The 461,373-nt window shown below is 75.3% G+C and carries 266 protein-coding genes, 9 pseudogenes, 1 CRISPR repeat array and 1 riboswitch (2 of these 277 cut by a window edge); of the genes and pseudogenes, 147 read left to right on the top strand and 128 right to left on the bottom strand.

Annotated features, from left to right (window positions below; all coding sequences use genetic code 11):
• The 3 genes in view from HDA31_RS19510 to HDA31_RS19500 are tightly spaced (at most 34 nt apart) and all read left to right on the top strand, a layout consistent with a single transcriptional unit that may run on beyond the window.
• A protein-coding gene (locus tag HDA31_RS19510; RefSeq protein ID WP_178064074.1) for a type I polyketide synthase crosses the window boundary here: on the top strand, positions 1–12,747 show its 3' portion. It extends 2,442 nt beyond the left edge of the window; only the last 12,747 of its 15,189 coding nucleotides appear in the window; the start codon falls outside the window, past its left edge; its stop codon occupies positions 12,745–12,747.
• Between the two features lie 34 nt (positions 12,748–12,781).
• On the top strand, positions 12,782–14,401 hold the full coding sequence (gene mhpA, locus HDA31_RS19505) for a bifunctional 3-(3-hydroxy-phenyl)propionate/3-hydroxycinnamic acid hydroxylase MhpA (RefSeq protein WP_178064075.1): 1,620 nt from the start codon (positions 12,782–12,784) through the stop codon (positions 14,399–14,401).
• A gap of 23 nt (positions 14,402–14,424) precedes the next feature.
• Positions 14,425–15,312, top strand: coding sequence for an SAM-dependent methyltransferase (locus tag HDA31_RS19500; RefSeq protein ID WP_178064076.1), 888 nt, complete (start codon positions 14,425–14,427; stop codon positions 15,310–15,312).
• A 55-nt stretch (positions 15,313–15,367) separates the two neighbouring features.
• On the opposite strand, the gene HDA31_RS19495 is transcribed toward HDA31_RS19500, so the two are convergent.
• On the bottom strand, positions 15,368–16,126 hold the full coding sequence (locus tag HDA31_RS19495; RefSeq protein ID WP_074478938.1) for a thioesterase II family protein: 759 nt from the start codon (positions 16,124–16,126) through the stop codon (positions 15,368–15,370).
• 285 nt (positions 16,127–16,411) lie between these two features.
• On the opposite strand from HDA31_RS19495, the gene HDA31_RS19490 reads away from it, so the two are divergent.
• The 5 genes from HDA31_RS19490 (at position 16,412) to HDA31_RS19460 (ending at position 90,824) form a co-directional block, all read left to right on the top strand.
• Entirely contained in the window at positions 16,412–21,946 is a 5,535-nt protein-coding gene (locus HDA31_RS19490) for a type I polyketide synthase (protein WP_178064077.1), read from the top strand.
• 39 nt (positions 21,947–21,985) lie between these two features.
• Positions 21,986–35,881 (top strand): type I polyketide synthase, encoded by a 13,896-nt coding sequence (locus tag HDA31_RS19485; RefSeq protein ID WP_376701455.1) that lies wholly within the window; start codon positions 21,986–21,988, stop codon positions 35,879–35,881.
• 176 nt (positions 35,882–36,057) lie between these two features.
• Positions 36,058–36,915, top strand: coding sequence for a metallophosphoesterase family protein (locus HDA31_RS19480; RefSeq protein ID WP_178064079.1), 858 nt, complete (start codon positions 36,058–36,060; stop codon positions 36,913–36,915).
• Between the two features lie 244 nt (positions 36,916–37,159).
• Positions 37,160–60,769 (top strand): type I polyketide synthase, encoded by a 23,610-nt coding sequence (locus HDA31_RS31815; RefSeq protein ID WP_178064080.1) that lies wholly within the window; start codon positions 37,160–37,162, stop codon positions 60,767–60,769.
• 25 nt (positions 60,770–60,794) lie between these two features.
• Positions 60,795–90,824 carry a type I polyketide synthase gene (locus HDA31_RS19460; RefSeq protein WP_178064081.1) on the top strand — a complete coding sequence of 10,010 codons (30,030 nt, stop codon included), beginning with the start codon at positions 60,795–60,797 and terminating at the stop codon, positions 90,822–90,824.
• A gap of 185 nt (positions 90,825–91,009) precedes the next feature.
• Here the strand turns inward: HDA31_RS19460 and HDA31_RS19455 are convergent, their stop codons facing one another.
• Together HDA31_RS19455 and HDA31_RS19450 are read right to left on the bottom strand one after the other, a co-directional pair.
• Positions 91,010–91,342 (bottom strand): YciI family protein, encoded by a 333-nt coding sequence (locus tag HDA31_RS19455; RefSeq protein ID WP_178064082.1) that lies wholly within the window; start codon positions 91,340–91,342, stop codon positions 91,010–91,012.
• 519 nt (positions 91,343–91,861) lie between these two features.
• A CRISPR array of direct repeats spans positions 91,862–93,294; the repeat unit is 28 nt; unit sequence CTGTTCCCCGCGCACGCGGGGGTGATCC.
• A gap of 464 nt (positions 93,295–93,758) precedes the next feature.
• On the bottom strand, positions 93,759–93,983 hold the full coding sequence (locus HDA31_RS19450; protein WP_178064083.1) for a GntR family transcriptional regulator: 225 nt from the start codon (positions 93,981–93,983) through the stop codon (positions 93,759–93,761).
• A gap of 50 nt (positions 93,984–94,033) precedes the next feature.
• Here HDA31_RS19450 and HDA31_RS19445 point away from each other — a divergent pair, with 50 nt between their 5' ends.
• Genes HDA31_RS19445 through HDA31_RS19435 form a run of 3 tightly spaced genes read left to right on the top strand, consistent with a single transcriptional unit; the run spans position 94,034 to position 96,036 of the window.
• On the top strand, positions 94,034–94,531 hold the full coding sequence (locus HDA31_RS19445) for a DivIVA domain-containing protein (protein WP_311774365.1): 498 nt from the start codon (positions 94,034–94,036) through the stop codon (positions 94,529–94,531).
• Positions 94,524–94,829, top strand: coding sequence for a hypothetical protein (locus HDA31_RS19440; RefSeq protein ID WP_178064085.1), 306 nt, complete (start codon positions 94,524–94,526; stop codon positions 94,827–94,829). Before HDA31_RS19445 ends, HDA31_RS19440 begins: the two co-directional genes overlap by 8 nt.
• Positions 94,816–96,036, top strand: coding sequence for a helix-turn-helix domain-containing protein (locus HDA31_RS19435; RefSeq protein ID WP_178064086.1), 1,221 nt, complete (start codon positions 94,816–94,818; stop codon positions 96,034–96,036). Before HDA31_RS19440 ends, HDA31_RS19435 begins: the two co-directional genes overlap by 14 nt.
• A gap of 89 nt (positions 96,037–96,125) precedes the next feature.
• Here HDA31_RS19435 and HDA31_RS19430 read toward each other — a convergent pair whose 3' ends face one another.
• From HDA31_RS19430 to HDA31_RS19390, 9 genes are all read right to left on the bottom strand, one after another.
• Positions 96,126–97,106 (bottom strand): aldo/keto reductase, encoded by a 981-nt coding sequence (locus HDA31_RS19430; RefSeq protein ID WP_178064087.1) that lies wholly within the window; start codon positions 97,104–97,106, stop codon positions 96,126–96,128.
• A gap of 2 nt (positions 97,107–97,108) precedes the next feature.
• Positions 97,109–97,813 (bottom strand): HAD-IA family hydrolase, encoded by a 705-nt coding sequence (locus HDA31_RS19425; protein ID WP_219825020.1) that lies wholly within the window; start codon positions 97,811–97,813, stop codon positions 97,109–97,111.
• Positions 97,810–98,640: a phytanoyl-CoA dioxygenase family protein gene (locus HDA31_RS19420; protein ID WP_178064088.1), complete on the bottom strand. Its 831-nt coding sequence runs from the start codon at positions 98,638–98,640 to the stop codon at positions 97,810–97,812. Before HDA31_RS19420 ends, HDA31_RS19425 begins: the two co-directional genes overlap by 4 nt.
• A gap of 14 nt (positions 98,641–98,654) precedes the next feature.
• Positions 98,655–100,025 carry a glycosyltransferase gene (locus tag HDA31_RS33080; protein ID WP_178064089.1) on the bottom strand — a complete coding sequence of 457 codons (1,371 nt, stop codon included), beginning with the start codon at positions 100,023–100,025 and terminating at the stop codon, positions 98,655–98,657.
• Between the two features lie 72 nt (positions 100,026–100,097).
• Positions 100,098–101,183, bottom strand: coding sequence for an MFS transporter (locus HDA31_RS19410; protein ID WP_178064090.1), 1,086 nt, complete (start codon positions 101,181–101,183; stop codon positions 100,098–100,100).
• A gap of 55 nt (positions 101,184–101,238) precedes the next feature.
• Complete coding sequence (locus HDA31_RS19405) at positions 101,239–101,904, bottom strand: SIS domain-containing protein (RefSeq protein WP_178064091.1); 666 nt, start codon at positions 101,902–101,904, stop codon at positions 101,239–101,241.
• Positions 101,901–102,668 carry a cupin domain-containing protein gene (locus HDA31_RS19400; RefSeq protein WP_074479204.1) on the bottom strand — a complete coding sequence of 256 codons (768 nt, stop codon included), beginning with the start codon at positions 102,666–102,668 and terminating at the stop codon, positions 101,901–101,903. The genes HDA31_RS19405 and HDA31_RS19400 overlap by 4 nt, the downstream gene beginning before the upstream one ends.
• An 11-nt stretch (positions 102,669–102,679) precedes the next feature.
• Positions 102,680–103,621, bottom strand: coding sequence for a transketolase family protein (locus HDA31_RS19395; protein WP_178064092.1), 942 nt, complete (start codon positions 103,619–103,621; stop codon positions 102,680–102,682).
• Positions 103,605–104,516, bottom strand: a complete 912-nt coding sequence (locus tag HDA31_RS19390) for a transketolase (protein WP_178064093.1) — start codon at positions 104,514–104,516, stop codon at positions 103,605–103,607. Before HDA31_RS19390 ends, HDA31_RS19395 begins: the two co-directional genes overlap by 17 nt.
• A 1,240-nt stretch (positions 104,517–105,756) precedes the next feature.
• On the opposite strand from HDA31_RS19390, the gene HDA31_RS19385 reads away from it, so the two are divergent.
• The 11 genes from HDA31_RS19385 to HDA31_RS19335 all read left to right on the top strand — a co-directional run bounded on the left by HDA31_RS19385 (position 105,757) and on the right by HDA31_RS19335 (position 189,970).
• Complete coding sequence (locus HDA31_RS19385) at positions 105,757–116,142, top strand: type I polyketide synthase (protein ID WP_178064094.1); 10,386 nt, start codon at positions 105,757–105,759, stop codon at positions 116,140–116,142.
• Positions 116,143–116,184: 42 nt separating this feature from the next.
• Positions 116,185–131,175 carry a type I polyketide synthase gene (locus HDA31_RS19380; protein WP_178064095.1) on the top strand — a complete coding sequence of 4,997 codons (14,991 nt, stop codon included), beginning with the start codon at positions 116,185–116,187 and terminating at the stop codon, positions 131,173–131,175.
• Between the two features lie 45 nt (positions 131,176–131,220).
• Positions 131,221–142,476, top strand: a complete 11,256-nt coding sequence (locus HDA31_RS19375) for a type I polyketide synthase (RefSeq protein ID WP_178064096.1) — start codon at positions 131,221–131,223, stop codon at positions 142,474–142,476.
• Positions 142,477–142,519: 43 nt separating this feature from the next.
• Positions 142,520–156,910 (top strand): type I polyketide synthase, encoded by a 14,391-nt coding sequence (locus tag HDA31_RS19370; protein WP_178064097.1) that lies wholly within the window; start codon positions 142,520–142,522, stop codon positions 156,908–156,910.
• Between the two features lie 83 nt (positions 156,911–156,993).
• Complete coding sequence (locus HDA31_RS19365) at positions 156,994–167,931, top strand: type I polyketide synthase (protein WP_178064098.1); 10,938 nt, start codon at positions 156,994–156,996, stop codon at positions 167,929–167,931.
• A 36-nt stretch (positions 167,932–167,967) separates the two neighbouring features.
• A complete protein-coding gene (locus HDA31_RS19360) occupies positions 167,968–172,980 on the top strand; it encodes a type I polyketide synthase (protein WP_178064099.1) in 5,013 nt (1,670 codons plus the stop codon).
• A gap of 24 nt (positions 172,981–173,004) precedes the next feature.
• On the top strand, positions 173,005–182,562 hold the full coding sequence (locus tag HDA31_RS19355; protein ID WP_439822724.1) for a type I polyketide synthase: 9,558 nt from the start codon (positions 173,005–173,007) through the stop codon (positions 182,560–182,562).
• 25 nt (positions 182,563–182,587) lie between these two features.
• Entirely contained in the window at positions 182,588–186,577 is a 3,990-nt protein-coding gene (locus tag HDA31_RS19350; RefSeq protein ID WP_178064101.1) for a type I polyketide synthase, read from the top strand.
• 84 nt (positions 186,578–186,661) lie between these two features.
• Positions 186,662–187,699, top strand: coding sequence for an ABC transporter ATP-binding protein (locus tag HDA31_RS19345; RefSeq protein ID WP_178064102.1), 1,038 nt, complete (start codon positions 186,662–186,664; stop codon positions 187,697–187,699).
• A complete protein-coding gene (locus tag HDA31_RS19340; protein WP_178064103.1) occupies positions 187,696–188,529 on the top strand; it encodes an ABC transporter permease in 834 nt (277 codons plus the stop codon). Before HDA31_RS19345 ends, HDA31_RS19340 begins: the two co-directional genes overlap by 4 nt.
• 13 nt (positions 188,530–188,542) lie before the next feature.
• Positions 188,543–189,970, top strand: coding sequence for a glycosyltransferase (locus HDA31_RS19335; RefSeq protein ID WP_178064104.1), 1,428 nt, complete (start codon positions 188,543–188,545; stop codon positions 189,968–189,970).
• 70 nt (positions 189,971–190,040) lie between these two features.
• On the opposite strand, the gene HDA31_RS19330 is transcribed toward HDA31_RS19335, so the two are convergent.
• Both HDA31_RS19330 and HDA31_RS19325 read right to left on the bottom strand, forming a co-directional pair.
• Positions 190,041–192,875, bottom strand: coding sequence for a helix-turn-helix transcriptional regulator (locus HDA31_RS19330; protein ID WP_246384527.1), 2,835 nt, complete (start codon positions 192,873–192,875; stop codon positions 190,041–190,043).
• Positions 192,876–193,372: 497 nt separating this feature from the next.
• A complete protein-coding gene (locus tag HDA31_RS19325; protein WP_178064105.1) occupies positions 193,373–196,213 on the bottom strand; it encodes an AAA family ATPase in 2,841 nt (946 codons plus the stop codon).
• 1,511 nt (positions 196,214–197,724) lie between these two features.
• Here HDA31_RS19325 and HDA31_RS19320 point away from each other — a divergent pair.
• Positions 197,725–199,128, top strand: coding sequence for an AMP-binding protein (locus tag HDA31_RS19320; protein ID WP_178064106.1), 1,404 nt, complete (start codon positions 197,725–197,727; stop codon positions 199,126–199,128).
• A 32-nt stretch (positions 199,129–199,160) separates the two neighbouring features.
• Here the strand turns inward: HDA31_RS19320 and HDA31_RS19315 are convergent, their stop codons facing one another.
• A complete protein-coding gene (locus HDA31_RS19315; protein WP_074476007.1) occupies positions 199,161–199,613 on the bottom strand; it encodes a cold-shock protein in 453 nt (150 codons plus the stop codon).
• Positions 199,614–199,788: 175 nt separating this feature from the next.
• Here HDA31_RS19315 and HDA31_RS19310 point away from each other — a divergent pair, with 175 nt between their 5' ends.
• Positions 199,789–200,451, top strand: a complete 663-nt coding sequence (locus HDA31_RS19310; RefSeq protein ID WP_178064107.1) for a 4'-phosphopantetheinyl transferase family protein — start codon at positions 199,789–199,791, stop codon at positions 200,449–200,451.
• Between the two features lie 36 nt (positions 200,452–200,487).
• On the opposite strand, the gene HDA31_RS19305 is transcribed toward HDA31_RS19310, so the two are convergent.
• Complete coding sequence (locus tag HDA31_RS19305) at positions 200,488–201,897, bottom strand: acyl-CoA synthetase (protein ID WP_178064108.1); 1,410 nt, start codon at positions 201,895–201,897, stop codon at positions 200,488–200,490.
• Between the two features lie 168 nt (positions 201,898–202,065).
• Here HDA31_RS19305 and HDA31_RS19300 point away from each other — a divergent pair, with 168 nt between their 5' ends.
• From HDA31_RS19300 to HDA31_RS19285, 4 genes are all read left to right on the top strand, one after another.
• Positions 202,066–202,836: an HAD-IA family hydrolase gene (locus tag HDA31_RS19300; RefSeq protein WP_219825091.1), complete on the top strand. Its 771-nt coding sequence runs from the start codon at positions 202,066–202,068 to the stop codon at positions 202,834–202,836.
• A 288-nt stretch (positions 202,837–203,124) separates the two neighbouring features.
• Complete coding sequence (locus HDA31_RS19295; protein WP_074475777.1) at positions 203,125–204,066, top strand: ABC transporter ATP-binding protein; 942 nt, start codon at positions 203,125–203,127, stop codon at positions 204,064–204,066.
• Positions 204,063–204,800, top strand: a complete 738-nt coding sequence (locus HDA31_RS19290) for an ABC transporter permease (RefSeq protein WP_074475778.1) — start codon at positions 204,063–204,065, stop codon at positions 204,798–204,800. The genes HDA31_RS19295 and HDA31_RS19290 overlap by 4 nt, the downstream gene beginning before the upstream one ends.
• A gap of 281 nt (positions 204,801–205,081) precedes the next feature.
• The gene (locus tag HDA31_RS19285) at positions 205,082–205,387 is read left to right on the top strand and encodes a DUF5988 family protein (RefSeq protein ID WP_246384528.1); all 306 of its coding nucleotides are present in this window, start codon (positions 205,082–205,084) and stop codon (positions 205,385–205,387) included.
• Positions 205,388–205,476: 89 nt separating this feature from the next.
• Here HDA31_RS19285 and recD2 read toward each other — a convergent pair whose 3' ends face one another.
• The 3 genes from recD2 to HDA31_RS19270 all read right to left on the bottom strand — a co-directional run bounded on the left by recD2 (position 205,477) and on the right by HDA31_RS19270 (position 209,494).
• Entirely contained in the window at positions 205,477–207,753 is a 2,277-nt protein-coding gene (recD2, locus tag HDA31_RS19280; RefSeq protein WP_246384529.1) for an SF1B family DNA helicase RecD2, read from the bottom strand.
• A 167-nt stretch (positions 207,754–207,920) separates the two neighbouring features.
• Positions 207,921–208,751 carry a glycosyltransferase family 8 protein gene (locus tag HDA31_RS19275; RefSeq protein WP_178064110.1) on the bottom strand — a complete coding sequence of 277 codons (831 nt, stop codon included), beginning with the start codon at positions 208,749–208,751 and terminating at the stop codon, positions 207,921–207,923.
• Positions 208,752–208,978: 227 nt separating this feature from the next.
• Positions 208,979–209,494 (bottom strand): 2'-5' RNA ligase family protein, encoded by a 516-nt coding sequence (locus HDA31_RS19270; protein ID WP_178064111.1) that lies wholly within the window; start codon positions 209,492–209,494, stop codon positions 208,979–208,981.
• A 104-nt stretch (positions 209,495–209,598) separates the two neighbouring features.
• Here HDA31_RS19270 and HDA31_RS19265 point away from each other — a divergent pair, with 104 nt between their 5' ends.
• Complete coding sequence (locus HDA31_RS19265; RefSeq protein WP_178064112.1) at positions 209,599–210,111, top strand: mycothiol transferase; 513 nt, start codon at positions 209,599–209,601, stop codon at positions 210,109–210,111.
• On the opposite strand, the gene HDA31_RS19260 is transcribed toward HDA31_RS19265, so the two are convergent.
• Positions 210,098–211,147, bottom strand: a complete 1,050-nt coding sequence (locus HDA31_RS19260; RefSeq protein WP_074475782.1) for an NAD(P)-dependent alcohol dehydrogenase — start codon at positions 211,145–211,147, stop codon at positions 210,098–210,100. The genes HDA31_RS19265 and HDA31_RS19260 overlap by 14 nt on opposite strands.
• 187 nt (positions 211,148–211,334) lie before the next feature.
• Here HDA31_RS19260 and HDA31_RS19255 point away from each other — a divergent pair, with 187 nt between their 5' ends.
• The gene (locus HDA31_RS19255) at positions 211,335–211,745 is read left to right on the top strand and encodes an SCP2 sterol-binding domain-containing protein (protein ID WP_178064113.1); all 411 of its coding nucleotides are present in this window, start codon (positions 211,335–211,337) and stop codon (positions 211,743–211,745) included.
• Complete coding sequence (locus HDA31_RS19250; protein WP_178064114.1) at positions 211,742–213,802, top strand: amylo-alpha-1,6-glucosidase; 2,061 nt, start codon at positions 211,742–211,744, stop codon at positions 213,800–213,802. The genes HDA31_RS19255 and HDA31_RS19250 overlap by 4 nt, the downstream gene beginning before the upstream one ends.
• A 28-nt stretch (positions 213,803–213,830) precedes the next feature.
• Here HDA31_RS19250 and HDA31_RS19245 read toward each other — a convergent pair whose 3' ends face one another.
• From HDA31_RS19245 to HDA31_RS19235, 3 genes are read right to left on the bottom strand one after another with little or no spacing between them, the layout of a single operon-like run.
• On the bottom strand, positions 213,831–214,733 hold the full coding sequence (locus HDA31_RS19245; protein WP_260422449.1) for a type II toxin-antitoxin system RelB family anti-toxin: 903 nt from the start codon (positions 214,731–214,733) through the stop codon (positions 213,831–213,833).
• 34 nt (positions 214,734–214,767) lie between these two features.
• Positions 214,768–215,697, bottom strand: a complete 930-nt coding sequence (locus HDA31_RS19240) for a hypothetical protein (protein WP_178064115.1) — start codon at positions 215,695–215,697, stop codon at positions 214,768–214,770.
• Between the two features lie 59 nt (positions 215,698–215,756).
• Positions 215,757–216,260 (bottom strand): DinB family protein, encoded by a 504-nt coding sequence (locus HDA31_RS19235; protein ID WP_074475787.1) that lies wholly within the window; start codon positions 216,258–216,260, stop codon positions 215,757–215,759.
• Positions 216,261–216,386: 126 nt separating this feature from the next.
• Between HDA31_RS19235 and HDA31_RS19230 the strand changes: the two genes are divergently transcribed.
• Positions 216,387–217,295, top strand: a complete 909-nt coding sequence (locus HDA31_RS19230) for a DUF72 domain-containing protein (protein WP_178064116.1) — start codon at positions 216,387–216,389, stop codon at positions 217,293–217,295.
• Here HDA31_RS19230 and HDA31_RS19225 read toward each other — a convergent pair.
• The 5 genes from HDA31_RS19225 to HDA31_RS19205 form a co-directional block, all read right to left on the bottom strand.
• The gene (locus tag HDA31_RS19225; RefSeq protein WP_178064117.1) at positions 217,279–217,674 is read right to left on the bottom strand and encodes a hypothetical protein; all 396 of its coding nucleotides are present in this window, start codon (positions 217,672–217,674) and stop codon (positions 217,279–217,281) included. The two genes, HDA31_RS19230 and HDA31_RS19225, sit on opposite strands and share 17 nt — an antisense overlap.
• Before the next feature lie 111 nt (positions 217,675–217,785).
• The gene (locus tag HDA31_RS19220; RefSeq protein ID WP_178064118.1) at positions 217,786–218,415 is read right to left on the bottom strand and encodes a hypothetical protein; all 630 of its coding nucleotides are present in this window, start codon (positions 218,413–218,415) and stop codon (positions 217,786–217,788) included.
• Positions 218,416–218,490: 75 nt separating this feature from the next.
• Complete coding sequence (locus HDA31_RS19215; protein WP_178064119.1) at positions 218,491–219,354, bottom strand: alpha/beta hydrolase family protein; 864 nt, start codon at positions 219,352–219,354, stop codon at positions 218,491–218,493.
• 132 nt (positions 219,355–219,486) lie between these two features.
• Complete coding sequence (locus HDA31_RS19210) at positions 219,487–220,752, bottom strand: glycosyltransferase (protein WP_178064120.1); 1,266 nt, start codon at positions 220,750–220,752, stop codon at positions 219,487–219,489.
• 82 nt (positions 220,753–220,834) lie between these two features.
• Positions 220,835–222,058: a globin domain-containing protein gene (locus HDA31_RS19205; protein WP_246384531.1), complete on the bottom strand. Its 1,224-nt coding sequence runs from the start codon at positions 222,056–222,058 to the stop codon at positions 220,835–220,837.
• 205 nt (positions 222,059–222,263) lie between these two features.
• Between HDA31_RS19205 and HDA31_RS19200 the strand changes: the two genes are divergently transcribed.
• Both HDA31_RS19200 and HDA31_RS19195 read left to right on the top strand, forming a co-directional pair.
• Positions 222,264–222,719: an RrF2 family transcriptional regulator gene (locus HDA31_RS19200; RefSeq protein WP_178064121.1), complete on the top strand. Its 456-nt coding sequence runs from the start codon at positions 222,264–222,266 to the stop codon at positions 222,717–222,719.
• A gap of 53 nt (positions 222,720–222,772) precedes the next feature.
• On the top strand, positions 222,773–223,411 hold the full coding sequence (locus HDA31_RS19195; protein ID WP_178064122.1) for a class I SAM-dependent methyltransferase: 639 nt from the start codon (positions 222,773–222,775) through the stop codon (positions 223,409–223,411).
• Between the two features lie 52 nt (positions 223,412–223,463).
• Here the strand turns inward: HDA31_RS19195 and HDA31_RS19190 are convergent, their stop codons facing one another.
• Positions 223,464–224,720 carry an SGNH/GDSL hydrolase family protein gene (locus tag HDA31_RS19190; protein WP_178064123.1) on the bottom strand — a complete coding sequence of 419 codons (1,257 nt, stop codon included), beginning with the start codon at positions 224,718–224,720 and terminating at the stop codon, positions 223,464–223,466.
• A 314-nt stretch (positions 224,721–225,034) separates the two neighbouring features.
• On the opposite strand from HDA31_RS19190, the pseudogene HDA31_RS33075 reads away from it, so the two are divergent.
• The 4 genes and pseudogenes from HDA31_RS33075 to HDA31_RS19180 form a co-directional block, all read left to right on the top strand.
• Positions 225,035–226,495 (top strand): annotated as a pseudogene (locus HDA31_RS33075) (ATP-binding protein); the annotation flags it as partial.
• Positions 226,472–227,941: pseudogene (locus HDA31_RS33070) on the top strand (ATP-binding protein); the annotation flags it as partial. The pseudogenes HDA31_RS33075 and HDA31_RS33070, both read left to right, overlap by 24 nt.
• A 6-nt stretch (positions 227,942–227,947) precedes the next feature.
• Positions 227,948–228,586 (top strand): annotated as a pseudogene (locus tag HDA31_RS33065) (toprim domain-containing protein); the annotation flags it as partial.
• Between the two features lie 80 nt (positions 228,587–228,666).
• Positions 228,667–231,156 carry a DNA gyrase/topoisomerase IV subunit A gene (locus tag HDA31_RS19180; protein WP_178064124.1) on the top strand — a complete coding sequence of 830 codons (2,490 nt, stop codon included), beginning with the start codon at positions 228,667–228,669 and terminating at the stop codon, positions 231,154–231,156.
• Between the two features lie 21 nt (positions 231,157–231,177).
• Here the strand turns inward: HDA31_RS19180 and HDA31_RS19175 are convergent, their stop codons facing one another.
• Complete coding sequence (locus tag HDA31_RS19175; RefSeq protein ID WP_178064125.1) at positions 231,178–232,500, bottom strand: uracil-xanthine permease family protein; 1,323 nt, start codon at positions 232,498–232,500, stop codon at positions 231,178–231,180.
• A gap of 80 nt (positions 232,501–232,580) precedes the next feature.
• Complete coding sequence (locus HDA31_RS19170) at positions 232,581–233,213, bottom strand: alpha-ketoglutarate-dependent dioxygenase AlkB (RefSeq protein ID WP_178064126.1); 633 nt, start codon at positions 233,211–233,213, stop codon at positions 232,581–232,583.
• A 124-nt stretch (positions 233,214–233,337) separates the two neighbouring features.
• Here HDA31_RS19170 and HDA31_RS19165 point away from each other — a divergent pair, with 124 nt between their 5' ends.
• Positions 233,338–235,302, top strand: coding sequence for a hypothetical protein (locus HDA31_RS19165; RefSeq protein ID WP_178064127.1), 1,965 nt, complete (start codon positions 233,338–233,340; stop codon positions 235,300–235,302).
• Between the two features lie 48 nt (positions 235,303–235,350).
• On the opposite strand, the gene HDA31_RS19160 is transcribed toward HDA31_RS19165, so the two are convergent.
• The 10 genes from HDA31_RS19160 to HDA31_RS19115 form a co-directional block, all read right to left on the bottom strand.
• Positions 235,351–236,406 (bottom strand): PseG/SpsG family protein, encoded by a 1,056-nt coding sequence (locus HDA31_RS19160; protein ID WP_178067248.1) that lies wholly within the window; start codon positions 236,404–236,406, stop codon positions 235,351–235,353.
• A complete protein-coding gene (locus HDA31_RS19155; protein ID WP_178064128.1) occupies positions 236,403–237,134 on the bottom strand; it encodes a cytidylyltransferase domain-containing protein in 732 nt (243 codons plus the stop codon). Before HDA31_RS19155 ends, HDA31_RS19160 begins: the two co-directional genes overlap by 4 nt.
• Positions 237,131–239,020 carry a class I SAM-dependent methyltransferase gene (locus HDA31_RS19150; protein WP_178064129.1) on the bottom strand — a complete coding sequence of 630 codons (1,890 nt, stop codon included), beginning with the start codon at positions 239,018–239,020 and terminating at the stop codon, positions 237,131–237,133. Before HDA31_RS19150 ends, HDA31_RS19155 begins: the two co-directional genes overlap by 4 nt.
• Positions 239,010–239,852 (bottom strand): hypothetical protein, encoded by an 843-nt coding sequence (locus HDA31_RS19145; RefSeq protein WP_178064130.1) that lies wholly within the window; start codon positions 239,850–239,852, stop codon positions 239,010–239,012. Before HDA31_RS19145 ends, HDA31_RS19150 begins: the two co-directional genes overlap by 11 nt.
• Positions 239,853–239,862: 10 nt before the next feature.
• The gene (locus tag HDA31_RS19140) at positions 239,863–241,011 is read right to left on the bottom strand and encodes a DegT/DnrJ/EryC1/StrS family aminotransferase (RefSeq protein WP_178067250.1); all 1,149 of its coding nucleotides are present in this window, start codon (positions 241,009–241,011) and stop codon (positions 239,863–239,865) included.
• Positions 241,012–241,016: 5 nt separating this feature from the next.
• The gene (gene pseB, locus HDA31_RS19135) at positions 241,017–242,000 is read right to left on the bottom strand and encodes a UDP-N-acetylglucosamine 4,6-dehydratase (inverting) (protein ID WP_074475803.1); all 984 of its coding nucleotides are present in this window, start codon (positions 241,998–242,000) and stop codon (positions 241,017–241,019) included.
• 189 nt (positions 242,001–242,189) lie between these two features.
• Positions 242,190–243,239, bottom strand: a complete 1,050-nt coding sequence (gene pseI, locus HDA31_RS19130; RefSeq protein WP_043962757.1) for a pseudaminic acid synthase — start codon at positions 243,237–243,239, stop codon at positions 242,190–242,192.
• The gene (locus HDA31_RS19125; protein ID WP_311774364.1) at positions 243,236–243,835 is read right to left on the bottom strand and encodes a GNAT family N-acetyltransferase; all 600 of its coding nucleotides are present in this window, start codon (positions 243,833–243,835) and stop codon (positions 243,236–243,238) included. Before HDA31_RS19125 ends, pseI begins: the two co-directional genes overlap by 4 nt.
• Positions 243,832–244,974 (bottom strand): glycosyltransferase family 2 protein, encoded by a 1,143-nt coding sequence (locus HDA31_RS19120; protein WP_178064131.1) that lies wholly within the window; start codon positions 244,972–244,974, stop codon positions 243,832–243,834. Before HDA31_RS19120 ends, HDA31_RS19125 begins: the two co-directional genes overlap by 4 nt.
• Positions 244,975–245,064: 90 nt before the next feature.
• Entirely contained in the window at positions 245,065–246,387 is a 1,323-nt protein-coding gene (locus HDA31_RS19115) for a polysaccharide pyruvyl transferase family protein (RefSeq protein WP_178064132.1), read from the bottom strand.
• Between the two features lie 197 nt (positions 246,388–246,584).
• Here HDA31_RS19115 and HDA31_RS19110 point away from each other — a divergent pair, with 197 nt between their 5' ends.
• The 6 genes from HDA31_RS19110 to HDA31_RS33060 all read left to right on the top strand — a co-directional run bounded on the left by HDA31_RS19110 (position 246,585) and on the right by HDA31_RS33060 (position 251,850).
• On the top strand, positions 246,585–247,775 hold the full coding sequence (locus tag HDA31_RS19110; protein ID WP_246384534.1) for an acyltransferase family protein: 1,191 nt from the start codon (positions 246,585–246,587) through the stop codon (positions 247,773–247,775).
• Between the two features lie 49 nt (positions 247,776–247,824).
• A complete protein-coding gene (locus HDA31_RS19105; RefSeq protein WP_178062714.1) occupies positions 247,825–248,199 on the top strand; it encodes a hypothetical protein in 375 nt (124 codons plus the stop codon).
• 142 nt (positions 248,200–248,341) lie between these two features.
• Positions 248,342–249,118: a hypothetical protein gene (locus HDA31_RS19100; RefSeq protein WP_178064133.1), complete on the top strand. Its 777-nt coding sequence runs from the start codon at positions 248,342–248,344 to the stop codon at positions 249,116–249,118.
• A 361-nt stretch (positions 249,119–249,479) separates the two neighbouring features.
• Positions 249,480–249,622, top strand: a riboswitch (cyclic di-AMP (ydaO/yuaA leader).
• 221 nt (positions 249,623–249,843) lie between these two features.
• Entirely contained in the window at positions 249,844–250,719 is an 876-nt protein-coding gene (locus HDA31_RS19095) for a C39 family peptidase (RefSeq protein WP_178064134.1), read from the top strand.
• 149 nt (positions 250,720–250,868) lie between these two features.
• Positions 250,869–251,153: a hypothetical protein gene (locus tag HDA31_RS19090; protein ID WP_074475808.1), complete on the top strand. Its 285-nt coding sequence runs from the start codon at positions 250,869–250,871 to the stop codon at positions 251,151–251,153.
• Between the two features lie 184 nt (positions 251,154–251,337).
• Positions 251,338–251,850, top strand: coding sequence for an SHOCT domain-containing protein (locus HDA31_RS33060; protein ID WP_178064135.1), 513 nt, complete (start codon positions 251,338–251,340; stop codon positions 251,848–251,850).
• 21 nt (positions 251,851–251,871) lie between these two features.
• Here the strand turns inward: HDA31_RS33060 and HDA31_RS19080 are convergent, their stop codons facing one another.
• The 4 genes from HDA31_RS19080 to HDA31_RS19065 form a co-directional block, all read right to left on the bottom strand.
• Positions 251,872–253,593 carry a CDP-glycerol glycerophosphotransferase family protein gene (locus HDA31_RS19080; RefSeq protein WP_178064136.1) on the bottom strand — a complete coding sequence of 574 codons (1,722 nt, stop codon included), beginning with the start codon at positions 253,591–253,593 and terminating at the stop codon, positions 251,872–251,874.
• A gap of 42 nt (positions 253,594–253,635) precedes the next feature.
• Positions 253,636–255,135, bottom strand: coding sequence for a bifunctional cytidylyltransferase/SDR family oxidoreductase (locus HDA31_RS19075; protein ID WP_178064137.1), 1,500 nt, complete (start codon positions 255,133–255,135; stop codon positions 253,636–253,638).
• A 144-nt stretch (positions 255,136–255,279) separates the two neighbouring features.
• The gene (locus tag HDA31_RS19070) at positions 255,280–256,098 is read right to left on the bottom strand and encodes an ABC transporter ATP-binding protein (RefSeq protein ID WP_074475812.1); all 819 of its coding nucleotides are present in this window, start codon (positions 256,096–256,098) and stop codon (positions 255,280–255,282) included.
• A complete protein-coding gene (locus tag HDA31_RS19065; protein WP_074475813.1) occupies positions 256,091–256,987 on the bottom strand; it encodes an ABC transporter permease in 897 nt (298 codons plus the stop codon). Before HDA31_RS19065 ends, HDA31_RS19070 begins: the two co-directional genes overlap by 8 nt.
• 224 nt (positions 256,988–257,211) lie before the next feature.
• Here HDA31_RS19065 and HDA31_RS19060 point away from each other — a divergent pair, with 224 nt between their 5' ends.
• A complete protein-coding gene (locus tag HDA31_RS19060; protein ID WP_074475814.1) occupies positions 257,212–257,847 on the top strand; it encodes a TetR/AcrR family transcriptional regulator in 636 nt (211 codons plus the stop codon).
• A 55-nt stretch (positions 257,848–257,902) separates the two neighbouring features.
• On the opposite strand, the gene lhgD is transcribed toward HDA31_RS19060, so the two are convergent.
• Positions 257,903–259,099 carry an L-2-hydroxyglutarate dehydrogenase gene (gene lhgD / locus HDA31_RS19055; RefSeq protein WP_178064138.1) on the bottom strand — a complete coding sequence of 399 codons (1,197 nt, stop codon included), beginning with the start codon at positions 259,097–259,099 and terminating at the stop codon, positions 257,903–257,905.
• A gap of 130 nt (positions 259,100–259,229) precedes the next feature.
• On the opposite strand from lhgD, the gene HDA31_RS19050 reads away from it, so the two are divergent.
• The 3 genes from HDA31_RS19050 to HDA31_RS19040 are packed head-to-tail and all read left to right on the top strand — an operon-like array spanning position 259,230 to position 261,790.
• Complete coding sequence (locus HDA31_RS19050) at positions 259,230–260,372, top strand: DegT/DnrJ/EryC1/StrS family aminotransferase (RefSeq protein ID WP_178064139.1); 1,143 nt, start codon at positions 259,230–259,232, stop codon at positions 260,370–260,372.
• Positions 260,373–260,399: 27 nt separating this feature from the next.
• Entirely contained in the window at positions 260,400–261,332 is a 933-nt protein-coding gene (locus HDA31_RS19045) for an NAD-dependent epimerase/dehydratase family protein (RefSeq protein WP_178064140.1), read from the top strand.
• 5 nt (positions 261,333–261,337) lie between these two features.
• Entirely contained in the window at positions 261,338–261,790 is a 453-nt protein-coding gene (locus tag HDA31_RS19040) for an acyltransferase (protein WP_178064141.1), read from the top strand.
• Between the two features lie 20 nt (positions 261,791–261,810).
• Here HDA31_RS19040 and HDA31_RS19035 read toward each other — a convergent pair whose 3' ends face one another.
• On the bottom strand, positions 261,811–262,554 hold the full coding sequence (locus HDA31_RS19035) for an SDR family NAD(P)-dependent oxidoreductase (protein WP_178064142.1): 744 nt from the start codon (positions 262,552–262,554) through the stop codon (positions 261,811–261,813).
• Positions 262,547–262,786: an acyl carrier protein gene (locus tag HDA31_RS19030; RefSeq protein ID WP_178064143.1), complete on the bottom strand. Its 240-nt coding sequence runs from the start codon at positions 262,784–262,786 to the stop codon at positions 262,547–262,549. The genes HDA31_RS19035 and HDA31_RS19030 overlap by 8 nt, the downstream gene beginning before the upstream one ends.
• Before the next feature lie 371 nt (positions 262,787–263,157).
• Between HDA31_RS19030 and HDA31_RS19025 the strand changes: the two genes are divergently transcribed.
• The 4 genes from HDA31_RS19025 to HDA31_RS19010 all read left to right on the top strand — a co-directional run bounded on the left by HDA31_RS19025 (position 263,158) and on the right by HDA31_RS19010 (position 268,166).
• Positions 263,158–264,387 carry a glycosyltransferase family 4 protein gene (locus HDA31_RS19025; RefSeq protein WP_178064144.1) on the top strand — a complete coding sequence of 410 codons (1,230 nt, stop codon included), beginning with the start codon at positions 263,158–263,160 and terminating at the stop codon, positions 264,385–264,387.
• Positions 264,384–265,805 (top strand): AMP-binding protein, encoded by a 1,422-nt coding sequence (locus HDA31_RS19020; protein WP_178064145.1) that lies wholly within the window; start codon positions 264,384–264,386, stop codon positions 265,803–265,805. The genes HDA31_RS19025 and HDA31_RS19020 overlap by 4 nt, the downstream gene beginning before the upstream one ends.
• The gene (locus tag HDA31_RS19015; RefSeq protein WP_178064146.1) at positions 265,802–266,851 is read left to right on the top strand and encodes a LuxE/PaaK family acyltransferase; all 1,050 of its coding nucleotides are present in this window, start codon (positions 265,802–265,804) and stop codon (positions 266,849–266,851) included. Before HDA31_RS19020 ends, HDA31_RS19015 begins: the two co-directional genes overlap by 4 nt.
• Before the next feature lie 76 nt (positions 266,852–266,927).
• Complete coding sequence (locus HDA31_RS19010; protein WP_178064147.1) at positions 266,928–268,166, top strand: acyl-CoA reductase; 1,239 nt, start codon at positions 266,928–266,930, stop codon at positions 268,164–268,166.
• 18 nt (positions 268,167–268,184) lie between these two features.
• Here the strand turns inward: HDA31_RS19010 and HDA31_RS19005 are convergent, their stop codons facing one another.
• Positions 268,185–269,264: a lysylphosphatidylglycerol synthase transmembrane domain-containing protein gene (locus HDA31_RS19005; RefSeq protein ID WP_178064148.1), complete on the bottom strand. Its 1,080-nt coding sequence runs from the start codon at positions 269,262–269,264 to the stop codon at positions 268,185–268,187.
• 204 nt (positions 269,265–269,468) lie between these two features.
• Here HDA31_RS19005 and HDA31_RS19000 point away from each other — a divergent pair, with 204 nt between their 5' ends.
• The 4 genes from HDA31_RS19000 to HDA31_RS18985 all read left to right on the top strand — a co-directional run bounded on the left by HDA31_RS19000 (position 269,469) and on the right by HDA31_RS18985 (position 276,020).
• Positions 269,469–270,569 carry a DegT/DnrJ/EryC1/StrS family aminotransferase gene (locus HDA31_RS19000; RefSeq protein WP_178064149.1) on the top strand — a complete coding sequence of 367 codons (1,101 nt, stop codon included), beginning with the start codon at positions 269,469–269,471 and terminating at the stop codon, positions 270,567–270,569.
• Positions 270,566–271,528: a Gfo/Idh/MocA family protein gene (locus HDA31_RS18995; RefSeq protein WP_178064150.1), complete on the top strand. Its 963-nt coding sequence runs from the start codon at positions 270,566–270,568 to the stop codon at positions 271,526–271,528. Before HDA31_RS19000 ends, HDA31_RS18995 begins: the two co-directional genes overlap by 4 nt.
• A 157-nt stretch (positions 271,529–271,685) precedes the next feature.
• Positions 271,686–274,031: a DUF6077 domain-containing protein gene (locus HDA31_RS18990; RefSeq protein WP_178064151.1), complete on the top strand. Its 2,346-nt coding sequence runs from the start codon at positions 271,686–271,688 to the stop codon at positions 274,029–274,031.
• Positions 274,032–274,262: 231 nt separating this feature from the next.
• Positions 274,263–276,020, top strand: a complete 1,758-nt coding sequence (locus HDA31_RS18985; RefSeq protein ID WP_178064152.1) for a CDP-glycerol glycerophosphotransferase family protein — start codon at positions 274,263–274,265, stop codon at positions 276,018–276,020.
• Positions 276,021–276,078: 58 nt separating this feature from the next.
• Here HDA31_RS18985 and HDA31_RS18980 read toward each other — a convergent pair whose 3' ends face one another.
• Entirely contained in the window at positions 276,079–276,621 is a 543-nt protein-coding gene (locus tag HDA31_RS18980) for an acyltransferase (protein ID WP_074475829.1), read from the bottom strand.
• A 159-nt stretch (positions 276,622–276,780) separates the two neighbouring features.
• Positions 276,781–277,119 carry a DUF952 domain-containing protein gene (locus HDA31_RS18975; RefSeq protein ID WP_178064153.1) on the bottom strand — a complete coding sequence of 113 codons (339 nt, stop codon included), beginning with the start codon at positions 277,117–277,119 and terminating at the stop codon, positions 276,781–276,783.
• Between the two features lie 150 nt (positions 277,120–277,269).
• On the opposite strand from HDA31_RS18975, the gene HDA31_RS18970 reads away from it, so the two are divergent.
• Together HDA31_RS18970 and HDA31_RS18965 are read left to right on the top strand one after the other, a co-directional pair.
• Positions 277,270–277,926, top strand: coding sequence for a response regulator transcription factor (locus HDA31_RS18970; RefSeq protein WP_074475831.1), 657 nt, complete (start codon positions 277,270–277,272; stop codon positions 277,924–277,926).
• 10 nt (positions 277,927–277,936) lie between these two features.
• Positions 277,937–279,358: a sensor histidine kinase gene (locus HDA31_RS18965; protein WP_178064154.1), complete on the top strand. Its 1,422-nt coding sequence runs from the start codon at positions 277,937–277,939 to the stop codon at positions 279,356–279,358.
• Positions 279,359–279,479: 121 nt separating this feature from the next.
• Here the strand turns inward: HDA31_RS18965 and HDA31_RS18960 are convergent, their stop codons facing one another.
• The 4 genes from HDA31_RS18960 to HDA31_RS18945 form a co-directional block, all read right to left on the bottom strand.
• Positions 279,480–280,436, bottom strand: coding sequence for a TAXI family TRAP transporter solute-binding subunit (locus tag HDA31_RS18960; RefSeq protein ID WP_178064155.1), 957 nt, complete (start codon positions 280,434–280,436; stop codon positions 279,480–279,482).
• 132 nt (positions 280,437–280,568) lie between these two features.
• Positions 280,569–281,252 (bottom strand): hypothetical protein, encoded by a 684-nt coding sequence (locus HDA31_RS18955; protein WP_178067254.1) that lies wholly within the window; start codon positions 281,250–281,252, stop codon positions 280,569–280,571.
• Between the two features lie 121 nt (positions 281,253–281,373).
• On the bottom strand, positions 281,374–282,189 hold the full coding sequence (gene yaaA / locus HDA31_RS18950) for a peroxide stress protein YaaA (RefSeq protein ID WP_178064156.1): 816 nt from the start codon (positions 282,187–282,189) through the stop codon (positions 281,374–281,376).
• A 64-nt stretch (positions 282,190–282,253) separates the two neighbouring features.
• A complete protein-coding gene (locus HDA31_RS18945) occupies positions 282,254–283,870 on the bottom strand; it encodes a hypothetical protein (protein WP_178064157.1) in 1,617 nt (538 codons plus the stop codon).
• Between the two features lie 151 nt (positions 283,871–284,021).
• On the opposite strand from HDA31_RS18945, the gene HDA31_RS18940 reads away from it, so the two are divergent.
• On the top strand, positions 284,022–285,062 hold the full coding sequence (locus HDA31_RS18940; RefSeq protein ID WP_074476020.1) for an App1 family protein phosphatidate phosphatase: 1,041 nt from the start codon (positions 284,022–284,024) through the stop codon (positions 285,060–285,062).
• Positions 285,063–285,142: 80 nt separating this feature from the next.
• Here HDA31_RS18940 and HDA31_RS33055 read toward each other — a convergent pair whose 3' ends face one another.
• Complete coding sequence (locus tag HDA31_RS33055; protein ID WP_178064158.1) at positions 285,143–289,585, bottom strand: LamG-like jellyroll fold domain-containing protein; 4,443 nt, start codon at positions 289,583–289,585, stop codon at positions 285,143–285,145.
• 276 nt (positions 289,586–289,861) lie between these two features.
• Between HDA31_RS33055 and HDA31_RS18930 the strand changes: the two genes are divergently transcribed.
• The 8 genes from HDA31_RS18930 (at position 289,862) to HDA31_RS18895 (ending at position 299,867) form a co-directional block, all read left to right on the top strand.
• Positions 289,862–296,233, top strand: coding sequence for an RHS repeat-associated core domain-containing protein (locus tag HDA31_RS18930; RefSeq protein WP_246384536.1), 6,372 nt, complete (start codon positions 289,862–289,864; stop codon positions 296,231–296,233).
• A gap of 65 nt (positions 296,234–296,298) precedes the next feature.
• A complete protein-coding gene (locus tag HDA31_RS18925) occupies positions 296,299–296,502 on the top strand; it encodes a hypothetical protein (protein ID WP_178064159.1) in 204 nt (67 codons plus the stop codon).
• A gap of 16 nt (positions 296,503–296,518) precedes the next feature.
• On the top strand, positions 296,519–296,989 hold the full coding sequence (locus HDA31_RS18920; RefSeq protein ID WP_178064160.1) for a hypothetical protein: 471 nt from the start codon (positions 296,519–296,521) through the stop codon (positions 296,987–296,989).
• 88 nt (positions 296,990–297,077) lie between these two features.
• Entirely contained in the window at positions 297,078–297,545 is a 468-nt protein-coding gene (locus tag HDA31_RS18915; protein WP_178064161.1) for a DUF6346 domain-containing protein, read from the top strand.
• Positions 297,546–297,786: 241 nt separating this feature from the next.
• Positions 297,787–298,044: a hypothetical protein gene (locus tag HDA31_RS18910; protein WP_178064162.1), complete on the top strand. Its 258-nt coding sequence runs from the start codon at positions 297,787–297,789 to the stop codon at positions 298,042–298,044.
• Between the two features lie 141 nt (positions 298,045–298,185).
• Positions 298,186–299,148: a DUF6346 domain-containing protein gene (locus HDA31_RS18905; protein ID WP_178064163.1), complete on the top strand. Its 963-nt coding sequence runs from the start codon at positions 298,186–298,188 to the stop codon at positions 299,146–299,148.
• A 99-nt stretch (positions 299,149–299,247) separates the two neighbouring features.
• Positions 299,248–299,571 (top strand): type II toxin-antitoxin system RelE/ParE family toxin, encoded by a 324-nt coding sequence (locus HDA31_RS18900; RefSeq protein WP_219825093.1) that lies wholly within the window; start codon positions 299,248–299,250, stop codon positions 299,569–299,571.
• Entirely contained in the window at positions 299,568–299,867 is a 300-nt protein-coding gene (locus HDA31_RS18895; protein WP_091280308.1) for a type II toxin-antitoxin system RelB family anti-toxin, read from the top strand. The genes HDA31_RS18900 and HDA31_RS18895 overlap by 4 nt, the downstream gene beginning before the upstream one ends.
• A 46-nt stretch (positions 299,868–299,913) precedes the next feature.
• Here HDA31_RS18895 and glgB read toward each other — a convergent pair whose 3' ends face one another.
• The 3 genes from glgB to HDA31_RS18880 are packed head-to-tail and all read right to left on the bottom strand — an operon-like array spanning position 299,914 to position 305,263.
• Positions 299,914–302,016, bottom strand: coding sequence for a 1,4-alpha-glucan branching protein GlgB (glgB, locus tag HDA31_RS18890; protein WP_178064164.1), 2,103 nt, complete (start codon positions 302,014–302,016; stop codon positions 299,914–299,916).
• The gene (locus HDA31_RS18885) at positions 302,004–304,043 is read right to left on the bottom strand and encodes an alpha-1,4-glucan--maltose-1-phosphate maltosyltransferase (protein ID WP_178064165.1); all 2,040 of its coding nucleotides are present in this window, start codon (positions 304,041–304,043) and stop codon (positions 302,004–302,006) included. The genes glgB and HDA31_RS18885 overlap by 13 nt, the downstream gene beginning before the upstream one ends.
• A 59-nt stretch (positions 304,044–304,102) precedes the next feature.
• Entirely contained in the window at positions 304,103–305,263 is a 1,161-nt protein-coding gene (locus HDA31_RS18880; RefSeq protein ID WP_178064166.1) for a sulfotransferase, read from the bottom strand.
• 465 nt (positions 305,264–305,728) lie between these two features.
• On the opposite strand from HDA31_RS18880, the gene HDA31_RS18875 reads away from it, so the two are divergent.
• A complete protein-coding gene (locus HDA31_RS18875) occupies positions 305,729–306,262 on the top strand; it encodes a hypothetical protein (RefSeq protein ID WP_178064167.1) in 534 nt (177 codons plus the stop codon).
• A gap of 82 nt (positions 306,263–306,344) precedes the next feature.
• On the opposite strand, the gene HDA31_RS18870 is transcribed toward HDA31_RS18875, so the two are convergent.
• Positions 306,345–306,593, bottom strand: a complete 249-nt coding sequence (locus HDA31_RS18870; RefSeq protein ID WP_178064168.1) for a winged helix-turn-helix domain-containing protein — start codon at positions 306,591–306,593, stop codon at positions 306,345–306,347.
• On the opposite strand from HDA31_RS18870, the gene HDA31_RS18865 reads away from it, so the two are divergent.
• From HDA31_RS18865 to HDA31_RS18855, 3 genes are read left to right on the top strand one after another with little or no spacing between them, the layout of a single operon-like run.
• The gene (locus HDA31_RS18865; RefSeq protein WP_178064169.1) at positions 306,594–307,523 is read left to right on the top strand and encodes an XRE family transcriptional regulator; all 930 of its coding nucleotides are present in this window, start codon (positions 306,594–306,596) and stop codon (positions 307,521–307,523) included.
• 55 nt (positions 307,524–307,578) lie between these two features.
• Positions 307,579–307,845 (top strand): AbrB/MazE/SpoVT family DNA-binding domain-containing protein, encoded by a 267-nt coding sequence (locus HDA31_RS18860; protein ID WP_260422052.1) that lies wholly within the window; start codon positions 307,579–307,581, stop codon positions 307,843–307,845.
• Positions 307,835–308,290 carry a type II toxin-antitoxin system VapC family toxin gene (locus HDA31_RS18855; RefSeq protein ID WP_219825022.1) on the top strand — a complete coding sequence of 152 codons (456 nt, stop codon included), beginning with the start codon at positions 307,835–307,837 and terminating at the stop codon, positions 308,288–308,290. The genes HDA31_RS18860 and HDA31_RS18855 overlap by 11 nt, the downstream gene beginning before the upstream one ends.
• A gap of 7 nt (positions 308,291–308,297) precedes the next feature.
• Here HDA31_RS18855 and glgA read toward each other — a convergent pair whose 3' ends face one another.
• Positions 308,298–309,518, bottom strand: a complete 1,221-nt coding sequence (glgA, locus tag HDA31_RS18850; protein ID WP_178064171.1) for a glycogen synthase — start codon at positions 309,516–309,518, stop codon at positions 308,298–308,300.
• 71 nt (positions 309,519–309,589) lie between these two features.
• On the opposite strand from glgA, the gene glgC reads away from it, so the two are divergent.
• The 8 genes from glgC to wecB all read left to right on the top strand — a co-directional run bounded on the left by glgC (position 309,590) and on the right by wecB (position 319,752).
• Complete coding sequence (gene glgC, locus HDA31_RS18845; RefSeq protein WP_178064172.1) at positions 309,590–310,822, top strand: glucose-1-phosphate adenylyltransferase; 1,233 nt, start codon at positions 309,590–309,592, stop codon at positions 310,820–310,822.
• Positions 310,823–310,906: 84 nt separating this feature from the next.
• On the top strand, positions 310,907–312,550 hold the full coding sequence (gene pgm, locus HDA31_RS18840; protein WP_178064173.1) for a phosphoglucomutase (alpha-D-glucose-1,6-bisphosphate-dependent): 1,644 nt from the start codon (positions 310,907–310,909) through the stop codon (positions 312,548–312,550).
• A gap of 135 nt (positions 312,551–312,685) precedes the next feature.
• Positions 312,686–313,630: an NAD-dependent epimerase/dehydratase family protein gene (locus tag HDA31_RS18835; protein WP_178064174.1), complete on the top strand. Its 945-nt coding sequence runs from the start codon at positions 312,686–312,688 to the stop codon at positions 313,628–313,630.
• A 2-nt stretch (positions 313,631–313,632) separates the two neighbouring features.
• The gene (locus HDA31_RS18830; protein ID WP_178064175.1) at positions 313,633–315,117 is read left to right on the top strand and encodes a lipopolysaccharide biosynthesis protein; all 1,485 of its coding nucleotides are present in this window, start codon (positions 313,633–313,635) and stop codon (positions 315,115–315,117) included.
• Positions 315,114–316,313, top strand: a complete 1,200-nt coding sequence (locus HDA31_RS18825) for a glycosyltransferase (RefSeq protein WP_178064176.1) — start codon at positions 315,114–315,116, stop codon at positions 316,311–316,313. Before HDA31_RS18830 ends, HDA31_RS18825 begins: the two co-directional genes overlap by 4 nt.
• Before the next feature lie 110 nt (positions 316,314–316,423).
• Positions 316,424–317,461: a polysaccharide biosynthesis protein gene (locus HDA31_RS18820; protein WP_178064177.1), complete on the top strand. Its 1,038-nt coding sequence runs from the start codon at positions 316,424–316,426 to the stop codon at positions 317,459–317,461.
• Positions 317,458–318,558: a polysaccharide biosynthesis C-terminal domain-containing protein gene (locus tag HDA31_RS18815; protein ID WP_074475852.1), complete on the top strand. Its 1,101-nt coding sequence runs from the start codon at positions 317,458–317,460 to the stop codon at positions 318,556–318,558. The genes HDA31_RS18820 and HDA31_RS18815 overlap by 4 nt, the downstream gene beginning before the upstream one ends.
• A gap of 60 nt (positions 318,559–318,618) precedes the next feature.
• Positions 318,619–319,752 (top strand): non-hydrolyzing UDP-N-acetylglucosamine 2-epimerase, encoded by a 1,134-nt coding sequence (gene wecB, locus HDA31_RS18810; protein WP_246384667.1) that lies wholly within the window; start codon positions 318,619–318,621, stop codon positions 319,750–319,752.
• A 34-nt stretch (positions 319,753–319,786) separates the two neighbouring features.
• Here the strand turns inward: wecB and HDA31_RS18805 are convergent, their stop codons facing one another.
• The gene (locus HDA31_RS18805; protein WP_178064179.1) at positions 319,787–320,959 is read right to left on the bottom strand and encodes a glycosyltransferase; all 1,173 of its coding nucleotides are present in this window, start codon (positions 320,957–320,959) and stop codon (positions 319,787–319,789) included.
• A gap of 72 nt (positions 320,960–321,031) precedes the next feature.
• Positions 321,032–322,558 (bottom strand): hypothetical protein, encoded by a 1,527-nt coding sequence (locus tag HDA31_RS18800; protein ID WP_178064180.1) that lies wholly within the window; start codon positions 322,556–322,558, stop codon positions 321,032–321,034.
• 288 nt (positions 322,559–322,846) lie between these two features.
• Here HDA31_RS18800 and HDA31_RS18795 point away from each other — a divergent pair, with 288 nt between their 5' ends.
• The 4 genes from HDA31_RS18795 to HDA31_RS18780 all read left to right on the top strand — a co-directional run bounded on the left by HDA31_RS18795 (position 322,847) and on the right by HDA31_RS18780 (position 326,824).
• Positions 322,847–323,575 carry a nucleotidyltransferase family protein gene (locus HDA31_RS18795; protein WP_178064181.1) on the top strand — a complete coding sequence of 243 codons (729 nt, stop codon included), beginning with the start codon at positions 322,847–322,849 and terminating at the stop codon, positions 323,573–323,575.
• Positions 323,572–324,450: an NAD-dependent epimerase/dehydratase family protein gene (locus tag HDA31_RS18790; protein ID WP_246384538.1), complete on the top strand. Its 879-nt coding sequence runs from the start codon at positions 323,572–323,574 to the stop codon at positions 324,448–324,450. Before HDA31_RS18795 ends, HDA31_RS18790 begins: the two co-directional genes overlap by 4 nt.
• A 62-nt stretch (positions 324,451–324,512) precedes the next feature.
• Positions 324,513–325,838 (top strand): nucleotide sugar dehydrogenase, encoded by a 1,326-nt coding sequence (locus tag HDA31_RS18785; RefSeq protein ID WP_246384539.1) that lies wholly within the window; start codon positions 324,513–324,515, stop codon positions 325,836–325,838.
• Positions 325,835–326,824 carry an NAD-dependent epimerase/dehydratase family protein gene (locus HDA31_RS18780; RefSeq protein WP_178064183.1) on the top strand — a complete coding sequence of 330 codons (990 nt, stop codon included), beginning with the start codon at positions 325,835–325,837 and terminating at the stop codon, positions 326,822–326,824. Before HDA31_RS18785 ends, HDA31_RS18780 begins: the two co-directional genes overlap by 4 nt.
• Positions 326,825–326,965: 141 nt before the next feature.
• On the opposite strand, the gene HDA31_RS18775 is transcribed toward HDA31_RS18780, so the two are convergent.
• The 6 genes from HDA31_RS18775 to HDA31_RS18750 form a co-directional block, all read right to left on the bottom strand.
• Complete coding sequence (locus tag HDA31_RS18775) at positions 326,966–328,150, bottom strand: glycosyltransferase family 4 protein (RefSeq protein WP_178064184.1); 1,185 nt, start codon at positions 328,148–328,150, stop codon at positions 326,966–326,968.
• On the bottom strand, positions 328,147–328,791 hold the full coding sequence (locus HDA31_RS18770; RefSeq protein ID WP_178064185.1) for a NeuD/PglB/VioB family sugar acetyltransferase: 645 nt from the start codon (positions 328,789–328,791) through the stop codon (positions 328,147–328,149). Before HDA31_RS18770 ends, HDA31_RS18775 begins: the two co-directional genes overlap by 4 nt.
• A complete protein-coding gene (locus tag HDA31_RS18765; RefSeq protein WP_178064186.1) occupies positions 328,788–329,429 on the bottom strand; it encodes a sugar transferase in 642 nt (213 codons plus the stop codon). The genes HDA31_RS18770 and HDA31_RS18765 overlap by 4 nt, the downstream gene beginning before the upstream one ends.
• Positions 329,426–330,559: a DegT/DnrJ/EryC1/StrS family aminotransferase gene (locus tag HDA31_RS18760; protein ID WP_246384540.1), complete on the bottom strand. Its 1,134-nt coding sequence runs from the start codon at positions 330,557–330,559 to the stop codon at positions 329,426–329,428. Before HDA31_RS18760 ends, HDA31_RS18765 begins: the two co-directional genes overlap by 4 nt.
• A gap of 165 nt (positions 330,560–330,724) precedes the next feature.
• On the bottom strand, positions 330,725–331,936 hold the full coding sequence (locus HDA31_RS18755) for a glycosyltransferase family 4 protein (protein WP_178064187.1): 1,212 nt from the start codon (positions 331,934–331,936) through the stop codon (positions 330,725–330,727).
• Between the two features lie 34 nt (positions 331,937–331,970).
• On the bottom strand, positions 331,971–333,320 hold the full coding sequence (locus HDA31_RS18750; protein ID WP_178064188.1) for a lipopolysaccharide biosynthesis protein: 1,350 nt from the start codon (positions 333,318–333,320) through the stop codon (positions 331,971–331,973).
• A gap of 178 nt (positions 333,321–333,498) precedes the next feature.
• Here HDA31_RS18750 and HDA31_RS18745 point away from each other — a divergent pair, with 178 nt between their 5' ends.
• Positions 333,499–334,506, top strand: coding sequence for a DUF389 domain-containing protein (locus HDA31_RS18745; protein ID WP_178064189.1), 1,008 nt, complete (start codon positions 333,499–333,501; stop codon positions 334,504–334,506).
• Here the strand turns inward: HDA31_RS18745 and HDA31_RS18740 are convergent.
• Positions 334,469–334,903 carry a hypothetical protein gene (locus tag HDA31_RS18740; RefSeq protein ID WP_074475867.1) on the bottom strand — a complete coding sequence of 145 codons (435 nt, stop codon included), beginning with the start codon at positions 334,901–334,903 and terminating at the stop codon, positions 334,469–334,471. The genes HDA31_RS18745 and HDA31_RS18740 overlap by 38 nt on opposite strands.
• Positions 334,904–335,052: 149 nt before the next feature.
• A complete protein-coding gene (locus tag HDA31_RS18735; protein ID WP_178064190.1) occupies positions 335,053–337,512 on the bottom strand; it encodes a Tex family protein in 2,460 nt (819 codons plus the stop codon).
• 115 nt (positions 337,513–337,627) lie between these two features.
• Between HDA31_RS18735 and HDA31_RS18730 the strand changes: the two genes are divergently transcribed.
• Complete coding sequence (locus tag HDA31_RS18730) at positions 337,628–339,139, top strand: deoxyguanosinetriphosphate triphosphohydrolase family protein (RefSeq protein ID WP_178064191.1); 1,512 nt, start codon at positions 337,628–337,630, stop codon at positions 339,137–339,139.
• Between the two features lie 68 nt (positions 339,140–339,207).
• Here the strand turns inward: HDA31_RS18730 and HDA31_RS18725 are convergent, their stop codons facing one another.
• Positions 339,208–340,485, bottom strand: coding sequence for a glycosyltransferase family 4 protein (locus HDA31_RS18725; protein ID WP_178064192.1), 1,278 nt, complete (start codon positions 340,483–340,485; stop codon positions 339,208–339,210).
• A 344-nt stretch (positions 340,486–340,829) separates the two neighbouring features.
• Here HDA31_RS18725 and HDA31_RS18720 point away from each other — a divergent pair, with 344 nt between their 5' ends.
• Positions 340,830–341,843: a polysaccharide biosynthesis protein gene (locus HDA31_RS18720; RefSeq protein ID WP_281370232.1), complete on the top strand. Its 1,014-nt coding sequence runs from the start codon at positions 340,830–340,832 to the stop codon at positions 341,841–341,843.
• Between the two features lie 93 nt (positions 341,844–341,936).
• Here HDA31_RS18720 and HDA31_RS18715 read toward each other — a convergent pair whose 3' ends face one another.
• The 8 genes from HDA31_RS18715 to HDA31_RS18680 form a co-directional block, all read right to left on the bottom strand.
• Entirely contained in the window at positions 341,937–343,100 is a 1,164-nt protein-coding gene (locus HDA31_RS18715) for a DegT/DnrJ/EryC1/StrS family aminotransferase (RefSeq protein ID WP_178064194.1), read from the bottom strand.
• A gap of 73 nt (positions 343,101–343,173) precedes the next feature.
• The gene (locus tag HDA31_RS18710) at positions 343,174–344,394 is read right to left on the bottom strand and encodes a glycosyltransferase family 4 protein (protein ID WP_178064195.1); all 1,221 of its coding nucleotides are present in this window, start codon (positions 344,392–344,394) and stop codon (positions 343,174–343,176) included.
• Between the two features lie 155 nt (positions 344,395–344,549).
• Entirely contained in the window at positions 344,550–345,692 is a 1,143-nt protein-coding gene (locus tag HDA31_RS18705; RefSeq protein ID WP_178064196.1) for an MBL fold metallo-hydrolase, read from the bottom strand.
• Between the two features lie 110 nt (positions 345,693–345,802).
• Complete coding sequence (locus HDA31_RS18700; RefSeq protein ID WP_246384541.1) at positions 345,803–346,810, bottom strand: serine hydrolase; 1,008 nt, start codon at positions 346,808–346,810, stop codon at positions 345,803–345,805.
• 100 nt (positions 346,811–346,910) lie between these two features.
• Positions 346,911–348,095: a zinc-dependent alcohol dehydrogenase gene (locus HDA31_RS18695; RefSeq protein ID WP_074475874.1), complete on the bottom strand. Its 1,185-nt coding sequence runs from the start codon at positions 348,093–348,095 to the stop codon at positions 346,911–346,913.
• Between the two features lie 676 nt (positions 348,096–348,771).
• Positions 348,772–349,533: a succinate dehydrogenase/fumarate reductase iron-sulfur subunit gene (locus tag HDA31_RS18690; RefSeq protein ID WP_074475876.1), complete on the bottom strand. Its 762-nt coding sequence runs from the start codon at positions 349,531–349,533 to the stop codon at positions 348,772–348,774.
• Positions 349,530–351,467, bottom strand: a complete 1,938-nt coding sequence (locus HDA31_RS18685; protein ID WP_178064197.1) for a fumarate reductase/succinate dehydrogenase flavoprotein subunit — start codon at positions 351,465–351,467, stop codon at positions 349,530–349,532. Before HDA31_RS18685 ends, HDA31_RS18690 begins: the two co-directional genes overlap by 4 nt.
• Before the next feature lie 2 nt (positions 351,468–351,469).
• A complete protein-coding gene (locus tag HDA31_RS18680) occupies positions 351,470–352,201 on the bottom strand; it encodes a succinate dehydrogenase cytochrome b subunit (RefSeq protein ID WP_074475878.1) in 732 nt (243 codons plus the stop codon).
• A gap of 29 nt (positions 352,202–352,230) precedes the next feature.
• On the opposite strand from HDA31_RS18680, the gene HDA31_RS18675 reads away from it, so the two are divergent.
• Both HDA31_RS18675 and rfbB read left to right on the top strand, forming a co-directional pair.
• On the top strand, positions 352,231–353,166 hold the full coding sequence (locus HDA31_RS18675; protein ID WP_074475879.1) for a LysR family transcriptional regulator: 936 nt from the start codon (positions 352,231–352,233) through the stop codon (positions 353,164–353,166).
• A gap of 168 nt (positions 353,167–353,334) precedes the next feature.
• A complete protein-coding gene (gene rfbB / locus HDA31_RS18670) occupies positions 353,335–354,375 on the top strand; it encodes a dTDP-glucose 4,6-dehydratase (RefSeq protein WP_178064198.1) in 1,041 nt (346 codons plus the stop codon).
• Between the two features lie 6 nt (positions 354,376–354,381).
• Here rfbB and hrpA read toward each other — a convergent pair whose 3' ends face one another.
• Positions 354,382–358,455: an ATP-dependent RNA helicase HrpA gene (gene hrpA, locus HDA31_RS18665; RefSeq protein ID WP_246384542.1), complete on the bottom strand. Its 4,074-nt coding sequence runs from the start codon at positions 358,453–358,455 to the stop codon at positions 354,382–354,384.
• Between the two features lie 124 nt (positions 358,456–358,579).
• On the opposite strand from hrpA, the gene HDA31_RS18660 reads away from it, so the two are divergent.
• Together HDA31_RS18660 and HDA31_RS18655 are read left to right on the top strand one after the other, a co-directional pair.
• Positions 358,580–358,954: a cytidine/deoxycytidylate deaminase family protein gene (locus HDA31_RS18660; protein WP_178064199.1), complete on the top strand. Its 375-nt coding sequence runs from the start codon at positions 358,580–358,582 to the stop codon at positions 358,952–358,954.
• A 95-nt stretch (positions 358,955–359,049) separates the two neighbouring features.
• Complete coding sequence (locus HDA31_RS18655; protein ID WP_178064200.1) at positions 359,050–360,993, top strand: multicopper oxidase family protein; 1,944 nt, start codon at positions 359,050–359,052, stop codon at positions 360,991–360,993.
• 71 nt (positions 360,994–361,064) lie between these two features.
• Here the strand turns inward: HDA31_RS18655 and HDA31_RS18650 are convergent, their stop codons facing one another.
• A complete protein-coding gene (locus HDA31_RS18650; RefSeq protein ID WP_178064201.1) occupies positions 361,065–361,952 on the bottom strand; it encodes a fructosamine kinase family protein in 888 nt (295 codons plus the stop codon).
• A gap of 232 nt (positions 361,953–362,184) precedes the next feature.
• Here HDA31_RS18650 and HDA31_RS18645 point away from each other — a divergent pair, with 232 nt between their 5' ends.
• From HDA31_RS18645 to HDA31_RS18630, 4 genes are all read left to right on the top strand, one after another.
• A complete protein-coding gene (locus HDA31_RS18645; RefSeq protein WP_219825023.1) occupies positions 362,185–363,231 on the top strand; it encodes a FecCD family ABC transporter permease in 1,047 nt (348 codons plus the stop codon).
• Positions 363,228–364,304, top strand: coding sequence for a FecCD family ABC transporter permease (locus HDA31_RS18640; protein WP_246384544.1), 1,077 nt, complete (start codon positions 363,228–363,230; stop codon positions 364,302–364,304). Before HDA31_RS18645 ends, HDA31_RS18640 begins: the two co-directional genes overlap by 4 nt.
• Before the next feature lie 74 nt (positions 364,305–364,378).
• Positions 364,379–365,239, top strand: coding sequence for an ABC transporter ATP-binding protein (locus HDA31_RS18635; protein ID WP_178064202.1), 861 nt, complete (start codon positions 364,379–364,381; stop codon positions 365,237–365,239).
• 22 nt (positions 365,240–365,261) lie between these two features.
• Complete coding sequence (locus HDA31_RS18630) at positions 365,262–366,209, top strand: ABC transporter substrate-binding protein (RefSeq protein WP_074475886.1); 948 nt, start codon at positions 365,262–365,264, stop codon at positions 366,207–366,209.
• 273 nt (positions 366,210–366,482) lie between these two features.
• On the opposite strand, the gene HDA31_RS18625 is transcribed toward HDA31_RS18630, so the two are convergent.
• The 3 genes from HDA31_RS18625 to trmB all read right to left on the bottom strand — a co-directional run bounded on the left by HDA31_RS18625 (position 366,483) and on the right by trmB (position 370,753).
• Entirely contained in the window at positions 366,483–367,130 is a 648-nt protein-coding gene (locus HDA31_RS18625; RefSeq protein WP_074475888.1) for a hypothetical protein, read from the bottom strand.
• A gap of 337 nt (positions 367,131–367,467) precedes the next feature.
• Positions 367,468–369,981 carry a DEAD/DEAH box helicase gene (locus tag HDA31_RS18620; protein ID WP_178064203.1) on the bottom strand — a complete coding sequence of 838 codons (2,514 nt, stop codon included), beginning with the start codon at positions 369,979–369,981 and terminating at the stop codon, positions 367,468–367,470.
• A gap of 139 nt (positions 369,982–370,120) precedes the next feature.
• Positions 370,121–370,753, bottom strand: coding sequence for a tRNA (guanosine(46)-N7)-methyltransferase TrmB (trmB, locus tag HDA31_RS18615; protein ID WP_260422436.1), 633 nt, complete (start codon positions 370,751–370,753; stop codon positions 370,121–370,123).
• A gap of 214 nt (positions 370,754–370,967) precedes the next feature.
• Between trmB and HDA31_RS18610 the strand changes: the two genes are divergently transcribed.
• Both HDA31_RS18610 and HDA31_RS18605 read left to right on the top strand, forming a co-directional pair.
• Positions 370,968–371,648, top strand: coding sequence for a hypothetical protein (locus HDA31_RS18610; protein ID WP_178064205.1), 681 nt, complete (start codon positions 370,968–370,970; stop codon positions 371,646–371,648).
• Between the two features lie 155 nt (positions 371,649–371,803).
• Positions 371,804–372,475 (top strand): class F sortase, encoded by a 672-nt coding sequence (locus HDA31_RS18605; RefSeq protein WP_178067267.1) that lies wholly within the window; start codon positions 371,804–371,806, stop codon positions 372,473–372,475.
• A 60-nt stretch (positions 372,476–372,535) separates the two neighbouring features.
• Here the strand turns inward: HDA31_RS18605 and HDA31_RS18600 are convergent, their stop codons facing one another.
• Together HDA31_RS18600 and HDA31_RS18595 are read right to left on the bottom strand one after the other, a co-directional pair.
• Entirely contained in the window at positions 372,536–373,240 is a 705-nt protein-coding gene (locus tag HDA31_RS18600; RefSeq protein WP_178064206.1) for a VOC family protein, read from the bottom strand.
• A gap of 63 nt (positions 373,241–373,303) precedes the next feature.
• The gene (locus HDA31_RS18595) at positions 373,304–374,044 is read right to left on the bottom strand and encodes a DUF4386 domain-containing protein (protein WP_178064207.1); all 741 of its coding nucleotides are present in this window, start codon (positions 374,042–374,044) and stop codon (positions 373,304–373,306) included.
• Between the two features lie 104 nt (positions 374,045–374,148).
• Here HDA31_RS18595 and HDA31_RS18590 point away from each other — a divergent pair, with 104 nt between their 5' ends.
• Positions 374,149–374,862 (top strand): TetR family transcriptional regulator, encoded by a 714-nt coding sequence (locus HDA31_RS18590; protein WP_178064208.1) that lies wholly within the window; start codon positions 374,149–374,151, stop codon positions 374,860–374,862.
• A gap of 16 nt (positions 374,863–374,878) precedes the next feature.
• Here HDA31_RS18590 and HDA31_RS18585 read toward each other — a convergent pair whose 3' ends face one another.
• Genes HDA31_RS18585 through HDA31_RS18575 form a run of 3 tightly spaced genes read right to left on the bottom strand, consistent with a single transcriptional unit; the run spans position 374,879 to position 376,968 of the window.
• On the bottom strand, positions 374,879–375,199 hold the full coding sequence (locus HDA31_RS18585; RefSeq protein WP_178064209.1) for an antibiotic biosynthesis monooxygenase family protein: 321 nt from the start codon (positions 375,197–375,199) through the stop codon (positions 374,879–374,881).
• A gap of 13 nt (positions 375,200–375,212) precedes the next feature.
• Entirely contained in the window at positions 375,213–376,010 is a 798-nt protein-coding gene (locus HDA31_RS18580) for an exodeoxyribonuclease III (protein ID WP_178064210.1), read from the bottom strand.
• 37 nt (positions 376,011–376,047) lie between these two features.
• Entirely contained in the window at positions 376,048–376,968 is a 921-nt protein-coding gene (locus tag HDA31_RS18575) for a proteasome assembly chaperone family protein (protein WP_074475897.1), read from the bottom strand.
• Positions 376,969–377,385: 417 nt separating this feature from the next.
• Here HDA31_RS18575 and HDA31_RS18570 point away from each other — a divergent pair, with 417 nt between their 5' ends.
• The 3 genes from HDA31_RS18570 (at position 377,386) to HDA31_RS18560 (ending at position 379,523) form a co-directional block, all read left to right on the top strand.
• A complete protein-coding gene (locus HDA31_RS18570) occupies positions 377,386–378,390 on the top strand; it encodes a peptidase M23 (protein ID WP_178064211.1) in 1,005 nt (334 codons plus the stop codon).
• Positions 378,391–378,522: 132 nt separating this feature from the next.
• Entirely contained in the window at positions 378,523–378,669 is a 147-nt protein-coding gene (locus HDA31_RS18565; protein ID WP_176734927.1) for a hypothetical protein, read from the top strand.
• A 47-nt stretch (positions 378,670–378,716) separates the two neighbouring features.
• The gene (locus tag HDA31_RS18560; RefSeq protein ID WP_246384548.1) at positions 378,717–379,523 is read left to right on the top strand and encodes an EcsC family protein; all 807 of its coding nucleotides are present in this window, start codon (positions 378,717–378,719) and stop codon (positions 379,521–379,523) included.
• A gap of 82 nt (positions 379,524–379,605) precedes the next feature.
• On the opposite strand, the gene HDA31_RS18555 is transcribed toward HDA31_RS18560, so the two are convergent.
• Positions 379,606–380,454, bottom strand: coding sequence for a GDSL-type esterase/lipase family protein (locus HDA31_RS18555; RefSeq protein WP_178064212.1), 849 nt, complete (start codon positions 380,452–380,454; stop codon positions 379,606–379,608).
• Between the two features lie 206 nt (positions 380,455–380,660).
• Here HDA31_RS18555 and HDA31_RS18550 point away from each other — a divergent pair, with 206 nt between their 5' ends.
• From HDA31_RS18550 to HDA31_RS18525, 6 genes and pseudogenes are all read left to right on the top strand, one after another.
• On the top strand, positions 380,661–380,924 hold the full coding sequence (locus HDA31_RS18550) for a DUF6343 family protein (RefSeq protein WP_074475900.1): 264 nt from the start codon (positions 380,661–380,663) through the stop codon (positions 380,922–380,924).
• A 12-nt stretch (positions 380,925–380,936) separates the two neighbouring features.
• Positions 380,937–382,349, top strand: a complete 1,413-nt coding sequence (locus tag HDA31_RS18545; RefSeq protein ID WP_178064213.1) for an NADP-dependent succinic semialdehyde dehydrogenase — start codon at positions 380,937–380,939, stop codon at positions 382,347–382,349.
• Positions 382,350–382,380: 31 nt separating this feature from the next.
• Entirely contained in the window at positions 382,381–383,343 is a 963-nt protein-coding gene (locus HDA31_RS18540; protein ID WP_178064214.1) for a TIGR03885 family FMN-dependent LLM class oxidoreductase, read from the top strand.
• A 37-nt stretch (positions 383,344–383,380) separates the two neighbouring features.
• Positions 383,381–384,955: a Na+/H+ antiporter gene (locus HDA31_RS18535; protein WP_178064215.1), complete on the top strand. Its 1,575-nt coding sequence runs from the start codon at positions 383,381–383,383 to the stop codon at positions 384,953–384,955.
• On the top strand, positions 384,952–385,209 hold the full coding sequence (locus tag HDA31_RS18530) for a UBP-type zinc finger domain-containing protein (protein WP_074475904.1): 258 nt from the start codon (positions 384,952–384,954) through the stop codon (positions 385,207–385,209). The genes HDA31_RS18535 and HDA31_RS18530 overlap by 4 nt, the downstream gene beginning before the upstream one ends.
• A 144-nt stretch (positions 385,210–385,353) precedes the next feature.
• Positions 385,354–385,929: pseudogene (locus HDA31_RS18525) on the top strand (snapalysin family zinc-dependent metalloprotease); the annotation flags it as partial.
• 89 nt (positions 385,930–386,018) lie between these two features.
• Here the strand turns inward: HDA31_RS18525 and HDA31_RS18520 are convergent.
• Positions 386,019–388,640, bottom strand: coding sequence for a glycoside hydrolase family 9 protein (locus HDA31_RS18520; protein WP_178064217.1), 2,622 nt, complete (start codon positions 388,638–388,640; stop codon positions 386,019–386,021).
• A 209-nt stretch (positions 388,641–388,849) separates the two neighbouring features.
• Here HDA31_RS18520 and HDA31_RS18515 point away from each other — a divergent pair, with 209 nt between their 5' ends.
• Positions 388,850–389,578, top strand: a complete 729-nt coding sequence (locus HDA31_RS18515; protein WP_074475909.1) for a PP2C family protein-serine/threonine phosphatase — start codon at positions 388,850–388,852, stop codon at positions 389,576–389,578.
• 166 nt (positions 389,579–389,744) lie between these two features.
• Here the strand turns inward: HDA31_RS18515 and hrpB are convergent, their stop codons facing one another.
• Genes hrpB through HDA31_RS18500 form a run of 3 tightly spaced genes read right to left on the bottom strand, consistent with a single transcriptional unit; the run spans position 389,745 to position 393,371 of the window.
• Positions 389,745–392,258: an ATP-dependent helicase HrpB gene (hrpB, locus tag HDA31_RS18510; protein WP_178064218.1), complete on the bottom strand. Its 2,514-nt coding sequence runs from the start codon at positions 392,256–392,258 to the stop codon at positions 389,745–389,747.
• A gap of 30 nt (positions 392,259–392,288) precedes the next feature.
• Complete coding sequence (locus HDA31_RS18505) at positions 392,289–392,489, bottom strand: DUF397 domain-containing protein (RefSeq protein ID WP_074475911.1); 201 nt, start codon at positions 392,487–392,489, stop codon at positions 392,289–392,291.
• Positions 392,490–392,528: 39 nt separating this feature from the next.
• On the bottom strand, positions 392,529–393,371 hold the full coding sequence (locus HDA31_RS18500) for a helix-turn-helix domain-containing protein (RefSeq protein ID WP_178064219.1): 843 nt from the start codon (positions 393,369–393,371) through the stop codon (positions 392,529–392,531).
• Positions 393,372–393,515: 144 nt separating this feature from the next.
• Here HDA31_RS18500 and HDA31_RS18495 point away from each other — a divergent pair, with 144 nt between their 5' ends.
• Genes HDA31_RS18495 through HDA31_RS18485 form a run of 3 tightly spaced genes read left to right on the top strand, consistent with a single transcriptional unit; the run spans position 393,516 to position 396,304 of the window.
• Positions 393,516–394,142 carry a GOLPH3/VPS74 family protein gene (locus tag HDA31_RS18495; protein WP_178064220.1) on the top strand — a complete coding sequence of 209 codons (627 nt, stop codon included), beginning with the start codon at positions 393,516–393,518 and terminating at the stop codon, positions 394,140–394,142.
• 42 nt (positions 394,143–394,184) lie between these two features.
• Positions 394,185–395,711, top strand: a complete 1,527-nt coding sequence (locus tag HDA31_RS18490; RefSeq protein WP_178064221.1) for an APC family permease — start codon at positions 394,185–394,187, stop codon at positions 395,709–395,711.
• The gene (locus HDA31_RS18485) at positions 395,708–396,304 is read left to right on the top strand and encodes a GNAT family N-acetyltransferase (RefSeq protein ID WP_178064222.1); all 597 of its coding nucleotides are present in this window, start codon (positions 395,708–395,710) and stop codon (positions 396,302–396,304) included. Before HDA31_RS18490 ends, HDA31_RS18485 begins: the two co-directional genes overlap by 4 nt.
• 97 nt (positions 396,305–396,401) lie before the next feature.
• On the opposite strand, the gene HDA31_RS18480 is transcribed toward HDA31_RS18485, so the two are convergent.
• Positions 396,402–397,226, bottom strand: coding sequence for a SigB/SigF/SigG family RNA polymerase sigma factor (locus HDA31_RS18480; RefSeq protein ID WP_074475916.1), 825 nt, complete (start codon positions 397,224–397,226; stop codon positions 396,402–396,404).
• Positions 397,227–397,524: 298 nt separating this feature from the next.
• On the opposite strand from HDA31_RS18480, the gene HDA31_RS18475 reads away from it, so the two are divergent.
• Positions 397,525–398,235 (top strand): acetoacetate decarboxylase family protein, encoded by a 711-nt coding sequence (locus tag HDA31_RS18475; RefSeq protein WP_178064223.1) that lies wholly within the window; start codon positions 397,525–397,527, stop codon positions 398,233–398,235.
• Here the strand turns inward: HDA31_RS18475 and HDA31_RS18470 are convergent.
• On the bottom strand, positions 398,184–399,773 hold the full coding sequence (locus HDA31_RS18470; protein WP_178064224.1) for a phospholipase D family protein: 1,590 nt from the start codon (positions 399,771–399,773) through the stop codon (positions 398,184–398,186). The two genes, HDA31_RS18475 and HDA31_RS18470, sit on opposite strands and share 52 nt — an antisense overlap.
• Before the next feature lie 147 nt (positions 399,774–399,920).
• Here HDA31_RS18470 and HDA31_RS32345 point away from each other — a divergent pair, with 147 nt between their 5' ends.
• Positions 399,921–400,049, top strand: coding sequence for a hypothetical protein (locus tag HDA31_RS32345; RefSeq protein WP_256095649.1), 129 nt, complete (start codon positions 399,921–399,923; stop codon positions 400,047–400,049).
• A 73-nt stretch (positions 400,050–400,122) separates the two neighbouring features.
• On the opposite strand, the gene HDA31_RS18465 is transcribed toward HDA31_RS32345, so the two are convergent.
• Together HDA31_RS18465 and HDA31_RS18460 are read right to left on the bottom strand one after the other, a co-directional pair.
• Entirely contained in the window at positions 400,123–401,109 is a 987-nt protein-coding gene (locus HDA31_RS18465; protein WP_178064225.1) for a pirin family protein, read from the bottom strand.
• Between the two features lie 11 nt (positions 401,110–401,120).
• Positions 401,121–401,600, bottom strand: coding sequence for a MarR family winged helix-turn-helix transcriptional regulator (locus HDA31_RS18460; protein ID WP_178064226.1), 480 nt, complete (start codon positions 401,598–401,600; stop codon positions 401,121–401,123).
• Between the two features lie 148 nt (positions 401,601–401,748).
• On the opposite strand from HDA31_RS18460, the gene HDA31_RS18455 reads away from it, so the two are divergent.
• Positions 401,749–402,276 (top strand): GNAT family N-acetyltransferase, encoded by a 528-nt coding sequence (locus tag HDA31_RS18455; protein WP_178064227.1) that lies wholly within the window; start codon positions 401,749–401,751, stop codon positions 402,274–402,276.
• Positions 402,277–402,530: 254 nt separating this feature from the next.
• Here the strand turns inward: HDA31_RS18455 and HDA31_RS18450 are convergent, their stop codons facing one another.
• Positions 402,531–402,779: a flavin reductase gene (locus tag HDA31_RS18450; protein ID WP_091280047.1), complete on the bottom strand. Its 249-nt coding sequence runs from the start codon at positions 402,777–402,779 to the stop codon at positions 402,531–402,533.
• The gene (locus HDA31_RS32340) at positions 402,779–403,195 is read right to left on the bottom strand and encodes a hypothetical protein (RefSeq protein ID WP_246384551.1); all 417 of its coding nucleotides are present in this window, start codon (positions 403,193–403,195) and stop codon (positions 402,779–402,781) included. Before HDA31_RS32340 ends, HDA31_RS18450 begins: the two co-directional genes overlap by 1 nt.
• Positions 403,196–403,316: 121 nt before the next feature.
• On the opposite strand from HDA31_RS32340, the gene HDA31_RS18440 reads away from it, so the two are divergent.
• Together HDA31_RS18440 and HDA31_RS18435 are read left to right on the top strand one after the other, a co-directional pair.
• Positions 403,317–404,087 (top strand): helix-turn-helix domain-containing protein, encoded by a 771-nt coding sequence (locus HDA31_RS18440; RefSeq protein WP_178064228.1) that lies wholly within the window; start codon positions 403,317–403,319, stop codon positions 404,085–404,087.
• The gene (locus HDA31_RS18435) at positions 404,078–404,287 is read left to right on the top strand and encodes a DUF397 domain-containing protein (protein ID WP_178064229.1); all 210 of its coding nucleotides are present in this window, start codon (positions 404,078–404,080) and stop codon (positions 404,285–404,287) included. Before HDA31_RS18440 ends, HDA31_RS18435 begins: the two co-directional genes overlap by 10 nt.
• 355 nt (positions 404,288–404,642) lie before the next feature.
• Here the strand turns inward: HDA31_RS18435 and HDA31_RS18430 are convergent, their stop codons facing one another.
• Positions 404,643–405,110: a general stress protein gene (locus HDA31_RS18430; RefSeq protein WP_176734934.1), complete on the bottom strand. Its 468-nt coding sequence runs from the start codon at positions 405,108–405,110 to the stop codon at positions 404,643–404,645.
• 255 nt (positions 405,111–405,365) lie between these two features.
• Between HDA31_RS18430 and HDA31_RS18425 the strand changes: the two are divergent.
• Both HDA31_RS18425 and HDA31_RS18420 read left to right on the top strand, forming a co-directional pair.
• A pseudogene (locus HDA31_RS18425) lies at positions 405,366–407,138 on the top strand (glycoside hydrolase family 15 protein); the annotation flags it as partial.
• A gap of 113 nt (positions 407,139–407,251) precedes the next feature.
• Complete coding sequence (locus HDA31_RS18420) at positions 407,252–408,031, top strand: SDR family NAD(P)-dependent oxidoreductase (protein WP_074475926.1); 780 nt, start codon at positions 407,252–407,254, stop codon at positions 408,029–408,031.
• A gap of 135 nt (positions 408,032–408,166) precedes the next feature.
• Here HDA31_RS18420 and HDA31_RS18415 read toward each other — a convergent pair whose 3' ends face one another.
• Positions 408,167–409,552, bottom strand: a complete 1,386-nt coding sequence (locus HDA31_RS18415) for a glycoside hydrolase family 6 protein (RefSeq protein WP_178064232.1) — start codon at positions 409,550–409,552, stop codon at positions 408,167–408,169.
• A 120-nt stretch (positions 409,553–409,672) separates the two neighbouring features.
• Positions 409,673–410,254 carry a helix-turn-helix domain-containing protein gene (locus HDA31_RS18410; RefSeq protein WP_178064233.1) on the bottom strand — a complete coding sequence of 194 codons (582 nt, stop codon included), beginning with the start codon at positions 410,252–410,254 and terminating at the stop codon, positions 409,673–409,675.
• A gap of 50 nt (positions 410,255–410,304) precedes the next feature.
• Here HDA31_RS18410 and HDA31_RS18405 point away from each other — a divergent pair, with 50 nt between their 5' ends.
• Positions 410,305–411,267, top strand: coding sequence for an NAD(P)/FAD-dependent oxidoreductase (locus tag HDA31_RS18405; protein ID WP_178064234.1), 963 nt, complete (start codon positions 410,305–410,307; stop codon positions 411,265–411,267).
• Positions 411,268–411,331: 64 nt separating this feature from the next.
• Here the strand turns inward: HDA31_RS18405 and HDA31_RS18400 are convergent, their stop codons facing one another.
• The 3 genes from HDA31_RS18400 to HDA31_RS18390 form a co-directional block, all read right to left on the bottom strand.
• The gene (locus tag HDA31_RS18400) at positions 411,332–412,621 is read right to left on the bottom strand and encodes a cation:proton antiporter (protein ID WP_178064235.1); all 1,290 of its coding nucleotides are present in this window, start codon (positions 412,619–412,621) and stop codon (positions 411,332–411,334) included.
• 186 nt (positions 412,622–412,807) lie between these two features.
• On the bottom strand, positions 412,808–413,485 hold the full coding sequence (locus HDA31_RS18395) for an HAD family hydrolase (RefSeq protein WP_074475930.1): 678 nt from the start codon (positions 413,483–413,485) through the stop codon (positions 412,808–412,810).
• Positions 413,486–413,536: 51 nt separating this feature from the next.
• Positions 413,537–415,660 carry an ATP-binding SpoIIE family protein phosphatase gene (locus tag HDA31_RS18390; RefSeq protein ID WP_178064236.1) on the bottom strand — a complete coding sequence of 708 codons (2,124 nt, stop codon included), beginning with the start codon at positions 415,658–415,660 and terminating at the stop codon, positions 413,537–413,539.
• Positions 415,661–415,871: 211 nt separating this feature from the next.
• Here HDA31_RS18390 and HDA31_RS18385 point away from each other — a divergent pair, with 211 nt between their 5' ends.
• Positions 415,872–416,747, top strand: a complete 876-nt coding sequence (locus tag HDA31_RS18385; protein ID WP_074475932.1) for a mechanosensitive ion channel family protein — start codon at positions 415,872–415,874, stop codon at positions 416,745–416,747.
• 109 nt (positions 416,748–416,856) lie between these two features.
• On the opposite strand, the gene HDA31_RS18380 is transcribed toward HDA31_RS18385, so the two are convergent.
• Positions 416,857–417,231: a DUF6401 family natural product biosynthesis protein gene (locus HDA31_RS18380; RefSeq protein ID WP_178064237.1), complete on the bottom strand. Its 375-nt coding sequence runs from the start codon at positions 417,229–417,231 to the stop codon at positions 416,857–416,859.
• 167 nt (positions 417,232–417,398) lie between these two features.
• Here HDA31_RS18380 and HDA31_RS18375 point away from each other — a divergent pair, with 167 nt between their 5' ends.
• Positions 417,399–417,842: a hypothetical protein gene (locus HDA31_RS18375; protein WP_178064238.1), complete on the top strand. Its 444-nt coding sequence runs from the start codon at positions 417,399–417,401 to the stop codon at positions 417,840–417,842.
• 28 nt (positions 417,843–417,870) lie between these two features.
• On the opposite strand, the gene HDA31_RS18370 is transcribed toward HDA31_RS18375, so the two are convergent.
• Positions 417,871–418,083, bottom strand: a complete 213-nt coding sequence (locus HDA31_RS18370) for a hypothetical protein (protein WP_074475935.1) — start codon at positions 418,081–418,083, stop codon at positions 417,871–417,873.
• A gap of 163 nt (positions 418,084–418,246) precedes the next feature.
• Here HDA31_RS18370 and HDA31_RS18365 point away from each other — a divergent pair, with 163 nt between their 5' ends.
• The gene (locus tag HDA31_RS18365; protein WP_246384552.1) at positions 418,247–419,434 is read left to right on the top strand and encodes an MFS transporter; all 1,188 of its coding nucleotides are present in this window, start codon (positions 418,247–418,249) and stop codon (positions 419,432–419,434) included.
• Between the two features lie 20 nt (positions 419,435–419,454).
• On the opposite strand, the gene HDA31_RS18360 is transcribed toward HDA31_RS18365, so the two are convergent.
• The 4 genes from HDA31_RS18360 to HDA31_RS18345 all read right to left on the bottom strand — a co-directional run bounded on the left by HDA31_RS18360 (position 419,455) and on the right by HDA31_RS18345 (position 421,813).
• Entirely contained in the window at positions 419,455–419,718 is a 264-nt protein-coding gene (locus tag HDA31_RS18360) for a hypothetical protein (protein WP_178064240.1), read from the bottom strand.
• A 97-nt stretch (positions 419,719–419,815) separates the two neighbouring features.
• Positions 419,816–420,277: an SRPBCC family protein gene (locus HDA31_RS18355; protein ID WP_074475938.1), complete on the bottom strand. Its 462-nt coding sequence runs from the start codon at positions 420,275–420,277 to the stop codon at positions 419,816–419,818.
• 52 nt (positions 420,278–420,329) lie between these two features.
• A complete protein-coding gene (locus HDA31_RS18350; protein ID WP_074475939.1) occupies positions 420,330–420,746 on the bottom strand; it encodes a DUF2795 domain-containing protein in 417 nt (138 codons plus the stop codon).
• Positions 420,747–420,829: 83 nt separating this feature from the next.
• Positions 420,830–421,813: a YihY/virulence factor BrkB family protein gene (locus tag HDA31_RS18345; protein ID WP_178064241.1), complete on the bottom strand. Its 984-nt coding sequence runs from the start codon at positions 421,811–421,813 to the stop codon at positions 420,830–420,832.
• A 174-nt stretch (positions 421,814–421,987) separates the two neighbouring features.
• Between HDA31_RS18345 and HDA31_RS18340 the strand changes: the two genes are divergently transcribed.
• Positions 421,988–422,392 (top strand): ChaB family protein, encoded by a 405-nt coding sequence (locus tag HDA31_RS18340; RefSeq protein WP_178064242.1) that lies wholly within the window; start codon positions 421,988–421,990, stop codon positions 422,390–422,392.
• A 74-nt stretch (positions 422,393–422,466) separates the two neighbouring features.
• On the opposite strand, the gene HDA31_RS18335 is transcribed toward HDA31_RS18340, so the two are convergent.
• Entirely contained in the window at positions 422,467–423,900 is a 1,434-nt protein-coding gene (locus HDA31_RS18335) for an aldehyde dehydrogenase family protein (protein ID WP_178064243.1), read from the bottom strand.
• Positions 423,901–423,972: 72 nt separating this feature from the next.
• On the opposite strand from HDA31_RS18335, the gene HDA31_RS18330 reads away from it, so the two are divergent.
• Positions 423,973–425,610 (top strand): phytoene desaturase family protein, encoded by a 1,638-nt coding sequence (locus HDA31_RS18330; RefSeq protein WP_178064244.1) that lies wholly within the window; start codon positions 423,973–423,975, stop codon positions 425,608–425,610.
• Between the two features lie 19 nt (positions 425,611–425,629).
• On the opposite strand, the gene HDA31_RS18325 is transcribed toward HDA31_RS18330, so the two are convergent.
• Both HDA31_RS18325 and HDA31_RS18320 read right to left on the bottom strand, forming a co-directional pair.
• A complete protein-coding gene (locus HDA31_RS18325) occupies positions 425,630–426,397 on the bottom strand; it encodes a polyprenol monophosphomannose synthase (RefSeq protein ID WP_074475942.1) in 768 nt (255 codons plus the stop codon).
• 162 nt (positions 426,398–426,559) lie between these two features.
• On the bottom strand, positions 426,560–426,997 hold the full coding sequence (locus tag HDA31_RS18320) for an SRPBCC family protein (RefSeq protein ID WP_311774363.1): 438 nt from the start codon (positions 426,995–426,997) through the stop codon (positions 426,560–426,562).
• A gap of 190 nt (positions 426,998–427,187) precedes the next feature.
• On the opposite strand from HDA31_RS18320, the pseudogene HDA31_RS18315 reads away from it, so the two are divergent.
• The 8 genes and pseudogenes from HDA31_RS18315 to HDA31_RS18280 form a co-directional block, all read left to right on the top strand.
• A pseudogene (locus HDA31_RS18315) lies at positions 427,188–428,852 on the top strand (HAD-IIIA family hydrolase); the annotation flags it as partial.
• Positions 428,853–428,974: 122 nt separating this feature from the next.
• Positions 428,975–429,949 (top strand): glycosyltransferase, encoded by a 975-nt coding sequence (locus HDA31_RS18310; protein ID WP_178064247.1) that lies wholly within the window; start codon positions 428,975–428,977, stop codon positions 429,947–429,949.
• The gene (locus HDA31_RS18305) at positions 429,934–431,151 is read left to right on the top strand and encodes a glycosyltransferase (RefSeq protein WP_178064248.1); all 1,218 of its coding nucleotides are present in this window, start codon (positions 429,934–429,936) and stop codon (positions 431,149–431,151) included. Before HDA31_RS18310 ends, HDA31_RS18305 begins: the two co-directional genes overlap by 16 nt.
• The gene (locus HDA31_RS18300; protein WP_178064249.1) at positions 431,151–432,011 is read left to right on the top strand and encodes a D-sedoheptulose-7-phosphate isomerase; all 861 of its coding nucleotides are present in this window, start codon (positions 431,151–431,153) and stop codon (positions 432,009–432,011) included. Before HDA31_RS18305 ends, HDA31_RS18300 begins: the two co-directional genes overlap by 1 nt.
• Positions 432,012–432,023: 12 nt before the next feature.
• Positions 432,024–433,499: a PfkB family carbohydrate kinase gene (locus HDA31_RS18295; protein ID WP_178064250.1), complete on the top strand. Its 1,476-nt coding sequence runs from the start codon at positions 432,024–432,026 to the stop codon at positions 433,497–433,499.
• Positions 433,496–434,197 carry an SDR family oxidoreductase gene (locus HDA31_RS18290; RefSeq protein WP_178064251.1) on the top strand — a complete coding sequence of 234 codons (702 nt, stop codon included), beginning with the start codon at positions 433,496–433,498 and terminating at the stop codon, positions 434,195–434,197. The genes HDA31_RS18295 and HDA31_RS18290 overlap by 4 nt, the downstream gene beginning before the upstream one ends.
• Positions 434,194–435,168 (top strand): glycosyltransferase family 9 protein, encoded by a 975-nt coding sequence (locus tag HDA31_RS18285; RefSeq protein ID WP_178064252.1) that lies wholly within the window; start codon positions 434,194–434,196, stop codon positions 435,166–435,168. Before HDA31_RS18290 ends, HDA31_RS18285 begins: the two co-directional genes overlap by 4 nt.
• A complete protein-coding gene (locus HDA31_RS18280) occupies positions 435,152–436,135 on the top strand; it encodes a DNA topoisomerase IB (protein WP_178064253.1) in 984 nt (327 codons plus the stop codon). Before HDA31_RS18285 ends, HDA31_RS18280 begins: the two co-directional genes overlap by 17 nt.
• Positions 436,136–436,348: 213 nt before the next feature.
• Here the strand turns inward: HDA31_RS18280 and HDA31_RS18275 are convergent, their stop codons facing one another.
• From HDA31_RS18275 to HDA31_RS32335, 4 genes are all read right to left on the bottom strand, one after another.
• On the bottom strand, positions 436,349–437,374 hold the full coding sequence (locus HDA31_RS18275) for an AraC-like ligand-binding domain-containing protein (protein WP_178064254.1): 1,026 nt from the start codon (positions 437,372–437,374) through the stop codon (positions 436,349–436,351).
• A 212-nt stretch (positions 437,375–437,586) separates the two neighbouring features.
• Complete coding sequence (locus HDA31_RS18270) at positions 437,587–438,090, bottom strand: hypothetical protein (protein WP_074475950.1); 504 nt, start codon at positions 438,088–438,090, stop codon at positions 437,587–437,589.
• Between the two features lie 84 nt (positions 438,091–438,174).
• Complete coding sequence (locus tag HDA31_RS18265; RefSeq protein WP_178064255.1) at positions 438,175–439,806, bottom strand: RecQ family ATP-dependent DNA helicase; 1,632 nt, start codon at positions 439,804–439,806, stop codon at positions 438,175–438,177.
• Positions 439,807–439,953: 147 nt separating this feature from the next.
• Positions 439,954–440,079, bottom strand: coding sequence for a hypothetical protein (locus tag HDA31_RS32335; RefSeq protein ID WP_255378728.1), 126 nt, complete (start codon positions 440,077–440,079; stop codon positions 439,954–439,956).
• A gap of 147 nt (positions 440,080–440,226) precedes the next feature.
• Here HDA31_RS32335 and HDA31_RS18260 point away from each other — a divergent pair.
• Together HDA31_RS18260 and HDA31_RS33365 are read left to right on the top strand one after the other, a co-directional pair.
• Positions 440,227–441,483 (top strand): annotated as a pseudogene (locus HDA31_RS18260) (glycoside hydrolase family 3 protein); the annotation flags it as partial.
• Positions 441,484–441,612: 129 nt separating this feature from the next.
• Positions 441,613–441,882, top strand: a pseudogene (locus HDA31_RS33365) (hypothetical protein); the annotation flags it as partial.
• A 78-nt stretch (positions 441,883–441,960) separates the two neighbouring features.
• On the opposite strand, the gene HDA31_RS18255 reads toward HDA31_RS33365, so the two are convergent.
• Positions 441,961–442,248, bottom strand: coding sequence for a GNAT family N-acetyltransferase (locus tag HDA31_RS18255; RefSeq protein ID WP_178064257.1), 288 nt, complete (start codon positions 442,246–442,248; stop codon positions 441,961–441,963).
• Between the two features lie 198 nt (positions 442,249–442,446).
• Between HDA31_RS18255 and HDA31_RS18250 the strand changes: the two genes are divergently transcribed.
• The 7 genes and pseudogenes from HDA31_RS18250 (at position 442,447) to HDA31_RS18220 (ending at position 446,901) form a co-directional block, all read left to right on the top strand.
• On the top strand, positions 442,447–442,812 hold the full coding sequence (locus tag HDA31_RS18250; RefSeq protein WP_074475953.1) for a hypothetical protein: 366 nt from the start codon (positions 442,447–442,449) through the stop codon (positions 442,810–442,812).
• A 64-nt stretch (positions 442,813–442,876) separates the two neighbouring features.
• Positions 442,877–443,701 (top strand): DUF1206 domain-containing protein, encoded by an 825-nt coding sequence (locus HDA31_RS18245; RefSeq protein ID WP_178064258.1) that lies wholly within the window; start codon positions 442,877–442,879, stop codon positions 443,699–443,701.
• Positions 443,702–443,810: 109 nt separating this feature from the next.
• A pseudogene (locus HDA31_RS18240) lies at positions 443,811–444,992 on the top strand (mechanosensitive ion channel family protein); the annotation flags it as partial.
• Positions 444,993–445,349: 357 nt separating this feature from the next.
• Positions 445,350–445,784 (top strand): phage holin family protein, encoded by a 435-nt coding sequence (locus HDA31_RS18235; protein WP_178064260.1) that lies wholly within the window; start codon positions 445,350–445,352, stop codon positions 445,782–445,784.
• The gene (locus HDA31_RS18230) at positions 445,781–446,134 is read left to right on the top strand and encodes a DUF3618 domain-containing protein (protein WP_074475956.1); all 354 of its coding nucleotides are present in this window, start codon (positions 445,781–445,783) and stop codon (positions 446,132–446,134) included. The genes HDA31_RS18235 and HDA31_RS18230 overlap by 4 nt, the downstream gene beginning before the upstream one ends.
• Positions 446,131–446,403, top strand: a complete 273-nt coding sequence (locus HDA31_RS18225) for a DUF4235 domain-containing protein (protein WP_074475957.1) — start codon at positions 446,131–446,133, stop codon at positions 446,401–446,403. Before HDA31_RS18230 ends, HDA31_RS18225 begins: the two co-directional genes overlap by 4 nt.
• Before the next feature lie 294 nt (positions 446,404–446,697).
• A complete protein-coding gene (locus HDA31_RS18220; RefSeq protein WP_007075740.1) occupies positions 446,698–446,901 on the top strand; it encodes a cold-shock protein in 204 nt (67 codons plus the stop codon).
• 113 nt (positions 446,902–447,014) lie between these two features.
• Here HDA31_RS18220 and HDA31_RS18215 read toward each other — a convergent pair whose 3' ends face one another.
• A complete protein-coding gene (locus tag HDA31_RS18215) occupies positions 447,015–447,212 on the bottom strand; it encodes a hypothetical protein (RefSeq protein ID WP_043962901.1) in 198 nt (65 codons plus the stop codon).
• 91 nt (positions 447,213–447,303) lie between these two features.
• Positions 447,304–448,287, bottom strand: coding sequence for an aldo/keto reductase (locus tag HDA31_RS18210; protein WP_178064261.1), 984 nt, complete (start codon positions 448,285–448,287; stop codon positions 447,304–447,306).
• An 84-nt stretch (positions 448,288–448,371) separates the two neighbouring features.
• On the opposite strand from HDA31_RS18210, the gene HDA31_RS18205 reads away from it, so the two are divergent.
• Both HDA31_RS18205 and HDA31_RS18200 read left to right on the top strand, forming a co-directional pair.
• Positions 448,372–449,178, top strand: a complete 807-nt coding sequence (locus HDA31_RS18205; RefSeq protein ID WP_178064262.1) for a trans-aconitate 2-methyltransferase — start codon at positions 448,372–448,374, stop codon at positions 449,176–449,178.
• Positions 449,175–450,200, top strand: coding sequence for an adenosine deaminase (locus HDA31_RS18200; RefSeq protein WP_178064263.1), 1,026 nt, complete (start codon positions 449,175–449,177; stop codon positions 450,198–450,200). Before HDA31_RS18205 ends, HDA31_RS18200 begins: the two co-directional genes overlap by 4 nt.
• Positions 450,201–450,421: 221 nt before the next feature.
• Here the strand turns inward: HDA31_RS18200 and HDA31_RS18195 are convergent, their stop codons facing one another.
• Both HDA31_RS18195 and HDA31_RS18190 read right to left on the bottom strand, forming a co-directional pair.
• Positions 450,422–451,825 (bottom strand): HAMP domain-containing sensor histidine kinase, encoded by a 1,404-nt coding sequence (locus tag HDA31_RS18195; protein ID WP_176734928.1) that lies wholly within the window; start codon positions 451,823–451,825, stop codon positions 450,422–450,424.
• 29 nt (positions 451,826–451,854) lie between these two features.
• Positions 451,855–452,544 carry a response regulator transcription factor gene (locus tag HDA31_RS18190; RefSeq protein ID WP_178064264.1) on the bottom strand — a complete coding sequence of 230 codons (690 nt, stop codon included), beginning with the start codon at positions 452,542–452,544 and terminating at the stop codon, positions 451,855–451,857.
• 73 nt (positions 452,545–452,617) lie between these two features.
• On the opposite strand from HDA31_RS18190, the gene HDA31_RS18185 reads away from it, so the two are divergent.
• Positions 452,618–453,535, top strand: coding sequence for an ADP-ribosylglycohydrolase family protein (locus tag HDA31_RS18185; protein WP_178064265.1), 918 nt, complete (start codon positions 452,618–452,620; stop codon positions 453,533–453,535).
• 102 nt (positions 453,536–453,637) lie between these two features.
• On the opposite strand, the gene HDA31_RS18180 is transcribed toward HDA31_RS18185, so the two are convergent.
• Positions 453,638–454,651 (bottom strand): YcnI family protein, encoded by a 1,014-nt coding sequence (locus HDA31_RS18180; RefSeq protein ID WP_221487455.1) that lies wholly within the window; start codon positions 454,649–454,651, stop codon positions 453,638–453,640.
• 317 nt (positions 454,652–454,968) lie between these two features.
• On the opposite strand from HDA31_RS18180, the gene thrS reads away from it, so the two are divergent.
• Positions 454,969–456,972: a threonine--tRNA ligase gene (thrS, locus tag HDA31_RS18175; RefSeq protein ID WP_178064266.1), complete on the top strand. Its 2,004-nt coding sequence runs from the start codon at positions 454,969–454,971 to the stop codon at positions 456,970–456,972.
• 120 nt (positions 456,973–457,092) lie between these two features.
• Here thrS and HDA31_RS18170 read toward each other — a convergent pair whose 3' ends face one another.
• Positions 457,093–457,833: a D-Ala-D-Ala carboxypeptidase family metallohydrolase gene (locus HDA31_RS18170; RefSeq protein ID WP_246384553.1), complete on the bottom strand. Its 741-nt coding sequence runs from the start codon at positions 457,831–457,833 to the stop codon at positions 457,093–457,095.
• Between the two features lie 149 nt (positions 457,834–457,982).
• Here HDA31_RS18170 and HDA31_RS18165 point away from each other — a divergent pair, with 149 nt between their 5' ends.
• Positions 457,983–458,495 (top strand): HIT family protein, encoded by a 513-nt coding sequence (locus tag HDA31_RS18165; protein ID WP_178067273.1) that lies wholly within the window; start codon positions 457,983–457,985, stop codon positions 458,493–458,495.
• Positions 458,496–458,569: 74 nt separating this feature from the next.
• On the top strand, positions 458,570–459,628 hold the full coding sequence (locus HDA31_RS18160) for an aldo/keto reductase (protein ID WP_178064267.1): 1,059 nt from the start codon (positions 458,570–458,572) through the stop codon (positions 459,626–459,628).
• A 4-nt stretch (positions 459,629–459,632) separates the two neighbouring features.
• Here HDA31_RS18160 and HDA31_RS18155 read toward each other — a convergent pair whose 3' ends face one another.
• Positions 459,633–461,373: the 3' portion of an elongation factor G-like protein EF-G2 gene (locus tag HDA31_RS18155; protein ID WP_178064268.1), read on the bottom strand. The gene runs 383 nt beyond the window's last position; 1,741 of the gene's 2,124 nt are visible here — the last part of the coding sequence; its start codon lies beyond the right edge, outside the window; its stop codon occupies positions 459,633–459,635.

The following is a 461,373-nucleotide window of genomic DNA, read 5'->3' as shown; positions in this document are numbered from 1 at the left end:
GCCGGGTCCGGGCCCACCGACGCCGCGCCCGCCGCCGGGCCGGTCGGTGCGGTCCTGCTCTGCCCCTCCGCCGCCGACCTCGCCGACGACGCCGCCGTCGCCGCGCTGCTGGCCTCCGCCGAGGCGCTCGACGCCCGGACCCGGCACGCCGCCGCCACGGCGTTCACCGTCGCCGTCCCGGCAGCCCTGCTGCTCGGCGCGCCCGGCCGGGAGCGGGCGGCGGCGGCCGTGGCGGCCCTGCACGCCCTCGTCGCCCGCCGCCGCGCGGCGGGCCTGCCCGCCCGGCTGATCGGCACGACCGACCCGGCCCTGTCCGCGCCGTGGGCCGATCCGGCCGGATCCACGCCGTCGGCCGGTCCCGCCGCGCCGGCGCAGCCGACCGACGCCGCCGGCCGGCCGGTCGCCCCCGCCGCGCCGCCGCACGCGGGCGACGCCGCCGCCCCGGCGGGCGGGACCGCCGCCGACCTGGCCGCCTTCGACGTCGCCCACGACGGCGACGACCCCGTGCTGCTCGCCGTGCCGGCCGACGCGCCCCACCCGGCCTGGCGGCCCCCCGCCCGTGCGGCCGGCGAGGCCGGCGACGCGCCGGACGCCGCCGAGCTGCGCCGCCGGCTCGCCGGCCTGACCACCGCCGAGGGCGACCGGCTCCTGCTCGACCTGGTCCGCGCCGCCACCGCCGACGTCGCCGGCCTGCCCGGCCCGGCCGCCGTCCGCCCCGGTCGCGCGTTCAAGGAGCTGGGCTTCACCTCCGTCGGCGCGGTCGCCCTGCGCGACCGGCTGGCCCGGGCCACCGGGGTACGGCTGTCCGCCACGGCCGCGTTCGACCACCCGAGCCCCGACGCCCTCGCCCGGCACGTCGCCGCCCGGCTGCGCGGCGGCCCGGGAGCCCCCGCCGCCCCGACCGGGGCGGCCGCCGCGCCCGACGCCGACGATCCCGTGGTCATCGTCGCGATGGCCTGCCGCCTGCCCGGTGGGGTGGGCTCCCCGCAGGAGCTGTGGGACCTGGTCGCCGAGGGCCGGGAGGGGCTGACCGGGTTCCCCACCGACCGGGGCTGGGACCTGGCGCACCTGTTCTCCGACGACCCCGACGCTCCCGGCACCTCGTACGTGCGCGTCGGCGGGTTCCTGCCCGACGCGGCGGACTTCGACGCCACCCTGTTCTCGATCAGCCCCCGCGAGGCCCTGGCCATGGACCCGCAGCAGCGGCTGCTGCTGGAGACCTCCTGGGAGCTGTTCGAGCGTGCCGGCATCGACCCCACCTCGCTGCGGGGCAGCGCCACCGGCGTCTTCACCGGCGTCATGCACCACGACTACGCCGCCAACCTGCGCCAGGCCCCGCCCGGCACCGAGGGCTACCTGGGCGTCGGCACCGCCGGCAGCGTCGTCTCCGGCCGCGTCGCGTACGCGCTGGGCCTGGAGGGGCCGGCGGTCACCGTGGACACGGCCTGCTCGTCGTCGCTGGTGGCGCTGCACCTGGCCGCCCAGGCGTTGCGCGCCGGGGACTGCGACCTCGCGGTCGCCGGCGGCGTGGCGGTGATGGGCACCCCGCAGGCGTTCGTCGAGTTCAGCCGGCAGCGCGGGCTCGCCCCCGACGGCCGGTGCAAGGCGTTCGCCGACGCCGCCGACGGCACGGGCTGGTCCGAGGGCGTCGCCGTGCTGCTGCTGGAACGCCGCTCCGCCGCCCGCCGCAACGGCCATCCGGTGCTCGCCGTGCTGCGCGGCAGCGCGGTCAACTCCGACGGGGCGTCCAACGGGCTGACCGCCCCCAACGGCCCCGCCCAGGAACGGGTCATCCGCCGCGCCCTCGCCAACGCCGGGCTCACCGGAGCCGACGTGGACGCCGTCGAGGCGCACGGCACCGGCACCCGGCTCGGCGACCCGATCGAGGCGCAGGCGCTGCTGGCCACGTACGGGGCGGGGCGTGGCGACGCCGAGCCGCTGCGGCTGGGCTCGCTGAAGTCGAACCTCGGCCACACCCAGGCCGCCGCCGGGGCCGCCGGGGTGATCAAGATGGTCCTCGCCATGCGGCACGGCACGCTGCCGGCGACCCTGCACGTGGACGCCCCGACGTCCGAGGTGGACTGGGCCGGCGGCGCGGTGGAGCTGCTCACCGAGGCGCGCCCGTGGCCGGCGGTGGACCGGCCGAGGCGGGCCGGCATCTCGTCGTTCGGCATCAGCGGCACCAACGCCCACGTCGTCATCGAGGCGGCCCCCGCCGCCGACGAGGAGACCGCCGCCCCGGGGCCCGCCGTCGACGCCGCCCGTCGCGGGCCGGTGCCGTGGCCGCTGTCCGCCGCCACCGGCGAGGCGCTGCGCGACCAGGCGGCCCGCCTGCTCGCCTGGCTCGACGGCCCCGGCGCGGACGCCGACCCCGCCGACGTCGGACACGCCCTGGCCACCACCCGCGCCGCCCTGGAGCACCGGGCCGTGGTGCTGGCCGGCGACCCGACCACCGCCCGCGCCGGGCTGACCGCGCTGACCCGGGGCGAGGCGGAACCCGACCCGGCCGCCGTGCTGACCGGCCGCGTCGTCGACGGCCGGCTCGGCCTGCTCTTCGGCGGGCAGGGCGGCCAGCGCCCCCGGATGGGCCGCGGGCTGCGGGCCGCGTACCCGGTCTTCGCGGAGGCGTTCGACGCCGCCTGCGCCGAGCTGGACCGCTGCCTCGCCGGGCACGCCCCGCACCCCGTCGCCGACGTGGTCGCCGCCGCCGACGGCAGCGACCTCGCCGCCCGGCTCGACGACACCCTCTACACCCAGCCGGCCCTGTTCGCCTTCGAGGTGGCCCTCCACCGGCTGCTGGAGTCCTGGGGCGTCCGCCCCGACGCGCTGCTCGGCCACTCCGTCGGCGAGCTGGCCGCCGCGCACGTCGCCGGGGTGTTCTCCCTCGCGGACGCGGCGGCGCTGGTGGCCGCCCGCGCCCGGCTGATGCAGCAGCTCCCCGACGGCGGCGCGATGGTCGCCGTGGAGGCCGACGAGGCGGAGGTGGCCGCCCACCTCACCGACCGGGTGGGCCTCGCCGCCGTCAACGGGCCGCGCAGCGTCGTCCTCTCCGGCGACACCGACGCGGTGCTGGCCGCCGCCGCGACCCTGCGCGCCGCCGGCCGGCGCACCAGCCGGCTGCGGGTGTCGCACGCGTTCCACTCGCCGCGCATGGAGCCGATGCTCGACGCGTTCCGCGCCGTGGCCGCCGGCCTCACCTACCGCACCCCGCACCTGCCCGTGGTGTCCAACCTGACCGGTCGGCCGGTCGACCCGGCCCGGCTCTGCTCGCCGGAGCACTGGGTGGACCACGTGCGCGGCACCGTCCGCTTCCTCGACGGGATGCGCGCCCTGCGCGGGCTGGGGGTCACCACGTTCCTGGAGGTCGGCCCCGGCGGGGTGCTCACCGCGATGGCCCAGGACTGCCTCGCCGACGACACCGCCGACGAGCTGGCCTTCGTGCCGGCCGTGCGGACCGTCGACGGCGAACCGGACGCGCTGGTCGCCGCCGTGGCGCGGCTGCACGTGCGCGGCGTCGCCGTGGACCCCGCCGTCGTCGCCGGCCCCGGGCCGCGCCGCCGGGTCGACCTGCCCACCTACGCGTTCCAGCGCCGGCACTACTGGCTGCCGTACTCGGCGGTGGCCGGCGGGCCGGCCGACGTGGGGCTGGCCGACGCCGGGCACCCGCTGCTCGGCGCGGTGCTGCCCGTCGCCGGCACCGGCCAGGTCGTCTGCACCGGCCGGGTCGCCGCCGCCACCCACCCGTGGCTCGTCGCGCCCGACGCCGACGGGCCGGCGCTGCTGCCCGCCACCGCCCTGCTGGACCTGTTCGCGCACCTCGGCGTGCTGCTCGACCTGCCCACCGTCGAGCGGCTGCGCGTCCCCGCGCCGGTGCCGCTGCCCGCCGGCCTCTCCGTCGACGTGCAGGTCACCGTTGACGCGCCCGACGAGCACCCGCGCCGGGTGGCCCGCTGCCACGTGCGCGCCGCCGACGGCCAGCCGTGGCGGGAGGTCGCCGAGGCCGTCCTCGCCCCCGCCGACCACCAGCCCGCAGCCGCCGCGCCGGCGGTGTGGCCGCCCACCGGGGCCCGGCCCGTCGACCTGGACACCCCGCAGCGGCGGGCGCTCGCCGGCGACTTGGCCCGGGCCGCCTGGGTCGCGGGGGACCGGCTCTGCGTCGACGTACGCCTGCCGGAGGACGCCCGGGACGCCGACGCCGAGCGGTACGCGGTGCACCCGCTGGTGCTGGACGCGGCCCTGCGCCTGCTCCCGCTCGCCGGCTTCGCCCCCGCCGCCGGGGCGGCCCGGCCGACCGCGACCGACTGGGCGGGCGTGCGGGTGCACGCCACCGGCGCGCACGCCCTGCGGGTCGTGCTGGCCCCCGCCGGGGCCGACGCGGTCACCCTGTCCGCCGTCGACGACGCCGGCGCACCCGTGCTCGACGCGGAGCGGGTGGTGCTGCGCGCCGTGACCGCCCCGGTCCCCGCCGGCCCGGCCCCCGCCCCGACCGCCCCCGCCGGCCTGTACGCCGTGGAGTGGCTGCCCGCCGCCGCCCCGGCGACGCCGGTGCCCGCCTGGGCGCTCGCCGACGGCGCGCCGCCCGCCGGCCCGCTGCCGCCGCTGCTGGTGCTGCGGGTCGGCGACGGTGACCCGGCCGCCCCGGTGCCCGACCGGGCGCACGCCGCCGGCCTGGACACCCTCGGCGTGCTCCAGCGCTGGCTGGCCGACCCCCGCGCCGAGGGCACCCGGCTGGCGGTGGCCGTCCGCGACGGCGACCCCGCGCACGCGACCGTCGCCGGGCTGGTCCGCGTCGCCCAGGCCGAGCACCCCGACCGGTTCCTGCTGCTGCGCCTCGACGCGGCCGACGACGCGGGGATCCGCACGGCCCTGGCCGCCGGCCCCGACGAGCCGGAGGTCGCCGTCCGCGACGGCCGGGCCCTGCTGCCCCGGCTGCGCCCCGTCGAGCCCCCCGCCGCCGGCCCGCCGCCCCCGGCCCCGACCGGTGGCGCGCCCGCGCCCGCGCCCGCCGCAGGGCCGCTGCCGGCGACCGCTCCCGGCCCGCTGCCGGCGGCCGGCTTGACCGCTCCCGGTTCGCTGCCGGCCGGCCCGACCGCCGCCGGGCCGCTGCCCGCGCTGGCCGGCGGGACCGTCCTCGTCACCGGCGGCACCGGCGGGATCGGCCGGCACGTCGCCACCCACCTCGCCACCGTCCACGGCGTCGCCGAGCTGGTGCTGGTCAGCCGGACCGGCCGGCATGCCGACTGGATGGACGCGCTCACCGCCGCCGGGACGACCGTGCGGGTCGTCGCCGCCGACGTCGCCGACCGGGCCGCCCTCGCCGCGGTGCTCGCCCCGCTCGCCGGCCGGCTCACCGCCGTCGTGCACGCCGCCGGGGCCACCGACGACGCCCTGCTCACCGGCCTCGACGCCGCCCGCTGGGAGCGGGCCCTGCGGTCCAAGGTGCACGGCGCGTGGCACCTGCACGAGCTGACCGCCGGCCTCGACCTGGCCGCGTTCGTGCTGTTCTCCTCCGCGTCGGCCGTGTTCGGCAGCCCCGGGCAGGGCAACTACGCCGCCGGCAACGCGTTCCTCGACGCCCTCGCCGCGCACCGCCGCGCCCACGGCCTGCCCGCCACCGCCCTCGCCTGGGGCCTGTGGGCCACGCCGGAGGGGATGGCCGGCGCGCTCACCGCCGCCGACCTGGCCCGTCTCGCCCGGGGCGGCACCCGCCCCCTGGACACCGCCGCCGGCCTGGCCCTGTTCGACGCCGCCCTGCACGCCGACCGGCCCGCGCTGGTGCCGATCGGCCTGGACCTGGCCGCCGTCCGCGCCGCCGGGGAGGTGCCCGCCCTGCTGCGGGCCCTGCTGCCCCCGCCGCCGCGCCGGGCCGTCAACGCCGACCCCGCGCCCGCCTCCGCCGCCGGCTTCGCCGACCGGCTCGCCGGCCGCACCGAACCCGAACGGGCCGCCGCGCTGCTCGACCTGGTGCGCGCCCGGTGCGCCACCGTCGTCGGACACGCCGGCGGCGAGCAGATCGAGCCGCGCCGCCCGTTCAAGGACCTCGGCTTCGACTCGCTGATGGCCGTGGAGCTGAGCAACCGGCTCTCCGCCGCCACCGGCGTCCGGCTCGCCCCGCACGCCGTGTTCAACCACCCCACCCCGGAGCTGCTCGCCGCGCACCTGCACGCCCGGCTCCTCGGCACCACCGCCACCGAGGTCGCCGACGCCACCACCGTCGCCGCCGACGAACCCGTCGCCGTCGTCGCCATGGCCTGCCGGTTCCCCGGCGGCATCGGCTCGCCCGAGCAACTGTGGCGGCTGCTCGACGACGGCGGCGACGTCATCGGCGACCTGCCCACCGACCGGGGCTGGCCCGACCTGTACGACCCGGTCCCCGGCACCCCCGGCCGCACCTACGTGCGTTCCGGCGGGTTCCTCGCCGGCATCGCCGACTTCGACGCCGCGTTCTTCGGCATCAGCCCCCGCGAGGCCCTGGCCATGGACCCCCAGCACCGGCTGCTGCTGGAGACCTCCTGGGAGGCCCTGGAACGCGCCGGCATCGACCCCGGGACCCTGCGCGGCAGCCGCACCGGCGTGTTCGCCGGCACCCACGGCCAGGACTACACCGACCGGATCGCCCCCGGCGTCGCCTCCGACGACGGGGAGACCACCGCCGACGAGGGGCACCTGCTCACCGGCACCGCCGCCAGCGTCCTGTCCGGGCGGGTCGCGTACGCCCTCGGGCTGGAGGGGCCCGCCGTCACCGTCGACACCGCCTGCTCGGCGTCGCTGGTCGCGCTGCACCTGGCCGCGCAGGCGCTGCGCGCCGGCGACTGCGACCTGGCCCTCGCCGGCGGCGTGTCGGTGCTGTCCAGCCCCGCCGGGCTCACCGGGTTCAGCCGCCAGCGCGGCCTCGCCGCCGACGGCCGGTGCAAGGCGTTCGCCGAGGACGCCGACGGGTTCGGCATGTCCGAGGGCGTCGGCGTCCTCGTCGTCGAACGCCTCTCCGACGCCCGCCGCCGCGGCCACCCCGTGCTCGCGCTGATCCGGGGCACCGCCGTCAACTCCGACGGGGCGTCCAACGGGCTGACCGCCCCCAACGGGCCCTCCCAGGAGCGGGTCATCCGGGCCGCGCTGGCCGCCGCCGGCCTCACCCCGGCCGACGTGGACGCCGTCGAGGCGCACGGCACCGGCACCCCGCTGGGCGACCCGATCGAGGCCGAGGCGATCCTCGCCACCTACGGCCAGCGCCCCGCCGACGCCCCGCCGCTGCTGCTCGGCTCCGTCAAGTCCAACCTCGGCCACACCCAGGCCGCCGCCGGCGTCGCCGGGGTGCTGAAGATGGTCCTCGCCATGCGGCACGGCGTCCTGCCCCGCACCCTGCACGCCCAGCAACGCACCACCCGCGTCGACTGGGCCGCCGGCTCCGTGGAGCTGCTCACCGAGGCCCGCCCGTGGCCGCGCGCCGACCGGCCCGCCCGCGCCGGGATCTCCTCGTTCGGCATCAGCGGCACCAACGCCCACGTCGTCGTCGAGGCCGTCGCCGCCGAGCCGCAGCCCGACCCCGCCCCGCCCACCGACCCCGCCGCCCTGCCGTGGCTGCTCTCCGCGCGCAGCGCCGACGCGCTGGCCGGGCAGGCCCGCCGGCTGCGCGACCACCTCGCCGACCACCCCGACCAGCCGCACCGCGACGTGGCCTGGTCGCTGGCCACCACCCGGGCCGCGTTCGACTCCCGGGCCGTGGTCGTCGCCGCCGAACCCGACCGGGTCGCCGCCGCCCTCGACGCGCTCGCCGCCGGCCGCCCCCACCCCGACCTGGTACGCGGCGACGCCACCGCCGCCGGCAAGGCCGTGTTCGTCTTCCCCGGTCAGGGCTCCCAGTGGCCCGGCATGGGCCTCGACCTGCTCGACCAGGCCCCCGTGTTCGCCGAGCGGATGGCCGCCTGCGACGCGGCCCTGCGCCCCCACCTGGGCTTCTCGGTGCTCGACGTGCTGCGCCAGGCCCCTGGCGCGCCGAGCCTCGACCGGGTCGACGTGGTGCAGCCGGCCCTGTTCGCGACGATGGTGTCGCTGGCCGAGCTGTGGCGCTCCCACGGCGTGCGGCCCGCCGCCGTCGTCGGCCACTCGCAGGGCGAGATCGCCGCCGCCTGCGTCGCCGGGGTGCTCTCCCTGCCCGACGCGGCGCAGGTGGTGGCGCTGCGCAGCCGCGCGATCCGGGCCCTGGCCGGGCACGGGGCGATGGCGTCCGTGGCGCTGCCCGCCGACGTGGTCCGCGACCGCATCGCCCGCCACGGCGACGCCGTCGCCGTCGCCGCCGTCAACGGGCCCGCCGCCGTCGTCGTCTCCGGCGCGGAGGCGGCCGTCGAGGAGGTGCTCGCCGAGCTGGCCGCCGACGGGGCCCGGGTGCGCCGCATCGCCGTCGACTACGCCTCCCACTCCGCCCAGGTGGAACGGATCCGCGCCGACCTGGCCGGGGCGCTGGCCGGCATCACCCCCGGCCCGGCCGCCGTGCCGCTGTTCTCCACCACCGACCTGCGCTGGCTCGACGGGCCGGAGCTGGGCCCCGACTACTGGTACCGCAACCTGCGCCAGCCCGTCGAGCTGCACCGGGCCGTGGCGGAGCTGGCCGCGCTCGGCCACGACACGTACGTCGAGTGCAGCCCCCACCCGGTGCTCACCGTCGGCATCGCCGAGACCCTCGCCGAGCACGACGCCCCGCACGTCGTCGTCGGCTCCGTGCAACGCGACCAGGGCGACCGGGCCCGGTTCCTGCTCTCCGCCGCCCAGCTGCACGTGCGGGGCGTCGCCGTCGACTGGCGGCCCGCGCTGGCCGGGGGCCGGCGCGTCGACCTGCCCACCTACGCGTTCGACCACCGCCGCTACTGGCCCCGGCCCGCCACCGGCCCCGGCGACGTCGGCGCGGCCGGCCTCGACGCCGCCGGGCACCCGCTGCTCGGCGCGTCCGTGGCGCTGGCCGAGGCGCGCGGGCACCTGTTCACCGGCCGGATCGCCGCCGGCGCACCGGCGTGGCTGGCCGACCACCGGGTCGGCGAGACGGTGCTGGTGCCCGGCACCGGCCTGGTCGAGCTGTGCCTGCGGGCCGGCGACGAGGTGGGCTGCCCCGTCCTCGACGAGCTGGTCATCGAGGCCCCGCTCGCGCTGCCCGCCGCCGCGCAGGCCCCGGGAACCGGCCCGGCCGAGGCCGCCGGCACCCCGGGCCCCGGGCACGCCGCGACCCAGGTGCAGCTCACCGTCGGCGCGCCCGACGACACCGGCCGCCGCCACGTCGCCGTGCACTCCCGCCCCGCCGACGCCCCGCCCGGCACCCCGTGGACGCGGCACGCCAGCGCGACCCTCTCCGCCGCCCCGCCCGCCCCGCCCACCGGCCTCACCGCCTGGCCCCCGCCGCACGCCCGCCCCGCCGACCTCACCGGCTTCTACGCCAGGCTCGCCGCCGACGGCTACGCGTACGGGCCGGCGTTCCAGGGGCTGCGCGCCGTGTGGACCGGCGACGACGAGGTGTACGCCGAGGTGGAGCTGCCCGCCGGGCAGCGCGCCGACGCCGACCGGTACAACCTGCACCCGGCCCTGCTCGACGCCGCCCTGCACGCCGCGCACTTCGGCGGCATCGGCGACGCCGGCCCCGACCGGCTGCTGCTGCCGTTCGCCTGGAACGGCGTCGCCCTGCACGCCGCCGGGGCGTCCGCGCTGCGGGTCCGGCTCACCCGGGTCGCCCCGCACGCGATCGCCCTGACCGTCGCCGACGCCACCGGCGCGCCCGTGGCCGAGGTGGCGTCGCTGGCGATGCGCCCCATCTCCCGCGCCGAACTCGGCACCCGCGACGCCGCCGTCGACGACGCCCTGTTCCGCCTCGACTGGCAGCCCCTGGCCGCGCCGGAGACCCCCGCCCCGGCCCGCGTGGTCGCGCTCGGCCGGGCCGTCGGCGCGTTCCCGCACCACGCCGACCCGGCGGCGCTCGCCCGCGCCGTCGACGGCGGCGCGGCCCCGCCCGACGCCGTCCTCGCCCCGCTGGGCGGGGCCGACGCCCCCGCGCCCGCCGCGTCCAAAGTGCCCGGCGCGTCCAACGTGCCCGGCGTGCCCGGCGCGTCCACGGGGGAGCCCGACCGGGCGCGGGCCGTCGCCGCCGAGGCGCTCGCCTTCGTCCAGGCGTGGCTGGCCGAACCCCGCTGGGCGGCCACCCCGCTGGTGCTGCTCACCCGGGGCGCGGTCGGCGTGCACAGCCCCGCCGAGGTCGACGACCCCGACGCCGCCACCGCCTGGGGACTGGTCCGCGCCGCCCAGTCCGAACACCCCGACCGGTTCGTCCTGCTCGACGCCGACGCCCCGCCCACCGACGCCGAGCTGACCGCCGTCCTCGCCGCCGCGGAACCCCAGGTGGCGCTGCGCGCCGGCACCCCGTACGCCCCCCGGCTGGCCCGCCGCGTCGAGGCCGCGACGCTCACCCCGCCGGCCGGCGCGACCGCCTGGCGGCTCGACACCACGGCGCGCGGCAGCCTGGAGAACCTCACCCTCGCGCCCACCGACGCCGCCGACGCCCCCCTCGGCCCCCGCGACGTGCGGGTGCGGGTCCGCGCCGCCGGCCTCAACTTCCGCGACGTGCTCAACGCGCTCGGCCTCTACCCCGGCGACCCCGGGCCGCCCGGCGGCGAGGCCGCCGGCGTCGTCACCGAGGTCGGCGCGGACGTCACCGACCTGCGCCCCGGCGACCGCGTCCTCGGCGTCTTCGTCGGCTGCTTCGGCCCCGTCGCCGTCACCGACCGCCGGCTGCTCGCGCCGATGCCCGACGGCTGGACGTACGCCCAGGCCGCGTCCGTGCCGGTGGTGTTCCTCACCGCCTACCACGGGCTCGTCGACCTGGCCGGGCTGCGGGCCGGCGAGTCCGTGCTGGTGCACGCCGCCGCCGGTGGCGTCGGCATGGCCGCCGTGCAACTCGCCCGCCACCTCGGCGCGACCGTCTACGCCACCGCCAGCCCCGCCAAGTGGCCCGCCCTGCGCGCGATGGGCATCCCCGACAGCCACCTCGCGTCGTCGCGCACCCTCGACTTCGAACCGCACTTCCTCGCCACCAGCGGCGGGCGCGGCGTCGACGTCGTCCTCGACTCCCTCGCCCGGGAGTTCGTCGACGCGTCCCTGCGGCTGCTGCCCCGCGGCGGCCGGTTCGTCGAGATGGGCAAGACCGACCTGCGCGACCCCGGCCGCGTCGCCGCCGACCACCCCGGCGTCGCCTACCAGGCGTACGACCTGACCGCCGTCGACCCCGACCGGATCCAACGGATGCTCGTCGAGCTGATGGGCCTGTTCGCCGCCGGGAAGCTGACCCCGCTGCCGGTGCGCGCCTGGGACGTCCGGCAGGCCCCCGACGCGTTCCGCCACGTCCAGCAGGCCCGGCACGTCGGCAAGGTGGTGCTCACCGTGCCGACCCCGTGGGACCCCGCCGGCACCGTCCTGCTCACCGGCGGCACCGGCCTGCTCGGCGGCCTCGTCGCCCGCCGCCTCGTCACCGGCCACGGCGTGCGGCACCTGCTGCTCGCCAGCCGGGGCGGCCCCGACGCGCCCGGCGCGGCCGAGCTGACCGCCGAGCTGACCGCCCTCGGCGCCACCGTCACCGTGGCCGCCGCCGACGTCGCCGACCGCGCCGCCGTGGCCCGGCTCGTCGCCGCCGTGCCCGCCGAGCGTCCGCTCACCGCCGTCGTGCACCTCGCCGGGGTCCTCGACGACGGCGTCGTCACCGCCCTCACCCCCGACCGCCTCGACACCGTCTTCGCGCCCAAGGTCGACGCCGCCCGGCACCTCGACGAGGCCACCCGCCACCTCGACCTCGCGGGGTTCGTGCTGTTCTCCTCCGGCGCCGGGGTGTTCGGCGTGCCCGGCCAGGGCAACTACGCCGCCGCCAACGCCTACCTCGACGCCCTCGCCACCCGGCGGCGCGGCGCGGGCCTGCCCGCCCAGTCGTACGCGTGGGGCCTGTGGGAACAGGCCAGCGCCATGACCGCGAAGCTGGACCGCGCCGACCCCCGGATCACCGCCCGCGACGGGCAGCTCGCCATCGGCACCGACCTCGGCATGGCGCTGTTCGACGCCGGGCTGGCCGCCCCCGAGGAACACCTCGTGCCCACCCGGGTCGACGTGACCGCCCTCGCCGGCCGGGCCACCGTGCCCGCGCTGATGCGCGGACTCGTCCGACGCGTCCGCCCCCGCGCCCGCGCCGAGGCCGCCGCCGGCGGCCGGGACCTCGCCGACCGGCTGCGCGCGCTCACCGCCGGCGAGCAGTCCGCCCTGCTGCTGGACCTGGTCCGCGCCGAGGCGGCCACCGTCCTCGGCCACGCCAGCCCCGACGCCGTCAGACCCGCCCAGGCGTTCAACGAGATCGGCTTCGACTCGCTGACCGCCGTCGAGCTGCGCAACCGCCTCACCGAGGCCACCGGGCACCGGCTGCCCGCCACCGCGATCTTCGACTACCCGGACCCGACCGCGCTGGCCGGCTTCCTGCGCGCCCAGCTCGTGCCCGACGGCGGCCAGGCCGCGCCGGCCATCCTCGCCGAGCTGGAGAACCTGGAACGGTCCCTCGCCGAGACGGTCGTCGAGGCGGAGCTGCACACCCAGGTCGCGGCCCGGCTGGAGGTGCTGGTCGCCAAATGGCGCACCATGCGCGGCGCGTCCGCCACCGATCACGACCTGGACCTGGACCTCGACCAGGCCAGCGACGACGAGATCTTCAGCCTGATCGACACGGAACTCGGGCTGTGACGCCCGACCGACGCGCGGACCCGGGGGGACGGCGATGACCGACGTACTGATCGTGGGCTACGGCCCGGTGGGCCAGGTGGCGGCGATCCTGCTCGCCCAGCGCGGCTTCACCGTGCAGGTGGTGGAGAAGTGGGCCACCCCGTACAGCATGCCCCGCGCCGTGTCCTACGACGGCGAGGCCAGCCGCATCCTCGCCGCCTGCGACCTCGGCGACACCCTCGACCCGGTGTGCGAGCTGTCCGGCGAATACACCTGGAAGAACGGCTTCGGCCGCACCCTGCTGCACGTCAAGGTCGCCGAGGACGGCCCGACGGGCTGGCCCGACTCGATCTCCTTCTACCAGCCCGGCCTGGAGGCCGCCCTCGCCGCACGCGGCGCGGCCCTGCCCGGCGTGCGGGTGCTGCGCGGCGTCGAGGTGACCGACCTCGCCGACCACGGCGACCACGTCGAGGTGGCCGCCGTCGACGCCGACGGCACGCCCCACGCCTTCACCGCCGACTGGGTGCTCGGCTGCGACGGCGCGAACAGCTTCGTCCGCCGCTGGCTCGGCGCGACCGTCACCGACCTCGGGTTCGGCTACGACTGGCTGGTCTGCGACGTGGTGCTGAACGAGCCCGTCGAGTTCAAGCCCAACAACCTCCAGATCTGCGACCCGGCCCGCCCCCGCACCGCCGTCTCCGCCGGCCCCGACCACCGGCGCTGGGAGTTCATGCGGGTGCCGGGGGAGACCCTGGCGGAGTTCCAGACCGAGGCCAGCGTGTGGCGGCTGCTCGGCCTGTTCGACATCACCCCCGACACCGCCCGGCTCGACCGGTACGGCGTCTACACCACCCAGGCCTGCTACGCCGACACCTGGCGCTCCGGCCGGGTGTTCCTCGCCGGGGACGCCGCCCACGTCATGCCGCCCTTCCTCGGCCAGGGCATGAGCTCCGGCTTCCGCGACGTGATCAACCTGGCCTGGAAGCTGGACCTGGTGCGTCGGGGGCTCGCCGACGCCACCCTGCTCGACACGTACGAGGTGGAACGCAAGGCGCACGTGCAGCACGCCATCCGGATGTCCATCGACTCCGGCAGGGTGATCTGCGAGACCGACCCGAAGCAGGCCGCCGGCCGCGACTCGGTGATGCTCGCCGCGCTGCGCCGCCGCACCCAGGCCAAGCACGCCCGGTCGCTGCGCGAGGCCATCGTCGACGGGGTGCTGCACCGCCGCCCCGACGGCACGCCCGCCCCCCACGCCGGCGACCCCGCGCCCCAGGGGCGGGTGGCCGCCGGCGGGCGCACCGGGCGCTTCGACGACGTCGTCGGCGGCGGCTTCGTGCTCGTCACCCGCGCCGACCCGACCGCCGACGGTGACCCGGCCGCCGCCCTCGACGCCGACGCCGCCGCGTTCCTCGACGCCCTCGGCGTCCGCCGGGTCACCGTCCGCCCCGCCGACGCCGCCGCCCCCGCGATGCCCGCCGACGCCGACGCGGCCGGCACCGACGTGGTCGACCTCGACGGCGTCCACCTCGGCTACCTGGCCGGCGCGGCCGCCGACGCCGTGCTGATCCGGCCCGACTTCTACGTCTTCGGCGTCGCCGCCGGCCCCACCGGCCTGGCCGCCCTGGTGGACGACCTGCGCCAGCAGGTCGCCGCCCGGGTGCCGCAACCCTGACCACCTGCTGCGCAAGGAGTGACATGCTGGAGAACATCCGCACCCTCGGCCGGGTCATCCGCACCCTGGCCACGAAGGACCCGGTGACCCGGGTCCGCCGCTTCTACGAGATCCAGTCCCCGAACGTGGAGTTCGCCGCCCGCACCACCCGCTACATGAACGTCGGCTACTGGGAGGACGGCGTCACCAGCCTCGACGTGGCCGGCGAGGCGCTGGCCGCGAAGCTGGCCGACGCGGCCGGCTTCAAGCCCGACGACACCGTCCTCGACGTCGGCTTCGGCTACGGCGACCAGGACTTCGCCTGGCTGCGCGAGCGCCGCATCGCCAAGGTGCACGGCATCAACGTCACCCCCCGCCACGTCGAGCACGCCCAGCAGCGGGCCCGCCGCGAGGGCCTCGCCGAGCAGGCCGAGTTCCAGCTCGGCAACGCCCTCGCGCTGCCCTTCGCCGACGGCACCTTCGACCGGGTCGTCGCCCTGGAGTCGGCGTTCCACTTCTATCCGCGCAGCGCCTTCTTCGCCGAGGCGTTCCGGGTGCTCAAGCCCGGCGGCACCCTCGCCACCGCCGACATCATCCCGCTCAGCAACGACACCGCCCGCATGTCGATCAGCTCGGGACCGCTGAGCTTCATCAAGTTCAGCATCCCCGACGAGAACTGGCACGACCGCGCGGTCTACGCCGAGCAGCTCACCGCCGCCGGCTTCGGCAACGTCGACGTGCAGTCCATCCAGGACCGCACCTGGGAGGGCTGGCGGCGGTTCCAGGCCAGCCGCCCGTCCGACCCCGCGTTCCAGGCCGAGGCCGACCGCAGCGCCGTCAAGGGCATGGCCAACCACTGGCGCGACGAGACCCTCATCAAGAAGGAACTCGCGCTGCTCGACTACGTCATCGCCGTCGCGCACAAGCCGTGACAGCGACGCGGCCCCCGCCGGTGTCCGGCGGGGGCCGCGCCACGAACCACCGCGGTCAGGACACCGGCGTACGCGCCAGAGCCGCCGAGATCGTCCGCAGGATCGCCGGCTGGTGCTGCGCCAGGAAGAAGTGCCCGCCCGGGAACACCTGAAGGTCGAACGCGCCCGTGGTGTGCCGCTCCCACGCCCGCGCCTCGTCGACCGTCGTCTTCGGGTCGGCGTCGCCCGTGAACACCGTCACCGGGCAGCCCAGCTTCGGCCCCGGCGTGTACTCGTACGTCTCCGCCGCCCGGTAGTCGTTGCGGATCGCCGGCAGCGCCGCCCGCAGCAGCTCCGCGTCGCCGAGCACCGCCAGGTCCGTGCCGCTGAGCTTGCGCACGTCGGCGAGCAGCCCCTCGTCGTCGAGCAGGTGCACCGTCTCGTGCCGGGGGCACGACGGGGCCCGCCGCCCGGACGGGAACAGGTGCGCCGCCGGAGCGCCCGTCTCCGCCTCGATCAGCCGCGCCACCTCGAAGCCCAGCGTCGCGCCCATGCTGTGCCCGAAGATCGCCAACGGCTGGTCCAGCCACGGCCGCAGCACCCCGAACACCTGCCGGGCCAGCTCCGGCAGGTTGTCCACGCACGGCTCCTGGCGGCGGTCCTGCCGCCCCGGATACTGGATGGCGAGCACCTCCACGGCCGGCGACAGCGCCCGCGACACGGGGAAGTAGAAGCTCGCGGACCCACCGGCGTGCGGCAGGCACACCAGCCGCCGCGCCCCGGCCGGCGCCGGGTGGAACCGGCGGACCCACAGGCCGTTGTCTGAGTCGGTCATGCGTACACGCGGTCCTTCCAGCGGTGGTGCCGGGATCCGCCGGCACCGGTGCGATCAAATGGACGCTAATCGGATCCACCGGGGGCGGCCACCCCTAGCGGACCGCCGCGCGGGTTAGGGGTTGTCGCAGGTCATCGCGACGCCATAACTTTCCCCGGCAGAGGGGACCCGGGGCTGCCGGCCGCATTGTGCAAAGGACGTAGAACCGATCTGGCCTGAGGAATTCGCGCATTCGTCCCGTCGCCTGCGTCAGGTCTCCGCCGGCCACCGCGATGGGTCAGGTTGATGGACACCGAAGAGAAGCTCCGGGAGTATCTGAAGAGGGTCACCACCGACCTGCGGCGGACCCGGCAACGCCTGCGCGACGTCGAGGACGCCGCCGGGCAGCCGATCGCCATCGTCGGGATGGCGTGCCGCTTCCCCGGCGGGATCACCTCACCCGACGCGCTGTGGGACCTCGTCGCGGCCTCCGGCGACGCCGTCGGCCCCTTCCCCGCCGACCGGGGCTGGGACCTCACCGACCTGCACGACCCGACCCGGGAACGCCCCGGCACCTCCTGCGTCGCCGAGGGCGGCTTCGTCCACGACGCCGGTGACTTCGACCCCCGGTTCTTCGGCATCTCCCCCCGCGAGGCCCTCGCCATGGACCCGCAGCAGCGGCTGCTGCTGGAGGTGTCCTGGGAGGCGTTCGAGTCCGCCGGCATCGACCCGACCGGGCTGCGCGGCGGCCGCGTCGGCGTGTTCGCCGGCCTCACCCACGGCGACTACGCCGCCGGGGCCGCCGACGTGCCCGACGGCGTCGTCGACTACCTCGGCCTCGGCAACGCCGGCAGCATCAGCTCCGGCCGGGTGGCGTACGCCCTCGGGTTCGAGGGCCCGGCCGTCACCGTCGACACCGCCTGCTCGTCGTCGCTCGTCGCCCTGCACCTCGCGGCGCAGTCGCTGCGCTCCGGCGAATCCGACCTGGCCCTGGCCGGCGGCGTCACCGTGATGCCCACCCCCGCCGTCTTCGTCGACTTCACCCGGCAGGGCAACCTGTCCATGTCGGCCCGGTGCAAGGCGTTCGCCGACGGCGCCGACGGCACCGCCCTCGCCGAGGGCGTCGGCATCCTCCTCGTGGAACGCCTCGACGACGCCCGCCGGCTTGGCCACCGCGTCCTCGCGGTGGTGCGCGGCTCCGCCGTCAACCAGGACGGTGCGTCGAACGGGTTGACCGCGCCGAATGGTCCGTCGCAGCAGCGGGTGATCCGGCAGGCCCTCGCCAACGCGCGGTTGTCGCCGGCGGACGTGGACGTGGTGGAGGCGCACGGTACCGGCACGACGCTGGGCGACCCGATCGAGGCGCAGGCGCTGCTCGCCACCTACGGCCAGGACCGCGCCACGCCGCTGCTGCTGGGATCGATCAAGTCGAACCTCGGCCACCCCCAGGCCGCCGCCGGCGTGGCCGGTGTGATCAAGATGGTGCAGGCGATGCGGCATGGCCTCGTCCCCGCCACCCTGCACGTGGATGCGCCGTCGTCGAAGGTGGACTGGTCCTCCGGTGCGGTCGAGTTGGTGACGGAGTCGATCCCGTGGCCGGTGGTGGACCGGCCGCGTCGGGCGGCGGTGTCGTCGTTCGGGATCTCCGGGACGAATGCGCACGTGATCGTGGAGCAGGCGGAGCCGGTGGAGGCCGGGGAGGCCGGGGTCGGGTCGTCCGGGCCGGTGGAGTTGCCGGTGGTGCCGTGGTTGGTGTCGGCGCGTTCGGCGGAGGCCCTGGCGGGGCAGGCGTCCCGCCTGGCCGGGCACGTCCGGGACAACCCCGGACTCTCGCCGGTCGACGTGGGTTGGTCCCTGGCGACGTCGCGGGCGGCCCTCGACCACCGGGCGGTGCTCCTCGGCACCGACCGCGCCGACCTGCTGTCCGGCCTGGAGTCGCTGGCCGCTGGCGAGACCGCCCCGGGTGTGTTCACCGGTGAGGTGACCTCGGGTCGTCGGGCGTTGTTGTTCGCGGGTCAGGGTGCGCAGCGGTCGGGGATGGGTCGTGAACTGTATGACCGGTTCCCGGTGTATGCGGAGGCGTTCGACCGGGTGTGTGCGCTGTTCGTGGGTCGCCTCGGCCGTCCGTTGCGGGAGGTGGTGTTCGCGGAGCTGGGTTCGGATCTGGCGGGGTTGTTGGATGAGACGGCTTATACGCAGGCGGGTCTGTTCGCGGTGGAGGTGGCGCTGTACGAGTTGCTGGCCTCGTTCGGGGTGACGGCTGACTATCTGGTGGGTCATTCGATCGGTGAGGTGACGGCTGCGCATGTGGCGGGTGTGTTGTCGTTGGAGGATGCGTGCGCGTTGGTGGTGGCGCGGGGTTCGTTGATGCAGGGGTTGCCTGCTGGTGGCGGGATGTTGGCGGTGGGTGCGGCTGAGGCTGAGGTGCGGGCGCTTGCCGGTGGCGGTGTGGATGTGGCGGCGGTGAACGGTCCTCGGTCGGTGGTGTTGTCGGGATCTGTGGCCGATCTGGATGTGATCGCCCAGCGGTGTGCCGAGCGGGGTTGGCGGGTGAAGCGGCTGTCGGTGAGTCATGCGTTCCATTCGCGGTTGATGGAGCCGATGCTGGCCGGGTTCCGCGTGGTGCTCGATGGGTTGGCTTGGCAGACGCCGAGGTTGCCGGTCGTGTCGAACCTGACCGGGAAGCTTGTTGAGGCGGGGGAGATCACCGACCCCGGGTATTGGGTGCGGCATGTGCGGGAGGCGGTGCGGTTCGGCGACGCGGTCACCACCCTGCAAGGGTTGGGGGTGACGTCGTTTGTGGAGGTGGGGCCGGATGCGACGTTGACGGCGCTGGCGGCCGACACCCCGGCGGAGCGGCCGGTGCACCTGATCACGGCACTGCGCCGCGACCAGCCCGACACGATGGCGCTGGTCACCGCCCTGGCCCGGCTGCACGTCACCGGCACGCCCGTGGACTGGGCGGCGTGGTTCACCCACACCGGTGGGCGGCCCCGCACCGTGGACCTGCCCACCTACGCCTTCCACCACCAGCGCTACTGGCTCGACGCCGCCCCGTCCGGTGCCGACGCCTCCGGCCTCGGGGTCCGCAGCGCCGGGCACCCCCTGCTCACCGCCGAACTCGTCACCGCCGACGCCGACACCCGCCTGTACGGCGGCCGGCTGTCGGTGCGTACCCAGCCCTGGCTGGCCGACCACGTCGTGTGGGGCTCCGTCGTCGTGCCGGGCACGGCGCTCGTGGAGCTGGCCCTGCACGCCGGGGCGCAGGCCGCCTGCGACACCCTGGAGGAACTGACCCTCGCCGCCCCGCTCGTCCTGCCCGAGCAGGGCGCCCGCGCGGTGCAGCTCAGCCTCGCCGCCCCCGACGAACACGGCCGCCGCCAGGTCGCCATCCACTCCCGGCCCGCCGACGATCCGCGCGGCGACTGGACCCGGCACGCCGACGGCGTCCTCGCCCCCGGCGGCGGCGACGCGCCCGAGGCGCTCACCGAGTGGCCGCCCGCCGACGCCACCACCGTGCCCGTCGAACCGATCTACGCCCAGCTCCACCGCCTCGGCGTCGACCACGGGCCGACCTTCCGGGGGCTGCGCGCCGCATGGCGTACCCCCGATGCCGTGTTCGCGGAGGTCGCGCTGCCCGACGGCGTCACCGCCGACGGGTTCGGTCTGCACCCCGCGCTGCTGGACGCGGCGCTGCACGTCGTCGGCCTCACCGACGCCGACACCGCCGACGAGACCGCCGGGGCCCGACTCCCGTTCGCCTGGTCGGGCGTCGCGCTCGCCGCCGTCGGCGCGACCCACCTGCGGGTACGCGTCACCCGCGCCGGCTCGGCCGTCGCCCTCGCCCTCGCCGACGCCACCGGCGCGCCCGTCGCCCGGATCGGCTCGCTCGTCTCCCGGCCCGTCGCCGCCGACCAGCTCGACGCGACCGGCCCCGCCGACCTGCCCCTGTTCGACCTGCGCTGGACCGCGCTGCCCCTGCCGCCCCGCCCGGCGAGCGGCATCGTCGCGCTCGACGCCCCCGCGCTGGCCCCCGGCGGGCTCCCCGCGCTCGCCGCCGCCGTCGACGCCGGCCGGCTCGACCCCCGGTTCGTGCTGCTGCCCGCCGCCGACACCCCGCCCGGCGACCCCCTCGACGCCACCCGTGCCCGGCTCGCCGCCACCCTCGCCGCAGTCCAGGGTTGGCTGGCCGACGACCGGCACGCCGACCGCCGGCTCGTCGTGCTCACCCGCGGCGCGGTCCCCGCCGACGCCACCGGCGACGTGACCGACCTGCCCGGCGCGGCCGTCTGGGGCCTGGTGCGCTCCGCGCAACTGGAACACCCCGGCCGGTTCGTGCTGGTCGACCTCGACCCCGACACCGGCCGCCCCGACGGCGAGGTCGACCTGCTCGGCCGGGCCCTGGCCAGCGACGAACCCCAGCTCGCCCTCCGCGCCGGCCGGCTCCTCGCGCCCCGGCTCGCCCCCGCCGAACCCGACCCCACGGGGGCCGTCGACCTCCTCCCCGACGGCACAGTGCTCGTCACCGGTGCCACCGGCACCCTCGGTGGACTCCTCGCCCGCCACCTCGTCACCGCCCACAAGGTCCGGCACCTGCTCCTCGCCGGCCGGCGCGGCGGCGACGCCCCCGGGGCCGCCGACCTCCTCGCCGACCTCACCCGCCTCGGCGCGCACGCCCGCTTCGTCGCCTGCGACGTCGCCGACCGCGACCAGGTCGCCGCGCTGCTCGCCACCGTCGCCGCCGAACATCCCCTCACCGGCGTCGTGCACGCCGCCGGGATCCTCGACGACGCGACCGTCACCGCGCTCACCCCCGAACGGATCACCGCCGCGCTGCGCCCCAAGGCCGACGCCGCCTGGCACCTGCACGACCTCACCCGGCACCTGGACCTGCCGATGTTCGTGCTGTTCTCCTCCATCGCCGGCCCCCTCGGCGGCCCCGGGCAGGGCAACTACGCGGCGGCCAACGCGTTCCTCGACGGGCTCGCCCAGCACCGGCGCGCCGCCGGCCTCGCCGCCACCTCCCTGGCCTGGGGGCTGTGGGAGGCCGCCAGCGGCATGACCCGAGACCTGGGGGCCGCCCGCCGGGAACGGATGGCCCGCCAGGGCATCGCCCCCCTCGGCACCGACCAGGCGCTCGCCCTCTTCGACGCCAGCCGCAGCAGCCGGCAGCCGCTACTGCTGCCCGTCCGCCTCGACGTCGCCGCGCTGCGTGCCCTCACCACAGTCGACCACCTGCCCGCGCCGCTGCGTGGCCTGGCCGGCGTCGGCGCGCGGCGCAGCGCCGCCGGGACCGCCGCCCCGGCGGGCGGCTTCCGCGACCGGATCGCCGCCGCCCCCGACGCCGACCGCCGGCGGCTCGTGGAGGAACTCGTCACCGGCCAGGTCGCCGAGGTCCTCGGGTACGCCACGGCCGCCGCCGTCGGCCCCGGCCAGTCCTTCACTGAACTGGGCTTCGACTCGCTGACCGCCGTGGACCTGCGCAACCGGCTCACCGCCCGCACCGGGCTGACGCTGCCGGCGACCCTCGTCTTCGACCACCCCACCCCGGAGGCGCTCACCGGGCACCTGGTGGCACAGCTCGGCCCCGGCCGGTCCGCGCCGACCATCCTCGACGAACTGGACCGGTTGGAGGCGGCGTTCGCCGCGACCCCGGCCGACGACCTCGCCGAACTCACCGCCGACGAGGAGACCCGCGCCGCCGTCACCGCCCGGCTCCGGGCGCTGCTCACCCGCTGGGGCGGCGACACCGGTGACACCGCCGGCGTCGCCCAGGTGATCGACGACGCCAGCGACGACGAACTCTTCGACTTCATCGACAGCACGTTCGGTCGTTCCTGACCGGCGTACCGCCCGCTTGCCGACCAACGCGACAGGTGAATCCCGATGGCGAACGAAGCCAAGCTCCGTGAGTACCTCAAGCGCGTCACCGCCGACCTCGCCGAGACCAGCGAACGCCTCAAGGCCGCCGACGCCAGGAACCACGAGCCCATCGCCATCGTCGGGATGAGCTGCCGCTACCCGGGCGGCGTCCGCTCCCCCGAGCAGCTGTGGGAACTCGTCGCCACCGCCACCGACGGCGTCACCGGCTTCCCCACCGACCGGGGCTGGGACACCGACGCCGCGTACGACCCGACCGGGCAGCGGCGGGGCAGCACGTACGCCCGCGAGGGCGGGTTCCTGCACGACGCCGGCGACTTCGACCCGGAGCTGTTCAAGGTCTCGCCGTACGAGGCCCTCGCCATGGACCCGCAGCAGCGGCTCATGCTGGAGGCGTCCTGGGAGGCGATCGAGGACGCCCGGATCGACCCGCTGTCCCTGCGCGGCAGCCGTGTCGGCGTGTTCGCCGGCATGATGTACCACAACTACGCCGCCGGGCTGGCCGAGGTGCCCGAGCCCCTGGACGCGTTCATCGGCGGCGGCACCGCCAGCAGCGTGCTCTCCGGCCGGGTCGCCTACACGTTCGGGTTCGAGGGGCCCGCCCTCACCGTCGACACCGCCTGCTCGTCGTCGCTCGTCGCGCTGCACCTCGCCGTGCAGTCGCTGCGCTCCGGCGAGTGCACCCTCGCGCTGGCCGGCGGCGTGACCGTGATGACCACCCTGGAGACGTTCGTCGACTTCAGCCGGCAGCGCGGCCTGGCCCCCGACGGGCGGTGCAAGTCGTACGCCGAGGGCGCCGACGGCACCGGCTGGTCCGAGGGCGTCGGCGTGCTCGTCGTGGAACGCCTCTCCGACGCCCGTCGGCTCGGCCACCGTGTCCTCGCGCTGGTGCGGGGCAGCGCGGTGAACCAGGACGGTGCGTCGAACGGGTTGACCGCGCCGAATGGTCCGTCGCAGCAGCGGGTGATCCGGCAGGCCCTCGCCAACGCGCGGTTGTCGCCGGCCGACGTGGACGTGGTGGAGGGCCACGGCACGGGCACGACGTTGGGTGACCCGATCGAGGCGCAGGCGCTCCTGGCGACGTACGGGCAGGGGCGGGAGACGCCGCTGCTGCTGGGATCGATCAAGTCGAATCTGGGTCACACGCAGGCGGCGGCGGGCGTGGCCGGTGTGATCAAGCTGATCCAGGCGATGCGGCACGGTGTGGTGCCGGCGACCCTGCACGTGGATGCGCCGTCGTCGAAGGTGGACTGGTCCTCCGGTGCGGTCGAGTTGGTGACGGAGTCGATCCCGTGGCCGGTGGTGGACCGGCCGCGTCGGGCGGCGGTGTCGTCGTTCGGGATCTCCGGGACGAACGCGCACGTGATCGTGGAGCAGGCGGAGCCGGTGGAGGCCGAGGGGTCCGGGCCGGTGGGGTTGCCGGTGGTGCCGTGGTTGGTGTCGGCGCGTTCGGCGGAGGCCCTGGCGGGGCAGGCGTCCCGCCTGGCCGGGCACGTCCAGGACAACCCCGGACTCTCGCCGGTCGAGGTGGGCTGGTCCCTCGCCACGTCGCGGGCGGCGTTGGAGCACCGGGCGGTCGTTCTCGGGACGGGCCGGGACGACCTGTTGTCCGGGCTCGACACGGTGGCGTCGGGTGCGGCTGCCCCGGGGGTGCTGGCCGGTGAGGTGGTGTCGGGTCGTCGGGCGTTGTTGTTTGCGGGTCAGGGTGCGCAGCGGTTGGGGATGGGTCGGGAGTTGTATGACGGGTTCCCGGTGTATGCGGAGGCGTTCGATCGGGTGTGTGCCCTGTTCGTGGGTCGTCTGGATCGTCCGTTGCGGGAGGTGGTGTTCGCGGAGCCGGGTTCGGATCTGGCGGGGTTGTTGGATGAGACGGCTTATACGCAGGCGGGTCTGTTCGCGGTGGAGGTGGCGCTGTACGAGTTGCTGGCCTCGTTCGGTGTGACCGGTGACTATCTGGTGGGTCATTCGATCGGTGAGGTGACGGCTGCGCATGTGGCGGGTGTGTTGTCGTTGGAGGATGCGTGCGCGTTGGTGGTGGCGCGGGGTTCGTTGATGCAGGGGTTGCCGTCTGGTGGCGGGATGTTGGCGGTGGGTGCGGCTGAGGCTGAGGTGCGGGCGCTGGCGGGTGGCGGGGTGGATGTGGCGGCGGTGAACGGTCCTCGGTCGGTGGTGTTGTCGGGCCCGGTTGCTGAGTTGGACCGGGTCGCGGGGGAGTGCGTCGGGCGGGGTTGGCGGGTGAAGCGGCTGTCGGTGAGTCATGCGTTCCATTCGCGGTTGATGGAGCCGATGCTGGCCGGGTTCCGGTCGGTGCTCGACGGGTTGGCTTGGCAGCCGCCGAGGTTGCCGGTCGTGTCGAACCTGACCGGGAAGCTTGTCGAGGCGGGGGAGATCACCGACCCCGGGTACTGGGTGCGGCACGTGCGGGAGGCGGTCCGGTTCGGCGACGCGGTCACCACCCTGCACGGGTTGGGGGTGACGTCGTTCGTGGAGGTGGGGCCCGACGCGACGCTGACGGCGCTGGCCGCCGACACCCCGGCGGAGCGTGCGGTGCATCTGGTGGCGGCGCTGCGTCGCGACCAGCCGGAGACGACCGCGCTGGTCACCGCCTTGGCCCGGCTGCACGTCACCGGCACGCCCGTGGACTGGGCGGCGTGGTTCACCCACACCGGTGGGCGGCCCCGGACCGTGGACCTGCCCACCTACGCCTTCCACCACCAGCGCTACTGGCTCGACGCCCGCACCCGCCCCCACGGCCCCGCCGGGCCTGGCGCCGACCCGTGGCGGTACCACGTCACCTGGCAGCCCCTGCCCGACCACCCCCGGCGGGAACACGACGACCTCCTGCTCGTGGTGCCCGACGACGGGGCGGCCGACCAGTGGGCGACCGCGCTCGCCGCGCCCGGCGTACGGGTGCTGCGGGTCGCCGCCGACCGGGACCGCAACGGCCTCGCCAGCGACCTCGCCGACGCGTACGCCGACGGCCAGGGACGACCCGGCAGCGTCCTGTCGCTGCTCGGCCTCACCTCCGGCGCGCACCCCGACGCCGCCTCCGTGCCCGCCGGCCTCGCCCACACCGTCGCCCTCGCCCAGGCACTCGGCGACTCCGCCCTCCCCGCCCGGCTCTGGATCGCCACCCGGGGCGCGGTCTCCGTCGACCCCCGCGACCAGCCCGTCGACTGCGACCAGGCGGCCCTGTGGGGCTTCGGCGGCGTGCTGCGCGCCGAGCACCCCCAACGCTGGGGCGGACTCGTGGACCTGCCCCCGACCGCCGACGCGCGTGCCGTCCGGCAGGTGCGCCGGCTGCTCGGCGGCGAGCGCACGGAGGACCAGGTCGCGGTGCGCGCTACCGGCGCGTACGCCCGGCGGTTGACCCGCGCCCGCCGGCCCGCCGCCCCCGCACGCGCCTGGACCCCGCGCGGCACCACGCTCGTCACCGGCGGTACCGGCGCGCTCGGCGGGCACGTCGCCCGCGCCCTCGCGGCGGCCGGAGCCGAGCACCTGCTGCTGGTCAGCCGCCGTGGCCCCGACGCCCCCGGCGCGGCCGCCCTCGCCGGGGAACTGACCACCCTCGGCACCCGCGTCACCGTCGCGGCCTGCGACGCCGCCGACCGGGACGCCCTGCGCGACCTGCTCGCGGCGATCCCCGCCGACCTGCCGCTCACCGCCGTCGTGCACACGGCGGCGGCGCTCGACGACACCGTGGTCGACGCCCTCACCGTGGACCGGATGGCGACCGCCCTGCGCGCCAAGGTCGACGCGGCCCGCCACCTCGACGAACTGACCCGGGGCCACGAGCTGTCCGCGTTCGTGCTGTTCTCCTCCCTCGCCGGCACCATGGGCGGACCCGGCCAGGCCAACTACGCTCCCGGCAACGCCTGGCTCGACGCGCTCGCCCGGCGTCGCCGGGCCGGAGGGCTGCCCGCCACGTCCATCGCCTGGGGGCTGTGGGCCGACGGCGGCGTCAGCGCCGGCGACTTCGAACGTCGGATGGCCCGCAACGGCTTCGGCGCGATGGACCCCGCTACGGCCGCCCGCGCGCTCACCGCCGCGCTGGAGGACGACGAGACCCACCTCGTCGTCGCCGACGTCGACTGGGACCGGGTCGCCGGCAGCGCCGCCGGTCGCCGCCCCGACCCGCTGATCCGGGGCCTGCTGACCGCGCCGCAGGTCACCGACGCCGCCACCGCCGACCGGGCCGCCGGCGGCGGCGCCCTGCGGGACCGGCTCGCCGGGCTCACCGACGCCGAGCAGCTCGACGCCCTCCGCGACCTGGTGCGCGCCGAGGTGGCGGCGGTGCTCGGCCACGGCAGCGCCGACCGGGTGCCCGCCGAACGCGCGTTCCGGGACCTCGGCTTCACCTCGCTGACCGCCGTCGAGCTGCGCAACCGCCTCGACGCGGCCACCGGGCTCACCCTGCCCGCCACGCTCGCCTTCGACCACCCCAACCCGACCGCCCTGGCGGCCCACGTCCGCGCCGAGCTGCTGGGCGGCCACTCGCCGTCCGCGACGACCCCGACGGTACGACCCGTCGACGACGACCCGATCGTCATCGTCGGCATGGGCTGCCGCTTCCCCGCCGGGGCCGGCTCGCCGGAGGAGTTCTGGCGGCTGCTCGCCGACGGCGTCGACGCCATGTCGGACTTCCCCACCGACCGGCACTGGGACCTGACCGCGCTGCACCACCCCGACCCCGGGCACCCCGGGGCGTCGTACGTGACGCAGGGGGCGTTCCTCGCCGACGCGGGGGCGTTCGACGCCGGGTTCTTCGGCATCTCCCCGCGTGAGGCCGTCGCCATGGACCCGCAGCAGCGGCTGCTGCTGGAGGTGTCCTGGGCGGCGATCGAGGACGCCCGGATCGACCCCCTCACGCTGCGCGGCGGGCGCGTCGGCGTCTTCGCCGGCACCAACGGGCAGGACTTCGACAACCTCATCCGCAACGGCGGCGAACAGCTCGCCGGTTACGGTGCCACCGGTGCCTCCGCGAGCGTGCTGTCGGGGCGGGTGGCGTACTCGTTCGGGTTCGAGGGGCCGGCGGTCACCGTGGACACGGCGTGCTCGTCGTCGTTGGTGGCGTTGCACCTGGCGGCGCAGTCGCTGCGTTCGGGCGAATGTGACCTCGCGTTGGCCGGCGGCGTGACCGTGATGGCCACCCCCGGCGCGTTCGTCGAGTTCTCCCGGCAGCGCGGGCTGTCCGCCGACGGGCGGTGCCGGTCGTTCGCGGAGTCGGCGGACGGGACGGGGTGGGGCGAGGGCGTCGGGGTGCTGCTGGTGCAGCGCCTGTCGGACGCCCGCCGGGACGGCCGTCGGGTCCTGGCGGTGGTGCGGGGCAGCGCGGTGAACCAGGACGGTGCGTCGAACGGGTTGACCGCGCCGAATGGTCCGTCGCAGCAGCGGGTGATCCGGCAGGCCCTCGCCAACGCGCGGTTGTCGCCGGCGGACGTGGACGTGGTGGAGGCGCACGGCACCGGCACGACGCTGGGCGACCCGATCGAGGCGCAGGCACTCCTGGCCACCTACGGGCAGGGGCGGGACACGCCGCTGCTGCTGGGCTCGGTGAAGTCGAACCTGGGCCACACCCAGGCGGCGGCGGGCGTCGCCGGGATCATCAAGATGGTCCTCGCCCTGCGACATGGCCTGGTGCCGGCGACCCTGCACGTGGACGAGCCTTCCACGAAGGTGGACTGGGCGTCGGGCGCGGTCGAGTTGGTGACGGAGTCGATCCCGTGGCCGGTGGTGGACCGGCCGCGTCGGGCGGCGGTGTCGTCGTTCGGGATCTCCGGGACGAACGCGCACGTGATCGTGGAGCAGGCGGAGCCGGTGGAGGCCGTGGAGGCCGGGGTCGGGTCGTCCGGGCCGGTGGAGTTGCCGGTGGTGCCGTGGTTGGTGTCGGCGCGTTCGGCCGACGCCCTCGCCGGGCAGGCGGCGCGCCTGGCGGACTTCCTCCGGGAGCGTTCCGGGTGGTCGCCGGTCGACGTGGGTTGGTCCCTCGCCACGTCGCGGGCGGCGTTGGAGCACCGGGCGGTCGTGCTGGGCGCGGCGGGTGACGACCGGCTGTCCGGCCTGGAGTCGCTGGCGTCGGGTGCGGCTGCCCCGGGGGTGCTGGTCGGTGAGGTGGTGTCGGGTCGTCGGGCGTTGTTGTTCGCGGGTCAGGGTGCGCAGCGGTCGGGGATGGGTCGTGAACTGTATGACCGGTTCCCGGTGTATGCGGAGGCGTTCGACCGGGTGTGTGCCCTGTTCGCGGGTCGCCTCGGCCGTCCGTTGCGGGAGGTGGTGTTTGCGGAGCTGGGTTCGGATCTGGCGGGGTTGTTGGATGAGACGGCTTATACGCAGGCGGGTCTGTTCGCGGTGGAGGTGGCGCTGTACGAGTTGCTGGCCTCGTTCGGGGTGACGGCTGACTATCTGGTGGGTCATTCGATCGGTGAGGTGACGGCTGCGCATGTGGCGGGTGTGTTGTCGTTGGAGGATGCGTGCGAGTTGGTGGTGGCGCGGGGTTCGTTGATGCAGGGGTTGCCGTCTGGTGGCGGGATGTTGGCGGTGGGTGCGGCTGAGGCTGAGGTGCGGGCGCTTGCCGGTGACGGTGTGGACGTGGCGGCGGTGAACGGTCCGCAGTCGGTGGTGTTGTCGGGCCCGGTTGCTGAGTTGGACCGGGTCGCGGGGGAGTGCGTCGGGCGGGGTTGGCGGGTGAAGCGGCTGTCGGTGAGTCACGCGTTCCATTCGCGGTTGATGGAGCCGATGCTCGCGGAGTTCCGCACGGCCCTCGCGGCCCTGGAGTGGCGGGTCCCGAGGTTGCCGATCGTGTCGAACCTGACCGGGAAGCTTGTCGAGGCGGGGGAGATCACCGACCCCGGGTACTGGGTGCGGCATGTGCGGGAGGCGGTCCGGTTCGGTGATGCCGTGGCGACCCTGCACGGGCTGGGGGTGACCACGTTCGTGGAGGTGGGGCCGGACGCGACGTTGACGGCGCTGGCCGCCGACGTGGCGGCGGAGCGTGCGGTGCACCTGATCACGGCGCTGCGCCGCGACCAGCCGGAGACGACGGCCCTGGTCACCGCCCTGGCCCGGCTGCACGTCACCGGCACGCCCGTGGACTGGGCGGTCTGGTTCACCCACACCGGCGGCCGGCCCCGCACCGTGGACCTGCCCAGCTACGCCTTCCACCGCAGGTGGTACTGGCCCGAGCCCGCGTCGGCTGCCGGCGGCACCCCGCGAGCGAGCGACGACGTCGACGAGCGGTTCTGGGCGGCGGTGGAGCGGGAGGATCTGACCGGCCTCGGTGCGGAACTGGAGGCGGAGCAGTCGCTGAGCGACCTGCTGCCGAAGCTCGCCCGCTGGCGGCGGGCGGGTCAGCAGCAGTCCACCGTCGACTCGTGGCGCTACCGCGTCGAGTGGCGGCCCGCTCCGACCGTACCGTCGGCGGGGTTGACCGGGACGTGGCTGGTCCTGGTGCCACCGGCGCAGGCCGACCACCCCCTCGCCGAGGGCCTGGCCGAGCAGGGCGCGGAGGTTCTGACGGTCGGCCTCGACCCGGCGGGGACGAGCCGGGACGACGCGGCCGGGCGGCTGCGGGCCGCGCTGCCCCGCTCGGGTGAGGTCGCCGGGGTCCTGTCGCTGCTGTCGCTGCCCGGGGAAGCGGACGGGGAAGCGGGCGTGGCCGAGAGCCTCGCCGTGATCCAGGCGCTGAAAGACTGCGGCGTGGGCGGCCGGGTGTGGTGGGTGACCCGCGGCGCGGTGTCGGTGGGCAGGTCCGACGCGCCGGTCGACCCGGTCGCTGCGGCGGTGTGGGGCGTGGGCCGGGTGGCGGCGTTGGAGGAGCCGCGTCGGTGGGGTGGTCTGGTGGATCTGCCGGGCGTGGTGGACGCGCGGGTGGTTCGTCGGGTGTGTCAGGTGTTGGCGGCGGGTGTCGAGGATCAGGTGGCGGTGCGGTCGTCGGGGGTGTTCGTGCGGCGGTTGGCGCGGGCGGGTGGTGACCTGGTGCGGCGGGAGTTCCGGTTGTCGGGGACGGTGTTGGTCACGGGTGGCACGGGGGCGTTGGGCGCTCGGGTCGCCGGGTGGGCGGTCGGGGCGGGTGCCGAGCACGTGGTGTTGGTGAGTCGGCGTGGTGAGCGGGCTGCGGGGGCGGGGGAGTTGGCGGAGCGGTTGCGGGCGTCCGGGGCGCGGGTGACGGTTGCCGCCTGTGACGTGGCGGACCGGTCGGCGCTCAGGGCGCTGCTCGACGGCCTCGCCGACGCGGGTGACCCCGTCCGCGCCGTCGTGCACGCCGCCGGAGCGCCCCAGTTCACGCCGCTGGGCGACGTCACGCCGGACGAGCTGCGCGACGTGCTCCGCGCCAAGGTCGACGGGGCGGCGCACCTCGACGCGTTGCTGCCGGAGCTGGACGCGTTCGTGGTGTTCTCGTCGATCGCCGGGGTGTGGGGTTCGGCCGGGCAGGCCGGCTACGCGGCGGCCAACGCCTACGTCGACGCCCTCGTCGCGCGCCGACGGGCCCGGGGCGCCGCCGCCACGGCCGTGGCGTGGGGCCCGTGGGCGGGTGCCGGCATGGCCGTCCAGGGCGAGGCACAGGAACAACTGGCCCGCCGGGGGCTGCCGGCGATGGACCCGGAGCTGGCGGTCACCGCGTTGCAGGCGGCTCTCGACCGGGACGACACGAGCGTCGTCGTCGCCGACGTCGCCTGGGACCGGTTCGCCGCCTCGTTCACCGCCCTGCGGCCCAGCCCGCTGCTGGACGAGATCCCCGAGGCGCGATCCGCGTCGCCCGACACCGCCGACGCGGGCGAGGAACAGGCCCAGCTCGGCCGTCGGCTCGCCGCCCTGACACCCGCCGAACGGGACGCCCACCTGCTCGACCTCGTACGCGCCCAGGTGGCCGCGGTGCTCGGGCACGCGACGCCGGACGCCGTCCCCGCCGACCGGGCGTTCCAGCGGCAGGGTTTCGACTCGCTGACCGCCGTGGAGCTGCGCAACCGGCTCACCGCCGAGACCGGCCTCGCCCTGCCCAGCACCCTCGTCTTCGACCACCCGACGCCGCTGGCGCTCGTCGCCCACCTCGCCGCCGAGCTGACGGGCATTCCGGCCGGGGCGGCCGAGCGGGAGCGGGTCACGGCCGTCGACGACGACCCCATCGTGATCGTCGGCATGGCCTGCCGCCTGCCCGGCGGAGTCGACACCGCCGACGAGCTGTGGGACATGGTCGCCGCCGGCCGCGACGGCATCTCCGACTTCCCCCTCGACCGGGGCTGGGACAGCTTCCTCGACGGCCGGCTGTCCGACACCTCGTTCCCCCGTCAGGGCGGCTTCGTCTACGACGCGGGGGCGTTCGACGCCGGGTTCTTCGGCATCTCCCCCCGCGAGGCCCTCGCCATGGACCCGCAGCAGCGGCTGCTGCTGGAGGTGTCCTGGGAGGCGGTCGAGTCGGCGGGACTGGACCCGTCCCGCCTGAAGGGGGAGCGGGTCGGCGTCTTCGCGGGCGCCAGCTTCCAGGGGTACGCGTCCACGGCCATGGGCCGGGACCAGGAGGTCGGCGGTCACCTGCTCACCGGCAACGCGACCAGCGTGCTGTCGGGGCGGGTGGCGTACTCGTTCGGGTTCGAGGGGCCGGCGGTCACCGTGGACACGGCCTGCTCGTCGTCGCTGGTGGCGTTGCACCTGGCGGCGCAGTCGCTGCGCTCGGGCGAGTGCGACCTGGCCCTCGCGGGCGGCGTGACGGTCATGGCGTCGCCGGCGACCTTCGTCGAGTTCGCGAAGCAGGGCGGCCTCTCCCCCGACGGGCGGTGCCGGTCGTTCGCGGAGTCGGCGGACGGGACGGGGTGGGGCGAGGGTGTCGGGGTGCTCCTCGTCGAGCGGCTGTCCGACGCCCGGCGTAACGGTCACCGTGTCCTCGCGGTGGTGCGCGGCAGCGCGGTGAACCAGGACGGTGCGTCGAACGGGTTGACCGCGCCGAATGGTCCGTCGCAGCAGCGGGTGATCCGGCAGGCCCTCGCCAACGCCCGGTTGTCGCCGGCGGACGTGGACGTGGTGGAGGCGCATGGCACGGGCACCACGCTCGGTGACCCGATCGAGGCGCAGGCGCTGCTGGCCACCTACGGGCAGGGGCGGGGCGACGCCGCGCCGCTGCTGCTCGGCTCGGTCAAGTCGAACATCGGCCACACCCAGGCGGCGGCGGGTGTCGCCGGTGTGATCAAGGTGGTGCAGGCGCTGCGGCACGGCGTGGTGCCGGCGACCCTGCATGTGGAAGCGCCCTCCACGAAGGTGGACTGGGCGTCGGGCGCGGTCAGCCTGGTCACCGAGCGCCGCGAGTGGCCGGCGGTGGACCGGCCACGTCGGGCCGCCGTCTCCTCGTTCGGCATCTCCGGGACCAACGCCCACGTGATCCTTGAACAGGCGGAACCCGTCGAGGCCGAGCCCTCCGGGCACGTCGACCTGCCCGTGGTGCCCTGGCTGGTGTCGGCGCGCACGCCGGAGGCCCTGGCCGCGCAGGCCACCCGGCTCACCGAGCACCTGGGCCCCGACGCGGGGCCGACGGCGACGGACGTCGCCTGGTCGCTGGCGACCGCCCGCGCCACCCTGGAACACCGCGCCGTCATCCTCGGCACGACGGGTGACGACCTCCTGTCCGGCCTGGAGTCGCTGGCCACCGGTGTGGCAGCGCCAGGTGTGGTGACCGGCGAGGTGGTGTCGGGTCGTCGGGCGTTGTTGTTTGCGGGTCAGGGTGCGCAGCGGTTGGGGATGGGTCGGGAGTTGTATGACGGGTTCCCGGTGTATGCGGAGGCGTTCGATCGGGTGTGTGCCCTGTTCGCCGACCATCTCGGCCGTCCGTTGCGGGAGGTGGTGTTCGCGGAGCCGGGTTCGGATCTGGCGGGGTTGTTGGATGAGACGGCGTATACGCAGGCGGGTCTGTTCGCGGTGGAGGTGGCGCTGTACGAGTTGCTGGCCTCGTTCGGGGTGACCGGTGACTATCTGGTGGGTCATTCGATCGGTGAGGTCACCGCTGCGCATGTGGCGGGTGTGTTGTCGTTGGAGGATGCGTGCGCGTTGGTGGCGGCGCGGGGTTCGTTGATGCAGGGGTTGCCTGCTGGTGGCGGGATGTTGGCGGTGGGTGCGTCTGAGGCTGAGGTGCGGGCGCTGGCGGGTGGCGGTGTGGATGTGGCGGCGGTGAATGGGCCTCGGTCGGTGGTGTTGTCGGGGTCGACGGCCGAGCTGGATGTGATCGCCCAGCGGTGTGCCGAGCGGGGTTGGCGGGTGAAGCGGCTGTCGGTGAGTCATGCGTTCCATTCGCGGTTGATGGAGCCGATGCTGGCCGGGTTCCGCGTGGTGCTCGATGGTTTGGCTTGGCAGACGCCGAGGTTGCCGGTCGTGTCGAACCTGACCGGGAAGCTTGTTGAGGCGGGGGAGATCACCGACCCCGGGTACTGGGTGCGGCATGTGCGGGAGGCGGTCCGGTTCGGCGATGCCGTGGCGACCCTGCACGGCTTGGGGGTCGCCTCGTTCGTGGAGGTGGGGCCGGATGCGACGTTGACGGCGATGGCCGCCGACACCCCGGCGGAGCGGCCGGTGCACCTGATCACGGCGCTGCGTCGCGACCAGCCCGACACGATGGCGCTGGTCACCGCCCTGGCCCGGCTGCACGTCACCGGCACGCCCGTGGACTGGGCGGCGTGGTTCACCCACACCGGTGGGCGGCCCCGCACCGTGGACCTGCCCACCTACGCCTTCCACCACCAGCGCTACTGGCTGCACGACGCGCCGCCGGCCGCCGCCGTGACCACCACCGGGGGCTCGGCGACCGACGAGCGGTTCTGGGCGGCGGTGGAGCGGGAGGACCTGACCGGCCTCGGTGCGGAGTTGGCGGCGGAGCAGTCGCTGCGTGACCTGCTGCCGAAGCTCGCCCGGTGGCGGCGGGCGGGTCAGCAGCAGTCCACCGTCGACTCGTGGCGCTACCGCATCGAGTGGCAGGCCCTCCCCGAGACGCCGGGGAGGCTGACCGGCACCTGGCTGGTGCTGGTGCCGTACGACGGGGTCGGCGCCCCGGTGCTCGCAGCCGTGACGGACGGGCTCGCCGCGGCCGGGGCGAAGGTCCGGACGCTGACGCTCGACGGCCCGGCGGACGACCGCGAACTGGTGGCGAAGTCGCTCCGCGATGTCGGCGAGGTCGCCGGTGTGGTGTCGCTGCTGTCGCTGGCCGGCGTCGGCGTGGGCGAGGCGCTGGGGGCGGTGCAGGCGCTGGCCGCCGCCGACCTGGGCGGCCGGGTGTGGTGGCTGACCCGGGGCGCGGTGTCCGTGGGCGCGTCGGACGGGCGCGTCGACCCGGTCGCCGCTGCCGTCTGGGGCCTGGGCCGGGTGGCGGCGTTGGAGGAGCCGCGTCGGTGGGGTGGTCTGGTGGACCTGCCCGAGACGGCGGACGCCCGCGCGGTCCGACGGATGTGCGGGGTGTTTGCGGCGGGGGTCGAGGATCAGGTGGCGGTGCGGTCGTCGGGGGTGTTCGTCCGGCGGCTGACGCGGGCCGGTGGTGACCCGGTGCGGCGGGAGTTCCGGTTGGCGGGGACGGTGCTGGTCACCGGCGGCACGGGGGCGTTGGGCTCGCGGGTGGCCGAGTGGGCGGTGGGTGCCGGGGCCGGTCACGTGGTGCTGACGAGCCGGCGCGGTGAGCGGGCTCCGGGTGCCGTCGAGCTGGCGGAGCGGCTGCGGGCGACCGGGGCGCGGGTGACGGTTGCCGCCTGCGACGTGGCGGACGTCGCCGCGCTGGCGGCGCTCCTCGACGGCCTCGCGGATGCCGGTGACCCCGTGCGCGCCGTCGTGCACGCGGCGGGGGCGGCGCACTCCACCCCGTTGGGCGAGCTGACCGCCGACGAGCTGACCCACGTCCTGCGCGGCAAGGTCGACGGGGCGGCGCACCTCGACGCGTTGCTGCCGGAGTTGGACGCGTTCGTGGTGTTCTCGTCGATCGCCGGGGTGTGGGGTTCGGCTGGGCAGGCCGGCTACGCGGCGGCCAACGCGTATCTCGACGGGTTGGTGGCCCGGCGGCGCGCCCAGGGTGCCACCGGGACCGCGGTGGCGTGGGGCCCGTGGGCCGGCGCGGGGATGGCGCACGGCGAGCAGCAGGAACAGCTCGGCCGCCGGGGGCTGCCGGCGATGGACCCGGAGCTGGCGGTCACCGCGTTGCAGGCGGCTCTCGACCGGGACGACACGAGCGTCGTCGTCGCCGACGTCGCCTGGGACCGGTTCGCCGCCTCGTTCACCGCCCTGCGGCCCAGCCCGCTGCTCGGCGGCATCCCCGAGGCGGGCGCAGCCGGCCGCCCGGAGACGCCGCCGCCGTCGGACTCCGGTGCCCCGCAGCGGCTGCGGGACCGGCTGGCCGCCGCCGGTGACACCGAGCGGGACCGCATCCTGCTCGACCTGGTACGCGGCACCGCCGCCGCGGTGCTGGGGCACCGCAGCCCGGCGGCGATCCGGGCCGCCCGGGGCTTCCTGGACCTCGGCTTCGACTCGCTGACCGCCGTGGAGCTGCGCAACCGGCTCACCGCCGAGACCGGACTCGCCCTGCCCAGCACCCTCGTCTTCGACCATCCGACGCCGGCCGCGCTCGCCGAGCACCTGCGCGCCGAGCTGGTGCCGCACGGGGCGGCCACCCCGGTCGTCGCCGAGATCGAACGGCTCGACGAGCTGCTGCGAACCGTGCCCGGGGAGCGCCGCGACGACGCGGAGATCACCCGCCGCCTGGAGGACCTGCTGGCCCGCTGGCGGGGCGACACCACCCCGTCGTCGCCCACCCCCGCGTCGCCCACCTCTGTGTCGCCCGTCCCCGCGTCGCCCACCCCCACCGAGGAGGTGTCCGACGACCTCTCCACCGCCACCGAGGACGACATCTTCGCCATCATCCAACGAGAGTTCGGCAAGTCCTGACCCACCCGTCCCACTCGGGGAGGGAGCGGGGCTAGGGGTCCGGTGGTGCATCTAGGGGTGTGGCGGCTCCTGCCGGTCTCCGTAGGGTCGGAGCCCGACAGGGTGTCGTCCCGTGCCGGCGCGGGACGGGCGGAGGCGGGGTGCGGGCGGGTGCCCGCAGACACGGGAGGTGCCCGGTGACCGGCTCCCAGGGCGGCCGACTCCTCGCGATCAGCGACCTGCACGTCGTGTACGCGGAGAACCGCGCCATCGTCGAGGCCCTGCGCCCCGACCACGACGACGACTGGCTGATCGTCGCCGGTGACGTCGGCGAGTTCGCCAACGACGTCGAGTGGGCGCTCGGCCTGCTCCGCGACCGGTTCGCCAGGGTGATCTGGGCACCGGGCAACCACGAGCTGTGGACGCCCCGCGACGACGCCGTCCAGTTGCGCGGCGAGGAACGCTACCGGCACCTCGTCGCGCTGTGCCGCCGCCTCGGCGTGGTCACGCCGGAGGATCCGTACCCGGTGTGGGACCCCGACGGGGACCCGGTCCTGATCGCCCCGCTCTTCGTCGGGTACGACTACACGTGGCGGCCCCCGGGGACGTACACCCGGGAGCAGGCGTTGGCGCGGGCGCACGAGACCGGCGTGGTCTGCACCGACGAGATCCTGCTGCACCCCGACCCGTATCCGAGCCGGGACGCCTGGTGCCGGGCGCGGGTGATCCACACCGAGCGGCGGCTCGACGCCGAACGCGGCGGGTTGCCCACCGTGCTGGTCAACCACTACCCGCTGGTCCGCGAGCCGACCCGGATCCTGCGCTACCCGGAGTTCGCCCAGTGGTGCGGCACCGACCTGACCGCCGACTGGCACCTGCGCTACGACACCCGCGTCGCCGTCTACGGCCACCTGCACATTCCCCGCACCACCTGGTACGACGGTGTCCGGTTCGAGGAGGTGTCGGTCGGCTACCCGCGCGAGTGGCGTCGCCGGGCCACCCCGCCGGGACGGCCCCGCCAGATCCTCCCGGCCCCCGCCCGGTCCCGCCGTTGATCGCCGCCGGACGGGTCAGCGGAGGCCGTCCCACCGGCCGCATCCTGCGGATATCCGCCCGCCGGAGGGTGCCGCGCGGGGGCTGAATGAGGGGTCCCGTAGGGGTTGGGCCGTCGTAGCGCGCTCAGTACCGTCCACTCACGGTGAGGGTCGGATACCGGTGATTCCCAGGGCCGGCGGTGCGGTGGTGGCTTCCTCAGTGTTCGGCGGAATCGATCGGTAGCAAGCTCCGGGCGGGTGGGTCATGGCGGACGAAGTGAAGCTCCTCGAACACCTCAAGTGGGTGACCACCGAGCTCCGCCAGGCGCACCGACGCCTGCGGGAACTGGAGAGCGCCGAACCCGAACCGATCGCCGTCGTCGCGATGGCGTGCCGGTTCCCCGGCGGCGTCGGCTCCCCCGAGGACCTGTGGGACCTCGTGGCCGCCGGCACCGACGCGACCGGCCCGTTCCCCACCGACCGGGGCTGGGACCTGGCCCGGCTGTACGACCCGGACCCCGACCACCCCGGCACCTCGTACAGCGACCGGGGCGGGTTCCTCGACGACGCCGGCCACTTCGACCCGACCCTGTTCGGCATCTCCCCCCGCGAGGCCCTCGCGATGGACCCGCAGCAGCGGCTGCTGCTGGAGACCACCTGGGAGGTGTTCGAACGCGCCGGCATCGACGCCGGGTCGCTGCGCGGCAGCCGTACCGGCGTGTTCGTCGGCACCGCCGGGCAGGACTACGCCTCCGTGCTGCGCCGCCTCCCCGAGGGCGCCGAAGGCTACGTGCTGACCGGCACCGCCGCCAGCGTCATCTCCGGCCGGCTCGCCTACTCGTTCGGCCTGGAGGGGCCGGCCGTCACCGTCGACACCGCCTGCTCGTCGTCGCTGGTCGCGCTGCACCTCGCCGGTCAGGCCCTGCGCGACGGCGAGTGCACCCTCGCCGTGGCCGGCGGCGTCAGCGTGATGGCCACCCCCGGCGGGTTCGTCGAGTTCTCCCGCCAGCGGGGGCTGGCCGCCGACGGCCGGTGCAAGGCGTTCTCCGCCGACGCCGACGGCACCGGCTGGGCCGAGGGCGTCGGCATGGTGCTCGTCGAGCGGTTGTCCGACGCCCGCCGCAACGGCCACCCCGTGCTCGCCGTCATCCGGGGCAGCGCCGTCAACTCCGACGGGGCCAGCAGCGGCCTCACCGCGCCGAACGGCCCCGCCCAGCAGCGCGTCATCCGGCAGGCCCTCGACAACGCCGGGCTCACGCCGGCGGACGTGGACGTCGTCGAGGCGCACGGCACCGGCACCCGGCTCGGCGACCCGATCGAGGCGCAGGCGCTCCTCGCGACGTACGGCAGGGACCGGCCCGCCGACCGGCCACTCTGGCTCGGCTCGCTGAAGTCGAACCTCGGCCACACCCAGGCCGCCGCCGGGGTCGCCGGTGTGATCAAGATGGTGCTCGCCATGCGGCACGGGCTGCTGCCGGCGACCCTGCACGCCGACGAGCCCACGCCGCACGTCGACTGGACCGGCGGCGCGGTCGCCCTGCTCACCCGGGCCCGCCCGTGGACCGACGACGCCGGGCGGCCCCGCCGCGCCGCCGTCTCCGCCTTCGGCATGAGCGGCACCAACGCCCACCTCGTCCTGGAACAGGCCCCGCCGCCCGAGCCCGCCACCGCAGCCGAGGCCCCCGTCCGGGACCTGCCGGCGGTGCCGGTGCTGCTCTCCGCCGCGCACCCCGCCGCCCTCGCCGCGCAGGCGGGCCGCTGGGCGGCCTGGCTGGACGCCGACCCCGACGCCCGTCCTCTGGACGTGGGGTGGTCGTCGGTCACCGCCCGGGCCGCTCTGGACAGCCGCGCCGTGGTGGCGGCCACGGGCCGGGACGACCTCCTCGCCGGGCTGCGCGCCCTGGCGGCGGGCGAGCCGTCCGGCGCGGTCGTCGCCGGCCGCGCCGCAGACCGGGGTCCGCTCGCGGTGCTGTTCTCCGGTCAGGGTGCGCAGCGGGCCGGGATGGGTCGGGAGTTGTCTGCGGCGTTCCCGGTGTTCGCGTCGGTGTTGGACGAGGTGTGCGGGCACCTGGACCGCGGGCTGCCGCAGCCGCTGCGGCCGGTGTTGTTCGCGGAGGCGGGCACACCGGAGGCCGAGCTGCTGGATTCGACGGTGTTTACGCAGGCGGGGTTGTTCGCGGTCGAGGTGGCGCTGTTCCGCCTGGTGGAGTCGTTCGGTGTGGTGCCGGACTTTGTGGGTGGGCATTCGGTTGGTGAGATCGTCGCGGCGTATGTGGCGGGGGTGTTGTCGCTGGAGCATGCGTGTGCCCTGGTGGTGGCGCGGGGTCGCCTGATGCAGGGGTTGCCGGCGGGTGGCGGGATGTTGGCGGTCAACGCGGCCGAGGCGGACGTGTTGGCGTCGCTGGACGGGCTGTCCGATCGGGTGGGCATCGCGGCGGTGAACGGCCCGACTTCTGTTGTCGTGTCGGGTGCGGTGGACGCCCTGGACCAGGTGGAGCAGGCGTGGCGGGGTCGGGGGGTGCGGACGCGTCGGTTGGCGGTGAGTCACGCGTTCCACAGCCCGCTGATGGAGCCGATGCTGGAGAAGTTCCGGGCGTTGCTCGGTCGGTTGACGTTCTCCGCGCCGGTGCTGCCGTTGGTGTCGAACGTGACCGGCGAGCTGGCCGAGCCCGACGAGGTTCGTAGTGTCGACTACTGGGTGCGGCATGTGCGGGAGGCGGTGCGGTTCGCCGACGGGGTGGCGGCGTTGCGGGCGGCCGGGGTGGACACGTTCCTGGAGGTCGGCCCGCAGAGCGTGTTGACGGCGTTGACGGCGGACGCCGTGCCTGACGGCGGGGACGTGTTGGCGGTGGCTGCCCAGCGTCGGGATCGGCCGGAGGTGTCGGCTCTGCTGGCCGCGCTGGCGGAGTTGCACGTCAACGGGGTGTCGGTGGGGTGGCGGTCGTGGTTCGCCGACACCGGCGCGTCCCGGGTGGACCTGCCGACGTACGCGTTCCAGCGGGAGCGGTTCTGGCCCGAGGTGGGTACGTGGCAGGTGGGCGATGTGTCGGCCGCGGGCCTGGGCGTGGCGGGGCATCCGCTGCTCGGCGCGGCGGTGCGCCTGGCCGGTGACGACGAGGTGGTGCTGACCGGTCGGTTGTCGGTGTCGTCGCATCCGTGGTTGGCCGATCACGTTGTCGCGGGTGCGGTGGTGGTGCCGGGTGCGGCTCTGGTGGAGTTGGTGGTGCGGGCGGGCGACGAGGTGGGTGCGTCGCGGGTGCGGGAGTTGACGATCGCCGCGCCGCTGACGTTGCCGGCCTCTGAGGCGGTGCGGGTGCAGGTGCGCGTCGGTGCGGCCGACGAGTCCGGTGCCCGTGAGGTGACGGTGCACGCCCAGCCCGACGACGAGCCGGACGCGGAGTGGGTGCGGCACGCCGAGGGCGTGCTGGAGCCGGCCGCCGCCGAGGAGCCAACCGTCGGTGTGTGGCCGCCCGCCGGGGCGACCGAGGCGGAACTGGCCGGCTGGTATCCGGCGTTCGCGGAGCACGGCCTGGCGTACGGGCCGGTGTTCCAGGGGCTGCGTCGGGTGTGGACCGGCACCGACGGCGACGTGTACGCCGAGGTGGCCCTGCCCGACGAGGCGGCGGCCGACGCGACCGGCTTCGGGGTGCACCCGGCGTTGCTGGACGCCGCCCTGCACCCGATCGGCCTGCTCGACGCCGGCACCGGCACCGGGCCTCGGGTGCCGTTCGCGTTCACCGGTGTGCAGGTGCACGCCGCCGGTGCCCGCGCGCTGCGGGTGCGGTTGAGCCGCGCCGGTTCCGGCGTGCGGCTCGTCGCGGTCGACGGCTCCGGGTCGCCGGTGGTCTCCGTCGACTCCCTCGTCCTGCGGGAGATGGGCACCGCCCCGGCCCCGAGTGCGGCCGACCGGTCCCTGTTCGAGGTGACCTGGCACGCCGAGGACGTGACCCCGGCCGCCGACGTGTCCGGCGCGGTGGCGCTCGGCGAGGTCGCCCCGCCCGAGGTGCCCGCGTACGCGGACGTGCCGGCGCTGGTGGCGGCGGTGGAGGCGGGGCGGCCCGCTCCGGCTTTCGTGTTGCTGCCCGTCGGCGCTGCGGGGGCCGCTGTGCCGGACGCGGTGCGGGATGTCGTCGCGGGTGTGTTGGGTGTGGTGCAGGGGTGGCTTGCCGCCGGTCTGCTTGCGGGTTCGCGGTTGGTGGTGGTGACCCGGGGTGCCGTGGTGGCGGGGGACGAGGACCGGGTGTCCGATCTGGCGGGTGCGGCGGTGTGGGGTCTGCTGCGTTCGGCGCAGTCGGAGCACCCCGACCGCATCGTGCTGGCCGACCTCGACGGTCCGTTGGACGCCGACGCGGTGGCGCTGCTCGCGGCGGTGGCCGCCGACCCCGCCCCCACCGGCGGCCAACTCGCCGTCCGCGGGGGCGCGGTGCGCGTACCCCGGTTGACGCGGCTGACCGGCGACGAGCTGACGCCCCCGGCGACGGGCCTCTGGCACCTCGCGCCCGTCGCCCCCGGCACGATCGACGGCGTCGACCTGGTCGCCGCCCCGGCCGCGAAGCTGGGGGCCGGGCAGGTCCGCATCGCCGTACGCGCCACCGGCGTGAACTTCCGCGACGTCCTCATCGCACTCGGCATGTATCCGGACGCGGCGGCCCGGATGGGCAGCGAGGGCGCGGGCGTCGTGCTGGAGGTCGGCCCCGGCGTCGACGGGCTCGCGCCCGGCGACCGGGTGTTCGGCATGTTCGAGCCGGGCTTCGGCCCGCAGGTCGTCGCCGAGCGGCAGCGGGTGGCCCGGATCCCCGCCGGCTGGTCCTACGCCGAGGCCGCCTCCGTCCCGCTGGTCTTCCTGACGGCGTATTACGCGTTGCGTGATCTGGCGGGGTTGCGGGCTGGCGAGTCTGTCCTGGTCCACTCGGGTGCGGGTGGCGTCGGCATGGCGGCGATCCAGCTCGCGCACCACTTCGGCGCGACGGTCTACGCGACGGCGAGTCCCGGCAAGTGGGGGGCGTTGCGGGAGTTGGGGGTGGCTCCGGGGCGGATCGGGTCGTCGCGGTCGACGGAGTTCGAGCAGGTGTTCGCGTCCGCCTCCGGTGGTGCCGGGGTGGATGTGGTCCTCGACGCCCTTGCGGGTGAGTTCGTGGACGCGTCGTTGCGGTTGTTGCCGCGTGGTGGCCGGTTCGTCGAGATGGGCAAGACCGACGTGCGGGACGCCGCGGTGGTGGCGGCGGAGCATCCGGGGGTCGCCTACCGGGCGTTCGACCTGAACGAGGCGGGCAGCGAGCGCATCGGGCAGATGCTCGGCGAGCTGCTGGCGTTGTTCGAGCAGGGTGTGTTGTCGCCGTTGCCGGTGCGGGTGTGGGACGTGCGGCAGGCCCGGCAGGCGTTGCGGCACCTGAGTCAGGCTCGGCATGTGGGCAAGGTGGTGCTGACGGTTCCGGCCGCGGTGGACCCGGACGGCACGACCCTGGTGACGGGTGCGTCGGGTGCCCTGGCCGGGGTGGTGGCGCGGCATCTGGTCGCCTCGGGTCAGGCTCGTCGGTTGGTGTTGGCGTCGCGTCGGTTGCCGGTGGAGGGTTCCGACTATGCGGCGTTGGTGGCGGAGCTGACGGGGGCGGGTGCTCAGGTCACGGCCGTGTCGGTGGATGTTGCCGATGCGGGGCAGGTGGCGGGCCTGGTGGCCGGGATCGATCCGGCGCACCCTCTGACGGCCGTGGTGCACTGCGCGGGGGTCCTCGCCGACTCGGTCGTCACGTCCCTGTCCGCCGACGGCGTGGCTGCGGTGTTGCGGCCGAAGGTGGACGGTGCGTGGGCGTTGCACGAGGCGACGGCGGATCTGGATCTGTCGGCGTTCGTGGTGTTCTCGTCGATCGCGGCGACGTTGGGTTCGCCGGGTCAGGGCAACTACGCGGCGGCCAACGCGTTCCTCGACGCCCTCGCCCAGCACCGCCGCGCCATCGGGCTGCCGGCGACCAGCATCGGCTGGGGCATGTGGGCCACCACCAGCGCCATGACCGCCCACCTCGACCGCGACGACGCGCAGCGCCTGCGGCGGCTCGGCATGACGGGCCTCACCGCCGCCGAGGGCGCGGCCCTGCTCGACGCGGCCACCGCCAGGGCCCTGCCCGCGATCGCGGCGGCCCGCCTCCGCATCACCGGGGACGCCGCCCAGGTCCCGCCGATCCTGCGGCTGCTCGCCCGCGCCGGCGGACGCCGCCAGGCGGGCGGCGTGACCGGCGGCACCGGCACCTCCTGGGCGGACCGCCTCGCCGGTCTCGCCCCCGACGAGGCGCGTCGGTTGTTGGTGGATCTGGTGTGTGGTCAGGCGGCGGCGGTGTTGGGGCATGCGTCGGCGCAGGCGGTTGCGGGTGGTCGGGCGTTCAAGGAGCTCGGGTTCGATTCGTTGACGTCGGTGGAGTTGCGTAACCGGTTGGCGTCGGCGACGGGGTTGCGGTTGACGGCGACGTTGGTGTTCGACTATCCGACGCCGGAGCGCCTCGCCGAGCACCTGCACGAGCGGCTGGGCGAGACGCCCGCCGCCGCGCCGGCTGCCGCCCGCGCCGCCGGCCCGGCGGGCACCGACGAGCCCATCGCCATCGTCGGGATGGCCTGCCGGTTCCCGGGTGGGGTGTCGAGTCCGGAGCAGTTGTGGGACCTGGTGGCGTCGGGTGGGGATGCGATCGGTGGGTTCCCGGGGGACCGGGGTTGGGACCTGGATGCGTTGTATGACCCGGATGCGGATCGGGCGGGGACGTCGACGACGCGGCAGGGTGGTTTCCTGTACGAGGCGGCGGAGTTCGACCCGGGGTTCTTCGGGATCTCGCCGCGTGAGGCCCTGGCGATGGATCCGCAGCAGCGGTTGCTGCTGGAGACGTCGTGGGAGGCGTTCGAACACGCCGGCATCGACCCCGCCACCGGCCACGGCACCAGCACCGGCGTCTTCATCGGCGCCGCCTCCTCCGGCTACGCCGCCACCGGCAGCGACGGCCTCGAAGGGCTCGAAGGGCACCTGCTCACCGGCACCGCCGGCAGCGTCGCCTCCGGCCGGGTCGCCTACACCTTCGGCTTCGAGGGCCCGGCCGTCACCGTCGACACGGCGTGCTCGTCGTCCCTGGTCGCCCTGCACCTCGCCGCGCAGGCGCTGCGCTCCGGCGAATGCGACATGGCCCTCGCCGGGGGCGTCGCGTTGATGGCCCAGCCGGGCATGTTCTCCGAGTTCTCCCGCCAGGGCGGCCTCGCCCCCGACGGCCGGTGCAAGGCGTTCGCCGCGTCCGCCGACGGCACCGGCTGGGGCGAGGGCGTCGGCATCCTCCTCGTCGAGCGACTCTCCGACGCCCGGCGACGCGGCCACCGGGTCCTCGCCGTCCTCCGGGGCAGCGCCGTCAACTCCGACGGCGCGTCCAACGGGCTGACCGCGCCGAACGGGCCGTCGCAGCAGCGGGTGATCCGGCAGGCCCTCGCCAACGCCCGCCTGACCCCGGCCGAGGTGGACGCCGTCGAGGCGCACGGCACCGGCACGACCCTGGGCGACCCGATCGAGGCGCAGGCGCTGCTGGCCACCTACGGGCAGGACCGGCCCGCCGACCGGCCGCTGCTGCTCGGGTCGATCAAGTCCAACATCGGGCACACCCAGGCCGCCGCCGGCGTCGCCGGGGTGATCAAGATGGTCATGGCGATGCGGCACGGGCTCGTCCCGGCGACCCTGCACGTCGACGACCCGTCCCCGCACATCGACTGGACCTCCGGCGCCGTCACCCTCACCACCGACGCCGCGCCCTGGCCGGCCGTCGACCGGCCCCGCCGCGCCGCCGTGTCCTCCTTCGGCATCAGCGGCACCAACGCCCACGCCATCATCGAGCAGGCCCCCGCCGACGCCCCGACGCCCCGCCCCGAACGCCCGGCGACGCCGCCGCCCGGCCTGGTCGCCGCCGACGCCGTACCGCTGCTCGTGTCGGCCCGCAGCGCCCGCGCCCTGCGCGACCAGGCGGCCCGGCTGCGGGCCCACCTCGACGGCGACCCGGCCCTCGACCTCGTCGACCTCGCGTACTCGCTCGCCACCGGCCGCGCCCACCACCCGTACCGGCAGGTCACCGTGGCCGCCGACCGGGACTCCGCGCTGGCCGGGCTCGCCGCGGTCGCCGAGGCCGACCACCACGCCGGCAGCCCCGACGGTACGCCGAAGGTCGTCTTCGTCTTCCCCGGCCAGGGCTCCCAGTGGGCCGGGATGGCCCTCGACCTCCTGGCGTCCTCGCCGGTCTTCCGGGACCGGATGGACCAGTGCGCGGCGGAACTGTCCCGCCTGGTCGACTGGCACCCCGAGGACGTCCTGCGCGGCGCACCCGACGCCCCGCCGATGGACCGGGTGGACGTCGTCCAGCCGCTCCTGTTCTCCGTCATGGTCTCCCTCGCCGAGGTGTGGAAGGCGTGCGGCGTCCGGCCCGACGCCGTCATCGGCCACTCGCAGGGCGAGATCGCCGCCGCCTGCGCCGCCGGGGCGCTCACCCTGCCCGACGCGATGCGGCTCGTCGTCGCCCGCAGCCGGGGCCTGCTCGCCATCTCCGGGCTGGGCGGCATGGTGTCCGTGCCGCTGTCCGCCGCCGACACCGAACAGCTCATCGCGCCCTGGGCCGGTGCCCTGTCCGTCGCCGCCGTCAACGGCGCGGCCGTCACCGTCGTGTCCGGCGACGCCGGCCCCGTCGACGAACTGCTCGCCACCTGCACCGAGCGCGGCATCCGGGCCCGCCGGATCGCCGTGGACTACGCGTCGCACTGCGGGCACGTCGAGGCCGTCCGCGAGGACCTGGCCGCGGCGCTCGGCACGATCGAGGCCCACCCCACCGAGGTGGCCTTCCACTCCACCGTCACCGGCGAACCCCTCGACATCACCGCGCTGGACGCCGACTACTGGTACCGGAACCTGCGCGAACCGGTGCGCCTCGCCCCCGTCGTGGACGCGCTGATCGCCGCCGGCTACCGCACGTTCGTCGAGGTCAGCCCCCACCCCGTGCTCAAGGTGGTGGTGCAGGACGCGCTCGACCGGGCCGACGGCGTCCAGCCCGGCGTCGTGGTCGGTTCGCTGCGCCGCGACGAGCACGGCCCCCGCCAGCTCCTCGCCGCGCTCGGCGACCTGCACACGGCCGGCGTGCCGGTCGACTGGGCCGCCGTCCTCGCCGACACCGGCGCGTCCCGGGTGGATCTGCCGACGTACGCGTTCCAGCGGGAGCGGTTCTGGCCCGAGGCGGGCACGTGGCAGGTGGGCGATGTGTCGGCTGCGGGCCTGGGCGTGGCGGGGCATCCGCTGTTGGGTGCGGCGGTGCGCCTGGCCGGTGACGACGAGGTGGTGTTGTCGGGTCGGTTGTCGGTGTCGTCGCATCCGTGGTTGGCCGATCACGTGGTTGCCGGTGCGGTGGTGGTGCCGGGTGCGGCTCTGGTGGAGTTGGTGGTGCGGGCGGGCGACGAGGTGGGTGCGTCGCGGGTGCGGGAGTTGACGATCGCCGCGCCGTTGACGTTGCCGGCCTCCGAGGCGGTGCGGGTGCAGGTGCGGGTCGGTGCGGCCGACGGTGCTGGTGCCCGTGAGGTGACGGTGCACGCCCAGCCCGGCGAGGATGCGGACGCGGAGTGGGTGCGGCACGCCGATGGGGTGCTGGAGCCGGCGGTGGCCGAGGAGCCGGTGGTGGGGCAGTGGCCGCCGGTCGGCGCGTCCGAGGTGGACCTGTCCGGTTGGTACGACGCGCTCGTCGGGCACGGGCTGGCGTACGGGCCGGTGTTCCAGGGGCTGCGCCGGGTGTGGACCGGCACCGGCGGCGACGTGTACGCCGAGGTGGCCCTGCCCGACGACGTCGCCGAGAGCGCCGGCCGGTTCGGGGTGCACCCGGCGTTGCTGGACGCCGCCCTGCACCCGATCGGATTGCTGTCGGAGCAGGAGACGTCGGGGCCCCGGGTGCCGTTCGCGTTCAGCGGTGTGCAGGTGCACGCCGCCGGTGCGTCGGTGTTGCGGGTGCGGTTGAGCCGTGCCGGTTCCGGGGTGCGGCTGGTCGCGGTCGACGGGTCCGGGTCGCCGGTCGTCTCGGTCGACTCCCTCGTCCTGCGGGAACTGACCGGCGTCGCCGCGCCCAGCGCCGCCGACCGGTCGGTGTTCGAACTCACCTGGCGCGCCGAGGACGTGACCCCGGCCGCCGACGTGTCGGGCGCGGTGGCGCTCGGCGAGGTGGCCCTTCCGGACGTGTCGGCGTACCCGGACGTGGCGGCCCTGGTGGCGGCCGTCGAGGCGGGCCGGCCCGCGCCGGGCCTCGTCCTGCTGCCCGTCGGCCCGGGCGCGGCCGGCGATGCCGGCTCCGCCCCGGACCGGGTCCCCGGGAGCACCCCGGGCCAGCCCTCCGGCGACGACCTGCCCGGCCTGGTCCGGGCCGCGACGGCGGACGCCCTCGGGGCCGTCCAGGCGTGGCTGGCCGCCGACGCCCTCGCCGACACGAAGCTGGCCGTGACGACCCGCGACGCCGTGGCGGTCCTGCCCGGCGACCGGGTGACCGACCTGGCGGGTGCGGCGGTGTGGGGTCTGCTGCGTTCGGCGCAGTCGGAGCACCCCGACCGCATCGTGCTGGCCGACCTCGACGGTCCGTTGGACGCCGACGCGGTGGCGCTGCTCGCGGCGGTGGCCGCCGACCCGGCCCCCACCGGCGGCCAGCTCGCCGTCCGGGCCGGCACCGTCCTCACGCCCCGGGTCACCCGGCCCGCCGGTGACGCCCTCACCCCGCAGGGCGACCTGTGGCACGTGGCCGCCGTCGCCCCCGGCACGCTCGACGGCGTCGACCTGCTGCCCGACACCGCCCAGCCCCTCGCCCCGGGCCAGGTCCGCATCGCCGTGCGGGCGGCCGGGGTGAACTTCCGGGACGTGTTGATCGCGTTGGGGATGTATCCGGATCCGTCGGCGGTGATGGGTAGTGAGGGTGCGGGTGTGGTGCTGGAGGTCGGCCCGGGTGTCGACGATCTGGTGCCGGGTGATCGGGTGTTCGGGTTGTTCGAGCCTGGTTTTGGGCCGCAGGTGGTGGCGCAGCGGTTGCGGGTGGCGCGGGTGCCGTCGGGGTGGTCGTTTGTCGAGGCGGCGTCGGTGCCGGTGGTGTTCCTGACGGCGTACTACGCGTTGCGTGATCTGGCGGGGTTGCGGGCTGGCGAGTCTGTCCTGGTCCACTCGGGTGCGGGTGGCGTCGGGATGGCGGCGATCCAGCTCGCGCACCACTTCGGCGCGACGGTCTATGCGACGGCGAGTCCCGGCAAGTGGGGGACCCTGCGGGAGTTGGGGGTGGCTCCGGGGCGGATCGGTTCGTCGCGGTCGACGGAGTTCGAGCAGGTGTTCTCCTCGGCGTCGGGTGGCGCTGGTGTGGATGTGGTCCTCGACGCCCTTGCGGGTGAGTTCGTGGACGCGTCGTTGCGGTTGTTGCCGCGTGGCGGCCGGTTCGTCGAGATGGGCAAGACCGACGTACGCGACCCGGAACTGGTCGCCCGCCAACACCCCGGCGTGACGTACCAGGCGTTCGAGCTAAACGCCGCAGGCGGCGAACGCATCGGGCAGATGCTGGGCGAGCTGTTGGCGTTGTTCGAGAGTGGTGTGTTGCGGCCGTTGCCGGTGCGGGTGTGGGATGTGCGGCAGGTCCGGCAGGCGTTGCGGCACCTGAGTCAGGCTCGGCATGTGGGCAAGGTGGTGCTGACGGTTCCGGTCGCGGTGGACCCGGACGGCACGACCCTGGTGACGGGTGCGTCGGGTGCTCTGGCCGGGGTGGTGGCGCGGCATCTGGTGGCGTCGGGTCAGGCTCGTCGGTTGGTGTTGGCGTCGCGTCGGTTGCCGGTGGAGGGTTCCGACTATGCGGCGTTGGTGGCGGAGCTGACGGATGCCGGTGCGCAGGTCACGGCCGTGTCGGTGGACGTGGCCGATGCGGGGCAGGTGGCGGGCCTGGTGGCCGGGATCGATCCGGCGCATCCGTTGACGGCGGTGGTGCACACGGCGGGGGTGATCGCCGACGCGACGATCGGGTCGCTTACCGCTGACGGCGTGGACGCGGTGTTGCGGCCGAAGGTGGACGGTGCGTGGGCGTTGCACGAGGCGACCGCGCACCTGGATCTGTCGGCGTTCGTGGTGTTCTCGTCGATCGCGGCGACGTTGGGTTCGCCGGGTCAGGGCAACTACGCGGCGGCCAACGCGTTCCTCGACGCCCTCGCCCAGCACCGCCGCGCCATCGGGCTGCCGGCGACCAGCCTCGCCTGGGGGCTCTGGGCCACCACCAGCGCCATGACCGCCCACCTCGACGCCACCGAGCACCGGCGCGCCATCCGCGCCGGCAGCGCCCCGCTCACCGACGCCGAGGGGCTCGCGCTCCTCGACGCCGCGCAGCGGCACGGCGGCGCGCACCTCGTACTCATGAAGGTGCCGGCGGCCACGGGCGGACCGGTCCCCGCGCTGCTGCGCGACCTCGTGCGCCAGCCCCACGCCCGACGGCGGGCGGCGACCCGGGCCGCCGCCGACCTGTCGCTGGGCGAGCGGCTCGCCGCCCTCAGCCCCGCCGAACGACGCGGCCAGCTCCTCGACCTCGTCGCCGGTGCCGCGGCCGCCGTGCTCGGCCACCGCTCCGCCGACACCGTCGACCCGCAGCGGCCGTTCAAGGAACTCGGCTTCGACTCGCTCACCTCCGTCGAGCTGCGCAACCGGCTCGCCGCCGCCACCGGGCTGCGGCTGCCCGCCACCGTCGCCTTCGACTACCCGACGCCCGCCGTGCTCGCCGACTTCCTCGACCGGGAGGTCGGCGGCCGGGCCGCCCCCGCGCCGGCCCCCGCCGCTGCCGCCGCGACCGGCGTCGACGAGCCCATCGCGATCGTCGGCATGGCCTGCCGCTTCCCCGGCGACGTGCGCACCCCCGAACAACTGTGGGACCTCGTCACCGCCGGCGCGGACGTCATCGCGCCCTTCCCCACCGACCGGGGCTGGGACCTCGCCGACCTGAGCGGCGACGCCGGTGCCGACACGGCCACCCCGCAGCGCGGCGGGTTCCTCTACGACGCCGCCGACTTCGACGCCGCCTTCTTCGGCATCTCGCCCCGCGAGGCGCTCGCCATGGACCCGCAGCAGCGGCTGCTGCTGGAAACGTCGTGGGAGGCGTTCGAACGGGCCGGCATCGACCCGCTGACCGCCCGGGGCAGCAGCACCGGCGTCTACGTCGGCCTCATCTACCACGACTACGCCGGCAAGGCCCTCGGCACGTCCGACGAGCTCGACGGGTACGTCGGCAACGGCAGCGCCGGCAGCGTCGCCTCCGGCCGCATCTCCTACCTGTTCGGCCTCGAAGGCCCCGCCGTCACCGTCGACACCGCCTGCTCGTCGTCGCTGGTCGCCCTGCACCTGGCCGCCCAGGCGCTGCGGCAGAACGAGTGCCAGCTCGCCCTGGCCGGCGGGGTCAGCGTCATGTCCACCCCCGGCATGCTCGCCGAGTTCTCCCGCCAGCGCGGCCTGTCGCCCGACGGGCGGTGCCGGGCGTTCGGCGCGGGCGCCAACGGCACCGGCTTCGCCGAGGGCGTCGGCATGCTGCTGCTGGAACGGCTCTCCGACGCCCAACGCAACGGCCACCGCGTCCTCGCCGTCGTCCGGGGCAGCGCCGTCAACCAGGACGGGGCCAGCAGCGGCCTCACCGCCCCCAACGGGCCGGCGCAGCAGCGCGTCATCCGGCAGGCCCTCGCCAACGCCCGCCTGACTGCGGCCGACGTGGACGCCGTCGAGGCCCACGGCACCGGCACGGCGCTCGGCGACCCCATCGAGGCGCAGGCGCTGCTGGCCACGTACGGGCAGGACCGGCCCGTCGACCGGCCGCTGCTGCTCGGCTCGATCAAGTCGAACATCGGCCACGCCCAGGCCGCCGCCGGCGTCGCCGGGGTGATCAAGATGGTCATGGCGATGCGGCACGGCCAGCTCCCCGCCACCCTGCACGTCGACACCCCGTCGGAGCACATCGACTGGTCGGCCGGGGCCGTCTCGCTGCTCGCCGAGCCGCGTCCCTGGCCCGAGGTGGACCGGCCCCGCCGCGCCGCCGTGTCGTCGTTTGGCATCTCCGGCACCAACGTCCACACCATCCTGGAAGCGGCCCCCGAGGCGACGCCCGCGCCGACCGTGACCGTCCCGGCCGCCGTCACCACCGGCGACCTCACCACGCCCTGCGTGCTCTCCGCCCGCACCGGCGACGCCCTGGCCGAACAGGCCCGCCGGCTGCGCGACTGGCTGGGGGAGAACCCGGCCGTCGGCCTGCCCGACCTCGGTCACGCCCTCGCCACCGGCCGGTCCGCGTTCGAACACCGCGCGGTGCTGCTGCCCCGCGACCGGCAGAGCCTCCTCGCCGGCCTGGCCGCCGTCGCCGCCGACGAGCCGTCGTCCGTCGTCGTCCGGGGCACCGTCCGGCCCGGCCGGCTCGCCGTCCTCTTCTCCGGCCAGGGCGCGCAACGCCCTGGCATGGGCCGGGAGGCGTACGGGGCGTTCCCCGCGTTCGCCGCCGCGCTCGACGACGCCTGCCGACACCTCGACCCGCTGCTGCCCCGCCCGCTGCGCGACGTGCTGTTCGCCACCGAAGGCTCCCCCGACGCGGAGCTGCTCGACCAGACGGTGTTCACCCAGGCCGGCCTCTTCGCCGTCGAGGTGGCCCTCTATCGCCTCGTCGAGTCGTTCGGGGTCGTCCCCGACCTCGTCGGCGGCCACTCCGTCGGCGAGATCACCGCCGCGCACGTCGCCGGGGTGCTGTCCCTCGCCGACGCCTGCGCGCTGGTCGCCGCCCGGGGCCGGCTCATGCAGGCGCTGCCCGCCGGGGGCGGCATGCTCGCCGTCGCCGCCGCCGAAGCCGACGTCCGCGCCTCCATCGAGGGCCTGACCGACCGGCTCGGCATCGCCGCCGTCAACGGGCCGGCGGCCGTCGTCGTCTCCGGCGCCGCCGACGCCCTCGACGCCGTCGAGGCCGACTGGCGGAACCGGGGCGTACGCACCCGCCGGCTGCGGGTCAGCCACGCCTTCCACAGCCCGCTCATGGAACCGATGCTCGCCGGTTTCCGGGCCGTCCTCGACGGGCTCACCTTCCAGCCGCCGACGCTGCCCGTCGTGTCCAACCTGACCGGCGTCGCCGCCGACTCGGACGAGCTGTGCGACCCCGGGTACTGGGTGCGGCACGTCCGGGAGGCCGTCCGCTTCGCCGACGGGATCGCCTACCTGCGGCAGCGCCACGTCGGCACGTACCTTGAGGTCGGGCCCGACGGGGTGCTCGCCGGCATGATCTCCGACTGCCTCGCCGGCGACGCGGACCCCACCGCCGGGCCGGTGGTCGTGCCGACCCTGCGCCGGGGACGCACCGAGGCGTCCGCGCTGCTCGCGGCCCTCGCCGAGGCGTACGCGGCCGGCGTGCCCGTCGACTGGGCCGCCCTCACCGGCGGCGGCACGGCCGTGCGCCCGCTGGACCTGCCGACGTACCCGTTCCAGCGGCAGCGGTACTGGCCCGACGCGGCGGCCTGGCGGGCCGGCGACGTGTCCGGTGCCGGGCTCGCCGCCCCGGGGCACCCGCTGCTCGGCGCGGCGGTGCGCCTGGCCGGTGACGACGAGGCGGTGCTGACCGGTCGGCTGTCGGTGTCGACGCATCCGTGGTTGGCCGACCACGTCGTCTCCGGTGCGGTGGTGGTGCCGGGTGCGGCTCTGGTCGAGCTTGTGGTGCGGGCGGGCGACGAGGTGGGCGCGTCGCGGGTGCGGGAGCTGACCATCGCCGCGCCGCTGACCCTCCCGGTCTCCGGTGGGGTGCGGGTGCAGGTGCGCGTCGGCGCGGCCGACGACACCGGCGGCCGGGACGTGGCCGTGTATGCCCAGCCCGACGAGGACGCGGACGCGGAGTGGGTCCGGCACGCGGATGGCGTGCTGGAGCCGGCCGTCGCCGAGGAACCGACCGTGGGGGCGTGGCCGCCGGTCGGCATGTCCGAGGTGGACCTGTCCGGTTGGTACGACGCGCTCGTCGGGCACGGGCTGGCGTACGGGCCGGTGTTCCAGGGGCTGCGCCGGGTGTGGACGGGCGACGGCGAGCTGTGTGCCGAGGTGGCCCTGCCGGAGTCGGCGGCGGACGCGTCCGCGTTCGGGGTGCACCCGGCGTTGCTTGACGCCGCGCTGCACCCGATCGGCCTGCTCGACGCCGGCACCGGCACCGGGCCTCGGGTGCCGTTCGCGTTCACCGGTGTGCAGGTGCACGCCGCCGGTGCCCGCGCGCTGCGGGTGCGGTTGAGCCGCGCCGGTTCCGGCGTGCGGCTCGTCGCGGTCGACGGCTCCGGGTCGCCGGTGGTCTCCGTCGACTCCCTCGTCCTGCGGGAGATGGGCACCGCCCCGGCCCCGAGTGCGGCCGACCGGTCCCTGTTCGAGGTGACCTGGCACGCCGAGGACGTGACCCCGGCCGCCGACGTGTCCGGCGCGGTGGCGCTCGGCGAGGTCGCCCCGCCCGAGGTGCCCGCGTACGCGGACGTGCCGGCGCTGGTGGCGGCGGTGGAGGCGGGGCGGCCCGCTCCGGCTTTCGTGTTGCTGCCCGTCGGCGCTGCGGGGGCCGCTGTGCCGGACGCGGTGCGGGATGTCGTCGCGGGTGTGTTGGGTGTGGTGCAGGGGTGGCTTGCCGCTGATCTGCTTGCGGGTTCGCGGTTGGTGGTGGTGACCCGGGGTGCCGTGGTGGCGGGGGACGAGGACCGGGTGTCCGATCTGGCGGGTGCGGCGGTGTGGGGTCTGCTGCGTTCGGCGCAGTCGGAGCACCCCGACCGCATCGTGCTCGCCGACACCGACGAGGCCGTCGGCCCGCAGGCGCTCGCCGTCCTGGCGACCGTCGCGGCCGACCCGTCCACCGTCGGCGGCCAGCTCGCGCTGCGGGGCGACGCGGTGTGCGTACCCCGGCTCGTGCGCCAGCCGGGCGCGGAGCTGACCCCGCCGGCGGACCGTGCGTGGCACGTCGCCGCCGCGCGCCCCGGCACGCTCGACGGCGTCGAGATCGTCGCCGCCGCCCCGGCCGCCCTCGCGCCCGGCGAGGTCCGCATCGCGGTACGCGCCACCGGCGTGAACTTCCGGGACGTGTTGATCGCGCTCGGGATGTATCCGGATCCGTCGGCGGTGATGGGTAGTGAGGGTGCGGGTGTGGTGCTGGAGGTCGGGCCGGGTGTGGATGATCTGAGCCCGGGTGATCGGGTGTTCGGGTTGTTTGAGCCTGGTTTTGGGCCGGAGGTGGTGGCGCAGCGGTTGCGGGTGGCGCGGGTGCCGTCGGGGTGGTCGTTTGTCGAGGCGGCGTCGGTGCCGGTGGTGTTCCTGACGGCGTACTACGCGTTGCACGATCTGGCTGGTCTGCGCTCCGGTGAGTCTGTCCTGGTCCACTCGGGTGCGGGTGGCGTCGGCATGGCGGCGATCCAGCTCGCGCACCACTTCGGCGCGACCGTCTACGCGACTGCCAGTCCCGGCAAGTGGGGGACCCTGCGGGAGTTGGGGGTGGCTCCGGGGCGGATCGGGTCGTCGCGGTCGACGGAGTTCGAGGCGGTGTTCTCCTCGGCGTCGGGTGGTGCCGGGGTGGATGTGGTCCTCGACGCTCTTGCGGGTGAGTTCGTGGATGCGTCGTTGCGGTTGTTGCCGCGTGGTGGCCGGTTCGTCGAGATGGGCAAGACCGACGTACGGGACGCCGCCGTGGTGGCGGCGGAGCATCCGGGGGTCGCCTACCGGGCGTTCGACCTGAACGAGGCCGGCGGCGAACGCATCGGGCAGATGCTCGGCGAGCTGTTGGCGTTGTTCGAGCAGGGTGTGTTGTCGCCGTTGCCGGTGCGGGTGTGGGACGTGCGGCAGGCGCGGCAGGCGCTGCGGCACCTGAGCCAGGCCAGGCACGTGGGCAAGGTGGTGCTGACCGTGCCGGTGCCCGCCGATGGTGAGGGCACGACGCTGGTGACGGGCGCGTCGGGCACCCTGGCCGGGGTGGTGGCGCGGCATCTGGTGGCGTCGGGTCAGGCTCGTCGGTTGGTGTTGGCGTCGCGTCGGTTGCCGGTGGAGGGTTCCGACTATGCGGCGTTGGTGGCGGAGCTGACGGATGCCGGTGCGCAGGTCACGGCCGTGTCGGTGGACATGGCCGATGCGGGGCAGGTGGCGGCCCTGGTCGCCGGGATCGATCCGGCGCATCCGTTGACGGCGGTGGTGCACACGGCGGGGGTGATCGCCGACGCGACGATCGGCTCTCTCACCGCCGACGGCGTGGCCACGGTGCTGCGGCCGAAGGTCGACGGTGCGTGGGCGTTGCACGAGGCGACCGCGCACCTGGATCTGTCGGCGTTCGTGGTGTTCTCGTCGATCGCGGCGACGTTGGGTTCGCCGGGTCAGGGCAACTACGCGGCGGCCAACGCGTTCCTCGACGCCCTCGCCCAGCACCGCCGCGCCATCGGGCTGCCGGCGACCAGCATCGGCTGGGGCATGTGGGCCACGGGCGGGATGACCGCCCAGCTCGGCGCCGACGACCGGCAGCGCCTGGGCCGACTCGGCATGACGGGCCTCACCGCCGACGAGGGTGCCGCCCTCCTCGACGCCGCCACCGCCGGGCCCCGGGCGGCGGTGGTCGCCGCCCGGCTGCGGATCACCGGCGACGCCGGCCAGGTCCCGCCGATCGTCCGGCTGCTGGCCCGGACCGGGCCGCGCCGCCAGGCACGCACCGGGCAGGCCGGGGCCGGCACGGGGTGGTCCGAGCGGCTGGTCGGGCTTTCGCAGGACGAGGCGCGTCGGTTGTTGGTGGATCTGGTGTGTGGTCAGGCGGCGGCGGTGTTGGGGCATGCGTCGGCGCAGGCGGTTGCGGGTGGTCGGGCGTTCAAGGAGCTCGGGTTCGACTCGTTGACGTCGGTGGAGTTGCGTAACCGGTTGGCGTCGGCGACGGGGTTGCGGTTGACGGCGACGTTGGTGTTCGACTATCCGACGCCGGAACGCCTCGCCGAGCACCTGCACGAGCAGCTCGGCCACTCCGCCGCCCCGACCGCCACCACCCGTGCCGTCGCCCGGGACGACGACGACCCGATCGCGATCATCGGCATGTCGTGTCGGTTCCCGGGTGGGGTGTCGAGTCCGGAGCAGTTGTGGGACCTGGTGGCGTCGGGTGGGGATGCGATCGGTGGGTTCCCGGGGGACCGGGGTTGGGACCTGGATGCGTTGTATGACCCGGATGCGGATCGGGCGGGGACGTCGACGACGCGGCAGGGTGGTTTCCTGTACGAGGCGGCGGAGTTCGACCCGGGGTTCTTCGGGATCTCGCCGCGTGAGGCCCTGGCGATGGATCCGCAGCAGCGGTTGCTGCTGGAGACGTCGTGGGAGGCGTTCGAGCACGCCGGCATCGACCCGCGCCACACGAAGGCCACCACCGGCGTCTTCGCCGGCCTGATCCACCACGACTACGCGGGCCGCCTGGAAGCCTCGGCGGAACTGGAGGGGTACCTCGTCAACGGCACCGCCGGCAGCGTCGCCTCCGGCCGGGTCGCGTACGTCTTCGGCCTGGAGGGGCCGGCGGTCACCGTCGACACGGCGTGCTCGTCGTCCCTGGTCGCGCTGCATCTGGCGGCGCAGGCGCTGCGTTCCGGCGAGTGCGACCTGGCCCTGGCCGGCGGCGTCACCGTCATGGCCACGCCGAGCGCGTTCGTCGGCTTCTCCCGGCAGCGCGGCCTGTCCCCTGACGGGCGGTGCAAGTCGTTCGCGGCCGCTGCCGACGGGACGGGTTGGTCGGAGGGTGTGGGCATGCTGCTCGTCGAGCGGTTGTCGGACGCCCGCCGCAACGGGCACCGGGTTCTCGCCGTGGTGCGGGGGACGGCCGTCAACCAGGACGGTGCGTCGAACGGCCTTACCGCCCCGAACGGGCCGTCGCAGCAGCGGGTGATCCGGCAGGCCCTCGCCAACGCCCGGCTGTCCACTGCCGACGTGGACGCCGTCGAGGCGCACGGCACCGGCACGACCCTCGGTGATCCGATCGAGGCGCAGGCGCTGCTGGCGACCTACGGGCAGGACCGGCCCGCCGACCGGCCGCTGCTGCTCGGGTCGATCAAGTCGAACATGGGTCACACGCAGGCGGCGGCCGGTGTCGCCGGGATCATCAAGATGGTGCTGGCGATGCGGCACGGGGTGGTGCCGCCCACCCTGCACGTGGACGAGCCGTCCCCGCATGTCGACTGGGCTGCGGGTGCGGTTGCGCTGGCGACCGAGGCGACGCCGTGGCCTGCCGTGGGTCGGCCGCGTCGGGCGGCGGTGTCGTCGTTCGGGATCTCCGGGACGAACGCGCATGTGATCATCGAGCAGCCTCCGGTGGAGGTTGTCGAGGGTGTGGTGGTGGAGCGGGTGACGCCGCCGGTGGTGCCGGTGCTGCTGTCCGCCCGCACGGATGCGGCGTTGGCTGGTCAGGCGGGCCGGTGGGCCCGCTGGTTGGCCGGTGACGAGTCGCTTGCCGCCGTCGATGTGGCCTGGTCGTCGGTGACGACGCGCCCGGCGTTGGAGCAGCGGGCGGTGGTGACGGCCGCCGGGCGCGCCGAACTGCTGGCCGCGTTGCGGGCCCTGGCGGCGGGAGAGCCGTCCGGGGCCGTGGTGGTCGGTACCCCGGATCAGCGCGGTCAGCTCGCGGTCCTCTTCTCGGGTCAGGGCGCGCAGCGTGCCGGGATGGGTCGGGAGTTGTCCGAGGCGTTCCCGGTGTTCGCGTCGGCGTTGGACGAGGTGTGCGCCGAGCTGGATCCGTTGCTGCCGCAGCCGCTGAAGCCGGTGCTGTTCGCGGAGGCGGGCACGCCCGAGGCGGCGTTGCTGGATCAGACGGTCTTCACGCAGGCGGGCCTGTTCGCGGTCGAGGTGGCGTTGTTCCGGCTTGTCGAGTCGTTCGGGGTGGTGCCGGACTTCGTGGGCGGGCACTCGGTCGGTGAGATCACCGCAGCGCACGTGGCGGGGGTGTTGTCGCTGGCGGACGCGTGTGCGCTGGTGGCCGCCCGGGGTCGGTTGATGCAGGCGTTGCCGACCGGGGGCGGGATGCTGGCGGTCAACGACGCCGAGGAGTCGGTGGCGGAGTCCATCGCCGGTCGGGTCGACGTCGGGATCGCGGCCGTGAACGGCCCGTCGGCCGTGGTCGTCTCCGGTGCGGTCGAGGCCCTCGACGAGGTCGAGCAGCTCTGGCAGGACCGGGGTGCGCGCACCCGCCGGCTCACGGTGAGTCACGCGTTCCACAGCCCGTTGATGGAGCCGATGCTGGCCGAGTTCCGGGCGACCCTGGAGACGCTCGCCTTCGCCGCGCCGTTGCTGCCGGTGGTGTCGAACCTGACCGGGGCCCTGGCCGACGCCGACGAGATCCGCACCCCGGACTACTGGGTGCGGCACGTCCGCGAGGCCGTGCGGTTCGCCGACGGGGTGACCGTGCTGCGGAAGGCCGGCGTGGACACGTTCCTGGAGATCGGCCCGCAGAGTGTGCTGACCGCCCTGGCCGCCGACGTGCTGCCGGGTGACGAGGGTGTGCTGACGGTCGCCGCCCAGCGCCGGGACCGGCCCGAGGCGACCGCCCTGCTGGCTGCCCTGGCGGAGCTGCACGTCAACGGGGTGCCGGTGTCGTGGCGGCAGTGGTTCGCCGGCACGGGCGCGTCCCGCATCGACCTGCCGACGTATGCGTTCCAGCACCAGCGGTTCTGGCCGGAGGCTCTGCCCCGCCCCCGCAAGGACGCCGACGGTGGTGGGGACGCGGAGTTCTGGGCGGCGGTCGAACGCGGCGACCTGACCGCCCTCGCCACCCAACTCGGCGACGACACCGCCCTCGACGCCCTCGCCCCGGCCCTGCCCGCCCTCACCACCTGGCGACGGGCCCGCACCCGGGACGCGGCGGTGAACGGTTGGTCGTACCAGGTCGGGTGGCGGCGGATCGACCCGGGCGACCCGCCGGTGGCGGCCGGCGGCTGGCTGCTCGTCGGGCCCGACGGCGACACCGCCGACGACGTCGCCGCCGCGCTCGCCTCGGCCGGCGCGGACGTGCGGCGGCTGCCCGCCGACCCGGCCACCGCCACCCGGGGCGGCCTGGCCCGGCGGCTCACCGCCGCGCTCGCCGACGGGCCCGTCACCGGCGTCGTCTCCCTGCTCGGCCTGGCCGACGACCCGCACCCGCAGCACCCGGCCGTGCCCGTCGGCACGGCGGCCACGCTGGCGCTGGCGCAGGCCCTGCACGACACCGGGGCGACCACGGCCCTGTGGTGCGTGACGCGGGGCGCAGTCGGCACCGGCGACGGCGACGCCGTCCGCAGCGCCGCCCAGGGCGGACTGTGGGGCCTCGGCCGCGTCGCCGGCCTGGAGCTGCCGCAGCTCCGGGTCGGCCTGCTCGACCTGCCCGCCGCCGAAGCCGACCCCGCTGCCCGCGTCGACCCCGCCGGCAGCGCCGCCCGCGTCGACCCCGCCCGGATCGCGGCGGCCCTCACCGCCGCCGGCGACGAGGACCAGCTCGCCGTGCGGCCCACCGGCGTGTACGCGCGCCGGCTGACCCGGGCCACCCCCGCCGACGCGGCGGCGGCCGACCGGTGGCGGCCCTCCGGCACCGTGCTCGTCACCGGCGGCACCGGCGCGCTCGGCGCGCACGTGGCCCGCTGGGCCGCCGGCAACGGGGCCGAACACCTGGTGCTGACCAGCCGGCGCGGCGAGGACGCGCCGGGCGCGGCGGAGCTGCGCGACGAGCTGACCGCCCTCGGCGTACGGGTCACCGTCGCCGCCTGCGACGTGGCCGACCGGGACGCGGTCGCCGCGCTGCTCGCCCGCGTCGACGCCGACCCGTCCCCGCTGACCGCCGTGGTGCACGCCGCCGGCCTCAACGACGTGGCCCCGCTCGTCGACACCGACCTCGGCCGGCTCGCCGGGGTGCTGACCGGCAAGGCCGCCGGGGCGGCGCACCTCGACGAGCTGCTCGGCGACCGGCCGCTCGACGCGTTCGTGCTGTTCGCGTCCATCGCCGGGATCTGGGGCAGCGGCGGGCAGGCCGGCTACGCGGCCGGCAACGCCTGGCTCGACGCGCTCGCCGAGCGCCGCCGCGCCCGGGGGCTCGCCGCCACCTCCGTGGCGTGGGGGCCGTGGGCCGACGGCGGGATGGCCACCGACGACGCCCAGCGGGAACTGGCCCGGCGCGGGCTGCGGGCGATGTCCCCGGCCGACGCCGTGCACGCCCTGCGGGTCGCCGTCGGGCGCGGGCGGGCCTGCCTCACCGTCGCCGACGTCGACTGGGCGACGTTCGCCCCGGCGTACGCGTCGGCGCGGCCCCGGCCGCTGCTGGCCGACCTGCCCGAGGCGCGGCCCGCCGAACGCCCCGACGACGATGCCGCGCCGGCCGACGGCGGGCAGGCCCTGCGGGACCGGCTGCGCGCCCTGCCCCGCGACGAGCAGGACCGGCACCTCACCGACCTGGTCCGCGCGGAGGCCGCCGCCGTCCTCGGCCATCCCGGCCCGGAGCGGGTCAAGCCGCGGCGGGCGTTCAAGGAGCTCGGCTTCGACTCGCTGACCGCCGTGGAGCTGCGCAACCGGCTCACCCGGGCCACCGGCCTGCCCCTGCCCACCACGCTCGTCTTCGACCACCCCGACCCGGCCGCCGTGGCCGACCACCTGCTCACCGCGCTGGTCCCCGAGGCACACCGGGAGGAGGCGGCCGACCCGGCCGAGACGGCGGTGCGTCAGGCCCTGGCCACCATCCCGCTGGCCCGCATCCGCGAGGCCGGTCTCCTCGACCTGCTGCTCAAGCTCACCGACGGCGACGACACCGAGCCCGCCCCCGGCGGCGGGGACGTCGACATCGACGAGATGGACGCCGACACCCTCATCAGGCTGGCGCTCGACGGCTCCGAGTCCTGACCTTGGCCCACGTACGGAGTAACTGATGTCCACGTCTGCAGATAAGGTCGTCGAGGCGCTTCGGGCTTCCCTCAAGGAGACCAGCCGGCTCAAGCAGCTCAACCAGCAGCTCACGGCGGCGGCCCGGGAGCCGATCGCCATCGTGGCGATGTCCTGCCGCTACCCGGGCGGGGTGTCGTCGCCCGACGAGCTGTGGGACCTGGTGGCCGCGGGCGGCGACGCCATCGGCGGCTTCCCCGCCGACCGGGGCTGGGACCTGGACAACCTGTACGACCCGGAGGCCGGCCGGGTCGGCCGCTCCACCACCCAGCAGGGCGGCTTCCTCTACGAGGCGGCCGAGTTCGACGCCGAGTTCTTCGGCATCAGCCCCCGCGAGGCCCTCGCCATGGACCCGCAGCAGCGGCTGCTGCTGGAGACGTCGTGGGAGGCGTTCGAGTCCGCCGGCATCGCCCCGTCGTCGGTGCGCGGGCAGAAGGTCGGCGTGTTCGTCGGCACCGCCGCCAACGGCTACGGCGTCGGCCAGGACGGCGGCGCGGACGGCGCCGACGAGGGCTACCTGCTCACCGGCACCGCGACCAGCGTCGTCTCCGGTCGCATCGCGTACGCGCTGGGCCTGGAGGGGCCGGCCGTCACCGTCGACACCGCCTGCTCGTCGTCGCTGGTCGCCCTGCACCTGGCCTGCCAGGCGCTGCGCTCCGGCGAGTTCGACCTGGCCCTCGCCGGCGGCGTGACCGTCATGGCCACCCCCAGCGCGTTCGTCGGGTTCTCCCGGCAGCGCGGCCTCGCCTCCGACGGGCGGTGCAAGTCGTTCGCCGCCGCCGCCGACGGCACCGGCTGGGCCGAGGGCGTCGGCCTGCTCCTCGTCGAACGGCTCTCCGACGCCCAGCGCAACGGCCACCGCGTCCTCGCCGTGGTGCGCGGCTCCGCGATCAACCAGGACGGGGCGTCCAACGGGCTCACCGCCCCCAACGGGCCGGCGCAGCAGCGGGTCATCCGGCAGGCGCTGAGCAACGCCCGGCTCGCCCCCGCCGACGTGGACGCCGTCGAGGCGCACGGCACCGGCACCACCCTCGGCGACCCGATCGAGGCGCAGGCGCTGCTGGCCACCTACGGGCGGGACCGCGACGGGCGCGACCCGCTGTGGCTCGGCTCGATCAAGTCGAACATCGGGCACAGCCAGTCCGCCGCCGGCATCGCCGGGATCATCAAGATGGTCATGGCGATGCGGCACGGCCTGCTGCCGGCCACCCTGCACGTCGACACCCCGTCGCCGCACATCGACTGGTCGGCCGGGGCCGTGTCGCTGCTCACCGAGCCCCGCCCCTGGCCCGAGGTGGACCGCCCGCGCCGGGCGGCCGTCTCGTCGTTCGGCATCTCCGGCACCAACGCCCACGTCATCCTCGAACAGGCCGACGCCGCGCCCGCCGCCAGCGCACCCGAGGACCGGCCCGGCCTCATCGCCGCGCCCGCCGCCACCACCGTGTGGGCGCTGTCCGCCCGGTCCACGGCGGCCCTGCGCGCCCAGGCCGCCCGCCTCGCCCGCTACGCCCGCGCCCGCGCCGGCCTCGACCCGGCCCGGCTCGCCTGGTCCCTCGCCGCCACCCGCTCCGAGTTCGAGCACCGGGCCGCCGTCGTCGCCGCCGACCCGGCGCAGCTCCTCGCCGGCCTCGACGCCCTCGCCGCCGGCACCCCCGCCGGGACCGTCGTCACCGGCGTGGCCGGCGAACCCGGCGAGGGACCCGTCTGGGTCTTCCCCGGCCAGGGCGCCCAGTACGTCTCGATGGCCGCCGGCCTGATCGGCGTCTGCCCCGTCTTCGACGAGGCCGTCGCCGAGTGCCAGGCCGAGTTCGACCGCTGGCTCGACGTCGACCTGGTCGCCGTCCTCACCGGCGCCGACGACTCGTGGCTGACCCGCACCGAGGTCGTCCAGCCGGCCCTGTTCGCCGTCGGCGTCGGCCTGGCCCGGGTGTGGCGGCACGCCGGCCTGACGCCCCGCGCCGTCGTCGGCCACTCCCAGGGCGAGATCGTCGCCGCGCACGTCGCCGGGGCGCTGACCCTCGCCGCCGCCGTCAAGATCCTCGCCCTGCGGGCCCGCGCCCTCGCCGGCATCGCCGGCACCGGCGGAATGGTCGCGGTCGACCTGCCCGCCGCCGAGGTCGCCGGCCGGCTCCCCGACGGGCTGAGCGTCTCCGTCGTCAACGGGCCCCACGCCACCGTCGTCTCCGGCCCGCCGCAGGCCGTCGCCGACCTCGCCGCCGCGTACGCCGCGCAGGGCGTGCGCGCCCGGCTCATCGACATCGACTACGCCTCCCACTCGCCGGCCGTGCAGCCCGTCGCCGACCGGATGCGCGCCGACCTGGCCGGCGTCGTGCCCCGCGACGCCGACGTGCGGATCCTGTCCACCGTCACCGGCACCTGGATCGACGGCGCGGCCCTCGACGCCGACTACTGGGCGGAGAACCTGCGCCGGCCGGTGCTGTTCGACACCGCCGTGCGCACCGCCGTCGAGGCCGGGCACACCGACTTCGTCGAGGTCTCCCCGCACCCGGTGCTGAGCATGTCGCTCACCGCGGTCCTCGACGACACCGGCACCGCCGGCCGGGCCCTGGCCACCCTCCGCCGCGGCGAGGACGCCGCCGCGCGGCTGCTCACCAGCCTCGCCGCCGCCCACGCCCACGGCCTCGCCGTCGACCTGCGCCGCGTCCTCGCCCCCGCCGACGTCCTGGTCGACCTGCCCACGTACGCGTTCCAGCGGCAGCGCTACTGGCCCGAGCGGACGGCCGCCGCCACCGCCGCCGGACCGGTCAGCCCCGACGTCGTCGACGTCGAGTTCTGGTCGGCCGTCGAACGCTCCGACGTGGCCGCCCTCGCCGCCCAGCTCGACGGCGCGCCCGCCGACCTGGAGGTGCTCGCCCCGGCGCTGCCCGTGCTGTCGTCCTGGCGTCGGGCCCGGTTGCAGCGGGCCGTGCTCGACGGCTGGTCGTACCGGATCGTCTGGAAGCCGGCCGGGCCGCCCGCCGGCCCGACGGTGACCGGCGACCTGCTCGTGGTCCTGCCGGGCGGCGACGCCACCGTGGCCGGCTGGGTGGACGCCCTCGAAGCCGCCGCCGACGGCCGGCGGGTGCGGCGCGTCGCCGTCGACCCCGCCGGGGCCACCCGCGAGGACCTGGCCGCCGCGCTCGCCGACCACCGGGACGCGCCCCCGGCCGGCGTGGTGTCGCTGCTCGGCCTCGCCGACGACAGGTACCCGGGCCACCCCGCCGTCCCCACCGGCCTGGTCGCCACCACCCGCCTGGTGCAGGCGCTGCGGGACGCCGACGTGGCCGCCCCGCTGTGGTGCCTCACCGTCGGCGGCGTCGGCACCGACCCGGCCGAGCCGGTGGCCAGCGCCGCCCAGCACGCCCTGTGGGGCCTCGCCCGGGTCGTCGGCCTGGAACACCCCGGCCAGTGGGGCGGCCTCGTCGACCTGCCCGCCGCGCCCGACGCCGGCTGCTGGGCCGAGGTCGCCCGCATCCTGGCCGGCGGCGGCGACGAGGACCAGTTCGCGGTCCGCCCCTATGGCACGTTCGTGCGCCGCCTCGCCCGCGCCGCCACCCGCACCACCGGCCCGGTCACGTCGTGGCAGCCGCGCGGCACCGTCCTCGTCACCGGCGGCACCGGCGCGATCGGCGCGCAGGCCGCCCGCTGGCTCGCCGCCAACGGCGCCGAGCACCTGGTGCTCACCAGCCGCCGGGGACTCGCCGCCGACGGCGCGGCCGCGCTGGCCGACGAGCTGACCGCCACCGGTGTACGGGTCACCGTCGCCGCCTGCGACATGGCCGACCGTGAGCAGGTCGCCGCCCTCGTCGCCGGCCTCGACGACGTCGCCCCGCTCACCGCCGTGCTGCACGCCGCCGGCATCACCCAGCTCACCGCCCTCGTCGACACCGACCTCGACGTCCTCGAACACGTCCTGGCCGGCAAGGTCGCCGGTGCGGCGCACCTCGACGAGCTGCTCGGCGACCGGCAGCTCGACGCGTTCGTCACGTTCGCCTCCATCTCCGGCGTGTGGGGCAGCGGCGGCCAGGGCGCGTACGCGGCCGCGAACGCGTACCTCGACGCGCTCGCCGAGCAGCGCCGCGCCCGGGGACTCGCCGCCACCTCCGTCTCCTGGGGCGCCTGGGCCGAGGGCGGCATGGCCACCACCGAGGAGGCGCAGCGGCTGCTCAGCCGGCGCGGCCTCAACCCGATGCAGCCGGCCGCCGCGCTGCTCGCCCTGCGCCGCGCCGTCGAGCACGGCGAGACCTGCCTCGTCGTCGCCGACGTCGCCTGGGAGCACTTCGCCCCCGCGTACGCGTCCGCCCGGCCCCGCCCGCTGCTCGACGACATCGCCGAGGCCCGCGACGCCCTCGCCGCCCGCCCCGCCGACGGCGGCACCGACCACGCCGCCGCCCTGCGCCGCGACCTGGCCGCCGTGACCCGCGCCGAACGCGACCGGCAGCTCACCGACCTGGTACGCGGCCACGCCGCCGCCGTCCTCGGCCACAGCGGCACCGACGCGGTCAAGCCGAAGCGGGCGTTCAAGGAGCTGGGCTTCGACTCGCTGACCGCCGTGGAGCTGCGCAACCAGCTCACCGCCGCGACCGGGCTGGCCCTGCCCACCACCCTCATCTTCGACTACCCCAACCCGGCCGCCCTCGCCGGGCACCTGGCCGCCCTGCTGCGGCTCGACGACGACGCGCCCGCCGCCGACGACCCCGCCGGCGGCACCGGCCCGGCCACCGCCGACGAGCCCATCGCCATCGTCGGCATGAGCTGCCGCTACCCGGGCGGCGTCAGCGACCCCGACGGGCTGTGGGACCTCGTCGCCACCGGCCGCGACGGCATCACCGAGTTCGCCCCCGACCGGCACTGGGACCTCGACCGGCTCCTCGCCGCCGACCCCGACGCGCCCGGCCGCTCCTACACCCGGCACGGCGGGTTCCTCGACGGGGCCACCGACTTCGACCCCGTCTTCTTCGGCATCTCCCCGCGCGAGGCCCTCGCGATGGACCCGCAGCAGCGGCTGCTGCTGGAGGCCACCTGGGAGGCGTTCGAGCAGGCCGGCGTCACCCCCGACAGCCTGCACGGCACCCCCACCGGCGTGTTCGTCGGCGCGTCCCCGTCCGGCTACGGCACCGGCGACGAGACCCCCGACCTGGACGGCTACCGGCTCACCGGCGGCGCGCACAGCGTCATCTCCGGCCGCGTCTCCTACACGTTCGGCCTGGAGGGCCCGGCCGTCACCGTCGACACGGCCTGCTCGTCGTCGCTGGTGGCGCTGCACCTGGCCGTGCAGTCGCTGCGGCAGGGCGAGTGCGACCTCGCCGTGGCCGGCGGCGTGACCGTCATGGTCACCCCCGGCGCGTTCGTCGAGTTCACCCGGCAGGGCGGCCTCGCCGCCGACGGGCGGTGCCGCTCCTTCGCCGCCGCCGCCGACGGCACCGGCTGGGGCGAGGGCGTCGGCGTGCTCCTCGTCGAACGCCTCAGCGACGCCCAGCGGCGCGGCCACCGGATCCTCGCCGTCGTGCGCGGCTCCGCCGTCAACCAGGACGGCGCGTCCAACGGGCTCACCGCCCCGAACGGGCCGTCGCAGCAGCGCGTCATCCGGCAGGCCCTCGCCAACGCCCGCCTCACCCCGGCCGACGTGGACGCCGTCGAGGCGCACGGCACCGCCACCACCCTCGGCGACCCGATCGAGGCGCAGGCACTGCTGGCCACCTACGGGCAGGACCGGCCCGCCGACCGTCCCCTGTGGCTGGGCTCCATCAAGTCGAACATCGGCCACACCCAGGCCGCCGCCGGCGTCGCCGGGGTGATCAAGATGGTGCAGGCGCTGCGGCACGGCACCCTGCCGGCGACCCTGCACGTCGACGAGCCCACCCCGCACGTCGACTGGACGGCCGGCGCGGTCGAGCTGCTCACCGAGGCCCGGCCGTGGCCGCAGGTGGACCGGCCGCGCCGCGCCGCCGTGTCGTCGTTCGGGGTCAGCGGCACCAACGCCCACGTGATCATCGAGCAGCCGCCCGCGCCGGTGGCCGACGACGCGACCGCCGGGCAGCCGCCCGGCGAGCCCGCGCAGCGGCGGGACGGCGAGGCCGCCGACCGGCCGCACGGCGACGCCGCCGGGCCGCCCGCCCCGCCGCTGGTGCCGGTGCTGCTCTCCGCCCGGGGCGAGGGCGGCCTGACCCGCCAGGCCGCCCGCTGGGCCCGCCGCTGGGCCGACCGGGCCACCGGCGGCGACCTGCCCCGGCTGGCCGACGTCGGCTGGACGTCGCTCGTCGCCCGCACCGCCCTGGAGCACCGCGCGGTGCTCCTCGCCGCCGACCACGCCGAGCTGGCCGCCGCCCTGACCTCCCTCGCCGACGGCGAGCCCACCGACGCCGTCGTCACCGGCCGCGCCGCCGACCGGGGCCCCGTCGCCCTGCTCTTCTCCGGCCAGGGCGCGCAGCGTGCCGGGATGGGTCGGGAGCTGTGCGGAGCGTTCCCGGTGTTCGCCGCCGCGTTGGACGAGGTGTGTGGTCACCTGGATCCGCTGCTGCCGCAGCCGCTGAAGTCGGTGCTGTTCGCCGATGCGGGCACCGGCGACGCCGACCTGTTGGACCAGACGGTGTTCACGCAGGCCGGGTTGTTCGCGGTCGAGGTGGCCCTGTTCCGGCTGGTCGAGTCGTTCGGGGTGGTGCCGGACTTCGTGGGCGGCCACTCGGTCGGTGAGATCACCGCCGCGCACGTGGCGGGGGTGCTGTCCCTGGCCGACGCGTGTCAGCTCGTGGCGGCGCGGGGTCGCCTGATGCAGGCGTTGCCGGCCGGCGGCGGGATGCTCGCGGTCAACGCGGCCGAGGCCGACGTGGCGGAGTCGATCGCCGGTCGCGCCGACGTCGGGATCGCGGCGGTGAACGGTCCGTCGGCCGTGGTGGTCTCGGGTGCCGTCGCGGCCCTCGACGAGATCGAGCGGGCCTGGCGGGAGCGGGACGTCCGGACGCGCCGGCTCACGGTCAGTCACGCGTTCCACAGCCCGCTGATGGAGCCGATGCTCGCCGAGTTCCGGTCGGTCCTCGACGGGCTCGGCTTCGCCGCGCCGCTGGTGCCGGTCGTGTCGAACGTGACCGGGGCGCTCGCCGACGGCGACGACCTGCGTACCGCCGACTACTGGGTGCGGCACGTCCGCGAGGCCGTCCGGTTCGCCGACGGGGTCGCCGCGCTGCGCGCCGCCGGGGCGGACACGTTCGTCGAGATCGGCCCCGGCGCGGTGCTCACCGCCCTGGTCCGCGACGCCCTGACCGGCGACGACGACCTGCTCGCCGTGCCGGCCCAGCGCCGCGACCGCGCCGAGCCCCGCGCCCTGCTCGCCGCCCTCGCCGAGCTGCACGCCGCCGGAGCACGCGTCGACTGGGCCCCGCTGCTCGCCGACGCCGCCCCGACCCGGGTCGACCTGCCGACGTACGCGTTCGCGCGGGAACGCTTCTGGCTGCGGCCCGCCGGCCGCGCCTCCGACGTCTCCGGGGCGGGCCTCGGCGCGGCCGGGCACCCGCTGCTCGCCGCCGCCGTCCGGCTGGCCGGCGAGGACGCGGCCGTGCTCACCGGCAGGCTCTCCGTCGCCGCCCAGCCGTGGCTGGCCGACCACGTGGTCGCCGGCGCGGTCGTCGTCCCCGGCACCGCCCTCGTCGAGCTGGCGCTGCGCGCCGGCGACGAGTTCGGCCCCTGCCGGGTGGCGGAGCTGACCATCGCCGCCCCGCTTGTGCTCCCCGCCCAGGGCGCGGTGCGCGTCCAGGTCCGCGTCGGCCCCTGCGACGGCGTCGGCGGGCGGGCCGTCACCGTGCACAGCCAGCCCGACCACGACCCCGACGGCGACTGGGTGCGGCACGCCGAGGGCCTGCTCACCGCCGTCGAGCCCACCGCCGACGCCGGCCTCGGCGCGTGGCCGCCCGCCGCCGCCGTCGAAGCCGACCTCGCCGGCTGGTACGACGCCCTCGCCGGCCACGGCATGACCTACGGGCCGGTGTTCCAGGGCCTGCGCCGCGCCTGGACGGCCGGTGACGACACCGTCTACGCCGAGGTGACCCTGCCCGCCGCGACCACCGACGGCAGCGCCGGCTTCGGCGTGCACCCCGCCCTGCTCGACGCGGCCCTGCACCCCACCGCCCTGCTGCCCGGCGACGGCACCACCGGCCCCAAGGCCCCGTTCGCGTTCGCGGGCGTCCAGGTGCACGCCGTCGGCGCGGACACCCTCCGCGTCCGGCTCACCCGCACCGGCACCGCCGTGCGGCTGCTCGCCGTCGACGACACCGACCGGCCCGTGGTCACCGTCGACTCCCTCGTCCTGCGCGAGATGACCGGCGGCGACCCGTCGGCGGCCACCCTCGCCGCCCGGTCGCTGTTCCGCGTCGACTGGCGGCCCGAGCCGCTCGCCCCCGCCGACGCGCCCCGCGCCGCCCTGCTCGGCCCCGCCACGCCCGCGCTGCCCGGCGTCCCCGCCCACCCGGGCGTCGCCGAGCTGGCCGCCACCGGCGACGTGCCCCCGCTGGTCCTGCTGCCCGTGCCCGCCACGCCCGCCGGCCTGCCCGCCGACGCGCTGCCCGCCGCCGTGCGGGCCGGCACCGCCGACGTGCTCGCCGCCGTCCAGGCGTGGCTCGCCGCCGACGCCCTCGCCGACACCCGCCTCGCGGTGGTCACCCGGGGCGCGGTGCGGGCCACCGACGCCGACCCCGCCGACGAGCTGACCGGCGCGGCCGTGTGGGGCCTGCTGCGCGCCGCCCAGTCCGAGCACCCCGGCCGGATCGTCCTGGCCGACATCGACCGGGACCTCGACGCGCCCGCCGTCGCGCTGCTCGCGGCCGCCGCCGACGACCCGGCCGCCGCGCAGCTCGCCGTCCGCGCCGACACGATCCTCACCCCCCGTCTGGTACGCGCCGACACCCCGCCCGCGCCCGCCCGACGTCCCCTCGGCGGCACCGTCCTCGTCACCGGCGGCACCGGCGCCCTCGGCGCGCTCCTCGCCCGTCACCTCGTCACCGACCGGGGCGTGGACTCCCTCGCGTTGGTCAGCCGGCGCGGCCCCGCCGCCGACGGGACGGCCGACCTCGCCGCCGAGCTGACCGCCCTCGGCGCGCGGGTCGACGTGCTCGCCTGCGACGTCACCGACCCCGACGCGGTGCGCGCCCTGGTCGGGCGGCTCACCGCCGACGGTGGTCGGCTGGCCGGGGTGGTGCACACGGCCGGGGTGCTCGACGACGCGGTGGTCACCGGCATCGACGCCGATCGGCTGGCCCGGGTCCTCGCGCCGAAGGTCGACGCGGCGTGGCATCTGCACGAGGCCACCGCCGGCCTCGACCTGGACCTGTTCGTGCTGTTCTCCTCCATCGCCGGGGTCCTCGGCTCCCCGGGGCAGGGCGCGTACGCCGCCGCCAACCACTTCCTCGACGCGCTCGCCGCCCACCGCCGCGCCCGGGGTCTGACCGCGCACTCCCTGGCCTGGGGCATGTGGGACACCGACGGGATGGCCGCCACCCTCAGCGCCGCCGACCGGTCCCGGGTCACCCGCTCCGGCCTCGGCCTGATCGACGGGCCCGTCGGCGTCGCCCTGTTCGACGCCGCCGTCGCCACCGACGCCGCCGCGCTCGTCCCCGCCGTCGTCGACGTGCCGGCGCTGCGCGCGGCGGCCACCGCCACCGGCGTACCGCCGATGCTGCGCGCCCTCGTCGGCACCGCGCCCGCCCGGCGGCAGGCCGGCGGCGGCGCGGCCGGCGGCTGGGCCCAGCGCCTCGCCGCGCTCGCCCCCGACGAGGCCCGCGCCCAGGTGGACGTGCTGGTGCGGGGCCTGGTCGCGCAGGTGTTGGGGCATGGTGGCGCGGAGGCGGTGCCGGCGGACCGGGCGTTCCGGGAGTTGGGTTTCGACTCGTTGACGGCGGTGGACCTGCGTAACCGGGTCAACGCGGCGACGGGGCTGCGGCTCGGCTCGACGCTGGTGTTCGACTACCCGACCCCGGCGGCCCTCGCCGCGCACATGCACGAGCAGCTCACCGGCGCGACCGCCGACCGGCCCGAGGCGGTCGCCGCCACCGGCGGCGGCGACGAGCCGATCGCGATCGTGGGCATGGCCTGCCGTTATCCGGGTGGGGTGGCCAGCCCAGACGACCTGTGGGCGCTGCTGGCCGACGGTGGGGACGGGATCTCCGAGTTCCCCGCCGACCGGGGCTGGGACCTGGAGTCCCTCTTCCACCCCGACCCCGACCACCCCGGCACCTCCTACGCCCGGCACGGTGGTTTCCTCGCCGGGGCGGCGGACTTCGACCCGGCCTTCTTCGGGATCTCGCCGCGGGAGGCCGTCGCGATGGATCCGCAGCAGCGGTTGCTGCTGGAGGCGTCGTGGGAGACGTTCGAGTCCGCCGGCCTCGACCCGGCGCGGGTACGCGGCAGCCGCACCGGCGTCTTCGCCGGCCTGATGTACCACGACTACGCCTCCCAGGTGCAGGAGCTGCCCGAGGGCCTGGAGGGCTACATCGGCACCGGCAACTCCGGCAGCGTCGTCTCCGGCCGCGTCGCCTACACGTTCGGCCTGGAGGGGCCCGCGGTCACCGTGGACACCGCGTGCTCGTCGTCGCTGGTCGCGCTGCACCTGGCCGTGCAGGCGCTGCGGTCGGGGGAGTGCGAACTGGCGCTGGCCGGTGGCGTGACGGTGATGGCCACCCCAGGGACGTTCGTGGAGTTCTCGCGGCAGCGGGGGTTGTCGGCCGACGGGCGGTGCAAGTCGTTCGCCGCGTCGGCGGACGGGACAGGTTGGTCGGAGGGTGTGGGCATGCTGCTGGTGCAGCGGCTCTCGGACGCCCGCCGCGACGGCCGGCGGATCCTCGCCGTGGTGCGGGGGACGGCGGTCAACCAGGACGGTGCGTCGAACGGCCTTACCGCGCCGAACGGGCCGTCGCAGCAGCGGGTGATCCGGCAGGCCCTCGCCAATGCCCGCCTGTCCACTGCCGACGTGGACGCGGTCGAGGCGCACGGCACGGGCACGACGCTGGGTGACCCGATCGAGGCGCAGGCGTTGTTGGCCACGTACGGGCAGGACCGGCCGGCCGGCCGGCCGCTGCTGCTCGGCTCGATCAAGTCGAACATCGGACACACCCAGGCCGCCGCCGGGGCCGCCGGCATCATCAAGATGATCATGGCGATGCGGCACGGCGTCGTCCCCCGCACCCTGCACGTCGACGAGCCGTCCCCGCACATCGACTGGACGGCCGGCGCCGTCGAACTGGCCACCGAGGCCCGGCCGTGGCCCGAGACGGGCCGCCCCCGCCGCGCCGCCATCTCCTCGTTCGGGGTCAGCGGCACCAACGCGCACGTCGTCATCGAGCAGCCCCCCGCCGACCCCCGGACCGCCGCCCGGCCCGGCGAGACGGCGGTGCGCTCCGGCGACGCGTCCGCCCACACCGGCGACGCCCACCCGGCGGTCGTGCTGCTGTCGGGCCGCACCCAGGCGGCCCTCGCCGCCCAGGCCGACCGCTGGGCCCGCTGGCTCGCCGCCGACCCGACCCCCCGCCCCGCCGATGTGGGCTGGTCGTCCGTCGTCACCCGGGCCACCCTGGAACACCGCGCCGTGCTCGCGGCGGCCGACCGCGACGAACTCCTCGCCGGGCTGCGCGCCCTCGCCACCGGCGAACCGTCCGGCACCGTCGTCACCGCCGCCGGCACCCCCACGGGCCAGCTCGCCGTCCTCTTCTCGGGTCAGGGCGCGCAGCGTGCCGGGATGGGTCGGGAGCTGTGCGGGGCGTTCCCGGTGTTCGCCGCCGCGTTGGACGAGGTGTGCGGTCACCTGGATCCGTTGCTGCCGCAGCCGCTGAAGTCGGTGTTGTTCGCGGAGGCGGGCACGCCCGAGGCGGCGTTGCTGGATCAGACGGTGTTCACGCAGGCGGGGTTGTTCGCGGTCGAGGTGGCGTTGTTCCGGCTGGTGGAGTCGTTCGGGGTGGTGCCGGACTTCGTCGGCGGGCATTCGGTCGGTGAGATCACCGCCGCGCACGTGGCCGGGGTGCTGTCCCTGGGCGATGCCTGTCAGCTCGTGGCGGCGCGGGGTCGGTTGATGCAGGCGTTGCCGGCCGGGGGCGGGATGCTCGCGGTCGCCGCCGCCGAGGCCGACGTGTTCGCCTCGATCGCCGGTCGCGTCGACGTCGGGATCGCGGCCGTCAACGGGCCGTCGGCCGTGGTCGTCTCCGGGGCCGTCGAGGCCCTCGACGAGATCGAGCAGCTCTGGCGGGAGCAGGGTGTGCGGACGCGCCGGTTGGCGGTGAGTCACGCGTTCCACAGTCCGTTGATGGAGCCGATGCTCGCCGAGTTCCGGGCCGTCCTCGACGGGCTGGCGTTCCGGACGCCGCTCGTGCCGGTCGTGTCCAACCTGACCGGGGCGCTGGCCGAGCCGCAGGAGCTGACCCGGGCCGACTACTGGGTGCGGCACGTGCGGGAGGCGGTGCGCTTCGGCGACGGGGTCACCGCGCTGCGCGCCGCCGGAGTGGGGACGTTCCTGGAGGTGGGCCCGCAGAGCGTCCTCACGGCCCTGGCCGCCGACGTGCTGGCCGGAGACGAAGGCGTGCTGACCGTCGCCGCCCAGCGCCGCGACCGGCCCGCCGCGCGGGCGCTGCTCGCCGCGCTGGGCGAGCTGCACGTCCACGGCGTGCCCGTCACCTGGACCCAGTGGTACGCGGGAACCGACCCGCAGCGCGTCGACCTGCCCACGTACGCCTTCCAGCACGAGCGGTACTGGCTCGGCATCGGCCGCGCCCGCGCGGGCGACGTCACCGGCGCCGGCCTCGGCGCGGCCGGGCACCCCCTGCTCGGCGCAGCCGTCACCGTCGCTGGCGAGGACATGGTCGTGCTCACCGGCCGCCTCTCCGTCGCCACCCACCCGTGGCTCGCCGAGCACACCGTCTCCGACACGGTCGTCGTCCCCGGCACCGCCCTCGTGGAGCTGGCCGTCCGGGCCGGCGACGAGGCGGGCGTCTCCCGCCTCCGGGAACTCACCATCGCCGCGCCGCTCGTGCTGCCCGCCACCGGCGGCGTACGGGTCCAGGTGCGCGTCGGCGCGCCCGACCCGACCGGTGCTCGGCCCGTCGCGGTGCACGCCGAGACCGACGGTGATGCCGGGTGGGTCCGGCACGCCGAGGGTGTGCTGGAGCCGGTGACGGCCGAGGAGCCGGTGCTGGGTGCGTGGCCGCCGGTGGGTGTGCCGGAGGTGGATCTGTCGGGTTGGTACGCGGGTCTGGCGGGCCTCGGCCTGATCTACGGGCCGGTGTTCCGCGGGCTGCGTCGGGTGTGGGCCGGCGACGGCGAGGTGTTCGCCGAGGTGGCCCTGCCCGATGAGGTCGATGGCGCGGCGGAGTTCGGGGTCCATCCGGCGTTGCTGGATGCGGCGTTGCACCCGATCGGGCTGTTGCTCGCCGACGAGGGGCCGGCAGCGGCACGGGTGCCGTTCGCGTTCTCGGGTGTGCAGGTGCACGCGTCGGGTGCGCGGGTGTTGCGGGTGCGGTTGACGCGGGCTGGCTCTGAGATCCGTCTGGTCGCGGTGGACGAGTCGGGTGCGCCGGTGGTGTCGGTGGACTCGATCGTGTTGCGGGAGCTGACCGGTGTCGGTGTCGGCGGTGCGGCGTCGCGGTCGTTGTTCGAGGTGGTGTGGCAGGCCGCCGAGGCCGCCCCGACCGGCGAGACGTCCGGCTGGGCGCTGCTCGGCGACGAGAACCTGTCGACGACGCTGCCCGGCCTGCCGGCGTACCCCGACGTACCCGCCCTGGCCGACGCCGTCGCCGCCGGCCGGGCCACCGCGCCCCGGCACCTGCTGCTGCCCGCCACCGCCGCCGACGCCGCCGTTCCCGAGGCGGCACGGGCGGTCACCAGCGGCGTCCTCGCGGCCACCCAGGCGTGGCTGGCGGCCGACGCGCTCGCCGACACGCGGCTCGTCGTCGTCACCCGGGGCGCGGTGGCCGCCGGGCCGGACGATCCGGTCGTGGACCTCGCCGGATCCGCCGTGTGGGGCCTGCTCCGCTCGGCGCAGACCGAGCACCCGGGCCGCATCGTCCTCGCCGACGTCGACGGCGACCTCGACGCGCACGCCCTGGGCCTGCTCGCCCGGGTCGCCGACGACGCGGGCGTGGGTGGTCAGGTGGCGGTGCGTTCGGGCGGGATGTGGGTGCCGCGCCTGGTGCGCGCGTCAACGTCGGACACTCCGGTCGCTCTGGGCGACGGTGTCGTGCTGGTGACCGGTGGTACGGGCGCGTTGGGCGCCCTCGTGGCGGAGCATCTGGTGTCGGTGCACGGGGTGCGGTCGTTGGTGTTGGTGTCGCGTCGGGGTGCCGCCGCTGTCGGCGCGGACGAGCTGGTGGGGCGGCTGTCGGGGCTGGGCGCGTCGGTGGAGGTGTCGGCGTGTGACGTGACGGATGCCGAGGCCGTGCGTGCCCTGGTCGGGCGGCTCACCGCCGACGGTGGTCGGCTGGCCGGGGTGGTGCACACGGCCGGGGTGCTCGACGACGCGGTGGTCACCGGCATCGACGCCGACCGGCTGGCCCGGGTCCTCGCGCCGAAGGTCGACGCGGCGTGGCACCTGCACGAGGCCACCGCCGGCCTCGACCTCGACCTGTTCGTGGTGTTCTCGTCGGTCGCGGGGGTGCTCGGTTCGCCGGGTCAGGGTGCGTATGCGGCGGGGAATGCGTTCCTGGACGGGCTGGCGGTGTTCCGGCGGGGGGCCGGTCTGCCGGCGGTGTCCCTGGCGTGGGGTATGTGGGACACCGACGGGATGGCGGCGTCGGTCGGGGAGGTGGATCGGGCGCGGTCGGCGCGGGCGGGTCTGACGCCGATGAGCGCGGCGACGGGTCTGGAGCTATTCGACGCGGCCCTCGCGGCCGGACGCCCCGCCCTGGTGCCGGCCGTGCTCGACGTGCCGGCCATGCGGGCCGCCCTCGGCGTGGGCGGCCCCGTGCCGACGATGCTGCGCGCCCTCGTCGGCACGACGACCACCCGCCGGCAGGCCGGCCAGGGCGGCGGCGGGGACTGGGCCGACCAACTCGCCGGCCTGGACCCCGACGAGGCCCGCGCCCAGGTGGACGTGCTGGTGCGGGGCCTGGTGGCGCAGGTGTTGGGGCATGGTGGCGCGGAGGCGGTGCCGGCGGATCGGGCGTTCCGGGAGTTGGGTTTCGACTCGTTGACGGCGGTGGACCTGCGTAACCGGGTCAACGCGGCGACGGGGCTGCGGTTGGCGTCGACGCTGGTCTTCGACTACCCGACCCCCGCCGTGCTCGCCGAGCACCTCTACGAGCAGGTCTCCGGCCAGCTCACCGACCGCCGGGCGGCGGCCCGCGCCGTCACCGGCGTCGACGAGCCGATCGCGATCGTCGGCATGGCCTGCCGTTATCCGGGTGGGGTGGCCAGCCCCGACGACCTGTGGGCGCTGCTCGCCGACGGTGGGGACGGGATCTCCGAGTTCCCCGCCGACCGGGGCTGGGACCTCGACACCCTGTTCGACCCCGACCCGGACCGCAGCGGCACCTCGTACACCCGGCACGGCGGTTTCCTCGCCGGGGCGGCGGACTTCGACCCGGCGTTCTTCGGGATCTCGCCGCGTGAGGCGATCGCGATGGATCCGCAGCAGCGGTTGCTGCTGGAGGCGTCGTGGGAGACGTTCGAGTCCGCCGGGGTCGACCCGGCGCGGGTGCGGGGCAGCCGCACCGGCGTGTTCGCCGGCGTCATGTACCACGACTACGCCTCCCGACTGGCCGACCTGCCGCCGGACACCGAGGGCTACGTGGGTACGGGCACGTCGGGCAGTGTGCTGTCGGGGCGGGTGGCGTACACGTTCGGCCTGGAGGGGCCGGCGGTGACCGTGGACACGGCGTGCTCGTCGTCGTTGGTCGCGCTGCATCTGGCGGCGCAGGCGTTGCGGTCCGGCGAGTGCGACCTGGCGCTCGCGGGCGGCGTGACGGTGATGGCCACCCCGGGCACGTTCGTGGAGTTCTCGCGGCAGCGCGGGCTGTCGCAGGACGGCCGGTGCAAGTCGTTCGCCGCGTCGGCGGACGGGACGGGCTGGTCGGAGGGCGTGGGCATGCTGCTGGTGCAGCGGCTCTCCGACGCGCGCCGCGACGGCCGGCGGATCTTCGCCGTGGTGCGGGGGACGGCAGTCAATCAGGACGGTGCGTCGAATGGTCTTACCGCGCCGAACGGGCCGTCGCAGCAGCGGGTGATCCGGCAGGCCCTCGCCAACGCGCGACTGTCCACTGCCGACGTGGACGCCGTCGAGGCGCACGGCACCGGCACCACCCTGGGTGATCCGATCGAGGCGCAGGCGCTGCTGGCGACCTACGGGCAAGACCGGCCCGCCGACCGGCCGCTGCTGCTCGGGTCGATCAAGTCGAACATCGGGCACACCCAGGCGGCGGCCGGTGTGGCGGGTGTGATCAAGATGGTCCTGGCGATGCGGCATGGCGTGGTGCCGTCGACACTGCACGTGGACGAGCCGTCCCCGCATGTCGACTGGGCTGCGGGTGCGGTTGCGCTGGCGACTGAGGCGACGCCGTGGCCTGCCGTGGGTCGGCCGCGTCGGGCTGCGGTGTCGTCGTTCGGGATCTCCGGGACGAACGCGCATGTGATCATCGAGCAGCCTCCGGCGGAGGTTGTCGAGGGTGTGGTGGTGGAGCGGGTGACGCCGCCGGTGGTGCCGGTGCTGCTGTCCGCCCGCACGGATGCGGCGTTGGCTGGTCAGGCGGGTCGCTGGGCCCGGTGGCTGGCCGGTGACGAGTCGCTTGCCGCGCTGGACGTGGCGTGGTCATCGGTGACGACGCGCCCGGCGTTGGAACAGCGCGCGGCGGTGGTCGCCGAGGGCCGGGACGATCTGCTGGCTGCCCTGCGGGCTCTGGCCACCGGTGAGTCGTCGGGTGCCGTGGTGGTCGGGGCCGCGGAGCAGCGGGGGCAGTTGGCCCTGCTGTTCTCGGGCCAGGGCGCGCAGCGTGCCGGGATGGGCCGGGAGCTGTACGGGACGTTCCCGGTGTTCGCCGCCGCGCTGGACGAGGTGTGTGGTCACCTGGATCCGCTGCTGCCGCAGCCGCTGAAGTCGGTGCTGTTCGCCGATGCGGGCACCGGCGACGCCGACCTGTTGGACCAGACGGTGTTCACGCAGGCCGGTCTGTTCGCCGTCGAGGTGGCGCTGTTCCGGCTCGTGGAGTCGTTCGGGATCGTGCCGGACTTCGTGGGTGGGCATTCGATCGGCGAGATCACGGCCGCGCACGTGGCCGGGGTGTTGTCGCTGACGGACGCGTGCACCCTCGTCGGGGCGCGGGGCCGGCTGATGCAGTCCCTGCCCGCTGGCGGCGGGATGCTGGCGGTGGCCGCGCCGGAGGCCGAGGTGCTCGCCTCGCTGGACGGGCTGGCCTCGCTCGGTGGACGGGGCGACCGGGTCGGGGTCGCGGCGGTGAACGGACCGTCGGCCGTGGTCGTGTCGGGTGCCGCCGACGTCCTCGACGACCTGGAGCGGGAGTGGCAGGGCAGGGGTGTGCGTACCCGCCGGCTGGCGGTGAGTCACGCGTTCCACAGCCCGTTGATGGAGCCGATGCTCGCCGAGTTCCGGTCGGTGCTGGAGACGCTGTCGTTCGCCGCGCCGCTGGTGCCGGTCGTGTCCAACGTGACCGGGGCGCTCGCCGACGGCGACGAGCTGTGTACCGCTGACTACTGGGTGCGGCACGTCCGTGAGGCCGTACGGTTCGCCGACGGGATCGCCGCGCTGCGGGCCGCCGGTGTCGACACGTTCCTGGAGGTGGGGCCGCAGAGCGTCCTCACGGCCCTGGCCGCCGACGTGCTGGCCGGCGACGAGGGCGCCCTCACCGTTGCCGCCCAGCGGCGCGACCGGCCCGCCGCGCATGCGCTGCTCGCCGCGCTGGCCGAGCTGCACGTCCACGGGCTTCCCGTGACGTGGCGGCAGTGGTTCGCCGGCAGCGGCCCGGCGCGGGTCGACCTGCCGACGTACGCGTTCCAGCGCCAGCGCTACTGGCCCGACTCCGGCCGGCCCCGGACCGGCGACGTGTCGGGGGCCGGGCTGGGCGAGGCCGGGCACCCGCTGCTCGGCGCGTCCGTGGACCTGGCCGGCAACGACGAGGTGGTGCTCACCGGCCGGCTGTCCCTCGCCGCGTACCCGTGGCTGGCGGATCACGCGGTCTCCGGCGCGGCGCTCGTGCCGGGCACCGCGCTCGTGGAGCTGGCCGTCCGGGCCGGCGACGAGACGGGGCTGCCCCGGCTCCGGGAGCTGACCATGGCCGCGCCGCTGGTCGTGCCCGACACCGGAAGCGTGCGCATCCAGGTACGCGTCGACGGCCCCGCCGACGCGCCGGAGCGGCCGGTGACCATCTACTCCCGACGCGACGGCGATGCCGGGTGGGTCCGGCACGCCGAGGGTGTGCTGGCGGGAGCCTCCGCCGAGGAGCCGGTGCTGGGTGCATGGCCGCCGGCGGGTGTGTCGGAGGTGGATCTGTCCGGCTGGTACGCGGGTCTGACAGGTCTTGGTCTGGTGTACGGGCCGGTGTTCCGTGGTCTGCGTCGGGTGTGGGCCGGTGACGGCGAGGTGTTCGCCGAGGTGGCCCTGCCCGATGAGGTGGGAAGCTCGGACGGGTTCGGGGTGCATCCGGCGTTGTTGGATGCGGCGTTGCATCCGATCGGGTTGTTGCTCGGTGAAGGGGCGTCGGGGGCGCGGGTGCCGTTCGCGTTCTCGGGTGTGCAGGTGCACGCGTCGGGTGCGCGGGCACTGCGGGTGCGGTTGACCCGGGTGGGTTCCGGGGTTCGTCTGGTTGCGGTGGACGAGTCGGGTGTGCCGGTGGTGTCGGTGGATTCGCTGGCGCTGCGGGAGTTGACCGGGGTTGGTGTCGCGGGTGCGGCGTCGCGGTCGTTGTTCGAGGTGGTGTGGCAGGCCGCCGAGGTCGCCCCGACCGGTGGCCCCGCTGGCTGGGCGCTGCTCGCCCCCGAGGACACCACCATGATCGGGTTCCTCGACGCGCCGGCGGGCGAGGGCCGCTTGGTGGCGTACCCCGACGTGGCGGCCCTGCTGGCGGCGGTGGCCGCAGGGGCCGACGCCCCGCGCGCCCTCGTGCTGCCGGTCGCCGCCGCCCACGCGGCCCCCGATGTGGTGCGGGCGGTCGCGTCGGAGGCGTTGCGCGTGGCGCAGGCGTGGCTGGCGGCCGACGCGCTCGCCGACACGCGGCTCGTCGTCGTCACCCGGGGCGCGGTCGCGGCGCGCGACGGTGACCGGGTGACCGACCTGGCCGGCGCGGCCGTGTGGGGCCTGCTCCGCTCGGCCCAGTCGGAGCACCCCGGCCGCATCGTCCTCGCGGACCTGGCCGCCGACGGCGACGGCGCAACCGAACTGCCGGCCGTGCTGGCCGGCACCCTCGACGATGCCGCCGTCGGTGGTCAGGTGGCGGTGCGTCCGGGCGGGCTGTGGGTGCCGCGTCTGGTGCGTGCGTCGGTGCCTGACGTGCCGGCGGTTGCCCCGCTGGGCGACGGTGCGGTGCTGGTGACCGGTGGTACGGGTGCGTTGGGCGCTCTGGTCGCGGAGCATCTGGTGTCGGTGCACGGGGTGCGGTCGTTGGTGTTGGTGTCGCGTCGGGGTGCCGCCGCTGCCGGCGCGGACGAGCTGGTGGGGCGGCTGTCGGGGCTGGGCGCGTCGGTGGAGGTGGCGGCGTGTGACGTGACCGATGCCGAGGCCGTGCGTGCCCTCGTCGGGCGGCTCACCGCCGACGGTGGTCGGCTGGCCGGGGTGGTGCACACGGCCGGGGTGCTCGACGACGGGCTCGTCGAGGGGCTCACCGGGGAACGGCTGGCGGCTGTCCTCGCGCCGAAGGTGGATGCGGCGTGGCATCTGCACGAGGCCACCGCCGGCCTCGACCTGGACCTGTTCGTGGTGTTCTCGTCGGTTGCGGGGGTGCTCGGTTCGCCGGGTCAGGGTGCGTATGCGGCGGGGAATGCGTTCCTGGACGGGCTGGCGGTGTTCCGGCGGGGGGCTGGTCTGCCGGCGGTGTCCCTGGCGTGGGGTATGTGGGATACCGACGGGATGGCGGCGTCGGTCGGGGAGGTGGATCGGGCGCGGTCGGCGCGGGCGGGTCTGACGCCGATGAGCGCGGCGACGGGTCTGGAGCTGTTCGACGCGGCCCTCGCGGCGGACCGTGCTGCCCTGGTGCCGGCGACCATCGACGTGCCCGCCCTGCGGGCCGCCGCCTCCGGCGGCGTGGTGCCGCCCATGCTGCGCACCCTCGTCGGCGCGAGCACCACCACCAGCCGCCGCCAGGCGGGGCAGGGCGGCGGGGGGTGGGCCGAGCGGCTCGCCGCCGTCACCGAGGACGAAGGCCGGGCGCAACTCGTGCTCCTGGTCCGTGGCCTCGTCGCGCAGGTGTTGGGGCACGGTGGCGCGGAGGCGGTGCCGGCGGACCGGGCGTTCCGGGAGTTGGGTTTCGACTCGCTGACGGCGGTGGACCTGCGTAACCGGGTCAACGCGGCCACGGGGTTGCGGCTCGGCTCGACGCTGGTCTTCGACTACCCGACCCCCGCCGTGCTCGCCGAGCACCTGTGGTCCGAGCTGGCCGGCGTACGCCAGTCGGCGACCGACCTGGTCGCCAGCGCGACGAAGGACACCGACGAGCCGATCGCGATCGTCGGCATGGCCTGCCGCTACCCGGGCGGAGTCGCCAGCCCCGACGACCTGTGGGCGCTGCTCGCCGACGGTGGGGACGGGATCTCCGAGTTCCCCGCCGACCGGGGCTGGGACCTCGACACCCTGTTCGACCCCGACCCGAACAACAGCGGCACCTCCTACACCCGCAACGGCGGCTTCCTCTACGGGGCGGCGGAGTTCGACCCCGGGTTCTTCGGCATCTCGCCCCGTGAGGCCCTGGCGATGGATCCGCAGCAGCGGTTGCTGCTGGAGGCGTCGTGGGAGACGTTCGAGTCCGCCGGGGTCGACCCGGTCCGGCTGCGGGGCAGCCGCACCGGGGTCTTCGCCGGCGTGATGTACCACGACTGGGCGACGCGCCTCATGGACCTGCCCGCCGAGGTGGAGGGCTACGTGGGTACGGGCACGTCGGGCAGTGTGCTGTCGGGGCGGGTGGCGTACACGTTCGGCCTGGAGGGGCCCGCCGTCACCGTCGACACGGCGTGCTCGTCGTCCCTGGTCGCGCTGCACCTGGCGGCCCAGGCGCTGCGTTCCGGCGAGTGCGACCTGGCCCTGGCCGGCGGCGTCACCGTCATGGCCACCCCCGGCACGTTCATCGAGTTCTCCCGGCAGCGGGGGCTTTCGCAGGACGGGCGGTGCAAGTCGTTCGCGGCCGCCGCCGACGGGACGGGCTGGTCGGAGGGTGTGGGCATGCTGCTCGTCGAGCGGCTGTCGGACGCCCGGCGTAACGGGCACCGGGTTCTCGCCGTGGTGCGGGGGACGGCCGTCAACCAGGACGGTGCGTCGAACGGGTTGACCGCGCCGAACGGGCCGTCGCAGCAGCGCGTGATCCGGCAGGCCCTCGCCAACGCCCGCCTGACCCCGGCTGACGTGGACGCCGTCGAGGCGCACGGCACCGGCACGACCCTCGGTGATCCGATCGAGGCGCAGGCGCTGCTGGCCACCTACGGCCAGGACCGTGAGACCCCCCTGTTGCTCGGGTCGATCAAGTCCAACATCGGGCACACCCAGGCGGCGGCCGGTGTCGCCGGGATCATCAAGATGGTGCTGGCGATGCGGCATGGCGTGGTGCCGTCGACCCTGCACGTGGACGAGCCGTCCCCGCACATCGACTGGACCGCCGGTGCGGTTGCGCTGGCTACCGAGGCGACGCCGTGGCCTGTGGTGGGTCGGCCGCGTCGGGCTGCGGTGTCGTCGTTCGGGATCTCCGGGACGAACGCGCATGTGATCATCGAGCAGCCTCCGGTGGAGGTTGTCGAGGGTGTGGTGGTGGAGCGGGTGACGCCGCCGGTGGTGCCGGTGCTGCTGTCCGCCCGCACCGAGGGTGCTCTTGCCGGGCAGGCGGGCCGGTGGGCCCGCTGGCTGGCCGGTGACGAGTCGCTTGCCGCGCTGGACGTGGCCTGGTCGTCGGTGACGACGCGCCCCGCCCTGGAGCAGCGGGCCGTCGCCCTGGCCGCCGACCGGGACGGGCTGCTCGCCGCGCTACGGGCACTCGACGGCGGCGAGCCCTCCGCAGCGATCGTCACCGGCACGGCCGCCGAGCGCGGTCAGCTCGCGGTCCTCTTCTCGGGTCAGGGCGCGCAGCGTGCCGGGATGGGTCGGGAGTTGGCGGAGGCGTTCCCGGTGTTCGCCGCCGCGTTGGACGAGGTGTGCGCCCGGCTGGATCCGCTGCTGCCGCAGCCGCTCAAGCCCGTGCTGTTCGCGGAGGCGGGCACGGCCGACGCAGAGCTGCTCGACCAGACCGTCTTCACGCAGGCGGGCCTGTTCGCGGTCGAGGTGGCGCTGTTCCGGCTCGTCGAGTCGTTCGGGATCGTGCCGGACTTCGTGGGCGGGCACTCGGTCGGTGAGATCACCGCCGCGCACGTGGCCGGGGTGTTGTCCCTCGCGGACGCGTGTCGGCTCGTGGCGGCGCGGGGTCGCCTGATGCAGGCGTTGCCGACCGGGGGCGGGATGCTCGCGGTCAACGCCGCCGAGGCCGAGGTGGCGGAGTCGATCGCCGGTCGCGTCGACGTGGGGATCGCGGCCGTGAACGGGCCCACGTCCGTGGTGGTCTCCGGTGCGGTCGAGGCCCTCGACGAGGTCGAGCAGCTCTGGCGGGAGCGGGGTGTGCGGACGCGCCGGTTGGCGGTGAGTCACGCGTTCCACAGCCCGTTGATGGAGCCGATGCTGGCCGAGTTCCGGTCGGTCCTCGACGGGCTCGGCTTCGCCGCGCCGTTGCTGCCGGTGGTGTCGAACCTGACCGGGGCGCTGGCCGACGCCGACGAGATCCGCACCCCGGACTATTGGGTGCGACACGTCCGCGAGGCCGTCCGCTTCGCCGACGGGATCGCCGCGCTGCGGGCCGCCGGTGTCGACACGTTCCTGGAGGTGGGACCGCAGAGCGTCCTCACGGCCCTGGCGGCCGACGTCCTGCCGGGTGACGAGGGTGTGCTGACGGTCGCCGTCCAGCGCCGGGACCGGCCCGAGGCGACCGCGCTGCTGGCTGCCCTGGCGGAGCTGCACGTCGGCGGGGTGCCGGTGTCGTGGCGGCAGTGGTTCGCTGGGGCAAACCCGCAGCGCGTCGACCTGCCGACGTACGCGTTCCAGCACCAGCGGTTCTGGCCGGAGGCGCTGCCGCGCCCCCGCAAGGACACCGACGGTGGTGGGGACGCCGAGTTCTGGGCCGCCGTCGAACGCGGCGACCTGACCGCCCTCGCCACCCAACTCGGCGACGACACCGCCCTCGACGCGCTCAGCTCGGCCCTGCCCGCGTTGTCGCAGTGGCGGCAGGCGCGCACCCGCGACACCGCGCTCGACGGCTGGTCGTACCGCATCGGGTGGGAGCCCGTGCGGTTCGCCCCGGCGGCCGGGCTGACCGGCCGGTGGCTCGTCGTCACCGTGGGCGGCGGCACCGACGCGGGCGTCGCGAAGACGCTCACCGAGGCCGGCGCGACCGTCGACACGCTGACCGCCCCGCCGTCCCCCGACCGGGCTGAGCTGGGCGAGCGGCTGCGCCGCACCGGAGTGGACGGCTGGGCGGGCGTGCTGTGCGTGCTGCCCCGGCAGGACGAGGCCCTCCCGGACGCGCCGGGCGTGCCGGCCGGCACGGCGACGCTGCTCGCGCTCGTCCAGGCGCTGACCGACACGGGCCTGCCCGGCCGGGTGTGGGCGCTCAGCCGCGCCGCCCTGCCGGTCACGGCCGGCGAGCGGGCCGCCGACACCTGGGCGGCGCTTGCCTGGGGCCTCGGCCGCGCCGTCGCCCTGGAGCAGCCCGACCGCTGGGGCGGGCTGGTCGACCTGCCCGCCCGCGCCGACCGCAGCACCCGCGCCGCGTTCGTCGCGGTGCTCGCCGACGGCGCCCTGGACCAGGTGGCGATCCGCCGCAACGGCGTCTTCGGCCGGCGGCTGGTGCCGGCCGCCGCGCCGGTCGGGTCGGGGTGGCGTCCGTCGGGGACGGTGCTGGTCACCGGTGGTACGGGTGCGTTGGGTCGGCACACCGCCCGGTGGCTGCTGGCCAACGGGGCGGCCGAGGTGGTCCTCGCGTCCCGGCGTGGCCCGGACGCCCCCGGTGCCGCCGAGCTGGTCGAGGAGCTGGCCGGGGCGGTGCGGGTCGTCGCCTGCGACGTCACCGACGCCGCTGCCGTCGAGGCCCTCGTCGCCGGCCTGCCCGCGCTCACCGCCGTCGTGCACACCGCAGGCGCGGCCGGCGGGACCGCCCCGGCGCACGAGGTGACCGCCGCCGACCTGTCGGCGACCCTCGCCGGGAAGGTGCTCGGGGCCCTGCACCTGGACGCCGCCTGCCGGGGCCGGGACCTCGACGCGTTCGTCGTGTTCTCGTCCGTCGCCGGTGTCTGGGGCGGCGGCGGCCAGGCCGGCTACGCCGCCGGCAACGCCCTGCTCGACGCCCTCGTGGCCGCCCGCCGGGCCGAGGGGCTGCCCGCCACCGCCCTCGCCTACGGGCCGTGGGCGGCCGACGGCATGGCCGCCGGGGAGACCGCCGAGGGCCTGCGCCGCCGGGGGTTCACCCCCCTCGACCCCGGGGCCGCCGTCGCGGCGCTGGGCCGCTGGGTCAACGCCCCCGAGCCCGCGCCGGTCGTCGCCGACGTGGACTGGTCCCGGTTCGTCGCCGCGTTCACCGCGGCGCGGCCGAGCCGCCTGTTCGACCGGGTCGCCCCGGCCCCCGCCGTCGAGGCGCAGCGGCCGGAGGCCGACGCCGCCACCAGCGGCCTGCGGGCGCGGCTCGCCGCGCTGCCGGCCACCGGCCAGGAGAACCTGCTGGTCGACCTGGTCCGCGCCGAGGCGGCGGCGGTGCTCGGGCACGACTCCACCGACCAGGTGCCCGCCGGCCGGGCGTTCCGGGAACTCGGCTTCGACAGCCTCGCCGCCGTGCAACTGCGGGACCGGCTGGGCCGGACCACCGGGCTGACCCTGCCGTCGACCGTCGTCTTCGACCATCCATCGGCGGCGGAACTGGCCCGGTTCCTGCGTACGGAACTCGTGGCCGGCGCGGCCGACGCCGACCCGGCGGTCGGTCTGGTCGCGGCCCGGCCGGCGGCCGACGAGCCCATCGCCATCGTCTCGATGGCCTGCCGCTTCCCCGGCGGGGTGTCGTCGCCGCAGGAGCTGTGGGAGCTGCTGCTCGACGGCGGGGACGCGATCGGGCCGATGCCCACCGACCGGGGCTGGGACCTCGCCGCCCTGTTCGACGCCGACCCGGACCGGGTGGGCACCAGCTATGCCCGCAGCGGCGGGTTCCTCGACGGCGTGGCCGACTTCGACGCCGCGTTCTTCGGCATCAACCCCCGCGAGGCCCTGGCGATGGACCCGCAGCAGCGGCTGTTGCTGCACACCACGTGGGAGACGTTCGAGCGGGCCGGCATCGACCCGCACCGGGTACGCGGCTCCGCCACCGGCGTCTTCATGGGCACCAACGGGCAGGACTACGCGACGCTGCTGCTGGGCGCCCGCTCCGAGGTGGAGGGCTACCAGGCCACCGGCAACGGCGCGTCCGTGGTGTCCGGCCGGCTGGCGTACTCGTTCGGGCTGCACGGGCCGGCGGTCACCGTCGACACGGCGTGCTCGTCGTCGCTGGTCGCGCTGCACCTGGCCGCGCAGGCGCTGCGGTCCGGCGAGTGCGACCTGGCCCTCGCGGGCGGCGTGACCGTCATGTCGACGCCGGGGGCGTTCCTGGAGTTCTCCCGGCAGCGCGGCCTCGCCGCCGACGGTCGGGTCAAGGCGTTCGGCGCGGACGCCGACGGCACCGGCTGGGGCGAGGGCGTCGGCGTCCTGCTCCTGCAACGCCTCTCCGACGCCCGCCGCGACGGCCGGCGCATCCTGGCCGTGGTACGCGGCTCCGCCGTCAACCAGGACGGCGCGTCCAACGGGCTCACCGCCCCCAACGGGCCGGCGCAGCAGCGGGTCATCCGGCAGGCCCTCGCCAACGCCGGGCTCACCCCGGCGGACGTCGACGCCATCGAGGCGCACGGCACCGGCACCACCCTCGGCGACCCGATCGAGGCGCAGGCGCTGACGGCCGCGTACGGGCCGGACCGGCCCGCCGACCGGCCCCTGTGGCTGGGCTCGGTGAAGTCGAACATCGGGCACACCCAGGCGGCGGCCGGCGCGGCCAGCCTGATGAAGATGGTGCTCGCCCTGCGGCACGGCACGCTGCCGGCGACCCTGCACGCCGACGAGCCGTCCCCGCACGTGGACTGGGCGGCGTCCCCGCTGGCGCTGCTCACCGAGGCCCGCCCGTGGGCCGCCGACGGCCGCCCCCGCCGGGCCGGCGTGTCGTCGTTCGGCATCTCCGGCACCAACGCCCACGTGATCCTCGAACAGGCACCGGCGGAGGAACCGGCCGACCCCGCCGCGTCCGTCGAGCCCGCTGGCCTTGCCGGGCAGTCGGCGGCGGGTGGCGCGGCGCTGCCCTGGCCGCTCTCCGCCGCCACGGCCGCCGGGCTGCGCGAACAGGCCGACCGGCTGGCCCGCCGGCTCGCCGCCCCGGCAACCCCGGCCGGCTCCGACCCGGCAACCCCGGGCGAGGGTACGGCCGACGTCGGCACGGCCGGTGCCGGTGCGGCCGAGGCCGGGGCGGTGGCCTGGGCGCTGGCCGAGGGCCGGGCGCACCTGGCCCACCGGGCGACGGTCGTCGCCACCGACCCGCAGACCCGGCTCGCGGCGCTGCGGGCCCTCGCCGCTGGCGGCACCCACCCCGCCCTCGTCGGGCCCGCCCCGACGGCGACGGGCGGCACCGCCGTCCTGTTCTCCGGCCAGGGCGCGCAGCGTGCCGGGATGGGTCGGGAGTTGGCGGAGGCGTTCCCGGTGTTCGCCGCCGTGCTGGACGAGGTGTGCGGTCACCTGGATCCGCTGCTGCCGCAGCCGCTGAAGTCGGTGCTGTTCGCGGAGGCGGGCACGACTGAGGCCGAGCTGCTCGACCAGACTGTCTTCACGCAGGCCGGTCTGTTCGCGGTCGAGGTGGCGCTGTTCCGGCTGGTGGAGTCGTTCGGGGTGGTGCCGGACTTCGTCGGCGGCCACTCGGTCGGTGAGATCACTGCCGCGCACGTGGCGGGGGTGTTGTCGCTGGCGGACGCGTGTGCGCTTGTCGCCGCGCGGGGTCGGTTGATGCAGGCGTTGCCGGCCGGGGGCGGGATGCTCGCGGTCAACGCCGCCGAGGCCGACGTGCTCGCCTCGATCGCCGGGCGCGTCGACGTCGGGATCGCCGCCGTCAACGGGCCCACGTCGGTGGTCGTCTCCGGGGCCGTCGGGGCCCTCGACGAGATCGAGCGGGCCTGGCGGGACCGGGGCGTCCGCACCCGCCGGCTCACGGTCAGCCACGCGTTCCACAGCCCGTTGATGGAGCCGATGCTCGCCGAGTTCCGCGCGACCCTGGAGACGCTGACCTTCGCCGCGCCGCTGGTGCCGGTCGTGTCCAACGTGACGGGGGCGCTCGCCGACGGCGACGACCTGCGTACCGCCGACTACTGGGTGCGGCACGTCCGCGAGGCCGTCCGCTACGCCGACGGGATCGCCGCGCTGCGCGGGGCGGGCGTCGACACGTACCTCGAAATCGGCCCCGCCGCCGTGCTCACCGCGATGAACGCGGAGCTGCTGCCCGACGACGCCACCGCCGTGGCCGCCCTGCGGGCCGGCGTGCCCGAGCCGGCGGCGCTGCTCGCCGCCCTCGCCACCCGCTACGCGACCGGCCGGGACCTCGACTGGGCGGCGTTGCTCGCCCCGCTCGCCGGCCCCCGGCCCGCCCCGCGTGACCTGCCGGAGCTGCCCACGTACGCGTTCCAGCCGCAGCGCTACTGGCCCACCCTCACGGCCTCGCCGGCCGGCGGGGTGGACCGGGCCGACGACGCGTTCTGGCGGGCGGTCACCGACGGCGACCTGGACCGGCTCGGCATCGACACCAGCCAGCCCCTGCGGGACCTCCTGCCGGAGCTGGAGTCGTGGCGACGCCGCCAGCACGAGGACGACACGATCGCCGGCTGGCGCTACCGGGTCACCTGGCGGCCCCAGCGGCTCACCGCCGCCGACCCGGGCACCTGGCTGCTCGTCGCGCCGCCCCGGGAGGCCGCCGACGCGGTCGCCGACGCGTTGCGCGCCGGTGGGGCGGCCGTGCACCTGCTCACCGTGGACCCGGCGGCCGTCGACCGGGACGGCCTCGCCGCCGACCTGGCGCTGGCCTGCGCCACGCACCAGCCGACCGGGCTGCTGTCCCTGCTCGCCCTCGACGAGGCCCCGCACCCCGGGCAGGACGCCCTGCCCGCCGGCCTCGCGGCGAACCTGCTGCTGTTGCAGGCGCACACCGGCCTGCCGGCCGAGGTGCCGCTGCCGCTGTGGCTGGCCACCGCAGGGGCGGTCGCCACCGACGACGCGCCGGCCGCCCGGCCGTGGCAGGCGACCACCTGGGGACTCGGCCTGGCCGCCGCCCTGGAGCACCCCCGGCACGTCGGCGGCCTCGTCGACCTGCCCGGCACGGTCACCGCCGACCTCGCCGCCGCGCTGGTCGCCGCGCTCACCAACAGCGAGGGGGAGGACCAGCTCGCCGTCCGCGCCTCGGGCGCGTACGCGCGGCGGCTGGTCCGGGCCACCGACCCGGCCGACGGTACGGGCGGCGGCTGGACGCCGCACGGCACCGTCCTCGTCGCCGGCGGGGCGGGCACCGTCGCCGGACACGCGACGGCCTGGCTGGGCCGGCAGGGCGCGGCCGTGGTGCCGCTGGACCAGCCGGCGGGCGGGAAGCTCACCGACCGGATGGCGCAGCTCGCCGCCGACGGGCGGCCGGTGACGGCGCTGCTGCACGTGCCCGCCGACACCGGCACCGCGCCGCTGGCGGAGCTGACCCTCGCCGGCCTCGCCGCCGACCTCGTCGCCACCGTCGGCGACATCCCCCGCTACGCCGACGAGCTGGAGGGCGCGGCACTCGGCGCGCTGGTGCTCTGCTCCTCCACCTCCGGGGTGTGGGGCTCCGGCGGACGGTCCGGTCAGGCGGCCGGCGACGCCCTGCTCCAGGTGCTCGCCGAGAACCGGCGGCGGGCCGGGCTGCCGGTGGCGTCGGTGGCGTTCGGCCCTTGGGCCGACGGGCTCGCCGACGCCGACCTCGATCAGCTCACCCGGCGGGGCCTGCCCGGCATGGCCCCCGACCTGGCCACCGCCGCGCTTCGGCAGGCCGTCGCCGACGGCGCGCAGGTCGTGGTGGCCGACGTACGGTGGGACGGGTTCGTGCCGGCCATCGCCGCCGTGCGGGCCCGCCCGCTGTTCGGGGAGGTCCCCGAGGCCCGGGAGGCGCTGCGCGGCCTGCACAGCGCCGAGCCGGCCGACGACGGGGCCGCCGACGCGCTGCGGGACCGGCTGCGCCCGCTCACCGACGCCGAACGCGACGCCGTGCTCGTCGACCTCGTGGCCGCCCAGGCGGCGGCGGTGCTCGGCCTGCCCGACGCCGGTGACCTCGGCCCGGGGCGGGCGTTCCGGGAGGTCGGCTTCGACTCGATGACCGCCGTGGAGCTGCGCAACCGGCTCCGGGCGGCCACCGGGGCGACCCTGCCGGCCAGCGTGGTCTTCGACTACCCGACGCCGCTGGCCCTGGCCCGCCACCTGCGTACGCTCGTGGTGGCCGACGGGGCCACGGCCACCGAGGGGCTGCTGTCCGAGCTGGAGAAGCTCGACGGGCTGTTCGCCGCCAGCGCGCCCGACCAGCTCACCCGGCAGAAGCTGCTGGTGCAGATGCAGGCGTTCCTGGCCCGCTGGGGCGACGACCGGCCGGCGTCGGTCGACGCGCCGGTGGCACCGACGCTCGACGCGGCCAGCGACGCCGAGCTGTTCGACTTCATCCACCGGGAGCTGGGCGGCCCCGACGGCACCATGGGTGGAGGCTTCTGAACCGATTCGGACCGCCTGATGGTGCCGAGATGACGCAGGACATCGACGGCACCTCGGCAATGCCGCTGGGGTCCAGACGGGCCGGCCCGCCGCATCGGCCATGAACTGTCCGACGGCGTGCCGGCCCTTCTCCATCAGGCCCCGAACGAAGTCACGCGCCCGACAGCGAGGCTCCGGCCCGAGTATCAGCCAGGCGGAGCCGGACACTCGAGGACCGCGATCGAGTTTCCGGCGTGCAGGCCCAGGTGCGGATGCCCGGAGAAGATCTCAACGGCCTCATCGTGCGAGCCCGCCTCCACGATGGCGTAGCCGATCATGGCGTCGGTGAAGTCCTCGACCCCCTGCGCCGTGACCAGCTTCTTCGCGTTCAACGGAGCGCCGGGGTCGACGAGAGCCTTCTCGTTGGCCTGCGCCCATGACGCCCAGGCGTCAATGAACTCGCTCTGCTGCTGTTCGCTGAGTTCGGCCTTGCCGACCTCATCAGCCGCACCGTTGAAGAGTGCCAGGAATCTACCCATCCCGGCATGATATCGACACCCTGCTCAAGCCGCCGTTCCTTGATCACGATCCCGGCTGGCCGGCGCAGCCCATCCTGATCCGCATGAGGCGACGCGCGGCAGGCGCGCCGTGACGCCGACGCTCGACGGGGCCAGCGACGTCGAGCTGTCCGGCTTCATCCACCGGGAGCTGGGCGGCCCCGACGGCAACCTGGGTGGAGCCCTTTGACCGGCTCGACGGCCTGGTGAGCCGCCGTTGGCGGCCGGAGTGGGAGAAGACGGGCAGACCCTGGGCCGCCCCTTGCCGGGTGGCCTGGGTTAGGGCTGCCTCCGGCGGGGGCAACGACTCCAGGATGGAGTTGCCGAACGGTGGCGGTCATGGGTGGTGGGGATGGCAGGAGCGGGGGCGCGGTGCGTTGAGCGCGGAGCGTCAGGGGTACTTTGCTTATCGGCAACCGGGCGGTACGGGCGGGGAGGATCTTGAGCGGGCAAGTGAATGAAATCGGCGTTGTTGATCTTTAGCGGCCCAGGTCAGGAAGTCTGTTCCCCGCGCACGCGGGGGTGATCCCGGGTCCGGGCCCGCCGGCTGCCGGCCGTCGATCTGTTCCCCGCGCACGCGGGGGTGATCCGTCACCGAAGCCCCGGCGGGTAGCAATGCGAGCCTGTTCCCCGCGCACCCGGGGGTGATCCTTCGAGGGCAACCAATGCGCTGACCGCGCGTCCCTGTTCCCCGCGCACGCGGGGGTGATCCCGCCTGGTACCCGTCACGCAAGACGCACCGGCCCTGTTCCCCGCGCACGCGGGGGTGATCCCGGCAAGGCCGACGTCGCCGGCCGCATCCGATTCTGTTCCCCGCGCACGCGGGGGTGATCCACTCCAGCCCCGGATCACTCGCGAGGGCTTTTGTCTGTTCCCCGCGCACGCGGGGGTGATCCGCGGGTCGCGATGGTGCCGACGTCGCCGGCGATCTGTTCCCCGCGCACGCGGGGGTGATCCCGACTGGACCGTGAGCCGGCCGGGCGGCTCGGGCTGTTCCCCGCGCACGCGGGGGTGATCCTCCGTACGGGGGCTTGCCACTCACATACCCGCCCTGTTCCCCGCGCACGCGGGGGTGATCCGTTGATGTTCGGGCGACCGGCGGCGCGGTCGCCCTGTTCCCCGCGCACGCGGGGGTGATCCGGTCGGCATCAAGCTCCCGCGGGTCGCCCGGGACTGTTCCCCGCGCACGCGGGGGTGATCCCAACGGTTATCACCTGAGACGCGCGCCTCACACCTGTTCCCCGCGCACGCGGGGGTGATCCCTGAAGCGCGAGAAGCTCGCCGACGGCGACAGCCTGTTCCCCGCGCACGCGGGGGTGATCCGGGGAAGGCGGACACTAAAACCGCTGAGGGTGCCTGTTCCCCGCGCACGCGGGGGTGATCCGGGGCGATCTAGCGATTCGGCTAAGGTAACCGGCTGTTCCCCGCGCACGCGGGGGTGATCCCTGGGCGTCGGCCCGGGCGTCGGCGTGCGGGAACTGTTCCCCGCGCACGCGGGGGTGATCCCCAGGACACGGCGTCCACGTCCGGCTGCGCCCGCTGTTCCCCGCGCACGCGGGGGTGATCCCTCCGCCTCCGTGAGCCCCTGGGCGCGGGCGAGCTGTTCCCCGCGCACGCGGGGGTGATCCCGGTGCCCGTCCCCCGGCACCCTTCCGGCCGCAGCTGTTCCCCGCGCACGCGGGGGTGATCCGGTGTGGCCGGGCCCCGCGTGCTGGGTGGGGTCCTGTTCCCCGCGCACGCGGGGGTGATCCCTGGGCGAGGTCGACCCAGTCGTAGAGGAGGGTCTGTTCCCCGCGCACGCGGGGGTGATCCCGGGGAGTCGCGCCGCGCCGCCCACCGGGACACCTGTTCCCCGCGCACGCGGGGGTGATCCCGTCGTCAGGCCGGCGGGTGTGCGTTGCTCGACCTGTTCCCCGCGCACGCGTGGGTGATCCGGGCCTCGCCCCGTGGTCGTCGGGGATGCTCGCCTGTTCCCCGCGCACGCGGGGTGATCCGTGTTTCGCGCGGCCACCGTCGACCAGCCGGTCCTGTTCCCCGCGCACGCGGGGGTGATCCCGTGCGGGCCTCCTTGAGGGTGGCGGTGCGCGCCTGTTCCCCGCGCACACGGGGGTGATCCGGGGAAGTGTGCCGTGTCCACGGTCCACGCGCCCTGTTCCCCGCGTCGGCGGGGGTGATCCCGGAGCGGCAGAGGAGCAGCCAGCACTGCGGGTCCTGTTCCCCGCTTGCGCGGGGATGTCCGAGCTGGGCGGTGCTGAACTCCATCCGTTCCGGCTGTTTCCGGCGCACGCGGGGAGAGTGACTCTTCATGGGCCGGCGATGGCGGCGGTGAACTGCGGGGTTTGCTCCCGAAGGGGGTGGTCCTTCATTTGAGCCTTGGCCCGTCCGGCTGCTGTTGTGACTACTTCGTCTCAGCCACGAAGACGCCCTTGCCCTGCTTGCCGTACACCAGGCCGCGATCGTGCAGCAGGCCGAAGGCCCGATTGATCGTCGCGAGCGAGACGTGGTTCTTGTCTGCGAGTTCGGCGGTGGAGGGCAGCTTGTCGTGTGCCTTCAGCTCTCCGGACTTGATCTGCCCGGCGATGCCGTCAGCGATGCGGCGGTACTCGGCCTGCTCGTATGGCACGAGGGGAAGTTTAGGTCGGCAAGGTCCTCACTCACCACAAGATCAGCAATATGTCAAGGTCTGACTTAAGTCAAGTCATGACGTATGTTGGTTTCGAGACGCGGCCGGCAAGGCACGATGTCAACAGCCAGGGACGGAGTCACATGGAGCCGAGTACCGACACGGTTGGAGACGGGCCCCCTAGCGATGTCGGCGGTACCCGCGAGTACCAACCCAAGCGAAACCTGCTGACCCCCGCCGACGTGCGGTGGCAGGAGTTTCCGTTGACCCGGTTCGGTCGGCGCGGCTTCGACCCGGAGGCGGTCCGCGGGTTCCTGCGCCGGTTGGAGGCCGACCTCGACGCCCTCTACCGGCAGCTCGTCGCCGCCCAGGACGAGGCCCGCCGCCACCGGGAGGCCGCGGCGGAACTCCGCGCGCAGCGCTGGCGGCCCGGCCCCTCGGCGCGGCGGCCCCGGAACGAGTACCGACGCCCGCCCCTGTGGCCGCCCTACTCGCCCCGCCGGCAGGGCTGCCACCGCCGGCCGGGGGAGGGGCCGGGCGATGACTGACTATCCGGCGCTGCACGGCCCGTCGCGGCCGGACTGGAACTGCCTGGTCTGCGGCGACCCGTGGCCGTGCCTGACCCGTAAGCGCCAGCTCAAGGAGCTGTGCCGGTGCAACGTGCGGACCCTCGTCCGCTACCTGACCTCGTACCTGCCGGACGCCCAGGCGGAGATCACCGGCTTGAGCAGCGCCGACATAGCCGACCGGATCGTCGGCTGGTGCGCCCGGCCGTTGGAGATGTGGACGGCCGAGGAGGGCACCCGAGCCGTACCCGACGGGCGGTGGCGTCGTGACCAACCGTGAGCTGCCGATCGGACGCCGGGTCGCCCGGCTGCGGACCCGGCGGCGAATGACGCAGCAGATGCTCGCCGACCGGCTCGGCAAGTCGAAGAGCTGGGTCGACAAGGTCGAGCGGGGGGTCCGCGCCCTCGACCGGTACACCGTCATCCAGGAACTCGCCGCCGCGCTGCGCGTCGACCCGGTGGCGCTGCTCGGCCGCGATGCCCTCCCGTCGCAGGCCGCCCGCGCCGCCGCGCACGGCATCGACGGGGTGCGCGCCGCCCTCGACCGCTACGACACCGCCCTGACCGGGCCGCAGGCGCAGCGGGCGGCACCGCCGGTCGGCGAGCTGGACCAGCGGGTACGGCACGCCTGGCTGACCTACCAGCACGCCGACTATCCCCAACTGCTGCGGATCCTGCCGGAGCTGCTCGGCGACACCCGACACGCCCACGCCGCCCAGGGCGACGGGGCTGCGGAACCGCTGGTGCAGGCGTACCGGGTCACGTCGGCGGTGCTGGTGAAGCTCGGCGTGGGCGACCTCGGCTGGCTGGCCGCCGACCGGGCCGTGTCCGTGGCCGCCGGCGACCCGCTGCTGGTCGCGGCGGCAGCCGTGCCGCTGGGGCAGGCGCTGCGCGCCCTCGGCCGCCCCCGCCCGGCCCTGGCCGTCACGGTCGCCGCCGCGCACCGCATCGCCCCCGAGGCGTGGCGCGGCGGCCCACCCCCGGACCTGGCGCTGCACGGAACGCTGCTGGTCCAGGCCGCCCTGGCCGCCGCCGGAGCCGGCGACGAACGCGGCGCAGCGGAACTGGTCGACCAGGCGGCCCGGGTCGCCGACGAGACAGGCGAGAGCGGCGAGACCGGCGGGGAGCGCGACCGGCACTGGACCGGGTTCGGCCCCACGGCGGTGCGGATGGCCCGGGTCGCCGCCGCCGTCGAGCTGGGCAACGGCGGCGAGGCGGTGCTCCTGCACGAGCGGGTCGTCGGCGCGGAGCACTGGCGGCGGCTGCCCGCCGAGCACCGGGCGGCCTACCTGCTCGACGCCGGCCGCGCGCACCTCGGGGCCGGCGACCCGCTCGCCGCCGGGCGCGCCCTGGTCGACGCGGACCGGACCGCGCCGGCCGAGGTCCGGTTACGGCCGGTGGCCCGTACGCTGCTCACCGACCTGACGTGCCACGAACCGCTCCCGGCGGACGTGGCCCGGCTCGCCACGGCCCTCGGGGTCGGGTGACGGGCCGGGCAGCCCGTGCCCGGAGCGTCGGGCGGAGTGCGAAGCGTGCCGGAGCGGGCCGCGAGCCGGCCCGGCGGCGGCCCGGCGGGTCACTCGTGCCCGACGACCGCGTGCGGGACGTACGGCTCCGCCAGCCTCCACAGGTCGTCGTCGGAGAGCGTCACGTCCAGGGAGGCCACCGTCTCGTCGAGGTGCTTGACGGAGGTGACCCCGATGACGGGGGCGGTCACCGCCGGCTGCCGCCGCAGCCACGCCAGGGCCACCTGCGCCCGGGTCACGCAGAGTTCGGCGGCGATCTCACCGACCCGCTCCACCACCCGGCGGTCGGCGCTCTCGGTGGCGGCGTAGAGGCTGCGGCCGAAGTCGTCGTGCCGGGCGCGGGTGGTCTCCACCGTCCACTCCCGCGCGAGCTTGCCCCGCGCCAGCGGGCTCCACGGCAGCACCCCGATGCCCTGGTCCGCGCAGAGCGGCAGCATCTCCCGCTCCTCCTCCCGGTACATGAGGTTGTAGTAGTTCTGCATGCTGACGAAGGGCGTCCAGCCGTGCAGCCGCGCGGTGTGCAGGGCCTTGCCGAACTGCCACGCGTACATGGACGACGCGCCGAGGTAGCGGACCTTCCCGGCCCTGACCACGTCGTGCAGGGCCTCCAGCGTCTCCTCGATCGGCGTGCGGTGGTCCCAGCGGTGGACCTGGTAGAGGTCGACGTGGTCCAGGCCCAACCGCCGCAGGCTGTTGTCGACCTCGGCGAGGATGGCCTTGCGGGACAGGCCGGAGCCGTTGGGCCCCGGCCGCATGGGCAGGAAGACCTTGGTCGCCACGACCACCTCGTCCCGGCGGGCGAACTGCCGCAGCAGCCGGCCCAGGATCTCCTCGCCGCTGCCGTCGGAGTAGGCGTTCGCCGTGTCGAAGAAGTTGATGCCGTGGTCCAGGGCGCGCCGGACGATGTCGCGGCTGCCGTCCTCGTCGAGGGTCCACGGGTCGCCGCCCCTGGCCGGGTCGCCGAAGCTCATGCCGCCGAGGCAGAGCGGCGACACGTCCAGGCCGGTCGCGCCCAGCTTGACGTACTCCATTCTCATTCCTTTCGGTCGGGGCCGGTGGCGGGGGACGGCCCGCCGCCTCCCGGCCGGTGCAGGCGGACCTGCGTGAGGTCGGGCACGACGAGCCCGGCGGGGAGCCGGTCGGCCGGGAAGGTCGTGGCCAGCGCGATGGTGCGCATGCCGGCCGCCTGCCCGGCCGCCAGGCCCACCGGCGTGTCCTCCACGACCACACAGTCCGCGGGGCGCACCCCCAGCCGGGCCGCGGCGGACAGGTAGCCGTGCGGCGACGGCTTGCCGTCCACCGGGTCGTCGGCGGTGACGGTCACCGCCGGCAGGGGCAGGCCGGCGCAGCCCATCCTGATCGCCATGAGGCGACGCCACGCCGAGGTGACCACCGCCCACGTCCCGGCCGGCAGCGCGTCGAGCAGCGCGGACGCCCCCGGCACCTCGACGATGCCCGTCGTGCAGCCCTCCTCCAGGCGGGTCAGGTGGTCGAGTTCCCGCTCGGTGTCCAGCTCCGGCGCGACGATGCGCACCGTCTCCGCCTGGGGGCGGCCGTGGGCGACCGCCAGCAGCGCGTCGGCGTCGATGCCGTGCCCGGCGCACCAGGTGCGCCACTTCCACTCGACGCAGGCGTGGGAGTCGACCAGCGTGCCGTCCATGTCGAACAGGACGGCGGCGCACCGCAGCCGCACCGGGTCGCCGCCGCCCACGTCGAGCACCAGGTCGGGGGTCCTCACCGGTCCGCGGTCACCACGCGCTGGCCCTTGCCGCGGGCGTCGACGAGTTCGGGGTACGCCCGCCAGGGCTGCGCGTACACGTTGCCGGCCCGGTCCTCGCCCCGGGCGAGGAAGATCTGGTGCTTGTGGCCGACCCCCTCGTGGTTGAAGCGCACGGCCGTGCTCATGTAGCGCATGGTGAAGCCGCAGCGGCGGATCGTGCTGCGGTTGACCGCGCTGCTGTGCAGCAGGCCGCCCGAGTGGATGCTGAACTGGTTGGGCCGCAGCGGGATCGGCACCGCCCGGTCCGTGTCGACCGGCATCTTCGACACGTCCAGCTCCCAGGTGAACACGCTCTCCTCGGAGCGCACCTCCCGGTACGGCCCGTCCGCCTGCTGCCGGTGGCTGCCCGGGATCACCACCATGTTGCCGTTCTCGGCGGTGGACGGGTCGATCGCCAGCCAGATGGTGACGGCCTGCTCCGGCGGGTGGATCGTCTCCCGCCAGAACCACGCGTCCGTGTGCCAGGGCACGCCTTTGCCGTCGCCGGCGGGCTTGCAGAAGAAGTGGGCCGAGAAGAGCGCGATGTCCGGCCCGAGGATGCTCTCGGCGACGTCCAGCACGTCGGGGTCGAGGAGCCAGCGGAACAGCTCCGGGTCGGTGAAGTGGGGGACGTCCATGTCCTCGGGGCGTTCGTCCGCCGGCAGGGCCGCGAACTTGCGTTCGAAGTGCTCGCGGAGGCCGGCGAAGGCGGCGGGCTTCAGCAGGTCGTCGCCGACGACGTAGCCGTTCGACCTGAAGAACTCCACCTGATCGGGGTCGAGCCGCCCGGTTCCGGTGTCTCGCACGGGGTCACCGCCTTTCACAGTTCGTCGATCATGGTCGCGGTCGAGAGGACCTCCCCGTCGGGAAGGAACTCGGCCCTTACCTTGTCGTGCGCCCGCTTGCCGAGGATCTGCGTGTCCACCTCCCGTCCGACCGCTCGGCGCAGGATCCGGCCGAAGGCCGCCAGGTCCGTCGGGTCGTCCACCAGCAGGCCGTCGAGCTGGTCGGTGATCTGCGTCCGGATGCCGCCGACGGCGCTCGCCACCACCACCCGTGACTTCCACATCGCCTCGGTGACCGTCAGGCCGAACCCCTCGGCGAGGCTCTTCTGCACCACCACGTCCGACGCGCGCTGGATCGCGTTGACCAGCAGGGCGTTCTCCGTGAGGTCCGCCATCGGCAGGCAGACCAGCGCCACCCGTGCGCGCTGGCGCGGCGGCAGCGCCCGCCACGCCTCGACGCAGCGGTCGTACCAGACCTGCTGTTCGATGTCGTCGGGGATGGCGGCGGTGTCCGGCCCGACGAGCGCGAGGTAGCCGTCGTCCACGTGGGAGGTGACGCCGTCCAGGACCCCGTGCATGTCCTTGAGGCGGTCCCACCGGGAGACCTGGGTGACGAGGGGCTGACCGGGGCGGGGCCGCTCCTGCGCGATCACCTGGGGCGGTCGCCGGATGCCGACCTCGCCGACCGGCGTGCGCAGCGTCGCCGGGCCGGGCGCCTCGTGCTCCGGATGCAGGCCGCACCGGGCCAGCAGGTGCTCGACGGTGGCGGCGTCGAGCTCGCAGTTCTTCGCGGTGAACGGCGACGTGAACAGCGGCCGGATCCGGACCGGGCGGGCCGCGAACCGGTCGGGCACGAGCGTGTCCGCGCAGAAGATCAGCTCGCGTACGCCGGTCAGCAGCGGCGTGAGGAAGTCCCAGGCCGCCTCGGACGCCTCGGTCGGCGCGTCGACGCCGACGTAGCAGCGCCAGTAGACCGCGCCGACCCGGTCCAGCAGCGGTTCGGCCAGGCCGGCCGCCTGGTGGTCGTGCAGGATCACGATGTCGCCGGGCCGGACCCGCGACAGCAGGTCGTCCCGGGCCGAGGCCAGCGTCCGCAGGTAGAGCCCCCGCTCGGCCGGCCCGAGGGGACCGCCGTCACCCGGGCTGCCGTAGAGGGCCACCCCGAGCCGCTTGGTGATCGTGAAGAAGTCGGCGTCGCCGTTGATCACCGCCCAGGTCGCCGAGACGCCGAGGTCCCGGTAGAGGGGAAGGGCCATCTGGAGGGTCTCGGCGACGCCCCCGCCGGCCCCGGTGGAGTTGACGTGCCAGAGGGTGCCGCCGGCCAGCCGGTCCCGGATCCGGGCGGCCGCCCGCCGCAGCGCGTCGGCGCGGTCCGGGCCGAGCAGCGCCTCCAGTCGGGGGAGCACCGGTCGGGGGTCTGGCTGTTGAATGCTGAGCACCTGCCGCCTCCGTTCTGCCGATCTTCGGGAATGTGCGGGTCATGGAGTGGTCAGCGCCTGCCCGGCCAACCAGGGGAAGAACATGGCGCCGAGGCTCGCCGCGCACAGGCAGACGCCGCTGACCATGCCGGTCATCTCCACCCGGCGGGCGAGCATCGCGAAGGCCGACGGGAAGATCGACGACATGCCGAGCCCGACGGTGACCACGCCGGCGGTCACGACCGCCACCGACGAGGCGTTGTTGACGATGAGGGCGACGGCCAGCGCGCAGACCGCCGCGCTCGACGCCACGATCACCGCGGGACGGAGCCGCTGGGCGAACGGCACCCACAGCAGACGTCCGACCGTGACCGCGACCCAGAACAGCGAGGTGAAGTACGCGGCGGTGGCGGCGTCGTCGGTCAGCCCCCGGAGCAGGACGAACGAGGGGAGCCAACCCGAGATGCTGATCTCCGCGCCGACGTAGAGGAACAGCAGGACCGCCACGCCGCCGATCATCAGGTAGTGCCGGCCGCCGCCCCTGCCCCGCTGCTCGGACTCCGGGCGGGGCGCGCGGGTCCGCAGGACCCACAGCGTCAACGCGACCGCGCACCCGCAGACCAGCCAGTAGGCGAGGCGGACGTCGCCGGTCCAGGTGATCGACAGGCCGATCATCAGCGGCATGACCAGCGACCCCGCGCCGAGGAAGAAGTCGGCCGCGTTGATGAACGGGCCCACCTTCGCCCGCCGCACCCACAGCAGGAGCGTGTTGACCGTGACGAAGACGAACGTCTTCGCCAGCCCCAGCGCCCAGAACAGGACCGCGAGCGCGACGGGCCACCGCAGCAGCGGGATCGCGGCGAGGACCACCGCGACCGCGACCAGCCCCACCGCCACCTGCACGTGCGTCCCGATCCGGTTGAGCAGCCGCCCGGCGATGAGGGAGCCGCACACCGAGCCGAAGGCGTCGGCGGTGAACAGGATGGCCAGTGTGCGCAGCGGGGACCCGGTCATGGCCAGGAAGGTCTGCATCGACGGGCCGAGGACCGCCGAGAGCAGGCCGACCAGGCCGTAGCCCAGGAAGTAGGTGACGGTCAGCCGGGTGCTGTCCCGGGCCTCCGCGGTCCGTGGCTGCGTAACGATCACCGGGGTCGCCTCCTCGTCGCTCGGCGTGCGCGCCTGTCGCTCACGGGCAGCCGGCTCAGGATGAGGCGACTCCGGAGGGGAGGCGGGCGAGGCGCTCCGCCACGCGTTGCTTCAACAGGCCGACCAGGATGTGATTGAGTGACAGCATAGCGTCCTCAAAGTGAAAGTTGTTGTTGTTGCTACCGGTCTGTCCCGGGAACCGCGACGACCCGGGCACGACGATGCAGACGTCGGCGAGGGCGCGGCAGCGGCCCCCGTCGCCCTTCGTCATGGCGAACGTCCTGGCGCCCGCCTGCCCGGCGACCTCCAGCGCGCGGACCACGTTCGGCGAGTTGCCGCTGCCGGAGTAGGCCATCACCAGGTCGTCGCGGGTCACCACCGGCTCCAGCGACGCCACGTACATCTCGTCCGGGCCCAGGTCGTTCACCAGGCCGGTCAGCTCCGCCGGCGAGCCGCACAGGTTCACGAACGACAGTCGTTTCACCGACCGCGGCAGCGGACGGGACTTGTCCTCCGAGACGAAGGGGTGGTGCTTGAAGTCGCAGTAGGCGTGGTCGAGGGTCCCCGAGTTGCCGCCGTTGGCCATGGCGTAGACGGTGCCGCCGGCCTCGTAGGTGTCGAACAGCATCTCCGCCAGCGCCGCCACCGACGCGACGGGGAACTGCTCGCAGATCGCGATCTTCTCGGCGAGGTAGAGCCCCACCAGGTCGGCGGCGCTCACCGGGCCCGCCCCAGGTGCTCCGCGTCGATCCGGCCGTTTCCCCGGTTGGTGTCGTCGGCCCACCTGATCACGTCGTCCAGCTCGGTGGTCGAGACCTCGACCGAGGTGTAGTCGGTGTCCGCGATGACCCGGTGCAGGACGTTGGCGTCCGACGTCCAACTCGAACCCGGTCCGTGCCCGGCCCGGGGGATGGCCGCGGCGTCGACGACCGCCCCTGGGTCCGCCGGCGCGGGCGTCCCGTTGAGCACGACCGCCTCGCCGGTGACGACGTAGTTCGTCTCCACCTTGCGCTGGTGCGACTGCAACGACGACTGGTGGCCCGCCGTCATGTGGATCTGCTTCAGCGCGTACGTCGCGCCGGGCAGGTTGTTGGTGTACCAGACCTCGTGGCCCCAGGGCTTCTCCACGAGGTAGTCGTCGATGTCCAGGCAGTCGGTGACCGCCGAGGCCCCGGTGGCCGCGTCCCCGTGGTCCGAGCCGGCCTCGACGACGATCGCCGGCACCGTGCCGACCTGCGTGAACCGGTACACCGCACCGGGCGGGGCGTGCCATCCCCGGAGCGCGCCGTACTCGCGCGGCGACCCGCTGCCGGAGCGCTGCTCGACCCGCACCCGGCCGGCGACCACCACGAAGCTGCGGTGGCCGTGGGGATGCGACCGGAAGTCCACCGTCTCGCCGGCCCCGAGGCGGTGCTCCACGAACACATACGGCCGGTCGGCCAGCCCGTCCACCAGGTCCCGGCTGTTGCGTACCTGCTGTTCCAAGACGTTCCTCCTCATCGCGGGGCCGTCGCCAGGTCGGCGTCGGCGAAGCTCGTCAGGTGGTGCACCACGCCGTCGCGGTCCAGCCGGTAGCGGGCGTAGAGGTCGCGGGGGTCGCCCGCCTGGCCGTAGTCGGGGACACCCCAGGCGCGGAACGCGACCCGGTGCCCGCGGTCGAGGACGATCCGGGCGACCTCGTCGGCCAGCCCACCCCGGACGTAGTGGTCCTCGATGACGAACACCCGTCGGTGCGCGTCGACGATGTCGCCCAGCGCCGCGGCGTCGACCGGCAACGAGGAGACGTTCACGACGGTCGGCGTGATGCCCCGCGCGGCCAGGGTGTCCAGCGCGTCCAGGACCACGCCCACCGTGCCGCCCATCGAGAAGACGACGACGTCGCGCCCCGCGTGCAGGACGTCCGGCGCGCCGGGCACGAACCGGTGCCGCGGGTCGTGCACCTCGCGCTGCGGCTGGCGGCAGAGCCGAAGGTAGGTGGGCCGGCGGTGGCCGACGACGTGGCGCATCATCTCCCGGGTCTCCACACCGTCGACGGGATGCAGGATCTCCACGTTGGGCAGGGTCCGCATCAGCGCGACGTCCCGCAGACCCATCTGGGTGGGCCCGTCCTTGCCGATGGCCAGGCCGGCGTGGGTGCCGACCAGCACGACGCCGGCGTCGTTGAGCCCCACCGACTGGAATATCTCCAGGTACTTCCCGGTCAGGAAGTGCCCGAAGCTCGCGACGAACGGCCGGAAGCCCTCCTGCGCCAGGCCGGCCGCGACGCCCACGGCGTTGGCCTCGGCGATGCCGACCTCGAAGAACCGGTGCGGGAACCGCGCCCGGAAGGCGGCCGTCTTGGTGGCCGAGGCCAGGTCGCAGTTCACCACCACGATGTCCTCGTGCTCGGCCGCGAGGTCGGCCAGGGACTCGCCGAACCAGTCACGGGTGGCTTTCATCGCGCCTCCCCTCCAGGTAGCGCATCGCCGACTCGTACTCCTCCGTGGTGAGGGTCGCGCTGTGTGATCCGTTGAGCGCGATCCTCCCGGGCCCGAGATGCCCCTTGCGGGTGCGCGCGATGACCACGGAGGGCTGCGCCTGGTTGTCGCGGGCGTTGGCCAGGGCGTCCATCAGCGACAGGTGGGAGTGGCCGTTGACGTCCTGGACGTGCCACTCGAAGGCGCGGAACCGCTCGGCCAGCCCGGCCAACGGCATGATCTCGGACAGCAGCCCGTCGTTCTGGCTGCCGTTGTGGTCGACGACCAGCACGACGTTGGCGAGTCGACGCGCGCCGGCCACGGTCACCGCCTCCCAGATCTGGCCTTCCTGCAACTCCCCGTCGCCGGCCAGGCAGTACACGAAGTCGCCCCGGCCCCGCAGCCGCTTGGCCTGGGCCCGCCCGACGGCCACGGAGAGCCCCTGGCCGAGCGCGCCGGTGCTGAGGTCCACGAGGTCCAGCCGGGTGCGGTCCGGGTGCCCCTGCAACCGGCTGTCGATCTGGCGCAGGGTGCCGACCTCCTCGGGTCCCAGGTCGCCGCCGACCATGAGGGAGGCGTACCAGGCCGGGGCCGCGTGGCCCTTGGAGAGGATGAACACGTCGCTTTCGCTGCGGGACCGCGTCGCGGACCAGTTCATCTGGTCGAATCGCAACACGCTGATGATGTCGACGCAGGACAGTGAGGAACCGACGTGTCCCGAGCCGGCGCGGTAGATCATTTCCAGCACCGCCGCGCGGCTGCGGTCGGCCAGTTGTCCCGTCCGGGCCAGCCGCGTCGGTAGGGGCGACTCCCGCCGGTGGGAGAGCCTGTCGTCCGGCGGTGGCTCAGGTGTGGCATAGCTGATGCTGGGCTGCATGCGTGCGCCTTCCTGTCAGGATCCGGCCCGATGGCTGCGGGCAGGTTGATACGCGTGGCGGAGTCGGCCGCCGAGGCGGGCCGACACGGTGACGTTCGGGCATCGCGGAGGAACGCGCCGAGCGGCGCGGGACGGATCACACACGGGATCGCGGGCGTCGGCGCGGTGGCGCGGTCGCCGGCGGTCGGGCAACTCAGGGTGGGCGGGTGGCTCAGGTGGGCAGGTGCGGGTCGTCGCCGGACGGGCCTTCGCGCGGGGCCCGGCGGTCGTGCCCGGCGGACCGCGGGGGCCGGCCGGCCGACGGTCGGGAGGGCCCCGAGCCGGTCCGCCCGCCGGCAGTGTGCCGACCGGTCGACATCGCCAACTTCTCCAATTCGGGGTAATGCTGTCGCCTCCAGTCACATTGCTGGGCTGCCGCGAATCCGTCAAGGGCGAATTCGTTTCGGCGAGCCGCGGTGGGATGTGCAGCGCTGACTGCGGAGTGCGTTGCCACCTCGGCTATCCGGGGTGGATCGAGCGGGCGGGGCGGGAGCGGATAACGCCTTTTCTCGCTTTAAACGTGATGTGGGTCACATTATTGTTTCATATTGTGCACTTCGTTCGGGTGCTCTTTCGGCCCGCATTCGCAATGCCTGACGGTGGGAATTGCGGGCCGGATCTGCTCGTGCCGCGTCCCGGCCCCGGCGGCGGCGTCCGCGACCCCGGCCCGCGCAATGCCCCACCCGACGTCGGCGTCGGCCCCGGGAAGCTCCGCCCGGTGGGGCGCGGGGCGCCGTGGCCCGCCGCAAACGAAAAATGACAATGGGTGGCCTGACGTTTCCTTGCCGGGGCCGGCTGCCGATTGTTCGACATCGGCGGAACGGCGCGATCGGGGGCGTGCCCGTCCGGCTGCCGCCCGGGCCGGGATCCGGGCGGCCGAAAGCCGACGGCGCTCCGTGGCCGCCCCCGTCGGGACCGCCCCCGCCCGCGCGCCCGGCGGCCCCCTCGGGGCGGCCCCGGCCCAGCCTGCGGCCGGTCCGAGCCTGGTTCTGGTAGGGGCGACCCTAGGGGCACCGTAGGGGTTGTGACCGCCGCCGGTCGACATTTACCTTCCTCCGGTAAGTAGGACCTGGTGGGCGCGGTCAACACTGTTGGTTAATGCAATTCGTGGTCGGGCTTGATGGGCCTTGGTGTCGCGGCTTGAGGCGTCTGTGGACGGTATTGGGTCGCCTGTTTGTTCCGGCCCGAAAAGGTGGCGCTAATGGCGACTGAGGACACTCTCCGGGAATACCTGAAATGGGTGACCGCGGATCTTCACCAGACGAAGAGGAAACTCGGGGAGCTGGAGGCGGCCCACCGGGAGCCCATCGCCATCGTCGGTATCGGCTGCCGGTTCCCGGGCGGCGTGCGGTCCCCCGAGGACCTGTGGCGGCTCGTCGCCGACGGCCGGGACGCCATCTCCGACTTCCCCGCCGACCGGGGCTGGGACGTCGACCGGCTCGTCCACCCCGACCCCGACCACCCCGGCACCTCGTACGTCGGGCAGGGCGGGTTCCTCGACTCGGCCACCGAGTTCGACGCCGGCTTCTTCGGCATCTCCCCGCGCGAGGCGCTGGGCATGGACCCGCAGCAGCGGCTGCTGCTGGAGACCTCCTGGGAGGCGTTCGAGCACGCGGGCATCGACCCGGCGACGCTGCGCGGCCACCAGGTCGGCGTCTTCGCCAGCACCACCGGCCAGGACTACGCGGCGCTGCTCCAGTCGCCCCCGCCCGGCGTCGAGGGGTACGTCCTCACCGGCACCGCCGCCAGCGTCGTCTCCGGCCGGATCTCGTACGTGCTCGGCGTGGAGGGCCCCGCCGTCTCCGTCGACACCGCCTGCTCGTCGTCGCTGGTGGCGCTGCACCTGGCCTGCCACGCCCTGCGGCAGGGGGAGTGCACCCTCGCGTTGGCCGGCGGCGCGACCGTCATGTCCACCCCGGCCGCGTTCATCGGCTTCTCCCGGCAGCGCGGCCTCGCCGTCGACGGCCGGGTCAAGGCGTTCGCCGGGGCCGCCGACGGCACCGCCTGGGGCGAGGGCGTCGGCGTGCTCCTCGTCGAGCGGCTGTCCGACGCCCGTCGCAACGGCCACCCCGTCCTCGCCGTGGTGCGGGGCTCCGCCGTCAACCAGGACGGCGCGTCCAACGGGCTGACGGCCCCCAACGGCCCCGCCCAGCAGCGGGTGGTGCTCCAGGCGCTGGCCGGCGCGCGGCTCACCCCCGCCGACGTGGACGCCGTCGAGGCCCACGGCACCGGCACCAGCCTCGGCGACCCGATCGAGGCCACCGCGCTGCTCGCCACGTACGGGCAGGGTCGCCCGGCGGACCGGCCGCTGCGGCTCGGCTCGGTCAAGTCGAACATCGGCCACACCCAGGCCGCCGCCGGCGTCGCCGGGGTCATCAAGATGGTGCTGGCGCTGCGCCACGGCCAGCTTCCCGCCACCCTGCACGTCGACGAGCCGACCCCGCACGTCGACTGGGCGGCCGGCGCGGTGTCCCTGCTCACCGAGGCGCAGCCCTGGCCGGCGGGGGAGCGGCCCCGCCGCGCGGGCGTCTCCTCCTTCGGGATGAGCGGCACCAACGCCCACGTGATCATCGAGGAGGCCCCGGCGGAGACGCCGGACGCCGCCCCGGCGGCCCCCGGCACCCCGCCCGCCGAGGCCGCCCCGGCGACCCGCCCGGCCGTCCCCGCCCCGGTGGCGACCGCCGGCCTGGTCCCGGTGCTGCTGTCCGCCCGGGACGCCGCCGCGCTGCCCGCCCAGGCCGCCCGCTGGGCCGACTGGCTCGACGCCGACGCCGCGGGCCCCGGCACCGAAGCCGCCGACCCTGGGACCGGTGCCGGGGCGCGGCTGACCGACCTCGGCTGGTCGTCGGTCACCACCCGGGGCGCGCTGGAGCACCGGGCCGTCGTCCTCGCCGCCGACCGCGCCGGCCTGCTGCGCGACCTGCGTACGCTCGCCGCCGGCGACACCGCCCCCGGCCTCGTCACCGGCGCGCCGCGCGGCGGGCAGCTCGCGTTCCTGTTCTCCGGGCAGGGCGCGCAGCGCGCCGGCATGGGCCGGGAGCTGGCCGCCGCGTTCCCGGCGTTCGCCGCCGCCCTCGACGAGGTCTGCGCGCATCTCGACCCCCGGCTGCCGAAGCCGCTGAAGACCGTCCTGTTCGCCGAGGCCGGCACGCCCGACGCCGCGCTGCTCGACCAGACGGTGTTCACCCAGGCCGGGCTGTTCGCCGTCGAGGTGGCCCTGCACCGGCTGCTGGAGTCCTGGGGCGTCACCCCCGACGTGCTGGTCGGCCACTCGATCGGCGAGATCACCGCCGCGCACGTCGCCGGGGTGTTCACCCTCGCCGACGCCTGCGCGCTCGTCGCGGCGCGGGGGCGGCTGATGCAGGCGTTGCCGCCCGGCGGGGCGATGCTGGCGGTCGCCGCCGACGAGGCGTCCGTCGTCGAGTCCCTCGCCGGGCTGACCGGCCCGGTCGGGATCGCCGCCGTCAACGGCCCGGCCGCCGTGGTCGTCGCCGGCGCCGAGGCCGCCATCGACGAACTCGCCGACCTGTGGACCGGGCGCGGTGTGCAGGCCAAGCGGCTGAAGGTCAGCCACGCGTTCCACAGCCCGCTGATGGAGCCGATGCTCGCCGGGTTCGCCGCCGTCGTCGCCGGGCTCGACCTGCGCGCGCCGACCCTGCCCATCGTGTCCAACGTGACCGGCGGCCTCGCCGACCCGGCGGCGATCCGTACCCCGGACTACTGGGTGCGGCACGTCCGCGAGGCCGTCCGCTTCGCCGACGGCGTACGCACCCTGCGCGCCCACGGCGTCGGCACGTACCTCGAGGTCGGCCCCAGCGGGGTGCTCACCGCGCTGACCCGGGAGACCCTCGGGCCCGACGCCGACCCCACCGCCGCCGTGGCGCTGCTGCGCCGCGACCGCCCCGAGTCGGCGTCCCTGCTCACCGCGCTCGCCGAGCTGCACGTCGCCGGGGTGCCCGTCGGCTGGCGGGAACTGTTCGCCGGCGCCGACCCCCGCCGCGTCCGGCTGCCCGGATACGCGTTCCACCGCGAGCGCTACTGGCCCGACCTGACGGCCCCGCCCGCCCCCGCCGGCACGGAGTCCACCGCCGACGCCGCGTTCTGGGCGGCCGTCGAACGGGCCGACGTCGACGCCCTGCGCGACCAGCTCGGCAGCGCCCCGGCCGGCGACGCCGACCCCGTGGACGCCCTGCTGCCCGCGCTGCCCGTCCTCGCCGCCTGGCGACGCGACCGGCACGACTCGGGCGTGGCGGACGGCTGGTCGTACCAGGTGGTGTGGAAGCCCGTGCCGGTCGCCGAGGGTGACCGGCCGGCGGGCCGCTGGCTGCTCGTGCTGCCCGCCGACGCCGCGCCCGCCTGGGCCGACGGCCTCGCCGGCCTGCTGCGGGCCGGCGGCGACGAACCGGCGACCCTGCGCGTGGGAGCCGACGACCTCGACCGGGCCGCGCTCGCCGACCGGCTGCGCGCCGCCGTCGGCGAAGCGCCCGTCGCCGGGGTGCTGCACCTCGTCGCCGGCCAGGACGCGCTGCTGCCCGCCCACCCCGGCACGAGCGTCGCCGCCGCCACCACCCTCGTGCTGCTCCAGGCCCTCACCGACCTCGACGTCGCCGCGCCCGTCTGGTGCGTCACCAGCGGGGCCGTCAAGGCCGGCCCCGCCGACCGGGTCGACCACCCCCTCCAGACCCTCGTGTGGGGCCTCGGCCGGGCCGCCGCCGTCGAGCAGCCGCACCGCTGGGGCGGCCTCGTCGACGTGCCGGCCCACCCCGACGAGAGCGTGCTGCGCCGGCTCGCCGCCGTCCTGGCCGGCGGCAGCGGCGAGGACCAGGTCGCCGTGCGCCCCGGCGGAGTCTGGGGCCGCCGGCTCGCCCCGGCCGCCGCCCCCGACCGGCCCGCCACCGACTGGTGGGCCGACGGCACCGTCCTGGTCACCGGTGGCACCGGCGCGCTCGGCGGCCACGTCACCCGCTGGCTGCTCGACAAGGGGGCCCGCCGGGTCGTCCTCGTCGGCCGGCGCGGCGTCGCCACCCCCGGGCTCCTCGACGGGTACGCCGACGACGGGCGGGTCACCGCCGCCGCCTGCGACGTCACCGACCGGGACGCCGTCGCCGCGCTGCTGGACACGCTGCCCGACCTGACCGCCGTCGTGCACGCCGCCGGCACCGACCAGCTCACCCCGCTCACCGGCACCACCCTCGACGAGTTCTCCCACGTCGTCGCCGGCAAGGTGCTCGGCGCGCTAAACCTGCACGACTGCCTCGCCGACCGACCGCTGACCGCGTTCCTGCTGTTCTCCTCCATCTCCGGCGTGTGGGGCAGCGCCGGCCAGTGCGCGTACGGGGCCGGCAACTCGCTGCTCGACGCGCTCGCCGTGCACCGCCGCGACCGGGGCCTCGCCGCCACCGCCGTGTCCTGGACCGCGTGGGGCGGGGCCGACGGCATGGCCGCCAAGAACACCGCCACCGAGGCGCTGCACCGGATGGGCCTGCCCACCATCGACCCGCAGCACGCCCTCGTCGCCCTCGACCGGGCGGTGCGCCGGCCCACCCCCTGCGTCACCGTCGCCGACGTCGACTGGGGCCGCTTCCACCCGGCGTTCACCCTCACCCGGCCCAGCCCGCTGCTGTCCGAGCTGCCCCAGGTGCGGGCCCTCGCCGAAGCCGACGCCGAGGCCGCCGCCGCGCCGGCCGGCGTCGCCGACGCCCTGCGCCACCTCGCCGACCTGCCCGAGGCCGAGCAGGAACGCGAACTGCTCGGCATCGTCAACGCGCAGACCGCCCGCGTCCTCGGCCACGCCACCGCCGACGACCTGCGCGGCCGGCCGTTCGCCGACCTCGGCTTCGACTCACTCACCGCCGTGGACCTGCGTACCCGGCTCACCGAGGTCACCGGGCTGCGCCTGCCGTCCACCCTCGTCTTCGACCACCCGACCCCCGCCGACCTGGCCCGGCACCTGCGCGAGACCGCGTTCGGCACCACCGCAGCCCCGACCGCCGAGGCCCGTGTCGCCGTGGGCACCGACGAACCCGTCGCCATCGTCGGCATGGCCTGCCGCTACCCCGGCGACGCCCGCAGCCCCGAGGAGCTGTGGCGGCTCGTCGCCGACGGCGTCGACGCCATCGGCGACTTTCCCACCGACCGGGGCTGGGCCACCACCACCCCGGACAGCGGATACGCCCCGGCCGGCGGCTTCCTCTACGACGTCCCCGCCTTCGACCCCGCGTTCTTCGGCATCTCGCCGCGCGAGGCCCTCGCCATGGACCCGCAGCAGCGGCTCACCCTGGAGGCGTCCTGGGAGGTTCTGGAACGCGCCGGGCTCGACCCCGGCAGCCTCAAGGGCAGCCGCACCGGCGTCTTCGTCGGCGCGTCCACCTCCGGCTACGGGACGGGGCTCACCGAGGTGCCCGAGGGCACCGAGGGCTACCTGATGACCGGCGCCGCGCACAGCATCATCTCCGGTCGCGTCGCGTACACGCTCGGCCTCGAAGGGCCCGCCGTCACCGTCGACACGGCCTGCTCGTCGTCGCTGGTCGCGCTGCACCTCGCCGGCGAGGCGCTGCGCCGGGGCGAATGCGACCTGGCCCTGGCCGGCGGCGTCACCGTGATGGCCACCCCCGGCACGTTCGCCGAGTTCTCCCGCCAGCAGGGCCTTGCCGCCGACGGCCGGTGCAAGTCGTTCGCGGCGTCGGCCGACGGGACGGGCTGGTCCGAGGGCGTCGGCATGCTCCTCGTCGAACGGCTCTCCGACGCCCGCCGCAACGGGCACCGGGTCCTCGCCGTGGTGCGCGGCAGCGCCGTGAACCAGGACGGTGCGTCGAACGGGTTGACTGCGCCGAACGGTCCGTCGCAGCAGCGGGTGATCCGGCAGGCCCTGGCGAACGCGCGGTTGTCCACGTCGGACGTGGACGTGGTGGAGGCGCACGGGACGGGCACGACGCTGGGTGATCCGATCGAGGCGCAGGCGTTGCTGGCGACGTATGGGCAGGACCGTCCCGGTGACCGGCCGCTGTTGTTGGGGTCGGTCAAGTCGAACATCGGTCATGCGCAGGCGGCGGCGGGTGTGGCGGGTGTGATCAAGGTGGTGCAGGCGATGCGGCACGGTGTGGTGCCGGCGTCGTTGCATGTGGACGAGCCGTCGCCGCACATCGACTGGTCTGCGGGTGCGGTGGACCTGGTGACGGAGGCGCGGCCGTGGCCGGTGGTGGACCGGCCCCGTCGGGCGGCGGTGTCGTCGTTCGGGATGTCCGGCACCAACGCCCACGTCATCGTCGAGCAGCCGGAGGAACCCGCCGACGCCCCGGTCGCGGACCCCGCGCCGGGGCTGGTCGACGCGGACGTCCTCGTCTGGCCGGTGTCGGCGCGGTCGGCGGCGGCGCTGCGCGACCAGGCCGCCCGGCTGGCCACTCACGTACGCGACCGCGACGCCCTGGACCCTGCCGCGCTGGCCTGGTCCCTCGCCACCACGCGCGCCACGTTCGATCAGCGGGCGTCGGTGGTCGGCTCGGGTGTGGAGGAGTTGCTGTCGGGGCTGGATGCTCTGGCGTCCGGTCTGCCGGCGGGCAATGTGGTGTCCGGTGTGGCGTCTGGTCACGGTGTGGGTCCGGTGTTCGTGTTCCCGGGGCAGGGTGCGCAGTCGGCGCGCATGGCGGCCGGTCTGGTGGGTCGTACTCCGGTGTTCGACGCGCGGTTGGCGGAGTGTCAGCGGGCCCTGGCTCCGTTCCTGGACGTCGACCTTGTCTCCGTGTTGACCGGGGATGACGAGTCGTGGTTGGAGCGGGTCGAGGTGGTGCAGCCGGTCCTGTGGGCCGTCGGCGTCGCCCTCGCGGCGGTGTGGGAACACGCGGGCGTGTCCCCGCAGGCGGTGGTCGGCCACTCGCAGGGCGAGATCGGTGCCGCCTGCGTCGCGGGGATCCTGTCCCTCGACGACGCGGCGAAGACCGTCGCTCTGCGGTCGCGGGCCCTGGCCGTGTTGCGGGGGACTGGTGCGATGGCGTCGGTTGACCTGTCCGCCGTCGCGGTGACCGCACGCCTCGCGCAGTTCCCGGGCGTGGGCGTCGCCGCCGTGAACGGTCCGGCGACGGTGGTGGTGTCGGGTCCGCCGCAGCCGGTCGCGGACCTGGTGCAGGCGTGCCAGGCCGAGGGGATCCGGGCGCGGTTGATTCCGGTGGACTACGCCTCGCACTCCCCGTCGGTGCAGGACGTCGCCGAACGCCTCCGCGCGGACCTGGCCGACGTGAGCCCGCAGCCGGGTCGGGTTCGGCTGGTGTCGACGTTGACGGGTGACTGGGTGGACCCGGGGAGCATGACGGCGGACTACTGGTATGACAACCTGCGGCAGACGGTGCAGTTCGACGCGGCCGTGCGGGTGGCCGTGGTGGCCGGGCACACGACGTTCGTGGAGATCAGCCCGCATCCGGTGTTGACGATGCCGGTGACGGCGATCCTCGACGACGCCGGGGTCACCGGCCACACGATCGGTAGCCTGCGCCGCGGTGACGACGACCCGACGCGGCTGCTGACCAACCTGGCCGCCGCGCACGCGATCGGCCTGCCCGTCGACCTGACGAAGGTCCTCGACGAGGCCGGCACCGTCGACCTGCCCACCTACCCGTTCGCGCGGGACCGCTACTGGTTGCAGGGCAGCGGCGCGAGCCGGGCCGGGCTGCCGGCGGTCGGCCTCGACGCCGCCGACCACCCGCTGCTCAGCGCGGTGGCCGACCTGCCGGGCGACGAGGGCCTGCTGCTCACCGGCCGGATCTCCCTGGCCACCCACCCGTGGCTCGCCGACCACGCCGTGCTCGGCACCGTCCTGCTGCCCGGCACCGCGCTGGTCGAGCTGGCCTCCTTCAGCGGCCGGCCACTCGACGCCGCCCACGTGACCGAGCTGGTCCTGGAGGCACCGCTCGCCGTGCCGGAGGAGGGGAGCGTCGACCTGCGGGTCCGCGTCGGTGCGGCCGGCGAGGACGGCCTGCGGCCCGTCTCCGTCCACTCGTGTGTCGGCGAGGCCCACCCGTCCGCCGCAGACGGCGGCGACCAGCCCGGGGCGGCCGGCCGGCAGTGGCAGCGGCACGCCCACGGCCTGCTCGCCCCCACCCGGCCGGTGACCGTCGCACCGGCCGCCGCGTGGCCCCCGCCCGGGGCGGAGCCGATCGCCCTCGACGCGTTGTATCCGCACCTCGCCGAACAGGGCTACCACTACGGCCCGGTGTTCCGGGCGCTGCGCGCCGCCTGGCGGCACGGCGACGACATCCTCGCCGAGGTCGCCCTCGACGCCGACGCGCCCGGCGACGCGGCCCCGTTCACCGTGCACCCGGCCCTGCTCGACGCCGCCCTGCACGCCATCGGCGCGAGCGCCCTTGCCGGCACCGGCAGCCAGCCCGACAGCGCCCACAGCGGGGCCGGGGCCGACGGCGACGGCAGCGAGGCCGACGGGGACAGCACCGGCAGCGGCGTGCAGCCGGGGCTGCCGTTCTCCTGGACCGGGGTGGCGATCGCGCCCACCCGGGCCCGGGAACTGCGCGTGCGCCTCACCGCCGCCGACGGGTCGGTGGCGGCCACCGTCACCGACACCGGCGGCGTGCCCGTCGCCTCCCTCGACGCCCTCGTGCTGCGGCCGATCACCGCCGACCAGCTCAGCGCCGCCCGCCGCACCGCCAACCGGTCCCTGTACCGCCTCGACTGGGTCACCCCGGAACCGGCCGCCGCCCGGCCCGCCGCCCTCGCCGCGCTCGGCGACGGGTGGTCGGGCGTCGAAGTCTTCGGGGGCAGCGACGGGTGGCCGGGCGTCGACGCGTACCCGAGCCTGTACGACCTGGTCGCGGCCGTGGCCGGCGGCGCAGCCCGGCCCGACGCGGTGCTCGCCGCCGTGACCGGGCAGCGCGCCGACGAGCCGAGCCCGGCGCGGGCCGCGCACCTGGCCGCCCACGAGGCCCTCGCCCTGGCCCAGGACTGGCTGGCCCGGCCGGAGCTGGAACCGGTCCGGCTCGTCGTGGTCACCCGGGGCGCGGTCGCCGTCGCCGCCGACGACCAGCTCACCGACCTGCCCGCCGCCACCGTGTGGGGCCTGGTGCGCTCCGCCCAGTCGGAGCACCCGGGCCGGATCGTCCTGCTCGACCTGGACGACGACCCCCGGTCGGCGGCGGCGCTGCCGGCGGCCCTGGCCACCGGGGAGCCGCAGCTTGCCGTCCGCGCCGGGCAGCTCCGCGCGCCCCGGCTGGCCCGGCTCGGCCCGCCGCCGGCCGAGGCGGCGGCCCCCGACCTGTCCGCCGGCACCGTCCTGGTCACCGGCGCGACCGGCGCGCTCGGCCGGCTCGTCGCCCGGCACCTGGCCACCCGGCACGGGGTACGCGGGCTGCTGCTGGCCAGCCGCAGCGGCCCCGACGCCCCCGGCGCGGCGGACCTCGTCGCCGAGCTGACCGGCCTCGGCGTGGCCGCGCAGGTGGTCGCCGCCGACGTCACCGACCGCGACGCGCTCGCCGTGCTGCTCGACGAGATCCCCGCCGACCGGCCCCTCGTCGGCGTCGTGCACGCCGCCGGGGTCCTCGACGACGGGGTGCTGCCGGCGCTCACCCCGGCCCGCTTCGACGCCGTCCTCGGGCCGAAGGTCGACGCCGCCTGGCACCTGCACGAGCTGACCGAGAAGCTGGACCTCGCCGCGTTCGTGCTGTTCTCGTCGGCGTCCGGGCTGTTCGGCGGCCCCGGGCAGGCCAACCACGCCGCCGCGAACGCCTTCCTCGACGCGCTCGCCCACCACCGGCGCGCGCGGGGGCTCACCGTCACGTCGATGGCGTGGGGGCCGTGGGCCAACCCCGACCTGCCCGGCGGGCGGCCCGGCCACGTCGACGAGCGGCGGATGAGCCGGGGCGGCTTCCGCCCCCTCGACGCCGACGAGGGCATGGAGCTGTTCACCGAGGGGCTGCGCCACGCCGGCCCGGTGGTCGTGCCCGTCGCCCTGGACCTGGGGGTGCTCGGGCGGCTCGGGCCGGTGCTGCCCCGGCTGCTGCACGGCCTGGTCCGCCCGGCCGGCGCGGCGGCACCGGCGGCGGCACCGGCCGCCGACGCGGCGGCGGCGCTGCGCGACACCCTCGCCGCCACCGGAGAGGCCGAGCGCGACCGGGTGCTGTCCGACCTGGTCCGCACCCACGCGGCGGCGGTCCTCGGCTACGCGTCGCTGCGCGACATCGACGCCGACAAGGGCTTCGTGGAGCTGGGCTTCGACTCGCTGACGGCGGTGGAGTTCCGCAACCGGCTCACCGCCGCCACCGGGCTGCGGCTGCCGTCGACCCTCGTCTACGACCGGCCCACCACCACCGCCCTCGTCGGCTACCTGCGGGGCGCGCTGCTCGCCGAGCGCAGCACGTCCGCGCTGTCGGTGCTCGGCGAGCTGAGCAAGCTGGAGACGGTCATGGGGGCCGTCGCCGCCGACGACACCGACCGCGCCGCCGTCGCCGACCGGCTGCGGGAGCTGCTGTCGGCGTGGACGCACACCGAGGCCGACGCCGCCGCCGACAGCGCCGGCGACGGCGGGCTCGCCTCCGCCACCGCGGAGGAGATCTTCCACCTGCTCGACGACGAGCTCGGAACGGCCTGACCCGGATGTCCCGGACGTCTGATCCCGATACGGAGTGGCCCGATGCCCACTGAGGCGGAGTTCCTCGACTACCTCCGGCGCGCCACGGCCGACCTGCGCGAGGCGCGGCGGCGGGTGCGCGAGGTGGAGGCGAAGGACCGCGAGCCGATGGCCGTCGTCGGCATGGCCTGCCGGTTCCCCGGCGGCGTACGCGGCCCGGACGACCTGTGGGACCTCGTCGACGCCGGCCGCGAGGGGCTGGGCGACTTCCCCACCGACCGGGGCTGGGACCTGGAGCGGCTGTTCCACGTCGACCCGGACAACCCGGGCACCTCCTACACCGACCAGGGCGGCTTTCTCTACGACGCCACCGAGTTCGACCCGGCCTTCTTCGGCATCAGCCCCCGCGAGGCCCTGGCCATGGACCCGCAGCAGCGGCTGCTGCTGGAGAGCGCGTGGGAGGCGTTCGAGTCCGCCGACCTGGACCCGCAGCGGCTGCGCGGCAGCCGCACCGGCGTCTTCGCCGGGGTGATGTACCACGACTACGCCTCCCGGGTGCTGGACCTGCCCGAGGGCGTCGAGGGCTACCTCGGCACCGGCAACTCCGGCAGCCTCGTCTCCGGCCGGGTCGCCTACACGTACGGGCTCGAAGGGCCTGCCGTCACCGTCGACACGGCCTGCTCGTCGTCGCTGGTCGCCGTGCACCTCGCCGTGCAGGCGCTGCGCCAGCGCGACTGCGACCTGGCCCTGGCCGGCGGCGTCACCGTGCTGTCCACCCCCGGCGTGTTCGCCGAGTTCTCCCGGCAGCGCGGCCTCGCCCCCGACGGGCGGTGCAAGTCGTTCGCCGACGCCGCCGACGGCACCGGCTGGGCCGAGGGCGTCGGCATGCTGCTGCTCCAGCGGCTCTCCGACGCCCAGCGCGACGGCCGCCGCGTCTACGCGGTGATCCGGGGCAGCGCCGTCAACCAGGACGGGGCCAGCAGCGGCCTCACCACGCCCAACGGCCCCTCCCAGGAGCGGGTGATCCGGCAGGCCCTGGCCAACGCCCGGCTCGCCCCCGCCGACGTGGACGCCGTCGAGGCGCACGGCACCGGCACCACCCTCGGCGACCCGATCGAGGCGCAGGCGCTGCTGGCCACCTACGGGCAGGACCGGGCCGGGGCGGAGCCGCTGTGGCTCGGCTCGGTCAAGTCCAACCTCGGCCACACCCAGGCCGCCGCCGGCGTCGCCGGGCTGATCAAGATGGTGCAGGCGCTGCGGCACGGCCGGCTCCCCGCCACCCTGCACGTCGACGCGCCGTCTGCGCACATCGACTGGTCCGCCGGGGCCGTGTCGCTGCTCACCGAGCCCCGCCCCTGGCCGCAGGTGGACCGCCCCCGCCGCGCCGCCGTGTCGTCGTTCGGCATCTCCGGCACCAACGCGCACGTCATCCTTGAACAGGCCCCCGCCGCCGAGGAGCCCGACCCGGTCGCGCCGGCCGTCGTCCCGCCGCTGTCGCCGGTCCTGCTGTCGGCCCGCAGCCCCGAGTCCCTCGCCGCGCTGGCCCGCCGCTGGGCCGACCACCTCGACGCCGACCCCGACGCCCGCCCCGTCGACGTCGCCGCGTCGTCGCTGCGCCGCGCCGGGCTGCCCCGGCGGGCCGTCGTCCTCGCCGCCGACCGCGCCGAGCTGCTCGCCGGGCTGCGCGCCCTCGCCGCCGACGAACCGGCCGCGCCGGTCGTCACCGGCGCCGCCGCGCCCCGGGGCCGGGTCGCGTTCCTGTTCTCCGGGCAGGGCGCGCAGCGCCCCGGCATGGGCCGTGAGCTGGCCGGGGCGTTCCCCGTGTTCGCGCAGGCCCTCGACGAGGTGTGCGCGGCGCTCGATGAGCACCTGCCCCGGCCGCTGCGCGAGGTCATGTTCGCCGACGCCGGCACGCCCGAGGCCGACCTGCTGCACCAGACCGTGTTCACCCAGGCCGGGCTGTTCGCCGTCGAGGTGGCGCTGTTCCGGCTCGCCGGGTCGTTCGGGCTCGCCCCCGACCTCCTCGTCGGCCACTCCATCGGCGAGCTGGCCGCCGCGCACGTCGCCGGGGTGCTCACCCTCGCCGACGCCGCGACGCTGGTCGCCGCCCGGGGCCGGCTCATGCAGGCCCTGCCGGCGGGCGGGGCGATGCTCGCCGTCGCCGCCGACGAGGCGTCCGTGGTCGAGTCCCTCGCCGGGGTGACCGGCCGGATCGGCGTCGCCGCCGTCAACGGCCCCGCCGCCGTGGTCGTCTCCGGCGACGCCGCCGCCGTCGAGCAGGTGGCCGCCCACTGGGCCGAGCGGGGCACCCCCATCCACCGGCTGCGGGTCAGCCACGCGTTCCACAGCGAGCTGATGGACCCGATGCTCGCCGAGTTCGCCGCCGTCGCCGCCGGGCTGACCTTCCGGCCGCCCGCCGTGCCGATCGTGTCGAACCTGACCGGCCGGGTCGCCGAGCCGGAGCTGCTGTGCAGCCCCGACTACTGGGTGCGGCACGTCCGCGAGGCCGTCCGGTTCGCCGACGCCGTCGACCGGCTCGCCGAGGCCGGCGTCGGCACGTACGTCGAGCTGGGCCCCAACGGGGTGCTCACCGCGATGGCGCAGAGCTGCCTCACCGACCCGACCGCCGTGCTCGTGCCGCTGGCCCGCAAGGACCGCCCCGAGCCGCGCGCCCTGCTGGAGGCCCTGGCCCGGCTGCACGCCGACGGCCTGCCCGTCGACTGGGACGCCCTGCTCGCCGGGGCCGGCGCGCGCCGGGTGGACCTGCCCACGTACGCGTTCGCGCACGAGCGGTACTGGCTGGAGCCGGTCGGCCGGATCGCCGACGTCACCGGCGTCGGCCTCGGCGCGGCCGGGCACCCGCTGCTCGGCGCGGCGGTCTCCGTGGCCGGCGAGGACATGGTGCTGCTCACCGGCCGGCTGTCCCTGGCCACCCACGGCTGGCTCGCCGACCACGCCGTCTCCGGCGTCGTCGTGCTGCCCGGCGCGGCCCTGGTCGAGCTGGTGGTGCGGGCCGGCGACGAGGTCGGCGCGTCCCGGGTGCGGGAGCTGACCGTCGCCACCCCGCTGGCCCTGCCCGAGGCCGGCGGCGTCCGCGTGCAGGTGCGCGTCGGCGCGGCCGACGACACCGGCGCCCGCGCGGTGACCGTGCACGCCCAGGCCGAGGAGGACCCGGAGGCCGGCTGGGTCCGGCACGCCGAGGGCGTCCTCGAACCGGCCGTCGCCGACGAGCCCGCCCTCGGCGTGTGGCCGCCCGTCGCGGCCACCGAGGTCGACCTCGCCCAGTGGTACGACGCCCTCGCCGGGCGCGGCCTGGCCTACGGGCCCGCGTTCCGGGGGCTGCGTCGGCTGTGGACCGGCGACGGCGAGGTGTACGCCGAGGTCGCCCTGCCCGAGGAGGCGGCCGGGCCCGCCGCCGCGTTCGGCGTGCACCCGGCGCTGCTCGACGCCGCCCTGCAACCCGTCGGGGCGCTGCTCGCCGCCGCGGGCGGCGGCCCCCGGGTGCCGTTCGCGTTCTCCGGCGCGCAGGTGCACGCGTCCGGCGCGACGGCGCTGCGGGTGCGGCTGACCGGCGACGGCTCGGCGGTGCGGCTCGTCGCCACCGACGGCGCGGGCGTCCCCGTGGTGTCGGTGGACTCCCTCGCGCTGCGGGAGATGACCGGCCTGACCGCCCCCGGCGTCGCCGCCCGTTCGCTGTTCGAGGTCGCCTGGCAGGCCGAGGAGACGTCGCCCGCCGAGGAACCCGCCGGCTGGGCGCTGCTGGCCGCGACCCCGCCCGGCGCGGTGCGGGCCCTCGACCTGCCCGTCTTCGCGGACGTGGCGGCGGTGCTGGCCGCCGCTGACGAGGCGGGGGAGCCGCTGCCCCGTGCCCTCGTGCTCCCGGTCCTCCCCGCACCCGCCGCCTCTCCCGGCACAGGGCCCACCGGCCTGCCCGCCGCCGGCCTGCCCACCGACGCCGAACGCTCCGGCCTGCCCGACGCCGCCGAACGCTCCGAGCTGCCCGCCGCCCCGTCCGTCGGCCTGCCCGACGCCGTCCGGGCCGTCGCGGCCGACGTGCTCGGCGTGGTCCAGGCCTGGCTGGCCGCCGACGCGCTGGCCGACACCCGGCTGGTCGTGCTCACCCGGGGCGCGGTGGCCACCCGCGACGACGACCCGGTCACCGATCTCGCCGGGGCCGCCGTGTGGGGCCTGCTGCGCTCGGCGCAGTCCGAGCACCCCGACCGGATCGTCCTCGCCGACCTGTCCGCCGCCGCCGACGTCGACGCCGCAGCCCTGGCGGTGCTCGCCGGGGTGGCCGACGACCCCGCCGGCACCGGCGGGCAGGTGGCGCTGCGCGGCGACGCCGTGCTCACCCCGCGCCTCGTGCGCGCCGCCGCCCCGGCCGACCCCCCGGCCGCCCCCGCGCTCGGCGACGGCACCGTCCTGGTCACCGGCGGCACCGGCGCGCTCGGCGCGCTCGTCGCCGAGCACCTCGTCACCGCGTACGGGGCCCGGTCGCTGCTGCTGGTGTCCCGCCAGGGACCGGCCGCCCCCGGCGCGGACGCCCTGGCGGAGCGGCTCACCGGCCTGGGCGCCCGCGTCGAGGTGGTCGCCGCCGACGTCACCGACCCCGACCGGGTGGCCGCCCTCGTCGCCGGGGTCACCGGCCGGCTGGCCGGCGTCGTGCACACCGCCGGCGTCCTCGACGACGGCGTGGTCACCGCGATCAGCCCCGAGCGGCTGGCCGGGGTGCTCGCCCCGAAGGCCGACGCCGCGTGGCACCTGCACGAGGCGACCGCCGGGCGGGACCTCGACCTGTTCGTCGTGTACTCCTCCGTCGCCGGGGTGCTCGGCTCACCCGGCCAGGCCGCGTACGCAGCGGCGAACACGTTCCTGGACGCCCTCGCCGCGTACCGCCGGCAGGCCGGCCTGCCCGCCGCGAGCCTCGCCTGGGGCATGTGGGACACCGCCGGGATGGCCGCGACGGTCGGCGACGCGGACCGGGCCCGCTCGGCCCGCGCCGGCATCTCGCCGATGAGCGCCGCCACCGGCCTCGACCTGTTCGACGCGGCCCTCGCCGCCGGTCGGCCCGCCCTCGTGCCGGCCGTGCTCGACGTGCCGGCCATGCGGGCGCGGGTCGTCGCCGGCCGGGTGCCGTCGCTGCTGCGGGTGCTGCTCGGCGCGGTCACCGCCCGCCGGCAGGCCGGCCAGGGCAACTGGGCGGACCGGATCGCCGGCCTCGACCCGCAGGACGCCCGCGACCAGGTCGACGCCCTCGTCCGGGGCCTCGTCGCGCAGGTCCTCGGGCACGGCGGCGCGGACGCCGTGCCGGCGGACCGGGCGTTCCGGGAGCTGGGTTTCGACTCGCTGACGGCGGTGGACCTGCGCAACCGGGTCAACGCGGCCACCGGGCTGCGGCTGGCGTCCACGCTGGTGTTCGACTACCCGACCCCGCGCATCCTCGCCGGCCAGGTGTACGCGGAACTCGCCGGCAACCGGGCCGCCACCGTCACCCCCGCCGAGGCGGCCACCACCACCGGCCTCGACGACCCGATCGCGATCGTCGGCCTGGCCTGCCGCTTCCCCGGCGGCGCGGACAACCCGGACCAGCTGTGGGAGCTGCTGGCCACCGGCGGCGACGGGATCAGCGAGTTCCCCGCCGACCGGGGCTGGGACCTCGACACCCTGTTCGACCCGGACCCGGCCAACAGCGGCACCTCCTACACCCGGCACGGCGGCTTCCTCTACGGGGCGGCGGAGTTCGACCCCGGGTTCTTCGGCATCTCGCCGCGGGAGGCCCTCGCCATGGACCCGCAGCAGCGGCTGCTGCTGGAGACGTCGTGGGAGGCGTTCGAGTCCGCCGGCCTGGACCCGCACCGGCTGCGCGGCAGCCGCACCGGCGTCTTCGCGGGCGTCATGTACCACGACTACGCCTCCCGGCTGATGGACCTGCCCGCCGAGGTGGAGGGCTACATCGGCACCGGCACCTCCGGCAGTGTGCTGTCGGGGCGGGTGGCGTACACGTTCGGCCTGGAGGGGCCGGCCGTCACCGTCGACACGGCGTGCTCGTCGTCGCTGGTCGCGCTGCACCTGGCGGCCCAGGCGCTGCGGTCGGGGGAGTGCGACCTGGCCCTGGCCGGTGGCGTCACCGTGATGGCCACCCCGGGCACGTTCATCGAGTTCTCCCGGCAGCGGGGGCTGTCGCAGGACGGGCGGTGCAAGTCGTTCGCCGCGTCCGCCGACGGCACCGGCTGGGGCGAGGGCGTCGGCGTGCTGCTCGTGCAGCGGCTCTCCGACGCGCAGCGCGACGGCCGGCGCGTCCACGCGATCGTGCGCGGCACGGCCGTCAACCAGGACGGCGCGTCCAACGGGCTCACCGCCCCGAACGGGCCGTCGCAGCAGCGCGTCATCCGGCAGGCCCTGGCCAACGCGCGGCTCACCCCCGCCGACGTGGACGCCGTCGAGGCGCACGGCACCGGCACCACCCTGGGCGACCCGATCGAGGCGCAGGCGCTGCTGGCCACCTACGGCCAGGACCGGCCCGCCGACCGGCCGCTGCTGCTCGGCTCGGTCAAGTCGAACATCGGCCACACCCAGGCCGCCGCCGGCGTCGCCGGGGTCATCAAGATGGTCCTCGCGCTGCGGCACGGGCTCGTCCCGCCCACCCTGCACGTCGACGAGCCGTCCCCGCACATCGACTGGACCGCCGGGGCCGTGGCCCTGGCCACGGAGGCGACCCCGTGGCCGGCCGTCGACCGGCCCCGCCGCGCCGCCGTCTCCTCCTTCGGCATCAGCGGCACCAACGCCCACGTCGTCCTCGAACAGGCCCCCGAGCCGGCCGTCGCCGCCGAGTCCCGGCCCGGCGTCGCCGCCGACGCCGGTCTCGTGCCGTTCGTGCTCTCCGCCGCCGACCGGGCCGCGCTGCGGGAGCAGGCCGCCCGGCTGCGCGCGCACCTCGCCGCCCACCCCGAGGTCGAACCGGCGGAGGTCGGCCACGCCCTCGCCACCACCCGGGCGGCGTTCGGCCACCGCGCCGTCGTGCTCGGCCAGGACCGGGCCGAACTGGCCCAGGGCCTCACCGCCCTGGTCGACGGCGAGACCGTCGCGGGCGTCGTCACCGGCGCGGCGCTGCGCAACACCGCCCCCGTCTTCGTCTTCTCCGGCCACGGCTCCCAGTGGCCCGGGATGGCCGTCGACCTGCTCGACAGCTCCCCGGTGTTCGCCGCGTCCATCGCCGAGTGCGAGGCCGTCCTCACCCCCTGGGTGGACTGGTCCCTCACCGGCGTGCTGCGCGGGGCCGAGGGGGCCCCGCCGCTGGTCGCCTCCGGCGTCGTGCAGCCCGCCCTGTGGGCCGTGATGGTCTCCCTGGCCCGGCTGTGGCGCTCGCTCGGCGTCCGCCCCGGCGGCGTCGTCGGCCACTCCCAGGGCGAGATCGCCGCGGCCTGCGTCGCCGGGGCCCTCACCCTGGAGGACGCCGCCAAGATCGTCGCCCTGCGCAGCCAGATGCTCGTCGACATCGCCGGCCGGGGCGGCATGGTCTCCGTGGCCCTGCCCGCCGACCGGGCCCGCGACCTGCTCAAGCGGTGGGCCGGCCGGCTCTCCGTCGCCGTGGTCAACGGCCCCGGGTCCGTCGTGGTGGCCGGCGACGTCGCCGACCTCGCCGACCTCGTCGCCGCCTGCGCCGCCGACGGCGTGCGCACCCGCCCCATCGACGTCGAGTACGCCTCCCACTCCCCGCAGGTCGAGGCGGTCGCCGACCGGCTCCTGGCCAGCCTCGACGGGATCACCCCCCGCCCCGCCGAGCTGCCGTTCTACTCCGCGCTCACCGGCGAGCAGACCGACACCACCACCCTCGACGCCGGCTACTGGTACCGCAACCTGCGCGAGACCGTGAACTTCGAGCAGGCCGTACGCAACCTGCTCGCCGACGGCCACCAGGTCTTCCTGGAGGTCGGCCCGCACCCCGTGCTCAGCTTCGGCATGCAGGAGACCATCGACGCCGCCGAACACGAGGCGGCCGTGGTCAACACCCTGCGCCGGGGCGACGGCGGCTGGGCCCGGATCCTCACCGCCCTGGCCGAGCTGCACGTGCGCGGCGTCGAGGCCGACTGGAACGCCGTCTGCGGCGTGCGCACCGGCCCGGCCGTGCCGCTGCCCACGTACGCCTTCCACCGGCAGCGCTACTGGCCGGAGGCCCCCGTGCGCACCGGACCGGCCGCCGCCGCCGACGACCCCGCCGACCGGCAGTTCTGGGACGCCGTCGAACGCGCCGACGCCGACGCCCTCGCCGCCGCCATGCGCATCGACACCGCCGACGCCCGCGCGCTCGGCGACGCCCTGCCGCTGCTGTCCTCGTGGCGGCAGCGCCGCCGCGACGAGTCCACCGTGGACGCCTGGCGCTACCGGGTGCAGTGGACGCCGCTGACCGCCGCCGCCAGCGCCACCCTCGGCGGGACCTGGCTGCTCGTCGCGCCCGCCGAACACGCCGGCCAGCCCATCGTCGGGCAGGTCGTGCAGGCCCTCGGCGAGGCCGGGGCGGACGTGACCCCGCTGGCCGTCGCCGACGCCGACCGGGCGGCCCTGGCCGCGCGCCTCGCCGCCGTCGACGCCGCCGCCGTCACCGGCGTGCTGTCGCTGCTCGCCCTCGACGAGACCCCCCACCCGCGGCGGCCCGTCGTCCCCGCCGGCCTCGCCGGCACCCTCGCCCTCGTGCAGGCCCTCGGCGACGCCGGGATCACCGCCCCGCTGTGGTGCGCCACCGGCGGCGCGGTCTCCACCGGCCGCGCCGACCCCCTCGACCACCCCCGGCAGGCCCTCGTCTGGGGCCTCGGCCGGGTCGCCGCCCTGGAACACGCCGACCGGTGGGGCGGCCTCGTCGACCTGCCCGCGAAGCTCGACCGGCGCGCCCGGGGCCGGCTCGCCGCCGTCCTGGCCGGCGTCGGCCACGAGGACCAGGTCGCCGTGCGCACCTCCGGCCTGTTCGCCCGCCGGCTCGCCCGCGCCGCCGCCGAACCCGCCCCGCAGCGGCCCGGCTGGCGGCCCGCCGGCACCGCCCTGGTCACCGGCGGCCTCGGCTCGCTCGGCGCGCACGTGGCCCGCTGGCTGGCCCGCGAGGGCGCGGCGCACCTGGTGCTCACCAGCCGGCAGGGCCCGGCGGCGGCCGGCGCGGCCGAGCTGGAGGCCGAGCTGACCGGCCTCGGCGCGGCCGTCACCGTGGCGGCCTGCGACGTGGCCGACGCCGCCTCGCTGCGCGCCCTCGTCGACCGGCTCGCCGCCGACGGCGTCACCGTCGACGCCGTGTTCCACGCCGCCGGGGTGGCCCACGCCGGCCCGCTCGCCGGCACCGCCGTCGCCGAGCTGGCCGACGGCCTGCACGCCAAGGTCGCCGGGGCGGTCAACCTCGACGAGGTCTTCGGCGGCGACGTGTCCGCGTTCGTGCTCTTCTCCTCCGGCGCGGGCGTGTGGGGCGGCGGCCTCCAGGGCGGCTACGCCGCCGGCAACGCGTTCCTCGACGCCCTCGCCGAGGACCGCCGCCGTCGGGGCCTCGCCGCCACCGCCGTCGCCTGGGGCGCGTGGGACGGCGGCGGCATGCTGGACACCGACGGCGCCGCCGACCAGATGTTCCGCTCCGGGGTCCGGCCGATGCGCCCCGACCTGGCCGTGGCCGTGCTCGCCCGCGCCCTCGCCGACGACGACACCACCCTCACCGTCGCCGACATCGCCTGGGACCGGTTCCACCAGACGTTCGCGATGACCCGCCCCCGGCCGCTGATCGAGGACATCCCCGAGGTGGCCCGGATCCTCGCCGCCCGCACCCGCGACGACGACGAGCCCGCCGAGGCGTCCCCGCTGCGCGGCCGCCTCGCCGGCCTGGCCGAGCCGGAACGCCGCCGCACCCTGCTGGAGCTGGTGCGGGTGCACGCCGCCGCCGTGCTCGGGCACGCCTCCGCCGAGGCGATCGGCGCGGACCGGCCGTTCCGGGAGATCGGCTTCGACTCGCTCAGCGCCGTGGAGATGCGCAACCGGCTCGGCGAGGCCGTCGGCCTGCGGCTGCCCGCCACCCTCGTCTTCGACCGGCCCACCCCGACGCTGCTCGCCGGCTGGCTGGCCGACCGCATCCTCGGCGTCACCGAGCAGGCCGCCGCGCCCACCCGGGCCGCCGCCGCCCTCGACGAGCCCATCGCCATCGTCGCGATGAGCTGCCGCTACCCCGGCGGCGTCGCCAGCCCCGAGGACCTGTGGCGGCTCGTCGCCGACGGCCGCGACGCCATCGCCGGGTTCCCCGCCGACCGGGGCTGGGACCTCGACGCCATCTACGACCCCGACCCCGACACCCCCGGCACCTCGTACGTGCGCGAGGGCGGCTTCGTCGCCGACGTCGCCGGGTTCGACGCGGCGCTGTTCGGCATCTCCCCGCGCGAGGCGCTGGTGATGGACCCGCAGCAGCGGCTGCTGCTGGAGACCGGCTGGGAGCTGTTCGAACGCGCCGGCATCGCCCCCGCCGACCTGCGCGACAGCAACACCGGCGTCTTCGTCGGCACCAACGGCCAGGACTACGCCACCCTGCTGATGGCCGCCCGCGCCGAGACCGAGGGCTACCAGGCCACCGGCAACGTGGCGGCCGTCGTCTCCGGGCGGCTCTCCTACACCTTCGGCCTCCAGGGCCCGTCCGTCTCCGTCGACACCGCCTGCTCGTCGTCGCTGGTCGCGCTGCACCTGGCCGTGCAGTCGCTGCGCGCCGGCGAGTGCGACACGGCCGTCGCCGGCGGCGTCACCGTGATGGCCACCCCCGGCCCGTTCCTGGAGTTCGCCCGGCAGCGCGGCCTCGCCGCCGACGGCCGGTGCAAGTCGTTCGCCGGGGCCGCCGACGGCACCGGCTGGGGCGAGGGCGCCGGCCTGCTGCTGCTCCAGCGGCTCTCCGACGCCCGCCGCGACGGCCGCCGGGTCCTCGCCGTGGTACGCGGCTCCGCCACCAACTCCGACGGCGCGTCCAACGGGCTCACCGCCCCCAACGGCCCCGCCCAGCAGCGGGTCATCCAGCAGGCGTTGGCCAACGCGCGGCTCACCGCCGCCGACGTGGACGCCGTCGACGGCCACGGCACCGGCACCCGCCTCGGCGACCCGATCGAGGCGCAGGCGCTGCTGGCGACGTACGGGCAGGACCGGCCCGCCGACCGTCCGCTGCTGCTCGGCTCGGTCAAGTCCAACATCGGCCACACCCAGGCCGCCGCCGGCGTGTCCGGCGTCATCAAGATGGTCATGGCGCTCCAGCACGACCTGCTGCCGCCGACCCTGCACGTCGACGAGCCCACCCCGCACGTCGACTGGGCGGCCGGCGCGGTCGCGCTGCTCGCCGAGCCGACCCCGTGGCCCGCCGTGGACCGGCCCCGCCGGGCGGCCGTGTCGGCGTTCGGGGTCAGCGGCACCAACGCCCACGTCATCCTCGAACAGGCCCCGCCCGCCGACGCCGCGCCCGCGGCCGGCGACGCGGAGCCGCCCGCCCCGCCGCTGCTGCCCTGGGTGGTCTCCGGCGACGACGCCGACGGGCTGGCCGCCCAGGCCGCCCGCCTCGCCGACTGGGCCGCCGCCGAGCCTGCTGACGACGTCGAGCCCGCCGCCGTCGCCCGGGTGCTCGCCACCGGACGCTCCCACCTGCGGCACCGGGCCGTGCTGCTCGCCGCCGACCGCGACGCGTACGTGGCCGGGCTGCGGGCCCTCGCCGCCGGGCAGCACCACCCCGCCCTCACCCGGGACGTCGCCGAGCCCGGCGGCTCCCTCGCCGTCCTCTTCTCCGGCCAGGGCGCGCAGCACGCCGGCATGGGCCGCGAGCTGTACCGGACGTTCCCCGCCTTCGCCGAGGCCCTCGACGAGGTCTGCCAGCACCTCGACGCGCACCTGCCCCGGCCGCTCAAGGAGGTGCTGTTCGCCGCCGACGGCAGCGCCGAGGCCGACCTGATCCACCAGACCGTGTTCACCCAGGCCGGCCTGTTCGCCGTCGAGGTGGCCCTGCACCGGCTCCTCGCCGGCTGGGGCGTCGTCCCCGACCTCGTCGCCGGGCACTCCGTCGGCGAGATCACCGCCGCCCACGTCGCCGGGGTGCTCAGCCTCCCCGACGCCTGCGCGCTCGTCGGCAACCGGGGCCGGCTCATGCAGGCCCTCCCGGCCGGCGGCGGGATGCTCGCCGTCGCCGCGCCCGAGGCCGACGTCGCCGCGACCCTGGCCCCGTACGCCGGGCGGGTTGCCGTCGCCGCCGTCAACGGCCCGGCCGCCGTGGTCGTCTCCGGCGCCGGCGACGCCCTCACCGACCTGGCCGACCACTTCACCGCCCTCGGCGTACGCACCAAGCGGCTCACCGTCAGCCACGCCTTCCACAGCCCGCTGATGGAGCCGATGCTCGCCGAGTTCGCCGCCGTCGCCGCCGGCCTCGACTACGCCCCGCCCGCCGTGCCGCTCGTGTCGAACCTGACCGGCCGGGTCGCCGACCCGGAGCTGATCTGCACCCCCGACTACTGGGTGCGGCACGTGCGCGACGCCGTCCGGTTCGCCGACACCGTCGAGCACCTGCACTCCCTCGGCGTCGCCACGCTGCTGGAGGTCGGCCCCGACACGGTGCTCACCGCGCTGGCCGCCGACGCGCTGCCCGACGCCGGCCGCACCCTCGTCACCGGCGTCCAGCGACCCGGCCGGGGCGAGGCCGAGGCGCTGCTCGGCGCGCTGGCCCGGCTGCACTGCCACGGCGTGCGGGTCGACTGGGCGGCGCTGCTGCCCGCCGCCGACCCGGTCACCCCGCCCACGTACGCCTTCCGGCACCAGCGGTTCTGGCCCGTCGGCGACGGCGACGTGCTGCGCACCGCCGAGCCGGCCGCCCCCGCCGCCGGCCCCGCCGACGAGGCGTTCTGGCAGGCCGTGGCCGACGCCGACGGCGACGCCCTCGCCACCCGCTTCGGCGTCGACCCGGACCGGCCGCTGCGCGACCAGCTGCCCACCCTCGCCCACTGGCACCGGCAGCGGCAGACCGACGCGCTCGTCGACGGCTGGCGCTACCGCATCACCTGGCCGCAGCGCCGCCTCACCGCCGGCCCCGCCACGGGCGAGTGGCTCCTGGTCGTCCCCGCCGGCCAGCCCGGTGCCGCCGCGTCGCCCGCCGCCGAGCAGGGCGTCGGCCTCCCCGAGTCGGCCGCCGACGCCGCCGACCGGATCGGCGCGCTGCTCGCCGCGCACGGCGGCAGCGTGCGGACCCTCGCCGTCGACCCCGCCACGGTCACCCGCGCCGAACTCGCCGCGCTGCTCGCCCCGGCGGCCGGCGCGGCCACCCGTACCGTGTCGCTGCTGGCCCTCGACGAGCGGCCCCACCCCGGCCACCCGGCCGTGCCCGCCGGGCTCACCGGCAACCTCGCCCTCGTCCAGGCCGTCACCGACGCCGCCCCCGCCGGGCCGCTGTGGCTGCTCACCCGGCAGGCCATCAGCACCGGCCTCGGCGACCCCATCGCCCACCCCGCCCAGGCGACCACCTGGGGCCTCGGCCTGGTCACCGCCCTGGAACACCCCGCCCACTGGGGCGGCCTGCTCGACCTGCCCGCCGAGCTGGACCCGGCCGCCGGGGACCACCTGCTGCGGGCGCTGACCAACACCGACGCCGAGGACCAGCTCGCCGTGCGCCCCCTCGGCACCCACCTGCGCCGCCTCGCCCGCGCCGCCCGCGCCGAGCGGCCCGACGCCCCCGCCTGGCAGCCGCCGGACACCGTGCTGATCACCGGCGGCACCGGCGCGATCGGCTCGTACGCCGCCGCCTGGCTGGCCCGGCACGGCGCGCGCCGGCTCATCCTGGTCAGCCGGCGCGGCCCCGACGCCCCCGGCGTCGCCGCCACCCTCGCCGAGCTGGCCGACCTCGGCGCGCACGCCCGCGCCGTGGCCTGCGACCTGGCCGACCGCGACGCCGTCGCCGCCCTCGTCGCCGGCCTGCGCCGCGACGGCGAGACCGTGCGCGCCGTCGTGCACGCCGCCGGCGTCGGCCGGCTCAACCCGGTCGGCGTCGTCGGCACCGACGAGCTCGCCGACGTCGTCGCCGGCAAGACCGCCGGCGCCCGCCACCTCGACGAGTTCCTCGACCCCGACGACCTGGAGCTGGTCGTCTACTTCTCGTCCATCGCCGCCGCGTGGGGCGTCGGCGACCACGGCGCGTACGCCGCCGGCAACGCCTTCCTCGACGCGTGGGCGCAGTCCCGGCCCGCCGGCCGGGCCCGGGTCGTCTCCGTCAATTGGGGACCGTGGGCCGGCGGCGGCATGGTCAGCGACGAGCACGCCGTCGCGATGAGCCGGCGCGGGGTGTCCCTGCTCGACCGGGAACCCGCGATGGCCGCCCTGCGCGCCGCGATCACCGGCGACGGCACGGTGCTCACCGTCGCCGACGTCGACTGGGCCCGCTTCGCCCCCGTCTTCGCCTCCGCCCGGCCCCGGCCCCTGATCGCCGACCTGCCCGAGGTGGCCGCCCAGCACGCCGGCGTCGACCCGGCCGCCGACGGCGGCGACGAGGTCCGCACCGGGCTGCGCAAGCGGCTCGCCGACCTCACCGCCGCCGAGCAGACCCGGCTGCTGGTCGACCTGATCCGCACCGCCGCCGCCGAGGTCATCGGCCACGACAGCCCGTACGCCCTGGAGGCCGACCGGCCGTTCCGGGACCTCGGCTTCGACTCGCTGACCGCCGTGGAGCTGCGCGGCCGGCTCGCGAAGCAGACCGGCCTCAGCCCGGCCAGCTCGGTGGTGTTCGACTACCCCACCCCGCAGGCCCTCGCCGAGCACCTGCGCGGCGAACTGGTCAGCGAGGCGTCCGTGCAGGCGCTGCCGACCGTCGAGGAACTCGACGAGCTGGAGGCCGCCCTCGTCCGGCGCGACACCGACGACCTGGGCCGGGTCCGGGTCACCATGCGGCTGCACCGGCTGCTGGAACGCCTCGGCGCGGCCGACCGGGGCGCCGGGGAGCGGCCCGACGAGGCCGCCGAGGTGGCCGACCGGCTGCGCATCGCCAGCAACCAGGAGCTTTTCGATCTTGTCGACCGGGACCTCGGGCTTTCCTGAGTCACGCGACACGTACCGGTGCCACACGAGGGAGCGAGATCAACCATGGCGGACGAAGAGAGGCTGCGCGAGTACCTGACGCGGGTCATCGCCGAGCTGCACCAGACCCGCCAGCGGCTGCGCGAGGTCACCGCCGAGGAGTCCGAGCCGGTCGCCATCGTCGCGATGAGCTGTCGCTACCCCGGCGGCATCACCTCACCCGAGGCGCTGTGGGACTTCGTCTCCGCCGGCGGCGACGCCATCGGCGAGTTCCCCACCGACCGGGGCTGGGACCTCGACCGGCTGCACCACCCCGACCCCGACAACCCCGGCACCTCGTACACCGCCGCCGGGGGGTTCCTCTACGACGCGGGGCGCTTCGACGCCGCCCTGTTCGGCATCAGCCCCCGCGAGGCCCTCGCCATGGATCCGCAGCAGCGGCTGCTGCTGGAGGTCACCTGGGAGTTGTTCGAACGCGCCGGCATCGCCCCGCTGTCCCTGCGCGGCAGCCGCACCGGCGCGTTCGTCGGCACCTCCGGCCAGGACTACGCCGCCGTGCTGCACCGCGCCCCCGGCGTCGAGGGCTACGTCCTCACCGGCTCCGCCGCCAGCGTCGTCTCCGGCCGGCTCGCCTACACCTTCGGCCTGGAGGGGCCCACCGTCACCGTCGACACCGCCTGCTCCTCGTCGTCGGTCGCCGTCCACCTCGCCTGCCAGGCCCTGCGCCAGCGCGAGTGCGGCCTCGCCCTCGCCGGCGGCGCGACCGTGCTCGCCACCCCCGGCCCGTTCGTCGAGTTCTCCCGCCAGCGCGGGCTCGCCGCCGACGGGCGGTGCAAGTCGTTCGCCGCCGCCGCCGACGGCACCGGCTGGTCCGAGGGCGTCGGCATGCTCCTGCTCGAACGCCTCAGCGACGCCCGCCGCAACGGCCACCCCGTCCTCGGCATCATCCGCAGCTCCGCCGTCAACTCCGACGGCGCGTCCAACGGGCTGACCGCCCCCAACGGCCCCGCCCAGCAGCGGGTCATCCGGCAGGCCCTGGCCGGCGCGAAGCTCACCCCCGACCTCGTCGACGTCGTCGAGGCCCATGGCACCGGCACCACCCTCGGCGACCCCATCGAGGCCCAGGCCCTGCTCGCCACCTATGGCCAGGACCGGGGCGACGCCGCGCCGCTGCTGCTCGGCTCGATCAAGTCCAACCTCGGCCACAGCCAGGCCGCCGCCGGCATCGCCGGCATCATCAAGATGGTCCTGGCGATGCGGCACGGCACCGTGCCCGCCACCCTGCACGTCGACGCGCCCACCCCGCACGTCGACTGGGCCGCCGGCAAGGTCACCCTCGTCACCGAGCCGACCCCGTGGCCCACCGTGGACCGGCCCCGCCGGGCCGCCGTCTCCTCGTTCGGGATGAGCGGCACCAACACCCACCTCATCCTCGAACAGCCCGGGGCCGCCGACGCCGCGACCGCCGCCGCCGACCGCCCCGAGCCGCCCGCGCCCGTGCTGCTCACCGGCCGCACGCGCGCCGCGCTGCGCCGCCAGGCCGAGCAGTGGTCCCGGTACGTCGCCGACGCCGCCCCCCACCCCGCCGACGTCGCCTGGTCCTCGGTGACCTCCCGCAGCCCCCTGGAACACCGGGCCGTCGTCCTCGCCGACGACACCGACGGGCTGCTCGCCGCCCTGACCGCCCTCGCCGACGACCGGCCCGCCCCCGGCCTCGTCACCGGCTCCGCCGCCGAACGGGGCGCCGTCGCGTTCCTCTACTCCGGGCAGGGCGCACAGCGCGCCGGCATGGGCCGGGAGCTGGCCGCCGCGTTCCCGGTGTTCGCGCAGGCCCTCGACGAGGTGTGCGCCGCGCTCGACGCGCACCTGCCCCGGCCGCTGCGGGAGGTGCTGTTCGCCGACGCCGGCACGCCCGAGGCCGCGCTGCTCGACCAGACGGTGTTCACCCAGGCCGGGCTGTTCGCCGTCGAGGTGGCCCTGCACCGGCTGCTCGGCTCGTTCGGGATCGCCCCGGACCTCGTCGCGGGCCACTCCATCGGCGAGGTCGTCGCCGCGCACGTCGCCGGGGTGTTCACCCTCGCCGACGCGGCGACGCTGGTGGCGGCGCGGGGTCGGCTGATGCAGGCGCTGCCGCCCGGCGGGGCGATGCTGGCGGTCGCCGCGTCCGAGGCGGACGTGGCCGAGTCCCTCGCCGGCGTGACCGGCCCGGTCGGGATCGCCGCCGTCAACGGGCCCGCGTCCGTGGTGGTGTCGGGGGCCGGGTCCGCCGTGGACGAGGTGGCCGGGGGGTGGGCCGCGCGTGGGGTGAAGACGCGGCGGCTGAAGGTCAGCCACGCGTTCCACAGCCCGCTGATGGAGCCGATGCTCGCTGGGTTCGCCGCCGTCGTCGCCGGGCTCGACCTGCGCGCGCCCTCCCTGCCCATCGTGTCCAACGTGACCGGCGAGCTGGCCGACCCGGCGGCGATCCGTACCCCGGACTACTGGGTGCGGCACGTCCGCGAGGCCGTCCGCTTCGCCGACGGCGTACGCACCCTGCGCGCCCACGGCGTCGGCACCTTCGTCGAGGTCGGCCCCGACGCCGTCCTCGCCGCCACCGCCGAGGAGACCCTCGCCACCGTCGCCACCGCCCCCGACGTCGCCCCCGCCGCCGTCGTGCCCGCCCTGCGCCGCGACCGCCCCGAACGCCGCGCCCTGCTCGCCGCGCTCGCCCACCTGCACGTCGCCGGCACCGCCGTCCGCTGGGCCGACGTCCTCGCCGACCGGCCCGGCCGCCTCGTCGACCTGCCCACCTACCCGTTCGAGCGGCAGCACTACTGGGTGCCCGCCGAGGCCCCCGCCGACCCCGCCACCGGCACCGGCGCGCTCGACCACCGGTTCTGGGACGCCGTCGAACGCGCCGACCTCGACGCCCTGCGCGACACCCTCCACCTCGACGACGCCACCGTCGACTCCCTGCGCGCCCTGCTTCCCGCCCTCGCCGACTGGCGGCGGCAGCGGCAGGAACACACCGTCCTCGACGGCTGGCGGTACCGCGCCGAATGGCAGGTCACCGCCGAACCCACCCCCGGCCGGCTCGCCGGCACCTGGCTCCTGGCGCTCCCCGCCGGCCTCGCCGACGACCCGGCCGTCAGCGCGGTGAGCGCCGCGCTCACCGCAGCCGGGGCCGACGCGCTGCCGCTGACCGTCGCCCCCGACGCCGACCGCGCCGCCCTCGCCGCCGACCTCGGCGGCACCCCGCTCGCCGGGGTCGTCTCCCTGCTTGCCTGGGCACCGTCGGCCGACGCCGCCGCCCTGCCCGGCCTCGCCGCCACCCTCGCCCTCACCCAGGCCCTCGGCGACGCCGGCCAGGACGCCCCGCTGTGGCTGGTCACCCGGGGTGCCGTCGCCGCCGCCGCGTACGACCGGCTCGCCGACCCCGCCCAGGCCGCCACCTGGGGCTTCGGCCGGGTCGTCAGCGTCGAGGCCCCGCACCGCTGGGGCGGCCTCGTCGACCTGCCCACCCGACCCGACGCCCGCGCCGCCGGCCGGCTCGCCGCGATCCTCACCGGCACGACCGGCGAGGACCAGCTCGCCGTACGCGGCCCCGGCGTCTTCGCCCGCCGCCTCGTCCGCGCCCCCCTCGGCGACCGCCCCCCGGCCCGCCGCTACACGCCCACCGGCACCGCCCTGATCACCGGCGGCACCGGCGGCCTCGGCGCGCGCGCCGCCCGCTGGCTCGCCGCCGCCGGAGCCGAACACGTCGTCCTCGTCAGCCGGCGCGGCCCCGCCGCCCCCGCCGCCGCCGACCTCGAAGCCGAACTCACCGCCCTCGGCACCCGGGTCACCGTCGCCGCCTGCGACATCGCCGACCGGGCCGCCCTCGCCGACCTGCTGCGCCGCGTCGAAGCCGACGGCCCGCCCGTGCGCACCGTCGTGCACACCGCCGGCGTCGCCCAGACCACCCCCCTCGCCGAGGTCACCGCCGCCGAACTGGCCGAGGTCACCGGCGGCAAGACCGCCGGCGCGACCCACCTGCACGAGCTGCTCGCCGACCGGGACCTCGACGCCTTCGTCGTCTACTCGTCCATCGCCGCCACCTGGGGCAGCGCCGGCCAGGCCGGGTACGCCGCCGGCAACGCCCACCTCGACGCGCTCGTGCAGCAGCGCCGCGCCGACGGGCACGCCGGCACCGCCATCGCCTGGGGCCCCTGGGCCGACGGCGGCATGCACGGGGCCGACTCCGACCAGCAGCTCCGCCGCCGGGGCGTGCCCGCCATGGACCCCGCCGTCGCCATGGGCGCGCTCGCGCAGGCCCTCGACCACGACGACGCCACCCTCACCGTCGCCGACGTCGACTGGACCCGGTTCGCCCCCGCCTACGCCTCCGCCCGACGGCGGCCCCTGCTGGAGGGCGTACCCGAGGCGAAGGCCGCCCTCGACGGCGGCGCACCCACCGACGACGGCGACGACGGGCCCGCCGCGACCCTGCGCCGCCGCCTCGCCGGGCTCACCCCCGCCCGCCGCGAGGAGACCCTCGCCGACCTGATCCGCGACCACGCCGCCGACGTGCTCGGCCACGACGGCGGGCCCGCCGCCATCGGTGCCACCACCGCCTTCCGGGACCTCGGCTTCGACTCGCTCACCGCCGTGGAGCTGCGCAACCGGCTCGTCGCCGCCACCGGGCAGGCCCTGCCCACCACCCTCGTCTTCGACCACCCCAGCCCGGTCGTGCTGGCCCGCTTTCTGCTCGGCGGCCTCCTCGGCGACGCCACCGAGCCCGCCCCGGCCGCCGCCGCCCCGGCCGTGGACGGCGACGACCCGATCGCCATCGTCGGCATGGCCTGCCGCTACCCCGGCGGCATCGCCGACCCCGACCAGCTCTGGCGGCTCGTCGCCGACGGCGTCGACGCCATCGGCGACTTCCCCACCAACCGGGGCTGGGACCTCGACCGGCTCTTCGACCCCGACCCCACCACCCCCGGCACCAGCTACGCCGACCAGGGCGGCTTCCTCCACGACGCCGCCGACTTCGATGCGGCTTTCTTCGGCATTTCGCCCCGTGAGGCCCTTGCGATGGATCCGCAGCAGCGGTTGTTGCTGGAGGCGTCGTGGGAGGCGGTGGAGCGGGCAGGGGTTGATCCGGCGGGGTTGCGGGGTTCGCGAACAGGGGTGTTCGTCGGCACCAACGGCCAGGACTATGGGGCCCTGTTGATGATGTCAGCCGATGCGGCGGAGGGCTTCGCCGGCACCGGCAACGCGGCGAGCGTGGTGTCGGGTCGGGTGGCGTACGCGTTGGGGTTGGAGGGGCCGGCGGTGTCGGTGGACACGGCGTGTTCGTCGTCCCTCGTCGCACTGCACCTGGCGGTGCAGGCGCTGCGACGCGGCGAGTGCGATCTCGCGCTGGCCGGTGGCGTCACCGTGATGACCACCCCCGCCACCTTCGCCGAGTTCTCCCGCCAACGGGCCCTCGCCCCCGACGGCAGGTGCAAGGCGTTCGCCGAGGCGGCGGATGGCACCGGTTGGGGTGAGGGTGTCGGGGTGCTCCTGGTGGAGCGGTTGTCGGACGCGCGGCGTAACGGGCATCGGGTGCTTGCGGTGGTGCGGGGTTCTGCGGTGAATCAGGATGGGGCGTCGAACGGGTTGACTGCGCCGAATGGTCCGTCGCAGCAGCGGGTGATCCGGCAGGCTCTTGCGTCGGCGGGGTTGTCGGCTGCGGATGTGGACGTGGTGGAGGCGCACGGCACGGGCACGACGCTGGGTGATCCGATCGAGGCGCAGGCGCTCCTGGCCACGTACGGGCAGGACCGGGGCGACGCCGCGCCGCTGCTGCTCGGCTCGGTGAAGTCCAACATCGGGCACACCCAGGCCGCGGCCGGCGTCGCCGGCATCATCAAGATGGTCCTCGCGATGCGGCACGGGACCGTGCCCGCCACCCTGCACGTGGACGCCCCCTCGGGGCACATCGACTGGACCGCCGGAGCCGTCGAGCTGGTCACCGAGGCCCTGCCGTGGCCCGGGGCGGGCCGGCCCCGCCGAGCGGCCGTGTCGTCGTTCGGCATGTCCGGCACCAACGCCCACGTCATCGTCGAGCAGGGCGACGAGCCCGCCGACGTGCCGGCCGGGGTCCGTTCGCCGGGTCTGGTCGACGCCGACGTGACGGTGTGGCCGGTGTCGGCGCGGTCGAAGGCGGCCCTGGCTGGTCAGGCCGAACGGCTGGCCGCTCACGTGCGGGGGCACGGTGGCGTGGAGCCGGCGGTGGTCGGTTGGTCCCTCGCCACCACGCGCGCCACGTTCGATCAGCGGGCGTCGGTGGTCGGCTCGGGTGTGGAGGAGTTGCTGTCGGGGCTGGATGCTCTGGCGTCCGGTCTGCCGGCGGGCAATGTGGTGTCCGGTGTGGCGTCTGGTCACGGTGTGGGTCCGGTGTTCGTGTTCCCGGGGCAGGGTGCGCAGTCGGCGCGCATGGCGGCCGGTCTGGTGGGTCGTACTCCGGTGTTCGACGCGCGGTTGGCGGAGTGTCAGCGGGCCCTGGCTCCGTTCCTGGACGTCGACCTTGTCTCCGTGTTGACCGGGGATGACGAGTCGTGGTTGGAGCGGGTCGAGGTGGTGCAGCCGGTCCTGTGGGCCGTCGGCGTCGCCCTCGCGGCGGTGTGGGAACACGCGGGCGTGTCCCCGCAGGCGGTGGTCGGCCACTCGCAGGGCGAGATCGGTGCCGCCTGCGTCGCGGGGATCCTGTCCCTCGACGACGCGGCGAAGACCGTCGCTCTGCGGTCGCGGGCCCTGGCCGTGTTGCGGGGGACTGGTGCGATGGCGTCGGTTGACCTGTCCGCCGTCGCGGTGACCGCACGCCTCGCGCAGTTCCCGGGCGTGGGCGTCGCCGCCGTGAACGGTCCGGCGACGGTGGTGGTGTCGGGTCCGCCGCAGCCGGTCGCGGACCTGGTGCAGGCGTGCCAGGCCGAGGGGATCCGGGCGCGGTTGATTCCGGTGGACTACGCCTCGCACTCCCCGTCGGTGCAGGACGTCGCCGAACGCCTCCGCGCGGACCTGGCCGACGTGAGCCCGCAGCCGGGTCGGGTTCGGCTGGTGTCGACGTTGACGGGTGACTGGGTGGACCCGGGGAGCATGACGGCGGACTACTGGTATGACAACCTGCGGCAGACGGTGCAGTTCGACGCGGCCGTGCGGGTGGCCGTGGTGGCCGGGCACACGACGTTCGTGGAGATCAGCCCGCATCCGGTGTTGACGATGCCGGTGACGGCGATCCTCGACGACGCCGGGGTCACCGGCCACACGATCGGTAGCCTGCGGCGGGGTGACGACGACCCGACGCGGCTGCTGTCCAACCTGGCCGCCGCGCACGCGATCGGCCTGCCCGTCGACCTGACGAAGGTCCTCGCCGAGGCCGACACTGTCGACCTGCCCACGTACGCGTTCGACCGGGGCCGGTACTGGCTGGAGCCGCCCGCGCACCAGGTCCGGGACGTCGGTGCCGCCGGCCTCCAGGACGCCGGGCACCCCCTGCTCAGCGCCGCGATCCCCGTCGCCGACGACCAGACGGTCGTGCTCACCGGCCGGCTGTCGGTGCGTACCCACCCGTGGCTCGCGGACCACGCCGTCGGCGGGGCGGTGATCGTCCCCGGGACCGGGATCGTCGACATGGTCGTCCGGGCCGGCGACGAGGTCGACGCCGGCCAGCTCGGCGACCTCACCCTGATCAGCCCGCTCGTCGTGCCGCCGGCCGGGGCCGTGCAGGTGCAGGTACGCGTCGGCGCGCCCAGCGACAGCGGGGAGCGGACCGTCACCGTGCACTCCCGCCCCGAGGGCGACGGCGACGGCGAGTGGACCCGGCACGCCGAGGGCCTGCTGCTGCCGCAGCTCCCCGCCCCGCTGGTCGTGCCGGGGGAGTGGCCGCCCGCCGATGCCGTCGAGGTCGACGCGGACCTCGACGCCTGGTACGCGGAAATGGCCGGCGGCGGCCTCGGCTACGGCCCGGCCTTCCGGGGCCTGCTCCGGGTGTGGCGCGGCGTCGACGAGGCGTACGCCGAGGTGGCCCTGCCCGAGGCGGTGGCCGCCGACGCGCCCCGCTTCGGCCTGCACCCCGCCCTGTTCGACGCGGCGCTCCAGGCCAGCGGCCTCACGGGGCTGCTCGGCGACGGCAACCGCGACGGCAACTCCGACGGCGACGCCGCCGGCACCGGCTGGATGCCGTTCGCGTTCCGCGCCGTCGGCCTGCACGCCCACGGGGCGACCCGGCTGCGGGTGCGGCTGCGCCCCCTCGGCCCCGACACCCTCGCCGTCACGCTCGCCGATGCCGCCGGGCAGCCCGTCGCCACCGTCGAGTCGCTGACGTTCCGCCCGGTCGCCGCCGGCCGGGCCGACGAGGCCGCCGCCCTGCGCCGCAACTGCCTGTTCCACCTCGACTGGACGCCGCTGGGCGGGACTTCGCCGGACCGGACGCCGCTGGAGCAGACGCCGTCGGACCGCCCCGACGTGGCGGGCGGCACCCGCTGGGTGCTGCTCGGCGACGACCCGGCCGGCCTCGCCGCCGCGCTGGCCGCCGCCGGGCACCCCGTGACCGCCCACGCCGACCTGGCCGCCCTCGCCGCCGAGGTGGAGCGCGGCGGAGACGTACCCGATGTGGTGGTCGCGCAGTGGGTCGGCGCGAACCCGGCGCGGGCCGGCGACGCCGCGCACGACGCGGCCCGGGACGCCCTCGCGCTCGTGCAGGGCTGGCTGGCCCAGCCCGGCCTGGAGCGGTCCCGCCTGGTGCTGCGCACCGCCGGGGCGGTGGGCGCGGCCCCCGGCGAGGCCCCCCGCGACCTGGCGCGCGCCGCCCTGTGGGGGCTGGTCCGGTCGGCACAGGCCGAGCACCCCGGCCGGTTCACGCTGCTGGACGCCGACGACGACGCCGGCTGCCTCGCGGCCGTGCCGGCGGCCGTCGCCTGCGGCGAGCCGCAGGTCGCCGTGCGCGACGGCGCGCTGCTCGTGCCCCGGCTGGTGCGGGCCCGCGACGCCGGCACGCTGGCCCTGCCCGGCGACGACGTGCCGTGGCGGCTCGACGTCACCGAGAAGGGCACCCTGGAGAACCTGGCCGTGCTGCCCTGCCCCGAGGTCGGCGAGGCGCTGCCGGCCGGGCAGGTACGCGTCGCGATGCGCGCCTCCGGCCTCAACTTCCGGGACGTCGTGCTGACCCTCGGCATGGTCCCCGACCAGGAGGTGCTCGGCAACGAGGGCGCGGGCGTGGTGCTCGACGTCGGCCCCGGCGTCACCGGCGTGGCCCCCGGCGACCGGGTGATGGGCCTGTTCTCCGGCTCGTTCGCCAGCGTCGCCGTCACCGACCACCGCCTCGTCACCCGCATCCCCGCCGGCTGGTCCTACGCGGAGGCCGCCGCCGTGCCGGTGGTCTTCCTCACCGCCTGGTACGGCCTGGTCGAGCTGGCCCGCCTCGACGCCGGCGAGTCGGTGCTGGTGCACGCGGCGGCCGGCGGCGTCGGCATGGCCGCCGTGCAGATCGCCCGCCACCTCGGCGCGGAGGTCTACGGCACGGCCAGCCCCGGCAAGTGGCCGGCGCTGTGCGCCACCGGCTTCGACGACGCGCACGTCGCCTCCTCCCGCAGCCTCGACTTCGTCGACGCGTTCCGCGACCGCACCGGCGGGCGCGGCGTCGACGTGGTGCTCAACGCGCTCAGCGGCGAGTTCGTCGACGCGTCGCTGCGGCTGCTCGCCCCCGGCGGGCGGTTCGTCGAGATGGGCAAGACCGACAAGCGGGACCCGCAGCGCGTCGCCGCCGACCACCCCGGCGTCAGCTACCAGGTCTTCGACCTCATCGAGGCCGGCCAGGACAAGATCGGCGAGATGCTCGCCGAGCTGGTGGCGCTGTTCGCCGCCGGCGCGCTGCGCCCGCTGCCCCGCCGCGACTGGGACGTCCGGCGCGCCCCAGAGGCGTTCCGCTTCCTCAGCCAGGCCCGGCACGTCGGCAAGCTCGCCCTGAGCATCCCGCAGGCGCCCCGCCTCGACGGCACCGTCCTCGTCTCCGGCGCGACCGGCACCCTCGGCGCGCTGCTCTGCCGGCACCTGGTCACCGTCCACGACGCCCGGCAGCTCCTGCTGGTCAGCCGGCGCGGCCCCGACGCCGAGGGCGCCGACGCGCTGCTGGCCGACCTCAAGGCGCTCGGCGCGGACGTGTCGATCGTCGCCGCCGACCTGGCCGACCCGGACGCCGTCGGCGACGTGCTGTCCCTGGTGGACGCCCGGCACCCGCTGCGGGCCGTCGTGCACGCGGCCGGCGTCCTCGACGACGGGGTGCTGGAGTCGATGACCCCCGACCGGCTCGCCGCCGTGCTGCGGCCGAAGGTCGACGCCGCCTGGAACCTGCACCGCGCCACGGTCGGCCACGAGCTGACCGCGTTCGTGCTGTTCTCCGCCGCCGCCGGGGTGTTCGGCGGCCCGGGGCAGGGCAACTACGCCGCCGGCAACGCGTTCCTCGACGCCCTCGCCGAGCACCGGCGGGCCCTCGGCCTGCCGGCGGTCTCCCTCACCTGGGGCCGGTGGGCGCAGGCCAGCGGCATGACCGGGCACCTCGACGCCGCCGACATCCGCCGCCTCGACCGGGGCGGCATGGCCGCCCTGTCCAACGACGAGGCCCTCGCCCTGTTCGACGCGGCCTGGCGGTCCGAGCGGGCCGTGCTGATGCCCGCGAAGATCAGCACCGGGGTCGCCGCGCCGGGCGCGCCCGTCCACCCGCTGCTGACCGGGCTGGTCCGCGCCGCCGGCCGCCGGGCCGCCGCCGGTGAGGCCGCCGACGGGCAGGCGTACGCGGCGCGGCTCGCCGGCCTCACCGCCGACAAGCGGGTACGCGCCCTGCGTGACCTGGTGCTGTCGAACGTCGCCGTCGTCCTCGGCCACGGCGACCCGGCCGGCATCGAGCCGACCCGCGCCTTCCGCGAGCTCGGCTTCGACTCGCTGACCGCCGTCGAGCTGCGCAACCGGCTCGGGGCGGCCACCGGGCTGCGGCTGCCCGCCACCCTCGTCTTCGACAACCCGACGCCGGCCGCGCTCGCCGCGTACCTCGCCGACCAGCTCGCCCCGGCGGGCGGGTCGGCGGGCGGTTCAGCCGATGCGGCGGGCGGCCCGGCGACGGGGGCCGGCCTGGACCTCGACCGCCTCGAGGCGGCCCTCGCCGGCCTCGACCCGGCCGACGACGAGTTCCGCCGCATCACCGACCGGCTGCACGGCCTGCTGGACCGGCTGGCCGAGCGGCAGTCCGACGCGGGCGACGACGACCTGGAGTCGGCCACCGCCGAGAACATCTTCGACCTGATCGACCGCGAGCTGGAGACGTCGTGACCAGCCGCAACGACCACGGCATGCCGAGTGAGGTGGGTCCACGGTGAGCAACGAGGACGAGAAGTACGTCGAGTACCTGAAGCGTACGACCTCGGAGCTGCGGCGCACCCGGCGTCGGCTGCGGGAGCTGGAGGCCCGCGACGGCGAACCCATCGCCATCGTCGCGATGAGCTGCCGCTACCCCGGCGGCGTCGCCTCGCCCGAGCAGCTCTGGGATCTCGTCCGCGACGGCGGGGACGGCATCGGCCCGTTCCCCGCCGACCGGGGCTGGGACCTCGACCGGCTGTTCCACCCCGACCCCGACCACCCCGGCACCAGCTACGTCTCCGCGGGCGGCTTCGTCTACGACGCCGCCGACTTCGACGCCGACCTGTTCGGCATCAGCCCCCGCGAGGCCCTCGCCATGGACCCGCAGCAGCGGCTGCTGCTGGAGACCGCGTGGGAGTCGTTCGAGCGGGCCGGCCTGCCCGTGGCGACCATGCGGGGCAGCCGCACCGGCGTGTTCGTCGGCGCGGCCTCGCACGGCTACGACGGGATCATGGCGCAGGCCGAGAACGGCGAGGGGCACCTGCTCACCGGCAACGCGACAAGCGTCATCTCCGGCCGTGTCGCGTACACGCTCGGCCTGGAGGGGCCGGCCGTCACCGTCGACACCGCCTGCTCGTCGTCGCTCGTCGCGATCCACCTCGCCGCCCAGGGGCTGCGCAACGGCGACTGCGAGCTGGCCCTGGCCGGCGGCGTCACCGTCATGCCCACCCCGGCGGTCTTCGTCGGCTTCAGCCGGCAGCGCGGGCTGGCCGCCGACGGCCGGTGCAAGGCGTTCGCCGCCGCCGCCGACGGCACCTCCTGGTCCGAGGGCGTCGGCATGCTGCTGCTCGCCCGGCTCTCCGACGCCCAACGCCACGGCTACCCGATCCTCGCCGTCGTGCGGGGCAGCGCCGTCAACTCCGACGGCGCGTCCAACGGCCTGTCCGCCCCGCACGGCCCCTCCCAGGTGCGCGTCATCCGCCACGCCCTCGCCTCGGCGCGCCTGTCGCCGGTGGACGTGGACGTCGTGGAGGCGCACGGCACCGGCACCCGGCTCGGCGACCCGATCGAGGCGCAGGCGCTGCTCGCCACGTACGGGCAGGGGCGGGACACGCCGCTGCTGCTGGGGTCGGTCAAGTCGAACATCGGCCACACCCAGGCCGCCGCCGGCGTCGCCGGGGTGATCAAGATGGTGCAGGCCATCCGGCACGGCGTCGTGCCGCCCACCCTGCACGTCGACGCGCCGTCGCAGCACATCGACTGGTCGGCCGGCGCCGTGGAACTCGCCACCGAGGCGCGGCCGTGGCCGGCCGTGGACCGGCCCCGCCGGGCCGCCGTGTCGTCGTTCGGCGTCTCCGGCACCAACGCGCACACCATCATCGAGCAGGCCCCCGAGCCCGAGGCCACCGCCGAGGCCGTCGCACCCGGGCGGGCGCTGCCCGCCGTGCCGGTGCTGCTGTCCGCCCGCACCGACGCCGCCCTCGCCGTGCAGGCGGGCCGCTGGGCGGCCTGGCTGGACGCCGACGCCGACGTGCGTCCCGTGGACGTGGCGTGGTCGTCGGTCACCGCCCGCGCCGCCCTGGACAGCCGCGCGGTGGTCGCGGCGACGGGCCGCGAGGACCTCCTCGCCGGGCTGCGCGCCCTCGCCGCCGGCACCCCGGCCGGCAACGTCCTGTCCGGTACGGCCACCTCGCGCGGCCAGCTCGCCGTGCTCTTCTCCGGTCAGGGGGCGCAACGCCCCGGCATGGGTCGGGAGTTGTCCGCGGCGTTCCCGGTGTTCGCGTCGGTGTTGGACGAGGTGTGTGGGCATCTGGACCGTGGGCTGCCGCAGCCGTTGAAGTCGGTGCTGTTCGCTTCGGAGGGTTGCGCCGAGGTGGCGCTGCTGGATTCGACGGTGTTCACGCAGGCGGGGTTGTTCGCGGTCGAGGTGGCCCTGTTCCGCCTGGTGGAGTCGTTCGGTGTGGTGCCGGACTTTGTGGGTGGGCATTCGGTTGGTGAGATCGTCGCGGCGTATGTGGCGGGGGTGTTGTCGCTGGAGCATGCGTGTGCGTTGGTGGTGGCGCGGGGTCGCCTGATGCAGGCGTTGCCGGCCGGTGGCGGGATGTTGGCGGTGGCCGCGGCCGAGGCCGAGGTGCTGGCGTCGTTGGACGGGTTGTCCGATCGGGTGGGCATCGCGGCGGTGAACGGCCCGACTTCTGTTGTCGTGTCGGGTGCGGTGGACGCCCTGGACCAGGTGGAGCAGGCGTGGCGGGGTCGGGGGGTGCGGACGCGTCGGTTGGCGGTGAGTCACGCGTTCCACAGCCCGCTGATGGAGCCGATGCTGGAGAAGTTCCGGGCGGTGCTGTCGCGGCTGACGTTCGCCGCGCCCGAGTTGCCCGTCGTGTCGAACGTGACCGGGGCGCTGGCCGATCCCGACGAGATTCGCAGTGTCGACTACTGGGTGCGGCATGTGCGGGAGGCGGTGCGGTTCGCCGATGGGGTGGCGGCGTTGCGGTCGGCGGGGGTGGACACGTTCCTGGAGGTGGGTCCGCAGAGCGTGTTGACGGCGTTGACGGCCGAGGCGCTGCCCGAGGCTTCCGTGGTCGCGGTGGCTGCCCAGCGTCGGGATCGGCCGGAGGTGCCGGCTCTGCTGGCCGCGCTGGCGGAGCTGCACGTCAACGGGGTGTCGGTGGGGTGGCGGCCGTGGTTCGCCGACACCGGCGCGTCCCGGGTGGACCTGCCCACGTACGCGTTCCAGCGGGAGCGGTACTGGCCCGAGGCCGCCGCGGTCGCCGCCGCGCAGGCGGTCCACGCCGCCGGATCCGAGGGCGACTTCTGGGCCGCCGTCGAGCGGGGCGACCTGACCGAGGTGGCGTCCCACCTGGCCGTGCAGGACGATCCCGCCGCGATCGAGGCGCTCGCCCCCGCCGTACCGGTGCTGTCGTCGTGGCGGCGGGCCCGCCAGCGCGACGCGACGCTGGACGCCTGGACGTACCGCGTCGCCTGGCACCCCGTCCACCCCGCCCCGGCCGCGCCCCGGCCGGGCCGCTGGCTGGTCGTCACCCCCATCCACCCCGCCGATCTTGCACTTGCGGCCCCCGAAACGGGCGGAACGAGGCTTTTGTCGGGGCTGGAACTGCAAGATCGCGGGGTGGTGGCGGCGCTGCGCCGGGGTGGGGCGCGGGTCGAGGTGCTCGGCGTCGGCGGTGGGGTCGGGCGGGGCGAGCTGGGGGACGCGCTGCGGCGGCTCGGGGAGCCGGGCAGCGCGGGCGGGGAGACGGGGTGGGCCGGGGTGGTCTGCCTGCTGCCCGAGCGGGACGTGCCGCTGCCGGACGCCCCCGCCGTGCCCACCGGCACCGCGCTCCTGCTCACCCTCGCCCAGGCGCTCGCCGACACCGGACTGCCCGGCCGGCTGTGGTGCCTCACCCGGGGGGCGGTCTCCGTCGGCGGCGGCGAGCGCGTCGCCGACCCGTCGGCCGCGGCCGCCTGGGGCCTCGGGCGGGTGATCGCCCTCGAACAGCCCGACCGCTGGGGCGGCCTCGTCGACCTGCCCGCCACTGGCAGCGGCGTCGACCTGCCCGGCAGCGGCAGCGACAGCGGCGACGACCGGCTCGACCGGGCGAGCGGGGACGCCCTGCTCGCCGTCCTCGCCGACGCCGGCCACGACCAGGTGGCGATCCGCCCGCAGGGCGTCCTCGGCCGACGGCTGGTGCCGGCCGCCGCGCCGGTCGGTTCGGGGTGGCGGCCGTCGGGGACGGTGCTGGTCACCGGTGGCACGGGCGCGTTGGGTCGGCACACCGCCCGCTGGTTGCTGGCCAACGGGGCGGCCGAGGTGGTGCTGGCCTCCCGGCGTGGCCCGGACGCTCCCGGTGCCGACGGGCTGGTCGAGGAGCTGGGCGGGGCCGGGGCGGTGCGGGTCGTCGCCTGCGACGTCACCGACCGCGAGGCGGTCGCCGCGCTCGTCGCCGGGCTGCCCGCGCTCACCGCAGTCGTGCACACCGCCGGGATCGTCGACGACGGCGTCCTCGACGGCCTCGACCTCGACCGGATGCAGGCCGTCCTCGCCGGCAAGGCCACCGCCGCCCGGGTGCTGCACGACGCCACCGCCGGCCGGGACCTCGACGCGTTCGTGCTGTTCTCCTCCCTCGCCGGGGTCGTCGGCAGCGCCGGGCAGGGCAACTACGCGGCGGCCAACGCCTACCTCGACGCGTTCGCCGCGTGGCGGCACGCCCAGGGGCTGCCCGCCACCGCCGTCGCCTGGGGCGCGTGGGCCGCCGACGGGATGGCCGCCACCACCGCCGCGCTCACCGCCCGGCTCACCCGGGGCGGCATCAACCCGCTGCCCGCCGCCGAGGCCGTCACCGCCCTCGGCCGGGTCGTCAACGCCGCCGGGCCGGCCGTCACCGTCGCCGACGTCGACTGGGGACGCCTCGCCGCGTCCTGGGGGCGGCCGAACCCGCTGATCTCTGCCCTGCCCGGGGTGCCCGCCGTGGCGAGCGGCCCCGTCCGGGCCGTCGTCGTCGGCCGGTCCCTGGCGCAGCTCACCGAGCTGGTGCGCACCCAGGCCGCCGCGGTGCTCGGCTACCCGGCCGGGCGGCCGCTGCCCGACCGCGCCTTCCGCGACCTCGGCTTCGACTCGCTCACCGCCGTCGAGCTGCGCAACCGGCTCACCGCCGAGACGGGCACGACCCTGCCCGCCACCCTCGTGTTCGACCACCCCACCGTCGCCGAGCTGGCCGCCCACCTGCACGGGCTGACCAACCGGCTACCCGGCGACACCCCCGGCGACGTCGTCGCCGCCGGCACCGACACCCACCGCGAGCCCGTCGCCATCGTCGCGATGAGCTGCCGGTTCCCCGGCGGGGTCAGCTCACCGGAGCAGCTCTGGGACCTCCTCGCCACCGGCACCGACGCGATGACCCTGATGCCCGGCGAGCGCGGCTGGAACATCGCCGAGCTGTACCACCCCGACCCCGAGCACCTCGGCACCAGCTACGTGCGGGAGGGCGGCTTCGTCGCCGGGGCCGGCGAGTTCGACCCCGCCTTCTTCGGCATCAGCCCCCGCGAGGCCCTCGCCATGGACCCGCAGCAGCGGCTGCTGCTGGAGGCCACCTGGGAGGCGTTCGAGCGGGCCCGGATCGACCCGACCGCGCTGCGCGGCAGCCGCACCGGCGTGTACGTCGGCACCAACGGCCAGGACTACGGCTCGCTGCTGATGGCCGCCGGGGACGTCGACGAGAACTACCTCGCCACCGGCACCTCCGCGAGCGTCATCTCGGGTCGGCTGTCGTACACCTTCGGGCTGCACGGCCCCGCCGTCACCGTCGACACGGCCTGCTCGTCGTCGCTGGTCGCCCTGCACCTCGCCGCGCAGGCCCTCCAGGCGGGGGAGTGCGACCTCGCCCTCGCCGGCGGCGCCACCGTCATGGCCACCCCCGGCATCTTCGTCGGCTTCTCCCGCCAGCGCGGGCTGGCCGCCGACGGCCGGTGCAAGCCGTTCGCCGGGGCCGCCGACGGCACCGGCTGGGGCGAGGGCGTCGGCCTGCTGGTGCTCCAGCGGCTCTCCGACGCCCGCCGCGACGGCAACCCCGTCCTCGCCGTGGTGCGGGGCAGCGCCGTCAACCAGGACGGCGCGTCCAACGGGCTGACCGCCCCCAACGGGCCCGCCCAGCAGCGGGTCATCCGGCAGGCCCTGGCCAACGCCGGGCTCACCGCCGACCAGGTCGACGCCGTCGAGGCGCACGGCACCGGCACCACCCTCGGCGACCCGATCGAGGCCCAGGCGCTGCTGGCCACCTACGGGCAGGACCGCCCCGCCGACCGGCCGCTGTGGCTCGGCTCCATCAAGTCGAACGTCGGCCACACCCAGGCCGCCGCCGGCGTCGCCGGGGTGATCAAGATGGTGCTGGCGATGCGGCACGGGGTGCTGCCGCCCACCCTGCACGTCGACGAGCCCACCCCGCACGTCGACTGGTCCGCCGGGCACGTCGCGCTGCTCACCGAGGCCCGCCCGTGGGAGCCCGCCGACGGCGTCCGCCGCGCCGGCGTCTCCTCGTTCGGCATCAGCGGCACCAACGTGCACACCATCCTCGAACAGGCCCCCGAGGAGGAACCCGCGCAGGAGCAGGCCGCGCAGGAGGAGCCCGCGCAGGAGGAGGCCGCGCAGGAGGAGGCCGCGCAGGAGCAGGCCGCCGGGCCGGCCCGGGAGCTGCCCTGGGTGCTGTCCGGGCGCACCGCCGACGCCCTCGCCGCCCGCGCCCGCGACCTCGCCGCCCACCTCGACACCGTCGCCGACGACGCGCTCGCCGACGTCGGCTGGTCCCTCGTGGACACCCGCGCCGCCCACGACCACCGGGCCGTCGTCCTCGCCGCCGACCGCGCCGGCCTGACCGCCGCGCTGGGCGAGCTCGCCGCCGGCCGGCCCGCCCCGGACACCGTCACCGGCACCGGCACGCCCGGCGAGGTGGCCTTCGTCTTCCCCGGCCAGGGCTCCCAGTGGGTCGGCATGGCCGCCGAACTCCTCGACACCGCCCCCGTCTTCGCCGACACGTTCGCCGCCTGCGCCGAGGCCCTGCGCCCGCACGTCGACTGGTCGCCCGTCGACGTGGTGCGCGGCGCGCCCGACGCGCCGTCCCTGGAACGCGTCGACGTCGTCCAGCCCACCCTGTTCGCCGTCGGCGTCTCCCTCGCCGCCCTCTGGCAGTCGTACGGGGTCCGCCCCGCCGCCGTCGTCGGCCACTCGCAGGGCGAGATCGCCGCCGCGTACGTCGCCGGGGCCCTCACCCTCGACGACGCGGCGGCCGTGGTCGCCCTGCGCAGCCGGATCATCGCCGGCATCGCCGGGGACGGCGGCATGGTCTCCGTCGCCACCACCGCCGACGAGGCCACCGCCACCATCGCCCGCTGGGACGGCCGCGTCGCGCTCGCCGCCGTCAACGGCCCCACCTCCGTCGTCGTCTCCGGCGACTCCGCCGCCCTCGACGAACTCGTCGCCCACTACGAGGCCCGGGACACCCGGGTCCGCCGGGTGCCCGTCGACTACGCCTCCCACTCGGCGCACGTCGAGCCGCTGCGCGAGCAGCTCCTCGCCCTGCTCGCCGGGCTGACCCCCCGCACCGGCGAGATCCGGTTCCGGTCCACCGTCGAGGGCGACTGGCTCGACACCGCCGCCCTCGACGCCGACTACTGGTACCGCAACCTGCGGCGGACCGTCCGCTTCGACGAGGCGGTGCGCAGCCTCGTCGCCGCCGGCTACCAGACGTTCGTCGAGGTCAGCGCCCACCCGGTGCTCACCATGGCCGTGCAGGAGAGCGTCGAGCTGGCCGCCGCCGACCCGGGCGCGGTCACCGTCACCGGCACCCTGCGGCGCAACGAGGGCGACCTCGGCCGGTTCCACCGGGCCGCCGCCGAGGTCTTCACCGGGGGTACGCCCGTCGACTGGCGACCCGCGTACGCCGGGCTGCCCGCGCGCCGCCGCGACCTGCCCACGTACCCGTTCCAGCGGCAGCTCTACTGGCCTCGGCCCGCCACCGCCACCACCGCCCCGGCCGCGGTCCCCGCCGGCCCGGCGGACGAGTCCGACGCCCGGTTCTGGGCCGCCGTCGAGGACGGCGACCTGGCCGCGCTCACCGCCGAACTCGCCGCCGCCACCGACGGCGGCACCGTGCCCGAGGCGGCGTTCGCCGACGTGCTGCCCGCCCTCACCGCCTGGCGACGCCGGCACCGCGACCAGGCCACCATCGACTCGTGGCGGTACCGCGACGCGTGGCTGCCCGTCGGCGCGGACGGCGGCGACGAGCCCGCCCTCGCCGGCACCTGGTGGCTGGTCACCGGCCCGGACGACACCGCCGCCGACACCGGCACCGACGGCAGCGCCGCCGGACCGCAGCAGGCCGATGCCGCGCTGGCCGCGTTCACCCGCGACGCCCTCGCCCGGCACGGCGCGACCGTCGTACCCGTGGCCCTGGCCGGCGAGCGGACCGACCGCGACGCCCTCGCGGCCCGGCTGCGCGACCTCGCCGCCGCCCACCCCGCCGCCGGGATCGTCTCCCTGCTCGCCCTCGACGAGACGCCCACGCCCACCCACCGCCACGTGCCCGTCGGCTTCGCCGGCACCGTCACCCTCACCCAGGCCCTCGGCGACGCGGGCGTCCGCGCCCCCCTGTGGGCGCTGACCCGCGGCGCGGTCTCCACCGACCCCGCCGACCCGCTGCCGCACCCCGGGCAGCAGCTCGCCTGGGGCTTCGGCCGGGTCGCCGCCCTCGAACACCCCGACCGCTGGGGCGGACTCGTCGACCTGCCCGCCGACCCCGACGACACCACCGCCCGCCGCCTCGCCCGCGTCCTCGCCGGCGCGGACGGGGAGGACCAGGTGGCCCTGCGCCGGGCCGGCGCGTTCGGCCGGCGGCTGCTGCGTGCCCCGCTCGGCGACGCCCCCGCCACCCGCGCCTGGCGGCCCTCCGGCACCGCCCTCGTCACCGGCGGCACCGGCGCCCTCGGCGGGCACATGGCCCGCTGGCTCGCCGCCAACGGCGCGTCCCACCTGGTGCTGCTCAGCCGGCGCGGCCGGCAGGCCGACGGCATCGCCGAGCTGGAGGCCGAGCTGACTGGGCTCGGCGCGCGGGTCACCGTGGCCGCCTGCGACGCCGCCGACCGCGACGCCCTCGCCGCCGTCCTCGCCGACCTGCCCACCGAGCACCCGCTCACCGCCGTGGTGCACACCGCCGCCGTCCTCGACGACTCGGTCGTCAGCGCGCTCACCCTCGACCAGGTCGACTACGCGCTCAGCGCCAAGGTCACCGCCGCGCTCAACCTGCACGAGCTGACCCGCGACCACGACCTCGACGCGTTCGTCCTGTTCTCCTCCATGGCCGGCACCGTCGGCAGCTCCGGCGTCGGCAACTACGCCCCCGGCAACGCGTTCCTCAACGCCCTCGCCGAGCACCGCCGCGGCCTCGGTCTCCCCGCCACCTCCATCGGCTGGGGCGCCTGGGGCGGCGGCGGCATGGCCGAGGGCGACTTCGGCCGGATGCTGCACCGCCACGGCGCGCCCGAGATGCACCCCCGGCTCGCCGTCGCCGCGCTGCACCAGGCCGTCGAGCACGACGAGACGTACCTGACCATCTCCCACATCGCCTGGGACCGGTTCTACGTCGCGTTCACCGCCACCCGGCCCGGCCCGCTGATCGCCGAGATCCCCGAGGCGCAGCAGCTCGCCGCCAGCAAGGGCGTCGCCGAGGCGACGGAGACCGACGACGCCGGCCCCGCCGCCGCGTTCGGCCGGATGAGCGCCGACGAGCGCCGCGCCGCGCTGCTCGACCTGGTCCGCGGCCAGGCGGCCACCGTCCTCAAGTACGCCGGCGGCGACGCCGTCGACCCGCACCACGCGTTCCGGGACCTCGGCTTCGACTCGGTGACCGCCGTGGAGCTGCGCAACCGGCTCGCCACCGCCACCGGGCTGCGCCTGCCGGTGACCCTCGTCTTCGACTACCCCACCCCCACCGTCCTCGCCCGGCACCTGCACGAGGAACTCGGCGGCGGGGCCGAAACCGTCACCCAGAACGCGTCCGTGCCGCTCGCCGACGACGAGCCCGTCGCCATCGTCGCCATGTCCTGCCGGTTCCCCGGCGGGGCCGTCGACCCCGAACGGTTCTGGCAGATGCTGCACGCCGGCCGCGACGCCGTGTCCGACCTGCCCGGCGACCGGGGCTGGGACATCGACCGGCTGTACGACCCCGACCCCTATTCCTCCGGCACCTCCTACGTCCGCAGCGGCGCCTTCCTCTACGAGGCGGCCGACTTCGATGCGGCTTTCTTCGGCATTTCGCCCCGTGAGGCCCTTGCGATGGATCCGCAGCAGCGGTTGTTGCTGGAGGCGTCGTGGGAGGCGGTGGAGCGGGCAGGGGTTGATCCGGCGGGGTTGCGGGGTTCGCGAACAGGGGTGTTCGTCGGCACGAATGGCCAGGACTATGGGGCCCTGCTCATGGTGGCCGTGGACGACGTGGAGGGCTTCGCGGGCACGGGGAACGCGGCGAGTGTGGTGTCGGGTCGGGTGGCGTACGCGTTGGGGTTGGAGGGGCCGGCGGTGTCGGTGGACACGGCGTGTTCGTCGTCGCTGGTGGCGTTGCACCTGGCGGTGCAGGCGCTGCGGCGCGGCGAGTGCGATCTCGCGCTGGCCGGTGGCGTCACCGTGATGGCGACGCCGGGGCTGTTCGTGGAGTTCTCCCGGCAGCGCGGCCTGGCCGCCGACGGCCGGTGCAAGGCGTTCGCGGCCGGCGCGGATGGCACCGGTTGGGGTGAGGGTGTCGGGGTGCTCCTGGTGGAGCGGTTGTCGGACGCGCGGCGTAACGGGCATCGGGTGCTTGCGGTGGTGCGGGGTTCTGCGGTGAATCAGGATGGGGCGTCGAACGGGTTGACTGCGCCGAATGGTCCGTCGCAGCAGCGGGTGATCCGGCAGGCTCTTGCGTCGGCGGGGTTGTCGGCTGCGGATGTGGACGTGGTGGAGGCGCACGGCACGGGCACGACGCTGGGTGACCCGATCGAGGCGCAGGCGCTCCTGGCCACGTACGGGCAGGACCGGGGCGACGCCGCGCCGCTGCTGCTCGGCTCGGTCAAGTCCAACATCGGGCACACGCAGGCCGCCGCCGGCGTCGCCGGGATCATCAAGATGGTCCTCGCCATGCGGGAGGGTGTCGTCCCGGCGACGCTGCACGTGGATGCCCCGTCGCCGCACATCGACTGGTCGGCGGGTGCGGTGGAGTTGGCCACCGAGGCGACGCCGTGGCCGGGGACGGGTCGTGTCCGGCGGTCGGCGGTGTCGTCGTTCGGCATCTCCGGCACCAACGCGCACGTCATCCTCGAACTGCCCGAAGACCTGCCCGCCGCCGAGGCCCCCGACACCGACGACGCGGGCGGTCCGGGCCTGATCGCCGCCGGGGTGACGGTGTGGCCGGTGTCGGCGCGGTCGAAGGCGGCCCTGGCTGGTCAGGCGGCCCGGCTGGCCCGGCACCTGCGGGAGCACGGTGGCGTGGAGCCGGCGGTGGTCGGTTGGTCGCTGGCGACGACGCGGTCGACGTTCGACCAGCGGGCCGCTGTGGTCGGTTCGGGCCTGCCCGAGTTGCTGTCGGGGCTGGATGCTCTGGCGTCCGGTCTGCCGGCGGGCAACGTGGTGTCCGGTGTCGCCTCTGGTCACGGTGTGGGTCCGGTGTTCGTGTTCCCGGGGCAGGGTGCGCAGTCGGCGCGCATGGCGGCCGGTCTGGTGGGTCGCACTCCGGTGTTCGACGCGCAGTTGGCGGAGTGTCAGCGGGCCCTGGCTCCGTTCCTGGACGTCGACCTTGTCTCCGTGTTGACCGGGGATGACGAGTCGTGGTTGGAGCGGGTCGAGGTGGTGCAGCCGGTCCTGTGGGCCGTCGGCGTCGCCCTCGCGGCGGTGTGGGAACACGCGGGCGTGTCCCCGCAGGCGGTGGTCGGTCATTCGCAGGGCGAGATCGGTGCGGCGTGTGTGGCGGGGATCCTGTCCCTCGACGATGCGGCGAAGACGGTCGCGCTGCGGTCGCGGGCCTTGGCGGTGTTGCGGGGGACTGGTGCGATGGCGTCGGTTGACCTGTCCGCCGTCGCGGTGACCGCACGGCTCGCGCAGTTCCCGGGTGTGGGTGTGGCGGCGGTGAACGGTCCGGCGACGGTGGTGGTGTCGGGTCCGCCGCAGCCGGTCGCGGACCTGGTGGACGCCTGCCAGGCCGACGGGGTCCGGGCCCGCCTGATTCCGGTGGACTACGCCTCGCACTCCCCGTCGGTGCAGGACGTCGCCGAACGCCTCCGCGCGGACCTGGCCGACGTGACCCCGCAGCCGGGTCGGGTTCGGCTCGTGTCGACGTTGACGGGTGACTGGGTGGACCCGGGGAGCATGACGGCGGACTACTGGTATGACAACCTGCGGCAGACGGTGCAGTTCGACGCGGCCGTGCGGGTGGCCGTGGCGGTCGGGCACACGACGTTCGTGGAGATCAGCCCGCATCCGGTGTTGACGATGCCGGTGACGGCGATCCTCGACGACGCCGGGGTCACCGGCCACACGATCGGTAGCCTGCGCCGCGGTGACGACGACCCGACGCGGCTGCTGACCAACCTGGCCGCCGCGCACGCGATCGGCCTGCCCGTCGACCTGACGAAGGTCCTCGCCGAGGCCGGCACCGTGCCGCTGCCCACGTACGCGTTCGACCGGGATCGGTTCTGGCCCACCAAGGCCGAGCTGGCCGGCGCGGAGGAGGCCCCGAGCGGCGTCGACTCCGCGTTCTGGGCCGCCGTCGAGCGGGAGGACCTGGCCGCGCTCGCGGAACTCACCGCGCAGGACGCCGCCGACTCCCTCGAACGGCTCGGCGCGGCCCTGCCGGTGCTCGCCTCCTGGCGGCGACAGCAACGCGAGCGCTCCACCCTGGACGACCTGCGCTACCGCGCGGTCTGGCAGCCGTACACCGGCACGCCCGTCAGCTTCCTCTCCGGCGACTGGTGGGTCGTCGCCGACGAGCGCCGCGCGGGGGAGGGCGAGGCGGCCGTCGCCGAGCTGACCCGCCGGGGCGCCGACGTGCGGCTGGTGCTGTTGCCCGAGGACCTGACCGACCGGGCCGCCGTCGCCGCCCACCTGGCCGCCGCGACCGGCGACGGCGACGGCGGGCGGGCCCCCGCCGACGGGGTGCTGTCGCTGCTGGCCCTCGCCGACGGCGCGGTCGACGACACCCAGCCGGTGCCGCCCTTCCTCGCCCGCTCCCTCGCCCTGGTCCAGGCCCTCGGCGACCTCGACGTGGCCGCGCCGCTGTGGTGCGTCACCCGGGGCGCGGCCGGCACCACCCGGGGCGGGACGGTGGACCGGCCGGAGCAGTCGCTGCTGTGGGGCCTCGGCCGGGTCGTCGCCCTGGAACACCCCGAGCGGTGGGGCGGGCTGGTCGACGTGCCGGCCACCCTCGACGACCACGGCTGGGACCTGCTCTGCGCCGCCCTCGCCGGCCTCGACGGCGAGGACCAGGTCGCCGTCGACGGGGCCACGATCCTCGTCCGCCGGCTGGTCCGGGCCCCCGGCGGGACCCCCGCCGCCGACGAGCCCGACCACCGGGGCACCACCCTCGTCACCGGCGGCACCGGTGCGCTCGGCGCGGAGGTGGCCCGCTGGCTGGCCGCCCGGGGCGCCGAGCACCTGCTGCTGGTGAGCCGCCGGGGCGTCGACGCCCCGGGCACCGCCGACCTGGTCCGGGAGCTGACCGGGGCGGGCACGCGGGTCACCGTCGCCGCCTGCGACGTCGCCGACCGGGCCGCCCTGGCGAAGCTGCTCGCCGAGGTGCCCGCCGACGCGCCGCTGACCGCCGTCGTGCACGCGGCGGGCGTCCTCGACGACGGGGTCCTCGACGGGCTTACCGCCGACCGGATCGCCACCGTGCTGCGGCCCAAGGTGCTCGGCGCGCTGCACCTGCACGAGCTGACCGTCGGCCGGGAGCTGCGCGCGTTCGTGCTGTTCTCCGCCATGGCCGGGCAGCTCGGCGCGGCCGGGCAGGGCAGCTACGCCGCCGCCAACGCGTACCTCGACGCGCTGGCCGAGCAGCGGCACCGGCAGGGGCTGCCGGCCACGTCGATCGCCTGGGGACCGTGGGCGGCCGGCGGGATGGCCGCCGCCGACCCGGCCGTGGAGGAGCGCCGCCGCCGCACCGGCGTCGCCCGCCTCGACACCGCCCCCGCGCTCGCCGCGCTCGCGGCCTGCGTGGCCCGGCGGGAACCGGCGACGCTGGTGGCCGGCATCGACTGGGCGCGGTACGTGCCCGGGTTCGTCGCCGTCCGGCCCAGCCCGTTGCTCGCCGGCATCGCCGAGGCGCAGCAGGCCGCCGCCGCGCGGGCCGACGACGCCGGACCGACCGCCGAGTCCCTCGCCGCCCTGCTCGCCGGGCAGACCGACGCCGAACGGCGCAAGACCCTCCTCGACCTGGTACGCGGCCAGGCCGCCGCCGTGCTCGGGCACGCCTCGATGGACGCGGTCGAACCCGACCGGGCGTTCCGGGAACTCGGCTTCGACTCGCTGACCGCCGTGGAGCTGCGCAACCGGCTCACCGCGGCGACCGGCGTCCGGCTGCCCGCCACTGTCGTCTTCGACTACCCGACCGCCGCCGGCCTCGCCGAATACGTGCGGGCGGCGGTCGTCGACGGCGGGGTGGTCGCCGTCGCGCCGGTCTTCGGGGAGCTGGACAGGCTGGAGGCGGCGCTCACCGGCTCCGCCCCGGACCGCAGCGCCCGGATCCGGATCACCGAGCGGCTGCGGGCGCTGCTGGCGTCCCTCAACGCCGACGACGCCCCGGCGGGCGCGGGCGGGGACACCGTCGCCGAGAAGCTCCAGGACGCCACCCCCGACGAGGTCTTCGACTTCATCGACCGGGAGCTGGGGGTGTCCTGACGTGAACGCTGCCGGGGCGACGGACCAACACGGGTCGATGGGCCAACACGGGTCGACGGGTCAACACAAGGAGTGGGCGGTCCATGGCTGACGAGGCGAAGCTTCTCGACTACCTCAAGCGGGTCACCGCCGACCTGCACCAGGTGCGCCAGCGCCTGCGCGAGGTGGAGGCCGGCGAGCAGGAACCGATCGCCATCGTCTCCATGAGCTGCCGCTTCCCCGGCGGGGTGCGCTCGCCCGAGGACCTGTGGGACGTCGTCGCGTCCGGCCGGGACGTGGTCGGCGACTTCCCGGCCGACCGGGGCTGGGACCTGGGGGCGCTCTACGACGCCGACGGCGAGCAGTCCGGCACCTCGTACACCCGGCAGGGCGGCTTCGTCCACGACCTCGCGGACTTCGACCCGGGTTTCTTTGCGATCTCCCCCCGCGAGGCCCTGGCGATGGACCCGCAGCAGCGGTGGCTGCTGGAGACCTCGTGGGAGGTCTTCGAGCGGGCCGGCATCGACCCGCACTCGCTGCGCGGCAGCCGCACCGGCGTCTTCGCCGGCTCCACCGGCCAGGACTACGGCGGCGTGCTGATGGGCGCGGCGCAGGGCCTGGAGGGGCACCTGATGACCGGCAACGCCGGCAGCGTCGTCTCGGGCCGGATCTCCTACACCTTCGGCCTGGAGGGGCCGGCGGTCACGATCGACACCGCCTGCTCGTCGTCGCTGGTCGCCCTGCACCTCGCCGGGCAGGCGCTGCGGCAGCGGGAGTGCACCCTCGCCGTCGTCGCCGGGGTCACCGCCATGTGCACCCCGGCCGCGTTCGTCGAGTTCTCCCGGCAGCGCGGGCTGGCCGCCGACGGCCGGTGCAAGGCGTTCGCCGCCGCCGCCGACGGGACGGGGTGGTCCGAGGGCGTCGGCGTGCTGCTGCTGGAACGGCTCTCCGACGCGCAGCGCAACGGCCACCCGATCCTCGCCGTGGTGCGGGGCTCCGCCGTCAACCAGGACGGCGCGTCCAACGGACTGAGCGCCCCCAACGGGCCGTCACAGCAGCGGGTCATCCAGCAGGCGCTGGCCAACGCCGGCCTCGCCGCCGGCGGCGTCGACGTGGTGGAGGCGCACGGCACCGGCACCCGACTCGGCGACCCCATCGAGGCGCAGGCGCTGCTCGCCACGTACGGGCAGGACCGGGGCGGGGCCGCGCCGCTGCTGCTCGGCTCGATCAAGAGCAACATCGGGCACGCGCAGGCCGCCGCCGGCGTCGCCGGTGTGATCAAGATGGTGCTCGCCATGCAGCACGGCGTCGTGCCGCCCACCCTGCACGTCGACGCCCCCACCCCCCAGGTCGACTGGGACGCCGGCGCCGTCGCGCTGGTCACCGAGCCGACCCCGTGGCCGTCCGTCGCGCGTCCCCGCCGGTCGGCGGTGTCGTCGTTCGGGGTGTCCGGCACCAACGCCCACGTCATCGTCGAGCAGGCCCCGGCCGTCGAGCAGGCCCCGGCCGACGCCGCGCCGCCGGCCGACCGGCCGGTCGTGCCGGTGCTGGTGTCGGCCCGCGACGCCGCCGCGCTCGCCGCCCAGGCCGGCCGCTGGGCCGACCGGCTGGCCGCCGACGCCGACCTGCGCCCCCTCGACGTCGCCTTCTCGTCGGCCGCCACCCGCTCCACCCTTGAGCACCGGGCGGTCGTCGCCGCCACCGGCCGCGACGACCTCGCCGCCGGGCTGCGGGCCCTCGCCGCCGGGGACCCGTCCGGCGCGGTGGTCGGCCAGGCCGCCGACCGGGGTCCGCTCGCGGCGCTGTTCTCCGGTCAGGGCGCGCAGCGCGCCGGCATGGGCCGCGAGTGGTACGCCGCGTTCCCGGTGTTCGCCGCCGCGTTGGACGAGGTGTGCGGTCACCTGGATCCGTTGCTGCCGCAGCCGCTCAGGGGGGTGCTGTTCGCGGAGGCGGGCACGCCCGAGGCGGCGTTGCTGGATCAGACGGTGTTCACGCAGGCCGGTCTGTTCGCGGTCGAGGTGGCCCTGTTCCGCCTGGTGGAGTCGTTCGGGGTGGTGCCGGACTTCGTGGGCGGGCATTCGGTCGGTGAGATCACCGCCGCGCACGTGGCCGGGGTGTTGTCCCTCGCGGACGCGTGCGCGCTGGTTGCGGCGCGGGGTCGCCTGATGCAGGCGTTGCCGGCCGGGGGTGGGATGCTCGCGGTCAACGCGGCCGAGGCCGACGTGGCGGAGTCGATCGCCGGTCGGGTCGACGTCGGGATCGCCGCCGTCAACGGGCCCACGTCCGTGGTGGTCTCCGGTGCGGTCGAAGCCCTGGACGAGGTCGAGCAGCTCTGGCAGGGCCGGGCCGTACGCACCCGCCGGCTCACCGTCAGCCACGCGTTCCACAGCCCGCTGATGGAGCCGATGCTCGCCGAGTTCCGCGCGACCCTGGAGACGCTCACCTTCGCCGCGCCCGCGCTGCCCGTCGTGTCCAACGTGACCGGGGCGCTCGCCGACGGCGACGACCTGCGCACCGCCGACTACTGGGTGCGGCACGTCCGCGAGGCCGTCCGCTACGCCGACGGGGTCGCCGCGCTGCGCGCCGCCGGGGCGGGCACCTACCTGGAGATCGGGCCGTCGAGCGTCCTCACCGCGCTGACCGCCGAGATCCTCGCCGACGCCGAGGGCATGCTCGCCGTCGCCGCCGGCCGCAAGGACCGGCCCGAGGCGGACGCCCTGCTCACCGCCCTCGCCGAACTGCACGTGCACGGGGCCGCCGTGGACTGGCGGCCGTGGTTCGCCGGCACCGACGCCACCCGGGTCGACCTGCCCACGTACGCGTTCCAGCACCAGCGGTACTGGCCCGAGGCCGGCGTCGGGTGGACCGGCGACGTCACCGCCGTCGGCCTGCGCCCCGCCCAGCACCCCCTGCTCGGCGCGGCCGTCGGCGTCGCCCACGCCGAGGGCTTCCTGTTCACCGGGCGGCTCGCCCGGCGTACCCACCCGTGGATCAGCGACCACGTCGTCTTCGACACCGTGCTGCTGCCCGGCACCGGCTTCGTCGAGCTGGCGTTGCAGGCCGGCGCGCACGTCGGCGCGGACCACGTCCGCGAGCTGACCCTGGAAGCGCCGCTGATCCTGCCCGAGACCGGCGGCGTCGACATCCAGCTCTGGATCGGCCCCGCCGACGACACCGGCTGCCGGTCCGTCTCCCTGCACTCCGCCGTCGACGGCGAACCGGCCGAGGACGGCGAGCGCGGCTGGACCCGCAACGCCAGCGGCGTGCTCGCCAGCGGCCCGGCCGCCCCCGGTGGCCCGCCCGGCTGGTCCGACCTCACCGCCTGGCCGCCCCCCGGCGCCACCGAGGTCCCCACCGACGACCTGTACCTCAACCTCGCCGCCCAGGGCTACGACTACGGCCCGTCCTTCATCGCGCTGCGTTCCGCCTGGCGGCGCGGCGACGACCTCTTCGCCGAGCTGGCCCTGCCCGAGACCCCGGCCGCCGAGGCCGGCGGGTACGGGCTGCACCCGGCGCTGCTCGACGCCGCCCTGCACACCCTCGGCCTCACCACGCCGGCCGGCGAACCGTCCGGCGCGGACGTGCCGCCCGGCTACGGCCGGCTGCCGTTCTCCTGGAACGACGTCGCCCTGCACGCGGCCGGCGCGGCGGCGGCCCGGGTCCGCGTCTCGCACACCGGCACCGACAGCGTCTCCCTGCTCCTCGCCGACGTCGACGGCGCGCCGATCATCTCCGTCGGCTCCCTCGTGCTGCGGCCCGTCTCCGCCGACCAGCTCCGCGTCGCCTCCGGCGGCGGCACCGAGTCGCTGTACCGCATCGAGTGGGCCCCGCTGGCCCTGCCCGCCGGCCCGTCGGGCGCGGACTGGGCGGTCGTCGGCGACGCCACCGGCCTCGCCGACGCGCTCGCCGCCACCGGGACGGCCGTCGCCGCGTACCCCGACCTGGCGGGCCTGGCCGCCGCGCTGGACGCCGGCACGGACGCCCCCGGCGTGCTGGTCCTGCCGTTCCTCGACCCGCCGGCCACCGGCGACGTGCCGCGCGCCGTCGCCGGGGTCACCCACCGGGCGCTCGACGTGTTGCAGCGGTTCCTCGCCGACGAGCGGTACGCCACCTCCCGGCTCGTCGTGCTCACCCGGGGCGCCGTCGCCACGGCCGCCGACGCCGACCTGACCGACCTGGCCGGCGCGGCCGTCATCGGCCTCGTCCGCTCCGCGCAGTCGGAGAACCCCGACCGGTTCCTGCTGGTCGACGTCGACGACCCGGCCGGCTGCGCCGCCGCCCTCGTCGCCTCCGTCGACACCGACGAGCCGCAGGTCGTCATCCGGGCCGGCGTCGCCGCCGGGGCCCGGCTCACCCGCGTGCCGGCCCCCGCCGAGCCGCCCGCCACCCCGTTCGACGGCGACGGGACCGTGCTCGTCACCGGCGCCACCGGCACCCTCGGGCAGCTCATGGCCCGCCACCTCGTCACCGTCCACGGCGTCCGGCACCTGATCCTCACCAGCCGGCGCGGCCCGGCCGCCGCCGGCATCCCCGAACTCTGCGCCGAACTCGCCGAACTCGGCGCGACCGTCACCGCCGCCGCCTGCGACGTCGCCGACCGCGACGCCGTCGCCGAGCTGCTCGCCGCCATCCCCGCCGCCCACCCGCTCACCGCCGTCGTCCACGCCGCCGGGGTACGCGACGACGGCGTCGTCTCCTCGCTCACCCCCGAACGGATGGACGGCGTGCTGCGGCCCAAGGTCGACGCCGCCTGGCACCTGCACGAGCTGACCGCCGGCTTCGACCTGAAGGCGTTCGTCTCGTACTCGTCGCTCGCCGCCACCGCCGGCGGCCCCGGCCAGGGCAACTACGCCGCCGCCAACGCGTTCCTCGACGGCCTCGCCCAGCACCGCCGGGCGCGCGGCCTCGCCGCCCTCACCCTCGCCTGGGGCCTGTGGGCCGACCGTAGCGGCATGACCACCGAGCTGGACGACGTCCACCTCAACCGGATCTCCCGCTCCGGTGTCGCCGCCATGGAGGCCGAGGAGGGCCTGGCCCTCTTCGACGCCGCCTGCCGCCGCACCGACGCCGCCCTCGTGCCCGCCCGCCTCGACCTCGCCGCGATGAAGGCGCAGTTCGCCGGGGGCAGCATCCCGCCGCTGTACCGGGCCCTGATCCGCACCCCCGCCCGCGCCGCCGCCGCGACCACCGGCGCGTCCCTGGTCCAGCAGCTCGCCGCGCTCGGCGACGCCGCCCGCGCCGCCGCCCTCGTGGAGATCGTCCGGGGGCAGGCCGCCGCCGTGCTCGGCTACCCCGACCCGGCCGCCATCGAGCCGCGCCGGGCGTTCAGCGAGTTCGGCTTCGACTCGCTCACCGCCGTCGAGATGCGCAACCGCCTCAACAACGCGTTCGGGATGCGGCTGCCCGCCACCCTCGTCTTCGACTACCCCACCCCGGCCGACCTCGCCGCCCACCTCGGCACGGAGATCGCCGGCACGCCGGTGCCCGTCCGGCCCGCCACCACCAGCGTGGCGGTCGGCGACGACGAGCCCCTCGCCATCGTCGGCATGGCCTGCCGCCTCCCCGGCGGCGTGTGGTCCCCCGACGACCTGTGGCGGCTCGTCGCCGACGGCGTCGACGCGGTCACCGACCTGCCCACCGACCGGGGCTGGGACCTCGACAGCCTCTACAGCCCCGACCCCGACGCCACCGGCACCTTCTACGCCCGCGGCGGCGGCTTCCTGCGCGGCGTCGACCGGTTCGACCCCGGCTTCTTCGGCATTAGCCCCCGCGAGGCCCTCGCCATGGACCCGCAGCAGCGGCTGCTGCTGGAGACCACCTGGGAGACCTTCGAAAGCGCCGGCATCGACCCGGCCACGCTGCGGGGCAGCAGCACCGGCGTGTTCGTGGGCACCAGCGGCCAGGACTACGGCAGCCTGCTCGCGTACTCGCCGGAGGCCGCCGAGGGCTACATGCTGACCGGGATGACCAGCAGCGTCATCTCCGGCCGGGTGGCGTACACGTTCGGCCTCGAAGGGCCGGCGGTCTCCCTCGACACGGCCTGCTCCTCGTCGCTGGTCGCCCTGCACTGGGCCGGTCAGGCGCTGCGTTCCGGCGAGTGCGACCTCGCCCTGGCCGGCGGCGTGATGGTGATGGCCACCCCGACCGCGTTCGTCGAGTTCTCCCGCCAGCGTGGCCTGGCCGCCGACGGCCGGTGCAAGTCGTTCGCGGCGTCGGCCGACGGGACGGGCTGGTCCGAGGGCGTCGGCATGCTCCTCGTGCAGCGGCTCTCCGACGCCCGCCGGCAGGGCCGGCACGTCCTCGCCGTGGTACGCGGCACCGCGATCAACTCCGACGGCGCGTCGAACGGTCTCACCGCGCCGAACGGTCCGTCGCAGCAGCGGGTGATCCGGCAGGCCCTGGCGAACGCGCGGTTGTCCACGTCGGACGTGGACGTGGTGGAGGCGCACGGGACGGGCACGACGCTGGGTGATCCGATCGAGGCGCAGGCGTTGCTGGCGACGTATGGGCAGGACCGTCCCGGTGACCGGCCGCTGTTGTTGGGGTCGGTCAAGTCGAACATCGGTCATGCGCAGGCGGCGGCGGGTGTGGCGGGTGTGATCAAGGTGGTGCAGGCGATGCGGCACGGCCTCGTCCCGGCGTCGTTGCACGTGGACGAGCCGTCGCCGCACATCGACTGGTCTGCGGGCGCGGTGGACCTGGTGACGGAGGCGACGCCGTGGCCGGTGGTGGACCGGCCCCGCCGGGCGGCGGTGTCGTCGTTCGGGATCTCCGGCACCAACGCCCACGTCATCATCGAGCAGGGCGACGAGCCTGCGGCCCCGGCCGCCACCGGCGTCTCCGGGCTGCTGGCCGCCGACGTGACGGTGTGGCCGGTGTCGGCGCGGTCGAAGGCGGCCCTCGCCGGTCAGGCCGCCCGGCTGGCCGCGTACGTGCGGGAGCACGGCGTGCTGGACACCGCTGCGGTCGGTTGGTCGCTGGCGACGACCCGGTCGACGTTCGACCAGCGGGCCGCTGTGGTCGGGTCGGGGGTGGAGGAGTTGCTCGCCGGGTTGGAGGCGCTCGCCGCCGGTCTGCCGGCGGGCAATGTGGTGTCCGGTGTCGCCTCTGGTCACGGTGCTGGTCCGGTGTTCGTGTTCCCGGGTCAGGGTGCGCAGTCGGCGCGGATGGCCGCCGGTCTGGTCGGCCGTGCGCCGGTGTTCGACGCGAAGCTGGCCGAGTGTCAGCGGGCCCTCGCCCCGCATCTCGACGTGGATCTCGTGTCCGTGCTGACGGGGGACGACGAGTCGTGGTTGGAGCGGGTCGAGGTGGTGCAGCCGGTCCTGTGGGCCGTCGGCGTCGCCCTCGCGGCGGTGTGGGAGCACGTGGGTGTGGTGCCGCAGGCGGTGGTGGGTCATTCGCAGGGTGAGATCGGTGCGGCGTGTGTGGCGGGGATCCTGTCCCTGGAGGACGCGGCGAAGACCGTCGCGCTGCGGTCGCGGGCTTTGGCCGTGTTGCGGGGCACTGGGGCGATGGCGTCGGTGGACTTGTCCGCGTCCGCGGTGGCGGAGCGGCTGTCCGGGTTCCCGGGCGTGGGCGTGGCCGCCGTGAACGGTCCCGCGACGGTGGTGGTGTCGGGTCCGCCGCAGCCGGTCGCGGACCTGGTGCAGGCGTGTCAGGCCGATGGGATCCGGGCGCGGTTGATCCCGGTGGACTATGCCTCGCATTCCCCGTCGGTGCAGGAGGTGGCGGAGCGGCTCCGGGCGGATCTGGCCGACGTGGCCCCGCAGCCGGGTCGGGTCCGGCTGGTGTCGACGTTGACGGGTGACTGGGTCGACCCGGGGAGCATGACGGCGGACTACTGGTATGACAACCTGCGGCAGACGGTGCAGTTCGACGCGGCCGTGCGGGTGGCCGTGGCCGCCGGGCACACCACGTTCGTGGAGATCTCCCCGCATCCGGTGTTGACGATGCCGGTGACGGCGATTCTCGACGACGCCGGGGTCACCGGCCACACGATCGGTAGCCTGCGGCGGGGTGACGACGATCCGACGCGGCTGCTGTCCAACCTGGCCGCCGCGCACGCGATCGGCCTGCCCGTCGACCTCACCAAGGTCCTCGACGAGGCCGGCACCGTGCCGCTGCCCACGTACGCGTTCGAGCACCAGCGGTTCTGGGTGGAGCCGCCCGTCCACCGGGCGCAGGACGTCGCCTCCGCCGGCCTCCAGGACGCCGGACATCCGCTGCTCAGCGCCACTCTCACCTTCCCCGACAGCGAGCGGATGGTGTTCACCGGCCGGCTGTCGGTGCGTACCCATCCGTGGCTCGGGGAGCACCGGGTGATGGACAACATCCTGCTGCCCGGCACCGCGTTCGTGGAGCTGGCGACGTACGCGGGGGAGCAGGCCGGCTGCCCGAGGGTGGACGAGCTGACGCTGCTCGCCCCGCTCGTCCTGCCCGAGCTGGGCTCCCTCCAGGTGCAGCTCACCGTGGCCGAACGCGACGACGACGGCCGGCGGACCGTGCAGTTGCACTCCCGCCCCTACCGGGACGGCTCCGACGAGGTCCTCGCCGACGTGGCCTGGACCTGCCACGCCACCGGCCTGCTCGCCCCGGCCCCCACCGACCCGCCCGCCTTCGACCTCGGGGTGTGGCCGCCGCCCGGCGCGACCCCCGTCGAGAACGACGACTTCTACTCCGGCATCGAGGCGACCGTCTTCGGGTACGGGCCGGCGTTCCGCGGCCTGCGTGCCGCGTGGACCCGGGGCGACGAGGTCTTCGCCGAGGTGGAGCTGCCCGCCGACCACCACGCCGAGGCGGGCCGGTTCGGGGTGCACCCGGCGCTGCTCGACGGCGCGTTGCAGGCCATGTCGATCGGCGGGTTCCTCGGCCGGATGGGCGACGGCGGCGACGCCACCGTGCCCCGGCTGCCGTTCGCCTGGACCGGGGTGTCCCTGCTCGCCGCCGGGGCCACCGCCCTGCGGGTGCGGGTCAGCGCGGCCGGCGAGGTCGGCGTCGCGTTCCAGGTGGCCGACGCCACCGGCGCGCCGGTGCTGCACGCCGAGTCCCTGATCATGCGCCGGGTCTCCGGTGACTCCCTCGGCGCGGCCCGCTCCGGCCGGCACGAGTCGCTGTTCCAGGTGGACTGGCCGGCGCTGCCCGTGCCGACCGGCCCGGTGCCGGCGGCGACCCGCTGGGCGGTGCTCGGCGGCGACGACCTGCCCCTGAGCGCCGCCTGCGAGTCGGCCGGCGCACGGGTGCGCAGCGACGTGGACCTGGACTCGCTCGGCGACCTGCTCGCCGGGGGCGAGCCCGCGCCCGAGGCGGTGATCGTCGGGGTCGGCGGCGGCGGGGACGACGAGGGGCCGGGCCTCGCCGCGCAGGCGCGGGCCACGACGCACCGTACCCTCGCGGCGGTGCGGACCTGGCTGGCCGACGACCGGTTCGCCGGGTCCCGGCTGGTGCTGGTCACCCGCGACGCGGTCGCGGCGGGCGCGCAGCCGGCGGTCAACCTGGCCCAGGCCCCGGTGTGGGGCCTGCTGCGCACCGCGCAGCTCGAACACCCCGGCCGGCTGCAACTGGTCGACCTGGACGCCGACCCGGCCAGCGCCGCCGCGCTGGCCCCCGCGATCGGCTCCGGGGAGCCGCAGCTCGCGGTGCGGGCCGGCCAGGTGCGCACGCCGCGCCTCGGCCGGGTCCCGGCGGGGGTGGAGCCGCTGCCCGGCGGCGTCGACCCCGACGGCACCGTGCTGATCACCGGCGGCACCGGCGTGCTGGGCCGGATCCTGGCCCGGCACCTCGCCACCACCCACGGCGTGCGGCACCTGCTGCTGGCCGGGCGGCGCGGCGCGGCGGCCGACGGCATCGGCGACCTGGTCGCCGAGCTGGCCGAGGCCGGCACGCGGGTGACCGTCGCCGCCTGCGACGCGGCCGACCCGGACGCGCTCGCGGCGCTGCTGGCCGGGGTGCCCGCCGCGCACCCGCTCACCGCCGTCGTGCACGCCGCCGGTGTCCTCGACGACGGCGTGCTGGAGTCGATGACCCCCGACCGCGTCGACGCGGTGGCCGTGCCGAAGATCGACGCCGCGTGGCACCTGCACCGGCTCACCGCCGGCCTGGACCTCGCCGCGTTCGTGCTGTTCTCCTCGGCGGCGGCCACGCTGGGCAGCGCCGGCCAGGCCAACTACGCGGCGGCCAACGCGTTCCTCGACGCGCTCGCCGCGCACCGGCGGGCCCGGGGGCTGCCCGGCATCTCCCTCGCCTGGGGCCTGTGGGAGCAGGCCAGTGGCATGACCGGCCACCTCGGCGACGCCGACGTGCGGCGCATCGCCGAGCAGGGCGCGGCGGGCCTGGCCACCGGGCAGGCCCTCGACCTCTTCGACGCGGCGTGGCGGCTCGACGCGGCGGCCGTCGTGCCGATGCGCCTGGACGTGCCGGCGCTGCGCGCCCAGGCCGAGGCGGGCGCCCTCGCGCCGCTGCTGCGGGCCCTGGTCCGGGCCCCGATGCGGCGCTCGGTCGACGCCGGTGCCCGCGCCGGCGGGGTGCCGCTCGCCCAGCGGCTCGCCGGCCTGGCCGGCCCCGAACGGCTCAAGGTCGTGCTCGACGTGGTCCGGGCCAACATCGCCGCCGTCCTCGGCCATGCCAGCGCCGACGCCATCGACCCGGGCCGCCTCTTCACCGACCTGGGCTTCGACTCGCTCACCGCCGTCGACCTGCGCAACCGGCTCAACGCCCTGTCCGGGCTGCGGCTGCCGGCGACGCTGGTCTTCGACTATCCGACGCCGACCGCGCTCGCCGAGCGGCTGGCCGGCGACATCGCCGCCGACGCGGCCCCGTCCACCCAGCCCATCTTCTCCGGCATCGACACCGTGGAGAGCCTGCTCACCACCATCCCGCTCGACCCGGCGGCCCGGGACCGGTTCACCGCCCGCGTGCGGGACCTGCTCGCCAAGGCGACTGACCTCGCCGCCGGCCCCGCCGCGGAGCAGGACCGGCCCGATCTCGACGCGGCCAGCGACGACGAGATCTTCGACTTCATCAGCAAAGAGTTTGGAATCTCCTGAGATGACCGACTTCCGGATCGAGGCAGGTGCGACCCGATGAGCGACGACAAGCTGCGGTACTTCCTCAAGCGGGTGACCGCCGACCTGCACGACACGAAGCGCAAGCTCCAGAGCGTCGAGGCCCGTGACAGCGAGCCCCTCGCCATCGTCTCGATGAGCTGCCGCTTCCCCGGCGGCGTCCGGTCGCCCGAGGACCTGTGGGAGATCGTCGCCGACGGCCGGGACGCCCTCACCGAGTTCCCGGCCGACCGGGGCTGGGACCTGGAGGCCCTCTACGACCCGGACCCGAACAAGCCGGGCAAGAGCTACACGCGCGTCGGCGGGTTCCTCGACGACGCCGGGGCGTTCGACCCGACCCTGTTCGGCATCTCGCCGCGCGAGGCCCTCGCCATGGACCCGCAGCAGCGGCTGCTGCTGGAGACGTCGTGGGAGGCCGTCGAGCGGGCCGGCATCGACCCGCTGTCGCTGCGGGGCAGCTCCACCGGCGTCTTCGTCGGCGTGAGCACCTCCAACTACGGCATGGGCCTGCCGAACGTCCCCGAGGGCGTCGACATGTACCTCGGCACCGGCAACACCACAAGCGTCGCGTCCGGCCGCATCTCGTTCACCCTCGGCCTCAACGGCCCGGCCGTCACCGTCGACACCGCCTGCTCCTCGTCGCTGGTCGCCCTGCACCTCGCCGTGAACGCGCTGCGGCGGGGCGAGTGCGACCTCGCCATCGCCGGTGGCGTCACCGTCATGGCCACCCCGGGCGTCTTCGTCGTCTTCTCCCGGCAGCGCGGCATGTCCGTCGATGGCCGGTGCAAGGCGTTCGCGGAGGGGGCGGACGGCACCGGCTGGGGCGAGGGCGGCGGCGTGCTCGTCGTCGAGCGGCTCGCCGACGCCGAGCGCAACGGCCACCCCGTCCTCGCCGTGATCCGGGGCAGCGCCCTCAACCAGGACGGCGCGTCCAACGGCCTCACCGCCCCCAACGGCCCCTCCCAGCAGCGGGTCATCCGGGCCGCCCTCGCCAACGCCCGGCTCGGCACCGCCGACGTCGACGTGGTGGAGGCGCACGGCACTGGCACCACCCTCGGCGACCCGATCGAGGCGCAGGCGCTCATCGCCACGTACGGGCAGGACCGCCCCGCCGACCGGCCGCTCTGGCTGGGCTCGGTGAAGTCCAACATCGGCCACACGCAGAGCGCCGCCGGGGTCGCCGGCCTGGTCAAGATGGTGATGGCGCTGCGCAACGGCGTCATGCCGGAGACGCTGCACATCGACGAGCCGTCGAAGCACGTCGACTGGACCGCCGGGGCGGTGTCCCTGCTCACCGAGCGTAAGCCGTGGCCCGAGCTGGGCCGCCCCCGGCGCGGCGGCGTCTCCTCGTTCGGCGTCAGCGGCACCAACGCCCACGTGATCCTGGAGGAGTACCGGCCGCAGGCCGTCGCCCCGGACGACGCCGAGGCCGTCGACGCGGAGGCCGCCGAGGCCGTCCACGCGGGGGCTTCCGAGGCGGAGACTGCCGCCGCCGCGCTCGTCGACTCGGACGTGACGGTGTGGCCCGTGTCCGCCCGGTCGAAGGCCGCGCTCGCCGGCCAGGCCGCCCGGCTCGCCGCCCACGTGCGGGAGCACGGCGACCTCGCCCCGGCGGCGGTCGGCTGGTCCCTCGCGACGACCCGGTCCACGTTCGACCACCGCGCCGCCGTCGTCGGCGCGGACGCCGGTGAGCTGCTGGCCGGGCTCGACGCCCTGGCCGTCGGCCAGCCGGCCAGCAACCTGGTCACCGGCACGGTCGTCGGCTCCGGCCCCGGCCCCGTCTTCGTCTTCCCCGGTCAGGGCGCGCAGTCGGCGCGGATGGCCGCCGGCCTGGTCGGCCGTACGCCGGTGTTCGACGCGAAGCTGGCGGAGTGTCAGCGGGCCCTCGCCCCCCACCTCGACGTCGACCTGGTCTCCGTGCTGACCGGCGACGACGAGTCGTGGCTGGAGCGGGTCGAGGTCGTGCAGCCGGTCCTGTGGGCCGTCGGCGTCGCCCTCGCCGCCGTGTGGCGGGCGGCCGGTGTCGTCCCGGACGCGGTGGTCGGCCACTCGCAGGGTGAGATCGGTGCGGCGTGTGTGGCGGGGATCCTGTCCCTCGACGACGCGGCGAAGACGGTCGCGCTGCGGTCGCGGGCCCTGGCCGTGCTGCGGGGCACCGGCACCATGGCGTCGGTGGACCTGTCCGCCGACGCGGTGACTGAGCGGCTCCACGCTTTCCCCGGTGTGGGTGTGGCGGCGGTGAACGGTCCCGCCACGGTGGTGGTGTCGGGTCCGCCGCAGCCGGTCGCGGACCTGGTCGACGCCTGCCAGGCCGACGGGATCCGGGCCCGCCTGATCCCGGTGGACTACGCGTCGCACTCCGCCGCCGTGCAGGAGGTGGCCGAGCGGCTCCGGGCGGACCTGGCCGACGTCGCCCCGCAGCCGGGCCATACCCGCCTGGTCTCGACGCTGACGGGTGACTGGGTCGACCCGGCGTCGATGACGGCGGATTACTGGTATGACAACCTGCGGCAGACGGTGCAGTTCGACGCGGCGGTGCGGGTGGCCGTGGTGGCCGGGCACACGACGTTCGTGGAGATCAGCCCGCATCCGGTGTTGACGATGCCGGTGACGGCGATCCTCGACGACGCCGGGGTCACCGGCCACACGATCGGTAGCCTGCGCCGGGGTGACGACGACCCGACCCGGCTGCTGACCAACCTGGCTACCGCGCACGCGATCGGCCTGCCCGTCGACCTGACGAAGGTCCTCGCCGCAGCCGGCACCGTGCCGCTGCCCACGTACGCGTTCGACCACCAGCGGTTCTGGCTCGACGGCAGCGGCGGCGTCGACCTGGAGACGCTGCTCCAGGGCGCGGCCAACCCCGACGATGCCGGCTTCTGGGCCGCCGTGGAACGCGGCGACCTCACCGCCCTCGCCGAGGCCGTCGCCACCGACGACATCCCCGCCTACGAGGCAGTCGACGCGCTCGGCCCCGCCCTGCCGCTGCTCACCTCCTGGCGGCGCAAGCGCCGCCGGCAGTCCGACATCGACAGCTGGCGCTACCAGGACACCTGGAAGCCGCTGACCGGCATCGCCAACCGGGGCATGAGCGGCACCTGGGTCGTGGTCCTGCCCACCGGCGACATCGTCGAGCCCTGGCAGGACGCCTGCGTCGAGGCCGTCACGGCGGCCGGCGCGACCGTCGTCGCCGTGCCCGTCTCCACCACCGACGCCGACCGCGACCTGCTCGGCAAGCTGCTGCGCGAGGCCCTCGTCGCCGCCGACGGCGGCACCGACGAGCCCGCCGACGTGGCCGGCGTGGTGTCGTTGCTCGCGTTCGACGAGCTGGTCCACCCGCTGCACCCGTCCGTGCCCGGCGGCTTCGCCGCCACCGTCGCGCTGTTCCAGGCCCTCGGCGACGTCGGCCTGCGTGCCCCCATGTGGGCCGTCACCTCCGGCGCCGCCTCCGTCGGCCGCGCCGACCTGCTGCGCTCCCCGGTGCAGGCCCTCGTCTGGGGTTTCGGCCGGGTCGCCGCCCTGGAGCACCCCGAGCGGTGGGGCGGCCTCGTCGACCTGCCCGAGGCCGTCGACGAGCGCTGCGCCGGCCTGCTGGTCGCGGCCCTCACCGCCGCCGGAGACGAGGACCAGCTCGCGGTACGCCCCGGCGGTCTCCTCGCCCGCCGGCTCACCCGTGTTCCGCTGGGCGACAGCCAGCCCGCCAACCCGTGGGAGCCCTACGGCACGGCGCTCGTCACCGGCGGCACCGGCGCACTCGGCGGGCACGCCGCCCGCTGGCTGGCCCGCAGCGGCGTGCAGAACATCGTCGTCGCCAGCCGCCGGGGCATGAACGCGCCCGGCGCGCAGCAGCTCGTCGACGACCTCACCGCGCTGGGCGCGCAGGCCAGCGTGGTCGAGTGCGACGCCGCCGACCGCGACGCCCTCGCCGCGCTGATCGAGTCGATCCCCGCCGAACACCCCCTCACCACCGTCGTGCACGCCTCCGCCGTCCTCGACGACGCGATGATCAACGACATCCGGCTGGACCAGATCGAACGGGTGCTCCAGGCCAAGGTCGACGTCGCGTACCACCTGCACGAGCTGACCCTCGACCTGGACCTGTCCGCGTTCGTCATGTTCTCCTCCTTCGCCGGCAGCGTCGCCAGCTCCGGCGTCGGCAACTACGCGCCCAGCAACGCGTTCCTCGACGCCCTCGCCCAGCACCGGCGGGGCCTCGGCCTGCCCGCCACCTCCATCGCCTGGGGCGCGTGGGCCGGCGGCGGCATGGCCGACGGGCCGCTCGGCGAGCTGCTGCACCGCCACGGCGTACCCGAGATGGCCCCCGACGCGGCCATCGCCGCCCTGCACCAGGCCGTCGACCACGGCGAGGCGTTCCTCACCATCGCCGACATCGCCTGGGAGCGGTTCTCCGTCGCCTTCACCGCCACCCGGCCCGGCCCGCTGATCAGCGACCTGCCGGACGTGCGGCGGCTCCAGGCGACCGAGCGGATCGCCACCGTGGAGACCGGCGACGGCCCCGACACGCTCCAGGAGCGGCTCGCCGGGCTGCCCGCCGCCGACCGGCTCGCCGTCCTGCTCGGCCTCGTCCGCGGCCAGGTCGCCGCCGTGCTCAACTACCCGTCCGCCGAGTCGGTCGACGAGCACCGGGCGTTCCGCGAGCTGGGCTTCGACTCCGTCACCGCCGTCGAGCTGCGCAACCGGCTCGGCTCCGCCACCGGCGTCGCCCTGCCCGTCACCCTCGTCTTCGACTACCCGACGCCGACGACGCTGGCGGAGTACCTCTTCGCCGAGGTCGCCCACGACGACGTGGTCACCCCGACGGTCCTCCTCGACGACCTCGACCGGATCGCCGACAGCCTCGACGTCGTGGCGCGCGACGAGGCGGCCCGGGTGCGGGCCACCGTACGCCTCCAGGCGATGCTCTCCCGTCTCGGCCAGGCCAGCGGCGGCGCCGACATCGGCCGGCACCTCGACGACGCCACCGACGACGAACTGTTCGCGATGGTGGACAAGGACCTCGGCATCTCCTGACCCGCCCCGGCTCACCCCCGTCCCCTGCGAGGAAGCGGCATCCCGATGGCCAATGAAGACAAGCTCCGCGACTACCTCAAGCGGGTCATGGCTGATCTCCACGACACCCGTCGTCGGCTCAGTGAGGCGCAGTCCCAGGAACTGGAGCCGGTCGCGATCGTGGCGATGAGCTGCCGCCTGCCCGGCGGGGTGCGCAACCCCGACGACCTGTGGGAGCTGCTGAGCCAGGGCCGGGACGCCGTCGCCCCGTTCCCCGCCGACCGGGGCTGGGACGTCGAACGGCTCTACCACCCCGACCCCGACCACCCGGGCACCTCGTACGCCCGCGAGGGCGGGTTCCTCGACTCCGCCGGCGACTTCGACTCGGCGTTCTTCGGGATCTCGCCCCGCGAGGCGCTGACCATGGACCCGCAGCAGCGGCTGCTGCTGGAGACGTCCTGGGAGGCCGTCGAGGCCGCCGGCATCGACCCCGCCTCGCTGCGCGGCAGCCGCACCGGGGTGTTCGTCGGCACCAACGGGCAGGACTACGGGACCCTGCTGATGATGTCGCCCGACGGCGATGAGGGCCACTCGATGACCGGTGGCGCGGCGGCCGTCGCGTCCGGCCGGGTGTCGTACACCCTGGGCCTGGAGGGGCCGGCCGTCTCCATCGACACGGCCTGCTCGTCGTCGCTGGTCGCGCTGCACCTCGCCGTGCAGGCGCTGCGGGCGGGGGAGTGCGACCTCGCCCTGGCCGGCGGCGTGACCGTCATGGCCACCCCCGGCCTCTACATCGGGTCCAGCCGGCAACGCGCCCTCTCCCCCGACGGGCGGTGCAAGTCGTTCGCCGCCGCCGCCGACGGCGCCGGTTTCTCCGAGGGCGTCGGCTGGCTGCTGGTCGAGCGGCTGTCGGACGCCCGCCGCAACGGCCACCCCGTCCTCGCCGTGGTACGCGGCTCCGCCGTCAACCAGGACGGCGCGTCCAACGGGCTCACCGCCCCGAACGGGCCCGCCCAGCAGCGGGTGATCAGCCAGGCCCTCGCCAACGCGCGGTTGTCCACGGCGGACGTGGACGTGGTGGAGGCGCACGGCACCGGCACCACGCTCGGCGACCCGATCGAGGCGCAGGCGCTCCTGGCCACGTACGGGCAGGACCGGGGCGACGCCGCGCCGCTGCTGCTCGGCTCGGTGAAGTCCAACATCGGGCACGCCCAGGCGGCGGCCGGCGTGGCCGGCGTGATCAAGATGGTCCTCGCCATGCGGGAGGGTGTCGTCCCGGCGACGCTGCACGTGGATGCCCCGTCGCCGCACATCGACTGGTCGGCGGGTGCGGTGGAGTTGGCCACCGAGGCGACGCCGTGGCCGGGGACGGGTCGTGTCCGGCGGTCGGCGGTGTCGTCGTTCGGGATCTCCGGCACCAACGCCCACGTCATCCTCGAACAGCCCGACGAGCCCGCCGACGCGCCGGCCGGGGTCCGCTCGCCGGGCCTGGTCGACGCCGACGTCACGGTGTGGCCGGTGTCGGCGCGGTCGCGGGCGGCCCTGGCTGGTCAGGCCGAACGGCTGGCCGCCCACGTGCGGGAGCACGGCGACGTGGACCCGACGGCGGTCGGCTGGTCGCTGGCGACGACCCGGTCGACGTTCGACCAGCGGGCGTCGGTCGTCGGGTCGAGCCTGGAGGAGCTGCTGTCCGGACTGGACGCCCTGTCAGCCGGCGTACCGGCGGGCAACGTGGTGTCCGGTGTCGCCTCGGGTCACGGTGTGGGTCCGGTGTTCGTGTTTCCGGGTCAGGGTGCGCAGTCGGCAGGGATGGCGGCCGGTCTGGTGGGTCGCGCTCCGGTGTTCGACGCGCGGCTGGCGGAGTGTCAGCGGGCCCTGGCTCCGTTCCTCGACGTCGACCTTGTCTCCGTGTTGACCGGCGACGACGAGTCGTGGCTGGAGCGGGTCGAGGTGGTGCAGCCGGTCCTGTGGGCCGTCGGCGTCGCCCTCGCGGCGGTGTGGGAGCACGCGGGCGTGTCCCCGCAGGCGGTGGTCGGCCACTCGCAGGGTGAGATCGGTGCCGCCTGCGTCGCGGGGATCCTGTCCCTCGACGACGCGGCGAAGACGGTCGCCCTTCGGTCGCGGGCCTTGGCGGTGTTGCGGGGGACTGGTGCGATGGCGTCGGTTGACCTGTCCGCCGACGCGGTGACCGAACGGCTCGCGCAGTTCCCGGGCGTGGGCGTCGCCGCCGTGAACGGTCCTGCCACGGTGGTCGTCTCGGGTCCGCCGCAGCCCGTCGCGGACCTGGTCGACGCCTGCCAGGCCGACGGGATCCGGGCCCGCCTGATCCCGGTGGACTACGCCTCGCACTCCCCGTCCGTGCAGGACGTCGCCGAACGCCTCCGCGCGGACCTGGCCGACGTCACCCCGCAGCCGGGCCGGGTCCGGCTCGTGTCGACGCTCACCGGCGACTGGGCCGACCCGGCGAGCATGACCGCCGACTACTGGTACGACAACCTGCGGCAGACCGTGCAGTTCGACGCCGCCGTGCGGGTCGCCATCGCCGCCGGGCACACCACGTTCGTGGAGATCAGCCCGCATCCGGTGTTGACGATGCCGGTGACGGCGATCCTCGACGACGCCGGGGTCACCGGCCACACGATCGGTAGCCTGCGGCGGGGTGACGACGACCCGACCCGGCTGCTGACCAACCTGGCCACCGCGCACGCGATCGGCCTGCCCGTCGACCTGACGAAGGTCCTCGCCGCAGCCGGTACCGTGCCGCTGCCCACCTACGCGTTCGACCACCACCGGTACTGGCCCGCCCCGCCGCTGTTCCTCACCCAGGGCGAGGCCGCGCCCGACATCGACCGGTGGCGGTACCGGATCACCTGGCCCGCCCTGCCCGACCTGCCGCTGACCTGGCTCGCCGGGACCTGGCTGGTCCCGTTGCCCGCCGGCACGGCCGACGACCCGCTGGTCGCCGGGGTGCTCGGCGCGCTCGGCAACTTCGGCGCGGACGTCGTACCCGTCGAGGTGGACGCCACCGGCGACGCCGCGACCCTCGCCGACGGGCTGCGCGCCGCGCTGCCGGCGGACGGGCCGGCGGCCGTGCTGTCCCTGCTCGGCCTCGACGGGCGGGCGCACCCCGACCACCCGGCGACCACCCTCGGCGTCACCGGGACGGTCGCGCTGGTGCAGGCGCTCGGGACGCTCGGCGTCGAGGCCCCGCTGTGGTGCGCGACCCGCGGGGCGGTCGCCGTCGTCGCCGACGCCCAGCCGCCGCACCCCACGGCCGCCGCCGTCTGGGGCCTCGGCCGTGCCGTCGCCCTGGAACACCCCGGCCGCTGGGGCGGGCTGATCGACCTGCCCGACAGCCTCGACGCGCACGCCGGCGCCCTGCTCTGCGCGGCGCTCGGCGACACCGGCGGCGAGGACCAGCTCGCCGTCCGCGACTCCGGGGTGTACGCCCGCCGGCTCACTCGGATCACCGACCCCGAGCCGACCACCCCCGGCGACCCGGCCTCTTCCGAGGCGGCTGGCTCCGCCGACCCGGCCCCGCACGCCACCGACGAGTCGGCCGGCGGCGGCTGGCGGATGCGCGGCACCGTGCTGATCACCGGCGGCACCGGTGGTCTCGGCGGGCACCTCGCCCGCTGGGCCGCCCGCCACGGCGCGGCGCACCTGCTGCTGGCCAGCCGGCGCGGCCCCGACGCCCCGGGCGCGGCGGAGCTGGAGGCCGAGCTGACCGACCTCGGCGTACGGGTCACCGTCGCCGCCTGCGACGTCACCGACCGCGCCCAGCTCGCCACCCTCCTCGCCGCCGCACCGGCCGACGCGCCGCTGAGCGCCGTGCTGCACACCGCCGCCGTCCTCGACGACGGCATCGTCGACACGGCCACCCCGCTGCGCCTGCACACCGTCGCCGCGCCCAAGTGCGTCGCCGCCGACCACCTCGACGAGCTGACCCGCGACCTCGACCTCGACGCGTTCGTGCTGTTCTCCTCCGTCGCCGGCACCACCGGCAACGCCGGCCAGGGCGCGTACGGTGCGGCGAACGCCTACCTCGACGCCCTCGCCGAGCGGCGACGCGCGCAGGGCCGGCCCGCCCTGTCCGTGGCGTGGGGGGCGTGGAGTGGGGCCGGCCTGCCCGCCGACAACGAGCGCGCCCAGCAGCGGCTGCGCCGGGGCGGCATGGTCGGCATGGACCCTGACCTCGCCGTCGAGGCCCTCGCCCGCGCGCTGCGCCGGGGCGAGACGACGACGCTGATCGCCGACATCGACTGGGCCCGGTTCGCGCCCGCGTTCACCCTGGTCCGGCCCAGCCCGCTGATCGGCGACCTGCCCGAGGTGGCCGAGGCGGGCAGGGCCGCCGCCGCGCCGGATGCCGAGGAGGAGGCGGACGCGCCGTCGGGCGCGCTCGCCCGCCGGCTCGCCGGGTTGTCCCGGGCCGACCGCGACGAGGCGCTGCTGGAGCTGGTCCGCCAGTGCGCGGCGACCGCGCTGGGCTACGGCTCGGCCGACGACGTGCCGGCCACCCGCCCGTTCCGGGACCTGGGGCTGGACTCGCTGACCGCCGTGGACATGCGCAACTTCCTGGCCACCGCCACCGACCTGCGGCTGCCCGCCACGCTCGCGTTCGACTACCCGAACCCGACGGCGCTCGCCGCGCACCTGGCGGAGCTGCTCACCGGGGTCGACCCCGAGCCGGCGGCCCCCGCGCCGGCCGCCGCGCCCGTGGACGACGAGCCCATCGCGATCGTCGCCATGAGCTGCCGGCTGCCCGGCGGCGCGGACAACCCGGAGCAGCTGTGGCAGCTCCTCGCCGCCGGCGGCGACGCGATCGGCGAGTTCCCCACCGACCGGGGCTGGGACCTCGACCGGCTGTTCGACTCCGACCCGGAGAACGAGGGCACCAGCTACGCCCGGGAGGGCGGCTTCGTCACCGGCGTCGCCGACTTCGACCCCGTCTTCTTCGGCATCAGCCCCCGCGAGGCCCTCGCCATGGACCCGCAGCAGCGGCTGCTGCTGGAGGCGTCCTGGGAGGCCATCGAGCGGGCCGGCATCGACCCGCAGGCCCTGCGGGGCACCCCCACCGGCGTGTTCGTCGGCACCAACTACCAGGACTACCGCAACCTCATGTTCAGCGCCGAGGGCGCCGAGGGGCACCTGATGACCGGCAACGCCGGCAGCGTGCTCTCCGGCCGGGTGTCGTACACCCTCGGGTTGGAGGGGCCCGCCGTGTCGGTCGACACGGCCTGCTCGTCGTCGCTGGTCGCCCTGCACTGGGCCTGCCAGGCGCTGCGCCAGGCGGAGTGCTCGATGGCCCTCGTCGGCGGCGTCACCGTCATGTCCACCCCCGGCGTGTTCGTCGGCTTCAGCCGGCAGCGGGGCCTGGCCCCGGACAGCCGGGTCAAGGCGTTCGCGTCGGCCGCCGACGGCACGAGCTGGGGCGAGGGGCTGGGCGTGCTGCTGGTGGAGCGGCTGTCCAACGCCCGCCGCAACGGCCACCCCGTGCTCGCGGTGATCCGGGGCTCCGCCGTCAACCAGGACGGCGCGTCCAACGGGCTGACCGCCCCGAACGGGCCGTCACAGCAGCGGGTCATCCGGCAGGCCCTGGCCAACGCCGGGCTCACCGCCGCCGACGTGGACGCCGTCGAGGCCCACGGCACCGGCACGAAGCTGGGCGACCCGATCGAGGCGCAGGCGCTGCTCGCCACCTACGGGCGGGAGCGGCCCGCCGACCAGCCGCTGTGGCTCGGCTCGATCAAGTCGAACATCGGCCACACCCAGGCCGCCGCCGGGGTCGCCGGCATCATCAAGATGGTCCTCGCGCTGCGCTACGGGTTCCTGCCGGCGACCCTGCACGTCGACGAGCCCACCGACCAGGTGGACTGGAGCGTCGGCGCGGTCGAGCTGCTCACCGAGGGCCGGCCCTGGCCGGTCACCGGCCACCCGCGCCGGGCCGCCGTCTCCTCCTTCGGCATCAGCGGCACCAACGCGCACACCATCCTGGAGCAGGCCCCCGACGAGCCCGCCCCGGTCACGCCGGCCGGCGACCCGGGCCGGCTGCCGGTGGTGCCGGTGCTGCTGTCGGCGCGTACCCCGGCGGCCCTCGCAGCCCAGGCCGGGCCGTGGGCCGACCAGCTCACCGGGCCGGAGGCCCCGCCGATGGTCGACGTCGGCTGGTCGTCGGCGGTGACCCGGGCCGACCTGGACCACCGGGCCGTCGTCCTGGCCGCCGACCGGATCGCCCTGCGCACCGGGCTGCGCGCCCTCGCCACCGGCGACGACTCGCCGCTGCTGGTCACCGGGGCCGTCGCGCCCCGCCCGAAGGTGGCGTACCTGTTCTCCGGGCAGGGCGCGCAGCGGGCCGGGATGGGCCGCGAGCTGGCCGCGGCGTTCCCCGTCTTCGCCGCCGCCCTCGACGAGGTCTGCGCCGCCTGCGACCCGCACCTGCCCGGGCCGCTGCGGCCGGTGCTGTTCGCCGAGCCCGGCACCGCCGACGCGGCGCTGCTCGACCGCACCGAGTACACCCAGCCCGCGCTGTTCGCCGTCGAGGTGGCGCTGTTCCGGCTCCTCGACGCGTGGGGGCTGCGGCCCGACGTGGTCGCCGGGCACTCGATCGGCGAGTTCGCCGCCGCCCACGCCGCCGGGGTGCTGTCGCTGGCCGACGCCGCCGCGCTGGTCGCCGCCCGGGGCCGGCTCATGCAGGCCCTGCCCGACGGCGGGGCGATGCTCGCCGTCGCCGCGGCCGAGGCCGACGTGCTCGCCTCGCTCGGCGACCGCGCCGACCGGGTCTCCGTCGCCGCCGTCAACGGCCCCGCCGCCGTGGTGCTCTCCGGGGCCGGCGACGCCGTCGAGGAGCTGGCCGCCGAGTGGGCCGCCCGGGGCGTCCGGGTGCGGCGGCTCACCGTCAGCCACGCCTTCCACAGCCCGCTGATGGACCCGGTGCTCGCCGACCTCGCCGCCGTCGCCGGGCGGCTGGCCTGGCGGGCCCCGGCCGTGCCGATGGTCTCCACGGTCACCGGCGCGCCCGTCGGCGCGGACGAGCTGGCCGACCCGGCGTACTGGGCGCGGCACGCCCGCGACGCCGTACGCTTCGCCGACGCCGTCGCGGCCCTGCGCGAGCAGGGCACCACCGCGTACGTCGAGATCGGCCCCGACGGGGTGCTCACCGCGCTCGCCCAGGCCGTCCTCGCCGAGGGCGCCCCGGCCGGCGGGCGGGCCCCGCTGGTCGCGCCGACCCTGCGCCGGGACCGCCCCGAGCCGGCCGCCCTGCTGCGGGCCGTCGCCGCCCTCCACGCCCACGGCGTCAGCCCCGACTGGCCCGCCCTGTACGCCGGCACCGGCGCGCAGCGCGTCGACCTGCCCACGTACGTGTTCGACCGGCAGCGGTACTGGCCGGAGCCGCCGCCGTGGGCCACCGCCGCCCCCGACTCCGGCGACGGCGCGGCCGACGACACCGAGGTCGAGCGCCGGTTCTGGGCGGCCGTCGACGCCGAGGACCTCGACTCCCTGGCCCGCGAGCTGGACGTCGACCGCGACCAGCCGTTCGGCGCGGTGCTGCCCGCCCTGTCGGCGTGGCGGCGGCGCGGCCGGGAACGGTCCCTCGTGGACGCCGCCCGCTACCGGGCGGTGTGGGAGCCCCTCGCCGCCACCCCGGAGCCGCAGGAGCCCGGCCACTGGCTGGTGCTGCTGCCCGCCGACCGGGTCGACGACCCCGTCCTGGACTCGTGCACCTGGACCCTCGGCACCGACGTGACCACCGTCGGCGTCGACCTCGCCGCCGACCCCGACGAGCTGGGCGGGCAGCTCGCCGACGTGCTCGGCGAGGCCCTCGACGCCGCCGCCGGGACCCTGTCGGTGCTGTCCTTCCTCGGCCTGGACGACGCCCCGCACGCCGAGCACCCGGCGCTGCCGCGCGGCCTCGCCGCGACCGTCCAGCTGCTCCAGGAGCTCGCCGACCGCGACGCGGCGGCCCGGCTGTGGTGCGTCACCCAGGGCGCGGTCGGCACCGGCGCCGGCGACGCGCCGGCCAACCCCCGGCAGGCGACGCTGTGGGGGCTGGGCCGGGTGGCGGCGCTGGAGCAGCCGGCCCGCTGGGCGGGCCTGGTCGACCTGCCGGCCACGATCGACAGCTGGGCCGCGATGCGGCTCGGCAACGTGCTCACCGGCGGCGTCGCCGAGGACCAGCTCGCCGTCCGCGAGTCCGAGGTGCTGGTCCGCCGCCTCGTCCCGGCCGGCACCGCCGGGGAACCGGAGCCGTGGCAGCCCCGGGGCACCGTGCTGATCACCGGCGGCACCGGCGCGCTCGGCGGGCACGTGGCCCGCTGGGTGGCCGCCGCCGGCGCGCAGCGGGTGGTGCTGACCAGCCGGCGCGGCACCGACACCCCCGGCGCGACGGAGCTGCTGGCCGAGCTGACCGCCCTCGGCGTCGACTGCCGGGTCGCCCGGTGCGACGCCGCCGACCGGGCCGGCATGACCGACCTGATCGCCGACCTGCGCCGCGACGGGCCGCCGCTGCGCGCCGTGGTGCACGCCGCCGGGGTCAGCGAGGTGGTGCCGCTGACCGACACGACGCTGGAGGACCTCGCCTACGTCATCGCCCCGAAGCTGGTCGGCGCGGAGCTGCTCGACGAGCTGCTCGACGGCGTCGAGCTGGACGCGTTCGTGCTGTTCTCGTCGATCGCGGCGGTGTGGGGCAGCGGCGGGCAGGGCGCGTACGCCGCCGGCAACGCCCACCTCGACGCGCTCGCCGAGGCCCGCCGGGGCCGGGGCCTGCCCGCCACGTCCGTGGCGTGGGGGCCGTGGACCGAGTCGGGCATGTTCTCCGACGGCGCGCCGGAGCAGCTGCGCCGCCGCGGCCTGCGGGTCATGCCGCCGGGCGTGGCGCTGGCCGGGCTGCGGCACGCCCTCGCCGCCGGGGACACCTGCGTCACCGTCGCCGACGTCGACTGGGCCACCTTCCACCCGCTGTTCACGGCGCTGCGGCCCAGCCCGCTGCTGGCCGGCCTGCCGGCCGTGCACGCGCTGACCGCCGCCCCGGCCGCCGCGCCGGACCCGGCCGCGCCCGGCCGGGACCTGCTCGCCGGGCTGCGGTCGCTGCCCGGCCAGGAGCGGCGGGCCGCGCTGCTGGAGATGGTGCGGGTCGACGCGGCGAAGGTCCTCGGCCACTCCTCCGCCGACGCGATCGAGACCGACCGGGGCTTCCTCGACCTCGGCTTCGACTCGCTGACCGCCGTGGAGCTGCGCAACCTGCTCACCGCCGCGACCGGGCACGACCTGCCCACCACTGTCGTGTTCGACTACCCGACCCCGGCCGGGCTCGCCGACCACCTGCACGAGGAGCTGTTCGGCGGCGTGGCCGGCCCGGACGTCGGCCCCGGTGCGGGCGGCCCGGCGGTGGGCGGCCCCGGCGACGAGGAGCAGGTGCGGCGGGTCCTCGCCGCGATCCCGCTCGACCAGCTCCGCCAGGCCGGCCTGCTCGACCAGCTCCTCCAGCTCGCGCACACCGTCACCGGCCCGGCCACGCCGGCCGCCCCGGCCGCCCCGGAGGCGGAGATCCGCGAGCTCGACCTCGCCGGCCTGGTCCGGATGGCCCTGGAAGGCACCGACTCGTGACCCGGCCCGCCCCAAGGAGCCCCGAATGAGCGTCTCGCTGGACGAGGTCGTCAGCGCGCTGCGCGCGTCCCTGCTCGACAACCAGAAGCTGCGCCAGCAGAACCAGCAGCTCGCCGCCACGCTCGGCGAACCGGTGGCGATCATCGGGATGAGCTGCCGGTTCCCCGGCGGGGTCGACTCGCCGGAGCGGCTGTGGGACCTCGTCGCCGCCGGCGGCGACGCCATGGCCCCGTTCCCCGGCGACCGGGGCTGGAACATGGACGCGCTCTACGACGCCGACCCGGCCAGCCGGGGCACCTCGTACGTGCGCGACGGCGGGTTCCTCTACGACGCCGGGGACTTCGACGCCGCGTTCTTCGGCATCAGCCCCCGCGAGGCCCTCGCCATGGACCCGCAGCAGCGGCTGCTGCTGGAGGCCGCCTGGGAGGCGTTCGAGCGGGCCGGGATCGACCCGACGACGCTGCGCGGCGCGCCCACCGGCGTGTACGCGGCCACCAGCAGCCAGGGCGACTATGCGGCCCTGCTGTCCGGGGTCGGCGGCGGCGTCGAGGGCTACCTCGGCACCGGCAGCGCCGCCGCCGTGGCCAGCGGCCGCATCTCGTACGCCCTCGGCCTGGAGGGCCCGGCCGTCACCGTCGACACGGCCTGCTCGTCGTCGCTGGTGGCGCTGCACCTGGCCTGCCAGGCGCTGCGGCTCGGCGAGTGCACCCTCGCCCTGGCCGGCGGGGTGTCGGTGATGGCCACCCCGACGGTCTTCGTCGAGTTCTCCCGCCAGCGGGGCCTGTCCACCGACGGGCGGTGCAAGTCGTTCGCCGCCGCCGCCGACGGCACCGGCTGGTCCGAGGGCGTCGGCATGCTGCTCGTCGAGCGGCTCTCCGACGCCCGCCGCAACGGCCACCGGGTCCTCGCCGTGATCCGGGGCAGCGCCGTCAACCAGGACGGGGCCAGCAGCGGGCTCACCGCCCCCAACGGCCCCTCCCAGCGCCGGGTCATCCGGCAGGCCCTCGCCAACGCCGGCCTCACCGCCGCCGACGTCGACGTCGTCGAGGCGCACGGCACCGGCACCACCCTCGGCGACCCGATCGAGGCGCAGGCGCTGCTCGCCACGTACGGACAGGGCCGGGGCGACGCCGCGCCGCTGCTGCTCGGCTCGGTCAAGTCGAACATCGGCCACACCCAGGCCGCCGCCGGGGTCGCCGGGGTGATCAAGATGGTGCTGGCGATGCGGCACGGGGTGCTGCCGCCCACCCTGCACGTCGACGAGCCCACCCCGCACGTCGACTGGTCCGCCGGGGCGGTGACCCTGCTGACCGAGACGACCCCGTGGCCGGACACCGGCCGGCCCCGCCGCGCCGGGGTGTCCGCGTTCGGGGTCAGCGGCACCAACGCGCACACCATCGTCGAGCAGGCCGACCCCGCCGACGCCGAGCGCACCCGGCCGGCCGGGACGCCCGCCCCGCCGGTGCCGTGGATCGTCTCCGCCCGCTCCGCCCCGGCCCTCGCCGGGCAGGCCCGCCGCCTGCTCGACCACCTCGCCGCCCACCCCGACCTGGCCCCGGCCGACGTGGCGTACTCGCTGGCCACCACCCGGGCCGCCCTGCCGCACCGGGCCGCCGTCACCGGCGACGACGCCGACGCGCTGCGCGCCGGCCTGCGCGCCGTCGCCGAGGACCGGCCGGCCCCCCACGTCGTACGCGGCGTGGCCCGCCCCGCCGGCAGGCTCGCGTTCCTGTTCACCGGGCAGGGCGCGCAGCGCCCCGGCATGGGCGCGGAGCTGCACCGCCGGTTCCCCGTCTTCGCCGCCGCGTTCGACGAGGTGGCCGCCGAGCTCGACCGGCACCTGACCCGCCCGCTGCGCGAGGTGGTCTTCGCCGCGCCGGGCACCCCCGAGGCGGCCCTGCTGGACCGCACCGAGTTCACCCAGCCGGCGCTGTTCGCGTACGAGGTGGCCGCGTACCGGCTGGTCACCGCGTGGGGGGTGCGCCCGCAGCAGCTCCTCGGGCACTCCGTCGGCGAGCTGGCCGCCGCGCACGTCGCCGGGGTGCTGTCGCTGGCCGACGCCGCCGCGCTGGTGGCCGCCCGGGGCCGGCTCATGCAGGCCCTGCCCGCCGGCGGGGCGATGCTGGCGGTGCGGGCGTCCGAGGCGCAGGTGGCCCCGCTGCTCGACGGTCGGGTCGCCCTGGCCGCCGTCAACGGCCCCGCGTCGGTGGTGCTCTCCGGCGACGCCGACGCCGTGGCGGCGGCCGGCGAACGGCTCGCCGCGCAGGGGCACCGGACCCGCCCGCTGCGGGTCAGCCACGCCTTCCACTCCGCCCGGATGGACGCGATGCTGGCCGACTTCCGGGTGGTCGCCGAGAAGGTCACCTGGCATCCGCCGGCCGTGCCGCTGGTGTCCGACCGCACCGGGGCCCCGCTGAGCGCCGCCGAGGCCACCGACCCCGGCTACTGGGTCGACCACGTCCGGGACACCGTCCGCTTCCACGCCGGCCTGGCCACCCTCGCCGCCGCCGGGGTCGGCACCTTCCTGGAGCTGGGCCCCGACGGCGCGCTCACCGCCCTGGGCCGGGAGTGCCTGCCCGACGCCGACGCGGCGGCGTTCGTCACGGTCGGCCGCCGGGACCAGCCGGAGGCGGCCACCCTGCTCGCCGCGCTCGCCGCCGTCGACCTGCGCGGGGCGGGCGTCGACTGGGCCGCGCCCTTCGCCGGCACCGACGCCGCCCGGGTGGACCTGCCCACCTACGCGTTCCACCACGAGCGGTACTGGCCGGAGCCGCCGGTGCTGCACCTCGCGCCCCGACCGGAGTCCGACGCCGCCGAGGAGGCGCCGGCCGACGAGCCGGTGGTCGACCCCGCGCGGGTGCTGCGGGACCGGCTCGTCGCCAGCGCGGCCGGCGACCGGCACCGGATCCTGCTCGACCTGGTCCGGGCGCAGGTGGCGACCGTGCTCGGGCACGCCTCGCCCGGGGCGATCGAGGCCGACCGGGACTTCCTGGAGCTGGGCTTCGACTCGCTGACCGCGCTGGAGCTGCGCGACGGGCTGCGCCAGGAGACCGGGGCGGAGCTGTCGGCCACCCTGCTGTTCGACCACCCCACCCCGACGGCGCTGGCCCGGCACCTGCTCGGCCTGCTGTTCGGCGCGGACGCGGCCGGCGACGCGGGAGCCGCCACCGGCACGCCGGAGGGGGCCGGCGGCCTCCTCGGCGGCCTGTTCCGCGAGCCCAAAGCCCGCGAGGACGCCGCCGGCTACGCGGAGCTGCTGGTGAAGCTCGCCCAGTTCCGCCCCAGCTTCACCGAGCCCGGCCAGCTCAGCCGCCCGGCGGCGATCCTGCGACTCGCCGAGGGCGGCACCGGCGCGACCCCGATCGTGTTCTGCTGCACCATGTCGCTGCTCTCCGGCCCCCACGAGTACGCCCGCGTCGCCGCCGGCTTCCGGGGCCACCGCGACGTGTGGGCGCTGCCCAACCCCGGCTTCGCCGTCGGCGAGGAGCTCCCCGCCGACCTGGACGCGCTGCTGCGGGTGCACGCCGACACGGTGCTGCGGACGGTCGGCGGCGGCCCGTTCGTCCTCGCCGGACACTCCGGCGGCGCGATGGTCGCCAACGTGCTCGCCCGGGAGCTGGAGCGGCAGGGCCGCCCGCCCGCCGCGGTGGTGCTGATGGACACCTACCCGGCCGACAGCGAGGTGCTCGGCGGCTGGACGGGGCAGCTGCTCGACGGGATGGTCGAGCGGGACAGCGCGTACACGCCGATGGACGACTACCGCACCACCGCGTGGGCCGGCTACCTGCCGCTGTTCCTCACCTGGCAGCCCGCCCCGATGGAGTCGGCGACGCTGCTGGTGCGGGCCACCCGGCCGCTGGGGCAGTGGCACGGCGAACCCGACGGGTGGCGGTCGCGGTGGCCGTACCCGCACGAGGCGGTGGACGCCGACGGCGACCACTTCACCATGGTCGGCGAGCGGGGGCCCGACCTGGCCGCCACCGTGCAGCGGTGGCTGGCCGCCAGGGGCCTGTGACGCCGCCCCTGGCCTGCCCCTAGCACCCCCTATCGGAGCGATTGACGACTGTCCCAGCCGGGACCAGGACGGGAGCATGGCGACGTGGACGAGGCAGTGGTGGTCGAGGAGCTGGTCAAGCGGTACCAGCCCAACATGCCGCCGGCGGTGGACGGACTGAGCTTCTCCGTCGCCGCCGGTGAGGTCTTCGGTCTGCTCGGGCCGAACGGCGCGGGCAAGACCACGACGATCGGGGTGCTGACGACCCGGGTGCGGGCCACCTCGGGACGCGCGGTCGTGTGCGGGGCGGACGTCGTCCGCTCGCCGGCCGCGGCCCGGCGGTTGCTGGCGGTGGTTCCCCAGCGGGTGAACCTGGACCGGGCGCTGACCGTCCGGCAGAACCTGCTGTTCCACTCGGCCTACCACCGGGTGTCCCGGTCGGTGCGCACGAAGCGGGCCGACGAGCTGCTGGAGCAGATGGGCCTGAAGGACTTCGCCAACGCCCGCACGGACTTCCTCTCCGGCGGCCTGGCGCAGCGCACGATGATCGCGCGGGCGCTGATGCACGCGCCGAAGGTGCTGTTCCTCGACGAGCCCTCCGGCGGCCTCGACCCGCAGTCGCGGCTGTTCGTGCACGACCGGATCGCCGAGCTGAAGCAGGCCGGCGTCACCGTCGTGGTGACCACCCACGACATGGACGAGGCGGAGAAGCTCTGCGACCGCGTCGGCATCGTCGACCACGGCAAGCTGCTCACCCTGGACACCCCGGCGGCGCTCACCCGCACCCTGCCGGGCAGCAGCACGCTGACCCTGGTGGTGTCGGCCGGCGCCCCCGCCGAGGACGTGCAGGCGGCGCTGGGCAACGTCGCCGACGTGGAGCGCGTCGAGCGGCTGCGCGCCGGCGGCCCGCCCGGCGGGATGCCGATGTTCCCCGGGATGCCGCCGATGCCGGTGCCGGACGCCCCCGCCGACCCGGACGCCACGCTGTCGTTCCGGCTCTACACCGGCACCGCGCCGGCCAACGCCGTGCCGATGGCGCTGAAGATCCTCACCGACCTGCGGTGCGAGGTCCGCGACCTCAGCATCGGCCAGCCGAGCCTCGAAGACGTCTTCATCCACCTGACCGGAAGGGAACTTCGGTGAGCGTCACCGCACCCGCCACCCCGTCGACCGCCGTGGCGCCGGCCGCGCCGGTGCGCGGGCTGGACCAGCTCGCCACCTTCCGGGCGGTGCTCTGGCGCGACATGTTCGTCACCAGCCGGGAGCTGGGCGCGTTCTTCGCCCAGGTGTTCCTCCAGCCGCTGTTCATGCTGCTGATCTTCGGCAAGGTCCTCACCAGCCTCGGCTACGCCAGCAACGACTTCGCCAACGTGCTGCTGCCCGGCGTCATCGCGCTCAACGCGTTCCTCATCGGCCTGGAGAACACCGCCCTGCCGATGGTGATGGACTTCTCCTTCACCCGCGAGATCGAGGACCGGCTGCTGTCGCCGATGGCGATCCCGCTCGTCGCGTTCGAGAAGATCGTCTTCGGGGCGATCCGGGGGGTCATCGCCGGGGTGGTGCTGATCCCCATCGGCATGCTGATGCTCGGCGTGAGCTGGCCGCTGTCGACCCTGCTGCCGGTGCTCGGGGTGCTCACCGCCGGGGCGATGGTCGGCGCGGCCATGGGGCTGACGTTCGGCACGCTCGTCCCGCCGCACCGCATCCAGATCATGTTCACCGTGACCATGACCCCGCTGATGTTCACCGGCGCGACCCAGTTCCCGCTGCGCGCCCTGGACCAGCTCCCCTGGTTCCAGGTGATCTGCGCGCTCAACCCGCTCACCTACGTCAGCGAGGCCACCCGGTCGCTGGTCGCCCCGCCCGGGGTGCAGTCGGTGCCGCTGTGGCTGGACCTGATCGTGCTGGCCGGGGTGTTCGTGCTGTTCAGCGCCGTCGGCATCCGCGGCTTCATGCGCCGGGCGATGGACTGAGGCGGCCGGCGCGATGACGACTCAGGCGGCCGGCGCGGCGACGGCCGACGAGGGCCCGCTGCTGATCGTCACCTCGGGCAGCTCCGGGCTGTTCAACCCGCTGCTCACCCTGGCCGGCGAGCTGAAGCGGCGGGGGACGCGCCGGGTGTTCTTCGCCTGCACCGACGAGCGGCGGGCCGACGTCGAGGGCCTGCCCGGCGGCGGGGAGCTGCGTTTCCTGTCGCTGGGGCCGGCCCGCCTGGCGGTGCGCCCCGAGCACTGGGACGACGAGACCCACCGGCGGATGTCCGCCGGCAGCCGGGTGGAGAACTTCGCGACGTACGTCGACACCTCCGTCGACTACGACTACCTGCACGAGCTGTACGAGCGCTGCCTGACCCTGGTCGACGAGGTGGCCCCGGCGCTGGCGGTGGTCGACTCGTTCGCCTCGTTCGGGATGGACGCGATGACCGTCCGGGGCGTGCCGTTCGTGATCAGCGTGTCGGTGCCGCCGTCGAACTTCCTCCAGGACAGCCTGCCGCCGACGTACCCGGTGCCGCTGTCGGGGCTGCCGCTGCACATGAGCCCGAGCCAGCAGGCCGCCAACGGCCGCCACCGCGAGGCGCTGCTGAAGACCCTGATGGAGCCGCAGCGGCTGGCCCGTAACACCGCCGCCGCCGAGCGCCGCCGGGCCGCCGGGATCCCCAACGTGGAGCTGCGGCCCGCGCTGTACGCGCAGGCGGCGCGGGCGCTGCTGGCGTACACGGTCTTCGGCCTGGAGTATCCCTTCGCCACCGCGCCCGCGACGCTGCGCACGGTCGGCTCGATGGTGCCCACCGAGATCGTGCCGAGCCCCGACGGCGCGGAGCTGCGCGCCTGGCTCGACGCCCACGAGTCGGTGGTCTACGTCGGGTTCGGCACCATCATGCGCCCCACCGCCGCCCAGGTGGCCGCGCTCGTCGACGTCGCCGCCCGGCTCGGCCCCGAGCACCACGTGCTGTGGAAGCTCCCCGCCGACCGGCAGCGGCACCTGCCGCCGGCCGGCGAGCTGCCGGCGAACCTGCGCGTCGAGTCGTGGCTGCCGTCGCAGGTGGAGGTGCTGGCCCACCCGCACGTGCGGGTCTTCTTCAACCACGCCGCCGCCAACGCGATCCACGAGGCGGCCTGGTTCGGCGTGCCGCAGCTCGTGCTGCCGTTCTGGTTCGACTGCCACGACGGCGCGGTCCGGGTCGTCGACGCGGGCGTCGCCCTGGCCGTCGAGCACGACGACGCCCTCGACGTCGACGACATCGTGGCGAAGCTGCGCCGGCTGCTGACCGAGCGGGCCTTCCGGGACCGGGCGGCGCTGTGGAGCCGGCGGCTGCGCCAGGCCGGCGGGGTCACCGCCGCCGCCGAGCTGGTGCTGCGCCACCGCGACGAGGCGGTGGCGGCCCGTCGCGCCGTCGCGCCCGTCGCCGGCTGAGCCGCTTCCTCCGTACGCGAGAAGGGGCCGGCGCGGTGGTCACCCACCGCGCCGGCCCCTGCGTCGTCGGTCAGGACGCCGCGCCCTGGGGCTCCTCGACCAGCGGCTCCGCGTAGGCGACGAGCCGGGCCGGCAGGTCGGTGCGCCGCTTGACGTCCAGCTTCCGGTAGACCCGGGTGAGGTGCTGCTCCACCGTGCTGACGGTGATGAACAGCTTGCTGGAGATCTGCCGGTTGGTGTGCCCCTGGGCGGCCAGCGCGGCGACCCGGCGCTCGGCCTCGCTGAGCCCGTCGTCCGGCTCGTGCGCCTCCGCCCCGGCCGGGTACGCGGGCAGCGCGCCGCCCGCGTCCCGCCGGATCAGCCGCTGGGCCAGCACGGACGCGCCACAGTCCTGGGCCAGCTGGTAGGCGCGGCGCACCAGCAGCCGGGCGCGCGCCGAGTCGCCGGCCCGTTGCAGGCTCTGGCCGGTGTCGCCGAGGGCCCGCACCAGCTCCAGCCGGTCGCCGCAGCCCTGGAGCAGGTTGACGGCCTCGCCGAGCAGCTTGCGCCGGTGGTCCTGGGCGGCGGTGGTGGCGAGCAGCCGCAGCGACCGGCCCCGGGTCCGGTCGTCGACCCCGTGCGCGACGCGCAGCTGCTCCTGCAACAGCTGGGTGGCGTGGGTCTTGTTGCCGACGCTGAGCTGCACCCGGGCCAGCTCCAGCCGCCACGGCACCAGCCCGGCCACGTCGATGCCCCACCCGCGCATCAGCTCACCGCAGCGGCGCAGGTCGGCGGTCGCCGCGTGCGGCCGCCCCATGGCCAGGTGGTGCCGGCCCCGGGCGGCCAGGTAGTGCACGCCCAGCGGGGTGCGGAACATGCCGGCCGGGACGGGGTGGGCCAGCCAGCGGTCGGCCTCGGTGAACCGGCCCGCCTCGGTCGCGCAGGCGATCAGCGTGGCCAGCGGCCCGGCGATGGCCACCCCCCAGGCCGGGGCGGGGATGTCCTCCAGCGCCGCGCGGGCGTGGTGCTCCGCGCCCGGCAGGTCGCCCAGCCGCAGCGCGGCCTCGGCGCGCACCGCCCGCACGACGGCCCGCCACACCGGGGCGTGCCGGACCGCGGGCCGGTTGAGCAGGATGTCCGCCCAGGCCACGACCCGGTCGCAGCGGCCCGACCAGAGCAGCGCGAGCAGCGGGGCGGTGAGCAGCCCCACCGCGCCGTCGTCGGTGTGGTGCCGTTGCAGCAGCTGCTCGGCGGTGGCCACGGTGTCGGTGTCGGCGTTCGGCAGCAGCGCCGTGCCGAGCACCGTGACCGCCTGCAACTGGGGGCTGACCGACGTCGGCGCGGTCGCCGCCCGGCTCCACGTGCTCGGCGTCTCGCGGACGGAGGCGAGCTGGTCGGGGTGGGAGAGGGAGACCAGGAGCTGCATGGCCCGCAGCCGGCCGGCGGGGCCGTGGTCGTCGTCGGCGGAGAAGCCGCTGACGGCCTCGGTGGCCTCCTCCACCCGCCCCTGCCAGAGCAGGAACGGCACGGTGGCCAGGGCGGCCCCGGTGGACCAGCCGGCCGCCCGCGCCGACTCCACCAGCTCGCTGAGGTGCCCGTTGGCGGCGAGCGGGTTGACCTGCCACCGGGCGTTGACCAGCATGGCGGTGGCAGCGGTGCGCTGCCGCTCGTCGACGTCGGCGCGGGCGACCAGGCGCAGGCACGCCGCCGCCACGTCGGGCCGGCCCGACGCCAGGGCCTGCGCGGCGGCGTCGGAGAGCACGGGCACCACCCAGGGGGCGTCGGCCCACGCGGCGGCGACCAGGTGCTCGGCCACCGCGCCCGGCTCCGCGCCGTGCTCGTGCAGCACCTCGGCGACCCGCTGGTGCAGGCCGCGGCGCTCCTCGGGCGACATGTCGGTGAGGATGGACCGCAGGATGCGCGGGTGCCGAAGCTGGTCGGCCTCCATCAGCCCGGCGGTGCGCAGCACCCGCACCGCCGGGGCGGCCGACTCGGGCACCACATCGAGGACGTGGCCGAGCAGTTCGGTCGGCACGGGGCGGTTCAGCACGGCGAGGGCCTGCGCGACGCGCCGCACCCCCGGCTCGTGCCGGTAGAGGCAGCCGAGGACGGCCTGGTCGAACGGGTCGCCGCCGGTCGGGTCCGCGCCGCGCTCGTCGCCCGCGCCGCCGGGGGCCCGCTCGTCGATGAGGGCGCGGGTGAGCAGCGGGTTGCCGCCGGTCATGCTCAGGCAGCGTTCGGCCGCCTCCCGGACGGCGGCAGCCCCGCCGTCGGCGTCGACCAGCCGGGCGATCCCGTCGACGGTCAGCGGCGGCAGGCTGATCCGCGAGAAGTACGGCTGGCTGAGCAGCTCGGCGCGGAACAGCGGGTGCGGCGGGCGCAGCGTCGACGCCTCGGTGAGCACCACCATGATCCGGGCGTGCCGCAGCCGCCGGGTGACGTAGAGCAGGCAGTGCAGCGACGCCGGGTCGGCGTGGTGCACGTCGTCGACGGCGAGGACCAGCGGCCCGGCGTCGGCGAGGTCGAGCAGCGCCGTGAACAGGCCGTGCAACAGGGGCGCCCAGACCCGGTCGCCGGCGGCCGCCCCGTCGGCCGCGTCCCCGCCGGGCTCCGGCAGGGGCCCGGCGAAGGCGGCGTCCCGCATCAGGTTCTCGATCCGGGCCGCCGCCTCCTGGTCGAGCCGGGCACTGTGGAGCAGCTGCCCCAGGACCCCCAGGTGGAGTCCGCGTTCGGCTCGCGACCCGGCCGCGCCGAGCACCCGCCCCCCGGCGGCCCCGGCCCACTCGCTGAACGTCTCCAACAGACTCGTCTTGCCGCTGCCCACCGCGCCCGTCACGAGCGCGACGTGTCCGCGTTGGTGTTCCGCGCAGGCGTCGAACGCCCTGCGGAGCCGATCCAGTTGTTCCTCCCGCTGCACCAGCACCACTCGTAAGCCAGCCCTTCTCGTCCGCGGTGCCGGGCCGGGACCACCGGCGCTGATCGGACACCGCCCCCCCCAAGCCGGACAGCCGCCCCTCCACCACACCCACCCGTTGCCCGGGTAGGGGTGGAGCGCACCGGGCCGCCATGCCGGGTGGATCTTGAACTGTCCCTGGCCGGACCGCGCTCCCCAGCGAGCGATCCGGATGTCCAGGCGAGTCTGGCACCGGGCCGGTTGTGCGACAACGGGAGCGAGACCCCATCGTTTCGCGCGTAAACCTGCGGTCCCGGGTGGCCGTTAGGGGTTGCCAGCGACGCCGTAAGGGGGGTCGGGAACGGCCGGGTGGCGGCGCGTGTCGACGGGACGTACAGCAGGTGGCGGCGGGGCGGGGTGATGGTGTCACATGGTCGGGTCGCGGCGCACCTCCGCCCGGGCAGGGCAGGGGGCCGTCCGGCGGCCGGACGTGGGCGTTCGGGTGCGCCGGGCGGGCGGTGCGGCGCGGGTCAGCGCCGGGCGTCGCCGTCGCGGCCGGGGGGCTTGCGGGGCGCGCCCAGGCGTTCCGCCGGCATCGCGCCGGGCCGGTCGAGCCGCAACCGCACGGCCAACTGCCGGCGCGAGTCGACGTCGAGCTTGCGGTAGATGCGGGTCAGCCGCTGCTCGATCGCGCTGACCGTCAGGAAGAGCTTCTCGGCGATCTCCCGGTTGGTGTGGCCCTGCGCGGCCAGGGTGGCCACCCGCGACTCGGTGTCGCTGAGCCCCTCCACCAGCACCGCGACGTCGGGATCTGCCCCGGCCGGTCCGCCGCGGCCCGGGGCGGCGGCCGGCCGCAGCAGCGGGAGGCCGCACTCCTGGGCCAGCGTCCGGGCGGCCCGGGTCGCCTTGCGGGCCTGCCGCAGGTCGCCCGCCTGCTGGTAGGCGTGGCCCAGGTCGGTGAGGCTGTGTGCGAGTTCCATCCGGTCGCCGCACTGGCGCAGCAGCCGCACGGAGCCGCGCAGGTGCGGGATCGGGTCCCGGCCGTCCTCCGCCGCCGCGAGCACCCGTAGCGCCGCGGCCCGGTAGCGCACGTGACCGGGCCGCAACCGCCCCAGCTCCTCCCGGACCAGCTTCTCGGCCTGCGGCCGGCGGCCGAGTTGCAGCAGGGCCCGGGCCGACTCGGTGCGCCACGGGATGAGCGCCGGAAGGTCCAGCCGCCAGGCCGCCATGAGCTGCCCGCAGAGCTGGAAGTCGGCCAGGGCGCTCTCCGGGCTGCCCGTGGCCAGCGCGTGCAGCCCCCGGGCGTGCAGGTAGTGCAGCCCGAACGGGGTCTCGAAGAGCACCTGGGGCACGGGCACCTGGAGGCAGGCCGCCGCCGCGTCGAGCTCACCCAGGAACGTCAGGGCCCGCAGCCGGATGGCGAGCGGTATCCCGATCACCACGCCCCAGCCCTTCGGGGAGAGCTGGTTCAGCGCGGTGTCGGCCAGTTCCTGCGCCCGGGTCAGGTCGCCGCGCCGGCCGGCGATCGCCGCGTCGAGGGCGGCCAGCATCGCCGCCGGGGTGGGATGCCGGCTGACGGTGGCGCTGCGGCCCAGCCGGCCGCACCATTCGCCGGCGAGGTCCAGCCGGTCGGCGTAGATCATGGTGATCAGGGCGCAGATGGCGGTCCACATGTCCCGCTCGTCGTCCAGCCCGATGGTGGACAGCACCCGCTCGGCCTCCTCGACGGCGCCGCCGTCGCCCCGCTCCAGCACGGAGGCCAGCATGGTCACGCCCTGGAGCCGCTGCTTCACCTTCGCGATGGTCAGCGGGTCGCGCCGGGCCGGGACGGGGGCCTGGTGGTCGATCGTCACCCCGGGGTAGAGGGTGGCCATCCAGCCCTTGGTGACCAGCAGCTCGGCCGCGGAGCGCGGGTCGCTGCTGTCGGCGCGGTCGCCCAGGTGCCGGACCAGCTCGACGGCCTTGTCGATCTGGCCGTGCCAGAGCAGGTACTGGATCGGCCCGGCGGCCTGCGTGCTGCCCAGGTGCCCGGCCCGGACGGCGCTGGCCACCCCCTGTAGGTGGGGCATCGCGCCCTGCGGGTCGAGCCGCCATTCGGCGCGGGCGAGGGCGGAGCGGGCGCGCGCCCGCAGGCACTCGTCGGTGCCGTCCCGGTGGGCGCGGCGCAGGAACCGCAGGGCCGCGTCCACCTCGCCGTCGAGCAGGGCCTGCTCGCCGGCGTCGAGCAGGGTCCGGGCCATCCAGGGCTCGGCCAGCGAGTCGGTACGCAGCAGGTGCCGGGCGACCAGGACCGGCGACTCGCCGTCCTCGTGCAGGAGGCAGGCGGCCAGCCGGTGCAGCCGGGCGCGTTCCTCGGCGGTCGTGCCGTCGAGCACGGCCCGGCCGACGGCGGGGTGCCGCAGCCCGCCCTCGGTGATCAGGCCGGCGCTGGTGGCCTCGTCGATCGCGAGCAGGGCGGACTCCGCGCGCACGTCGACGAGCTGCGGGAGCAGCGCGCCGTGCAGCGGCTCGTCGGTCACCGCGAGCGCCCGGGCTGCCTTGAGCACCAGGTGCTCGCAGCGGTAGAGGCAGCTCAGCACGGCCTCCCGGAACGCCTCGCCCGACTCGGGCCGGGCGGCGCCGCGCGGCACGGCGGCCAGGTGGTCGTCGGCGAGCGCCTGCACCAGCAGGGGGTTGCCGCCGCTGATCCGGTGCGTCTCCTCGGCGATGCTCCGCGCCGTCGGCGCGCCGAGCCGGTCGGCCAGGGCCCGGTGCGTGCCGTCCAGGGTGAGCAGGGGGACCCGGATCCGGTGCAGCCGGGCCGGTTGCAGCAGCTCGGCATAGACCTCGGGGTGCCAGGGGCGGGTCCGGGGGGCCTCGGTCAGCACGATCAGCACGGGCAGGCCGGGGATGCGTCGGGCCACGTAGTCCAGGCAGCGCAGCGACGGCACGTCGGCGTGGTGGACGTCGTCGATCCCGATCACCAGGGGGCCCCGGGCGGCCAGCTCCAGCAGGGCGCCGCCGATCGCCGCGATGGTCCGGGCCGGCCCCTCCTGGCCGTCGTCGAGGTCGGACCAGGTGAGGACGCCCTGGTCGAGCAGCCGTTCGAGGCGGGCGCGGGCGTCGTCCGGCGGCGTGGCCCGGACGAGTTGGCGGACGACCTCCAGCGGGACCGCGCGCTCGGCCCGCGAGGCGCTCGCCCCCAGGAAGCGGACGCCGGCGTCGGTGGCCCGCCGGGCGAGGGCCTGGAGGAGGGTGGTCTTGCCGGCGCCGACGGGGCCGGTCAGCGCGATCACCGGCCGGGCGTCGACGGCCTGACCGGCGGGTCGGCGCAGGTCGCCGAGCCGGCGGGCCAGGAGGTCGAGCTGGTGGGACCGTTCGCTCAACTCCATGGGCGTGGCCTCGGAGGGCGCGCGAGGCCAGTCGTCACGGGGCCCGCCACCTTCCCTGGTCTGCCATCGAGCCTGACGAAATCGGAGACCGGCAATTTTCGACCCATTCCCGTATTGGCGAATATAGACGGCCGTCACGCGTTCGCGGCGGGCCATCGATTAGCTTGACTGGCTGATGCTCCCGGACCAGGGCACTACCAGCACCTTCGACAATTCTAGGGCCCGTCCGGACGCATCCCCCCGCTATCGACCGCCGTGCATGGTGGGAGTATGGCAGTCCGGCAATTGGGCGGCAAGCCGAAGGTTGTAAAGGATAGGCAAACATCGGTTTGGTGCCTTCCGCCGCCGCAGGCCACGTCGGTGGAACTGACAGCGGACGGTCGCCGGGTGAATTCACAAAGTGATACGTGAGCCTTTCTCTGGTCGGTTGATGCCGTTTTCGGGGCTTGCCGACAATTGGGTGGAAAGCGTTGTGCCACCCCCGTTGACCGGGAGGGAGCGCTCCCCGCGACGCTACGCGGGGAATCGGCGGTTCCCGCCCTGTGGCGGGCGTCGCCCCGCGTCCGGTCCCGGTGGTGGTGGCGCTGCGTGCTGGCCGGGCGGGCGTCCGGCGTCGGCGTCCGGCCGCCCCGCCCCTCTCGACGGCCGGCTTCGTGACGCTGCGGTTCCGGGGCGGAACGGGCAGTTCACGCCCTGGCGGGTGCCCCGGGGTGGGGACGTCGGCGGCGGGCGGGCCGCCGCGCCCGGCGGCCCGGAGCCGGCTGTCCGGCGGCGTCCCGCAGGGCGGGAGGATCTCGCTGCGTGAGGGCCCGGTGGTGCCGGCGGACGGTGGCCGGCTCGCCGGCCGGCCGCGCGCGAGCGGCGGGGATCGATGGCCCCGGCATTTCGGGCCGGGGCGGGGCGTCCGTCCAGGGTGGAGCCGGTCGGCGGTTCGGCGGGGTCCTGGGAAGGCCGCGTCCCCTTCGATGGCATCGACGCGTTCTTGCCCGATTCGGGACGCTTCAAAAACAAAGGAGGTCTTTGCCGTTAAAGGTGGGCTCCACGCGACCGGCCGGCGGCGGAGCGTGGGCCCGGCAGTGGCTGAAGTGAATCGGGCCCGAATCAAAAAGCGTGGTCGGCATCGATGTATAGGGATGCTGTTTCGGCGGGGTCGCCCAATCCGCACGGTCCGTGCCGCAATTCCAATTCCGCCCGGGCCCCGGCGGCCCGGCGACCGCCCGCCGGCTCGCGGAATAGCCGCGCCCCGCCCGAGGCGTCCGGCCCCGCCCCGGCGCGGGTCCTGCCTGGCCCGCCTGCCCGCCGGTGCGGCGGAACCCGGGTCGCGGTGGGCGTCGCGCGCCACGGCTAGGGGTTGTGCCGGGCGATAGGCGCAGCCTAATTTCGGGGCACCCGCAGCACGCGGGGATGGCCGGATATGGGGCTACCCGCACCCATGACGCGAAGGGTTCTGTGGCCGCGATGTCCCTGCCACCGCCGAGCCTCGTCGGCGCCCTCGACAGAGGTTAGGGCGGATGACACTGCTGCCGGCGTTACGCGCCTCCGGCGCGGACCGCCCCGACGCCGTCCGGGTGGCCGGGCGGACGCTCTCCAGCGAAGCCCTGCTCGGCTGTGTCGACGCGGTCGCCGACCGGATCCGGGGCGCCGCCGCCGTCGCGGTCGACGCCACCCCCAGCCTGGAGACGGTCGTCGCCATGGTCGGCGCGGTCCAGGCCGGCGTGCCGCTGGTGCCCCTGCCGCCCCGGGCCGACGGTCGGGAGCGCGGCCGCATCCTGCGGGAGTCCGGCGCGACCGTGCTCCTTGGCGGCGACCCGTCCGACGCCCCCACCCGGGCCGTCGGCGCCGGGCTGGCCACCGTCCCCGTCGACCTGAGCGGACGCTCCTCGGCCCCCCAGCCGGAGCCGCCCCCCGACGCCGACGCGGTGATCCTCTACACCGGCGGCGCGAGCGGGCCACCGCGGGGCGTCCGGGTCTCCCGCCGGGCCATCGCGGCGGACCTGGACCTGCTGGCCGACGCGTGGCGGTGGAGCGGCGAGGACGTCCTCGTCCAGGGCGCCCCGCTGTTCCGGGCGTACGGACTGGTGGTGGGCCTGCTCGGCGCGCTGCGCGTGGGCAGCCGCTTCGTCCACCTCGACCGGGACGCCGCCGCCGGCCCGGTCGGCACCATGTACCTGGCCGTCCCCTGCCAGTGGGCGCGCATCTCGCGGGACCGCCCCTGGGCCCGGTCGCTGTCCGGGGCGCGGATCCTGGTCTCCGCCGACGCCCCGCTGGCCCCCGCCGTGACCGAACGGCTCCGCCTGCTCACCTCGCACTCCCTCATCCAGGGGTACGGCACCACCGAGACCCTGATCGCGGTGACCGGGCGGGCCGACGCGCCCTGCCCCGCCGACGTCGCCGGGACGCCCCTGCCCGGCGTGCAGACCCGCGTCCTCGACCGCGACGACCGGCCGGTGCCGGCCGACGGCGAGTCCGTCGGCGAGCTGAGCATCCGGGGCCCGACGCTGTCCAGCGGCTACGTGGACGGGCGCGGGCGGTGCGCCGACCCGGCCGGCTGGCACGCCACCGGCGACCTCGCCACCGTCGCGGCCGACGGCTCGCACCGGATCCTCGGGCGGCGACGGACGGACGTGGTGCACGGGCGCGCCCGGCGGGTCCACGCCGGGCAGGTCGAGGAGGTGCTCCTCAGCTATCCCGGGGTCCGGGACGCCGCCGTGGTCGGCACCCCGCACGCGGCGCAGGGCGAGCAGGTCACCGCGTACGTGGTCGCCGCCGAGGGGCTCACCGCCCAGGCGCTCATCGACCACGTGGGCCGCCACCTGTCGGCCGGGCAGCGGCCCCGTCGGGTGCACTTCGTCGACGAGCTGCCGCGCAGCGCGCAGGGCCGGATCAGGAAGTCGCTGCTGATCGCGGCCGGCTGACCCGCGACGCCCCTACGGCACGGGCGGCGGCGTCAGCCCTCGACCCAGCCGTGCCGCCGCGCCAGCGCCAGCATCCGGGCGCGCACCGCCACGATCTGCGCCCCGGTCAGGTCCGGCACGGAGACCAGCAGCGCCTCGGTGGTCTCGGTGACGAAGGACCGCTCGGAGAGCACGTCGCAGAGCCCCTCCTCGTCCTCGATCCCGCCCTCGCCCGACTCGTGGCCGCGCCCCGTCGACGGCGCGACCGTCCGCAGCGGCGCGGCGCGCTCGCCGGCCACGGCGGGCCCGAGCACGCGCACCGTCAGCGCCTTCGGGCCGCGCTCGTTCTCCACCGCCTCGTATTCCACCGGGACGCCGGGCCCCAGCGCCCACTTGTCGCCGTCGACCGTGTTGGCGTGCACGAACACGTCGTCCCCGCCGCCGTCCGGAGCGATGAAGCCGTAACCCCGCACCTCGTCGAACCGGACCACCCTGCCAGTCAGCATCGCCACCCGCATTCCTCAGACCAAAGACCACTACACACCCCCGGCCAACCGGGCCGGGGCACCCCTCAGGGTGACATCCGCCCCCGCCGCCCTCCACCCGTACCCACCCCTATCGGCGAGTCGCGCCCGATCGAGGGACGGCGCGGGCCGCCGCAGCGGCCTAGCATCGGCGGCTGTGATCGAGCAGATCCTGCCTGCGGCCGCGGTGGTGGCCGAGGCCTTCACCGACCCCGCCGGCCTGACCCTGTTCCCCGAGGAGGAGCGGCTCGTCGCCAACGCCGTCGACAAGCGCCGCCGGGAGTTCACCACCGTGCGGCACTGCGCCCGCCGCGCGCTGGGCGAGCTGGGCATCGCCGAGACGCCGATCGTCTCCGGCGCGCGCGGCGCCCCCGTCTGGCCCGCCGGGGTGGTCGGCAGCATGACGCACTGCGAGGGCTACCGGGCGGCCGTCGTCGGCCGGGCCACGGCGCTGGCCACCCTCGGTGTCGACGCCGAGCCGCACGCGCCGCTGCCCGAGGGGGTGCTCGACGCGATCGCGCTGCCGGCCGAGCGGGCCCGCACCGCCGCGCTGGCCGCCGCCCACCCCACGGTCTGCTGGGACCGCCTGCTGTTCAGCGCCAAGGAGTCGGTCTACAAGGCGTGGTTCCCGCTGACCGGCCGGTGGCTGGACTTCGCCGAGGCGGACATCGCCGTCGACGCCGGCGGGACGTTCGTCGCGCGCCTGCTGGTGCCCGGCCCGGTCCTCGGCGGCGTCCCGGCGACCGCCTTCCATGGCCGGTTCCTGGTCGAGCGGGGCCTGGTGCTCACCGCCATCGGCATCCCCGCGGCCGCCGGCTGAGCCCCGCCGTCGGGCGGCGTCGGCGCCGCCTCCCGCTCAGTCCGCCGCCAGCCTGGTCTTCTGCACCTTGCCCAGGGCGTTGCGGGGCAGCGCGTCGACCAGCCGCACCTCGCGGGGCCGCTTGTGCGCCGACAACTGGCGGGCCACGAAGTCGATCAGCTCCGGGCCGTCCACCCCGTCGCCCACCACGTACGCGGTGACCTGCTGGCCGAGGTCCGGGTGCGGGGTGCCGACCACGGCGGCCTCCCGGACGCCCGGGTGGGCCAGCAGGGCGTCCTCCACCTCGCCGGCCCCGATCCGGTACCCGCCGCTCTTGATCAGATCCGTGGCGGCGCGGCCGACGATCCGGTGCCACCCGTCGGGGCCGATCGTGGCGACGTCGCCGGTGCGGAACCAGCCGTCCGGGGTGCGGGTCGCCGCGTCGGCGTCCGGCCGGCCGAGGTAGCCGTCGAAGAGGGTCGGGCCGGCGACCTGGAGCTCGCCCATCGCCTCGCCGTCGGCGGGCAGCGCCGCGCCGTGCTCGTCGGCCAGCCGGGTCCGCACCCCGGGCAGCGGCACGCCGACCGTCCCCGGCCGGCGCGGCCCGTCCGCCCGCGCGCTCACCGTGATCAGGGTCTCGGTCATCCCGTACCGCTCGACGGTCTCGTGGCCGGTGAGCGCGGCCAGGTCCGCGAAGACCGCCGCCGGCAGGGCCGCGCTGCCCGAGACGAGCAGCCGCGCCGGGCGCAGCGCCCGCGCCGAGTCCGGGTCCGCCGCGATCCGGGACCACACCGTGGGTACGCCGAAGTAGACCGTGCCGCCGGCCGCCGCGTACCGCTCGGGGCGCGGCCGGCCCACGTGGTGCAGCCGGCTGCCCAGCCGCAGCGGCCCCAGCACCCCCAGCACGAGGCCGTGCACGTGGAACAGCGGCAGCCCGTGCACCAGCAGGTCCTCGGGCGTCCACGCCCAGGCGTCGGCGAGCCCGTCCAGGCAGGCGGCGACCGCCCGCCGGCCGATCACCGCGCCCTTCGGCGCACCGGTCGTGCCGCTGGTGTAGAGGATCAGCGCGGTGGCGGCCGGGTCCGGCTCGGGGTGGACGGTGTCCGACCGCCGCGCCAGGTCGACGGGGATCACCGGCGGGCCCCCGTCGCCGGCCGGCCGGTCGCCGCCGGCCGGGGCGAGCAGCGCCGTCGCGCCGGAGTCGCGCAGGATGTGGTCCCGCTCCAGCGGCCCGGCGTCCGGCGGCACCGGCACGACCGCCGCGCCGGCCAGCAGCGCGCCGACCACCCCGACCACCGTCTCCAGGGTGGGCGTCGCCTCGACGGCCACCCGGTCCACCCCGCCCAGGTCGTCGGCGACCGCCGTGGCGAGCCGGCGCAGCTCCACCCAGGACACGGCCCGGTCGTCGACCCGGACCGCGCCCGGACGGTCGTCGGCCGACTCGGACAGCCAGCTCAGCAGCGGCATGTGGACGCACCTCTCCACCGGTAGGGTTCGCGGGGACGCCGGCCGGTCGGGCCGTCGCGGCGGACCCGGCCCGGCGGGTCCCGGCGACCCGACGCTAGCCGGGGCGGTCGTCGGCGGGCCACCCCTACGGCCTGTGCCGGCGTGTCGGGTGCGTGCGTGTGCGGGGAGGTGACGCCGGTGGCGGGTGCGGCGGAGCGCGGGCCCGGGGGAGTCCGGGCGGTGGTCCTGGACCTCGACGGCGTGCTGGCCGACAGCCTGGCCGTGGCCCGCGAGGCGTTCGCCCTCGCGTACGCCGAGGTGGTCGGCGGCGGCGTCGCGCCCGTCGACGAATACTGCCGCCACCCGGGCCGCTACCTGCCCGACGTGCTGCGGCTGATGGGCCTGCCGGCGGCGATGGCCGACCCGTTCGTGCGGGAGAGCAACCGGCTGGCCCACCTCGTCACGCCGGTGGACGGGGCGGCCGGGGTGCTCGGCGCGCTGCGCGGGCGCGGGATCGGGCTGGCCGTGGCGACCGGCCGCAGCGGGGTGCGTGCCCGCGACCTGCTGGGCCGGCTGGACCTGCTGCGCCTGGTCGACCACGTCGTCGGCTCCGACGAGGTGGCCCGCCCGAAGCCGGCGCCGGACATCGTGCGCCGGGCGCTGGAGCTGCTCGGTGTCGCGCCCGCCGACGCGCTGATGGTCGGCGACGCGCCCAGCGACCTGGCCAGCGCCCGCGCGGCGGGGGTCCGCGCCGTCGCGGCGCTGTGGGGGGAGTCCGACCCGGCGACCCTGCTCGCCGCCGGCCCGGACGTCGTCCTGGCCGGGCTGGGGGAGCTGCTGCCGCTCTGCGACCCGCGCCCCGCCCCCGACGCGTCGCCGGCCGCCCGGCCGGCGACCGGCGGCGACGGGCTCGCGGCCCCGGGCGTCGGACCGGGCGGGGTCGACGGACACGCCGGGTGACCGCCCGGCACCCCTGCCGACCGGTCCCGATCCCGGTCGGCACCCCGATCCGTCAGCCGATGAGTTGATTCGGGCCTCGGTTGGCCGGATGATATCCGGCGTCGACCGCCCGTGCGCCGGTCGTCGTCCGACCCGTGGCCACGACCGCACCGTGGCCCCGCACCCACGTCCCCAGCACCCCGCCACCCCATCCCCAGCCCGCGACACCACCCAGCACCCAGACGCCGCGATTCCCCGAGGGCCCGCCCTCGCCGGCCGGCGATCCGCACGCGACGGAGGACCACGCCCATGCCGGTCATCGAGGTCGAGCACCTGCACAAGCGGTACGGCGACAAGATCGCCGTCGACGACGTCTCCTTCACCGTCGACCAGGGCGAGATCTTCGGCGTGCTCGGCCCCAACGGGGCGGGCAAGACCACCACGGTCGAGTGCGTGCAGGGGCTGCGCCGCGCCGACGGCGGCACCGTCCGCGTCCTCGGGCTCGACCCGGTCCGCGACCGCACCGAGGTGCGCCAGCGCGTCGGCGCCCAGTTGCAGGAGAGCCAGCTGCCCGACAAGCTGCGCGTACGCGAGGCGCTCGACCTCTACCGGTCCTTCTACCGCAACCGGGCCGACATCGACGGGCTGCTCGACGACCTCGGCCTGGCCGCCCAGCGCGACACCGCCTTCCACAAGCTGTCCGGCGGGCAGAAGCAGCGGCTGTCGGTGGCCCTCGCGCTGGTCGGCCGCCCCGAGATCGCCATCCTCGACGAGCTGACCACCGGGCTCGACCCGCAGGGCCGGCGGGACACCTGGGACCTGGTCGAGCGCATCCGCGACCGGGGCGTGACGGTCGTGCTGGTCACGCACTTCATGGAGGAGGCCGAGCGGCTCTGCGACCGGCTGGCCATCATCGACACCGGCCGGGTCGTGGCGATCGACACCCCCGCCGGCCTGCTCTCCCGGGTGGGCACCGAGCACCGGGTGCACTTCCGCCCGCTCGACCCGGTGGACGACGCCCTGCTCGCCGCGCTGCCCGAGGTGACCGGGGTGCGCCGCACCGGCGACGAGGTCACCGTCACCGGCCCGGAGCAGGTCCTCCAGACGGTGCTGTCGGCCCTGGCCGAGCGGCAGGTCCGCTACGCCGGCCTGCGCGTCGAGCAGCCCACCCTGGACGACGCCTTCGTCTCGCTGACCGGCCGCGCCGCCCGGGCCACCACCCCGCCGTCGACCGACGAGAGGTCCTCGTGAACGCCCTGTCCAAGCTCATCGCCGTCGAGGCGAAGCTGTTCCTGCGCGAGCCGGTGTCGCTGTTCTTCGTCTTCGCCCTGCCGCTCGGCCTCATGCTGGTCTTCGGGCTGCCGCAGCGCGGGGCCTCCGGCGGGGACGCCGGGCAGCACGGCGAGCTGACCTTCCTGCCGGCCCTCGCGCTGGCCCTTACCATCGGCATGCTCGCCCTGTTCACCCTGCCGATGGCGCTGGGCATCTACCGGGAGCGGCGGGTGCTGCGCCGCCTGGCCACCACCCCGGTCAACCCGGCCCTGCTGCTCGTGGCGCAGGTGGTGGTCAACCTGGTGATGGGTGTGGCCGGCGCGGTGGTCACCGCGGTCGGCGTACGCTTCCTGCTGGACCAGCCGGCGCCGGCCAACGTGCCCGCCTTCGTGTTGGCGTTCCTGCTCGGCGTGGCCTGCCTCTTCGCCGTGGGCCTGCTCATCGCGGCGCTCGCCCCGTCGGCGCGGGCGGCCCAGTCGATCGGGCCGGCGCTGTTCTTCCCGCTGCTCTTCCTCGCCGGCGCCTGGCTGCCGCGCGACCAGATGCCGGCGGTGCTGGCCCGCATCGGCGACTACTCGCCGCTCGGGGCCACCGTGGACACGCTCGCGGCGGCCTGGGCCGGCGACAGCCCGGCGTGGCCGCAGCTGCTCGCCCTGGCGGTCACCGCCGTCGTCGGCAGTGTCCTGGCCACCCGCTTCTTCCGCTGGGAGTGAAAGGAAGGGCCCCCTCTTAACGCCTCCGGTAGAGACGGGTTCCCTTCTCACCAGCGGCCTACGCGGCACCCGGCCCGCTAGGGGGTCGCTAAGGGTGTTCGGTGAGTGTGATCTGGATTACGTTCGAGGCGGACGGGGGTCGTCGCCGACCGTCGGGAGGGCGTTTCTCCCGCCGCCCGTTCCGCCTGCCGCGGAACGGGGTGTCGCCCCCCGTTCGGTGATCCGCTCCGCGCAGCGACCGGCGCGTCCGAGGCGGAGCGACGAGCGACGGAGGTCGTGCGATGACAGTTTCCGAATCCGCCCCCACTGTCCGGACGGCGAACCCCATCGTCAACGATGACGACCGGATCGCCTGGTCGGTGCCGGCCATGACCCTCAGCGGCGAGGCTGCCGGCATCATCGACGTCGTGCTCGAGGGCGGGCCCGCCAACCTGCCGACCGAGCTGCGCAGCCACCGGGTCTCCCCGGTGGAACACAAGATCAAGGTACGCCACTACGGGGGCTACGAGCACTTCGAGCGGGACTCCGGTGGCGGCGAGGCGCCGGTCGTCTTCCGCTGGACCGGCCGCACCCGGATCGCCGAGTAGGCGAGGCAGCGCCCCGCGGCCGGCGCGGCCCGCGGCGGGCCGCGCCGACCGCCGGCGGCTCAGGGCCGTCGGGGGAGAGCACCGGCGGCTCAGGGCCGGTCGGGCGCGAGCCGGTGGGTCAGCGCCGTGTGCCGGCGACCGGTGCCGGCCGTCCGCACCGCGATGGCCAGCGCCCTGCGCGAACCGGCCAGCACCACCAGCTTCCGGGCCCGGGTGACGGCGGTGTAGAGCAGGTTGCGCTGCAACATCGTGTACGCCCCCATGGTCACCGGCACCACCACCGCCGGATACTCGCTGCCCTGCGACCGGTGCACCGTGATCGCGTACGCGTGCTGGAGCTCGTCGAGCTCGTGGAACTCGTACCCGATGTCCTCGTCCTCGTCGGTGCGCACGGTCAGGGTCTGCTCGTCGGGGTCCAGGGCCGTGACCACGCCGACGGTGCCGTTGAACACCCCGGCCGCGCCCTTGTCGTAGTTGTTGCGGACCTGGATGACCTTGTCGCCGACCCGGAAGACCCGCCCGCCGTGCCGCCGCTCCGGCGCGTCCTCGCGGTGCGGGGCGATCGCCTGCTGGAGCAGGGTGTTCAGGTTCCCGGCGCCGGCCGGCCCGCGCAGCATCGGGGTGAGCACCTGCACGTCGCGGGGGCGCAGCCCGAACCGGCGCGGGATCCGTCGGGTCACGATGTCGACCACCTGCTCGGCGGTGACCTCCGGCTCGTCGCTGGGGAAGAGGAAGAAGTCGGGGTGCTCGCCGAACACCGGGGCCTGACCGGCGTTGATCCGGTGGGCGTTGACCACCACGCCCGACTCCTGGGCCTGCCGGAAGATGCGGGTCAGCCGCACCCGGGGCACCGTCCCGGCGGCGAGCACGTCGCGCAGCACCTCACCCGCGCCGACCGACGGCAACTGGTCGACGTCGCCGACCAGCAGCAGGTGTGCGCCGGGCGGCACCGCCTTGACCAGCTTGTTGGCGAGGATCAGGTCGAGCATGGACGCCTCGTCGACCACCATCAGGTCGGCGTCGACCGGGTTGTCCCGGTCGAAGGTGGCGTCTCCGCCGGGGCGCAACTGGAGCAGCCGGTGCACGGTGGTCGCCGGGTGGCCGGTCAGCTCGGTGAGCCGCTTCGCCGCCCGGCCGGTCGGCGCGGCCAGCACGATCTTCGCCTTCTTCGCCGCCGCCAGCTCGATGATCGACCGGACGGTGAACGACTTGCCGCAGCCGGGGCCGCCGGTCAGCACGGCGACCTTCGAGGTCAGCGCCAGCCGTACGGCCTGCTCCTGCTCGGGGGCCAGCTCTGCCCCGGTGCGGGCCTTGAGCCAGGCCAGGGCCCGGCCCCAGTCCACGCCCGCGAAGGCCGGCATCCGGTCCGCCCGGTCGGTCAGCAGCCGGACCAGGCTCGCCGCGAGGGCCGACTCGGCCCGGTGGAACGGCACCAGGTAGACGGCCGGGATGACCGCGCCCTCGCTGCTCGGGTTCGGCACCGCCTCGCCGACCACGCCGTCCTCGGTCGCCACGAGGTCGGCCAGGCCGGCGGCGACCAGGTCCGCCGGGACCTCCAGGATCGCCGCGGCGTCGGCGACCAGGTTCGGCTCGGGCAGGTAGCAGTGCCCGCCGTCGGCGGCCTCGGAGAGCGTGTACCGGATGCCGGCGCGGACCCGCTGGGGGCTGTCGTGGGGGATGCCCACCGCCTTGGCGATGTTGTCGGCGGTGCGGAACCCGATGCCCCACACGTCGGCGGCGAGCCGGTAGGGGTCGTCGCGCACCACGGCGATGGACTCGTCGCCGTACTGCTTGAAGATGCGCACGGCGTGCGAGGTGGAGACGCCGACGCCCTGGAGGAAGACCATGACCTCCTTGATGGCCTTCTGCTCCTGCCAGGCCGCGCCGATTGCGGCGGTGCGCTTGCGGCCGAGGCCGTGGACCTCGATCAGCCGGCCGGGCTCCTCCTCGATGACGCGCAGCGTGTCCACGCCGAAGGCGGCCACGATCCGGGCCGCCATCTTCGGGCCGATGCCCTTGATCAGGCCCGACCCCAGGTAGCGCTCGATGCCCTGCACGGTCGCCGGCAGGACGGTGGTGCACTGGTGCACCTCGAACTGCCGCCCGTACTTCGGGTGCGAGCCCCACCGGCCGACCAGCCGCAGCCGTTCGCCGGGCTGCGCGCCGGGCAGGGCGCCGACCACGGTGAGCAGGTCGTCGCCGGAGCGGTCGGTGGCGACCCGGGCGATGGTGTACCCGGTCTCCTCGTTGACGTACGTGACGCGTTCCAGCACCGCTTCGAGCACGGCGCCGCGTGCGGGGGTGGCGGGGCCGGCCGGGGGCGCGGCGGCGCGGGCGGCGGCCGGCGCGGGTGGGGTGGCGGACATCGTGACGATGATGGCAGAACGCCCGCCGTGACCCGTCCCGCCGGTCCGGGTTGCGGTCCGGTCCGGCGGTCGGGCCCCGGTGCCGGCGGCGCGGCGGCCCGGGCGGAGTCGGCGGCGCGGCGGCGGGAGTGCGCCCGGTCGGCGGCCCGGCGGCCGGGTGCGCCGGGTCAGCGGCGGGCGGCGACCAGCCCGCCGTTGCGGCGGCGGTGCCGCCAGTACAGGTCGCGCCGGGCCCCCTTCGGGAAGCCGGGCTGCCACGGCTTGATCGGTCCGGCCGGGTGGAGCACCGCCGAGTCGGAGAGCTTCCCGCCGAACTCGGGCTCCAGCCGCCAGGCCATCAGGTCGTTCCACTGCCGGGGCAGCCGCAGCCAGTTGTCGTACACGGCGTAGTTGAGGGCGTCCTGGTCCGGATACCGCGACTCGTGGGCGTGCCGGGTGAGGTACGCCAGCGCCTTCTCGGTGACCTCGCACTCCCGCCACCGGTGCACGTCGATCAGCAGCACCCCCGAGTTGAAGTAGGAGGCCCACGGGTCCAGGTCGCGGTAATCGGCGAGGCCGGGGATTCCGCCCATGTCGAGCAGCCGCCGGTTGAACGGGTCCCGGACCGCGCCCAGCGGGACGCCGCCCAGGTCCACGTCGAACAGCGGGGCCAGGCTGTTCGTGCACATCGTGTCGCAGTCGAGGTAGAGGACCCGCCGCACCTCGTCGGGAAGCGCGGCCGGGACCAGCAGGCGCAGGTACATCGCCGGGGACAGGTAGGCCATCACGGGGTCGCTGCCCTTCGGCAGGTTCACCACGGACGTGTCCACCCGCAGGTACTCCACGGTGGCGTCGGGCCCGGCCGCCCGGCCGAGGGCGGCGCGGGCCGAGGGGCTGACGTCGTCGGCCGCGATGAGCCAGTAGCGGACCGCCTGGCCCGGGTTCGACTCGGCGACGGTCGACATGACGACCGCCGCGTGGGCCGCATACGCGGCGTCGAAGGTCAATGTGAGTTCCACGTGCTCTCCTCCGCACAGGCTGAGCGTAAACTCCGTGAAATGTAAGTACGGAATTCGTTTTCGGCAAGGAGATCGCGCATTCGGTAACCCGTAATCTGAGTCGCGTGCGAGGTGGGATCAATCGACCCCAGAATTGACCCCTGAATCATCCTTAAGTGCTGGACTCGGCCGGCCGCGTACGGTCCGTGAGGATTCCTCGCATAGCTCGGCGTCGTTGTCCCGACGGATCAGGGCAGCGGCCGGCAGATGTCCCGGGCGTGGTCGGTCACCGCCGCGCCGACCACCGTCGCCTCCAGCGGCAGCACCTCCAGGCAGCGCCGCACCGCGGCCGCCATCAGCGCGTTGGGCACGCGCATCGACAGCGTGCAGTGCGGCACCCAGCGCCCCGGCCGGTAGTGCTCGGCCACCGCGATCCCGGCGGCGGCCAGCCGGTCGTGCACGAGCGCCTGGTGGGCCAGCAGGCCGGCCGTGGGCGACGGGCCCAGCCAGAGCACCCGGCCGACGAACTGCCCGGCGTGCCGGAACGACAGCCGCAGCGGGGCCGCCACCGTCGTGCCGGCCAGGGCGTCGGCCACCCGGTCCGGGTCCAGCCGCGGGGCCACCGCGAGCGACACGTGCGGGCGGTGCCGCCGCTCCAGCAGGCTGCGCATGCTCTGCACGCCCTCGGACTCCAACGCGTCCCACAGGACCCGGATCCGCCGGGTCGCGTCGGTGTCGAGATACAGCTCCAGCGCGGCGACCACCCGAACACCCTAGGGCCGGGCCCCGCCGCGCCGGCCACCAGGTTTGGCCGCCCGCCCCTGCGGTACTGGCGTGGGGACCGCACACCCGACCGAGGAGGAAGCGCGTGGAGATCAGCGACGTACTGACCGAGACCTACGGCCGGCTGCCCGCCCTGGTCCGCGCCGCGGTCGACGGCCTCACCCCGGAGCAGCTACGCCGCGCGCCCGCGCCCGGCGCGAACCCGGTGGGCTGGCTGGTGTGGCACCTGACCCGGGTGCAGGACCACCACGTCGCCGACGTGCTCGACGCCGAGCAGATCTGGGTCACCGGCGACTGGGCGGGCCGGTTCGGGCTGCCCGCCGACCCGGACGACACCGGCTACGCGCACACCCCGGAGCAGGTCGCCGCCGTCGCGCCGGAGAGCGCCCGGGCGCTCGTCGACTATCACGACGCGGTCGCGGAGCGGACCCGGGGATTCCTGGCCGGGCTGCGGCCGGCGGACCTGGACCGGGTGGTCGACGAGGCGTGGGACCCGCCGGTGACCCTCGGGGTCCGGCTGGTCAGCATCGCCGAGGACGACCTCCAGCACGTCGGCCAGGCCGCCTACGTCCGGGGCCTGCTGCTCACGGGACGATGACCGCGCGCCCCTCCACCGAGCCGTCCCGCAGCCGCCGATAGGCGTCGACCGCCTGGTCCAGCGGGAACGTGGTCGTCTTCGGCCGCACCAGCCCTCGGGCGCCCAGGTCGAGCACCTCGATCAGCTCCGGCCGGCTGCCCCAGTAGGTCGTCTGGATGCTCACCTCGTACGGCACGGAGAAGAACGACACCGGCAGCGTGCCGCCGGCGATGCCGACGATGGTGAGGTCCCCGAGCGTACGGGCGGCCGCCGCGCCGAGCCGCAGCGTGGCGTCCGCGCCGACGAAGTCGAGGACCACGTCCGCGCCCCGCCCGCCGGGGGTGGCCCCCCGGATCTCCTGCGCGGTCTCCTCGCCGGAGCGCAGCGTCAGGTCGGCCCCGTACTCCTCGGCCAGCTTGAGCGCCTCGGGCCGGGTGTCCACGGCGATGACGCGCGCCGCCGTGGTGGCCTTCAGGATCTGCACGCCGACGTGGCCGAGGCCGCCGACACCGATCACCACCGCGGTGCTGCCGGGCGCGAGCTTGTGCCACGACCGGCGGATCGCGTGGTACGGGGTGAGGCCCGCGTCGGTCAGCGGCGCGGCGTGCAGCGGGTCGAGCCCGTCGGGCAGCGGCACGACGTGCCGGGCGTCGGGCACCAGCTCGTACTCGGCCATGCCGCCGTCCAGGCCGAGGCCGCCGCCCCCACCGGGCACCGGCGCGGCGGCCGGGTTCTCGCAGTACGGGTCGACGCCCACCCGGCAGCGGTCGCAGGAGCCGCAGCCCCACGCGCCGTAGACCGCCACCGGCTGACCGACCTCTAGGCCGGTCACCCCGGCGCCGAGGTCGTGCACCCAGCCGGCGTTCTCGTGGCCGAGGGTGAACGGCGGGTTCCAGGGCACCGCCCCGGCGTCGAAGTCGTGCATCAGGTGCAGATCGGAGTGGCAGGCCCCCGCCCCGCCGATCCGCACCACCACCTGACCGGGGCCGGCGGTGGGTTCGGCCACCTCGACCAGCTCGGGTTCGGACTTCCAGCCCGGCAACCGCAGCGCGCGCATGGGTCTCTCCTGTTCCATCGCTCGGCTCGTGCCGTCGGCGTGCCCGTTCGACGTCCGGACAAACGGCCGCCGCCGCGCCCGGCCCGGACGCGCCGGCCGGAATTCACCCGGACCGGGTGACCCGGGATCACCCGCCGGGCGGGGACGCTCCGGAAACGACCTGTGTCGTCCGGGAGGGGGAGGGCCGATGACCGCATCCGCCGCGGATTACCTGGCCTGCTGGGTCGGGGGACGCCACGAGGACCTGCCGGACACCGTCAGCGGCACGGTGCGCCTCGACATCCGCGACGACGGCAGCACCGACCACTGGTTCCTCACCATCGGTGACCAGCAGGTCGGGGTGAGCCGGTCGGCGGAGGCGGCGGACCTCGTCGTCGCGGGGGACCGGGAGGTGTTCGACCGGATCGTCGCCGAGGGCACCCACATCGGCGCGGCGCTGGTCCGCAACGACGTCACCGCCCAGGGGGACCTGCGGCTGCTGATGCTGCTGCGCCGGCTCCTCCCCGGCCCGCCCGACGCCCGCCACCCCCGCGAGGTGGCGGTCAGGGCGGCCGCGGCGCGGGGTGCGTCGGCGTCGCACGGGGGTGAGCGGCCGTGAAGCAGGAACTGGTCAACGTGCTGACCGGCAACTCCTTCGCGGTCAGCGACGCGCAGGGCGACATGACGCCCGATCCGCTCGCGCCCATCGGCCTCTTCTCGTTCGACACCCGGTTCCTGTCCCGCTGGGTGCTCACCATCGACGGCAAGCGGCTGAAGGCCCTGTCCCGCGACGAGATGACGTACTTCGAGACGAGGTTCGTGCTGGTTCCCGGCGCGGCGAGCCACTACGTCGACGCCGACGTCTCGGTGATCCGGCACCGGTCCATCGACGACAGCTTCAACGAGCGGATCGTGGTGCTCAACCACTCGGCCGAGCCGGCGGACTACACGGTGCGGATGGAGATCGCCTCGGACTTCGCCGACACCGCCGAGATCAAGGAGCCGAGGGAGCGGCGGATCGTCGCCGTGCCGATGTCGGCCGAGGGGCAGCTCCGGCTGACCTACCAGCGGGAGCGGTTCGGCCGGGAAACCGTCGTCTCGTCCACCGCCCCCGTGGAGGTGGACCCCGACGGGATGACCTTCCGGATCCGGGTCCCCCCGAACGGCTCGTGGACGACCGACCTGAACATCGGCATGGTCCTGCGGGGGGCGGGGGCCCGGGACCTGCGGTCCAGCCTGGAGGCCCACCGCGAGCAGGTCCGCCGGGACATGCGGGAGGACCTGCGCCGCTGGCACGAGCGTGCCCCGAAGCTGGTCGCCGAGCACGACGGGCTCCGCGCGGCGTACGAGGGGAGCCTCGACGACCTCGCCGCGCTGCGGTACACGCCGTTGTCGATCCCGGACAAACTGCCGGTGGGCGGCCTGCCGTGGGCGATGGCGCTGTACGGCCGGGACGCCCTGATCACCTGCCTGGAGACGCTGCCGTTCACCCCGGAGCTGGCCCCGCCCACCCTGCGGCTGCTCGCCCTCGGCCAGGGCGGCCGGCTCGACGACCACCGCGAGGAGGAACCCGGCAAGATCGTGGCCGAGTACCGCTACGGCGAGAACGCCGTCTTCGGCGAGTCACCCACCTACCTGCACTACAGCGCGGCCGACACCACCCCGCTGTTCGTGATCCTGCTCGACGAGTACGAGCGCTGGTCCGGCGACGCGGACCTGGTCCGCGAGCTGCGCCACCCCGCCCGGATGGCGCTGGACTGGATCGACGAGTACGGCGACATCCTCGGCGACGGCTACGTGCGCTACCAGCGGCGCAACACCCGCACCGGGCTGGAGAACCAGTGCTGGAAGAACTCGCCCGGCGCGATCGTCGACGCCGAGGGACGCGCGCCGGCGCTGCCCCGCGCCGTCTGCGAGGTGCAGGGGTACGCGTACGACGCGAAGCGGCGCGGCGCGCGCCTGGCCCGCGAGTTCTGGGACGACCCCGTGTACGCCGACCGGCTGGAACGGGAGGCGGCGGAGCTGAAGGCACGGTTCAACCGGGACTTCTGGCTGCCCCACCGCGAGTACTACGCGCTGGCCCTGGGGCCCGACGGCGAACCGGTCGACGCGCTCGCCTCCAACATGGGGCACCTGCTGTGGAGCGGCATCGTCGCCGAGCAGCACGCCGAGGCGGTGGCCCGGCATCTCCTCGGGCCACGGCTCTTCTCCGGCTGGGGGGTGCGGACCCTGGCCGACGGGCAGCGGGCCTACAACCCGGTCGGCGCGCACCTCGGCTCCGTGTGGCCGTCGGACAACGCGATCATCGCGGCCGGGCTGCGCCGGTACGGCTGCGACGAGGCGGCGGCCCGGATCGCGGCCGGCATCTTCGACGTCGTGCAGATGCTGGGCAACCCGGTGCCGGAGGTGATCGCCGGCTACCACCGCGACCTCACCCGCTTCCCTGTCCAGCTCCCGCACGCCGGCCGACCCCAGTCGTGGTCGTCGGGCGCGCTGCTGATGCTGCTCGGCACCGTCCTCGGGCTGGCGCCCTGCGGCGAGAACCTGCTGGTCAACCCGGCGCTGCCGAGGGGCGCCGGGCGGATCGAGCTGCTCGACGTCCCGGGCCGCTGGGGGCACGCCGACGCGTACGGCCGCGACCGCACGCCGGGCGACCGGGCCCGCCACCCCGGCTGACCCCACCCGGCGCACCTCGCCCCGGTGATCAAGGATGATGCGTCAACCCGCGCCGAACCCGCCACTGCGCCACCCCGGTGATGTCGGCGTCCGGGCTCGGCCGGTCGCCGAGCCGGTGCGCTCCGGCTGCCGCCAGGTCGAGCATGTCGCGGGCGTCAGCGTGCCTGGCGTCCCGCACCGCGGCCGACGCGCCCTTCATCAGCAGGAACCCCCAGGCGGCGAGTTCGGCAGGTGACGCAGTGGACAGCCTCGGCTCGACCTGATCGGCTGTGCGGACCGCGAGGGCCTCCGCCTCCGCGAACCGGGCCTGCCGCAGCAGCAGCCAGCACATCGGCGCGACCGCTGCGGCACCCACCATCTGGTCGCCACTGCGACGCGCGTGGTCGAGGGCCGAGGCGAGGGCGACATGTGCGAGGTCCAGGCGGCGAAGCTGAATGAGCAGCCGACCGGCCAACTGGTGCGCCCGGGACGCGAGCGCGTGGGCGGTCGACCGTTCGTCGCCGTCGCTGAATCCGACAAGTGCCCGAGCCTCGTCCAGCAGGCCGGGAATCAGCCCGAGCGCCGCTGCGTAGTCGTTGGCGTGGTAGATCGTGTTCGCGGTCAGGATGGAGCGGCGAACGTCGGCGGCGGTGGGTGGGCCGGTCTCCGGATCGCCGACCACCGAGCGTCCGTCGAGACCGGATACCGGCGTCAGCGCGCGGCGGACGTCGACGAGGCCGAGTGGTTCGGCGTTAGGTTCACGCATCGCCTGTGCCTGGGCGGCGGACCCCATCAATGCCGTCGTGGGCACACCCAGCGCGGTAGCCAGCCGGTTCAGGGTCGACATGCGGGCGCTGGTTCGTTCGTTCTGCTCCAGCTTGCGAATCGTCTCGACGCTCACCCCGGCGCGTTCGGCCAACCGCTCCTGCGTCAGCGTGGACTCCGTCCGCAGCTTCCGCAGGTGATCGTACCGCCAACTCGGCGGGTCACCCTGCGCCGCGCGTGGTCGGGACGGGCCGGCCGGTGGGTGTCGTAGTGGGTCGGCCTCCCGCCGGGGTGGCCGGCATGGACCGGTCGGCCGGCGCGGGTCGGCCCGCCGGCGCCGACGGAGTTCCCGGCATCGACGGAGTTCCCGGCATCGGCGGGGTCGCCGGCACCGTGGGCCTCCCTGGCGACGCGGGGCCGCCCGACGGAGGGCCAGCCGGCAGCGAGGGAGTGGCCGGGGACCGGCCGGGCCGCCCGTCCGGCCTTCCGTCGACGCCCGGTTGACCCGTCGGCGTCGTGGCGGCGGCCGGGGCGGACGCCGCGACCGCCTCGGCGCACCAGCTCACCACAAGGTCCGGGCCGCCGGCGGCGGCGACCAGGTCCGCGTAGCGCGGCGCGGCGAGGGCCTCGTCCACCGTGGCCTCGGCGCGCAGGCGGTGACAGAGGACGACCAGCGGGGCCGGCGGGACCCGGGGGTCGCGGACGCCCCCCGGCGAGCCGGCGGTGCGCCCCGGCGACCGGCTCGGCGCGGGCCGCCCGCTCGCCGGTGCCTCCGCCCGCTCGCCCGCCCCGTCGAGCGGCTGGGGCAGCGCGCCGTGGGTGGCGGCGAGCGCGACCCCGCCGGTCGCGGCGACGGCCAGCGCCGCGAGCGCGGCCTTCGCGCTCAACAGGCCGGCGAGGAGCGTGGGCCGCGCCCGGACCGGCCCGGCCGACCCGGCGCGGGCCAGCCGGAAGGCGTGCAGGGCCGCGCCCTCGCCGCGCAGCTCGTCGGGGCGGGGGGCGGCGCGGACCGCCGCCAGGAGTCGGACCAGCGGCTCCGGGTCGCGTCGGGCGTCGCCGACGGAGCTGCCGACAGGGCCGGCAACGGGGTCACCGACGGAGCCGGCGAGCAGGCGCTCGACGGTCTCCTGGTCCATCCGGTGTGCGTTCATCTCGTGTCCCTCAGCGCCATCGGGCGTGCGGGCGTCACATCGCCACCGGACGGGCCGGCTCAGCCCATCATCTTCGCGCCGTCGATGGCCTCGCGGAGGATGTCGGCGTGCCCGGCGTGCTGGGACGTCTCGGCGATCACGTGCAGCAGCACCCGGCGCACCGACCAGGTCGCCCCGGGCTCGAACCAGGGGGCGGCGGGCAGCGCGTGGGCGGCGTCCAGGTCGAGCGTCGCGACCAGCTCGTCGGTCGTCGCGGCCACCCGGGCGTAGCGGTCGAGCAGGGCGGCCAGGGTCTCGTCGCCCATCCGGAACCCGTCGGCCCAGTCCTCCTGGCCGGCCCGCATCGCGTCGGCGCCGTCGACGGCGAACCGCAGCCACGACTGCTCGGTGAGGGCGACGTGCTTGATCAGCCCGCCGAGGCAGAGCTCGCTGACCGTGCTGCGCCGCGCGGCCTGCTCGTCGGTGAGGCCGTCCACGGTCCTGCGCAGGAACGCGCGGTGCTGGCGCAGGGCCTGCAACAGGTCGGCCCGCTCGCCGGTGCGGAGCTGCTCGGGACTGGTCATGCCACCATCCTTACTGGTCATCTCCCGACCAACCTATGCGGACCCACCGACACTTTCCGCCACCCGGCGACCTGGCGGGTGGCGCTCCGGTTGCCGATCCGGCCGGGGCGCGGTCCACTGATCCACATGGGTGAGATCAGGGTGGGCACGTCCTCGTGGGCCGACCAGCTGCTGCTGCGCTCGGGGTGGTATCCGCGCGCCGTCAACACCCCCGCCGGCCGCCTCGGCTTCTACGCCGAGCGGTTCGGGCTGGTCGAGGTGGACACCTCGTACTACGCGGTGCCCGCGCCGGAGACCACCGCCGGGTGGGTGGCCGCCACCCCGCCGGGCTTCACCTTCGACGTCAAGGCGTTCAGCCTCTTCACCGGCCACCCGACCCCGGTCTCGGTGCTGCCCCGGGACCTGCGCCCGGCCGGCGGCCCGTCGCGCGTGCGCCGCCGGGACCTGCCCGCCGGGGCGTACGACGAGCTGTGGAGCCGGTTCCGCGCGGCGCTGGAGCCGATCGCGGCGGCCGACCGGCTCGGCGCGGTGCTGTTGCAGTTTCCGCCGTGGCTGGCGCGCAGCGCCGCCGCCGAGCGGCGCATCGTTGAGACGGCCGCGCGGCTGCGCCCCTGGCGGGTGAGCGTCGAGCTGCGGCACGGCTCCTGGTTCGCCGACGAGGCCACCGCACTGCGCACGTTGACCCACCTGCGCGAGCACGACCTCTCCTTCGTCTGCGTGGACATGCCGCAGGGGTTCGCCTCGTCGGTGCCGCCGATCCTGGTCGCCACCGCGGACCCGGCGGTGGTCCGGTTCCACGGCCACAGCGCGGCCTGGGAGAGCGGCGACAAGCAGGACAAGTTCCGGTACGCCTACGACGAGCGGGAGCTGCGCGCCTGGGCGGAGCTGCTGACCGAGCTGGCCGGCGGCGTCGACGAGCTGCACGTGCTGTTCAACAACTGCTGCGGCGGCCAGGCCCAGCGCGACGCCGCCCGGCTGGCCGAGCTCGTCGGCGAGGCGGCCGTCGCGCCCGCCGGGGTCAGCCGCGGCGGCTGATCCCCTCCGGGCGCATGCCGGTCGCCTCCTCCAGGGCGTTGTCCGGCAGGTCACCGTCCGCGCTGTCGTCGGGGAAGGCGCGCCCCGACGGCGCGGGGTCGGGCGGCGCGCCCGGCCCCGCCGGGACCGTCGGCCGCTCCTCGACCGGGCCGAACCCGTGCCGGCCCGCCGGTGGCGTGGGCGCGGCCGGCTCGCCGGCCCGCCGCTCGCCGAGGCTGCCGCGCGGCGCGGCGGTCTCCTCGCTGCCCTCGTCCATCGGGGAGTCCTCCCCGGCGCCCCAGGGCGGGTCGGCGTCGAAGCCGTCGGTGCTGCCCCACGGGTCGGCGGACCCGGGCCCACCCCGGTCCCCGCCGGGCGTCGATGCGTCCCTGCTGGCCATGGCCACCTCGCTGGCTCGCTGGTCGGTTGCGTACGGGCGTCGGTCGCCCGCCCGCGCCGCTCCCGCCCCGCCCGTGGCGGCGGCGGGGCAGGAGCGGCGCGTGGCGGACGGTCAGCGGCCGGACATGGCCATCTGGCGCTTGGCCGCGCCCATCGCCGCCACCTTGCCGATCGTCTTCGGCGCGCTCGCCAGCCCGCCGACCCGGCCGATCATCCCCCGGAACACCTGGCCGGGCTTCTGCTGCTCGCTCATGTACGCGGTGACCACCACCAGCGCGCCGGTGAGCGCCGGGATCGTCCACTGGAGCAGCCGCATCTGCCGCTGGTAGGAGGCGACGTCGGCCGGCGTCTGCGGGTTCGGCTCGGTGATCCCCTCGACCGACGGGCCGCCGGCCCGTTGCAGCCGCATGCCCAGCAGCCGGCTGTAGCCGGTGACCGCCAGCGCGCCGACCGTGAGGGCCGTCTTCACGGCGCTCATCCGGCCCACGCCCGACTGGGCGAGCATGCGGGGGCTCTCGGTCGCCAGCTCGCCGACCGCGCCGGCCAGGTGGGCCCCGATCGCCGCCGCGTTGACCGGCGTCCACCGGGACCACCCGGCGGAGGCCACCGGGAGCCGCTGGGTCGAGTCGTTGATCTGCGTCGCCGCGCCGTTGACGCCGAGCGCACCCATCAGCGAGCCGCCGAACCAGGCGGCGAGGCCGAGGTCGTGCATCGAGCGCAGGGCGGTGTGTCGTTCGGACATCTGATCCCCTTCCAACCGTACGGGCGCTGCGGCATACCCACCGATCGCGCGACTACGCACGGGGAAGGGAGCCGGTCATGCCTTCGGCAGGCCGGCCGCCCACGCCGCCACCCGGGCGGCCACCGGCCCGCTGGCGCGTACCCAGGCGAAGTGGTCCAGCGGGGCGCCCGCCTGCGCCGAGGTGAGGCGCTCGCGCACGACGGTGGCCGCGGGGAGCTTGCCGCAGAGGTGGTCCAGCGCGGCGTGCGGGGTGTACTGGTCGTCGTCGACGCTCAGCGCGAGCACCGGCACGTCCAGCGTGCGCAGCGCCGCCTCGACGTCCACCCCGTCCAGGGCGGGGAAGCGGCCGGCGCGGGCGGTGTACGCCCAGTCCCGGATCACCCCGCGCGCCTGCCGGCCGCCGAACCCCCAGCCGGGCCAGACGCCGAGCAGCCGGGCGGTCGCGGCGATCCCCTGGCTGTACGGCAGCACCCCGAACCGGCGTGGCCCCTGGTAGTGCCGCCAATAGGGGACGCCGACGGCGACCAGGGCCAGCCCGTCCACCGCGCCGGCGCCGTGCAGGGCCAGGTGCAGCAGGGCGGCCTGGCCGCCGAGGGAGTGCCCGAGCAGGATGGTGGGCCGGCCGTCCAGCCGGGGCTTCAGCGCCGCCAGCACCGCGCCCACGTCGGCGGCCAGCTCGGCGTAGCCGTACCGGCAGGCGCGGCTCGGCGCGGGCGTGCTCTCCCCGGTGCCGCGCAGGTCGGCGACGACCACGGCGAGGCCGGCGGCCCGCAGGTGCGCGGCGAAGGGGCGGTAGTAGCGGGCGCGCACCCCCATGGCGGGCCAGAGCACCACGACCGGGGCACCGGGCGGGCCGTCGGGCTCGGGGTGGACCTGCACCCCGAGCCGGGCCCCGTCGACGTCGACGTACTCCTGCGTGTACTCCCCGGGCGCGCTCACCGGCCCAGCCTACGGCCGTAAGCTACCGACGGGTAGCTTGGGGTGGTCGGCGGGGCCGTCGCCGGCCCGCCGGGCGCGGCGGGCGGTGGGGCGGGGTGCGTCGCCGGGCGCGGCCGGGCGGGCCCGGGGCCGTCAGGCCAGCGCCGGTGCCGGCCGGGCGACGGCGCCCACCGACGCGTACACGGCAGCGAGCTGCTCGGCGCAGCGCCGCCACGAGTACCGGCTGCGGACCCGGTCCAGCGCCGCCGTCGCGTACGCGAAGCGGCGCACGTTGTCGGCGAGCAGCCGGCGGATGGCCACGCCCAGCGCGCGCGGGTCGCGGGGCGGGACCAGGTCGCCGGTGAGGCCGTCGACGACGGTGTCGGCGATGCCGCCCACGTCGGTGCCGATCACCGGCAGCCCGCAGGCCATGCCCTCCAGCGCGGTCGACCCGAACGGCTCGTGCCATCCGGCGGCGACCAGCACGTCCGCCGAGCGGTACCAGGCGGCCAGCTCCGTGCGCGGGACCGCGCCGACCAGCCGGACCCGGTCGGCCACCCCGCAGGACTCGGCGAGCGCGGTCAGCCGGCCGGCGAAGCCGTCGGCGGGCAGCAGCCTCGCCGGGGGGCCGCCCACGATCACGCACTCGGCGTCCGGCACGGCCGGCATCGCCCGGACGACCTCCTGGAGGCCCTTGTGCTCCACCAGCCGGCCGACGGTGAGCACGCGCGGGCGGGCCGGGTCGCGCGGAGCGGCCGGGCCGTCCGGGCGGAAGATCCGCTCGTTGACCCCGGCCGGGACCAGCGCCATCCGGGACCGGGGAACGCCGAGGCGGACCAGCTCGCCGAACTCCTCCTGGGACTGCACGACCACCCGGTCCACCGCCCGGCCGAGGGCGCGTTCGTAGCCGAGCCGCCCCGGCGGGCCGGTGTCGCGCGGGTCCCGCTGCCGCCGGGCCGCCGCCGCGCCCAACGCGTGGTACGTCAACACCACCGGCACCCCGGCGCGGCGTCCCGCGTGCACGGTGGCCAGCCCGCTCGTCCAGAAGTGGGCGTGCGCGACGTCGGGCAGCCACCCGCCGTCGCGCCACTGGCCGGCGAGCCACCGGCCGAACTCGCCCAGGTGCGGCAGCAGCTCGTCCGAGGGCAGCCGCCGGGCCGGGCCCGCCGGCACGTGCCACACCTGGTAGCCGTCGCCGGTGGGCACCGCGTCGGGCAGGGCCGGGGAGTCGCGGCGGGTGTAGACGCGCACGTCGTGACCCTGGCCGCTCAGTTCCGCGGCCAGCTCCGCCACGTGGGTGTGCAGCCCGCCGGCGCCCTCCCCGCCCGTGCCGCCGTCGCCGGTGCCCTGCCCCCCGGTGCCCTGCCCCCCGAGCACGGCGAGCGGGCTGGCGTGCTCCGAGATCATCGCGATGCGCATGGCAGAGTCCCTACCCTCGCCCCCGCCGCCTAACCGGCGGACCGCCGACTTCTCCGCCCTGCTCCGCGTCGCCCTCCCCGCCCTACTCCGCGTCGCGCAGCATGCCGGGGCCGAACACCTCGTAGGCGATCCGGTCGCTCGGGAAGCCCCGGCGCAGCAGGCCGCCCCGGACCTGGTTCATGAACGGCAGCGGCCCGCACAGGTGCACGTGGGCGTCGGTGGCGAGCGGGATCAGCTCCGGGTCGACCCGCCCGGCGCTGACCCGCACGGGCAGCCCGGTGAGACGACCGTCGGCCCCGTCCGGCTCCTCGTACCACAGCGCGGTGCGCAGGTTGGGCAGCGCGTGGTGCAGCCGGGGCAGCTCGTCGCGCAGCGCGTGCGCGGTGCCGGCCCGGTCGGCGTGCACCAGCGTCACCGGCCGCTGCGGCGCGGTGGCCGCCAAATGCTCCAGCGCGGACATCGCCGGGGTGAGCCCGATGCCGGCGCTGACCAGCACCAGCGGCCCGTCCCCGGCCACCGCGCTCACCTCACCGAACGGCGGGCTCAGCCGCAGCGCGTCGCCCGCGGCGACCCGGTCGTGCAGGAAGGTGGAGACCATCCCGTCGGGCGCGCCGGCCACGCCGCGGACCCGCTTGACGGTGATCCGCCAGCGTGCCGCCCCCGGGCGGCCGGAGAGGCTGTACTGCCGGATCTGCCGGCCCCGGCCGCCGTCGAGGTCGACCGCGACGGAGACGTACTGGCCGGGGACGAAGCCGGGCACGTCGCCGCCGTCGACCGGCTCCAGGCCGAGGGAGACCACGTCGGCGGTCTCCCGGACCCGCTCGGCCACCCGCCAGGCCCGCCAGACCGGCTCGCCCCCGGCGACCCCCGCGCCCTGGTAGAGCCGGGCCTCCCGGGCCACCAGCTCGCAGGCCAGCAGCCAGTACGTCTCGTCCCACGCCGCGACGACCTCCGGGGTGACCGCGTCGCCGAGCACCTCGCCGACGGCGGCGAGCAGGTGCCGCCCCACGATCGGGTACTGCGCCGGGGTGATGCCGAGCGAGGCGTGCTTGTGCGCGATCCGGTCCATGATCGGCCCCCACGGCGCGTCGCTGAGGCCGACCAGGTGCTCCGCGTACGCGACCACGGCGGCGGCCAGCGCGGCCTGCTGCGCCCCGGTGGCCTGGTTGCCCCGGTTGAACAGGTCCAGCAGCTCCGGACGGGCGGCGAACATCCGCTGGTAGAACCGGCCGGTGATCGCCGCGCCGTGCGCCTGCACCGCGGGCAGGGTCGCCCGTACCACTGCTGCCGAAGATTCCGTGAGCACGCGTCCTCCTGCGGTGGGGCCGGCTTGCCGCCCGGCGCTCTCCCGGGCCCGGCGCGGTCCGCCGGGCTCCCGATGCGCCCAATAAACAGGAATCTCAGATTCCTCTTCAGGGTCGAAGGTCCCGGGTCGGGCGTAGCCCGGATCACAGCGGGCACCGGCCCTCCGGCCCGTGCCGCAGGACGGACCCGCTGGCTAGGGTCGGTGCGTGAAGCTCAACCGGTCCACCGACATGGCGCTGCGCATCGCCATGCTGACCGCCGTCACCCCGGCGCGCACGACGGTGGACGAGCTCGCCGAACGGCTCGCGCTGCCCCGCAGCCACGTCGCCAAGGTCGTCCAACGGTTGCAGCGCCTCGGGGTGCTGGTGACCATCCGGGGCCGCGCGGGCGGGGTGGCCATCGCCGAGGCGGCCGGCGACCTCACCGTGGGCGCGGTCGTCCGCGCGTTCGAGGGCGACGACGAGGTGGTCCCCTGCGAGCAGCCCGCCTGCCCGCTGGCGGTGGACTGCCGGCTGCGCGGGCAGTTGCGCCGCGCGCAGGCGGCGTTCCTCGCCGTGCTCGACGAGACACGGCTGGCCGACCTGGTCGACGGGACGGCGGGCCCGCTGCTGCTCACCCTCGGCCCCCGGCCGACCCCGCCGCCGGCCGCCCTGCCGCTCTGAGCGGCCCGCCCGTGACCCGGCGGGCTAGGCTCGGGCGGGCGAGAGGGGGTGCGATGTCCGGGGTCTCCCGTCCGGTCTTCGCCCGGCTCTACCGCCGGGCCACCGACGTGATGGACCGGGCCGGGGTCGGCGCGCACCGCAGCCGGACCGCGGCCGGGCTGCACGGCCGGGTGGTCGAGGTGGGCGCCGGCAACGGCCGGGCCTTCGCGCACTACCCGCCGACGGTCGCCGCCGTGCTCGCCGTCGAGCCGGAACCCCGGCTGCGCCGGGCCGCGCGGGACGCCGCCACCGCCGCGCCGGTGCCGGTCACCGTGGCGGCCGGGCTGGCCGATGCGCTGCCCGTCGCCGACGGCCACGCCGACGCCGTCGTGTTCTCCCTGGTGCTCTGCTCGGTGCCGGACCAGGCCGCCGCGCTGCGCGAGGCCCACCGGGTGCTGCGCCCCGGTGGGCAGCTGCGCTTCTTCGAGCACGTACGCGCCGAACGGCCCGGCCCGCTGCGCCGGGCGCAGCGCCTCGTCGACGCCACCTGCTGGCCGCTGGTCTGCGGCGGCTGCCACACGGGGCGGGACACCGTCGCCGCGATCGAGGCGGCCGGCTTCACGCTGACCGACCTGGACCGGTTCCACTTCCCTGACACGCCGGTGCCGATGTCGGCCTCCCCGCACGTCCTCGGCGCCGCCCGCCGTGGTTAGGAGGGGCCCCCTGTGCAACAGAATGCGTTAACAGGGGGCCCTTCCTTGCGCCTCAGCTGACCGTGATCGTGCCGTCGGTTCCGCGGACGCAGGCCACCGCCCGGCTGGCGGTGACGGCCGCGCCGGTCAGGCAGCGCCCCAGCGCCTTGTGCCCGGCCACGTTCGGGTGCCACGACTCCTGGCAGGTCTGGAAGTAGGACACGCAGGTGTTGGCGATCCGCTGAATGTCGATCTTGTCCTTGCCCGAGAGGCTGGTCACGAAGCTGCCGCTCGGGCCGTCCATCAGCCGGATCGGCGTGGCGAGCGCCCCCGACGGGCTGGTCGGCTGCTCGCACAGCCGGGCGCCGTCGAACGCCCGCTGCACGTTCAGGTAGACCAGGTCGTCGGCCGGGAACTCGCCGGCCAGGCTGTCGCGCACCGAGCGGACCAGCGTGCCCAGGCCGGTGGAGAAGCGGTGGCCCGGCGCGAGGCTCGCGCGGTGGATCGGGCAGCCGGCCGCGTACCGCTCCGCGCCCAGGTCACGGAACTTGTCCCGGTCGTCCTCCCGGCCGTCCTCCTCCCAGTAGTTCGAGGCCAGGTCGAACGGCAACGGGTTGGTGTAGTCCTGGAACACGACCCGGTGCTGGCCGTCGGCGTCGACCTGGTCGAGGGTGGCCATCAGCTGCCGCACCGCGGCCGTGGTCTCCGCCGTGGCCGCGCTGAACTGCGCCGAGGTGGCCAGGTCCGCGTCCGTGCACGGCTCCTGCGGCACCGGCCCGCCCAGGTACGCCCAGAACTCCCACCAGCCCGTCCAGGCGTCGGCGATGAACCGGTTGGCGCACTTCTCCGCCACGCTGCCGAAGGTGAACGAGCTGTTGTTCGACCCGAGGCCGATCAGCACCAGGTCGATGTCGTGGGTCTGCGCGACCGCGCGGAGCTGGTCGAGCTGCGAGGCGACCGAGCGGCCCTTGGCCCGGCTGACCGAGGCCCCGGCGATGTCGTACGGCTGGCCGCCCGAGCAGGCCAGGTTGAACCGGTCGGTGATGCCCGGCAGGTCGGCCTGGAACAGCGACGCGTTGGGCGAGCGGTGGCAGAAGTACGCGTTGCTGTTCGGCGCGTCCCAGCCGGGGAAGCCCTGGCTGACGCCGTTGACGTCCACGACGGGGGAGTACGACCCGGCCCCCTCGCCGCTGATGAAGCTGTCACCGAGCGCCACGGCCGCGGTGGGGAGGCCGGCCGCCGCCGGGACGGCCGGCGCGACGGCGGTCGACAGCGCCGCCGCCGCGACGGTCAGCGCCGCCGCGAGCGCGGTACGACGGAACACGGACATGCGCGTCCTCCATCCATCCATGGAAATATGAAAGTTTCTACGAGACGGTGATCACATCACGGGCGCGCGACGGGCGTCAACGACCCGTGGCCGGATCAGGGGGTCGCCGGCCGGGGCCGGCGGGCGGCGTACCGTCGGGGAACGGGATGAACCGCGGACCCGGCGGCGTTGACCCCCGGTGCCGGGGCGCTCACGGGCCCGCCGACCCGGGCGCCCGCGCCGCAGGCGGCGCGGCCCGAGGTGCGGGGTGCCGGCGTCCTGTCCCACCTGCCCGTTAGGCTCGCTGCGGCGCGCCGCGCGAGGTGATCGAGCCGGTGAGCGGCACCACCACCGCCGAGACCTGGGAGTACGACCAGTTGACCGCACAGCCTGAGACGCTCTACGGGGCCGACGACCTGACGCACCTCGAGGGGCTGGACGCCGTCCGCAAGCGCCCCGGCATGTACATCGGCTCGACCGACAGCCGTGGCGTGGGTCACCTCGTCAACGAGATCCTCGACAACTCCACCGACGAGGGTGTCGCGGGTCACGCCACGCGCGTCGAGGTGATCCTGCACGCCGACGGCTCGGTGCAGGTCGACGACGACGGCCGGGGCATCCCCACCGACGTGCACGCCAAGTCCGGCATCTCCGGCGTCGAGCTGGTGCTCACCCGCCTGCACGCCGGCGGCAAGTTCGGCGGCTCCGGCTACAAGACCTCCGGCGGCCTGCACGGCGTCGGCGCGTCCGCCGTCAACGCCCTCTCCCGGCGCTTCGACGTCACCGTGCGCCGCGGCGGCAAGGTGCACGCCATGTCCTTCCGGCACGGCGTGCCCGGCGTCTTCGCCGGCCCCGGCCCCGACGCCGCCTTCACCCCCGGCCCCGGCCTCCAGGTCCTCGGCCCGATGAAGCGCGGCCAGCGCACCGGCACCTCGATCCGCTACTGGCACGACGCCCGCTACTTCGAGACCGGCGCGACGCTCGACGCCGAGGCGGTCCGGCTCAAGGTGCGCAACACCGCGTTCCTGGTCCCCGGCGTGAGCTACCTGCTGCGCGACGAGACCGGCGAGGAGCCGGTCGAGGAGACCTTCCACTTCCCCAACGGCCTTACCGACATGGTCGAGTTCCTCGCCCCGGCGGGCGACCGGCCGGTCACCGGCACGCTGCTGGTCGCCGGCGAGGGCACCTACCGGGAGAACGCCGCCGACGCCAACGGCGTCATGCAGTCCAACGTGCAGCGGCGGGCCGAGGTCGAGATCGCGTTCCGCTGGGGCACCGGCTACGACCGCACCGTCGAGTGCTTCACCAACACCATCCGCAACGCCCACGGCGGCACCCACCGCAAGGGCTTCGAGCGGGCCCTGGCCCGCACCCTCGCCGAGGCGGCCCGCTCCGCCCGGGGCCTGCTGCGCCCCAAGGAGGACGCGCCCACCCTGGACGACGTCCTGGAGGGCATGACGGCCGTGGTGCACGTGCGCATCCCCGAGCCGCAGTTCACCTCGCAGACCAAGGACGAGCTGTCCACCGCCGGCATCACGAAGGTGCTCCAGGGTCTCGTCGAGGCGCACGTCAAGGCGTGGCTGGAGGACCGCCGCACCAAGGCCGAGGCCCGCACGGTGCTCCAGAAGATCGTCGACGCGGCCCGGGTCCGGCTCACCCAGAAGCAGCAGAAGGACGCGGCCCGCCGCAAGACCGCCCTGGAGGGCGCGTCGATGCCGCCGAAACTGGTCGACTGCCGCGCGACCGGGGTCGATCGGAGCGAGCTGTTCATCGTGGAGGGCGACAGCGCGCTCGGGTGCTTCACCGGCGACACGATGGTCGCCCTGGCGTCCGGCCGGAGCCGCTCCTTCGCCGATCTTGCCGCCGACTGGGCCCAGGGCATCAGCCACTTCGGCTACACCACCAACAAGGCCGGCCGCGTCGTCGTCGCTCCGCTGGTGGAGCCCCGGCTCACGAAACGCGACGCCCCGCTGGTGCGGGTAACCATCGACAACGGCGAGACGGTGCGCTGCACCCCCGATCACCTGTTCCGCCTACGCGACGGCTCCTACCGGCGCGCCGACGCGCTGGCGCCAGGCGACTCCCTGATGCCGCTCTACCGCAGCCTGTCCAGCAAGGCGGAGGGGCAGAAGCTCCAGGGGTACGAGCGGGTCTGGATGAACGACAAGGAGGAGTGGGTCTACACCCACTACCTGGCGGACGCGTGGAACCTGCGGCACGGCCGGGACAGCGCGACCAACGGCAACGTCCGCCACCACATCGACATCGACAAGCGCAACAACGACCCGCGCAATCTGCGGAGGATGACGTGGGCGGACCACTCCGCCCTGCACGCGGCGATGATGGGTGAGCACGTCCAGGCCGGCTGGCGCGAGTGGTTCGCCAGCGGCGGCCGTGAGATCCGCTCGGCGATGCTCACCGCTCAGTGGCGGGACCCGGCCTTCCGTGAGGCCTGCCTCGCCCGCCTGTTCGCGCTCAACGAGTCCCCCGCGTTCCGGGCCAAGCTGGAGCAGGCCTTCCGGGACTGGTACACCGCGCTCAGCCCGGACGAGCAGCGCGCCTACGCCGAGCGGATGCGCGAGCGGCAGGCGGCCTACTGGTCGCAGCCGGAGCACCGGGCAGCAGCGGCCGAGCGGGTCCGCCGGTTCTTCGCCGACCCGGCCCGTCGGGCGGAGTGGCGGGAACGCTCGCTGCGGCAGTGGCAGGACCACGACCTGCGGGCCTGGCGGTCCGGCAAGACCGTCGAGCAGTTCGCGGACCCCACGGAGCGCGAGCGCCAGCGCGACGCCGTGTCGGCCTGGCATCGGAACAACCCGCAGTTCGGTGAGCAGCACTCCCGTCGGATGCGGCAACGGATGACCGATCCGGACACCGGCCATCTCGCCCGCGTGCAGGCCGGACGCGCCCGGTACGTCGCGTCCGTGCCCCGCGAGGACCGGGTGGCCCGGCTGCTCGAAGGTCGCCGTCTCGCGGCGCTGCGCCGTCTCGCGCCGCTGCTGCCGCTCGCCGACGACGATCTCGCGGCCGCCTACGAGGCGGAGCGGTTGCGGACCGCCCGGACAGGCCTGCGCTTCGACAGGTTGCTGGCCCTCTACGACGGGGACTGCGGGCGGTTGCGCGAGGCGGCCTCCCTGGTGAACCACCGTGTGGTGTCGGTCGAGCCGCTGGACGAGACGGCGGACGTCTACGACCTGACGGTCGACGGCTACCACAACTTCGCCCTGGAAGCCGGGGTGTTCGTCCACAACAGTGCCCGTGTCGCGCGTACCGCCGAATACCAGGCGCTTCTGCCGATCCGCGGCAAGATCCTCAACGTGCAGAAGGCCAACCTCCAGCAGGTGCTGGACAACGCCGAGTGCGCCGCGATCGTCCAGGTGCTCGGGGCCGGCTCGGGCCGCACCTTCGACCTGTCGTCCATGCGGTACGGCCGGGTGCTGATCATGGCCGACGCCGACGTGGACGGCGCGCACATCCGCACCCTGCTGATCACGCTGTTCGCCCGCTACATGCGACCGCTGATCGAGGCCGGCCGGCTCTACGCCGCGATGCCGCCCCTGCACAAGATCACCACCAAGGGGCGTAACCCGCAGACGACCTACACCTACACCCAGGCCGAGATGGAGGCGACGGTCCGCAAGCTGGAGAAGGCCGGCAGGCAGATCGTCACCCCGATCCCCCGGTTCAAGGGTCTCGGCGAGATGGACGCCGACGAGCTGTGGGAGACCACGATGAACCCGGCGACCCGGGCGGTGCGCCGGATCACCCTCGACGACGTCGACGCCGCCGAGCGCATCCTGGAGCTGCTGATGGGGGAGAAGGTCGAGCCGCGCCGCAACTGGCTGATCGAGTCCGCCGACCGGGTCGACCGGGACGCGATCGACGCATGACGACCACCCACCCCCGCCCCGTCCCGGCCCGCCGGGACGACCGCCGCCAGACCGTGGCCCGCGCAGGAGAGAGCTGAACCATGGCACGCCGTAAGAACACCGGTCCCCGGGCGGACCTGGCCGCCTTCGACCAGGCCGGCGCGCGGGTCTTCGACAACCCGCTGGTCACCGAGGTCTCCGACTCCTACCTGGAGTACGCGTTCTCGGTCATCCACTCCCGGGCCCTGCCCGACGCCCGCGACGGCCTGAAGCCGGTGCACCGGCGCATCCTCTACTCGATGCACGAGGCGGGGCACCGGCCCGACCGGGCGCACGTGAAGTCGGCCCGGGTGGTCGGCGACGTGATGGGCCGCTACCACCCGCACGGCGACACCGCGATCTACGACGCGATGGTCCGGCTCGCCCAGGACTTCTCGCTCAACGTCCCACTCATCGACGGGCACGGGAATTTTGGGAGCCCAGACGACGGCCCGGCAGCGGCGCGCTACACGGAAGCGCGGATGTCGCACGAGGCGATGCTGCTGGTCGGCGAGCTGGGCGAGGACACGGTCGACGTCGAGCCCAACTACGACGGCTCGCTCACGCAGCCGACGGTGCTGCCGGCGGCGTTCCCCAACCTGCTGGTCAACGGCGCGTCCGGGATCGCGGTCGGGATGGCGACCAACATGATCCCGCACAACCTGGCCGAGGTCGTCTCCGCCGCCCGGTGGCTGATCAACCACCCGGACGCCGACCTGGACAAGCTGATGGAGTTCGTCCCCGGCCCCGACCTGCCGACCGGCGGCGTGCTGCTCGGCCTCGACGAGGTGCGCCGGGCGTACGAGACGGGGCGCGGCGTGGTGCGGATGCGCGGCCGGGTGGAGATCGGCCCGTTGGAGGGCAGCCGGGGCCGGCAGGCGATCACCGTGGTCGAGCTGCCCTACGGCGTGGGCGCGGAGAAGGTCATCGCGGCGATCACCAACGAGGTCAACAAGACCAAGCGGCTCACGGGCATCGCCGACGTGAAGGACCTCACCGACCGCGAGAACGGCACCCGCCTGGTCGTCGAGTGCAAGGTGGGGGTCAACCCGCAGGCGCTGCTGGCGGACCTCTACCGGCTGACCCCGCTGGAGCAGTCGTTCGGCGTCAACAACCTGGTCCTCGTCGACGGGCAGCCGCAGACGCTGGGGTTGAAGGCGCTGCTGGAGGTCTTCCTGCGGCACCGCTACGACGTGGTGACCCGGCGCAGCGCCTACCGCCGGCGCAAGCGGCAGGAGCGGCTGCACCTGGTCGACGGCCTGCTGATCGCCCTGCTCGACATCGACAAGGTGGTCCGGCTGATCCGGGGCAGCGACGACGCCCAGGCCGCCAAGGACGGCCTGATGCGCCAGTTCAAGCTGTCGGACATCCAGGCCAGCTACATCCTGGACACTCCGCTGCGGCGGTTGACCAAGTTCGACCGGATCGAGCTGGAGGCCGAGCAGGAGCAGTTGCGCAAGGAGATCGCGCAGCTCTCCACGATCCTCGACGACGAGAAGGTGCTGCGGAAGGTCGTCTCCGACGAGCTGGCCGCCGTGGTGAAGAAGTTCGGCACCGAGCGGCGCACGACGCTGGTCGACGGTGACCTGAAGGAGGTGCTGGCCGCGTCCGCGCCGGCCGGTCCCCTGGAGGTGGCCGACGACCCGTGCCAGGTGATCCTCTCGGCCACCGGGCTCGTCGCCCGCACCGCGGCCGAGTCGGAGGAGGCGTCCGAGGGGCGTCGGCGCAGCGGCCGGGTCAAGCACGACGCCGTACGCGCGCTCGTGCACTCCACGGCCCGGGGTCGGGTGCTCCTGGTGACCAGCGCCGGCCGGGCGTTCAAGATCGACGTGTTGCCGCTGCCGGTGTTGCCGGAGCAGGCCGGCACGGTGTCGCTGCGCGGCGGGATGTCCGCCGCCGAGCTGGTGCCGCTGGAGCCGGGGGAGTCGGTGGTGGGGTTGGCCCCGCTGGGCGCGACCGGGGAGGGCTCGCCGGGGCTGGCGCTGGGCACGCGGCAGGGCGTGGTGAAGGTGTGCGCCCCGGACTGGCCGGTGCGTTCCGACGAGTTCGAGGTGATCGGCCTGCGCGAGGGCGACGAGGTGGTCGGGGCGACCTGGCTGACCGACGGCGCGGAGGCGTTGGCGTTCGTCTCCTCCGAGGCGTCGCTGCTGCGTTTCCCGGCGTCGGCGGTGCGTCCGCAGGGGACGAAGGGCGGCGGCATGGCCGGCATCAACCTGCCGGCGGGGGCGCGGGTGGTCTTCTTCGGCGCGGTCCGGGAGGACGATCCGGCCCACGGCGAGCCGATGGTGGTGACGTCGACCGGCGCGACGGTGAAGGTCACGCCGTTCGGGGCGTACCCGGCGAAGGGGAGGGCGACCGGCGGGGTGCGGGCGCAGCGGTTCCTCAAGGGCGAGACGGATCTGGTGGTGGCGTGGGTCGGCCCCCGGCCGGTCGGCGCGACGGCGACCGGCGACCCGGTGGAGCTGCCCCCGGCGGACCCGCGCCGCGACGGCAGCGGCTTCGCCGTGATGCTGGGTCCCACGGTGGTCGGTCACCAGATCGAACGCGACTGACCCGCCGCGCCCCCGCCCCGGTCAGCTCGACGGGGTGGGGGCGCGCAGGCGGGCGACCAGGCGCATGCCGTGATGGACGGCCAGGGCGGCGGCGGTGCCGAGGGCGATGCCGTTGAAGGAGAGCTCGCCGCTGGTCAGGGTGTAGTTGGCCGCGCCGACGATCAGCGCGACGGCGGCGGTCATCAGGTTGACCGGGTCGTGGAAGTCGACCCGGTTCTCGATCCAGATCCGCGCGCCGAGGACGGCGATGAGGCCGTACAGGGCGGTGGTCGCGCCGCCGAGCACCCCCGCCGGCACGGTGAGGATCAGCGCGCCGAACTTGGGGCTGAGCCCGAGCAGCACGGCCGCGAGCCCGGCCACCCAGTACGCGGCGGTGGAATAGACGCGGGTCGCCGCCATCACGCCGATGTTCTCCGCGTAGGTGGTGGTGCCGGAGCCGCCGCCGGAGCCGGCGAGCATCGTGGCCAGCCCGTCGCCGAGGAACGCCCGGCCCATGTCCCGGTCGAGGTTGCGGCCGGTCATCGCGGCGACGGCCTTGACGTGCCCGGCGTTCTCGGCGATCAGCACGAGGATCACGGGGATCACCAGCACCGTCGCGCGCAGGCTGAAGCTCGGCGCGTGGAACTCGGGCAGCCCGATCCACGCCGCCTTGCGCAGCCCGTCGACGGCCTTGGGGTCGAGGCCGCCGAGGGCGGCGGCGACGAGCCAGCCGACGACGACACCGAGCAGGATGGACAGCCGGGCCGCGAAGCCCCGGAACGCGACGGTGGCGAGCAGGATCGCGGCGAGGGTGAGCACGGCGATCAGCGGTTGGGCCTTGACGCCGGTGCCGCTGCCGCCGCCGTCCCAGGCGACGGGGGCGAGGTTGAGCCCGATCAGCGCCACGATGGCGCCGGTGACCACGGGCGGCATGAGCGCGTCGATCCAGCGCGCCCCGGCGAGTTGGACGACGAGGCCGACGGCGGCCAGGGCGGCGCCGGCCACGACGATGCCGCCGAGCGCGGGGCCGATGCCGCCGTCGGTCTTCGCGACCAGCACGGGGGCGATGAACGCGAACGACGACCCGAGGTACGACGGCAGCCGGTTGCCGGTGATCAGCAGGAAGAGCAGGGTGCCGACGCCGGAGAAGAACAGGGTGGTGGCCGGCGGGAAGCCGGTGATCAGCGGCACGGTGAAGGTGGCGCCGAACATCGCCACCACGTGTTGCACGCCGACGCCGACGGTGCGCGGCCAGGAGAGCCGCTCGCCGGGGTGCACGACGTCGCCGGGGGTGACGGAGCGGCCGTCGCCGTGCAGGGACCAGGGGGACCAGCGGGAGCGTGGCTCGGCGGGGGTCTCGGTCATCGCGGCGCCCTTTCGCGTCGACGGCGGTGCGGGGCGGGGACCCTGGAAGTCGTTTCTAGCAGAGGAGCCGTGGGCTGCGCTCAGGCGACCCCGGCGGGGCGGAACTGGACGCTGACCCGGGGGCCGACGGGGCGGGCGGTCTTCGGGACCGCGTGCTCCCAGGTGCGCTGGCAGGAGCCGCCCATCACCACCAGGTCGCCGTGGCCGAGGGGGAAGCGCAGGCCGGGGCCGCCGCCGCGGGGGCGCAGCAGCAGCGGGCGGGGTGCGCCGAACGAGACGATGGCGACCACGGTGTCGGCGTGCGCCGAGCGGCCGAGGGTGTCGCCGTGCCAGGCGACGCTGTCGCGCCCGTCGCGGTAGAGGCACATGCCGGCGGTGACGAACGGCTCGCCCAGCTCGGGGGCGTAGTGGGCGGTCAGCGCCGCCCGCGCCCGGGTGAGCACCGGGTGGGGCAGCTCGCGGTGGCCGGAATACCAGCAGAGCAGCCGGGGGACGTCGACCCGCGCGTCGTACATCGTGCGGCGCTCGGCCCGCCAGGGCACGTCGGCGAGCAGCACGTCGAGGACGGCGTCGGAGCCGCGCACCCAGCCGGGCAGGTGGTCGACCCAGGCGCCCCGGCTCAGCGGGTGCCGGCGCAACCCGGCGAGCGGGCCCGGCGACGGCCCGTCGGCGGCGAGGTCGAGCATCGACGGCTGGTAGGCGGCACCGGACATGCCCCGCAGCCTACCTGGCCTTTCGTACGCGTGTGCGAGCGCGGTCCGGTCCCGTCACCCGCCGGTCACCTGCCGCACACGTGGACGTCGCCGCCCGTCGCCGGGCCGGGCCTAGCGTGACCGGGTGCAGAGCCAGTCCGCCACCGTCGTCGCGCCGGCCGGTCCGCCGGAGCCGCCGCCGGGCCGCCCGGCCTGGCCCACCCGCCGGCTGGTCGGCTGGCTCGTCGCCGCGTGGGTCGGGCCCCTGCTGGCGTACGCGGCAGGGCTGGCCGGGCTGCTGCCGCTGGTGCTGCTCGGGTTGACGGCCGGGCTGCTGCGCGGCGGCCGGACCCTGCTGGACCGGCTGGTGCTGGCCGGCGCGCTGCTGGCCGGCGCGACGTGTGCCGCCGGGCTGCTCTTCTCGGCCTGGCCGTGGGGGTTGCACCCGGTGCCGGTGGCGGGGACCGCGTCGACGGTCCTGCTCGGGATCGCCGCGGCCACCGGCCGCCGGCCGGGGCTGCCCCGCCCCGTCGCCGCCGACGCGCTGCCGGTGGGGGCGGCGCTGCTGGCCGCCGTCGCGTTGGCCTGGCCGTACCTGCGCGCCGGTGACCTCGCCGGCCGCCTCGCGTACGCGATGACCGGTGAGGACAACAGCCGGCACCTGGCCACGGTGGAGGGCATCCGGGCGGTCGGCGGGTATCTGTTCACCGACCCGCAGGCGGCGGCGCGGATCGCCCCGGAGCCGATGGTCTGGTATCCGCAGGGCTTCCACCTCACCGCCGCGCTGCTGGACACGTTCCTGCGCTCCTCGACGGCCCCCGCCGGCCCGGCCGACGCCCTCGACCACTACCTCGGCTGGTCGGTCGGGGCGTGGGGGCTGCTGGTGCTCGCCGTGACGTGGGCGGCGCAGCGGCTCGCCGGCCCGTGGCTCGACCTGCCCCGCGCCCTCGCGCTGACCGGCGCGGTCACGGCCGCCTGCCTCGGCTCCGAACTGGCCCGCTTCGTCGTCTACGGCTATCCCGGCGAGAGCCTCGGGCTGGCGGCGACGGTGCTGCTGGTGGCGGTGACCTGCCGGCCGGTGGCCCGCACCGGCACCCAGGTGGCCGTGGTCGGCGCGCTGTGCGTGACGGTCGGCTTCGCGTACCTGATGTTCCTGCCGGTGGTCGCGGCGCTGGTGGCGGCGTGGCTGGTCCGGGACCGGCGGCGGCTGCGTCGCCGGCCGCGGCTGCTGGCGGTGGTGATGCCGGTGGCGGCGGTGCTGACGCCGCTGCCGGCCGTCGCCGGCCTGCTGCGCACCGACCAGGTCGACAACGTGGCCACCGGCGGCGGCGTGTTCCCCCGCTACGACGCGTTCCTGGCCCTCGTGGGCCTGGTCGGCGCGGGCCTGGTCGTGGGCCGGCGGCTGCCCGTGTGGCGGCGCTACGCGGGCGCGCTCGCCGCGGCGGGCGTGTTCGCGGCCGGGTTCCTGCTCTACTTCCGGGCGCTGGGCACCGACCCGCGCTACTACTACGGCAAGACGCTGCACCTGCTGCTGGCGGTGCTGCTGGTCGGCGCGGGCGCGCTGGCCCTGCTGCTGCCGCCACCGGGGCGGCCGGCGTCCGGTCGCCGCGCGGTGGGCGGGGCCGGTCGGCGGGCCGGCGCGCGGTGGGCGGTGGCGGTCGCGCTGGTGGCGGCCTGCGCCGGGGCGGCCGGGCTGCCGCGCGGCACCGGGCTCTTCGCCCAGCCGTTCGGCCACCGGGTCACCACCTGGGCGGCGGCCTGGTGGTCGGGGTCGCTGGCCCGCCCGGGCCCGGCCGCGTCGACGGCCCGCGCGCTGGCCCGGCCGCCGGCCGCGCCGGGCACCGTGACGGTGGTGGTGAGCGACCGGCGCCGCGAGGGCTACCTGGTCACTCTGTTCGTCGCCACCCTCCAGGGCGCGGCCGGCGCGTCGGGGCCGGCGGTGTACCGGCTGCCGCTGGCCGAGCCGGCCCGCAGCGCCGCCGTGGTGGCGGCGGTGCCGGGGCCGATCCGCTTCCTGGCCGCCGACGCGGCGGCGACCAGGATCGTCGAGGACCTGCTCGCCGCCCGGCCCGAGCTGCGCGCCCGGGTCAGCGTGGAGCGGCTGTCCTGAGCCGGAGCGGCTGCCCGGCGGGCGGCGGTGCGGGCCGTTCCGTGGCGGCTAGCTGCGGCTGGGCGCGCCGACGAGCGCGAGGACCGCGTCGGCGACCCGGGCCCGGCCCCGCCCGTCGACCGTCGCCCAGGCGCGGGCGGCCAGGGCCGCCCGGCGCTCGGGGGAGTCGAGCAGGGCGCGCAGCGTCCGCGCGGCCCCGGCGCGGGCCGCCCGGCCGGGCAGCCCGGCGGCGGCCAGCGCGGGCAGCTCACCGAGGCCGGCCGCGAGCCCCGCGTCCACCACCCGGCCGTACGACTCGCGCTGGTTGTCCACCACGCACACCAGCGCGGCCGGCGCGCCGAGGCAGCACAGCTCCCAGGTGGACGTGCCGGCGGCGCTGACCACCAGGTCGGCGGCGGTGACCAGGGCGGGCAGGTCGTCGGTGGGTGGCACGGGCCGCACCGCCTGCCCCCGGCCCGGGGTCAGGGCCGCCAGTTCCGTCTCGACGTCGGCGCGGCCGACGACCACGGTCAGGTCCATCGGGTGCCCGGTGGCCAGCAGCACCCGGGCCAGCACCGGGGCCGCCCCGAACGCGTCGGTGCCGCCGAAGAAGGCCAGCACCCGGGGCCGGGCCACCGGCGTCGCGGTGCGGGGCGTCGCCGGCCGGGCGGCCACCACCGCGTCGCGCAGCAGCGGGTACGCCGTCCCGGCGAGCAGCCGGCCGGGCAGCGGCCCGTGCGCCGCGCCCAGGTTCTGGTCCAGGTAGACGTCGGCGTCCTGCCCCCGGGTGTCGCCGTCGACGACGGCGAGGGTCACCACCCCCGCCGCGCGCAGCGCTCCCGCCCCGGCCGGGTCCAGCTCGTACGAGTCGAGCACCACCACGTCGAGGTCGTGCCGGCGGGCCGCCGCCACGAGGTCGGCGGGGCGCTCGGGGCCGGGGTGCAGCGGGATGCCCCGGGCGGCGAGCTGCCGGCCCGCCCAGCCGACGCCCTCGACGGTGCCGAAGAACTCGACGCGGTGCCCCCGGGCGAGGAACTCCTCGGCCAGGGCGAGGCAGCGCACCAGGTGCCCCACCCCCCGGGTGGGCCCGGCGTCGCAGCGGACCCCGACGCGTACGGTGCTCAGGACTCCTCCAGCCGCTTCTGCCGCACCGAGGCGTTCAGGGCGCGCAGGGCCGGCTGGCCCGCCAGCCAGTCGGCGAGCTTCGCCAGCGGGACGCTGACGTCGCCGAAGTGGTCGGTCACCGCCCGCACCAGCGCCCAGTCCTGCTCGGTGTCGAGGGTGAGCCGCAGGGCCGACCGGTCGGGGGTGAGCGTCACCCCGAGCACCCGGAACAGCTCCGGGTGGGTGTACGCGTACGAGGTCACGTGCACCCGGTGGTGGTCGGTGGCGATGCGGTGCAGCGTCCGCAGCGTGTCCGCCCGGATGATCTCCACGTCCAGCCCGCGCGGCAGCGTACGCGCGATCGACGTGCTCGCGTAGTCCAGCCCCGGCACGGCCCGGTACACGTCGGCGACCAGCCGGACGATGTCCGGGTCGAGCAGCGGGCAGTCGGCGGTGAACCGCATGACCGCGTCCCCGGGGTGCGCGTCGAGCGCGCCGACGAACCGGTCGAGCACGTCGTCGACGGAGCCCCGGTGGCAGGCCACGCCGAGCCGGCCGCACTCGGCGACCACCGCGTCGTCGACGGCGTCGGTGCTGGTGGCGACCACCAGGTCGGCGAGCACCCCGCCGTCGGCGGCGGCCCGGACCACCCGGCCGAGCACCGAGCGCCCGGCCAGCGGCCGCAGCACCTTGCCGGGCAGCCGGGACGAGCCCATCCGGGCCTGCACGATCCCCACGATCCGGGTCACTGCTGTTCCTCCTCGGCGCGCCGGGGCGCGAGGGCGTCCTTGGCCCGCCGCTTCGCGGCGCGGGCGCCCCGCTTGGCCAGCCGGGCGGGGGTGATCGCCAGCCGGCCGACCCGGTAGCTGATCGAGCCACTGAGCAGGTTGATGGTCGCCTCGGCCCGGCGCAGCGCCCGTTCCCGGGAGGTGAGCAGCTCCTCCGTCCAGCGCAGCAGGGCCGTCACCCGGGTCAGCTCGGCGCGCTGCCGCAGCCACGCCTCGCGGAGCTGCTGGTGGCTGTCCAGGCCGACCGGGGGCGCGGTGGGCTCCACGGCGCGCAGCTCGTCGGCGAGGGCGACGCGGTCGGCGTTGTCCAACCCGCGCAGCGCCGCGGTGACCGCCACCTCCGCGTCGACGGCGGCCGTCACCGTCGCCCGGTCCAGGTCGCGCCCGGCGGTGCCGGCCAGCACCACGGTCAGCCCGGCCACGTCGAGGGTGGACGACCAGGGGTGGGCGTATCCGCCGGTGGCCAGGGCGGCGGCGAACCGCCACAGGCCCCGGGCCAGCGTCACGTCCAGCGGCCACGGGTCGCTGGCCCGCCAGCTCGGGTCGAGCACCGCGAACCCCGGGGACGCACCGGCGGCCCCGCCGCCGGCGAGCACCACGTTGTCGAGGCTGGCCAGGGCCGTCGCGCCGGTGAGCCGTCCGGCGTCGTCGGCGTGCGCGTCGAGCCAGGCCGCGTACCCGCGCAGCAGCCGGCGCAGGGCGGCCAGGTCGCGGCGCAGGCAGGCGTCGAGCAGCACGGTGCGCAGCAGCCGCCCCTCGGGCACCGCGCCGGTGAGCACGGCCGGGTCCCGCCAGGCCGCCGCGCGGGTGGCGAACGGTGCGTCGGCGGCCGCCGCGACCGGGCCGGGCACCCGCCACCGCCAGCCGTCCGCCGCCGCCACCTCCACCACGCCGATCCCGGGCGGCCCGGTCTGCACCCACAGCACCGGCAGCCCGCCGGGGCCGGCGGGCGCGGTCCGGGCCGCACCCGGGGCGGTGCCGGCCGGGTCCGGCGGCTCGCCCGCCGCGGGGGCGGCCGGGGCCGGGCGGTGGGCCAGCACCAGCCAGCCCGGGGCGAGCGCGGCGCCCAGCCCGGCGTGCAGCGCGTCGACCGCGAGCCGGGCCGGGTCCTGGAGCACGGGACGGTCGGCGCGGCCCGGCGCGCACGCGCCGTGCAGCACCGCGTCCAGCAGCCCGCTGCCGGGGTACGCGGCCAGCGCGTCGGCGTCGACGAGCGCGGTCGGCGCGCCCGGTTCGGGGTAGGCGGCGAAGCAGCCGCCGGGGCGCAGCCCCGCCCCGGCCAGCCGCTCCCGCGCCTGCTCCAGGTTGGCGGGGCGGTCGGCGTCCAGCACCCCGCCGACCGTCCAGTCGGCGTCGTCGCGGCCGGCGTACCAGGGCGCGGTGTCGACCATCCGGGCCAGCCCCACCGGGTTGTCCAGCCGCAGCAGCAGCGTCCCGCCCGGGGCGAGCACGGCGGCGAGCCGGCGCAGCAGCCCGTCCCAGCCGACCGGGGTCCCCTCCACCGACTCCACCGCGTCCAGGCCGGCGGCGGCGATCACCACGTCGAACGTCTCGTCGGCCGGCAGCCCGCCGGGGCCGCCGACGACCACCCGCACGGGCCGGTCCTCGGCCAGCGCCGACCCGTCCGGCCAGCTGCGCAGCAGGCAGGTCACGTCGGCGTGGGCCAGCCGGTCGACCAGCCCGGGGTCGTGCGGCCCGGCCAGCAGCACCCGCGCGCCGGCCGGGACGACCCGGGCGGCCAGCGCGGCGAGGGGCCCGCCGCCGGGCAGCCGCCGGCCGGTCAGGTCCGACCAGGCCAGCATCTCCCCGCCGGGCAGGGCGATGCGGGTCGAGGTGTCAGTGGTCAACGTGTTCCTCCTGGAGGGTCGCCCAACCCAGCAGCTCCCGCAGCTCGGCCGGCGTGCAACGGTGGTCGGTGCCCAGTTCGGCGCGGGCGATCTCGACCGCCGTCGGCAGGTGCACCGACTCGCCGTGCAGGTCCGGCCACTGCCGGCGGATGCGGGCGGTGCCGCCGAACGTCGGGTCCTCGTCGGCCAGGATCATCGGGTCGCCGTAGACGGCGGGCTCGCAACCGGCCGCGATGCCGTAGAAGATGGCGCTGGTCAGCCGGTTGGACGCGACCCGGCGGTGCCGGCGCAGCTCGGTGAGCTGCTTGTCGAGGAAGAGCGGGTCGGTGTCCTTCCACCAGTGCCCCCGGTAGCCGTGGCAGATCACCCGGAACCCGGCCTGCTCGTAGAGGCGGCGGACCCGGCGCATGCCGTACTCGTGCCAGTAGAGGCACACGGTGACCGGGCCCGGCTCGGTGGCGCGGATGCGGGCGATCAGCTCTCGGTGGTCGCCGCGCACGTGCTGGCCCTCCCAGCCGTGGAACGGATACCAGATGGTCCCCTCCCGCTGCGGCTCCGGCGGGTCGTCGACGCGCAGCGCCAGCAGGTACGCGAACGGCGCGCCGGTCACCACGACGTTGCGCCGCCCCACCGACCAGGCCCGCCGCCGGGTCTGCTCCGACCACAGCAGGCTCGGCGTGCCCTCGACGTACGGGTGGCCGGGGGCGAGGCCGTCGCCGATGTTCCAGCCGTGCTGGACGTACCCGTCGATCCGGGGCGGGTGCCCGTCGCCGAGGCCGCAGTAGCGGGCCAGCACGTGCGCGTGGCCGTAGAAGTGGTTCGCGTGGTGCATCCCGGTCCCCTCAGGCGGCGGCGCGCGCCGGGGCGGCGTGCAGGGCGGCGGCCAGGGCGTCGACGACGCGGTCCTGGTCGGCGTCGGTGAGGTCGGGGAACAGCGGCAGGGAGAGCTGCTCGGCGTAGAACCCCTCGGCGACCGGGCAGGAGCCGCGCCGGTAGCCCAGCTCCGCGAACGCCGGGTGCCAGTGCACGGGGACGTAGTTGACCTGCACGCCGATCCCGGCGGCCCGCATCGCGTCGTAGACGGCGCGGCGGCGGCCCTCGTGCACCCGGATCGGGTACAGGTGCCAGGCCGGCTCGGCCCAGGACCGCCGGCCGGGCGTCGACACGCCGGGCAGGTCGGCCAGGGCCGCGTCGTAGCGGGCGACCAGCTCGGCGCGGCGGGCCAGGAACCGGGGCAGCCGGCGCAGCTGGCTGCGGCCCAGCGCGCAGAGCACGTCCGGCAGCCGGTAGTTGAGCCCGAACTCGTGGATCTCCTGGTGCCAGCCGCCCTCGTCCGGCCAGCGCTGCGCGGCGCGGTCGCGCACGAGGCCGTGGTTGCGGAACCGGCGGGCCCGCTCCAGCAGGGCCGGGCTGACGGCGGCGACCGCGCCGCCCTCGGCGGTGGTGAGGTTCTTCGTCGGGAAGAACGAGAACGTGGTCAGGTCGGCGAGCGACCCGACCGGCCGGCCGTGGTAGGCCGCGCCGATGGAGTGGGCGGCGTCGGCGAGCAGCAGCGGGTCGCCGCCGCCGAGCACCGCGCGCAGCGCGTCGTAGTCGGCGGGGTGGCCGGCGTAGTCGACCGCCGCCACCACCTTCGTCCGGGCGGTCAGCGCCGCGCCGACCGCCGCCGGGTCCAGGGTGTACGTCTCCGGCTCGACGTCGGCGAAGACGACCCGCGCGCCCAGCGCGACGGCGGTGCTGGCGGTGGCCGCGAACGTCATCGGCGGCACGACCACCTCGTCGCCGGGGCCGACGCCGGCCGCCGCGTACGCCACGTGCAGGGCGGCCGTGCCGTTGGACACGACCGCGCAGCCGACCCCGTCGGTCCAGCCGGCCAGGTCCGCCTCGAACGCGTCGACCTGCGGGCCGGTGGTGAGCCAGTCGCTGCGCAGCACGGCGACCACGGCGGCGACGTCGTCGTCGGTGACGGACTGCCGCCCGTACGGGAGCATCGCCATCACGCGGCGATGCCGAGCATGTCGCGCAGCTGCTCCACGCCGAGCCACTCGTCGTTGCTGTCCGACTGGTAGGCGAAGCCGTCCGGCACCGGCTCGCAGTGCGCGGGCGGCTGGTAGCCCCAGGTGGCGATGGTCGGCTGCACGATGAACCGGTCCGGGGTGCGCAGGGTCCGCCGGCTGTCGTCCGGGGCGATCATCTCCTCGTGCAGCTTCTCGCCGGGCCGGATGCCGATCTCGTGGGTGGTGGCGTCCGGGGCGACGGCCTCCACCAGGTCGAGGATGCGCATGCTCGGGATGCGCGGCACGAACAGCTCCCCGCCCTGCATCTGGTCGAACGAGTCCACGACGAACTGCACGGCCTGGTCCAGGGTGATCCAGAACCGGGTCATCCGCTTGTCGGTGACGGGCAGGCTCCTGCCCTCGGCGGCGAGCCGGCGGAACAGGGGCACCACCGAGCCCCGGCTGCCCACCACGTTGCCGTAGCGCACCACGGCGAACCGGGTCGGGTGGTGGGCGGCGTAGTGGTTCGCCGAGACGAACAACTTGTCGCCGACGAGCTTCGTCGCCCCGTACAGGTTGATCGGGCTGGACGCCTTGTCGGTGGAGAGCGCGATGACCTTCTTCACCCCGGCCTCGATGGCCGCGTCGACGACGTGCTGCGAGCCGGTGATGTTGGTGGCGATGAACTCCGACGGGTTGTACTCGGCGGTGTCCACCTGCTTGAGCGCGGCGGCGTGCACGACGTGGTCGACGCCGTGCATGGCCCGGGTGAGGCGGTGCCGGTCCCGGATGTCGCCGATGAACCAGCGCAGCCGGGGGTCGTCGCCGAGCTGCTGGCGCAGCTCGTACTGCTTGAGCTCGTCGCGGGAGAACACCACCACCCGGGCCGGGTCGGCCTCGGCCAGGACGTGCCGCAGGAAGGTGCGGCCGAAGGACCCGGTGCCCCCGGTGATCAGAATGGAGGACCCATTCAACTCGCTCAACTGGTGCTCCCAAGGTCGGTTGATCTTCCGGCCGGGGACGGTGCCGGCCGGCGGACGGTTCGTGACGCTAAGCCGGCAGAGTTAACGGCCCCACGCCGGACGGTGAACGGGCGCGACGCGGGCGGTGAATGCGTCATGCCCGTCCCGCGTCGACAGCGGGCCGCCAGGTGAACGGGACGTGTCCGCCGGTCAGACCAGGTCCCAGCCCAGCGCGGTGCCCCGGGGCACGTCGCGGCGGAACGTGCGGCCCAGCACCCGGTCCAGGTCGGCCGGGGGCAGGCCGCCGGCCGGGCGGATCGAACGCACGTTGTCCCGGGTCACCGGCTCGCCCGCGCGCACGTCGGCCACTACGTACAGCGACCGGCGGAACCGCAGCCCCTCCCGCTCGGTGGGGGTCGGGCCGATCGTGGTGACGCCCAGCGCCGCCCAGGCCCGCTCGGACTCGACGCGCAGGTCGGCCAGCTCCGTCGGCTCCAGCGAGAAGTCCGAGTCCACCCCGCCGTCGGCGCGGCGCAGCGTCACGTGCTTCTCGATCAGGCAGGCGCCCAGCGCCACCGCCGCCACCGGCACCCCGATGCCGGGCGTGTGGTCGGAGATCCCGACCGGCACGCCGAACGTGTCGGCCAGCACCGGCAGCCGGCGCAGGTTGCTGTCCTGCGGCGGGGCCGGGTACGACGCGGTGCACGCCAGCAGCACGATGCCGCCCGCGCCGCCCTCGCGGGCGGCGGTCACCGCGGCGTCGATCTCGCCGACCGTGGCCATGCCGGTGGAGATCACCATCGGCTTGCCGGTGGCGGCCACCAGCCGGATCAGCGGCAGGTCCACCAGCTCCGACGAGGCGATCTTGTACGCCGGGGCGTCCAGCTCCTCCAGCAGCTCCACCGCCGTGGCGTCGAACGGCGACGAGAAGACCGTCAGGCCGTGCCGGCGGGCCCGCTCGAAGATCGGCCCGTGCCACTCGTACGGCGTGTGCGCCCGCTCGAAGAGCTGGTAGAGCCGCTCGCCGCCCCACAGTTCGTGGCCGCCGGAGATGCGGAACTCCGGCGCGTCCACGTCGATGGTCAGCGTGTCCGGGGTGTACGTCTGGAGCTTGAGCGCGTGCGCGCCGCTGGCCGCCACCGCGTCCACGATGGCCAGCGCCCGGTCGAGGCTGCCGTTGTGGTTGCCGGACATCTCGGCCACCACGAAGGGCCGCTCGCCGGTGCCCACCGCGTGCGGGCCGATCTTGACTGTCGTCATGTTCCCCTGCTCAGTTGCGTCCACACCACCTGGTGCGGCGTGCCGTCGACGTCCCGCTCGTAGCGCCGGACGATCGTGAACCCGAAGCGCCGGTGCAGCGCCAGCACCGGCCGGTTGGTGGCCAGCGTCTCCCCGCCGAGGGTGCGCGCGCCGAGGGTGCCGAACGCGTACGCGATCGCCGCCTCCTCCAGCGACAGCCAGGCCGGCAGGAGCGCCCGCCGGGCGTCCAGCCCCTCGACGTCGAGATAGAAGCCCCAGGTCAGCGCCCGGTCGGGGCTGGTCACGCCGGAGAAGGTCACCACGCCGCAGGGCTGCCCGAGGTGCTCGTGCACCAGCACCCGCCGGTCCGGGTCGACGCGTACGCCCGCCCACCAGGCGGCGTGCTCGGCCGGGCCGATCTCGTGCCGGGTGAGGCTGACCTCGCGGACCTGCGGGTGGTTGCGCCACCGCAGGATCGTCGCCAGGTCGGCCTCGCGGGCGGGCCGCAGCCCGCCGCCCGCCCTGGTGGTGGCGCTTCCGGCGCTGTCGGCGGCGGTGCCGGCGCTGGAGGCGCTGGTGGCGGTGGTGGCGGTGCCGCCCGGTCCCGGCCCGGTCATCCCCGGCCCGCCAGGGCGCTGCCCCGGTCCGCCTCGGACGGCGCGACGGCGTCGGCGGCCAGCGGCCCGCTCCCGCCGGACGCCGCGTCGGGGGCCGCCGTCCCGGCGGGCGACGTCGGCCGCAGCGAGCCGGCCAGCCGGTGCGCCCGCCGCAACGTCTTGTACGCGAGGTAGCTGTCCCGGGCGACGAGGCGGTGCTTCAGCCCGGCCACCCCGCCCGGCCGGGCGTACCCGCCCGAGGGCAGGTAGCGGCGGTAGTGCTCGGCGACCCGGCGGAAGAACCCCCGCCGCAGCCTCGGGTGCACCCGGCCGTCGTTGCCCACCACCACCAGGTAGTGGTTGATCATCAGACCGAACAGGTCGGTGCGGATCCACTCCTCGGTGACGTGCCGCGCCACCCACTGCTGGAGGCGCTCGTACTGCACGAACGCGTCGAAGTGCCGGCCGCTGCGGGTCGAGGTGATCGCCCCCAGCCGGCCCTGCCGGTAGTGGTAGCAGACGTGGTCCAGCACCCCGATCCGGTCCGCGGCGATGAGCAGCGGGTGGCTGAACGGGATGTCCTCGTACCAGCCGGGGTGGAAGCGCAGCTCCAACTCGTCGAGGAACGCCCGGCGGACCACCTTGTTCCACGCGGTGTGCTGCACCCGCAGCAGTTCGGGCCGGTCGGCCAGCCGGACGCACCCGTCGACCCCGCGCAGCAGGTGGCTGCTCGCGTCGACCTCCAGCCGGCCGCCCTCGTGCACCCGCAGGTGGTCCACCAGCAGCACGTCCGGCTCGTCGCGGCGCAGCCGCGCCAGCACCGTCGGCAGGGCGCCCGGGGGCAGCCAGTCGTCGCTGTCGACGAACCACACGTACCGGCCGGTCGCCTCCGCCAGCCCCGCGTTGCGGGCCAGCCCCAGCCCCACGTTGCGGGTCAGGGACACCACCCGCACCTGGGGCCGCCCCGCCGCGTACGAGCGCAGCATCTCCCCGCACCGGTCCGGGGAGGCGTCGTCGACGGCGACCAGCTCGACCTCGGCGGCCTCGGCGGCGGACAGGCCGCCGAGGATCGACTCCAGGCACTGGTACAGGTACGCCTCGACCCCGTGCACCGGGACGACGATGCTCAGCAGTGGGCTCCGCGTCGGCTCATTGACCACGCCCGACACCCTCGACCGCCCGGATGGACGGCCCCGGAACCTGACGTATCCGCCGGGGGTGGGCTCGCTGAACAGACCCCCTACGGAGGGTTAACGCTTGAGCATCCGCTTCATCCGGCCGCCGGCCGCCCGCACCCGGGCCCGCAGCCGGTGCGACTCGAACCCCGCGACGGTCTCCTTCAGCTCCTGGTTGCGGTCGTGCAGCCACTGGATGCGGGCGATCAGCTCCGCCGGGTCGGTGGCCGACTGCGCGCGTACCGCCGGGGGGAAGGTCGTCTCGGCGACCTGCCGGTCGAACCGGGCGGCGCTGTCGCCGTCGGCGAAGGAGACCCCGAGGTCGTGCTTGGCCAGGAACGCCGTCATCGTCGCGTACCGGGCCTTGTGCCCGTTGTTGAGCGCGCTGTAGTCGGCCTCGTCGTAGAGCTCTATGGCGTCCACGTCCGGCGGGACGTCCTTCATCAGCCGGTGCGGGATGTCGAAGTACCGGGCCAGCTCAAGCGTCCGCGAGTCGTGCGCGAAGAGATAGCCCGGCGTGCCCGCCACCAGCGCCGTGATGGTGCCGTGGATGCGGGTGCCGAAGTTGAAGTCGAACCGCGACAGGTAGTCCATCCACGTCCACGGGTCGACGAACATCCGCACCTTGTCCTCGGTGAACAGCGGGTGGGAGGTGTGGATCGGGATGGCCGCCTTCTTGCCCCGGTCCTCCGGCGCGTCGCCGAAGAGCAGGGTGCCGAGCGTCTTCAGGTCCTGCGGCAGGTAGCGCAGGTTCGGGTACCGCCGGTGGTGCGAGGCGATGACCTTCGCCATCGACTTGACGTACGGGGAGACGGTCAGCGCCACCCGGTCCTCGACGGTGAGCGTGGTCTTGCGCTTGTCGACCCGCAGGCTGTCGCCGTGCAGGAACATCGACGGGCAGCCGATCACGTCGACGGCGGAGAAGCCGAGGGTCCGCAGGTATCCCTCGGTGATCTCGCCCCGCACCCCGATGCTGTGCGACCGGTCCAGCACCGCCGAGACGAACCCCTTCACCGCGTCGTCGATCGGCCGCAGGTACTCCCGGTCGGCGTCGACGTTGGTCTGCGCGCCGACCCCGAACACCACCACCGGGATCTTCAGCCGCTCGATCAGCTGGGTCATGGCGACCAGGCGGTGTGCGTAGCTGCGCCGGAACGCGTTGGCCAGCGGCACCACGAACACGTCGAACCGCTCGTTGATCTCGTCGGCCTCGCGCGGGTTGACCCGGAACTCCGACGAGGTGACCTCCGCCGTCGACGTCCGCAACAGCTTGTGCGCCGCGTGGCTGAACACGAGGTTGCCGGCGTTCTCGCCGATCCAGTTGCGCTCGAACGTCTCCTCCGGGGAGTAGACGTCGAACGGCCCCTTCTTGGCCCGCAGCAGGATCCGCTGGTGCATCCGTGTTGTCCCCTCGTCGTGGCCGAGACCGCGATATTAGGCCATCGCGCCCGGGCCGCCGCCAGGCGCGTCACGGGACGCCCGACGGCGGGCGGCGCGCCCGGCCGCACCGGGTAGGGTGCCGGCGGGGCGGCACCGCGCGGCCCGCCGTCACCCGGGCGGCGGCCTCGGCCCGGGCGTCCGCGAGGAGGAGAGCGGTGCTGGTGACCCCCGCCGAGGGTCGGGCCGTCGGCCTCCCCGGCGCCCCGACCGTCGTACGCGCCGACGCGCCGGCCCGCCCGGCCAGCCGGCTGCCCTCGCTGACCGGGCTGCGCTGGGTGGCTGCCCTGCTCGTCTTCGGCTACCACGTCGGCACCATGCGGATCGTCGGCCAGCCCGAGGCCAAGGCCGTCGTCGACTGGCTGTTCACGCTGGGCCTGTCCGGCGTCGAGTTCTTCTTCATCCTCAGCGGCTTCGTGCTGGTCTGGTCGGCCCGCGACGGGGACCGCCGCCGCGACTTCCTGCGCCGCCGGCTCGCCAAGATCTACCCGAACCACCTGCTGATGTGGGCGGTGGTGCTGGCGACCGGGGTGTGGGTCTTCGCCGACCCGGTCAACGTCCGCGCCGCACTGGAGAACCTGTTCCTGGTCCAGGCGTGGGACCCGACGCCCGGCTACTTCTACAGCGTCAACTCGGTGAGCTGGTCGCTCTCCTGCGAGCTGTTCTTCTACGTCTGCCTGCCGTTCGCGCTGCCCCTGGTGCGCCGGGCGCCCGTCGGGGCGCTGTGGGCGGTGGTGGTGGCCGTGCCGCTGCTGATCGTGGCGCTCTGGCCGGGGCAGCGCCTGGTGCCGCAGGAGAGCACCTGGTGGTTCACCCAGATCTTCCCGGTCGTGCGGTCGCTGGAGTTCTGGATGGGGGTGGCCGCCGCCGAGCTGCTGCGCCGGGGGCGCTGGCGTGGGCCCGGGCTCACCGCCGCCAGCGCCATCTTCGTCGTCACCTGGGTGGTCGCCGCCCAGTGGATCCGCGCCGAGCTGTGGGCGGCGCTGCTCGCGGCGGCGTACCTGCTGGTCATCGTGGCCGCCGCCGACGCGGACGTGCGCGGCGCGCGGACGCCGTGGCGGTCCCGGCCGATGGTCTGGCTCGGCGAGGTCTCCTTCGCCTTCTACCTGGTGCACGTCTTCGTCATGATCACCGTCCTGCGGCTGGCCGACCGGCTCGGCACGGGCCTGCCGGGCTGGTGGGGCCCGCTGGCGGCGGTCGGCTTCCTGCTGGTCAACCTCGGCCTGGCCGCGCTGCTGCACCGCTGGGTCGAGATGCCGCTGACCCGCCGGCTCGGGCCCCCGCGCCGCCCCCGCCCTCCGGCCGCCGCCCACCCGCCGGTGGTGCGCCGCGCCGCGCCGAGCAGGTGACCCGCCCGCCGGCGGCGCGTCGCGCGACCGGTGGCGGTAGCGTGGACGGGTGCTTCCCGTCGCGCTGACCTGTCCCCTGTGGTGGGTCGTGCGCTGGACGGCGCGGATGCTGGCGACGCTCGCCGTCGTGGTCGCGTTCTCGCTCGGCGCCGCGGCGCTGCCGGCGGGCGCGGTGGTTCCCGGCGGCGTCGACCCCGGCCCGGCCGCCGCGGCCGCCGCCGATTCTGCCGCTTCCGCCGCCGTCGTGGAGGCACCCGGATCCGCAGGGGCCGCGACCATCGCCACCACCACCACCACCACCACCGGCCCGTGGCCGTCGCCCGCCGAGGCCGGTCCCCCGCCGGGCACCGCGTCGGCCCCGCAGCGGGTGCCGACCGGGTTCGTCCCCGCCGCCGCCGGCCCCCGCGCGCCGCCGGCCGCCTGAGCAACGCGGCGGGCCGCGCCCGCCACCGTCGCCGACGAACCGCGCCACCCGCCTGCCGGGCCGGCCGCCCCACCCCCCGCCGCCCGCGCCTCGTCCGGCGGCGTGGATCCCGTTCCGCCTCCACCGTCGTGAGGTGCCGACCATGGACATCGTGCTCTACCAGTTCCTGACCGAGGTGCCGCTGGCCGCCGCCATCTGGTCCGTGCTGCTCGTGCTGGCGCTCACCGTGCTCGCGGTGCTGGTCGCCCGGCCGGAGCGGGACCACCCGCCCGCCGTCGAGGCCCCCGCCGGGCCCGCCGCCCCGCCGGCCCCGGCGGTCGCCGACCTGCGCCGGTACGCCGACGAGGTGGCGGTGGCCGCCGCCGGGGCCGCGCAGAACGCCCGCCGTCGCCGGGCCGCCTGGACGGCCGCCCAGGACGCCGCCGAGCGGGCCTGGCAGGCGTACGACGAGGCGGAGACCGCCGCCCGGCGCTTCCGCGACGCGGGGGCGCTGCCGACGCCGCACACCCCGCGCACCCCCACCGAGTACGCGGCCCGGGAACGCTGGCTGCACCACGCCGCCACGGCGGCCCACCTGCGGGGCGAGCTGTCCATCGGGCAGCTCTGCGACGTCTTCGCCCGCCGGGGCGGCTGGGACCCCAGGCGGCACCCGGTGGAGCAGGAGGTCGTCCTGGCCCGGGCCGTCCGGGACGGCAGGCTGGCCCGCTACCGGGCCGCCGCCGCGCGGGAGCGGGCCGCGTGGGACGACGCCGAACTGGCCGCCGCGGCCGCCCGGGCGCTCGCCGCCGAGGCGTACGCCGCCGCCGAGCGCGTCCGACCCGCCCACCCGCCGGCGACCACCGCGACGGCCTCCCGCAGGGCCCGGAAAGCCCTCGGCTGGCCCCACCCCCGGCCCTCCGCCCCGGCCCCGGCACGGTGATCAGGAGGTTCGCCTCACCGTGGAGATCGATCCTGACGCTTCTCTCTTGATCACCGGCAGGGGAGGGGCAGGGGTGGGTGGTGGTCGGGGTGAGGCGGGTCACGGTGGGGTGGGATCGGGCGGCGGGGGCGTTCTGGTCGATCGGGGGCGCAATTCGTGGAAGGTTCGCGGCTCGTTGTCCCGTTGCGGGGCGGCTGACGTCGGATGGGTCGGCAGTCCCATTGAGTCGCGTCAGTCTCCGAATGGCCCGTAAATGCGCCGGCAGTGGCACGTTTAAGCAGGTGGTGGGGGGTTGGCAGGGCTTCCGTCGGCCAGTAGTGTCGGCCCGTCCGGTGCGGTACCCGATCGCAAGAGGCGACGCCGCGCCGACCCGCTCAATCGTGATCATCACGAACCGGGGACCCATTGCACGTCCGGGGTGAATCCGCGGGCCACGGCCTGCGGTAGGGCGATCTTCCCGCCCGAATCCGTCAGCTAACCCGGTAGGCGGTGTCGGAAGGAGTTCCATCCTCGTGCAGTTTGACCCCACCCCCCGGGTTGTTCCTCCACCACGGAGCCCGGTGCCCGCGTCCGTCGCCGTCGAGCCGGCGCACTGACCGTCGCACCCCTGCGTACGCCCGCCTGAGCGGGCGTCCCCCCCAGAAAGCGGACCCCACCGGCCGCGGACACGTCCGCGCCGCCGTGCGCCGACGCGCGCCCGGGTGCCCCCGCTTCCGCCCCGCCCCGTGGAGGAACACGTGAACGATCAGCTCAAGCGGCACCTGCGGCGACTCGCCACGGAACGCCCCTACCAGGTCGTCGCCGGCTCCGCCGCGGCGCTGCTGCTGGCCTCCGGCACCGGCGCGCTGCTCGCCGCCGTCGACGACGACCCCGCCCCGCAGCGGACCACCAACGCCGCCGTGGCCGAGGTCGCGCCCCGCCTCGACGGCGCGGCCAGCCGCGCCCAGGCCCGGGTCGCCGCGCCGCCCGCGACCGCCGCCCCGGGCAGCGCCTCGCCGTCGCCGAGCGCCACCCCGACCACCCCGAACCCCGACCTGACCGCCAGGTCGACGCCGAAGAAGACGACGGCGAAGCCGGCGGCCCCGAAGCCGCCGTCGACCAAGCTCCTCGACTACGACTACGAGGCCCAGACCACCTACTACTACTGCGGCCCGGCGGCGGTGCGCAACGCGCTCTCCGCCACCGGGGTCGACGGCACCCAGGACGCCCTGGCCGTCCGCCTCGGCACCACCGAGATGGGCACCAACTCCGCCTACGACACCACGCGGGTGCTCAACGAGATGGTCAAGGGCGAGCCGTACCGGACCCGGCTGATCCCCGGCGGCGCCGCCACCCCGGCCGAGACGGAGCGGCTGCGGGCCGACGTGGTGCAGGCGGTCGGCGCCGGGCGCGGCGTCGTGGTCAACATCGCCGGCGACGCCACCGACGTCGACGGCGGCTGGCACTCGTTCCCCGGCGGCCACTACATCGCCGTCGTCGGCTACCGCGACTCCGGGCGCACCGTGCGGATCGCCGACTCGGCGGACCCGGCCGTCCCGGCGTACTGGATCAGCACCACCGCGCTGGCCCACTGGGCGGCGACGCGGGGCTACTCGGCCTGACAGCACCCTCCCCCTGCCGGCCCCGGCTCTCTTTCCGAAGAGAGCCGGGGCCGGCGCCGTCGTTTCAACGCCGAGGCCGAAGTGACGGGACGTCCTCACGAGGGGCGCTTGACGTGGCAGTAGGCTGACGAATCGCGCTGAGGGGGAGCATGGCGACCGAGTTTGCCTTCGACAACCAGATCATGGTGCTGGACGGCCGTGTGCTGGAGATCTTCCACCGGGACACGGAAGAGAGCTTGCGATACCACGTGGCGTTCCTCCGGGTCAGCGGACAGCCGCATGGCGACGGCTTCAAGGTCCGCCTGGGGCGGGCGTCCGGTGACGACGGCATCGTCGGCGGATGTCGGTGGAAGATGACCGCCGCACAGTTCGCCGAGTTCCGGGAGTTCGTCGCCCTGGCCATGGCGGCGCGCGACGACGGTACCCAGGCGTAACGGCCGTGCTACCGGGGCGCGGCAGTCCCGTCCGGCCGTGACCGAAGCGCCCCTGGTGCCGGTGCCGGGGCAGGGCGTAGGTTGACCCTTCCATGGTCCGGTCACGGCGACGCAGCGGCCCGGGGCAGCCCCCGACCAGCGCGACGGTGACCCGACGCGGTTTCGAGTGACATGAGGTCCTGAGGTGTTCGACCAGCGCCGGATCCGCAAGCGAGGCCTCGCTGCCCAGGCGCTGGTGCTGTCGGTCCGGGAGGCATCGGCCCTCGGCGGCAACGGGAGCTGGCAGAAGTACGACTTCGTCTTGGAGGTTCGGCCGGGCGACCGGGAGGCGTTCCGGGCGGAGCTGCGCGAGCGGTTCTACATCGTCGAGCGCAAGCCGGGCGAGGCGGACGTGGTCTCGGTGAAGTACGACCCTCACACGCTCAAGGTCATCTTCGACCTCGCGGGCGATCCCCGGTTCGACGTCGAGGCCATGCAGCGCCGCACCGCGCAGCTGAAATGGGACACCTACCAGCGGTCGCAGTCGCGGGACGCCTCTTCGGAGGGACGTGCCGCCTTCGTGACCCCGCAGGGGGCGACGCCGGGCCGCGCGACCGAAGAGCGGACGCAGGCGTTGGCCCGACTCGTCGGCCTGCGCGACGCGGGCGCGATCAGCGAAGCGGAGTTCACGGCCCTCAAGGCGCGGCTGAGCCCGTAGTCCTCCGAGCGCCAGAGACTGTCAGGCGGTGGCGGTGGGGGAGAGCGGCGAGTCGCCCTGCGCCACGGTGTCGGCGGCGCGCGGGGCCGGCGGGTTCCAGCCCGGGTCCAGCTCCCGGCGGGCCGCCGCCAGGAACGCCTCGGCGTACGACTCGGCCGGGAAGTCGCCCAGGTAGTGTGCCCGGGTGCCCCAGCGGGCCGCCGCCTTCGGGTCGGTGTCCAGCAGCAGGCCGAGCACCTCGTCGAGGTTGCCCGCGTCGCGCCGCAGCACGTAGCCCGAGCCGGCCAGCGGGAACCGCTCGACGAACCGGTCGCCGTCGCCGGCCATGTCGGTCACCGCGTACGGCTTGCCGGAGTAGAGGTAGTCGGAGATGACCCCGGAGACGTCCGAGACGAGGGCGTCGGAGCGGTTGACGCAGTCGACAAGGGACAGCTCGCGGCTGGCCGCCGCGCCGAAGACGTGCTGCCGCCCGGTGCGGGCCCGGTCCGCCGCCAGCAGCTCCGTGAGCCGGGCGAGCTGCCGCGCCGACGCCGGGTTCTGCCCCGTGTACGGGTGGGCGCGCAGGATCACCGTCGCGCCCCGGGCCAGCAGCCCCCGCACGATCGTCTCGCCCACCGGCAGCGAGCAGTAGTTGGCGTCGGCGTGGTGCCCCGTCCAGGTCGGGGTGTAGAGCACCGTCGGGTTCGCCAGGCCGGTGGCCGGCGCGCGGCGTACCTCGATCGACTCGACCTGGGGGCGGCCGACCACGACGAACTTCTCCGCCGGGATGTCCACCCCGGCGCGGGCGTACCGGTCGATCGCGGCCCGCCCGGCGACGAAGTTGCGGTCGAACAGCGCCGTGACCGGGTTGGCGCTCGGGGCCTTGTCGCTGTCGCCGTGGTGGATCTGCACGTGGGTGAGCTGCGAGAACCGGATGCAGTGGCTGTTCTTCGCCCCGTGGTTGACGTAGAACGCCACCTTCAGGCCCGGCACCAGCGCCTCGTCCATCGCCTTCAGCGTCGGGCAGTAGACCACCGGGGCGCTGGTGGCCGCCGCGATGGGGGCGAGGAACTCCGGCTCCCGCACCATCACGAAGAACGGCCGGCCGATCCGCTCCAGGTACGGCAGCCACATGGTGACCTGGTATTCCGACCCGGGCGGGGCGGAGAAGTGCAGCAGGAACTCCGGCCGGTGCGCACGCAGCGCCCGGGCCACCGCCGAGCCGCCCGCCCCGGGCCGGAATCGCCGCTTCGCCAGATCCGCCGCGACCGCCCCGGCCCCCGCGCCGACGGCGAGGGCCACCAGCAGGGCCACCCAGGCGGGCAGCGCCAGGGCGGCGGCCAGCGCCACCACGGCGAGCAGCGCCAGCAGGGCGTCGCCCAGCCAGGCCGCGACCAGCGGGGTCCACGACCGCACCGGCAGGTTCGCCGCCCGGATCTCCAGGTCGCCGGCCTGCCGCAGCGGCCCCACCAGCAGCGCCAGCCCCAGCAGCACCAGGGCCGTCGCCACCAGCGCCGGGTCGAAGCCGGCGTCGAGCCGCCGCGCGTATCCGACGAGGACGGCGGCGGCGAGCAGCACCGCCTCGGCGGTGCTGTCCGCGGCCGGGCGGACCCGGCGCTCCCAACCGGCGGCGGCGAGGGCCGCCACCGCGAGCGCCAGGCCCCAGCTTGTCGCCCCGGTCAGGGCGAGGACGAGGAACGCCAGCACCGCCAGGCCGGTGGCCGCCACCCGGGCGGCCAGCTTCCTGACCAGGTCACCACGCATGTCGCTTCGCTTCCTTCGCCCGTCGCGGTGGCCGTCGACCCGTCAGCCGGCCGTGGCCGGGGCGGACGCCCGGCTGGCCTGGGCGGGCACGCCCGCGGCGGGCAGCTCGCCCGGCGCCCGGCGTACGTCGATGACCTGCCCGGTCAGCTCGGAGATCAGCACGTCCAGCGACGACTGGGCGACGGTCTCGGCGGCCAGCAGCGTGTGCTCCGGCTCCTCGCCGAACGCCTTGGTGCGCATCGGCGTTGCGGTGCGCTCCGGGTTGATGCAGTTGACCCGTACGCCGAACTCGGCCCACTCGTCGGACAGCGCCTGGGTGAGGTTGACCAGGGCGGCTTTGGTGGCCGAGTAGAGCGCGTAGCGGGCCCGGCCCCGGGTGTACGAGCTGGAGGTGTAGAGCAGGAGCTGACCCTTGGTCTGCTGGAGGTACGGCAGCGACTGCCGGGCGATGGTGACCGGGCCGACGAAGTTGACGTGCAGGACCCGGTCCATGGTCTCCTGGTCCATCTCGGCCAGCTCGCCCTTCTCCAGGATGCCGGCGGTGACGACCACGTGGTCGATCCGGCCGGTGGCCTCGAAGGCGGTCTTCAGCGCGACCTCGACGTCCTCGGCGCGCTCCACGTGGGTGCCGGTGGTGGAGCGGCTGAACGGGAAGACCTGCGCGCCGTGGCGGCGGGCCAGCTCGGTCAGCTCGTGGCCGATGCCGTAGCTGCCCCCGAACACGACGATCGTGCGGCCGGCCAGCTCCTCGGTGTAGTCCCGGGCGGTCAGCCGGGGGGCCTGCGCGGCGGCGAGCTGGAACAGCTTGTCCGCCAGGTGCACGTCGACCGGGTGGGTGACCTTGATGTTCTCGTCCGAGCCGTCGATCACCTTGATCGGGGTGCCCGGCAGGTAGCGCAGCACGACGCCGCAGTCGTCGGTGGCGGCGAAGTCGGGGTCGCCGGCGGCGATCCGGTACGCCTCGCGGATCGTGCCGGACCGGAACGCCTGCGGGGTCTGCCCCCGGCGCAGCGTGGAGCGCACCGGGATGTCGGTGATGCAGTCGTCGTCGTCGACCTGGATGATCGTGTCGGCCGACGGGATCGCCACGTCGACCGCCGAGTAGGTCCAGAGCGCGTTGACGCACTCCCGGACGATCCGGCCGCTGAGCAGCGGGCGCACCGCGTCGTGGAAGAGGATGTTGACGTCGCCCTCGCCGACCGCGTCGAGCGCGATGCGGGTGGTGGCGTTGCGCGTGTCGCCGCCGGCGATGACCTTGCTGACCTTGCGGAAGCCGGCCTTGTCGACGATCCGCTGGGCGTCGGGGACGTGCCCGTCGGCCATCAGCACGATGATCTCGTCGATCTCGGGAGCCGCCTCGAAGACCGCCAGGGTGTGCTCGATGATCGGCTTGCCGGCGATCTTCAGCAGCTGCTTGGGGATGCCGAGGCCGAGCCGGGTCCCGGTCCCGCCCGCCAGCACCACCGCCACCGTCCGCGAGGGCCGCCACGGCGCCGGGGTCTCCGGTGTGGCGTCCGGGCCAGTGGTGTGGTCCTGCGTCATTGCCGATCCTCACTCTCACGGTTTGCGAACAGGGGGTGACGGCCGCACGGCGGCCGGGTGAACCATAACGCAACCACCGCGCCGCCCCCCAGGGACGACGCGGTGGGGAAGACACCCGCACGACACCGTACGGAAGCCGCAACCTTACTTCTTGTTGGAGAAGTCCTCGTACGCGCGCAGCACCTCGTCGGTCGGGCCGTCCATCCGCAGCACGCCCGATTCCAGCCAGATCGTCCGTTCGCAGGTGTCCCGCACGGAGGAGAGCTGGTGGCTGACCAGGAACACCGTGCCCGCGTCCTCCCGCAGCTCCCGCACCCGCTGCTCGCTGCGCTTGCGGAAGCCCTTGTCGCCGGTGGCCAGGGCCTCGTCGATCAGCAGCACGTCGTGCTTCTTCGCCGCCGCGATGGAGAACCGCAGCCGGGCGGCCATGCCGGAGGAGTACGTCCGCATGGGCAGCGAGGCGAAGTCGCCGCGCTCGTTGATCCCGGAGAACTCGATGATCTCCGGGGCGAGCCGGGCCACGTCGGCCGGCTGCATGCCCATGGCGAGGCAGCCCAGGGTGACGTTGCGCTCGCCCGGCAGGTCGTTGAGCAGGGCGGCGTTGACGCCCAGCAGCGACGGCTGCCCCTGGGTGTAGACCGCGCCCCGGTTGACCGGCAGCAGCCCGGCGATGGCCCGCAGCAGGGTGGACTTGCCGGAGCCGTTGCTGCCGATCAGCCCGATCGCCTCGCCCCGGTACGCGGTGAAGCTGACCCCCTTGACCGCGTGCACCTCCCGGATGTTCGGCGCGGACGTGCGGGACACGATCCGCTTCAGGGCGGCCACCGGGCTGGTGCCGCCGGCCGCGCCCTTGTGCACCCGGTAGATCACGTGCGCGTCGTCGACCACCACGGTCGGGATGCGCTCGACGATCCTGGGCAGCGTCACGGTGACGTCGTTGGACGCCTCGATGTGCTCAGCCACGGCCGTACTCCTGTTCGCCCCGCCAGAAGTAGATGAAACCACCCACGCCCATCACGACCGCCCAGCCCACCGCGTACGACCACGCCTGGACCATGGAGGAGTTGAGCAGCGGCGCGCCCTCCAGCAGCGCGTGCCGGGCCAGCTCGATGTAGACCAGCATCGGGTTCGCCTCGACGATCCGGGTCGCCCAGCCCGGGAGGTTCTCCTCGAACAGCGCGACGTTGTAGAGCACGCCGGAGCCGTACATCCAGGTGCGCACCAGGAACGGCATCACCTGCTTGAGGTCGGCGACCTTCGAGCCCATCCGGGCCACGGCCATGGTGAGCCCGGCGTTGAACAGCGCCTGGAGCAGCACCACCGGGACGAGCAGCAGCCACTCGACGGTGAGCGGCTCGCCGGTGACCAGCACGATGCCCATCAGCACCACCAGCGAGGCCATCAGCTGCTGGAACTGGGTGAGCATGACGGCCAGCGGCAGGCAGGCCCGGGGGAAGTGCAGCGCCCGGATCAGCCCCAGGTTGCCGGTGATCGACTGGGTGCCGTTCTGCACCGCGGTCTGGGTGAAGTTGAAGATGAACAGCCCGGCGGTCAGGTACGCGATGAAGTTCGGGATGCTGTTCTGCTTCAGCACCAGGCCGAAGATCAGGTAGTAGACCGCCGCGTTCGTCAGCGGGGTGAGCACCTGCCAGAGCTGCCCGAGCCGGGCGTTGCTGAACGAGGCGACCAGCTTGGCGCTCGAGTACGCGGCGATGAAGTGCCGGTACGCCCACAGGCGGCGGGTGTACTCCGCCAGGGACGGCCGCTCGCCGGCGACCCGCAGCCCGTACCGGGCGGCCAGTTGCGCCTGGGACAGGCCGGCGTCGGGGTCGGCCAGCGCGGTGTTGGCCATGGGATGGGCGCTCCGATCTTGTCGTGCCAGCGGGGTGCGTCTGTTGTACCAACGGGATGGGCGCGACGACGGGTTCGCCGGTGGCCGGTGCGTGGAGCGCCGCCTCGTCGCTGCGTGGAAGGTAGTCCATAACAACGTCGGGACGCAACCGTACCGTCGTTGCGGTACATTGTCCCACGTGACAGCCGAGGAGGGTCTGCCGTGACGCCCGAGAAGAGTCTGCCGTGACCACCGAGAAGAGGCGCGCGCCGGCCGGCGCGGCGGTGCTGCGGGGTGAGATCACCACGGCCATCCGGCGCGCGCTCATGCAGGAGCTGGCCGCCGTCGGCTACGGCCGGCTCTCCATCGAGGCCGTCGCCCGCCGGGCCGGGGTCAGCAAGACCGCGATCTACCGGCGGTGGAGCTCCAAGCTGGAGCTGGTCGTCGAGGTCGTCGGCGCCGCCGCCGGCAGCAGGCTGCCGGCGCTGGACACCGGCAGCCTGCGCGGCGACCTCGGCCTGCTGCTGCGGGTGCTCGCGCATGCCCTGAGTCACCCCCTGGCCGCGCAGATCGTGCCCGACCTGCTGGCCGAGGCGGCCCGCAACCCCGAGATCGACGGGACCCTCCAGGCGGTGCTGCGGGCCCAGCAGCAGGAGGTCGGCGGGTCGCTCGTCGCCCGCGCCGTCGCCCGGGGCGAGCTGCCCGCCGACACCGAGCCCGGTGCCGCCGTGGACCTGATCGTCGGGCCGCTGTACTGGCGGCTGGCGATCACCCGCACGATGCCGACCGAGGCGTACCTCGACGCGCTGGTGGAGGCCGTGGCCACCGGCCTCGGCGCGGCCGGCGTCGTGCCCCGGCAGCGCGACGCCGCCCCCGCCTGAGCGCCCGCCCGCCGACCCGTCGTCCCGCCCGCGCCCGCGGCCCCGCCCGAGCGCCTCAGCGGGCGGTGTCCACCGGCAGCCGGGACACGATGTGCCGGGCGATCTCCAGCGAGCTCGTCGCGGCGGGGGAGGGCGCGTTGAGCACGTGCACCTGCCGGTCCGCCGCCACGATCAGGAAGTCGTCGACCAGGCCGCCGTCGGGCAGGATCGCCTGCGCCCGCACCCCCGCGCCGGCCCGGACGATGTCGGCCGGCGTCAGCTCCGGCACCAGCCGTGCCAGGCTCGCCGCGAACCGCGCCTTCGACAGCGACCGGGCCACCTCGGTCAGCCCGTACCGGAAGTGCCGCCGGCCCAGCGCCCACAGCCCCCGGTAGGTCAGCTCGTCCCACACGTCGCGCGGGCTGAACCGCCCCCACGAGTAGCCCTCCCGCGCGGTGGCCAGCACCGCGTTCGGGCCGGCGTGCACGCTGCCGTCGATCATCTTCGTCAGGTGCACCCCGAGGAACGGGAACTGCGGGTCCGGCACCGGATAGATCAGCCCCCGCACCAGGTCCCGCCGCTGTGGGGTCAGCTCGTAGTACTCGCCCCGGAACGGCACGATCCGCACCGGCGTCGGCACCCCGGCCAGCCGGGCGATCCGGTCGGCGTGCAGGCCCGCGCAGTTGATCAGCACGTCCGCGACCACCTCGCCGGCCGTGGTGGTGACCACCACCCCCGCCGGCCGGTCGGCCACCCCCGTCACCTCGGCGCGGGTGCGCAGGTCCGCCCCGGCGGCGGCGAGCAGCTCCGCCAGCTTCCGGCAGACCGCGCCGTAGTCGACGATGCCCGTCGAGGCCACGTGCAGCGCGGCGACGGCCGCCACGTGCGGCTCGTGCTCGGCGGCCTCGGCCGCACCGACCAGCCGCACCGGCAGGCCGTTGGCCTCGGCCCGCTCGTGCAACGCCCGCAGCCGGGGCAGCTCCGCTTCGTCGGTGGCGACGATCAGCTTGCCGCAGACCTCGTACGCCAGCCCGTGCGCCGCGCAGAACTCGACCATCGACGCGCTGCCGGCCCGGCACAGGGTGGCCTTGAGGCTGCCCGGCCGGTAGTAGACCCCGGCGTGGATCACGCCGGAGTTGTGGCCGGTCTGGTGCGCCGCCCAGCCGGCCTCCTTCTCCAGCACGGTGACGGAGTCGCCCGGCCGGTCGGTCACCAGCCGGTGGGCGACCGCCAGGCCGACGATGCCGCCGCCGACGACCACGAACCTCGTCATCTCGCTCTCCCCTGCCCGGTCGTCACCTCCGCCGGGCGACCACCGATGGTAACCAGCGCCCGGCGTGCCCGATTCGTCGCTGCCGGCCGGGGGTGCCTACACTCACCGGGTCCGTCTTCTAGGGAGCCTCATGTCAGACGACGTCATCGCGCTCGGCCAGCCCACCGTCGGTGAGGCGGAGCTCGCGGCGATCGCCGAGGTCTTCGCCTCCGGCTGGCTGGCCGGCGCCGGGCCCACCTGCCGCCGTTTCGAGGAGCGCTTCGCCGCCGCGACGGGCACCCGGCACGCGCTGACCACCGCCAACTGCGGCTCCGCCCTGCACCTGGCGCTGCTCACCCTCGGGGTCCAGCCCGGCGACGAGGTCGTCGTCGCCGACTACACCTTCCCGGCCACCGGCCACGCGGTGATGTGGACGGGCGCGAAGCCCGTCTTCGCCGACGTGCGGCCCGACATCTGGACGGTGGACCCGGCCGCCGTCGAGGCCGCCATCACCCCCCGCACCGTCGGCGTCATCGCTGTCGACGCCTTCGGCCAGCCCGCCGACTACGACGAGCTGCGGGCCGTCGCCGACCGGCACGGGCTGTTCCTGGTCGAGGACGCCGCGTGCGCGGCGGGCGCCACCTACAAGGGCCGCCCCGCCGGCAGCCTGGCCGACGTCGCCACCTTCAGCTTCCACGGCCGCAAGGGCATCACCGCCGGCGAGGGCGGGGCCTACGTCACCGACCGCGACGACCTCGCCGCGCACGCCCGCAAGCTGCACACATACGGCGTGGAGGGCGCGCTGACCCGGGCCGAGCTGTCCGACCTGCCGATTCCGGCCTTCACCGAGCTGGGCTACAACTACCGGCTCTCCGACGTGGCGGCGGCCATCATGCTCGCCCAGCTCGACCGGCTGCCCGACCTGCTCGCCGCCAAGCGGCGCACCGCCGCCCGCTACGGCGAGCTGCTCAAGGACCACGAGCTGATCGCCACCCCCCACGAGGCGCCGGACCGCGAGCACCCCTGGCAGTCGTACGTGGTGACCCTCGACCCCTCGGTCGACCGCGGCGCGGTCGCCCTCGGGCTGCGCCGGCACGGCGTGCAGTGCACCTTCGGCACGTACGCCTCGCACGCGCAGCCGCTCTACGGCCAGACGACGCCGTGCCCGGTCTCGGCGGACCTGTTCGCCCGGCACCTGGCCATCCCGATGCACGCCAACCTCACCGACGCCCAGGTCGAGACCGTCGTCGCCACCCTGGTCGACGTCGTCGTCAGCGCCGCCACCGGCCGCTGATCTCCTTCAGGAAGGACATCGCACGACATGTCGAAGCAGACCGTCTTCATCACCGGGGGTGCGGGCTTCATCGGCCTGCACGTGGTGCCGCTCCTGCTGGACAAGGGCTACCGGGTCCGCATCTTCGACAACATGTTCCGCGGCGACCGGGAGCAGGTCGCCCGGCTGGCGGCCAGCGGCGACGTGGAGCTCGTCGACCAGGACGTGCGCTACGGCGGCGCGGTGCACGCGGCCATGAAGGGCTGCGACCTCGTCGTCCACCTCGCGGCGGTCTCCATCAACAAGAGCCAGGCCGACCCGTACGAGTCGATCGACATCAACATGGTCGGCAACCACAACGTCTTCGCCGCCGCCGCCGACCACGGCGTGAAGCGGCTCGTGTTCGCCTCCTCCGCCTCGGTGTACGGCGATCCGAAGAAACTGCCGATGCACGAGGACGACCGGCTCGACCCGCTCACCCCGTACTGCATCTCGAAGCGGGCCGGCGAGGACCTGCTCGCCTTCTACCAGCGCAGCAAGGGCCTCAACTGGATCGCCCTGCGCTTCTTCAACGTGTACGGCCCCGGCCAGAAGCCGACGGCGTACTACACCTCCGTCATCAACCACTTCGTCAAGCGGCTGAAGACCGGCCAGCCGCCGGTCATCGACGGCCGGGGCGAGCAGTCGATGGACTTCATCCACGTCCACGACATCGCCCGCTCGGTGGTCGCCGCGTTGGAGGCCGAGCAGGGTAACGTGCCGGTCAACATCGGCACCGGCATCGACACCTCGGTCGCCACCCTCGCCGAGATCCTCATCAAGGCCGTCGGGGTGGACGTCGAACCGCAGTTCAACCCGCGCGAGGTGCTGGTCAGCCGCCGGGCGGCGGACATCACCCGGGCCCGCGAGGTGCTGGGCTGGGAGCCGACCATCGCAGTCGAGGACGGGATGACCGACCTGATCAAGGTCGAGGTGGCCTGACGCGCGTGCCTGCCGCAGAACTGCCGCCCAACCGGTGGCACGCGCACGCCTGGGTCGTCGGCGACCCGGTCGTCGGCGAGGGAACCTGGATCGGCGCCTTCACCGTCGTGGACGGCTCCGGTGGGTTGACCATCGGGGCCGGCTGTGACATCTCCAGCGGGGCGCAGATCTACACCCACTCGTCGGCCAGGCGTTGCGTGTCGGGCCGGGCCTACGCCACGGTCGACCGTGCTCCGGTCACCATCGGCGACCGGGTGTTCATCGGGGCGAACGCCACGGTGATGATGGGCGTGACCATCGGCGACTCGGCCGTGGTCGCGGCCGGTGCCGTGGTCACCCGGGACGTGCCCGCCCGGACGGTGGTCGCCGGGGTCCCCGCCCGTCCGGTTGCCCGGGTCGAGTTCGCCGCCGACGGCACGCCCGACTTCGTGGCCATCGACGGCGCGGCGGCCGGCTGACGGGGGCCGTGTACTCCGGGTCAGAGCACCAGGCCGCCGTCGACGCCGACGATCTGTCCGGTGACGAACGCGGCATCGTCGCTGAGCAGGAACCGGATGACCCGGGCGACGTCCTCCGGGCGCCCCAGCCGGCGTAGTGCGGTGTCGGCCACCCGCTGCTCGATCAGCTCAGCCGGCAGGTCGCGAATCAGGTCGGTGTCGATGAGCCCGGGCGCGACGGCGTTGACCCGGATGCCGCGCGGCCCGAGCTCCTTCGCCGCCGACCTGGCGATCGCGGCCACCGCCGCCTTCGACGCCGCGTACGCGGTTTGGCCTGCGCTGCCGCGTTCGCCCAGGATGGACGCGAGCAGGACGATCGAGCCGCCCTTCTTGCGCAGCATCACCCGGGCGGCGGCCTGCACGGTGGAGATCGTGCCGGCCACGTTGGTGTCCAGCATCCGGGCGACCAGGTCCGGTTTGATCATGCCGATCGGCGCGTTCTCCAGCACGCCCGCGTTGGCAACCAGCGCGTCGATCCGGCCGTGCCCGGACGCGATCGTCCGGAACACTGCGCCGACCTGCCCAGGATCGGTGACGTCGAGGGCGAGGCCCTCGACGGCGCCGATCTCCTTCGCCGCACGCTGTGCCACGTCGCCGTCGCGGCTGGTGACGATCACCGAGGACCCGGCGGCGACCAGCGCTTCGGCGGTGGCCCGGCCGATTCCTCGGGCGGCGCCCGTCACCACTGCCACCCGCCCGTCGAGGGCGTGCGCAGACTCAGGCACGGACGCCCATCCCGGCCAGCATGTCCAGGGCGACCTTGAAGCTGCTCATCTCGATGACCTGTTCGGTGTCGAGCTGGACGTCGAACTCCTCCTCGATCGCTGCCACGAGGGTCATGTGGCCCAACGAGTCCCACTGTTCGATCTCGCGGTACCTGAGGTTCTCCACGTCCACCTCCCCGCCCAGTTCCAGAGCCTCGACGAAGACGGCGCGGAGCCGGTCGGACAGCGGCACGGGTTGCTCCCTACTCAGCAGCGGTGACTGTGGCCCAGGCGTGGTCCGGCGGCTCGCCACCGCCTGGACCGGTCTGGTTACGGTCGGCCAGCCTACTGGAGGGACCGGCCGACCAACGGCTGCCAGACGTGCTGCCCACAGGCGTTCGCCCAACGTTCTTTCGCACGTCATCGACGGTGCCGGCGGAGTCGGCCACTCTCGTTGCGGGGACAGTTCGGCCACGCCGGGGCACCGGGTCGGTCCACGGTGACCCGCCCGGGGTTGCGGTAGCGTGGCGCGGTGCGCCGGAACCGTCCCGACCGATACCCACACGTGTCCAGGTCTTCCTCCGGTCACGCCGTCCCCCACCGGAGCTGACAGGAGCCACCACCGTGCGGATCGCTGTTGTCAACAACTTCTTCCCGCCCCGGCCGGGTGGCAGTTCCCACCTGTCCGCCTCACTGGCCGCCCGGTACGTGGCGGCCGGTCACGAGGTGCTGGTGCTGACAGCGGCGTACCAGGACGCGCCCGCCGAGGAGGAGCGCGACGGATACCGGGTGGTCCGGCTGCCCGCGATGCCGATGCCGCAGCTCGGCCTGTCGATCGACTTCGACATGGCCTTCGCGCTGGCGCGCCCGGCCAACCTGCGCCGCGTGCGCAGGCTGCTGGACGGTTTCCAGCCGGACGTGATCCACCAGCACGGTCAGTTCTTCGACCTGACCTGGCTCTCCGGCTGGTACGCCCGGCGGAACAAGATTCCCGTGCTGCTGTCGGTGCACACCCGGCTGGAGAGCCCTGACCCCAAGTACACGGCGCTGTTCAAGGCCCTGGACCGGTTCCTGGTCAAGCCGATCCTGCGCAGCTACCGCCCGCGCTACGTCATCATGGACGAGCTCTGCGGCGCGTACTGCGAGCAGCGGTACCTCGCCACCCCCGACGAGTTCGAGTACATTCCCGTCGCGGTGGAGCCGAGTCGGTTCGAGGCGCCCCCGACGCGTGACGTCCGGGCCGAGTACGGCATCGGCGACCAACCGCTGATCGTCTCGCTCGGGCACGTCATCCCGCTGCGCCACCGGCTGCCCCTGATCGAGGCGCTGCCGACGATCCTCGACAAGCACCCGCAGACCAAGGTGATGATCGTCGGCCGGATCTACTACGACGCCTTCGTGAAGCGGGCGGCCGAGCTGGGGGTGACCGACGCGATCGTCACCACGGGCGTGGTGCCACCGGCGGACGTGCCGTCCTTCTTCGCCGCCGCCGACATCGTCACCCACGACCTCCAGGGCACCGGCTTCGGCACGGCCAGCCTGGAGGCGATGGCGGCCGGTCGGGCGACCATCGGCACCATCACCGAGACCAACTTCCCGGCCGTCGAGCTGCGCAACTGGGAGAACTTCGTGCTCGCCCGGCCGAACGACGGGCCAGACCTGGCCGAGGTGGTGATCCGGCTGCTCGACGATCCGCAGGAGCGGGAGTGGATCGCGAAGGCGCAGCGGGAGCTCGTGCACGCCAACTTCACCCTCGACGTGGTGGCCCGGCGGCACCTTGAGGCGTTCGCCCGGATGACCGGAGCCCCGCTGCCCCAACTCGACCCGCCCAGGCCGGAGGAAAGGCCCGCATGAACCTGGTCGCCCCGAGCGCCCGGCTGATCGACGCCGCCACGGGCGTCGTCCTCGGCGGCGCTGACCTCGCCGCCGAGGTGGGTCGGCACGCCGCCGCGTACGCCGGGCTCCCGCCCGGGGTGGTCTTCGCCCGCAGCGGCACGTCGGTGCCGGCGGTGCTGCGCTACGCGGGCGCGCTGCGCGCGCAGCGCCCGGTGGCGCTGCTCGACCCGGCGCTGGACCCGGCGGTGCTGGCCGACTTCGTCCGGCGGTTCTCCCCGGCCGTGGTGGTGGGCCTCGCCGAGGGCGGCGCGGGCGCGGATCCCGGCGAGCGGCCCGGGGACTACCGCGCGGTCGACGACGGGGTGCTCGGCCCGGTGTGGGTCCGCGAGCGGACCTGCGCCGACCGGCCGCACCCGGATCTCGCGGTGCTGCTGGCCACGTCCGGCTCGACGGGGGACCCGAAGTTCGTCCGGCTCTCCCGCGCCGCCGTGGAGTCCAACGCGGCGGCCATCGCGCGGGTGCTGGCCATCGGTCCGGACGAGATCGCCCCGACCAGCCTGCCGCTCTACTACAGCTTCGGCATGTCCGTGCTCAACAGCCACCTCGCCGCCGGGGCGACCGTCCTCGTGGTCGACGGCGGCGTGCTGGCCCGCGAGTTCTGGCAGGCCGTCTCGACCTACGGCGCGACGTCGCTGGCCGGGGTGCCGCACAACTACGAGATGCTGCACAAGATCCGGTGGAGCCCCGCGAAGTACCCGACGCTGCGCACCCTCACCCAGGCCGGCGGCAAGCTGCGCGACGAGACGATCCTCGCCTTCCACGCCAGGATCGCCGAGGCGGGCGGGCGGTTCCACGTCATGTGGGGCTGCACCGAGGCGGGCCCCCGGATGAGCACCCTGCCGGCCGACGCGCTGCCCGACCGGGTCGGCTCGGTCGGCCCGGCCCTGCCCGGCGGCTCGTTCACGGTGCTCGGCCCCGACGGCGCGGAGACCGACCGTCCCGGCGTGGTCGGCGAGCTGGTCTACCGCGGCCCCAACGTGATGATGGGGTACGCGGAGAGCGCCGCCGACCTGACCCGCGGCGACGAGCAGGGCGGGGTGCTGCGCACCGGCGACCTGGGCTGCCTCGACGCCGACGGGTTCGTCTGGCTGCGCGGCCGGCTCAAGCGGTTCGGCAAGGTCTTCGGCATCCGGGTCAACCTGCACGACATCGAGGAGCTGGCCCGCGACCAGGGGCCCGTCGTCGCCGTGTCCGGCCCGGACCGGGTCGTCGTCTTCGTCGAGGGCGGCACCGACGACGGCACGCGCGTCCTCGCGGGGCGGCTGGCGGAGCGGCTGCGGCTGCACCGGTCCGGCTTCGACGTGCGGGCCGTCGAGCGGTTGCCGCAACTGCCCAACGGCAAGATCGACTACCGCTCGCTGGAGGCGCTGGTATGAGCCTGTTCGCCCTCGACCAGGCGGCCCGCGAGGCCCGGCTCCTGCCGGAGCTGGTCGAGCTGACCGAGCACCACCGGGCCCGCAGCCCCGAGTACGCCCGCCTGCTCGCCTCCCTCGGCCACCTGCCCGGCCGCCGCTACGACCGCGTCGCCGACCTGCCCTGGCTGCCGGTGCGGCTGTTCAAGCACCACGTCCTCAAGAGCATCGGCGACGACGAGGTCTTCAAGGTCCTCACCTCCTCCGGCACCACCGGCGACGTCAGCCGGATCTACCTGGACAAGGACGCGGCGGGCGTGCAGCAGAAGATGCTGTCGGCCACGCTGAGCGCGGTGATCGGCACCAAGCGGCTGCCGATGCTGCTGGTCGACACCAAGGCCCTGTTCAAGAACCGCACGTCGTTCTCCGCCCGGGGCGCCGGGGTGCTCGGCCTGATGAACTTCGGCCGCGACCACACCTTCGTCCTCGACGAGCAGGAGCGGCCCGACCCCGACGCCGTGCGCGCCTTCCTGGAGCGCCACGGCGACCAGCCGTTCCTCATCTTCGGCTTCACGTTCATGACCTGGCTCTACCTCTACGAGCTGGCCCGCGAGCACCGGTTCGACCTGAGCAACGGCATCCTGATCCACAGCGGCGGCTGGAAGAAGCTGGTCGACCGGGCGGTCGACAACGCCGAGTTCCGCCGCCGCTTCACCGCCGACACGGGCCTGACGCGCATCCACAACTTCTACGGCATGGTCGAGCAGATCGGCACGACGTTCCTGGAGGGGCCGGACGGCGGCGGGCTCTACTGCCCCGAGTTCGCCGACGTCATCGTCCGCGACCCGCACACCTGGGCGGAGGTGCCCGTGGGCACGCCCGGCGTGGTGCAGGTGGTCAGCACGATGCCCCGGTCGTACCCGGGGCACCTGCTGCTCACCGAGGACCGGGGCGTCGTGCACGGCGTCGACGACGGGGCCTGGCCGGGCAAGCGGTTCTCCATCCTGGGCCGGCTGCCCCGCGCCGAGGCGCGCGGGTGCAGCGACACGTTCGCGGAGGCGGCGGCATGAGCGGGTGCGACGAGCGGATCGTCGGGCGGGGCGCGTCGGCGTCCCGGGCCGGCGTCGGGCGCGGCGGGGTGCGGGCATGAGCGGCAAGGTCGTCGAGCGGTTCCCGGCCGGCGGCGCGACCGACGTCGACGACCTCGTCGCCGCGCTGCGCGCGGTGCCGGCCGGCGGCCCGCTGACCGTCGGCGACGACCGGATCGTCGAGTTCCTGGTGGCGTTCGCCCGGCGGCTGCTGCGCCCGGCGGTGGCCCGCCGGCACCCGGAGCTGGCCTCCCTCGGCTTCTTCCTGCGCCGGGGCGAGATCGCCAGGGCGCTCGCCCGGGTCGCGGACGAGCCCGGCCAGCTCCGCTTCCCCCGGGGGCTGGTCTTCCACGTGCCGCCGGCGAACGTCGACACCATCTTCGTCTACTCGTGGGCACTGTCCGCGCTCGCCGGCAACGCCAACGTGGTGCGCATCTCGTCCCGGTCGGCGGGCGCCGCCGACGCGGTGCTCGACGCGCTCGGCGACACCCTCGCCGACGCCGACGACGTGGTGCGGCAGACCCAGCGGATGGTCACGTACGGGCGTGACGACGCGGTGACCGCCGCGCTGTCGGCCGCGGCGGACCTGCGGGTGATCTGGGGCGGCGACCGGTCCGTCGGCGAGATCCGCCGGCACCCGCTCGCCCCGCACGCCCGGGACCTGACCTTCCCGGACCGCTCGTCGTTCACGGTGATCGGGGCGGCCGGCTGGCTCGCCGCCGCCGAGGCCGACCGCGACGCCGCCGCCCTCGGCCTCTACAACGACGCGTACTGGTTCGACCAGGCGGCCTGCGCCTCGCCCCGCGCCGTCTACTGGGTCGGCGACCCGGCCAGCACCGGGGCCGCCCGCGCGGACCTGCTGTCCCGGCTACGGAGGGTGCTCGACGGCAAGCGGCCCGAGGTCGACGCCGCGATGGCGGTGGAGAAGCGGGTCGCCACCTACGGCCTGGCCGTCGAGGGGGCGGCCACGGCCATCCACTTCGACGGCAACGACCTGGCGACGGTGGAGCTGGCCGGGCCGGACGACATCCCGCGCCGCTGGCTCGGCGTCGGCACGTTCCCGCAGGCGCGCGTCGACAGCCTGGCCGACCTCGCGCCGGTGGTGGTGCGCCGTGACCAGACCGTCACCCACTTCGGGTTCGCCGCCGACGAGCTGGTCGCCTTCGCCCGCGCGCTGGCCGGGCGCGGGGTCGACCGGATCGTGCCGGTCGGCGACGCGTTGAGCTTCGCCGCCACCTGGGACGGCTACGACCTGATGCGCGAGTTCACCCGGATCACCAGCGTCGTCACCCGCTGACCTGCCGCCCGGGCCGGCCTAGCCGGCGGGGGTGGCGGACGTCTCCGTCGGGGCGTCCCGGCGGAGCTGACGCACCCCGGACAGGGCGGCCAGGCCGGCGGCGAGCACGTCGGCGATGGTGAAGATGAGCCGGGACGCCAGCGCGATGCCCATCGCCGCGCCGACGCCGCCGTTGCCGTCCAGGAACGGGGCCAGCGCGGCGACCAGCACGGCCTCCCGTACGCCGAGCCCGGAGGGGGAGAGGAAGGCGAACATGCCGACGGTCATCGCGATGGCGAACGACCCGACGCTGCGCAGCAGCCCCTCCACGCCGGGAGTGGCCTGGGCGTTGGCGAGCAGCCACAGGTGCACGCCGAACAGGGTGTAGCCCAGCGCGCTCCAGCCCACCACCCGCGACACGCCCGGCCAGGTGAGGCGGTGCGTCAACGGCGGGCGGCGCAGCACCTTCAGGGCGAGCTGCACCAGCGCGGTGAGCACCCGCGGCACCGCGCAGACCAGCGCGACCGGGAACAGCGCCGCCACGATCCACAGCGCGACCCGCACCGAGTCGGCGTACGTGGAGTCGCCGCCGCCGGCCGCCTCGCGCAGCGCCGGCAGGCTGAGCAGGCCGAGGCCCAGCGCGGCCGTCACGCCGAGGCCCACGGAGACCAGGGTGGCCAGGAAGGCGCGGGCCCGGGGCAGGCCGGCCCGCCGGCTCAGCTCGACCTGGAGCACGTACGCCCACACGCTGCCGGGGATGTACTTGCCGAGCTGGCCCACCAGGCAGATGCGCAGGGCGGCGGGCACGGACACCCGGTGTTCCAGGTCGCGCACGGCGGCCCGCCAGGCCATCGTGTTGGCCACCATCCCGGCGAGCGCCGCGAGGACGGACAGCACCACCGACTGCCAGGCCAGGCCCAGCCACGTCGACCGGACCTGCGGCCACTGGTCGACGACGCTCCAGACCATCCCGGCGGCGATGGCGACGACGATGGCGACGCGGACACCCAGCGACAGCCACCGCTTCAGCGGGCCGGCCGGTGCGGCGGGAAGACCGTCGTCGCCCGGCTCCGGGGCGCCGGAAGTGACGACATCCTTCCGCGGGACGGTCTGGACCATGCGTTACGTGCCTCCGCGTCGCGTTTCGTCCGTAGCGGAAAGTGAGGACGGACCGGGCAGGGCACTACACTAGCCCAGGCCCCGCGGCCCCACTCGCTCGGCGCGCCCGCGCGGAATTCCTACCCCGACGCCGGCCACCGCCCGTCGTGTCGACCTCCGCCGCTGTTACCGTGCTCGCTGCCACCGACCCCGAGGAGACGTGCTGTGATCCCCATTTCCGTCGTGAAACTCGACGAGAAGGCCGAACAGCTGGCGGTGGAGGTGATCCGCTCCGGCGTGCTCGCGCAGGGTCCGATGGTGGCCCGGCTGGAACGCGAGTTCGCCGACCTGGTCGGGGTGGAGCACGCGGTGGCGGTCAACAACGGCACGACGGCGCTGGTCGCCGCACTGGAGGTGCTCGACCTGCGGCCCGGCGACGAGGTCGTGACGAGCCCGTTCACGTTCGTCGCCACCCTCAACGCGATCCTCGAGGCCGGGGCGACCGCGCGGTTCGCCGACATCCGCGAGGACGACTTCTGCCTGGACCCGGCGGCCCTCGCCGCCACGCTCGGTGCGCGTACCCGGGTCGTCATGCCGGTGCACCTGTACGGCCAGCCGGCCGACATGGGCGCGATCGTGCCCCTGGTCGAGCGGCACGGCCTGGGCCTGGTCGAGGACGCCGCGCAGTCACTCGGCGCGACGGTCGGCGGGCGGGGGGCCGGCAGCTTCGGCCTGGGCGCCTTCTCCCTGTACGCCACGAAGAACCTCACCACCGGCGAGGGCGGCATGATCACCACCGACGACGCCGTCCTCGCCGACCGGCTGCGGGTGCTGCGCAACCAGGGCATGCGCCAGCGCTACCAGTACGAGGTCGCCGGCCACAACTACCGGCTCACCGACCTGCAGGCCGCGCTCGGCATCCCGCAGCTCGCCGGCTACGCCGACACCGTCGCGCGCCGCCGGGACAACGCGGCCCGGCTGCACGCCGGCCTGGCGGACGTGCCGGGCCTGCGCCTGCCGGCCGAGCTGCCGGGCCGGACGCACGTCTGGCACCAGTACACCGTCCTGGTCACCGACGCCGCGCCGGCCAGCCGCGACGAGGTGGCCGCCCGGCTGGGGGAGCAGGGGGTGGGCTGCGGCGTCTACTACCCGAAGGCGGTCTACGACTACGACTGCTACCGGGAGCACCCCCGGGTGGTCGCCGACCCCGCGCCGGTCGCCGAACGGGTGGCCCGGCAGTGCCTGTCCCTGCCGGTGCACCACCACCTCGCCGACGGCGACGTTGACCGGGTCGTCGAGGCCGTGCGCAAGGCGGTGGGCGCGTGACCGCCCCGGTGCGCTTCGCCCTCGTCGGCACGGGCGTGATGGGCGCCCTGCACGCGCGGGTCATCGCCCAGTCCGACCGGGCCCGGCTGGTGCGGGTCGTCGAGCCCCGCGAGGCCGTCGGCCGGGCGGTGGCCGACCGGTACGGCGCGCGGTGGGCGCCCGACGGGTCGGACCTGTCCGACGTCGACGCGGTCGTGATCGCCGCCCCCACCGAGTTCCACCACGCCCTCGCCGGTGAGGTGCTCGCCGCCGACAAGCCGCTGCTGATCGAGAAGCCGGTCTGCGGCAGTCTCGCCGAGACCGAGGACGTCGTGGCCACCGCCGAGAAGCGGGGGGTCCCGCTGGTGTGCGGGCTGCTGGAGCGGTTCAACCCGGCGGTGCTCACCGCGCTCGCCCTGGTCGACAACCCGGTGCACCTCACCGTCACCCGGCACTCACCGTACGCGCCGCGGATCCGCACCGGCGTGGCCTGGGACCTGCTGATCCACGACGTGGACCTGGCCGTCCGGGTGTTCGGCGGGCAGGAGCCGACCGACGTACGCGGCGTGCTGGGCCACTTCCACCCGGGCTCGCTGCCCGGCGCGGAGGACGTCGCCGAGGCCCTGCTGACCTTCGGCGGCGCGGCGCTGGCCAACGTCTCGGCGAGCCGGATCGGCCAGCGGAAGGTGCGGACGCTGGTCGTGAGCGAGGTGGACCGGCTGATCGAGGCGGATCTGATCCGCCGGGACGTCACCATCTACCGGCACGTGTCGCTGGACGCGGCGACGCCCGACGGCCGGGGCTACCGGCAGCAGAGCATCATGGAGGTGCCGGAGCTGGTCTCCAACCGGGAGCCGCTGGCCGCCCAGCTCGACCACTTCCTGGACCTGCTGGTCGGCGTCGCCGACGCCGACGCCGAGCGGCGCTCGATCCTCCCGGCGCACCGGGCGGTCGGCCGGCTCTTCGCCGACCGCGCCTGACCTGCGGGGCCAGGGCCGGGGGCGTCGTGTCGCCGGCCCGGCTGGCGATCACGTTCGGGTAGGCTTGCCCACCGTGCGCCCGGCCGGCCGCCGCCGCCCGCCGAGGGTGAGCCCCGGCAGCCCGCCTTCCCACTCGACAGAGATCAAGGAATCCCCTGTGCCGAACGTCGCAGACGACGCCCTGGCAGTGGAGGACCAGCGCGCGCCGGAGGACCTGCCCCGCGTCCCGGACGACCAGCCCGAGACGCCGCAGGACCCGCCCGGCACGCGCGAGCCCCAGCCGGAAACGCCCGACGACCGCCCCGCGGGACCGCGGGACGAGCCCGGCACACCGCAGGACGAACCCGCGACACCGCAGGACCCGCCGGGCACACCGCGCGACGAGCCCGCGACACCGGGCGACGAGCCGGTCGCGCGCGACGGGGCCGCCGACCCGACCGGGGAGCGGTCCGCGCCGCAGGGGAGCCCCGACGCACCGACCGCCTCCGGGTGGCGGTCCTTCCCGCGGCGGTTCGGGGCCGCCTTCGGCGCCCTGCCGCGCCGGATCACCGACGCCGCCGTGCTGGCGTTCGCGCTGTTCACGGTGATCTACCACGCGGGCTTCCTGGCCGAGCTGCGACCGTCGGTGATGTTCGTGAGCTGGCTGTGGTGCTGCTCCGCGCTCGCTGTCCTCGCCGTGGTGCTCGGGGTGGTCCGCGCCGTACGGCGTCGCCGCGCCGTGCCGACGCCGCCGGCCGCCCCGGCCGGTCCCGCGCCGGCGGGCAGGGGGCGCTGGTGGTGGCTCGCCGTCGGCGTGGCCACCACCGGGCTCGGCGTCGCCGCCGCCGTCACCGCCGGCATGGGCGGGCTCGCGTCGTGGTGGGTGCCGACCGGTCTGGGGCTCGCCGCGTCCGTCGGCGCGGCGCTGCTGGCCCGCCGGGCGTGGCTGGCCCGCACCGGCCCGCCGGAGCCCGCCGCCACCGGCTGGCAGGCGCTCTTCGCGCTGCTCGTCTCGGCCGGGGTCGCGGTCTCCTCGCTCTACATGGCCCGCAACAGCAAGGACGACGTCTTCTACCTCGGCAAGTCGGTGTGGGTGGCCGAGCGGGACATCGTCCCGGTGCGGGACTTCCTGTTCACCGAGAACGTGGCCGCCCCGCTGAGCACCCAGCCGCCGACCGCCTCGATCGAGGTCTTCGCCGGTGCGCTGGCCCGGTTCCTGGGCCTGCACGCCGCCGACGCCACCTGGTTCGTGCTGCTGCCGGCCCTGGCCGTGCTCGCGGTGCTGGCGCTGTGGCGGCTGGTGCACCGCTGGGCGCCCCGCCGCCCGGTGCTGGCGTTCGTCGTGGCCATCACCTACCTCTACCTGGTGGTCGGCTCGGACGCCGCGCTCGGCACCTTCCACCTGCCCCGGCTCTACGAGGGCAAGGGCATGTTCGTCTCGGCGGTCGTCCCGCTGATGTGGGTCTACCTGACCGACTGGTTCGAGTCCCGGTCGAGGTGGAAGCTGTTCCTGATCGCCGCGCTCTCCGTGGTGGCGACCGGCCTGTCCACGACGTCCGCGATCATCCTGCCGCTGCTGGTCGGCTCGGCCGGCCTGGCGATGCTCCTGGTGGGTCGGTGGGGAGCGGCGCTGGCGGCGGGCGTCGCCGCGCTGGCCTACCCGGTCGGCGGGGTGCTGGTGTCCCGGCTGGTGCTCGGGCCGGTCGCCAGCGCCGGGGGCGAGACCCAGTTCTTCGACGCCGAGGGCACCTACCGCCGCACCCTGCTGGTGGGCGTGCTCGGCGTCATCGGCGGCCTCGCCCTGTGGCTGGCGCCCCTGCTCGTGCGGGCGCGGACGCCCCGGCTGCTCGCCGCCGGCGCGGCGCTGACCATGAGCGTGCTGTTCGTGCCGGGCGTGCTGGAGGCGCTCGCCGACGCCAGCGGCGTGGCGGCGGTGCTGTGGCGGGTGCCCTGGATCCTCGCCCTGCCCGGCCTGATCGGGATCCTGTGCACCGTCCGGCTGCCCCGGCTGCCGTGGGTGTCCCGGCTGGTCGGCCTCATCGTCGCCAGCTCGCTGATCTTCTGCTTCGCGACGTTCGGCGTGCCGATGTGGAGCAGGGACAGTTTCACGGAGGTGGCGCCGCGCCCGCTGTGGAAGCTGCCGCAACAGCGCCTGGAGATCGTCCGGTGGATCGAGGGGCTGCCCCGCGAGCCGGGCCTGCTGCTCGCCCCGTCGACGCTGATGCGGGTCGCTCCCGTCGTCAGCAGCCGGCTGCGGGTCGTCATGCCCCGCGACGGCTACCTCGTCGAGTACGACCAGAACTCCGACTTCGTCCGCGACCGGCTGCGGTTGGCCGCGTTCGCGGACGGCACGGCGATCGCCCCCGACGCGGAGGTGAAAGCGTCCATCGAGCGGCTCGACGTGACTACCATCTGCGTCTACTGGGTCAACCTCGAGGCCAAGGCCACCCTCAAGCGGCTCGGCTACGAGATGTACGCCCGGCGGTTCGCCCCCGGCTCGGTCCGCTGCTTCCGCCAGCCCTGAACGGCCGGTCCCCGACCCGCCCGACGGCGCGGTCGGGGGCCGATCGGGTAGCAACGGGACGAAGCCCGTAATACCCGAATATGGCTCGCCGTTCGTCTCGCGTTAAGGTCTGAGGGCGAGTGGGACCAGGACGACGCACGGGGGGTTCCCGCCGCTAGCCGCACTGAACGAGGAGGCCGGTCCCGCACGGGGCCCGGCCCCGTCGCCGATCTCGTTGGGGGAGAGTAACCGTTGTTCGGCAAGTTGATGGGACCGGCGGGCGTGGCCGCTCGCGGGGCCGTGCTGCTGCTCTTCTACCTGATCGCGCTCGCCGCGGGCGCCCTCGGCGCGGTCTGGGTGTTCGCGGTGGGCGGGATCGCCGCGATCGCCGGTGAGTTCGCCCTCGCCCGCTGGTCGGCGCCCACCGTGACGCTGCTGGAGAAGGTCGGCCTCGGCCGCGGCTACCGGCAGCTCACCCGCGACCTCTCGGCCGTGCTGCTCGTGGTCTCGGCCATCCGGCCCGGCTCGGTCGAGCTGACCACGATCCTGCTGCTGCCCGCCGTGACCTGGGTGATCGCGGTCTTCGCCGGGGCGCTGAACCGCATGATCGACCGGCGTAACCCGGTCTCCGCGCTGGTGCGCAACATCGACCTCGGCCCGATGCGCTCCGCGCCGCGCCCGCCCGAGTGGGCGGCCGGGGTCGCCGGCGAGCGGCTCGCCATGTGCAACCTGCTGCTGGTCCCGGCGGCCGTGCTCTCGGCGGTGTGGGACGACGCCGCGCCGATGCTGGCCGGCGGGGCCGCCGCCGTGCTCGCCGCCGCCGTGGCCGGCGGCATCGTCGCGCTGACCTGGCTGCGGGGCCGGGGCACCGGCAAGAGCACGGTGCTGCCGGCGGTGCAGAAGTGGCTGGACTCCTACCGGCCCGAGGTCGCCCTCTACTTCGCCGGTCCGGCGAAGGACGTCTACCAGGCCAACATGTGGCTGGCCCCGACCGAGGCCCTCGAACGGCGGGCCGTGGTGCTGATGCGCAGCCGGGAGGCGTTCAACGAGCTGGCCGACACCCGGCTGCCGGTGATCTGCGTGCCGGCCGGGGTGGACTTCATGAACCTGGAGCTGGGCAGCATCCGCGCCACCATGTACGCGGCGAACGTCGGCGCGAACATCCACATGCTCCGGGAGCCGGGCATGAAGCACGTCTTCGTGGGGCACGGCGACAGCGACAAGCAGGCCAGCGTCAACCCGTACAGCAAGGTGTACGACGAGGTGTGGGTCGCCGGCCTGGCCGGCCGGGAGCGGTACGCGCGGGCCGGCGTCGGCGTGCTGGACGCCGACATCGTCGAGATCGGACGGCCGCAGCTCGCGGGCGTGCACACGTTCGGCTCGGAGTCGCCCGACCGGCCCTTCACCGTGCTCTACGCGCCCACCTGGGAGGGGTGGCTCGACGACGACCCGTACCACACGTCGCTGGTGCTGATGGGGGAGCGGATCGTCCGGGGCCTGCTGGCCTCCCGCCCGTCGCTGCGGCTGATCTACAAGCCGCACCCGCTGACCGGCACCCGGTCCAAGGAGGCGAAGGCCGTCCACGAGCGGGTGGTGCAGCTGATCGGCGCGGCCGGCGGCGACGTCGCCGCGACCTCCCTCGACGGCCCCCGGCACCGGGTCGTCACCGGCCGGGTCCCCGCCCTGTTCGACTGCTTCAACCAGACGGACCTGCTGATCAGCGACATCTCCAGCGTGGTCTCCGACTTCGTGCAGAGCCAGCGCCCGTACGTGGTGGCGAACCCGAGCGGGCTGCCCGAGGACGACTTCCGCCGCAACTTCCCCACCGCGCGGGGGGCATACCTGCTGTCGCGGGACTGCGGCGAGCTGGAGAAGATCGTCGCGCTCACCCGGGCCGGCGACGACCCGATGACCGAGGCGCGCCGGGACCTGAAGGTCTACCTGCTCGGCCCGGACGAGCCGAACTCGATGGACCGGTTCCGGCAGGAGATCGGCCGCCTCTGCGGCTGACCGGCAACGCCACGTGAAAGGGGGCGGCACCTGCCGCCCCCTTTCGTCGTGCCGGCGGTCAGTCGGGGCGGCGTGGGCTGGTCACGTCGCGGGAGACGACCTCGCCCTTCTCGTCCACCCACCCCTTCGGCCGCGCCGGGTTGCCGGCGACGAGCTGATAGGGCGCCACGTCCCGGGTGACCACCGCACCGGCGGCGACCATCGCGTGCTCGCCGATCTCGACCCCGCAGACCAGGGTGGCGTTCGCCCCGATCGACGCGCCCCGGCGGACCAGCGTCGGGGTGACGGTCCAGTCCGGGTTCTGCGCCCGGGGGCGCAGGTCGTTGGTGAAGACGGCGCACGGGCCGACGAAGACCTCGTCCTCGATGGTCACCCCCTGGTACACCGAGACGTTGTTCTGGATCTTCACGAGGTCACCGACGGTGACGCCGGCGTCGACGTACACGTTGCGGCCGATCACGCAGCCGGCGCCGATCCGGGCGCTGGACCGGATGTGGGCCAGGTGCCAGACCTTGGTGCCGTCGCCCACCCGGGCGCCCTCCTCCACGTCGGCGCTCGGGTGGACGAAGACGGGGTCGGGCCGTTCGGTGGTGTCAGTCATCCTTCAACTCGCATCGCTCGGGGCGCCGTGCGCCGGCGGTGGACGCGGCGGGACGGCGGCGGGTGCGCCGCCGCCCGCGCGGGATCGGGGCTGCCGCGCCCGGCGGCGGGCTCGGCGGCCCCGGCCGGGGCGTCGGCCGGGAGTGAGCATAGCGAGCGGTCAGCCCAGCAGGCGCGCGACCGCGTCGGCGGCCGGCACGTCGGCCGGCAGGGCGTGGGCCTCGACCACGGCGGTGAGCGGCAGCGGACCGTACAGGTGGGGGAAGAGCTCGCCGCCGCGCGACGGCTCCCAGCGCAGCGCCGCGCCGAGCGCCGCCGGGTCGACGGCGAGCAGGGTCAGCCCGGTGACGCTGGCGAAGTGCCGCCGGGCGGTCTCGACCAGTTGGCCGGCGGCGGAGAGGTGGACGAACCCGTCCTGGCGGTCCACCGCCGAGCCGGCGAACTGCCCGGCGGCGCGGGCGGCGTCCCACTCCGCGCCGGTCAACAGTTTGTAGATCATCCCGGCAGCCTACGGCCGGGGCGGCCCCGGCGGGCCGGGACCGGTGGGCCGCGCGGCACGGACGCACGGGGACTGACCGGGCGGCCCTCCCGCCCGGCCCGCACGTCTGCGACCATTCCACGGTCGAGAACGAGGAACCGGGGAGGCGGGTTGCGCATCCTGCTGGTCGAGGACGACCGTCGGGTGGCCGCCGCCCTGTCGTCCGCCCTGACCCGCCGCGGCTACGAGGTGGAGCACGCCGCCACCGTCGCGGCGGCGCTGCGCGCCGCGCCGTGTGACCTGGTGCTGCTCGACCTGACCCTGCCCGACGGCGACGGCACCGACCTGTGCCGCGCCCTGCGCCGGCGCAGCGCCCAGCTCGGCATCATCGCCGTCACCGCCCGGGGCGAGGAACGCGACCGCGTCCTCGGCCTGCGGCTGGGCGCCGACGACTACGTGGTGAAGCCCTTCTCCATGGTCGAGCTCCAGGCGCGGATCGAGGCGGTGCTGCGCCGGGCCGCGCACGCCGCCCCGGAGCGGGACGTGATCGAGGCGGGCCCCGTGCGCATCGACGTCGCCGCCCGCACCGTCACGGTCGCCGGCCGGGAGGTCACCCTCACCCGCAAGGAGTTCGACATCCTGGTGTCGCTGGCCCGGCAGCACGGGGTGGCGGTGTCCCGCGACCGGATCCTGCTGGACGTGTGGGGCACCACCTGGGCCGACCGGCACACCGTGGAGGTGCACGTCGGGTCGCTGCGCGGCAAGCTGGGCGACCCCCGGCTGGTGGAGACGGTGCGCGGGGTCGGCTACCGGCTGCGCGGGGAGTGAGGGGAGCCCCGTGCGTCGTCGGCTGGTCATCAGCTACCTGCTGCTGATGGTGCTCGTGCTCGTCGCGCTGGAGACCCCGCTCGCGGCGACCCTGGCCACCCGGGAGACCGACCTGGTGCGCGCCGACCGGCTCGCCGACGCGACCCGGTTCGCCTCGCTCGCCGGCCCGGCGCTGCGCGGCGGCGTCCCGGGGCCCATCGGCGGCGAGCTGAGCAGCTACGACGAGCTGTACGGCATCGGCGCGGCGGTGGTCGACCGGGACCGCCGCACGGTGGTGGCGTCGGGCAGCTGGCGCTCCGGGGCCGGCACCGAGTCGGCGCTGGACAACGCGCTGGCCGGGCAGCAGTTCAGCGCCCCGGGCTCGGTGTGGCCGTGGGCGGACGGGCCCGTCGTGGTGGCGGTGCCGATCAACGACGGCGGCGAGGTGCTCGGCGCCGTCGTCATCACCACCCCGGCCGGCGCGCTGCGCCGGACCGTCACCGCGTGGTGGCTGCTGCTCGCGGCGATCGGCACCGTCGCCGTGCTGGCCTGCGTGCTCACCGCGTTCGGGCTGGCCGGGTGGGTGCTGCGCCCGGTCACCGAGCTGGACGCCGTCACCCACGAGATCGCCGAGGGGGACCGGGGGGCCCGGGTCCAGCACCGGCTGGGCCCGCCGGAGCTGCGCCGCCTGGCGGCGAGCTTCAACAACATGGCCGACGTGGTGTCCGACGTGATGGACCGGCAGCGGGCGTTCGTCGCGCACGCCAGCCACCAGCTGCGCAACCCGCTGACCGCCCTGCGGCTGCGGGTGGAGGAGCTGGGGCCGAGCCTGGCCGATCCGCAGGGCCGGGCCGAGCACCGGCTCGCGCTGGAGGAGACCGACCGGCTGGCGCTGCTGCTCGACGCCCTGCTCACCCTGGCCCGCGCCGAGCGCGAGGAGAACCAGCGGGTCACCGTCGACGCGGCGGCCGTGGCCGCGTCCCGGGTCGCCGCCTGGCAGCCGCTGGCCCGGCACCGGTCGGTCACCCTCCGCCTGGCCGGCACCGACGGCCCGGCGCACGCCCGGACGGTGCCGACCGCCGTCGACCAGGCGCTCGACGCCCTGATCGACAACGCGGTGAAGTTCAGCGGCCCGGGCGGCGAGGTGACGGTGAGCGTCGGGCGCGCCGACGGCGGCATCGCGCTGGAGGTCCGGGACACCGGCCCGGGCATGACCCTCGACCAGCTCGACCGGGCCACCGAGCGGTTCTGGCGGGCCCCGGAGGTGCAGAACGTCGACGGGGCGGGGCTCGGGCTGACCATCGTGGCGGTCCTCGTGGACGCCTCCGACGGCCGGCTCACCATGCGGCCCGGGCGGCCGCGTGGGCTGGTCGCCGGCCTGTGGTTTCCGGCCCCGGACGCGGCCGACGCCGCCGACGCGGCACCCGCGCCCGCCCCGGCCGACGCCGGCTGACCGGCCCGAGGCCCGCTGGGTGCCGGCTGACCGCCCCCCGGCCGACCGCCCCGCCCCGGCCGATGCCGGCTGGCCGCCCCGCCCCGGCCGATGCCGGCCGGCCGCCCCGCCCCGGCCGGGGTCAGGGCTTGGCCGACCGGTACCAGGCGGCGGCCCCCGGATGCAGCGGTAGCGGGGCGGTGGCGATCGCCGACCGGGGGCTCATCCGGCCGGCCGCCGGGTGGGCCGCCGCCAGCTCCGCCCGGCGCTCCATCAGCAGCCGGGTCACCTCGCGCACCAGCGGCTCCGGCAGGTCCGCCCGGACCACCAGGTAGTTCGGGTTCGCCACGGTCGTGACCGGCTCCACCCCGTAGACGGAGCGGGGGATGTCGCGGGACACGTAGACCTCGCGGTAGCTGCGCCGCAGCGGCTCGGTCCACTCGCCCAGGTCGACGATCCGCACGGCGCTGCCGGCGGCGAGCTCCCCGACGCCGCGCACCGGCAGCCCGCCGGAGAAGAAGAACGCGTCGACGCGGCCGGCGCGCAGCGCGGCGACCGAGTCGTCGAGGCCGAGCCGTTCCCGGCGCACGGCGTCGCCGCCGAGGTGGGCGACCTCCAGCAGCCGGGTGGCGGTGACCTCCGTGCCGGAGCCGGGCGCGCCGACGGAGACCCGCCGGCCCCGCAGGTCGGCCACCGAGCGCACCGGGCCGCCGGCCATGGTCACCAGGTGCAGCAGGTCGTCGTAGACCCGCGCGACCGCCAGGACGCTCGGGTGCTCCTCCCGGTCGGTGGGCAGCACGTCGGCCTGGGTGAAGCCCAGCTCGGCCTGGCCCGCGCCCACCAGGCGCATGTTCTCCGCCGAGGCGGCGGTCACCACCACGCTCGCCCGCACCCCGGGCAGCTCCCGGTTGAGGATGCCGGCCAGCGACCGGCCGAACGCGTGGTAGACGGCGGTGGGGCTGCCGGTGGCGATGCGGATCGGCACGGGTTCGCCCGGCGAGTCCTGGCAGGCGGCGAGCCCGGGCGCCGCCGCGACCAGCACCAGCAGCAGCGCGGCCACGCCGGCGGCGCGCGGGGGCACAGTCCAGCTACGGCTCACCCGGTGCACTCTGCGGGGTGCACCACCACCCGCGCAAGCCCTCGGGCCGGGCCCGTCCCGCGCCCGCGCGGGCCGCCTCGGCCCGTCGTGCGCCGCCGGCCGCCGGTGCGCCGTGCGCCGGTGCGCGGGGGATCAGCCGACGGCGGCCACCCCCGGCCCGGTCGCCGGGTCCAGGGTGACGCTGCGCAGGATGCGGTCCCGGTCCGGGCCGTCGGCCACGCTCACCACGAAGCAGCCCGCGCCGGGCCGCAGCAGGGCGGGCACCTCCAGCAGGGCGGCCCCCCGGACCAGCACGGCGGCCAGCTCCCGGTCGGTCAGCCGGATCCCGAGGATGTGCCGGCGCACGTGCCGGCCGCCGGCCAGCAGCGACGCCCGCCACGCCGCGGCGGCCAGCCGGGGCCGCCACGTGCGGCGCGGCGCCGACGCCCCCGACGCGGGCCCGCCGAGCAGCTCCCGGCGGCCCTGCCGCCAGCCGGCCTCCACCAGCGTCGCGTACGCCGCCCGGTGCTCGCGGGCCACCTGGAGGCAGTGCAGCTCGTAGCGGCGGCGCAGGCCACCGGTGGCCACCTCGTGCCGCACCGGGATCTCCAGCCGGGCCAGGAGCTGACGCATCCGCAGCGCCGCATCCTCCCGGTTGAACTCGGCGGCGGGGCCGGCGTGCGGGTGGGCGGGTGCCGGCGGACGCCGCCCGGCCCGGACGGGGGCGGCCGGGGCGGACACGCAGCGCAACAGGCAGGCCACCTCGAACGCGTCGGCGAGGGTCACCCAGTCCAGCGGGGCCGGGACCGCCGGAAGACGAGGCCGGTCGAGCAACATGGGTTCGAGGGGCACCACGGTCTCCTTGTCGGCGTCGGATACCCCATACCGTGACCCGCCGGACGGCCCGGTGGTACCCGTGGCCGCCAGGCTTGAGGAAATCTTGCGACAGTTCGGAGCGTCACAGCTGCGTCACCACGACGTCGACCGCCCGGGGCCGCCCGGCCGCCACGGGCTGCTCCAGCACCGTGTACTTCACCTCGCGCAGGGCGGCGACCAGCCCGTCGGCGGTGCGCGGTCGGGCCCCGGCGGTGAGCAGGTCGCGCACCAGCCGCCCCTTCGTCGCCTTGTTGAAGTGGCTCACCACCGTGCGGACCGGCCCGGACGGGGTGTCCCGTTCGTGCAGCACCCGCACGGTCACCGTCCGCCCGGCCAGCTCGCCGCGCGGGGTCCACGTCGCCGCGTACGCGCCGGAGCGCAGGTCCAGCACCGGGCCGCGCCCGGCCGCCGCCTCCAGCGCCGGACCCAGCTCCCGCCGCCAGTACGCCGACAGCGCGCCCACGCCCGGCAGCCGAGCCCCGATCGGGCACCGGTACGGCGGGACGCGGTCGGTGAGCCGCACCGCGCCCCACAGCCCGGAGCTGATCAGCACCGACCGGCGGGCCGCCCGCTGCGCCGCCGCCGGCAGCGTGGCCAGGTCGAGGGCCTCGTAGAGCACCCCCGTGTAGAGCCGGCCCGCCTCGGCGGTGGCCGCCCGCTCCAGCCGTGCGTTGCGGCGCAATTCGCCGGCCAGCCCCGGGGTCAGCCCCAGCGCCGCCAGTGCCGCCGCCTCGTCCGGGCCCGCCGCCCCGTCCACGCCCGCGCAGAGCCCCACCAGCGCCGCCAGGACCCGTGCGCGGGCGTCGGTCAGCTCGGGCAGGGACAGCCGGGCCAGGTCCAGCCGCCGGCCCGTCCCGGCGTCGGCCTTGCCCTCCGAGGGCGGCAGCAGGATGAGCATCGCCTCACGACTCCTCGCGCACCCGGCGTCGTGCACGCCGGTCGGGCCAGCGTACGCACCCCGCTCAGCGCCACGGCCGCACGGCCGTCTCCGGGTGGTACACGCGATAGCGGCCGACCTCGGCGAGCAGCGCCGCCCCGCCGCGCGGGCCGAGCAGCTCCCGCAGCCGCCGGTCGGCCGGACCGTCGGCCACCAGCACGTACCCGGGGCGGTCGGCGAGGGCCACCTGCCGCCAGTACGGCCGGTACCGGTTCTGCCCCGGCATCAGCCGCCCGTCGAGCACCCCGCACCGCACCTCCTCCGCCGTCTGGAAGACGAGCCGGTTGCACGTCCAGTACTCGCCGTACACCGCGCGCAGCCCCGCCCGGCGCACGACGTCGGCGAGCTGGCGGGCCTGCCGCTCCTCGACGCGCAGCGGCCCGAGGCCCGCCAGGAACAGGCCGGTGGCGGCCAGCGCGGTGGCGGCCAGCCCGGCCAGCGCCGCCGTCGCCGACGCGCCGGCGAGCCGCCCCGCCGCGCCCGTCGTGCCCCGCCAGGCGTGCCGCGCCGCCACCCACAGCGGCCACAGCGCCACCGGCAGCGACAGCTGGAGCACCGACAGGTAGCGGGCGTTGTTCAGCGGATCGGTGGCGGCCAGCGGGCTGCGCACGTACGCCGCGAGGGTCAACCCCGCGCCCGCGACCAGGGCGAGCTGCGCGGCCGGCCCGACCCGGTCGCCGGCCGGCCCGGCGGCGGCCCGCCGGTACGCGACCAGCGCGAGCACCGCGGCGGCGGCCAACAGCAGGGGATAGCACAGCCCGAACCACTGCTGCCACCGGGCGCAGCCGCCGGCCGGGCACAGCCCGGTGGCCAACGGCACCCCCTCCAGCAGCCCGCCGTGCAGCCGCTCGGCCAGCGGCGGCGACGCGCCGGCCTCCCCGCTGATCCGCCGGACCACCGACAGCGAGTCCTGCCCCGGCGGCGCGCGCAGGCTGTCGACGACCAGCGGGGCCGCCCCGAGGACGACCCCGGCCGCCAGCGCCGCCCCGCACCGGCCGAACAGCTCCCGGCGCAGCACCCAGGCCAGCAGCAGGACGGCCGCCGCCAGGTACGGCACGATCAGCCAGTCCGACCAGACGGCGAACCCGGCCAGCAGCCCCGCCGCCCCCGCCGCCAGCGGCCGGGACCGCACCCGCCCGTCGGCCAGCCCCACCGCCACCAGCAGGATCGCCAGCACCGCCGGCTTCACCTCGGGCCGCCCGCCGACCGCCTGCAACTGGTCACGCAGCACCCGCTCCGGGCCGAGCGCGAGCAGGCCGACGACCAGCACGGCGAACCACGGCGCGCAGATCCGGCGGGTCAACCGGTACGCCAGGAACACGAACAGCGCCCACAGCGCCAGCACCGGCAGCCGCAGCACCGCCCAGCTCGGCCCGGCGACGGCGACCAGCGGGGCCGCCAGGTACGCCTCCGCCATGCCCATGTAGCGCTGCCCGTACAGGAACACGGGGTGCTCCCGGCCGGCGGCGATGTGCAGCGCGGCCAGGCCGAACGTGGCCTCGTCGCTGTTCGACACGGGCACGGTGAGCAGCGTGAGGACCAGCCGGTAGCCGAACCCGGCCAGCCCGAGCAGCAGCGCCGCCAGCGCCGGCCGGTCGAGCGCCGGACGCCACCGCCCACGGTCCCGCACAGCTGTCGACACGACCAACGCCCCCGTCGTCGCCCCGACCGGAGTGTGTCACGCGCCCGGGGCGGGCCGGGCCGGATCGCCGCAGACCGGGGGCGGGCGGCGGCCACCGGCGCAGCCGGCGGCTCGCGTGGCCGACCTCGCCGCCGTGTGGCAGGGTTGCCGTGTGCCACCGACACCCGCCGGCGAACTGGCCGTACCGAACCTGCACCGGGCCGCGCGGTTCGAGGACGCCGTGCACAACCTGGTCGAGCGCCGGCTGCGGCGCACCGGGTGGCAGACCAACATCATCGCGTACGCCGGTTACGGCGCCCCCGGCTGGGCGCGGGTGCTGTGCCGGGTGCTGCTCGGCCGCCCCGACACCCGGTCCCGGCAGCGGCTGGAGAAGGTGCGCGGCTGGCGCAGCTTCGCCACCCTGCCCGCCAAGCACGTGACGGTCACCATCGAGGCCGGCGGGGTGACGCACGAGGCGAAGGCCGACCGCAGCGGCTTCGTCGACACCGTCGTCGAGGCCGACCTGACCCCCGGCTGGGCGTCGGTGCGCCTCGGCGTCGCCGACGCCGAGCCGGTGGAGGCGCTGATCCGCGTCCTCGACCCGACCGTCCGGTTCGGCATCCTCTCCGACATCGACGACACGGTCATGGTGACGGCCCTGCCGCGCCCGCTGCTCGCCGCGTGGAACACCTTCGTCCTCGACGAGCACGCCCGCGCCGCCGTCCCCGGCATGGCGGTGCTCTACGAGCGCCTCGTCACCGCCCACCCCGGCGCGCCCGTGTTCTATCTCTCCACCGGTGCGTGGAACGTCGCGCCGACGCTGACCCGGTTCCTGTCCCGGCACCTCTACCCGGCCGGGCCGCTGCTGCTCACCGACTGGGGGCCGACGGCCGACCGGTGGTTCCGCAGCGGCCGGGAACACAAGCGGGCCACCCTGGCCCGGCTGTCCCGGGAGTTCCCCGACGTGCGCTGGCTGCTCATCGGCGACGACGGCCAGCACGACCCGGAGATCTACCGCGAGTTCGCCGCCGGGCACCCCGACAACGTGGCCGGCGTGGCGATCCGCCGGCTGTCGCCCACCCAGTCGGTGCTCGCCGGCAGCCTGCCCACCCCGTCGGGCAGCTCCTCGTCGGGCCCGGTGGGGCAGAAGTGGCTCTCCGCGCCGGACGGCGCGGGCCTGTGGAAGCTGCTGCGCGACGCGGGCCTGGTCTGACCGTCGCGGGGCTGGTCTGACCGTCTCCACCCGACACCGGCTGGCCCGGCCCGTGGGCCGGGCCAGCCGGTCGCCCTACGTCACCAGCCGGTGGTGAGCTGGCTGCGGGCGCTCAGCAGACCCGCCGAGGCGCCGGGATACAGCCACAGGATCCCCGTCGAGTTCTCCCGGGCGACGACGTCGGGCTTGCCGTCGCGGTTGAAGTCGGTCAGGCCGAACGAGGTGTAGCCGGCCCAGCCCACGCCGACCTGGCTGATGTTGGCCGCCGGGAAGTCGTACAACCGCAGGAGGCCGGTGCTCGCCGCCCGGGCGTAGACGTCCGGCGTGGCATCGCCGACGACGTTGGCGATGCCGTACGGGGCGAAGTCGGTCGACCAGCCGTCGCCGACGTCCACCCGGGCGCTCGTGCCGCCGGCGAGGTCGCCGGGATACACCCACAGGTCGTTGGTGGACCCCGCCGTGATCACGTCCTGGAAGCCGTCGCGGTTCCAGTCGGCCACCCCGTACGGGCGGTAGTTGCACCACTGGTTGCCGAGGAAGGTCGGCGTGGCGCTCAGGTCGTCGGCCGTGCCGAGGAAGACCTGGAGCTCGCAGGAGGTGTTGTCGCGGACCACGATGTCCTGGTTGCCGTCGTGGTCCCAGTCGGCGATGCCGAAGACGGTGAACTGGTGCCACCCGGTCGACATCAACCGAGGGGTGCCCAGCTGCGCGTTCTGCTTGCGGTGCCGCCACAGGTTGCCGTCGGTGTCGGCCGTGTAGATGTCCGTCTCGGTGGTCCCGGTGCCGGGCGGCGTCCAGGTGGTCGAGCCGAACGGGGTGCGCGCGCCGGCCGCCGGCGCCGTGTTGCTCGCCCCCACCTGGGTCGGGGTGAGCGCCCGCTTCCACACCTGGAGGTTGCTGATCATCCCGGCGTAGTAGGCGGTGGGCTGGCCCTGGTAGAGGTAGCGGCCGACGACGAACTTGCCGCCGCTGGGCCACGTCGGCGTCGCGGTGAACTGGGCGCTGCCCTTGAGCACCCCGTTGACGTACAGCGAGATCGTCCGGGTCTTGGCGTTGAAGGTCGCCACCAGGTGCGTCCAGACGCCGAGCGCCGTCCCGGCCGGGGTCACCACCTGGGTGTACGACCAGCCGCTGTCGGCGTTGCCCATGCCGAAGCGCCACGTGTTGTCGCTCGTGTTGTTCCACAGCAGGAAGCGCGACGCGTTGGCGCCGTCCTCGCTGGCGATGACCCCGCCCGCCGCGGTCGGCTTGGCCCAGACCGAGATGCTGAACGACTTCGTGGTGTCGATCAGCGGGCTGTTGACCGTCAGCGCCCCGTCGCCCGTGGGATTCACGGCGGTACCGGTCTCGTCGGTGTTCATGATGAGGGCCGGGCTGAACAGGTCGTCGCTGCGCCAGTAGGCGTCGCCGCCGGAGGCGGTCAGCGTGCTGCCGCCGGTGACGTCCGTCGCGGTCGTGACCGCCCCGTCGCCGGTGTCGTCGAACTTCCAGGTGTGGTCCGAGGTGATCAGGGTCTGCTTCGGCTGCGCCGTGACGGTGGCGCCGCCGACCTGGAGGCCGGTCACCAGCCAGGCGGTCGTGGCGGCGTCGGCGCCCACGGTCCACAGGTCCACGGTGCCGTCGCCGTTGATGTCACCCGCGCGCAGGCTCAGGTTGCCGCCGGTGTTCCAGCCGGACGCCGCGAGGGTGCGGGCGGTGTAGGTGAGCTGCCCGGTGTCCTGGCTGAACGCGAGGCCGGTCCACAGGTGCAGCGCGCCGGTGGTCCGGTTCCACAGGAACATGGCGGTGCCGTCCGACGCCTCGGCGGTGGCGATGCGCCAGTTGTTCCAGTCCGTGCCCCCCGTCGGGGTCGACGCGGTGGTGTGCTGGGTGCCGAGGTAGCCGCCGGGGATGCCGAAGTTGGGATAGTAGGTGAGGAAGTAGCCGTTGGCGGTGTCCCCGCTGGTGCCGATCAGGTCGGGGTAGCCGGAGCCGGCCTGCCGGCTGTCGCCGGCGTTGGCGAGCTGGATCGGCGGTTTGCCGTTCGGGTCGTCGAGCAGCGAACCCTCGATGCCGAACTGGTTCTCGACCCGCTCCGGGCGCAGCACCGAGCCGTCGCCGTTGCCGGCGATCAGCTCCGCGCGGAAGGGGTTGGCGGCCGGGTAGTAGACCAGGACGTCCTGGAAGCTGCCGCCGAGGAAGCGACCGCTGACGACCTGGGCGCCGTCGAAGTCGGACGGCGAGTTCGTCCCGGAGACGCCGTTGCCGCGGGCGCCGATGTTGCTGATGTTCGGGTTGACGCCGGCCGCGCCGTTGTTCTCCGCCAGCCAGATCCCCGCCGCGAGGTTGTTGGTGGAGCCCACGTTCAGCAGGTCGGCCCGGCCGTCACCGGTGAGGTCGCCGTCGGCGGCCGGAGTGGCCGGGGGGACGGCGTTGAAGGTCAGGGTGTCCGTCTCGCCGAAGTTCTGGCCCGCCGCCGTGACGCTGGTGACGGAGAGCGTGTTCGTCAGCCGGGTGGGCCGGACGGGGATCGTCGCGTTGCCACCGGCGTCGGCGGCGACGGTCACCGGCGGCGCGGCGTTCAGCTGGTAGTTGTAGGCGGTGGGCAGCGTGCCGCTCTCCGGCGGCGCGACGGTGAAGCTGGCCTGGACGCCGACGGTGGTCTGGGCGGGCGGCGTGATCCGCGGCGGTCCGGCGCGGGTCGCGTCGAAGGTGAACCGACAGGTCGCCGACCAGTTGCTGGGGGTGCGGAAGTCGGTGGCCTGGACCTGCCAGGCGAAGGTGGTCGGCGCGCCGTTGCTGGTCCCGGTGACGCCGGCGGCGGCGGCGAGGGTCGCGCGGGGCACGACGTACACGGCGGTGCTGCCGGACGAGTACGTCAGCAGGTTCGGGTTGGTGTTGACCAGCAGCGTCCCGGGGGTGCTGGCCTTCCACAGCTTGAAGGTCACGCCGAGGGTGCCGCGGTTGGTGTCGGAGACCGGTGCGTAGAGCGAGACCGAGGTGTCGCCGACGACGGTGGGGCTGGCGGCGGCGCAGGACGTGGTGGGTGAGGTGGTCATCCCCGTCGGGGTGTTGGGCTTGTGGTTGTAGCGGATGGTGAGGGTGGGGCTGGTTTCGAGGAACTCCTTCCAGCTCTGGGTGTCGCTGGCCTCGTTGGCGGCGACCATCCACAGGGTGCGGGTGGGCTTCTTTGCGGTGACGTCGGCTTCGATCTGGTTGGTGACGTCGAAGGAGACGGCGTCGGCGTCGCAGCCGGTGTAGCCGTAGGCGAAGCTCCTGGAGGCCACGACGCTGCCCTTGGTGACGCCCTCCCAGTGGTTCCAGGTGGCGTTGGACGAGCTCAGGGTGGTCGCGGGGGCGTAGATGTTGACGGTCTTGGCGGTGCAGTTCCACGACTTGGTGTTGGTGATCTTGAAGATGGCGTCGTGGATCTCGGCCCCGGCGAGGGTGCTGTAGGGGATCGGGAAGTTGACCAGGGTCTGGGAGCGTTGGCTGCCGGAGTTGCCGACCTGCATGCGCCCGATGAGGTCGGGGGTGTCCTTCCAGAAGTTGGTGGACTGGTGCTGGTAGGAGATGGTGGCCCAGCCGGACATCTTGGGCCCGACGGGGGTCCAGTTGAACGTGGGGTCGACGTAGACGGGGTAGACGGTGTCCGGGTCGTCGAGCAGCTTCCGGTCCGGGGACAGGCGCAGCGTGCCGGGGGAGATCCGTACGCCGATGGGGGCGCTCTTCGCGGTCCGGCCCGGCGCGGTGGCGCTCGACGCGGTGGCCTGTGCGGTGGGGTTGGTGGTGGAGTCCCACATGGTGGGGGCGGGTGCGGTGAGGACGGGGTGGCCGGTGCGGTCGTGGCCGGTGATGTTGCCCGCCGCGTCGGCGGTGAGCGTGACGCCTCTGGTCGACGTGGTGAGGTCGAGGGTGGTCAGCTTGGGGTGTCGGGCGGCGTGGCGGTTCTTGACGACGAAGACGTGGGAGAAGCCGCCGTCGGCGGTGACGCGGACGGTGAGGTCGACGCCGGGTAGCACGTCGGGGTAGGTGGCGGTGGGCCCGGACAGGACGGGCTTCGGCAGTGTCATGGGTGCGGTGAGGGTGAGGGCGCGGTCGCCGCTGGTGAGTTCGGCGAGGGGGCCGGTGCCGCCGGGGGAGAGTCGGACCTGGTTGGTGGTGACGGTTGGGGTGATGCTGCCGTCGGGGTGGCGGAGGAGGGTCGGGTCGAGGGTGCGCCACTGTCCGTCGATGCGGGTGCGGGTGGGTGTGGCGGTCTGGGTCAGCTCGACGGTGCCGTCGGGTCGGGCGGTCATCGTGGAGGTGGAGGTGCCGGCGGCGGTGGCCTCGACGGGTCGGCCGGTGCGGCGGGCCTCGGTCATGGCGCGGTCCACGCCGAGCGGGCCGGTGGCCGGCTTCGCGGCGGGCGCCGACGACGCCGCCTCGGCGGCCGGCGCGGGCGTCAGGCCGGTCGCGGTGCCCGCCGCGGCGAGGCTCAGCGCGACCACCGAGCCGAGGGCCTTCGACCTGATTGTCCTGACAGGAGGGCTGTTCGTGGACATGGAGTGGTTTCTCCCCCGTGTTCGTGTCCGGCGGACGCGGTTTCGCGTCCGGTGGGCGGCCACAGTGAATCAGCCCGAGCGGCCCCGGGGAACGCCGAACATCACATTCGGTTGTCCCTTTCGGACTCACTGTGGCGCTTTTGATCCGCGCGCCACCCCCTATCGTTACCTCGCCGTGACCTTCTGCCTGGGGGAACGTGAAACATTGTTCGCGCCACGCGGGTGCTCGTTCGGGCACGCTGCGTGGCTTTCTGTCTTCTGCGGAGTGGAGTGGGCATGGTCGAGCACGGGGGCACACGTCTGTTGACCGGGTCGAGACGGATGGTCGCGGTGGTCGCCTCGGCGGCGCTGGTGGCGGGGCTCTGGTCGGGCGCTCCGGCCGCCGCGAAGCCGAAGGGTGAGGGTGCGGCGAAGCCACCCGCGACGTCGCCGGGTCCGTCGGTGAAGGGCGTCAAGCCGTTGCCGACGCGGTTCGTGACGCCGCGCGACGATGCGAAGTCGACCCACCGGCCGTCGAGGACGGTGTGGCCCAACGCCGCGTCGGCACAGGTCGAGCTGGGTGCGCCGCAGGCGCTGTCGGCGGGATCGCCGAAGGCGCGGGCGGCGGGCACCCCGGTGTGGGCGCAGCCGGTGATGGTCAAAAGCGGACAACCCGCCGGGCCGAAGCGGCTCGCGGTGACGGTCGCCGACCGCAAGGCCGCCGAAGCCGCCGGTGTCGACGGCGTGCTGCTGTCGGTGACGCCGGACCGGTCGTCGGGCGCGGCGCGGGTCGGCGTGGACTACGCGGGCTTCGCCGAGGCGTACGGCGGCAACTACGGGTCGCGGTTGCGGCTGGTCCGGCTGCCCGAGTGCGCACTGACCACGCCGAAGGCGGCGGAATGCCGCACGGCGCAGCCGCTGGCGTCCACCAACGATCCGGCGGCGCGGACCGTCTCGGCCGAGGTGCCGATGACCGCCTCCGCGTCCGGCGCGCGCGTGGTGCTGGCGGCGGTGGCCGCGGCCGGCGAGGAGGGTGGCGCGGGCGGCACCTACGCGGCCACCGACCTCAAGCCGTCCGGCTCGTGGACCGGCGGCGGGAACACCGGCTCGTTCACGTACTCGTATCCGGTGACGGTGCCGCCGGCGGCGTCGGACCTGGTGCCCACGGTGGCGCTGTCCTACGACTCGGGCAGCGTCGACGGGCAGACCGCGTCGACCAACGCCCAGTCGTCGTGGGTGGGCGACGGATGGTCGACGCCCCGGTCGTACGTGGAGCAGACCTTCGCCTCCTGCATGGACGACCCGGGCGGCAGCGCGTCGCCGGTCAAGACCTATGACCGGTGCTACGACGGGCCGATCCTGACCCTGTCGCTCAACGGGTCGTCGACGTCGCTGGTGTGGGACGCGGGCGACAGCAAGTGGAAGCCGGAGTCGGACAACGGCGAGGTGGTCACCCACGTGGTCGACTCGAACAACGGCACCGGCACCTACAACACCGACTACTGGCGGGTGACGCTGCGCGACGGCACGGTCTACGAGTTCGGCCGTAACCGGCTGCCGGGCTGGACGTCGGGCAAGGCGGAGACGAAGTCGGTCGACCACACCCCCGTCTACTCGCCGCACTCGGGGGACCCGTGCTACAACTCGGCCGGGTTCTCCTCGTCGGTGTGCACGATGGCCTACCGGTGGAACCTCGACTACGTCAAGGACGTCCACGGCAACGCGATGGCCTACTACTACCAGCAGGCCACGAACTTCTACGGCCGCAACAAGGGCGCCACCGACGTGTCGTACGTGCGCGACAGCAACCTGTCGCGCATCGACTACGGCTTCACCGACGGCAACGCCTACGGCACCGTGCCGAACCGGGTGGTGTTCACCACCGGCGACCGCTGCCTGTCGGGCACGTGCCAGCCGCTGAACTCGGCGAACAAGGCGAACTGGCCGGACGTGCCGTTCGACCTGATCTGCAACTCCGGCACCGACTGCGACAACTGGAGCCCGTCGTTCTTCTCGACGGTCCGCCTGACGTCCATCGAGGCGCAGCAGTACGACACGGCCACGTCGGCGTACGAGCCGGTCGACTCGTACGCCCTGTCGCACACCATGCCGGCCACCGGCGACGGCACGTCGCCGACGCTGTGGCTGACGTCGGTCGTCCGCACCGGCCACGACACGGGCGCGGGCGGCTCGACGGCGGCGATCACCCTGCCGTCGGTGTCGTTCACCGGGATCAAGCTGCCCAACCGGGTCGACACGGCCGGCGGGCTGCCGAGCTTCTACCGGCAGCGCATCGCCACCATCACCACCGAGACCGGCTCGGTGATCTCCCCGAGCTACGAGCTGCCGGTGCCGTGCACCGCGCCGGTGACGACCGCCCCGGCCACGAACACCAAGTCGTGCTACCCGGTCTACTGGACCCCCGACGGGTTCGTGAACCCGAAGCTGGACTGGTTCCACAAGTACGCGGTCACCCGGGTCACCTCCACCGACCCGACCGGCGGGGCACCGGCGCTGTCGACCAGCTACAGCTACCTCGGCGGGGCGGCCTGGCGCTACGACGAGAACGAGGTCGTCAAGGCCAAGTACCGCACCTACGGGCAGTTCCGCGGGTACGCCAAGGTGCGCACCTTCAGCGGCGACGGCGTCAACGACCGCCGCACCCAGTCCGAGGTCGCCTACCACCGCGGCATGAGCAAGAACAACTCCACCACCGTGGTCAACCTGACCGACTCGGCCGGCGGCGTCCACGAGGACGTCGACGAGCTCGCCGGCAGGGAGCTGGAGACGACCCAGTATCTCGGTGAGGGCGGCCGGGTCGACTCCTCCACCATCACCTCCTACTGGGTGTCCGGGGCCACCGCCACCCGCTCGCGCACCGGCCTGTCGGCCCTGACCGCACAGTGGGTCGCGCCGATCAAGACGTACGCGCGGCAGGCGGTGACCAGCGGCGCGTCGCTGACCTGGCGCTACACGGCCAGCGACAACAGCTACGACGCCAACATCGCCAGCGCCACCTTCGGCGAGCTGAAGCACACCTACACCTACACGGTGCCGGTCAACACCGCGTACGACCAGTGCACCAGCTACACGTACGCCCCGGTCAACGCTGGCGCCAACCTGGCCGGGCTGGTCAGCCAGACCGAGACGGTGTCGGTGGCGTGCGGCGGGTTCACCCAGGGCAGCCCCGTCTCCGAACCGGGCAGCGTCAACACGCTGACCGCCCCGGCGACGGTGAGCCGGCCGGCGCAGGTGGTCAAGGTCGAGCGGAACTTCTACGACGACCCGACCTTCGCCACCACGTTCCCGCAGGCCGCCGCCCCGACCAAGGGCGACGTCACCCTCACCCAGGTCGCCAGGGACCACACCGCCGGCGCCTACGTCTGGCAGACCAGCGGGAAGACCACCTACGACACGTACGGCCGCGTCGTCGACGAGTACGACGCCAAGAACAACAAGACCAGCACCGGCTACACCATGAACGCCGCCAACCTGGTCACCGGGACCTCGACGACCAACGCGCTGCTCCAGACGTCGTCGGCCACGATCAACCCGAAGCGCGGCGGCATGCTCACCAGCACCGACGCCAACAACGTGGTGACCCGGCAGCAGTACGACGCCCTGGGCCGCGCCACCGCCGTCTGGTTGTACAACCGGGCGACCAGCAGCAACGCCAACCAGAAGTTCACCTACACGGTGTCCAAGACCGGCGTCACGGCGGTGACCAGCCAGAAGCTCAACAACTCCAACGGCTACCAGACCTCGATCACCCTCTACGACGCCCTGCTGCGCAGCCGGCAGACGCAGACGGTCACCCCGCAGGGCGGCCGGATGATCACCGACACGTTCTACGACACCCGGGGCTGGACCAGGGCGTCCTACAACGGCTGGTGGGACGACGCGACCACGCCCGCCGTCACCACGCCGGTGTCGGCGGCGACCCTCGGCAAGCAGGTGCCCCACCAGACCTTCACCACCTACGACGGCCTCGGCCGCGCCATCGTCACCACGGCGGCGAAGAACGGCGTCACCGTCTCCACCACCACGACGATCCACGCCGGAGACCGCACCACGGTCGTGCCGTCCACGGGTGGCGTGGTCAAGGCCACCGTCACCGACCCGCTGGGCCGGGAGAAGGAGCTGCACGAATACCAGGCCCGCCCGACGGTGACCACCCCGGCGGACACCTTCACCGGCGACTTCACCGTCGCCGGCGGCACCGCGACGACCAGCACGTACGCCTACGACAGCCGCGGCAACCAGGCGACGCTCACCGACGCCGACAACAACGTGTGGACCTCGACCTACAACCTGCTCGGCCAGGTCGTGGCGAAGTCCGACCCCGATGCCGGCAACAGCAGCATGGTCTACGACGCCAACGGCAACCTCGTCCAGTCCACCGACGGCCGCACCAAGACCCTGTCGTTCACCTTCGACGCCCTCGACCGCAAGACCGGCGAGTACGCTGCCACCGTGGCCAGCCAGTCGTCGGCGAATCAGCGCGCCGCCTGGGTGTACGACAACAGCAACGCCGTCGTCGGGGTCACCAACGCCGTCGGCAAGCTCACCACCACCGTCGCCTACCGTGACGGCCAGCCCTTCACGACCCAGCAGAAGGCGTTCAACGTCTTCGGCAGCAGCCTCGGGCAGACCGTCACCATTCCCGCCACCGAGGGCACCCTCGCCGGCTCGTACGTCTTCGGGCACTCGTACACCTCGGTGCTGGGCCTGCCGCTGTCCGACACGTACCCGGCCAAGGGCAGCCTGCCCGCCGAGACCGTCCTGCACGGCTACTCCGGCGTGCTGGACCTGCCCACCACCCTCGCGGGCCTCGCCGCCTACACCACCGGCGTCACCTACGACGCCTGGGGCCGGGTCAACCAGCAGAGTATCGGCACCGCCACCAGCGCCGCCTACGTCACCAACACCTACGACACCCACACCAGCCGGCTGACCAACCAACTCGTCACCCGCTCCACGGCCACCCCGGCGACGGTCGACGAGCAGGAGTACAAGTACGACCTGGTCGGCAACATCACCCGTAAGACCAGCAAGCGCCTCGGGGTCACCACCCCTGCGGAGACCCAGTGCTACGGCTACGACGGCCTCGCCCGCCTCACCGAAGCGTGGACCGCCACCGACGCCTGCGCCACCACGCCGACCAACGCCGACAAGACCATGGTCGGCAACAGCATCGGCGCCGGCAGCGCCTACTGGACCAGCTGGACGATCGACCCGATCGGTAACCGCACCCAGCAGGTCGAGCACAACCTGACCGGCGGCACCGACACGACCACCACCTACACCTACGACGGCAACGGGCAGAACAAGCCCCACACCCTGACGTCCACCGCCACCAGCGGCGGGGCGACCGGGAGCACCTCCTACACCTACGACGCCGCCGGCAACACCACCGGCCGCAACGCCGCCCAGGGCAACCAGACTCTCGCCTGGGACGACGCCGGCAAGCTGACCAACGTCACCGGCGGCACCAGTGGCACCAACACCTTCATCTACGACGCCGACGGCAACCTGTTGCTCCAGAAGGAACCCGGCAAGACCACCCTCTACCTGCCGGGGCAGCAGCTCACCCTCAACACGGCCACCAACGCCATCGACGGCAACCGCTACCTCGACCTGCCGGGCGGCGGCAGTTGCATCCGCTCCGGCAGCGGCACGGCCTACACCTTCGCCGTTGCCGACCACCAGGGCACCCCGGCCCTCTACCTCGACAACACCGCGCAGAACCCCACCTGGCGGCAGTACACGCCGTACGGGGCGGCCCGGGGCGCGGCGGTCGCCGTTCCCGACAACCGTGGCTTCCTCAACAAGCCGACCAGCCCGACCGGGTTCACCATCGTCGGCGCCCGTGCCTACGATCCGGCCATCGGGCGCTTCGCCTCCGTCGACCCCCTCCAGGATGCCGCTCAGCCACAACAGTGGAACGGCTACTCCTACGCCAACAACACCCCGGTTACCCTTAGCGACCCGACCGGAATGATCCCTGACGACTGCAAGCATTTTGACTGTTACGGATATAGCCCCGCGACGGGCTGCAAATACGGATGTGGTAGTACCAGAAACGTAGAATGGGGCGAAAGGAGCCGTAAGAGCACCACTCGCGCTAGAATTCATCGAAAGGGCATCAATGCCGGCGGATTTCGGGGACTGGGGCACCGCGGATGCCCTCTCCCGGATTCGTGCCTCAGTAACGAGGAGCGACGGAAGCGGCAAGAGGCCCAGGAATTGCTGGCTTCCAATGAGCGTACGCTCCAGCAAGAAGTGCAAGAGATGAAAGAGTGTAGGGACTCGGATGTCTGCTGGGCTGCATCCGGGGGGCGTGGTAAGCGCAATATCCGTGAGCAGCTAACGGAGGAGGAGAGGCAGGTGCTGAAAGACCGGAAGGACGGCCTTCCGGTGGACGAGAAGGTGTACAAAAGAGCCAAGGCCAAGCAGACTACGAATGAGAAGATCGACTCGCGCAACGGGCAGAAGAGGCAGAGTCACTACGGCGCGGGGGGTAAGAAGAAAGAGGAAGGCGGGGAGAGTGTCAAGTTTGAGGCGCCGGAACCAGGAACTGCGGCGGCGGCCGGTGGGGTAGCGGTCACGGTCGGCGCGGTCGTCGTCTGCGTACTGGTGTGCTGGATCAACCCCGCTCTTGTCTCTTGAGTGTTGATAAAGCCTGTTCTCGGGGGTTGAAGTTGAGTGATTCTAATGTCCCGAGTAGGGACTGGATGTGCAACTACTATTCGATCGGTCTTCCTTTCGGGGAGGGGCAGGGGGACGTAGCTGGGTTGTTGCGCCATGTCGCTGACTCGATCGATGCGCTGCGGGCCGACGGAAGCGTCGAAGTTCTCGGCTTGAACTACAGTGCCGGCGAAGTGAACGAGTTCGGCGAGTGGCCGAGAATGGTTGTCTTCTACGCGATCGAGGGCTGATGCACCGTCGCGGCGGGTGGAGCGGGTGATGAGTGCCTCACTCATGTCGGTGGTTTGTTTGGCCGTGGGCGCCCTTGTCGGTGCCTGCGGCCAGGCGTCGCCGCCGGTCCTGGCGGAGGAGGTGACCGGAGAATGGTGTTCGGGCAGTGGCGATCTTCTGACCGTCGAGGCCGGCGGGAAGTTCGATCTCGTCAGGTTGTCGCGTGACTTCTTCGCGGTCCTGCACGAGGATGACGAGTTCATCGACGGCTACCTCCTTGACCGGGACTACGGGGGCGTGCAACCCGCAGCAGGTAATGGCAGTTGGGCCTTCGGCGAAACTGCGACGTCGCCCCGGGTCCGTCTAGAGTTCGACAAGCTTGGATCATCCGTCAGTCCGTCGTCTGGTGAGCTGATCGTTCGCCGGACGGATGAAGGGGAGGTCGGGCTCTTCGGGTACGAGAGCGACCCCGACGAGGGCTATGCCGTGAGGTTCCTCAAGTGCTGACATCCGGACTGTCAACGTGCGGCGTGTTCGTTCGACGCGATCGGCATGACCGGCGGGTGTCCGGGGTGCTGTGCGCTTGATCCGGTCGGTGTTCGACACGAGCTTCTGGAACGCCGACATCCGTGAGCGCGAGCTGCGGATGTGGGCGGGTCTGGGTCCTGTGGGGTATCGCGTGCGGAACGTAATCGTTTCGATCCTGCTGATGATGGCGGCGGTGGGAACGTTTCTGCTGCTGTCCACCCTGGTCAGTCTTTATCCGGGCACCGGGACGGTGGTTCGCGGGCCGGGCGACCGAGCCGTGCAGGCCACGGGTGGGGCGTGCGTGCGGGTCGGTCCGCTCAGCGGGTACGGCTTCGGGCACTGGTGGGACTGCGATGCCATCCTGCGGGACGGTGACGGAGCAACGCGCGTGGTCCGCCGGGTGGGTCCCTCCGCCCTGACCCCTGACGACCTGGGTCGGACTGTGGAGATCAGGGAAAGCTGCCGCGACGGCGACTGCGAGTACGGCAGGGCCGCCAACCAGTGGCTGGCGGGCCGGCTGCTGGCCGTCGGCTAGCTGGGCTGGTTCCTGATGATCATCCTTGGCGGGAGCGCCGTCGTTGCCGTCGTCAGGGCTGTCCTTGGTGCGCCCAGGCACCTTCGGCTGCACGGCCGCCTGTTCCCCCGCAAAGCAGACGGGTCCGCCGGGTAGAGCGACGGGTGCCTTGTGCCGTGCTCAAATGACGAGTCGATCGATGTGGGGCCGGCACCGGAGCCCGCCCTCGTACGCGGAGGGTGTCATCGTGGGGCGAGCGATTGTGGCAGTCTCCTTCGGACTGCTCCTGATCGTGACGGGTCTGGCTCTCGCGGCCGACTACCGGGGCATCGCGGCCCGGCACATCGAGCTGGCCCAACGCCTCGTGCGCCCGATCGGTCTCGGCGGCAGGACGAGTCGAGCCGACGAGCGACCTCGGGATCGCTTCATCCTGTTCGACCGGGCGTTCGGGATGTTGATGGTGCTGCTGGGTGTGGTGGCCCTGACCGGCAGCGCGTACCTGCTCGCGTCGCAGGCATGAGCGTACCCAGTCGGGGGAGGCCGTCCTCGGCTATCCCTGGCTCCTGGCGATTTTCGTCAACGAGGGCGAGAGCGCGCGGACAGTCTTGGGGAACGCGACGGGTGGACCGTCCGACGGCGGCGAGGGGACAGGGGGACCACGGTGAGCCGGACCTCTGCCGAGGAGACCGCGGCGATGCAGCGCGAGCAGATCGCCGCGTACGAGCGACGTGGGCCGTTCTGGGGCCGGCTGACGCAGCTCGGGGTGGCGGTCGCCTGCGCCGTGGCCATCGTCGTCTCGTGGCTGGTGTTCAACACGATGACGGGCTTCTATTCGGGCACGGGGGTGGTGAAGGCCACCCCGGCAGAGCGTCCGGCGCAGGCCACGGTGGGGGAGTGCCGGCGGGTCGGGCCGGTCAGCGGCGACGGCTTCGGCTACTGGTGGCACTGCGCGGTGACCGTCCGGACCGGCGACGGGCGCGAGGTGCGGATCGTCACCGGCAACTCCGCCGTCACCCCGGCAGACCGGGGCGGGCCGGTCGACTTCCGGGAGGCGTGCTTCGGCAAGGGCAACACCGACTGCCGGTACGGCCGGCCGGCGTCCCGGGTGTGGGCGCTGGCCGTGACGATCCTGGGCATGGCACGGATCGCGCTGACCATCATGCTGGTCCTCGGCGTCTGGTACTCCCTGCTCCGATCGGTCCTCGGCGTTCCGCGCTACTACGCCTGGCTGAACCGCCGCGAGGCGCGGCGCAACCGGGTCGTGCCGCTGCCGGTCATCCTGACGAATCGCCCCGCCCCCTACCCCGGGCCGACGAGCCCGTCCCTGCGGATCACCTTCACCTGTCCCGACGGTCCCCTCGCGGAGTTGTACCGGTCGACCGGGCCGCGGCTGCTGCTCGCCGGTGTCGAGGTGCCCGTGCCCGGCTGGGGCAGCCACGAGTTCGCGGTGCCCGCCGGCCCGAGCAGCGTGCGGGTCGTCGTGCCCTTCGGCGGCACCGACGACTTCGCCGTGGCCGAGCACGAGGTCACGGTCGGCGCGGGCGAGACCGTGGAACTGGAGTACGTGGCCCCGACGGTGCTCGGCCTCTCGGGCAGGATCCGGGTGACGGGGCGCACTGGCTAGGCGCGATACGCGGGTCGATCTCCGAGTGGCACCTGAACTCGCTGCATAGCATCGATGCTATGACGTGGGGTAGCGTGGGGCTCCAACCCGAAGTCCGCGATTGGCTGCGATTGGCTGGAGGGTCTGTCGACAGCACTCTTCGCCAGAGCGGCCTTCTACGTCGACCTGCTCGGGGGACGAGGGCCGCTTCTCGGCGAACCGTACACCAAGCAACTCGACGGCAAGCTGCGCGAGTCGCGGTTCTATCTGGATCGCGACCCGGTCAGGGTGTCCTACTGGATCGCCACGGATCGCCGCATCATCCTGCTGACGGCCCTTCGGAAGACCCGGATGCGGGAGGACCGCGAGGTCGAGCGGGCGCGACGGGCGCTGGAACGATGCGTGGCGGAGCGACACACGGTGCACCAGGGGGCGGAGCGATGAACGATCGGAACGACTGGAACGAACTGCGTGAGCGACGTCTGGCCGAGCCCGGGGCCGCAGACGCCTACGAGGCGGCACGGATCGCCTTCGAGCTCGGGCAGACGGTTCGGGAACTGCGTGAACGAAACGGCTGGAGTCAGACCGAGCTCGCCCGTGCCGCAGGCATGACGCAGTCCGCCGTGGCCCGTTTCGAGGCCGGGGGCACGGTGCCGACCCTGACGGTGCTCGAACGGCTGGCCAGGGCGCTGAACATGAGACTCGACGTCACGTTCGCGCCTCGGGCGGACGCGGCCTGATCCCCGCCGGGCCACGGCCCGCCCGCAGCTCCGGCTGAGCGCGGGGTCAGTCCCGGCGCAGCCAGAGCACGCCCAGCGGCGGCACCCGCAGCGCCACCGACGCCGGCAGCCCGTGCCACGGCACGCCCTGCGCGTGCACCTCGCCGAGGTTGCCCACCCCGGAGCCGCCGTAGTGGTGGGCGTCGGTGTTGAGCACCTCCGTCCACGTCCCGGCGGCGGGCAGCCCGACCCGGTAGTCCTCCAGCGGCAGGGCCGAGAAGTTCGCCACGCACACCAGCGTCGCGCCGTCGGGGGCGATCCGCACGAACGACACCGTGTTGTGGGCGACGTCGTCGCCGGCGATCCAGCGGAACCCGGCGGGTGTGGTGTCCTGCGCCCACAGGGCCGGGGTGTCCCGGTAGACGCGGTTGAGGTCGCCGACGAGGCGCTGCACGCCGGCCCGCGCCGGGTCGTGCAGCAGGTACCAGTCGAGGCCGCGCTCCTCGCTCCACTCCCGGTCGTCGCCCAGCTCGCAGCCCATGAACAGCAGCTGCTTGCCCGGGTGGGCCCACATGTACGCCAGCAGCGCCCGCGTGTTGGCCAGCCGCTGCCAGGTGTCCCCGGGCATCTTCGCCACCAGCGAGCCCTTGCCGTGCACCACCTCGTCGTGGCTGATCGGCAGCACGTAGTTCTCGCTCCACGCGTACGCCAGCGAGAAGGTGAGCTGGTGGTGGTGGTGCTGGCGGTAGACCGGGTCCTTCGACGTGTAGAGCAGGGTGTCGTGCATCCAGCCCATGTTCCACTTGAACCCGAAGCCGAGCCCGCCGTCGGCGGTGGACCGGGTCACCCCGGGCCACGCCGTCGACTCCTCGGCGATCATCACCACCCCGGCGTGGTGCTTGTAGACGGTGGCGTTGACCTCCTGCATGAAGGCGATCGCCTCCAGGTTCTCCCGGCCGCCGTGCTGGTTGGGGGCCCACTGCCCCTCGGGCCGGGAGTAGTCGAGATAGAGCATCGACGCCACCGCGTCGACCCGCAGCCCGTCGACGTGGAACTCGTCGCACCAGTACAGCGCGTTGGCGACGAGGAAGTTGCGCACCTCGCGGCGGCCGAAGTCGAAGACGTACGTGCCCCAGTCGGGGTGCTCGCCGCGGCGCGGGTCGGGGTGCTCGTAGAGCGGGGTGCCGTCGAAGCGGGCGAGGGCCCACTCGTCCTTGGGGAAGTGCGCGGGCACCCAGTCCAGGATCACCCCGACGCCGGCGTTGTGCAGGGTGTCCACGAGGTGCCGGAAGTCGTCCGGGTTCCCGAACCGGGACGTCGGCGCATAGTAGCCGGTGACCTGGTAGCCCCAGGAGCCGCCGAACGGGTGCTCCATCACGGGCAGGAACTCCACGTGGGTGAAGCCCAGCTCCGTGACGTACGCGGTGAGCTGCTCGGCCAGCTCCCGGTAGCCGAGGCCGGGCCGCCACGAGCCGAGGTGCACCTCGTACACGCTCATCGGCTCCTGGTGCGGCTGCCGCCGCGCCCGGCGGGCGAGCCAGTCGGCGTCGGTCCACTCGTACGCCGAGCGGTGCACCACCGAGGCGGTGGCCGGCGGCACCTCCGCGTACGCGGCGAGGGGGTCGGCCTTGTCCCGCCACCGCCCGTCGGCGCCCAGCACCCGGTACTTGTACTTCGCCCCGGCCGGCACGTCGGGCACCAGGATCTCCCACACGCCGCTGGAGCCCAGCGACCGCATCGGCCAACCGTCGTCGGGGTTCCAGCCGGTGAAGTCGCCGACGACCCGCACGCCGCGCGCGTTGGGCGCCCACACGGCGAACGCGACGCCCGCGTCGAGCACCCGCGCGCCGAGGGCCTCCCACAGCCGCTCGTGCCGGCCCTCGCCGATCAAGTGCAGGTCCAGCTCGCCGAGGCTGGGCAGGTGCCGGTACGGGTCGTCGCGCAGCGCGCCGTCGACGTCGAGCCGGTAGTCCAGCACGGTGCCCGGCAACACGACCTCGAACACGCCCGCGTCGTGGACGCGGGTCATCGGGTACCGCTGCCCGCCGACGACGGCGCTCACCCGCCGGGCGCCCCGGCGCAGGGTGCGGATCGTGGTGCGCCCGTCGGCGGGGTGCGCGCCGAGCACGGCGTGCGGGTCGTGCGCGGTGCCGGCGATCAGCTCGTCCATCGGGCCTCGTCCTTGTCAGCAGCAGCAACGGCGTCGGTGGTGGGGGCGGTGGCGTCCGCGGTGGCGGGCCGGCGCACGGTGAACACGTGCGCGGGCTGGAGGTAGGGGTCGAGCCGCACGGCGTTGCGCTGCCCCCAGTCGTAGACCGCGCCGGTCAGCTCGTCGTGCACGGTGAACCGGTCGCCCCAGTCGAGGCCCAGCGCCGGCATGTCCAGGGTGGTGTTGCCCCACTGCACGGTCTGCGAGTCGAACGAGCAGACCACGAGCACCAGGTTGCCGGTGTCGGGGTCGCGCTTGGACCAGCACAGCAGCGCCGGGTTGTCGATGTCGTGGAAGACGAGGTTGCGCAGCCGGTGCAGGGCCGGGTTGTCGCGCCGGACCCGGTTGAGGGTGGCGATGAACGGGGCCAGTGACCGCCCCTGCGCCTGCGCGCCGGCCCAGTCTCGGGGGCGCAGCTCGTACTTCTCGTTGTCGAGGTATTCCTCCGCGCCGGGGCGGGCCACGTGCTCGAACAGCTCGAAGCCGGCGTACATGCCCCAGGAGGGGGAGAGCAGCGCGGCCAGCACGGCCCGGATCTTGAACATCGGCGGGCCGCCGTGCTGCAACGACTCGTGCAGGATGTCGGGGGTGTTGGGCCAGAAGTTCGGCCGCATGTGGTCGGCGGAGGCGACCAGCTCCTCGCAATATTCCCGCATCTGCGCGGCCGTCGTGCGCCAGGTGAAATAGGTGTACGACTGCGTGAAGCCGATCTTGCCGAGCCCGTTCATGATCGCCGGCCGGGTGAACGCCTCGGCGAGGAACAGCACGTCGGCGTCGACCTTCTTCACCTCGGCGATCAGCCAGTGCCAGAAGTCGAACGGCTTCGTGTGCGGGTTGTCCACCCGGAAGATCCGGATGCCCTCGCCGACCCAGTGCAGCACCACCCGCAGGATCTCCGCCCGGATGCCCTCGGGGTCGTTGTCGAAGTTCAGCGGGTAGATGTCCTGGTACTTCTTCGGCGGGTTCTCCGCGTACGCGATGCTGCCGTCGGCCCGGGTGGTGAACCACTCCGGGTGCTCGGTCACCCACGGGTGGTCCGGCGCGCACTGCAACGCGAGGTCCAGCGCCACCTCCAGGCCCTGCTCGGCGGCGGCGGCGACGAAGTCGCGGAAGTCCTCCGGCGTGCCCAGGTCGGGGTGGATGGCGTCGTGGCCGCCCTCGGCCGCGCCGATCGCCCACGGCGAGCCCACGTCGTCGGGCCCGGCGGTGAGCGCGTTGTTGCGGCCCTTGCGGTTGACCCGGCCGATCGGGTGGATCGGCGGAAGGTAGAGCACGTCGAAGCCCATCGCCGCGACCCCGGGCAGCCGGTCCATCGCGGTGGCGAACGTGCCGGAGCGGGCCGGGGCGTCGACGGTCGCCGGGATCGCGCCCTCGGAGCGGGGGAAGAACTCGTACCAGGCGGAGAAGAGCGCCCGGGGGCGGTCCACCCACAGCCGGCGCTCGTCGCCGGTGGTGACCAGCTCGCGCACCGGGTGGGCCCAGAGCAGGTCGGCCAGGTCGAGGGCCGGGGCGACCCGGGCGGGCAGCGCCCGGTCGTCGTCGTCCAGCACGGCCACCGCCGCCTTGACCCGGGCGACGTCGCCCGCCGGCACCACGGCCAGGGCGGCGGTCAGCACGCGTACGCCCTCGGCCAGGTCGTTGGCCAGCTCCGCCGCGCCCTGCCCGGCGGCGATCTTCTTGGTCACCGCGTTCTGCCAGGTCAGGTACGGGTCCTGGAACGCCTCGACGGTGAAGGTCCATTCGCCGACGGCGTCGGGGCGGATGGTGGCGTGCCAGCGGTCGTGGCCGGGCTCCCCGGGGCGCATCCGGGTGAACGGCCGGGCCCGCCCGTCGGGGCCGAGCCAGACCACGTTGCAGCCCAGCGCGTCGTGCCCCTCCCGGTAGGCGCGCGCCGACACCGGCACCGCCTCGCCGACCACCGCCTTGGCCGGGTAGCGACCGCAGGAGACGGCGGGGGAGACGTCTTCGATCGGGAACCGTCCAGTCACCCTGTCAACCTACCTGTGCGAGATCGTCTCGCGCGCGGGCAAGCTCCCCCCGGATCCCGCTACGGCTCGATCAACCCGCGCACGAGCGGGTCGTCGGCGTCGACGACCGGATGCTCCGCGAGGACCGCCCGCGCCTGCGCGTAGTCCTCCGCGCCCAGCCCGGCCGCCGGGTTGCTGCGGCGGCTCGCCCGGGACAGCACGGTGCCCTCCTGGGAGTCGGCCGAGAACGCCGCGTACGCCGCGTCGACGCCGTCGGCGGGCAGGCCGCAGTGGTCGAGCACGGCGGCGAGGGTCGCCTTCGGGTCGGCGTCCAGGGTCTCGTAGGCCACCGGCAGCAGCGGCACCCCGGCGCGGCGCAGCGCGCGGTAGCGGTCCAGCACCGACAGCCAGGTCAACACGTACGCCTCCGTCGGCGTCGGCTGCCGCTCGTGCTGGGTGGCGAAGGGCATGATCAGCGGGGCCTGCGCCAGCACGTGCTTCAGGAACGCCAGTTGCGCCGCCGGGTCGGGCAGGTGCGGCGTGAAGCCCTGGTGCATCGACTCCAGCCACGGCCGCGCGTCGCGGTGCAGGAACACGCCCCGGGCGTCGGGGAACACCTCGTGGAACAGGTCGCCGAGCTGGATGCCGCCGGCCCGGAACTTGACCGCCAACGTCTCGGTGCCCCCGCCCAGGCCGCCGGTGTCGCTCCGGGCGTCGCGTCCGGTGTTGCCGAGGACGCGGACGCAACTGCGGATCAGCCGCGCGTACTCCGCGTCGCGGCCCGGGTCCTCGTGCCGCAGCAGCGCGATCTCGGTGAAGACGTCGGGCTCGGAGTAGCTGCACACCCCGGCCACCTCGCCCAACGCCCTGCTGAGCAGCGTCGACCCGCAGCGCCCGACGGAGTAGACCAGGATGAGCCGGGCCGGGTCGGGCAGGCCGTCGGCGAGCCGGTGCAGGGTCTCGTAGGGCACCGTGACCAGCCGCCGCGCGGCCCGGTACTGGTCGAGGTAGAGGAACGGCCCGCCGGTCAGGTCGATCCCCGGCGAGGTCTGCACGAAGTATGCGAGGCGGTGCTCGTCGTCGAGGCAGTGCAGGCTGACGTCGGGGTCGCCGAGCAGGCTCTCCGCCGGCACCGAACCGCCCGGTCGTACGACGAAGTTGTGCGGGCTGGCCGGAACGAACTCGGCCGGCGCGACCTTGTCGAGGATGTCCAGCACCTGCGCGGACCCGTTCGTATCCATCGATGCCAGACGCTACGCGGAATCACGGCGTGCGATCAAGCCCTTGCGGAGCGCTGGGGCCCGGTTCGTGCCTGCTGGCTCGACCCGGTGCTCGCGCTGGTTGCGTTGCGTGAGGCGTGCGGCACGAGGGCGGGGAGGGCCGACTGGTGCCACTCACCGTCACGGCCTCCTGGCCTCGCAGTGCGTCCCGCGCCCCTTTGCTCTGCCCCTACGGGCGCAACGCCCGGCCTACCAGGGGATCTGTGGGCCGTGGGCGGCGGGCGGCGCGGTGGCCGGTTGCGGTGCGTGAGCTGATGCGTATGTGGGTGCAGGGCAATAGGGGTTCACCGACGGGTGGTCGGGCCGAGCGGGCGTCACGCATGGTCACGGCCTGGCGGCCCGGTACCCGCCGTGCCGCCGTTGCGGTACGGGCAGGTGTCGTCGGTGCGTCAGCCCGGCGTGCGGTGACCCCGTTAGGGTGGCGGCATGCCAGTGGTGCCAGGGGGATTCGTGCCGGGCCGGAGCGCCCTCACCCTGATCGGTGGCGATGCCGCCGGTCCGCGCCAGGCGAACCCGCCCGCCAGCGGATTCTGGCGGCTGGTCCTGGGTGTCCTGGGGCTCGGGCTGCTGGCGATCGGCCCGTTCCTGGTGTACGCCGCCGCCTTCCTCGCCACCGACGAGCCCACCGTCAACCGATGGGTCATGGGAGCGGCCGGAGTCGGGGTCACCCTGTCGTGCCTCGGGCTGGCCCGGCGCGAAGCGCGGCAGCACGACCGCGCCCGACGGGACCAGCGCCGCCTGGAGACGGTCGGCGTCGCCGCGACCGCCGAGATCACCGCCGTGCGGCCCGCCTCGCTGGGCGAGGAGAACGGGATCGAGGTGAGCCTGCTGATCAGCGGGCCCGGGTTCGAGCCGTTCGTGACCGCCTCGCAGTGCAAGGAGCATCCCAGCCTCAAGGTCGGCGCGCGGCTCAACGCCGTGGTCGACCCCACCGACCGCCTGTACGCGATAGTCCCCTAGCTGGGTCGGCGGACTCTGCGCCGCCACCAGCAGGCGATCTTGGAAGAAACAGGCCCCTCGGGGGGCCGAGATCTTCCAAGATTCACCCGCTCCCGCGTGTTGCCCTGGCCGGGGGACTCTGCGCCACGAATGAGCCCTTGCCCTGGTGCACCTCGATCCAGCCCCGCTCGTCGAGGATCCGCAGGGCCAGTCGGATCGGCGTCGCGCTGGCGCGGTACTGCTCGCACAGTTCGGTGATGGAGGGCAGCTTGTCACCAGGCTTGAGCGTGCCGCTTCGGATCGACGCGGTGACGTCATCGATGACCTGCTCATAGACAGGCTTGCGGGGCATGTGAACCACCTCTCGGTTCCCGCCCGGCCGCCCGACGTGGCGCAGGTGCGGGCCCGGCTGGGGCATGCGGAGCAGAGTTACCGGCACGCCCGGTACCCGGAGCTGCTCGCCCTGCTGCCCGGCCTGCTCGACGCCGCCTGCGAGGCACGCGCCACCGCTCCGGGCCGGGCGGCCGACGGTCTGCTGGTGTCCGGGTATGGGCTGGTCGCGCTGGTGCTCGTGAAGGTCGGCCAGGGGGAGCTGGCGTGGCTGGCCGCCGACCGGGGGCTGGCCGTCGCCACGGCCGCCGCCGACCCATGGCTCGCCGCCGCCGCGACCGTACCGCTGTGTCAGGCCCTGCGCGCGAGTGGCCGGCTGCGGCCGGCGGTGGAGGCGGCGGTCGTGGCCGCCCACCGCATCGGGCCCGGCCGGTCCGATGCCGCGCCCGCCGCCGGCCCGGCCGTGCGCGGGGCGCTGCTGATCCAGGCCGCCCTGGCCGCCGCCGGCCGGGGCGACGCGCGGGCCGCCGACGAGCTGCTCGACCGGGCCGAGGAGGCCGCCCGGGCCGCCGATCCCGGTGGCGCAGACGGTGGTGGCTTCGGCGGCGCGGGCTTCGGGCGGGCGGCGGTCGAGGCCGCCCGGGTGGTGGCCGGGTCCGCGCTCGGCCAGGTCACGGCGGCGACGGTACGCCACGAGAGGCTGATCGCCGACGACGAGTGGCGGTGGCTGCCACCCGAGCACCGGGCCGCGTACCTGCTGGACGTGGCCCGCCTGCACGCCTCGGCCGGCGACGGGCTGCGCGCCGGTCGGGCGGTGCTGGACGCGGAGCGCACCGCCCGGAGCGAGGTGCACGACCGCCCGGCGGCCCGGGAACTCGTCGGCGTCGTGGCGCGGTCGGCGACGGCCCCGGCCGCCCTGACGCGGCTCGCCGCCACCCTAGGCGTCACCTGACCCGTCGCAGACTCGCCGCCTGATCCGGCTGCCCAGCTACGTTGCGACACGTATCATGCGTATTACGTATCAGGGGGCCGATATGAAGTTGAACAGCAAAGGGCAGGTGACCATCCCGGCCGAGCTGCGTGCCCGGCACAACCTGCACGAGGGCGACGAGGTCGACGTGATCGAAGAAGGTGGCGCACTGCGCATCGTGCGCGCTAGCGACGCCGAGACCCGAGGACGGCGGCTGGTCCGGCACATGCGTGGACGGGGTAGCGCCCGAGAGGTGGAGAGCATGTCGACGGACGACCTGATGGACCTGCTCCGTGGCGAGTGATCGGATCCGGGCCGTCGCCGGCCGGGCGGCCGACATGGTCACCACCCTGGTCGACACCAACGTCCTGCTGGACATCTTCACCGACGACCCGAAGTGGGCCGACTGGTCGGGTGAGGCACTGGCCGCCGCCCGCGACGCCGGCCTGCTGGTGATCAACCCGATCGTGTACGCCGAGGTGTCCGTGCGGTTCGCGCGGGTGGAGGAACTCGACGACGCGCTGCCCGCCACGGACTTCCTCCGCGAGGAGCTGCCGTACCCGGCGGGATTCCTGGCCGGCAAGGCATACGCCCGGTACCGCGCGCAGGGCGGCACCAAGCGCTCGCCGATCGCGGACTTCTACATCGGCGCGCACGCCGCGGTCTGCCGCTACCGCCTGCTCACCCGCGACAGCAGCCGCTACCGCACCTACTTCCCCAGGTTGACGGTGATCGCGCCCGAGGCGTAGCCACGGCTCAGCCTTGCGCGCCGACCGCGCGGTAGACCTCGACGGTGCGGGCGGCGATCGCGTCCCAGGAGAAGTGCTCGACGGCCCGGACCCGCCCGGCCCGGCCGAGCTCGTCGGCCTTCGCCGGGTCGGCCAGCACCCGGTTGACCGCCGCCGCCAGGTCGGCCACGAAACGCTGCGGGTCCAGCGGGGTGCCCGAGCCGTCGGCGGCCTGCTCGATGGGGACCAGCAGCCCCGTCTCGCCGTCGGCGACGACCTCGGGGATGCCGCCGGTGGCGGTGGCCACCACCGCCGTCTCGCAGGCCATCGCCTCCAGGTTGACGATGCCCATCGGCTCGTAGACCGACGGGCAGACGAAGACCGTGGCGTGGGTGAGCACCTGGATCACCTCGTGCTTGGGCAGCATCTCCGCCACCCAGACCACCCCGGACCGGGTGGAGCGCAGCTCGGCCACGAGGCCCTCCACCTCGGCGGCGATCTCCGCCGTGTCGGGGGCACCGGCGAGCAGCACGAGCTGCGTGTCCTCCGGCAGCTCCCGGGCGGCCCGCAGCAGGTACGGCAGCCCCTTCTGCTTGGTGATCCGCCCGACGTAGACGACGCTGGGGCGGGCCGGGTCGATGCCGAGCCGGTCCACCACGTCGGTGCCGGGGTCCGGGGCGTACTGGGCGGTGTCGATGCCGTTGTAGACCACCTTCACCCGGTCGGGGTCCACCGCCGGGTACGCCGCCAGCACGTCGGCGCGCATGCCCGCGCTCACCGCGATGATCGCGTCGGCCGCCTCGTACGCGGTGCGCTCGCACCAGGACGACAGCGCGTAGCCGCCGCCGAGCTGCTCGGCCTTCCACGGCCGCAGCGGCTCCAGGCTGTGCGCGGTGACCACGTGCGGCACCCCGTGCAGCAGCTTCGCCGTGTGCCCGGCCAGGTTGGCGTACCAGGTGTGGCTGTGCACCACGTCGGCGCCGGCGCACGCGGCGGCCATCTCCAGGTCGACACCCATGGTGCGCAGCGCGGCGTTCGCGCCGGCGAGGGCGGCCGGCTCGGCGTACGCGGTGACGCCCGGCTCGGCGCGCGGCGCGCCGAAGCAGTGCACCCGCACGTCGGCCAGCCGGCGCAGCTCGCGGGCCAGGTACTCGACGTGCACGCCGGCCCCGCCGTACACCTCCGGCGGGTACTCGCGGGTGAGCAGATCGACGCGGAGTGCTCCGGTGGCGGGGGTGGCGGCGGTCATGCCCCGCACCCTAGTGCAGAAGTCCGTCCGTACGAGTGGTGAAGTCGCACGCGGATGGTTAGCGTCTGGGCATGGCTGACAAGGTGCTCGCGATCGTCCTGGCCGGTGGAGAGGGCAAGCGCCTGATGCCGCTCACCGCGGACCGGGCGAAGCCCGCCGTCCCGTTCGGCGGGATGTACCGCATGGTCGACTTCGTCCTGTCCAACCTCGCCAACGCCGGCTTCATCAAGATCGTCGTGCTGACCCAGTACAAGTCCCACTCACTGGACCGGCACATCACGATGACCTGGCGGATGTCGACGCTGCTCGGCAACTACGTCACGCCGGTGCCGGCGCAGCAGCGCCGCGGCCCCTGGTGGTTCGCCGGCTCCGCCGACGCGATCTACCAGAGCTTCAACCTGATCCACGACGAGCAGCCCGACTACGTGATCGTCTTCGGCGCCGACCACATCTACCGGATGGACCCCCGGCAGATGGTCGACGACCACATCGCCTCCGGGGCGGGGGTGACCGTCGCCGGCATCCGGCAGCCGCTGTCGATGGCCGACCAGTTCGGCGTGATCGAGGTCGGCCCCGACGGCCGGCGGATCCGGTCGTTCCGCGAGAAGCCCACCGACGCCGCGGGCCTGCCCGACGCCCCCGACCAGATCTACGCCTCGATGGGCAACTACGTCTTCACCACGAAGGCGCTCCTGGAGGCCGTCGAGCAGGACGCGGAGGACAAGACCAGCAAGCACGACATGGGCGGCAGCATCATCCCGATGCTGGTCGAGCGCGGCGAGGCCAACGTCTACGACTTCCGCGACAACGAGGTGCCGGGCAGCACCGACCGCGACCGCGGCTACTGGCGGGACGTGGGGACGCTCGACTCGTTCTACGACGCCCACATGGACCTGATCAACGTGCACCCGGTGTTCAACCTCTACAACTTCGAGTGGCCCATCTACACCGAGCAGCCGCCCTACCCGCCGGCGAAGTTCGTCCACCAGTGGGGCGAGCGGGTCGGCCGGGCCGTCGGCTCGATGGTGTCGCCCGGCGCGGTGATCTCCGGCAGCCTGGTGGAGAATTCGATCGTCTCGCCGAAGGTCAAGGTGCACTCCTGGGCGCACATCGACGGCTCGGTGCTGATGGAGGGCGTGGACATCGGCCGGCACGCGGTGGTCCGCCGGGCCATCCTCGACAAGAACGTGATCGTCCCCGAGGGCGCCGAGATCGGCGTCGACCTGGAGAAGGACCGGCAGCGCTACACGGTCTCCGACAACGGCATCGTGGTGATCGGCAAGGGGCAGCGGGTCGAGCCCTGAACCACCCACACTTGTCCTGTCGTGTGTGAGCCCGGCCCGTGCCGGGAAGACCCATCGTCCGTAGCGTCCCTGGAGGTTGCAGCAGTGGCCCACCCCCGCGCCGGTCAGCCCGCCGAGCCCACCGACCTGGTCGACGTGCCCCGCCTGGTCACCGCCTACTACGCCGAGCATCCCGACCCGGACGACCCGGCGCAGCAGGTCTCCTTCGGCACCTCCGGCCACCGGGGGTCGAGCCTGCGCAACGCGTTCAACTCCGACCACATCCTCGCCGTCACCCAGGCGCTGTGCGACTACCGCCGTCAGCAGGGCATCGACGGGCCCCTCTTCCTGGGCCGGGACACCCACGCCCTGTCGGCCCCGGCGGCCGTCGACGCGCTGGAGGTGCTCGCCGCCAACGGGGTCACCGTGCTGCTCGACAGCCGCGACGGCTACACCCCCACCCCGGCGGTGTCGCACGCGATCGGAACCCACAACCGGGGCCGCACCTCGGGGCTCGCCGACGGCATCGTGATCACCCCGTCGCACAACCCGCCCGACGACGGCGGGTTCAAGTACAACCCGACCCACGGCGGGCCCGCCGACTCCGACGTGACCCGGTGGATCCAGGACCGCGCGAACGCGATCCTCGCCGCCGGGCTCAAGGAGGTCGCCCGCATCCCGTACGCCCGGGCCCGCGCCGCCGACACCACCGGCACGTACGACTTCCTCGCCCACTACGTCGACGACCTGCCCGCCGCGCTCGACCTCGACGCCGTCCGGGCCGCCGGGGTGCGCATCGGCGCGGACCCGCTCGGCGGGGCCAGCGTCGCGTACTGGGGGGAGATCGCGCAGCGGCACCGGCTCGACCTCACGGTGATCAACCCGACGGTCGACCCGACGTGGCGGTTCATGACCCTCGACGGCGACGGCAAGATCCGGATGGACTGCTCCTCGCCGAACGCGATGGCGTCGCTGATCGCCGCCCGCACCGACTACCAGGTCTCCACCGGCAACGACGCCGACGCCGACCGGCACGGCATCGTCACCCCCGACGGGGGCCTGCTCAACCCCAACCACTACCTCGCCGTGGCCATCGGGCACCTGTTCCGCACCCGCTCGCAGTGGGGCCCCGACGCGGCGGTCGGCAAGACCCTCGTGTCGTCGTCGATGATCGACCGGGTCGCCGCCGACCTGGGCCGGCCGCTGCTGGAGGTGCCGGTGGGGTTCAAGTGGTTCGTCCCGGGCCTGCTCGACGGGTCGGTCGGCTTCGGCGGCGAGGAGAGCGCCGGGGCGTCGTTCCTGCGCCGCGACGGCAGCACCTGGACCACCGACAAGGACGGCATCCTGCTCTGCCTGCTCGCCGCCGAGATCATCGCGACGACGGGCCGGACGCCCAGCGAGCACTGGGCGGAGCTGGCCGGGCGCTTCGGCGCCCCCGCGTACGCCCGCATCGACGCCCCGGCCGACCGGCGGCAGAAGGCGGTGCTGGCGAAGCTCTCCCCGGAGCAGGTGACGGCGACGGAGCTGGCCGGCGAGCCGATCACGGCGACGCTGACCGCCGCGCCGGGCAACGGCGCGGCGCTCGGTGGGCTGAAGGTGACGACGGAGTCGGGCTGGTTCGCCGCCCGCCCCTCGGGCACGGAGGACGTCTACAAGATCTATGCGGAGTCCTTCCAGGGGCCGGAGCACCTGGCCCGGATCCAGGAGGAGGCCAAGGAGCTGGTCTCGGCGGTGCTCGGGCAGGCGTGAGCCGGAGCGCGACCGGCCCGCCCGGATAACCCGGGCGGGCGTGCTCCGTTACCCCTAGCGGAACCCGGGCCGTCGAGGGCCCGGGTCGCGGGGAAGGAGCGCCATGCGCGCGATGGTCGTGACGGGGGCCCGGTCGTGAGGGTGGTGGTGACCGGGGGAGCGGGCTTCATCGGCGCCAACCTGGTCCGGGAGCTGATCCGCGTCGACGCGGTCGGCGAGGTCGTGGTGGTCGACGACCTCTCCACGGGCTCGCTGGACAATCTGGCGGACCTCCCGGTGCGCCTGCTGGTGGGCTCCGTCATGGACCCTGACCTGCTCGACGAGGCCGTCGCCGGCGCGGCGAGCGTGGTGCACCTGGGCGCCCTCGGGTCGGTCCCCCGGTCCATCGCGGATCCGCTGCGCAGCCACCACGCCAACGCCACCGGCACGCTGACCGTGCTGGAGGCGGCGCGGCGGCACGGCGTCGGGCAGACCATCCTGGCGTCCTCGTCGTCGGTGTACGGGGCGAACCCGGTGCTGCCGAGGCGGGAGACCTTGCGCCCGATGCCGATGAGCCCGTACGCGGTGTCGAAGCTCGCGACGGAGGCGTACGCCAACGCGTACGCCTCCTGCTACGGGCTGCCGGTGCTGCCGTTCCGCTTCTTCAACGTCTTCGGGCCGCGGCAGGCCGCCGACCACGCGTACGCGGCGGTGGTGCCGCGGTTCGTCTCGGCCGCGCTGGACGGCCGGCCGCTGGAGATCTTCGGCGACGGCCTCCAGACCCGCGACTTCACCTACGTCGGCAGCGTCACCGACGTGCTGGTGGACGCGATCCTGCGCCGGGTGCACGTCCCGGACACGGTGAACCTCGCGTTCGGCGCCCGGATCTCCCTGCTCGACCTCGTCGCCGAGCTGGAAACGGTGCTCGGCCGGCGGCTGGAGACCGTGCACGGGCCGCCACGCACGGGCGACGTGCGCGACTCCCAGGCGGACTGCGGGCGGCTGCGGGAACTGTTCCCCGCCGTGCGCCCCCACCCGTTGCGGGCGGGGCTGGCGGCCACCGTCGGCTGGATGGCCGGTCGCGTGCCCGCCGGCCGCTGACCGTGCCGCAGCCCCGCTCGGCGCTGGGGACCGCCGCCCCGGACGGGCCGCCGGAGGCCGTCGCGCGGGCGTCGGCCGCCGCGCCGCCCGCCGGTGCCGGGCGCAGCCGCCGGCTGGCCACCGGTGTCCTGACCGCCGGCGTCGCCCGGGGCGTCGGCCTGCTCGCGCCGGTGCTCCTGATCCCGGTCTGCCTGTCGCGGCTGGGCACGGAGCGCTACGGGCTGTGGATGGCGGTCCTCGCGCTGACCGGCATGGCGGCCTTCGCCGACCTGGGCCTCGGGGCCGGGCTGATGACCAAGCTCGCGCCCTGCTACGCCAGCGGCGACACGGCCAGGGCGCGCGGGTACGTCTCCACCGCCTACGCCGTGCTCACCGCCGTGGCGGTGACGCTGGGCGTCCTGCTGTGGTCGCTGGCCTGGCTGGTGCCGTGGACGTCGCTGTTCAACGTTTCGGGGGTGGTGGACCCGGGGGAGACCCGCGCCGTGGTCCTGATCTGCCTCACCTCGTTCCTGGTGAACATCCCGCTGGCCCTGGTGGTCCGCGTGCAGTACGCCTACCAGCAGGTGGGCGAGAGCAACCTGTGGCAGGGGGCGGGCGCGCTGGCGACGGTCCCGCTGGTGCTGCTCGTGGCACGGCTGGGGCTGCCGGCCGTCGCGGTCGTCGCCGCCGCGTCGGCGGGGCCGCTGCTGGCCAACCTGGCCAACAGCGCGTGGGTCTACGGCCGGCGGATGCCCGCGCTGCGGCCAGGCATCGGCGCGGTCGACCGCAGGCTCGGGGCCGCGCTGCTCCGCCTCGGCGGGATGTTCTTCCTGGTGACCGTCCTGACCGGGCTGTCGACCAACATGGACAACCTGATCATCACGCACACCCTCGGCCCGGAGAGCGTCACCGCGTACGCGGTGCCGGCCCGGCTGGCGCTGCTGCTCGGCGCGCTCGTGACGGTGCTCAACCTGCCACTGTGGTCGGCCAACGGCGACGCCCTGGCCCGTGGCGACCTGGCCTGGGTCCGCCGGACGGTGCGGCGGATGGTCGTGCTCTCCGTGCTCGCCACCGTGCCGCCGGCGGTGGGGCTGGTGCTGGCGGGCGACCGGCTGTTCGCCGCCTGGCTGCCGGTGCCGCTCGACGGGAACCGGTGGCTGCTCGGCGGCCTCGCGCTGTGGTTCCTGCTGATCGGCTCGTTCTCGGCCCTGATGATGGTGCAGAACGCCGCCGGGGTGGTCCGTCCGCAGGTGGTCGGGCTGGTCGTCTACGTCGGCGTCGCCGCGGTGGCCAAGTGGCACGCCGTCGAGGCGTACGGGCTGGCGGCCGTCCCGTTCGTCGGCACCGCCGTCTACGCGCTGACCGTGCTGCCCGCGGGGCTGTACGGCTACCGGCGCACGCTCGCCCGCTACGCCGGGCCCGGCCCGGCGAGTCCGTCCGCCGGGCCCGCCGTTGAGCAGGACGGCGACGCCGTCGGGGCCCGCCGGGAACGGAGGCCGGGACCATGACGCGGACGGACGGCGGGGCGGGCTGGGTGGCGATCGTCGGCCCCTTCCGGTTCCCCTGGGGACAGGCGAGCTCCCGGCGGGTGCACGGCATCGCCTGCTCGCTGGCGGCGGCGGGGCGGCACGTCGTCGTCGCCTGCGGCGAGCACGGCCCCGGGCTGACCCCGCTGCCCGACGCGGTGGGGCCGGGCTCGGTGTCCTACCTCGGGTTGGGCGAGATCCCGCCGGCCGGGGCGGGCAAGCTCGACAAGGCGGCGCGGGCGTGGTGGAGCTGGGGGTCGCGGACGGTGCGCTGGCTCGACAGCCGGCCGACGCGCCCGAGCCACGTGGTGCTCTACAACGGCGACGCCCCCTATGCGGCGCGTCTGCGGGCCTGGTGCCGGCGCAACGGGGTGCCGGTGATCGCCGACGTGGTGGACCGCTACAGCCCCGAGCAGCTCCGGGGCGGCCGGTTCGCCCCGCCGTACCTCAGCGCGCTGCTGGCGTTCCGCTACCACTACCCGCGCTGCGCCGGCGTGATCGCGGTCAGCTCCTACCTCGACGACCACTTCCGGGGGCACGGCCTGCCGGTGCTGCGGGTGCCGCCGACGCTGGACGCCCGCGCCCTGGGTCTCCTCGCCGACCAGCGGCCCGACGGGGACGGCCCCCTCCGGCTCGTCTACGCGGGGGATCCGGGCCGCAAGGACCTCGTCGCCACCATCGTGCGGGCGGTGGAACGGGTGGACGGGACCGGGGACCGGGTCGAGCTGCGCGTCGTCGGCCCCACCGTGGAGCGGGTCCGCGAGCTGCTCGGGGGCGGGCCGGTGCCGGCCGGGGTGCGGGTGCTGGGCCGGCTGCCGCAGCAGGAGGTGTGGGCGCAGGTCCGGCGGGCGGACTTCAGCGTGCTGCTGCGCCCGCCGACGCGCTTCAACCGGGCCGGGTTCCCCACGAAGTTCGGCGAGAGCCTGGCCAACGGCACGCCGGTGATCGCCAACCTGACCAGCGACCTGGCGGAGCACCTGACCGACGGGGTCGAGGGGCTGGTCTGCCCCGGTCACTCGGTCGACGCCCTCGCGGCGACCCTGCGCCGGGCGCTGCGGCTGAGCGCGGAGGACCGGTGCCTCATGCGCAAGGCCGCCCGCCGGCGGGCCCTGGAGTCGTTCGACTTCCGGGTCCACGCGCGGGCGCTGGCCGAATTCCTGGACTCGGTCCGACCCTGACGGGGCGATATGCACCTTTTGCGGTTAATGCGTGACTGGTGGTGCCCCCGGGTCGTTGGTCCCGGCGACGACCGACAGGCCGAACCAGGGGTGAGGACGAGGAAACGCTGATGAACCCAACGACAGCGGGGCGTCGGGTGCTGATCACCGGGGGGACCGGCTCGTTCGGCCGGACGATGACCCGGCGGCTGCTCGACCGCGGTGTGGGCGAGGTCCGGGTGCTCAGCCGGGACGAGGCCAAGCAGGACGAGATGCGCCGCGCCCTCGGCGACGCCCGGGTGAGCTACCACATCGGCGACGTGCGCGACTACGACAGCGTGCAGCGCGCCAGCCGGGGGGTGGACTTCGTCTTCCACGCCGCCGCCCTCAAGCAGGTGCCGTCGTGCGAGTTCTTCCCGCTGGAGGCCGTCCGCACCAACGTGCTGGGCAGCGCGAACCTCATCGAGGCGGCCACCCGCAACGGGGTCAGCTCGGTGGTGGTGCTCAGCACCGACAAGGCCGTCCAACCCATCAACGCCATGGGCCTGACCAAGGCGTTGATGGAGAAGGTCGCCCAGGCGCACGCCCGGCGCGGCTCGGGCGGCACCGTCGTGTCCTGCGTCCGGTACGGCAACGTCATGTGCTCCCGGGGCTCGGTGATCCCGCTGTTCGTCGAGCAGATCCGCTCCGGCGCGATGCCCACGGTGACCAACCCCGCGATGACCCGCTTCCTGATGTCGCTGGCCGACTCGGTCGAGCTGGTCGAGCACGCCTTCGCGCACGCGCGGCCCGGCGACGTCTTCGTCCGCAAGGCCGCCGCCTGCGCCATCGGCGACCTGGTCGTCGCCCTGTGCCAGCTCTTCGACGTGCCGGCCAAGTACGACGTGATCGGGGTGCGGCACGGCGAGAAGCAGCACGAGACGCTGGCCAGCCGGGAGGAGCTGGCGCGGGCCGAGGACTTCGGCGACTTCTACCGGGTGCCGGTCGACGCCCGCGACCTCAACTACGCGGCGTACGTGACCGAGGGGACCCTCGGCGGCCGTCCGGCCGAGGACTTCACCTCCGCGAACGCGCGGCGGCTCACCGTACCGGAGATTGTGGCGCTGCTGCGCACGCTGCCCGAGATCCGCGCGGAGCTGGCCCTGCGCGAGCCGGTGCTGACCCCGTGAAGGTCGCCCTCACCGGCGCGGAGGGCTTCCTCGGCTGGCACACCCGGGTGCTGCTGCGCGCGCTCGGCTGGCCCGATCCCGTCCTGATCGGCCGGGCCGACCTGGCCGACGCGGCCGTGCTGGCCGACCGGCTGCGCGGCGTCGACCGGGTGCTGCACCTGGCCGGGGTCAACCGCGGCGAGCCGGCCGAGGTGGCGGCCGGCAACGTCGCCGTCGCCGAGGCCCTCGCGCGCGGCCTGCGCCGCTGCGCGCAGCCGCCGAAGACCCTGGTGTACGCGAACACGGTCCAGGCCGGCAACGGCACCGCCTACGGCGACTCGAAGGCGGCGGCGGCGGCGATCCTGGCCGGGGCCGCCGCCGGCTGCCACCTCGTCGACCACCGCCTGCCGCACCTGTACGGCGAGCACGGGCGGCCGTTCTACAACTCGGTGACGGCGACGTTCTGCCGGGTCCTGGCCGACGGCGGGGAGCCCGAGCTGCGCGACGACCGCGAGCTGCGCCTCGTGCACGTCACCGACGCCGCCGCCGCGCTGCTCGACGCCCCGCCGGCCGGGCCCTGGGACGCCGCGATGCCGGCGCTGCGCATCGGCGTGCACGCCCTCGCCGACCGGCTGGCCGGGTTCGCGGCGACCTACCGCGGCGGGGACCTCCCACCGCTGACCGACCGGCACGACGTGCGGTTGTTCAACACCTACCGCTCGCACCTGTTCCCGGCGGGCTACCCGATCCCGCTCGTGCGCCGCGCCGACCACCGGGGCGAACTGGTGGAGGCGGTCCGCAGCCACGGCGCGGGGCAGGCGTTCTGCTCGGCGACCCGCCCCGGCGTGACCCGGGGGGAGCACTTCCACCTGGCCAAGGTGGAGCGCTTCGTCGTGCTGCGCGGACGCGCCGAGATCCGGCTCCGTCGGGTCGGCGGGCGGGGGCTGGTCCGGTTCCCGGTCGACGGGGCGGAGCCGGTCGTGGTGGACATGCCGACGATGTGGGCGCACGACATCACCAACACCGGCGACGGGGACCTGCTCACCCTCTTCTGGACGAACGACCTGTTCGACCCGGCCCGGCCGGACACCTACCCGGAGCCCGTGGCCGCCGCGTAGCCGCGGTCGACGGCGACGGGTCCCGGGGCGCGAACGACGGAGGTGGACCTTTTGACCAGGGTGATGACGGTGGTCGGCACCCGACCGGAGATCATCCGGCTGTCCCGGGTGATCGACCTGCTGGACCGCACGGTGGACCACGTCCTCGTGCACACCGGGCAGAACTGGGACCCGGCGCTGTCCGACGTGTTCTTCAGCGACCTGCGGCTGCGCCGCCCCGACCGGTTCCTGCGGGTGGACACGGCGTCCCTCGGCCGGGTGCTCGGCGGGGTGCTGGTGGGCGTGGAGGCGGCGATCGAGGAGCACCGCCCGGACGCCCTGCTGGTGCTGGGCGACACGAACAGCTGCATCGCGGCGCTGATGGCCCGGCGGATGCGGGTGCCCGTCTACCACATGGAGGCCGGCAACCGCTGCTTCGACCTCAACGTGCCCGAGGAGACCAACCGGCGGATGGTCGACCACGTCGCCGACTTCAACCTGGTCTACACCGAGCACGCCCGGCGCAACCTGCTCGCCGAGGGGCTGCACCCGCGCCGGATCCTGCACACCGGGTCGCCCATGCGGGAGGTGCTGGAGCACCACCGCGCCGCCGTCGAGGCGTCCACGGTGCTCGACCGGCTGGGCCTCGAACCCGGGGGGTACTTCGTGGTCAGCGCCCACCGCGAGGAGAACGTCGACGACCCGGCGCGGCTGCGGCGGCTGCTGGACTGCCTGGCGGCCGTGCGGGACACCTGGCGGCTGCCGGTGCTCGTCTCCACCCACCCGCGCACCCGCAAGCGGCTGGAGGCGATCCCCGCCGCCGACGTGGCGCTCGACGGCATCGACTTCCACGAGCCGTTCGGGTTCCTCGACTACGTGCGCCTGCAGACCCGGGCGCGGTGCACCCTGTCCGACAGCGGCACGATCAGCGAGGAGTCCGCCATCCTCGGCTTCCCCGCCGTGACGCTGCGCGAGTCGATCGAACGCCCGGAGGCGCTGGACGCCGGGGGCATCATCATGACCGGGCTCGACCCGGCGGGCGTCGTCGAGGCGGTCGCCCTCACCGTCGACCAGGTGGCCGCGCACGGCGTGCCGTGCCCGGCGGACTACCGGGTGCCGGACACGTCCCGCCGGGTGGTCGACTACATCCTGTCGACCGTGCGCCGCCACCACGACTGGGCCGGCATCCGGCCCCGGTGCCAGCCCGCGTCGTGACGCCCGCCCGCCGGCAGGGGCGGGCGCGGCCGAGTCACGGGGCCGGGTCGACCCCCCACAGCCGACGCCACTGCCGCGCGACGTGGTCCAGGGTGAGCGGTGACCCGCGCAGCACGCGGGCGATCTCGGCGCGCCGGGCGTCGTCCGCGCCGGCCTGTTCCAGCGTGACCCGCGCCCAGACCTGCGGCCCGGCGCTCAGCGGCACCAGGGTCAGCCCCGCGACGAGGCCGGACAGCTCCCGCAGGGACGGCAGGTCGGCTGCCACGACCGGGACGCCGACGGCGAGCGCTTCGAGCACCACGCCGGGCAGGCCCTCCCGCAGGGAGGGCAGCAGCAGCACGTCGGCGGCGCGCAGCACCGGGCCGACCTCCTCGACCTCGCCGGCGAGCACGACGTGCGGGTCGCGGTCGACGCCCGGATGCGCGGCGGTCAGGTCGTCGACGCCCAGCGGGCCGGCGACCAGCAGCCGGGCGTCGGGGCGGTGCTCCCGCGCGGCGCGGTGCACCTCGACGAGGAAGGGGCGGTTCTTCACCGGGTGGGCCCGGCCGAGGAAGCCGAGCACCGGCACGTCGCCGGGCAGGTCCCAGCGCCGCCGGGCGGCGGCGCGGTCCCAGCCGTCGGTCCTGGTGGTGTCCACGCCGTTGGGCAGCACCCGGTACCGGCGGTCGTGCGGCCGGGGTCCGGCGAAGTCGACGGCCGCGGCCGTCACCCCCAGGACGTCGGTCGCCGTGTGGGCCAGCACGACCCGGCACAGCCCGCGCAGGAGCCGACGCCGCAGCGTGGCCGGCTTGTCGTCGCCCTCGCTCCACATCCGGGCGATCCGCACCGGCACCCGGGCGACCCGGGCGGCGGCGAGGACCGCCGCGCTGAACAGGCTGATGTGGGAGACGACCACGTCGGGACGGGCGACGCGCAGGCAGCGCCACAGCCGCAGGGGGAACAGGAGGCGCGGGCGGACCGGACACTGCACGACGGTGGCGCCGGCGTCCCGGTAGGCCGGCGCCAGCGATCCCGTGACGCCGTTGACGGTGACGAAGGTCTGCTGCGCCTGACCGGGCGGCACGACGCGGCAGACGTCCAGCGACGCCGTCTCGATGCCGCCCCGGTCGAGGCACCCGACCACGTGCAGGACCCGCACGGCCGGCGTCGACCGCGGCGGAGGGCGGCGCGGGGCCGGGTGGGGCGCGGTCGGGTCCGCGAGGGCCATGGGCACTCCTTGGGTCGGCTGGGGTGTGGGGTCGGCCCCGGGCGGTTCCGCGCCGTGGAGGACCGGCGCGGGTCAGGGCACCGCCGACAGCGGGCGTACGCGGTGCCGGCGGCCGAACCGGCAGGCCAGCCAGACCAGCAGGAGCGTCGGCATGGAGTACTTGACGAGGCAGAACAGGACGTTGTCCAGGTCGGAGCTCTGGGTGGTGACGAGGACCCACACCACGGGCGCGACGAGCTTCGGCGTCAGGTCCGGCGCGGCCACGGCCGCCGTGTAGTACCCCTGGACGGCGCGGACGGCGAGGCCGAAGGCCACGAAGGAGAGCACGCCGCCGACCAGGCCGAAGTTGATGATGCCCTCACCGGCCGTGCCGTAGATCTTACTCGAATCGCCCTCCTCCTCCGAGTAGAGCGGGTTGTAGAGGATGCGCGATCCCACGTCGACCTTGCTGGTCGGTACGTCGGGGAAGAGGCCGTCGGGCAGGAACATGAACCAGGCGTTGGCGTACGTCGCCCCGAGCACCGGCTCGAACTGGCCGTCGAGGTAGCGGTGCAGGATGACGCTCTGGATGTCGGCGCGGCCCAGGTCCGCGGTGAGCAGCATGGGCATGTCCCGCCCCGTGTCCGACACGGCGCCCTGGACCGTGCCGGCCCGCCGGATCTCGTCGATGGCCTTGGTGCCGCCCAGCTTGTAGAAGGCGTACAGGTAGATGAAGGCGAAGGCGAGGACCCCCACCACGGCGAGGACCTTGCGGGGCACCCGCCGGACCGTGACGTTGACCAGGACGAGCGCGAGCAGCAGCGGCCAGAGGGTGCTGCTGCGGCTGCCCTTGAGCCCGCCGATGAAGAACTGGGTCACGGTCAGCGCGAGCACGAGCAGGACCAGCAGGACGGTGTTCCGGGCGAGCATCCTGCGCCAGCGGACGAGCGCGAGGGTGAAGACGACGTACGGGAACGCCTCGGAGAGCACGATGAGCGGGCCGAGCCCGGTCATGTCCTTGACCCGGTTGGCCTGGTCGGCCATCGTGGCGACGAAGCCGTCGATGCCGCCGAAGATGGCGATCTCGTAGCCCATCGCGGCGATGCTGACCACCGCGAGCGCCAGGCCCGCCGTGTAGAAGGTGGGCAGGTGCATCGCGGGCAGCCGGCGGTGCCGTCGGCGGGGCCGGCGGGGAAGGGCGACCACCACCCGGTAGAGGGCCGTGCCGACCGCGTTGAGGATGCCGAGCATCCCGAGCGCGTCGCGCCAGACCGGCTGGTCGTAGACCCTCGTCACCCACTCGTCGAGGGCCACGTTGAGGATCGGCGCGAGGTAGAGGAACTGGAGCCCGATCAGGCCCGCGCAGGCCCGCGGGTCGAACACGTCGACGCCCCGGCGGAACCACCGCAGCGCCTCGGCGCCGATGAGAACGCCGGTGAGGGTCGTGGGCGCCATGAACCAGTGGCGCAGGTCCGGTAGGCACACCATCAGCGCGATGCTCAGCGACGTCACGAGGATCGCGGCCAGGACGTTGTTGTCCACCGGCTTCCCCGTGGTCACCGGCCCGTTCGCGCGGAGCGCGCCGACGGGTCGTGCGGCGGGACCAGCCAGGGTCGTCATCGGATCCTCCTCGTGCGGCGGCATGGGTGCGCCGGTGGCGTCGACACCCTCCTAACCAGGTCCGGGCCGGGAACGTTACTCAGCGCTACGGGATGGCCACCCGAATGGATCCGTCCGGGTGGCCGGGAGTGGTATCGAGATAAAGGCGGCTAATGCTCTGTTATGGGCGTTTCTCGGGCGCGGATCGGTCGTTGCCCTGGGTGTTACGGGGGCGACCGCCCGGCGACACCCGACCCACGCCTGACGGTGGCCGGGACGCCGGCAGCGACGGACGGATCGGATGACGAGATGCATGTAGTGATCATGGCCGGTGGCAAGGGGACGCGGCTCAAGCCGTACACGACCTCCCTGCCGAAACCGCTGGTGCCGATCGGGGACAGCCACGCCATCCTGGAGATCGTCCTGCACCAGCTCGCGAGCTGCGGCTTCACCGACGTCACCCTGGCGATCAACCACCTCGGCTCGCTGATCCGCGCGTTCGTCGGCGACGGCTCCCGGTTCGGGCTGCGCGTGCGGTACGTGGAGGAGAGCGTCCCCCTGTCGACGATCGGGCCGCTGTTCGGCATCCGCGACCGGCTGCCCGAGCACTTCCTGGTGATGAACGGGGACGTGCTCACCGACCTGGACTACGGCGACCTGCTGCGCACCCACGCCGCCTCCGGGGCCCCGCTGACCGTGGCGACCTTCCACCGCACCGTGAAGATCGACTTCGGCGTGCTGTCGGTCGAGGACGGCCGGGTGGTCGAGTTCAGCGAAAAGCCCGTCCTCGACTACCACGTCAGCATGGGCGTCTACGGCCTCTCCGCGCGCACCATCGCCGCGTACCCGGCCGGGCTCGCGTTCGGCTTCGACCAACTCGTGCTGGACCTGCTCGAACGCGGGGAGCCGCCGGCGAGCTACCAGTTCGACGGCTACTGGCTCGACATCGGCCGGCCCGAGGACTACGACGAGGCCAACCGGGCGTTCGAACGGCTCCGGCCGATCCTGCTGTCCCCGCGCACCCCGGAGCCGGTGTGACCACCGTCCTGGTCCTCGGCGGCTCCGGCTTCATCGGCGGGCACGTCCGCGCCGCCCTGCGCCCGCACGCGGCGCTGGTCTGCCCCGGCCGGCGCGACGTCGACCTCGTCGCCTGCGACGTCGACGAGCTGGGCGCGCTGCTGCGCGCCGCCCGGCCCGACGCGGTGGTGGCCTGCACCGGCCGGCTCGACGGGCGGGCCGACGAACTCGTCGCGGCGAACGTGTCGGTGACCGCGAAACTCGTCGAGGCCGTCGCGGCCGGGGCCCCCGGCGCGCGGCTGGTGCGCATCGGCTCCGCCGGGGAGTACGGGCCGGTGCCGCACGGGCACGCCGCCGCCGAGAGCGACGACGCGCGCCCGGTGAGCGAGTACGGCCTGACCCACCTGACCGCCACCCGGCTGGTCGAGCTGGCCGCCGCCGCGGGCCGGGTCGACGGCGTCACGCTGCGGGTGTTCAACCCGATCGGCCCCGGCCTGTCCGCCGACACCGTGCTCGGCCGGGTCGCGACGCTGCTGCGCCGCGCGACGCCCGGCGGCCGGATCACCGTCGGTCCCCTCTCGGCCCACCGGGACTTCGTCGACGTCCGGGACGTGGCCGCCGCCGTGGCCGCCGCCGTCCGGGCCCCCTGGCTGCCGCAGCGGGTCTACAACGTCGCCAGCGGCCGGGCCGTGCCGGTGCGGGAGGCGGTCCGGCTGATGGCGGAGGCGGCCGGCTTCACCGGCGCGGTCCGCGAGGACCAGCCGCCGCCGGGCCGCTCGGCGGCGGTCGACTGGATGTGCGGCGACATCTCCCGGGCCGCGCGCGACCTGGGCTGGACGCCCTCCTACGAGCTCGCCGAGTCGGTCAAGGCGAGCTGGGCCGCGATGGGCGCCTGACCGGCCCGCCCGCGCGGGCGGGCCGGTGCACCGAGCACGACAAACGAGGGGAAGAGGACAACGTGTATCGCAGGATAGGGATCGTCGGCCTCGGCTACGTCGGGCTGACGCTGGCCGCCGCGCTGGCGCGCAAGGGGTTCGAGGTGCACGGGGTGGACGCGAACCCGGCGGTGCGGGCGGCGCTGCGCGGCGGCCGCCCGCACATCTTCGAGCCGGGCATCGCCGACGTGTTCGCCACGCACGCGGGCCGTTCGGTGTTCGTCGACGACGAGCTGCCGGCGGACCTCGACGCGGTGGTGCTCAGCGTCTCCACGCCGGTGGACGAGGGGTCCCGGCGGCCCGACCTGTCCAACCTCGCGGCGGCGGCCGAACAGGTGGCCCGCTGGTGCGGCCCGCAGACCCTGGTGATCGTCCGCAGCACCGTCCCCGTCGGGACGAGCCGCCGGGTGGTGCTGCCGGCGCTGACCGCGGCGTGGGGGCGGGCGCTGCTGGTGATGGCCCCGGAGCGGACCATCCAGGGGCAGGCGCTGCGGGAACTGGTCGAGCTGCCCCAGGTCGTCGGCGGCGTGGACGACGAGAGCCTGCACGCCGGGCTGGAGCTGTTCGGCGGGCTCGCCCGGCAGACCGTGCCGGTGTCCAGCCTGGAGGCCGCCGAGCTGGTCAAGCTCTCCAACAACTGCCACACCGACCTGATCTACTCGTTCGGCAACGAGGTGGCGCTGATCGCCGAGCGGCACGGCCTTGACCCGCTGGAGGTGATCCGGGCCGCCAACCTCGACTACCCCCGGCCGGACCTGAGCCGGCCCGGGTACGTCGGCGGCGGTTGCCTGTCGAAGGATCCGTACCTGATGGTGGCCAGCGCCGGCGACGACGGCGCGTTCCTGGTCGGGGCGGCCCGGCGGCTCAACGAGCGCCTGCCGGTGCACGTCGCCGAGACCGTCGTGGAGCTGATCCGGCAGCGGCGCGGCGACACCGCCGGCGCCCGGCTGGCCGTGCTGGGCTGGGCGTACAAGGGGTGGCCCCCCACCGACGACATGCGCGGCACGCCGATCGCCGCGATGATGCCGGTCTTCCGGGCGGCCGGGCTGGTCGTGGCCGGGCACGACCCGATGGTGCCCGACCAGGTCATCCGGGCCTACGGCGGCGAGCCGACCAGCCTGGACAAGGCGTTCTGCGACAGCGACGCGGTGCTCGTGGTCAACGACCACCCCGACTACCGGGCGCTGGAGGTCGGCGGGCTGCTCGCGGCCGGCGGGGCGGGCGTCGTCTACGACTCGTGGCGGATCCTCGACGAGGCGGCCGTGACCGCCGCCGGGGCGCGGTACGCCGGCATCGGCTACCTGCCCGCCCCACGCGCCGCCGCCCCCACCGGCCGGGTGCCGGCGTGAGGCGGGCCCTCGTCCTCGGCGGCGCGGGCTTCATCGGCCTGCACCTGACCGAGCGGCTGCTCGCCGACGGTCACCGCGTGGTCGTCGTCGACGACTTCTCCCGGGGCCGCGACGACGAGCGCCTCGGCGCGCTGCGTGACGACCCGGCCGTCGAGGTCGTCTCGGCGGACCTGACCCGGCCGCAGGCCTGGGCGGCGCTGCCGCGCGGCTGCGACGAGATCTACCTGCTCGCCGCCGTGGTCGGGGTGCGCAACGTCGAGGCCGATCCGACGCGGGTGATCCGGGTCAACACCCTGACGGCGCTGCACCTGCTGGACTGGGTCGAGCCCGGCGACCGGGTCTTCTTCAGCTCCACCAGCGAGGTGTACGCCGGCGGCGTCGACGCCCGCGTCGTGCCGGTGCCGACGGCCGAGGACGTCCCCGTCATGATCACCGACGTCACGTCGCCCCGGTTCTCGTACGCGATCAGCAAGCTGCTCGGCGAGGCCGCCTTCGTGCACGCCGCCCGCGCCCGACGCTGCGCCGCCACGGTCGGCCGCTTCCACAACGTCTACGGCCCGAGGATGGGCACGGACCACGTCATCCCGGAGATGTCGCTGCGCGCCCTCGACGGGGAGGACCCGTTCCGGGTGTGGGGCGCCGACCAGTACCGCGCGTTCTGCCACGTCGACGACGCGGTCGAGGCGGTGCTGCGGCTGATGCGCTGCCCGGCCGCGGCCGGCGAGATCGTGCACGTCGGCAACGACGCCGAGCAGACCAACATCGGCGACCTGGCCAAGCTGGTGCTGCGGGTCGCCGACGCGGCCCCGGTCCTGCAACCGATGCCCGCGCCGCCCGGGTCGGTGCACCGCCGCTGCCCCGACCTGGCGACGCTGCGCCGGCTGACCGGCTTCGAGCCGGTGGTGCCGCTGGAGGACGGGGTACGTCGGACCTTCGACTGGTACCGCGCCTGGCGCGCCGGGACGGTGGACGCCCGCGGCCGGTGACGAAGAGACGCAGGGCGGTGGCGGGAGCGCGGTCGGCTCCCGCCACCGCCGCGGATGGCGGCCGTGGCCGTGCGGGGGACGGTGACACGTCGGCGGGCCGGGGCCGCGCCCCGAGCGGACACTCCCCGGCGTGAGCGCCGCTCAGCGCCGGGCCGTGGCCTCGCGCACCGACCGGTAGAAGGCGTGCCGCCGGGGCTCCAGGGAGTCTCGGGAGTAGCGCCGGGCGTGGGCGAGGTTGCGGGCCGAGGCGCGCGCCATCCGGTCCGGGTCGGCCAGCATCCGGGCGATCGCCTCCGCCAGCGCCCCGGGGTCGTCGGGGCCGACCAGGTCCTCGGGCGCGAGCAGCTCCGGGATGCCGCCGACGGCGGTGCCGATCGCCGGCAGCGCGCGGGCCATGGCCTCGATCAGCGCGCGCGGCAGCCCCTCGGTCCGCGACGGCATGACCGCCAGGTCGGCCGCGTCGAGGAGGGCGTGCAGCGGCGCGCCGGGGGCCACCCAGCCGGCGAACGTCACCCGGTCGGCGACGCCCCGCGCCCCGGCCAGGGCCGCCAGGTGCCCGGCGAACCGGCCGGCGCCGGCGTGGACGAGCCGGACGTCGACCCCGCGCGCCGCCAGCCGGGCCACCGCCTCGACGAGCGTGTCGACGCCCTTGTAGAGCTGGTCGAGCGTCCCGATCGAGATGAGCGTGCGTTCGCCGCCGGCATCGGCCCGGACGGCCCGCGGGGCGGCGGTGAACGCCTCGGGCGGCAGGTCGATGCTCGACACGTTGACCGTCGGCGCGTGGGGGGCCGCCGGGTAGCGGGCCTGGAGATAGTCCGCCGTCACGTAGGAGACGGCGACCGCCGAGCCGCACTCGCGGCGCAGCCGGGTCGCGAAGCGCTGGCGCAGCAGGGGCCGCAGCGGATGCCGGACCACCCCGGGCGCGAGCACGTCGTACGGGTCGCCCACGACCTCCAAGGCGTACGGCAGGCCGTGCCGGCGGCGGACGCCGGCCAGCAGGGAGCCCAGCGCGGAGGGCACCCGCAGGATCACCGCGTCGTCGCGCCCGGCGGCGGTCGCCATGGCGCGGCCGATCGGCACCCGCTGGCGCAGGTACTGCTGCGGCCCGACGTAGTGCGGCACCGGGTGCACCGTGACCCCGGGGCCGTCGACCCGTAGCGCCGTCTCCGGCACCCGGGGCTGCGCGGCGACCCGGGCCACCACGCGCACCTCGTCGAAGGCCGAGAGGTAGCGCCGCCAGATGTCGTAGCCGTGCGTGTGCGACGTCCAGACCCGGCCGTCGGGCGTGACGGCGTAGCGGTACTCGGTGGTGACGACGACCCTCACCTCGCCGGCACCCCCTTCACCACCACGCCGGGCGGCACGTCGCGTACCACGCAGGCCGCCGCGCCGACGGTCGCGCCCGCGCCCACCCGGAGCCCCTGGAGGACCACCGCGCCCGCCCCGATCAGCACGTCCGGGTCGAGCCGGCAGCCGCCGGAGACGGCGGCGAGCGGGTTGACCGACACGTGGTCGCCGAACACGCAGTCGTGCCCGACCGCCGCGTTCTGGTTCAGGTGCACGTGCCGGCCCAGCGTCACGTTGGTGGTCACCCGGGCGCCGGCGAACAGCACCGTCCCCTCGCCGACGCGGGCGTCCGCGCCGAGGGTGGCGTCCGGGTGGACCAGCACCGCCGCCGGCAGCCCGTACGCGTCGACCCGGCGGGCGACCCGCCCGCGCGCCCGGGGGTCGCCGACGCCGACCACCACGTGCGCGCCCCCGGCGTCGGCCAGGGACGGCACCGGGCCCAGCCACGGCACGCCGAGCCGCTGCACCCGCTTGCGGTTCTCCTCCGTCGGGTCGTCGTCGACGAACCCCCGCACCTGCCAGACCGGGCCGCCGGCCGCCGCGTCGTTGACCGCCCGGACGATGCCGAGGAGCTCCCGGCCGTGGCCGCCGCACCCGACGATCACCAAATCCGGGCTCACCGGGCGGGCTCCCGCGTGCGGTCGGGCACCGGGACGCCCCGGTACTCGTGGGCGGTCGCGCTGCCGGGCGCCGTGATGCCGTCGCGGCGCAGCACGGTGACCACCGTCCAGGCGAGGATGCGCAGGTCCAGCAGGAGGCTGCGGTGCTCGACGTACCAGACGTCGAGCATGAAGCGCTCCTCCCAGGCGAGGGCGTTGCGGCCGCGTACCTGTTGCAGGCCGGTGACGCCCGGGCGGACCTCGTGGCGGCGGAACTGCTCGGCGGTGTAGCGCGGCACGTACTGCGGCAGCAGGGGGCGCGGCCCGACGAGGCTCATGTCGCCCCGCAGCACGTTCCACAGCGAGGGCAGCTCGTCCAGGCTGGTGGCCCGCAGCCAACGGCCCAGCGGGGTCATCCGCCTGGCGTCGTGCAGGGGCGACAGCGGGTCGCCCTCGGCCCGCATGGACCGGAACTTGACCAGCTCGAACAGCTCGCCGTGCAGCCCGGGGCGGGACTGGCGGAACAGCACCGGCCGACCCATGGTCAGGGCGATGGCCAGGGCGGTCGCCGCCATCACCGGGGCGGCCAGGACGAGCACCAGCGCCGCCACGGTCACGTCGAGGACGCGTTTGATCCGCTCGTAGCGATCCCGGCTCATCCCCGTTCCTCCAGGAACTCCTCGAGCGCCGCGAAGAGGCGCTCGGCGTCGGCGTCGGTCAGGCTCGATCCGCTGGGCAGCGAGACGCTGCGCGCGAAGAGCCGGTCGGCGACGCCGGTGACCACGGCGTCGTGGCCGGCGAAGACGGGCTGGCGGTGCATCGGCTTCCACATCGGCCGCGTCTCGACGCCCCGCCGGGCCAGGTGGCGGCCCAGGTGCCCCGCCCCCCAGCCGGCCACCTCGGGGTCCACCGCCACCGACGTCAGCCAGCAGTTCGCACCGGGGTCGCCGTCGCCGACGATCCGGGTGCCGGGGACGGCGGCGAACAGCTTCGCGTACCGCTCGCGTAGCCGGCGGCGGCGCTCGATCATCTCGTCCAGCCGGCGGAGCTGCGCCCGGCCGACGGCGGCGAGCAGGTTGCTCAGCCGGTAGTTGTAGCCGACGTCCCGGTGCTCGTAGTGCGTCACCGGCTCGCGGGCCTGGGTCGACAGGTGCCGGCAGCGGGCCGCGAGCGCCGCGTCGTCCGTCACCACCATCCCGCCCGCCGAGGTGGTGATGACCTTGTTCCAGCTGAAGGAGAAGGTGCCGAGCGAGCCGAAGGACCCGGCCGGCTCGCCGTCGTGGGTCGACCCGAGGGCCTGGGCGGCGTCCTCCACCAGGGGCACCCCGGCCGCCCGGCAGACCGGGCGCAGCCGCGAGTAGTCCGCGCAGGTGCCGTTGAGGTCGACCGACATCACGGCGGCGACCCGGACGCCGGCGGCGGCCAGGCGGTCGAGCAGGTCGGCCAGCAGGTCCGGGTCGACGTTGCCGGTGGCGGGGTCGCTGTCGACGAAGACGGGCCGGGCCCCGGTGTAGACGGCCGCGTTGGCCGTCGCGGCGAAGGTGAGCGTCGGCACCACGACGACGGTGCCGGGGCCCGCGCCGCAGGCGAGCAGCGCCAGGTGCAGCGCGGCCGTCCCCGAGCTGACCCCGACGGCGTGCCGGACCCCCGCCCGCCCGGCGATCTCGGCCTCGAACGCCTCCGTCTCGGGGCCGGCTGGCCCCGGCCAGCCGGAGCGGAAGGCGCGCAGCAGGAACGACTCCTCGAGCGGGCCGACGTCGGGCTGGAACAGCGCGATCCGGCCCGTCACGTCGGCTCACTCGGGGACGTGGCACGAGGCCGGACTGCGGGTCGGCGAGCGTTCATGGTGGACTCCCGTGGATATTTCATGTGACATTCCACTTTTATCAGTTTTGATCACAATAAAACTGGCCAATGGCCAAAGTGGTCGCCCCGGCCGCGCTCCCTGCGTCCCTCAGCCCTCGGCGGACACGCCCACCCGCGCGGCGGGGGCGGCCCCGAGGTGGCGCAGGGAGCGGTAGAAGGCGGTGCGCCGGGCGGCCAGCACGTCCGCCCCGAACGCGCGGGCGGCGGCGAGGTTGCGCGCCGACGCCCGGCTCAGCCGGCACGGGTCGGACAGCATCCCGCGCAGGGCCGCCGCCAGCGCGGCGGGGTCGCCCGGCGGCACCAGGCAGTCGGGCGGCAGCAGCTCGGGGATCCCGCCGACGGCCGAGCCGATCGCGGGCAGGCCCCGGGCCATGGCCTCGATCAGGGCCCGGGGCAGCCCCTCGGTGCGCGACGGCATGACGAACAGGTCGGCCTGGTCGAGCCGCCGCCGGAGGTCGTCGGGGGTGGGCAGCCAGCCGGCGAACTCGACCCGGTCGGCGACGCCCCGCTCCTCGGCGAGCCGGCGCAGCCTGGGCAGGTAGCGCCCCCGGCCGACGTGCACGAGCCGGTGCGCCGCCCCGTCGCCGAGGAGGGCCAGCGCCTCGATGAGGATGTCGACGCCCTTGTACAACTGGTCGAGCGTGCCGACCGAGACCAGGACCGCCCGCCCCGGCGGGGCGTCGTGCGTCCGGGGGGCGGCCGCGAAGGCGGCGGGTGGCAGCTCGACGGAGGAGATGCCTTCGCTGGGGGACCCGTCCCGCGCCGGGTACCGCGCCTGGAGGGTGCGTCCGGTCTCGTACACGGCCGCCGCCGCCCGCCGGCACTGCCGCCGCATCGCGGCGGTGGCCCAGCGGCGCAGGAGGGGACGCAGCGGGTGGTCGACGACCCCGCGCGACAGCACGGCGTCGGGGTCGCCGACGACCTCCAGGCAGTAGGGCCGCTGGCGGCGGTCGAGGTGGCCGCTGATGGTGTTGGCGATGGGGGAGGGCACCCGGAGCATGACGACGTCGGCGTCCTCGGTGCCCGCCAGCGCCGACCGCCGGATCCGCGTCGCGTGGGCGAGGAACCCGGCCGCCCCCACGTAGTACGGCAGCGGCCACACCTCGACGCCCGGCCCGTCGACCCGGGCGACCCCCGGCGGCCGTTCCCCGACGTCCTGGACCCGGGCGACGACCCGGACCCGGTCGAAGGCCGCGAGGTAGCGGGTCCAGATGTCGTACTCCGGGCCGACCCCGACCCACAGCCGTCCCTCGGGAGTGCGGACGAATCGGTACTCCGTGACGATGGCGAGGCAGGTCATCGATAGCTCACTGTCCAAGATGTCAGGTACGCGGTTATATGGTGACTTTGGGTACGTTACTCCGTTCCGGCGGCACCGGTCCTGCGGCCGGCCGGTCCCGCGGCCCCCCGTCGCCCGGCGGCGGCGTGCCGGGCCCACCAACCGCCCGGGCCAGCGCGTGCCGCAGCAGCAGCGTCTTCGTGACGGCCTCCACCACCAGCGCCAGGACGGCGGCCGACGCCGCGCCGATCAGCCCGTGCCGGGGGACCAGCAGCAGGCTCGCCGCCGCGACGAGCCCGAGCGTGGGCAGGGTCGCCGTCAGGTGGTGCTGGAAGCGGTGCAGCGCCAGCAACGCGGCGTTGACGAAGTACAGCGCGCCGCTCGCGCCGATGCCCAGCGCGAGGACCACCAGCACCGGCCAGTGCCGGGAGTAGTCGCGCCCGTAGAGCAGCCCCAGCACCACCTCGCCGGCCAGCCGGGCGACCAGCGCGCCCGCCAGCCCGAACAGCAGCGAGCCCAGCACGAGCCGGACGACCAGGCCGCGCAGCGCCCGCAGCCGCCCCGCGCCGGCCAGCTCGGCCATCCGGTGCAGGAGCACCTGGTACATCGCGGCGTAGAGGAGGTTCGCCCCCATCGTCGCGTAGCTCAGCGCGGCGAACACCCCCAGCGCCTGCGCGCCCAGCTCGTGCTGCACGACGTACATCGGCACGTTGCCGGTGAACGAGGTGAGGCTGTAGGCGAAGCCGACGGGCAGGGCGGTGACGACCAGCCGGCGCTGCCGGCGCAGCGCCGCCCACCCGCCCGCCCCGGCGGCCCGCCGCAGGTCCGGGCGGACCACCCACCGGGGGTAGCCGACGGAGCCGAGCGCCGAGCCGGCGACCGAGCCGAGGGCCGCGACGGCGACGCTGCCCGTCGCCAGGAGCAGGCCCGTGGTGACGACGACCGAGAGCGCGGCGTTGAGGGCCATCGACAACCCGACGGTACGCATCGCGCGGCGGCGTTGCAGGATGCCGAAGTAGATCTCGCCGACCGCGTCGAGCGCCTTCGCCACGCCGACGAGCAGGACGACGGGCCCACCCCCCGAGCCCATCGCGTACGCGACGACGCCGATCGCGAGGAGCGCCACCGCCATCCCGGCCAGCCGCAGCCGCAGGTACTCGTGGAAGGTGAACCGGCCGGCCACGTCGGTGACCAGGACCGGCTGGAGCCCGAGCCCGCAGACCAGGACCACCGGCGCGCCGACCGCGAGACCGAGGGCGTACTGGCCGACCAGGCCGGGGCTGCCGGCCCGGGCGAGCACCGTGACGATGGTCCACTGCGCGAGCGAGGTCATGGCCAGGCCGGCGAGGAACCAGCTCACCCTCGACAGGCCGGACCACCGGCCGCCCGGCGCTGGGTTGGCCAACGTCGACCCCTTCGTCTGCGGTCGGACCGACGACGGATCCCCCGCCCGCTCGTGGTCCTCGTCCCACTAACCCCGGGGCCCCGTGCCGCGTTACGGCCCCGGCCGGCGGCGCGCGGCCCCGGGGCCGGGTATGGTCTGCGCGGGCGTGGGGCCCGGCCCATCTCCTGGGGAGCGAGCTGTGCTGCATCTGCGGGTGATCGTGCCGCCGGACCAGTCGTCGGCCGTGGTGGACCTGCTCGGCGCGGACCCGGGCGTGACCCACCTGGTCGTCCTGCCCGGCGCGGCCCGCCGGCCTGCGGGCGATCTCGTCCTCTGCGACGTGGTCCGCGAGCGGGCCGACGTCGTCCTGCACGACCTGCGCCGGCTCGGCGTCGAGGCGCGCGGGGGCATCGCCGCCGACGACGTGGAGCTGACGCTGTCCGCCGCCGCGGACCGGGCCGCCGAGGAGGCGCCGGGCAGCGGCACGGACGCGGTCGTCTGGGACGAGATCGCCGCCAAGACCGGCGAGCAGACCGAGCTGTCCGCGACGTTCCTGGTGCTGATCGTGGTGGCCACCATGATCGCCGGCATCGGCGTGCTGCTCGACCAGCCGATCCTGATCGTCGGCGCGATGGTGGTCGGCCCCGAGTTCGGCCCGCTCGCCGCCCTCTGCGTGGCGTTGCTGCGCCGCCGGCCCGCCGTCGTCGGCCGTTCCGTGCAGGCCCTCGTGGTGGGCTTCCTGGCCGCCGTGCTGGCCACCGTGCTGAGCACCTGGGCGCTGACCGCCGCCGGCCTGGTCGACCGGAACATGCTGCTGGCCGACCGGCCGCTGACCGACTTCATCTGGCGGCCCGACGCGCTGTCCTGGGTGGTCGGCCTGCTGGCCGGCGTGGCCGGCATGCTCTCGCTGACCTCGAAGAAGTCCGGCTCGCTCGTCGGCGTGCTGATCTCGGTCACCACCGTGCCGGCCGCCGCGAACGTCGCCGTCGCCGCCGCCTACGGGGTGTGGCGGGAGGCGGCCGGCTCCGCCCTCCAGCTCGTGATCAACCTGACCGCCATCGTGCTGGCCGGCCTGCTCACCCTGGTCGTGCAGCTCTGCTGGTGGCGCTGGGTGCAGCGGCGGTCCGCAGGCAGCGTGCCCCGGCAGCAGTCAAGCCGGGCGGCGCGGCTCACCGCCAGTCGTCGCCCGCCTCCAGACGCAGGCTGAGCAGGGTCGCCAGGGGCACCGACTCGCCGTCGCGGCCGCCGCGCCCGACCACCAGCGGCGGCGGGGTGGGCTCCGGCTGCGCCCCGAACAGCCGCGCCCGCAGGCCGGGCGGCACGGAGAGCAGGTAGAAGCGGCCCTCGGTGTCCACGGCGCGGGTGCGGGCCCGGTCCACGTACCAGCCGGTGAGCCGGGTGCGGTAGTGGCCGCGCCCGTCGTAGCCGACCGCCCGCAGCGGCTCGCTGCGCAGCCCGCGCCGCAGCGCCTCGGCGGCGAAACCCGCCACCAGCTCCGCGGCCTCCGCCTGCTCCGCGGCGCGCTGTCGGGCCTCGGCCGCCGCGTGCGCCCGCACCGCGTGGCGCTGCCGCTCCCGCCACCGAAGGCCGTCGTCCTCACCCACGCCGCCGACGGTACGCGCGCCGCCGCGCGCCCGCGTCGTCGGCCCGGGTCCCGGGCGTCGCCGCCGGGCCTCGGGAGTCGGGCGTCACCCGGGCGTCGCCGCCGCGCCGAACCGTTCGCGGGTTTCGGCGCGGCGGCGACGCCGGGGCCTCAGGCCAGGCCGGCGCGGCGCAGCGCGTCCGCCATGGCGTCGTTGGCCGGCGCCGGGGCCGCCCCGCCCCCGCGCCCCTGCCGCTGCGGCTGCCCGCCGCGCGAGCCGCCCCGGTCGCCGCGCGAACCGCCCTGGCCCCCGCGCGAGCCGCCCCGCTCGCCGCCCTGGCCCCCGCCGCGTTGCCCACCCTGGGCCCCGCGTTGCCCGCCGCCCTGGCCGCCGCGTTGTCCGCTCTGGCCACCGCCGCCCTGGCCGGCGGCGGGCATCTCGTCGTCGAGCCGCAGCGTCAGCGAGATCCGCTTGCGCGGCACGTCGACGTCGAGCACCTTCACCCGGACCACGTCGCCGGACTTCACCACGTCGCGCGGGTCCTTCACGAACGTCCGGGACATCGCCGAGACGTGCACCAGGCCGTCCTGGTGCACGCCGACGTCGACGAACGCGCCGAACGCCGCCACGTTGGTGACCACGCCCTCCAGGATCATGCCGGGGGTCAGGTCGGAGATCTTCTCCACGCCCTCGACGAACGTGGCGGTGCGGAACTCCGGCCGCGGGTCCCGGCCGGGCTTCTCCAGCTCCGCCAGGATGTCGGTGACGGTGGGCAGGCCGAACGTGTCGTCGACGAAGTCGGCGGCCCGCAGCCCGCGCAGGATGGCGCTCTGCCCGATCAGGGAGCGCAGGTCCTGCCCCGTGCGGGCCAGGATCCGCCGCACCACCGGGTAGGACTCCGGGTGCACGCTGGAGGAGTCGAGCGGGTCGGCGCCGCCGGGGATGCGCAGGAAGCCGGCGCACTGCTCGAACGCCTTCGGGCCGAGCCGGGACACCTTCTTCAGCTCGGCCCGGGACCGGAACGGGCCGTTGGCGTCGCGGTGCAGCACGATGTTCTCCGCCAGCCCCGCCCCGATGCCGGAGACCCGGGTGAGCAGCGGCGCGGAGGCGGTGTTGACGTCGACGCCGACGGCGTTCACGCAGTCCTCCACCACCGCGTCGAGGGAGCGGGAGAGCTTCACCTCGGACAGGTCGTGCTGGTATTGGCCCACGCCGATCGAGCGGGGGTCGATCTTGACCAACTCGGCGAGCGGGTCCTGCAACCGGCGGGCGATGGAGACCGCGCCGCGCAGCGACACGTCCAGCCCCGGCAACTCCTGCGAGGCGTACGCCGACGCCGAGTAGACCGACGCACCGGCCTCGGAGACGACCACCTTGGTCAGCTTCAGCTCCGGGTGCCGCTTGATCAGCTCGCCGGCGAGCTTGTCGGTCTCCCGGCTGGCGGTGCCGTTGCCGATGGCGACCAGCTCCACGCCGTGCGCCCCGGCCAGCCGCGCCAGGGTGTCGATCGAGGCGTCCCACTGCCGGCGCGGCTCGTGCGGGTAGATCGTGTCGGTGGCGACCACCTTGCCGGTGGCGTCGACCACCGCCACCTTGACCCCGGTGCGCAGGCCCGGGTCGAGGCCCATCGTCGGCCGGGTGCCGGCCGGCGCGGCGAGCAGCAGGTCGCGCAGGTTGGTGGCGAAGACCCGCACGGCCTCCTCCTCGGCCGCCTGCCACAGCCGCATCCGCAGGTCCGCACCGAGGTGGATGAGGATGCGGGTGCGCCAGGCCCAGCGCACCGTGTCGGTCAGCCACCTGTCACCGGGCCGCCCGGAGTCGCTGACCCCGAACCGGCCGGCGATCGCCGCCTCGTAGCGCGTCGGGCCGGTGACCGGCGCGTCGGAGTCGCCCTCGGCCTCCGGGTCCATCGTCAGGTCGAGCACGCCCTCCTTCTCGCCCCGGAACATCGCCAGGATCCGGTGCGAGGGCAGCTTCGCGTACGGCTCGGCGAAGTCGAAGTAGTCGGAGAACTTCGCGCCGGCCGACTCCTGGCCGTCGCGTACCCGCGAGACCAGCCGGCCCCGCGACCACATCTGCTCGCGCAGCGTGCCGATCAGGTCGGCGTCCTCGGCGAAGCGCTCCACCAGGATGGCCCGCGCGCCGTCCAGCGCGGCGGCGGCGTCGGCCACCCCCTTGTCGGCGTCGACGAAGCCGGCGGCCCGCTCCCGCGGATCCTGGCCCGGGTCGGCCAGCAGCGCGTCGGCGAGGGGCTCCAGCCCGGCCTCGCGGGCGATCTGCGCCCGGGTGCGCCGCTTCGGCTTGAACGGCAGGTAGATGTCCTCCAGCCGGGACTTCGAGTCGGCCGCCATGATCTGCGCTTCGAGGGCCTCGTCGAGCTTGCCCTGGCCACGGATGGACTCCAGCACCGCGGCGCGGCGCTCGTCCAGCTCGCGCAGGTAGCGCAGCCGCTCCTCCAGGGTGCGCAGCTGGGCGTCGTCGAGCAGGCCGGTGGCCTCCTTGCGGTAGCGGGCGATGAACGGCACGGTGGCGCCGCCGTCGAGCAGCTCCACGGCCGCCCGGACCTGACGTTCGGCGACGCCGAGCTCGTCGGCGATCCGCTGGTGCACAGACTGGGTCACGATCTTCATCCGCCTTCGTGTGGGTTCCGCCCTGCATTGTGCCGCCCGCCCCCGACGCCGCGCGGCACCCCCGCCGAGGGCCGAGCCGGCGTGCGGCGGCACCGGCTGCGCTAGCGTGGCGATCATGGAACATCCCGCTGACCCGCGGGCGCGGCGGCTCTTCGGCGGCAGCGCCCGGGCCCTCGGCGACCTCGCCGCCAGCCCGTTCCGGGCCGACCGGGACCGGATCGTGGCCTCGCCCTTCTTCGCCCGCCTCGGCGGGGTCACCCAGGTGATCAGCCCGGGCGGCTCCGGCCTGCTGGTGCACAACCGGCTCACCCACAGCCTCAAGGTGGCCCAGGTCGCCCGCGCCATCGCCGAGCGGCTCACCGCCGACGAGCGCTGGCGCGACCTGCTGGACTCCCTCGGCGGCTGCGACCCCGACGTGGTGGAGGCCGCCGCCCTCGCCCACGACCTCGGGCACCCGCCGTTCGGGCACCTCGGGGAGCGGGTGCTCGACCGGCTGGCCCGGCAGCGGCTGGGCCTCGCCGACGGCTTCGAGGGCAACGCGCAGTCGTACCGGATCGTCACCAGCACCGAGATCCGCGGCGCGGCGACCACCGGCCTCGACCTGACGGCGGCGGTCCGGGCGGCCCTGCTGAAATACCCATGGACCCGGCTGGACCACCCGGACCCGCACCCCCGGCACCTCGTCCCGCCGCCCCGGGGCGCCGCCGTGCCCGCCGACGACCCGGACAGCGGGTCGGCGAAGTTCGGCGCGTACCGCACGGAGCTGGCCGACCTGCGCCAGGCCCGGGAGCCGTTCGTCGGGCGGATCGCCGACTGGCAGCAGACGGTGGAGGCGTCGGTGATGGACACCGCCGACGACATCGCGTACGCCATCCACGACGTCGAGGACTTCTACCGGGTCGGTGTGCTCCAGCAGGGCGCCGTGGCCGCCGAGCTGATGGCCTGGCAGCGGGAGGGCGACCACCTGCGGGCGGTCACCGACCCCGCGCTGGACGGGGTGGGCCGCCGACCCGGTGCGGCCATCGAGCGGCTGCGCCGGCAGCTGCACCGCAAGGACGGCTGGATCGCCGACGACGAGGCGTTCGCCGCGGCCGTCGAGCACGTCCGGCAGGAGCTGGTCGAGGGGCTGCTCGCGCTGCCGTTCGACGGCTCGATCGAGGCGGAGCAGTACGTCGCCCGGTTCTCCGCCCGGTGGACCACCCGGTTCGTCGACGCCATCACCGTGACCGGGACCCCGTCGGTGCGCTCCGGGCACGTGCTGCTCGCCCCGGCCCAGTGGCACGAGGTGCAGGTGCTCAAGCTCGTCCACCACCGCTTCGTGCTGGCCCGCCCCGACCTGGCCCTGCACCAGCGGGGACAGGCGCGGCTGCTCGGCACCCTCGTCGAGGCGCTGTGGGAGTGGCTGCTCGACCCGGAGGAGGAGTCGCGGCTGCCGCGCCGGCTGCACGACCTGGTCGAGCTGGCCGAGGCGGAGCTGCACCCGCGTACGCCGGACCGGATCGGCCGGGCCCGGGGGCGGGCCATCGTCGACTTCGTCGCGCAGCTCAGCGACGGCCAGGCGGTCGCGATGCTCGACGCGCTGTCGGGCCGCTCCGGCGCGCTCTGGACCGACGCCTTCGTGCTCTGACCCCGCCCGGCCGGCGACCGCCCCGCCCGGCCGGCGGCCCGCAGGCCGGCGGCCGCGCGCCGGAGCGGCTAGCGTCCGCCGGTGGCCGCGACGGATTCGAGGACGTCGGCGACGACGGCGGCCGAGCGCCGGTTGTCGAACCGCCGCACCATCAGGCTGCGGGCCGCCCGGCCGCGCCCGGGCAGCCGCCCGGCCGCGAAGTCCCGGTACGCGAGGCGGAGCGCGTCGGCCAGGGCCGGCACGTCGTCGGCCGGGACGATCCACCCGCTGTGCTCGTCGACCGTCTCGGGCAGGCCACCGGCATCGCTGACGATGCTCGGCACGGCCATCGCCCCGGCCTCCACCGCCGCGCCGTGGCTCTCGCCGAGGGAGGGGCTGACGCTCACGTCGGCCGCCGCGTACCAGGGGCGTACGTCGTCGACGCCGGTGAGCCAGGTGATCCCGGGGTCCCCGGCGACGCCGAACCGGTCGAGCAGCCGGCGGCGGTAGGTCTCGCCCGCGTCGCCCCAACCGTCGCCGATGATCAACAGGTGCGCCTTCGGGTGGGCCGCGCGGAACCGTCGCCACGCGGGCAGGAGCACGTCGTGCCCCTTGATCCCCCGTCCCCGGTTGACCAGCCGTTTCGGCGGATAGACGTAGGCGACCATGACGGCCAGGAAGACGTCGTCGGCGACGCCGAGCTCGGCTCGCGCCTTGGCCCGCGCCTCGGCGTGCGCCGGGCCACCCGGGCCGCCCCGGTCCGCGAGGGCCGGGTGGCCGTCGGGTCCGCCGGGCGGCGCGTCACCGGGGTGCGGGGCTGCCGCCCAGTCCGGCCGGAACCGCTCGGTGTTCACCCCGTAGGTGGCCACCGGGCGGCGGTGGGGCGGGCAGCCCAGCGCCCCGTACCGGTTCGACGCGTGCCGGCAGCCGCAGACGATGGCGTCGTCGAGCCGCCACAGCAGCCGCTCGACGAGGCGGATGACGCGGGACTCCAGGTAGGCCGGGCCGGCCACCATGTGCACGCGGCGCAGGGGCAGGCCCACGGTGGCGGCCCGGGCGGCGAAGGCGGAGGCGAGCAGGTGGTAGTGGAGCACGTCCGGGGCCAGCCGGCGGATCAACCGACGCAGGCCGAGCAGGCCGGCGGGGAGGCCGGGCCCGACCTGGAAGTCGAACGGCGACTCGGCGACGCGTACGCCCCGTCGCCGCAGCTCCCCGGTGAGCCGCCCGTCCCCGGCGGGCAGGATCACCACGACGTCGTGTCCGCGCCCGCGCAGCTCGTCCACCTGCGGCAGGATCCACCTGCCGCCGGTGTTCGTCTTGAGCAGCACCGCCACGCGTAGCCGGTGCGACGTGCCGGGTGGGCTCATGGCGGTTCTCTCCGGGCGGCGGGCGGGCGGGCTGGACGGCGGCGGAGGCGTCCCTGCGGGCGGCGAACGGGCTCCACCCCGGTTGAACGACCGGACCACCCCGTTGGCCACGGCCGGTCCCCGGGGCGGGTGGCCGGACCGTCGCGCGGTCGGCCGGCGGCGAGGAAGCGGACAATATGCACCTTTCTGGCGTTTCCCTGTACTCTGGCCCTTCGTTGAACCGGATGCCGTGCAGCTCGGCGGCCCGTGACCGTCCGCAGTGGCTGTTGCGCGGAGCCAGGAAGGCCGGCGCCGCTCCAAGAAATAGGAGAACTTGGATGACTTGCTCGACTGTTGGTCGCCGTGTGCTGATCACCGGAGGGACCGGCTCGTTCGGTCAGACGATGGTGCGGCGGCTGCTGGACCGCGACGTCGCGGAGGTGCGCGTCCTCAGCCGGGACGAGGCCAAGCAGGACGTCATGCGGCGGACCCTCGCCGACGACCGGGTCTCCTACCACCTCGGTGACGTCCGGGACCTCGACAGCGTCCTGCGCGCCACCCGGGGCGTCGACTTCGTCTTCCACGCCGCGGCGCTCAAGCAGGTGCCCTCCTGCGAGTTCTTCCCGCTGGAGGCGTTCCGGACCAACGTCGTGGGCAGCGCGAACGTGATCGAGGCGGCGGACCGGCACGGGGTCGGCTCCGTGGTGATGCTGAGCACCGACAAGGCGGTTCACCCGGTCAGCGCGATGGGCATGAGCAAGGGAATGATGGAGAAGCTGGCGCAGGCCCACGCCCGGGGCGGCTCGGGCGGCGCGACGGTCGTCTCCTGCGTCCGGTACGGCAACGTCATGTACTCGCGGGGCTCCGTGATCCCGATCTTCATCGAGCAGATCAAGGCCGGGGTCGTGCCCACCGTCACCGATCCCGACATGACGCGGTTCATGATGTCGCTGGCCGACTCCGTGGAGCTGGTCGAGCACGCGTTCCAGCACGCCCGGGCCGGCGACATCTTCGTCCGCAAGGCCGGGGCCTGCACGGTGGGGGATCTCGTCGTCGCCCTGTGCCAGCTCTTCGACGTGCCCCCGAAGTACGACGTGATCGGCGTCCGCCACGGCGAGAAGCAGTTCGAGACGATGGCCAGCCGCGAGGAGCTGGCCCGCGCCGAGGACTTCGGCGACTTCTACCGGCTGCCGGTCGACGCCAGGCGGCTCAGCTACGCGTCCTACGTGACCGAGGGCCGGATCGGGCTGCCGGCGCTGCCCGAGCTCAGCTCCGCCACCGCCCGGCGGCTGGACGTGCCGGAGATCGTGGAGCTGCTGCTCACCCTCCCGCAGGTCCGGGCGGAACTGGCCCTGTGCGACCCGGCGCTGGCCCGGTGACCGGCACGCCCTGACCGGGTCCGGTCGGGCCCGGGGCGGGAGACGTCGCCCGCCCGCCCCCACGCTGCCGCCCGCCCGGGCGGCCGGGGGCGGTCACCGGTGCCGACCGAGGAACTCCTCGACCAGCCCGAGCACGCGGTCGGCGTCGACGCCGGGAAGCGTTGACCCGCTCGGCAACGAGATGCTGTCGGCGAAGAGCCGGTCCGCCGCCCCGGTCACCACCGCGCACCGGTCGAGGTGGGCCGGCTGCCGGTGCATCGGCTTGAACATGGGCCGGGTCTCGATGTCGTGTGCCGCCAGGTGCTCGCCGAGGTCGCGGGCCCGCCAGCCGGCCGTCGCCGCATCCACCACGACCGAGGTCAGCCAGCAGTTCGAGCCGGTGTCCCCGTCGCCGAGGATGCGCGTGCCCGGAACCGGGGCGAAGACCTTCGCGTAGTGCTCCCGCATCGCGCGCCGCCGTTCGATCATCCCGTCGAGGCGGCGCAACTGGGCCCGGCCGAGTGCCGCGAGCACGTTGCTCAGCCGGTAGTTGTAGCCGACGTCGCAGTGCTCGTAGTGCGCGACCGGCTCCCGGGCCTGCGTCGAGAGCCGCCGGGCGCGGGCGATCAGCCCGGCGTCCTCGGAGACCAGCATCCCGCCGCTCGACGTCGTCATGATCTTGTTGCCGTTGAACGAGAAGATGCCCACCCGCCCGAAGCTCCCGGCCTGCCGCCCCTGGTACGTGGAGCCGAGGGCCTGGGCCGAGTCCTCGACCACCGGCACGCCCGCCGCCGCGCAGACCGGCAGCAGGCGGGCGTAGTCCGCACAGGAGCCGTTGATGTCCACCGCCACCACGGCGGCGATCCGCCGGCCCCGGCGGCGCAGGTCGTCGAGCAGGTCGGGCAGCAGGTCGACGTCCAGGTTCCCGGTCGCCGGGTCGCAGTCGACGAAGACCGGCTCCGCCCCGGTGTACGTCACCGCGTTGGCCGTCGCCACGAACGTCAGCGTCGGCACCACCACGGCGGTGCCGGGCCCCGCGCCGACCGCGAGCAGGGCGAGATGCAGCGCGGCCGTCCCGCTGCTGACCCCCACCGCGTGCCCGCAGCCCACCCGCTCGGCCAGCTCGCGCTCGAAGGCGTCCAGGTCGGGACCGGCCGGCGCCACCCAACCCGACCGCATCGCCGCGACGACGAGGGCCTCCTCGGCGGGACCGACGTCGGGCGGGGAGAGGTGGATCCGCCGGGTGGCAGGTCGGCCTCCGCAGTACTGGTCCACCATCAGGGCCTCCGGGCGACAGGTACGTGGTGATCCGTGGCGCTTACACCCAGTTAACCGAGATCGCGCGTGGACGTTACGGAACCGGCACGTCGGCGGCCCGGTCCGCGGCAGGACGCCCCGTCACCATGTCGGCCACCGCCTCCGCCGCCGCCGTGCGGTCGAAGGCCCGCAACGCGTGCTCCCGCGCGCGGCGACCCATGCCGTCGAGTTCCCCGGCGACGAAGGCGCGGTGGGCGGTCGCAAGCGCCTCCCCCAGGGCCGCCGCGTCGCCGCGCGGCACGATCCAGGCGAAGCTGCCGTCCACCGCCTCGGGCAGCCCACCGGCGTCGCTGACGATGCTGGGACGGCCCATGGCGGACGCCTCGCGCACCACCCCGTTGCTGCCCTCCGACAGCGACGGCGTCACGTTGACGTCGGCGGCCAGGAAGTAGGGGCGCAGGTCGGGCAGGCGGCCCAACCACACGACGCTCCGGTCGTCGGCGAACCTGTCCATCAGCCGCCGGCGGTGCGCCTCGCCGGCCTCGGTGAAGCCCACCCCCGCCATCAGCAGCCGGGACCGTGGGTGTGCGGCGTGGAAGTCGCGCCACGCCGCCAGCAGGACGTCGTGGCCCTTGATGTTCTGGCCGCGGAACGCGATCCGTTTCGGCGTGTACGTGTTGGCCACCATGAGCGCGACGAAGACGTCGTCGTCGAGGCCGAGCTCCGCCCGGACCGAGGCGCGGGCCGTGGCGCGGGTCGGGGCGGCGGTGCCGGTCGGCCCCACCCGGGCGGGGTCGAAGTGGCCCAGGTCGACCCCGTACTGGGCCACCGGCCGCCGCTCGGCCGGGCAGCCGAGGGCCTGGTAGTGCGTCGAGATGTGCTGCGTGCAGCAGATGATGAGGTCGTCCAGCCGCCACAGCAGGCGCTCTACGGGCCGGACCACCGGCGACTCCAGGTAGAGCGGCCCGGCGACCATGTGCACCCGGCGCAGCGGGAGCCGGAACGCCGCTGCCCGGGCGGCCAGGGCCGCCGCGTACAGGTGGTAGTTCAGGACGTCGGGCCGGAGCGCGCGCAGCAGCCGGCGCAGTCGCCACAGCCCCCGCACCGCCCCCGGCGTGGGGCGGAACCGGAAGTGGAACGGGGAGTCGACCGTCTCGACGCCGCGCTCCCGCAGCCGCTCCCGCAGCGCGCCCGGACCTGCGGGGAGGATCACGATCACCTCGTGGCCGCGCCGCCGCAGCTCGTCGATCTGCGGAAGCGTCCAGAGGCAGCCCTCGGCCGTGCGCAGCAGGATGGCGATGCGAAGGTTGCCCACGACCGTGTCCTTGTCGTCTCCTCGGCGGACGGCGGTGCCCGGTGGGGCGACGCCCGTTCGCGACGGCTGCCGATAACGGCGACTAGGTCTGGTCCAACGAGGGGAGACGGCCCGGGTTACGAGCCGGGCGGCGGGCCGGGCGGGCGGCGGTCGCCTCAGGCGATCGACTGCCACCAGCCGTCGACCGCCGGCGGGTCGTCGACGACCACCCGCTCGCCGGGCCGGGGCACCGCCAACCGCACGTCGCGGGCCTTCGCCTCCGCCCACAGCCGGTCCACCGGCTCCGACCAGTCGTGCAGGGCCAGGTTGAACGTCGCCCAGTGCACCGGCAGGAGCAGCCCGCCGCGCAGGTCGAGGTGGGCGGCGACGGCCTCCTCGGGGAACATGTGGATGCTCGGCCACGCCCGGTCGTACGCGCCGATCTGGATCAGCGTCACGTCGAACGGGCCGTGCTCGGCGCCGATCTCGGCGTAGCCGTCGAAGTAGCCGGAGTCGCCGGTGTAGAAGACCCGGCGGTGGGCCCCGGCCACCACCCACGAACTCCACAGCGTGCCGTCGCGGCGCAACCCCCGGCCGGAGAAGTGCTGGGCGGCGGTCGCGGTGATGGTCAGCCCGCCGATCCGGTGGCTCTCCGCCCAGTCCAGCTCGACGATCCGGTCCTCCGGCACGCCCCACCGCTCCAGGTGCGCCCCGACGCCCAGGGGCACCACGAACGGCGCGGACTGGCCGGCGGTCAGCGCCCGCACGGTGGCCATGTCGAGGTGGTCGTAGTGGTCGTGGGAGATCACGACCGCGTCCACGGTGGGCAGTTCGTGCAGGCCCACCGGGGGCTCGTGCAGCCGGCGCGGCCCGAGCAGCGCCGACGGCGAGCACCGGTCGCTCCACACCGGGTCGACCAGCACCCGGTGACCCTCGATCTCGATCAGCGCGGAGGCGTGGCCATACCAGACGACGCCCAGCTCGCGGTCGGTGGCGGCGGCCGGCGGGTCGGCCGGGCGCACCAGCGGCACGGCGGCGGTCGGCCGGCGCTTCTGCTTGCCGAAGATCAGCTCGCGGACCAGGTTGCGGTCGGGCGAGCCGGCCATGGTGCGGGTGCTCGCCCGGTTGCGGAAGGCGCCGTCGCGGAACTGCGGGGAGCGGGCGGCCCGCTCGGCGCGGGCCCCGCTGAGCCGCCCGCCCAGGGCGGCCGGCACGTCGCGGGCCACCCAGGCCAGGCCCGCCAGTGCGGCGAGCCCGGCCGCGCCGCGCAGCCGGCGCGCCAAGGCCCGCTGGGCGGCCTGTTCCGCTGGTGCCTCCATCGTGTCCCGCCCCCTCCGCCGGTGTCCCGCAGTACACCGTAGTCCGCCACCGCACCCGCGCGCCGCGCAGCCGGGCGCGCGGGTGCGGCCCGCTCGCCGCGTGGCGTGGATCAGCCGCCGTTGCTCGGCCGCTGGACGACGGCCCGGTGGGCCGGGCCGACGCCGGCCAGCCCCGCGACGGCGGTCAGGAAGACGCGGCCCAGCCGGGCCCGGGCCTGCACCGCCGGGTGGGTCGCGCCGAAGTCGCCCGCGCCGGCCTGCCCGTCGGCGAACAGCGCGTACGTCAGCACCGGCGCGCCGGCGGCGTCGAAGACGATCCCGGCCTCGTGCCGGGCCGTGTCGAACCAGCCCGCCTTGGTGGCGACCCGCGCCCGCTCGGTCGAGGACATCTCGCGCCGCACCCCGTCGGTGAACGCGATGGGGGAGCGCAGCAGGCCGAGCAGGAACGCCGTCGAGGACGCCGACAGCAGCGTGCCGCCCACCAGCTTCCGCAGCAGGTCGTGCGTCTCCCGTGGGGTGCTCGTGCCGAGGTAGAACCGGTTCGGGTTGGCCACCGGCTGCACCTGCGTGTTCGGGAAGCCCTTCGCGACGAGGATCTGGTTCAGCTCGGCGGCCGGGCAGACCAGGCCGCAGAGCCGCACGGCGGTGTCGTCGGAGACCGTCAGCAGGGCCGCCAGGGCGTGCCCCAGGGTGACGCTGCTCGGGTACGCGCCGTCGAGGCTGAAGATGCCGTCGCCGCCGGGGATCACGATGGACGCGGTCACGTCGACCCGCTGGGCGAGCGTGAGCAGCCCCCGGTCGACCTTGTCCAGCACCGCCACGGCCACGGCGATCTTGTTGACGCTGTACGCCTCGATCCGCCGGTCCGCCTCGTCGGCGACGGCCACCAGCGGCGCGGCGGAGCCGTTGGCGACGCTCACGTACGCCTGCCAGTTGCCCCCGGCCCGCGCGGTCTCCTGCGCGTAGCCCGCGGCGACCTGGGCGGCGGCCTCGGCCGGGGTGGCCGCCGCCCGGGGCCGGCCGGCGGCGGAGGCGGGCGCGGCGGCGCCGAGCACCGTGCCGGCGGTGGCCACCGTGCCGATGCCCAGCGCGGCCCTGCGGTTCACTCTGATCGTCACTCGTGTCTCCCCGTGGGTGGTAACGGATCGTCCGTCCCGCCACCCTAGGCGAAGTCGTCGCTTTCCGTGTGCCCGGCGGTCGCTCATCGTGACCGACGACTCACGGCGCGAGCACGACCTTGACGCAGCCGTCCTCCTTCTTCTGGAACATCTCGTACGCCTGCGGCGCGCGCGCCAGCGGCATCCGGTGGGTCCGCAGGTCCGCCACGCCCAGCGGGTCGTCGTCCCCGGCGAGCAGCGGGACGATCTCGTCGGTCCACCGGCGCACGTGGCACTGCCCCATCCGCAGTTGAACGCCACGGTCGAACATCTCCATCAGCGGCAGCGGGTCGACCTCGCCGCCGTACACGCCGGAGATCGAGACGGTGCCGCCCCGGCGGACCGCCTTGAGGGCGGCCTTGAGCACGGTCAGCCGGTCCACGCCGGCCCGGTCGATCATCGCGTCGGCCAGCCGGTCCGGCAGCAGGCCGGCGGCGGTCTGGGCGAGCTTCCCCGAGGTGGAGCCGTGGGCCTCCATGCCGACCGCGTCGATCACGGCGTCGGGGCCGCGCCCGTCGACCAGGTCGATCAGCGCGCCCGGCACGTCGTCGAGCTGGCTGACGTCGAGCGCCTCGACGCCGTGCCGGCGGGCCATCTCCAGCCGCTCCGGCACCAGGTCCAGGCCGATCACCCGGCCCGCGCCGAGGTGCCGGCCGATCCGGGCGCAGAACTGCCCGACCGGGCCGAGCCCGAACACGGCGAGCGTGCCGCCGGGCGGGGTGTCGGCGTACCGCACCGCCTGCCAGGCGGTCGGCAGGATGTCGGACAGGTACAGCCACCGCTCGTCCGGGCCGGTCTGCGGGACCTTGATCGGGCCGAACTGGGCGTGCGGCACCCGCAGGTACTCGGCCTGCCCGCCGGGCACCGACCCGTACAGCGAGGTGTAGCCGAACAGCGCCGCGCCCTTGCCCTCGGCCGTGACCTGGGTGGTCTCACACTGGGCGTAGAGCTGCCGGTCGCACATCCAGCACGATCCGCAGGCGATGTTGAACGGGACCACGACCCGGTCGCCCGGCCTGAGCCGGGTCACCCCGGGCCCGACCTCCTCGACGATGCCCATCGGCTCGTGGCCGAGGACGTCACCGGGCTTCAGGTACGGCCCGAGCACCTCGTACAGGTGCAGGTCCGATCCGCAGATCGCGGTGGAGGTGATCCGGACGATCGCGTCCGTCGGCTCCTCGATGCGCGGGTCGGGCACGTCCTCGACCCGAACGTCCCGCCTGCCCTGCCAGGTCAGTGCCTTCATGCCCGTGTGTCCCCTCGTCGGCGTGCCGTCCCCCGGACTGCTACCCGGCTGCCGGTGCTTGAACCGCGCGGGCGGGCGGGCGGCGGCCCGGCCGCGGGCGTGTGCCCGCGCGGGACCCGGGCACGTCGAGGGGCGGGGCGACCGGGGGACGGGCTGGCCCGGGGCGGGGGACGCCGAGGGGCAGGAACCGCCGACCGCGCCTAGGGAGCTGATGTCGTAGCTGACTCACGGCTGCCGTGGCTGACTCGCGGCGCGCCAGCGCGCCACCATCCGGCAGCCCGCGCACCATCACCCGGCACCCCGCGCATCCGCGCGCCGGTAGTCGGCGGCGGGTGCGCCGCCCCCGGCACCCAGTGCACCAGCGCGGGCACGGCGTGCGCCAGGCAGTCCGGGCCGGGCATTCCGCGCCAGGCAGTCCGCGTCGGGCATTCCGGCCGGGCACTCTGCGCCGGGCGCTCCGCGCGTCAGGCAGTCCGCGCACCGCGCCGAAAGGGCTGTGGGCTGTGGGTGCGATGTCGTATCTGACTCAGCTCCCTAGTGCCCCCGACGGGTGGTCCTCTCCAGCGACTGCGGCCGCCGGGAACGGAGCCGGCCGCCGGCCCGGAGGGGCACGGCGGCCGGCGCGTCGGATGGCGGGACCCGGGGCTGGAGTCGGGGCTCGGGTCAGGAGCCGGGGTCAGGAGCCGGGGGTGCCGCCGCGCTTGGCGGTGGCCGCCAGGTAGTCGCGGTTGAGCCGGCCGATGGTGTTCAGCGGGATGCCCTTCGGGCAGACCGCGGTGCACTCGCCGGTGTTGGTGCAGCCGCCGAAGCCCGCCTCGTCGTGCGCGTCGACCATGCCGAGGACCCGGGTGTACCGCTCCGGCTGGCCCTGCGGCAGCAGCGAGAGCTGGGTGACCTTGGCGGCGGTGAACAGCATGCCGGAACCGTTCGGGCAGGCCGCCACGCAGGCGCCGCAGCCGATGCAGGCGGCCGAGGAGAACGCGGCGTCGGCGTCGGCCTTGGGGACCGGCACGGAGTGGGCCTCGGGGGCGCTGCCGGTCGGCGCGGTGATGTACCCGCCGGCGGCGATGATCTTGTCGAAGGCGCTCCGGTTGACCACCAGATCCTTGATCACCGGAAAGGCCCGCGCCCGCCACGGCTCGATGTCGATCGTGTCGCCGTCGGAGAACTGTCGCATGTGCAGCTGGCAGGCGGTGGTGCCGCGCTGCGGACCGTGCGCGTCACCGTTGATCATCAGGCCGCACATGCCGCAGATGCCCTCGCGGCAGTCGTGGTCGAACGCCACCGGCTCCTCGCCGGAGAGGATCAGCCGTTCGTTGAGCACGTCGAGCATCTCCAGGAACGACATGTCGGGGGAGACGTCGTCGACCTGGTAGGTCACCATCCGGCCCTTGTCGGCGGGGCCGGACTGGCGCCAGATGCGCAGGGTCAGGTTCACTTGTAGCTCCGCTGCGTCGGGTGCACGTACTCGAACTTGAGGTCTTCCTTGTGCAGCACGGCCGGCTCGTCGCCGCCGGTGTACTCCCAGGCCGCCACGTAGGCGAACCGGTCGTCGTCGCGCTGCGCCTCGCCGTCGGGGGTCTGGTGCTCGGCCCGGAAGTGGCCGCCGCAGGACTCCTCGCGGTGCAGGGCGTCGACGCACATCAGCTCGGCCAGCTCGAAGAAGTCGGCCACCCGGCCGGCCTTCTCCAGCGACTGGTTGAGCCCGTCGCCGTCGCCGGGGACGCGGACCCGCTTCCAGAACTCCCCGCGCAGCGCCCGGATCTCGTCGATGGCCTTGCGCAGCCCGGCCTCGCTGCGCTCCATGCCGCAGTGCTCCCACATGATCTGGCCCAGCTCGCGGTGGAACGAGTCGACCGTCCGGTCGCCGTCGACGGCGAGCAGCCGCCGGATCCGGTCCTCGACGTCGCGCCGCGCCGCCACCGCCTCCGGGTGGCTGGCGTCGACCCGCTCGAACGGCCCGGCCGCCAGGTAGTTGGCGATCGTGTTGGGCAGCACGAAGTAGCCGTCGGCGAGGCCCTGCATCAGCGCGGACGCGCCGAGCCGGTTCGCGCCGTGGTCGGAGAAGTTCGCCTCGCCGATCACGAACAGTCCGGGGATGGTCGACTGGAGGTCGTAGTCGACCCAGAGGCCGCCCATCGTGTAGTGCACGGCGGGGTAGATCCGCATCGGCACCTCGTACGGGTCCTCGCCGGTGATCCGCTCGTACATCTCGAAGAGGTTGCCGTACTTGGCCTCGATGGCCTGGCGGCCGAGGCGGTCGATGGCGTCGGCGAAGTCGAGGTAGACACCGAGCCCGCCGGGGCCCACGCCGCGCCCGGCGTCGCAGACGTTCTTCGCCGCCCGGGAGGCGATGTCGCGGGGCACCAGGTTGCCGAAGGACGGGTAGATCCGTTCGAGGTAGTAGTCCCGCTCTTCCTCAGGGATGTCCTTGGGGGCGCGGCCGTCGCCCTTGGCCTTCGGCACCCACACCCGGCCGTCGTTGCGCAGCGACTCGCTCATCAGCGTCAGCTTCGACTGGTGGTCGCCGGAGACGGGGATGCAGGTCGGGTGGATCTGCGTGTAGCAGGGGTTGGCGAAGTACGCGCCCCGGCGGTGCGCCCGCCAGGTGGCGGTGACGTTGCAGCCCTTGGCGTTGGTGGAGAGGTAGAAGACGTTGCCGTAGCCGCCGGAGGCCAGCACCACCGCGTCGGCGAACTCGCTGGTGATCTCGCCGGTGACCAGGTCCCGCACCACGATGCCCCGGGCCCGGCCGTCGACGACGATCAGCTCCAGCATCTCGTGGCGGGCGTTCATCTCCACGTTGCCCAGCCCGATCTGCCGCTCCAGGGCCTGGTACGCCCCGAGCAGGAGCTGCTGGCCCGTCTGCCCCCGGGCGTAGAAGGTGCGCTGCACCTGCGCGCCGCCGAAGGAGCGGGTGTCGAGCAGGCCGCCGTACTCGCGGGCGAACGGTACGCCCTGGGCGACGCACTGGTCGATGATGTTGACCGAGACCTCGGCCAGCCGGTGCACGTTGGACTCGCGGGAGCGGAAGTCGCCGCCCTTGACGGTGTCGTAGAACAGCCGGTGCACCGAGTCGCCGTCGTTGCGGTAGTTCTTGGCGGCGTTGATGCCGCCCTGCGCGGCGATCGAGTGGGCCCGGCGCGGGCTGTCCTGGTAGCAGTACGACCGGACCCGGTAGCCCTGCTCGGCCAGCGTGGCGGCGGCCGAGCCGCCGGCCAGGCCGGTGCCGACCACGATCACGGTCAGCTTGCGGCGGTTGGCCGGGTTGACCAGCTTGGCCTCGAAACGGCGGCGTTCCCAGCGGGTCTCGATCGGGCCCTGCGGGGCCCGGGCGTCGGCGATCGGGTCGCCCTCGGCGAACAGGTCCATGGTCAGGCCACCAATCCGGTGAGTACGGCGAAGGGGACCACGAGGTAGCCGGCGCAGAGCACGACGGCGAAGCCCAGCGCGGCGGCGCGCGCCCGGCGCTCCCCGGCGGGGGTCTGCTGGCCGAGGCTGCGGAACGCGCTGAACGCGCCGTGGCGCAGGTGGAACCCGAGCGCCACGACCGCCAGCGTGTAGAAGAGGGTGACGTACCACCGCTCCGGCGCGAAGTCGGCGACCACGTTGCCGTACGGGCGGCCCGGGACGCCCTCGGGGTTGAGGTGGCCGGTGGTCAGGTCCAGGATGTGGTAGATCACGAAGAGCAGGATGATCACGCCGCCCCAGCGCATCGTGCGGGCCGCGTAGCTGCCGTTGACCTTCTTGCGGTGCGCGTACCGGACCGGGCGGGCCGCGCGGGCGCGCACCGCGAGCACCGTGGCGGCCCCGATGTGGGCCAGCACGGCCGCGAGCAGCGCGGTGCGCTGGATCCACAGGAACCAGGTCGACGGCAGCAGCGGGGTGCCGATCTCCCGCAGCCAGTGCGCGTAGTGGTCGAACGCGGTCTCGCCCGTGAAGATCTTCAGGTTGCCGAGCATGTGCGCGACGAGGAACAGCACCAGCAGGATGCCCGTCACCGCCATGACGGCCTTCAGGCCGACGTTGGACCGGATGGGCGACCGGGATTTCGTGAGTACCACCTGACCGACGCTAGGAGACCTGGGATCAGTCGTCCAATGCATCGAACTCGCAGTCTCGATAGCCGTAGGCTATGCCGATGCAGCTGCACCAGCTCCGCTACTTCGTCGCCGTCGCGGAACTACGACATTTCACGCAAGCCGCCGACCTCGTCGGGATCACCCAGCCCTCGTTGAGTAAGCAAATTCACGCCCTGGAGGCCGCCCTCGGGGCCCCGCTGTTCGAGCGGGTGCGGGGCCGGATCGCCCTCACCGCCGCCGGCGAGGTGCTGCTCCCGCTGGCCCGGCGCATCCTCGCCGACGTCGACACCGCCACCCGGGAGGTGCAGGAGCTGGTCGGGCTGCGGCGCGGCCGGGTCCGCCTCGGCGCCACCCCGAGCCTCGCCACCTCGCTCGCCCCGCCCGTGCTGCGCCGGTTCCGCGACGCCCACCCCGCCGTCGACCTGCGCGTGGAGGAGGGCGGCTCGCAGGACCTCGTCCGCGACCTGCTGCGCGGCGGCCTCGACCTCGCGCTGATCATCATGCCGGCCCAGGGCGCGGACCCGGGGCTGCACGCCGAGGAGATCCTGCGGGAGAGCCTGGTGGTGGCCTCGCTGGCCGAGGTGCCCGGCGCCTCGGCCGCCGGCGAGCTGCGCGTCACCGACCTGCGCGGTCAGCCCCTGGTCATGTTCCGGGAGGGCTACGACCTGCGCGACGCCACCCTCCAGGCGTGCCGGGAGGCCGGCTTCGAGCCCACCCTGTCGGTCGACGGCGGCGAGATGGACGCCGTGCTCAGCTTCGTCGAGGCGGGGCTCGGGGTGGCGCTGGTGCCCGGCATGGTGGTGGCCCGCCGACCCGGCGTGCGGGTCACCCGGCTGGCCCCGCCCGGCGTCCGGCGGACCATCGCCGTGGCCCGACGCCGCGACGTGGTGCCCACCCACGCCGGCCGCGAGCTGCGCCGCATCCTGGTGGAGTACGTGCGGGAGGCGGCCGGTCGGGACGACCTGCCGCCCGGGGTGGAGCTCCGCTGACCACCGGGTGCCTTGCCCCGAGTTCGGAGTGAATATGACCCGGAGGCCTCATATCGGGGCCTTTGTGCCTGCTTCGTCGCCTATGGTGAATCCCTGCGCAGGCATGACGCCCGTCGGCCTGGCGAAGAATGGTCCAAGCGCGGGCTCGCGTGGCAGGGAGGCCACCACATGAGGATCCTGGTTACCGGCGGCGCCGGCTTCATCGGGTCGCACTTCGCCCGGAGCCTGCTGGGCGGGCGGTACGTGGGGTTCGAGGACTGCCACGTCACGGTGCTCGACAAGCTGACCTATGCCAGTGACCGCACCAACCTGCCCGCCCACCACCCGCGCCTCACGTTCGTGCGCGGCGACATCTGCGACCGTCCGCTCCTGGCCGACCTGGTCCCCGGGCACGACGCGGTGGTGCACTTCGCCGCCGAGTCGCACGTCGACCGCTCGATCGACGACCCCGCGCCGTTCTTCGAGACCAACGTCATGGGCTCGCACCACCTGCTGGCCGCCTGCGCCCGCGCCGCCGTCGGGCGGATCGTGCACGTCTCCACCGACGAGGTGTACGGGTCGATCACCGAGGGCTCGTGGACCGAGCGCTGCCTGCTGGAGCCCAACTCCCCGTACGCGGCGTCCAAGGCGGCCAGCGACTGCGTCGTGCGCTCCTACTGGCGCACCTACGACGTCGACGTGTCGATCACCCGCTGCGCCAACAACTACGGCCCGTACCAGCACGTGGAGAAGGTCATCCCGCGCTTCGTGACCAGCCTGCTCACCGGCGGGGACATCACCCTGCACGGCGACGGCGGCGCGGTACGCGAGTGGCTGCACGTCGACGACCACTGCCGCGCGATCGCGCTGGTGCTGGCCAAGGGCCGTGCCGGCGAGGTCTACAACATCGGCGGCGACGTCGAGCTGACCAACCGGGCCCTGGCCGAGCAGATCCTGCTGCTGGCCGGGGCCGGCTGGGACCGGGTGCGGCACGTCGCCGACCGCAAGGTGCAGGACCAGCGGTACTCCTTGGACTACACGAAGATCTCCGAGGAGCTGGGCTTCGCGCCGCAGATCCGGTTCGCCGACGGGCTGGCCGAGGTCTTCCACTGGTACCGGGAGAACCGGGCCTGGTGGGCGCACGCCTACCCGGAGGCCCGCCCCGGCGCGCTGGGCAACTCGGTGCGGGGGCTGCCGACCGGCCGGGCCGTGCCCGCCCCCGTGCACTGACTCGGCTCAGCGGCCCTCGGCGTCGTCCATGGCCCGGTAGATCCGCTGCTCCGACACCGGGTACGGGGTGCCGAGGGCCTGGGCGAACACGTTCACCCGCAGCTCCTCGATCATCCAGCGGATCTGCCGTACCGCCGCCGACCCGCGCCGGCCCGGCGGCAACGCGGCGAGCAGGTCGGCGTACTCCTTCTGCACCGCCGCCACCCGGTCCTGCTGCTGGCGGTCCCGCTGCGGGTTGCCCGGCAGCCGGTCGAGCCGCCGCTCGATCGCGGTGAGGTAGCGCAGCAGGTCGGGCAGGCGGGAGTAGCCGGTCTCGGTGACGAACCCCTTGTGCACCAGCCCCGAGAGTTGGGCCCGGATGTCGGCCAGGGCGGCCACCACGGCGAGGTTCTGGGTCTTGCCGAGGCGCTGCTCGACGGCGTACGCGGCGGCGAGCACCTGCCGTACCCGGCCCATCACGTCCACGACGGTGTCCACCAGGTCGGCGCGGACCCGGTCCCGCAGGGCGGCGAAGCCGGCGGCGTCCCAGGCCGGGCCGCCCGCGTCGGTGATCAGCTTGTCGATCGCCGCCCCGGACGCGTCGGCGATCAGCTCCTGCACCCCGCCGTGCGGGTTGCGGCTCAGCGCCAGCTTCGCCTCGTTGGACAGCCGCCCCTGGAGGAACTTCGCCGGCGACGGCACGGTCAGCCGCAGCAGCCGCCGGGTGCCCGCCCAGTGCGCGGCGGCCTGCTCGGCCTCGGAGTCGAAGACCTTCACCCCGACGGTGGGCCCCTCGTCGACCAGCGCCGGGTACGCGGTCACCGCATAGCCCGCGCGGACCTGCTCGATGGTGCGCGGAAGGTCGCCGACGTCCCACTGCGTGAGGCCCGTGCGGGCGACGTCCGGTGCGGCGGCGGCCACCACCTGCCGTACCTCCTGGCGGAGCTGGCGTTGCAGCGCCGGCAGGTCCTTGCCCTCGGCGACCGGCCTGTTCTCCTCGTCGAGCACCCGGAAGCTGACCCGCAGGTGGGCGGGGAGCTTCCCCGGCTCCCAGGCGTCGCGGGGCACGGTGACCCCGGTCATCCGGCGCAACTGCCGGGTCAGCGCGTCCAGCAGCGGCTCCTGCCCGGGGGTGATCGCCGCGAGCGCGGCCCGCGCGTAGTCGGGGACGGGGACGAAGTTGCGCCGGATCGCCTTGGGCAGCGACCGGATCAGGGCGATCACCAGCTCCTCGCGCAGCCCGGGGACCTGCCAGTCGAAGCTCTCCGCCGGCACCTGGTTGAGCAGCGGCAGCGGGATGTCCACGGTCACGCCGTCGGTGGGGGTGCCCGGGTCGAACGTGTACGTCAGCGGCAGGGTGACCCCGTCGGCGCGCCACTCGTCGGGGTAGTCGGCCTCGTCGAGCCCGCCCCGGCCGGCGTTGACCAGCAGCTCCCGGGTGAAGGTGAGCAGGTCGGGCCGCTGCCGCCGCTCCTTCTTCCACCAGGCGTCGAAGTGCCGGCCGGAGACCACGTCGGCCGGGATCCGCGCGTCGTAGAAGGCGAAGATCGTCTCGTCGTCGACCAGGATGTCCCGCCGCCGGGCCCGGTTCTCCAGCTCCTCGATCTCGGCGAGCAGCTTCTGGTTGTCCCGCCAGAACTGGTGGTGGGTGGTCCAGTCGCCCTCCACCAGGGCGTGCCGGACGAACAGCTCGCGCGACAGCGCCGGGTCGATCCGGCCGAAGTTGACCTTCCGGGCGGTGACCAGCGGGACGCCGTACAGGGTGACCTTCTCGTAGGCCAGCACCGCCGCCTGCTTCTTCTCCCAGTGCGGCTCGCTGTAGCTGCGCTTGACCAGGTGCTGCGCCAGCGGCTCGACCCACTCCGGCTCGATGCGGCCGGCGACCCGCCCCCACAGCCGGGAGGTCTCCACCAGCTCGGCGGCCATCACCCAGCGCGGCGGCTTCTTGAACAGCGCCGAGCCGGGGAACAGGGCGAACTTCGCCCCGCGCGCCCCGAGGTACTCGTGCTTCTGCGGGTCCTTCAGCCCGATGTGCGACAGCAGGCCCGGCAGCAGCGACTGGTGCACCTTCGGGGTGTCGATCTCCTCCGGCAGGTCCGCGCCGGCCCCGCGCCGGCCGTCGCCCTTCTCCGCCGTACGCAGCACCTGGCGCACCTGGCTGACGATGTCCTGCCACTCGCGTACCCGCAGGTAGTTGAGGTATTCGGCCCGGCACATCCGGCGGAACGCGCTGGAGGACAGCTCCCGCTGCTGCTCGCGCAGGTGCCGCCACAGGTTCAGGTACGCGACGAAGTCCGACTCTCTGTCGGCGAACCTCGCGTGCGCCTGGTCGGCCTGGGCCTGTTTCTCCGCCGGCCGCTCGCGCGGGTCCTGGATGGACAGCGCGGCGGCGATGACGACGACCTCGGTGGCGCAGCCGTTGCGCTCGCCCTCGATCACCATCCGGGCGAGCCGGGGGTCGACCGGGAGCTGCGCCAGCCGCCCGCCCAGCGGGGTGAGCCGCTTCGCCGGGTCGGTCTCGGTCGGGTCGAGCGCGCCCAGCTCGTGCAGCAGGTTGACGCCGTCGGCGATGTTGCGCCGGTCCGGTGGGTCGATGAACGGGAATGCCGCCACGTCGCCCAGCCCGATCGAGGTCATCTGGAGGATGACCGAGGCCAGGTTGGTGCGCAGGATCTCCGGGTCGGTGAACTCGGGGCGGGAGTCGAAGTCGGACTCGTCGTAGAGGCGGATGCAGATGCCGTCCGAGGTGCGCCCGCAGCGGCCCTTGCGCTGGTTGGCCGACGCCTGCGACACCGGCTCGATGGGCAGCCGCTGCACCTTGAGCCGGCTGGAGTAGCGGGAGATCCGGGCGGTGCCCGGGTCCACCACGTACTTGATGCCGGGCACGGTCAGCGAGGTCTCCGCGACGTTGGTGGCGAGCACCACCCGCCGCGCGGTGTGCGGGGCGAACACCCGGTGCTGCTCGGCGGCCGACAGCCGGGCGTACAGGGGCAGGATCTCGGTGCCCAGCAGCGACCGTCTGGACTGCACCAGCTTGCCCAGCGCGTCGGCGGTGTCCCGGATCTCGCGTTCGCCGGAGAGGAAGACCAGGATGTCGCCCGGCCCCTCGGCGGCCAGCTCCTCGACGGCGTCGCCGATGGCCTGGATCTGGTCGCGGACGTTCTCCTCGTCGTCGCCGGAGTCGTCCTCGCTCTCGCTGACCTCGACCAGCGGCCGGTAGCGCACCTCGACCGGGTAGGTGCGCCCGGACACCTCGACGACCGGGGCGGGGCGGCCCTCGGCGTCGGCGAAGTGCCTGGCGAACCGGTCGGTCTCGATGGTCGCGGAGGTGATGACCACCTTGAGGTCGGGGCGGCGGGGGAGGAGCTGGCGCAGGTAGCCGAGGATGAAGTCGATGTTGAGGCTGCGCTCGTGCGCCTCGTCGATGATCAGCGTGTCGTACTGGCGCAGCATCCGGTCGGTCTGCAGCTCGGCGAGCAGGATGCCGTCGGTCATCAGCTTGACCAGGCTGCGGTCGCCCACCTGGTCGGTGAACCGGACCTTGTAGCCGACCACGTCGCCCAGCTCGGTGCCCAGCTCCTCGGCGATGCGGTCGGCGACGGTGCGGGCGGCCAGCCGCCGGGGCTGGGTGTGCCCGATCAGCCCGTGGATGCCGCGTCCCAGCTCCAGGCAGATCTTGGGGAGCTGGGTGGTCTTGCCGGAGCCGGTCTCGCCGGCCACGATCACCACCTGGTGGTCCCGGATCGCGGCGGCCAGGTCGTCCTTGCGCTCGCTGACCGGCAGCCCCGCCGGGTACGTGATCCGGGGCACCGCCGCCCGGCGGTCGGCGAGTCGCCGCTCGGCGCGGGCGACGTCGGCGGTGATCTCGGCGAGCGCGGCCTCGCGCCGCTGCGGGTCGCGCAGCCGGCGCACCCCGTCGAGGCGTCGCTGGAGTCGGCGCTGGTCGCGGAACATCAGGGCGGGCAGGCGGCGGTGCAGCTCGCGGAGGCCGTGGGACGCGGCGGGCCCGGCGGTGGGCTCGGGGGCTGCGGCGGGAGCGGCGGCTGCGGTGGGCCCGGCGGTGGGCCCGGCGGCTGCGGCGGGAGCGGCTGGATTCTGCATGTCGTCGCCAAGGATAGGCAGCCGCGGGCGGGACCGCCCCCGGGTTACCGGTCGCCACGGCTGCCGCCCGGGCGGCAGCCGTCTAGAGTTGACCGCCGATCGACGCCGACCACGGGGGCCTGGGATGAGCATGCGAGACACCGACCGGGCGCTGGTGCAGGCGGCCACGGCCGTGGCGAAGCTGCGCTGCCGCAGCGACCGGCACACCGTCGCCGCGGCCGCGCGTACCGCCGCCGGCCGGGTGTTCAGCGGCGTGAACGTCCACCACGTCACCGGCGGGCCGTGCGCCGAGGTGGTGGTGATCGGGGCCGCCGCCACCCAGGGGGAGACGGAGCTGGAGACCATCGTGGCGGTGGGCGACCGGGGTCGGGACGTCCTGACCCCCTGCGGCCCGTGCCAGCAGGTGCTGCGGGACTACTTCCCGTCGATCCGGGTCATCGTCGGCCCGGCGGACGCGCTGCGCGCGGTGCCGGTCGCCGAGCTGCTTCCCGGGGAGTAGGGTCGCCTGACCGTTAGAAACCGTTTCGTCCTCATAAAGGAGTAACGACGCCGTTTCGGCACTGTGGTGAGCAATGCTCGTTCTAGCCTCGCGGCATGGTGACCCGTAGACGACTCATCGCCGCCGGTGCGGCCGGCGGCGCGGCCCTGCTGCTGCCCGCCGGTCGCACCGCAGCCGGCGCCCCGACCGCCCTGATCGCCCCCCGTGCCGTGCCCAAGTACGTCACCCCGCTGCCCGTGCCGTCGACCATGCCCGCCTCCCGCACCAGCGGCGACGTCGACGAGTACGTGGTCGCCGTCCGCCAGTTCCGCCAGCAGGTCCTCCCGGCCGGGCTGCCGGCGACGACGGTGTGGGGCTTCGGCTCGCCCGACCACCCGCGCAGCTTCACCTATCCCGGCCCCACCATCGCCGCCACCGTCGGCCGCCCGGTCCGGGTGACCTGGTGCAACCAGCTCGTCGACGAGCGGGGCTGCTACCTGCCGCACCTGCTGCCGGTCGACCCGACACTGCACTGGGCCAACCCGACCGGCGGCGTCGAGGGCCGCGACCACCGGCCGCACTTCACCAGCACCCCCGACCCGTACCGGGGGCCTGTCCCGACCGTCATGCACGTGCACGGCGGGCACAACCGGCAGGAGAGCGACGGCCACCCCCAGGCGTGGTACCTCCCCGCGGCCCGGGACCTGCCCGCCGGGTGCGCCGACGGCGGCTCGGCCTACGGCGAGTTCCGGGACCTGGCAGCCGAGCGGACCGGCGTCCGCTGCGCCCCCGGCACGGCCGGCACGGAGTACGCCAACGACCAGCGCCCGACGACCCTCTGGTACCACGACCACACCCTGGGCATGACCCGGGTGAACCTCTACGCCGGACTGGCCGGCTTCTACCGGCTCAGCGGCGGCCCCGACGACCTGCCGCCCGGGGTGCTGCCCGGCTCGCTGCCGGGGGAGGCGGGGTGCGACCTGCCGCTGCTGATCCAGGACCGCACCTTCCGCCCCGACGGCTCGCTCTGGTATCCCGACAGCCGCGCCGACTTCGACGACTACCCCGGCCCGTACCTGCCGGGGACCGACGTGTCGCCGATCTGGAACCCCGAGTTCTTCGGCGCCGCCATGGTGGTCAACGGCGCGACCTGGCCGGTGCTGCGGGTGCAGCGGCGGCGTTACCGGTTCCGGCTGCTCAACGGCTGCAACGCCCGGTTCCTGATGCTGTCGGTCACCGACCACCCGACCCGCCGCCCGGCCCGGCCGGCGCTGCCGCTGTGGCAGGTCGGCAGCGACGGCGGTTTCCTGCCCGAGCCCGTGGCCGCGCCCCGGATCCTGCTCGCCAACGGCCAGCGGGCCGACCTCGTGGTCGACTTCACCGACGTGCCGGCCGGCACCGAGCTGTACCTGGTCAACGAGGGCCCCGACGAGCCGTTCTGCGGCGGCGCGCCGGGGACGGACTTCCCCCCGGCCGACCCGCGGACGACCGGGCAGGTGCTCAAGTTCGTGGTGGGCGACCGGGCCGGCGTCGACCGGAGCGTCCCGCCCGGGCAGTTGTCGCTGCCGACGTGCACCCCGCTGCCGGCCGCCCGGGGCGTCCGGCGGCTCTCGCTCAACGAGCAGGAGTCCTCGGCCGGCCCGGTGCGGGCCCTGCTGGGCGTCGTCGCCGCGAGCGGCCGGCCGGTGCCGCTGAGCTGGGACGCGCCGGTGACCGAGACGCCCGCCCTCGGCGTGACCGAGGAGTGGGAGTTGCGCAACTGCACCGAGGACGCCCACCCGATCCACGTGCACCAGGTGCAGTTCCAGGTGCTCGGGCGGGGGCACGACGGCCACACCCCGCCCGGCCCCGCGGAGGCCGGCTTCCACGACACCGTGGTCGCGTACCCGGGGCAGTTGACCCGGATCAAGGTCCGCTTCGACCTGCCGGGACGCTTCGTGTGGCACTGCCACCTGTTGGAGCACGAGGACAACGAGATGATGCGCCCGATCGAGGTGCTGCCGTCCGGTGCCGCCGAGGGCGGGGACGGCTCCTCCCGGCGCGTGGGGGCCGCAGGCTGACCGGTCGACGCCTGCGGGCCGGGCTGGACCGGCGTGGCGTGGCGGGCCGGGGCGTGGCGGGGCGGGGCGGGTCAGCCCCGCGCCCGGAACGGTGCCAGCGTGGCGCGGATCGTCTCGGCGGCGCCCCAGTCGTCGTCGAACTGGGCCAGCACCGCCAGGTGCTGTCGTAGCTGGATGATCGGCATGCGGGCCGGCCAGTCGTCGTCGAGACCGGTCAGCTCGGCGTAGACGGCGAAGAACCGCCGCGCCTCCGGCGGCGGCGCCGTGCTCCAGAGGTGGGCCAGGTCCACCTCCGCCCACAGGTACGACACCGCCGGGTCGATCAGCGCCGCTCGCCCGTCCGCGGTGGCCAGGACGTTCTGGGCCCACAGGTCGCCGTGCGTCAGGCAGGCCGGCCGGTCCGGCAGCAGCTCGGGGAGCCGGTCACACAGCCGTTCCAGCGCGGCCCGGTCGGCGGGCCCGAGCGCCGCCTCGACGCGGGGCTCGGTGAGCCAGCGGAGCAACCGGCGCTCCGCGAAGAAGGCGAAGCCGTCGTCGGCCCACGTGTTGAGCTGCGGGCGACGCCCCAACCAGTTGTCGCGGTGCCAGCCGAAGCGGGGGTGGAGGGTGCCCGTGTGCAGGTGGGCCAGCGCGTGCGCGAACTCCTCCCAGAAGGCCCCGCTGCGGGGTCTCGGCCGCAGCAGCGACAGCACGAGCACCTCCTGGTTCGCCACGATCACCTCGGGGGTCTCCTGCCCGCCGAGCTCCCGCAGGGCCGCCAGCCCCTCGGCCTCCGCGACGAAGGCGTCACCGACGCCGTCCGGCACTTCGGCGAAGGTCTTGACGAAGACCGGCGGCCCGTTCTCGCGGTGGGCTGTCCCGGCGAGGGCGGCGAGCCCACCGCTGGCCGGGACGACGGTGACGACGTCGCGGATCCCCACCCGCGACAGCCGCTGAGCCAGAAGGTGTGTCGGGGGCATCGGCAGTGGTCTCCTCCGGTCGCGGCGTACCCGGGTCTTCGGATCGACGGTGACCATCCCAGATCCGCGCGCCCCCGGGGACCCCGCCGGGACGAACCGCCCGCCGCGCGGCGGCGCTCGGCACGGCCGCCCTGCTCAGCGGGGTGGCGACGACTCCGGATCGACGAGCGCCGGTTAGGGCCACCCGCCCCCCTCGGTTTAAGGTAAGGCGTACCTAAGTCGAGGGAGGTTCGTGACCACCGTCGCCGCGCGGCCGATCCGGGCCGGCACACCGATGACCCGGGGCCTGGGCCGCCGGGCGGCCGTCACCCTCGGCGCGGCGGCCGTGCTCGCCCTCGCCGTGCTGGCCAGCTTCGCCCTCGGCAGCCGCCCGCTCGCCCCCGGCGCGGTCTGGCACGCCCTGGTCGCCCCCGACGGCGGCGACGCCACCACCATCGTCCGCGAGCTGCGGCTGCCCCGCACCGCCCTCGGCCTGCTCGTCGGGCTCGCGCTCGCCGTGGCCGGGGTGCTCTTCCAGGCGCTGACCCGCAACCCGCTCGCCGAGCCGCGCATCCTCGGCATCAGCGCGGGCGCGTCGTTCGGCGTGGTCCTCGCCATCGCCGTCTTCGGCGTCGGCACCCTCGCCGGGTACGTCTGGTTCGGCATCGCCGGGGCGCTCGCCGCCGGCCTGGCCGTCTTCGCCGTCGCCAACCGGGCCCGCGACGGCGCGTCGCCGGTCACCCTCGCGCTGACCGGCGCGGCGCTCGACGCCAGTCTCGGTGCCCTCGTGTACGCGCTGCTCAGCATCGACGCCCGCACCTTCGAGGAGTACCGGTTCTGGGTCGTCGGCGGGCTGACCGGCCGGGGCGTCGGGGTCGCCGGGCAGGTGCTGCCGTTCGTCCTCGCCGGGCTCGTGCTGGCCGCCCTCGTCGCCCGGGGCCTCGACGCGATGGCCCTCGGCGACGACGTGGCCCGGGGCCTGGGCCACCGCGTCGGGCTGGTCCGCCTCGGCGGCGGCGCGGCCGGGGTGCTGCTCACCGGCGCGGCCGTGGCGGCGGCCGGGCCGATCGCGTTCGTCGGCCTCGCCGTGCCGCACCTGGCCCGCGCCCTGGTCGGGGCCGACCACCGGTGGACCCTCGCCGTCGCCGCGCTGCTCGGGCCGGCCCTGCTGCTCGCCGCCGACGTGGCGGGCCGGCTCGTCGCCCCGCCCGGCGAGGTGCCCGCCGGGGTGGTGACCGCGCTGGTCGGCGCGCCCCTGCTGGCCTTCCTGGTGCGCCGTGCCCGGGTGGTGACCGCGTGAGCGCGGTGGCCCCCGCCCGGCCCGGCCCCGCCGTCCGGCCCGCCGCCCCCGCCGGCCGCTCGCTGCTGCGGCTCGGCCCGCTGCGGGTGCCGGTGCGCCGCCGCCCCGTGCTGGTCGCCGCCGCGCTGGCCGGGCTGCTCGTCGCCGCCGGGCTGCTCAGCCTCTCCCTCGGCACCCCGTACGTCGCCACGCCCGACGTGCTGCGCGCGCTCGGCGGCGCGAGCACCCCGTACGACCTGGTGGTGCTCGGCCTGCGGCTGCCCCGGCTGGTGCTCGCGGCGGTGGCCGGCGCGGCGTTCGGGGTCGCCGGCACGCTGATCCAGAGCGTGGCCCGCAACCCGCTGGCCAGCCCCGACGTCATCGGCATCACCCAGGGCGCGGGGCTCGCCGCGACGGTGGCCCTCACCAGCGGGGCCGCCGCCGTGCTGGTCGCCCCGGCGGCGCTGCTCGGCGGCCTGGCCGCCGCCGTCGCGGTGTTCGCCCTCGGCGCCCGGCACGGGCTGGCCGCCCAGCGCTTCGTGCTCGCCGGGGTGGCGGTCGCCTTCGGGCTGCGGGCGCTCATCGAGGTGGTCCTGCTGACCGCCGACCCGATCGACGGGCTGCGCGCCCAGATCTGGCTGCTCGGCACCCTCGCCGGCAAGGGCTGGACCGAGGCGGCGTGGATCGCCGCGACCCTGCTGGCGCTCCTGCCGGTGCTGCTCTGGGCCGGCTGGGCGCTCAACAGCACCGCCCTGGACGACGACACGGCCCGGGGGATCGGGGTGCGCCCCGTGGCCCGCCGGGTCACCCTGGCCGGCACCGGCGTGCTCGCCGCAGCGATGGTCACCGCGCAGGTCGGCGCCGTCGACTTCGTCGCCCTCGTCGCCCCGCAACTGGCCCGCCGGCTGGTCCGCGCCGAGCGGCCCCCGCTGCTCTGCTCCGCCCTGCTCGGGGCGCTGCTGCTGGTCCTCGCCGACCTCGCCGGCCGCCGGCTGTTCGCGCCCACCCAGCTTCCGGCGGGCGTGCTGACCGCCGCGATCGGCGGACCGTACCTGATGTTCCTGCTGCTGCGCGGCCGGCGGAGGGCGTCGTGACGACCCCCGCGCCCGCCGCTCCGCCCGCCCCCGCCGGCGCACCGGACCCCGCCGACCCCTCCCGAGGAGCCGCGATGCTCTCCACCCGCGACCTGGTCGTCGGCTACGACGAGCGGACCGTCCTGGACGGCCTCGACGTGACGTTGCCCGCCGGGGCGTTCACCGTCATCGTCGGGCCGAACGCCTGCGGCAAGTCCACCCTGCTGCGCACCATGGCGCGACTGCTGACCCCGCGCCGGGGCGCCGTGCTGCTCGACGGCACCGCCATCCGGGACCTGCCGACCCGGGAGGTCGCCCGGCGGCTCGGGGTGCTGCCGCAGAGCCCGCTGGTGCCCGAGGGGGTGACGGTCGCCGACCTGGTCGGCCGGGGCCGGCAGCCGCACCAGCGGTGGTGGCGGCAGTGGTCGGCGGCCGACGGCGCCGCCGTCGACGAGGCGATGGCCCTCGCCGACGTGGCCGGCCTCGCCAACCGCCCGGTGGACACCCTCTCCGGCGGCCAGCGGCAGCGGGTCTGGATCGCGATGACCCTCGCCCAGGACACCGAGGCGCTGCTGCTGGACGAGCCGACGACCTTCCTCGACCTGGCCCACCAGGTCGAGGTGCTGGACCTGCTGCACCGGCTGCGCGCCGAACGGGGCCGCACCGTCGTCGCGGTGCTGCACGACCTCAACCAGGCCGCCCGGTACGCCGACCACCTCGTCGCCATGCGCGCCGGGGCGGTGGTCGCCGCCGGCCCGCCCCGGGAGATCCTCACCGCGGCGCTGGTCCGCGACGTCTTCGGGCTCGACTGCGTGGTGGTGCCCTGCCCGGTGAGCGGCGCGCCCCTGGTCGTGCCCGCCCTCACCACCCCCTCCCCGGCCGCCGTCCCGGCCCCGGCCTCTTCCTCTTCTGCTTCCGCTGTCCCTGCCTCTCCCGCCGGCCCGTCGGCCGGCTGAACCACTCGAAAGGAACCCCACCATGCGTCGTCTCGCCGCCGTGCTCACCGCGGCCGTCGCCCTCGGCGTCGGACTCACCGCCTGCGGTGAGAGCGACCCCGTCGCCGGCACCGCCACCGGACAGACCCGTGAGGTCACGCACGCCATGGGCACCACCAAGGTGCCCGCCGAGCCGAAGCGGGTCGTCGTCCTCGACACCGACAAGATCGACACAGCGCTCTCGCTCGGGGTCACACCCGTCGGCGCGGCGACCGCCGGCGAGGCGAGGAGCTGGCCCACCTACTTCGGCGAGGAGAAGCTGGCCGGCATCAAGGAGGTCGGGGTGCTCACCGAGCCCGACCTGGAGGCGATCAACGCCCTCAAGCCCGACCTGATCCTCGGCAGCAAGTTCCGTCAGGAGAAGTTCTACGACGAGCTGGCCGCCATCGCGCCGACCGTGTTCACCGAGAAGGTGGGCATCACCTGGAAGGAGAACTTCCTCCTCGACGGTCAGGCCCTGGGCAAGGAGCAGCAGGCCAAGGACCTGCTGGCCGCGTACGAGAAGCGGGCGAAGGACTTCGGCGCGAAGCTCGGCGACGCCGCCGACCGCACCGTCTCCATCGTGCGCTTCATCCCCGGCGCGATCCGGGTGTACGGGCCGGACTCCTTCTCCGGCATCGTCGTCGGCGACACCGGCCTCGGCCGCCCGGAGCGGCAGCAGCTCGCCGGCAAGGAGGACAAGCGGTTCGACCTGGTCAGCGCCGAGCGGGTCAACGAGGTCGACGCCGACGTCGTCTTCGTGACCGCGTACGGCGAGAAGGCCGCCGCGGAGCAGGCCACCGTCACCGGCGGCACGCTGTGGAAGGGGCTGTCGGCGGTCAAGGCGGGCCGGGCGCACGTGGTCTCCGACGAGACCTGGATGACGGGCATCGGCGTCGGCGCCGCCAACAAGATCATCGACGACCTGGAGAAGTACGTCCCGGCGGCCTGACCCCCACGGCCAACCCTGACCGCTTGGGCCCCGCCCTGCCCTGCTCTGCCCGGCTTCAAGATCGTGCTTAATCGGTGAAACAGTGGCATCCGCGCGCCCGGATGCCACTGTTTCCGGGATCGAGCACGATCATGCAGCCCACCCCACCCCGACTCCGACGTCCGCGCCTGCCGTGTGGCGCGCCGCTCGGCCCCGTACGCGATCGCGCCACCTCCCTCCGCCCGTGGGGACGGTGGGAGGTGGCGCGGGTAGGGCGGGCGGCGGTGGGACGGGTCAGGCGGCGGTGGACCAGATCGCGCGGAAGGCCGCCGCCTCGCCGGCCAGCCACTGCTCGACCTGCTCGGGCCTGACGCCGTCGGGCATCCGGTGCGCCACGCCCCGCCGCACGTCGACCAGGACGGGCGCGGCGTGCGGCAGGACCGCGTCCATGTGCCGGGCCATCAGGTGCAGGGTGGCCAGGGCCGCCTCCTCGCTGGGCGGGGCCTCGTCGAAGTGCAGGCGGACGGCCTCGGCGCGGCCGTCGGCGGCGTGCCGGATGCCGAAGTGCGGATTGATCTTCACCGGCAGGTCGCCGAGCATGGCCAAGGCGTCGCGGGTCTGCGCCAGGTCGATGCCGGTCGGCTCGCCGAGGGAGTGCAGCCAGGCCGTCGCGCCCGGCACGAGCGCCCGGTAGAGCGGCTGCCAGCGCGGCTTGACCGCGTCGGCCACCTGCGCCAGGTGGGTGCCGCCGGTGTGGAACGCGACGTCGGCCTTGAGCGCCTTGACGAACTGACCGTGCGGGTTGAACCCGTGCTTGCTGGCCCGCTGCTTGCGCAGGCCCCCGACGAAGCTGGCCTTGGTGGGCCCGGTGCGGTCGACGTACCGGGTGAAGCCGAGGAGGGTGGCGTAGGGCGGGAGGGTGCTGGAGGTGGGCGCGGTCACGGAAGTCCTCCCAGGTCAGGACTTGGTTTAGTACATACATTCTAATCGACGGGTCTGACATCGCCCAGGGAAATGAGGGGCGTATCGGCAGCCGTCTGCCCGGCGCTACGCACCCCGCGCACATCCGGGCGAGCGGTCAGGGGGCGGCCAGGACGACGGGGTTGGCGAGCGCGGCCAGCCGCCCGCCGGGACCGCGCGCCGCGCCCCGCCGGAGCAGCGCCAGCCGCCGCGCCCATGCCCCACCGGCCGGCACCGGCGAGCAGACCCCGGACGCCGCGCGTGTCCGAGGCGTCGTGCCCGGTGGAGGCGGCGGCGTCCGGGCCGACCGCGCCCGGGGTCAGAGCTGGCCGACGTCCGTGATCCGGACGACGGCCGCGCCGACCTCGTCGGAGGCGGCCAGGTCGACCTCGGCGCTGATGCGCCAGTCGTGGTCGCCGTCGGGGTCGTCGAGGATCTGCCGGACCGTCCACCGGTCCCGGCCCTGCTCGATCATTAGCAGCGCCGGGCCGCGGGCGTCCGGCCCCGTGCCGATCGAGTCGTACACCTCGAAGTAGGGCTCCAGCGCGTCGGCCCACGCGTCGGCGTCCCAGCCGTCGGCGGCGTCGAGCTCGCCCAGCAGGTCCCAGCGGCGCAGGGCGGCCAGCTCGACCCGGCGGAACAGCGCGTTGCGCACCAGCACCCGGAACGCCCGCGCGTTGCGGGTGACCGCCGGCGGCCGGTCGTCGAGGGCGGCGTGCGCCTCGGCGGCCTCGGCGACGTCCGACGGGTTCTTCAGCCGCTCCCACTCGTCGATGAGGCTGGAGTCGACCTGGCGGACCAGCTCGTGCAGCCACTCGATGAGGTCGATCAGCTCCTCGGTCTTGGCGTCCTCGGGCACGGTCTGTCGCAGCGTCTTGTACGCGTCGGCGAGGTAGCGCAGCACGAGGCCCTCGGAGCGGGTGAGGGAGTAGAACTGCACGTACTCGGTGAAGGTCATCGCCCGCTCGTACATGTCCCGCACGACGGACTTGGGGGAGAGCTGGTGGTCGGCGACCCACGGGTGCCCCCGCCGGTACATCTCGTACGCGGCGTCGAGCAGCTCCGCCAGGGGCTTCGGGTGGGTCACCTCGTCGAGCAGTTCGAGGCGGGCCTCGTACTCGATGCCCTCGGCCTTCATCGCGGCGACCGCCTCGCCGCGGGCCTTGAACTGCTGCGCGGACAGCACCTGGCGGGGGTCGTCGAGGATCGACTCGATCACGCTGAGCACGTCGAGGGCGTAGGACGGGCTCTCGGCGTCGAGCAGCTCGATCGCGGCCAGCGCGAGGGGCGACAGCGGCTGGTTGAGCGCGAAGTCGAGCTGGAGGTCGACGGTGAGCCGCACCCGGCGACCGGTCTCGTCCGGCTCGGGCAGCTCCTCGACCACCCCGCCGGCCCGCAGCGCCCGGTAGATGGCGATGGCCCGGCGGATGTGCCGGCGCTGGGCGGCGCGGTCCTCGTGGTTGTCGGTGAGCAGGTGCCGCATCGCGGCGAACGCGTCGCCGGGGCGGCCGATGACGTTGAGCAGCATCGAGTGGCTGACCTGGAAGCTGGACGTCAGCGGCTCCGGCTCGGCCTCGACCAGACGGTCGAACGTCGGCTGGCCCCAGCCGATCGAGCCCTCCGGCGGCTTCTTGCGCACCACCTTGCGCCGCTTCTTCGGGTCGTCGCCGGCCTTGGCGAGGGCCTTCTCGTTCTCGATGACGTGCTCGGGGGCCTGCACGACGACCCGGCCGAGGGTGTCGAAGCCGGCCCGCCCGGCCCGGCCGGCGATCTGGTGGAACTCGCGGGCCTTCAACAGCCGGGTACGCACCCCGTCGTACTTGCTCAGGCCGGTGAACAGCACCGTGCGGATGGGCACGTTGATGCCGACGCCGAGCGTGTCGGTGCCGCAGATGACCTTGAGCAGGCCGGCCTGGGCGAGGGTCTCCACGAGCCGGCGGTACTTCGGCAGCATGCCGGCGTGGTGCACCCCGATGCCGTGCCGCACCAGCCGCGACAGGGTCTTGCCGAAGCCGGAGGTGAACCGGAACCGGCCGATCGCCTCGGCGATCAGGTCCTTCTCGGCCCGGGTGCAGACGTTCACGCTCATCAGCGCCTGGGCCCGCTCCAGGGCGGCGGCCTGGGTGAAGTGCACGACGTACACCGGGGCCTGCTTGGTCTCCAACAGCTCCTCGAGGGTCTCGTGCAGCGGCGTCATCGCGTACGAGAAGAGGAGCGGGACCGGCCGCTCGGCCGAGCGCACGACGGCGGTCGGCCGGCCGGTGCGCCGGGTCAGGTCGTCGACGAAGCGGCTGGTGTCGCCGAGGGTGGCCGACATCAGCACGAACTGGGCCTGCGGCAGCTCGATGATCGGCACCTGCCACGCCCAGCCCCGGTCCGGCTCGGCGTAGAAGTGGAACTCGTCCATGACCACCTGGCCGACGTCGGCCCGCGCGCCCTCGCGCAGCGCGAGGTTGGCCAGCACCTCGGCGGTGCAGCAGATGATCGGGGCGTCGGCGTTGACGCTGGCGTCGCCGGTGAGCATGCCGACGTTGTCGGCCCCGAAGACCTCGCACAGCGCGAAGAACTTCTCCGACACCAGGGCCTTGATCGGGGCGGTGTAGAAGGTCGTCCGGTCGTCGGCCAGGGCGGCGAAGTGCGCGGCGATCGCCACCAGGCTCTTGCCCGAGCCGGTCGGCGTGTTCATGATCACGTTCGCGCCGGAGACGATCTCGATGACCGCCTCCTCCTGGTGGGGGTAGAGGTCGAGGCCGCGCTCCTTCGCCCAACCGGCGAACGCGTCGAAGAGGGTGTCGGGGTCGGCGCTTGTCGGCAGCGCGGCGGTGAGCGTCATAGCCCGTCCATCGTGCCTGTCGCAGGCCCCTCCGCGCCAACCGGGTGTTAGGAAGGGGCCCCTGTACAACAGAATGCGTTAACAGGGTGCCCTTCCTTGCACCGCATGCGCGCCGCGCGCCGTGCCTTGGCCGGCACCCTCACGCGCGGCGGTGGACCAGGTCGAACACCGGGCGGCCCGCCGTCAGGGCGCGCCGCTCGAACTTGGTCACCGGCCGGTGCGCCGGGCGCGGCGCGTACCCGCTGTGCACGTCCACCAGGCCCGCGTCGGCGGTCAGCGTCTCGCGCATCGACTCCGCGTACTCCGCCCAGTCGGTGGCGCAGTGCAGCGTCCCGCCGGGCGTCAGCCGGGAGCGCAGCAGCGCCACGTGCGCCGGCTGGATGATCCGCCGCTTGTGGTGCCGCGACTTGGGCCACGGGTCGGGGAAGAAGACGTGCACCGCGTCCAGCGACCCGTCCGGCAGCGCCCGGACCAGGTCCAGCGCGTCGCCCCGGGCCACCCGCACGTTGTCCAGCCCGAGGCGCTCCACCAGCCCCAACAGGTTGGCGATTCCCGGCGTGTGCACCTCGACCGCCAGATAGTCTCGGCCTGGGTCGGCGGCGGCCATCGCGGCCGTGGCGTCCCCCATCCCCGACCCGATCTCCAGCACGATCGGGGCCCGGCGGCCGAACAGCGCCGCCAGGTCCACGGGCGCGGCGGCGGGACCGTCGGCGACCGTCAGGCCGTACGCCGACCAGAGCCGGTCGAGGGCGTCGACCTGGCGGCCGGTCATCCGGCCCCGGCGGGGGTGGAAGGTGCGGATCCGCGACGCGTGCGGCGGCACGGTCACGACGGGGTTCGCTTCGGTGGAGGTCACAGCGGTCCGAGCGTACGCGACCAGCGCGCCGGATCGCCTGTGAGGTACGACCGGGGATGAGAAGATTCATCCCGTACGGCAGGCCGGGCGGGCCGTTGCCCGGCGACGCACTACCGCGCCGGGAGGGGCCATGGGGGCAGCCACGCGCCAGTGTGCCGGACCCGCCACGGGCCCGGTCGCACGGGTCGGTGCCGCGCTCGCCGTCGCCGTCGCCGCGTTCGCCGGGCCGCTCGCGGCGGGCGCGTGGGCCGCCGGACCGGCCGTGGCCGCCCCCGCACCCGAGCCGCCGCCGGGCCCGCCCGGTGGCGAACAGCCCGGCTGGCTCGTCTTCGTCGAGGTCACCCCGAGCACCGTGCAGCCCGGCTACCTCGTGGGCATCCGGGCGAGCTGTCACGACAACTCGGTGCCGGCGATCGTCGTCTCCGACGCCTTCGGCCGGGTCGCCGTGCACCCGCAGCGGGGCCTGTTGGCCGGCACCCCGATGGTCCGCGAGCGCATCTGGCCGGGCAACTACCGGGTCAAGCTCGAATGCCGGGGCGGCGAGACCGCCACCACGATGCTCCAGGTGGTCAAGAAGCAGCCCTCGCCCGCGCCCACCCACAAGCCGACGTACCAGCCGACCGGTCACCCGACGTACCCGCCCACGCACTACCCGAGCCGGGGGCCGAACACGGGATTCGGTGGCACCGCCCGGGGCGCCACCGACGGCCTGCTGCTGCCCGGCGGCGTGGCGTTGACCGTGGCCGGCGTGACGATCGGCGTGGCCACGGCCCGTCGGCCGCGGTCCCGCCGCGGCGGAAACCGCCGCTGAGGCCGGCCGTGGCGTCGGCACGCACCACTCCGGGCGTGGCGTCGGCGCGCACGGTCCGGGCGGTGGCGTCGGCAGGTACGGTCCGGGGCGCGGCGTCGGGAGGTACCGTCCGGGCGGTGGCGGCCGTGCGTGCCTCCGCCCGCAGCGGGACGGCCGTGCGTGCCGCCCCGGGCGCGGTCTCCACCCGGTCCGCCCGGCCGGACGGCCGCCGGCCCTGGTCGGTGCCGGCGGCCGTGGCCCTGGTGCTGCTCGGCGTCTTCGCCACCGGCGCCGGCCTCGGCCGCACGGCGGGGCCCTTCGAGTGGGCCACCCGCCCGGCTGACCGGGCGGCAGCGGTGGCCGACGAGGCGCGCCCGCCGACCGCCGGCCGACCGGTGCGCCTCCGGGTGCCGGCGATCCGGGTGTCCGCGCCGGTCGGCCCGGTCGGGCAGGCCGCCGACGGGTCGATCGCCGTGCCGCCGCTGAGCGCCGCCGCCGAGACCGGCTGGTACGACCGCAGCGTGATCCCCGGCGAGCCCGGCCGGGCCGTGATCGTCGGTCACGTGGACACCCGGGACGGCCCGGCCGTCTTCTACGACCTGGGCAAACTGCGCGCCGGCGACCGGATCGAGGTGACCCGCGCCGACGGCGTCGTGGCGGTCTTCGCGGTGGACTCCGTCGAACACTTCGGCAAGGACGACCTGCCCGCCGACCGGGTGTACGGCGACGACGGCCCACCGGAACTGCGGCTGATCACCTGCGGCGGCGCATGGGTCGGCGGCCAGACGGGCTACGCCGACAACATCATCGCCTTCGCCTCCCTGCTACCCCCCAACCCCCACCCCTGACCTCGCCTGATCACCGAAGCGGGGTTGGGCCGGGCGGGGCGCGGGGGAGGGGCGGGACGGTCAGGGTGGGGTGAGGGTGAACTCGTTGCCGTCGGGGTCGGCCAGCATGATCGCGCCGTCCCGGCCCGTCTCCAGGCGGGTGGCACCGAGGGCGATCAGGCGGTCGGCTTCGGCCCGCTGGTCGCCTCCGGGCGGGGCGAGGTCGAAGCGCTGCCGGTTCCGCGCCGTCTTCGGGGCGACGGGCGGCCCGCCCCACGCGACCTTCGTGCCGCCGTGCGGTGACTGGACCGCGGTCTCCTGGTCCTGGTCCCACACCAGCGGCCAGTCCAGCGCCCGGCTCCAGAACAGGCCGACCTCGCGGGTGCCGTCGCAGGCCAGCTCGCCGAGCAGGCCGCAGCCGGCGAGGAAGCGGTTGCCCGGCGCGATCACGCAGAACTCGTTGCCCTCCGGGTCGGCCAGCACGGTGTGCTTCTCCTCGGGGCGCTGCCCGACGTCGAGGTGACCGCCGCCGAGCGCCAGCGCCGTCGTCACCAGGCGCTGCTGGTCGGCCTGGTCGGTGCTGGTCAGGTGCAGGTGCAGGCGGTTGGGCCCCGTCTTCTCCGTGCGGCTCGGGACGAAGCGGAGGCCGGGCTGGGTGTCGTCGCCGGGGAGCAGCGGGCCGCGTGCCTCCTCGGCGACCTCCCGGCCGAGCATGCCGGCCCAGAACCGTGCCAGGCGAACGGGGTCGTGCGCGTCGAGGGCCACCGTGAGCATCGGCGAGGGCATCACCGCACAGTAGACACGGGCCGGCGGGCCGGCAACGCGAATACCCCCGGCCGGCAGCGCCGGTCAGGTGGTGGGGGCGCTGAGGATCGGTGCCGGCCGGAAGCCCTTGACGACCAGCCAGACCCCGAGCGACAGCTCCCACGCGGCCACCGGGATGGTCAGGATCGCCGAGAGCGCGGAGGCCTGCTCGTTGACCCCGAACATGGTGGCCACGGCGGAGGCGACGAGCAGGGGCGCCCCGACGAGCCCGAGCAGGGGGATGATCCGCGGCACGAGGGCGGATCGGTACATCAGGTAGCCGAGCAGCAGCGCGTTGGCGGCGGGCACGAGGCCGGGCCCGAGCAGGAACGTCCAGTCGCGGACCGCGACGAGTGACGCGCCGACGGCGACGAGGGTGGGGGCGTCCGCGCCGGTCGTCGCGGCGGACTCCTGGCGCAGCGTCACCACCGTCAGCAGGCTTGCGACGCCGACGACGATGATCGCGGCTTCGAGGACCCGGGCGGTGACGAAGCCGAGCGCGGCGGCCTCGTGCTGCCGCCTGACGACGGGGAACAGCGCGACGGCCGTGCCCACGCAGGCGACGGCGTTGACGATGTCGAGCAGGCAGCCCGCGATCACCCGGGTGTCGCTGCCGGCGCTCACGATGTAGTCGGGGTTGTCGAGCACGGGCGCGATGAGGGCCACGGCGGGGAGCGAGGCGAGGAAGGTGATCAGGTAGAACACGCCCGCGACCAGCGCCGTCCTGCGCCGGGGCGAGCCGGCCGCCGTCGGCGGCGCGGCGGTGGGTCCCGTGTTGGCGGTCATCTGCGCCCTCCCCGTCCTCGACCCCAAAGGTGTACGTCGTACACCTTCGGCTCACGGTAAGGTGTACGACGTACACCGTCAAGGGCGACCGGGGAGGACCTGTCATGCCGGGCTTCGACGCGGGTCCGCGGGCGCGGCTCAACCGGGAACGCGTGCTCCGGGCGGCCGTCTCGCTCGCCGACGAGGCCGGGATCGCGGCGGTGAGCATGCGGCGGCTCGCCCAGGACCTCGGTGTGGTGCCGATGGCGCTCTACAAGCACGTCGCCGACAAGGAGGAACTGCTCGACGGGATGGTGGACACCGTGGTCGCCGGGATCGCGCCCGCCGACCCGGGCCTGCACTGGAAGGGCGCGGTGCGGCAACGGATCCTCGCGGCGCGGCGGGTGGTGCTCCGGCACCCCTGGGCGCGGCAGGCCATCGAGTCGCGCACCAACCGGACGCCGACCGTGCTCGGGCACCTCGACTCGCTGGCCGGCGCGTTCCTGGCCGGCGGCTTCTCCGCCGACCTCACCCACCACGTGATGCACGCCCTGGGCAACCGGGTCTGGGGCTTCAGCCCCGAGTTGTTCAACGCCCCTGAGCCGGCTGCCCCGCGGACTCCCACCCCCGAGGAGCAGGAGGCGGTGGTCCGCGAGTTCGCCGACCGCTTCCCGCACGTCCTGGCCATCGCCACCGCGGCCACCGGGGGCGACCTGGCGGCCGTGGGCCAGGGCTGCGACGAGCAGTTCGAGTTCGAGTTCGCCCTCGACCTGCTGCTCGACGGCGCCGAACGGCTGCACCGCGCGGGCTGGCGGTCGGCCGTGCCGGCCGTGCCGTGACGGGTCGGCCCCGGGGTCAGCCGGCGGCCGGCACCTGCTGGACCACCTCGAACTCCAGCAGGGTCGCGCCCGTGGAGACCGGGCGTCGCTGCTCGCCGCCCGCGCCACCGGCGTGCGCGGCGCGCGCCGGCCCGGCCGCCCAGTTCTGGTACGCCTCCTCCGACTCCCAGCGGGTGTAGACGAAGTAGCGCGTCTCGCCGCCGACCGGGCGCAGCAGCTCGAAGCCGAGGAAGCCGGGGGAGCCCTCGACCGCGCCGGCCCGCGCCGCGAACCGCCGCTCCAGCTCCTCGCCCGCCCCCTCGGGGACGTCGATCGCGTTGATCTTCACGACTGCCATGGCCCCACCCTACTCAGAACGCCTCCACGGCGGGGACCAGGTCGGCGTCCACCACGATCGGGGCGTGGTCGGAGGGGCCCTTGCCCTTGCGGGCCTCCCGGTCGACGTACGCGGCGCGGACCGCGCGGGCGAACGGCGCGGACGCGTAGACCAGGTCGATGCGCATGCCCTTGTCCTGGTGGAACATCCCGGCCCGGTAGTCCCAGTACGTGTACGGGTGCGGCCCCTTCATCGGGGTCGGCACCACGTCGTCCAGCCCCAGGTCGCGCAGGGCGGCGAGGGCATCCCGTTCGGCCGGCGTGACGTGGGTGGAGGTGGCGAACAGGGCCGGATCCCACACGTCGGCGTCGGTCGGTGCGACGTTGAAGTCGCCGCAGACGGCCAGCGGCAGCCCGCCGGTCAGCTCCTGTTCCAGCGCGTCGCGCAGGGCGGCGAACCAGGCCAGCTTGTACGTGTAGTGCGGGTCGTCCGGGGCGCGGCCGTTGGGCACGTACACCGACCAGACCCGCAGCCCGTCGCAGGTGGCCGAGACGGCCCGGGCCTCCGGCTCGGGGAAGCCCGGCTCGCCGGGGAAGCCGACCGTCACGTCGGCCAGCCCGGCCCGGGACAGGATCGCCACGCCGTTCCACCGGCCGTCGCTGTGGCTGGCCACCGTGTAGCCCAGCTCGCCGACCTCGGCCACCGGGAACGCCCCGTCGGGGCACTTCGTCTCCTGGAGGCAGACGACGTCGGGGCCGGTGGCGGCCAGCCAGTCGAGCAGCCGGGGCAGGCGGGCCTTCACCGAGTTCACGTTCCAGGTCGCCAGGCGCATGCCTCCAGCCTGCCGCATCCCCGCCCCGGCCGTCCGGTCAGCTCCCCGGGGTGTCGCCCGGTCGGCCCTGTTCCGCCAGGAACCGCTCCAGCTCCGCGCCCAGCTCGTCGGCGGTCGGCAGCGGGCCGCCCTCGGCGGCGAGCAGGTTCTTCTCGCCCCGCCCCCGGGCGAACGCGTCGTACTGCTCCTCCAGGGCCGCGACGAGGGCGGCGGCGTCCTCCGTCTGGGCGACCTGCCGGTCGATCTCCACCCGCACCACCTCGGCGGCCGAGCGCAGCCCGTCGCGGGGCAGCAGCAGGCCGGTGCTGCGCGACACCGACGCGAGCAGCACCTCGGCGGCGGCCGGGTACTCGGCCTGGGCGACGTAGTGCGGCACGTGGGCGGCGAAGCCGAGCGCGTCGCGCCCCTGCTCGCCGAGGCGGAACTCCAGCAGGTGCCCCACGCTGCCGGGGACCTGGACGCGTTGCAGCCACGGCTCGTACCCGGAGATCAGCTCGCGGCGGGTGGCGTGCGCGGTCACCCCGGTCGGGCGGGTGTGCGGCACCGCCATCGGGATCGAGTTGAGCCCGACGGTGAGCCGGACGTCCAGCCGGGCGGCCAGCCCGCCGACGGCGGCCACGAACCGCTCCCACTGCAGGTCGGGCTCGGGGCCGCTGAGCAGCAGGAACGGGGTCTCGTCGTCGTCGTGCAGCAGGTGCACCTCCAGCTTGGGGGCGTCGTAGTCCTCCCAGTGGTCCTCGACGAAGGTCATCGCGGGACGCCGGGACCGGTAGTCGTAGAGCTGGTCGACGTCGAAGCTGGCGACGGGGCGGGCGTCGAGGGAGGAGAACAGCTGCTCACGGGCCAGCCGGGTGGCGCTTCCGGCGTCGACGAAGCCGGTGAGGGCCTGGATCAGGACCGGCTGTCCGAGTTCGGGCAGATCGTCGGAGAGCTCGAAGAGCTCGTGTGGGTCGAGCACCGGTGCGGACCTCCCTGGGCTGGCGCGTACGGGACCGTGGCGCGCACGGCTCCCGGTTCGGGCAACGTACCCGCCATCCTCGTGCATTCCTGCGTCGGGCGGTCCCGCGCCGCATCCATGATCACAATCAGGCAACGGCCCCGGTCCTCGGCTGTTCCTCGCCGGGGAGCCGAACGGGTGAGCCCGGATCGGTCGATCGGCGGAGTCGGCGTGCCGGGGGCGGGTCGCCCGCCCGTCGGGGAGTTGTCGGCCGCCCGGTGCGTCCGTCGGCGCGTACCGGAGGTTCGTCCGGCCCGTCCGGTCCGCGCCGGGCCGTGACGCCGGTCGCCCGGGTGTCCGCATCGCGGGCCCGTAGGTGTGGCGAGGGCCACTCCAGGGGCCTGGGTTATCCCGGAATGACCTGCCTAGCCTCGTCGAATGCGTGACGACGGCATCCTCGACGACCAGCGTGGCCCGGACGCGGCGGTGGGCCGTTCGGACGTTTCCCCCTCATCCGAACGGCCACCCACCACCAGTGCCGGCGACGCGCGCCCCGGGCGCCTCCGGCCTTCCCTCACTTCCCTCGCTGACCTCACCCGTACCCGCTCGGGGTGGCTGCGTAACCTCCCGAAGCCGAACGGTTCGGCGGACCGGCCGGCGGCCGGCGGTCCCGACCGCGTCGGGCCGCCCCGCCGGGGCCGCCGGGCGGCGGTGGCCGTTGCCGCCGGAGTGGTCTGCTGCCTGGGCGTCGCCGCCCTCGCCCAGGCCCGGGACGAGCCGGCGGACGCCGGGCGGGGCGCGCCCCTCGCCGCCGACGCGGAGCTCGCCCGGCGCGCCGCCGCCGAGGCCGCCTCCCGGTCGCTGGACCGCGCGGGCGGCCCGACGCCCACGACCTCGTCGCCGGCCGGCCCCTCCCCGTCGGCCACTGCCTCGCCGTCGGCCAGCGTCTCGCCGTCGGCGGCGCGGAAGCGGGCCGCGCCGAAGCGGCCCGCCGACCCCGCGCCGGTGGCCGGCCTGACCAGGGCGCAGATGGCGAACGCGAAGGTGATCGTGCGCACCGGCCGGGAGCTGGGCTTTCCGCGGCGCGGGCTGGTCATCGCGGTGGCCACCGCGATGCAGGAGAGCAACCTCTACAACGTCGCCAGCGGGGTGCTGCCCGAGTCGCAGGAGTATCCGCACGAGGGCATCGGCTGGGACCACGACTCCGTCGGGCTGTTCCAGCAGCGCGCCAGCAGCGGCTGGGGCGAGGTGGGGCAGCTCATGGACCCCGCGTTCGCCACCCGGCAGTTCCTCGCCGCCCTCGCCGAGATCCCCGGCTGGGAGGACCTGCCGCTGACGGTCGCGGCCCAGTCCGTGCAGATCTCCGCGTACCCGGACCTCTACGCGCAGCACGAGTGGCGGGCCGCGGAGGTGGTGGACGCCTTCCTGGCCGCCGGGATGTGACCCCAGCCCTCCCGCAGGCGGCCCGTGCCGGCGGGGCGGAACCGCCCCGCCGGCCCCGACCGGCCACTGTGGACGATTCGCGCTTGCCGGGACAGGGTACACATGGAGGAGGACGACCGACAGGAGGACGACATGTCAGCACTGGTGCAGCGGCTCACCCGGTTCCTCCGGTCGCCGCAGGGACGGCAGATCGTCGACCGGGGCCGCCGCGAGCTGGCCAAGCCGGAGACGCAGCGCAAGCTGAAGCAGCTCGCCTCCCGCCTGTCCAGCCGGCGCTGACCGCGCCGACGCCTCCGTACCGCCCGTCTCCGACCCCGGGAGCCTCCGTGACCGATTCCGCCCCCGTCGACGGCCAACCCACCGTCCCCATGCCGGTCCCGGCGCCGGTGCCACCGGAGGCGGCATCAGCGTTGCCGGCGGAAGCGCCGGGGTTGCCGGTCCCGGCGGTCGCCGCCGAGGACGCGCCGGAGGGGCCGCCGGCCCGGCTCTGGGACCGCATGCGGGAGGACCCGCAGTACGCGCCGGAACACCTGGCCCTGGAGGCGGTGCGCCGCCTCGGTCCCGAGGCGGCGCGGTGGGCCGCCCGCGCGCGGGCGGAGCGTCCCGGCGCACCGACGGAGGAACTTGCCGAGCAGGCGGTCCGCCGGTTCGTCAACCGGGCCCGGCTCTCCGGGGCGGTCTCCGGCGCGGCCGGGCTCCCCGGCGCGGTGATCGACGTCGGGGTGCTGGCCTGGACGCAGGCGCGGATGGTCCTGCACATCGCGGCGGCGCACGGGGTCGACCCGACGCACCCGGACCGGGCCACCGACCTGCTGGTGTTGCAGAAGGTGCACAAGGTCGCCGAGACCGCCCGCCTGGCGCTGGGGGTGGCCGCCGGGCGGGAGCGCGCCGGGGCCCTCTTCGGCTCGGGCGGGCAGGCCGCGCTCGGCAAGGTGATGCTGCGGCTGGGCGTCCGGCTGGCCCAGATGGCCGGGGTCCGCGCGGCGAAGCGGATCTTCGCCAAGGTGATCCCGGGGGCCGCGATCATCCTCGGCACCTGGGCGAACTCGTCGGCGACGAAGGACCTGGCCGAGCGGTCCCGGCAGCTCTACCGCAGCATGGGCCCCGGCGGGGGAGTCCCCCGGCCCCGCTGACGCGCCGCCCCGCCGGCCCGAGCCGACGCGGTCGGGGCCGCCCGGCCCGGCCTGTGCGGTCGGGGCCGGCGGCGCGGCCCCGTCAGTCGAAGCCGGCGGCGCCCCAGGTCGCGTCGGCCAGCCGGTCCTGGCCGGCGACGTTGGGGTGGAACCAGTCCAGCGCGTTGACCAGGTCGAGGGTGAACCGGACGCGGTGCACCGCCCCGCCGTCGTAGCGGCACCGCGAGCCGTAGGCCCGGCAGGCCGACTTGAGCTGGGCGTTGTACGCGTCGATGCGGTCCCGCACCTTCGCCCGGCGTGCCGCGTCGGCGGGCGCGGTCGAGGTGGCGTTCGCCAGCAGCGCGGGGCACACCCCGTGTCCCCATGCCCGCACCGCCCGGGAGTCGGTGTGCCCGACCTCCCAGAGCCGGTAGAGGTCGGGGACGCTGACCACCAGGACCCGGGCCTTGGGGCGGCCGGTGCGCAGCACCCGCAGCCCCTCGTCCACCTGCTTGCGGAACGTCGCCGCCGGGGTCATCGCGGCGACGTCGTCGCGGCACGCGTCGTTCGCGCCGATCAGCACCGTCACGTAGTCGGCGCGGTCGCGGACGGCCGCCTCGGCCTGCCCGGCCAGCGCCGCCGCCCGCGCGCCCGGCTTCGCGTGGTTGTGCGCCGCGCCGCGCAGCTTGGAGTTGCGGTCGAGCAGCCGCTGGTAGTGGCTGTCCACCCGCAGCCCGTCCCCGGTGGACCAGGAGTTGCGCTCGCACGAGCTGAGCATCAGGCAGGAGCCGAAGCCGGTGCTGATCGAGTCGCCGAGGGCGGCCATCACGGCCGGCGTGCCCGGGGCCGGTGACCCGCCCGAAGGACGGGGGCCGGCCTCGCCGCCGCCCTCGCAGGCGAGCGCGACCAGGGCCAGCAGGCAGGCGACGGCGGCGACCCAGCGTCGAGGCATCTTCCCCAGTCCCGCTTCCCCAGTCCCGCTTTCCCGCCGCGCGGCGGAGTGCGACAGCCAGCCAACCCTACGTGCGCCACCGGCGCGGGCGGTCGCCTGCTGTCGGCTTTCCGGCACTCGACGCCCAGGCGTCCCCGGGTGTGGTAGTTGGCGCGGCGGTGACCCGATGCCCGGTTAACCGGGCCGATCGGGGGTAGCCCGCAGGGATGACGAGATCGCAGCCCCGCCGCGCCCGCGGCACCGTCGGCCACGCGTACAGCGCGTTGAACCTCCGCCTCGTGCTCGCCGGCTTCGGGCTCGTGACCATGGTGATCTTCGCCGTGCTGGCGGTGTGGGCCGGCGTGGTGTGGCTCGGCGTCGTCTGCGTCGTCTTCGCCGTCGTCGCCGCGGTCGACCTGGTCGTCATCCAGCGCCGCCGTGCCGCGCGCCGCCGGGAGTCCCCGGGCGCGCGGCACTCGCTGTTCGAGTGACAGGAGTACGAGATGTCCATCGCCACCACCAACCCCGCCACCGGACAGGTGCTCAAGTCGTACGACCCGATGTCGGACGCGCAGGTCGACGCCGCCATCGCGCAGGCCGACCGGGCCTTCGCCGACCTGCGCCGGACCACCGTCGCCCAGCGGGGCCGGTGGCTGACCGCCGCCGCCGACCTGCTCGACACCGAGCGCGACGAGACCGCCCGGCTGATGACCACGGAGATGGGCAAGACGTACGCCGCCGCGCAGGCCGAGGTCACCAAGTGCGCCGCGGCGTGCCGGTTCTACGCCGCCCACGCCGAGCGGATGCTCGCCGACGAGCCCGCCGACGCCCGCGCCGTCAAGGCCGCCCGCGCCTTCGTGCGCTACCAGCCGATCGGGCCGGTGCTGGCGGTGATGCCGTGGAACTTCCCGCTCTGGCAGGTCATGCGGTTCGCCGCGCCGGCCCTGATGGCCGGCAACACCGGCCTGCTCAAGCACGCCTCGAACGTGCCGCAGACCGCCCTGTACCTGGAGGACCTGTTCCACCGCGCCGGCTTCGCGCCGGGCTGCTTCACCACCCTGCTCGTCGGCTCGGACGCCGTCGACCGGATCCTGAGCGACCCCCGGGTGCGCGCCGCGACCCTCACCGGCAGCGAGGGCGCCGGCCGGTCCATCGCCCAGACCGCCGGCCGGGAGCTGAAGAAGACGGTGCTGGAGCTGGGCGGCAGCGACCCGTTCGTGGTGATGCCGTCGGCCGACCTGGACCGGGCGGCCGAGGTCGCCACCACCGCCCGCTGCCAGAACAACGGGCAGTCCTGCATCGCCGCCAAGCGGTTCATCGTGCACACCGACGTCTTCGACGCGTTCGCCCGGCGGTTCGCGGCGAACATGGCCGCGCTGCGGGTCGGCGACCCGATGGACCCCGCCACCGACGTCGGCCCGCTGGCCAGCGAACGCGGCCGCGACGAGATCGACGCCCAGGTCCGCGACGCCGTCGAGCGGGGCGCCACCGTGCTCTGCGGCGGGGAGAAGCCGACCGGGCCGGGCTGGTTCTACCCGCCGACCGTGGTCACCGACCTGCGGCCGGAGATGCGGATCTGGTCCGAGGAGGTGTTCGGGCCGGTCGCGGGGCTGTTCCGGGTGTCGTCGTACGCCGAGGCGGTCGAGGTGGCCAACGGGACCGCCTTCGGCCTCGGCGCGAACGCCTGGACCACCGACCCGCAGGAGCAGGAGCGCTTCGTCACCGACCTGGACGCCGGCAACGTCTTCGTCAACGGGATGACGACCTCCTTCCCCGAGCTGCCCTTCGGCGGCGTGAAGAACTCCGGATACGGCCGCGAGCTGTCCGCGTTGGGCATGCGCGAGTTCTGCAACACCAAGACCGTCTGGGTGGGCCGGGGTGAGGCGACGGCCGGCGCGGGGGCACACGCCGAGTAGACGGGCGGCCGGCTGGGTAGGAGGTGCGCCCATGACGGTGTTCGGCTTCCACGCGTCCCACGAGCAGATCCACCCGGCCAGGCTGCTGGAGGCGGTGATCCACGCCGAACGGGCCGGCTTCGACGCCGCCATGTCCTCGGACCACTTCTCCCCGTGGAGCGCCCGGCAGGGCGAGTCCGGGTTCGCGTGGTCCTGGCTGGGCGCGGCGCTCCAGGCCACCGACCTGCCCTTCGGCGTGGTCAACGCGCCGGGCCAGCGCTACCACCCGGCGATCGTCGCCCAGGCCATCGGCACCCTCGGCGCGATGTACCCGGGCCGGTTCTGGGCGGCGCTGGGCACCGGCGAGGCCAGCAACGAGCACATCACCGGCGGCCCGTGGCCCCGCAAGGACGTGCGCGCCGCGCGGCTGCGCGAGTGCGTCGACGTGATCCGGGCGCTGTTGGCCGGCGAGGAGGTCAGCCACGACGGCCTCGTCACGGTCGACCGGGCGAAGCTGTGGACCCGCCCCGAGCAACCGCCGGCCCTGATCGGCGCGGCCGTCAGCGTGGCCACCGCCCGCTGGTGCGCGCAGTGGGCCGACGGGCTGATCACCGTCAACGCCCCCACCGCCCACCTGCGCGAGATGATCGACGCCTACCGCGACGCCGGGGGCCGCGGCCCGCTGCACCTCCAGGTGCACGTGAGCTGGGCGCCGGAGCAGACCGAGGCCGAGGCGATCGCGTACGACCAGTGGCGCAGCAACGTCTTCGCGCCGCCGGTCTGCTGGGACCTGGAGACCGCCGAGCACTTCGACGTCGTCTCCGCCGACGTGCCGATGGCGAAGGTCGCCGCGGCCGTCAACGTCTCGGCCGACCTCGGCCGGCACGTCGGCTGGCTCGAGGAGTACGTGGGGCTGGGTTTCGACCAGATCGCCCTGCACCACGTCGGCCAGCAGCAGCGGGCGTTCATCGACACGTTCGGCGCGGAGGTGCTGCCGAAACTGCGGGCCGCGTGATCCGTTCCGGCGGGGAGGGGCCCTAGGCTCGTACCCCATGGAGCCCCTGTTCGAGGTCGTCGTCTTCCTCGCCATCGCGACGCTCGGCGCGGCGCTGGCCCGCAAGCTCGGGCTGCTCGCGCCGATCCTGCTCGTGGTGGTCGGCCTCGCGTTGTCCTTCGTGCCCGGGTTCCCGCAGGTCCGGCTGGACCCGGACCTGGTGCTGGTGGGCATCCTGCCGCCGCTGCTCTACGTGGCGGCGCTGGAGACGTCGGTGCCGGCGTTCCGGCGCAACCTGCGGCCGATCCTGCTGCTCGCCGTCGGGCTGGTGATCTTCACGGCGTTCGCGGTGGGCCTCGTGGTGCACCTGCTGCTGCCGGCGGTGCCGTTCGCCGTCTGCCTGGCCCTCGGCGCGGTGGTCGCCCCGCCGGACGCGGTCGCGGCCACCGCCGTGGCCCGCCGGATCGGCCTGCCCCGCCGGGCGGTGACGATCCTGGAGGGCGAGAGCCTGATCAACGACGCCACCGCGCTGGTGCTGCTGCGGGTGGCCACGATGGCGACGATCGGCACCTCGGTCGGGGTCGGCGACGTGGCGTGGGAGGTGCTGGTCGCCACCGGCGGCGGCATCGTGATGGGCCTGCTCGGGGTGGTGGTCTTCGGGTTCCTGCACAAGCGGATCACCGACCCGCTGCTGGACAACGCGGTGTCGCTGATCGTGCCGTTCGCGGTGGTCTTCGCCGCCGAGGAGATCCACGCCTCCGGGGTGGTCGCCGTGGTGGTGACCGGCCTCGGGATCGGGCACAAGATGCCGCTGCTGATGTCGGCGGCCTCCCGGTTGCAGATCGGCGCGTTCTGGCGGCTGGTCCGGTTCCTGCTGGAGGGGCTGGTCTTCCTGCTGGTCGGCCTCCAGCTGCGCGAGGTGGTGCACGACCTGGACGAGCCGCTGGGCTTCCTCGCGGCGATCACCGGCGCGGTGCTGGTCACCGTCTTCCTGACCCGGTTCGCCTGGCTCTTCCCGGCCACCTACCTGACCCGCCTGGTGCCCCGGGTGCGGCAGCGGGACCCGGCCCCGTTGGCGAAGTTCCCGGTGGTCATCGGCTGGGCCGGGATGCGGGGCGTGGTCACCCTTGCCGCGGCGCTGGCCCTGCCGCTGACCCTCGCGCAGGACCGCCCCTATCCCCGGCAGCTGTTCATCTGGCTGGCCTTCGCGGTGATCGTGGCGACGCTGGTCGGGCAGGGCGCGACGCTGCCGGCGGTGGCGCGCCGGCTGAAGCTGCCGCCGGACGACCCGGTGCAGGACGCGCTCTCGGCGGCGGGCGTCCAGCAGCAGGCCAGCCGGGCCGCCCGGGAGCGGCTCGACGAGTTGGCCGAGTCGGCGCCGACGGCGGTCGTGGAGCGGCTGCGCCGGGTGTCGCAGGAGCGCACCAACGTGGCGTGGGAACGGCTGGGCGGCACCGAGCGAGAAACCCCGTCGCAGGCGTACGGTCGGCTGCGGCAGGAGATGATCGACGCGGAGCGCGAGGTGTTCCGGGCCGCCCGCGACTCCGGCCGGATACCGGAGGAGGTGCTGGTGCGGGCGTACCGCGACCTGGACCTGGAGGAGTCGCTGCTGCGGCGGGAGGAGGAGTCATGAGCTGCGAGCACCTGACGGAGGCGGGCACGGCCGAGCCGCGCGTCACGACGGAGTGCCCGGACTGCGTGGCCGTCGGCAACGACGACTGGGTGCACCTGCGGTCCTGCCTGGCCTGTGGGCACGTGGGCTGCTGCGACTCGTCGCCGTACCAGCACGCGTCGAAGCACTTCGCGGAGAGCGGGCACCCGGTGATGCGTTCGATCCAGCCGGGGGAGGCGTGGCGCTGGTGCTTCGTCGACGAGGAGATCGGCTGAGCCGTCGCCCCGACGGGCGCGCGGGGCCCGGTCGACGCGGCTCGTATGACGCAACCGCTATGCGGGCGACCGGCGGCGGATCGACCTAAGATCGGCGCACATCGATGAGTGGCGGCGCCGCCGCCGGAACTCCGAGGAGTGCGTGTGATCCGACGACACCTGCTGCGTACGGCCGGCGCCCTGGCCGCGACCGTCCTGGCCGCCGCCGGGGTGCTGGCCGCCACCGGCACCAGCGCGTCCGCCGTCCGCACCGTCTACTACGACGCGAGCCGGGCCGGCGAGTTCCGCACCAACTTCGACCAGGCCGCCCAGATCTGGAACAGCAACGTCAGCACCGTCCGGCTGCTGCCCGCCACCCCCGGCAACATCACCATCTACGTCGACAACGGCTGGCCCCGGGCGCAGACCACCTCGCTGGGCAACGGCCGGGTGTGGATGGGCTGGGAAGCGGTGAACGAGGGCTACAACCGCACCCGGATCGCCACCCACGAGATCGGCCACATCCTCGGCCTGCCCGACAAGCGCACCGGCCTCTGCTCCGACCTGATGTCCGGCAGCAGCGCGCCGGTGTCCTGCGCCAACGCGACCCCCAGCGCCGCCGAGGCGTCCCGGGTCAACCAGCTCTTCGCCGGCGGCCTGGCCGCCACGACGGCGATCGAGAAGACGTACGTCTGGGTCGGCGGCGAGGCCGCCCCGAGCGTCGTGGGCGGGGGCACCGCCGGGGCGCACGACGCCCCCTGATCCGCGCGGCCGGAACGCCGAAAGGGTGGCCCCCCGCACGGGAGGCCACCCTTTTCCGGCAGGTCGGGTCAGGACAGGGCGCAGGGCGCGCCGTTGACCGTGACCAGGCCCGGCGCGGGGTTCGCGCCGCCGCCCGTGGTGGCGTTGAAGCCGAAGGTCGTCGCGCCGCCCGGGTCGATCCGGGCGTTGTACGACTCGTTCTTCGCCGTCACCGTGGCCCCGGACTGGGTCACCTTCGCCATCCACGCCTCCCGCACCTTCTGGTCACCGGTGAAGGCGAACTTCGCGGTCCAGCCGTTGACGACGGCGGTGCCGGTGTTGCGGATGGTCACCTGGGCGGTGAACCCGGTGCCGCCGTGCCAGGTGCCGTAGTTGTCGTACGACACCGAGCAGGTGGGCGTCGGCACGGCCGCCGCGTCGTCCTGGTCGGCGAGGAACGAGGCCAGCCAGCTCAGCGCCGAGTTCCAGTTGATCGCGATCTCGTTCGTCGAGTACGAGTTGATGTCGTCGACGTAGCAGAACATCGGCTTGCAGCCGGCGAGCAGGTTCGACGAGAACGGGTCCTGGAGGCCGGCGTTCGCGCCACCGGCGAGGGAGCCGGCGGGCGGGTTGGGCGAGGTCGGGTCGAACTGGTTGGCGTACATCCGGCTGTGCTGGTTGCGCGCGGTGTGCTCGCCCCACCCGGTGACGTACGAGATGTTGAGCGCGTTGCGGCCCAACAGGTAGTCCGCCGCCTGCACGGCCCCGTCGCGGTACTTCGCCTCGCGGGTCAGGTCGAAGGCGGTGCCGAGCACGACCGCGTTGTTGGTGATGTTGCCGTTGGCGCCCCAGAAGTAGCTGTTGGCGTCGCCGGGCATCGGCAGACCGTACGCCTGGCTGGCGGCGATCTCCAGGTAGCGGTCGGCGGCGGCGGTCACCGAGGCGCGGACCCGGGTGCGCTCGGCGGCCGGCAGGCCGCTGGGGACGGTGGCCAGGTCGAGGCGGCCCAGCGCGGCGACGCCCTGCCAGCCGAAGCCCTGGTCGCCGAAGACCGCGCCGGTGTGGTGCTTCGAGGCGGTCAGGTCGGTCAGGTACGCGGCCTCGCCGGTGGTCAGGAACAGCTCGGCGGCGGCCCAGTAGAACTCGTCGCTGACGTCGGTGTCGTCGTACGCGCCGCCGCCGGTGCCGTCGGTGGGGCTGGCGTAGATCGCCGGGTGCGCCTTGGCGGCCGCGTACGCGGTCTTCGCGGCGGTGCCGCAGCGGGTGGCGAACGCCGCGTCGTACGGGGCGAACAGGCGGGCGCACTGGGCGGCGACGGCGGCCAGGTTGAGCGTGGCGGCCGTGGACGGCGGGTGCAGCTCGCGCGGCTGCGGGTCGGCGGCCGGGTCGAGCGGCAGGCCCGTCCAGTTCTTGTCGTGGATCTTGTGGTGGGCCATCCCGGCCAGCGGCTTGCCGGCCGGCACCTGCATGCGCAGCAGGAACTCCAGCTCCCAGCGGGCTTCGTCGAGGATGTCCGGCACGGCGTTGCCGCGCTCGGGCACGCGCAGGGTGCTGTCGCCCAGCCCCGCGCCGGCGTCGGCGGTGGCCGCCGTCTTGGTCCGCTCGAAGGCGTTCAGCAGCTGGTAGGTGGCGATGCCGCCGTTGACCACGTACTTGCCGTGGTCGCCCGCGTCGTACCAGCCGCCGCGCACGTCGAGGGAGTAGTCGCAGACCCCCGGCTGGCAGGGCACGCTGGTGTCGCCCTGGTTGGGGGCGACGCCGATGTGTCCGGCGGCGCGGGCGTACTCGTCGCCGACCAGGTCGCCGTCGATGGCGATGCCACTGCGCTGGATGTAGAAGAACTGGAGGGCGTCGCTGCGCAGCTTGTCGTAGAGCGTGCCGGAGATGTCGAACGGGTGGCTGGTCTCGCCGTCGGCGACGAGCGTGTAGCCGGTGCCCGGGGTGCGGTACGACGAGAAGTCGATGGTCTGCACGTTCTGCCCGGACGCCTCGTCGACCCCGCGCGGCTTGCTCTGCCCGCTGGCGACCACCGCGCCGGCGGCGGAGCGCAGCTGCCAGGCGAACGGGGTGGTGGCCTCGGTGACCACGGTGGCGTTCTTCGGGCCGCCGGGCAGGTAGCCGACCTGGTTGACCCGCACCCGGGGCCCGGTGTCCGGCTCGTAGGGCACCGGCGGCTCACCGCCGCGCAGCGAGACGTTGTCGAGGCAGATGGTCTGCTCGGCGGCGGCCCCGCCGACCTGGAAGATGATCTGCGCGCTCGGGTTGTCCTCGCTCGCGGTGAACGTCTTGGCGAAGTGGGCGCTGGTGCCGGTGGCGGCGGCGTCCACGCTGGCGTACTGCGTGTAGGGGGCCGCCCCGAGCTGGAGCACGGCCTTGACGTTCGCCCCGGGGGTCGCGGTGATGTCGAAGGAGAGCTCGTACTCGGAGCCGGCGGTCAGCGGCACGGCGTCCTGGCCGATGCCGGCGTCCCAGGGGTTGGCCAGTCCGCCGTCGACGGTGGCGCAGAGCCGGCCGTCGGTCACCCCGAGCGGGCCGGTGCCGTAGGAGAACCAGGGGGAGACGCCCTCGCTGAAGTCGCCGTTCTTCAGCTGCTCGGGGGCGTCCGGGGGGACCTCGGCGTGGGCCACACCGGCGGTGGTGCCGGTGAGAGCCAGGGCGGTCGCCGCGGCGAGTGCCGCGAGGTGGCGTCGACGTCGTCGGGATGGCGTCACGGGGGATCCTTCCGGGGGACGGGGCTGCGCCGATGCTGGGAGCGCTCCCACTATCCGCCTGATATTTCCAGCGGGTGTCGGCCGTGTCAATTGAGGTGGCTGAATAAAGATTGGTCGGCCCGTCCCGCCGCGTGAGATTCGCCGCGCCACGCGGCGTCGTCGCGATCTCCTAGAGACAACTGCGCCCTCCAACTGGCAGGCTGCGTGCCATGACCCTGAAGCTGCGTTCCGTCGGGGCGAGCGACCGCGGGCTGATCCGCAGCGGCAACCAGGACGCCCTGCACTCCGGCACCTGGCTCGTCGCCGTCGCCGACGGCATGGGCGGGATGGCCGCCGGAGACCTGGCCAGCCGCATCGCGATCGACGCGGTCGGACCCCTGGACCTGGCCACACCCGAGGACGCCCTGGTCGCCGCCCTGCAGAGCGGCATCGAGCAGGCCACCGCGCGGATCGCCGAGGCCGTGCGCGAGGACCCCGAGCGGCAGGGCATGGGCACCACCCTGACAGCCCTGCTCTTCGCCCGCACCGGCAGCTGCCTCGCCCTGGCCCACGTCGGCGACTCCCGCGCCTACCTCTACCGGGAGGGGGTGCTCAAGCAGATCACCCGCGACGACACCTTCGTGCAGATGCTCGTCGACCAGGGCCTGATCACCCCCGACCAGGCCGCGAGCCACCCCCGCCGGGCCGTGGTCACCCAGGCGTTGCAGGGCGGGGAGGTCTCCCCGGCGTACGCGACCATGGTGCCCCGGGCCGGCGACCGCTGGCTGCTGTGCAGCGACGGCCTGTCCAACGTGGTGCGTCTCGACACCCTCGCCGAGGTGCTGGCCGGGCACCCGGACCGGGACGAGTGCGCCCGGCGGCTGATCGACCTGGCGCTGCGCGCCGGCGGCCCCGACAACGTCACCGTCGTCATCGCCGACGTGGTAGCCGAGGACTGACCCGCCGCCGGCCGGGCCGCCGCCCGCCCGGGTGGCCGCCGCCATGTCGGCGACATCGCGGCATCCGGAGCCTCGGGACACCCCCATGTCGCCGACATGGCGAGCCCGGACCCGGCCTGGCCCGGACCCGGCCCGCGAGCCCGAGCCCGGGCCGAGCGGGGCCGGGTCAGCGGCGGCGGGGGGCCGCCCGGCGGGTCGGCTCGGCCGTCGTCGGGTCCTCCGGCCAGGGGTGGCGGGGGTAGCGCCCGCGCAGCTCCGCGCGGACCTGCGGATAACCCGTGCGCCAGAACGACGCCAGGTCGGCGGTGACCGCCACCGGCCGCCCGGCCGGGGAGAGCAGGTGCAGCAGCACCGGCACCCGGCCGGCGGCGACCCGGGGCGCGTCGGCCCAGCCGAACGTCTCCTGGAGCTTCACCGCGAGCACCGGGGCGGCCGGGTCGGCGTAGTCCACCCGGACCCGGGAGCCGCTGGGCACGGCGATCCGCTCGGGGGCCAGCTCGTCCAGCCGGGCCGCCAGCGACCAGGGCAGCAGCCGGCGCAGCGCGGCGACGACGTCCACCCGGGCCAGGTCGGCGCGGCGGCGGGCGGCCGCCAGCTCGGGGCCCAGCCAGTCGTCGACGCCGGCCAGCAGCGCGTCGTCGGTCACGTCCGGCCAGTCCGGCCCGAGCGCCTGCCGGCAGAACGCCATCCGCTCGCGCAGCGCCCGCGCGGCCGGGGACCAGGTCAGCAGCGCCAGGCCGTCGCGGCGCAGCCCGTCGCGCAGCGCGGCGGCCACCAGCGCCGGCGCGGGGTGGGCCAGCGGCCGGGCGACCAGCTCGATCGCGCCGAGGCGGACCACGTCCCGGGCCACCACGTCCCCGCCGGACCAGGCGACCTCCCGCCCGGAGCGCAGCAGCGGCCCGCCGGCCTCCCGCGCCGTCGCCTCGTCCAGGCCGGCGGCCAGCCGCACCCGGGCGGTCGGCGTGCCGGGGGTCCGGTCGGCCACCGCGACGGCCAGCCACGTCGTGCCGGCCAGCGCCGACCCCGGGGCCAGCTCCGCCGCGGTCCCGCCGGCCATCAGGTACGTCGACCCGCCGGCCCGCCGGAGGCGGGCCAACCGCTCCGGGTACGCCAACCCGACCAGCAGCCCGGCGGCCAGCTCGTCGGGCAGCGGGGGCGTCGGGGTGGTCGCCCCGTCGGGCAGGGCGCCGCGCAGCCGGCGGGTCTCGGCGCGCCAGCGGGCGGCGGCCGCCGGATCCGCGCCGGCCCGTAGCCGCCGCCACGCGGCGGCCAGGTCGTCGCCCGGCCCGGCCACGGTGTCGTCGGCGAGCAGCGCCACGACCTCGGCGGCCCGTTCCGCGCCGACCACGGGCGCGCCGTCCAGCAGCGCCCGGGCCAGCCGGGGGTGCGCCCCGGCCGCGGCGATGACGCGCCCCCGGCCGGTGATCCGGCCCGCCGCGTCCAGCGCGCCGAGGGTGGTCAGGGTGTCCCGGGCGACGGTCATGGCGGCGGCCGGCGGCGGGTCGGGCAGGGCCAGCCCGGTGCCGTCCGGGTCGCCCCAGGCGGCCAGCTCCAGGGCGAAGCCGGTGAGGTCGGCGGTGGCGATCTCCGGCTCGGGCTGGGCGGCGAGCCGGTCGTGCGTCGCCGCCGACCAGCAGCGGTACACGTGCCCGGGCGCCTCCCGCCCGGCCCGCCCGGCCCGCTGCGTCGCCGCCGCCCGGGACACCGGCACGGTGACCAGCGCCCCCAGCCCCCGGGACAGGTCCACCCGGGGCACCCGGGCCAGCCCGGCGTCGACCACCACCCGGACCCCGGGCACGGTCAGGCTGCTCTCCGCCACGGCGGTGGCCAGCACCACCCGCCGCCGGCCGGCGGGGCGCAGCGCGGCGTCCTGTTCGGCGGCGCGCAGCCGCCCGTGCAGCGGCAGCAGGTCGACGGTGCCCCGCAGGGCGGCCAGCCGCCCGGTCACGGCGGCGATCTCGCCCACCCCCGGCAGGAAGACCAGCACGTCGCCGTCGCGTTCGGCGAGCGCCCGGCGCACGGTGGCCGCCACGTGGTCCAGCAGCGCCGGGTCGACCCGGCCGGAGGCGGTCACGGCGGCCGGGCGGGGCGGCGGGGCCCAGACCCGGGTCACCGGGTGCAGGGCCGCCTCCGCCCGCACCACCCGGGCCGGCGCGCCTGCCGCGCCGAGCAGCGCGGCGAACCGGTCCGCGTCCGGGGTCGCCGACATGGCGACCAGCCACAGGTCCGGGCGCAGCGCCTCGCGCGCCTGCGCGGTGAACGCCAGCGCCAGGTCGGCGTCGAGCTGCCGCTCGTGGCACTCGTCGAGCAGCACCGCGCCGACGCCGGGCAGCTCCGGGGCGCGGTGCAGCCGGCGCACCAGCAGGCCGGTGGTGACCACCTCGACCCGGGTCGCGGCGCTGACCCGGCGCTCGCCGCGCACCGCGTAACCGACCCGGTCGCCGACCCGCTCGCCGAGCAGGGCGGCCATCCGGTGCGCCGCCGCGCGGGCGGCCACCCGGCGCGGCTGGGCGAGCACCACCCGGCCGGCGACCGCCCCGGCCACGGCCAGCGGGGCCAGGGTGGTCTTCCCGGTGCCGGGCGGCGCGACCAGGACCGCGCCGCCGGCCGCGCGCAGCGCGTCGAGCAGCGCCGGCAGCGCGGGTCGGACCGGCAGGTCGAGGGTTACGTCGGCGAGCACCGTCCTACTGTCGCACCGGCCCGCCGGGCGTCAGCGGGGGCGTACGACGTCGAGGCCGCCGACGAACGCGCCCCACGCCGCCGGGGCGAACACCAGCGCGGGGCCCTCCCGGTCCTTGGAGTCGCGGACCGCGACCCGACCGTCGGCTGTGGCCACCTCGACGCAGTTGCCGTTGCCACTGCTGCGGCTGCTGGTCCGCCAGGCCGCCCGGGACAGGTCGAGCGCGGTCATCCCCGATACCTCGTCTTCTGCTGGCGCGCCGCGATGCGGTCACGCAAAGTTACGAGAAGCCTCCTCCAGGCGGGTCAACGAATCCGCCGGACTGAGCGCCATCCGGCACAGCTTCTCGTGCAACAGGCTATACCCGCACACATGATCGGCTTCCTCCAGAGCCAGTCCCATCGTGAGGTTATCCAGGTAAACCACGGATGCGTCGGCGTCGTCGGAAAAGCCCAGGATGACGTACGGGGTGGTCATCGCCGGGTGCCCGCCGGCCGCGAACGGAAGTACCTGCACCGTGACGTTCGGTAGTTGTGCGACGTGGTGGATGTGGGTCAGCTGCTCGGCCATCGCCGCCGGTTCGCCGACCGGCCGCAGCAGCACCGCCTCGTTGAGCACCACCGACAGCTCGACGGGGTTCTCCCGGTGCAGCACATCCTGCCGGCGCAGCCGGGCGGCGACCTTGCGTTCGATGCGTTCCTCCCCGGCGGTGAGCCGGTAGATCGCCCGGGCGTACGCCTCGGTCTGGAGCAGGCCGGGCACGGCCTCGGCCTCGTACGTGCGCAGCGACGCCGCCTCGGCCTCCAGTCCGACGTAGAACTCGAACCACTCGGGGAGCACGTCGCTGTAGTTCTGCCACCAGCCGCGCTGCTGCGCGCCCCGGGCGATCTCGATCAGCGCCTCGGCGTCGGCCCCGGTGACCTGGTAGAGGGCCAGGGCGGCCCGGACGTCGCGGGGCTTGATGCCGATCTGGGCGTTCTCGATGCGGGAGAGGTTGCTCTTGGACATGTCGAGTTGACGGGCGGCGACGTCGAGGGTCATCCCGGAGAGCTCGCGCAGGTGGCGCAGCTCGCGGGCGATGCGACGGCGGCGGACGGTCGGGCTGGCGGTCACCCTCCGAGTCTGTCACGCCAAGATCCCCAGGTCGTTCGGACACGGAGTGCAACTGTCGAAAGTGGGAGTTGCGTTGCAACCCGCTGACGTGCATCCTTTCACCCGGCGTCGATCAGTTGTGGACAATCCGTTGGGGAGGCTCGCGTGCTCACCGCCGACGAGTTCTATCTGATCGCCCACAACGACAGCCGGGGCAAGCCCAAGCTGCACCCCAGCGCGGCGGGCATCGGCCTGGCGGCGGCCCTGCTCGGCGAGTTGGTCCTGTTCGGACAGCTCACCGTCGCCGCCGGGAACGTGGCCGTCGTCGACCGCCGCCCGCCCGCCGACGCCCTGGCCCACACCGTCCTGGACCAGTTGGTCGGCGAGTCCCAGCACCAGTCGGTGCGCACCTGGCTGAGCTTCCTCGGCCAGAGCGCGGCGACCTCGGTGGCGGAGCGGCTGGCCCGCAGCGGCGTGCTGCGCCGGCAGGAGAACCGCCGCCTGCTGCGCACCAGCGTCAGCTACGTCCCGATCGACCTCAACGCGGTGGCCTGGCCGGCCACCCGGCTGCGGGCCCTGCTCGACCGGCCGGAGCCCCCGACCGTGCCGGACGCCCTGCTGCTCGGCCTGGTCTCCGCCGCCGGCCTCACCCGCGAGGTGCTGTGGAGCGCCGGCCCCCGTGCCCACCACCGGCTCAGTGTTCTCATCCCGGCGTTGCCCCCGCCCCTGAAGGAGCTGGTCGCGCACACCGAGGCCGCCGTCGGCGCGGCCGTGCTGCGCGGCATGCCCTGACGGCCGCCGGCCCCTCACCCCCTCCTCGAACCGGAGCAGTCGATGCCCCCCACGACTACATTCGAACGACCGAGCAACGTCTCCGACGCCCTGGCCCGTGGCCGCCTCGGCGTCCCGTCGGTGATCTTCTTCGTGCTGTCGGCGGCCGCGCCGCTGACCGTGGTGGCCGGCGTGGTCACCACCGGCTACGCCGTCACCGGCGTCACCGGGATGCCGCTGGCCTTCCTGGTGGTCGGCGCGGTGCTCGCCCTCTTCTCCGTCGGGTACGTGGCGATGGCCCGCCGGGTGGAGAACGCGGGCGCGTTCTACGCGTACGTCTCGCGGGGGCTGGGCCGTCCGGCCGGCGTCGGCGCGGCGTGGGTCGCCCTGCTGGCGTACAACGCGCTCCAGGTCGGCCTGTACGGCGCGGTCGGGGCGGCGGCGACGCCGGTGCTGGAGCGGCTGTTCGGCGCGTCGCCGGCCTGGTGGGTGGTGGCCCTGGTCGCCTGGGCCCTGGTCGCCGTGCTCGGCCTGCTGCGGGTCGACGTCAACGGCATGGTCCTGGCGGTGCTGCTGGTCGCCGAGATCGCGGTGATCCTCGTGTTCGACCTCGGGCAGCTCGGCCACCCGGCCGGCGGCTCGGTGAGCCTCGCCGCGCTGTCCCCGGACAGCCTGCTCGTCCCGGGGGCCGGCGCGCTGCTGGTGCTCGCCATGACCGGTTTCGTCGGGTTCGAGTCCTCGGTGGTGTTCAGCGAGGAGAGCCGGGACCCGAAGCGCACGGTCCCGCTGGCCACCTACCTGTCGGTGGCGATCATCGCCGGGCTCTACGCCCTGTCGTCGTGGGCGATGACCGTCGCCGTCGGCCCGGACCGGATCTCGGCGCAGGCCGGCGAGCAGAGCGTCGAGCTGATCTTCAACCTGGCGGCGGCCCATCTCGGCGACACCGCCGTCACCATCGGCCAGGCGCTGTTCATGACCTCGGTGCTGGCCGCGATGATCTCCTTCCACAACACCACCGCCCGGTACGCGTTCGCGCTCGGCCGGGAGCGGGTGCTGCCGGCGGCGTTCGGGCAGACCTCGCCGCGCACCGGCTCGCCCCGGGTGGCCTCGCTCGCGCAGAGCGTCCTCGGCCTGCTGGTGATCGTGCTCTACGCGGTCAACGGCTGGGACCCGGTGCTCCAGCTCTTCTACTACGCCGGCTCCGGCGGCGGGTTCGGCGTGCTGCTGCTGATCGCCACCACGTCGATCGCGGTGATGGCCTACTTCGCCCGCACCCGGGCCCAGGAGAACCTGTGGCGGCGGCTGATCGCCCCGGGGCTGGCCGCCGTGGCGCTGGTCGCCATCATCACGGTGGCGGTGGACAACTTCGCCATCCTGCTCGGCGTCGCCCCCGACTCCGCGCTGCGCTGGGCCGTCCCGGCCGCGTACCCGGTGGCCGCGCTGGTCGGTGTGCTCTGGGCGCTGGTGCTGCGCAACAGCCGGCCCGACGTCTACGCCCGGATCGGGCTGGGCGCGGAGAGCGCCACCCTGGTGGCCGCCCCGGGCTTCGACGGCGAGCCGGCCCGCGCGGGCGCGGGGGCGCACAGGTGAGCGACGTACCCGTCGAGCGGCTCGGCCCGGCCGAGACCCGGCTGGTGGCCGAGCGGATCGCCGAGGCGTTCCTGGTGCTCCCGGCGACCCACTGGCTCGTGCCGGACGCCGCCCGACGCCGGCCCGTGCTGGCCGGCAACTTCGAGATCCTGGTCTCGCACGCCATGGCGCACGGCCAGGTGCACGCCACGGCCGACCGGGCGGGGGTGGCGGTCTGGTTCCCGCAGACCGGCGACGACGTCCCGCCCCCGGCGGAGTACGACGCCCGGCTGGCCGCCGCGTGCGGCGAGTGGGTCGACCGGTTCCGCCACCTCGACGACCTGTTCGCCGCGACCCACCCGCACGACCGGCACCACCATCTGGCGTTCCTCGCGGTCACGCCCGGCCGGCAGGGGCGGGGGATCGGGTCGGCGCTGCTGCGCCACCACCACGCCTGGCTGGACGCCAACGGGGTGCCCGGCTATCTGGAGGCGAGCAGCGAGCGGGGCCGGGACCTGTACGCCCGGCACGGCTACCGGCCGCGGGAGGTCTTCCGGCTGCCGGACGGCACCCCGTTCTTCCCGATGTGGCGGGAGCCGGCGACGACCGGCTGACGGCGGGAGCCGGCGACGACCGGCTGACGGAGCCGACACGCGAGGGGGCCCGGCGCACGCGCGCGCCGGGCCCCCTCGTCTTTCGTGCGGGCCGTGCCTAGTAGGTGCCGTCGAGCTGGCCCCGCAGCTTCGTCAGCGCCCGGGCCAGCAGCCGGGACACGTGCATCTGCGAGACGCCGATCTGGTCGGCGATCTGCGACTGGGTCAGGTTGCCGTAGAAGCGCAGCGTGAGGATCTTCTGCTCGCGCTCGTCGAGCGTGGCGAGCGCCGGGCCGAGGGCGACCCGCAGCTCGGCCAGCTCGAACTCGTTGTCCTCGCCGCCGAGCATGTCGCCCAGCTCGGTGGCCCGGTCGCCGTCGCCGGTCGGGGTGGACAGCGACACCGCGTTGTAGGCGCGGGCGCCCTCCAGGCCCTCCAGGACCTCTTCCTCGGTGAGCTTGAGGTGGGCGGCGATGTCGGCGACCGTGGGGGAACGGCCCAGCGTCTGGAGCAGCGAGCTGTTGGCGTCGGAGATCGCCAGGCGCAGCTCCTGGAGGCGGCGCGGGACGCGGATGTCCCAGGTGCGGTCGCGGAAGTGCCGCTTGAGCTCGCCGATGATGGTCGGGATGGCGTAGCCGGCGAAGTCGACGCCGCGCGCCGGGTCGAACTTGTCGATGGCCTTGATCAGGCCGACGGCGGCGGTCTGCGCGAGGTCGTCGGTCGGCTCGCCCCGCCCGCTGTAGCGGTGGGCGAGGTGGTTGGCCAGGGGCAGCCAGGCCTCGATCGCCCGGTCCCGCATCGCGGCGCGCGACGGGTGGTTGGCGGGCAGTGCCGCCATCGCGTTGAGCAGGTCGGCGGCGCTGTCGGTGAGCGCTCGCGGGTCGAGCTTGGCCGTGGTCTCCGGCGCTGTGGTCGTCTGCTCGCTGGTCGTTGGCGCGGTCATGGTGGTCCTCCCTGCACCTCGTCCGCGGATAAAAGACGTGACGCTTCGGTTTAGCTTCAGATGGGCCGTTCGGGACCCACCTTAGCCTGATCGGCTCCCAGAAATCTAGCCGAAAGTACGATGTACTTAAGGCGTGTTCGGGAACGAAGCCCCCAAAATGGGCGGCGACGTACGAATCTGTGATCGTGATTACCGGTTCCCAGTCGGTTACGGGTCCGCACTGTCGGCTTTCCGTCGTTGTCCCGCGCGCGGGACGGCCCGTAGCGTCGCGGGGAACCTTCCCCCGCCCGGAGGCGCCGTGCTCGACCCCGCCGACCCGCACCTCGTCGTGCACAGCCGCATGGTCTACCTCTGCTGGCTGCCGGCGGCCCCGGAGGCGGCCGTGGCCCTACTGCCCGCCGGGCTGCGCGCCGACGCGCACCCCCAGGTCTTCATGAACCAGTACGTCGTCGACGACGAGACCCAGACCTCCGGCCTCGGCGCCTACTCGCTGACCTACCTCGGCGTCTGCGTCGCCGGCCTGGCCGCCCCGGGCGGCTGGTGGACCCACTACCTGTGCTCCAGTCCCCGGGTGCGCGGCTACGCCGCCGCGCGCGGCGCACCCGTCGGGGCCGGGCACACCTGGCTGGAACGGCGCGGCGACACGCTGGTGGCGCAGACCGAGGTCGACGGCGTCCCGCTGATCCGCACCCGGGTCCACGTCGGCGACACCGGCCACGTCGTCCGCAGCGGCCACCACCGCTACGTCACCGCCCGGGGCGGGGAGCTGGCCGGCGGCGTCCACCCGTACGTGGCCGAACCGGTCACGCCGTTCGAGGTGGAGTCCGTCGACTTCCTCGACCCCGGCCACCCCGTCCACGCGCTGCGCCCCGCCAACCCGCTGACCATCACGGAGGGCTTCTACTCCCCGCGCGCCTCCTTCGCGTACCCGGGCGGGACGGGCCAGCTCGTGCCCGCTCACCAGGTGCCGGAGCGACGCGCCCGCAGCGGCCTGCCGTCCGGGTCGTAGATCAGCCGGTACGCCGGCAGCGCCCAGGCCCGGGTGCGCCACGGCAGCCGCGCGGGGCGGTGCGGGCGCAGCCGGCCCGGCGGGCGCGGGCCCACCCGCCCCGAGTCGTGCCAGCGCTGCACCGCGTCGGCCGCCGAGGTGATCGCCCGGATCGCCGAGGCCGGGTCGAGCAGGCCGTCGTCCTCGCCGCCGCCCGGGTCGCGGTCCAGGTGCTCGCGCCACAGCCGCAGCCGCAGGTCCCGGGCGAAGCGGCGGGCCCCGTCGCCCAGCCCGGCCGGGTCCACCGGGGCGCGGTCGTCCCGGGTCTCGTCGAGCACGGCGCAGGACAGCTCGCTGTCGTGGGTCCAGGAGCGGCGGTTGAAGTTGTCGCTGCCGACGCTGGCCCACACGTCGTCGACCACGCACACCTTGGCGTGCACGTAGACCGGGTCGCCCGCGTGGTTCTCCACGTCGAAGACGTGCACCCGGTCGGGCGCGGCCTTGCCGCACAGCGCCAGCGCCTGCTCCCGCCCGACCAGGTTCGGCGGCAGCGCGAACCGGCCGTCGACGTCGGGGTGCCGGGGGACCACGGCCACCAGGTGCAGCTCCGGGTTGTCCCGCAGCGCCCGGGCGAACAGGTCGGCCACCTCCGTCGACCAGAGGTACTGGTCCTCCAGGTAGATCAGCCGGCGGGCCCGGCGTACCGCCTTGGTGTAGCCGCGCGCCACCGTCCGCTCGCCGTCGGGGGCGAAGGAGTAGCGCGGGCGCACCGCCGGATAGGTGCGCAGCACCTGGATCCGGTGCGGCCCGCACGGCGGCGGGTCGGCCGGCTGGTCGGGCAGCGGGTCCGGGCGCAGGTCCGACCCGCGCAGCCGGTCCCGCAGGTAGGCCAGTGGGTTCTCCGAGTCCAGCGGCATCGGGTCGGTCCACCGCTCGCGGAACGTGGTGTCCAGCGCGCCGACCACCGGCCCGCGTAGCGCGAGCTGCACGTCGTGCCAGGGCGGGTGGTCGCCGTAGCGGGGCGACATCAGCACGGCCTGCCGGTCGCCGTGGTGGTCGGCGTCGTCGCGCCGGCTGTGGCACAGGTCGATGCCACCGGCGAAGGCGACGTCGCGCTCCGGCGCGCCGGGGTGGCGCAGCACGACGAGCTTCTGGTGGTGCGAGCCGCCCCGGCGGACCCGCTGGTCGAGCAGCACCTCGCCGCCGGCCGCGCAGATCGCCTCGCTGAGGCTGCGGTTCTCCGCCTCGCTGAACGACAGGGCGTCGAGGTGCGAGCGCCACAGCAGGCCCTTGACCACCACCCCGCGCTGCGCGGCCTGGCTGAACAACTGGGCGACGGTCGGGCCGTCCGGGCGCATCAGCTCGTCGGGGTCGCCGCGCCAGTCGGTGAAGAAGAGATGGTCGCCGGCCCGCAGCGCCTCCACCTCGCTGACCAGCCGGTCAAAGTAGGCCGAGCCGTGAATCAGCGGCTCGGCGAGGTTTCCGGTCGTCCAGACGGGTATCCGGGAGACCGGGTTGGCGCGTTCGGCCGCGGTGAGGAACCAGTCCCGCATCGGCACGCTCCAGCTCCCGAGGTCGACAACGTCCTCACCGTAGGACCCCCGCGCCGGGTCCGCACGCCGACGGGCACCCCCGGTGACCTGGCCGACGATCCGCGCGGAGCGTCACATCCGAGAGAGCGAAGCGCACACCGAGGAGGCCGCACGATGCCCGCCGAGCCGACCGATGTCATGACCGAGCAGCCCGAACAGCCGGTGGAGGGCGAGCGGGGGGCGCTCGTCGCCGTGTTGGTGATGGTGCTGCTGGGGGTGGCGGGGATCTTCGCGGTCTCCTGACCGGCAGCCGTTTTCGGGTACGCCGAAGGGCGTCACCGGGGACGAACCCCGGTGACGCCCGGCACGGCCCGCGTCAGGGGCGCGCGCCCTGCCCGCCGGTGTGCGGCAGCCGCTCGGCCGGGACCACCCCGAGCCGCCCGGCCTGGAAGTCCTCGAACGCCTGGATCAGCTCGTCCCGGGTGTTCATCACGAACGGCCCGTAATGGGCCACGGGCTCCCGGATGGGCTGCCCGCCCATGATGTAGAGCTCCAGGGCGGGGGCGTTCGAGTCCTGCGTCGCGTCGGCGGTCACCCGCAGCGCGTCGCCCGGACCGTGGACGGCGAGCTGGCCGGTGTGGAACGGCCGGCGCTCGGTGCCGACCGTGCCGCGCCCGGCGAGCACGTAGACCAGGGCGTTGAAGTCGGCCCGCCAGGGCAGGCTCAGCTCGGCCCCGGGCTGCACCGTCACGTGGGCGATGGTGATCGGGGTGTGCGTCGAGCCCGGCCCCCGGTGCCCGGCGACCTCGCCGGCGATGACCCGGATCAACGCCCCGCCGTCCGGCGTGGTGAGCAGCGCCGACTCCTTGCCGCGGATGTCCTGGTAGCGCGGCGGCTTCATCTTCGCCACCCTCGGCAGGTTGACCCAGAGCTGGAGGCCGTGGAACAGGCCGCCGCTGACCACCAGGTGCTCCGGCGGGGCCTCGATGTGCAGCAGGCCGCTGCCGGCCGTCATCCACTGGGTGTCGCCGTCGGTGATCGTGCCGCCGCCGCCCAGCGTGTCCTGGTGGTCCATGATCCCGTCGATCATGTAGGTCACCGTCTCGAAGCCCCGGTGCGGATGCCACGGGGTGCCCTTCGGCTCGCCCGGGGCGTAGTCGACCTCGCCCATCTGGTCGAGGTGGATGAACGGGTCCAGCTCGTGCATCGGCACCCCGGCGAAGGCCCGGCGGACCGGGAAGCCCTCGCCCTCGTAGCCGCTGGGTGCGGTGGTCAGCTTGCGGACCGGGCGGTAGCGGGTGGACTCGTCGAGTCGGGGCAGGCGGGGCAGGACGAGAACGTCGTCGACCGTGATGGCGGGCATCTCGAACTCCTTTACTCGCTGGGGGTGGACGAGGCGTCGCGGTCGCGGCGCAGCCGCCGGCCGAGGCGTTCGAAGACCCGGGTCAGGCAGGCGACCTCGGCGTCGTCGAGGTCGTCCATCAGGTGGGCGCGCACGGAGCGCAGGTGGTGCGGCGCGGCCTCGCGCAGCGCCAGCAGCCCGGCGGCGGTGAGCACCGCCTCGCTGCCGCGCCCGTCCTCGGCGCACGACTGCCGGGCCACCAGGCCGCGCTTCTGCATGGTGGTGATCTGGTACGTCAGCCGGCTGGGCGAGAAGACCAGTCGACCGGCCAGCTCGCCCATGCGCAGCCGCTGCCCCGGCGCCTCGGAGAGCAGCACCAGCACGTGGTAGTCGGCGAAGCTCAGCTCGCTGTCGGCCCGCAGGTCGTCCTCGAGCTGGGTGAACAGCCGCTGGCTCGACTCGATGTAGGCCCGCCAGCAGGCCATCCGCGCGCTGTCCAGGCTCTCCGTCATGCCCGCAACGGTAGCACTCTTTCAAATTTTGACAAGTGCTCCGAACCGGCTGTGAGCTGCGCTACTTTCCGCTATCGCGGTGCTTCGCTTCGGATTTGAACGAGAAACGCCGGGCGGGCCGTCGGCGGCGGCTGACAGACTGCTGGGCATGGACGACGTACGCCTGGCCGCCCCCGGGGTGCTGCTGCGCCCCTGGCGCGCGGCCGACGCCCCCGCCGTGCTGGCCGCCCTGCGCGACCCGGCCGTGTCGACCTGGAACCCGCAGGGCGACCTGGACGAGGCGCGGGCCCGCGAGTGGGTGCGCCGCCGCGCCGACTGGTCCGCCGGGGACCACGCCTCCCTCGCCGTCGCCGACCCCGGCGACACCGAACTGCTCGGCTCGGTGTCGCTGAGCGGCATCGGGGGCGGCCACGCCAACATCGGCTACTGGACCGCCCCCGCCGCCCGGGGGCGCGGCGTGGCCACCGCCGCCGTCCGGCGGCTCACCGCCTGGGGCTTCGCCATGCTCGGCCTGCACCGCGTCGAGCTGTTCCACGCCGTGGCCAACCCCGCCTCCTGCCGGGTCGCCGAGCGGGCGGGCTACCCCTTCGAAGGCACCCTGCGCGAGTCGCACCGCTACGGCGACGGCCGTCGCCACGACGAGCACCTGCACGCCCGCCTGGCCACCGACCCCTGACCGGCCCACCCGGTCCGGGTGGGGTGGGGTGGGGGCGAGCTGGGCGGGTGGCCGGCTCATGTCGGGCGGGTGGGGGTATCCCGGGGGGTCGGATGCCGCGATGTCGCCGACATGGTGTCGATCATGGGCCGGCTGGGTGGGGGAGGCCGTGGGTCGGCTGGTCATGTCGGGCGGGTGGGGGTAACCCAGGGGCCCGGATAGCGCCATGTCGCCGACCTGGAGTCGATCATCGCCGGGGCGGGGCCAAGGATCGGTCAGGGGCGGGCGCGGGCCCAGGTGAGGAAGCGGTCGGTCAGGTCGCCGGGCGGGGTGGCCGGGTGCAGGGCGGTCAGGTGTTCCCTCGCCTCCTCCCGCAGCACCGCGAGGTAGACCAGCAGCGAGGTGCGGTCGCCCCGGTATTCGGACAGCAGCGACAGTCGGGCCGCGCCGCAGGGCCACGGGGCGCCGCAGCGCCCGCACAGCCACACGGGGCGCACCGGCAGGTGGGGGCGCGGGCGCGGCATCAGCGGTACCGCAGCGCGACGGCGCGCGCCTCCTCGTCGGTGACCGGCAGGAACCACAGGAAACGTCGGACGATCTCCGGCGGGGTCGGCCCGTCGGGGTGGCCCCGCAGGTCGCGGATCGCCGGGCGCAGGAACAGGGTGAACGCCGCCAGCAGGACGGCGCGCAGGCTGTCGTCCAGGGGCAGGGCCCGCCAGGTCGGGCAGGGGAACGGCTCGCCGTCGTGCGCGCACCGCCAGTCGGGCCGCCCCGCGCAGTGCAGCTCCAGGTCGACCGGCACGTCGGCCGGGCGCACCGCAGACGCCGCCTTCTCCGCGTCGAGCCGCACCGCCTTCTCCGCGTCGAGCCGCTCTGGCTTTCCCGCGTCGAGCCGTGCTGGCGCGACCGACCCCGGCTCGCGTCCTGTGTGGTGTGTCATGGCGTCTCCCGGTCCCGTCGATCCGCGCCCCTCGACACCCCAACCTGCCGTGTGTAAGCGGACAGGAACAGCCCGTGCTGGCTATGGTGCCCAGACATCCCACACGACCACGGGGGAGACCATGAACGATGCGTTGCGCCTCGCCCTGCGCGACAGCGGGCACTCGATCGAGTCGCTCGCCGCCCGGCTGGGCGTCGACCGCAAGACCGTCGCCCGGTGGCTGAACGAGGACCGCATACCCCACGCCCGGCACCGGCTGGCGGCGGCCGAGGCGCTCGGCCAGCCCATTCGGGACATCTGGCCGGACACGTCGAGACGTCGTTACCCGATGGCGTGGTTCCGGCCGTGGCAGGAGCTGGAGCGGGAGGCGGTGTCGCTGCGGTCGTACCAGTCGATGGTGGTGCCGGGCCTGCTCCAGACGGAGGCCTACGCCCGCGCGGTGCTCGGCGGCACGGGCCTGATCGCCCCGGGCGACGTCGAGCAGCACCTCGCCAACCGGCTGGCCCGCCAGGAGATCCTGCGCCGCGACGACCCGCCCCGCCTCACGGCGGTCATCGACGAGGGGGCGCTGCGCCGCCCCGTCGGCGGCCCGGAGGTCATGCGCGGGCAACTGGAGGCCCTGGTGGCGGCCTGCGCGGCCCCGCACGTCCGCGTGCACGTCGTGCCGGCGACGGTCGGCGCGTACGCTGGGCTGAACGGTCCGTTCGTGCTCGCGGTGGGGCCGGAGCTGCGGACGGCGGGCTATGTGGACACCCAGCTCGACGGGCAGCTCGTCACCGACCCGGAGGACGTCGCGGCCCTGCTGACCGTCTGGGAGAACGTGCGCGGCGAGGCGCTCTCCCACTGGCAATCGGCCGACCTACTCGGGGAGATGGCGAAAGCATGGACCTGACCGGCGCGCGGTGGCGCACGAGCACCCGCAGCAGCGGCAACGGCGGCGACTGCGTCGAGGTCGCCGACAACCTGCCCGGCGTGGTGCTGGTGCGGGACAGCAAGGACCGGGCCGGCGCGACGCTCACCTTCGCGCCCGCCGCGTGGCGGGGCTTCGTCGAGTGGCGGGGCTTCGTCGAGCGGGCGAGGCGCGCCGGCTGACCCGGGCTGGGCTGGGCCGCGCCGGGTCGTGCTGGGCTGACCCGGGCTGGGCTGGGCTGCATGTCGGCGACATGGCGGTATCCGGGCGACCGGGAAACCGCCATGTCGCCGACATGGAGTCGATCATGGGCGGGGCGGCCTGCCGGGCATCGGCCTCTCGCCGGACATCGGGCTGCGGGCGGATGCCCCGGCCCGCCGTCCGGCGACCCTGCCCGGGCGCCGGCCGCGCGAACGCCCCGGCCCGCCCCGAACGGCGGCCCGCCCCGCCTCCCGGACGCCGGGCCGCCCCGCCTCCCGGACGCCGGGCGGCCCCGGGGGAGTCCCCGGGGCCGCCGGTGGGTGGTCGGGTAGCCGCTCAGCGGGCGGTCGCCCCCGTCGGCGTCATGTGCATCCGGCCCAGCAGTTGCCGGGCCTGGTCGGCCACGCCGGCGTCGACGGTGACCGCATACTGGGCGGCGCGCAGCGCGCTCGCCGAGGTGAAGTCCCGCTGGCCCCCGCTCATCGCGTGTGCCACCGCGCCGAACACGGCCCCCCAGATCGCGCCGATCACCAGCCCGACCAGGACCACCGCGATCCAGCTACCGGCGGTGAAGATGCCGAACAGCAGCCCGATGAACAGGCCGAACCAGGCGCCCGTGCCCGCGCCGATCAGGGCCGCGCGGCCCGTGGTCAGCCGGCCGAGCACCGTCTCGACGAGGGTGAGGTTCGTCCCCACGATCGCGGTGTGTTCCACCGGGAACCGGTTGTCGGCCAGGTAGTCCACCACCCGCTGTGCGGACGGATAGTCCGGGTACGACCCGATCGTCACCGTGGGCGGCCCCAGCTGTGGGCCGTGGCCGTCGCCACCGGGTGTGGCGGGTCGGCCCGCCGGGCCGTACGGGAGGTTGTTCGCGCCCGGCATTCCGGGTTGCCAGGCCGCAGTCGAGGTCGTGGGTCTGGTCATGGTGTCCTCCTTCGTCGACCACCCGCCTTCCCCCGGCCGGCGGGCGGTAACGTCGCCGCCGGTGGCGAATGCCGCTCGGCCAGGCCGGGACCGCCGGTGGCGAATGCTGCTCGGCCCGGCCGGGTAGGCACCGGCGTGGACAGCGGACGGATCAGCGAACACGGCTTCCTGGCCGACGGCCGCAGCGCGGCCCTGGTCGACCGGGCCGGCTCGGTCAACTGGTGGTGCCCGGCGCGGTTCGACGCCCCGTCGGTCTTCGGCCGGCTGCTCGGCGACGACGCGGGCCACTGGTCGATCCGCCCCGAGGCCGGGTTCACCAGCGAACGCTCCTACCTGGACGACACGCTCGTGCTGCGTACCGTCTTCACCACCGCCGAGGGGTCGGTGGCGGTGACGGACGCGCTCGCGCTGGAGCCCGGCGCGCGTGGCCACGACATCGGCCGGCGCTCGCCCCGGGTGCTCGCCCGGCTGGTGGAGGGCGTCTCCGGCGCGGTGCCGGTGCGGCTGACCTACCGGCCCCGCTTCGAGTACGGGCGGGTCGCCGCGTATCTGGTCGCGCACCCCGAGGGGCTCGACGCGACGGCCGGGGCGGCCCGGCTGCGGCTGCGCGGCGACGTGCCGCTGACCTGCGGCGAGAGCGAGGCCACCGCCACGTTCACCGTCCGGGCCGGCGAGGCCTACGGCTTCACCCTGGGGTACGCCCCGGCGTACGACGGCGGGGAGCCGGCGACGCCGGACGCGGCGGCGACGGTGGCCGAGACGGCGGCCGGCTGGCGTTCCTGGGCGGGGCTGCACCCGTACCAGGGCCGCTGGCCGGAGCTGGTGCGGCGCAGCGCGCTGGTGGTGCAGGGCATGACGTACCAGCCCAGCGGCGCGATCGTCGCGGCGGCGACCACCTCGCTGCCGGAGGCGCTGGGCGGGGACCGCAACTACGACTACCGCTTCGTCTGGGTGCGGGACTTCAGCCTGACCCTGCGGGCGCTGTGGCTGGCGGCCTGCCCCGACGAGGCCAACCGGCAGTTCGCCTGGGTGGCGCGGGCGATGGGCCGCATCGGCAACCAGCCGGTGCCCATCATGTACGGCGTCGAGGGGGAGCGGGACCTCACCGAGCACCGGCTCGACCACCTCGCCGGGTACGCCGAGAGCCGGCCCGTCTTCGTCGGCAACGACGCGTGGCGGCAGCGGCAGACCGACGTGCTCGGGGAGATCATCGACGCGGCGTGGCTGATGCGCCACTACCTGGACCCGATGGACCCGGAGGTGCGCCAGCTCCTGCGCGGCCTGGCCGACCGGGCCGTCGCCGACTGGCACCTGCCCGACTCCGGGATGTGGGAGGCCCGCGACGCCGAGCGGCACTACGTGTCGTCGAAGGTGCAGTGCTGGGCCGCCCTGGATCGGGCGGTGCGCTTCGGGTCCCGCCTCGGCGACGCCGCCGACGTGGCCCGCTGGGCGGACGCCCGGGACGCCGTCCGCGCGGCGGTGCTGCGGCGGGGCTGGAACGAGCGCGTCGGCGCGTACACCGGGGCCTTCGAATCGGCGGACCTGGACGCCTCGGTGCTGCTCATGCCGCTGGTGGGGTTCCTGCCCGCCGACGACCCCCGGATGCGCACCACCATCGACGTCGTCGAGGCGCGGCTGTCCCACGACGGCCTCCTGCGCCGCTGGGACGGCGACCCGGCGGGCTTCGTCATCTGCTCGTTCTGGCTGGTGGGCTGCCTGGCCATGGCCGGGGAGGTGGACCGGGCCGAGCGGCTGTTCGAGTCCCTCGCCGGCCGGGTGAACGACCTGGGCCTGTTCGCCGAGCAGATCGACCAGGCCACCGGGGAGCAGCTCGGCAACTTCCCGCAGGCGTTCTCGCACATCGGGCTGATCAACGCCGCCGGGCAGCTGACGGAGGCGACGGCCGCCCGGAGACCCGCCGACATCGACGCCGACGCCGACGAGCGGCGACGCGCAACGGGTGCGGACCGCCCGCGCCAGACCGTGCCGACGGGCACGGCACGACCGGAGGGAGCACGCTGATGACCGGACGGCTCGACGGGAGGACGGCCCTGATCACCGGCTCGGACTCGGGGATCGGGCAGGCCAGCGCCATCGAGTTCGCCCGCGAGGGCGCCGACGTGGTGGTGCACTACCTGCACGACCGGCAGGGGGCCGAGCACACCCGGGACCGGGTGGAGCGGGCCGGCCGGCGGGCGGTGGTGATGCGCTGCGACATCACCGACGAGCAGGACGTCGAGGCGATGTTCGACGCGGCCATCGCCGAGTTCGGCAGCCTCGACGTGCTGATCAACGACGCCGGGGTCGACGCCTCCGGCATCCCCGTGGCGGACCTGGACACCGAGACGTGGGACCGGGCGATCCGGACCAACGTGTACGGGGCGTTCTTCTGCTCCCGGCGGTTCGTCCAGCACCGCCGCGACCAGGGCGGCCACGGGAAGATCATCAACATCACGTCGATCCACCAGGAGGTGGCCCGCGCCGGCGGCTCGGACTACGACACCAGCAAGGGGGCGCTGCTGGAGTTCGCCAAGAGCCTCGCGCTGGAGGTCGCCCCGATGCACCTCAACGTCAACAACATCGGGCCCGGGATGGTGCTCACCCCGTTCAACCAGAAGGCCATCGACGACCCGGCCTACCTGGAGGAGCAGGTGCAGTCGATCCCGTGGAAGCGGGCCGCCGAGCCCGAGGAGATCGGCCGGCTGGCCGTCTTCCTGGCCAGCGACGACGCCGACTACGTGACCGGGTCGACGTACTTCATGGACGGCGGGCTCATGCAGAACCAGGGCCAGGGCGCCTGAGCGGCGTCGCCGCCCGCCCGACGGGTCCGGGCCCCGGCCCCCGCGCTTCTCGCGCGGCGGCCGGGGCCCGGTGGTGGTGGTGAGAAGGGGACCCTGCTATACCGGAGGCGTTAACAGGGGGCCCTTCCTTGTTCCTTAGTTGCAGCGGGAGCCGTTGAGGGCGAAGCCGCTGGGGGCGGGCAGCGAGGACCCGGAGAAGGTGCCCTGGAACCCGACGCTCACCGTGCCGTTGGCCGGCAGGTTGCCGTTCCAGGCCACGTTGCGGACGAGCAGCGTGTCGCCGCTCTGGCTCCATTCGCCGTTCCAGCCGCTGGACAGCCGCACCCCGGCGCTGGCCGGGAAGCCGAAGCTGAGCGACCAGGCGTTGAGCGCGCTTCCGCCGTTGGTGATCCGCAGCTCGGCGGTGAACCCGCCGGTCCACGTGTTCGGGGTGAAGGTGACCGTGCACCCGCCGGCCGGTGGGTTCGTCGTCGGCGGCGCGGTGGTCGGCGGCGCGGTGGTCGGCGGGGCGGTCGTGGGCGGGGCGGTGGTCGGCGGGGTCGTCGTCGGCAGCGGGCCGGCGGCGATCGCCAGGTCGTAGGCCCGCTGCGGGACGAACTGGCCGGCGGCGGCGATGCAGCCGTCGGCCTCGCCGGGCAGCTTCACCCACAGGAACGCGGCGATCGCCGAGTCTCCGGTGGCGGTGGTGCTCGGCGTGCCGATCGCCCGCCCCGGCGGGTCGCACCACTCGGAGCCGAGCGGGCCGTTGCCGTTGCGGCTGGTGTCGATGACGGCCTTCAGCCGGGACACGCCGGTGGCGGCGATGACCTGCTTGGCGTACGACACGGACTCGGCCGTGGTGCGGTAGTTCGACACGTTCAGCGAGATGCCGTCGGCGCTGTTGGCGATGTCGGCCCCGTTGAGCCGGGACGCGATCTCGCCGGGGGCCAGCCACGCCGAGTTGCCCGCGTCGAAGTAGACCTTGGCCTGGGACGAGCCCGACTTGAGCTTCTTGCCGGCGTACGCCATCGACGCCCGCGTCTCGGCCTGCTGGCTGGAGTTCTGGCAGTTCGTCATGATCGGCAGGACGTCGGGCTCCAGCACGATCGTGGCGGGCCGCCCCGCCAGGCCGGCGGCGACCTGGTCGACCCACTGCCGGTAGGCCGAGTGGCTGGGCGCGCCGCCGGTGCTGGCCCCGCTGCAGTCGCGGTTGGGGATGTTGTAGACCACCATGATCGGGATCTTCCCGGCCGCGGCGGCCGCCCCGACGTACTGGTCCACCTCGGAGCGTACGGTCGAGGTGTTGGTGGTGGTGAACCAGCGGCCCTGCGGCACGCTGGCGATCCGGTCCCGGATCACGGCGGCGCGCGAGTCGCCGGGGTTGGCGGCCACCCAGCGGGCGGCGCTGGCCTGCGGGTCGACGTAGAACGCGGAGTCGGCGGCGGCGGCCGGGGTGGCCCCGAGCAGGCCGGCGGCGACGGTGGCGGCGGTGAGTGCGGTCGCGCCGGCGGCCACGGCCGCGAGCGCCGGTCTGCTTCTCATGGGCGTCGTCCTCCACGGATCGATGGTTATGCGTGGAAGCGCTCCCACGCTTTCTCGACAAGGTACGCGTCCATTGCCGGCATGTGAAGACCCTGTGACGTTGTTCGATCGGTTTCCGGGTCACGCCTTCGGGCGGGCGCGCAGGTGGGCCCGCTCGCCCTGGCTGCCGAACAGGCTGAGGAACTCCACCGGCCCGGGATCGGCGGCCCCGAACCAGTGCGGCAGGCGGGTGTCGAACTCGGCCGCCTCGCCGGGGGAGAGCACCAGGTCCCGCTCGCCGAGCACCATCCGCAGCCGGCCGTTGAGCACGTACAGCCACTCGTAGCCCTCGTGGGTCTGCGGGTCCGGCTCCCGGCGGCCGCCGCCCGCCGGGATCACCAGCTTGTACGCCTGGATGCCGCCCGCCCGGCGGGTCAGCGGCAACATGATCATGCCGTGCCGGGTGACGGGGCGCAGGTGGATGCGCGGGTCCCCGGTCGGCGGAGCGCCCACCAGGTCGTCGAGCGTCACCCCGTGCGCCCGCGCCAGGGGGAGCAACTGCTCCAGGGTCGGCCGGCGGGCACCGGACTCCAGCCGGGACAGGGTGCTCACCGAGATGCCGGTCGCCGCCGACAGCTCGGCCAGCGTCGTCTCGCGCTGCCGGCGCAGCGCCCGCAGCCGGGGCCCGACCCCGGCGAGCGCCTGATCCAGGTCGTCGGTCACCCCACGAGCTTGCCAGACCGCCGAGCCGCCCCACGCCCTACGATCAACGGATGGGAGTGGACCGGGCGCGCGTCGTGGTCGTCGGGGCGGGCATCGCCGGGGTGGCCTGCGCCGCCGAGCTGCACCGGGCGGGGATCCCCGTCCAGATCCGCGAGCGCGCCCGGGTGCCGGGCGGCCGGATGGCCAGCAAGCGGTTCGACGGGCGGCCGGCGGATCTCGGCGCGGCCTACTTCACCGTGAGCGATCCCGGCTTCGCCGAGGTGGTACGCGGCTGGGCGGTCGCCGGGCTGGCCCGGGAATGGACCGACACCTTCGTGGCCTACTCCGCCACCGGCCGGCGGGAGGTGCCCGGCCCGATGCGTTGGGCCGCCCCGCGCGGGCTGCGCTCCCTGGTCGAGCACCTGGCCGCCGACCTGCCCGTCGTCGTCGATCGGCTGGTGCTCGGCGTCGAGCCGGGGCCGACCGTCGACGGGGAGCCCTGCGCCGCCGTGGCGCTGGCCGTGCCCGGCCCCCAGGCGGCCCTGCTGCTCGATCCGGCGCTGGGGGCGGCCACCGCCGCCGTGCAGGCGCAGCGGTGGTCGCCGACGCTCAGCGGGGTGCTGCGCTTCCGGGCCCGGTCCTGGCCCGACTTCCGGGGCGCGTTCGTCAACGACCACCCGCTGCTCAGCCTCGTCTGCGACGACGGCGACCGGCGCGGCGACGGCGCCCCGGTGCTGGTCGCGCACACCACGCCCGAGTTCGCCGCCGGGCACCTCGCCCAGCCCACCGGGGCGGCGCGGGCCATCGAGGAGGCCGTCCGCGACCTGCTCGGCCTGCCCGACCGCGCCGAGCACGTGCACGTGCACCGCTGGACGTACGCGAAGCCCGTCGACCGGGCCGGCGACGGCACCTACCACCTCGACGCCGACGGCATCGGCCTGGCCGGCGACGCCTTCGGCGAGCCCCGGATCCAGAGCGCCTGGCGCTCCGGCCGAGACCTGGGCCGAGCCCTGACGGCCCGCCTGACCCCCTGACCCCCGCGCCCCGGGGATCCCCCCGCCCTCGGCGATCTTGCAGTTGCGGCCCCTGGAACGGGGCTTATGCCCGTTGTTCCCGGGCCGTAAGTGCAAGATCGCGGGAGGTGGGGGAGCCGGTGCGTTCGCCCTCGCGGTCGAGCAGCTGCATGACCGGGGTGGCGGCCACCCCGTGCACCACCACCGACACGATCACCACCAGGCCGACCGTCGCCCACAGCAGCTCCGCCTGCGGGAAGTCGGCCTTCGTCGTCGCGTACGCCAGGTAGTAGAACGAGCCGACGCCCCGGATGCCGAACAGGGCGATCACCCAGTGCTCCGCCGGCCGGCCCGGCGCGCCGCGCAACGACAGCCAGCCGACCAGCGGCCGGACCACGAAGACCAGCGCCAGCCCGACCAGCGCCGCCGGCCAGGTCAGCGGGGCGAGCAGCCCGCCGACCACCGCGCCGCCGAACAACAGCAGCAACAGGACGGTCAGCAGCCGCTCGACCTGCTCGGCGAAGTCGTGCAGCACCGAGTGGAACTCGTGGGTGCGCTCGGCCGCCCGGATCGCCCGGGCCGCCACGAACACGGCCAGGAAGCCGTAACCGCCCACGACCTCGACCAGCCCGTACGCGAGGAACGTCGCGGCCAGCGCCAGGAACCCCTCGGCGTGGCGGGCCAGCCGCAGCGTGCTCGGGGCGCGGAAGAACAGCTTGCCGAGCAGCCAGCCGACCGCCAGCCCTCCGCCGACGCCGACGGCCAGCTTGTAGAGCACGTCGACGGTGAACCAGTCGACGAACCACTCGCGCGGGGCCAGCCCGGCGGTGGCGATCGCGACGGCCGCGTACACGAAGGGGAAGGCCAGGCCGTCGTTGAGACCGGCCTCGCTGGTCAGCGCGAACCGCACCTCGTCCTCGGAGTCCTCCACGTCGGTCGGCTCGCCGACCTGCACGTCGGAGGCGAGCACCGGGTCGGTCGGGGCGAGCGCCGCGCCGAGCAGCAGCGCGGCGGCCGGCACCAGCCCCGCCCACCACCAGCCCAGCAGCGTCACCGCCGCGATGCACAGCGGCATCGCGATCGCCAGCAGCCGCCAGGTGGACGACCACCTGGCCCAGCTCAGCGGGCGGTCGATCTTCAGCCCGGCGCCCATCAGCGCCACGATCACGCCGATCTCGGTGAGGTGGGTGGCGATCTCGGAGTGCTCCAGCGGGTCCGGGTCGGGCAGCCCGGTCGGCAGGATGAAGATCAGCATGCCGAGGCCGAGGAACGCGATCGGCATCGACAGGGGCCGGCGCTCCAGCACCCGGGGGAGGATCCCGGCGAGCAGGGCGCCCAGCCCCACCACCGCGAACGAGACGTCTACCGGCTCCACGGCACCACCCTTCCGCCCGCCCGCGAGATGCGGGCGAGTGGTGACGGACCTTGCCCCGTGCACGGCCGCCGTAAGCGTGCTCGCCGGAATCGATGCGTCGCGGCACGGCCGCCCCGGGCGCGGTGCTCCCCGGCGGCCGGGCCGCTGCGCGGTCGGCGCGCGACGCCGGTTGGGCCGCTGCGACGGTCAGGGCGACGCCGCGAGCGGTGAGCTCGCCAGCGACTCCAGCAGGGCGGCCGGGTCGTCGTAGACGGCCACCGCGCCCGCCCCGGCCAGCTCGCCCCGGCTGGTCCCGCCGCAGGTCAGCCCCACACACGGGATGTCCAGCTTGCCGGCGGCGGCGACGTCCCAGACCGAGTCGCCGACGAAGACCACCCGGGCCGCGTCCAGGCCGGACTGCTCCAGCGCGGCGACCAGGATGTCCGGCGCGGGCTTGCTCTGCTCGGCGTCCGCCGCGCAGGTGACCGTCGTGATCGCGTCGTCGGCGTCCAGCGCCCGGCGTAGCGCCCCCACCTCGTGCGCGGCGGCCGAGGTGGCGAGGACCACCCGCAGCCCCCGGGCGGCGCAGGCGCGCAGCAGGTCGGCGGCGCGCGGCAGCGGGGTCAGCCGCTCCCAGTACTCGCCGTAGAGGCTGTCGTGGGCGTCGCGCAGCCTCCCGTCGGCGGCGCGGTCCCGTTCCGGGCCGAGCAGATGGTCCAGGAGCTTGTCGGCGCCCATCCCGATGGCGCGGTGGACGGTCGCCATCGGCACCGGCCGGTCGGCCTGCCGCAGCGCCTCCCACCAGCACACCGTGTGCAGATAGGTGGTGTCGACCAGGGTGCCGTCGACGTCGAAGAGGACGCCGCGCTGAGTGTCGGTGGCCATGCGTGCCCTCCTACCCGGTCGGGGCCCGCCCTACCCGGCCGGGGCGGCGCGTCACCCGGCCGGGATGAGGATCTCGAACCAGACCGTCGAGCCCCGGACCGTCGGGTCGGTGCCCCAGGCGTCGCTGAGCTGCTCGATCAGGCCGAGCCCCCGGCCCCGGCTGCTCAACGTGTCGGTGTGGGCCCGCGTCACGGTGCCCCGGGTGCCCGAGTCGGCCACCGACACCAGCAGCCGCTCCGGGCTGAGGTCGATCTCGACGCGGGCGGCGGTGCCCGCGTGCAGCAGCGCGTTGGTGGTCAGCTCGCTGGTGCACAGCACCGCGGCGCCGACCACGGCCTCCGGCACCTGCCAGTCGGTGAGCTGGGCGGTCATCCAGTGCCGCACCCGGCTCGGCGCGGTCGGCTCCGCCGGCACCTCCATGCCCGCCGAGCGGCTGGGGATCAGCGCGTGCTCCACCGCCAGCACCGCCACGTCGTCCTCCGTGGCACCGGCGACGGCCGCCGTCGCCACCGCGCACAGCGCCCGGGGATCGCCGCTGGCCGCCCCCGCCACGGCGGCGGCCAGGCTGTCCAGCCCGGCGACGAGGCTCTGCCGCCGCCGCTCCACCACGCCGTCGCTGAACAGCAGCAGGGTGTCGCCGGGGGCGAAGCGGACGGTGGTGGTGCGCGGGGCGCAGCCCAGCCCGAGCGGTGCGCCGGGCGGCACGTCCAGGTATTCGGCCACGGGCTCCCCGCCGGGCCCGCCCCGGCGCACCAGCGGCGCGGGGTGCCCGGCGCTGGCCAGGGTGAGCCGCTCCCGCTGCGCGTCGACCACCCCGAACACCACGGTCACGAACAGCTCCTGGCTGCCGGTCTCGGCACCGAGGCTGCTCACCAGGCGGTCCAGCCCGGCGAGCACGGCGTCGGGCCGGGGATCGGTCAGGGCCAGCGCGCGCAGCGCCGCCCGGACCTGACCCATCCGGGCCGCCGCCTGCACGTCGTGGCCCGCCACGTCGCCGAGGACGACCCCCAGCTCGCCGCTGGGCAGCAGGAACGCGTCGTAGAAGTCGCCACCGGCGGCGTTGCCGTCGACACCGGCGTCGTAGCGGGCGGCGATCCGCAGCCGGGGCAGGGCCGGCAGGTGCTCCGGCAGCATGCTGCGTTGCAGCAGCTGGGCGGTGCCGTGCTGGGTCTCGAACCGGCGGGCGCGCTCGGCGGCCTGGCCGATCAGCTCGGCCGAGGCGGCCAGCAGGGCCCGTTCGGCGGCCGACCAGGCGCGCGCCGCGTGGTAGCCGACGGTCAGCCCGCCCCGCAGCGCCGACGTGCGCAGCGGCTGGGCGGCCAACGCCCGCACCTTCTGGTCGTGCCGGTCCACCGCGATGTCCCGCAGCGGCTGCCCGTCGGAGACGAACTGGGCGACCCCGCTGCGCGCGGCGACGATCAACGGCCCGGTGGAGTCGGCGGGCGAGCGCCGCCACAGCGGGGGCAGCCGCTCGTCGGCCTCGTCCAGCAGCTCGCCGCGGACCCGCCGCACCGTGCGCCACCCCGCCCCGTCGTCGACGCCGAAGGTGACCCGGTCGGTGTCGAACGCGGTGAGCAGGTAGCGCAGGGCGACCCGGGCCACGTCGTCCAGGGTGAGCGTGCCGGCGAGCGCGGCGGCCACGTCGCTGAGGCTCTGCAACTGCTCGGTGGCCTGGCTGGTCTCGGCGGTCACGGTCAGCACCCCGACGACCCGCCCCGCGCTGTCGCGCACCGGGGAGTGGCCGCGCGTGAACACCGCCTGGCCCCGGGCGTCGGGCTGCTGCCGGTCGTACGGGAGCACCGCCTCCCGCTCCAGCGACGACTCGCCCTGCCGGTAGGCGCGCTCGAACGCGTCGCCGACGCCCGGCTCGCCCCACACGTCGGCGAACACCTCGCCGGCCGGCCGGCCCGCCGCGCCGGGGTGGCGGTCGCCGATGAGGGTCGCGTACGCGTCGTTGTAGAACAGCAGGAGGTCGTCGCCGAGGGCCAGCGCCATCGGCACCGGCGAGGCGAGGATCAGCTCGGCCGCGCCGCGTACCGCCGGGTCCCAGTGCTGGGGCGGGCCGAGCGTCGTCGCGGCCCGGGACCGGCCGGGAACGACGCCTGCGGCGTCGGGGGCGGACGCCTCCGCGGCGGGCGTAGCTGGCGTGGGGACTCGCCCGACCGTGCCTGGCATGTCCGCAGCCTAGCCGGACCCGCCCGCCGACGGCCCGATCGCGGGGCCGACCGGCGTCGGGCGTCCGCGCGGGGCGGTCGGCCACTGCCCGTCAGCGCAGGTCAGGCCCGCTCTGGGGGGCGATGTCGGGAAATTCGGTACGTGTCGCGCGGCGTGCGGCGCACCGAGGCGGGTATGCGCGCGCCGAAGTCCATGCGACAGGAGGGACACCATGCAGAAAACCCTCGCGGTCGGGCAGGTAGACATCGGTACGGCCCTGACCGATATGTGGAGGTCGGTGCTGCTCTTCGTCCCGAGGGCGATCGCGTTCATCGTGATCCTCGTGGTGGGGTGGCTCATCGCCAAAGCGGTCCTCAAGATCGTGGACGCGGCACTGGAACGGGTGGGGTTCGACCGCGCGGTCGAACGGGGTGGGATCCGGCGCGCGCTGGAACGCACCAAGTACGACGCCAGCGACATCCTGGCGAAACTGGCGTACTACGCCGTGCTGCTGTTCACCCTGCAGTTCGCCTTCGGGGTGTGGGGGCCGAACGCGATCAGCGACCTGATCCGGGGAGTGGTCTCGTGGCTGCCCCGGGCGTTCATCGCGATCGTCATCGTGGTGGTGGCCGCCGCGATCGCCAACGCGGTGCGGGACCTGGTCACCGGCTTCCTGGGCGGGCTGTCCTACGGCCGGGTGCTGGCCGACCTGACGGCGATCTTCATCCTGGCGCTCGGTGTCATCGCCGCGCTCAACCAGGTGGGCATCGCCACCACGGTCACCACGCCGGTGCTGATCGCGGTGCTCGCCACGGTGGCCGGCATCCTGATCGTCGGCGTCGGCGGCGGCCTGGTGCGGCCGATGCAGAACCGCTGGGAGGGGTGGCTCGACCGGGCCGCCGAGGAGTCCCGGATGCTGCGGGAGCACCGCCAGGCGCAGGCCACCGGCCGGGGCGACGTCGAGCGGCGGATGGCCGACCGGGGCGGCGAGCGCGCCCGGGCCATGCCGGAGGGGTCGATGACCGGCGCCCGCGGCGGGCAGGGGACGTACCGCTCCGGCGCCATGCCGGGCGACGAGACCCAGCAGTTCGGCCGCCCGGGTAGCTGACCGGGGTGAGCACGAGACGGAGGGGGCCCGCGCGGGCCCCCTCCGCCGTGCGCCCGGAGCGGTCGGGTCGTCGCCGGAGCGCGGCCGCGTCGCCGAGCGGCGCGGGCCGTCAGAGCGTCGGCAGCGGGGCCGGGTGGGTGTCCAGGGCACGGGCCAGGGCGCAGACCGCGAGCAGGCGGACGAGCAGCCAGTCGGGCTCGGCGAAGTCCGCCGAGCGGGTGGGCGGCTGCCAGCCGTGCTCGCGCGCCGCGTCGCGGACGCCCTCGGCGTAGCCGGCGAGCGCGGCGGGGGTCAGCGGCCGGCGGTCGCCGCCGAGGGCGTCCCGGACGGCGGCGGCGTGCTGGTCGACCTCGGCCAGCAGCCCGGGGCGGGTGGCGGCGGCGGCGAGCCCGGCGGTGCCGATCGAGACCGTCAGCACGGCGAGGGCGGAGCTGGCGGAGTCCACGGCGGTGCGGCCCGGGGCCCGGTTCGACGGCAGACGCATGAGGACCGAGGCTAACCGGCCGGTAACCACGCGCGCCTCCACCGCTCGGCCGGTCCCCGGTCCTCCACCGGTCGGCCGGCACCCCGGCCGCCGGGATTGACCCGGCCGGTGCGGGGCAGAAGGGAGGACGGGTCGACACCGGCGCGACCGGCACCGTGGAGGAACGCATGGGACAGCAGGACGGACCCGACGGGCGGCACCGCCGCCCCGCCGGGGTCAGCGACGGCACCGTCGAGGCGCTGGGCAAGCTCAGCGAGGCGCTGGAGACCGTCGAGCGGGCGCGCGGGCACCTCTACGCGCTGCACCAGCTCGTCGGCCACGCCGACCTGATGCTCGACGACGCCGTCGCGCAGTTCCGCGCGGCCGGGCACGACACGATCGCCGACCGGATCGCCACCGACCTGCTCGGCCGCAACGTGATCGCCGGCCGGTGGACCTTCCAGATCGTCGAGGACTTCGACGACGGGTACTACGCGCTGTTCCGGGACCTCGACCGGCAGGCCCGCGACGAGCTGGTCGGCGGCCGGCGCCACCTGTACGAGGCGGAGCTGAAGGAGCGGCGGCGGACCCGGGGCCGCCCCGGGCACGAGGCGCGCCCGGCCGGCGACTGACGCGGCCGGCGGCGGCGTGGCGTCGCGGCTAGTCGGAGGAGGGCGCGTTCGCCGGGCGGCGGCGGGAGGCGTCGTCGGCGATGATCACCGTGGCGACCATCAGGGCGACGCAGAGGCTGAACAGCCACGAGTCGTCGGTGGCGAACCTGGCGGCGACCGGCGCCTGGGCGGCGGCGAGGAGGAAGCCGAGCCAGGCGAGACGACGCTGACGGACGGTGAGGAAGCCGGAGCCCTGTCGCATTCGGAAAGTCTTGCGCGACGCGCCGGGATCGCCGTCACCCGATCGGACGATTCTGGATGACCTGTCCGGGTTTCCGGCCGTAGGTGCCGCACTTTTTGCCGTTTCGGGGGAGGCGTGGAAAGCCGCTGGTTGCTCCGGCCCGGGTGCGGCAGGATGGTCGATCGTGTCCCGCCCCGCGTCGCCCCGACCCGCCCTGCTCCTGCTCGCCTACCTCGCGTTCGTCAGCCTCGGCCTGCCCGACGGGCTGCTCGGCGTCGGCTGGCCGTCCATGCGGGCGGACTTCGACGTGCCCACCGAGGCCGTCGGCCTGATGCTGACCGCCGGGACCACCGGATACCTCACCGCCAGCGTGCTGGCCGGGTTCTCCCTGGCCCGGCTCGGCGTCGGCCGGCTCCTCGCCGGCAGCACCCTGCTGGCCAGCCTCGCGCTCACCGGGTACGCGTCCAGCCCGGGGCTCGCCGTCACGACCGGCTGCGCGCTGCTGCTCGGGCTCGGCTCGGGGGCGATCGACTCCGGGCTCAACGCGTACGCGGCCAACGCGTTCGGCCCCCGCCACATGAACTGGATGCACGCCTTCTTCGGCCTCGGCGTCGCCATCGGCCCGCTGATCATGACCGCCGTGCTCAGCGCCGGCATCTCCTGGCGCTGGGGGTACGGCATCGTCGCCGCCGCCCAGCTCGCCCTCGGCACCGCCTTCGCCCTCACCGTGCGGGCCTGGGTCGACCGCACCGCGCCGCCCCCGCCCGCCGCCGGCCCGGCCCCGCTGCCCACCACCGACCCCGTCCGGGTCCGCGACACGCTGCGCCTGCCGGCCGTCTGGCTGGGCTCCCTCGCCTTCGCCGTGTACGTCGCCATCGAGATCGCCGCCGGCCTGTGGGCGTTCCTGCTGCTCACCGAGGGGCGCGGGCTCACCGCCGGGGTGGCCGGCGTGTGCGTCTCCGGGTACTGGGGGAGCCTGTTCCTGGGGCGGGTGGTGCAGGGCTTCGTCGCCGAGCGCCTCGGCACCGGGCGGGTGCTGCGCGCCAGCCTGCTCGGCATGGTCGCCGGCGCGGTGCTGATCGCCCTGCCCGCGCCGGCCTGGGTGGCGGTCGCCGGCCTGCTGGTGCTGGGCTTCGCCGCCGCGCCCGTGTTCCCGCTGCTCACCCTCGGCACCGCCGAGCGGGTGGGCGCCGCACACGCCGACCGGACCATCGGCGTGCAGATCGCGGCGGCCGGGCTGGGCGGGGCGCTGGTGCCCAGCGGCATCGGCGCGCTGGTCGCGTACACCTCGGTGGAGGCCCTCGGGCCGGCGCTCGTGGTCCTCGCCGCGGCCCTGACCACCCTGCACGCCGTCGCGTCCCGCCGGCCCTGACCGACCCGGCCGGCCGGCCGTCACATGCTGTCGGGGCCGGTCCGTCCCGTGGTCGACGGCCGGCACGCCCGCTCCGCGTCGGTGCGCTCGCGCTCCCGGCCGGCCGGCGACGCGCCCCGGTCCACCGCCTCCGGGCCGCGCCCGAACGCGGCCTCCTCCCCGGCGTCGTTGCCGGTCACGTCGTCGGCCTGCCCGTCGAGGGTCGACCGGGCCAGCGCCCGGTCCAGCTCCTCCAACGGGAGCCGCTGCTCGTCGCGCCACACGTGGCTGTCGTTGTCGGTCATGCCTTCGCCGTACCCGGGGCCGGTGGGCGCAAACGGCCCCGGGCGCGACGATGGCCGCCGGATGCCGGCGGCCATGGTCAGCTCGTGCGGGGGACGGTCAGGGCCGGGGCCGGTCGACGCTGCCGCGCCAGGCGCCGGTCTCCTGACCGCGCCGCTCGATGAACTGCTTGAACCGTTCCAGGTCGCCCTTGGCCCGGCGGTCGACGACGCCCAGCTTGTCGCCGGCCTGCTCCACCACGCCGTGCGGCTCGAACTCCAACTGGAGGGTCACCCGCGTGTTCGCCTCGTCGAGGCGGTGGAAGGTCACCACCCCGGCCTGCTGGGTGCCGCCGGTGGAACGCCAGGCCACCCGCTCGTCGGGCAGCTGCTCGGTGATCTCGGCGTCGAACTCGCGCTTGACCCCGGCGATCTCCACCGTCCAGTGGGTCTTCGTGTCGTTGAGCTGTCGGACCTCCTGCACCCCCTCCATGAAGTGCGGGAACTCCTCGAACTGCGTCCACTGGTCGTACGCGGTCCGGATCGGGACGGACACGTCCACGTGCTCGGTTACGCCACTCATCAGCAATCCTCCTCAGTGCGCGGGTGCGGGGCGGGCCGGGGGACGGTCCCCCTCACCAACGCGTCGTCTCGTTCCTGTGCCCGAGGGCGGCCCACACCTCGGAGACCGTCTGGTAGCGGGTGCCCGGAGGCAGCCCCTCCAGGGCGGCGACCAGGTCGGCCGGCGCGTCGTTGTCGCGCGCGTTGGCGACGAGCGCCTCCCGGTCGCCCGGCAGGGCGGTCATCGTGATGAACCGCCCGAGCCGGCTGCGCCGCTCCACGTCGGCGGGGCTCATCCCCTGCGGCGCGCCGGTGCGCAGCTCGCCCGCCGGGGCCGTGGTGGCCTCCGGTTGGTCCTCGCCGGCCGGCTCGGGCTGGCGGAACTCGTCGACCCGTGAGCCGCCGACGCCGGGGCCCTGGACCAGGCCGCTGACCTCCTGGCTCATCTGCTCGTCGACCCTCGGGCTGTGCTTGCTGCTGCCACGTTCCATGCCTTCTGCGCTACCCGGGGCGGACGCCGGTAAACCGGTGCGGCCGCCCCGCCGGCCGCGATCCGTCGCCCGGCCGCGAACCGTCAGCCGGCGGCGGGGCTGCGCGGCGGCAGCACCGGTTCCTCCGGGTCCGGCTCACCGGCCTGCAACGCCCGGCCCCGTTGCAGCTCGGCGTTGATCTGCACGCCCAGCATCAGCGCCGAGTTGGACAGGTAGAGCCAGACCAGGAACGCGATCACCGCGCCGAGGCTGCCGTACGTCACGTCGTACGAGCCGAAGTTCGCCACGTACAGGCCGAAGCCGAAGGAGGCCAGCGCCCAGGAGACCAGGGCCACCGCGCCGCCCGGGGTGAGCCAGCGGAACCGGGGCTGGCGCACGTTCGGGGCGATCCAGAACAGCAACGACAGCAGCACCATCATCACCATGGCCAGCACCGGCCACTTGACCACGCCCCACACCGTGCGGGCCAGCCCGCCCGCGCCCACCAGGTCGCCCACCGCGTCGGTGACCGGGCCGCTGACGATCAGCCCCGTCGCCACCACGGCCAGCAGCACCAGCGTCACGGCGGCCAGCCCGATCTGCAACGGGCGCAGCTTCCACACCGGCCGCCCCTCCTGCACCCCGTAGATGGCGTTGGACGCCCGGGTGAACGCGCCGATGAACCCCGACGCGGACCACAGCGCGCCCAGCAGGCCGAAGCTGAGCAGGGTCTTCGCGCCGCTGCTCTGGTCGACCACGCCCCGCACCACGCTGACGAAGCCCTCGTTGCCGACGACCGACCCGGCCCCGACGTCCCGGGCCAGGTCGATCACCGTGTCGACCGTCCGCTCCCCGTCGGAGACCAGCCCGACCAGGGCGACCACCACGATCGTCGACGGGAACAGCGCGAGCACCCCGTAGTAGGTGAGCGCGGCGGCCCAGTCCGCGCAGTTGTCCTTGACGAAGTTCCGGCCGCTGCGCACCAGCACCCCCCGCCAGGTGGACCAGCTGAGCTGGCGTACCCGGCGGGGCCGCCGCGCCCGCCCCTCGTCGAGGACCGCCGTGTCCGGTTCCGTCGTCGCTGCCATGACCGCCCCCTGTGCCCCGGGCGGCCGGGTGACCGGCACCCGGCGTTCGCCTGGCCCCGCCCGTACCCAGCGCCGGAAATCGACAAACCCGACACGGGGCGGGGCGGCCGGCGGTTTGCCCGCCCGCGCCGGGGGAACGGTCATCGGGAAGCAGTCGACGCGGAGGAGGACGACATGCCCGGGCGCGAGGTACTGCCCAGCACGCTGCGGCGCTCCCCGGAGAAGGCGCAGCGCACCTGGGAGAAGACGCACGACTCGGCGGTGGAGACGTACGGCGAGGGGGAGCGGGCGCACCGCACCGCGTTCGCCGCCGTCAAGCACGAGTTCGAGAAGGTCGGCGACCACTGGGAGCCCAAGGGCCGCAAGGGGCCCAGCGACCGGCAGGCCGCCGGCGGCGGGCCGGCGCGGCGCGCGCCCACGGCGGGCGGCGTCGACGCCAACGCCACCAAGGACCACCTGCTGGCGGTGGCCCGCAAGCTGGATGTGCCCGGCCGGTCCCGGATGACGAAGCCGGAGCTGGTCAAGGCCATCGAGAAGGCCAACGACAACGCCACCCGCAAGGCGCGCGGGGGCCGCTGACCGGCCACCGCGGCTGAGCGCCCACCACGGCGCAGGGGCCCGGGCCGTCAGGTCCCGGGCCCCTGCGCCGTACGTCACCAGTGGCCGCCGCCCGGTGCCTCGATGTGCACGGCCTTCGTGGCGGTGAACTCGTCCAGCAGCTCCGGGCCGTAGCCGAAGCCCTGACCGCTGCCCCGGCGCGGCTGCGCCGCCCCGCCCGGCGCGCCGCCGAACACGGCGTTGACCTTCACGGTGCCGACCGGCAGCTCCCGCCAGGCCCGCTGGGCGTGACTCATCGAGCCGGTGAGCACCGTCGCCGCCAGCCCGTACGGCGAGTCGGCCGCGCACCGCAGCGCCTCGCTGAACGAGTCGACCACCACCACCGGGGCGACCGGCCCGAACGTCTCCTCGCGCACCAGCGTCATCTCGTGCCGGCAGTCGACGACCACCGTCGCCGGGTAGAACGCCCCCGGCCCGTCCGGCAGCACTCCGCCGGCGCGCAGCCGCGCCCCGCCGGCCACCGCCGCCGTCACCTGCCCGTGCACGTGGTCGCGGTGCCGCCGGTCGACCAGCGGCCCCAGCTCCGTGGCCGGGTCCCGCCCCGGCCCGACCCGCAGCGCCCCGGCCCGCCGCACCAGCGCGTCGACGAAGTCCTCCGCCACGTCCCGGTGCGCGTAGATCCGCTCCACCGCCACGCAGATCTGCCCCGCGTTGGCGAACGCGCCCAGCGCCGCCTGCTCCGCCGCCCAGACCGGGTCGACCCCGGCGTCGACGACGAGCGGGTCGCTGCCGCCGTTCTCCAGCAGCGCCTTCGCCCCGGTGCGGGCCGCCGCCGCGGCGATCCGGCGGCCGGTGGCCGTCGAACCCACGTGCGCCACCACGTCCACGTCGCCGCCGGCCAGCGCCGCGCCGACCTCCCCGCCGCCGGTGAGCAGCGACAACACCCCCGGCGGCAGGACCTCGTCCAGCGCGCGGGCCAGCAGCCACCCCGTCGCCGGGGTGCGCTCGCTCGGCTTGTACAGCACCGCGTTGCCGGTCACCAGGGCCGCGCCGAGCAGCCCGCAGGAGACCGCCACCGGGTCGTTCCAGGGGGTGATCGCGGCGACCACGCCGCGCGGCTGCGGCGCCATGAAGTCGATCGATCCCGCGCCGCCGAGCAGCGTGCGCCCGCCCCGCACCGGGGCCAGCTCGGCGTACTGTCGCAGGGTGCCGACGCCCGCCTCGACGCCGCCCCGGGCGTCCGCGAGGGGCTTGCCCATCTCCGCCGTCACCGCCGCCGCCAGCTCCTGCGCCGCGGCCTGCACCGCGTCGGCGGCCCGGTGCAGCGCGGCGGCCCGCTCCGCCGGGTCCGTCGCCGCCCACCCGGGCGCGACGCCCCGCGCGGCCTCCACCGCCTTGCCGACCTCGTCCGCCGTCGCCACCGGCACCGTGCTGACCGGGCGGCCGTCGGCCGGATCGTGGACGACCAGCTCGCCCCCCGCGCCGCCGGCCCCCCACACCCCACCGATGAGCTGCGCAACCGTGTACATGCGGCGGTGCATCCCCCGCCCCCGCCCCGGCAAACGCGTTTCGCCCCGGGTGGCCCCGGGTAGGCGGGTCGGATGACCTCGACCGGCCTCCCCACCGCCGCGTCCGGCGGGCCGACCGGCCCGGAGCGCGCCGACGCGATCGTCGTCGGCGCGGGCCACAACGGCCTGGTGGCGGCCAACCTGCTGGCCGACGCCGGCTGGGACGTGCTGGTGTTGGAGGCGACCGGCGCGCCCGGCGGGGCGGTGCGCTCCGCCGAGGTGACCGCCCCCGGCTATCTCAGCGACCTCTACAGCTCCTTCTACCCCCTCGGGTACGCCTCGCCGGTGCTCGCCGGCCTCCACCTCGACCGGCACGGGCTGCGCTGGACCCACGCCCCCGACGTGCTGGCCCACCTGCTGCCCGACGGGCGCGCCGCCGTGCTCAACCGGAACCTCGACGCCACCGCCGCGTCGCTGGCGGCGTTCGCGCCCGCCGACGGGGAGCGCTGGCGGCACGCCTACGCCGACTGGCTCGACGTGGCCGGGCCGATGCTGGCGACCATCACCACCCCCTTCCCGCCGGTGCGCGGCGGCGTCGGCCTGCTGCGCCGGCTCAAGGTCGGCGGGGCGCTGCGGCTGGCCCGCCGGCTCGTCGTGCCCGTGCGCAAGCTCGGGGCCGAGCTGTTCGACGGCGAGGGCGGCACGCTGCTGCTGGCCGGCTGCGCCCTGCACACCGACCTCTCGCCGGAGGAAGCCGGCTCCGGCGTCTACGGCTGGCTGCTGGCCATGCTCGGCCAGCAGGTCGGCTGGCCGGTGCCGGTCGGCGGGGCGCAGCGGATCACCGACGCGCTGGTGGACCGGCTCACCCGGCGGGGCGGCCGGATCGTCCACGACGCGCGCGTCGACCGGGTGCTCACCGCCCGGGGCCGGGCGATGGGGGTACGCACCGTCGACGGCCGGGCCTGGCGGGCCCGGCGGGCCGTCCTCGCCGACGTCCCCGCGCCCGCCCTCTACCTCGACCTGGTCGGCGCGGCGGCGCTGCCGCCCCGGCTGGTGGAGGACCTGGCGCACTTCCGCTGGGACGGCTCCACCCTGAAGGTCGACTGGGCGCTGTCCGGGCCGGTGCCGTGGACCAACCCGGCGGTGGCCGGCGCCGGCACCGTGCACCTCGGCGCGGACCTCGACGGGCTCACGACCTACTCCGCCGAGCTGGCCCGGGGCCAGGTGCCCCGCGACCCGTTCCTGCTGGTGGGGCAGATGAGCGTCGCCGACCCGAGCCACTCCCCGCCGGGCACCGAGTCGCTGTGGGCGTACACCCACCTGCCGTTCCGGCGCGACTGGCGGGCCGAGGACGTCGCCGCGCACCTCACCCGGATGGAGGACGTGCTGGAGGCCGCCGCCCCGGGCTTCCGCGCCCGGATCCTCGGCCGGCACGTCGCCGGCCCGGCCGACCTGGAACGGGGCGACCCGAGCCTGGTCGGCGGGGCGCTGGGCGGCGGCACCGCGGCGGCGTACCAGCAGCTCTTCCTGCGGCCGATCCCCGGCCTGGGCCGCGCGGACACCCCGGTGGACCGGTTGTACCTGGCCAGCGCCTCCGCACACCCGGGCGGCGGGGTGCACGGCGCGCCCGGCGCGAACGCCGCGCGGGCCGCGCTGGCCCGCGACCGGGCGCTCACCGGCGGCCTGTACGCGGGCGTGATCGGCGCGGCCCACCGGACGGTCTACCGCTGAAGCGCCGCCCGGCGGCCCGTCAGCCCTCGATGTTGCGGTGCCGGCTGCGCAGCTTGAACGGCATCAGCGCGCTCTCGATCTTGGTGGCGGTGGTCATCTTCGAGGCGCCGTCGCGGCGCTCCTCGAACCGGATCGGCACCTCCAGGATGGTGTGCCCCAGCTTCGTGGCCAGGTAGTGCATCTCCACCTGGAAGCTGTAGCCGTTGGACTGCACGCGGTCCAGCCCGATGTCGCGCAGCGCGTCGGCCCGCCAGATCTTGAAGCCCGCCGTGAGGTCGCGGATGCGCACCCGCAGCAGCGTGTGCACGTACAGGTTGGCCCAGCCGCTGAGCGCGCGGCGGTAGAGCGGCCACGCCTCGTCGAGCTGCCCGCCCGGCACGTACCGGGAACCGATGACCACACCCGCCTGCGTGGACAGCAGCGCGCCGAGCATGCCGGGCAGCGCCTCCGGCGGGTGGGACAGGTCCGCGTCCATCTGCGCCACGTACTCCGCGCCGCCGTCGAGGGCCCGGCCGATCCCGTCGACGTACGCCCGGCCGAGGCCCTCCTTGCCGGCGCGGTGCACGACCTCCACCCGGTCGGGGTGCTCGATGGCCAGCTTGTCGGCCACCTCGCCCGTCCCGTCCGGGGAGTTGTCGTCGGCGACCAGCACCTTCAGGCCCGGCAGCGGCAGCGCGAGGAGCCGTTCGACCAGGACCGGGAGGTTCCCCGCCTCGTTGTAGGTGGGAACCACGACGGTCAGGCGTGCGTCCCGCCAGGGGGCGGGCAACTGCACGGGTTCGATCATGACGGACATCCTCGGTTTGCCGACAGGTTTACCTGAGAGGGTAGCCAGTTGCCCGTTCCATGTCGTAATGGCTCCCCGTCCGCCGCGCGCGACACGCCGTGCGCAGGGCGGGGAGCCCGGCGACGCGCCGGGGCCGGGCCGCCGGGGGCCGGCCCCGGCGCGTCAGCGGTCCGACCTCTGCCGGGTCGCGATGTCCGACAACCGGCGCAGCGTCTCCTTGTTGCGCTGGTGCAGCACCAGGTCGTTGAGCCTGGTGCGGACCCAGCGCAGCGGGCCGGCGGCGAAGTCCTCGCCGATGCGCACCCGCGTCGCGCCGTCGCCGACGGGCTCCAGGGTGAAGACCACGGTCGCCTCGCCCGCCGGCCACAGCCCCGCCTTCAGCACCAGCCGGTGCGGCGGCTCGCAGGCCAGCACCGTCGAGGCGTCCTGGAGGGAGAACGGCCACGGCCCCGCCTTGTGGTGCAGCCGCGCGCCGACGCGGGGCCAGGCGTCGTCCACGTCGCGCACGTGCACCGTGCCCACCACCCAGTCGCTGTACGTCCAGCCGTCGGCGAGCACGTCGAACACCTGCTGCGGGGGTGCCTGGATCACTTTCTCCACGATCGCCACCGCGCCCCCGTACCCCGCTCCCGGCGGCCCCTAACGAGCCCGGCGGGTTAGCTTCTCGGCGGCGGCGGGTATCGCGGCACCGGAGGACGGTGGCCCGACGGCGGCACCGCCGCACCCGACGGCGGCGGGCACCGCGCCGCCGACGACGTTTACTCCCCGGGGCGCAGGGAACCCGCCGCCCGTGCGACGGGACCAGAGTGAGCCGGATCAGCGCAGGTCAGCCCGGGTCGACCCGGGTCCTGGCCGGCGCGGTTCCGGCGGTGTCCTGTTCGACGCGGTGCTGCTGGACCGCGACGGCACGCTGGTGGAGGACGTGCCGTACAACGGCGACCCCGACAAGGTGCGCCCGCTGCCGGGCGCGCGGGAGGCCCTGGACCGGCTGCGCGCCGCCGGCCTGCGGCTGGCCGTGGTGACCAACCAGTCCGGGCTGGCCCGGGGCTGCTTCACGGCGGGACAGCTCGACCGGGTGCACGCCCGCGTCGAGGAGCTGCTGGGGCCGTTCGACTCCTGGCACGTGTGCCCGCACGACGACGCCGCCGGGTGCGACTGTCGCAAGCCCGCCCCGGGCCTCGTGCACGCCGCGGCGGCCCGGCTGGGCACGACGCCGCAGCGCTGCGTGCTGGTGGGGGACATCGGGCGGGACATGGCCGCCGCGCTCGCCGCCGGGGCGCACGGGGTGCTGGTGCCGACGCCCGTCACCCGGCCCGAGGAGGTGGCCGCCGCCCCCTGCGTACGCCCCACCCTGCCGGCGGCGGTCGACGAGATCCTGCGCCGGCAGGACGCCGTCGCCCCCGGCGCGCCCCGCGCGGCCGGCACGGTGCTGGTGGTGCGCAGCGACTCGGCCGGCGACGTGCTGGTCACCGGGCCCGGCATCCGCGCGGTGGCCGCCCACGCGCGGCGGGTGGTGCTGCTGTGCGGGCCGCGCGGCCGGGCGGCGGCGGAGCTGCTGCCCGGGATCGACGAGATCGTCGAGTGGCCCCTGGAGTGGATCGACCCGGACCCGGGCCCGGTGGACCCGGACCGGACCCGCCGGCTGGTGCGCCGCCTCGCGGCCGTGGGCGCGGACGAGGCGGTGATCTTCACCAGCTTCCACCAGTCGCCGCTGCCGCTGGCGCTGCTGCTGCGCCTGGCCGGCGTGCCCCGGATCGCCGCGATCAGCGACGACTACCCCGGCAGCCTGCTCGACGTGCGCCACCGGGTGCCGGCGGGGGTGCCCGAGCCGGAGCGGGCCCTGTCGCTGGCCGCCGCCGCCGGCCACGCCCTGCCCGGCGACGACCAGCCCCGGCTGCGCCTGCGCCGCGAGGCGGTGCCCGCCCCGCCGCCGCGACTCGACCGGCCCGGCTACGTGGTGCTGCACCCCGGCTCGACGGCCAGCGCCCGCGCCTGCCCGCCCGAACTGGCCGCCCGGATCGTCCGGGCGCTCGCCGGGGCGGGCCACCGGGTCGTGGTCACCGGCGGGCCCGGCGAACGCGAACTCACCGCCCGGGTGGCCGCCGCCGGCGGCGTCGACCTCGGCGGGCGCACCGGCCTCGCCGAGCTGGCCGGGATCATCGCCGGCGCGGCCGCCCTCGTCGTCGGCAACACCGGCCCCGCCCACCTGGCCGCCGCGCTCGACGTGCCCGTGGTCAGCCTGTTCGCCCCGACCGTCCCGTACGGACAGTGGGGGCCCTACCGGGTGCCCACCGTGCGCCTCGGCGACGCCGGGGCCGCCTGCCGCGACACCCGCGCCGCCAGCTGCCCCGTCCCCGGGCACCCCTGCCTGGCCGGGATCGACCCCGGCGCGGTCCTCGACGCGTTGCGCCTGCTCGGCGTCCGCGCCGACGCGCCCGCCGGCCCGGCCGGCGCGCCGCGCCCCGACGGCGACCCGGCCGGCGCGCCCGGCCCGGACGGCGGACCGGGCGGTGCGCGCCGTGCGGCAGCCGGCGCGGCGGACCGGATGGCCGTGCCGGCCGGCGGCGGGGGCGGCCGATGAACGTCCTGGTGTGGCACGTGCACGGCTCCTGGACCACGTCCTTCGTGCACGGCAGGCACCGCTACCTGGTGCCCGTCACCCCCGACCGGGGCCCCTACGGCCTCGGCCGGGCGCGCACCTACCCGTGGCCCGCCAGCGCCGTCGAGGTCAGCCCCCGCGAGCTGCGCCGGACCGACGTCGACCTGGTCGTCCTCCAGCGCCCCGAGGAGTTCGACCTGGCCTGCGACTGGCTGGGCCGGCGGGTCGGCCGGGACGTGCCGGCGATCTACGTCGAGCACAACACCCCCAAGGGCGACGTGCCCGACACCCGGCACCCGATGGCCGACCGCGACGACCTGCTGCTCACCCACGTGACCGGGTTCAACGAGCTGTTCTGGGACAACGGGGCCACCCGCACCGCCGTCGTCGAGCACGGCGTCGTCGCCCCCGCCGTCGAGTGGACCGGCGAACTCGACCGGCTCGCCGTCGTCATCAACGAGCCGGTACGCCGCTGGCGGGTCACCGGCACCGACCTGCTGCCCCGCTTCGCCGAGCTGGCCCCCCTCGACGTCTTCGGCATGGGGGTGACCGGGCTGGCCGACCGGCTCGGGCTGCCCGCCGACCGCGTCACCAGCCACGACGACGTGCCGCAGGAGCGGATGCACGCCGAGCTGGCCCGGCGGCGGGCGTACCTGCACCTGTGCCGGTGGACCTCCCTCGGGCTCAGCCTGGTCGAGGCCATGACCATCGGCATGCCCGTCGTCGCGCTCGCCGCCACCGAGGCGGTGGTGGCCGTCCCGCCCGAGGCCGGCGCGCTCTCCACCCGCGTCGACGACCTGCTGGGGGCTGCCCGCCGGTTCCTCGACGACCCCGCCGCCGCCGCTCGGGCGGGCGCGGCGGCGCGCAGGGCCGCCCGGGACCGCTACGGGCTGGAGCGTTTCCTCGCCGACTGGGACCGGCTGCTGGAGGAGGAAGTATGCGCATCGCGATGATCTCGGAGCACGCCAGCCCGCTCGCCGTCCTCGGCGGCGAGGACGCCGGCGGCCAGAACACGCATGTCGCGGAGCTCTCCGCCGCGCTCGCCGCCGCCGGTCACGACGTGCGGGTCTACACCCGCCGCGACGCGGTGGACCTGCCGGTGGCAGTCCGCGCCCCCGACGGCTACGAGGTGGTGCACGTGCCGGCTGGCCCGGCCGAGCCGATGGCCAAGGACGCGCTGCTGCCGCACATGCCGGCGTTCGGCCGCTGGCTGGCCCAGCGGTGGCGGGGCGGGGACTGGACGCCCGAGGTGATCCACGCCCACTTCTGGATGAGCGGGCTGGCCGGGCTGGCCGCCGGCCGGCGCACCGGCGTGCCGGTGGTGCAGACGTACCACGCCCTCGGCACCGTGAAGCGCCGGCACCAGGGCGCCCAGGACACCAGCCCGCCCGGCCGGATCCGCGACGAGCGGGACCTGGGCCGGGCCGTCGACCGGGTCGTGGCCCAGTGCCAGGACGAGGTGACCGAGTTGGTCCGCCTCGGCGTCCCCCGGGGCCGGATCAGCGTGGTCCCGTCCGGGGTCAACCTGGCCACGTTCGCCCCGCTCGGCCCGGCCGTCGGGCGGGACCCGGGCCGGGCCCGCGTGCTCACCGTCGGCCGCCTGGTGGAACGCAAGGGCTTCCAGGACGTGATCCGCGCGATGCCCCTGGTGCCCGACGCCGAGTGCGTGGTGGTGGGCGGCCCGCCCGAGGGGCTGCTGGAGACCGACCCGCACGCCCGGCGGCTGCGGGCCCTCGCCCGCGAGTGCGGCGTCGCCGACCGGGTGCGCCTGGTCGGGGCGGTGCCCCGGGAGGAGATGGGCCGCTGGTACCGCTCCGCCGACGTGCTGGTCGCCGCCCCCTGGTACGAGCCGTTCGGGCTGACCCCGCTGGAGGCCATGGCCTGCGGCGTGCCCGTGGTCGGCACGGCCGTCGGCGGGCTGACCGACACCGTCCTCGACGGGGTCACCGGGGACCTGGTGCCCGCCCGGGACCCGCGCGCGCTGGGCGCCGCGATCCGGGACCTGCTCGACGACCGGATCCGCCGGTTCGCGTACGCCGGCGCGGCCCGCGACCGGGCCCGGCGCAGCTACTCCTGGGCGGCCACCGCCCAGCGGCTGGCGGAGGTGTACGGCGAGGTCGCCGCCGTGCGCCGGCCCACCCGGGTGGTCGCCTGATGGCCGCCGCCCGCCCGGCCCGCCCGGCCCGCACCGCCGGTTCCGCCGCCGGTCAGGCCCGCCCCGCCACTGGTTCCGCCGGGCCCGCCGGACCCGGCGCGTCGGTGCTCGACGCGCACCTGGCCGCCCTCGCCGCCGCGCTGCTGCCCTACCGGCGCGCGGAGGAGCTGCTGGCCCGCTGGGGCGGGGAGCTGGCGCACCGGCTGGCCGCCGGCGGCCGGCTGCTGGTCGCCGGCAACGGTGGCAGCGCCGCCGAGGCCCAGCACCTCACCGCCGAACTCGTCGGCAAGCTCCGCGACGACCGCGAGCCGCTGTCGGCGCTCGCCCTGCACGCCGAGACCAGCGCGCTCACCGCCATCGGCAACGACTACGGCTACGACGAGGTCTTCGCCCGGCAGGTCCGCGCACACGGCCGGCCCGACGACATCCTGCTGCTCATGTCGACAAGCGGGGCCAGCGCCAACCTCGTCGCCGCCGCCCACGCCGGCCGCCACGCCGGGCTGCGCTGCTGGGCGTTCACCGGGCCCACCCCCAACCCCCTCGCCGACGCCTGCCACGACACCCTCGCCATCGCCTCCCCCGACAGCCAGGTCGTCCAGGAGCTGCACCTGGTCTCCACCCACGTGCTCTGCGAGTACGTCGACCGCGTGCTCCCCGCCGCGCTCGCGGCGGCGGGCCGCGCTGTGCCACCGGCCACCGGGGCGGCGGGCCGCACGACGCCGGCCACCGGGGCGGCGGGCCGCACAGGGCCGGCGGTGGCCGGCGCGCCACCGGCGGCCGGCGCGCCGGACCCTGCGGTGCGCGCCGGGGTCGAGGTGGTGCTCGACGACGGTACGGGCCGGCAGACCGAGGCGGGATGAGGAGGCGAGCTGATGACGGGACCCGTGGTGGTGGTCGGTGACATCCTGCTCGACCGGGACGTCGAGGGGGTGGTGAACCGGCTCTGTCCGGACTCGCCGGTGCCCGTCCTCGACGAGTCCACGGCCGTCGACCGGCCCGGCGGTGCCGGCCTCGCGGCGGTCTTCGCGGCAGCGCAGGGCGCCGAGGTGGCGCTGGTGACCGCCCTCGCCGACGACGCGGGCGGGGCGCGGCTGGCCGAGCTGCTCGCCGCCGCCGGGGTGCAGGTGTACGCGCTGCCGCTGCGCGGCGCCACCTGCGAGAAGATCCGGCTGCACGCCCGGGGCCGGGTGCTGCTGCGCCACGACCGGGGCGGCGCGGCCGGCGCGCCCGGGGAGCCCAGCGAGGCCGTGCTGCGGCTGCTGGCCGCCGCGTCCGCCGTGCTGGTCAGCGACTACGGCCGGGGGGTGGCCCGGCAGCCGGCCCTGCGGGCGGCGCTCGCGGCCACCCGGGCCCCCGTGGTGTGGGACCCGCACCCGCGCGGCCCCGCCGCCGTGCCGGGCGTGCACCTGGCCACCCCGAACGAGTCCGAGGTGCGTGAGCTGGTGAAGGCCGCGCCGGGCGGGTCCCGGCTGGCCACCGCGTCGCGGGGCGCGCAGGAGCTGCGCCGGCGCTGGCGGGCCGGGGCGGTCACCGTCACCCTGGGCGGCGACGGGGCGCTGCTCTGCCACGCCGGCTCCACGCCGCTGGTGGTGCCCGCGCCGGCCAGCGCCGAGGGGGACACCTGCGGCGCGGGCGACCGGTTCGCCGCGACCGCCACCATCGCCCTGTCCCGGGGCGCGCTGGTCTCCGAGGCGGTGCAGGCGGCCGTCACCGAGGCGTCGGGGTACGTCGCCGCCGGGGGAGTGGCCGCCGCCCTGCCGGCCCCGGTCCGGGCCGCCGCCGCGCCGCCGTCGCGCCCCGGCGGGCCCCGGATCGGGGTCGCCGCCGCCGCGGAGGTCGTCGCCGGGGTACGCGCGGCCGGCGGCACCGTGGTGGCCACCGGCGGCTGCTTCGACCTGCTGCACGCAGGACACGTGGCCACCCTGGAGGCGGCCCGGCAGCTCGGCGACTGCCTCGTCGTCTGCGTCAACTCCGACGCGAGCGTGGCCGGGCTGAAGGGCCCGGACCGGCCGGTGGTGCCGCAGGGCGACCGCAGCCGGCTGCTGGCGGCGCTGGGCTGCGTCGACGCGGTGCTGGTCTTCGACGAGCCCACCCCGGAGGCGGCGCTGACCTGGCTGCGCCCCGACGTGTGGGTCAAGGGCGGCGACTACGCCGGCGGCGGCGGGCCGGCGCTGCCCGAGGCGGAGGTGCTGCGCCGCTGGGGCGGGCACACGGTGGTCGTGCCGTACCTCGACGGGCGCTCGACCACCGACATGATCGCCGCCGCCCGCGCCACCGGCGGGGCGCGGACGCCGGACCTGCGGGTGGGCGTCGACGTGGACGGCACGACGATCAAGGGGGCACGATGAGCGCGAGCGCACCGGGAGCCGGGCCGACCGTCCTGGTCACGGGCGGGTCCAGCGGGTTGGGGGCGGCCGTGGTGGCCGCCGTGGCGAAGTCCGGCGGACGGCCGGTGGTGCTGGACCGGCAGGCGCCGGCCGACGGGGTGCCCTGGGTCGAGTGCGACCTCGCCGACCCGCGCGCCGCCGAGGACGCCACCCGGCACCTCGCCGAACGCTCCGGCGGCCTCGACGCCGTCGTCACCGCCGCCGGCATCGACGTGCCCGGCCGGCTCGCCGACGTCCCCGGCGACACCTGGGACCGCATCGTCACCGTCGACCTGCTCTCCACCGCCGCCGTCGTCCGGGCCGCCCTGCCCTGGCTGGAGGCGGCCCGGGGCAACGTGGTCACCGTCGCCTCCACCCTCGGCGTCAAGGCCGTCAGCGACGCCACCGCCTACTGCGCCGCCAAGTTCGGCGTCGTCGGCTTCACCCGCGCCCTCGCCGCCGAACTCGCCGGCTCCGTCGGCGTCACCCTGCTCGTCCCCGGCGGCATGCGCACCGCGTTCTTCGACGAACGCGATCCCCAGTACCGGCCCGGCCCCGACGCCAGCCTGAACGACCCCGCCGACACGGCCGCCGCCGTCCTGTTCGCCCTCTCCCAGCCGCCCGGCAGCGCCGTGCGCGAGCTGGTCGTCTGCGCCGAGCGGGAGTCGTCGTACCCGTGATCCTCGCCCTGCGCGCCCTCGGCGTCGGCGACCTCGCCACCGCCGTGCCCGCGCTGCGCGCGCTGCGCGCCGCCCACCCCGACCGGGAACTCGCCCTGGCCGCGCCCGCCTGGCTGGCCCCCCTGGTCGACCTCGTCGGCGGCGTCGACCGGCTCGTGCCGGCGGCCGGACTGGCCCCCCTCGACCGGCCCGACCCGCCCCCGGACCTGGCCGTCAACCTGCACGGGCGCGGCCCGCAGTCGCACCGGCTGCTCGCCGCCGCCCGACCGCGCCGGCTGCTCGCGTTCGCCCACCCCGACGCCGGGCACGTCGACGGCCCCGACTGGCGGCCCGACGAGCACGAGGTCGACCGCTGGTGCCGCCTGCTCGCCTGGTACGGCATCCTCGCCGACCGCGCCGACCTCGCCCTGCGCCGCCCGCCCGCCGGCCCGGTCCCGGCCGGGGTGAGCATCGTGCACCCGGGCAGCAAGATCCCGGCGAAGCGCTGGCCCCCCGGACGCTTCGCGGCGGTGGCCCGCGCCCTGGCCGGGCGCGGTCACCGGGTCGTGGTCACCGGGTCGGCCGACGAGCGGGCGCTGGCCGGGCGGGTGGCCCGGCGGGCGGGGCTCGCCCCGGACGCGGTGCTCGCCGGCCGCACGGACCTCGGCGGGCTGGCCGCCCTGGTGGCGCACGCCCGCCTCGTGGTCAGCGGCGACACCGGCGTCGCCCACCTCGCCACCGGCTACGGCACCCCGTCGGTGGTCCTGTTCGGCCCGGTCCCGCCGGGCCGGTGGGGGCCGCCGCCGGAGCGGCCGTGGCACCGGGCGCTGTGGGCGGGGACGCCCCGCGGCGGCGGTCCGGCGGGGGACTGGTCCCCGTCCGCCGGGGTAGGAACCGATCCGGCGTTGGCGGCGATCGGCGTCGGCGAGGTGCTGGCCGCCGTGGCGGAGGCGGAACAGGCGGTGCGAGTTGCCGGTGCGGTTACGGCGTAGCGACCCGGGCAGGCCCGGATACGGCCGCCTGCGGCGCGGCCGGGGATGGCTGTTCCTCGACCCGGCCGGCGACCCGGTGCGCGACCCCGACGAGCTGGGCCGGCTGCGGGAGCTGGTGATCCCGCCGGCCTGGCGGGACGTGTGGATCTCGCCCCACCCCAACGGGCACATCCAGGCCACCGGGGTCGACGCGGCCGGGCGCAAGCAGTACCTCTACCACCCCCGCTGGCGGCAGCAGCGCGACGAGGAGAAGTTCGACCACGTGCTGGAGGTCGCCCGGCGGCTGCCCGTGCTGCGCGAGCGGGTGGGGCGGGACCTGACCGGCCGGGGGCTGAACCGGGACCGGGTGCTGGCCACGGTCACCCGGCTGCTCGACATGGGCACGTTCCGCGTCGGCAGCGACCAGTACGCCGTCGGCGACGACGCCACCTTCGGCGTGGCCACGCTGCGCCCCGAGCACGCGCGCAGCCGGGGCGGCTGCGTGGTCTTCGCGTTCCCCGCCAAGGGCGGCGTCGAACAGGTGCGGCGCATCGAGGACCCGCAGCTGTGCCGGGTGCTGGCCAACCTGCGCCGCCGCCGGCGCGCCGCCGACCGGCTGTTCGGCTACTGGGACGGCCGGGGCTGGCGGGACGTGCGCAGCGACGAGGTCAACGACTACCTGCGCGACGCCAGCGGCGGCGAGATGACCGCGAAGGACTTCCGCACCTGGCATGCCACCGTGCTGGCGGCCACCGAGCTGGCGGGCCACGTGCCGGCCCGGTCCGTGACGGCCCGCCGCCGGGCGGTGGCGGCGGTGATGCGGCAGGTCGCGGAGCTGCTGGGCAACACGGCGACCGTGGCCCGCACCTCGTACGTGGACCCCCGGGTGGTGGACCTGTTCCACGACGGGGTGGTCGCCCCGGTCGTGCCGGGGACCCCCCGCGCGGAGGCGGAGCGGCGGGTGCTGGAGCTGCTGGCGGACGCCTGACGCCCCGCCCAGGGGCCCGGCGGCACCGGGCGGCCGCCCGCGACCGGGTTGTCGCGGGCGCTCGCCGCGGCCCCCGTTACGTGCGGGCCGCCGCGGGGTTGCCCCGAGTCCGGCCCGTACCCAGTATCTGAGCGGAACCGGTCGGGGAGTTGACCCAGCGTGCCAGGTGGTTGACGATCCGTGCCGCGCGGGTGGGCGCCGCCGCGCCCCGGGTCAGCCGGTCCCCGGCCGGGCGCTCTCCCGCCAGGCCCGGGGGCTGAGGCCGTACGCGGCACGGAAGGCGCGGCTGAAGTGCGCCTTGTCGCGGAAGCCCCAGCGGGCGGCGATGGCCTGGACGGGCCGGTCGCGCAGCAGCGGGTCCGCCAGGTCCCGCCGGCAGCGCTCCAGCCGACGGCGACGGATGGCCCCGCCGACCGATTCCTCCTCGTCGGCGAAGAGGCGGTGCAGGGTACGCAGGGCGACGTGGTGGGCGTCGGCGACGGCCCGGGGCGACAGGTCCGGATCGTCGAGGTGGCGTTCGATGAAGTCGTGGACCTGGGTGAGCAGCGCCTGCTGGCGCATCTCGGCCGGGAGCCGGGGCTCGTCGTCGAGGTGGCGGGCCAGCAGCAGGGAGATCAGGGTGAGGGTGACGTCGGCCAGGTGGGGCGCGTCGGCGGCCCGGAACTGTTCGGGATGCCCGGTGATCTGGAGCAGGTGCTGGGCCAGCAGCGCGCCCGGGCCCTCGGTGCCCGACATCCGCGCCGCGCTCAGCCCGCCGACCCGGTCGGGAGGCAGCGGCAGGCGGGCGCGGGGCACCAGCGCGGTGACGGCGCTGGCCTGGGCCCGTTCGTCGCCCCGGCCCGAGTGCACGAGTCGGTGGGGGCGCGCCCAGTCGACCAGGGTCAGGTCGCCGACGGGGATCGCGTTCGTGCCCCGGCCGGCACCGATGACGCTGGTGCCGGCGAGGGTGAGGGCGATCTGGAAGACCTCCGGATCGGCCTGCCGGATCAGGCGCGGGGTGCGCCGGCCGACCAGGGACTGGTAGTGGAACCGGCACAGCTCCACCTCGCCCAGCGCCACCATGTCGACGTCGGCCCGGAAGTCCGCCGTGTGCTCGCTGTCCATCGCCATCGGGGCGGAGGCACGGGAGGCGAGTTCCGTGAAGAACGGCCAGCGTTCGGGCGCCGGCAGCGCCGTCGTGTCCAGCCGCTCGGTGCGCAACCCACCCATCAGCGTCTCCCCGTCGTCGCCTCCCTCCATTGTCGACGCCCGGCTCGGCGGGGAGCGCCGCCGGGTCGGACGCGGCGCGGGCCGTCGGGCCTCGCCCGCTCCGACGACCTGGTCGAGCTGGACAAGGCCGGCGGCTGACCCGGGCCGGGCGCGGGGCGGGCACCCGGGCAGGCGTCCGATCGTCCGCTGTCCGTGGGGCGGCAGCCGCCAGCGGCATTGGCGATCGGACGCCCGTCGTCGGCTCAGTCGTTGAGGACCTGGGAGAGCCGGTCGCGGAAGCGCCGCTCGGAGTCGCTCACCACGTCGCCGCCGAGGCCCAGGATCCCGCCGCTGGAGGCCGCGCTCACCACGTGCTCGGCGATCTCCACGAGCCAGTGCTTGTAGGCGCCGGCCTCGCCCTCGTCGACCTTCTCGGCCAGCAGCCGGGCCGCCGAGGCCGCCCGGTTCAGCACGTCCTCGATCACCGCCCGCGGGTCCGCCGGCGCGATCACCGGCAGCTCCTCGCCGGCCTCGGGGTCACCCACCCGGGCCACGATCTCGCCGGCCACGGCGGCCACGAGCGGGCTGCCCGACTCACGGCCCGTGGCGATGCTCTCCAACCCGGCCGCGTTCTCGGCCATGGTGCGGCGGGCGCTGTCGTGTTCGGCGGCGCTCGCCGCGGTCAGCACCGACTGCGGCAGGCCGACCAGCAGCCCCCACTCCTCGTCGGAGAAACCGAACCCGGTGTACGCCGGCTGTTCGATCACGACCGCGCTCCTCTCGTCGTTGCATCTCTGTGCCGTGGGCACGGTGGTCCGTCCCGCTGCCGTGGCCTGATGGCCCGGCTCAGGCTAGTCGAGGGTCAACAGGCCCTGTTCGGACACCACGCGCACCGACAGCGTCTTGTAACCGACCTCCTCGAAGAGCACCGTCATCCGGTCCTCCTCGTAGCTGAGCACCATGCCGGGCCCCCACTCGGGGTGGCGCACCTTGCTGTGCACCGGGAACGGCCCGCTCGCGCCGTCGTCGGCGACGCTGGTGCCGGCGAGGCAGTTGTCGCAGTGCCCGCAGACCCGCGTCATCTGCTCACCGAAGTACGCCAGCAGCGCCTGCCCCCGGCAGCCGGTCGTCTCCGCGAAGGCCCGCATCATGTCCGTCCGCGACCGGGTGACGGTCTGCTGGCGCTCCGCCTCGGCCCGCGCCGCGTCGCCGGCCTCGACCGGCGTCGGCGAGTACCGGGGCGCGCCGATGCGCTGCCGCGACCGGGGCTCGGCGGCGCCGACCTGCTCCAGCAGGGCGAGATACTGGCCCAGCTTGCGCGGCCCCAGGCCGGTCGCCTCCCGCAGCTCCTTCTTGCTGGCCGGCTTGCGCCGCAGCAGGGCCGCCAGGTCGCGCAGCTCGGTGGCGTCCGGCAGGCCGCCGGTGAAGAAGCGTTGCAGGCCGACGTCCTCGGCCTGCCACAGCAGCAGCACCCGGGCCGGCTCCCCGTCGCGCCCGGCCCGGCCGATCTCCTGGAAGTAGCTGTCCGGCGAGTCCGGCAGCGCCATGTGCACCACCCAGGCGATGTTCGGCTTGTCGATGCCCATGCCGAACGCCGAGGTGGCCACCATGATGGGCACTCGGTCGGCGAGGAACGCCTCGTGCAGCTCGCCGCGCGCCCCGGCGGGCATCCCGCCGTGGTAGAACTCGGCCGGGAAGCCGGCGTCGGTGAGCCGGGCGGCCAGCTCCTCGGCCGCCCGCCGGGTCGGCACGTAGATGATCCCGGGGCGGCCGTCCTCGCGCAGCAGGGCGAGCAGCCGCCGCCACCGGTAGTCCTCGGTGGGGCAGTGCGCGACCTCCAGGAACAGGTTCGGCCGGTCCAGCCCGGAGACGACCACCTCGGCGTCGCGCAGCCGCAGCCGGGCGACGATGTCGTCGCGTACCGGCGGGGAGGCGGTGGCGGTCAGGGCCACCACGGGGGGCCGGCCGATGCCCTCGATGAGGTGCCCCAGCGCCAGGTAGTCGGGGCGGAAGTCGTGCCCCCAGGCCGAGATGCAGTGCGCCTCGTCGATCGCCACGAGCGCCGGCCTGAGCGACCTGACCTCGGCCATCCGGTCGGGGTTGGCCAACTGCTCCGGCGTGATGAACAGGAACTCGGCCCGGCCCGCGCGGATCTCGTCGATCGCCTCCGCCTGCTGGGCGGGCGTCTCGTCCGAGCTGATCCGCACCGCCCGCAGCTCGGGGCGGCGGCGCTCGTTGAGGGCCGCGATCTGGTCCTGCTGGAGGGCGAGCAGGGGGGAGATCACCACGGTCGGGCCGGGGATCAGGCTGGCCGGGATCTGGTAGATCGCCGACTTGCCGGCACCGGTGGGCAGCACCACCAGGGCGTCGCGTCGCTTCATCACCGCGCGCATGGCGGCGAGCTGGTTGGGCCGCAGCGCTTTCCAGCCGAAGAGGCTCCGCGCCGCGCGGCGCAACGTCATCGAGTGCGTGGACAGCTTCATCGAGGGCCGGAGGTACCCGGGCCGATCATCCCCGAAACCCGGCGGAGCGGAAGGAAACGCCCCTGTCGACGCCTTCTGCCGCACCGGGGACCCTTCCCGGCGTTTCCTGCGCCGCGCCGTGCCGGTGGCGCGGCGCGGCGGCGGTGGTCAGCGGCGGCCGAACATGGCCCGGATCGCGGCGAGCAGCAGGAGGCCGCCGACGATCAGGCCGAGCAGGCGGACGCCGGGCACGTCGGCCGCGCTGGTGGCGTCGGCGAGCGGCGGGACAGGCATGTGGGAACTCTCCCACGAAGGGCCGGACCGCGCCAGACAGTAACAGTAAGGTTTATTGACTATTTGCCGGCGGTGGTGTGACCATGGCAGCACCGCCGCGGCCCGCGGCCGGTCCGACACGGCCCAAGACGGGGGTACGGCAGCCGCATGAGCAGCGCACCGACGGGGAACCTGGCGAGCCTGGCGGCCGCCGTCCTGCAACCCGGATTCGTCGGCACCACCCCGCCGCCGTGGGTCCTGCGGTGGCTCGGCGACGGACTCGGCTCGGTGGTGCTCTTCGCCCGCAACATCGTCGACCTCGACCAGGTCGCCGCGCTCACCGCCGCGCTGCGCGCCGAGCGTCCCGACGTGATCGTCGCCATCGACGAGGAGGCCGGCGACGTCACCCGCATCGAGTCCGGCCGGGGCAGCTCCCGGCCCGGCAACTTCGCCCTCGGCGCCGTCGACGACCCGGAGCTGACCGCCGAGGTGGCCCGCGACCTGGGCCGCGACCTGGCGTCCGTCGGCGTCACCCTCGACTACGCCCCGGACGCCGACGTCAACTCCAACCCCGCCAACCCCGTGATCGGGGTACGCGCCTTCGGCGCCGACCCGGCCCTCGTCGCCCGGCACACCGCCGCCTGGGTACGCGGCCTCCAGTCCGGCGGGGTCGCCGCCTGCGCCAAGCACTTCCCCGGCCACGGCGACACCCGCGTCGACTCCCACCACGACCTGCCCCGCATCGGCGGCAGCCGCGAGCAGCTCGACGCCGCCGAGCTGGTGCCGTTCCGGGCCGCCGTGGCGGCCGGCGTGCAGGCCGTGATGACCGGCCACCTGCTCGTGCCGGCGCTCGACCCGCGGCTGCCGGCCACCCTCAGCCCCCGCATCCTCGGCGGCCTGCTCCGCGAGGAACTGGGCTTCTCGGGCGTGATCGTCACCGACGCGGTGGAGATGCGGGCGGTCGCCGACCGGTACGGCTTCGCCGGCGCGGCGGTCCGCGCCCTCGCCGCCGGGGCGGACGCGATCTGCGTCGGCGGCGAGCGCGCCGACGAGGACGCCGCCCGCGAGCTGCGCGACGCGATCGTCGCCGCCGTCGTCGCCGGCGAGCTGCCCGAACAGCGGCTGGCCGAGGCGGCCAAGCGCGTCGGCCAGCTCGCCGCCTGGACGGTGGCGGCCCGGGCGGACGCACCGTCCCGCCCCACCGCCGCCCCGGGCGGCTCCCCGATCGGGCTGGCCGCCGCCCGCCGCGCCGTACGGGTCACGGCGAGCGGCGCCGGGGTCCTGCCGCTGGCTGGGGCGCCGCACGTGGTCGAGTTCGAGCCGCCCCGCAACATCGCGATCGGCGCGGAGACCCCGTGGGGGATCGCCGCCCCGCTGGCCGCCCTGCTCCCGGGCACCACCGCGGTCCGCCTCGGCGCGGACGATCTCGGCGACGTCCCCGCGGGGGCCGTCGGCGGTGCTCCTGCCGGTGCTGCTGGTGCTCTTTCCGGCGCTGCTGCCGGTGCCGCCGGAGTTCTTGCCGGTCCTGCCGGCGGAGCTCTTTCTGGTGCTGTCGCCGGGGCCGCCGGCCGGCCGCTGGTGCTGGTCGTCCGCGACCTGCACCGACACGACTGGATGCGCGCCGCGGTGGCCCGGGCCCTCGCCGTCCGCCCGGACGCGGTGGTGGTCGAGCTGGGCGTGCCGGCCCTCGTCACAGGCGCCGTGCACGTCGCCACCCACGGCGCGACCCGAGCCGGTGCCCTGGCCGCCGCCGAACTGCTGGCCGGCACGGGACTCGCCGCCGCGATGCCGCTGGCCGGCGTGGCCGAGCCCGTGGTCGGCTGAGTTCCTGGGCTGCTGGGTCCACGGTCGGCTCGGTCCACGGTCGGCTGGGCCCGGCCGGATCAGGTGCCGTCGCGGCCCTCAGGGGGCGGCGGTGACCAGGTCCGCGTACTCGGGGTGGCGCTCGATGAAGGCCGCCATGAACGGGCACCTCGGCACCACCCGGCCGCCGCGCTCGCGGACCTGGTCCAGGGTGGCCCGCATCAGCGCCGCCCCGACGCCCATGTTCTGGAACTTCGCGTCGACCTCGGTGTGGGTGAAGATCAGCACCTCGCCCCGGGGCAGGTACGCGGTGAACCCGGCCAGCGCGTCGTCAACCAGGATCTCGAAGCGGTGGCGGGCGGGATTGTCCTCGACCAGGAAGCTCACCCGGCCATTCTGCCCCGGCCCCCCGCCGCCCGGCCCGATTCGCCGCCAGTCGCCCCCGCCCCGCCCGCCGTCTTGCCCCGCCCCCGCCGCCGCCCCGTTGGGGGTGTGAGAAGGGTGCCCCGCTCTACCGGAGGCGTTAACAAGGGGCCCCTCCTTCGCCCACCGGGCGGGTCGCGGGGGTCTCGTACCCTTGATCGCGTGACGAACCGACGCGGCACCTTCCCGTCCACCCCCACCCGCCGGGCCGCCGGCCTGCTGGCCGGCCTGGCACTCGGCGTCGCCCTGCTCGCCGGGTGCAGCTCCGAGGGCGCCTCCACCGACTGCGGCCTGGACGCCTGCACGGTGACCTTCGACCGGGGCGTCGAGGCCAGCGCCACCATCCTCGGCGTCGAGGCCAAGCTGGTCGGCGCCCAGGGCGACCAGGTGACCGTCGAGGTGGCCGGCGAGCAGCTCTCGCTGACCGTGGGGCAGCAGGCCACCGAGGTCGGCGGCTTCGCGGTCACCCTGGACAGCGTCACCGACGAGCAGGTCAAGATCCGCGTCTCCCGCAACCCCAACGGCTGACCGGGAGGGCCGCCCGGGCGGTGGCCGACGTTTGGGGATCTCCGCAATCGGAGATTGAGGCGCCATGTCACTCACCCGAAACGCCGAAGCCACCGCCTCGCAGGCCGCGAACAGCCGGTGGCTCGAACTACTCGCCCGGGCCGGTTTCATCGGCTACGGCGTGGTGCACCTGCTGTTCGCCTGGCTCGCCCTGCAGATCGCCTTCGGCGACTCGGGCGGCAAGGACGGCGACCAGACCGGTGCGCTCAGCACCCTGGCCGAGCAGCCCATGGGCAAGTTCCTCTGCGTCGCGATCGCCGTCGGCATGCTCGCCATGGCGATCTGGCAGGCGCTGGAGGCCGCCGTCGGGCACCGCACCGAGCAGGGCCGGGAGCGCCTCTTCGAGCGGATCGCCTCCGCCGCCCGTACCCTCGTCTACCTCTACTTCGCCTGGACCGCCTGGAAGGTCTTCTCCAACGCCGGGTCGAGCGGCGCGGACCAGCAGGAGGCCCTCACCGGCAAGCTGATGGAGTCCGGCGGCGGCCGGTTGCTGGTCGGCCTGGCCGGGCTGGTGCTCGCCGCGGTCGGCGTCGGCCTGGTGATCTACGGCTGGAAGAAGAAGTTCCGCGAGCACCTCAAGACCGGCGAGATGGACGCGCACACCCGCACCCTGGCCCTCCGCCTCGGCATGGCCGGCTACGTCGCCAAGGGCGTCGCGTACGGCATCGCCGGCCTGCTGGTGGTCGTCGCCGCGGTCAACTACGACCCGGAGAAGGCCCGCGGCCTCGACGCCGCGCTGCGCACCCTGCGCGACCAGTCGTACGGCCCGTTCCTGCTCGCCCTGGTCGCCCTCGGCATCGCCTGCTTCGGCGTGTACTGCTTCCTCCAGTCGCGGTACCGCAAGGTGTGATCCGGACTGGCCCGGCCGGTTCCGGCCCGGCTTGGCCGACACGGCGGACAGCGGGCACCATTGGGCCTTTGCCCGGATCGAGGGACCCGCTGAAGGGGGAGAGACACCCGTGCAGAGCTACCTCATGACGATCGTCGCCGCGCTCGCCGCGGCGGCGATCGCCCTTTTCCTGGCCGAGGTGGTGCACCGGACGACCCGCCGGCTCGGCCGGCGTTCGTTGCTGATGACCGAGCTGACCGACCACGCGCACCGCCCGTTCCAGGTCGCCGCGACCGTGCTCGCCGTGCAGTTCGCCGTCCGGTTCTCCACCGGCTACGCCGTCGGCACCCCGTGGCGGCAGGTGGTGCTGCACGCGCTGGTGCTCGGCATCATCGCCACCCTGGCCTGGCTGGTCGCCTCGCTGCTGGTGGTGGTCGAGGACGTCGCCCTGGCCCGGTTCCGGGTGGACGTGCCGGACAACCGGCACGCCCGCCGGGTGCGTACCCAGGTGGTGATGCTGCGCCGGCTGACCATCGCGGTGATCGTGATCCTCACCGTCGGCGTGATGCTGATGACCTTCCCGAGCGTCCGCGGGGTCGGCGCCGGCGTGCTGACCTCCGCCGGTGTGGTCGGTGTGGTGGCCGCGCTGGCCGCGCAGAGCCTGCTCGGCAACGTCTTCGCCGGCCTCCAGCTCGCCTTCAGCGACGCGGTGCGCCTCGACGACGTGGTGGTCGTCGAGGGGGAGTGGGGACGCATCGAGGAGCTGACCCTCAGCTACGTCGTCGTGCAGATCTGGGACGACCGCCGGCTGATCCTGCCCACCTCGTACTTCACCAGCAAGCCGTTCCAGAACTGGACCCGCACGGAGGCGGCGGTGCTGGGCACCGCCGAGTTCGACGTCGACTGGTCGATCAACGTGCAGGCGATGCGGGAGGAGCTGCGCCGGCTGGTGGAGGGCAGCGAGCTGTGGGACGGCCGGGTCTGCGTCCTGCAGGTCACCGACGCCACGGGCGGCCTGATCAAGGTGCGGGCGCTGGTCAGCGCGGCGAACGCCGGCAGCCTGTGGGACCTGCGCTGCCTGGTGCGGGAGCACCTGGTCGGCTGGGTGCGGGACCACCGCCCGACCGCGCTGCCCCGGATGCGCGCCGAGGTCGGCGACGCGGCCGGCGCGCTGCCCTGGCAGGCCGTGCAGCCCCGCCGCCCGGCGCGCCGCAGCGCCGAGACGGACGTGCCCGACGACGCCCGGGTCTTCGGCGGCAGCGACGACGGCGCGGCCCGCAGCGAGGCGTTCGTGGGCCCGGACGAGCCCGCCGCCCGCCCGGACGCCCCGGCCCCGCCGGCCGCCGACGCCCGGCCGCCGGCCGCCGACGGCCCGGCCCCGCCCCGGGCCGCCGGGGCGACGCCGAAGGACGCCCCGGCCCGGTCCGGCGACGTCCCCGCCCCGTCCGGGAACCACGCCGCCGCCGGGCGCTGACGGCCGGCGCGGCGCGTCCTGCGCCGGTGGCGGCGCGTTGAACCGCCGGAGGCCCGTCGCGAGGCCGGGTGGGTTTGAACGGCCGTCTCCCGGGGACTGCTGCGCGGCGCGGTCGGTGCGACCGACCGTGCCCGCGCAGGATTGACGGGCGGCGACTCCGGGCATACAGCGCGGTGATGACGAAAGGAGGACAGCATGGCTGACGTCGCGAATCACCGCACGTCGCGGACCGGGAGCGAGCCGTCCACCGCCGAGCTCGTGCAGCGGGCCACGGAGCAGGTCTCCCGGCTCGTCCGTGACGAGCTGGCCCTGGCCCGGGCGGAGCTGACCCAGAAGGGCAAGCACGCCGGCATCGGGATCGGCCTCTTCGGCGGCGGCGGCGCGCTGGCGCTCTACGGCCTGGGCGCGCTGGTCGCCGCCGCGATCCTGCTGCTGGCGCTGGTCGTGCCGGCCTGGGCGGCCGCGTTGATCGTCGCGGTGGCGCTCTTCCTGCTGGCCGGGGTCCTCGCCCTGGTCGGCAGGAAGCAGGTCGGCCAGGCGGTCCCGCCGGTTCCGGCGGCGGCGGTGCGCAGCGTCCGGGCGGACGTGGACACCGTCACCGCCGCGGTGAAGGACAGGGGACGGGCATGACGGGTAGCGCGAACGGCCGCAACGGCACCGGCGACACGGAGGCCCTGCGCGAGGAGATCCGGCGCACCCGGGTGGAGCTCGGCGAGACGATGGAGGCGCTGGCCGCGAAGGCCGACGTCAAGGCCCGGCTGCGCTCCTCCGCCGAGCAGGCGAAGGGGCGGGTGCGGGAGCAGGCCGCGCAGACCGTGGCCCGGGTGCGCGGGCAGGCCGCCCAGGGGGCCGAGGCCGCCCGGGAGCGGGCCGCCGCCGGCGCGGAGCTGGGCCGCAGCCCGGTGCCGTGGGCGGCGGTCGCCGCCGGCGCGGTGGCTACCATGATCGTGCTGTTGATCGTCCGGGGGAGGCGCAGGTGAGCAAGGGCATCGGCAGGGCGGCTTACAAGCCAGTCGGGGTGCTGATGGGGCTGGCGGCCGGCGCGGTCGCGGGCGTGATCTTCCGGCAGGTCTGGAAGATGACGGCCGGCGACGGCGAGGCCCCGAGCGCGACCGACGAGGACCGCGCCTGGGGCGAGATCCTCGCCGCCGCCGCCCTCCAGGGCGCGATCTTCTCCGTGGTCCGCGCGGCCGTCGACCGCGGCGGCGCGGTGGGCGTACGCCGGCTGACCGGCCGCTGGCCCGACTGACCAGCCAGGACAGGCGTGGGCCCCCTTTCCGGGTGACCGGGAAGGGGGTCTTCGTGCGTGCGGGAAGGGCCCGGGAGGTCGGAATTCGGGCGTCCTTCAGGTCACATGTCGAAGAATTTCGTCGGGTAGGCTGTGCAGAGTTTTCGCTACGTGGTTTGCTGTTCCACGCTGTTGCGAGATGGCGTGGGTTGAGAGAAGTCTCCTTGCACAGGGGGCCGCCTCAGGCGCCGCTGCTCGAAAACGGCCAATCGGCCGCACGGCGTGCTCGGCCGCCAGTTTTAGAAGGAGATACACATGGCGCAGGGAACCGTGAAGTGGTTCAACGCAGACAAGGGCTTCGGCTTCATCACCGTCGACGGCGGGGGTGCTGACGTGTTCGTCCACTTCTCGGCCATCCAGACCAGCGGCTACCGCACGCTGGAGGAGAACCAGCGGGTGGAGTTCGAGATCGCCCAGGGTCAGAAGGGCCCGCAGGCTGAGCAGGTCCGCCCGATCTGAGCAGCCGCGGCCGGCCCGCCGGCCGAGGGGATGATCCGACCCGGATCAAGTCAAGCCCCGTGTCCCGTTCGGGATGCGGGGCTTTTCACGTGCCCGGCCCGTCGCGCCCGGGGTCACGGGCGGCGGCGTCGGGCGCGCAGGCCGTACCAGAGGGTTGCGAGTCCGATGAGGACCAGCACCGGGCCGAGCAGCGCCCAGATCCGCTGGTCGGTCATCATGCTCCCGCCGACGTAGCCGAGGCCCTGCACCGTCCAGACGGCGCCGACGACCACCGCGAGCAGGCCGAGGGTGAGCCGGAGCCACCCCTTCATCGCGTTCCCCCTCCGCTCGCCGGCCGGGCGCGCCGGCCCGGTCCAGCATGCGCGTCGTGGCCGCGGCGCGCGAGCACCGCCGCCGGGCGGGTCACCACCGGTCGTGCACCTGCGGCCGGATCAGCTCGTCGTAGGTGTCCCGGACGGCGGCCAGTTCGTCGGGCGTGAGCGGCGCGAGGTCGGCCGTGGCGGCGTTGCGCCGGGCCTGCTCGGCGTCGCGGGCGCCGGGGATGACCACCGTGACGCCGGGCTGGTCGAGCACCCAGCGCAGCGCGAACTGGGCCATGGTGCGGCCCGTGCCGACCAGCGGGGCGAGCCGGCGCACGGCGGCCAGCCCGGTGCCGTAGTCCACCCCGGAGAAGGTCTCCCCGACGTCGAACGACTCGCCGTGCCGGTTGTAGGTGCGGTGGTCGTCGGCGGCGAAGGTGGTGTGCTCGTCGTACCGGCCGGAGAGCAGGCCGCTGGCCAGCGGCACCCGCGCGATGATGCCGACCCCGGCGGCCGATGCGGCCGGCAGCACCCGGTCGAGCGGCTTGAGGCGCAGCGCGTTCAGGATGATCTGGACGCTCGCCACGCCGGGCCGGGCGATCGCGGTGAGCGCCTGGTCGCAGGTCTCCACGCTGACCCCGTACGCGGCGATCCGCCCGTCGGCGACGAGGGCGTCGAGGGCGTCGAAGACCCGGTCGTCGGCGAACACGGCGGTGGGCGGGCAGTGCAGCTGGACCAGGTCGAGGGTGTCCACGCCGAGGTTGGCCCGGGACCGGTCGGTCCAGGCCCGGAAGTTCTCCGCCGTGTACGCCTCCGGCCGCTGCTCGACCCGGCGGCCCATCTTCGTCGCCACGGTCAGCCCCGCGTCGGGGTGGGACCGCAGGAACCGCCCGATGATCTGCTCGCTGCGCCCGTCGCCGTAGACGTCGGCGGTGTCGACGAACGTGACGCCGGAGTCCAGGGCGGCGGTCAGGACGGCCGTCGCGTCGGCCTCGTCGACCCGGCCCCAGTCCGCGCCGAGCTGCCAGGCGCCGAGCCCGACCACGCCGACGTGCAGTCCGAGCCGGGTGAAGGTGCGCTGCTCCATGCCCCCGAGCCTAGTGATCGGCTTGTCCGGCCGTGCGGCGGGCCGTACCTTGAAAACAAGACGGACGTACGGTTTGGAGGCGCGATGTGGGATCCGGCGACGTACCTGCGCTACCGCGACGAGCGCGGGCGGCCCTTCCACGACCTGCTCGCGCGGGTCCCGGCCGAGCGGCCGAGGGCCGTGGTGGACCTCGGCTGCGGGCCCGGGACGCTGACCGCCGGCCTGGCGGCCCGCTGGCCGCACGCCCGCGTCGCCGGCCTCGACGCCTCGGCGGAGATGATCGGGCGGGCCGCCGCCCTGGCCGCGCCGGTCGACTTCGCGGTCGGCGACGTGCGCGACTGGCGTCCCGACGCCGACGTCGACGTGGTGGTCAGCAACGCGCTGCTCCAGTGGGTGCCCGGCCACCGGGAGCTGCTGACCCGGTGGTCCGCCGAACTGCCCGCCGGGGCCTGGCTCGCCTTCGCCGTGCCGGGCAACTTCGGCGCGCCCTCGCATCGGGCGCTGCACGCAGTGGCCCAGGGCGGGCCGTGGGCCGCCACCCTCGCCCCGGCGCTGCGCGACGACCCGGTCGACGACGCGGTCGGCTACGCCACGCTGCTGACCCGCGCCGGCTGCGCGGTCGACGCCTGGGAGACTACGTACGTGCACCTGCTGCCGGCTCCCGCCGACGCCGACCACCCGGTGCTGACCTGGATGGAGGGCACCGCCCTGCGCCCCGTCCGGGCGGCCCTGGACGACGCCCGGTGGGCCGACTTCCGCGCCCAGCTCGCCGCCCGCCTCGCGGCGGCGTACCCGGTCCGGCAGGGGCGGGTGTGCTTCCCGTTCCGCCGCGTGTTCGTCGTCGCCCGCACCGGTGCCCGTCCGCCGTACCCTCCCGAGGAGAGCCCGTGACCGACCTGTCCGCCTTCATCGCCGGTCTGCCCAAGGTGGAGCTGCACGTGCACCACATCGGCTCCGCGTCGCCGCGCATCGTGGCCGAGCTGGCCGCCCGCCACGAGGGGGCCAGCCCGGTGCCGGCGGACCCGGACGCCCTCGCCGACTACTTCGCCTTCCGCGACTTCGCCCACTTCATCGAGGTCTACCTCAGCGTGGTCGACCTGGTCCGCGACCCCGAGGACGTCTGGCTGCTCACCCACGAGGTGGCCCGCGAGCTGGCCCGCCAGCAGGTCCGGTACGCCGAGCTGACCGTCACCCCCTACTCGCACGTGCGCCGGGGCATCCCCGCACCGGCCTTCTGCGAGGCCATCGAGGACGCCCGCAAGCGGGCCGAGGCCGACTTCGGCATCGCCCTGCGCTGGTGCTTCGACATCCCCGGGGAGGCGGGGCTGCCGGCTGCCGAGGAGACCCTGCGGATCTGCCTCGACGAGCAGCCCGCCGGCCTGATCAGCTTCGGCCTGGGCGGCCCCGAGATCGGCGTGCCCCGGCCGCAGTTCACGCCGTACTTCGACCGGGCGCGGGCGGCCGGGCTGCGCTCGGTGCCGCACGCGGGCGAGACCACCGGCCCGCAGACGGTCTGGGACGCGCTGCGCGACCTCGGCGCGGAACGCATCGGCCACGGCATCTCCGCCGCCGAGGACCCCGAGCTGCTGGCCCACCTGGCGCAGCACCGCATCGCCCTGGAGGTGTGCCCCACCTCCAACGTGCGCACCCGGGCCGTCGCCTCGCTCGACGTCCACCCGCTGCCCCGGCTGGTCGAGGCCGGCGTGCTGGTCACCATCAACTCCGACGACCCGCCGATGTTCGGCACCACCCTCAACGACGAGTACGCGGTGGCGGCCCGGCTGCTCAACCTCGGCCCGCAGGGGCTGGCGGCGCTGGCCACCGACGCGGTCACGGCGTCGTTCCTGGCACCGGGGGAGAAGACGCGGCTCGCCGCCGAGATCGACGGCTACCTGGCCGCGACGGCCGGCTGACGGCTTCCGGGCTGGCGCGCGGCGGGAGGAGGTTGTGGGGGGACCGCACTCCCGCCGCGCGCACGGCTCCACCGACCGGTGGAAACCCGGAACTGGCCGGTGGAACTGATGGGTTCGTCCCAGATCCTGCCATCGGGCGTCCGATGTGCCGCCGTGGTTAATCCGGATCTAAGGAAGACTTGCGTCTGCGCACAACCGGCCGGTCCCGGCCGGTCGCCGGGTCAGCCGTCCGACGGGCGTCGGCGGGGCCAGCGGCGGCCCTCGGCCTTCGGCTCCCGCGCGTCCCGGGCCATCCGCCCGACCAGACCGAACCGGCTGACCTGTCGCGGGGTGGCCTCCGGGTCGGCCAGCAGCATCACCACGCTGGCCCCGCCGAGCCGGGCCCGGTCGATGCTGACCGACCCGTTGGCCTGCAACGCCACCCGCTTGGCGATGTCCAGCCCCAGCCCCGTGGAGCCCTGGTCGCTGGCCCCCCGGCGCAGCGCCCGGTCCGGGTTGGCGATGCCGGGGCCGGCGTCGTCGATGCGGATCGCCACATACCCGTCGCGGCGGGAGACCGCCACCTCGAACGCGGTGCCCTGCGGGGTGTAGCGGAACACGTTGCCGATCACCGCGTCGAGCGCGGCGGCCAGCTCGGCGCGCGGCACCGGCGCCGGGATGCGCAGCTGCGCGCCGCTGACCCGGTGCGGCCGGTTCTGGTCGCCGGCGAGGGCCGACCAGAACACCATCCGGTCCCGGACGACCTCGCTGACGTCGCACATCGCCGGCCCGGCCTCGTGCGCGACCGCCTTGCGGGTCGTGTTGATCAGCACGTCGATCTCGCCCTCCAGGGTGACGATCGCCTGCCGGATCCGCCGGATCGCCCGTCGGCGGTCCAGCTCCGCCTCGGTGAACGAGCCGACGCTGGTGTCGTCCGAGTCGAGCCCGTCGGCGTCCAGCCGCAGCACGGTCAGCGGGGTCCGCAGCCGGTGCGACAGGTCGGCCACCAGCTCCCGCTCGTCGGTGCGGGCCGCCACCAGCCGGTCGGCCATCCGGTTGAACGCGTAGCCGGCCTCGGCCAGCTCGCGCGGGCCGGTCGGCTCGACGCGTACCCCCAGGTCGCCGTCGCCGACGGCGAGGGCGGCCTGCACGAGCCCGCGGGTCGAGTCGACCGTGCGGGCCGCGACCCGGTCCACCACCAGCACGGCGGCGCCGACCAGCGCCACCGCCACCGCCCCCAGCAGCAGCCAGCGGCCCGTGGCGCCCTCGTCGAGGGCGGCGTCCGGGACGAACACCTCGACCACGGCCACCGAGTCGCCCAGCACCACCGGGTCGAGCCGCAGCACCCCGCCCGGCACGTCGGTGACCACGGAACGCCGGTCGGCGGCGGCCCGGGCCAGCGCCGCCCCGTCGGCCCGCCCGGCCGTGTCGTCGCCGCCCAACCCGTGCACCACCGGCCGGGTCGCCGGGTCCTCGCCGCTGGCCTCCACCGCGCGCTGCACGACGGCCGGCTCGGTGCTGACCGCGAGGGTCCCGGTGACCAGCGCGCTGCGCCGGGCGGCGTCCGCGATGGCCTCCTCGCGGGTCCGCTCGCCCAGGCTGATGCCGAGGGGCACCAGGAAGGCGAGCGCGACGAGGCCGCACATGCCGGCCGTGAGCCAGGCCAGCGCGGCCCTCAGTCCGGGGCCACCAACCGGAAGCCCACCCCCCGCACGGTGCGCAGGTAGCGCGGCTTCGCCGCGGACTCGCCCATTTTGCGACGTAGCCAGTAGAGGTGAACGTCGATGGTCTGGTCCTCGCCGACCGACGGCTGCCGCCATACCTCCTCCAAGAGTTCCCGGCGGGACACTACCCGCCCGGGCCGGGCGGCGAGATACGCCAACAGGTCGAATTCCTTGCGGGTCAGCGCGAGGGGCACCCCGTCGAGCAGGGCGCTGCGCTCCCCGACGTCCACCCGCAGGCCGCCGACGGTGTGCACGGCCGGCTGCACGGTCCGGCTGGCCCGGCCCGCGCGGCGCAGCACGGTGGTGATGCGGGCGTCCAGGTGCGCGCCGGTGAACGGCTTGACCATGTAGTCGTCGGCCCCCGCCCGCAGCAGCCGCACCACCGACTGCTCGTCGTCGCGGGCGGTGGCGATGATGATCGGCACGTCGGTGATCCCGCGCAGCATCCGCAGGGCGTCCGAGCCGTCGAGATCGGGCAGACCCAGGTCCAGCACCACCAGGTCGGGGGTCTCCGCCGCGACCCGGCGCAGCGCGTCCAGCGCGGTGCCCACGGCGTGCACGGCGTGCCCACGGTCGGCGAGGGACCGCAGCATCGCGCCGCGTACGACGTGGTCGTCTTCGACCAGGAGCACCGTGGCCACGTCAGCACCGTACTCGTGATGGCAAGCGGGGCGCGTTGCGGCGCACCCGGCGACCGGGCAAGCTGGTACGGCCATGGCATTCACGCTCTTCGCGGACACCCGCGCGGCGCTCGCCCGGGACAGCCTGCACGGCCTCTCCGTCGGCGACGCCCTCGGCTCGCAGTTCTTCGTGCCGGGCCGGCGGCCCGCCGACCTTGCCGCCGGCCGGCTCCCGCCGACGCCGTGGCAGTGGACCGACGACACCGAGATGGCCTGCTCCGTGGTGGCCGAGCTGACCGAGGCCGGGGAGATCGACCGGGACCGGCTGGCGCTGGCCTTCGCGCACCGCTGCGAGCCGTACCGCGGCTACGGGCCCGGCGCGGTGACCATCCTGCGTCTGATCCGCACCGGCACGCCGTGGCCCGTCGCCGCGGCTTCCGCGTTCGACGGGCAGGGCTCGTGCGGCAACGGCGCGGCGATGCGGGTCGGCCCGCTCGGGGCGTGGTTCGCCGACTCGACCCGGCAGGCGGCGGCCCAGGCCCGGGCCTCCGCCGAGGTCACCCACGCCCATCCGGAGGGCATCGCCGGCGCCGTCGCGGTCGCGGTGGCCGCCGCGCTGGCCACCCGGGCCCGCCTCGACGGGGACCGCCCGCCGCCGTCGCGGTTGCTCGCCGCCGTGGCCGCGGCCCTCGACCCCGGCGAGGTGCACCAGGGGGTACGCCGCGCCGCCGGCCTGCTGGGCCGCCCCCTCGCGGTCGCCGTGGACGCGCTCGGCAACGGCTCCCGGGTGACCGCGCAGGACACGGTGCCGTTCACGCTCTGGGTTGCGGCGACCCACCTCGACGACTACCCGGCCGCGATCCGGGCCTGCGTCGAGGCGGGCGGGGACGTCGACACCACGGCCGCCATCGTCGGGGCGGTCGTGGCCGCCCACACCGGCGTCGGCGCGCCGGGCGGCGTACCCGCCGACTGGCTCGCCGCCCGCGAGCCCCTGCCCGACTGGGTCGCCTGACCGGCGGGCGTCTCCCACCGGGCCGGGTCGCGTGGCCGGTCGCCCGGCCCGGCGGCCGGGCCGGGCGCGGTCGCGTCGCTGCCTCGCGGAGCCGTCGCCGGGCTACCGGCCCGCCGGCTGCGGCTCCACCACAGCGCCGACCGCGCCGGCGGCCCCGGCCGGCGCGGGCGAGGCGGTCGTCCCGTCGGCGGTCCCGGCCGGCTCGCCCGCAGCGGCCCCGCCCATGGCCCCGGCCGGCGCGTCCGAGGCGGTCGTCCCGCCGACGGTCCCGGCCGGCTCGCCCGCGTCCGGCGGCGGGAGGTCGCCGTCGAGGATGCGGCGCAGGTCGTCGCCGTCCGGCGTGGTCGCCGCCGCCTGGTCGGTCCGCCGCCGCCACCGGGTCGCCAGCCAACCGAGCGCGGCGCCCCCGCCGAGCCCCGCGACCAGACCCGCCGCCAGCAGGGCATCGGTCATCCCGCGGTCGCCTGCCGCGGCGCCGTCCGACAGGGCGACGGCCGGCGTGGGAGCCTCGCCGGCCGCCGTCGTGTCGGACGGGCCCCCGCCGTGCGCACCGGCGGCACCGTCCCCGCCGTGCCCGCCCGCCGCCGCCGGCAGCAGGGTCAACACCGGGGCGGGCCGCGCGCCGCCGGCCGGGTCCGCCCAACGCACGACCGTGCCGTCGGAGTACGTCTGCACCACCTCGAACACCATCTTCTCGGCCTGGGGCAGCGGCCCCATCGAGACGGCGAGGCGGGCGGGACCGGCGGGCGCGCCCTTGGCCCGGGTCCAGACCACCGAGGCGGTGACCGTGTCCATCGTCGTGCCGTGGATGCCGGGGATGGGCTCGGCCAGCTTCCGGGTGGTGATCAGGGGGGCCCAGCCGGTCACCGACATCGGGTACGCCTCGCCCACGGGCGCCGCCGCCGGCAGCCGCAGCTCGATCCGTTCGGTGCGGGCACCCGGGCGCTCCTCGGGCACGACGATCTCCAGCCGTACCGGGTCGCCCTGGCGGGCCTGCTCCGGGGTGCTCGTCACGTCCGCCGCCAGCGCCGTGCCGGCCCAGCCCAGCGTCGCGGCGACGACGGCCACGGCGGCCGACGCCGCCAACCGGAGTCCTCGTTCGTACGTGCGGATCATCGCCACCCTCGCCCCACCCTTCGTCTTCCTCCGGCCGCCTGTGCCACCGGCCCCACCCGGTAGTTCGGCTGGCGCGGCCGAAAGGTTCAATCGGGCGCCCGCCCGCCAGCCACCCACCTTGCCTGGCCGCCCCCGCCCGCCTGCCGGTCCGGCTGCGCTGCCCGGCGGCCCGCCGCCGTGCGCCGCGTTGCCCGGCCCTCGGCGTTAATAAGGGGCCCTTCCACTACCGAATGCGATAAGAAGGGGCCCTTCCTTGCCCGCTAGCATCAGCGGGGGCGGCCGGCCGGCCGCATCTGTCGTCCTCTGGAGGAGTCACCGTGTCCGCACCCCGTACCCCCGTCGTGGCCGACCCCGTCGTCGTCGCCGCCGGGACGACGGCGGCCGACGCGGTGGCCGCGGCCGGGCTGCCGTCCAGCGGCCCGAAGGCGGTCGTCGTGGTCCGCGACCCGCAGGGCAACCTGCGCGACCTGGACTGGGCGCCCGCCGAGGAGACCGTCGTCGAGCCGGTCGCCCTCGACACCCCGGACGGGCTCAACGTGCTGCGCCACTCGACCGCGCACGTGCTCGCCCAGGCGGTGCAGGACGTGTTCCCCGAGGCGAAGCTCGGCATCGGCCCGCCGATCGAGAACGGCTTCTACTACGACTTCGCCGTCGGCAAGCCGTTCCAGCCCGACGACCTGGCGAAGCTCGAGAAGCGGATGCAGGAGATCGTCAAGTCCGGGCAGCGGTTCCGGCGGCGGCGGTTCGCCAGCCTGGACGAGGCGAAGGCCGAGCTGGCCGCCGAGCCGTTCAAGCTGGAGCTGATCGACGTCAAGGGCGAGGGGCTGGACTCCTCCGAGGTGATGGAGGTCGGCGGTGGCGAGCTGACCATCTACGACAACCTCGACGCCAAGGAGGAGAAGGTCTGCTGGTCGGACCTGTGCCGGGGCCCGCACCTGCCGAACACCCGGCTGATCGGCGCGTTCAAGCTGATGCGCTCGGCCGCCGCCTACTGGCGGGGCAGCGAGAAGAACCCCCAGCTCCAGCGGGTGTACGGCACCGCGTGGCCGACCCGCGACGAGCTGAAGGCGTACCTGAAGCTGCTGGAGGAGGCCGCCCGGCGCGACCACCGCAAGCTCGGCGTCGACCTGGACCTGTTCAGCTTCCCCGACGAGCTGGGCTCCGGCCTGGCGGTCTTCCACCCCAAGGGCGGGATCATCCGGCGGGAGATGGAGAACTACTCGCGGATCAAGCACGAGCAGGCCGGCTACTCCTTCGTCAACACCCCGCACATCACCAAGGGCCACCTGTACGAGGTCTCCGGGCACCTCGACTGGTACGCCGACGGCATGTTCCCGCCCATGGAGGTCGAGGGCGCGAACTACTACCTCAAGCCGATGAACTGCCCCATGCACGACCTGATCTTCCGGTCCCGGGGCCGCTCCTACCGGGAGCTGCCGCTGCGGATGTTCGAGTTCGGCACGGTCTACCGCTACGAGAAGTCCGGTGTGGTGCACGGCCTGACCCGGGTGCGGGGCATGACCCAGGACGACGCGCACATCTTCTGCACCGAGGAGCAGATGGCCGGGGAGCTGAAGTCCCTGCTCGCCTTCGTGCTCGAACTGCTGCGCGACTACGGCCTGGACGACTTCTACCTGGAGCTGTCGACCCGCAACCCGGAGAAGTCGGTCGGCACCGACGAGAACTGGGAGCGGGCGACCGAGGCGCTGCGCTCGGCGGCGCAGGAGTCCGGCCTGCACCTGGTCCCCGACCCGGGCGGCGCGGCCTTCTACGGGCCGAAGATCTCCGTGCAGGCCAAGGACGCCATCGGCCGGACCTGGCAGATGTCCACCATCCAGGTCGACTTCAACCTGCCGGAGCGCTTCGGCCTGGAGTACCAGGCGGCCGACGGCAGCCGGCAGCGACCCGTGATGATCCACCGGGCGCTGTTCGGGTCGATCGAGCGGTTCTTCGGCGTGCTCACCGAGCACTACGCGGGGGCATTCCCGGCCTGGCTGGCCCCGGTGCAGGTGGTGGGCATCCCGATCCGCGAGGACCACACCGACTACCTGCACGGGTTCGTCGCGGCGCTGCGCGCCGAGGGCATCCGGGCCCAGGTGGACGCGGGCGACGACCGGATGCAGAAGAAGATCCGCACCGCCCAGCAGCAGAAGATCCCGTTCATGGTGATCGCCGGGGACGACGACGTGGCGGCCGGCACGGTGTCGTTCCGGTACCGCGACGGCTCGCAGCGCAACGGCGTGCCGGTCGCCGAGGCGGTGGCCCACGTGCTCGACGTGGTCAACTCCCGCACCAACGCCGGCCCGTCGGCGCAGGGGTAAGGCGCAAGGAAGGGCCCCCTCTTAACGCATTCGGTAGAGAAGGGTCCCCCTCTCACGGCGGCCGCCGGTGAGGCGCTCGGCGGCTGCCGGGCGAGGGGGACCCTTCTCGCGCGGGGCGGGTCAGATGCCGCAGCTCGGGGCCGACCAGCCGCCCGCCGCTCCGACGTGGACGTGGTCGTTGTGGTCCGGGTACCCGGGGCCGAGGATCTGCGCGAAGCCGTGGTTGCGGGCCTGCTGGGCCAGCCGGCACAGCGAGTGCGGGCCGGAGCCCATGTCGACGCCGTCGCCGTAGAGGTGCCGGCTGTTGGACGCGCCGCCGACCGCGCTGTTGCAGGCGTAGCTGCGGAAGCCGCTGGTGATCCGGATCGACTGGTCGCCGAGCGCGTGCCGCAGGGCCTGGAGCTTCCACATCGACACGAGGGCGTTGAACCGCGCGGTGCTCGCCGACACCGCCCCGCCGGACCAGTCGCCGTTGCAGTTGTTCAGCTCGGCGTAGCTGAAGTTGACCGGCGTGCAGTCGTCGTCCTGGAGCGCGTACAGCTTGGTGAAGGTCTGCGGGCCGGCGACGCCGTCGGCGGACAGGCCGTACGCCTGCTGGAAGCGGATCAGCGCCGAGCGGGTGGCCGGGCCGAACGAGCCGTCGATGCCGAGGACCGCGCCGTAGCCGGGGTAGCCGGCGAGGCGGATCTGGAGCTGCCGGACGTCCTCGCCGGTGGCGCCGGAGGCCAGCGACCGGCCCCACGTGTAGCACCCGTCGGCGTGCGCGGCGCCGGTCGTCACGGTCAGCCCGACCAGGGTGGTGGTGGCGGCGAGAGCGCAGGCGGCCAGGGCCCTGCCGAGCCGGCGGAGTGCGGTCTTCACGTGATCTCCCATCGACGGTTGTCGAGCCTTTTCCTGACTGGAAGCTTCATCGATCAACGTCTCTCCGTCAAGATTCTTCACCCCCTATCCGCCGCCGGGAACGTAGGATCGACGGCGTGACAGGGGCGGAACGGCACACGGACGACGGCATGACCGACGGGCTGGAACGGCTCTGGACCCCGCACCGGATGACGTACGTCTCCGGTTCCGACCGCCCGGAGGGCGGCTACGACCGGCCCGGCGGCTGCCCGTTCTGCCTCGCCCCCGGCCTGCCGGCCGAGGAGAGCCTGGTGGTGGCCCGGGGCGAGCGGGTCTTCGCGGTGCTCAACCTCTACCCCTACAACCCGGGGCACCTGCTGGTCTGCCCCTACCGGCACGTGCCCGACTACACCGACCTCGACCTCGCCGAGACCGCCGAGCTGGCGGCGTTCACCCAGACCGCCATGCGCGTGGTGCGGCGGGTCAGCAACGCCCACGGGTTCAACCTGGGGATGAACCAGGGCGGCGTCGCCGGGGCCGGCATCGCCGAGCACCTGCACCAGCACGTGGTGCCCCGGTGGGGCGGCGACGCCAACTTCATGCCGGTGATCGGGCGCACGAAGGTGCTGCCGCAGCTGCTCACCGACACCCGCGACCTGTTCCGCGGCGCCTGGCCCGGCTGACCCTCCGTGGCCGGTTCGTCTCGTTCCGGTGAAACGGCCGTCCGCGGCGGCGCTCCGAGTGGCACGATCTGGCGGTGGCAGTGACGACACGGACATTGGGTCGCAGCGGCATCGAGGTCAGCGCCCTCGGCATGGGCTGCTGGGCCATCGGCGGCCCCTGGGCCGAGGGCGTCCAGCCGCTGGGCTGGGGCGCGGTCGACGACGCCGAGTCGGTCCGGGCGGTCCGCCGGGCGCTCGACCTCGGCGTGACCCTCTTCGACACCGCCGACACGTACGGCGCGGGCCACGGCGAGCAGGTCCTCGGCCGGGCCCTCGCCGGCCGCCGCGACGAGGCCGTGATCGCCACCAAGTGGGGCTACACCTTCGACCCCTCGACCCGCCAGGCCACCGGGCGGGACGCCTCGCCGGCGTACCTGCGCCGGGCCGTGGCCGACTCGCTGCGCCGCCTCGGCACCGACCGCATCGACCTCTACCAGCTGCACCTGGGCGACCTGGCGGTGCCGCGCGCGCAGGCGCTCTTCGCGGCCTGCGACGACCTCGTCGCCGAGGGGCTGATCCGGGCGTACGGGTGGAGCACCGACCGGGTGGACCGGGCCGACGCCCTCGGCCAGGGCGCCCGCCTCGGCACCGCCGTGCAGCACGACCTGTCGGTGCTGCGCGACACCCCCGACATGCTCGCCGTCTGCGACAAGTACGACCTGGCCAGCATCAACCGCGGCCCGCTGGGCATGGGCCTGCTCACCGGCAAGTACGCCGCCGGCTCCACCCTGCCCCGCGACGACGTGCGGGGGGCGACGGCGACCTGGCTGGAGTGGTTCCGCAGCGGCCGGCCCGCCCCGGAGTGGCTGCGCCGGGTCGGCGCGGTCCGGTCGGCGCTGACCGCCGACGGCCGCACCCTCGCCCAGGGGGCGTTGGGCTGGCTCTGGGCCCGCAGCGGCCGGGCGGTCCCGATCCCCGGCTGCCGCACGGTCGCCCAGGTGGAGGAGAACGCCGCCGCGCTGGCCCTCGGCCCGCTGGCCCCGGACCACTTCGCCGAGGTGGAACGCCGACTGGCGGCGCTGCGGTCGGCGGCCCTGCGTTCCGCCGACCGCCCCTACTGGCCGATGCCGCCGACCCCGCCCACCCGCCCCTGACCGGTCAGTGGGTGGGCGCGGGGTCGTAGCGGGCGAACCGGCGGCGGAAGGTGCCCGTTCCCGAGGTGAGCGAGCGCAGCTCGACGGCGTAGCGCAGCAGCTCGACGGCCGGCACCTCGGCGCGCACCAGCGCGTGCCCCTCGGCGTCCGGGTCGGGCTCGGTGCCGAGCACCCGGCCGCGCCGCCCGGCCAGGTCGCCCAGCACCGCGCCGACGGTGTGCCCCGGCACCCGCACGACCACCTCGTCGACCGGCTCCAGCAGGACGGGCTGGCCCTTCTCGGCGGCGTCGCGCAGCGCGAGCGCCCCGGCGGTCTGGAACGCCGCGTCGGAGGAGTCGACGCTGTGCGCCTTGCCGTCGACCAGGGTCACCCGCAGGTCCACCACCGGGTGCCCGGCGACCAGGCCCCGCTCCAGCTGCGCCCGGACGCCCTTCTCCACCGATGGGACGTACTGGTGCGGCACCGCGCCGCCGACGACCCGGTCGACGAACTCGAAGCCCGCGCCCCGGGGCAGCGGCTCCACCTCGATGTCGCAGACGGCGTACTGGCCGTGGCCACCGGACTGCTTGACGTGCCGGCCGTGTCCCTTCGCGGGCCCGGCGAGGGTCTCCCGCAGCGGCACCCGCACCGGCTCGGTGTCCAGCTCGACGCCGCCGCCGCGCAGCCGGTCGAGCACCACGTCGGCGTGCGCCTCGCCCATGCACCACAGCACGAGCTGGTGGGTCTCCGGGTTGCGTTCCAGCCGCAGGGTCGGGTCGCCGGCGACGAGCCGGGCGAGGTTGCGGGCCAGGGCGTCCTCGTCGGCGCGGCTGCGCGCGACGACGGCGACCGGCAGCAGCGGCTCGGGCATCTCCCACGGGGCGACCAGCAGCGGGTCGTCCTTGGCGGAGATGGTGTCGCCGGTCTCCGCGCTGCCCGACTTGGTGACGGCGCAGATGTCGCCGGCCACGCAGACGCCCACCTCGCGCAGGCTCGCGCCCAGCGGCGTGTAGACGTGCCCGACCCGCTCGTCGGCGTCGTGGTCGGGGTGCCCCCGCTCGGCCATGCCGTGCCCGGCGACGTGCACGGTCAGCTCGGGGCGCAGGGTGCCGGAGAAGACCCGGACCAGCGACACCCGCCCGACGTGCCGGTCCACGGTCGTGCGGACCACCTCGGCGACGAGTGGGCCGGACGGGTCGCAGGCCAGCGGCGGCCGGGGCGAGCCGTCGACCCCGGTGACGGCGGGCAGCTCGTGCTCCAGCGGCGAGGGGAACGCCGACACCAGGCCGTCGAGCAGCACGTCCAGGCCGACCCCGGTCGCCGCGCAGACCGGCAGCACCGGGTGGAAGTGCCCCCGGGCGACGGCCTTCTCCAGGTCGGCGACCAGCACGGCGGTGTCGATCTCCTCGCCGGCGAGGTAACGGTCCATGAGGGACTCGTCCTCGCTCTCGGCGATGATCCCCTCGATCAGCTCGTTGCGGGACTCGGCGATCGCCGGCAGGTGCTCCGGGTCCGGCTCGCGCACCTGCGCCGGCAGGCCGGCGGTGTAGTCGAGGACCCGGCGGGTGACGAGGCCGAGCAGCCCCGCGACCGACTCGCCGTCGTCGCCGAGCATCGTCAGGTGCAGCGGCAGCACGTTGTCGCCGAAGACCCGCTGGCACAGCGCCACGGCCTCGTCGAAGTCGGCGCGCGGGTGGTCCAGCCGGGTCACCGCGACCGCCCGGGGCATGCCGACGGCGGCGCACTCCTCCCACAGCGCGGCGGTG

Origin of the sequence: Micromonospora carbonacea, from assembly GCF_014205165.1 — a bacterium.
GTDB lineage: Bacteria > Actinomycetota > Actinomycetes > Mycobacteriales > Micromonosporaceae > Micromonospora > Micromonospora carbonacea.
Note: the sequence above shows the minus strand (reverse complement) of the source record. Positions and strands in the feature narration are given on the sequence as shown.

What these genes read in the sequence shown, in the direction of transcription:
- mhpA (WP_178064075.1), top strand. Translation starts at nt 12,782, where the DNA reads ATGACCGACGTACTGATCGTGGGCTACGGCCCGGTGGGCCAGGTGGCG.
- HDA31_RS19500 (WP_178064076.1), top strand. Translation starts at nt 14,425, where the DNA reads ATGCTGGAGAACATCCGCACCCTCGGCCGGGTCATCCGCACCCTGGCC.
- HDA31_RS19495 (WP_074478938.1), bottom strand. Translation starts at nt 16,126, where the DNA reads ATGACCGACTCAGACAACGGCCTGTGGGTCCGCCGGTTCCACCCGGCG.
- HDA31_RS19490 (WP_178064077.1), top strand. Translation starts at nt 16,412, where the DNA reads ATGGACACCGAAGAGAAGCTCCGGGAGTATCTGAAGAGGGTCACCACC.
- HDA31_RS31815 (WP_178064080.1), top strand. Translation starts at nt 37,160, where the DNA reads ATGGCGGACGAAGTGAAGCTCCTCGAACACCTCAAGTGGGTGACCACC.
- HDA31_RS19460 (WP_178064081.1), top strand. Translation starts at nt 60,795, where the DNA reads ATGTCCACGTCTGCAGATAAGGTCGTCGAGGCGCTTCGGGCTTCCCTC.
- HDA31_RS19455 (WP_178064082.1), bottom strand. Translation starts at nt 91,342, where the DNA reads ATGGGTAGATTCCTGGCACTCTTCAACGGTGCGGCTGATGAGGTCGGC.
- HDA31_RS19445 (WP_311774365.1), top strand. Translation starts at nt 94,034, where the DNA reads ATGTCAAGGTCTGACTTAAGTCAAGTCATGACGTATGTTGGTTTCGAG.
- HDA31_RS19440 (WP_178064085.1), top strand. Translation starts at nt 94,524, where the DNA reads ATGACTGACTATCCGGCGCTGCACGGCCCGTCGCGGCCGGACTGGAAC.
- HDA31_RS19430 (WP_178064087.1), bottom strand. Translation starts at nt 97,106, where the DNA reads ATGGAGTACGTCAAGCTGGGCGCGACCGGCCTGGACGTGTCGCCGCTC.
- HDA31_RS19395 (WP_178064092.1), bottom strand. Translation starts at nt 103,621, where the DNA reads ATGAAAGCCACCCGTGACTGGTTCGGCGAGTCCCTGGCCGACCTCGCG.
- HDA31_RS19390 (WP_178064093.1), bottom strand. Translation starts at nt 104,516, where the DNA reads ATGCAGCCCAGCATCAGCTATGCCACACCTGAGCCACCGCCGGACGAC.
- HDA31_RS19385 (WP_178064094.1), top strand. Translation starts at nt 105,757, where the DNA reads ATGGCGACTGAGGACACTCTCCGGGAATACCTGAAATGGGTGACCGCG.
- HDA31_RS19380 (WP_178064095.1), top strand. Translation starts at nt 116,185, where the DNA reads ATGCCCACTGAGGCGGAGTTCCTCGACTACCTCCGGCGCGCCACGGCC.
- HDA31_RS19375 (WP_178064096.1), top strand. Translation starts at nt 131,221, where the DNA reads ATGGCGGACGAAGAGAGGCTGCGCGAGTACCTGACGCGGGTCATCGCC.
- HDA31_RS19365 (WP_178064098.1), top strand. Translation starts at nt 156,994, where the DNA reads ATGGCTGACGAGGCGAAGCTTCTCGACTACCTCAAGCGGGTCACCGCC.
- HDA31_RS19360 (WP_178064099.1), top strand. Translation starts at nt 167,968, where the DNA reads ATGAGCGACGACAAGCTGCGGTACTTCCTCAAGCGGGTGACCGCCGAC.
- HDA31_RS19350 (WP_178064101.1), top strand. Translation starts at nt 182,588, where the DNA reads ATGAGCGTCTCGCTGGACGAGGTCGTCAGCGCGCTGCGCGCGTCCCTG.
- HDA31_RS19335 (WP_178064104.1), top strand. Translation starts at nt 188,543, where the DNA reads ATGACGACTCAGGCGGCCGGCGCGGCGACGGCCGACGAGGGCCCGCTG.
- HDA31_RS19325 (WP_178064105.1), bottom strand. Translation starts at nt 196,213, where the DNA reads ATGGAGTTGAGCGAACGGTCCCACCAGCTCGACCTCCTGGCCCGCCGG.
- HDA31_RS19320 (WP_178064106.1), top strand. Translation starts at nt 197,725, where the DNA reads ATGACACTGCTGCCGGCGTTACGCGCCTCCGGCGCGGACCGCCCCGAC.
- HDA31_RS19315 (WP_074476007.1), bottom strand. Translation starts at nt 199,613, where the DNA reads ATGCTGACTGGCAGGGTGGTCCGGTTCGACGAGGTGCGGGGTTACGGC.
- HDA31_RS19305 (WP_178064108.1), bottom strand. Translation starts at nt 201,897, where the DNA reads ATGCCGCTGCTGAGCTGGCTGTCCGAGTCGGCCGACGACCGTCCGGGC.
- HDA31_RS19295 (WP_074475777.1), top strand. Translation starts at nt 203,125, where the DNA reads ATGCCGGTCATCGAGGTCGAGCACCTGCACAAGCGGTACGGCGACAAG.
- HDA31_RS19285 (WP_246384528.1), top strand. Translation starts at nt 205,082, where the DNA reads ATGACAGTTTCCGAATCCGCCCCCACTGTCCGGACGGCGAACCCCATC.
- recD2 (WP_246384529.1), bottom strand. Translation starts at nt 207,753, where the DNA reads ATGTCCGCCACCCCACCCGCGCCGGCCGCCGCCCGCGCCGCCGCGCCC.
- HDA31_RS19260 (WP_074475782.1), bottom strand. Translation starts at nt 211,147, where the DNA reads ATGCGCGCGCTGCGGTTGCCGGGCTGGAAGTCCGAACCCGAGCTGGTC.
- HDA31_RS19255 (WP_178064113.1), top strand. Translation starts at nt 211,335, where the DNA reads ATGACCGCATCCGCCGCGGATTACCTGGCCTGCTGGGTCGGGGGACGC.
- HDA31_RS19240 (WP_178064115.1), bottom strand. Translation starts at nt 215,697, where the DNA reads ATGAACGCACACCGGATGGACCAGGAGACCGTCGAGCGCCTGCTCGCC.
- HDA31_RS19235 (WP_074475787.1), bottom strand. Translation starts at nt 216,260, where the DNA reads ATGACCAGTCCCGAGCAGCTCCGCACCGGCGAGCGGGCCGACCTGTTG.
- HDA31_RS19230 (WP_178064116.1), top strand. Translation starts at nt 216,387, where the DNA reads ATGGGTGAGATCAGGGTGGGCACGTCCTCGTGGGCCGACCAGCTGCTG.
- HDA31_RS19225 (WP_178064117.1), bottom strand. Translation starts at nt 217,674, where the DNA reads ATGGCCAGCAGGGACGCATCGACGCCCGGCGGGGACCGGGGTGGGCCC.
- HDA31_RS19220 (WP_178064118.1), bottom strand. Translation starts at nt 218,415, where the DNA reads ATGTCCGAACGACACACCGCCCTGCGCTCGATGCACGACCTCGGCCTC.
- HDA31_RS19210 (WP_178064120.1), bottom strand. Translation starts at nt 220,752, where the DNA reads ATGCGCATCGCGATGATCTCGGAGCACGCCAGCCCGCTCGCCGTGCTC.
- HDA31_RS19195 (WP_178064122.1), top strand. Translation starts at nt 222,773, where the DNA reads ATGTCCGGGGTCTCCCGTCCGGTCTTCGCCCGGCTCTACCGCCGGGCC.
- HDA31_RS19190 (WP_178064123.1), bottom strand. Translation starts at nt 224,720, where the DNA reads ATGTCCGTGTTCCGTCGTACCGCGCTCGCGGCGGCGCTGACCGTCGCG.
- HDA31_RS19180 (WP_178064124.1), top strand. Translation starts at nt 228,667, where the DNA reads ATGGCACGCCGTAAGAACACCGGTCCCCGGGCGGACCTGGCCGCCTTC.
- HDA31_RS19175 (WP_178064125.1), bottom strand. Translation starts at nt 232,500, where the DNA reads ATGACCGAGACCCCCGCCGAGCCACGCTCCCGCTGGTCCCCCTGGTCC.
- HDA31_RS19170 (WP_178064126.1), bottom strand. Translation starts at nt 233,213, where the DNA reads ATGTCCGGTGCCGCCTACCAGCCGTCGATGCTCGACCTCGCCGCCGAC.
- HDA31_RS19145 (WP_178064130.1), bottom strand. Translation starts at nt 239,852, where the DNA reads ATGCACCACGCGAACCACTTCTACGGCCACGCGCACGTGCTGGCCCGC.
- HDA31_RS19140 (WP_178067250.1), bottom strand. Translation starts at nt 241,011, where the DNA reads ATGCTCCCGTACGGGCGGCAGTCCGTCACCGACGACGACGTCGCCGCC.
- pseI (WP_043962757.1), bottom strand. Translation starts at nt 243,239, where the DNA reads ATGACGACAGTCAAGATCGGCCCGCACGCGGTGGGCACCGGCGAGCGG.
- HDA31_RS19125 (WP_311774364.1), bottom strand. Translation starts at nt 243,835, where the DNA reads ATGACCGGGCCGGGACCGGGCGGCACCGCCACCACCGCCACCAGCGCC.
- HDA31_RS19115 (WP_178064132.1), bottom strand. Translation starts at nt 246,387, where the DNA reads ATGCACCAGCGGATCCTGCTGCGGGCCAAGAAGGGGCCGTTCGACGTC.
- HDA31_RS19100 (WP_178064133.1), top strand. Translation starts at nt 248,342, where the DNA reads ATGGACATCGTGCTCTACCAGTTCCTGACCGAGGTGCCGCTGGCCGCC.
- HDA31_RS19090 (WP_074475808.1), top strand. Translation starts at nt 250,869, where the DNA reads ATGGCGACCGAGTTTGCCTTCGACAACCAGATCATGGTGCTGGACGGC.
- HDA31_RS19080 (WP_178064136.1), bottom strand. Translation starts at nt 253,593, where the DNA reads ATGCGTGGTGACCTGGTCAGGAAGCTGGCCGCCCGGGTGGCGGCCACC.
- HDA31_RS19075 (WP_178064137.1), bottom strand. Translation starts at nt 255,135, where the DNA reads ATGACGCAGGACCACACCACTGGCCCGGACGCCACACCGGAGACCCCG.
- HDA31_RS19065 (WP_074475813.1), bottom strand. Translation starts at nt 256,987, where the DNA reads ATGGCCAACACCGCGCTGGCCGACCCCGACGCCGGCCTGTCCCAGGCG.
- lhgD (WP_178064138.1), bottom strand. Translation starts at nt 259,099, where the DNA reads ATGACGAGGTTCGTGGTCGTCGGCGGCGGCATCGTCGGCCTGGCGGTC.
- HDA31_RS19050 (WP_178064139.1), top strand. Translation starts at nt 259,230, where the DNA reads ATGTCAGACGACGTCATCGCGCTCGGCCAGCCCACCGTCGGTGAGGCG.
- HDA31_RS19045 (WP_178064140.1), top strand. Translation starts at nt 260,400, where the DNA reads ATGTCGAAGCAGACCGTCTTCATCACCGGGGGTGCGGGCTTCATCGGC.
- HDA31_RS19020 (WP_178064145.1), top strand. Translation starts at nt 264,384, where the DNA reads ATGAACCTGGTCGCCCCGAGCGCCCGGCTGATCGACGCCGCCACGGGC.
- HDA31_RS19015 (WP_178064146.1), top strand. Translation starts at nt 265,802, where the DNA reads ATGAGCCTGTTCGCCCTCGACCAGGCGGCCCGCGAGGCCCGGCTCCTG.
- HDA31_RS19010 (WP_178064147.1), top strand. Translation starts at nt 266,928, where the DNA reads ATGAGCGGCAAGGTCGTCGAGCGGTTCCCGGCCGGCGGCGCGACCGAC.
- HDA31_RS19005 (WP_178064148.1), bottom strand. Translation starts at nt 269,264, where the DNA reads ATGGTCCAGACCGTCCCGCGGAAGGATGTCGTCACTTCCGGCGCCCCG.
- HDA31_RS18980 (WP_074475829.1), bottom strand. Translation starts at nt 276,621, where the DNA reads ATGACTGACACCACCGAACGGCCCGACCCCGTCTTCGTCCACCCGAGC.
- HDA31_RS18975 (WP_178064153.1), bottom strand. Translation starts at nt 277,119, where the DNA reads ATGATCTACAAACTGTTGACCGGCGCGGAGTGGGACGCCGCCCGCGCC.
- HDA31_RS18955 (WP_178067254.1), bottom strand. Translation starts at nt 281,252, where the DNA reads ATGTTGCTCGACCGGCCTCGTCTTCCGGCGGTCCCGGCCCCGCTGGAC.
- yaaA (WP_178064156.1), bottom strand. Translation starts at nt 282,189, where the DNA reads ATGCTCATCCTGCTGCCGCCCTCGGAGGGCAAGGCCGACGCCGGGACG.
- HDA31_RS33055 (WP_178064158.1), bottom strand. Translation starts at nt 289,585, where the DNA reads ATGTCCACGAACAGCCCTCCTGTCAGGACAATCAGGTCGAAGGCCCTC.
- HDA31_RS18930 (WP_246384536.1), top strand. Translation starts at nt 289,862, where the DNA reads ATGGTCGAGCACGGGGGCACACGTCTGTTGACCGGGTCGAGACGGATG.
- HDA31_RS18925 (WP_178064159.1), top strand. Translation starts at nt 296,299, where the DNA reads ATGTGCAACTACTATTCGATCGGTCTTCCTTTCGGGGAGGGGCAGGGG.
- HDA31_RS18895 (WP_091280308.1), top strand. Translation starts at nt 299,568, where the DNA reads ATGAACGATCGGAACGACTGGAACGAACTGCGTGAGCGACGTCTGGCC.
- glgB (WP_178064164.1), bottom strand. Translation starts at nt 302,016, where the DNA reads ATGGACGAGCTGATCGCCGGCACCGCGCACGACCCGCACGCCGTGCTC.
- HDA31_RS18880 (WP_178064166.1), bottom strand. Translation starts at nt 305,263, where the DNA reads ATGGATACGAACGGGTCCGCGCAGGTGCTGGACATCCTCGACAAGGTC.
- HDA31_RS18875 (WP_178064167.1), top strand. Translation starts at nt 305,729, where the DNA reads ATGCCAGTGGTGCCAGGGGGATTCGTGCCGGGCCGGAGCGCCCTCACC.
- HDA31_RS18870 (WP_178064168.1), bottom strand. Translation starts at nt 306,593, where the DNA reads ATGCCCCGCAAGCCTGTCTATGAGCAGGTCATCGATGACGTCACCGCG.
- HDA31_RS18860 (WP_260422052.1), top strand. Translation starts at nt 307,579, where the DNA reads ATGCGTATTACGTATCAGGGGGCCGATATGAAGTTGAACAGCAAAGGG.
- glgA (WP_178064171.1), bottom strand. Translation starts at nt 309,518, where the DNA reads ATGACCGCCGCCACCCCCGCCACCGGAGCACTCCGCGTCGATCTGCTC.
- glgC (WP_178064172.1), top strand. Translation starts at nt 309,590, where the DNA reads ATGGCTGACAAGGTGCTCGCGATCGTCCTGGCCGGTGGAGAGGGCAAG.
- HDA31_RS18825 (WP_178064176.1), top strand. Translation starts at nt 315,114, where the DNA reads ATGACGCGGACGGACGGCGGGGCGGGCTGGGTGGCGATCGTCGGCCCC.
- HDA31_RS18820 (WP_178064177.1), top strand. Translation starts at nt 316,424, where the DNA reads ATGAACCCAACGACAGCGGGGCGTCGGGTGCTGATCACCGGGGGGACC.
- HDA31_RS18805 (WP_178064179.1), bottom strand. Translation starts at nt 320,959, where the DNA reads ATGGCCCTCGCGGACCCGACCGCGCCCCACCCGGCCCCGCGCCGCCCT.
- HDA31_RS18800 (WP_178064180.1), bottom strand. Translation starts at nt 322,558, where the DNA reads ATGACGACCCTGGCTGGTCCCGCCGCACGACCCGTCGGCGCGCTCCGC.
- HDA31_RS18795 (WP_178064181.1), top strand. Translation starts at nt 322,847, where the DNA reads ATGCATGTAGTGATCATGGCCGGTGGCAAGGGGACGCGGCTCAAGCCG.
- HDA31_RS18765 (WP_178064186.1), bottom strand. Translation starts at nt 329,429, where the DNA reads ATGAGCCGGGATCGCTACGAGCGGATCAAACGCGTCCTCGACGTGACC.
- HDA31_RS18755 (WP_178064187.1), bottom strand. Translation starts at nt 331,936, where the DNA reads ATGACCTGCCTCGCCATCGTCACGGAGTACCGATTCGTCCGCACTCCC.
- HDA31_RS18735 (WP_178064190.1), bottom strand. Translation starts at nt 337,512, where the DNA reads ATGAAGATCGTGACCCAGTCTGTGCACCAGCGGATCGCCGACGAGCTC.
- HDA31_RS18730 (WP_178064191.1), top strand. Translation starts at nt 337,628, where the DNA reads ATGGAACATCCCGCTGACCCGCGGGCGCGGCGGCTCTTCGGCGGCAGC.
- HDA31_RS18725 (WP_178064192.1), bottom strand. Translation starts at nt 340,485, where the DNA reads ATGAGCCCACCCGGCACGTCGCACCGGCTACGCGTGGCGGTGCTGCTC.
- HDA31_RS18715 (WP_178064194.1), bottom strand. Translation starts at nt 343,100, where the DNA reads ATGGTGGACCAGTACTGCGGAGGCCGACCTGCCACCCGGCGGATCCAC.
- HDA31_RS18705 (WP_178064196.1), bottom strand. Translation starts at nt 345,692, where the DNA reads ATGGAGGCACCAGCGGAACAGGCCGCCCAGCGGGCCTTGGCGCGCCGG.
- HDA31_RS18695 (WP_074475874.1), bottom strand. Translation starts at nt 348,095, where the DNA reads ATGAAGGCACTGACCTGGCAGGGCAGGCGGGACGTTCGGGTCGAGGAC.
- HDA31_RS18685 (WP_178064197.1), bottom strand. Translation starts at nt 351,467, where the DNA reads ATGGACCTGTTCGCCGAGGGCGACCCGATCGCCGACGCCCGGGCCCCG.
- HDA31_RS18680 (WP_074475878.1), bottom strand. Translation starts at nt 352,201, where the DNA reads ATGCATTGGACGACTGATCCCAGGTCTCCTAGCGTCGGTCAGGTGGTA.
- HDA31_RS18675 (WP_074475879.1), top strand. Translation starts at nt 352,231, where the DNA reads ATGCCGATGCAGCTGCACCAGCTCCGCTACTTCGTCGCCGTCGCGGAA.
- rfbB (WP_178064198.1), top strand. Translation starts at nt 353,335, where the DNA reads ATGAGGATCCTGGTTACCGGCGGCGCCGGCTTCATCGGGTCGCACTTC.
- hrpA (WP_246384542.1), bottom strand. Translation starts at nt 358,455, where the DNA reads ATGCAGAATCCAGCCGCTCCCGCCGCAGCCGCCGGGCCCACCGCCGGG.
- HDA31_RS18660 (WP_178064199.1), top strand. Translation starts at nt 358,580, where the DNA reads ATGAGCATGCGAGACACCGACCGGGCGCTGGTGCAGGCGGCCACGGCC.
- HDA31_RS18655 (WP_178064200.1), top strand. Translation starts at nt 359,050, where the DNA reads ATGGTGACCCGTAGACGACTCATCGCCGCCGGTGCGGCCGGCGGCGCG.
- HDA31_RS18650 (WP_178064201.1), bottom strand. Translation starts at nt 361,952, where the DNA reads ATGCCCCCGACACACCTTCTGGCTCAGCGGCTGTCGCGGGTGGGGATC.
- HDA31_RS18635 (WP_178064202.1), top strand. Translation starts at nt 364,379, where the DNA reads ATGCTCTCCACCCGCGACCTGGTCGTCGGCTACGACGAGCGGACCGTC.
- HDA31_RS18630 (WP_074475886.1), top strand. Translation starts at nt 365,262, where the DNA reads ATGCGTCGTCTCGCCGCCGTGCTCACCGCGGCCGTCGCCCTCGGCGTC.
- HDA31_RS18620 (WP_178064203.1), bottom strand. Translation starts at nt 369,981, where the DNA reads ATGACGCTCACCGCCGCGCTGCCGACAAGCGCCGACCCCGACACCCTC.
- trmB (WP_260422436.1), bottom strand. Translation starts at nt 370,753, where the DNA reads ATGACCGGCCGCCAGGTCGACGCCCTCGACCGGCTCTGGTCGGCGTAC.
- HDA31_RS18610 (WP_178064205.1), top strand. Translation starts at nt 370,968, where the DNA reads ATGGGGGCAGCCACGCGCCAGTGTGCCGGACCCGCCACGGGCCCGGTC.
- HDA31_RS18600 (WP_178064206.1), bottom strand. Translation starts at nt 373,240, where the DNA reads ATGCCCTCGCCGATGCTCACGGTGGCCCTCGACGCGCACGACCCCGTT.
- HDA31_RS18595 (WP_178064207.1), bottom strand. Translation starts at nt 374,044, where the DNA reads ATGACCGCCAACACGGGACCCACCGCCGCGCCGCCGACGGCGGCCGGC.
- HDA31_RS18590 (WP_178064208.1), top strand. Translation starts at nt 374,149, where the DNA reads ATGCCGGGCTTCGACGCGGGTCCGCGGGCGCGGCTCAACCGGGAACGC.
- HDA31_RS18585 (WP_178064209.1), bottom strand. Translation starts at nt 375,199, where the DNA reads ATGGCAGTCGTGAAGATCAACGCGATCGACGTCCCCGAGGGGGCGGGC.
- HDA31_RS18580 (WP_178064210.1), bottom strand. Translation starts at nt 376,010, where the DNA reads ATGCGCCTGGCGACCTGGAACGTGAACTCGGTGAAGGCCCGCCTGCCC.
- HDA31_RS18570 (WP_178064211.1), top strand. Translation starts at nt 377,386, where the DNA reads ATGCGTGACGACGGCATCCTCGACGACCAGCGTGGCCCGGACGCGGCG.
- HDA31_RS18565 (WP_176734927.1), top strand. Translation starts at nt 378,523, where the DNA reads ATGTCAGCACTGGTGCAGCGGCTCACCCGGTTCCTCCGGTCGCCGCAG.
- HDA31_RS18555 (WP_178064212.1), bottom strand. Translation starts at nt 380,454, where the DNA reads ATGCCTCGACGCTGGGTCGCCGCCGTCGCCTGCCTGCTGGCCCTGGTC.
- HDA31_RS18550 (WP_074475900.1), top strand. Translation starts at nt 380,661, where the DNA reads ATGACGAGATCGCAGCCCCGCCGCGCCCGCGGCACCGTCGGCCACGCG.
- HDA31_RS18545 (WP_178064213.1), top strand. Translation starts at nt 380,937, where the DNA reads ATGTCCATCGCCACCACCAACCCCGCCACCGGACAGGTGCTCAAGTCG.
- HDA31_RS18540 (WP_178064214.1), top strand. Translation starts at nt 382,381, where the DNA reads ATGACGGTGTTCGGCTTCCACGCGTCCCACGAGCAGATCCACCCGGCC.
- HDA31_RS18535 (WP_178064215.1), top strand. Translation starts at nt 383,381, where the DNA reads ATGGAGCCCCTGTTCGAGGTCGTCGTCTTCCTCGCCATCGCGACGCTC.
- HDA31_RS18530 (WP_074475904.1), top strand. Translation starts at nt 384,952, where the DNA reads ATGAGCTGCGAGCACCTGACGGAGGCGGGCACGGCCGAGCCGCGCGTC.
- HDA31_RS18515 (WP_074475909.1), top strand. Translation starts at nt 388,850, where the DNA reads ATGACCCTGAAGCTGCGTTCCGTCGGGGCGAGCGACCGCGGGCTGATC.
- HDA31_RS18505 (WP_074475911.1), bottom strand. Translation starts at nt 392,489, where the DNA reads ATGACCGCGCTCGACCTGTCCCGGGCGGCCTGGCGGACCAGCAGCCGC.
- HDA31_RS18490 (WP_178064221.1), top strand. Translation starts at nt 394,185, where the DNA reads ATGCCCCCCACGACTACATTCGAACGACCGAGCAACGTCTCCGACGCC.
- HDA31_RS18480 (WP_074475916.1), bottom strand. Translation starts at nt 397,226, where the DNA reads ATGACCGCGCCAACGACCAGCGAGCAGACGACCACAGCGCCGGAGACC.
- HDA31_RS32345 (WP_256095649.1), top strand. Translation starts at nt 399,921, where the DNA reads ATGCCCGCCGAGCCGACCGATGTCATGACCGAGCAGCCCGAACAGCCG.
- HDA31_RS18465 (WP_178064225.1), bottom strand. Translation starts at nt 401,109, where the DNA reads ATGCCCGCCATCACGGTCGACGACGTTCTCGTCCTGCCCCGCCTGCCC.
- HDA31_RS18460 (WP_178064226.1), bottom strand. Translation starts at nt 401,600, where the DNA reads ATGACGGAGAGCCTGGACAGCGCGCGGATGGCCTGCTGGCGGGCCTAC.
- HDA31_RS18455 (WP_178064227.1), top strand. Translation starts at nt 401,749, where the DNA reads ATGGACGACGTACGCCTGGCCGCCCCCGGGGTGCTGCTGCGCCCCTGG.
- HDA31_RS18450 (WP_091280047.1), bottom strand. Translation starts at nt 402,779, where the DNA reads ATGCCGCGCCCGCGCCCCCACCTGCCGGTGCGCCCCGTGTGGCTGTGC.
- HDA31_RS32340 (WP_246384551.1), bottom strand. Translation starts at nt 403,195, where the DNA reads ATGACACACCACACAGGACGCGAGCCGGGGTCGGTCGCGCCAGCACGG.
- HDA31_RS18440 (WP_178064228.1), top strand. Translation starts at nt 403,317, where the DNA reads ATGAACGATGCGTTGCGCCTCGCCCTGCGCGACAGCGGGCACTCGATC.
- HDA31_RS18435 (WP_178064229.1), top strand. Translation starts at nt 404,078, where the DNA reads ATGGACCTGACCGGCGCGCGGTGGCGCACGAGCACCCGCAGCAGCGGC.
- HDA31_RS18420 (WP_074475926.1), top strand. Translation starts at nt 407,252, where the DNA reads ATGACCGGACGGCTCGACGGGAGGACGGCCCTGATCACCGGCTCGGAC.
- HDA31_RS18415 (WP_178064232.1), bottom strand. Translation starts at nt 409,552, where the DNA reads ATGAGAAGCAGACCGGCGCTCGCGGCCGTGGCCGCCGGCGCGACCGCA.
- HDA31_RS18405 (WP_178064234.1), top strand. Translation starts at nt 410,305, where the DNA reads ATGGGAGTGGACCGGGCGCGCGTCGTGGTCGTCGGGGCGGGCATCGCC.
- HDA31_RS18395 (WP_074475930.1), bottom strand. Translation starts at nt 413,485, where the DNA reads ATGGCCACCGACACTCAGCGCGGCGTCCTCTTCGACGTCGACGGCACC.
- HDA31_RS18390 (WP_178064236.1), bottom strand. Translation starts at nt 415,660, where the DNA reads ATGCCAGGCACGGTCGGGCGAGTCCCCACGCCAGCTACGCCCGCCGCG.
- HDA31_RS18385 (WP_074475932.1), top strand. Translation starts at nt 415,872, where the DNA reads ATGCAGAAAACCCTCGCGGTCGGGCAGGTAGACATCGGTACGGCCCTG.
- HDA31_RS18380 (WP_178064237.1), bottom strand. Translation starts at nt 417,231, where the DNA reads ATGCGTCTGCCGTCGAACCGGGCCCCGGGCCGCACCGCCGTGGACTCC.
- HDA31_RS18375 (WP_178064238.1), top strand. Translation starts at nt 417,399, where the DNA reads ATGGGACAGCAGGACGGACCCGACGGGCGGCACCGCCGCCCCGCCGGG.
- HDA31_RS18370 (WP_074475935.1), bottom strand. Translation starts at nt 418,083, where the DNA reads ATGCGACAGGGCTCCGGCTTCCTCACCGTCCGTCAGCGTCGTCTCGCC.
- HDA31_RS18360 (WP_178064240.1), bottom strand. Translation starts at nt 419,718, where the DNA reads ATGACCGACAACGACAGCCACGTGTGGCGCGACGAGCAGCGGCTCCCG.
- HDA31_RS18355 (WP_074475938.1), bottom strand. Translation starts at nt 420,277, where the DNA reads ATGAGTGGCGTAACCGAGCACGTGGACGTGTCCGTCCCGATCCGGACC.
- HDA31_RS18350 (WP_074475939.1), bottom strand. Translation starts at nt 420,746, where the DNA reads ATGGAACGTGGCAGCAGCAAGCACAGCCCGAGGGTCGACGAGCAGATG.
- HDA31_RS18345 (WP_178064241.1), bottom strand. Translation starts at nt 421,813, where the DNA reads ATGGCAGCGACGACGGAACCGGACACGGCGGTCCTCGACGAGGGGCGG.
- HDA31_RS18340 (WP_178064242.1), top strand. Translation starts at nt 421,988, where the DNA reads ATGCCCGGGCGCGAGGTACTGCCCAGCACGCTGCGGCGCTCCCCGGAG.
- HDA31_RS18335 (WP_178064243.1), bottom strand. Translation starts at nt 423,900, where the DNA reads ATGTACACGGTTGCGCAGCTCATCGGTGGGGTGTGGGGGGCCGGCGGC.
- HDA31_RS18330 (WP_178064244.1), top strand. Translation starts at nt 423,973, where the DNA reads ATGACCTCGACCGGCCTCCCCACCGCCGCGTCCGGCGGGCCGACCGGC.
- HDA31_RS18325 (WP_074475942.1), bottom strand. Translation starts at nt 426,397, where the DNA reads ATGATCGAACCCGTGCAGTTGCCCGCCCCCTGGCGGGACGCACGCCTG.
- HDA31_RS18310 (WP_178064247.1), top strand. Translation starts at nt 428,975, where the DNA reads ATGAACGTCCTGGTGTGGCACGTGCACGGCTCCTGGACCACGTCCTTC.
- HDA31_RS18305 (WP_178064248.1), top strand. Translation starts at nt 429,934, where the DNA reads ATGCGCATCGCGATGATCTCGGAGCACGCCAGCCCGCTCGCCGTCCTC.
- HDA31_RS18300 (WP_178064249.1), top strand. Translation starts at nt 431,151, where the DNA reads ATGGCCGCCGCCCGCCCGGCCCGCCCGGCCCGCACCGCCGGTTCCGCC.
- HDA31_RS18295 (WP_178064250.1), top strand. Translation starts at nt 432,024, where the DNA reads ATGACGGGACCCGTGGTGGTGGTCGGTGACATCCTGCTCGACCGGGAC.
- HDA31_RS18290 (WP_178064251.1), top strand. Translation starts at nt 433,496, where the DNA reads ATGAGCGCGAGCGCACCGGGAGCCGGGCCGACCGTCCTGGTCACGGGC.
- HDA31_RS18275 (WP_178064254.1), bottom strand. Translation starts at nt 437,374, where the DNA reads ATGGAGGGAGGCGACGACGGGGAGACGCTGATGGGTGGGTTGCGCACC.
- HDA31_RS18265 (WP_178064255.1), bottom strand. Translation starts at nt 439,806, where the DNA reads ATGAAGCTGTCCACGCACTCGATGACGTTGCGCCGCGCGGCGCGGAGC.
- HDA31_RS32335 (WP_255378728.1), bottom strand. Translation starts at nt 440,079, where the DNA reads ATGCCTGTCCCGCCGCTCGCCGACGCCACCAGCGCGGCCGACGTGCCC.
- HDA31_RS18245 (WP_178064258.1), top strand. Translation starts at nt 442,877, where the DNA reads ATGTCACTCACCCGAAACGCCGAAGCCACCGCCTCGCAGGCCGCGAAC.
- HDA31_RS18235 (WP_178064260.1), top strand. Translation starts at nt 445,350, where the DNA reads ATGGCTGACGTCGCGAATCACCGCACGTCGCGGACCGGGAGCGAGCCG.
- HDA31_RS18230 (WP_074475956.1), top strand. Translation starts at nt 445,781, where the DNA reads ATGACGGGTAGCGCGAACGGCCGCAACGGCACCGGCGACACGGAGGCC.
- HDA31_RS18220 (WP_007075740.1), top strand. Translation starts at nt 446,698, where the DNA reads ATGGCGCAGGGAACCGTGAAGTGGTTCAACGCAGACAAGGGCTTCGGC.
- HDA31_RS18215 (WP_043962901.1), bottom strand. Translation starts at nt 447,212, where the DNA reads ATGAAGGGGTGGCTCCGGCTCACCCTCGGCCTGCTCGCGGTGGTCGTC.
- HDA31_RS18210 (WP_178064261.1), bottom strand. Translation starts at nt 448,287, where the DNA reads ATGGAGCAGCGCACCTTCACCCGGCTCGGACTGCACGTCGGCGTGGTC.
- HDA31_RS18205 (WP_178064262.1), top strand. Translation starts at nt 448,372, where the DNA reads ATGTGGGATCCGGCGACGTACCTGCGCTACCGCGACGAGCGCGGGCGG.
- HDA31_RS18195 (WP_176734928.1), bottom strand. Translation starts at nt 451,825, where the DNA reads ATGTGCGGCCTCGTCGCGCTCGCCTTCCTGGTGCCCCTCGGCATCAGC.
- HDA31_RS18185 (WP_178064265.1), top strand. Translation starts at nt 452,618, where the DNA reads ATGGCATTCACGCTCTTCGCGGACACCCGCGCGGCGCTCGCCCGGGAC.
- HDA31_RS18180 (WP_221487455.1), bottom strand. Translation starts at nt 454,651, where the DNA reads ATGATCCGCACGTACGAACGAGGACTCCGGTTGGCGGCGTCGGCCGCC.
- HDA31_RS18165 (WP_178067273.1), top strand. Translation starts at nt 457,983, where the DNA reads ATGACCGACGGGCTGGAACGGCTCTGGACCCCGCACCGGATGACGTAC.